We start from the raw sequence: 461,373 nt of genomic DNA, 5'->3' as shown, positions 1-461,373 counted from the left end.
AAGCAGCTCGCCGAGGGATCGCAGCCGCCGGCTTGACATCATCGATTCAGGCCCGCCGGGGCAATGGCCTGGAGGTGCTCCAGCCTGGAGAAGCCGACACGGTCACGGTTGCCGGCATGGGCGGAGGCTTGATCCGGACGATTCTCGACGAGGGGGCTGCTGCCGGCAAGCTGGAGGGCGTCCGCGAGCTCGTGCTGCAGCCGAATGTAGGCGAGGAGCTTGTTCGGCAATGGCTGCGGGAGCAGGGCTGGTATTTGCAGGACGAGATGGTTTTGGAGGAAGACGGCAAGTTCTATGAAGTTCTCCATGCGGTCCGGGACCCCGAGCATGCCAGGCTGAATGACCAGCTGTATCGTTCGGGTACGACGCTTGAAGGGCTATCGATCGAAGAGGAGTCGGATTTGCGGCTGAAAATGGGCCCTTGGCTTCTTCGCGGCAGAAACGAAACCGAAGCCTTCGCCCTCAAATGGCGCTCCGAGCTGAAGAAATTGGAACGGATCGTCGGAGAACTGCAAAAATCCGGAACGGATGAAGCGGCAGCCCGTGCCGAAAGCTTCAGGCGCGAGTGCCGGATGATCGAGGAGGTGCTGTCATGTTCGCGAACGGACATATCGTCACGGGATTGATGGAGCAGCTGGCTCCCAAGAAATATGCGGTGGAAAATGACCGGGTCGGACTGCAGCTAGGCACGCTGCAGAAGGAGATCCGGAAAGTGCTTGTCGCGCTTGACGTCACGGAAGCCGTGGTGGAGGAAGCGATCGCCACGGGTGCCGATCTGATCATCGCCCATCACGCGATCATTTTCAGGCCGCTGGCCAAGATCGACACTTCGTCTCCGGCAGGCTCGCTCTATGAGCGTCTGATCAAGCATGATATCGCCGTATACATTTCCCATACGAATCTCGACACGGCCGACGGCGGCATGAACGACTGGATGGCGGATGCGGTCGGCATCAAGCCGGAAGGAAGGGTCAGCCTCGAGAAGGTGCATGAGGACAAGCTGTTCAAGCTGTCGGTATACGTCCCGGGTTCCCATCACGAGGCTGTGCGCGGAGCGTTGTGGGAAGCAGGCGCGGGCTCGATCGGCGCGTACGACCAGTGCAGCTTCAGCGTGGAGGGAAGGGGAACCTTCCGTCCCGGGGCGGGCACGGATCCCTTCATCGGTTCCACAGGCCGCCTTGAAACGGTCGACGAGATCAGGCTGGAGACCATCGTGCCGGAAAGCCTGCTGAAGCGTTCTGTCAAAGCGATGCAGAGCGCTCATCCGTACGAAGAAGTCGCCTTTGACATCACGCTGCTCCAGCAGGAAGGCGTTGTCCGCGGGCTCGGCCGTTCCGGCAAGCTGGAAGAGCCCATCACACTCGCAGGCATGGCCGAAAGAGTCAAAGCGGCCTTCGACGTTCCGTTCGTGCGGGTCACCGGCGATTTCTCCGAGACGATCCGCAAGGCAGCCGTTCTGGGCGGCTCCGGAGCCAAATACTGGCGGGCCGCGCAGTTCGCCGGCGCGCAGGTGCTCATTACCGGAGATATCGACTACCACTCGGCCCATGATGCGCTGGCGGCGGGCATGACGCTGATCGATCCGGGCCATAATGCCGAAAAGATCATGAAGGCCAAAACTGCCGACTGGCTGCGAGAGCGGCTGGCCGCATCCAAGTACAGCACGGAAGTGGCGGCCTCAGCCATAAATACCGAGCCTTTCCGGCTTGCTTGATGAGGCTGCAGCAGGTATACTAGCTAAGGGTTTGGAAAGTCTGACAGACAATCGCTGGCGGCTTGTGCCGCGAGAGGAAAGTCCGGGCTCCGCAGGGCAGGATGCTGGATAACGTCCAGTCGGCGCGAGCCGAAGGATAGTGCCACAGAAATGGACCGCCGATGGCCCGCCGCTTGCGGCGCGGATCAGGCAAGGGTGGAACCGTGGTGTAAGAGACCACGAGCGGCGTTGGCGACAACGCGGCTGGTAAACCCCATCCGGAGCAAGACCTAAGAGAACGCGGCAGCCTCGTGCTGCAACCCTTGCCCGGGGAGCGTTCGGGTTGGTCGCTTGAGCCTGCCAGCAATGGCAGGCCTAGATAGATGATTGTCGCTTGCAGTGGGAGGGTCGTTCCCGTCTGGACCACGAAGAGCACAGAACCCGGCTTACGGCAGGCTTTCCGCAACGAATTCCCATTCCATTAAAAACTAATCCCAGCATAAACGGCCTTCGCCTGCGAACGGCCGGTACATGAAGGCAAGCACAAAGAAGGAGCTCCCTGCCGGGAGCTCCTTCTTGCGTTTCTATCTGGCGTCGTTTTTGAATATGTCCGTAATTCGCTGCAGCCGGCCTTTTACCTGTTCAGGGAATGACTGCAGCGGCTGAGCGGTCTGGCCCGCTTCCCGCAACGCCTTGTCGATGTCGATCTGGCCGTAGCCGAAAAAAGGATCCTTGCCCTGGGCGCCGAGATCAATCGCGGTACGGCGCATGATATCCATCACCTGGACGTTGGTCAGGTCGGGATTGCGCGAGCGGATCAGGGCTGCCAGAGCAGTCACATGCGGGCTCGCCATCGATGTCCCCGACAAGGCGGCATACTGGCTGCCGGGGTATGTGCTCGCGATGCTGTCTCCCGGAGCTGCCGCATCGATGTAGTCTCCATAATTGGAGAACGACGACTTCTGGCCCTTGGAGTCGGTCGAGGCGACTGCGAATACTTCCGGGTAGGCGGCCGGATAACCTGGCCGGTCCGTATTGTCGTTGCCGCTGGCTGCGATGAGAACGACGTCCCGGTCATAGGCATATTTGATCGCGTCATGCAGGAACTCGGCGGATGCATAGTTGCCCAGGCTCATATTGATGACCTTGGCGCCATGGTCCGTCGCCCAGATGAGGCCTTGGGCAACGGAATACGTGGAGCCCGCTCCGCTGCTGTCCAGCACCTTGACCGGCATGATCTTGTTGTACCACGTCAGACCGGCTACGCCTTCACCGTTGTTGACGGTGGCGGCGATGATGCCGGTGACATGGGTGCCATGGCCGACATCGTCGTCGGGCTTCGATCCGCTGGTCACGATGTTGGTACCCGGCTCCAGCTTGCCGGTCAAGTCGGGATGGTCGGCTTGTACACCGGTATCCAGCACGGCGACTTTCACTGCATCGCTGCCTTTGGACAGGTTCCAGCCGAGCTCGGCTTCAATGGACGGGAGATTCCATTGATAGTCGGAGTACAGCCTGTCGTTGGGAATGATCGGCTGGGCCGCCGTCTCGTCGACCAAAGCCCTCGCGCCGCTGCCGGCTTGATTTCCCAGGGGACGGTCGTTGGTTATATACAGGTAATGGGGCTCCACGTAGACGGGATTCCATTTCTTGCGGAAATAGCCCATCATCTTCATGGCGTCCATGCTGCGGGATCGGAAAATATACGTGCTGTTCATCTGGTTTTCGGACACAGCGCCGATATCGCGCCGGATGCGCGCCAGCTCTCGAGGTCCGGGATTGCCGCGGAACCGGACGACGACTTCCTGCACATGATAATGGCTGGACACGCCATTATCCTCGCCCGTGCGGACGGTCATTTCACGACCGGTTCCCGCATGGACCGATTCAACCCTGTAATGGCCTTCGGCAGGATACGGCACGAGCCGAAGATTGCGCATTTGATGCCTCTGCACTTGGCCGACGATATCCTGCCGGATGATTCCTAGCACTCCTTCTCCGCCGCCGTATGCCGGAATGCCAAGAACCATGTAGCGCTCCCCTTCCGCTTCGACGACAGGGGACTGGTACCGGCTTCCGGCTTCGACTCCTCTTTTTGCCGCCTGGATCGGAGTTTGCAGCTTGGCTTCGGCGACCTTGGGCATGCTGCCTGCGGAGATGGATGCTTTGCCTTTCTGCAGCCACTCCAACCGCAGCATCTGTGGATGCATGGCGATCAGCTTTTTCATGCCGCGCTCTTTATCGGCGGACGGACGGTCCGCAAGCGAGAACAGCTTGCCGATGTCCTTGGAGCATTGAGAGGCGCACAGCTGCGAGGTGGCGTCCATATCGTGCTTGACATCCGCCTCCTTGAGAAGATGTTCTTCCCGGGCCGAAAGGGCTCTTGTTTTGGCTTGCTGCTGCTCATGATGCTTGCCGCCGGGAGATACGAACAACGGGCTGATCGGAATCAAAATAGCCAGGAAAGCGAGCGCCGCGAAGGCGCCGATCCATTTTTTTCGCATAGCTTCAGAAAACCTCCCGCAAGCATAAGTAACTGGTCCAGCGTACTCCTTTAGAGTTGGGAAGGAAGCCCGGAATTATGCGCTTCGGCTACCGCTGCGGATGCAGGACGATGCAGGAACATGTCCCAAAAACCTACAAATCGCCGCTGTTCTGTGATAGGATAAACGTGACCATCAAAGTCTTGCTGGATCGATGAAAGGGGAACATCACAATGCCATCTGCCAACGTCAAAGCGTTAAGCGAATCCACGCGCGGCAAGCTCAAAGAAGCCGTATCCTTGCTGGAGCCATTCCTGAACCAGCATGCACTCCCGCAGCTGGAGGCGCCGGATGCAGGCGGCGAGGAGCAGACCTTCTACAAAGGGCTGCTGTCGGATCTGCGCCATCTTCTGGTCTATTCCGAAGTGGCTTACGAGAAGCTTGGCGTCACGCTGCGCCGCCCGACCTTTGACAATGACTATGCGGAGAGATTGCTGTATGAGGTTTACCATCATAGCGTGAACGCGTTCTTCTATCCGAAGAACGAAGGTTATTCCGAGGATGGAAGATATGCCTATACGGGGCAGGATGCGATCCGCTTCCGCCACAAGCCCGTGCGCGCGGCGCGCGACATCGTGCTCGGCGTATCCAAGATTTACGAAGAGCTGCGCGACGACCTTGCCTATTACGAAAATGACTACATGACCCAGCGCAGGATGCAAGGTCAGAAATAGGAAAGCATACGTCGAGCCCGCCGCGGGAATTCTTTGTAGCGGAGGTGATCGACTATGCCAAAAGGCGTAGCTTGCAGCGTATCGAACTGTGCGTTTTGGGGACAAGGCAACCAGTGTGGCGCCGATGCCATCAACATCGAGATCGACCAGCATGCCCATGCGGATTTGTCCGCCGAATTCGCCGATGAGGATCTTGGCGTCAACCACCAGGATTCAGCCAAGGAATCCTCCGTCACCTGCTGTCATACGTTCAAGCCGAAGGAAGGCTGACGGCTATGTCCGATCCATCGAGGCGCCGTCACGGAATACGGAAGAAGCGGCATGAGGATTGGATCGCCCGCTCGCGAGAGCAGTTCGGCGATGTGGAGACGGCTGCCGAGATCGCGCCGGCCCCGCATTCCGAATCCAGCAGCCAAAGGCGCATCGAATCGCTGAAGCATGAAGTTGTTTCGGCTGGCCGCTCGCTCGGCTGGACCGCCCTCGTATTCGCCGTGCTTTCCTGGCTGATCTGGCCGGCATTCATGGGAATCACGGCTGCCGTATTCGGTTATTTCGCCTTTTTCCAAGGCAGCCGCATGCTTGGCGGCATCGCTATGGCGATGGGCGGGTTGGCCGCCGCCGTTTATTTGATTTTACTGCCCTTATATTTGATGCTGAGTTGACCGCAGCCCGTCCTTTTCCAAGGACGGGTTTTTTCGACTCGACAGCGCCTGAGACGTGACCGTCGGCGCCGAGCAGCTTAATCTGTTTATCAGGCATTCATTTTGACTGGCGATAAACCGATATACATACCATGACATTGGCAAGAGAGGAATGACATTATGTCCATCGATCCCCGCATCCTCACGACTCTTCTCAAACTGCAGCTGTCGCCGAGCCTGAGCCAGCTCACCGGTTCTTCCGCTTCTACCGCCTCCGGAACTTCGGCAGCCGGACAAACCTCGTTCGACCAGCTGCTGTCCCAGCTTGCGGCATCGGGCCAGAGCGCATGGGCTGGCGAGGAAGAAGACGATTCCTACGGCTATGGCATTCCGGCTTCGCTGCAGCCGCTGCAGACGGGCTTGCCTGGAGGATTGGACTACATGAGCACTGCTGTTTCAGGAGCAACGGCGGACGGCTCCGCAGCACCTTATGACAGCATGATCCAATCTGCCGCCGCCCGCTACGGAGTATCCGAATCGTTGATCAAAGCGGTGATCGGAGCGGAATCCTCCTTCAACCCGAGCGCCGAATCGTCCGCCGGGGCCAAAGGGCTCATGCAGCTGATGGACGGGACGGCAAGCGGACTTGGCGTGACCGATTCGTTCGACCCTGCCCAAAATATCGACGGCGGCACGAAATACCTGTCGTATCTGCTGCGCAAATACGACGGCAGCGCGGCAACCGCGCTCGCAGCCTACAACGCAGGACCCGGAAAGCTTGACCGCCTCGGCATTTCGGATGAATCGTCCTTGAGCGCCCTGTTCTCCAACTTGCCGGCCGAAACCCAGCGTTATGTGGCCAAAGTACTGGATAAGGAAAGCTCCCTCCGCTTGTAACGCTACCTATTTTGCGATACGATAGTGGGTGCCTGTTCAACATCGGACATGTACCATGACCGCTGCTCCGAAGCTGTCCCGATCCGAATCGGGACAGCCGGCCAGGCGGTTTTTTTATTTTTTTTGCCAAAAGGAGTCTTGGACTAAATGAACCCGGAAAAGACTTGGCTTTACTTCGACCATTGCGCTTCGACACCCCCTCATCCGGATGTCGTCCGGACGCTGGCAGAGGTCATGCAGCGCCATTACGGCAATCCATCCTCGCTGCATCGCGCAGGCGTGGATGCGGACCGCCTGATCCGTCAGGCGAGAGAGCTGCTCGGCAAGCTGTTCGAGGTGGAAGCGGACGACTGGATCTTCACTTCCGGAGGCACGGAGAGCAACCAGCTGGCCATCAAGGGAGCGGCGAGAGCGAACCGGTCCAAAGGCAGCCATCTGATCACCTCCGTCACGGAGCATGCTTCGGTGCTGGAGGCGTTCCGCCAGCTGGAGCGCGAAGGCTTCGAGGTCACTTATCTGCCCGTGGATTCCATAGGCCGGATCGGCATCGAGCAGCTCCGCGATGCGATGAAGCCGGGCACGATTCTGGTCAGCCTGATGCAGGTCAACAACGAGACGGGAGCCGTGCAGCCGATCGCGGAAGCGGGGAGCTTGCTGCGGGGTTATCCCGATACCCTTTTCCATGTCGACGGCGTCCAGAGCATCGGCAAGCTGTCCGTACGATTGAGAGAATGGGGAATCGATCTGTTCAGCGGTTCGGCCCATAAGCTTCGCGGTCCGAAGGGCGCCGGATTCCTATACGTCCGCGGAGGCGTGAGGCTGGAGCCGCTGCTTGGAGGGGGGGAGCAGGAGAGCGGCTTCCGGCCGGGAACGCAGAACGTGCCGGGCATCGTTGCTTCCGCCAAGGCGGTCCGGCTGTCCATGGAATCCAGGGAAGAGCGCGCGCGCAAGCTGGGCGGGCTGAGAAGCCGTTTATTGGAACGTCTCGCTCTGCTGCCGGAGCTTGAGGTGAACGGGGATTCCGCACCGGATTCGCCCTATCAGGCGCCCCATGTGCTCAACTTCTCTTATGTCGGCATGAAGCCTGAAGTGCTCGTCCATGCGCTGGAGGAGGCGGGGATGCTCGTCTCGACCAAATCAGCCTGCTCCTCCAAGGACGACAAGCCGAGCGGCGTGCTGCTGGCGATGGGCTATCCGAGGCAAAGGGCGGCATCTGGAATCAGAGTGAGCTTCGGGGACGAGCATGGGCCGGAGGATATCGACCGGCTGGCAGATGCCCTGGCTGAAGCCGTCCGCCGCCTGAAGCCCCTTGAAAGGAATGGGAGATAAATGATCTATGACTTCATAACCGTCCGGTTCGGCGAAATTACGCTGAAGGGCCGCAATCGGGGAAGGTTCGAGCAGCAGCTGCTGCGGCATGTTCAAGGAGCGCTTCGGCACATGCCCGGACTTGAGTTCAACAAAACGTACGGACGAATCTATATCAAGCTGAACGGGGCTTCGTACGAAGAAGCCGCAGCCGGTCTGAGCAAGGTGTTCGGCATCCATTCCTTCAGTCCGGTGAAGAGGACGGAATCGGATGCCGACGCGATTCGGGAGACGGCGCTGGATGTATGGAAATCGCTGCCGAAGGAGCCTGCGACCTTCAAGGTGTCCACCAAAAGAGGGTGGAAAGGCTTTCCGCATCCATCCTATGACATGAACCATATCGTAGGCTCAGCCATTTTGCGCGCTTACCCCGGCCTTGCCGTGGACGTGCATCGTCCCGAGACGGAGCTGCGAGTCGACATCCAGCCGGAAGGAACTTACCTTTATTGCGCGAGCGAACCTGGCGCAGGAGGATTTCCGTACGGGTCGAACGGGAAAGCGATGCTGCTGCTGTCGGGGGGCATAGACAGCCCGGTCGCCGCTTGGTCCGCCATGCGCAAAGGGCTGGAGCTGGAGGCGGTGCACTTCCACAGCTATCCGTTCACGAGCGAGCAGTCGACCGACAAGGTCATCGAGCTGGCGCGCCGACTGTCGGTGTACGCCGGCAAGCCGCTGAAGCTCCATCTCGTTTCGTTCACGGATATCCAGACCCGGTTCACGCAGACGGGCCAGGAGCATTTGACCATTACGCTCATGAGGCGCTCGATGCTCGCCATCGCGGAGCTGCTGGCAGAGAAGCATGGAGCGGGAGCCGTCGTTACCGGCGACAGTCTCGGGCAGGTGGCGAGCCAGACGCTCGGAAGCATGAACGTCATCGGCCGCTCGCTATCGCTGCCGCTGCTGAGGCCGCTCGTCATGATGGACAAGCAGGAGATCATCGACAAGGCCGTACAGATCGGCACTTATGAGACCTCCATCCTGCCGTTCGAGGACTGCTGCACGCTGTTCGTACCAAAATCCCCGAGCACGAATCCCAATCTGCGCGTGGTGGAGCGCACCGAGCAGTCGATCGACGGTCTGAGGGACATGGTGCGGCTCGCTGCGGAGAACACGGAGACGATCGTCCTGAACCGCGGCGAAATCATCAAGCGTAAATCTGCGGTCGTGCAGGAATCCGAGGAACGGGATTGGTTCTAGGATCGGCCTCAATAAAAAAAAGCCCGCCGGGATATCCCCGGCAGGCTCCGGGAGACTCTAATGGGTCTCCCTTTCTTTTTGCTGCGAATTCACTTTGTTCTTCCGCATCCAGTTGGTCAGCATGCCTGCTCCAAGGATGAGCGCGATGACCAGGAGGATGAACACCCATTCCGGCATCGGACGGCCGTCGAACAGGTGGGCGACCTTCGGCTCTCCGGCAATCATATGCGCGGCCGTATAACCGAGAACGGCTGCGCCGACGTACAGAATCCAGGGGAGCTTCTCGATCAGCTTGATGAACACCGTGCTGCCCCATACGACAATCGGGATGCTGATAAGAAGGCCGATGATGACGAGCCAGATGTTGCCATGCGAAGCGCCTGCAACGGCGAGCACGTTGTCGATGCCCATGGCCGCGTCCGCGATGACGATCGTTCCGATCGCGGCGCCGAGCGTGCCGCCCGCCTTGATATTGTCATGGCTGCTGTCCTCTTGCACCAGCAGCTTATAAGCAATCCAGATCAGCAGGAGACCGCCCGCAAGATGGAGCCACGGAACATCAAGGAGATAAACGACGAGCACCGTCGCGACCATGCGGATGGCGATCGCGCCGAACGTTCCCCAGATGACCGCTTTTTTCTGCTGTTCCTTGGGCAGGTTGCGGGCTGCGAGGGCGATGACGATCGCGTTGTCTCCGGCAAGCATAAGATCGATGAAAATGATGGTCAGCAGAGGCCCTAACCATTCCATACAAGCTCCTCCTTCAAGTTCTCTTCGTTAAACCTCATAAAGTACCTACCCTTATACGGGGACGTTCGGACAATGGATTCATTTTTTTTTAGCAACCGGCTGGCACGCAAGCGGGATGAAGGACGGCTGCCTGCATATTTCCGCAAGCTTGGACATACCTCTGAAATAGAAAGGGGATGTACGGGTGGACAATCTATGGATCTTTCTGCAAATCATCATGATCAACATTCTGCTCAGCGGGGACAATGCCGTCGTCATTGCGATGGCCAGCCGCCAGCTGCCCTCGCAGCAGCGCAAGCGCGCCGTCAGGTGGGGATCCTTCGCCGCGGTCGGGCTGAGATGCCTGCTGACGCTCGCCGCCATCTCTCTGCTGCAGCTCCCTTACCTGCAGGCCGCAGGCTCCGTGCTGCTGGTATGGATCGCCGTCAAGCTGCTGCATGACGCCGAAGCGGGAAGGCGTCCCGGCACTTCCGGAGCGAGGCAGGCTGTCGCCGCGACCTTGGCCAGCGCCGTATGGACGATCGTCACGGCTGACTTCATCATGAGCCTCGACAATGTGCTTGCCGTTGCCGCCGTGGCGGACGGCGAACCCGTACTTATGATGCTCGGAATCGTCCTCAGCATACCGATGATCATCTGGGGCAGCCATGCGCTGGGCAAACTTCTGGCCCGCTACCCGTCGCTTGTCTACGCCGGCTCCGGCCTGCTCGGATACGCAGCAGGCGAAATGCTTGTTTCCGACCCTGGCCTGCACGCCGTGTTCGAACGGATTCCGCTCGCCCATGCGGCTATACCGGTGCTGTTCATTCCGCTCGTCATCGTGCTCGGCATCGCTACGATGAAAAAAACCCGGCCATGACTTTCCGCCGCCTGCGGCGAAGCCCGCTTCGGGTTTATTTCATTTCCCTGTTTGTTCCTGCTGGTATTTTGATTGCACTTCCTATAGAATAAGAAAGATATGAGCTGTCGTCTTCTGCCGTTGCTTCGGCAGGTGTTATGGGAAACGGGGGGATAGAAATTGATTCGCAATCAATATTCCGCCGGAATTGTTATCCTGCTGGCAGGGATTTTCATTCTTCTGGGCAGATTGGGAGTTTTCAGCTTTATCGGTTCGGTTTTTTGGCCGCTCTTCGTGCTGATTCCGGGCGTTCTGCTGCATGTGCTCTACTTTGGCCGACTGATTCCTGCGGCAGCGCTGGTTCCGGGCGGTATGTTGTCCGTATATGCACTGGTGTTCCTGTTTAGCAACTGGTTCGGATGGGGGTACATGAAATTTCTGTGGCCTTTCTTCATTCTTGGACTGGCCGTCGGACTGTATGAATACTACATGTTCGACTCCTCCCACCCAAAAAGCGCCTATTCGATCGCCTTGATCCTGGGCATCGTATGGGCGGCCTGCATGGCTTTCGTACTGCTTTGGAGCTGGGGTATTTACCTCATCGCCATCGTGCTTGTCGCTGTCGGCGGCTGGATGATGATGAGCAAGCGTGTCCGCTGGTAAGCTGGATGTCGTCTATTTTTGAACACAAAGAGATGGAGTGGATTAGAAGTTATGCAAGCAAGAGAGAACATTCGCAATATCGCCATTATCGCGCACGTCGACCACGGCAAAACGACGCTTGTCGACAAGCTGCTGCAACAGTCCGGAACGTTCCGCGACCACGAAGTCGTCCATGAAAGGGCGATGGACTCCAACGATCTGGAGCGTGAGCGCGGCATTACGATTCTGGCGAAAAACACCGCGATCAACTATAAGAACTACCTGATCAACATCGTCGACACTCCCGGGCACGCCGACTTCGGCGGCGAAGTGGAGCGCATCATGAAGATGGTCGACGGCGTTCTGCTCGTCGTGGACGCTTTCGAAGGCTGCATGCCGCAGACAAAGTTCGTTCTGCGCAAAGCCCTCGAGCATAACCTGACCCCGATCGTCGTCCTGAACAAGATCGACCGTCCGAACGCGACTCCCGAGGCTGTCGTGGACGAGGTTCTCGACCTCTTCATCGAGCTTGGCGCCAATGACCAGCAGCTTGAATTCCCGGTCGTGTACGCTTCCGCTCTCATGGGCACGTCCAGCATGAGCCTGGAGAAGCAGGACGAGAACATGGAAGCCATGTACGAAACGATCGTCCAGCATATCCCGCATCCGACCGAGAGCGTCACGGATCCGCTGCAATTCCTCGTTACGCTGCTTGACTATAACGAATACATGGGCCGCATCGCGATCGGCCGCGTCAACCGCGGCGTCATCCGCCAAGGCCAGACGGTAGCCGTCATGACTCGCGAGGGCGGAATCAAGCAAGCCCGGATCGAGAAGCTGTTCGGCTTCCAGGGACTGAAGCGCGTCGAGGTCGAAGAAGCGGCCGGCGGCGACATCGTCGCCATCGCAGGCATCAAGGACATCAACATCGGCGAGACGATCGCGGATCCAGCGAAGCCTGAAGCCCTGCCGGTGCTGGAGATCGACGAGCCGACGCTGCAGATGACGTTCCTCGTCAACAACAGCCCGTTCGCCGGACGCGAAGGCAAGTGGGTCACTTCCCGCAAGCTTCGCGAGCGCCTCTACAAAGAGCTCGAGACCGACGTCGCGCTGCGCGTCGAAGATACGGACAGCCCGGACGTATTCATCGTATCGGGTCGGGGCGAGCTTCACCTCGGCATCCTGATCGAGAACATGCGCCGCGAAGGATACGAGCTGCAGGTATCCAAGCCTGAGGTCATCGTCAAGGAAATCGACGGCGTGAAATCCGAGCCGTACGAGCGCCTGCTCATCGACGTTCCGGAAGAAAGCATGGGAGCCGTCATGGAGAGCCTTGGAACGCGCAAAGCGGAAATGGTCAACATGGTCAACAACGGCAACGGCCAGGTCCGCCTGGAATTCATCATTCCGGCACGCGGCCTGATCGGCTACCGGACCCACTTCCTGACGCTGACGCGCGGTTACGGCATCATGAACCATGCGTTCGACAGCTACGGTCCGATCGCCGGCTCCGGAGTCGGCGGACGCCACCAAGGCGTTCTGGTCGCAACCGAGAACGGCGTATCGACCTTCTACGGCATGATGGGCGTAGAAGACCGCGGCATCCTGTTCCTGGAGCCGGGCACCGAGATCTACGAAGGCATGATCGTCGGCGAGCATAACCGCGATCAGGACATCGTCGTCAACATCTGCAAGGAAAAACAGCTGACGAACATCCGCTCCGCGACGAAGGACGATACGGTCCGGCTCAAAACGCCGCGCACGTACAGCCTCGAAGCTGCGCTGGAGTATCTCAATGACGACGAATATTGCGAAATCACGCCTAAATCCATTCGGATGCGCAAGAAGCTCCTGAACAAGAGCGAGCGCGAGCGTGCCGAGAAGCAGCGCAAAACTTCAGCAAGCGTATAATCGATTCAAGCGGCTTGCCTGAATCATGAACGTAACAGCGGCGATTGGGGCCGGCCATCCGGCCGGCATCCAAATTCGCCGCTTGTTCGTCTATATGATATCGGGCCTGCCGGCACTGATATCCACTCAAGGAGGAGAACTGGGATGCAGCAATGGCTCAGCGAGCATGCGCTCGTATCGTATATCCTGATTCTGGCAGGGGTTATCTATATCTTCAACAAGGTATTCCGTCCGCAGCAGCGCTTGCCGATTCTCAAGGAAATTCTGGTCTACGTCATCATGGCCATCGGTTCAGCCATTCTGGTCGTCTTCCAGATCGACAAGCTTCCGATCATTCAATGCATGGCGGTTGCCGTCCTGTTGATGTTCATGCTGAGGATCCGGCAGTTCAACGACCGCCGGCAAGCCAAACGCCAGAATGCGCCTGGAGCTGGAGAAAGCTAGGCAGGGCCCGAAATACGATTGGTGCACTTGGCCTCCGCCCTTGCCGGCGGCGGACACAGCACTGTGAAGAAAGGAATCCGAGGCATGACGGCGGTTCTTTTCGGACAGATGAAGGAGAATTTATGACTACTGGCAACGGATCCCCCCCGCGCCGGCCGGGCAGCAGCCCGCCGGCTGGACGAGGCGCCCGCAATGGCGCCGTCAAGAAACACAAGCCCCGTTTTTGGATGCGAAGATTCATGCTGTTCGCCTCGCTGCTTATTTTCATTGCGGTCGGTTACGGCGTCTATCTGTTCATGGACGCGAACAAGGCCATCAAGGAGATGAGCTATGGAACGAGCTCCGAAGTCGGCTCTATCGGCAGCAGCCCGTTCGGCATGCTGATCATGGGAGTGGATACGCGAGGAGAAGGCGGCTTGCTGAATACCGATGTCCTTATGGCGGCCGCGTTCAATCCGAAGACCAAAAGTGCGGTTGTCGTCTCCATTCCGCGCGATTCCAGAATAGAGGTCAAAGGCTACAAGACCCGCAAGGTCAACAGCTATTATTCGGCGTTTCTGCGCAATGCCAAGAGTGAAGGAAAGGGCGTGTCCCAGGAGAACGCGGAGCATGCCGCAGCCAAGGGAATGAAGGATGCCATCGGTCGTTTTCTCGGCATTCCGATCGCCTATTCGGCGAACGTCAACTTCCAAGGCTTCGCCGACGTGGTGGATGCGCTCGGAGGCGTGAACGTCAATGTGGACATGGATATGGATTATGACGATCATGCCGGCCAGCCCGGCGGCACGAGCATCCATCTGCGCAAGGGCGAGCAGAAGCTCGGCGGCGAGGACGCGCTGGGATTTGTCCGCTACCGCAAATCCAACGACGGCAAGAACATGTCGAGCGACTTCGAGCGCAACGAGCGCCAGGAGCAGGTCGTCGGGGCGATTACGGACCGGATGATGTCGGTGCCGGGACTGCTGCGCCTGGGCAATGTATTTGGAGCTGTCGGAGGCAATGTGAAGACGGATATGCCGGCATCGGATATTCGGGAAATGTTGAGGGTATACTTCGGCATCTCCAAGGAGGATATCACCTTCATTCCTTTGACCGGGGATTGGAGAAGCCCCTATGTGTATCTGGACGAGGCTGTCGTTGCGAAGGCAAGCAAGGCCCTCCAGTCCAAACTGGATGAATGACCATCGTGGACAGTGCATACGTATGTTATACTACAACTACGAAGCCGACATCATGATCCGATTATAATTCCGGGAGGCAGGGCGAATGGCGGAGCTCCGTGCGCATGGCGGCATCACGATTTCCGAAGGCCTTGCATCGACATCCGGCACGCGCCTTCACGGCAGAGGCCCGTCCTCTGTGGCTTGGCCATTGGAAGCAGCTGCCCCTCCCAAACCAAAAAGCCTAGTGACCTGTCACTAGGCTTTTTGCGCTATGGCGCAGGTCAGCGATGTGCAGCCGGCTCGCCGGCTTTGTGCATGCCGTCCATCGGAGCAGGCGATGCGGCATTCCGGTTTTCCGGAGCCGTATTGCGAGGCAGCTGCGGCACGATGCGGCCGACGATGTCGGCCATTTCCTCCGCGAAGCCTCGGATCGGGCGTCCGCGGCGGATGTCGGCGCCCAGCTCCGACAGCCGCTGGTTGACGTCCATGTCTGCCGTCACGATGGCTCGGACGCCGAGCGGGTCATTGCGAAGCGCTTGAGCGACGGCATACTTGATCGTTCCGACACGGGAGCGGTCGAAGTTGCCGTCGACATCGATGCCGACTACGGCTGTATTCCCGGCCACGACGGCATGGGCTTTGCGCACGCCCTCCACCCGGGAGGCGAGTTCTTCCAGACGTTTGGCGGCCTGGGCCGACCCGACCGTTTTTTCCGGCTCGGGATCGGTTTGCTTCGTACGAATACGCTGGTCTTCAGCAGGGGAAGGAGAATCGCCCTTATGGACGACCGTGCCGCAGCCGGTCGCCGTCAGGCATAGAATCAAAGCTGCCGACAGCCATTTTTTCATGTTAGGGACACCTGACCTTTCCGTCGATGCTTGATCGTAGAACCGAACCTAGTTTGTCCCTGTTCCGGTCGGGCTATGTAACCATCGCATGTGGACCGGAATTATAAGGCCAGGAGGGGTTGCTTCGTGACCAAAATCTTCGTACTGGATACAAATGTGCTGCTTCATGATCCGCAGGCTCTCTACGCTTTCGACGACAACGAAGTCATCATCCCGGCCGTCGTGCTGGAGGAGATCGATTCCAAAAAACGGCTGGCCGACGAGCTGGGGCGCAATGCGCGCCATGTGTCGCGGCTGCTTGACGGAATGAGGGAAGAGGGCAGGCTGCATGAAGGCATCTCGCTCCCGAGGGGTGGGTTGCTCAAGGTAGAGCTGAACCACCGAAGCTATGTACGGGTTCAGGAAATGTTCGGGGAGATGTCCAATGACAACCGCATTCTCGCTGTCGCCCTGAATTACCATATGGAGGAAGAAAAGGATGGAACGGGCCGCGATGTCGTGCTCGTCAGCAAGGATGTGCTGGTGCGGATCAAGGCCGATGTGCTCGGCCTGCAAGCCGAGGATTATTTGTCCGATCGAGCCGTGGAGCCGTCGGATGTGTACACGGGGACGGCGACCTTGTTCGTCCATCCGTCCATCATCGACGAATTCTATTCCTACCGGTTCTTGAGCATCAAGAGCCTGCAGCTGTCCTCCAGGCTGCATCCCAACGAATTCATCGTTCTGAGGGATGAGCTCGGCACTTCCAAGAGCGCCCTGCTGAAGGTAAGCCAGGATGGGGCGAGGCTGGAGCCGCTGTACCTGAGCAATGATCCCGTCTGGGGCATCACCGTCCGCAACGCCCAGCAGCGGATGGCGCTGGAGCTGCTCCTGAACGACGATATTCCGCTCGTGACGCTGACCGGCAAGGCGGGCACAGGCAAGACGCTGCTTGCCCTCGCGGCCGGCCTGCTCAAGATCGAGGATGAGCATAAATACAAGAAGCTGCTGATCGCGCGTCCCGTCGTCCCGATGGGCAAGGACATCGGTTACCTCCCGGGAGAGAAGGACGAGAAGCTGCGCCCATGGATGCAGCCGATCTACGACAACCTGGAATTCCTCTTCGATACCAAGAAGTCCGGCGATATCGACAAGATTCTGATGGGACTCGGCAGCATTCAGGTCGAGGCGCTGACCTATATCCGCGGGCGTTCCATCCCAGGCCAGTTCATTATCATCGACGAGGCGCAGAATCTCAGCCGGCATGAGGTGAAGACGATTGTCTCCCGTGTCGGCGAAGGAAGCAAAATCGTGCTGATGGGCGATCCCGAGCAGATCGACCATCCGTATCTGGATTCCATGAGCAACGGGCTGACTCATATCGTCGAAAGCTTCAAGCAGGAAGCGCTGAGCGGGCATATCAACCTGGAAAAGGGAGAGCGCTCCAAGCTGGCTCAGCTTGCGGCTGACCTGCTTTAGAGGATGAGGGAAAAGGCCGCCTGCATGCAGGCGGCCTTTCTTGTTGCCCGACGTCTGGAATTCGGCCAAAACAGGAAAAAGGAGGAAGAAGCTGAGCCGCTCTGTCGTCGGCTTCCGCTTTGTTGCACGGGGCTTGGCCTTCTGCATGCTATTCCTGGCTGTCTGAAAACAGCATTATTTTGCAGTCCTAGTCTATCGGCCCCAACCTATGCGCAAGGGAATTGCTGCAAGGAGCATACGGCCTATTTTTTGCCCGGCCGGGCAGACAGATACCGGAAACTTTGATAGGATGAAGGGAAACATGTCCGAAAGGAGGGCGGCGTGGATGGCACGAAAAAAATACCTGCTGCTGCCGGGAGCCGCTCTCGCCGCCGCTCTTCTGCTCGTCCAGCAAGAGCATCCGGCCGAGGATCCTCCGGGCAGCGCTCAGCCTGCCGCAGTCTGGGACGAGCCGCTTGCCGGCGGCGGTGAAAAAGCCGAACAGCGCGAACGGTTGACTGTAAGCGTTTCCTTGGATGAACAGGAATACGCCGCGCTGTCGGAAATAAGCCGCCTCTGGTCGCAGAGGCATCCCGGATGGGATATCCAGCTGGTGAATTCTCTGCCGGCAGAGACTGGAACAGGACAGTGGAGGCGCCGGGCGCTGCTTGGAGAGGCAGGGGACATCGTGCTCCTGCCGAGCTCGGAGATCATTCCTCTCGCCGCGGCCGGAGTCCTCCTGCCGCTGGACAAGCTGATGGCGGGCAGCGCCGGCTTCGGAGGGAGCGGGGCTTTCTGGGAGCCGCTTTACTGGAATGGATACTTATGGGGAGCGCCCAGAGATGCGGACCCGGATGTGCTGGTGTGGAAGGACAGCAAGCTGATGGAGGCAGGGCTGCTGCGGCCGCCGACGGCATGGGAAGAGATGGAGCTGGTTAGTGCCGGCCATCCGGGCGTCCCCACCGTCCTGATCGGAAGAAGCGATGCCGGAGCAGCCGCAGCATGGGTCGCCGGATGGAAGCCGGAAGCCGGAGCCGAGCAGCTGCCGGAGCGCCTCAAGCAGGCGCTGTCGGGCAGAGGAGATGGCAGCAGGATGCAGGCATACTCCTCCTATGAGGAAGCGGAGGCGGCAATGGCAGCGGGCAAGGCATTTTCGGCCATCATTCCGTGGTCGGAATACAGGCGATGGAATCCCGGAGAAGGCTATACGCCCGATTACCGCCTGGCGCTCGATACCGCCTCCCTGCGAATGCGGAGTTATGGAATCATGGCCACGAGCGCAAGCCCCGACGCCGCAGCGGCCTGGATCGCGGGCGTGACGGAGACGGCTGCCCGGAAGGCAGCTGCAGATGCGGCGTTCAGGCTGCTGCCGAAGCCGAGCCTCTACATCGGAGACTCATCCGGAGATGGCGGCTTCCCGGCAGACTGGAAGCCGCAGCTGTTCCAGGGCAAGGAGGGTCGGCTTCGGCTCCATGGAGCCGACTTGCTGGCTCCGCTCTGGAAATCCTATTGGAAGGACGGGGGCGGAATGTCGCCGGAGCAGCTGGCGTCTGCCTGGCTTCAAGCCATCGAAAAGCGGCCCTCCGGAAAATGAGGGCCGCCATTCGGCGCTGCTTTGATTCACAGGGAGAAGCCGAACCGGATGACAAGCTCATGCTCCTCGACCTGGACGGAGGTCACTTTGAGAAAGGAAATGAACTTGCCGGGATAAAAGCCGACGTCGAAAGTCCGCAATAAATCATCCATCGTCTCCTTGGGCAGCTTGTAGCCGTTGAAGACGAGCTCATCCATCCGGAACTTGATTCCGTTTTTGGGCGTATCGACGACTTCATAGATGCCGGAAGCCTCCACGCTCATGGCCCCGTCGCTTCCGCCCGCCTGGACCTTGCCGTCCCCGAACCGGAACTGGAAGCCCTTGAGGCTGTCATCCTGCTCGGCGAGGAAGGAATTCAGCGCATCATCCGGCAGCCGGAGCGTGTAGCCGCCGCTTTCCAGCTTGACATAATCGGGATGGCTCTCGAGCCAAGCGGGCAGCTTGTTCATCGCCTTGGACATCAAGCGGAAGTAGGACTGGACTTCCGCCCTTCCGCTGTTCTGCCATATTTCGCCCAGCTGGGCGATCTGCCGTTTTACGGCTTCCGGATCGCTGCTGCCCCCGATGCCTTCCTGGAGCTGGCGATCCAGCTCCTCGGCGCGGGCCTTTTGCTGCAGCAGGCTCTGCTCGGCTGCGTCAAGCGCTGCTTGTTGCCGCTGAAGCTCCGCCTGGCTTGATTTCAGCTCCTCGGATTTGACGCGGTAGTCCGCGATCGCCTTCCTGTCCCCGTCCATCAGCAGATCCATCATGTCCACGATGCGGAACAAATCCCCGAGATTCCGGACCTGAAACAAAGCGTTCCATATCATGTCCTTGCGGCCGGTGTAATAGCGGCTGAGCGCTTCTCCCGCTCTTTGCTTGCGGCCGCGAAGCTGCTCCTCCTGCTGCTTCAGCTGAAGGGTAGAAGCGTCGAGCTGCTTTTGCAGCGCGTCCTTGCGGCCGGCGATCCGCTCCAGCTCCCGGTCCAGCTCAAGGACGGCGAGGCTTTTCTCCATCAGCTGGCGGTCATCGTCCGATGAAGGTACGGGTACGGCTTGCGCATAGATCTCGTCCGCGCCGATCGGTCCGGAGAAGGGGAATGTTTCAGCCAGCGGGCCGAGGAGGAGGACCGCCAGCAGGGAGAGAAGGATCCGGCCAGGGAGTCTTGTTTTCATGGCGTCTTCGGAAGATCCCCTCCTTCTTGTCCATCGGCTTCCTTCTTACCTTATGCCGTCTCGAGCCCTCAGATGCAAAGAACCGCCCGGACAGAAGTCCGGGCGGTTCTTGTGCGTGAAGGCCTTGGGGCTGAATCAGAACGGCAATCCCATCTTGAAGACGGTCCAATAGCTGAAGCCCAGGAAGGTGAGAATCATATAGGCCCAGAACATCAGTATGTAGGTGCGCTCCGTAAAGTTCAGGTAGCCCAAGAAGAAGAAGGCGATGGCTTGGAAGAAGAACAGAAGCGAAAACTCCGTCATATCTCCAGCGAAGGCCATGAGGGCGATCACAAGACACCAAAAGCCAAGTACGCGAAACATGCGCGCCATGAGGTAATCCCCCTCTCCATCTCGTGTTGCATGCTAAAGAACATTATAGCGTTTCAGGCAATCACTGTAAACCGCTTTCGCAGGTTCCTCGAAGCCTTTTTTGCTTGTCCGCCGCCTGCCGCTTCTAGGATTGCCTCCAGAAAGGACGAATATGTATGAGCCTCTGCAAAATTGGAAATACAATTTAGTAACGATAGATTCTATGAACTCTACCAAGGGCATAGGGATAAAGAAAGTGCGTTTACGTTAGGAGGTTGTAGCGAGCATGACAGCAGTCAGGCAAGACGCATGGAGCCCGGACGACGATTTGATTCTCGCCGAGGTGACACTAAGACATATCCGCGATGGCGGTACCCAGCTTGGAGCATTCGAAGAGGTGGGGGAGAAGATTGCCCGAACGCCCGCGGCCTGCGGGTTCAGATGGAACAGCTGCGTACGCAAGCGGTACGAGGAAGCGATTCAGCTCGCCAAGCAGCAGCGGCAGAAACGGAATTATTTGAAGAAACAGGCGCCGGCTGCCTCCCATGTTTCCGCCTTGGCGGAACCGGCCGCCGAGCCTGCAGCCTTGCTCGATTCGGCATACGGCGACGATGCGATCGCGATCGAAGCCGTCATCCGGTATTTGAAGCAATGGAAAACAACCTTCTCCGATCTGCAGCGGCATGTCAAGCGCCTGGAGAGAGAGCTGTCCAGCCGCAACGAGGAGCTGAGCAGCCTCAGGGAGATCAATGACCGCCTGTCCCGGGAAGCGAATCATGTCCAGCTGGACTATCAGTCCGTCAACGACGACTACAAGACTTTGCTTCAGATCATGGACCGCGCGAGGCGCCTCACGGTGCTGAACGAGGACGACGAGCTGAAGCCGCGATTCAAGATGGATGCCAACGGCAACCTGGAGCGCATCGAATGATGCCAAGCGAACGGTTTTTCCGGATCAACCGGAAGGGCCGTTTTTTTGTTTGCCGGGATGCTTTGGTCCATCCGGTTTTGGTACAATCGCCGAAGGAGGAATGAAGTCATGAACATAACGGTCATAGGAGCAGGCTCGATCGGACTTCTCTATGCGGCGCGCTTGTCGCTGGCGGGAGAGGATGTGCGCGCGCTCGTCCGCACGAGGCGGCATGCCGAGGCGCTGCGGGAGTCCGGGATCTTGCTCAAGACGAATGAAGGGGAGTTCGTCGTTCCCATCGAAGCGGCAGCGCTGGAGGATGCCGGCAACGGCCGCGGCAATGCCATGGAGCCCGGCTGGTTCATCCTCAGCGTCAAGCAGACGGCGCTCGACGCGCCGTTTCTTCGCCGGCTGGCCCTGCTGGCTGGCCCGCAGGACGGCATGCTGTGCCTTCAGAACGGAATCGGGCATATGGAGCGCCTGAGTCAGGCTCTTCCGGATGTCGCGCTCTATGCGGGCGTGACGAGCGAAGGGGCGATGAGGGAAGACGCCCGGACGGTAATCCATACCGGTCTCGGGGAGCTCCATTACGGCGCGGCGAACGAAGCGGCCGCTGACAGCCGCGCGGAGAAGCTGCGCGGGAAGTGGCAGCAAGCCGCGGACAAGGCAGGAATCGCCGCATTTTTGTCGAACGATATGGAAAACCGCATTTACCGCAAGCTGCTGCTCAATGCTGTGATCAATCCGCTTACCGCGCTGTACGGGGTCCGCAACGGAGAGCTTCCGTCCCATCCGCAGGCCGGCAAGCTGATGGCAGCGCTGCATGAGGAGACTGCGGCCATCCTTGCCCGCGCCGGATTGGAGCTCGACGGCAGCGAGCCGGCACGCCTGCTGGAAGTATGCCGGCTGACGGCCGGCAACATCTCCTCCATGCTGGCGGATGTGCGGGCAGGCCGCAGGAGCGAGGTCGACAGCATCAACGGTGCGGTCGCTTCTATGGCCGGAACGCTCGGTCTGGACGCTCCGCTCAACCAAGCCGCCGCAGCCATGGTAAAAGCGCTGGAACCGTAGGAAAGGGCGATGTCCGTGTTCGTTTGGGAAAGCTTGAAAACAGCTTACGCACTGCTCGCGATGATACCTTTTATACCCTTTGCGCTCATTTTTTTCACTGCCCGAGCTGTTACCGGAGACCGGAAGCGATCGCTGCGGCTGGCGATGGATATCACGACCGCTCTGTTGATCGGATGCGTCGCGGTGCTGTTCAACCGGATCTTCTCCAATTCGTTCGGCTTGTACGGCATTCTGCTCGTCATGCTCATCGGCGGCGGCCTGCTCGGCAACCTTCAGTTCCGCAAGCGCGGCCAGGTCGATATCCGCAAAATTTTCCGCGCGATTTGGCGGCTCGGTTTTTTCGCCATGGGAATCATGTACATCGTTCTCATGGCGGCCGGGATCGCCCAGCATATGTTCCGGGTGTAGCAGGATCTGTACTAATTTCGGTTACGGTTTTGACGGGTCTCCGCTCAAGGTGTACAATCGTAGCGAAAGCTTCGCATTTACAGCTGGGGGGTTGCAGGTTACCCGATGAATATGGAGACGATTTGCCTGCCTTTTGGCCAGCCGCTTGCCGATGATTACATCGGCCGCAAGCGCGAGGCGCTTGAGCCGCTGCTCGGCTATCATGCCGCTGATAAGGAACATTGGAAAGCTCGGCTGCGCCGGCTCAGAAATCATGAAGGCTTGCGTGCCGACAGCCGAAGCGTGGCTGCTGCAGTGAAGAACTATCAAGAGCCGTTCGGACTATCCGAACAGGTCCGCTCCAATCTGGAATTCCTGGAGAAAGGGTCGCCCGTCGTCGTCGGCGGCCAGCAGGCCGTATTATGGACCGGTCCCTTGATGATCATACATAAGGCGGTGACGATCCTGCAGACCGCCGAATGGGCATCGCGCCTGCTCGGCGAGGCCGTCGTGCCGGTGTTTTGGATCGCAGGCGAGGACCACGACTGGGACGAGGCCAGCCAGACTTTCGTGCCTGAGGCCGGAGGAACGGCGACCCGGAAGCTGTCCGCGCCAAGACCGGGTAGCGGCCGCTCTTCCGTCAGCCGGACGCAGCTGGATCCACGGACGCTGGAGGAGGCTCTGGCGCAGCTCGAAGCGGCTCTGCCCGACAGCCCGCATAAGCTTGCGCTATGCGCCGAGCTGCGGCATGGCTCGCAGAGCTGCAGGACGCTGACGGAAATGTTCGCCTTGATGCTGAACGCCTTGTTCGGAGAGAAGGGCCTGCTCCTCGTCGATGCCGACGATCCGGGACTGCGCAAGCTGGAGGGGCCGATGTTCTCCGAGCTCGTATCGCGCAACGCTCAGCTCGAGCAGGCATTCCTTGCGGGCACCGCCAGTGTGGAAGAGCTTGGATACAAGCCGCAGGCCGACCTTGCGGAAGGAGGCGCCAACCTTTTCCTCTTCCATGAATATGGAGAAACGGGGAGCGAAGAGCGGGTGCTCCTCCACCGTAGAGGCGACCGTTTCGAGGATCGCAAGGGACTCGTATCGCTCAGTTCCCGCGAACTGGCGTCTATCGCCGAGCAGCAGCCTGAGCGGCTGAGCAACAATGTGTTCACGAGACCTCTCATGCAGGAGTTTCTGTTCCCTGTCCTGTCGACGGTTCTGGGACCCGGAGAGATCGCCTATTGGGCTCAGACCGGGAGCGCATTCCGCGAACTTGGGATGGAAATGCCGATCCTGACGCCGCGTCTCTCCTTCACGCTGCTGGAACCGGCGGCGGCCAAAACGATGGAGACGTACGGAATCTCCTTTGAAGACGCTCTCGGCGGAATAGAAGCCAAGAAGCAGCAGTGGCTCGCCGGCAGCGGCCATTACGGCATCAGCGAGCGATTCCGGGAAGCGCTGCTCCGCATGCAGGACGCCTACAGCCCTGCGCTGGCGATGGCCGCATCCGTGGAGAAGGGTTTGGCCGATCTTGGCGAGAACAACTGGAGCCGGATCGCACGTGAAATCCAGTACATGGAAGACAAGACCAAAAAAGCGCTGGAGAGCAGGGAGCATACCGCTCTGGACCGGATGGATGCGCTCGGAACGGCAGTATGTCCGGAAGGGCGTCCGCAGGAGCGGGTTCTGGCATCCGTATATTATCTGAACGTATACGGCCGCAGATGGCTGGACGTTTTGCTCGCGGCTCCTTTCGAGCCTTGCGCGGGACATAGGCTGGTACGCTTGTAAGCAGCGGCGGCCTGGCGCCGCCCGACATCAGAATGGAATCATGGAAGGTGTGAATGCAGCTATGACAATCAACGCCAAAGAAGTCAGCATCGTGGCCGACAGATCGCTGGCGGCGGAAGGCCGGCTCAAAATCGACTGGGTTCAGGCCCATATGCCGGTATTGAACGAAATCCGCGCCCAGTTCGAGAAGGAACAGCCGTTCAAAGGGCTGAAGGTATCGATCTGCCTCCATCTGGAAGCCAAGACGGCTTATCTGGCGGAAGTGGTCCAGGCCGGCGGAGCCGAGGTGACCATAACGGGCAGCAATCCGCTGTCCACCCAGGATGATGTCTGCGCGGCGCTCGTGGAAGCGGGCATCACCGTGTTCGCCAAATACAATCCGGGTCCTCAGGAGTTCAAGGACTTGATGGTCCGGGCGCTCGAGAGCAAGCCTGACCTCATCATCGACGACGGCGGCGACTTCGCCACCATCCTGCATTCCGAGCGTCCCGATCTGATGGAGAACATCCGCGGCGGCGCGGAAGAGACGACGACGGGCATCATCAAGCTGAAGGCGCTGCAGAAGGAAGGCACGCTGAAGTTCCCGATGATAGCGGTCAACGACGCCTACTGCAAGCATCTGTTCGACAATCGCTACGGAACCGGCCAATCCGCCTGGGACGGCCTGATCCGCACGACCAATCTGGTCGTATCGGGCAAGACGGTCGTCGTCGTCGGCTATGGCTGGTGCGGCAAGGGCGTGGCGATGCGGGCCAAGGGACTGGGCGCCAACGTCATCGTAACCGAGGTCGACGCGATCAAGGCGGTCGAAGCCTACATGGACGGATTCCAGGTCATGCCGATGATCGAGGCCGCCAAGCTGGGAGAAATGTTCATTACCGTAACCGGCAACAAGGCCGTCATCAACGGCGAACACTACCCGGTCATGAAAAACGGCGCCATCCTTGCGAACGCGGGCCATTTCGACGTCGAGTTCAGCAAGCCCGATCTGGCTGCCCTCGCTTCCGAGATCCGCACTGTCCGCAAGAACATCGAGGAGTACAAGCTTGAAGACGGACGCAGCATCTACGTCCTCGCAGAAGGCCGCCTCGTCAACCTCGCCGCGGGCGACGGCCATCCGGCCGAGATCATGGACATGACCTTCGCGCTGCAGGCGGTCTCTCTCAAATACGTCAACGATTCCTACAAGGAGCTTGGGGCCAAGGTCATCAACGTTCCTTACGAGCTGGATGAAAGAGTTGCAAGAACGAAGCTGAGCGCGCTCGGCATCGGGATCGACTCGCTCTCCGAAGAGCAGATCAAATATTTGGACAGCTGGTCTTCCTGACCGCTGCCTGAGCCGTCCCTGCGGGGGGCGGCTTTTTTTAGTGTGGATTTTTTTCTTTCCTGTTCTTTCCCCTGTAAACAGGATGCTGATAATCGCGTAACGAGAACAAGATACACGAGATCATGAGGCGAAAAGTTTCAACAATGAGAAAATTTTTAGGTGAAAAAGTTTGGCCAAATCTTCGTTTTGAAAGAGGAAATAGAGTTCAGACGGCGAATACCAATTTGCTAGTGGGGAGAAGTGGGGCAAAGTGGTGGAATAGGGGGAGGGAGTGGGGCGCCGATGTTTCTGGGAGAACACCAGCACAGCTTGGACGACAAAGGCCGGCTCACGATTCCATCCAAATTCCGCGATGCTCTCGGCTCTACCTTTATCGCCACCCGAGGCCTGGACAACTGCTTATTCGTATATCCCCAAGCCGAATGGAGCGAGCTCGAGCAGAAGATCCGCCGCTTGCCGCTGATGAAGGCGGATGCGCGGGCGTTCAGCAGGTTCTTCTTTTCCGGGGCCGTCGAATTGGAGCTCGACAAACAGGGAAGGGTAAATTTGCCTAGCCATCTGACGGAGTATGCCAAGCTGCAGAAGGATTGCATGGTGCTCGGCGTATCCAGCCGGGTGGAAATTTGGAGCAAGCCGGTGTGGGAAGGCTACTATCAGCAGTCCGAGGATACGTTCAACGAAATCGCAGAAAAATTGACCGATTTCGACATTAATTTCTGATTCACGACATTATTTTCGGATTAAGTATCGTTGTGCATCCTAGTCAGTCATCAAGAATCATCAGGAGGACACCCCTTTGTTTCATCACATTACCGTACTCAAGGAAGAGGCCGTAGAGGGCCTGAATATCCGTCCTGACGGCATTTACGTCGACTGCACGCTCGGGGGCGCGGGGCATAGCGAACTGATCGCTTCCCGGCTCTCCGGCAAAGGCAGGCTGATCGCCTTCGACCAGGACGACTGGGCTCATGACAACGCGAAGATCAGGCTGGCTCCTTACATGGACCGAGTGACGCTTGTCCGGAGCAATTTCCGTTATTTGCAGGAACAGCTGACCATGCTTGCGGATATCCCGAAGAACGAGAAAGGCGTGCCGCAAGTAGACGGGATCCTGTTCGATCTTGGCGTATCCAGCCCGCAGCTCGACGAGGCCGAGCGCGGCTTCAGCTACAATCATGATGCTCCTCTGGACATGAGAATGGACCGCGAGGCAGAGCTCACGGCGCATGAAATCCTGAACCACTGGGAAGAAAGCGAGCTGGCGCGGATTTTCTACCGCTATGGGGAAGAGAAATTCTCCAGGCAGATCGCCCGCGCGATCATCAAGCAGCGGCAGTCCGAGGAGATCAAAACGACGGGGGAGCTGGTCGAGCTCATCAAGTCGGGCATACCTGCAGCGGCCCGGCGCACGGGAGGCCATCCGGCCAAGCGTACGTTCCAGGCGCTCCGGATCGCCGTCAACGACGAGCTCGGAGCGGAGGAGGAAGCGCTCGAACAGGCCGTTGCCTGCCTTGCTCCCAAGGGACGTGTATCCGTCATCACGTTCCACTCGCTCGAAGACCGGATCTGCAAGCAGCTTTTCGCCGGTTATCTGGAGAAATGCACTTGTCCGCCGGATTTTCCGAAATGCGTATGCGGAGGCACCGGCACGCTCAAGCTCATTACCCGCAAGCCGGTCCTGCCGGGCGAGGAAGAGCTTGAGGCGAACCCTAGATCCCGGTCGGCGAAGCTCAGAGTCGCAGAGAAGCTGTAAGCCGGAGATGCTGCTTCCGGCAAGCCGCTCCCGGATCTCTGGAATTTCGCACATAAAATTCCAGGTGGTTTCATTTTCACCATGACGCAATGAAATTGAATCAACTTGCAGGAGGGGAATCAGCTTTGGCTTACACGAGCGGCAACCTGGCGCTGCAGCCCAAACGAAAGCCGGAACAGCAGCCGGTAAAAGAGACAAAAACAGTCGTGAAGGTCAGGAGGATGATTCCTCCGGCTGAAATGCTTCGCTACCTGTTCTCGGTAGCTGTTATCGTCGGCCTTGTCGTCCTAATCATTTTCCGTTATTCGCAGGACTACCGCATGCAGCTTCAGATCAAGACGATGGACGCCACTTATGCGGAGTCGGTCGTGGATATGAAAGTGCTGCAAGCGGAGCTTGCCAAGCTGAACGATCCGGACCGGATCCGCGCCATGGCGATCGCGCAGGGCATGATCGAGCCGGAGCAAGCCGGCACTGAGGAAGCAGCCTCCGCTACGACGGGAAGGTAGCAGCCATGGATACCGTCAAGCGAATCAAACTGCGCACGCTGTTCGTCGGAGGGCTTATCACCCTCCTTTTTCTTGTTTTATTTACCCGCATCTTCTGGGTTCAGGTCGTCAAGGCCGACTTCTGGCTCGGCGAGGCGAAGAAGATCTGGGCGGCATCCGATACGATTCCGGCTGAACGCGGGACGATCATGGACCGCAACGGCAACCTTCTGGCGATGAACATTCCCGCCTATACCGTCGTCGTCAATCCCAAGGTCATTCAGGAGCTGGGCATCGAGGATCAGGTGGCGGACGGGCTCTCGAAAATACTGGGCAAGCCCAAGGCCGACATTGTCAAGCAGGTGAGCTTCCGCAATGCCAAAGGGGAATATTCCCAGTACCGCGAGCTGAGGCCGGAAGGGCTCAACATCGAGAAGAAGAAGTCCGACGAGGTGGCCAACCTCAGCGTGCAGATCAAGAAGGACCTGGAAGAAAAGCGGGGCAAGAAGATCAGCGGCAGCGACATGGGCATTACGCTGATCAAAGGCTCCAAGCGGCTCTACCCGAACAATACGCTTGCGGCGCATCTGCTCGGCTTCGTCAACAAGCAGGGCGATCCGGTCATCGGCCTCGAGGCGGATTTCAACGACGTCCTCAAGGGAACCGACGGCAAGATCGTGTACGAGAAGGACGGCAACCGGGTTCAGGTGGACAACGGGACGGCCAAGCTCGTACCTGCCGTGAACGGCAAGAACATCAAGCTGACGATCGACAACGAGATTCAGCATTATGTCCAGGACGCGATCCAGGAAGCCTATGACCTGTACAAGCCGCAGAGCATCACGGCGATAGTGGCCGATCCGAATTCGATGGAGGTTCTGGGGATGGCGAATCTGCCGACCTTCGATCCCAATTCGTATTCGTCGTCGAACCCGATCAATTTCAACAATCTCGCTGTCGGCGGAACCTACGAGCCGGGCTCGACGTTCAAGATCGTGACGCTGGCCGGAGCCGTACAGGAGAAGATGTTCAATCCGAACGAGGAGTATATGTCCGGCCGGATCTCGGTGCCGGGTCAGGATGTGTACGACATCAAGCGCTCGGGATGGGGGCCGATCACCTATCTGGAAGGGCTGAAGCGCTCGAGCAACGTCGCTTTCGTCCATCTCGGAATGGAACGGCTCGGCAAGGTGAAGCTGACGGATTATATCAGCAACTTCGGCTTCGGCACCAAAACCGGCATTGAGATCAAGCAGGAGGTGCGCGGCAGCCTCAACATCCAGGGCATGTCCGACGTCGCCCGCGCTTCCTTCGGGCAAGGTCCGGTATCGGTGACGCCGATCCAGCAGGTGGCGGCCGTCGCCGCCGTCGCCAACGGCGGCAAGCTGCTGAAGCCGCATATCGTCAAGGAAATCGACGATCCGGCCGCGGACAAGAAGACGGAAACGCAGAAGGAGCAGGTCCGCCAGGTCGTCACGGCGGAAACCTCGAAGCTTACGAGCGGCTTCCTGGAGCAGGTCGTGTCCGACAGCAAGATCGGCACCGGCCGCAATGCCGCCATTCCCGGCTACAGGGTAGCCGGCAAGACCGGCACCGCCCAGAAAATCGTCAACGGGACCTATTCCAAGGACAAATACGTCGTTTCGTTCATCGGATATGCTCCGGTGAGCAATCCGCGCTTCGTCGTGTACGTCATCGTGGATTCGCCCAGCGTCCCGGACCCCGGCGGCGGCAAGATCGCCGCTCCGGTATTCAAGAAGATCGTCACGCAGAGCCTTCGCTATTTGGGCGTCAAGCCTGACGCGAGCGTGCCGCCGTCTCAGGACAAGAAGCAGCCGCTGACGGTGCCGGATCTTACAGGGCTGACGCTTGCAAAAGCGCAGCAGGAGCTGAAGGCGAGAGGATTGGCTTCGAAGGCCGTCGGCAAAGGCGCCAGCGTGCTGAAGCAGATGCCCGCCGCCGGGACGATCGTCTCGGACAGCCAGAGCGTCTATCTGGTGACGGAGGAGGAGAACAAGCTGCAGCTGCCTTCCCTGGCAGGCTCGTCGCTGCGCGAGGCGCTGCAGCTGTGCAGCTCCGTCGGCCGCAAATGCGTGACGGAAGGCGAAGGCTTCGTCATCTCCCAGATGGAGGCCAAGCTGAACGGGGAGCCTGTCGTCAAGCTGATCCTGAAGCCTCCGGCGGGCGAAGAGGCAACAGATACCTCCGCTGCGGGTTCAGCCGCGGCTGGCGGAAGCTCCTCTGGCGATGCGAAGCAGGGCGGCGGAGCGGATGCAACCGGCGGCAAGCCGGATGACTCCAGCGGTAGCGAAGGAAGCTCTCCTCCAGCCGGCGGCGGTTGAGCGGACTGACGGGCCGGCATCGCTGACGCTGCTTGCGTGTCCGGCTGGCGGCTGGTTCCCGAGGCTGGCGGAAGCCGGCCGCAAAGGGCTTGGCATACGTCGCTGCTTTCCCGAATACGTTAACTTGTACGGACAGACTGTACCTGTCCCATGTTAACGGACGAGAGGGGAACGTGCGGATGAAAGTTTCCAATGTCACCTTGAGGCGCCGCCTCTTTCTAGCACTTGTCATCGTTCTGGTCGGTTTTGTCGCGCTTATCGTCCGGCTCGGCTATGTCCAGCTGGTCCGCGGCGGAGAGCTGTCGGCCAAGGCGGAGGACAACTGGAGGCGCGAAGTCGCATTCGCCCCCAACCGCGGGGATATTACGGACCGCAACGGCACGAAGCTGGCCTACAACGTCAGCTCGCCGACGATTGTCGCTATTCCGGTGCAGGTCAAGGACAAGGAAGGCACGGCAAAAACGCTCGCCCCCGTCCTCGGCATCTCGGAGACGAAGCTGCTCGGCTTGCTCAAGAAGAAGGCCATGAGCGTCATCATCAAGCCCGAGGGCCGCAAGATTTCCCTGGACAAGGCGCTGGAGATCAAGAAGCTCGGCTTGCCGGGCATCGTCGTCGCCGAGGACAACAAGCGCTATTATCCGTTCGGCGAGCTTGCGGCGAGCGTGCTCGGCATCACGGGGGTCGACGGCGGGCTTACCGGCATCGAGAAGAAATACGACGACAAGCTCAAGGGAGTCAAGGGCAGCATCTCCTATCTGTCAGACGCCAAAGGAGAGATGATGCCGGGCTCGTCGGACCGCTACCAGGCGCCGACGGACGGGCTGAATCTGGAGCTGACGATCGACAAGCAGATCCAGACGATCATGGAGCGGGAGCTCGACCAGGCCATGACCAAGTACAAGGCCAACGACGCCATCGCCATCGCGATGGATCCCAATACCGGAGAAGTGCTCGGAATGGCGAGCCGCCCGACCTTCGAGCCGGGCAATTACAATGCGTATCCGGCCGAAGTGTATAATCGGATCCTGCCGATATGGATGACCTACGAGCCTGGATCGACATTCAAGATCATCACCCTGTCCGCCGCTCTGGAGGAAGGCAAGGTCAATCTCAAGAACGAGCATTTCTTCGATCCGGGAGCGGTGGAGATCGGCGGCGCCAGGCTGCGCTGCTGGAAAAAAGGGGGACATGGAAGCCAGACTTTCCTTGAAGTGGTGCAGAATTCATGCAACCCGGGCTTCGTGGCGCTCGGCAATCGGCTTGGCAAAGAGACGCTGTTCAAGTATATTAAGGACTTCGGCTTCGGCGAGAAGACGGGCATCGATCTCGGAGGCGAGGAGAACGGCATCCTGTTCAAGCTGAGCCGGGTCGGGCCTGTAGAGCTCGCGACGACCGCATTCGGCCAAGGAGTATCGGTGACGCCGATCCAGCAGATCGCTGCGGTGTCCGCTGCCGTGAACGGCGGCACGCTGTATGAGCCTCATCTGGCCAAGGCATGGACCAATCCGGAGACCGGCAAGGTCGTGCAGGAAATCCAGCCTCAGCCGGTGCGCAAAGTCATCTCCGAGAAGACGAGCGCGCAGGTCCGCGAAGCGCTGGAGAGCGTCGTGGCGCTCGGCACGGGCGGCAACGCCTTCATCGACGGCTATCGCGTCGGCGGCAAGACGGGCACGGCCCAGAAGGTCATCAACGGCCGCTATTCTCCCAATGAGCATATCGTCTCGTTCATAGGCGTCGCTCCGGCCGACAATCCGAAGATCGTCGTGTACGTTGCGGTCGACAATCCGCAGGGCATCCAGTTCGGCGGCGTCGTAGCCGCGCCGATCGTGAGGAACATTCTGGAAGACTCCCTTCAATATATGGGTGTTCCCAAAAGCTCCGCCCAGATCGGCAAAAAGTACAAATACGGCGAGACTACGATCGTGACGGTCCCGAACATCGTCGGCAAAACCGTCTCCGACATCTACGAGGACATGAACATGAACTTCAACCTGAGCTCGGCCGGCAGCGGCAATACGGTCATCCGGCAGGCTCCGGCGGCCGGCGCCCGCGTCGACAAGGGCTCTACGATCCGGATCTATCTCGGCAGCGACGCCGACCTTCCCAGCGACGCGGATCCTCACGCCGATCATTGAGTCCCGTCAGACGATGCGAATGGTCGTGCAGAAGCGCGGGCGCTCGGCTTTGAAGCCCGGATTCCCCGTAACGAAACGAAGGCGCAAGGGAATCCGGGGTTCAGCAGCGGCCGTCACGATCAGCCCGCTCCGAAGGTTCAAGTGGACAACCGTTATGAAGCAAATAGAGAGGAGAAAGACTATGCGTTTGGAACAACTGGCATCGCAACTCATCACATCACGGCTCATCGGAGACGGCAGCGTCCCGATCTCGGGAATCGAGCATGATTCCAGGGAGGTCAAGCCCGGCAGCCTGTTCCTCTGTCTGCCCGGACATACCCAGGACGGACATGACTTCGCCGCTCAGGCGGTAGAGAAGGGAGCAGCCGCGCTTGTCGTGGAGAGGCGGCTCGATCTCGCCGTGCCTCAGCTGCTCGTGAACGACAGCCGGCTCGCCATGGCCGTTCTAGCGGATTATTTCTACGGACATGCCAGCCGCAAGCTGAAGGTCATCGGCGTCACGGGAACCAACGGCAAAACGACGACCACTTACCTGATCGAAAGCATCCTCGCCGACAGCGGCCAACGTCCCGGCGTCATCGGCACGATTGAAATGCGCTACGGAGGCCGTTCCTACCCGATGAGCCGGACGACGCCGGAGGCGCTCAACCTGCATCGCGACCTGGCCGCCATGCTGGAGGCCGGCTCGACGCATGCGGTGATGGAGGTTTCCTCCCATGCGCTCGAGCAAGGCAGGGTGAAGGGAGTCCGGTACCGCACCGCCATATTCACCAACCTGACGCAGGACCATCTGGACTATCACGGCACGATGGACGTGTACCGTGAAGCCAAGGGCCTGCTGTTCTCGCGTCTGGGCAATGAATACGGCTCCGGCGAGGAGAGCTACGCCGTGCTCAATGCCGACGATCCGGCTGCGGAGCGCTTCCGCGCGCTCACTTCCGCAGAAGTCGTCACCTACGGAGTCGAATCGAAAGCCGATGTGCGCGCTTCGGACATCTCCATTGAGGCGGGAGGCACATCCTTCCATGTCGATACTTTCGCGGGCAGCGCCGACATCACGCTGCAGATGGTCGGCAAGTTCAACGTCTACAACGCGCTGGCAGCCCTTGCGGCCGGCCTGATCGAAGGCATCCCCCTGGAGGAGATCAAGGCCAGCCTTGAGCGCGTATCCGGCGTTCCGGGCCGAGTGGAGTCGGTCAACGAAGGCCAGGACTTCGCCGTCGTCGTCGATTACGCCCATACGCCGGACGGGCTGGAGAACGTGCTGAAGGCCGTCAAGGAATTCGCCGGGCGCAAAATCATCTGCGTATTCGGCTGCGGGGGAGACCGCGACCGGACGAAACGTCCGATCATGGGAGAGATCGCTTCCCGCTATGCGGACTACACCATCGTCACTTCCGACAATCCGCGGACTGAAAACCCGGATACGATCCTGCTCGACATCGAGGTCGGGCTGCAGAAGGCGAGCGTCCCGCCAGACCGCTACGAGCTCCAGACGGACCGCCGGACCGCTATCGAAAAAGCGGTTGAAATGGCAAGCCCGGGAGATGTAGTATTGATTGCGGGCAAAGGCCATGAAACGTATCAGATCGTCGGGACCGTCTCGCATGACTTCGACGATCGCCTGGTCGCCCGAGATGCGATAAGGGGACTACGAAAATGATTACTCGGATGCTTAGCGAAATCGCAGCCATGAGCTCGGGCAGGCTCGGGCCTGGTTACATAGCTGCCGGCAATACGGCCGCCGCGCCGGGGGAATGGAGCGACCTGTCCATACGGGGCGTATACAGGGATTCCCGCGAGGCAGGCGAAGGCCGCTTGTTCGTCCCTTTGACCGGGGATAATTTCGACGGACATCACTATGCCGAAGCTGCGCTCGCCAACGGGGCTTTGGCTTCGTTCTGGCAAGAGGGCAGGGACATCCCGGCCGCGCTTGCCGGCAAGCCGCTCGTGCTGGTCGACGATCCGCTGGCCGCGCTGCAGCGCCTAGCCGCAGCTTACCGCAGCCAGCTCAAGACGGTCATTGTCGGCATTACCGGCAGCAACGGCAAAACGACGACCAAGGATATGGTAGCCGCTGCCTTGGGCTCTACGCTGCGGGTGCACAAAACGGCCGGCAATCTGAACAATCACATCGGATTGCCTCTTACCGTGCTGTCGCTCGCTGAAGACACGGAGGCGGCCGTGCTGGAAATGGGCATGAGCGGACTGCGCGAGATCGCCCTGCTGACGGGAATAGCACGTCCGGACATCGCGATCATTACGAATATCGGCGACGCCCACTTGCTGCAGCTCGGCTCGAGAGAGGCGATCGCCGAAGCCAAGCTTGAGATCGCCGAGGGCCTGAAGCCGGGCGGACTGCTGATCGTCAGCGCGGATGAGCCTCTGATCCGGGAACAGCTGAAGAAGACGGCTTTGCCGGAACATGCGGTCGTGCGGACGTTCGGCTCCTCTTCCAAGGCGGATTGGAGAGCGGCCGACATCAAGGTCGGCGCCGTATCGACTTCGTTCTCGGTGCAGAGCGGAGCCGCGGCGGCGTACTCGCCGGGCGGCAAGGCTGCCGCGCCGTCGTACCATGCGCTGCGCGTCGAGATTCCGGTTCCCGGCGTGCACAATGTCCATAACGCGCTGGCGGCCATCGCCGCAGCGGCGGCTTGCGGCATCCCGCCTGAAGCGGCTGCCGCAGGCCTTGCGTCGATGCAGCTGACGGGCATGCGCATCCAGCCGATGAAGGCGTCCAACGGGGCGCTCATCCTCAACGACGCCTACAACGCCAACCCGACCGCCGTCAGGGCGGCCGTCGATCTCGTAGCCGGGCTGTCCGGCTACCGCCGCAAATGGATCGTGCTGTCGGACATGCGAGAGCTCGGCGCGGCCGAAGAAGCCCTGCATCGCGAGACAGGCGCTTACATTACGCCGGACAAGGCGGACGCGGTTCTCACCTGCGGAGCCCTGTCCATCAATACTTCCGAAGGAGCGGCAGCTTCCTTCGGCTCGTCGGCCGCGGCTGCGGTGCGGCATTTCGACGACCAGGATTCCCTCATCGGCGCCCTTGCGGCCGAGCTTGATCCCCGCGATCTCGTGCTGGTGAAGGGATCCCGGACGATGCATATGGAAAGGGTCGTAGAAGCGCTTCAGCGCTGACCTTGAGGGGGTGAAAGCATGGACATGCTGGTCATACTGATGACACTTGGCGTATCGTTTCTTCTAGCAGTTATACTCGGACCTCTGTTCATCCCCCTGCTGAGGCGGCTTAAGTTCGGACAGCAGGTGCGCACGGAAGGGCCTCAGAGCCATCTCAAAAAATCGGGAACGCCGACGATGGGCGGCATCATCATCATGCTCGCCATTCTCGTCGCTTTCCTGAAGTTCTCGGAAAAAACGACGGAATTCTGGGTGCTGCTCGTCGGCGCTCTCGGCTTCGGCCTGGTCGGATTCATGGATGATTACATCAAGATCGTGCTCAAGCGCTCGCTTGGCTTGACCGCCAGGCAGAAGCTTGCCGGGCAGCTGCTCTTCAGCATCATCGTCTGCGTGCTGCTGCACCGGATGGGACAGAGCACCGAGATTGTCGTTCCCGGCACGGATTTCAGCTGGGATCTCGGATGGCTTTATTATCCGTTTGTCGTCATCATCTTTTTTGCCACGACCAATGCGGTCAACTTCACGGACGGAGTGGACGGCCTGCTGGCCGGGACGAGCGCGATCGCGGCAGGGGCGTTCACCATCATCGCGATGCAGGCGACGGAGCACGAGAGCGCCGTATTTTCGGCCGCGCTTGTCGGAGCCGCGCTTGGATTCCTTATTTTCAACGCGCATCCGGCGAAGGTGTTCATGGGCGATACCGGCTCGCTCGGGATCGGCGGAGGCCTCGCGGCAGTCGCGATCCTGACCAAGACGGAGATTCTGCTCATTCTGATCGGCGGCGTATTCGTCCTCGAGATGATCTCGGTCATTCTCCAGGTCGGCTCGTTCAAGCTCCGGGGCGGCAAGCGGATATTCCGCATGAGCCCGATCCACCATCATTTCGAGCTGTCGGGATGGTCGGAATGGAAGGTCGTTACGGTATTCTGGACGGCCGGACTCGTGCTGGCTGCTGCCGGTCTCGTTCTATACCGGGTCACCGGAGGCTGACGAACCGCTGCTGCCGCCCTTAACGGGAAGCGAATGCCGGACGCAGCATAGCTACAAGTGCCGCCGGGCGTTCGGAACCTTCTCTCTCCATGAGGATGAGGCCGTTCGCTTGGCGTTTTCTTTTCCTTCGGAAGAGACGGGGAGCCGGCGGCGCACGAACGCATCGGACCCATTGTGCCGCATGACTGCCGCCCTGAACATTGTTGAACTGCAGCCTATTGTTTTCATCCATTCGAAAAGACTCCGTCCGGCAACGGACGGCATAGCCGTTTGGCTCGATAAAAGGAGAGATTGGCATGAATCACCCGTCCACATACCGGGATCGCCGCGTCGTCGTGCTCGGCTTGGCGCGCAGCGGAGCCGCGGTCGCCAGGCTGTTCCACCGCCTCGGAGCGAATGTAACGGTCAATGACCGTAAGCCTGCGGAAGAGAGTCCCGAAGCCGCCGAGCTGGCCGCGCTCGGAATCGAAGTCATCTGCGGGCATCATCCCGACGATCTGCTCGACGCTCAGACGGCTCTGCTCGTGAAGAATCCGGGCATTCCGTACAACGCTCCGCCTGTCGCCGCGGCGCTTGCGCTGGGCGTCGAGGTCGTGACCGAGGTCGAGGTGGCGGGCCTGCTGTCGCCGGCGCCGATCATCGGCATTACCGGCAGCAACGGCAAAACGACGACGACGACCTGGATCGGCCGCATGCTGGAGGCGGCCGGCAGGCGCCCGATCGTCGCGGGCAACATCGGCCGGCCTCTGTGCGAGGCGGCGGAAGAAGCGGATGCAGGCAATGTACTCGTCGCCGAGCTCAGCAGCTTCCAGCTGAAGGGCACGAGCAGCTTCCGGCCGCAGGTCGGCCTGCTGCTGAATATCGCGGAGACGCATCTGGATTATCATGGCTCGATGGACGACTACGTCGCCTCCAAAGCGAAATTGTTCGCGAACCAGACGGAGCAGGATACAGCCGTGCTGAATGCCGACGACCCGGCTTGCGCGGCGATCGAAGCCGGCCTGAAGTCGCGCCTGATTCCGTTCTCGCTCTATCGCAGGCTCGAGAGCGGCGTCTGCATCGAGCCTCCTTACGAAGCCGCCGGCGCGCCGGACAACGCCGGCGAGCCGGAGCGGATGATCGTATACCGCAGCGGGGACGGGACGGAGCAGGCCATACTCGCCGTCCGGGAGCTCGGCGTTCCGGGAAGGCATAACGCTGGGAACGCGCTGGCCGCCGTTGCCGCGTGCATCGCGATCGGCGTCGAGCCGGCCTTGCTGGCGGCTCCTCTCCGCGACTTCGGGGGCGTGGAGCATCGTCTCGAGTTCGTGCTCGAAGCAGCGGGAGTCCGCTACTACAACGACTCCAAAGCGACGAATCCGGTCGCAACGCTCATGGCGACCGGATCGTTTCAGCAGCCCTTGATCCTGATCGCGGGCGGACTCGACCGCGGCTCCGACTACATGGAGCTGCTGCCGCTGTTCGGATCCGGCAAGATCAAGGGGCTCGTCCTGATCGGCGAGACCCGCGGCAAGCTCGCGCGGGTGGCGGAGCTGGCGGGTATGGCGAATGTGGCGGTGGTCGATGCTGAAGGTGACGCCGAATCCGCCATCCGCCAAGCGACGGAAGCCGCAGCCCGGCTCGCTTCGCCGGGAGACGCCGTCCTGCTCTCGCCGGCTTGCGCGAGCTGGGACATGTTCCCTTCCTATGAAGACCGCGGGCGCATGTTTAAGGAATCGGCGCATACCTTGTAAGTAGGGGGCTTGTCCCTACTTTCCCATGCCTGAGGTGGTGCGTCATGCCCAAAGTCCGGTCGGCTCCGGACGTATGGCTAGTCGGAGCGATAGCATTGATTCTTTCCCTTGGACTCGTCATGGTCTACAGCGCAAGCGCGGTCCGTGCGTTCCAGGAATTCGGCGATCCCTACTATTTCGTCAAGCGCCAGGCGATCTTTGCCGTTCTCGGCATCGGAGCCCTGATCTTCACGATGAACGCCGACTATCATGTCTGGAAAAAATACGCGAAGCCGGTCCTGCTGATCTGCTTCGGGCTGCTGGTCCTAGTGCTTATTCCCGGCGTCGGCGTCGTTCGCGGCGGCGCCCGCAGCTGGCTCGGCATCAGCTCCTTCGGCATTCAACCGTCGGAGTTCATGAAGCTCGGCATGATTCTGTTCCTCGCCAAGCTGATGTCCGACAACCAGCAGCGGATCACGCTGTTCGCCAAAGGACTGCTGCCGCCGCTCGCTCTCATGGGAACGGCCTTCGGCATGATCATGCTGCAGCCGGATCTCGGGACGGGCAGCGTCATGATGGGCGCTTCGCTGCTCGTGCTGTTCGTCGCGGGAGCCCGGCTGAAGCATCTCGGCGGACTGGCGATGATCGGGGCGGCGGGATTCGTCGGCCTCATCCTGGCGGCGCCTTACCGGCTCAAGCGGATCACGTCGTTCCTGGATCCTTGGCAGGATCCGCTCGGCGCCGGCTACCAGATCATCCAGTCCCTGTATGCGATCGCCCCGGGCGGGCTTGTCGGCCTCGGCCTCGGCATGAGCCGGCAGAAGTACAGCTACCTGCCTGAGCCGCAGACCGACTTCATTTTCTCGATCCTGGCGGAGGAGCTCGGCTTCATCGGGGGAGGCGCTATGATCTTCCTGTTCCTGATCCTGGTCTGGAGAGGGATGCGGGCAGCCATCTATGCCCCGGATACGTTCGGCAGCCTGCTGGCGGCAGGCATTACCGGCATCGTCGCCGTGCAGGTGCTGATCAACATCGGCGTCGTCATCGGCCTCATGCCGGTCACAGGCATCACGCTGCCGCTCGTCAGCTACGGCGGATCTTCTTTGACTCTGCTTTTGACCGCACTAGGAATTTTGCTCAATATATCCCGTTACTCGAGGTGAACATCATGCGAATCGTACTGACCGGCGGAGGAACCGGGGGGCATATCTATCCCGCCCTGGCCATCGGCAAGCAGATGCAGCAGGAAGAGCCTCGGACGGAGCTGCTCTATATCGGCACGAGCCGCGGGCTTGAGAGCCGGATCGTGCCGGAGGCGGGAGTGCGCTTCGAAGCGGTGGAAATCACCGGCTTCAGGCGCAAGCTGTCGGTCGAGAACGTCAGGACCGTCATCCGCTTCATGAAGGGGGTCAGCCAGTCCAAGGAGCTGCTGAAGGCTTTCAAGCCCGACGCGGTCGTAGGGACCGGCGGTTATGTATGCGGGCCCGTCATGTATGCAGCCGCGAGGCTCGGCATTCCGACGCTCGTCCATGAGCAGAATGCCATTCCAGGGCTGACCAACAAGTTTTTGTCCCGTTACGCCGATTGCGTGGCGGTAAGCTTCGAAGCTTCGACCGCTTCATTCGGCAAGGCGAAGCGCACCGTCTATGCCGGCAACCCATGCGCTTCCCATGTCGTCAGGGCGAGCCGCAGCAAAGGCTACGCTTCGCTCGGCATCGCCGAGGGGAGCCGCATCGTGCTCGTCGTAGGCGGCAGCAGGGGGGCGCAGGCCATCAATGACGCGATGGTCGCCATGGCGCCGGCCGCGGCCCGCTCCAGAGCCGTCCATTATGTTTTTGTCACCGGAGAAAGCTATTACGAACGCACCTCCGCGGCCATCAAGGAGGCGGCGCCAGGCATCACCAATCATCTTCATGTCCTGCCTTATCTCCATAACATGCCCGAGGTGCTGGCTGCTTCCACGCTGGTCGTCGGGCGAGCCGGCGCATCGTCGCTGGCCGAGCTGACGGCGCTTGGATTGCCGTCCATCTTAATTCCGTCGCCAAATGTGACGAATAACCATCAGGAAGCCAACGCCCGCAGTCTCGCAGACGCGGGGGCGGCCGAGCTGGTGCTTGAGCGTGAACTCAGCGGTGACGGCCTATGGAGCCGCATCGAAGCGATATTGCAGGACAGCGCCGGACTGCAGCGGATGAAGGAGGCGGCGCGGAAGCTCGGCATGCCGGGCTCCGCTTCGATCCTGACTGCGGAACTGCGAAGGCTGGCAAAGAAATAAGAGGCAAGAAGCGGGCGCGGGCGGGCTCCTGTCACCATAGAGCCCGGGAAGGCATAGAATATCAGCATAATCGTGTCCGTCACCTAAGGGCGGCCGGTTACCGCATTCCTATAGGGAATGCGGGCATTCACCGAAGCCCGCGAGGGCTTCGGGCTGCAGCCTGACAGCCTTGCCCCGCCTTGAACACCGCGAATGAAGGAGGAACACCATGAAAGCTTGGATGCAAGAGCTGGAAGAAGCCCATGTGGGCGAGATCAGCCAGCAGGTCCCGCTCTCGACGCTGACGACGTGGAGAATCGGCGGACCCGCCGATGCCTTGGTTGTCCCGAGCGGCAAGGAAGAGCTGGCAAGAACGATTCGCATTCTGCGCAGGCACGAAGTGCCCTGGATGACGCTTGGAAAGGGTTCCAACATGCTCGTCTCGGACAAAGGAATCCGCGGCGTCGTCATCAAGCCGGGGTCTGCGCTGGACTTCGCGGAATTCGATGGCCCGCTCGTGCGTGCCGGAGCCGCGTATCCGTTCGTCACGCTTGCAGTTAAAGCCGGCAGGAAAGGGCTGACGGGACTGGAATTCGCCGGGGGAATTCCAGGCACGGTAGGCGGTGCCGTCTATATGAATGCGGGAGCCCATGGATCCGATGTGTCGCGTATTTTCAAATCAGCCGACATCGTGCTGGAGACAGGGGAATTGGTGACGTGGGGACCGGAGGAGATGAAGTTCTCCTACCGCCATTCGAGACTGCAGGAGGAAGCAAGCCGCGGCATCGTCGTGGAAGCCGTCTTCGAGCTGGAGAGCGGAGAGGCCGGAGAGATCACGTCTGCGATGGCTGCTCACAAAGATCGGCGCAGAGCCACGCAGCCGCTGAATCAGCCGAGCTGCGGAAGCGTCTTCCGCAATCCTCCGGGCACTTATGCCGCGAAGCTGATCGAAGAAGCCGGGCTCAAAGGCTATTCGGTAGGCGGAGCCCAGGTGTCGACCTTGCACGCCAATTTCATTGTCAACACCGGCCAGGCTGCGGCTGAAGACGTCCTCACCCTGATCGCCCATATTCGCGGCACGGTCAAGGACCGTACCGGCATTGACTTGAAGCCGGAAGTATTGGTGGTGGGTGAGCGGTAACTTGGAGGTGTAGGTTTGGACAAATTGGTGATTGAAGGCGGGCAACCTCTCTCAGGAACCATTGCTATCCAAGGGGCGAAAAACGCAGCTCTGCCGATCCTGGCAGGCAGCATGCTCGCCAGCGGCACGGTCGTGATCGATTCGGTGCCGCAGCTGCTCGATATAGAAGTCATGCTGCACATCTTGCAGGAGCTCGGTTGCCGCGCGGAACATGTCGGCGACACCGTCACGATCAATACGGCGACGGCATACCAGGCCCATATCCCCGAAAAGCTGATGGGGCAGATGCGTTCCTCCATTTTCCTGATGGGGCCACTGCTCGCCCGATTCGGGGAAGTCCATCTCTACCAGCCTGGCGGCTGCGCGATCGGAGAGCGGAAGATCGATCTTCATCTCGAAGGGCTGCGATCGCTGGGCGCCGAGATCGAAGAATATGGGGATCGGATTTCCTGCCGGGCGGAGAAGCTGCACGGAGCGGATATCCATCTCAGCCTTCCCAGCGTAGGCGCAACGGAGAACATCATGATGGCCGCTGCGCTCGCAGAGGGCAGAACGACGATCACGGGAGCTGCCAGGGAGCCGGAAATCCAGGATCTTCAGCATTTCCTCAACGCTATGGGCGCGCGCATTATCGGAGCGGGGACGGATACGATTACGATTGAAGGGGTCGAGTCGCTAACTCCATGCCGCTATCGGGTCATTCCGGACCGGATCGTGGCCGGCACCGTCATGGTGGCTGCCGCTGCGACCAAAGGAAAGGTTACGCTGACGAACACGAGGCCGGCGCATCTGTCCTCCCTGATCCATGTGCTCCGCCGCACCGGAGTCGGCATCGGAATCGAGGGGGACGCCATCACCGTCGGAACGTCTGCAAGGCCGAAGGCGGTCGAGCGGATCGTCACTTCCCCCTATCCGGCCTTCCCTACGGATCTTCAATCGCAGGTGATGGTGCTGCTTGCTCTGGCCGACGGCACGAGCATTATGAAGGAAACGATTTTCGAGGGCCGCTTCAAGCATGTCGAAGAGCTCTGCCGCATGGGAGCGGATATCCGCGTCGATCTGAACGCGGCCGTCATCAGGGGCGTATCCAGGCTGTACGGGGCAACGGTGGAAGCGACGGACCTGCGGGCCGGCGCCGCTCTCGTCATCGCCGGCCTCGCAGCCAACGGGCGCACAGTCGTCGAGCAGGTGCATCATATCGACCGCGGCTACGACAGCATCGAATCGATGCTTGCGCGGCTTGGGGCACGGATTGTCCGCAGCGCGCCGGTGCCCGACAACGGAGCCGTCCCGGGCTGATCTTCAAGGGATTTCCCGTGCCGGCGCTTCTGCCCATGGAACATGGATCATTGGAACGAAATGTGCTGCCGCAAAACGGCTCTCCGCACGGGCGGAGAGCGTTTCGCGGCTGAAGGAGGGACAAGCTTGGCTGAATTGATCCCGATCTTGAAGGAGCCGCCGCCGAAGCGGAGGAGCAACCGGAAGCTGGTCTTCATCCTGGTGCTTCTATTCCTAATTTTATTATCGATCCTTTTCTTTAATTCCTCGATGAGCAAGGTCAGCGTCGTGACGGTCGAAGGCGAGCAGTTCACGACGGAAGCGCGGATCCACGAGGCGGCAAGCGTTCGTGCCGGAGACGCCTTCTTCGGCACTCTCTCCTCCAGCGTGGAGAACCGGATCCGGAAGCTCGGCTCGGTCAAGGAAGTCAAGGTGGCCAAAACCTTTCCCGGACAGATCAAGATCACGGTCGAGGAATATCCGCCGGTAGCATTCGAGCTCGCTGCGAACGGCCAGCTGAGCGCCATATTGGCGAGCGGCTCGATCGTCCAGGCCGACCAGGCGAAAGCCGTCGTGGACAAGCCGGTCCTGTCGGGGTGGAAGAAGGACGACACCGTGAAGGGCCAGCTGTGCAAGCAGCTTGCCTTGATCGACCCTGCCGCGCTCGGCAATCTATCGGAAATCATGCCTTCTCCGACCGAATCCTATCCGGACCGGATCCGCATCTACACTCGCAACGGATTCGAAGTCATTACGGCCGCGTCCTTGCTCAAGGATAAGATCGACACGCTGAATTCGGTCGTCGAAGAGCGGGATCCCGGCCGGGTCACGCTGCTGCTTGCGGATACCTATTCGCCGTTCCAGCAAGCCGCGGGCAGCTCGGAGGACGCTGGACCATGAAGCAAAGCCGCTTGGCTCCCGCTCTTTTATTTCGTCCTAAAGAATGGTAGAATTTAAGATATGGCATTTTTCCTGGATGATTATGCCTTGAGTCCCTCGGCCGGCCATCTCCGCTGCGGCTTCGGACTCGCTTCCGGCTAGCGGCGAGGGCGTCAAGACGGCCGCCCTTGATTCCTTTTTTTTCTTTGCTGGGTTGAATTGGCAGGCGAAAAAAATGTAGAAAAAAGAGGGAAAATATTAACTGTGTTGAATATGTAGGATCAGATTAAAAAGGAATACCGATAAATGCGACCCGAAACGGAGGTGCCGCGGAATTGGGCAATAACGACATCATTGTCAGTTTGGACATCGGTACATCCAAGGTTCGAGTTATTATTGGCGAAGTGACAGGCGGAGCCATTAATATAATTGGAGTTGGATCGTCCGACTCGGAAGGCATCCGAAAGGGAGCCATTGTAGACATCGACCAGACCGTCAAGTCGATCCGCAACGCGGTCGAGCATGCGGAGAGAATGGTCGACATTCAAATTTCGGAAGTGTACGTAGGCATTCAAGGAAACCATATCGCGCTGCAGAGCAATCACGGCGTCGTGGCTGTTTCCAACGAGGATCGCGAGATCGGAGAGGAAGACATCGAACGCGTGCTGCAGGCGGCCAAGGTCGTGGCGCTGCCCCCGGAACGCGAAATCATCAATCTCGTGCCCAAGCAGTATTTGGTCGACGGACTTGAAGGCATTTCGGATCCGCGCGGCATGATCGGCGTCCGTCTCGAAGTGGAATCCACCATCGTGACCGGAGCGAAGACGGCCATACATAATCTGATCCGCTGCGTGGAGAAGGCAGGGCTGCACATCTCCGGCATCATCCTGATGTCGCTGGCGTCCGGCATGATGTCCCTCAGCAAGGATGAGAAGTCGATGGGAACGGCCATCGTCGACATCGGCGCCGGCTCCACCACTCTGTCGATCTTCGATCAGGGCGGGCTTGCTGCCACGTCGACGCTGCCGGTCGGAGGGGAATTCGTCACCAACGACATTTCCTACGGCCTGCGCACGCAGACGGAGCAAGCGGAGAAGATCAAGCTCAAGTACGGCTGCGCATCCGTGTACGACGCTGCGGAGGACCAGCGCTTCAAGGTGACGCGGCTCGGCTCCAACGTCGAGAAGGAATTCTCCCAGGTCGATCTGGCGAACATCATCGAGCCGCGCATGGCCGAGATCTTCTACATGATCCGCCAGGAAGTCCGCCGTTTGGGCTATGCCCAAAAAATCCAGGGCTACGTGCTCACCGGAGGCACAGTGAACTTGCCGGGCACGCTGACCGTTGCGCAGCAGGAACTGGAATCTTCCGTCCGCATCGCTGTCCCGGACTTCATCGGCGTACGCGACCCTGCCTTCGGCAGCGGAGTCGGAATGATTCAATATGTGAGCAAGCATATGACGATTCGCAATTCGGGAGCGGTCAAGAAGCAGGCAAGCCGCAAGACGGGAACCGCAGCCCCCGCTAAACCCGGCATGATTGAACGAATCAAGAACATGTTCAGCGAATTCATCTGATCGGGGGAAATAGAATGTTGGAGTTCGATATTGACTTGGAACAACTGGCACAAATTAAAGTCATCGGTGTCGGGGGCGGCGGCAGCAATGCGGTGAACCGGATGATCGACAACGGAGTGAAGGGCGTGGAGTTCATTACGGTGAACACCGATGCCCAGGCGCTCCACCTTGCCAAGGCGGAGCATAAGCTTCAGATCGGCGACAAGCTTACGCGCGGCCTCGGAGCCGGCGCGAATCCGGAGGTCGGCAAGAAAGCGGCCGAGGAGTCCCGCGATCTCGTCGCCGCCACGCTCAAAGGCGCGGACATGGTGTTCGTGACCGCCGGCATGGGCGGCGGCACCGGTACCGGCGCCGCTCCCGTCATCGCCGAAATCGCCCGCGAATGCGGTGCTCTGACGGTCGGCGTCGTGACCCGTCCGTTCACCTTCGAGGGCCGCAAGCGCTCGAACCAGGCCGAGCACGGCATCGAGGCGCTGAAGGAAAAGGTCGACACGCTGATCATCATTCCGAACGACCGCCTGCTTGAGATCGTCGACAAGAAGACGCCGATGCTCGAGGCGTTCCGCGAAGCCGACAACGTGCTTCGCCAGGCCGTGCAGGGCATTTCCGACCTGATCAAGGTTCCGGGCCTCATCAATCTCGACTTCGCGGACGTGAAGACGATCATGACCGAGCGCGGCTCCGCCCTCATGGGCATCGGCATCGCGACCGGCGAGAACCGCGCGACCGAAGCGGCCCGCAAGGCGATCCAGAGCCCGCTGCTCGAAACGTCGATCGACGGAGCGCGCGGCGTCATCATGAACATCACCGGCGGCACGAACCTGTCGCTGTACGAGGTGAACGAAGCGGCCGAGATCGTCATCGAGGCTTCCGATCCGGAGGTCAACATGATCTTCGGCGCGATCATCGACGAGGATTTCAAGGACGAGATCAAGGTGACCGTCATCGCGACAGGCTTCGAGCACAAGGCGGCGCCTGTTCAGCCGGCCCGCCGCCCGCAGACCCAAAGCCATGGAGCCGCTCCCGAGCCTCAAGAGCAGCGCGCCCCTCAGCCTAGCGCCAAGCCGTTCACCAATACGCCGAGCGACCAGCTGGAGATTCCCGCTTTCCTGCGCAACAACCGCCCGCGCGGCGACCGCTGATCCGCACTCCTATCAAGACCGCATCTTCCTACGGAAGATGCGGTCTTTTTCTATGCCTGAAACCGACAAGCGTCCCGGCCATCTCTGTCAAAGCCTTGTTCATCTCCATTTTATCGAGGTCGAAAAGGGGAGAATCAGCTCCGCCGCGCCTCACAGCTTCCGACAAAATTAGTTGCGGCGGCGCGCCAGGTTTAGACAGACATTGTGCTTGGCGCTGCACTATACTTGTTTCTATCGTTCCCCGGCTTGCTCTGTTGGCAGAGCCGGACGGTGCCGAAGGGTTGATGATCGGCTGGGTCAGGATCGCCCCGAACGAGCCGGGTGGACAGGAGGTGGCTTCAGCTGGCCGTATACGTCGATGTGCTGTTTCTCAAGGAGCTGATGGTGGACGGCTCCATGCTGCTGCTCACTGCCTGGGTGCGCGGAATCAAGGCCAAGCCGTGGCGGGTATTGACCGCTGCAGCCATCGGCGGGATCTATGTGACCTTGATGCTTTTTCCGCCGCTGTCCATGCTGTTTACCGTCATCGTCAAGGCGGCTATATCGCTGATTATAATCGCGGTCGCCTTCGGTTATGCCGATACCCGCAGCTTTGCCCGTCATGTGGGAACGTTTTACGCAGTCAATTTCGTAGCGGCTGGCGCCGTTCTCGGCATCTACTATTTTCTTATGCAAGGATCCGGAAAAGTATGGAGGACGATGACGCTGCTGCGGCATGGAGTCGCATTCGAAGTGCAGATGGGCGGCGTATACGCGATCAGCTTCCTATGCATCGGCTTGTACGTCTTCCGCAGCGTCGTCAGCGGACGAAGGCAGAAGGAGCTGGTGCTGACTCATCTGGCTGAAGTATCCGTCATCATCGGCGGCAAGGAGCATCGCTGCACCGGCCTCGTGGATACGGGCAACCAGCTCTACGACCCGCTCTCCCGGACACCGGTCATGGTGATGGAAGCCTCGCTGTGGGAGGACGAGATCCCTCCCGGCTGGATGCAGGGAATCCGGGATTCCCAGGTGGACCGGCTGATCGCGGGGCTTGGACAAGAGGAGTTTCCTTGGCAGGACCGCTTGCGGCTCGTCCCCTACCGCGGAATCAACAAAGGGACGCAGTTCATGCTCGCCGTCAAGCCGGATACAGTCGTCATCGTAAGAGAAGGGCAGCGGAGCGAATCGAGCAAAGTGCTCATCGGACTGGATGGAGGCAAGCTGGCAGCTGACGGCTCTTACCGCGCTATCATCCACCCTTCGCTGGTGGAGCATCGGGCCGGCTGACCAACAAAAGAGGAGATGGGGACTACAATGGTTAAATTCCGGCTGAATATGCAGTTGTTCTATTACCGCCTGCTGTTTTTGCTCGGGCTGAAAAGCCAGGAAATTTATTATATCGGCGGCAGTGAAGCGCTTCCTCCCCCGCTTACGCGCGAAGAGGAGGAGTACCTGCTCGAGAGGCTTCCGTCCGGGGACAGCGCGATCCGAGCCATGCTCATCGAGCGCAACCTGCGGCTTGTCGTCTACATCGCCCGCAAGTTCGAGAATACCGGCATCCACATCGAGGATCTGGTGTCGATCGGAGCCATAGGCCTTATCAAGGCCGTCAATACGTTCGATCCCGAAAAGAAGATCAAGCTGGCTACGTACGCTTCGCGCTGCATCGAGAATGAGATTCTGATGTTCCTGCGCCGCAACAGCAAGACGAGGACGGAGGTATCGTTCGACGAGCCGCTGAACATCGACTGGGACGGCAACGAGCTGCTGCTCTCGGACGTGCTCGGCACCGAGAACGACACGATCTACCGGAACATCGAGGAGCAGGTCGACCGCAAGCTGCTGCACAAGGCGCTCGACAAGCTCACGGAGCGGGAGCGCATCATCATGGAGCTGCGCTTCGGGCTTGCCGACGGGGAAGAGAAGACGCAGAAGGATGTCGCCGATCAGCTCGGAATCTCGCAATCCTATATTTCCCGCCTCGAGAAGCGGATCATCAAGCGACTGCGCAAGGAATTCAACAAAATGGTCTGATGTGCAGGCAGCGGCCTGGAGCAAACCAAAAGCCGGCCTCTCCATGGGAGGGGCCGGCTTTTGACTGCTGAGCGGCCGGAAGGAAAGGCTGAAGCGGGAGCCTCAGGAAAGGCCGAGCGCGCAGCGGGCGGCATGGATGCCGCTGGCCGCCGCCTGGGAGAGGGAATGGGTCGAGCCGGAGCAGTCTCCGATCGCATACAGCCCTTCCACTTCCGTCTGGAAGCGGCAGTCGACCGCCAGCCTGGGAGCATAGAATTTGCCGTCAAGCGCATAGAGAAGCGTATCGCCGTCAAGACGTTCGCCGAGCAGCCGCTCCAGCGCGGCCAGGAATTCCATGGCGGCTCGCACGTACAGCTCCGGCAGCTCCTCGGCCAGGTTTCCCGGATCCGCCTCGATCGACGGCCTGATCCTGTTGGAGCGGATGCCTTCGTGGCTGGTGGAACGTCCGCGGCGGAGATCGTCCAGCCTTTGGACGGCCAGGCGATCCCCGCCCCGGTTGACCTTCCCCAGCACTTGGCGGGCGCATGCATCGGCATCCTGCAGCGTTGGGAAGAGGCGCGGAACGAACAGGGTGAAATTGAGGTTAGAGCTTTTGCTTCCTTGTTCCTTGAAGTTCTGGCCATCGGCCATGACGAGGCCCTCCTGATGCTTGCGGATGATGCGGCCGCTTGGATTCATGCAATAGGTTGTCGCCGAGAAACCGTCACCGTCATATCGCAGCTTGGTCTCGAACGTTTCCTGAAGAATGGAATCCAGCTGCCCTCCAACCATTTCCAGCCGGATGCCGAGATCCAGCCGGGTCTGCCTCGCCTCCAGGCCGAGCGTCGGAAGCATTTGCTCCAGCCAGCCGGCGCCGCTGCGTCCCGTGGCGAGAAACACCTTTTTCGATGACAAGGTCCTTCCATCCGAAAGGAGAAGGTTGAAGCCTCCTGTTTCCTTGTCCAGCGAGACGACCTCGGTCTGAAAGCTGAAGTCCGCCCATGCCGACAGAGCTTCATAGAACCCGTCCAGCACTTGCCGCGACAAGCGGGTGCCCAAATGGCGGACGGTGGAGCTGAGCAGCTTCAAGCCGCCGGCTTCCGCCCTGGCGGCAAGGCTGCTGCTGTGCGTCCGGTAAGGAACGGCTGCGGCGGCTCCGTACAGGCACAGGATGCGGTCGACCTCGTCCATCCGTTCCATCGCGAGCCGTACGCCGAGCAGCGCTTCCAGCTCGCCGCCGAAGTCGGTCGTGAAATTGTATTTTCCTTCGGACCGGCCCAGGCCGCCGAATCCGATGTAAGCTTCGCAGGCGTCGCACTGGCAGCTGCCTCCCCGCTCCAGCGGGCAGCTTCGTTCCCTCGGCGGCTTTCCTTTGTCCGCCACCAGCACCTTGAGTTCAGGCGCGGCCTCCATAAGGGCGTGGGCGGCGAAGATGCCGGCGACTCCGGCTCCAATGATCGTGACATCATACATAAATGAACGCTCTCCTTTATGCTTTCATTTTAGCATGGGAACAGGCCTTCGAACATGTTGCGGCGCCGGAGCGAGGGAGGGAAGGTTTGAATAAAGCCAAAAAAGGGTTTGACCCTGAGAATGACTATCAATTAGTATAGAGTTTATACAGAATTTTGTATCAAAACCAACCGGAAAAGAGTGAAGACATGCTCCGCCGATTTTTCTCTCACTACCGCCCGTTTCTGGGCCTCTTCATCCTTGACTTCACCTGCGCCGTCGTCGCCGGCCTGCTCGAGCTCGCATTTCCGGTCGCGGTCCAGCAGTTCATCAACAAGCTGCTCCCGAGCGGCGACTGGCAGCTGATCGTCTGGGCGTGCGTCGGCCTGCTGGCGATCTATGCGATGAACACGGTGCTGAATTATGTCGTCAACTACTGGGGGCATATGCTCGGCATCAACATCGAGACGGAGATGCGGCGCAAGCTGTTCGCGCATGTGCAGAAGCTGAGCTTCCGCTTCTTCGACAACAACAAGACCGGCCATCTCATCGGAAGAATGACCAACGACCTGACCGAGGTCGGCGAGGTCGCGCATCACGGGCCGGAGGATGTATTCATCGCCATCATGACGCTGCTGGGCTCGTTTGCCCTGATGGCCTACATCAATCTGGAGCTGGCGCTGCTCACGTTCGTCATCGTGCCGATCATGGCCTGGCTCGTCATCTTCTTCGGCCGCCGGATGGGCTCAACCTATGGCCGGCTGTTCGGCAATGTCGGCAGCTTCAACGCCCGCATCGAGGACAATGTCGGCGGCATCCGCGTCGTGCAGTCTTTTGCCAACGAGGAGCATGAGAACAAGCTGTTCGCCGTCGACAACCAGAACTTCCGCACGACGAAGCTGATGGCCTACAAGACGATGTCCAAGAGCATCAGCATCACGTACATGCTCATGCGCCTGATCACGATCTTCGTCATGATCGCGGGAGCGTGGTTCATGATCGAAGGCCGGATCAACCTCGGCGACTTCATGGCGTTCATCCTGCTGTCGAACGTCTTCTTCAAGCCGATCGAGAAGATCAACGCGGTCATCGAGAGCTATCCGAAGGGGATCGCCGGCTTCAAGCGGTATTGCGAGATCATGGACACGGATCCCGATATCCAGGACAAGCCGGGCGCCGCCGAGCTGAAAAACGTCAGCGGCGGCATCGAATTCAGCCATGTCTCCTTCGGCTATGAGCCGGATCGTCCGATTCTGAACGATATCAGCCTCCGCATCAAGCCGGGAGAGACGGTCGCCTTTGTCGGTCCGTCCGGAGCCGGCAAGACGACGATCTGCAGCCTGCTGCCGCGTTTCTACGAGGTGGAAGGAGGCTCGATCAAGGTGGACGGCAAGGACATCCGGGACGTGAAGCTGGAGTCGCTGCGCCGCCAGATTGGCATCGTGCAGCAGGACGTCTTCCTGTTCTCCGGCACGATCCGCGAGAATATCGCCTATGGCAACCTGCAGGCGAGCGAAGAGGAAATCTGGGAAGCGGCGCGCCGCGCGTCGCTGGACGAGCTGATCCGCAGCATGCCGGAAGGGATGGACACCGTCATCGGCGAGCGCGGCGTGAAGCTGTCCGGCGGACAGAAGCAGCGCATGTCCATCGCGCGCATGTTCCTCAAGAACCCGCCGATCCTCATCCTGGACGAAGCGACCTCGGCTCTCGACACCGAGACGGAGGCGGCCATCCAGGCCGCGCTGGCGGAGCTGTCCGTCGGACGCACGACGCTGGTCATCGCGCACCGGCTGAGCACGGTCCGCAATGCCGACCGCATCGTCGTCGTGAGCAAGGACGGCATCGCGGAGCAGGGCAAGCATCAGGAGCTGATCGCCGCGGGAGGCATCTACAGCCGCCTGCATGTGGCCCAAGCGAGCCAGGCCTAGAACAAGGGGGACCCGAGACCGAGCCAGCTGCCGCGAGGCGCTGAAAGGATGACAAGGAGGAGACGAGCCATGAAAGCGAACTGCACGATTCTCGACGACTATCAGGAAGCGGCTTTGAACTATGGGGATTGGAGCCGCCTGGACGACAGGATCGAGCTGTCGGTGCTGACGGAGCATTATGACAGCGAGGACGAGCTGGCGGAGATGCTGAAGGACGAGGAAATTGTCGTCATCATGCGGGAGCGGACGCCGTTCCGGGAATCGCTGCTGGCGCGGCTGCCGAAGCTGAGGCTGCTCGTGACGACGGGCATGCGCAACGCTTCCGTGGACCTTGAAGCGGCCGGACGGCTCGGCATCGCGGTCAGCGGCACTCGCGGCAGCTCGGAGGCGCCGATCGAGCTGACCTGGGCGCTGCTGCTCGGCCTGGCGCGGCATGTCCGCGTCGAGAGCGACGCCTTCCGCAGCGGCGGTCCTTGGCAGAGCACCGTCGGCAGCGACCTGAACGGCCGGACCCTCGGCCTGCTCGGGCTCGGCAAGATCGGAACCCGCGTAGCCGAGATCGGGCGGGCATTCGGGATGAATATGCTGGCGTGGAGCCAGAACCTCACCGAGGAGCGGGCGGCTCAGGCCGGCGTCCGTCTGGCGGATTCCAAGGAAGCGTTGCTGAAGGAGAGCGATTATGTGTCCGTGCATCTCGTCCTGAGCGACCGGACCCGCGGCTTGCTGGGCGCGGAGGAGCTGGCGCTCATGAAGCCGACCGCCTTCCTGGTCAATACGTCCCGGGCGGGCATCGTCGACCAGGAGGCGCTGCTGTCAGCCTTGAAGGAAGAGAGGATCGCAGGCGCGGGGCTGGATGTCTTCGACGTCGAGCCGCTGCCGGAGGACCATCCTTACCGGACGCTGCCGAACGTGCTGGCGACGCCGCATATCGGCTACGTGACGGAGAGCAACTATCGGCTGTACTTCGAGGATGCGGTGGAGGACATCGAGGCGTATTTGGCGGGCAGTCCGATTCGCCCGGTTCAGCCCTACAAGGGCTGATCGGACCGGGCCTGCCTGCATGAATCAACATGCGGCGATGGCCAAGGCTCGATGCCTTGATTCCGCCGGAACGAGAACTCGCTTTGCCTATCAAGCTGTCTATGATCCGCCCCGGGCGGATTAAGACAGCTTGTTTCTTTTTCAGGAAAGCATTGACAATTCAAGTGTATGATGCGCATAATACACTTATCGAGTGTATGAACCACATAGTACACACACGAACCGAGGTGCGAGATGGCAGGCGAAGAGGAGTGGCCGGAAGCGGCATTCAACAATAGGGATCCGGTTTATTTGCAGGTAGTCAAGCAGTTCAAGGAAATGATTGCGACCGGGAGGCTGCGCGGCGGCCAGACCGTTCCTTCGCGCAGGGAGCTCGCCTCCCGCATGAAGATCAACCCGAATACAGCCCAGAAAGCGTACAAGGAAATGGAGGATCAGAACTTGATCGTGACCGAAGGGAATTCGCCGAGCCATATTACGACGGACGCCGACGTGCTGAAGGAAATCCGCTCCGAGCTGCTCGGCGAGGCTGTGGAGGCGTTCGTGGAATCGGTCCGCAGGCTGGAAGCGCCTGTGGACGAATTGGTGGAGCTGGTCCGGGAGAAGTATGGGAGGCCTTCCGCTGCCGCCGACAACAATCATGATGGAACAGGAGGGATCCAGCGATGATCGAAGTAAGCGACATCCGCAAGCGGTATCGCCGCAAGAATGTTTTGAACGGGATTTCGTTCAAGGCGGAGAAAGGTCGGATCACCAGCCTCATCGGTCTGAACGGCGCCGGCAAATCAACGATTCTAAAGGCGATCATGGGACTTACGCCGGTTGATGGCGGAAGCATCCGTATCGGCGGCCAGCCTCTCTCCCCGGAGATATACCATACGATTGCTTTTATCCCGGATCGGCTCACGCTGCCGGGTTCCATGAAGCTGCGGGACGGCTTGCAGCTGATGTCGGATTTCTATCCCCGCTGGAATGCCGAAAAAGCCGAGGATTTGATGAGCTTCTTCCGCCTCGAGCGTGGAGAGCGGATCGGCCGGCTGTCCAAGGGGACAGCGGCCAAGTTCAACCTCGTGCTCGGCATGGCGCAGGATGTCGACTATGTGCTGATGGACGAGCCGTTCTCCGGCATCGACCTGTTCAGCCGCGAGATGATCGCCGAGGTATTTACGAGCCAGCTGGTTGAGGATCGCGGAGTGCTCATCACAACCCATGAAATCGGCGACATCGAGCATCTCGTCGATCGGGCGGTGATGCTGGATCAGGGTCATGTCATCCGCGACTTCGACTGCGAGGAGATGCGCGGCGATCACGGCAAGTCGATCATCGACGTCATGAGGGAGGTATATCGGACTTGAAAACGTATTTGAAGCTGGTGCATCTGGAGATTTACCGCTTTCGCTTCGTGCTTCTCGGACTGATGGCCATGACGTCCGCCATCCAACTGATCGGAATGCAGCTGGCGATGAGCGATCGGCTTCAAGCCGTTCGAGAGCAAATCACTCGCGAAGGATTGTCTCTGGCCCAATATTCGGAGAGATACAACGGTCTTCCGCTGGGCGAGATTTGGTCTCATAGAGAGAGCTGGATGACATTCCCGATCGTGATCTGCATCGCGGGAATCGGATTGTATATATTCCTCATCTGGTATAGGGACTGGTTTGGCAGGTCGGCTTTTGTCTATCGGCTGCTGATGCTGCCGCAATCAAGATTCCTCCTGTATGTGTCCAAATTCACAGCGCTGATGACGTTCGTGTTCAGCTTGTTCGCTCTGCAGATAGGCATCATAGCCGTTCAGATGACAATGTACCGGCTGCGCATGCCCGACGAGCTGCGCGTTCCACGAACCTTGGTCGATACGATTCGAGGCATGGATCTGGTCATCTTCATTCCGGTGCGCCTGCATGAATTTCTGCTGGTCTACGGATTCGGAGCGGTATTCGTGCTCTTGCTGTTCACGACCATTCTTCTGGAGAGAAGCTATCGGTTCAAAGGATTGCTTGCCGGGTCGGCTTACACGGCCGGAACCTTGGTGCTGGTCGCATGGATGTGGGGCCGGGCGGAAAGAGGGATGGCCTTCCTGTATCCTTCCGAGCTGCTGGCGGCTGCGATTGCTCTCATGCTGCTCAATGCGGGGCTGTCGCTGTGGCTCGGCAGATGGCTGCTTCGCACCAAAGTCACGGCATAAGGAGGAACTATGAGAAGAAGATACGGATACAGCCTCGGGCTTGCTGTCCTAAGCGCCGCGGTCCTGGCCGCTTACGCGGGAGCCGCCGGCGCCGACAGCACTCCCCCATACAAGCTCGTTACACTGGAAGGCAGCACGGAGGTTATGAAAGGCTTCGTCCTGGAAGGACTCGGTTCCCGCTTGTCGGCGGACGGGCGGAGGGAAAGGACGGGAAGCCGGTTTTTATCCGCTCCCTTCGAGGATTTGATCGAGCCGGACAGATACTCTTCCGAGCGGAACCAGCTGATTATCTCCCATCGCTCCTTCATGCGCGGGCATCGATATGATGATTCGTTCTACAGGGACGGGAATTCCGTCATCGGTGCCGATATGGACAACAACCTTTCGTCCGTGAAGATTCGAATTCTGGATCTTGCCGGTTCCGGCAGCAAGGAATTCACCGTGCCCGTTCAGACGAGCGCTGCGAAGGCGGACAATCTCCTTTACCAGGATAAGACCGTTCTGGATATCCAGCAGATAGGAAGCCGCATCCACCTGCTGGTGCGCGGACAGCATGACAGCCCGGACAATGGACCTGCGATCTGGACTTTTACGGATTATATCGTCGACAAGGAGAGCGGGGAGCTGCTGCAGGCGGAGGAGCTGTACCAAACGGTCCCGGATCCTGACCCTTATACGGAGACAACGGTCGAGCTGATCGGCGAGGTGCGCGAGCTGGAGCCCTCGCCTTCCGTGATGTTCAATGTGAAGACGATCAAGCGCAAGGGAGCGGATGCCGATGCGTCCGGACAGGATCCGGTTCTGACAGGATGGCGCATCATCGGTTACGATTACGCCAGCGGCGATACCTGGGATCTGCCCAAGGCGGGAATGGATCGAGTCAAACAGGGGCTTGCGCCGAGGCTGCACGAAGGAAAGCTTTATGCCTTCAACGAGCGGAATGCCGAGCCGCTCATTCATGTACTGGACGCCCGGACGGGAGAGCCGTTGGCGGAGCCTTTGAAGCTTCTTCGAAGCGGCAACGCGGGATTGCGCAGCATCCGGCTCGAGAAGGGATTGATTTACGACAACCTGATCCTGAATAAAATTCCCACCGTCGTGGTCTACGAGGAGAAGACGCGCAAGGTTATATACCGCGGCGCCGTAGAGCGGACGGACAGCGATGCGCAGAGCGTCGATTACCAGTATTTCCAGTTCAACTACTACGGGGAATGAAGCCGATTTTCCTGATTTGCCGAGGCCAAACGCCGAGGCTTTTTTTTCGTCAACGACAGCTCGGCAATTCCTCGCTGCCAGTCGCTTGGATGCGTTTCCAGGCTTCTGACGGCTCTGTCGGACGCTGTCGGAACAGGAATAAAAATGAAGCCCAAGGAGATAATGCTTATTAATGTTTCTCCTTGGGAGGTAGTCACAATTGACCCGAAATAAAGTCGAGATCTGCGGAGTGGATACTTCCAAACTCCCCGTGCTTACGAACGTCGAAATGAGGGAGCTGTTCACCGCTCTCCAGACCCAGAACGAGTGGTCCGCCAGAGAGAAGCTCGTGAACGGGAACCTGAGGCTCGTCCTCAGCGTCATCCAGCGGTTCAACAACCGGGGAGAATTCGTGGACGACCTGTTCCAGGTCGGCTGCATCGGACTCATGAAGGCCATCGATAATTTCGACCTCAGTCAAAACGTCAAATTTTCCACATATGCCGTCCCCATGATTATCGGCGAGATCCGCCGCTACCTGCGGGACAACAACCCGATCCGGGTGTCGCGATCGCTGCGGGACATCGCCTACAAGGCGCTGCAGGTCCGCGACAGCCTCACGAACCAGAATTCCCGCGAGCCGACCATCTTCGAGATTTCCGAGGCGCTCGGCGTGCCGAAGGAGGATGTCGTCTTCGCCCTTGACGCCATCCAGGATCCGGTTTCCCTGTTCGAGCCGATCTACCATGACGGCGGCGACCCGATCTACGTGATGGACCAGATCAGCGACGACCGCAACAAGGAAATCAGCTGGATCGAGGAGATCGCCCTGCGCGAAGCGATGCACAAGCTGAACCAGCGCGAGAAGATGATCCTGTCGATGCGCTTCTTCGACGGCAAGACGCAGATGGAGGTCGCCGACGAGATCGGCATCTCGCAGGCGCAGGTGTCCCGGCTCGAGAAGTCGGCCATCCAGCAGCTTCAAAAGCATGTCAAGAGCTGAGGCAGGCCATGCGGCCACGAAGCTCGGGCGCCTTCGGGCGCCTTTTTCATGCGGGCTTGGGCTGATCGGCCCGCTTCCGTCATATACTGGGAGCACTAGATCTCCATGACGGGAAGTGCGGCGCATGCTCATGAAAATATCCGAATTCCAAACCAAGGACGTCATCAATATCGTGGACGGCAAAAAGCTCGGCCAAATCAGCGACATGGAAATCGATCTGAGGCAGGGGCGCATCGATTCCATCGTCGTGCCTAATTTCACCCGCTTCTTCGGCATGTTCGGCAGCGGGGCGGATCTCATCATTCCGTGGCGCAACATCGTCAAGATCGGCGCCGACGTCGTGCTCGTCCGGATGGAGAACGTCGGCGGGGTCAAGGCGTACCTGGAGGATGACGACATCCAGGAGAAGCTGTAGCGAAAAGCCGCGGCGATTCCGCCCCGCCTTCCCCGCTCCGCGGCGGACATGGTACACTAGGCTGGAGGTGATGGCAATTGGAAGCATTCGTACAGCGCGATAGCGTGAACCCGGCGAAGGAAGCTTCGCTTTTTTTATTGGAATCATGGACCGGCGGGGGCAGCGTTACGGCCGGCTTCACCGGACGGCAGGGCGGCGTAAGCCGGGAGCCCTGGGCTTCCCTGAATATGGGGCTGCATGTCGGGGACGACGACGCGTCTGTCCGGACGAACCGCATGCGGCTGGCAGACGCGCTCGGCTGGCCCTATGAGTCGTTCACCTGCGGAGAGCAGGTGCATGGCTGCGCCGTTCAGGCTCTGACGAGGGGCGATGCCGGCCGCGGGCGCGACTCGCGGGCGACGGCCGTCCCGGATACGGACGCGCTGATGACGGATGAGCCGGGCGTTCTGCTCGTCTCCTTTTACGCCGACTGCGTGCCCTTGTACTTCTGGGACCCGTCCAGGGGAGCGGTGGCGCTTGCCCATGCGGGCTGGAAGGGAACCGTAGGGGAAATCGCCCGCGCGACCATCGAAGCGATGGGCAGCCGGTACGGCAGCAAGCCTGCCGACATCCGCGGGGCTGTCGGGCCGTCGATCGGATCATGCTGCTACGAGGTCGACGAGGCCGTCCTGGGGCGCGTTCGTCCGCTGCTCGGCGAGCTCGCCGCAGCAGGAATCGCTTCCGGCGTCCCGGTCATTCACGGGGAGACGCCGGGCCACGGCAGGCTGAACTTGAAAGAGCTCAACCGACAGATTATGATAAAAGCAGGAATTATGCCGTCGAATATAGAAGTTACGCAGTGGTGCACCGGCTGCCGCAAGGATTTGTTCTTCTCCCATCGGATGGAAGGCGGCAGCACGGGGCGGATGGCAAGCTGGATCGGCATGGAAAGCAGGTGACGCTTTTGTCGCTGACGGAGCGGAAGGCGGAAGTGGATAGAAGGATCGCGGAGGCTTGCGCCCGCAGCGGACGCAGCCCGGAGGAAGTGAACGTCATCGCGGTGACGAAGTATGTATCCATCGGCAGGACCAGGGAAGCGCTGGACAGCGGCTGCGTCCATCTGGGCGAGAACCGCTGGCAGGACGCCAAGGACAAGTGGGAGGCATTTCCGGAAGGCTCCTGCGGAGAGGGAGAAGCCCCCGTCTGGCATTTTATCGGTTCGCTGCAGACGAACAAGGTGAAGGACGTCATAGGCAAGTTTACATACATCCATTCGCTGGACAGGCTTTCCCTGGCGGATGCAATCGACAAGAAGGCCAGGAGCCTCGGCATCGTGGTCCCATGTTTCATTCAAGTCAACGTATCCGCGGAACATTCCAAGCACGGCATCGCCCCGGAGCAGCTCCGGGATCTCGCCTCGGGTCTCGCGGCCTACCCTGGCGTCAAGCCGGTCGGCCTTATGACGATGGCGCCCCATGACGAGGATTCCGAAGCTGCGCGTCCGGTCTTCCGGAGACTGCGGGAGCTGATGGAGCTGGCCAACCGCGAGAGCTGGTTTCAGGAACCGCTGACGGAGCTCTCGATGGGAATGTCGGGCGACTTCGAGGCAGCGGTGGAGGAAGGCGCGACATGGGTGCGGCTTGGAACCATTCTCGTAGGCAAAGAGGAGGAGCTGGTATGAAGGTGATTAACCGGTTCATGAACTATTTCGGCTTGCAGGATGAGGAAGAGATCATCGAGCGCGAGCCCGTCCATCAGCATGAGGATCATGAAGTTGAAACCTCGGCATCCGATATGCGTAAACCAACCAAAGGCAGCAATATCGTCAGCATCCATTCGCAGAAGAACATGCGCGTCGTGCTGAACGAACCCCGTTCCTATGACGAAGCGCAGGAGATCGCCGACCATCTGCGCAACCGGCGTTCCGTCATCGTGAACCTGCAGCGCGTCCGGACGGATCTGGCCGTGCGGATCGTCGACTTCCTCAGCGGCACCGTATACGCGTTGAACGGAAGCATTTCCAAGCTCGGCCCGAATATTTTTCTCTGCACGCCGGATTCTGTCGATGTTCAGGGCACCATAACCGAAATGCTTGCTGACGAAGACTACAGAAAAATGAGGTGACCTTGGCTTGGAGCAAGTCAAAGAGATCGTCCACACACTGGAATCGATTTACTACTTTATGATTTTCGGATACATTCTGCTTTCGTGGCTGCCCAACGCCCGCGAGAGCTTCATCGGCCAGTTCCTCGGCAAGATTGTCGAGCCTTATCTCAGCATCTTCCGCCGCTTCATCCCGCCGATCGGCGGCATGCTGGACATCAGTCCGATCGTCGCCCTGATCGCTCTGCGCTTCGTCGCGCAAGGCATCATCGGCGTGCTGGGCTTCTTCTTTTCCTAAGGCAGCCCAGTGGCAGACGGCCTTTATGAGCATTTTCATCCGGAGGAGCGGCCGTTCGTCGACCGCGCCCTGGAGTGGATCGGACGCTCGGCCCAGCTTCACGAGCTGAAGCGGACGGATTTCCTCGATCCCCGGCAGGCATCGATCCTGATGTCGCTCGCGAATCGGGAACCCGACGTCGGCGTTCGATTGGATGGAGGATACGAGGGAGCGGAGCGCAGGCGGGCGCTGATTGCTCCCTCTTATCGTTATTTGGAAGGCGAGGAGACCGGCATATCCGTGCTTGAAGTGCAAGCCGTCTCCGGCGGCCATCTGGAGCTGGATCACGGCGACTACTTGGGAGCCGTACTGGGGCTTGGAATCAAGCGCGACCGCATCGGAGACATCCATGTCGGTCCGGATGGAGCCCAATTGCTCGTCGCGGACGAGATCTCAGACTTCCTGAACGTGCATTTTCGCCAGGTCCACAAGCTCAGCGTTCTGACGTCGGTCAAGCCGCTGACGGAGCTGCGCCCGGTCGTCAGCCGCATGGAAGAGATGAGCTTCACCGTCGCGTCCATGCGGCTGGACGGAATCTGCAGCGACGTCTACCGGATCAGCCGGGCGAAGATCGTCGAGCCGATCCGGGCCGGCCGCTGCCGGGTCAACTGGAAGGGCGAGGAGGATCCTTCGAAGCAGCTCCGCGAAGGGGACGTCGTGTCCATCAAGGGACTTGGCAGGTTCAAGCTGCTGGAGGTCGACGGCATGACCAAGAAAGGCCGGATACGCGTCAAAGCAGGCAAATTCATCTGAATCCGGCTCCTCGGGAGCCTGGACGGTTCGGCTCCATGCGCTGCATGGAGCCATCCTTTTATTGACAGCAAAAAATGCCGCCGTTCCGACCGATATAGGGAGGACGGATATTTTTGGCGTGGATCAGAAATTTGCAGGAATTTGCCCGGAACTGTCGAATTGGGATATCACCAACGATCGGCTTACGACGAGAACAATCCAACAGGAGGTGCCCCAATGCCGCTGACGCCATTGGACATACATAACAAGGAATTCGGAAGAAGACTTCGCGGCTACGACGAGGATGAGGTCAATGAATTCCTGGACCAGGTCATCAAGGACTACGAGGCGCTCATCCGCGAGAACAAGGATCTTCAGAATCAGATTCTGAACCTGCAGGAGAAGCTCAACCACTTCTCCAATATCGAGGAGACGCTGAGCAAGACGATCATCGTCGCCCAGGAGGCGGCGGACGAGGTGAGGGGCAACGCCAAGAAGGAAGCGCAGCTGATCATCAAGGAAGCGGAGAAGAATGCCGACCGCATCGTCAACGACTCCATGATGAAATCCCGCAAGGTGTCGCTGGAAGTGGAGGAGCTCAAGAAGCAGGCTTCGATCTACCGGACCCGCTTCCGGACGCTGGTCGAGGCGCAGCTCGAGCTGCTCGCCCAGGACGGCTGGGACAAGCTGGAGAACGCCTCGAGCAGCCTGTCTCTGGAAGGCTCGAACTATTAGAGCGGCGGTTGACACGCAGGGACTGCTGTATGTAGTATAGAAATAGATATTGGCGACGATAATGGACCTGCAGGTCTTTATCGCGACATATGGATAACAGTCAATTTCATCGACGAGAACGAGTACGCTGAACGGTCGTTCCCCAGAGAGCCGGCATCCTGCTGCAAGCCGGCGTTCGAACTTCAGCCGAACATCCTCTCCGAGAAGCGGAGCCGAACAGCCCGGAGCGAAACTTTCGCTTCGTGCCGAGTAAGCCCCGCCGGCAGTCCCACGTTACAGGGAACGCGGATGGCAGGAATGCATCCGCTGCTGAGATGCCTATGTTGAGGCGGAGCACGGTCCGATCGGGGACCTGTTTCCAACTGCGACAGGGCAATTAGGGTGGTATCGCGAGTCATGCTCGCCCCTTTACACAGGGGCGGGCTTTTTTATTTTCCGAGAGAAGGGCGTGTCAGGCATGCAGAGAGTGGATGTGAAGGAAAAGGCGAGAAGCCGCGAGGAGCGGGTGCTGGCGAGATGGAGAGAAGAAGGGACGTTCAAAGCCTCGATCGAAAACCGGGAGGGCAAGCCGAATTTCGTCTTTTATGAAGGTCCGCCGACGGCCAACGGAGCTCCCCATATCGGCCATGTGCTGGGCCGCGTCATCAAGGACTTCATCGGCCGCTACAAGACGATGTCGGGCTACCGCGTCATCCGCAAGGCGGGCTGGGATACGCATGGCCTGCCGGTCGAGCTCGGCGTGGAGAAGCAGCTCGGCATTTCCGGCAAGCAGGAGATCGAGAACTACGGCGTCGAGGCCTTTGTCCAGAAATGCAAGGACAGCGTATTCGAATACGAGCGCCAATGGCGCGAGCTGACGGAAGCGATCGGTTATTGGACGGATATGGACGATCCGTACATCACGCTGAAGAACAGCTACATCGAGAGCGTGTGGCATATCCTTTCCACCATCCATGGCAAAGGGCTGCTGTACCGCGGCCACCGCGTCAGCCCGTACTGCCCTTGCTGCCAGACGACCCTCAGCTCGCATGAAGTGGCTCAAGGCTACGAGGATGTCAAGGATCTCAGCGCGACCGTCAAGTTCCCGCTGAAAAATGGCGAAGGCCATCTGCTCGCATGGACGACGACTCCATGGACGCTTCCTGCGAACACGGCCATCGCCGTCAATCCGGAGCTGACCTACTCCAAGGTGAAGCGGGACGGAGAAGTGTACTTCGTCGCCGAGAGCCTCGTGGAGAGCGTGTTCAAGGGAGACGACAAGCCGGAAATCGTCGGCAGCGTGAAAGGCTCCGAGCTGGTCGGACTTCCGTATGAAGCGCCGTTCGATTATGTTCCGATTGAGAACGGCCATGTCGTCATCGGCGCGGAATTCGTCAGCGACTCCAGCGGCACGGGCATGGTCCACATCGCGCCGGCCCATGGCGACGACGACTACAAGGCCGCCCGCAAAAACGGCATCGGCCTGCTGGCCGTCGTCAACTCGCAAGGCCGCTACGTCGACGAGGTGACGGACTGGGCCGGCCGCTTCGTCAAGGACGGAGAGGTCGACATCGAGATCGTGCGCAAGCTGAGCGAGAAGGGGCTGCTCTTCTCCAAAGAGAAGTACGAGCACAGCTATCCGTTCTGCTGGCGCTGCAAATCGCCGCTGCTCTACTACGCCACGGAAAGCTGGTTCATCGAGACGACGGCCGTCAAGGATCAGCTCATCGCCAACAACAACGGCGTGGACTGGTACCCGGGCCATATCCGCGAGGGCCGCTTCGGCAAATTCCTCGAGGATCTCGTCGACTGGAACATCAGCCGCAACCGCTACTGGGGAACGCCGCTCAACGTCTGGATCTGCGAGGAGACCGGCAAGGAATACGCGCCGTCGAGCCTCGCCGACCTGCGGGCGCGCGCGACGACGGAGCTGCCGGAGGACTTCGAGCCTCACAAGCCGTATGTCGACGAAGTGAAGTTGCACAGTCCGTTCGCGGAAGGAGCGGTCATGACCCGCACGCCTGAAGTGATCGACGTCTGGTTCGACAGCGGCTCCATGCCGTTCGCCCAGCAGCATTATCCGTTCGAGAACGAAGGCCGCTTCGCCGAGCAGTATCCGGCGGACATCATCTGTGAGGGCATCGACCAGACGCGCGGCTGGTTCTTCAGCCTGCTGGCCGTCTCGACGCTGTATAACGGACGCGCTCCTTACAAGGCCGTCATCTCCACGGGCCATGTGCTCGACGAGAGTGGCCAGAAGATGTCGAAGTCCAAAGGCAACGTCATCGATCCGTGGGAAATCATCAACGAATACGGCACGGATGCGTTCCGCTGGGCTTTGCTGGCCGACAGCGCTCCATGGAACAGCAAGAAATTCTCGCGCGGCATCGTCGGAGAAGCCAAGTCGAAGGTGATCGACACGATCGTCAACACGCATGCATTCTTCGCTCTGTATGCAGACATCGACGGATACGACCCCGCTGCCGATACGCATCAGGCTTCCGAGGCGAAGCTGGACCGCTGGATCGTCTCCCGTCTCAACTCGCTCGTGCGCGGCGTCGTCAAAGGGCTGGAGGGCTGGGATTTCATGGGCTCCGCCAAGGCGATCGAGGCATTCGTCGACGAGATGAGCAACTGGTACATCCGCCGCTCGCGCGACCGCTTCTGGGGCAGCGGCCTGACCGGCGACAAGCTGGACGCCTACCGCACGCTGCGCCATGTGCTGCTGACGCTGTCGAAGCTGATCGCTCCTTACGCGCCGCTGCTTGCCGAGGACGTATACGGAAATCTCGGCGGAAAGGGCAGCGTCCATCTCGCCGACTATCCGACCGTCGACGAGGCCGCCATCGACGAAGCGCTTGAGCGCGACATGGAGACGGCCCGCCAGATCGTGGAGCTGGCCCGCAACGTGCGCAACGAGACGGGCATCAAGACCCGCCAGCCGCTGTCCGAGCTGATCGTCTCTCTGAGCGGCGACTTCGAGCTTGCCGAATACGAAGACATCATCAAGGACGAAATCAATGTGAAGGGCATCGCGGTGGAGCATTCCGACAGCGGCTTCGTCGACTTCGCGCTGAAGCTCAACCTCAAGGTCGCGGGCAAGAAATTCGGCAAGAACGTCGGACCGATCCAGGCTCATCTGAAAGCTCTCGACGCCGATACGGCCCGCGCGATCGTTCAAGGAGGAAGCTTCGTCTTCACGACGCCTGACGGCGAGGACGTTCCGGTCGCTCTGGACGAACTGCTCGTGGAGAAGCAGGCGAAGCCGGGCTTCGCGTCCGCATCGGGAGGCGGCCTCACGGTCGCGCTCAATACGGACATCACGCCGGAGCTGGAGCAGGAGGGCTGGGTGCGCGAAGTCATCCGCGCCGTGCAGGACACGCGCAAGAAGCTCGATCTGCCGATCGAGAAGCGCGTAGACCTCGTGCTTGATGCCGATGCGGAGCTGACGGCTGCGCTACAGGCATTCGACAGCCTGCTGCAGGACAGCGTCCTGCTGAGCAGCGTCTCGTTCGAAAGCGCCGAAGGCATGGAAAGAGTCGCTTTCGGAGAGCGCGAGTTCGGCCTGCTCATCCGCTAAGCAATTGGGCCAAGGCCGGCTGTGGATTGAATTACGGCCTTGACCATGGCGCCAGCCAAAGCCGACCCCCTGAAGGAATCCCTTCAGGGGGTCTTTTGTCTGCCTCCCCGGCTGCGTCCGGCTTAGGAGGAGGAAGAATCCTCCAGCCACCAATCGGACATACTAGATGGAACGGCGAAAGTCCAAGCCCCTTTTTTGCGTCGTGAAAGCAAAGAAGACAAAAGAAGAGCGGAAGTTCAGGAAAAAAGAGCGGAGGTGCGGCATGGGCGAAGACAAGCGCGGGGAAGAACGGGCTGAGCTCGAAAAAAGCAGCCGGCTCGAGGACCGGCTGGAGAAGATCGCAATGGACCTGGAACGCTCTCAAATGGCCGGATATGTGGATCTGCTCAATCGGCCGCTGTCGCTCATATGGCGCAACGTCGTCGCCGGCATCTCCAGAGGGGTCGGGTACGCGATCGGACTGACCGTTTTTGCCGCAACGATATTGTACATCCTTCAAGCCCTCGGCCAGCTGAATCTTCCCATTATCGGCGACTACATCGCGGATATTGTCCGGATCGTCCAGATCCAGCTGGAGGGCAAGGACGGTTATCAATAAGATTCACGCCTTCATTCATCAGAGGAAGGATGCGGACCGGAATCCAATCCATTCAAGCAGGATGCCGGCGGTTTCGTCTTGTTGAATCGGATGGAGCTGGGGCAAGGCAACGGAGAAGGGCTGCAGGCTTCGCAGCCGTTCGGCTACTCTTCCTCTCCGAGCTCCTCGCCTTCTCCTTGATCCATGTACTGCTTGTACTCCCGGTTCCGCACAACAGAGACATGCGTGCCGGTAATATCGGTGGCGAGAAAGCTCTCCAGAGGCTCCACGTACCCTTCGTTCTCGCCGTCCTCATTGCCTACATTGTCGTAGCTGTCGCCTGGAATCTCAGCCATGGCCGGAGAGTTGGCATTGCCCCAGCGCTCGACGATCTGCCAGGCGTCCTCGCCGTCGAAGCCGTTGTACGCGTCGTCGTCCTTGTCGGACTGGCCGAAGGGCATCGGCAGCAGGGTCAAGGCGTCGGTACGGCTGTGCGACACATGGTCGCGGGGCGCATGATCGATGCAGTAGCGGGTATCGGGCAGCGCTTCAAGACGCTCCGAGGGAATATCGGCGCCGCACTGGATGCATGTTCCATAAGAGCCGTCTTCCATCGCGGCAAGCGCGGATTCGACCCGGACCAGCTGCATGTCCTGCTTGTCCTGAAGCATGAGATCCTTCTCGCGCTCGAACATTTCCGTGCCGAGATCTCCCGGATGGTTGTCGATCGTGGACAGCTCGCCGGTCTCGTCCCGAAGGGAATTGAGCAGGCCGTCATGCTGGGTTTCCTTGCGCAGCAGCTCCAGCTCCTGCTTTTCTTGGATCAGCCGCCCGCGCATGCGGGCAAGAAACGAATCGGAATGAGGCATCGTTTGGCACACACCTTTCACAGATAGATCGATACTAGTGTGGTCGATTATCGCCTCGATTAGAGATGGGCTTCTATGGAAACGGGAGAGGCGCATCCACGGTGGCTCCTGGCCGAAGCGATATGCTACAATGGGACGGATGAGGAGGGAATCGCTTGAGGCTCAAAGGGTATTCATATTGGTTGGCGCTCGTCGTCATCGTTTTGGACCAGCTCAGCAAATGGGTCATTTCCAGCCGGCTCGAGCTGTACGAGCAGCTTAAAGTAATCGGGAATTTTTTTGTCATCACATCCATCCGCAATACGGGGGCGGCCTTCAGCATCCTGGAGGGCAAGCGGGCCTTCTTCCTGCTGATCACGCTCGCAGTGGCGGCAGGCATCATGTGGTATATCCACCAAAGCCGGAAGTCGGGGCGGACGCTGCTGCTGACGGCGCTCGGACTCGTGCTCGGAGGAGCTCTGGGCAACTTCATCGACCGTCTCCTGTACGGACACGTCGTCGATTTCCTCTCCTTCAACTTCGGCTCCTATTCGTTCCCGGTGTTCAACCTGGCGGATACGGCCATCACGATCGGAGTCGGGCTCATCATTCTCGATACCTTCCTCGGCGAGCGGCGCAATGCCGCCTCTTCGGAAGCGGATCAGCCCGGCGCAAGCGACAGCACGAGCGGCGCGTAATCGGCGCCTACCAAGAATGAAGTAAGGACTGAATTGCATGAATGAAGAAACCAATATCAATCAAAGCGTCTCCGGCCTCGACGAGGAGCATGGAGCCGAGCCTGTCCTGGAATGGACGGTGTCAGCCGAGGAAGCCAAGACGCGTCTGGACAAGTTCATTACGGACAAGGTGAACGACCCTTCCGTTTCCCGCACGCAGGTGCAGGAATGGATCGGCTCGGGCGCGGCTCTCGTAGGCGGGCGCCCTGCGAAAGCGAACTACAAGCTCTCCGAAGGCGACCTGCTGCAGGTTACCGTGCCTGAGCCTCAGGCTGCTGAAATCGTGCCGGAGGATATTCCTCTGGACATCGTCTACGAGGACGGAGACGTCATCGTCATCAACAAGCCTCGCGGCATGGTCGTGCATCCGGCTCCCGGCCATTCCTCCGGCACGGTCGTCAATGCGCTGATGTTCCATTGCAAGGATCTGTCGGGCATCAACGGCATGCTTCGCCCCGGAATCGTCCACCGCATCGACAAGGATACGTCCGGCCTGCTCATGGCGGCTAAAAACGACCTTGCCCATCTGTCGCTGGCGGCGCAGCTCAAGGATCACAGCGTCACCCGCAAGTATATCGCCTTGGTGCATGAGAACATGCATCACGACATCGGCACCATCGACGCACCGATCGGACGCGACGACAAGGACCGCAAAATGTTCACCGTCACGACAAAAGGCAGCAAGCACGCCGTGACGCACTTCAACGTGATGGAGCGGCTCGGGGACTATACGCTGCTCGAGCTTCAGCTTGAGACCGGCCGCACGCATCAAATCCGCGTCCATCTCAAATACATCGGTCATCCGCTGGCGGGAGATCCGGTATACGGACGCGCCAAGACAGTCGCTCTGGCCGGCCAGGCGCTCCATGCCGCGGTGCTCGGATTCACGCATCCCCGCACGGGAGAGCGGCTGCAGTTCGAAGCGCCGATTCCGGACGATATGCAGCATGTGCTGCACAGCCTGAGGAATCGTTGATTTTACCGGGCCGCACATGAGTCCGGCCGCAGCATCGTTGCCGGGCGAGAGGCAATTAATGCAAACATTTCTCGAAATGCTCTATTAAAACCATTTCCATGCTGAGCTATGCTGGATTGTAGCCGGCAGCCGGACGAGCGACTTAGCGACATCGGCCGGGGCCTATCATAAAGGACGAAAGGTGATTCCATTCCATGACTCAAATCAACTCCAACTTCCTCAATCTGCAGGGCAGCTACCTGTTCTCCGAAATTGCCAAGCGCCGCACGAAGTTCATCCAGGACAATCCGCAGGCGGAGATCATCAGCCTCGGCATCGGCGACGTGACCCGCGGGCTCCCGGAAGCCGTCACCAAAGCGATGCATGCTGCTGTCGACGAGCTGGCTGTTCCAGGCTCCTTCCGCGGCTACGGCCCTGAGCAAGGCTATGATTTCCTCGTGAACGCCATCATCGAGAACGACTACAAAGCACGCGGCGTGGATATCAAGTCCAACGAAGTGTTCGTCAGCGACGGCTCGAAATGCGATGTCGGCAACATCCAGGAAATCTTCAGCACGGACAGCATCGTAGCCGTGCAAGACCCTGTGTACCCTGTGTACGTCGACACGAACGTCATGGCGGGCCGCTCCGGCCTGTTCGACAGCGGGATCGGCCGCTATGAGAACATCGTCTACCTGGACTGCACGGCGGAGAACGACTTCAAGCCTTCCTTGCCGGACCGCAAGGTGGATCTGATCTATCTGTGCTACCCGAACAACCCGACGGGCATGACGCTGACGAAGGACGAGCTCAAGGTATGGGTCGACTATGCGCGCGAGAACAACTGCCTCATCCTGTTCGATTCGGCTTACGAAGCGTTCATTACCGAAGAGAACGTTCCGCACAGCATCTATGAAGTCGAGGGAGCGCGCGAAGTCGCCATCGAGTTCCGCAGCTTCTCCAAGACGGCCGGCTTCACGGGCATCCGCTGCGCCTACACCGTTGTGCCCCGCGAGCTGAAGGGCTTCGACAAGGACGGCACCGAAGTCGTCGTCAACGACCTGTGGAACCGCCGCCACACGACCAAGTTCAACGGCGTCTCCTACGTGACCCAGCGCGGCGCGGAAGCCATCTACTCGGCTGAAGGCAAGGAGCAGATCTCAGGCCTCGTCGATTATTACATGACGAATGCCGGCATCATCCGCGACGGCCTGGCATCGCTCGGCCTTGAAGTGTTCGGCGGCGTCAACGCTCCATACATCTGGCTGAAGACGCCGAAGGGCATGGATTCCTGGGCGTTCTTCGACAAGCTGCTGTCGGAAGCGAACATCGTCGGCACGCCGGGCGTCGGCTTCGGCCAGAGCGGCCAAGGCTACTTCCGCCTGACGGCGTTCGGCAGCCGCGAGAACACGGAAAAAGCGGTCGAGCGCATCCGCAATCTCAGCCTTTAATGTCCTAAAGACTGGAAAACCCCGTTGTATTTATACACAACGGGGTATTTTTATGCAAAAATATCGATTTTAGCGGTTGACTTCCTCGCCGGCGCATGGGATAATCAGTACCGATAACGGCAGTACCTTTAACTCAGTCCAGAGAGGCTGGCAAGGTAGCGTGAACAGCAGCCGCGGTCAGGAAGAAGATTCAACCGGCATCCGGCGCAAGCGGCCGGGACATAGCCAGCAGCGCGGCCATTGAAGGTCATGCCTCTGGTTCGTCCCGCCGCGCGGCCCATCATGCCCTCTTCTCCTTGCGCGGCTTCTAAAGAACTCTCCTTGCTGATGTACCCGGCAAGGAGAGTTTTTTTTGTCCCGCTGACAGAGTATAAGCCTAACGAATCGGACCGGCTCCATGCCGGCCGGAAGGAGCAGCAGCCCCATGGTCCTGAACGAGAAACGAGCCATCATGGACGACACGGCCATCCGCCGTGGACTCACCCGGATTTCCTACGAGATCGTCGAAAAGAACAAGGGCATCGAGAACTGCGTGCTGATCGGCATCCGCACCCGCGGCGTCTATCTGGCGCGCCGGATCGCCGAGCAGATCCGCGAAATCGAAGGCACGCCGGTCGCTTGCGGCGAGCTCGACATTACGGGGTACCGGGATGACCGGCGCGTCGAGGGAGAGACGATCCGCTTCACGACGACGGACGGAGCCGGCAACGCGCTTCTGATCCATGACAAGCGCGTCATCCTGTTCGATGACGTCCTCTACACGGGCCGCACGATCCGCGCGGCGATGGACGCTCTGATGGATCAGGGCAGGCCGCAGTCGATCCAGCTCGCCGTGCTCGTGGACCGCGGACATCGGGAGCTGCCGATCCGACCCGATTATGTAGGCAAGAACGTGCCAACCTCCAAGGAAGAGAACATCCGCGTAGCGCTGACTGAAGTGGACGGGGAAGACATCGTGACAATCATTCATCAAGGAGGATGAGCGGATATGACGGCAACACAGCTGATGCAGAGGAGCCTGCTCGGGCTGAAGGGGATGGACCGGGAAGAGATCGGGTCCATCCTGTCGAGGGCGGCCTACTGGGAGCAGCAGAGCGTGAAGGTCGGCGAGACGCTGGCAGGGCGTTTCGTGGCGAATATGTTCTTCGAGAACAGCACCCGCACGCGATTCAGCTTTGAAGTGGCAGAGAAGCGCCTCGGCGCCGAGGTGCTGAACTTCTCCGCTGCGGTATCGAGCGTGCAGAAGGGCGAATCCATCTATGACACGGTAAGGACGCTGGAGTCGATGGGCATCGATGCGGGCGTCATCCGGCTGAAGCCGGCCGGCGTGCTGCAGGAGCTGGCAGAGCGGATCAAGGTTCCTCTCATCAATGCCGGGGACGGCAACAACGAGCATCCGACGCAGGCGCTGCTGGACATGTACACGATGCGCCAGCAGTTCGGCAGCCTCAGCGGACTCAGCGTCTCCATCATCGGCGACATCAAGCATAGCCGCGTCGCCAGATCGAACCTGATCGGCCTGCGCGAGATGGGCGCCGCGGTAAGCTTCTGCGCCCCGGACAACATGAAGGCCGGCGAGCTGGACGCTCCATACATCGGCATCGAGGAAGCGATCAAGGCGGATGTCGTCATGATGCTGCGAGTGCAGCTGGAGCGCCATGAGGACGGGATGATCAAGTCGGCGGAGGAGTACCGGCAGCAATACGGCCTGACGGCCGAACGGGCGGCGCGGATCGCTCCTCACGCCATCATCATGCATCCGGCTCCGGTCAACCGGGATGTGGAGATCGACGGCGATCTCGTCGAGCATCCTCAGTCGAGGATTTTCCCCCAGATGCAGAACGGGGTTCCGGTGCGGATGGCGGTCATCGAGCGGGCGCTCAGAGGCTAGCAGCTTTTACGAGAGGGGATTGAACACATACATGGCATACATCAAATGGGTAGTGAACGGCCTGGTCTGGAACGACGCGGCCGGCGAGCTGGAGAAGAAGCATATCCGCATCGAGAACGGCGTGATCGCGGAGATTCTCGGAGGAGAAGCTCCGGCAGCCGCCTCGGACGAGGTGCTCGACGCATCGGGCAAGCTGGTGTCGGCCGGCTTCATCGACATGCACGTCCATCTGCGCGACCCGGGGTTCACGCATAAGGAAGACATCGCTACGGGCACCCGCTCCGCAGCGGCGGGCGGCTTCACGACGATCGCCTGCATGCCGAACACGCGGCCTGCCATCGATACGCCGGAGACGGTCCGCTACGTGCTGGACAAGGCGCGTACGGAAGGCAACGGCGTCAAGGTGCTGCCTTACGCGGCGATCTCCAAAAACCAGCTGGGACGGGAGCTGACCGACTTCGCGGCGCTCAAGGAAGCCGGCGCGATCGGCTTCACCGACGACGGCGTCGGCGTGCAGCGGGCCCAAATGATGAAGGACGCGATGGCGCTGGCCGAGTCGATCGGCATGCCGATCATCGCGCACTGCGAGGATGACAGCCTCGTTGAAGGGCTGTACATATCCGAGGGCAAGTTCGCCCGCGATAACGGGATCAAGGGCATTCCGAACGAATCGGAAGCGATCCATGTCGGACGCGACGTGCTGCTCGCCGAAGCGACCGGCGTCCACTACCATGTGTGCCATGTCAGCACGGAGCAGTCGGTTCGGCTGATCCGCCTGGCCAAGTCGATCGGAGTCAAGGTGACGGCGGAAGTATGTCCGCATCACCTGGTGCTGAGCGACGAGGACATTCCGGGCATGGATTCCAACTGGAAAATGAACCCTCCGCTGCGCACGCCGCGCGACGTGGAAGCGGTGCTGCAAGGGCTCGAGGACGGCACGATCGACATGATCGTAACCGATCACGCCCCTCATGCCGAGGAGGAGAAAGCCCGCGGCATGCAGCTCGCGCCGTTCGGCATCGTCGGCTTCGAGACGGCCTTCCCGCTGCTGTACACGACCTTCGTCCGCACCGGCAAATGGTCGCTCGGCTTTCTGCTCCGCCGCATGACCGAGATTCCTGCTTCCGTGTTCGGCCTCGACAGCGGCCGCCTGGAAGCCGGAGCGCCGGCCGACCTCGCCGTTCTCGATCTGGAGAGCGAGCTTCCAGTCGAGCCCGAGAAATTCCTTTCCAAATCCCATAATACGCCGTTCGGCGGCTGGAAGCTTCACGGTTGGCCTGTCGCCACCGTCGTGGGCGGCAGCGTCGTCTGGTCCAACCATACAGCTTAAGGAGTGATACGGATGCAAGCTAGACTGATACTTGAGGACGGAACCGTATTTGCGGGCCAGTCGTTCGGCGCCGATACATCCAAACCCGGCGAGGTTGTTTTCAATACAGGCATCACAGGCTACCAGGAGGTTCTGTCCGATCCTTCCTACTGCGGCCAGATCGTCACGATGACGTACCCGCTCATCGGCAACTACGGCATCACCCGCGACGACTTCGAGACGGTCGCTCCGTTCATCCACGGCTTCGCGGTGCGGCGCCACGAGCCGGTGCCGAGCAACTGGCGCGCCCAGGTATCCCTGGACTGGCTGCTCAAGGAGCATGGCATCCCGGCGATCAGCGAGATCGACACCCGGATGCTCACCCGCAAGCTGCGCCACTTCGGCACGATGAAAGGCATGATCACGACGGGCAACGAGCGCGTCGAGGCGATCGTCGAGCAGCTGGCCGGCGCATCCCTGATGACCGACCAGGTCGCCCGCACGTCGACGAAGCAGGTGTTCACAAGCCCCGGCTTCGGCGAGCGCATCGTGCTCATCGACTTCGGCGCCAAGAGCGGCATTCTGCGCGAGCTGACCAAGCGCGGCTGCGACGTCGTCGTCGTGCCGCATGACACGTCCGCGGAGACGATCCGCCGCCTGAACCCGGACGGCATCCAGCTGTCCAACGGCCCCGGGGATCCGCAGGACGTTCCTTACGCGGTGGAGACCGTGAAGCAGCTGCTCGGCGAATTCCCGATCTTCGGCATCTGCCTCGGCCACCAGCTGTTCGCCCTCGCCTGCGGCGCGGATACCGAGAAGCTGAAGTTCGGCCATCGCGGCGGCAACCATCCCGTCAAGGAGCTTGCTTCCGGCCGCTGCTACATCACGAGCCAGAACCACGGATATACCGTGCCCGAGGCGTCGATCGCCGGCACGCAGCTGACCGTGACCCATATCAACAACAACGACAAAACGATTGAAGGCCTCAAGCATAACGAATATCCGGCTTTCTCGGTCCAATACCATCCGGAGGCGGCTCCCGGGCCGTTCGATTCCAGCTACCTGTTCGACGAGTTCCTGGAGATGATCCGCACCCACCGCCGCAACAACCCGTCCAGACCGCGCCAAGCCCAGCTGTCGGATGCGTCCAAAGGAGAGCTGCTGTATGCCCAGAAATAACCTGCTCAAGAAAATCCTCGTCATCGGCTCCGGTCCGATCGTCATCGGCCAGGCCGCCGAGTTCGACTACGCCGGAACCCAGGCCTGCCAGGCGCTGAAGGAAGAAGGCTACGAGGTCGTGCTGATCAACAGCAACCCGGCGACGATCATGACCGACACGAACATGGCCGACAAGGTCTACATCGAGCCGATCACGCTGGACTTCGTCTCCCAGATCATCCGCCAGGAGCGTCCCGACGGACTGCTGCCGACGCTCGGCGGCCAGACCGGCCTCAACATGGCGGTCGAGCTCGCCCGCGCCGGCGTGCTGGAGCGCGAGAATGTCAAGCTGCTCGGAACGCAGCTGTCCGCCATCGAGAAGGCCGAGGACCGCGACTTGTTCCGCGACCTGATGCGCGAGCTGGAGCAGCCGGTGCCGGAGAGCGTCATCGTCACTACGGTCGAGGAAGCGGTCGGCTTCGCGAACTCGATCGGCTATCCCATCATCGTGCGTCCGGCCTACACGCTCGGCGGCACGGGCGGCGGCATCTGCGCGACCGAGGAAGAGCTGCTCGAGACGGTATCGTCCGGCATCCGCTACAGCCCGATCGGCCAGTGCCTGGTCGAGAAATCGATCGCCGGCATGAAGGAAGTCGAGTACGAGGTCATGCGCGACGCCAACGACAACTGCATCGTCGTCTGCAACATGGAGAACTTCGATCCGGTCGGCGTGCATACGGGAGATTCCATCGTCGTAGCGCCGAGCCAGACGCTGTCGGACCGCGAGTACCAGATGCTGCGCTCCGCCTCGCTGAAGATCATCCGCGCCCTGAACATCGAGGGCGGCTGCAACGTGCAGTTCGCGCTGGATCCGTTCAGCTTCCAATACTACGTCATCGAGGTCAACCCGCGCGTCAGCCGCTCCTCGGCGCTCGCCTCCAAGGCGACCGGCTATCCGATCGCCAAGATGGCGGCGAAGATCGCCGTCGGTTATACGCTCGACGAGATCGTCAACCCGGTAACGGGACAGACCTATGCCTGCTTCGAGCCGACGCTCGACTACATCGTGTCCAAAATTCCGCGCTGGCCGTTCGACAAGTTCACGGGCGCCAACCGGAAGCTCGGCACGCAGATGAAGGCGACCGGCGAAGTGATGGCGATCGGCCGCACCTTCGAGGAGTCGATGCACAAGGCGATCCGCTCGCTTGAGATCGGCGCCCATCGCTTCCACTTGAAGGACGCGTCCGGCTTGTCCGACGAAGTGCTTCATTCCCGGCTTGCCAAGCCCGACGACGAGCGCATGTTCCTCATCGCCGAAGCGTTCCGCCGCGGCTGGACGCTCTCCGACATCCAGGACATCACGAAGGTCGACTGGTGGTTCCTCGACAAGATCGAAGGCATCGTCGCCTTCGAGGACGAGCTTCGCCGCGCGCCCGGCCTGACCAAGGAGCTGCTGTACCAGGCGAAGCGCAAGGGCTTCTCCGACCGCTCGATCGCCGAGATCCGCCGCGAGGGCAGCCAGTCGACGATGACGACGGAAGCGGAAATCCGCACTTTCCGCCACGAGCAGGAGCTGCGCCCGGTGTACAAGATGGTCGACACCTGCGCCGCCGAGTTCGAGGCGACGACTCCGTACTACTATTCCACGTACGAGGTCGAGAACGAAGTGCTGGAGTCGGACAAGGAGAAGGTGCTCGTGCTCGGTTCCGGCCCGATCCGCATCGGCCAGGGCATCGAGTTCGACTACTCCACCGTGCATGCGGTGTGGGCGATCCAGAACGCCGGCTATGAAGCCGTCATCATCAACAACAACCCGGAGACGGTATCGACCGACTTCAGCACGTCGGACCGCCTGTACTTCGAGCCGCTCTTCTTCGAGGACGTGATGAACGTCATCGAGCAGGAGAAGCCGATCGGCGTCATCGTGCAATTCGGCGGCCAGACGGCGATCAACCTGGCGGCTCCGCTGTCTGCCGCCGGCGTGCGCATTCTCGGCTCCAGCCTGGAGAGCATCGATACGGCGGAAGACCGCAAGAAATTCGAAGCTCTTCTCCGCAGCCTGGACATCGCCCAGCCGGAAGGCAGCACGGTGACCAACCTCGAGGAAGCGGTCGTTACGGCAGGACGCCTCGGCTATCCGGTGCTGGTCCGTCCTTCCTACGTGCTCGGCGGCCGCGCGATGGAAATCGTCTACTCCGACGAGGAGCTGGTCGGCTACATGGCTGAAGCGGTGAAGATCAATCCGGAGCATCCGGTGCTGATCGACCGCTACATGCTTGGCAAGGAAGCCGAGGTCGACGCGATCTGCGACGGCGAGACGGTTGTCATCCCGGGCATCATGGAGCATGTCGAGCGCGCAGGGGTCCACTCCGGAGACTCCATCGCGGTCTATCCGCCGCAGTCGCTCTCCGCCGAGATCAAGCAGCAGATCATCGACATCACGATCTCGATCGCCAAGGCGCTCAAGGTCGTCGGCCTGGTCAACATCCAGTTCGTCATCCATAACGACAAGGCCTATGTCATCGAAGTCAACCCGCGTTCCTCCCGCACGGTTCCGTTCCTCAGCAAGGTGACCAACCTGCCGATGGCGAACCTCGCGACACGCGCCATTCTCGGCACGAAGCTGGCCGAGCTCGGCCATGTCGACGGCCTCTGGCCGGAAGACAGCTTCGTCTCTGTCAAGGTGCCGGTATTCAGCTTCGCCAAGCTGCGCCGCGTCGACCCGACGCTGACGCCGGAGATGAAGTCGACCGGCGAGGTCATGGGCCGCGACGAGCAGTATGCGAAGGCTCTGTACAAAGGCCTTATCGGAGCCGGCATGAAGATTCCGCTGCAAGGATCGATCATCGCCACTGTCGCCGACAAGGACAAGGAAGAAGCGATCGAGCTGCTGAAAGGCTTCTACTCCATCGGCTACAAGATCATCGCGACCGGCGGCACGGCCGAGGCTCTGGAGAAAGCGGGCATCATCGTCCAACATGTGAACAAGCTGAGCGAGGGCTCTCCGAACATCCTCGACCTGATCCGCAGCGGACAGGCGCAGTTCGTCTTCAATACGCTCACCAAAGGCAAGACGCCTGAGCGCGACGGCTTCCGCATCCGCCGCGAGGCGGTCGAGAACGGCGTCGTCTGCATGACGTCGCTCGATACGGTCCGCGCGCTGCTGAGGATGCTGGAGACGATCAACTTCAGCTCCAATCCGATGCCGGTGCTGCAATAATTCCATCAGGTACGGCCAGCTCCTCGGCCCTGCGCCGGAACGCCTCCCATGGCGGGTCCGGCGCAGGCCTGCGGCGGATGGCCGTTCTCTATGTCCATACTATACGTTGAGGAGGAGCACACGTGAGCGTACAAACGTTGAGCCGCGAGCAGGCGGCGGGCAAAATAATGGTCGCGCTGGATTTCCCGGACGCGGCTTCGGCAGAGAAGCTGCTGGCCGCGCTTGAAGGCATTCCTTGTTATATGAAGGTAGGCATGCAGCTGTTCTATGCTGCGGGGCCGGATTTCGTCCGCAGCCTGAAGCAGCGCGGCTACAAAGTGTTCCTGGACGTGAAGATGCATGATATTCCGAACACGGTCAAAGGCGGAGCGAACAGCGTCACCCGCCTCGGCGTCGATATGTTCAACGTCCATGCGGCCGGCGGCCGCGACATGATGGAGGCGGCGATGGACGGAGTCGACGAGGCGCTGGATGCTGACTCCGCGCTGGCGCGTCCGACGGTCATCGCCGTGACGCAGCTGACCAGCACGAGCCAGGAGATGCTGAGCGACGAGATCGGCATCCTCGGCACGATGGAGGAGGCGGTCAAGCGCTATGCGCTGCTGGCCATCGCTTCGGGCCTCGACGGAGTCGTCGCCTCGCCGCATGAGGTGACGCTGGTCAAGGACTTCTGCGGGCCGACATTCCAGACGGTGACGCCGGGAATCCGTCCGGCCGGCGCCGACATCGGCGACCAGAGCCGCGTCATGACGCCGTCCGAAGCGCTTCGGGCGGGAACCGATTATATGGTCGTCGGCCGTCCCATCACGAAAGCCGCAGATCCGCGCGCCGCCATTGAATCCATTATCGAGGAGCTGATCAAGCCATGAGCACGATCCAACTGGAAAGCCTTCCGCGCGAAATCGCCGCCAAGCTGCTGGAGATCGGAGCGGTAGCGCTTCGTCCCGAGGAGCCGTTCACCTGGACCTCCGGGCTGAAATCGCCGATCTACTGCGACAACCGGCTGACGATGTCCTATCCGGAAATCCGCGAGCTGATCGCCGAGGGCTTCGCCGCTGTCATCCGTCAGAACTACCCCGATGCTGACGCGATCGCGGGCACCGCGACGGCCGGGATCCCGCATGCGGCCTGGGTAGCGCAGAAGCTGAACCTGCCGATGTCCTACATCCGCGACAAGGCCAAGGGGCATGGCAAGCAGAACCTGATTGAAGGCCGGATCGCCGAAGGACAGAAGGTCGTCGTCATCGAGGACCTGATCTCGACCGGCGGCAGCTCGCTCAAGGCCGCGCAAGCGGTCCGCGAAGCCGGAGCCGAAGTGCTGGCCGTCCTGGCCATCTTCACGTACCAGTTCAAACAGGCATCCGATGCCTTCGCCGAGGCTTCCGTGCCGCTGGAGACGCTGAGCAGCTATTCGGCGCTCATCGACGTTGCCGCCGAACGCGGCGTCGTCCAGAGCGGGCAGATCGACTCGCTGAAGGCTTGGCGCGAGGATCCGCAAGGATACGGGAAGTAAGGGCAAAGCTTGAGACTAAGCAATCTGGCCGGCTCCGCGAACAAGCGGCGCCGGCTTTTTTGTCGAGCAGGGCTTAACAAGGCTGCAGCAGAACTACTGGAACGGCATGAGAACATACAATAAGGAAGACATTCCCAATCCTCTCTGCTAAACTGCTGAAAGGGGTGGCAAAGCGAAGTGAAAGCCAAAATACTTGCCGGAATCATCGCGCTCCTGATCGCCGGCAGCTGGGTCGGCAATATCCTGTACGATCGGAGCGGCCAGCTGCAGGAGCCGCTGTTCATGAATCATGAAATCGTGACGGACAGCAAGGGTGGATGAATTTCTGCTGCTGCGGATTCCGTTCCGGCTGGCCAAGCTGCCGCCCGCGGAGGATGGAGAGAAAGGGAGGACCATCGATTGGAAAGTTTGAAATCTATCAGACGTTTGATGCCGGGAGAGCCGCTCCCTCTGGAGCTGCTGCTGCTTGCCGATCCCGACAGGGATCTGATCGAGGACTATGTCCCGCGCGGGGAGTGCTGGGTGCTGGAAGATGAAGAGGTCAATGCAGCCATCGGGGTATACGTCCTGATCCGTACCCGTCCGGCGACGGCGGAGCTCGTGAACGTGGCCGTCTCCGAGGCCTATCAGGGACGCGGCATCGGCAAGAAGCTCGTGCTTCATGCCGTCGAACGCGCTCGGGAAACCGGCATGGCGACGATCGAGGTGGGCACGGGCAGCACGGGCATCGGCCAGATCGCGCTGTACCAGAAATGCGGATTCCGGATAACCGGCGTGGACCGCGATTTCTTCATCCGGCATTATGAAGAGGAGATCATCGAGAACGGGATGGTTCTGCGCGATATGATCCGGTTCGCGATGGATTTGTAGATGTTGTTCATGTCAAATAATAACACTTTATTTCAATAGACTTTTCCCCTGCCAGCGCCGATAATAGATTGGGAGTTTCTAGAGATAGAGGTACAATCGACATAAGTTGGGGGATATGGACATGGCAAACAAATTCATCCGCACGGCTGGGATAATGCTGGCTTCCGCGGTATTGGCCACCGGAGCAGCAGGCTTGGCGCCGGCAGCATCGGCAGCGAAAGCTCCGATCAGCGTAACCTTGGACGGAAAGCTGCAAAAATACGATCAGTCTCCGATCCTGCTGGAAGGCTCCACGATGGTGCCGCTGCGAGGCATTTTCGAAGGGCTCGGAGCGAAGCTGACCGTGTCGGGCAAAAAAATCACGGCGGTCAAAGGGCGCAAAACCGTCGTTCTGACGATCGGCGAGAAGACGGCGGCTATCAACGGCCAAAAAGTAACGCTGGCCCAGCGCTCCGTCGTGCTGAAGGGGCGGACGCTCGTTCCTCTGCGCTTCGTCGGCGAAGCGCTTGGAGCGCATGTCAGCTGGAACGCCTCCAAGTCCCTCGTGACGATCACGAGCCAGACGCCGGCAGAGCTTCAGCTTGAGCTGGACGGATACGCCAACGGCTACGTCTTCAAGCAGGATATCGCCGGTCTCAAGGGACTGATGGCGGAGGGCTGGAAGATCGCGCAGAGCAAGGCGCCGGTACTGAACAGCGTCGGATTCCGCAACGAGGAGATGATCCGCTTTTTCCTCGATCAGGGAGCATCCGTCCAGACCGCCGATCTGGACGAGAACGGCCAGACGGTGACGGTGTTCGATGTCGTTTCCTATCCGTACAAATTCACCGCGACGGGTTATGCGGAGACGACGGAAGAGGCGGATCTGGCGACCGTGAAGCTTCTGCTCAGCTATAAGCCGGATATTCCGGCCATGGAAAAGGCTTACGGCTCCGTTCTGTGGCATGCCATCCTGTCCGGCAGAGCCTCTATCGTGACGGAGCTGCTGAAGGCAGGCGCCAGCGTCAAGGCAAACGATGCGGGCGATTATTTCCCGCCGCTCATCGCGGCGACGACGGCGGTGGACAAGGACGGCAAGCGCATGCCTTCCATGGTGGAGCTGCTTCTCAAGAGCGGCGCGGATGCCAACGATTGCAACTGCGATGCTTCCCAGGACTACACGCCGCTTGAAAATGCCAGCCGTACGATGTACGACGAGGATGAGTACGGAGAGTCCGTAGCCTATGACCCCGATCCGGCCGTCGTGAAGCTGCTGCTGCAGTACGGAGCGGATCCGAAGCGCGACAATTCCCTCTATGAGGCTGTCGGCGCGGGCAGCCTGGAGATCGCCAAGCTGCTGCTTGCAGCCGGCGCCGATCCGAACAAAGTCTATCCAAGCGCGGAGGAAACCCCGCTCGAATATGCCAAGGCCATCGAGGATGCGGACATGATCGCTCTGCTCGAGGGAGCCGCCAAGCAAGCGTAAGGCGGCAGTTTATAGAATTAGCTCTGATGAAAATGAAAATGGACTCATCCATGGATAGTCAGGAGGCGGCGGGCATGGAGCTCAACCTTGCGGATAGACTGCAGGAAGCCGTATCCCTGCGAGCAGGAGGCGACGCCGAGAAGGCGCGCCTCCTGCTCGCGAAGCTGGCGGCAGCGCATCCCGAGGACGCGCAGGTATGGTATCAGCTCGCCTGGACCCATGATTCGCTCGGGCTGGAGTCGGAGGCGGTGCCGCTCTACGAGAAGGCGCTGTCGCTCGGCCTGCCCGCAGAGGATGACGCAGGCGCGAGACTCGGCCTCGGCAGCACGCTGAGGACGCTTGGCCGGTACGAGGAATCGGAGAAGCTGCTCCGGGAGGCTGCGGCGAAGTACCCGCAGCGGCGGGAATTCAACGTGTTTTTAGCGATGACCCTGCATAATCTCGGCCTTCATGCGGAGGCGATGGAGCTGCTGCTCGTGCAGCTGGCCGAGACCAGCTCTGACGATGGAATCTCTTCGTACGGGCGGGCATTGAGCTTCTATTCCGACAAATTGGATCAGGTTTGGAATTGAAAAAAACTCTTTACGTTCCGTTTTTTGCCATGTAATATGTTACATCAAACGGAAGGGTTTCTAGGGATCCGGGAAGCGGGCCGTCATGCGGCGCCCTTTCTTCGTCCGAACCGAGCGAAACCGCCGCGGCGCGATAGGCCGTGTACACCGTAGGGATAAAAGACCTTCGGAAAGTTCCGCCTGCTGGTCAGGCCGGCTTTTCGGAGGTCTTTTTTTGCTATATCGATACCCGGACTGAAGGCCTGATTCCAGCAGAAATCATAGACAGATAGGGGCGTCGGACATGAAGGTGCTTGAGACAAAAGGGCTGAAGAAAACGTTCATGGTCAAGCGCAAGCAGCCTGGCCTCGGGGGAAGCTTCCGCTCGCTGTGGAAGCCGGAGTGGGGAGAGAAGGAAGCGGTGAAAGGAATCGATCTGGCGGTGGAGGAAGGGGAAACGATCGCGTTCCTCGGTCCGAACGGCGCAGGCAAATCCACGACGATCAAGATGCTCACCGGCATCCTGCATCCGACCTCCGGGGAGGCGAAGGTGCTTGGCTATACGCCCTGGCAGGAGCGCGGACGCCTGGCTTATCTCATCGGCACCGTATTCGGGCAGAAATCGCAGCTGTGGTACCACTTGCCGCCGAGCGATACGTTCGAGCTGATGAGCCGCATCTACGAGCTGGACCGGGACGTCTACCTGAAACGGAAAGCTTCGCTCATCGAACGCTTCTATCTCGGTCCGTACCTGAACGTGCCGGTCCGGAAGCTGTCGCTCGGAGAGAGGATGCGCTGCGAGATCGCGGCTTCCTTCCTGCACGGACCGCGGCTGCTGTTCCTCGACGAGCCGACGATCGGGCTCGACGTCATGATCAAGGAGCGGATCCGCGACCTCATCGCGGAGCTGAACCGGGAGGAAGGGACGACGGTCTTTCTGACCTCGCATGATGCGGGGGACATCGAGAAGCTGTGCCGCAGAGCCGTCGTCATCCATCACGGGGGCATCATGGTCGACGGGCCGGTGGAGAGGCTGAAGCGTGACATTCTGAGGTACAAGACCGTGACGGTCAGGCTGGCGGGAGAGGGTAGAGGCTCCGGAGCGGCGATTCAAGGCTTGGCCGGAACGGAGCTGCTGGAGGCGGAGGAAGGCGTCCTGAAGCTTTCCGTCGATCTGACGAGGACCGACATCGAAACGGTGCTGTCCCGGCTCATGGGCAGCATCCGCATCGCGGATGTGACGATCGAGGACCCGCCGATGGAAGAGGTCATCAAGACGCTCTTTGCCCGGAGCCGCGATCATGATCTCGCTGACGGGACGCCGATTGCCGGGGAAGGACGGGGGCTGCCATGAAGATTGAAGTCCGGAAGCCCGCTGCCGGCCAAGGATATGATTCGGGCGTCGGTCGCGGATGGGAGCGGCGGCCCTATTCCTCGCGCAAGGAAGCGATGGTGCTGAAAGGCCGCAAATACGCCGCCGTAGGCTCCATCACCTTCAAGCAGCAGACAGCCTACATGGCGGACTTTCTCATCCGCTCCGTCTTTCTCCTGCTGATCCTGTTCATCTTCATGCAGCTGTGGAGCGCCGCCTATAGCGGGCAAGGGGGAGCGGAGGCGAGCATCGGAGGCTTCGTCCTGAGGGACATCATCTGGTATCTCGTCCTGACGGAGGCGTTCACGATGGCCTGCCCCCAGCAGTGCACGAGAATCGAGGAGGAGGTCAAAAGCGGAGGCGTCGCCGTCCGGCTGCTGACGCCGATCTCCTATGTCGGCTATCAGTATTTCTCCTATATGGGCGAGGCGCTGCTCCGCTTCGCCGTCAATCTCGCCGCAGGCACGCTGATCGGCTGGCTGATGGTCGGGCCGCCGGACTTCGGCTTCGGCTGGGCGGGCATGGCGGCGCTCGGCCTCGGCTCCTTCACGATCGCTTACCTGCTCAACATGTCCATCGCGCTGTGCGCGTTCTGGGTCGAGGAGACACGCGGCCTGGAGTTCGTCCTGCAGAAGCTGCAGTTCACGGTCGGAGGCATGCTCATTCCTCTGGATCTCATGCCGCACTGGCTGCAGCAGATATGCGCCTGGCTGCCGTTCCAGGCGGTGCTGTACTTCCCGGCGAAGACGGCGGTGGGCGGAACGGATGTCCTGGGAGCATTTCTCGGCATCCAGATGATCTGGATCGTGCTGCTCGGCGCGCTGGTCGCCTGGATCTACTCGAGAGGAGTGAGAAGGCTGAATGTCAACGGAGGTTAGGAAAGGAAGCTTGAGGAAAGGAAGCTTGAGAAAAGGAACGCTGCCGTTCCTGCTCGCCTGCTGGAAGCTCAATCTGGCGGGAGCGATGGAGTTCCGGCTCAGCTTTTTCATGACGGCCGGCATGATGTTCCTGAACAACGTCATCTGGATCGTGTTCTGGGGCATCTTCTTTACCCGCTTTCCTTCGGTCAACGGCTGGGGAATCAACGATGTGATGCTCATGTGGGCGGTTGGAACGGGAGGTTTCGGCTGGGCAAGCACGCTGTTCGGCAATTTTACCCGGATCGCCTCCATCACGGCGCGAGGCGAGCTGGATGTATATTTGACCCAGCCCAAGCCGGTGCTGCTCAACGTGCTTGCAAGCCGGATGTCGCTGACGGCGATCGGAGACTTTCTGTTCGGCCTGGCGATCTTCGTCTATGCGGGCGATCTGTCGCCCGGCGGGGTTCTGAGATTTCTGCTGGGCCTGCTGCTGGCGGGGCTGATCTTCCTGTTCTTCAACGTCGCCGCGGGCTCTCTCGCGTTCTTCATCGGCAATGCGGAGGGCATCGCGTTCCAGCTGTTCAACGGCCATCTGGCCTTTACGACCTATCCGACGGATATATTCAAAGGAGCGGTGCGGCTCATCCTGTTCACGGTCATTCCTGCAGGGTTCATCAGCTACATGCCGATCGGGCTGCTGCGGGGCTGGCAGGGAGATTATCTGCTGCTTGCGACAGGCGCCGCCGCTTTGATCGCCGCCGGGTCGATCGGCTTCTTCTACTGGGGGCTGAGGAGGTACAGCTCGGGCAATATGATGACGATGAGAAGCTGACGGCCGGGAGGAGCCGTTGAGCCCGAGGAAGCGTTCATCCCTGGCAAAAAAAGCTTTCAGTTCGCGGCTCGGCTTCATCGGAAACCAAATGACGGCAGGAGAGCCAGGCTGAAAGGATTTAATTGTTTAGCAGACTGCGCATGTCTCGCCTGAAGCCGTATCGATGCGATGGCCGTTCATCCGAACGGCCTCTGCTCGCGGCTGGCTACAGCCAGCCGGCATAAAACCGCTCGTAGCCTTCTCTCATGATCCGGTCCGAGAAATGCTCGAAGGCATAACCGCGGTTGTCGGCGGAAACCTTGAGCGGGGAAGCGGCAGCCATGTTCAGCAGCTCGAACCAGTTGCGCTCGTTGCCTGCGAACGTGTGCGTGGAGGAAATATGGCCGTAGCAAGGATGATCCGGCTTCACGACCAGCTTGCCCATCGCCATCGCTTCCGCCAGCGGCATGGAGAACGTATCGAAGACGCTGGAGCTCCAATACACTTTGGACGAGTTCATCAGCCCGAAGATGTCTTCGCGCGACAGCGCGAAATGCAGCGTGACATTGGAAGGAATGTCGTAGCGCTTCATGCTCTCCCTATAGCGCTGGCCGCCCATGACCATGACGACATCCTTGTCCGGGTTGCGCCGGGCATATTCGATCGGCAGCTCCGGCCTGCGGTTGGGCTCATCCCGGCCGATCCAGAGGATGCGGTTGCCGATGACGGCATTCGGATCATAATGCTTGCGGGCGAGATCTCCCTCGAAGCCGATCGGAATGACGTCCACGTCGGTGACGCCGTAGTCGGTCTTGAACAGTCCCTTGAGATAATCCGTATGGACGACGGCCTTGTCGACGATGGAATAGAAGGGCTTCATCATCTCGTAGCCGGTCAAGTCCGGATGCGGGTAGGAGTGCGGGAAGAGAACGCATTTGTCTATGAACATCTTGAGGTATGTGAAGCCCGATACGGTATAGATGACCCGGTCGATCTTCTGCCGTTCCAGCTGCTCCAGCACGAGATCGTAATTGACGAGATCTCCCTTCTCGTATTCGTAGCCGGGGGCCTGATCGTAATCGCTGACATGGCGCTCCGGCATGACAAAGACGACTTCCACGCCGAGCTCGCGGCTAAGCTCCTTCAGCCTTTCGGCATAGATGCGGGGGCCTTGCGCTTCGGCGAACTGGATTTTTCTCATGACTAGCCCTACTTTGGTCAAATGGAAACCCTCCTGAGTGTGTGCGATCCTGCTGTCATTATAGAGCACTTCGGGAGACAGGTTAAGCGGTTGAAGCGGACTTGATCCTGATGGGCGGCAGATCAGCGCAAATTGTTCAAGACCAGGCGCATTTCTACCGAGGGGAGATCGAATTGTTATGAATATAGCCGTCAAATGGATGCAAAGGATCAATGGCCGCGATAACCGGAACAGACTGATAAGCTATCAGGACAAAGCGGAGCTCATCAGGAAACGCAATTTGGAAGCATGGGACGATCAGCAGCTTCAAGCGGAATCCCTCCGGCTGCAAAAAGAGGCCAAATCGGGCACACCTTTGGATGGGCTGCTTGTCGATGCTTATGCGCTGGTCTGCGAGGCGGCGAAGAGAAAGCTGGGATTGGAGCCTTACGATGTCCAGATCACGGCTGCCATCGCCCTGCACGAGAGGTTTTTGATCGAGCAGCATACCGGCGAAGGAAAAACGCTATCTGCTGTCATGCCTGCTTATCTGAATGCGCTGGCCGGCGGAGGCGTCCATGTGCTGACATTCAACGATTATTTGGCCAATCGGGATGCGGAGTGGATGGGCCCGATCTATCGTTTCCTCGGGCTGACGGCAAGCTCGGTTCAAGCGGGCATGAGCCTGTCCGAGAAACGGGAAGCGTATTCCGCGGATATAACCTATGTGACGGCCAAAGAGGCGGGATTCGATTATTTGCGCGACACGATCGCATGGAACGAAGCCGATATCGTGCATCGTCCTTTCCACTACGTCATCGTCGACGAAGCGGATTCGCTGCTGCTCGACGAGGCGCGGGTGCCGCTGGTCATCGCCGGCGAGGCTGGCTCTTCCAGCAATGACGGCATTCGTTTCGCAGAAGCGGCCCGACAGCTGCAGCAAGCCGAGCATTACGACTTCGACGAGTTCAAGCGGAACGTTTACTTGAATGAAGCAGGCTCTGCGAAAGCGGAGTCGCTGCTGGGCTGCGGCAATTTGTATGCAAGCGACAACAGTCATTTGTTGACGTCCTTAAACTGCGCGCTGCATGTGGAATTGTTATTGAAGAAGGACGTCGATTACATCGTCCGGGACGGGGAAATCGAGCTGATCGACGAATATACCGGCCGCGTGGCGGAGAACAGGCATTTGCCGGATGGGCTGCAAACCGCGCTTGCGGTCAAAGAAGGGCTGCAGACGAAAGCCGGCGGGGACATTCTGGGGACGATTACCCTTCAACACTTCCTCAGCCTATATCCGAAAATCAGCGGAATGACGGCTACCGCGCACGCTTCCGCAATGGAATTCGAAGAAATTTATGCGCTGCAGGTCGTGCAGATACCGCCGCATCGGCCAAACATACGGATCGACCATCCGCTCCGGATCTATACCCATAAAGAAGCCAAATTCAAGGCGCTTGTACATGAAATCTCGTCCGTCCATGCGACGGGTCGTCCCATTCTCATCGGTACGTCGAGCGTCGAGGAGTCTGACATGCTGGCGGAGGCTCTGGCGGCTGCCGGCGTGACCTGCCATGTTCTGAACGCGAAAAACGATGCGAAGGAAGCCGAGATCATCGCCAAAGCGGGAGAAATCGGAGCCGTGACGGTATCGACGAATATGGCGGGACGCGGCGTCGACATTCGGCTCGGCGGCGGCAATTCCGCGCAAGCAGAGGTTGTCGCCGAACTGGGCGGATTGTACGTGATCGGCACGCATGTGAACGAAAGCGTGCGGATCGACGACCAGCTGCGCGGGCGCTCTGGCCGCCAAGGCGACCCTGGAGCTTCCGTATTTTTCGTAAGCTTGGAGGAAGAGCTGCTGCTTCGGTTCGGCATCGATAAAGCGTTTCGCAATCATAGGCAGGATGAGGCTATCGACAAGCCGGTGCTCCGCAGCAAAATCGCGCATATTCAGCGCGTTGCTATGGGCCAGAACTTCCATATCCGCCAGGAACTGAACTGTTATTCGGATATGGTGGAGGAACAGAGGCTTATTCTATACGAGGAGCGGCTCGGCATTTTGAAAGGCGAGACGCCGATGAGCCCTTTGGAGCGGCGGGTACGGCTTTTTTATATCGACAAGTTCTGGGCTGACCATCTGGCTTACGTTTCTTACCTTCGCGAAGGCATCCATTTGGAGAGCCTTGCCGACCGCAATCCAATCGTCGAATTTCATGCTCAAATCATCCGAGCCTACGAGCAGATTCCGGCTGAAATAGAGAGAGAGTCGGCTGCTATGCTCGCAAGGCTGGGCGGAGCGAACGATCCGGCGAAGTGGGAAGAGCTGGGGCTGAAGAGTCCTGCTTCCACGCGGACTTATATCATCAACGATCAATACATGGACAACAAGCGCAGCTCATGGGGAGCGGAAACAATAATCGCTTTTTATATTCGCAAGCTAATGAAGCCGGTATTGGACCGGGCATTCGCTGCGCTGAACAAAGGCTGATCGCGTTGCAGTTGCAATCGGCTTCAACGGATGAAGATGATAGCGATGCAGCCGAAGCATCGGACTTGAAATTTCCGTTGTTTTTTCCGATTGGATGCGCTGTGCTAGAATAAGAGGATCAGAGAACCACAGCGATGTCAGGAGGAGCTAATTATGGTCAGAATCGGAATCATCGGATCCAATTTCATTACAGAGAGATTCATCGACGCGGCGAGGCGGGTGCCGGAGGCGGTCGTGGCGGCCCATTATTCCCGCTCCGCGGAGCGGGGCAAGGAATTCGCCGACAAGCATGATATCGCGCTGCGCTTCACCGATCTGCAAGAAATGGCGGACAGCGACGCCGTAGACGCGGTCTACATCGCCAGCCCGAACTCCCTGCATGCGCCGCAGGCGATCTCCTTCATGCAGCGGGGCAAGCATGTCCTCTGCGAGAAGCCGATCGCGTCCAACGCGCGGGAGCTGCGGGAGATGATCGCCGCGGCCAAAGAGAACGGCGTGCTCCTGATGGAAGCGATGAAGTCGACCTTCGTGCCGAACTTCGCCGCGATCCGGGACAACCTCCCGAAGCTCGGCAAAATCCGGAATTACTTCGCCTCCTTCTGCCAGTACTCGTCCCGGTACGACCGCTACAAGGCAGGCGAGGTGCTGAACGCCTTCAAGCCGGAGCTGTCGAACGGCTCGCTCATGGATATCGGCACCTACTGCATCTATCCTCTGGTCGCTCTGTTCGGCAAGCCCATGTCGGTGCAGGCAAGCGCCGTCATGCTGGATTCCGGGGTAGACGGCAAAGGCACTCTGACGCTATCCTATGACGGGATGGATGCCGTGCTCGTCCATTCGAAAATATCGGATTCCTCGCTGCCGGCGGAAATCCAGGGCGAAGACGGCGTCATGCTCGTCACCCGCATCAGCCAGCCGGACAGCGTCGTCATCCGCTATCGCGACGGCCGTCCCGAAGAGGATCTGACCCGGCCTCAATCCGACAACACGATGCAGTACGAGATCGAGGAATTCATTCGCTTGATTCTCGAAGGCAGGCTGGAATCGGGAATCAACACGTTCGACAACTCGCTCGCGGTGCTGGAGATCATGGATGAGGCCAGGCGGCAGATCGGCCTGGAGTTTCCTGCCGACAGGCGGAACTGAAGCATCGCTTGACCAATGGCGGCATGGAATCATTCATTGGAACCGAATGCGCTAAAAAAATGCAGGGGCTGTCCCGAGTCATGTCCATGGCTTGGGACCGCCTCTTTTTTCCGTGTTTTCGCAATGAGGCTGGATGGCTTCGACCACAAGCTTGAATGTCGAAATTTGACCGAAAAACAGGTCGGCAGCAGCAAGCGGCATCTCTTGACCCCGGTACCGTGGAACTCTTTTGCAAAAAAAACGATGAAAACCAAATTAAGGTGTAACCTTTAAGCATTTCCAATCGTCAGAACGAAAATGAGAAAGATGAGAAAAGGGAGAGGGTCTATGGTTTGGAAATGGAAACGCCCGGGGGAACAGCTGCCGGCAGAGACGGGCCAAGACGCCGCCGCCGAAGCTGCGGGCGAGGAGCTTCGCCAGCGGCAAGGCCAGGCAGAGCCTATCCTGCAGGTAATCGGCGTGCATCGCATGTTCCATTCCTCGGGCGCCGACGTGCATGTGCTGAAGGGGATCGACATGAAGGTCGATCCGCTGCAGCTTGTCATGCTCAAAGGCCGGTCCGGCTCCGGCAAGACGACGCTGCTCAATCTGATCGGAGGTCTGGACACTCCTTCCCAAGGGAAGATATGGTTCGACGGACTGCCTTTCCATGAGCTGGGAGACGATCGGCGGACCGTGGCGCGCAGGGAGCGCATGGGATTCATCTTCCAGGCGTTCGCCCTCATGCCGCTGCTGTCGGCCTGGGAAAATGTGGAGCTGTCGCTCCGGATGGCGGGAACCCCGCGCGGCGAGTGGAAAGAGCGGGTCGCGCACTGCCTGGAGCTGGTCGGGCTCGAGAAGCGGATGAAGCATCGTCCCTTCGAGATGTCCGGAGGCGAGCAGCAGCGGGTCGCCATCGCCAAGGCGATCGCACATCGGCCGAGGCTGCTGCTGGCCGACGAGCCGACGGCGGAGCTGGATTCCCAGATGTCCGCTCAGATCATGAATGTATTCCGCACGATCATCAAATCCGAGCAGGTCACGATATGCATGACCACTCACGATCCTACGATTCTGGAGGTTGCCGATCATGTTTACGAAATGGTGGACGGTACGTTCATCTAAAAGCGCCGCGGCCGTGCTGCTGGGCTGTTCGCTGATTATGTCCGGGGGCTGCGCGCTGCTGCCTGCCGAGCAGTCGGAGGAGGTGCTCCCGTCCATCGCTCCGCCGCAAATTTCCAAGAAGCCCGAGTACGAGGTGACGACCGAAACGCTGACGACGACGGTGGATACGACGGGGAAACTGATTTCATTGCGGGAGGAAACGCTCTATTACACGCTGGACGGCAAGCGGTTGAAGGACTTATACATAAAGGCAGGCCAGAAAGTCAAAGCCGGCGATCCCATCGCATCGCTGGACGTCGAGGACCTGCAGAAGCAGGTCCGCGACCAGAAGCTTCAGTTCCGCAAGGACGAGGTGGGCATGAAGGAGACGCTCCGCAAGAAGGATGAAATGCCTCCCGTCGATTTCGAAGCGGCCGTCATCGCCTTCGAGGAGAAGAAGCAGGCGATAGCCGATCTGGAGCAGCAGATCGCCAAGGCGACGCTGACCGCGCCGTTCTCCGGCACGATCGTGCAGCTGACGCTGCAGAAGGGCGATGCCGTCAAAGCCTACGATCCCGTCTGCGTCATAGCGGACACCTCGCAGCTGGTTCCCGGCATTCAGCTCGATTCCAGCGACCTCGAGAAGGTGTCGGTCGGCATGAAGGCCGTCGTGGATATCAACAACGCCGGCACGATCAACGGCAAGGTCAAGACGCTGCCCGTCAAATCCACCGATGACGAATCGGGCGGAAGCAACGGCAGCGGCAACGGCGGCGGCACCGGAACGAAGCCGGAGCGCCCCGAGGATTTCCTGACGGTCCAGCTGGACAAAATGCCTGCCGGAGTTACCCGGGGCACGAGGCTTTCGGTCAGCATCATCGTCAAAAGCAAGCCGAACGCCGTCGTCATTCCGCCTTCCGCGCTCCGGAGCATCGGCTCGCGGACCTATGTGCAGGTTGCCGAGGGCGAGACGAAGCGGGAGGTGGATGTCGAGGTAGGCGAGCGCACCGCAACGGCGATTGAAATCCTCAAGGGCCTCGAGCCCGGGATGAAAGTGGTGGGCAAGTAAGGTGATGCTCATTCGATTCCTGTTCCGCAAAATGTGGAACACGCGCTGGCTGACGCTCAGTTCCCTGGCGGGCCTCGTGCTTGCCGTCGCGTTCGCGGTCAGCATACCCATGTATGCGGACGGCGCGCTGAAGCGCGTCGTCACCCAGTCGCTTCAGGAGAAGAGCGAAGGCCTTCCGGCTGGTTCCCTGCTGATGCGCTATTCCGCCTCAGGCGGTCCTACGGATCTCGCCTCGCTGAAGAACGTGGATGCCTATATCCGCGAGGAAGTGCCGGACATGATCGGCTTCCCGGTCGAGACCGCGGTGAAGAACATCGCGATCCGCAGCGCCGCGATCACGCCCGAGGATCCTACCAAGGTCGACGCCAGCATCATGAGGCAGTTCTCCCTGCAATCGCTGTCCGGACTCGAAGCCCAAGCCGACCTTGCGCAGGGCCGCTGGTTCGCGGGAGGCAAAGGAGACGGCAGGACGGTGGAAGCCGTCGTTCTCGACGATGCCTTGTACCGGGCGGATATGCATGTGGGAGATGCGTTCGATTATCCCGTCTACGCGAACGGTTCCAATCAATCGATCCGCGTCGTCGTCGTCGGCACCTTCAAGCCGAAGAAAAGCACGGATCCGTACTGGTATCAAGGGCTGGAAGGGCTGATGAGCACCTTCCTGACCAGCGATTCCGCCATGGAGGATTCCCTCCTTACGGGGAACAAGATTCCGGTGCACAGCAGCAGCTGGTACTACTCGTTCGATCTCCGCAACATCCGCACGAGCGAGCTTTCTCCGCTCAGCCAGACGCTCGAGAGGCTGAACATCGACCTGTACCAGAAGCTCACCGACACGAAAGTCGAGATCAGCTTCGCTGCGACGTTGCAGGAATTCCGCAAGATGAGCGTGCAGCTGCAGACGCTGCTGTTCACCCTGGCGGCACCGATGATCGCGATGGTGTTCTACTTCATCGCCATGAACGCCCGCCAGGCGCTCGACAAGCAGCGCAGCGACATCGCGGTTCTCCGCAGCCGCGGAGCCGGAACGAGGCAGATCGTCTGGCTGTACTTGCTGGAGAGTCTGCTGCTCGGAGGCGCGGCGCTCGTGCTTGGACCGATGCTCGGCTGGTTCATGGCCAAGAGCATCGGCTCGGCGAACGGGTTCCTGCAGTTCGTCGACCGCAAGTCGATTCCGGTCGGCTTCACCACCGACGCGATCATCGCCGGATGCGCCGCCGTGCTGCTGGCCATGATGGCGACGGTCATCCCGGCGGTCATCTACGCCCGCGCTTCGATCGTCGGCTACAAGCAGCAGCTGGCCCGCTCGGACCGGGCGCCCGTATGGCAGCGATGGTTTCTCGACATCCTGCTGCTCGGAGCGACCGGCTACGGCTGGTATCTGTTCAACCAGCGGCAGATGCTGACGTTCCAGACCGGCATGACGACGGATCAGCTCAACGTGCAGCCGTTCCTGTTCTTCGTGCCGGCGCTGGCGATCTTTTCGCTCGGACTGTTCTTCCTGCGGCTGTTCCCGTGGCTGCTGCGCCTGTTCAACTGGCTCGGACGCAAGCTGCTTCCGGTTCCGCTGTACTTGACGCTGACGCAGCTGTCGCGCTCGTCCAAAGGTTATTACCCGCTTATGATCCTGCTTATCCTTACCTTGGGGCTAGGCGTGTACAACGCCTCCGCGGCCCGGACGATCGATCTCAATTCCACGGAACGGACGCTGTACCAATACGGCACCGACGTGGTCATGCAGACGGTATGGCCGGGATCGCCCGAGCTTCCTCCGACGCAAGGAGGCGGCAACGGTTCTGGCGGCAATGGCTCTGGAGGCAATGGCTCCGGAGGCAGCGGTTCCGGGGGCGGAGCAGGCGGAGGCGGCGGAGGAGCGGGCGGCGGCCAAGGCGGCGGCAACCCGGTGCCGGCCACGATCCGTTACAGCGAGCCGCCGTTCGAGCTGTTCCGCACTTTGGACGGAGTCGAGGCGGCGGCGCGGGTGCTCCAGACGAAAGGGAGCATCGTTGTATCGGGACGTTCCATCGGCCAAGGGACGCTGATGGGGATCGACAATGTCGACTTTGCCAAAGTAGGCTGGTTCCGCAACGACCTGTATCCGGTCCATCCGTTCAACTACCTCAACAATCTGGGAGTCTATGCGGAAGGCATGGGAGCGATCATTCCGACCTCGATGGCGGAGAAGTACCAGCTGAAGCTGGGAGACACCGTCTCGGTCGGACTGTCGGACGGCATGATCGATTTCTCCGTCGTCGGCATCCTTCCTTACTGGCCGTCCCAGTATCCGGACCAGTCGCCGTTCATCATCGCCAACCTGGATTACATCTACGACCAGGTGCCGATCATTCCTTACGATGTCTGGCTCAAGATGAAACCAGGAGCGAAGGTCGGCCCGCTCATGAGCAAGCTGGCGGAGCAAGGCGTCGAGCTCGCTTCCGTGAAGGACGTGCGCACCGAGCTCGTGACGCAGAGCAAGCTGCCGACGCGCGGCGGGGTGTTCGGCATCCTCAGCCTCGGGTTCCTCGTCTCCGTCATCGTGACGCTGACCGGCTATATTCTGTACTGGTTCTTCAACCTGTCGGGACGCGTCGTCCAGTTCGGCGTGCTGAGGGCGATGGGACTCTCGCGAGGACAGCTGACGGGCATGCTGCTTCTGGAGCAGCTGTTCACGGCCGGCCTCAGCATCGGCCTGGGCGTCCTCATCGGCAAGATCGCGAGCATCCTGTTCCTGCCCTTCCTGGAGACGACGGACGGCTCCAGCGGCAACGTGCCGCCGTTCCGCGTCGTGTTCAACAGCCAGGATACGGCGCAGCTGTACGGAGTCGTCGGCTTCATGATGCTGACCGGGGCTCTGCTGCTGCTGCTTCATATCCGCAGGCTGCGCGTCCATCAGGCGGTCAAGATGGGAGAGGAGCGGTGATGGCATCATGATCGAATGCGAAGGCCTGGTCAAAATCTACAAAACGGACGATCTCGAGGTTGTCGCCCTGCAAGGCTTGAACTTGAGCGTTCAGGACGGCGAGCTCATGGCGATCATCGGCAACAGCGGCAGCGGCAAGTCGACCCTGCTCAACATTCTGGGCGGGCTCGACCGCCCTTCGGCGGGCAGCGTCAAGGTCGGTCCCTGGGATCTGCTCCAGGTGACGGACGACCAGCTCGTCAAATACAAGCGGGATACGGTCGGCTTCATCTGGCAGAACAACGCCCGCAACCTGCTGCCTTATTTGTCCGCTCTGGAAAATGTCGAGATGCCGATGATGCTCTCCGGCAAGGTCGACCGGCCCTATGCCAGGCAGCTGCTGGAATGGGTCGGGCTGAAGGAGCGGATGCACAACAAGCTGCATCAGCTCTCGGGCGGCGAGCAGCAGCGGGTGGCGATCGCCATCTCGCTGTCCAACCGGCCGCAGATGCTGCTCGCCGACGAGCCGACCGGCTCCGTCGACAGCCGCACCTCCGACCTCATCATGGACATTTTCCGGCGGCTCAACCGCGAGCTGGGCCTGACCATCGTCATCGTCACCCATGACCTGTCGCTGGCCGGCAAGGTGGACCGGGTCGTCGCGATCCGGGACGGACTGACGAGCACGGAGTTCCTTCGCCGCAACCCGAATCTCGACGACGAGTCGGCATTCGGCGCGGGAGGGCTGCAGGAGGTGCACGAAGCTTACGCGGTCGTCGACCGCGCCGGCAGGCTGCAGGTGCCGAAGGAATATTTGGCCGCTCTGGGCATCAGCAACAAGGCTTCCATGGAGTTCGACGGGGAGCGCATCATCATTACGAAACCAAAGCCTTTAGAGGGGGAACAAGCATGAGTATGGAAGTGGGTCAATCAACAAAGAAAGAGGCCGGACGCAAGATCCGCCGCACGGCAGCCATCGGCTTGTCGCTCGTCATGGCATCGGCCGTGCTCAGCGCATGCAGCGGGGGAACGGCGGATAAGCCGGAGAACCGCGTGCTGCGGATCGGCATGATGTACGGCTCGCCGGATCAGGAGCAGTGGCTCCGCCAGCAGTACACGGATACGTACGAATTCACGCATCAGAATATCGAGCTGCAGTTCGAGTATGCGATCAACTACAATGACATGCGGGGCCAGAACGGCGAGGAGCAGCCCGATCCGTACGAGAAGTTCAAGGAGCTGCTGACGGGCAAGAACCCCGTCGACGTCGTCATCGCCGATTACAGCAATCTGCCGCGCATGACTCAGGACGGCCTGCTCAAGGAACTCGATCCGCTGATTACGAAGGACAAATTCGATATCAGCGACTACGTGCCGACCGTGATCGACGGCATCAAAGCGGTCGGAGACAACAAAATCTTCGTCCTGTCTCCGACATTCTCCAGCTCGGCGCTCTTCTATAACAAGAAGATCTTCCAGAAGGCCGGCGTGCAGCCGCCGACGGACAACATGACCTGGCAGCAGGTGTTCGACCTTGCCCGCAAAGTCAGCGGAGGCGAAGGAGCGGACCAGATCTACGGCATGACGATCAACCGCTGGGGCGGATCGGATCTGTACAGCGACGTCTCGACCTACGTGCAGCCGCTTCAGCTGAAGATTTTCGACGACAAAGCCGAAAAGATGCTCGTGGACAGCGGCTCGTCCTGGTCCAACGCGATCAAGACGATTCTCGATCTGTACAAGGTCAAGGCCATCCCGAACCAGGAAGGCTACCAGAAGCTCAGCGAAGCGTTGAACAAGAAATACGAGAAGGCCAGCAAGGAAGGCTCCAACAATTACAACCCGTTCCAAGGCGATCTGTTCGGCAGCGGCAACATAGCCATGACCATCGCGGACTACGGCTATATCTCCCAGATGAAGAGCAACAACAGCTACTCTTCGCAAAGCAAGGACTTCACGCCAGTGGACTGGGATGTCGTGACGCCGCCGGTATTCGAGGAGAAGCCCGGCATCGGAGGCAGCTCCTATCTCAGCCAGCCGCTCGGCATCAACAACAAGGCTCAGAATGCGGATGACGCCTGGGACTTCATCAAGTTCCTGAACAGCAAGGAGTGGGCGAAGCTGAAGTCCCGCAGCACTTATGAGATTCCGGCTCGGGCGGAATTCATCAAGCCGATCGACGGCATGCAGTACAACATCAAGGCGTTCTATACGCTGAAGCCGATTCCGCCGGACACGAGCAACGCTCAGGATATGTACACGAAGTATCCGGGACTGAACGAAATGTATTCGATCAGCCAGCAGCTGTTCCAGGAAGCGGCGACCGGCAAGAAGACGCCGGAGGAAGTCGTCAAGGAATGGGCCGTCAAGGGCAATGCCTTGCTCAAGAAGGTCAAAGCCAATCCGAAGGGAACGGACGAGGGCGGAGCGACGACGGAAGGCGGAGCTACGACAGAACAGGAAAAAGTAGACGCGGCGGCCGGCAACGGCTAAGCATCAAGCCATCAAGTGCGGTCCTTCGGGACCGCTTTTTTTTATTCGCTTCCAAGCTGCAAGCTCTCCCGCATTTTTGCCTCGACGCTGGAATGTTTTCCTAGTCCGCTGGGGTAAACTAGGAGCAGAGAGAAAGGAAGGGGCTTGCTGATGAACTGGATTTATTGGGGAAGGCTGTACGAGAGCAAATTCCAAGCCGGCTGCCTGGTCAAGCGGATGGAGAACGACTGGTGGATCTACGGATATGAGTGTCCGCGCGAGATCGAAGTGTTCCAGTCGAAGAAGGGGAAATACGGCGTCAGGTATTTGCCTTAGGAAGTTGACTTTCGGGAAGCTTTTATTGTATATTTATCCTTGTGTTCCAAACGGAACCTATCCTTTTTTGGACGACGCGGGGTGGAGCAGTCCGGTAGCTCGTCGGGCTCATAACCCGAAGGCCGCAGGTTCAAATCCTGCCCCCGCAACTTACTTAGTCCTGATCGGCATCTTACCTTTTTGACACAAAAAGGGCCCTTAGCTCAGTTGGTTAGAGCGGTCGGCTCATAACCGATTGGTCGCAGGTTCGAGTCCTGCAGGGCCCACCAATGTAATTTGAATCCTTGCGGAGCAAGGCTTTTTTTATTTATAGGCCATAAATAAGCTTGGGAGCGGATTTTTATGCCATGCTCCTTCCTAATATCCCGCAGCCGATCTGTCGGATATAGGCTTTTTGCTGCTATTGATGCTTGCTTTACATTGAATGAGCATCTAGAGGATTAATTTATTGACGTTCGCTGGCTAAATATGTTATGCTACGCTTCGTCAATGTTTGAAACAGGCATTGCTCCATCAAGCCGAGGTGGCGGAACTGGCAGACGCACAGGACTTAAAATGGTACGCAATTTGTCCGCAATAGGCTCCGCGTGCTTACGTCTGCTGATACGAATCCCCACCGCATAAACTCCGCTAGTTATCTGATACGTTAATTTACGCGTCCTGTACGCCTGCACTCGCTTTATTCGTCGCGCTGACGAATATTACGATGTGGAGGCGTTTTTGTTTATGGCGCGAACTAGACGCGTTAACCTCGCCGCAGCCGGAGCCACGCGGCCGACAACGATTGAGTACCCGCCGGAATCAACGGACTTTGAGGCGGCCCGTTCGTCATACCTCCGCTACTGCAGAATCCGAAACCTAACGGATGAAACGCTTAATTTCTATCGCGATACAACGAAGGAGTTGGCGCGCCTATTAACCGAGCAAGGCGTTAAACGCCCGCTTGATGTGGCGAAGAGTCACGTTCTTATTGCGATCGAGACGAAGCAAGCGCAGAAGATCGCTAGAGGGCGCGGCCCTACGCCATCGGATGCGACCATTAACAAGCTGATTCGGGGATGGCGCGCCTTCTTCAACTGGGTTCATACGGAGGGCTACGTAGATACAAACCCGTTTAATGGGATCGGCACGAATAAGGTGGAGAAGCGCATTATCGAAACGTTCTCTGACGCGCAGCTCAAAACGATACTTGGCGCGCCCAACAGGTCGACATTTACGGGCTATCGCGACTATACGATCATGATGACGCTGCTCGACACCGGCGTCCGCATATCGGAACTGGCCGGCATCCGCTTGTTCGACATCGACTGGAAAGTGCGCCAAATTCTCGTTTTCGGGAAGGGGCGAAAGGAGCGTTTGGTTCCGTTCTCGCGTACGCTGGAAAAGGCGCTGCGCACGTATATCGAAGTCCGGGGCGTCCTCGAAACGGACAACCTCTTCGTCAACATCGATAACAATCCGTTTAAGGTTCGCGGCATTCAAGAGACAATTGCGGCTACGGAAAAGAAGCGCGCATCAAAGGCGTACGTTGCTCGCCGCACACCTTTAGCCACACGTTCGCAAAGCTTTACATTATGAACGGAGGCGACGCGTTTAGTCTACAGAAGATACTCGGACACACATCGCTTGAAATCGTGCGGATGTACGTGAATCTATTTGGGACGGACGTTAACGCGCAACATGCGAAATTCAGCCCGCTGGACAGGCTATAAAGAAGAGGGGCACCACTACATAAAGAGTGGTGTCTTTCCTTTTCCGGCAGCCAAACGAAGCGTTGGTGTTTGAGGAATAAACCGAGCCGCAGGCCGCCGCTCAGGCACCGCAGATGCAGTTTTAGGCTCGCGCAGCACTCGGCGGATGAACTCGACGCCCTTCGCCGTCACGCGGATTGTGGCACGGTTTGAGCGATGCGTATCGTGGTCGATCGTCACCTCTCGCATAACAAAGTAGCCCGCGTCGATAAACCGCTGGTACGGCACGTTATGGCGCCGCCTTGACGACATGAGTACGCCGGCCTCACGCAGCTTCCGAGGCAGTATGTACGGACCCTCGCCGATCACCTTCGCGACATCATCGAGCGACTGCGTACCGTCTGCGCTTATAAAGGCGTCAAATGCTTCGGCCTTCGGAGTCATGACCGCAATCGCCTCGTTCTGCTTGCGTACGACCTCTAATGTCTGGCGGAACATAGCACGGGTACCCTCGTCTGCGGTCGGCAAATACGTAGCGAGAAATAGATCTTCGTTCGCGACGAAGCCACCAGTCTTACGAATAGTGGGGAGAACTTCGTGGTTGATCCACCGCTTAAACTCCCGCGCTTCGGGCTTGCGGCTTTTTCCAATCAGCGCGTACAGGCCGGATTCGTTAACGCACAGCATCTGTTGCGGTCCGGAGGGGGTGTATACATTGTATAGCCCCTTCTCGTCGTCGTCTAAGCCCATATCACCTCGGGACCTGTTTCCGTTAACCGCAACGCTTACATTACTGATTTCGAGAATGGAGCAGACATCGCGTGCCGCAAACCATATCTGCCCGTTGTTCTCCGCCGTCCGAACATCGCCCGACTTAAACGAAAAAATTGAAGTTAATGCCACGCCTAACCGCCTCCTTATAATTAATGAACATCGCAGAGTTCCTTGTGGTACAAATACTTTTGAAACCGTCTTTACCCCACTCCGTATACTCTTATCAGAAACACGAACAAACGTTCTTTTTCGAAGGGTCGCGCCCTCGCATGTCGGGTACGACGCCGTACGAAAGGCGGCCGCCAAACCGCCCCCACTCCGCATAACCGCGTTTGCCACCGCGGTCGTTACGCTAGACAACGACTGCCGACCGACCGCCCCGGCGAAAATGTACTCCAACAGTGTAACTTCTTCACATGCAATTGTGGATAGCCTCCCGACTGCGAAATCCTATCATAAAGGCAAGATATTCACCGTACTAAATTCATCGCGTAGCAAGTCCGAACCGTATATCTGCTATAGGGCCGCCGCTGACGATTACAGATGGCGGTCTTTATTTACGTACATTTCCGATCACCTTTACGCATCGGGTCCTGCGGGAACGGTACGCGGCGTTCGTATTCAGACCGACGGAATCGACCGCTGGGTAATCCGTGCGGAAGGCGATCCAGAACTCGGAAGTAATACGGGTTCTTCTTTCGTAATTTACCGCCGCGATGATGCGGGAAACTTGCTTGGTCAGACACTCATTGTCGATCGCGCAACCGGTAATATTTCGATGAGAGATGGGGCGCTATCGATACAGGGCTCGTGGCAAAAGCCGTTGAAAATGGGCCGATGGTATCGATGGATTAACGATGACGGTTCGAAGTTTCGTAAAGCTGACGTTCCGCCGACGAGCGCGACGGATGGAGTGGCAGATTAAATGGAGGTGTTCGAATGGCGTTGACATTACCCGTTGAACTAAATAGCGGTATTAAAGTCGAAAATGCATATGTGCGCGCGACGTCTCTCTCAGGCACAACGCAGGAAATCGAAGTAAAAGTAATGTATTACGCAAACAAAGAGACACGCGCCGAGGGTAAGCCGCCGTTCCAAGTACGGACTTTCCGCTTCGTACCGTCGCGCCAGGCTCCGAAAACTATCATAAGCAATTTTACGAATGGGCGAAGACAACGGACGAATTCGCCGGCGCCGTAGATGATTTGGAGGCGAGCGCGTAAAATGAACGGTCAAAACGTAATCAACACGGTCGCGGGAATTGCCGCCGGCCTTATTTCGTATGCCTTCGGAAGCTGGTCGCAGGAACTCGCCTTCCTGTCGCTTCTTATCGCGCTGGATATCGTGACGGGCCTCACCGCATCTGTGCGCAAGGGGTCCGGACTTTCTTCCGCTGTCGGCGCGCTCGGCCTCGCTAAAAAAGGACTGACGTTTCTCGTTATCCTACTCGCGCATCGCATGGACGTACTCGCTGGCACGGACGTTATCATGGTCGCGGCGGTATGGTTTTACGTTGCCAACGAGTTAGTCAGCGTGACGGAGAATTTCGGCCGTGCCGGCCTTCCGCTGCCCGACCGCCTGAAGGACGCAATTACCGTATTGAAGGCGAAAGGTGGCGTTAAGGATGACGTTGACTCTCGATAATGTACGCGCCAAATCCTCCGCGAAACTGACCGGCCTCCTGCCCGTTGTGGCTGCGGCGGCCTCCGCGCTTATCGAGCGCTGCTACAATCGCGGCGTGCCGATCGTCATTACGCAAGGACTCCGCACCATCGCGGAACAGGAAGCACTCTACGCGCAAGGCCGCACGACTCCCGGCGCTATCGTAACGAAAGCCCGCGGCGGCGAATCGAATCATAACTTCGGTGTGGAGATCGACTTCGCGCTACTGCTTCCGGATGGCCGTACGTGTTCCTGGGATACGAAGCGCGACGATGATCGCGACGGCATCGCGGACTGGAACGAAGTTGTAGCGGAAGCGAAGCGCTTGGGCTTCGAGTGGGGCGGCGACTGGCGGACGTTTACGGATCTGCCGCATTTCGAAATGACATTCGGAATTTCTACGGCAGCCTATCGCGGTGGTCAGCGTCCGACGGCGGCACAGATTGCGGCGGCACAAGCGAAGATTAACGAGGGGGAAGCGGAAATGAAGAAAGCAGACGCGGACGCGGACGCGATTATTAACGCGTATCTTAAGCCGGCATATGGAGCTGCAAAGACGGTCGCCGAGCGGAAGGAGATCGGCCGGCTTTCGGATGTTCTTCGTATTGCAAGCGGGCAAAAGCCGCAGAATGGATAATGGAGGCGATAACGTGGACATATCGAGATTCAGTACGAAGGAACTTTCGGAGGAACTGACGCGCCGTCAAGGGGTTAGCGTACTTATCGTCGAACCATACGAGTTAGTCTCGGTTACAGCCGGAACGCAAACGGTAAGGACGAGTGGTCCGGCTGTGATTTTGATTAACGCGGACTAACCGATACGGCGATAAGGATAGCGGTCTTTAATATTCGCTGAAAGGTAACTTCCGTGTGAACTCGCTGCCATGAGATTAGCGTGTTCATGCGGTGGAACGCCTGCGTACGCGTAAAGGGCGCCGGTCAGAAACCGTACATAGAGTGTCCGCGAGGCTGCATCATAACCAACCGACGACATGTTCGAGGAAGCTACGTGTACCATGTTCGTAATATCAATCACCTCCGCGGACACTCTTCGCCACTGATGGCGAGAATTCCTGCGGGGCGACATCTGGCCAGCAACCGCAGAATAAATAACGAACGCCCACTTTCGGATAACTCCGGAGGTGGGCGTTTTTTTTGTAGTAATTAAGACTAAAATATTTTATATTAAAATTGAGATTGGAAGATGATGGGGGAACTGCATTGGTAGATACTATAACAGAGTATGATTTCGAGAAGGTAGGTACCAAATTAGATGTAGGTCTTGAAATAACCCATATCTACCATTACACAAATAATCAAGCTCTAATAGGGATGCTCGGAGAAAATGAGCTATGGGTATCTCGTTGTGACTTCCTTAATGATGCACAAGAGGTAAAGTATTTTACAAACGTACTGGTACAAGTTATTAATATTATTGAAAGTGATATAGAAAAACTTAGGTTACAAGGTGATACGGACGGTGATATTCTTCGCTTTTTAATTAGTAAACTAAAACTTACTCAATTTAACTTCGAAGAAAAATTTCAGGAAATTATTGATCGGAGTTTTGTTTTTTCGATGTCGGCTAACGAGGACTCTCACTTACTTTTTTCAAACTATTCAAAAGGTAATGGATATAACATTGGTTTTCGTAAAGACGAGTTTATTAAATCACTTTACCAAGATAATATGGCAGTACACGCTGCATTAGTGAATTACGACCCCGAAGAACAGGTAGGAATGCTCTTAAACGAATTTTTCGGGCGGTATAATCAACTTATTTATACACTAGCTTCAACCCCTCAACGAGCAAAAATTACGGATTATTACGTGGACAAATTATACAATGCTTTAACCCTATCCTTCTTTACATATGCCTTGAACTTTAAGCACCCAAAATTTGCATCAGAAGAGGAATTTAGAATTATTATTTTTGAGATGGAGCCAGACATAAATACGAAATTTCGCACTATGGGAGAAAGTATAATTCCTTTTGTTAAAGTTAAACCCAATACATCTAAGTTTCCTGTTGATTATGTAACAATTGGACCAAAAAACAATTTAGACATAGCTGAAGCAGGAATGAGGGTATTTTTAAATTATAACTCTTATTCTGACGTTATTATTCAAAAATCGGTTATTCCTCTTCGATATTAGGCGACCTACTCACCAGCAGTTACGCGGGTGAGTTTTTTTAATTCCAAAAATCTGATGCTGATACGTCGAATCCCTTCTTTCTTAGCCAGCTCACGATTCTCTGTTTCGTTTCGGGGTGGGGGTCGATATTCTTTTCGCCATTACAAACATCTCCAATTGTATGCCGACTCACCCCGCTACCTTCGAGTTCGCGTTGAGAAATCCCTTCCCGATCAATGAACTTTCCTAGATTAGTTCTCTTTTTCCCAAGTCCCACGATTGTCCACACCTTTCTACTTCCAGTATGGACAACTCTATGAAAAAAGATACAAAAACCTGAAACAACTGACCAAGCCACGCCGCATAGGCTAAGGCATACGAAGTACGTCGCACCTACCTACTACCGCACCTCCTTCACCGCTAGTCTTCATACCACCTACGTACTGACCAACGCAGAGGAGACGATGCTTATGAGCGCAGTACCAACGCTTGGGCTCGACGTCGGCCGTAACGGCGTCAAGGCGTTCAATGGAAACCAGACGCTTTTTATCCCGTCGGTAGTCGGCGAATGGCGGGAGAGGCGCCTCGTCAGTAGCCGCGAAGACGATATCGAAGTCATGTTCCGCGGCGAACGCTATTTCATCGGCAGTCTCGCGCTAAATGAATCGGAGTTCCACCGCCACATGATGACCGATAACAAAGCGCATGCCGACACGCTCCTGCTCGCTTTAACCGCCATTCATCGCGCCGGCATGCCTAACGTCCACGTAACGACTGGCCTTCCCGTTGAGTTCCACGATCCGGCGGCCAAGGCTGCCATGAGCGATCTGCTGACCGGTAAATGGGATATTGAAGTTAACGGAGAGGCGCGGACCATCCGAATCCTCAACGTAAAGGTAGCGGTAGAGGGCGGAGGTGCTTTCTGGTCGGCACCAGTCGACGGGCTTGTCCGAATCATCGACGCCGGTAGTAAGACGGTGAATTTCGTGACGATGCGCGATCGGCGATATGTGGACCGCGACTCCGGAACGCTGCCTTTCGGGTTCAACACGACCAACGCGGATAATCCTCAGCAGATGGCGGCACGCATTGCGGGCGAACTCAGCAAGAAATGGGAGGCGGGCGACAACGTTTTTATCTGCGGAGGTCGCGCGGCCCCTTCTGTCGGAGCTGATCCGCCCATACTTCCATAACGCGAGGCCGATGAACAATCCGCTGTACGCGAATGCATCGGATTTTACCGAGTGGGGAGCGCGACATCATGAGCTACGTTAAGCGGCAGATTGTTTTTAATACGGAGAACAGGCACCAGCGCGAACTTGACGCGTGGCTAACGGAGCAAAGCGCGGGAAATATCAGCGGATTTGTAAAGGCGGTCCTCTTCGCGTTCAAGTCCGGAGGACATGGCATTCCTGTCGTCGGGACAACGCAAATATCCGCAATCACAGCGCCTGCCTTTCTCGATGGCGATGCAATGGCGGATATATTATGAGAACAATCGTGAACGGTAAGGACGTCTCTCATTTAGAAGCGCAGGAGCAACATTATGTAGAGGCGTTTTGCGCGTGGATTTCGTATGAGCAGACGTTGGTTAGGGCGCTGCGGGCGGTATACCCTCAGCATATGCGGCGGCGACTGAAAAAATGCCAGTACAACACGATCCAGCGGGAGGAAATATAAATGGCGACTTTAACGGCAATGCCTACCGGCTTTCGCGTTGATCTCCGTCCGGGGCCAGTAACGAGTATTACAGAGCCTGTGCGCGCTTCCTTCGCGGAACACATTCGGGCCGGCGCGACTATCATCGTCGAGCATATCGAGCGGCATAAGCTCATTTACCAGGTAGGCGCGCTGACACTTACGGTACTTCTCGGAGCCGGCGGCGTGGATGCCGTTTTTGCAGCGGCAGGAGATGTCGGGATAGATGCGGGGGCTGAGCGCCTATACTCGAAACTGATCGGGATCGGTAGGTGGGTCATCATCAAGGGCGCATTCGATACGATATAGGCGACGGTTCAGGGTGATTTCATCCAAGCGCGCAAGTCCGGCCTCGCGTATTTAATGGTTTAAGTAATCCTGCTCGGACTCCCGTGGGCGTTCGGCCAGGTCGAAACGTTATTCGAGGGGATGTGATCTCGATGCCTATGAAATTCCACGTTTCCTCGGAGTTCGGTGTTATGGAAGAGATACGCAGCGGCCGGGAGCATCGCGGCGTTGATTTGGCGATGCCCCGAGGCACCGAGCTCCACAGCATCACTTCCGGCACCGTGGAACGCATCGTTGATCATGGAGCCGACAACATTGGCCGCGGCGTCATCGTCCGTACGGATAGCGGCGACTTGCACGTCTACGGCCACATGGATAGCGTCTCGGTCCATGCCGGCGAGCGAGTGTACCCGGGAGAGCTGCTTGGCATGAGCGGCAACACAGGGCACAGCAGCGGGCCACACCTTCACTTTGGCCTCATAAAAGATGGCGGCTTTGCTGATCCGAGCGGCCTGATCCCTGACTTGCAGAGGTACAGCGGGGAGATCGCCGGCCCCGCCATTCTCGGCGTAAAGGGTCCGGCATGGTGGATCGCTGAAAAAGCGGCGGGCGCTGCGAAAGAGCATGTCACGCACAGTTTCCGCGACCATCTCTTCGATTGGCTGACGGAAATTGGCGGAATCATTCTCAACCTGAGTTACGGCGCCGGCCTCATCGGATGTACCGTGCTTATCATTTTAGGCGCAATAGGACTGCGTGATGGTTATCGCTGGTCGGGCTTATTGTTCGGCGTATACTCGTTGATTCGGCTAATCGGAGGAGGGATATCGCGATGAAATCCATGCTTTTTTCGAAAGCTCCTCCGTATCATTCGCCCCGAATACGTTTTCCTCCGCATTAAACCGAACAACTCCGTCCGCAACCAAGGTACGCATAAAGTAGCTCGCGCCATCGCCGCGCTATACAAGGGCGCGCTCGCCAACGTAAAAATGGAGGAGCATCGCGTTGTAAAAGCGCTCGGACGCGAGTTCGTTCTAGGGACGCGATACAGTTACGCATTGCCCGGTAAGGTAGCGTATTACATCTATATGGAACAGCGCAAAGTTGAGTTTTACTTCGTCGTACCTCGCCAGCACTACGCTTATCTCCGTGAGAAAATGTCCGACGTTTGGGGGCAAGTGACTATTGAAGAGGTTCCGGAACTTCCGATATTCGGACCTAATGCGACTCGCTACGAACTGGCGTATGAAAAGGAAGACGCGCTCAGCCTAGCGGCCGATCGACGGAGCAATGATTTATTAAATTCGAATCTGAACGCGGTTGAGCTGCTAGAGGAAGGTGACCGCCTCGGCATATTCTACAACTTCATCCCGACGTCTCAGATAAGTTGGCGGCATCTCTACAAAGCCACGATCGATAAAGTAAACCGCCGGCTGCCGGTCGAACGTAACAAGCTCGGAACGCGTTTAAGTTTCTGCTCGCGACCGGCAATGCGATTTTCAAGGAGATCGCAGAGACATTAGGCGGAAGCAAAGCGGTAGTTAATGGGTCCGATTATATGGAATCGCTAATCGAACGTCTGAACGGATCTCGTCAAATCAGCGAAAGCACCGCGAAAAAAGCGAGCGGTACCGTCATTGATACGCAGATTGTCGTTATGGCGGAAAGCTCTGACGCGCTAAGGCAGCGAAATGCCGCGCGGAGCCTTGCGCAGTCTTTTGACACCTTGACGGAGGACAATCGCCTCACCTACCGTCCTCACCGCCGGCAGTTTCGTTTTACTGACCGCGATGTCCGGTCATCGCGAAACAAAATCGGCGACCAGGAGGCGCAGAACTTTATCGCATTGGCGGGGCGTGACGGTTTAGAACGCTACAACTTTATCGATCGCGTCGAAACGCAGGAGACGGAGGTTCCGGACGACCTCAAGGAAGGTGTCATGTGCATCGGCAGCAACACTTACCGCGGCCACGAGCAACGCGCTTATCTGTCATCAGATCGCGAATACCGCAATCTAACGCTTGTGCTAATCGGACCAACACGCGCCGGCAAATCAACATTAATCGCGAACCTGAGCCGGGACGCAATAGCCGCGGGCGAGTGTGTCATCATCTTCGATTACATCGGACAATGTGAGCTGTCGCGCGAAGTTGCCGCCGTGATCCCGAAGGAGAAGACGCTTATTATTAAATGCGGCGATGTCAGGCGCATGCAAGGACTTGGTTATAACGAAGTCGGCACGAGCGCGGACCCGTTCGAGGCTTACGACGGCGCGAAAAAGCAGACGACGCAGCTTCTTACGCTCGTCAATTCGATCAAGGCGGAGGAAACCAAGCTGTCCGCCAAGATGCAGCGCTATCTCGTATCTGCCGCGCTGGTCGCGTTTATATCCGGCGGAAGCATCCGCAGCGTCTTCGATTGCCTCCAAGATCACGAAGTACGCGCGGCCCTTATCGCGAAAGTTCCGAACGCCCAGCGCGACAATCTGCGCAAATATATCCGATCGCTCAGCGAGCTGGACGACCGAGACAAGGGCGGTGCTATCGTCGGCACCAAAGAGACGTATGTCGTCGGGATCATCGATCGCTTGAACCAGTTTGAGCAAAACGCGTATATGGAGCGCATGTTGGATAAAGGGACGGCCGGCAACGTTGACCTGGTCGACGAAATGCAGCGGAACCAACTGATATGCATCCGGATGCCCTCCGACATGTTTTCGACGGACTCGGAGCGTGACGTCTACACAACGTATTGTTCGACGAAAATATGGCTCGCGCTACAGATGCGGAGCAAACGCCTGGGCGGTGACCGAGCGAAGATGACGAAGGTCAATCTCGTGGCCGACGAGTTGTATCAGGTCCAACATACGGAGCAATTCATGCGCTCCAAATTGAGCCAGTACGCGAAAATTCGGGCTCAAGCCGATTATCAGCGCGCATTATCTGAATCAAATTCGCCATATACGCGACGAACTGCGGTCCTCCAACGCGTCATATATGTTAATTTCCGGGTGCGACAAAAAGAATTACGACGAGTTGAAAAGCGAACTGTATCCGTACACCGAGGAGGACGTGCTGAAACTGCCGAGGTACCATTCGCTTAACCTAGTCAAAAACGCGGAAGGGTATGCGCGATTCATAACGAAGCTACCACAACCGGTGTATAGCGCTGAGGCGGTCAAGTAAACATTGACTTGAAATGACGAAATATGCTAAGATAACGTTCGTCAATGTTGGACGTACAGGTACGCGACAATTGCGCGATTGTGTATTACGAATGCTTTCGCCTGCTGACCGCATCCCATACGCCGAGACGGATAAAGCGCGGTGCGAGATCGTAAAGAATCGCATAACAGCGCGGTTAATGCGCCGAGGTGGCGGAACTGGCAGACGCACAGGACTTAAAATCCTGCGGTAGGTGACTACCATACGGGTTCGATCCCCGTCCTCGGCACTTCTTGATGATTCCTTGTTATATAAGGGTTTCTGAGGATTTAATGCTAGCTTTAATATTAACTTGAATACACTAATTCCTGTGTACCTAATTTGATGCACAGGATTTGTTGAATGACTCCTTTTAACTTAACTGTGAAAGGGGTCTTTTTTATGTCCAGAGTTAAGAATGTGGCTCGTCGGAAGAATTGGCAATGGGAGAAGTGTCTAGATGACTTTTTGACGTTTAAGAAAGCGCAAGGCATTAGTCTACAGACGCAGAATGATTACAGGGGTCATGTCAGTTTGTTCTTTACTCGCTTTGATGCCACGCTGAAAGATTCTGACATGCTTAAATCAAAGTTATTTAAACATCTCTCTGGGGATATTAAACCTGCGACGTTCAACAATCGACTTGTGTATCTCAGGACTTTCTTTAAGTGGTGTATTGAAGAAGGAATAATGGATACTAATCCTCTCATCAATTTTAAACAGAGGAATAATGGATACTAATCCTCTCATCAATTTTAAACAGAGGAATGATGAGTCGCGTATCGTCAACATTGAACCCCAGATATTAAAACGACTTATTGAACTTCCCGATAAACAGACTTATACCGGCTTGAGAGATTATGCTCTCATTTTACTTACGCTCGATACAGGAATTAGACCTAAGGAAGCATTTTCTCTACTTCGAATTGACTTCAATTCAACGGTCAAAGAGGTATGTATCAGTGCGGAGAATGCTAAGACGAGGACGACGAGGGTTCTGCATCTCTTACAATCAACTGTGAAGGCTATAAAGCACCTCCTAAGCGTACATTCAGAGGAGTGGGGAATTATGACTCCAATCTTTTGTACGTATGAAGGGAAGACCTTAAACAGGCATACATGGGGAGATCGTCTAGAGGTCTACAGTAAGCAACTAGGCATCCATATTAGGCCGTATGACCTTAGACATTGCTTCGCCTTGAACTTTCCTAGAAACGGAGCTAATGCACTCGTGCTTCAAAAGAGCTTAGGCCATACTGATCTAGCCATGACTAAGCGTTATGTAGCATTGACGCAAGATGATACCAAGAAAGAGCATGAGAAGATCTCCGCTTAATACTTTGCCGACAGTATCAAGACTTAGAAAATTGAAATAGATAATGTTCATAACAAAGTGGACTCTCATAACCTGAGGGTCTCTTTGTTATGTGCATTAGACGGCTCCAGGAGGCTCATACAGGCGTTTCATTCTCTCCTGAGGAAAAGTAGTCATTAATAAGTTAAAGCCTGATCCGGGTTTTGTTGAATAAGAGATCTGCTATGAAAGTATTAAAATATAAAAAAAGAGAAGCCCAATAATGGCTTCTCTTAAATGAGTGAATTTAATTTTTTTAATTAATCTGTAACAATACTTCTTGATGTAAATGTGATTGAGCCATTTCCAGCATATTTAACATCAATAATTGTTTTTATTTGGAAATTTGTTGAAGCACATACCCCCCATCCCACTGGGCATGTTACTGTATAAGCATAATCTCCAACAGATTGAACAGTTCTTGCGTTGTTCGTAGAGATGGAAGTGCCAGTAGAACTGAATCCGCCTGGAAACCATGAAGAAGTGCCGGAAGTAGAAGTATTTGTAATAGTTGCTGAAGTACTATAGATTTTTGCTTGTGTAACGAGATGGAGTTCAGCGGTTTTATAAGCTCCCCAAATATCATGTCTAGCGTCATTAGTAATTAATTGTCCACTAGTGGCAGTATAATATTGCTCTCCCGTATCTTGAACAACACCAAAAGTAGAGAAACCACCACCACTGTTGTCCAATGGTTTTGCATTTATTGAATTGGTTAATACCGAGAAACTACCATCTTCAAAAATCTCATATGTTTTATTTCCTTTTTCTACTATCTCAATTGCATCATCTGAAGCCTTATTTGCTTCAAGGCTAAGTAGATAATTCGCTTTTAATTCAGAATCTTCTCTGAAAATTTCTTGATACTTTTGATAAAGGGGAAGAGTTTCTACTTGGTTCTCTTGTCCATTAGATACCAGGGTAAAGATTTGCTCATGTAATTTCTTAATTTCCAAGTCATTAAAATCCTGAGAGTCTTTAGCTGAAACAACTGAAGGAGCAACAAGACAGGTAATTAATGCAATAGTTGTTAAATACTTACGAAACACTTAAAAACCTCCTTGATATTGTTTGTTAAATTAAATCCACTCAACCAAATCATACCATTTTTATATTAAATTACATATAGGTCGAAACAACCAAATTAATATAATAAAATAAGTATAAATTCCCTTGATTTGATGAAGTTTATTATGTATATTTATATAATTGAAGTATATTTTTTAAAGGAGGGTGAGTTATGACATTTGATGGAGCTTCATTAATGTCATCATTAGTTTTAATTTTACTTTTTATTTCTCTTATTTCTTTCTTTGTTTCGGTTAACCAAAAATTTAAAAGAATCGAAGGGAAAATCGACTCCTTGGATTCTAAATTAGATAAGAAATAAGAAAATAAAAGCAGCCATCAAATTAGATGAGCTGCTTCTTTATAATATTCGTCTGCAATCAGTATACTTCTTTACCTTTGGATACACGATTTATTCTAACAAGTCATCCGTGAAGAGGTAATTACCGTTTGCAGCATTATTTTCAATGACCTTTTCCCTAAAGTGAGAAACGTCTACATGCACACAACGATTGGTATGTACTTTAGTTCCAGTCGTATCAGTGATAATGAAGTATCCTTCAGTAGCCTTATATTGTTTAAAGCCATCCACATCTGTTATTGATATCAACATGATTGCACCACCTATAACCTCTTATTGAATTGAGGCTTAAGCCGATCCATTAACAATACTTCAAGTGATGCTAACCAATGCCAATCTTCTGTGTCATCAAATGTAAAAATACCAATAGTCACAGTAGGATCACCTATAACGTTGTCCCAACCATCGAGACCACCGAAGGCATTAGAGTGCTCATATACCCTCTGTGCAAGCCCTATACGTGGTGTAGCACGGCCTACATACTTGATAATGCTATCCTGGACGAAGAAGTAAATGCCTGGCTTGTTACCCCATATCTGGAGTCGCTTTTTGGTTGTCCTTATGTCCTCGATATTGATTTTAATGTGGGTATAGGCTTTATATCCTATACGATGGAAGAAGGAATCGACGAGGCTTTGGAGTTTGATTTCTGATTGGTTGATTATTGCTGTCATCTCTACATCTCCCGAAGGTCAGTAATATCTACAATACCTGATCGACCAGTATCCTTAAACTTTACTCTAACAGTCATTGGGTTCCTCAACTTATCTTCAACAAATTTGAGAACTAGACATTTCCTATCTCTATGTTTAAGTTTTCAATGGGTTCAATGGTTGCACTATATATTCATTTCCGATCTTTATATTAACTTCTACTTTCTCTCCACTGGTTAAAGTCGTATCCCAACTTATACATGAGTGATCTTGTTGAATGATTGAAGTTAATCCCACCATATAACCTCCTCAATATGCTTCCACCATTACCGCTATCCTCTAGGCAAATACTCCTATAATCTTAAATTAGAATGAAGGATATTACAATTTAGGGAACATCTATAATTTTTATTTAAATATATATATTTTGCTTTGAAGCTTCTAGAGGATTATGGAATGGAAAGTCCAAGTTGTGAACAAATTGAACAGATGTACAAAACACTGGATCAACCTGGACTTCTTTGACTCATACGATACTGATAAAGATGAGATCAGACTTAAAGGGGCAAAGTAAAGAAGGCAATAACTGATCATAATAAATCATAGGAGAATGCATCATGACCTATAATATCAAGCACTCACACATTGGCTACTTGCAAAAGATGCTTCTGGATCACTTATTCTCGGGAAGCCCATATGCCTCTCTATATGTAAGGCTAGGGAAATCTGCCTTGAGAATGGATGGAAATACGTTGCTATAGGTCCTAGTGTGGAAATAAAAAGAGCCGATCTTAAGTTACCGGTTCTTCATGTTTTACTTTCATTTGCTCTCCAACAACTCTCCAGCAAATTTATAATTCCATTTTTCATTTCGTTAGGCAATTCTTTGCTAAACTCAATTATCCGCTATGTTGAGTGGTCTAGATTTTCTTCTATGTATGACGGATCTAAATGACCAGCAAGAACCATCAGTTCTTCAAAGGAGTATTATAACCCTTAGAATACAGTTAAGAGGGATTTATAGGAAGAGCCTGTGCTGGTAAAGCATGGGCTCTTTTTGTCTTGAATATGAGTGGGATATAAATTAGCCTCACAGGATTACCTGATTGAAAATGAACTTTAGTTTGGGTTGGGCCTGTGTGGCTAATTAAGACAGCAAGTTAAAAGTCCAGTCATATCAACGAGTTCTTGTTATTAAAGTTAGCACAGGACTTAAAATCCTGCGGTAGGTAACTACCCCATACGGGTTCAATCCCCGTCCTCGGCATAATAGATTTGAACTTGAATCCCTTGATATATAAGGGGTTTTTGTTTTTTACGAGGAATTTGAAGTTCGTCAACAGTATACGAGGATTGGATTCCGTTTTTGTCTTTGGGGACTTGATTGGGGGCGAGTTTCTGGTTTGGAGGCGAATGCATCCCAATTTCAGGCCGTTCGTTGACACAACTGCTTGGTTATATGCGTATAATTTTGTGTCGTAATTTGTGGGGTCGAGTGGCGCAGTTGATGTTGGATCTCTTTAATTGATGCCCCCTGGGCCAACAAGTAAAGTCGCGTTCGTGTGTCTTAGGCCGTGTAACGAGACATCACGGAACCCGTTCTTCTTGCACCAAGCTTTCCATTGCTGAGAAGGGACGGTATGGTAAAATGGTTCTCTTAGCCCGGCATGGAATACGAAATTACGATTCCCGCCTCGCAACATGCCTGTCGCTTTTAGCCCATAATACGTGGTCCTCATCAAGCTTGCCTCGGCGAATTTTTGCTGCCATTCGCTACGAAAGGGTCTAAGGACGAGTTTTACGGCTGCAGCACTTTCCGAAATGCAGAAGCATCGCCTGAAGTGTCTCCAGAATAGAGAAAGTGGAATTATGTTCTCTAAAGTTGGTTATGAATAAATGCAACTATATTAATAATGGTTGCGTTTCTATTCGTATACTCAAGGAGGGGGGAAAATGAAAAAAGTATTTTTAATTCTATCTGTTTTTTTGTTGGCTATTCTTGGAGGTTGCTCAAAAGAAAAAGCTGAAGTAGAAAGAAAAAATCTTAATCAACCTAATAATGTATGGACAATTAATACGATTCAACAAGTGTTAAAATCTCAGGGAATTGAACTAGATCCAAAAGGGAAACAGGAATCGGACAAAGTCAATAACACAATTCCTTACTTGTATGATATTAAGTTTAATGGAAATAAAAATAGTATTTTGGTATATGTTTTTTCTTCTCATGAACAACTTGAAAAGGGTCTCAAGAACTTGGATTTTAAAACTAATACAGCGACGGATCTAAAAACCATAGCAAAGGATAACATACTATTCGTACATATATCCTCATATGGATCTGATGATGAAATCTATAAAAAGATCGAGTTTGAAATTAACGATTTGGGTACGAAACCTTAAATTACCTGTTTAATAAAAGTTAATGGTTCGATCCCCGTCCTCGGCACTTCTTGATGAAACCTTGCCAAGATCATTGTTTTATCCATGATTCGGCTGCCTATACGAACTGCCATAGTGCTTCGGATCCTGCACATCAGATCCGAAGAACGGAACTCGTTCATGACTCCTCTCCCTTTCGAGAGGAGTTTTTTGTTTTTGTCGCCTGACGAAAAAGGCTGTCGGCGAGTTCGCCTGGGAATGAGACAATGGCTGTAAGGGATCGCTTGCGACTGTTTCCGTAATCCCAAGGAATCGTTAACCTCCGCTAGGCTGCTGCATATACTGCCGTATCAACCTAATGGGAGTGAAGAGTGTGTATTATCAAATGCCTCAGCAGGTTTCCCCTCAAGCCACAAACCCTATGTACACAGTATTTCCGGTGAATCCATATGTCGTGGAAACGCTTATGTCCATCAAAGGGAAATGCGTCATTCTGGAGACGACTAGGGGAAGGATTGAAGGAACGGTCGCAGCCGTCAAGCCCGATCATGTCATCCTGCAGCTCCACGAAAAAATGGCCTTCGTCCGGATTGCCGAAATCGTCTGGATCATGCCGGAGTAACGTCCGCCGCGAAGACGGTCCGATACGTCGAGGTGTAGACTGGCGCCTCCCCGAGCTGGCGCCGATCCGCCAAGCATGCCTATACGAGCGCAAACAACTGAAGCAGGCCGGAGGATTCACGCCGGCCTGCTTTTACTACAGCTTCTGGACAATCGGTTCCTTGCTGTCCGCGGCTCGAGCAGCCCTGCTCCCGATCAGCAGCATGCCTCCGATGACGAGCGCTCCGCCCAGCCATTGGACGAGCGGCGGCTTCTCGCCCAATAGAAGCATGGACAGGAACAGGGAGGTCAGAGGCATCCAGCCGGCAAAAGCGGCAGTGGTGTACGCGTCGCAGCGCTTGATGCCCGCATAGAAGCAGCCGTAGGACAAGGCGGTTATGGCCAGTCCATACCATGCGAGCGCCAGCCATTCCCGAAGTCCGACGGTTCCAAGCGACCGCACCGGATGCTCCAGCATGGCGGGGACCGCGCACAAGGTCAGCGCGGCGGCGCCCACCAGCATCGTCTGAACCATGGGATGGACGTCTACCGTCGCTCCGGGCGAGCCATCATTCGAACGGGATTTGCGGGACAGCACATTGAAGATGGCCTCGCAGGCGACGGCGCAGAGGATGAGCAGGTTGCCGGCCAAATGCTCCAGCAGGAAGCCGTTGCGTCCCAAGCTCATGCCCTGCAGCAGCGCGATTCCTGCCGCGGTGCAGCCGACTCCAAGTCCGGTCTTGGCCGTCAGCGGTTCCCGGAGGACGAAATAAGCGAGGCATGCGGTCAGAGCCGGAGCGGCGCCGGTCAAAATCCCTGCTTCGCCGGCGCTCGTCATCGCCAGGCCGAGCAGCAGGAATGTACGAAACCCGAAAATGCCGAAAACCGCCTGGAGCCAGACCGCCTTCCAATCTTGCTTGTGCATGGATTGAATCACCTTGACAGCCGGCCGGGCATAAAAAGGAATCAATCCCGCGAGCAAAATGGCCAGGCTCACCGAGGAAATGGTGAACATGCCGAGCGAAGCCGACAGCAGCCGGGCGGTGACGACCGACGTGCCTGCCAAGGCAAAAGCGAAAAACAAGTACATTTTACCGGTATGAATGCTCACACTCCACGATCCTTTCCTGTCGATTGCCATGAAATCAAGTATAAGAGTAAACTGGACTTATGGAAGATCCGGTTCAGAGGCAATGATAGAGATCCAGTTGGAGGCGAATATCGATGTGGGGGATCGAGCTGCTGCCGGGTCAGGAGATGGCGATGTCCAGGCAGCTTTTTTCGGAGTTGAAGGATCGAATTCTGAAGGGAGAAATCGCGCAGGGGGAGGAGCTGCCCTCGACGAGGGAAATGGCGAGGCAGCTCGGGGTTTCCCGCAATACCGTAACGGAAGGGTATGATATGCTTCTGACCGAAGGCTTCGTCGTGAGCCGTCCCGGAGCTGCCACGCGAGTGGCGGCCGGGCTGCGGCTGAGCCCGGCCGCCGCCGATCCTTCATCCGGCGAGCGGCAGGCTGAGGGCGGCAGAATCAGGCCTATAGTCCCGCCTCTCCAGGCCGACTTCAAAACCGGCCAGCCGGATCTGTCCCGATTTCCTTGGACGGCGTGGAATCAGCTGCTCCGGCAGGCCGCCGAAGGCATGACACCGGAGCTGCTCGGCTACAGCGGGCCTAAGGGGCATGAGCCGCTCTGTGCGGAGATTGCCGCCTGGATGCTCCGCAGCAGGGGAGTGAAGGTGGATCCCCGTCATGTTTTCATCACGGCGGGAACGACTCAAGCGCTTCATATTCTGGCGGATCTGCTTCATAAGGACGGCTGCAGCTTCGTCGTGGAGAATCCGTCCCATCCATCGACCTCGACGATCATTGCGGATAAGGGATATCCTTGCCGCTGGCTGAAGGCGGACGGGGCGGGAGCGGATGTCGACTCTCTGAATGGACGGTTGGTATCGGCGGTCTGCGTGACCCCGTCGCATCAGTTTCCGCTGGGAGGCATCCTGCCGGCAAGCCGCAGAGCGGTTTTGATCCGGATGGCCGAGGAGCATGGCTTCTACATCATCGAAGACGACTACGACAGCGAGTTCCGTTATTCGGGAGCTCCTGTGAGCCCGATCTATTCCATGGATAGCTCCAGGACGATCTATGCGGGCACATTCAGCAAAACGCTGTTTCCTGCCCTGCGGATCGGCTTCGTCATCCTGCCGGAGCCTCTTCACGAGGAGTGGAGCAGGAGGCGCACCTTCGCCGGCGTCCAGAATCCGATGCTCGAACAAGCCGCGCTGGCCGAGTTCCTGCGCAGCAGAAGGATGGACAAGCATATGCGTCTGATGCGGCGGGAGTACGGGGAGAAGCGCAGTCTTCTCTTGAGCGCGATTGATAAGGTTTTCGGCAGCGGCGCAAGCTGTCAGGGCGACGCCTCGGGCCTGCATCTCGTTCTGGAGGTTGCGGGATTGGAATGCGGGAAGACGTTTGCGGCGGAGAGCCTGGAGGCAGGCGTGCGGGCGTATCCTTTGATCGATTATTGCCATGCCTGGGAGGATGGAGATAACGGCTTCCGGAACAAGCTGCTGCTCGGGTACGGACATTTGGATCCGGCTCGGATCGAGGAGCAAGTACGTTCCTTGCATGCTTTTCTGGCTCGGTGGATGAGCGGGTAGGCGAGGATTTCAATATGGCTTCCAGTTGAAAAAAGCCCATGGTCGTTTTCCGCGGAGGAAGACGATCACGGGCTCCACAATCATTTGCTGCCGTCCTTCACCGGAACGGCGCTGCTGGGCTCGGCTTGCTCCGCTTGGGCGCGTATGGCCTTGGCCTGCACTTTCTGAGCCGGATTGCCTCCGGAAGAGGCAGATAAGAGAGTGGCGGCGAGAACAGCTAGAAGCACGGCCGTCCAAAGGCCGCCCCAAGCTTTTGCCGCCCTGGGAAGCTTATTCCATAGTGCCGGCAACATGAGAAATGGAGCCACGATCCAGCCCGCAACCATCATCGCGCGCATTTTCCGCTCTCCTTTCGTTCCCTTTCTTCCTATATCGGCAAGTTTTTAATTGAATTAAACCATTTCCCGAAAATGGAAACGATGTTTTCAAAGAACCGCCATCGGGGTAAGGTGTCCATGCCGCTTTTTCGGAAAGGGATTGAGAAAAAAGAGAAAGAAAAAAGAGCCACCGAGGGGCTCTTTACTTGGATGCCGGCTGTGCGGCTTTGAGTTCTTCCAGGTCGACTTGGCTGGAGATTTCTTCGACGAAGCTGTCCATGCAGTTGCAGTAGTAATCCCTGCGGCATACCGGACAAGGCGTCGTTTGCAGACGGTTGATTTTGGTTCCAAGCGGACTGTAGAACAGACGGCATTCGCCCCCGTCTTTGAGCTTCACGACAACCTGGTAGAGACCGGTGGAGTCATTGCGCTCCGCAAGCTTGCTGCCGGTAACGATCGGACGGTAACTCAAGGTACAATCACCTGCTTCTTTCTTTCATATATACGCTTGATTTATCTTACTTTCTACAGCTATCATTGTCAAATTACAGCGGGTCGATCCCGTCATGGAGGAGGGGCTGGCATGGCCGCATATTTCAGCAACGATTGGGACGGACTGCTGCAGGATGAGATGTCTCTTCCCTATTATAAGGAGCTGCGCAGCAAGCTGGCAGAAGAATACCGTTCGGAGACCGTGTACCCGGACCAGCACGATATTTTCAATTCGCTTCATTATACCTCCTTGGAGGAGGTCAAGGTGGTGATTCTTGGCCAGGACCCCTATCATGGTCCAGGACAGGCTCACGGCCTGAGCTTCTCGGTCCAGCCGGGCGTCCGCATTCCGCCTTCCTTGAAAAACATCTACAAGGAGCTGCAGGAGGATGTCGGCTGTCCCGTGCCGGAATCCGGCGATCTTCGGGGCTGGGCGAGCCAGGGAGTGCTGCTGCTGAACAACGTATTGACCGTCCGGCGCGGACAAGCCGCCTCGCATCAGGGGCTCGGATGGGAAAGGTTCACCGACCGCATCGTCCGCCTGATCGGAGAGAGGGAGCGTCCGGCCGTCTTCATGCTGTGGGGCAAGCATGCCCAGGAGAAAGCTTCCTTCCTTGACAGAAGCCGGCATCTGCTGATCGCTTCTCCGCATCCGAGCCCGTTTTCGGCGCACAGGGGGTTCCTGGGCAGCCGGCCTTTCTCGAGGGCGAACGACTTCCTGCTTCAAAACGGCATGACGCCGATCGACTGGTGCCGGACATCTTCCCTGGATTCTGTCGATCTCGGCGACGGGATGCCTTCGGCAACGCTTGGCGCCTCCGGATCGGAGCGGAAGGCAGAGGCCTCAACGCGGGGGGGAGCGCAGGATGGCCGTTAGTCAGGGGCGCAAGCCCTCGCGCTGGCTTAATCCCGCAGGCGGTTACCTCGCCGGCTACAGCCATACCTTGAATCCGTACAGCGGCTGCAGCTTCGCATGCAGCTACTGTTACGTCCGCCGCATGCCGGTCGGGCTGTTCCGCGGCGAGCCGTGGGGCAGCTGGGTCGACGTCAAGCAGCTGGACGAAGCGGCATTCCGCCGGGAGTGGGCAAGAGAGTCCGCCAAGGGAGCGGTCAGCGTCTTTTTCGCCTCGGCGACAGATCCCTATCAGCCTGCAGAGGCCGAGTACAAGCTCACCAGGCGGCTGCTTGAGCTGATGCTTGAGCGGCCGCCCGGGTTCTTGCTGCTGCAGACCCGGAGCCCTCTTGTGACGAGGGATGCCGCTCTGTTCGCCGAATTCGGCGATGGGATCCGAGTCAGCCTGACGATCGAAACGGATGACGAGGCGATGCGGCGGCGCTTCTCTCCCTCGGCTCCGCCGCTTGCCGCGAGGTGGAAGGCGCTGCATGGCCTGCGGGAAGCCGGCGTGCCCGTACAGGCGGCCGTGTCTCCGCTGCTGCCGCACACGTCCGATTTCGGGCGCAGGCTGGCCGAATCCGGCGCGAGAATCGTCGTCGACGATTTCCACCGCGGGGACGGCAGCGGCGGCCGGCGCTCGGAGCAGCTCGGCATGCGGGAGCTGTACCGCAGCCTGGGGCTGGAATCCGATTATGCGCCGGCCGCCGCGGACCGGTTCTATGACGAGCTGCTAAGCCGATATCCCGGCGTCAACGCGCATTTTTCCCAGGAAGGATTCCTCCCTTGAACGGACGGGCCGCTATGCTGCCTTCATCTTGCGTCCGCCGAAGCTCCGCCGTATAGGTGGAGCCGATGTACGTAACCGCCGATACCTCGGTAATGACTTGCGGATTCATTTGCCCCGGCTTAGGCGGGACGACCTCCACGGCGATGATGGCTTTGGAACCGGAAAATTCAATGCCGGTAATGACGAGGCTGTAACCCGGATTGGGCGCCTGCGCCGTGACTTTCACCTCCTGCACCTTGTCGCTGAGCTTGCTGGCCGTCAAGGCCACCTCCTGCAGCGGCGATACCGAAGGAGCAGGGTTCTGCACGCTTCCATTGTCTCCATTCATTTTGTCCACGAAAGTCACCCCTCCATTGATCCATGCGGCCGCCTCGCTTCGAGTAACGGCCGTTTTCGGCTTGAATTCATCTCCTTCATCCAGCTTGGCGATGCCGAGCTTGAGAAGCATTTGCACGCTTGCCCGGTAAGGCTGAGCTACGGCGCCCTCGTCCTTGAACACAACCGCTTGCTGGGTGAAGGAGTAGTCGCCCGAATGATGGATGCCTTGGGCGACCAGATCGGCGAACTGCTCGCGCGTTGCGGTTGCTCCCGGACTCATGTCCTTGGGGAACTGGACGCCGTTCGCGGCTGCGGCCAGAAACGAAGAGGCGTACCAGGCCTTATCGTTCATGCCGGGGAAATACTGGCTGGCCAGCGGCTCGCGGATGAAACGCAGCCTGTCCAGATTGAATCCGAAAGCCTTGACGACGAGCGACACTCCTTCGGCGTAGCTGAGTTTCTCCTGCGGCTTGAACTGCCCGCTGCCCGATCCTCCGACAACGCCGGATTGCTCCAACTGCCGAATCGCCGCCGCATGGGGATCATGGTCGATATCTGTGAATGCCGACACAATAGGCACGCATCCAATCAGCAAAGCACAGGCAAGGCCGCCGATCAAAAGCGGCCTTTTTGACATCCGCAGGCTGTTTTCATGGGCATCGCCTCTATCTTTTACGGAATCTGCATTCGCCGGTTGAGCCGGCGAAGTCGGTTTGCGGTGCCTTCTCAATTCCATCGCCTCCATAAGGGAAGTATTCCCACACTCACCCATACAGACGCAGAAATCAGAATGGATGTTGCGATCTTCCGCTCAGGAACGAATCGTCACGCGAGTCCCTACAGGCGCCATCGCGGACAGGGCGAGCACATCCTCATTGTGCATCCGGATGCAGCCGTGCGACACGGCTTTTCCGATGGAGGAGGGATCGTTCGTGCCGTGGATGCCGTAATGCGGCCGGGACAGCCCCATCCAGAGCACCCCGAACGGACCGCCGGGATTTTCCTGCTTATTGATGATCTGGTATTCCCCCTCGGGAGTGGAGGTGAGCACCTTGCCGACGGCGATGGGGTATTGGCGGACGACGGTATCCCCGTCGAGCAGATACAAGGCGCGGTCGGACAGGTCCACGATGATGCGGTAGCTTGCCATGACATTCACTCCTTTAGAACCAGTATATTCGGCTCCGGCAAGTCTCTGTACGGAGTTTTCTTTACAATAGATCCACATTGCCAAAATATTCCCTAAACAATCCCTTGTTAGGATGAGGTTGTACAGGACATTAGTCATACATACGGCTTCAACAGCCAGAGGTGTGACAGGCCCGAACAACAAGCCGACTGGGCCGTCGGTCATACATTACAGGCGACAATCGTCGTGAAGAAGGGTGAGCATCGAACTATGTCCACGGGATCCAAGTTAGCCGCAGTCGTACTTACCGCTGTGCTCGGCACAGCATCCGCAGGAGCCGTTCAAGCTGCCGCATCGCAACCAAGCACGGGAAAGCTTCATTGGACCGTCAACGGCCAATCCTCCGAAATCCGCACGCTCGTCCTGAACGGCCAGCAGCTCGTATCGGTATCGGACGCAGCCAAGGCGCTCGGCGCCGAAGTGGAAATTATGCCAGAGGGTGCAGGAATCCGCATCACGCTGGGCGAGCATTCCGTTCTGGTCAAAGCCGGCTCCAAGCCTCTGAATGAAGACGGAACGGCTTTCGGGCAAGTGGTGCAGTCGTGGAAGCAAGCGAACTACGTCGACGGAGCATCGTATGTGCAAGCTCTCGGCGGAAGCTATTCGCTGCTCGACGGCAGCGGCATCAGCATCCAGACGCTGCAGCTGCTTGAAGGCGCGGAAACGGCTCAATGGGCCGGCGACGGCCGCCTGATCGTCTCCGTATCGGACGAAAGCGGACGCACGGACTACTTGGTCGATGCCGCCACGGGCGCATACAGCCAGCTGCTGAGCTCGAGCGGCGCTTCGGATCTCGTCGTATCCCCGGACGGAGGACATGTCGCCTTCTCCGAAACGGACGGCACGCTCCATACGGTCGACCTGAACACCCTCCGCATGGCCAAGATCGGAACGGACACTTCGATCAAAAGCAATCTCCAATGGTCTGCTGACGGCAAGACGATCTACTTCCTGCAAGGCGACAAGACGAATGTCATCGCGGCAGCCGACGTGGCGACGGGAGCCGTCAGCAAAGTGCTGGACGACAAAGTCGATTACAAAGGCGATCTGTCCGTAACGGCTGGCGGCCTGTCCTACTCCGTCGTCAAAGCCGGCACGGTGACGGCTGACGCGGCCAAAGCGGTCGAGCTTGATGACGTGGCTATCGACGATTCCCAGACGAACCCGCAGCTGTTCGATCTCGACCTCGGCAAAACCGATGCGAAGCCGGTGCAAGTGACCAAGTCCGACGACGGCAAGCTGTTCATCCAGCGTTCCGCCGCCGGCAAAGTCTTCTATGTGCAAGCTGGAGATGAAGGCTCGAATTCCAAGCTGGCTTCCGCCACGGCAGCAGGGCAAGCCGTCGCGTTCGACAAGGAAGACGTGCAGGAAGCCGTGCAGGCCGGTTCCTATGTCGGCATCCTGACAGACCGTTCTGTCTATGTGCTGAATGAGGAGTCGGGCAGCGTGAGCAAGCTCGCCGACGCTCCGGAAGGCGCGAGCAACCTGACTCTTTCCAAAGACGGCAGCAAGGCGGCTCTTATCGCGGACGGCAAGCTGCAAGTGCTGAGCGGCGGCAAATGGATTTCCCTGACGAAATAATTCTTTCGGTCTGAAACGGCCTTATTCGGAACATTCCCCAATTCGAGAGGAGATTTTACACAATGAAATGGTACGGTAAACTTACGACTCTTACACTCGCGGCAACACTTCTGCTGGGCGCGGTAGGCGGCGGCGCGGCTACGGCCGCAGCCTCCAAGCTGAGCGGAAAAATCGTCGTCAACGGCTCTTCCGCCCTGCTTCCGCTGACGCTTCAAGCGTCCAATGAATTCAAGAAGCTGAATCCGAAGGTGCGCATCTCCGCATCGGCTGCCGGCTCCGTAACGGGTCCTCAAGCCGTGCGCAAAGGCATCGCCGACATCGGAGCCTGCGACTGGGACGCTTCCACGAACGTGCCGGGCTTCAGCAAATTCGACGGCCAAGTAGCGAACAAGGTAGCGGTCATTCCTTTCGCAGCGATCGCCAACAAAAGCGCAGGCGTAAGCGGCCTGACGACCAAGCAGCTGCAGGACATCTTCTCCGGCAAAGTGAAGAACTGGAAAGACGTAGGCGGCAAGGATGCCGACATCGTCGTCGTCAACCGTGCCTTCGGTTCCGGCACGCGCGTCAACTTCCAGATGAAAGCTCTGCAAGGCACGGACTTCATCACCAAAGGCGACAACTACAAAGAAGTCAAATCGAGCGGCGATATGAAAACCGCCATCGAAACGACTCCTAACTCCATCGGATACATCGATCTTGTCTACGTGACGGACAAAATGACGGCTCTGAAAATCGACAACGTCGCTCCTACGACCGACAACGTCATCAACGGAAGCTACAAAGTATGGAGCTACGGCTACTTCATGACCAAAGGCCAGCCTACAGGCGCAACGAAAGCCTTCATCGAGTATATCCAAAGCGCGAAGTTCCAGAACGGCTCGCTGAAAAAGCTTAAATTCATTCCGCTTACGGCAATGAAATAAGATTCATCCTCTCTTCGATTCTTGAACAAAGTCCGGAGCCGAGCTGAAGCTCGGCTTTTGGGCATCCATTATACGGCCAGAAAGGACCGGCCCTTCCAATGAGCAAATCCATTTCCGCACCCGCCCGGCAGCAATCCGGCGGAGTGCCTGCAGGCATCGGCCGCCGGATGCGTCTGCGGCTTGCCCATCGCTCCTTCCGCATTCTGTGCGCGGCAGCTGCTGTTCTCGTAAGCGGCGTTCTGCTGACGATGCTCTTCTTCATGTTCCGCACTGGCGTGCTGACCTTCCAAAGCGTCTCCTTGCGGGAGTTTTTCCTTTCCGCTGAGTGGGAACCGGAGAACGACAAGTACGGAGCGCTCGTCTTCATCGCGGGCACCTTCATGGTTACCGCCCTAACGCTAGCGATTGCGGTGCCGATATCTATTCTGGCGGCATTGTTCCTTGCCGAGCTCGCTCCGTCCAGACTGGCCCGGGTAATCCGTCCGATCCTGGATCTGCTCGTCGGCATACCATCCGTCGTCTACGGATACATGGGACTTACGCTGCTCATTCCGGCGCTGCGCACCGTGACGGGCAGCAATCTCGGGGACGGGGTGCTGGCGGCCTCGCTGGTGCTGGCCATCATGATCCTGCCGACCATAACCCGCATCAGCGACGATGCGATCCGCACCGTTCCCCGTAAATATATTCAAGGCTCGTACGCTCTGGGAGCGACCCGCTTCCAGACCGTGACCGGCGTCATCCTGCCGGCTGCGAGCCGCGGCATCGTCCAGGCCTGCATCCTTGGCATGGCCCGCGCCATCGGGGAGACGATGGCCGTCGTCATGGTCATCGGCAACACGCCGCAGCTGGCCGACAGCCTGTTGAAGCCGACATCCGTGCTGACGAGCAACATCGTCATGCAGATGCCGAACGTGCCCTTCGATTCGACCTGGAACAACGCCCTCTACATGATGGGCTTCCTGCTGCTGGCGATCTCGCTGCTGATGATCGCGGTCGTGCGCCTGCTTCAGAAGAAAGGGGAGAATTAGGATGAGCATGGCCGCAACTGGAATGTCGGACCGCAGGCAGGTCAGGCGCAAGCGCAGATCGGACCGGATGTTCACCGCTCTCGTGTGGGCGGTCGGCATCGGCTGCACGCTGTTTACGCTTGCTCTGATCGGGATGATCCTGGAAAAGGGCATGCCCGGCCTCAGCTGGAGCTTCATCTTCGGGCTGCCGAGCGAAATCGATGCCGGAGGCGGGATCGGACCGGCGCTGTTCAACTCCTTCTATATTCTGATTTTGTCGCTCGCTATCTCCATCCCGCTCGGGCTGGCGGCAGGCATCTATCTGGCCGAGTTCGCTCCGGACAACAAACTGATCGGATTCGTGCGGATTTGCGTGGAGGGACTTGCCTCCGTGCCTTCGTTGATTTTCGGGCTTTTCGGCATCGCTCTGTTCGTCGAGGGAATGGAAATCGGTCTGACCATCCTTGGCGGAGCGATCAGCCTGGCGCTGCTCAATCTGCCGCTCCTGACGAGGGTGACGGAAGAAGCGATGCGCTCCGTTCCGCCGGAATACAAGCAGGGCTCGCTCGCACTCGGGGCGACGCATACCCAGACGATCTTCAAGGTATGCCTTCCGGTCGCTCTGAACGGCATCATGACCGGCATTTGCCTGACGGCCGGCAGGGCATTCGGCGAAAGCGCCGTAATTGTCCTCGTGGCGGGCGTATCGACCTCCGGCATCATGTGGGATTTCGATCCCTTGTCTCCGGGAGCGACTCTTGCCGTGCATCTGTGGTATGTGCAGTCGGAGGCTATCGTTCCGGATGCGGCCGAGATCGCAAGCAAGTCTGCCGCCGTCCTGCTCATCGTAGTGCTGCTCATCAACATGGCGCTGAGAATTCCGCTGTGGCTTGTCGACAGGAAGAAGCAGGCTTGAGTTCAAACGACAAATAACCGTCTCCGACCGGAGACGGTTATTTGTGTTGGCCGGGAGCTCAACCTGTTTCGGAGGCCTCCGAGGAAGCGGGCCGCACCTGCTGGCAGCTTTCGAACTGGCATTCGTCCCGGAAATAATAGTTCCCCCGGATCTTGACGGTATGCTCGTTGAACAGCTGCAGAGGAGCCCCGGGCTCCAGAAGTCGGCCGCTTCGGTATACGGCGACGGAAGCTTTGGCCGCTAGGGCCGCTTCAAAATGGGCAAGAGTGGTGAGCATACGAAACAGCAGCATGGGCAGCTCCTAAGAAAGGATCTATTAATGATACAAATCGTATCATAAATAGCGCCTAGATAGAAGAGTTCTTTGCCTGCTGCTGATAAAATTTCAACTATATGACGATAACGGGGATGTTTACCCGGCTCTGTAGTACGAAACGATCAATTCATCCAGTCGCTGACTAAGCTCCAGATTGTATCCTGATTTTCCCGTGGCGGATTTGTTTAAAATTTCTCTCAAAATTTCGATATTTCTCATAATTTCATGTTTATTCGACATTGTTCATTCTCCTATTCATTAAATGATCGATAAGTTGTCGAACTTACTCGAGAGATTTATAACTAAAATTTACATATCGGATATTCAATATTAACCGATCTAATTGCTTTGAAACAGAATATGGATTTAATAACACTATTGTTTTTTTGTAGGTGCAGAAATCGGATGCAGACGGAATAGAGAATGGAAGACGAGGGCGGCTGTCAGGGATCCAAAGGAATCAATGAGTACATCGTAAAGGCGTCCGTCGCGGTTCAGATAAAGCTGCAGGATTTCAGTCGCTAGGGCGAATAAGACGGACACCAGAAGCGAGACGGGCCGATTGCGCAGCCAGTTGAAAACCAGCAGATCAAGAATTCCGAAACCGATGAAATGGCCCAGCTTGACGATGACCCAGACATGATGAATGCGGGTAACGTCAGCCCAGTTGAAAAATTCGGCAAAATTAGGCTCGGGATTGAAAACAAAGACGAGCTGCTTGTGCAAGAGCAGGTTGTTGAGGTTTTCGGTGCAGGTAAAGACCAGCAGCACGAGAGCCCAGAGCAGGACAGCGGCCGCCTTTGTACGTTTCGAAATCATATCGAACAAGCCTCCTATGAAACCATTTCCATATTGTAAATGCTGACGACACGGAAGAGGCTTTGGTTTCGGTCGAAGGAAGATGTAAACGCTCCCCAATAGAAAAACAAAAAAATCTAGAAAAAGTGTTGACTCGGATCTGGGGTTTTGATATATTAATAACTGTCCTCGAGACGAGGTATGAAAACAAAAGAAAAATACTTCACATGATCTGTTAGCTCAGCTGGGAGAGCACCATCTTGACAGGGTGGGGGTCAGTGGTTCGAGCCCACTACAGATCATTGCCAAAACCCTTGATATATAAGGGTTTTTTCCTTTTTATCGGGTTTGTATTTCCGCGCTCATAGCTTGTCTGGTGCCCGTTTGGTGCCCCTCGCATTTTATTCCGCAATGGTGCCATTATTGGTGCCGGGCTGGTGCCCCCAATTCATTACTACAGATAAACAAGAGCCCGTAGAAATTACGTAAAAATACTGTAGAAAAAAAGAAGAAAAAACGGATAAATAATGATAAACGGATTTGCCTTTTGCCGTGGTACATTTATACCGTGAGATATCGAGAGAGACACCGACGGAGCGTGAACGCTCTACCGATCCAGCCGGCCCAAGTGGTCGGCTTTTTACATTCCCGGTGCAAAGGTGCTAGTCCTCCCAAAAAACTAGTGGGCAATAGGGAGCTGCAATCCATGGGAGTATGGCCCATGGCCGCGCAAAATGAGACTCGGACAGCGGCAGCGATGTGAAGGCAGGCGCTTGCCCTATGACCCCTGGCTGCCCGAATCTCGACATGCCGTATACTCTATGTAGACGGCTTACAAAGGCTTCGGCCGCTGAGCCCTCCAAATCAGCGGTCACTTATATGCGGGATATAGGATGCTGTTGGCTACGGCCGGCTGGCCCCGGATCATGCCCGGGCTCCCGCTCATTCGCTATCCCTATTCGCTATCACTCCGGACCTGCCTATGACCCCCACACAGCCGAGACTGCGTCGGCAAAGGCTCGGATCGCAGGCGCCAGCGACGAGCGTCAATAATTGTCGCACTCTTAACCAAGTTGCTGAGCAGATCGGCTGCTCGGCTGAGGGTAAAGAAAAAGCCCCGAAGGGCTTTAAAAGTAAAGAAACAGAGTCTTAAACATAGCTATGACTGTTCCCTTGCTGCCATCTGGATTCTCAAACGAGTAAAGCCCGGCTATATGAAGGTTTGAGTATATGGCGTGCTTTCCGTTCATGAAATGATGGGTGACAGAAGAATTTGGATTGTTTAGCATGTATTTGAGAATGCTCGACTCATCGGGTTTTGTAATTATCATGGTGATTATGAGAATTGCGAGCAAAACCCATTTGCTTATTGACGATCCTTTTCTTTCGTCGTCGAATTCTTCATCATCAAATTCATCATCGTCTTCTTCATATGCTTTGGACATTGGCCATTCTCCTTGATGTTGGTAAAGATTTTATCGGCACTGAAGAGAGCTTATGTGAGTTCCTAAAAAAACCATGGATTAAGAACGCACGTTCGTAATATACTTTCCCCATGAGGTGACTACATATGGGGACTGCAAAGCCGTGGCCGGAGGAAGGCCAACTGAAACCAAACGAAGAAGAGGAAATCAAACGTGTAGTTGCGTTGCAGCTGATGCGGCCGGTCATCGAGGACAACAGGCAAAAGCTCCTGGAGCACAAGGGAGTGCTGCAGCGGGCTTACCGCATGACGCTTGAGGTGTTTGCCCAGAGGGTATATGAAGAGCTCCAGCAGGAGCGTCGGAGGCTTTCAAACGAGCGGATTCATATTAGGCAAGTGGTGCCGCGGCGGGGAATGATCGTGGTGAGCTACACATGCCGATCGTATCCAGGTGAGATTACGATGATAGCGGATGAAGGGCAGTTTCGGATCGGGCAGCTGATTGATGATTACATCGAGTTTTGCTTTGGCGACCACAAAGAGGACCCTGGGAGAGGGCCCTCTATTCTTTAAAATTATGAAGAAGCTAATAACTAAAGAAAGTATGCACTCGAAATGATGACGAGCAAAATGAACAGGACCAGAACGGCGTTTGTGCTTAGGTCTCAAATGTTATTTTTTCCGTTGAAAAAGAGACGCGGAACTATCTTCCGCGTCTATTCCTTTCGGGTGAGGATTCTTTGTCTGAACTAGTAGAGGAATGCTTTCGAAATGATGACCAGCAGAATGAACAGGACCAGAATGGCGCCTGTGCTGGTGAACATATTGCGGTGTTCGAATTCGGACATTTTTTATTCCCCCTTTCGTTCGTTATACCCTACTTTATGTTTCTAATTATTAAGATGGTTGGACGGGCGGTATATTTGTGCTTATGCTCGTTATTACGCCGTCTTCATGATGGCAATCACCACAGGTATGCGGCAAGGTGAAATCTTGGGGCTCCAATGGCGTGACGTTGATCTTGATGCAAGGACGATCTCGGTCAAGCAAATACTTAACCACGATGGCAAAGAGCTAGAGCCAGGCACGAAGACAAAGAACAAGGGCTTGCGGATGATCGGGATCGACCCTGTGACGGTATCGGAACTGGAGAAGCTGAAGCGTCGGACAAATCGGGAGCGCATGGCAGCCGGTGGTATGTACGAGGATAACGGTTTGGTTATGTGTACGAGCTTGGGCTCTCCGGTGAGCCCGCGAAACATTAACCGTTCTTTCAGCCGCCTCGTAGAGAAGATCAACAAGCTATTATTTAATAGGGACATTCCCTCCGATACCGAAGGTCCGGTTCCATGATCTGAGGCATACGCATGTGGTGATGCTGATCAAGGCGAGGGAGAATAACAAACGGATTGCAGAACGTATGGGATGGACGAGCGTCAAGATGATTGACCGGTATGCTCACGTTATGCCGGAAATGCAGATTGAAACCGCAGACTTGTTTGCGGCGAGCTTCTTCAAGAACCAAGCTGCCACTGCTGAGAGCAGCAAGGTTAGAGTAACTGGTGCCTGATTTGGTGCCCTAAAAGGAATAAAAAGCGAAAAATAGGGATAAATACGTGGGATACGCAAATTCGAAAATGTCGCGCCAAGACTGGTTTTGAGCGCTATTGATAAATACAGACTAAAGGGTGTGGCATCTTGACAGGGTGGGGGTCAGTGGTTCGAGCCCACTACAGATCATACTGAAAAACCCTTGCGGAGCAAGGGTTTTTTGCTTTTTCTATGGGAAAATGCGGCCATGAATTCGAAGTGAATTGGCCTCTGATACGAAATTGATACGAGTGGGCCATGACCATGCGAATATCGGCCCTTCCACACATATGCGTTTGCTATGGAGACACTCGGTTTTTAATCAGCAAGGTGACGTGTGAATGACCCATGTCATGGAAACGAATCTTTGGCCGATCGAGGACGGGGAGATGTTCCTGGGCAATACTGGCTTGCTTAACTGCATGGCCACGACAAGATCCTTGTCCTTGTAGTTGTGCTCCATTCTCGTTCAGGTATGCGAGTCCGGTGTGTCTTGAGAGCTGCCATTGATGGCGGCTCTTTTTTTTTGACCGGCGGCTGCCGGAACCCGTCTTGGCGCCGGCCTGAATTTCCTTCCGTCATGAAAGAGAATTTGAGTAATCGATACGATTCGTCGATCGAAGTCGACATCCTTCCAGCGAAGCCCTTTCTTTAAGAATTTGTTGATCTCGCAGAGTTGACCGGTATCATGCAGTTTGTTGTAAAGATCCTGGAAGTCACTCGATCCGATCTTGCCGATCTTCAGATGTCCTAGTGCAGCGGCATAGGAAGTCGATCAGAGCTTATTGAGCAGCTGAAGCATCGGCTTCGGATGGCTGTTTTCCTGAGCTCAAGAATCGTTGCATTCTTATCGATGATGTTGAGCGCCCAGCCAAGAAGAGTGTCGCGCCAAGCAGGAGGGCTGAGAAGCCAAATCAGCTGAGCGCCGGTTGCAGTATCGATTAGTGTCAGGGTCCGGTGTGAGAGCTCATGCATATATGGTCTATCCGGAGGGAATCTTACTAAACGTCGAAATCAATTTTGCTGAAAAGGAGCATAAAATGTCTATTTTAGGCGGCAACCCAAAGGACGAGCCACTACATTACGGAGAGATATTCAGCATATGGACTTACTCTGTAGGGGCTAAGGGAATGGTCTCGGCATATCAAGCATTCCTTTCGCATGCTGGCGACAAAGACCTGAAAAAACTTCTAGAAAATCTAATTGACCAGGCAAAGAAAGAGATCAAAGAAGTCGATGCCCTGCTTACAGAAAACGGCATCGCACCTGCACCTGCACTTCCTGAGCGCCCTCCAGTAGCACTTGAGGATATCCCGATCGGGGCAAGATTTACGGATCCAGAGATTGCAGCTGCACTGTCATTGGATATCGCAGCAGGCTTAATAAGCTGCAGCCAGGCGATGGGGATGTCAATCCGTGAAGACGTAGGAGCATTGTTCTTGAAATATCACACTGCAAAGGCTGCCGACGGTGTGAAAATCTTGGAAATGAATAAGGAAAAGGGTTGGTTGATTCCGCCGCCTCTTCAAATTAAACGTCCAGAATAGTTGATGCTAATTAAACGGAGGGAATTAGAATGAAAAAACAAGTTTTGTCCTTTGTAGCGATCTCGAGCATGGCATTTATTCTGGCCGTTCCCGCATTCGCAAATGGGAGCATGTCGCCTGGAACAAATAGCGGAGTGTATTCAAACTATTCCAGCGGAGTCTCCAACTATAGGGATGGACAAATGAATTCCAGCTATGCAAACAACGGTCTAAGCTCTTACTCAACAGCTAATAGCACCAATTCTTCGATGAATGCGAATCGCTACACGGCTAAAGCAACAGATAATGGTCGAAGAAGCAATTGGGGCTGGCTTGGCCTTCTTGGCCTCCTTGGCTTAGCCGGCGCGAGGAACCGCAACCGCGATCCTGAGCGTCACTAATATAGGTTTATCGAGGCCGCAGCCAATACTGCGGCCTTTATTCTTTTTAATCACATATACTTCTAATGAAGTGAGGACTCATGGTTGTCCTTAGCCTGCACCCGATCTTCCGGCATGAATGGGAAGGATGTGGAATTAAGGTCAGAGACACGAACATAGGAAGGCGATGCCTATTCCTGGATGGAGCAGCTTGCAGGCGCTGAATAAGCAAGCCTCAATTATGGTATAAACAATTTAGAAAACCGGCATAATACCTCGAAAGAGGTGGTATGAAGTGCAGTATTTCGATGAAGATTATGTTCAAGGCTTGGAAAGCCAGCTGCAGGAGCGTTTTCAAAAAAGATCGGACTTTCTATGCAAGCACATTATCATTGCAGGAGAGAAATTCAAGGCATACTATCTCCGTACACTAGTAAACCTCCCGATGACGTTGTCGATCATAAATCAAATCGGAATCGATACGACTAATGACTTGAAATGGGAAGCGCTCCATTCGATGGAAGTCGATGCTGCCGTATCGTTGAATGCTTTGTACGATCATGTGCTGCAAGGAAAGCTTATCCTTCTTGGCAAGGAGGGATTTGTCGCCATCATTGAACCTGAACGAGCGGAGCTCTCCAGGTCGGTCATGATTCCCAACAGCGAAAATCCCCTGCAATCGGCATTTGATGCCTTTACAGAGGATTTGGATATAAACATCGGGCTGATCCGAAAAAAAATGATTTCGGACCAATTGATGATTGAAACTCGATTCGTTGGCGACCAATCCATAAAGAAGCTTGCCATTGTTTACATAAAAGGAACAGCGCGTCAAGAAGTGATTGAATCGATTGAAAAAAAACTAGATGAAAATGCCCATCAGAACCTTACCACGGTACGGGATTTGACCCGGATTCTGGGACATCCTAAAATCACTCTTAGTCCAACCTATATTTCCTCCGAATTACCCGAGGAGACGGTACAAAATCTACTCAATGGAAAAGTGGTTATTCTAATGGACCAATTTTCCTTTGCTTTCGCTTTTCCCGCGATCGTCTCCGATTTGTGGTCGACTACCCTGGATGTCCAATACCCGCTGTTGCTGCAACTGTTTCTCCGTGCCATTCGCGGAGCATCCTTGTTGTTATCTCTCACGCTTCCAGGTCTATATGTCGTTCTCAACTCCGTCAATCCCGAGCTCCTCCGCATCCAGCTGGCCATCACTGTTGCCAAGAGCAGGGAGGGCGTGCCGTATCCATCGCTCATTGAAGCGCTGATGGTTTTATTGCTTCTGGAGATAATCATAGAGGCCACGATAAGGCTGCCCAAAAGCATCGGTCCGACCATTACGATGATCGGCGGCATCCTGCTGGGACAGGCAATCGTACAGGCCAAGCTGGTCAGCAATCTGCTCATTATTATAATGGTTGCCTCTGCGATATCCAATTTTGCATTGACGAGCTATATGAATGCGGTCGGGATGAGACTGTATAGGTATGTCGTTCTCATTGCCAGCGCCTTTTTCGGCATTTGGGGTCTAGAGGCTGCATTGATTTGGCTTACGCTTTATTTTGCATCGTTGACGACCTGTTCTGTACCGTACTTGAGCTACACCTTGAAGGGAAAGATTGCTGATGAATAAATTCCAGTCGATCATCCTTTTTTTTCTATTGCATATGGCTTCTATATTCGCCATTTTCCCCGAACGAATGATGGCTGCCGCCACCAAAGCACAGTGGATGCCGGTGGCAATCATTTTTTTGGCTGAGCTGCTGGTCGTGTGGCTTTATTTAAAAGCCATGTCGAAGTTTCCCGGCAAATCGATTCTAGATCTTTGCTGTGATACGTTCGGGAAATGGGGAGCCGGATTCATGCTGCTTCCCTTGCTTGTTTTTTTGTTTCTTCAAGTCATCCTTTTAACGTGTTACCTTACCGTAGAGATAAGAACGGTGCTGCTCCCGAAGACGCCGATCTACGCTACGTCGGCTATTTTTGTCTCCATCTGCATGTACGGGGTTTGGAAGGGGCTTTCCGTATTGATTCGGGCAAGTATGGGTTGGTTTGTTTTGTTAATGCCATTTATCCTTTTTTCCATGCTGATCAGCATAGGAAATTTCAATTTCGACTATATCTTTCCTGTTTGGGATGCGAAATTCTCCTTTATCTGGAAGCAGGATTTTTATGTGGGGACAATCATTTTCTCAGGCTTTTTGTTCCTGGGGATGACTCCATCCCGTTTGAGAATCGGTTTTGGCACAGCGTCTGCGTTGATCGGGCTTATCTTTCTGTTCGCTCTAACCTCTGTCTATATCCCCTTGCTCATTTTCGGCCATGAAACAGCGGTCCATTTCCAATATCCCATGCTGATGGCTTCCGACACCGTCGATTTGGAATGGGTCGTCTTTGACTGGCTGCCGAGTTTTTATGTCGTGTCTTCCAGCGGGCTGGGCTTGATAAAGGTGTCTGTTTTGCTCTGGATGCTCCTGACCCTATTGAGACAGCTTTACTTGCCTAAAATAAAAAGCCTTTGGCTGTTGATCTTTATCGGTATCGTTCTGTATTTTGCCTGCCAGTGGATACCCAATGCAAAAACTCTCGATAAATATTTGTATATCAGCTCGTACTTATGCCTGTACTCCACCGTCGGTTTTCCCATCCTGATATACCTGTCGACATTGCGGCGCAAAAAGGAGGCTCATGCATGAACAGCCTGAGGGTGAAGCTGGTCGTTCTCGTTGTTGGGATGACGGTCCTGCTGGAAGGGTGCTGGGATACAAAAGACATCAATAAGCAATATCTTCCTGTCGTTATGGGGGTCGGAAAGGGAAGCAAAGAAAAATACAAGATTATTCTGGAAATCCCGAATGCGTCAGGAAAAGATCAGTTTTTGGAAAAGGAAGCCATTTCCATCAGCAAAGCGATCGACCTGATCCGGACCGATGCAGAAAAAAGCATCAATATGGTGCATTTAAGGCTGATGCTGTTCGACCGCTCCATTGCTCAAGAAGGGATTCGCGATATCATTGACTATGCCGTAAGAGCAAACGATATCTCCATTAAAGGCATGGTGGCCGTCGTGGATGGAGATTTCGACAAGACGCTTTATCATGTTATTTCCCCGACACCTGAAATTTCAACCTATGACTTCTTTAACAAAGAAGCAGGGTGGACGCCCAACGTATCGCTCGTCAGGATATGGAGGCTTATCGCAGTCAGAATTCCTACTCCGAAGATATGGCCATTCCTATGCTCCAGAATGGCGACCGCACCCTATATGCTTTTAAAGGAACGGCTGTCATGCGCGAGGACCGCATGGTCGGGAAGCTGAATCAGAAAGACACATTTTTGTACAATTTATTCAAAGGCAACTATACGGGCGGAACGATTGAGGTAGCGGAAAATACAAGCGTCCTCATCAAAAAATCGACCCTGAAACATCATCGCCGCTGGTCTGAAAAAGGGCCGTCTTTATCGACGGATATGAACCTTGACATCGTCATTGCTGAAAGCCCCAGCGGAAAAAGCAATACGGAAATCGAAAAAGAGGTTCGCGAGCAATTGAATCGGAATTTTGAAATGACCGTGAAAAAAATAAAAGGCTACCGGTCGGATGTTCTGGGCATCGGGGTTATTTTTCGTCCGCAGCTGTCTCAAGAGCAGATCAAGAAGTGGAAATCAGAATGGTTTCCTAAGCTGGAGCAGAAAATCGATGTACATGTGAACGTCATCAATGACATCTTAATCAAAGATGAAGCTCCCCCTGATCCATTGCTTCGAAGTTGATCGGAGTGCGAGGCTGCATAGAAAAGAGGCTTGCATGACGCAAGCCTCTTTTCCTTATCTTCCGTTTTCAAGGCTTCAAGTAACGCTTGTCCTTGAGGAACAGCAGCCAGAACCAAATGAATACCGGTACGAGAACCAGCGTGCTTACGCTATAGCCTGCCAGCAGCGACACGAACATGGCGTGGTTCGTGAAGCCTTGCTCCACCGTCATATGCGGGTAGATCAAGTAAGGAAGATGGGCGCTGCCGTAGCCGAAGCTGGCCATGGCGTATTGGATGATGACCAGCACGACGGCCGCGCGCGGAACCCCGGTCCAGCCGCCTCTTCCTCTCCACCATAATGCGCTGTACCCGGCGACGAAGAACAGCGCGGACAACGCGAACCAGATCCATTGCGCCTTCATTCTCTCCACGATCCACTGGGCCTCCGGATTCATGGCTACAGCGGCCAGCATGCCGGTCAGAAGGGTCAACGGCCCGATCGTCATCGCGATGCTGCGGTAGATGCCGTACGCTTGGCGGTCCTCCGATTCCCGGGCATAGTCGGCCAGAAACACGGCGGATAGGAACAGCTCGCTCGCGATCCCGAAGCCGAGATGGGCATACAAGGTCCGGCTGGTCAGCAGCTTGTCGGTCAGAACCTGCAGGTGGCCGGCCCGCAGCTCCACCAAACCGCCGAGTGTGACCGGCAGCACCGTGATGAGCAGGCCGGGAATGAGCAGGCCCGTCACCCCCGAGACGATCCGGAGCTGGGCCACATAGTTGGCCGACATTTGCGAGTAGACCATGAAGGTGCTCCGCAGCGCAAGCAGCAGCAGCACGAGGCAGACCGGCACGACGAGCAGGGAGCTGAGCATGGGCATCGCGAACGGGAAAAACCCGACGAATGCGACGACAAGCAGGACGAGGAAGACGTTGGTTACCTTCCAGGTCGGGGACAGATAGCGGTTGGCGATATCCGCCGCAGTGCTGCCTTGCCGGCCGGCAAACACCATCGACCAGAAGCCGGCGCCGAAATCGATCGAGCCGAGGATAGAATACGCGAATACGAATATCCAGATCAGCAGGATGCCCAGGCTGGAATCGCTCATCGGCCGCTACGCCCCCTCATGCTTGAGCGCCAGCTCGGCATGGACCGGATTGCGCTTGAAATAATGCCACAGCACCAGAATGGTGATGCACATCAGCATCACATACAGTCCGATGAAGAGGATGAACAGCGTGCCGAGATTCTGGGATGCGGTCGCGGCTTCGGCCGTACGCTGGATGTGATAGATCGTCCATGGCTGCCGGGCGCTGCAGCTGAAGATCCAGCCGGTTTCGATGCCGATCAGCGACATCGGCCCGGTCAGGACGAGCACCCTCAGCATCCAGCCGGGGAGGGGCCGTTTTTTTCTCCATCGGTAGAACAGCGCGCCGAAGGAAATCACGATCAGCAACGATCCGAGCATGACCATCAGATTGAACAGGGTGTGCACGAAAAGCGGAGGCCAATTTTCCACCGGAAACTCATTCAAGCCTTTGACCACCGTATCGAAGCGGTTGCCGGCCAAAAAGCTGAGCGCTCCGGGAATCTCGATGGCGCCTTTGATCTCTCGGCTCTCCTTGTCGACGATTCCCCCGATGGCTAGAGGCGCATATGCCTGCGTTTCGAACAGCCCCTCCGCCGCGGCCAGCTTCTCGGGCTCGTATTCATGAAGCATCTGAGCCGTACTATGGCCGTTCAATGCCGTGGCAAGCGACATTACGCACCCGATGACGAGGGCAAGCATGAGGCCTTTGCGGTGATAAGCCGTCTCGCGCGGCTCCCGGTTCCGGGAGAGCAGCTTCCAGGCTGCGATCGAAGCGATCGCGAATGCGCCTGTCATGTAGCCGGAAAGGGAAACATGGAGCGCCGTGTTGAAAAAGCTGGGGTTGAAAACCGCTGCCCAAGGATGCACATCCGTAATTTTGCCGTCTGCAATCGTGAATCCTCGCGGCGTATTCATCCAGGCATGCGCATCGGTGATGAGGACGGCGGAGCCCGTAGCTCCGACAGCCACGAAAATAACGCTGACGATTCTCATCCATGGACTCAGCCTGTCTGCGGCATAAACGTAAATGGACATGAACAAGGCTTCCAGGAAGAATGCCCAGATCTCGATCTGGAAAGGCAGCGAGATCACTTGCCCCACGATTTCCATGAAGCCGGGCCAGAGCAAGCCCAGCATGACGCCGACAATCGTTCCCGAAGGGATCGCGACGCCGAGCAGGATGGCAAAGCCTTTGGTCCATCTCCGGGCCATGGTGGCATAATCCGAATCCTTGCGGAGCTGAAACAGCACCTCTGCCGCGATGATCATCATCGGAAGGCCGACGCCAAGCGTCGCAAAGATGATGTGGAAGGCCATGGAAGAGCCGAATAGAGAACGGGCGAGCTGAACATGATCCATACCAAAAACTCCCTTTTGAATTGATGAGGGTATTATTGGCAGGGACATCCAGGATTATGTAAGCCTGTCTCTTCTATTAAAGGCTCATTCCCTCTCACAATCTATCAATCTGCGAATATAGGATCGTATTCTTCGTCGGAGAAAGGAGGTGCACGAACATGTCTACTTTCCTTGATGCACGAACATCCCAGAACGCCAGCACTTCCGGTCGCTCGCGCTGGTCGACATCACGATTACGGTCGTACGCGGAACCGAGACCACGGATCCGGTCATCTTCTCCGCCACTTCCATATTCGAACTGAGCATTCTCGCTCCGCAAATCATTACCTTCACGGCCGCGGATTATCTTCCTCCCATTACCCCTCAGCTTACTTACATCGCATTTGTCTCCACCAGCCTGCTCGGCACGGTGCGCGTCGGTCCCGAAAGCTTCCAGGGCATCCTCGTAAGCGACTAATCTCGTCCACAACGCTGATTACAGCAACACAGCACGCCGAGAAGGCGCCTGCGCCAGTCTTCCATCATGCGGAAGCCAGGAGGAGGCGCCTTTTTCCATGTCGGCCGTATATCCGGTCTAATTGAGTTGCCTTGAAAATTATTGACAACTTAAATATAAAGGAGATAAACTTCATTTAAACATTTGTTTTAAACGAGTGTTTAAATATAGATAGCCTGGGAGGGCAAATAGGTATGTGGAGAGGGATCACCCTGTTTTTAAAAAAGCCGATGACAATCGTCGGAATCGTGACGGCTGTTCTGTTTCAAGTCATATTCTCAAGCATCTGGATGACGGCCTACAAAGGCGTCAATGACCGGGCGGGCAATCTCAGCGTCGGCATCGTCAACGAGGACAGCGGCCTCGGCGCCAAAGTGGTCGAGTCGCTGGAAGCTCAGTCGACCTTCCATCTGATCCGGCTGGGATCGGCCGCAGAGGGCATGGAGCGGCTGAACACCCGCGAACTGCAGATGCTCGTCACCATTCCGGATGATTTTACAAAAAAAGCGACATCGCTTCAAGACAAGGCCGAGCTGAAATTCACGGTCAACGAATCGAACCCCGCCCTCATCAAAAGCATCATGACCTCGGCGGCAGGCGGAATTGCCGGAGCTGTCAATGGACAGGCCGTTCAGATGGGAACTGCCGCCCTGCTAGAGCAGTTGAATGCGCCTGGAGAACTGTCGGAAGCCGCAGCGGCCGGGCTGGGGCAGCGGGTTGTCGCCGATATCCAGTCGGTCAATCCCGTCAAAGGCATGAACAACCAGATGGTTCCGATGATGCTCGTACTGGCTTCCTACGTCGGAGCGATGATCATGGGCATGAACTTCGAGCAGGCATCGATGATGCTTCGCAGGGAGGGAATGGGCAAGTGGCAGCGTCTGCAATCCCGATTCGCCCTCAATTTCGCAGCCGCCGTTCTCGTATCCCTGATCGGAACAATCATGCTGTTCTCTCTCGGAGGCCAGCATGGTCACGGCTTCCTGGCACAATGGGGCTTTCAGGCTCTGTTCGTCGCGGTCTTCATGTTCGTATCCCAGATGTTCCTAGTCGTGCTCGGAATGCCCGGCATGCTGTTCAATATCCTGCTGTTGTCCGTGCAGCTCGTCACGTCCGGCGCCATGGTTCCGCGCGAGCTGTTGTCCGGATTCTACGGTCGCCTCGGTGATTTCCTGCCGGCAACCTATGCTGTACAGGGCTGCATGAACCTGCTGTTCGGCGGCACAGGAACCGGCAAGGCTTCGTGGCTGCTCGTCGCGATCGGCGCCGCCGCGATCGTCATCAGTGTAACGGGAGTCGCCTTGCGCAAGGAAACCGCGCGTCAAGCCGAAGCATCGCCGGCGACCGCTTCATGAGGCAGCGGAGCCGCTATCGGCTTCAGCTTCGATGAAGGATCAAGGATAAAGAGGAGATGAGAGCCGTGAGCGAGGAGACGTCCATCCGGGAAAGACTGCTTGCCTCCGCCCGCCGCCTGTTCGCCAGGCAAGGCTATGAAGGGACATCCGTCCGTCAGATCTGCGAAGGCGCAGGGGCGAACCCGGCTCTCGTATCTTATTATTTCGGGGGGAAGGAAGCGATGTTCGAGGAAGTGTTCCGGAGTCTGGAAATATCTCCGGCGCTCGCTTCCTTGCTCTCGCAGCCCGAACAAGCGCCGGATGAAGGCCTGAGGATATTCATCCGCGAGATGATCGCGCACAGGCTGGACAATCCGGATATTTCCCGCATGATCCAGATCGAGAAATGGACGGAAAGCGAGCGGAGCCATCTGATCAAGGAATGGAGCATGCCGATCTGGAGAAACCTTCGTTCTTTCATCGAAGAAGGCGGCAGGCATGGCATGTTCCGGTATCGTTCCCTGGATACGGCGCTCACCTGCGTGCAGGCGCTGCTTCTGAACTTCAGCTCATCCCCGTATTGCAAGGACCTGTTTTCTTACGAGACGGAAGAAAGGGAAGCTTTGGTGGAGGATATGACGGCGTTCATTTTCAGAGGACTCGACTACGATCCCAATCGTCCCCGCCCGTGACGGGCTCTGGCCCGGGGGCTTGAAGCATGCTTCTAGGTCCAGCCTCCTGTTTATTAATATTTGACAGGAGGTTGAGAGAGATGATGAGTACAGATGATCGCCATGCGCTGCAGCATCTGCAGCTGAAAGTCGTCGAACTTGAACATAGCAGGGACGTGCTGCGCCGCATCAGCCTGGAGCAGGCCGCCGTCATCCGCTCCCAAAACGAGAAGCTTGATGCGTTGACCGCCATGCTGGCGGCTCCGGACTGGTTCATGGCCGAATTCGGGCCTGCTGCCTTGCAGTCCGAGGATAACCCGGCCGATATCCAGCGCACGAGCGAGTTCTGGAGCGGAATCGCCGCAGCGCTTCGGGCGGCGGGCCGGCGTTAAGCGACGCGCCTAGAATATCGATTATGCCAGCCGCATGCCAAGCGGCTGGCTTTTTTTGTGCTTGTTCCGCTTCAATTTGAAGTCATGAACAGGCTCGACGCTTCATATAGTAGCTGTAGAAAAAATAGGGGGTGACCGCCATGTCTTTGGAATCGCTGTCGGAGGTTCTTGACCCGGGCTTGGCCATTGTCGTTGCCGCATGCTGGGTCATCGGCATGATTCTCAAGGGGACGCCGAAAATCCCCAACTGGACGATCGTTTACGTCGTGACGGCGCTTGCCGTCATTCTGGCCATGGCTTTGCAGGGCTGGACGCTGCATAACGCCCTGGAAGGGATTGTCGCTGGCGCTTTGGCGATATACGGCCATCAGCTGTTCAAGCAGGCGCGGGAAGCGGTTCAATCCGTTTCGGGAAAGGAGTGAGGGGAGATGGCCATCTGGACGGCTCACCTGGCGGTATGGCTGCTTGGGCTGGGGGCGTTGATCGCGGCTGCCGTCGTTCCGCTTGCCAGGCTCATCCGCCATGATTCTACCCGTTATGATGAAGTCTATGTCTGGCTGCGCAAGCTGGACGGACCTCCGCGGGAGGACAAGTAAAGCGGCGGACAGCGGTTGAAGGCTCCATTCCCGGTGCATACTTTCCTTATAGGAAGGAAACACCGAGGAGGCTGGACATGGCAACGAGGACATATCGCAGCGGACAAATAGGGAAGAAGCTGCTCATGCAGCTTGGAGCCGCGCTGCTTTTGGCTGCGTCGGCAGGCTGCAGCGGAATCCATTACGCAGGAGAGGATGCGGGAGGCAGCCGATCCGCCGCCGAAGAGCTTGATCCTCTCGCTGCTTCCGTGAGGGCCTCCCTGTATCCCGATTCCGTGCGCGCTTCGATCTATGGAGATGAGGACAGGCCTCGGCTTGCTGCGCCTCATGCCCATGACCGGGGACGCGATTGGAAGAAGTCATGAGGATAGGATAAGGGACGAGGATCTTTATTCCTCGTCCCATTTTTTTGAATAGGCCTTCTTGGTGACGGCCAGTAGGAGCCATACCATGAGGACGACCATCAATGCGGATAGAATATAGACAACGACCACGCGTTTCATCCTCCGTTCGTAGTTGGACAGCTTCCTGCTGCATGCTTCCATGATACCTTATGCCTTCTTCGGAATGCCACCCTTTTATAAAGCGGTCCCTCCCTGGGCAAGCTAGGATGGCATGCCGAAGATCACCTAACGGAAAGGAACGGTGTCCAGTATGGAAATCAACAGCAGCGGACAGCAGGCAAGGGAACGGATTGTGGCCGTCCAAAAGAACGGAGATGGCGATCTGACGTCGTTCAAAACCGAGAACGGTCGCATCCTCGCTTATGACGAGGCGATTGCCGAAGCGGAGCAGGGCAAGCTTGCCGGAGTGAATGTGTTCAAAGGGCGGGACGGAGGCCATTACCTGCGCGGCGATGCCGATGGGGATCCGACCAACAACCTGGACAATTTGCCCGTTTTCTGATCTTTTCGACCGATTGGAGCCGTCCTTATTGGACGGTTTTTTCTGCTGCGCAGAGTAAGGCTCCAGGAGAGCCAACCATCCGGCTCCTGCATACGATAGCAGGGAAGCGTCCGCCCAGGGCGCCCGGAAGGAGAATGACATCATGAGCAAAGGCAAAGGCGGCTCATCGAAGGCGGCAAAAAAGAAAGTGCCGGCAAGCGACCGCAGGCAGGTCAATATGAAGCTGGTGCTGTCCGATACATGCGCCGTATGCAAAACCCCTTGCGCTCGAGGCATGCGCTACCTGGAACGGATGCGCCAGCCGGGGGCGCTTGGCAAAGGCGTTCCATGCGTGCTCACGCGAACGTACGGCTGAGTGGAAATAGACCGATCATTTCCCGGGGAAGCGCATGGTTCTACATGTTGCGACAGTTTGCGGCAGGCGGGTTTTCGCTTGTCGCGACCGCTTCGTTCGCGATTCGGGACCATAGTCCCGAATCGGCATGGGAGTCTTGAACCCGCGCAACTTTGACCTGCGGGCTGAGTATAAAGCTGTAACGAACAATCGGGAAGAGGGATCGAATGAAAGGAAAAAAAGTCCTTGTGCTTACGCTTGCCATGGCTCTCTGGGGAGGCACGATGATTTTTGCGGATTCGGCCACCCAAGCCGTGAAAGTCATGTTCAACGGCAGCGAGCTTCAAGAGACGGGAATCATGTCGGACGGCAAGACTTACCTGCCGCTGCGTCAGGTGGCGCAAAAGATGCAGGCTCTCGTTGTATGGGATGACAGCAGCAAGAAGGCCAGCATCATCAGGCCCAACGTACATATGGTGCTGTTCGACAAAGACAACAGCCCGTTCGGCTATGTCAAAAACAAAGGCACCACCTCGTTCAGCCTGCTCGCCCAGGTGGACAGCCTTGCGGCGGAAGTGGATTCGTTCCGGATTACGATCACGGATCCTGCCGGCAAGGAGACGGCCCTCGCGACAAGCGCGACGAAGAAAGACAATTTCTTCTACCTCTCCAAGGAGATCAAATACGGCTTCGACAGCTCCGGAACCTATGCGATCCGCTTCTCGCTGCGCTTGAGTCCGAACGATGACTGGAGCGTCGTTTCGGAGAAGAACATTACCGTCGGATAGCTGTTTGACCCGGAGCGGGACAAGTGATACGATACGGAAGGTACTTTAAGGCAGACAGAATTGTGAGGGATATCGATGACTGAGCATCAGCATGACGACAACTGCGGCTGCGGCCAAGACCATGACCATGAAGAACATGTCTTTCTCGTGACGGATGAAGAGGGCAATGACCGCGAGATGGTGATGGTATATACGTTCGAATCCGAGAACCAGGCTTATGCCGTGCTTCTCGACCGCAACGATCCGGAGGAGGACGGCGTCATCTTCCGCATCGAAGAAGAGGACGAGGAAGCCTTCCTCGTCGGCATCGAGGACGATGCGGAGTGGGAGCGCGTGACGGCTATCTACGAGCAGATCGCCAAGGAACAGAACGAAGGCAAATAAGCAGCAAAAGCAAAAGCCCGGCGGCCAGCCGGGCTTTTGCTTTTGGGAGCAGGAATGATTTCCTTAGAAGATCGCGGATTCCTCCACGATGACTTTCACATATTGGATGCTGCGGTCCTCGGGACCTTTTACCGGAAGCCCGACTTCCACATGGTCGATGATATAGTCGATGTTGGACTGGGAAATGACTTCTCCCGGAAGCAGGATCGGAATGCCGGGAGGATAGACATAAATGAATTCGGCGATGATACGGCCTGCGGATTCCTTGAACGGAACGACTTCCGTCTCGCCGTAGAAAGCCTCGCGCGGCGTCAGGGACAGCTGCGGGATTTCCGGAATCTTCACGATCAGCTCCTGCACTTCGTCCACGCGCGGATAATGGACGACCATGGCGCGCAGCGCTTCGACCAGCTGGCGGGTGGTGTCTTCGCTGTCGCCCGGAGTAATGAGGCAGAGAATGTTGTACATATCCGACATTTCGACTTCAAGATTGAAGTTGTCCCGCAGCCAGTTCTCCGCGTCGTAACCTGTAATGCCGAGGTGGCGGACATGAATGGTCAATTTCGTCGGATCGTAGTCGAATGTCGCTTCGCCGCCAAGGATCTCCTTGCCGAAGCAATAGAGGCCGTCGATCCCGTTGATCTCCGCCCGCGCCTTCTGGGCCAGCTCGATGGCCTTGTCCGCCATCTCGAAGCCGTTCACCGCGAGGTTGCGGCGGGAAGTATCCAGCGAGGCGAGCAGGATATAGGAAGTCGACGTCGTCGTCAGCATGCTGATGATCGTCTGCACCCGATGCGGATTGATGCGGCCTGCTTTCATGTTCAGCACGGAGCTCTGGGTCATGGAGCCGCCGAGCTTATGCACGCTCGTCGCAGCCATGTCCGCTCCTGCCTGCATCGCGCTCATTGGAAGCTTGTCGTTGAAGTGGATCAGCACTCCATGCGCCTCGTCGACGAGAACCGGAATGTCGTAGCTGTGGACGAGATCGACGATTTCCTTCAGATTGGCGCAAATGCCGAAGTAGGTCGGGTTGATGACCAGCACGGCCTTCGCGTCCGGGTGGCGCTCAAGGGCGCGACGCACCGAGCGCGTCGTGATGCCGTGGTCGATGCCGAGCTCGGCATCGCGGGCAGGCGATATGAACACCGGGCGCGCGCCGGCGAAGATGATGGCCGACATGATCGACTTGTGGACATTTCGCGGCACGATGATTTTGTCCCCTGGCGCGCAGACGGACAGAATCATCGTCATGATGGCGCCGCTTGTGCCTTGTACGGAAAAAAAGGTATAATCGGCTCCGAATGCATCGGCGGCCAATTTTTGGGATTCCTCGATTACGCCTGTCGGCTGGTGAAGGTCATCCAAAGGAGCTATATTGATCAAATCGATCGACAAGGCGTTGTCGCCGATGAAGGCTCGGAATTCGGAATCGGTGCCTACTCCCTTCTTGTGCCCGGGAATATGGAACTGCAGGGGATTGTTCTCTGCGTGGCGGCGAAGCGCGCTGAAGAGAGGCGTGCGTGTATGGTCCATCGCTATGATCCACAGCCTTTCAGATTCAGGTATACAAACAAAAATGAGTATAGCATGTACGGGGGGGAATGCAAGCCTGCAAACCCTCGCCGACTCAGATCGGAAAGGGGTTTGTCGCTGCTTGGAACTGAAGATGCCCGCGAACGGGAAAAAGATCATTCGCTCGCCGTTCGTCATTAAACTTCTTCTTATTATGTTCGGAGTCGAATTTGTCAAAGGAGCTGTGCTCGTATCGGTGCTGCCGGTGTATATGCGCGATGCCCTCGGGCTGTCCGCCTACGCCGTGGGCTGGGCGCTCGCGGCCCAATATATCGGCGACAACGCCTTCCGCAGCCCGCTCGGCTGGATCATCGACCGGATCGGCTACCGCACGGTCATGCTGCTCGGCGTGCTGTTCACCTGCACGTCCGTCGGGATCATCGCCCTCACCTCGGGCACGGGCTGGATCATTGCCGCCTGCGTGCTGCTCGGCGTCGGGACCTCCCCCCTGTGGCCTTGCGTCATTACGGGGGCGACGGCCGTGGCCGGGGACGAAGCCGGCGGCAGCATGATGAGCGTCATCTATATGAGCTGGCTGATCGGAGTCGGCATGGGGCCGATCGTCATCAATTTCTTCATCATCAAGAGCTATGAGCCCGCCTTCTGGCTGATGGGCGCTATCCTGGTCCTCATCCTGATCGTCACCTTGACGCTGCCCGGCCGCAGGGGATCCAGGGAAATCGAGGGCAAGCTCGAGGAGCAGGCGCCTCACGCTTCGCGCGGACCGCTGGTTCCGCGGATGCGCCGCTACTTCAAGAAGGTCGGGGAATCCCTGCATGCGAGCAAGCTGCTCTATCCGGCGATGTTCATCCAGAACTTCGCGCTCGGCCTGCTTACGCCCGTCCTGACGCAATATGCGAGGACGGTGCTGCATTTGACCCCGCAGCAGTACAGCGCCTATCTGGTAGCCGGCGGAGCCGTTACGGTGCTGGGCCTGATTCCGGTCGGCAAATGGGTGGACCGCTACGGCACCCGCTGGTTCCTGCATGTAGGCTTCCTCGTCGCTGCCGTGGCGCTGCCTCTGCTCGGCTATACCCGGCAGCTGACGCTTGTCTTGTTCGTTGTCGCTCTCGTCGGACTGGGGTATGCGTGCATCATTCCGGCCTGGAACGCCTTGATCGCCAAAGCGATCCCCAAGGAGGAGCGCGGGGCGGTATGGGGCTTCTTCCTCACCATCGAAGGCCTCGGCATGGTGCTCGGCTCCATCATGTCCGGGCGGCTGTGGGACAGCTACGGTTCCCATGCGCCGTTCCTCATCAGCGGCGGCTCGCTCGTCGTCCTGTTCGTCCTTCATCTGCTGATCATCCGCCGCGGCCGGATTTCCTTGGCTTAGCTGCTGGAAGAGACAAGCAAGCCCCCCTGCAGGTCCTTGACAGACCTGCAGGGGGGCTTTGTCGTTCGGTTATTGTACGGCCAGCCTGTACAGGGGCATGAGGGTCTCGATGACTTGCTCCGCGCGGGCGACGAAAGCTTCGCCGTCCTCCAGGAGAGGGTCATGCCGGTCGATATGGATGCCGCAAAGGATTTCTGCAGCCTTGACGTTCTGCAGGCGCTCGAACAAGGAAGCGAGCTCTCCGGGAGCCATGGCGGACCCGGCGACGGCGCCGGGAACCGTATGATCTCCCGACCAGACGTAGGAATCCGGGATGCCGGACTGGATGTTGTCCAGCTGCCTCAGGGCGTCGGCGGCGAATGCAGCCTTGCCGGCAGCCTCATAGATGACGGCGAACTGGATGAAGACATGGCTTTCCCACAGGCCGATCTGGAAATGGGGATGAGCCTTGTAACCGCGCTTGTTGGCGGCAAAAGCGACCCAGGTGTCGCTGGGGGGATTCACGGTTCTTCTGGCATGCTTGGCCACATGCGGGTAGAATTCGGTCCCGGCGAGCACGCTCAGCAGCGGAGTGATGCGGCTGCCCAGCTCTTCCAGCTTCGGGCGAATGCTGCCGATGAGCGCTTCCATTCGCGGCTCGAGACCCTGGATAGCGAATACGTCGAAGTCGCTTTGGAAAAATCCGGGAAACGGAGCGTTGCGGCCGTCAGCCTGACGGGCAGGAGCGGTTAGCGGCGCTGTGGCGGAGGTTGTCATAGAGTGTCGTCCCTTCGGAGTAAATAATGAGCCCCGCATTCCGCTCCAGCGGTCATGCCGGGGCTATCTTGTCCATATAGTATACCACAGGGCAAGGCCGATATGGACAAGGCGGGGGCGCAGGTCAGGTAACCGCTTCCAATCGAGAGGGGGCGGCAGCCCTTTTCTTCAAAATTAGTCAATAAACCAAGTTGCCAGCACATAAGATGGAGTATAAACTACAGGTAAGAACAAATTGTCAGAACATTTGGTCATCATTATCCAGACAGGGAGGGCTTGCCGTGAACAAAAGCTACGAAGTGGAATATTGCAATTTGGAGCTGCGATTTGACCGCCGGCAAATCCAAAATCTCATTCGCGATTTGATTCATGAGGGGTATTCCCTGTATTGGAGCGAGACCGAGGCGCAGTTCCTGATCTCCATCCGCACGGGAAGAAAGCTCGTCAAGCTGCGCTTCCAGAAAATGAAGAGCCGCTACAAAATCGTGGGGGATTATATCATTAAGGATGAGAAGCTGTCTGAATTGATCGAGAAGCTGATTGGCGATACCCGGGGCCATGCTGTCGTGAAGCGGATGAAGGACCGTCAGATCGTCATTGAAAATATCATGTTCGGCGAAATCATCCGATTGGTGGAGGTGTCGGGAATGGAGCACCGCATCATTTATCAAAAGCGTCCAGTCGTCACGCTGGAGGAGATTCTCAAGTCGTTCCAGTCCACTCGGGCCGAGGAACGGGCTGCCGTTCTCCGCTACGAGCTGGATTACGAGCTGTGCGTGCTGCATGATGCTCTCAAAAGCGGCGACGAGGCAGCGGCCGATAAGAGCCGTGAGCGCCTGGTCGTCATGAGAAGCGAAATGCTTCAGCTAGAGCTGTAAGACCGAGACGGAATTCGTCGTCGAGGTCTTCGGCTAGAGTTGTAAGACCGAGACGGAATTCGTCGTCGAGACGCAAAAACCGATACCCGCCGGAGAGCCTTGTGCTCCCGGCTTTTTTGCCGCAGCCGGACTGCCGGCACAGGGGGCCGTTTCGCGCCGATCGTTCGAAATGGAACTTGCTGCGGCATTTCCGGTGCTTAGGGTTCATGCAATATTCATCTGCTCCGGATTCGTTTCGGGAACCGTTCATGGTACAATGACTTGCATAACGGAACAAAAAGGGTACACTAGTGGAAGTGCGTACCGCTTGTATAACTTAGCAAAGGAATGGTCAATATGTCGAAACAGCAGATCGGCGTCGTAGGCCTTGCCGTCATGGGCAAGAACCTCGCGCTTAACATTGAGAGCAAAGGCTTCACGGTATCGGTATACAACCGTTCCCGCGAAAAGACGGACGAGCTTGTCGCGGAATCCGCCGGCAAAAACCTGTTCCCTGCCTACACGATCGAAGAATTCGTCGCTTCCCTTGAAGTGCCGCGCAAAATCCTCATCATGGTCAAGGCCGGCCGTCCTACGGACGCCGTCATCGACGAGCTCGTTCCCCATCTGAGCGAAGGCGACATCATCATCGACGGCGGCAACGCCTACTTCCCTGACACGGAACGCCGCAGCAAGGATCTCGAGGCCAAAGGCTTCCGCTTCGTCGGCGCCGGCGTATCCGGCGGCGAAGAGGGCGCTTTGAAAGGCCCTGCGATCATGCCTGGCGGCCCTGAATCGGCCTACAAGCTCGTCGAGCCGATCCTGACCGGCATTTCCGCCAAAGTGAACGGCGACCCTTGCTGCACGTACATCGGACCTGGCGGCGCCGGCCATTACGTCAAGATGGTCCATAACGGCATCGAGTACGGCGACATGCAGCTGATCACCGAAGCCTACCACCTTCTGAGCTCCGTGCTGGGCCTGTCCACGGACGAGCTGCACGAGATTTTCACGGAGTGGAACAAGGGCGAGCTCGACAGCTACCTGATCGAGATCACGGCCGACATCTTCTCCAAGAAGGATCCGGAGACGGGCAAAGCGATGGTCGACGTCATTCTCGACTCCGCCGGCCAAAAGGGCACGGGCAAATGGACGAGCCAAAGCGCTCTGGATCTCGGCGTGCCGCTGTCCATCATCACGCAGTCCGTCTTCTCCCGCTTCCTCTCCGCGATGAAGGAAGAGCGCGTCCATGCCAGCAAAGTGCTGAGCGGACCGCAAGCCGCGCCGTACCAGGGCGACAAAGCCGCTTTCATCGAAGCGGTCCGCAAAGCCTTGTTTGCGAGCAAGATCTGCTCCTACGCCCAAGGCTTCGCCCAAATGCGCGCAGCTTCGGATGAGTTCGACTGGAACCTGCGCTACGGCGACATCGCCATGATCTTCCGCGGCGGCTGCATCATCCGCGCCCGCTTCCTGCAGAAGATCAAGGATGCGTACGATCGTGACGCGGGACTCAAAAACCTGCTGCTTGACGATTACTTCAAAGGTGTCGTAGAGGAGTATCAAGGCGCATGGCGCGAAGTCGTAACGGCTGCCGTAGCGAGCGGCATTCCGGTTCCAGGCTTCTCCAGCGCGCTGGCCTACTTCGACAGCTATCGCACGGAGCGCCTGCCGGCCAACCTGCTTCAGGCACAGCGCGACTACTTCGGCGCCCACACGTTCGAGCGTGTGGACAAGGAAGGCACGTTCCACTTCGAGTGGATGGAATCCAGCGAGGGCTGATTGCAATTGCGGGGGAAGAGCCGAGGAAGAGGCCGGCAAGGCCGGACGTCAGCCTTGCCTCTCCAAGCCGTGCAGAGCTTCGCGAAGCATGCCCCGGAGCCGATCCGCCTCAAGCGGGCCGGTGCGAGGCGAAGCCAGCAGGCTCATGGCCGCTTCGGCGAATCCCCGATAGTTTTTGAGCAAGCGTGGCTGCGATAATTCCGCTAGGGCGGAATCTTCGTCGGCCACCTTTTTTTTGATATAATCCAGCGCCCATACGACATCTTCCCGGCATAACGACGATCCCGGATCGAGGATGTGGCGAAGCTTGCGCTCCGATTGCGCCTGCGGTCCCTGTTCCATCGGCATGGCTGGCCGCCCTCCTTCAAGAGGTAGAATGATCTTCTCTATCCTTATGGTAAAATAAGAATTTTATACCCCGTCTCTAGCAATTGATGATATGATATTTGAAAGATTGACATCGCATGGGAAGGTGTGAGCATCGGTGGTCGGAGAAGATCAGCCTTCGCGCAGCAAAATCGTTCTCGTGGGCTTCATGGGAACCGGCAAATCCACCGTCGCGGGACAGCTTGCCGGACGGCTTGGATATGGCTGGACCGACACGGATTCCGAAGTGGTCGCCGAGGAAGGCTGCTCCATCGCGGAGCTGTTCGCCCGGCATGGCGAGCCTTATTTCCGCGAAGCGGAAACCCGGGCATTGACCCGGCTGCTGACAGCGGACACGCCCCTCGTCATCGCCACGGGCGGAGGAACGGTGCTGTCGGAAGCGAACCGCGAGCTGATGCTGCGGCATGGCTTCGTGGCCGCGCTGCGCGCAAGCGAAGCCGTCATCGTGGAGAGGGTCGCCGGCGACACGGCCAGACCTCTGCTTGCCGGAGACCCGGCAGCCAAAGTGCGCGAGCTTATGAAAGCCCGCAGCGGAGCCTACGACTTCGCCCAGCTGAGCGTGGATACGGACGGCCTGGATCCCGATGCCGTCGCCGAATCCGTGTTGTCGGGCTATCTCGGGACTTCAGGGCTTTACCGCGTTTCAGAATAATTCCATTCAATCCAGCATAAAGGGGAATACACTCCAATGGACGTGATCGTAACGCCTACGCCGGAGCTCAAGGGCAGCATCCAGGCGCTTTCATCCAAAAACTACACGACGCGGTATTTGCTTGTCGCCGCCCTGGCCGAAGGAACCAGCACGATCTACTATCCGGCGCATAGCGAGGACAGCGACGCCATGCGCCGCTGCATCCGCGACCTTGGGGCCGAGCTGCAGGAAGATGACGAGAAGATCGTCATCAAGGGCTTCGGCAGCCGTCCGCGCGACGTGAAGGAGCTGGATGTAGGCAACGCTGGAGCGGTGCTCCGCTTCCTGATGGGCATTGCCGCTCTCAGCCCGGAGGTGACGTTCGTGAACGCATATCCCGACTCGCTCGGCAAGCGCCCGCATCATGACCTGATCGACTCTCTGCGCCAGATGGGCGTCGAGGTGGACGATCATGAAGGCAAGCTGCCGATCACGATCCGCGGCGGCAGCGCCAAGGGCGGCCGCATCACCGTATCGGGCAGCGTCAGCTCGCAGTTCCTGAGCGCGCTGCTGTTCCTGACGCCGCTCCTGGAGGAGGACAGCGAGATCGAGGTGCTGCACGACCTCAAGTCCAAAGTCGTGATCGGGCAGACGCTCGAAGTGCTGGAGGAGGCGGGAATCGTCATCGAAGCGTCCGAAGATCTCATGAGCTACCGAATTCCTGGAGGACAGCGCTATGCCGCGCGGACATACCGGGTTCAGGGGGATTATCCCGGATCGGCTGCAGTGCTCGCGGCGGCCGCCGTCACCCGCTCGGATATCGTCATCCATGGATTGCCGGAGAAGAGCCGCCAGGGCGAGCGCGCGGTCGTCGACGTGCTCCGCATGATGGAGGTGCCTCTGGAGCATAAGGACGGCGACATCCGGGTCCGCGGCAACGGACGCCTCAAGGCGGTTGAATTCGACGGGGATGCGGCGACCGACGCGGTGCTGGCCATGGTCGCGGCAGCCGTCCACGCCGAAGGCACCTCCCGGTTCTACAATGTCGAGAATCTCCGCTACAAGGAATGCGACCGCATCACCGACTACTTGGCGGAGCTTCGCAAGGCCGGAGCCGACGTCGAGGAGAAGCGCGACGAGATCATCGTGCATGGCAAGCCGGAAGGGCTCGAGGGCGGCGTCGAGATCAACGCCCATTACGACCACCGGGTCATCATGGCGCTGACTGTCGTCGGCCTGCGCTGCCGCAAGCCGCTGCGGATCAAGGATGCGCATCATGTCGCGAAGTCCTATCCGATCTATTTCGATCATCTGCAGGCGCTCGGCGCGCAGGTGGAATGGACGGAATCCAAGTAAATATCCTCTTGCATGGTTAAGTTAACTTGAAAGGAGGGCTTGCAATGGCTTTTGAAAATCCCGCCAGGGACGAAATCAAGAAGCTTCTCGAACAGAATCCCGTCGTTGCCGTAGTCGGATTGTCCGACAACCCGCAGCGGACATCCCATTCCGTATCCGCCGCCATGAAGGAGCGGGGCTACCGGATCATTCCGGTCAACCCCGCCGCTCCCGCCATACTCGGCGAAACCAGCTACGCCTCGCTGCTGGACGTGCCGGAACCGATCGGCATCGTGAACGTCTTCAGGCGCAGCGAGTTCACGCCTGCGATCGCCCGCGAAGCGGTGCAAGCCGGCGCCAAGGTGCTCTGGCTGCAGCTCGGCGTCTACAGCGAGGAAGCGGCCGACATCGCCCAAGCGGGCGGCTTGACGGTCATCATGGACCGCTGCATCAAGGTCGAGGATTCCATTCTCCGGCCGGCGATCGGCGGCTAGCCTGACTGGAGGAGCGTCTGCCTCGCGACGCTGCCTTTCTCGAATGTGCCGGCATGGGGCAGGACCTTGAGGGCCTGCCTTTTTGCTTTTGACAAAGGGAAATGAAACGCTTACCATACTCATAGACCTCGGGCGGAGCCGTCATATGCGGACGCGCGAGCGATCGGAATAGGAGGTCCAGCATGAAATTCATGGGCAATCTGCAGCAGCTCGGCCGTGCGGTCATGCTGCCGATGATCATTCTGCCTGCCGCAGCCATCTGCCTGAGCTTAAGCACGCTTCCATGGGAAACGGTCGGACTGCCGTCGCTAGGGGAATATTTATCCGTTGCCGGCTATTCGCTGTTCGCCTTCCTGCCGTATTTGTTCGCTGCCGGCGTTGCCTGGGGAACCTCCAGCAATGGGGGAGCATCGGCCTTGTCGGCGCTGGCGGGCATGTTCATCTATACGGGCATCGTCAAGTACAGCCACTACGATATCGAGCCGACCGTCCTGATCGGAGCGCTCATCGGCATGCTTTCGGGATACAGCTATGAACGATTCAAATCTATCCGGCTGCCCGAATACATACAATTTTTCGGAGGGCCTCGTTTCGTCCCTCTCTTCGTCAGCTTCGTCTCCGTGCTGTTCTCGGTCGCGATGATCGGAATCGCTCCGCTGCTCGGCAAAGGGCTGCTGCTGCTCGGAGACGTCGTATCCTCGGCGGGAGGCTTCGGGGTATTCCTGTATGGCTTCCTGCACCGCATTCTTGTCGTGTTCGGGCTTCATCATCTGCTCAACCACGTTTTCTGGTTCCAGGTCGGCGGCTACCGGCTGCCGTCAGGCGAGATGGTGAACGGGGATCTGCCGCGCTTTTTTGCGGGAGACCCGACAGCCGGAGCGTTCATGGCGGGCTTGTACCCGACGATGATGTTCGCGCTCCCGGCCATCGCCATCGCCATCATCCAGGAAGCAAGGGAGGACCTCAAGCCGAAGATCCGCAAGACGTTCCTGACGGCTGCGCTCGCGTCGTTCCTGACCGGCGTCTCCGAGCCGGTCGAATTCGCCTTTCTATTCGTCGCGCCCTACCTGTTCGTCATCCATGCGCTGCTGTCCGGCGTCATCATGTGGCTCGTATACGAGCTGGGCATCCTGCACGGATTCTCTTTCTCGGCCGGAGCCATCGATTACATCCTGAACATGCACCTGGCAACGAAGGGATGGCTGCTGCTTCCGATCGGCGTAATCGTGTTCATTCTGTACTATGGATTGTTCCGCTGGGCGATCCGGCGCTTCCGGATCCCTACGCCGGGCCGCGAGGAAGGATCGGCTCTCGACGACTGGGCCGAGGATATCCCGTCCAGGGCGCCGCTCATCCTCCAGGCGATCGGAGGCAAAGCAAACCTCGATACGATGGAAGCCTGCATTACGCGCCTGAGGTTGAAGCTCAAGAACGATCGCCTGCTGGACAATACGGCGCTGCGGGATCTTGGAGCCGCCGGCGTCATCCGGCTCGGCGGAGGCAACGTGCAGATCGTATTCGGCACGTTCTCGGAGCTGATCCGGGAAGAAATCGTCAAGACGATGCAGCGGGATTCCGCCCAGGTTTTATTCAGCTCTCCGGTTCAAGGCAGGATGATTCCGCTGGAGGAGGTTCCGGATCCGATCTTCTCCGGCAAGCTTGTCGGAGACGGAGTCGCCTTCCTGCCGGATCGGGGCGAGCTGGTTGCGCCGGTGCGCGGCAAGGTCATCATTTTATATCCGACGATGCACGCCATCGGCCTCCGCACCGAGGAAGGTCTGGAGGTGCTGCTCCATATCGGAATCGATACTTCCTCGCTCAAGGACGGCAGCTATTTCCAGGCAGCCGTGAAGGAAGGCGACGACGTTGCGCCGGGCCAGCTGCTCATTTCCTTTGATTTGCAGAAGCTGCGTGCGCAATGCAAGTCGCTGGCCACTCCGATGGTCATCACGAATTCCCAGCTGGTCCGCTCCTGGGGCTTCGGAGCCTTCAAGTCGGTGAAGAAGGGGCAGTCGTCGGTCATGTCCGTGATGCTGAAAGAACGCAAGGATAGTCATGTTGGAGGGATTAGGCCATGATGCAAGGAATCGGAGCTTCTTCCGGGATCGCGATCGGGAAATGTTTTGTCCTGCCGAACTGGGAATGGGATTTGCCGGAGCAAAGAATCGACGTTGCGGATCTCGCCCGTGAATTCGAGCGGCTGTACGAAGGCATCCGCACCTCCAAGGTCGAGATCGAGCAGATGAAGGATGAGCTGCGGGAAGTTGTCGGTCCGGATGAGCGAAGCATTTTCGATGCGCATCTCGCGATACTCGACGATCCCGTCTTCATGAACGAGATCCAGGGGATGATCGAGCGGCAGTACAAAGCGGCCGAGGTGGCGGTCAAGGAAGCGATCGACCATTTCGTCACGATGTTCGACTTGCTGGATGACGAATACATGAAGGAGCGGGCGCTGGACATCAAGGATGTCGGCAACCGCCTCCTCAAGCATCTGCTCGGCGCGCCCGAGATCACGCTGCCTTCGGACACGCAGCCGTACATCCTCGTGGCCAAGGAGCTGTCTCCTTCGCAGCTTGCCCATATCAATCCGCAGAACGTGCTCGGCATCGCTACTTTCGGCGGCAGCACAACCTCGCATTCCGCGATCATGGCGCGGGCGCTCGGCATTCCGCTCATCGTGGGGCTCGACAGCAGGCTGGAGGAGAGCATCGCGACCGGTGATTTCCTGATCATCGACGGATCTACGGGGCATGTGGAGCTCAATCCGAGCGAGGAAGCTGTCCAGGCGTTCGCGGCTCTGCGCAGCCGTCAGACCGAAGAGCATGACCGGCTGCTCGGCATCGCCCATCTCGACACGTCGACTCCGGACGGCAAGCATCTGGAGCTGTCGGCCAATATCAGCTCGCTCAAGGAGCTTGAAGTCGCCCTCACGAGCGGAGCGCATGGCGTCGGCTTGTTCCGGACCGAGTTCCTGTATATGGACCGCACCCGCTTCCCCAAGGAAGAGGAGCAGTACGAGGTTTACCGGAGCGTAGCGGAGAAGCTGGACGGAAAGCCTTTGATTATCCGCACGCTCGATATCGGGGGCGACAAGCATCTCGACTACTTCGAGCTTCCGGAGGAAGAGAATCCGTTCCTCGGCTACCGGGCGATCCGGATCAGCCTCGACCGCAAGGATCTGTTCAAGACCCAGCTGCGGGCGATCCTGAGGGCATCCCATTACGGGAATGTGAAGGTGATGTACCCGTTGATCTCTTCCGTGGAGGAGGTCAGGGCTGCCAACGCTCTGCTCCGCGAGTCGATGCAGGAGCTCGAGGCGGAGGGAAAGCCCTATAACAAGGCGATACCTGCAGGAATCATGATCGAGCTTCCGGCTGCTGTCATGATCGCCGACCTGCTGGCCCGGGAAGTCGATTTCTTCAGCATCGGGACGAATGACCTCGTCCAGTTCACGCTGGCTGTCGACCGCATGAACGATAAAATCTCGCATCTGTACGAACCGCTCCATCCAGCCGTTCTGCGCATGCTGCGGACGACGGTGGAGGCTGCCCGGGCGGCGGGCATCCATGTCGGCGTATGCGGCGAGCTGGCCGGAGACGCCAGGGCGCTTCCCGTCTGGCTCGGCATGGATGTCGACGAGCTGAGCATGTCATCCCATTCCATTCTCCATGTCAAGGAGCGGCTGCTGCAGACCACACAGCGGGACAGCCGGAACGTATATGCGGAAGTGATGGCTTGCGGCACGACCTCCGAGGTCAAGCGGCTGCTGGAGCAAAGCAGGGATAACGCAGACGGCTCCAAAGTCAGGACTGCTGCGGGAAGCGAGTGACGGCAGCTGGAAGCAAATGACCGCAGCGGGAAGCGAATAACCGCAGCGGGAAGCAAAATGGCGGCAGATGACGAAGAACCCTTGCATCGGCAAGGGTTCTTTGGCATTCCATTCGCTAGGAACAGGATCTTGTCAGCTGCGCTGCTTCAGCGCCTCCACAAATGCCTTCGCATAAGGCGGCAGGTCAGGCGGACGGCGAGCGGAGATCAGGTTTCCGTCGACGACGACCGCTTCATCCACCCAGCGTGCTCCTGCATTCTCCATGTCGTCCCGGATGCCGGGAGTCGAGGTCACCGTGCGGCCTTGCAGGATTTTGGCGGAAACGAGCACCCAGCCCGCATGGCAGATCTGGCCGATCGGCTTGCCGCTGGCGTCCATGTCCTGCACGAGCTTCAGCACTTCGGGGTACCGCCGGATTTTGTCGGGCGCCCATCCTCCCGGGACGAGAAGACCGTCGATGCCGCCGGCGTCGATCTCGCCATAGGACAGATCGGCCGTTGCCGGCACGCCGTATTTGCCGATATGGACCTTTCCTTTTTCCGGACCGGCGAACAGAACCTCCGCTCCTTCTTCGCGTACGCGGTACACGGGATACCACAGCTCGAGATCCTCGAATTCATCGTCGATCAGGCAGATGACGCGCTTTCCTTGCAAGGTCAACTTGCATTCCTCCTCTGTAAGGGCCTGTTTCGGGATAGGCCAGGTTCTCGGTTCATTGTAAGGCAGCCTGCCCGGAGGCGCAAACGGCTTCCTGATCCTGCCGCTCCGCGGGCGATAGGGAAGTCATGGCAGCCGATTTTATTTTACAGAAATTGCATGTGCCCTTCAGGCAGGAAAACAGGCGAAAAAGGTCGAAGTAAGGAGGCGAGCGACACTGCGCCCGTGCTGATTTCCTCCCCGCCCCATCAGGGGCTTGAAGCGGATATGAGCAGGCGCGTTGACGAAGGAGCGGACTTTCCGATGCATAAAACCTGTTCTTGCGGCCATAAAATGAACATGAAATTAAGGACGGTTATCTACTCGAATAAAGTGGAAATCGACAATGTTCCCATTTATTCGTGCGCCGGCTGCGGCCGCAGCGAGGTGCTTCCCGAGGTGAAGCCGGATCTGACCGGCTTGATCGGCCAGCTTGGCGAAGAGCCGGGCAAGCAGACCTTCTTGTTTAACGAGCTTAACGAGTGGGCAGATTTACTGGTAGAAGCTTCTTCGAAGCGAAGGAGTCCGGATCCCGCGGCTGTGCAGCAGATCGTCGGCGAACGGATCGATTCCTTGCTGGAGCTGCTGCTTATCGCGGGTTCGGTCGGAGACGAGGCATGGAGGCAGGAAATCGAGAAGAGGCTCGGCCAGCTGAGCCGCTGCATGATGCATACATAGCCGATGGAAGCCCGAAAGACCCCAGCCAGATAGACGACAATAAGGAGTGTGGCGTATGAGCAGCAAGCAATTGCACACGATGGAAGATTGGAAACGGATTTTGGAGCTTTCCCACGAGAAGCCGGTGCTCGTATTCAAGCACAGCACAAGCTGTTCGGTGAGCGCAGGCGCCATCGAGGAATGGACCCGCTGGCATGAAGGAACCAAGGGAGAAGGAGTCGAGACGGCTCTCGTCCGCGTCATCGAGGAGCGTCCGGTATCCAATGCCATCGCCGAAGAGCTCGAGGTGAAGCATGCTTCTCCGCAAGCGATCCTGATCCGGGACGGCAAGGCGGAATGGAACGCTTCCCATTGGAATATCACGGAAACGGCGCTGTCCGAGAATGCTCGCTGACATTGCATAAGCACGGTATTTGTCGTATGATTACCGTAATGTAAAGGGGTAAAGCCTGCCAATAAATTCGTTTACAATGGAGAGAAGGAACCGTGACTGTAACCATTTACGATGTAGCAAGAGAAGCGGGAGTGTCGATGGCTACGGTATCCCGGGTCGTCAACAACAATCCCAATGTCAAGCCGCAGACCCGCAAGAAGGTCTATGAGGCGATCGAACGGCTCGGATACCGCCCGAATGCCGTAGCCAGGGGACTTGCGAGCAAAAAGACGACGACGGTCGGTGTCGTCATTCCTGACATCTCCAATTCCAACTTTGCCGAGGTGGCCCGCGGCATCGAAGACATCGCGAACATGTACCATTACAATATCATTCTCTGCAATGCGGACAAGCGCAAGGACAAGGAGATCCGCGTCATCAATACGCTTCTCGAGAAGCAGGTCGACGGCTTGCTGTTCATGGGAGGCGCCGTGACGGAGGAGCATCTTCAGGCGTTCAAGACGGCGAACGTGCCTGTCGTGCTTTGTGCGACGACGGACGAGCAGGGAACCATCGCGTCGGTGGACATCAACCATGAAGATGCCGCGCATGATGCGGTCAAGCATCTTCTTGACCAAGGGCATGCCGACATCGCTATGATCGGCGGCACGCTGCAGGATCCGTCGAACGGATATGCGAGGTTCCACGGCTACAAACGCGCTTTGGAAGAGAACGGCATCGCCTACAACGAGGACAAGGTCCGCATCGGGAACTACCGGTACGAGTCCGGAGTGGAAGCGATGAACCACTTCCTCGCCAAGGACAAGCTTCCGACAGCTGTATTCGCGGCAACGGACGAGATGGCTATCGGGGCTATCCATGCCATTCAGGACAGAGGGCTCAAAGTGCCGCAGGACATCTCCGTCATCAGCGTGGACAACAGCCGCATGGCTTCCATGGTGCGTCCGCAGCTGTCTGCGGTTGCCCAGCCGATGTATGATATCGGCGCCGTGTCGATGCGCCTGCTGACCAAGCTGATGAAAAAGGAGCCGGTCGAGCAGTCCAAGGTGATCCTCCCTCATGAGTTCGTCAAACGGCAGTCGGTAGGAGCTCCGAAGCAATGAGAACCTACCGCACGATCGGCATCATCGGAGCGATGGCGGAGGAGCTGGAGCTCCTTCATCGCCATGCGCAGATGGAATCGGAGACGGTCAAGGCCGGCCTCGTGTTTTATCGCGGGACGCTCCATGGCATGAACATCATCGCGGTCAAGTCCGGCGTCGGCAAGGTCAATGCCGCCGTATGCACGCAGGCGCTCATCGATCTCGGGGCGGAATGCATCCTGTTCACGGGTGTGGCAGGCGCGGTCGATTCCAGCCTGACTATCGGAGACATCGTCGTGTCCACGGCTTGCGTCCAGCATGATATGGACGTTACGGCACTCGGCTTCGCTCCGGGGGCGATCCCTTACCAGGAAATCTCCGTCTTTCCGGCGGATGAGGATCTGCGCAGGCTTGCTGTCCAAGCGAGCCGCGATGCGGTGAAGGGCCGCGTGCTCGAAGGAATCGTCCTGTCGGGCGACCAGTTCATCGCGAGCCGCGACAAGGTCCAAAGCCTTCGCGACGTCTTCCAAGGCGCCTGCGCCGAGATGGAAGGCGCTGCCGTTGCTCAAGTCGCGCATATGAACGGCATTCCCTATGTCGTGGTCCGTTCCATGTCGGATCAGGCTGACGGCAGCGCCCATATGAATTTCGCCGAATTCACCGTGCTGGCCGCTGGCCAGTCCTATGCCGTCGTCGAAGGCATGGTACGCAGTCTGCAGCAGGCTTGATCTTCGTTCGGCAGCCTCATTCTTCCCTTTGGAAGGATGGGGCTTTTTTCAATTGCGCAGACGATCCTTGGAGGGTGGCGGCAACCTGCTATCGGACGAGAGCTTCGTTCCTGCCAGGAGGACGCGGCCGCTAAAAGTCCTGCACGGCCAGTTCCCAGGCGGCGCGGTTCTGAAGGCGGATTTCTTCGCGCCTCGGCATAGGCTCCCAGATGTCGAGTGGATCGAGCCAATGTTCCGGCAACGGCTCCGGACAAAGCGGCTGCCAGCGGCGCAGCCATTGCTCCGGGAGCGGAGCGGGGGAGGAAGGAGCGGCAGCGAGCCGGTTCGACAACTCATGGCCGGACATCGCCATCCAGACGAGAGACCAGGCTCTCGGAACGACCTTCCACAGATCGTATCCGCCGCCGCCGAGAGCGACCCAGCGTCCGCCGCAATGCTCGTGGGCGAGCTCATGGATGATGCGGGGCATATCCAGGTAAATCCTCATGCTGCAATGAATATGAGAGAGCGGATCGAAGGCATGCGCGTCGCAGCCGTGCTGGCTGATGATGAGATCCGGCTTGAACGCCTTGGCGACGCGAGTGATCGACTCCGAGAACGCCTCCAGCCACGATTCATCCTCCGTGTAAGGCTGTAGAGGGACGTTGCAGCAGGCTCCATATCCTTTGTCGATGCCCTTCTCATGCGTGAAGCCGGTTCCGGGGAACAAGTACTTGCCGGTCTCATGAATGGAATACGTGAACACATCGGGATCTTCGTAGAAAGCGTATTGGACCCCGTCCCCATGATGGACGTCCGTATCGATATATAGAATCCGCGCCTTGTATTTATCCTTCACGGCCGCGATGGCCACGGCAGCATCGTTATAGACGCAGAAGCCGGAGCCATGACCCGGAAACGCATGATGCAGGCCGCCTCCCATATGGTAAGCATGCACGGCCCGTCCCGACATGACGGATTCGGCCGCAAGGATGGAGCCGCCGCATATGGCAGCGGCGGCCTCATGCATGCCTTCGAAATAAGGCGTATCCTCCGTAGTCAATCCGTACCGGGCAGCCAAGGCTAGGGAATCGGAATGCGGAGCCGGAATACTGAGCTTGCGGACCGCATCCATGTAATCGGCGCGGTGGATCCGCTCAAGCTCGAGGTTCTGCGCGGAAGGCGCTTCCATAATCATGTCGGGAGAGAGAGCGCCGGCCGTTTCCAGCAAGGAGCTGGCGAGCTCCAGACGAATCGGATTGAAGGGATGCTCATCATTGAATTTATACCGGCTCGCGCCGGATGAACGGATGAATAGGGCTGTATCCTTCATGATCTTCCTCCTGAGCGCGTCAGTACATGAACCGCTGCCTGAACCGGACCCGGTCGAACTGCTCCACGGAATCGAGCGGAACCTGCTTGCCGATGCGGACCATCAGGCAGTTGGCCGGATGCGAGCAGATTTCGGGATCGTCCGTCGCGTACCAGACCATGCCTACGGACTTCATCAGCTTCTCCATCATGGAGCGGTATTCCCAGATGCCGAGTCCCGTTCCCTCCAGATCCCAATGCCAATAATATTCGGTCGTATAAATAATGCTGTTCTCCAGCTGATCTTCCATGAAGGCGAGCTGGATCATTTTTTTGCCAAGCCCGACCGAGCGGTATTCGGCTGCGACTTCAACCGCCCCAAGCTCGATCAGATCGTCCATGCCGCCTTCCGACCAGCGCTCGAGCTCGTCCGGATAATGGAAGGTCACATATCCGACGACGACTTTGCCGTCTCGCGCTACAATGATGCGGCCTTCCGGCAGGCCTGCGATCTCCACCAGGGCGGTCTGCTGCTCGGTCGGCCGGCGGAATGCGTTCAGTCCCGGATGCATCGTCCAGTCCGCCAGGCGTCCGGGCTTGACGGGACCCTCTATATCCAAGCTTCTGCCTTGAAAAGGTATCGTTTGGGAATGGTAACGCTTGATATGTTCCAACGTTATCGCTCCTTCAAGCTTCTAGTGGCAAAGCGGCAAGCCGTCTTTGCCTCTTATCACTTATAGCAGAAAAAAGTAGGGATGAAAAGGACGGTCCTTTCGCAAGAGGGGGATTTTTCAAGCTAAAGGGGTAAATTTCGATAGAAGTAGGCGCATACATTTCCATTATGCTATACTAGTTGGCGACATGGACTGCGTTTTACCCTATGTTTGAAAGCGCATCCGATTTCCATCCGCCCTAAAAAGACGACGACTATGGAAGGTGATTAGCATGTCGATTGACCATCAGGAAAAGCTGGCTGTAACCGCGAAATCTCCCAATATGGCCGATTACGAGCAATCGTACCGGGACTTTGACTGGAGCGAGGTGGAGAAGCATTTCACCTGGCACGAGACCGGCAAGGTCAACATGGCGCATGAGGCTATCGACCGCCATATCGGAGAAGGCAGAGGGCAGAAGACCGCTCTGCATTACAGCGACCCGGAGCGGGATGAATCGTATACATTCGAGGAGCTCAGCCTGCTGTCGAACCGCTTTTCCAACGTTCTCCGCAAGCACGGCCTGGCCAAGGGAGACCGGCTTTTCATTTTCATGCCGCGCACTCCGGAACTGTACGTAGCCCTTCTCGGCTCGCTCAAGACCGGAGTCGTCGTAGGACCTCTTTTCGAGGCCTTCATGGAGACGGCGGTCAAGGACAGGCTCGCGGACAGCGGAGCGGCGGCGATCGTGACGACGCCCGCGCTTCTTCCGCGCATCAAGCGCGACGAGCTTCCCGAGCTCAAGCATATCTTCGTCGTCAGCCCGTCGGAGAACCCGGAGGGCACCATTTCCTACCATGAGGAAATGAAGGCCGCTTCCGACGAAGCCGAGATCGAATGGGTGGACCGCGAGGACGGACTTCTTCTCCACTATACTTCCGGTTCTACAGGCAAGCCGAAAGGCGTCTACCACGTCCACAACGCCATGATCCAGCATTACCACACCGGCCGGGTCGTCCTAGACCTCAAGGAAGACGACGTCTACTGGTGCACGGCCGACCCGGGCTGGGTGACGGGAACGTCCTACGGCATTTTCGCGCCGTGGCTCAACGGAGCGAGTAACGTCATCCGCGGCGGCCGGTTCAGTCCTCAGGACTGGTACACGACGATCCAGCGCTACGGCGTCACGGTATGGTACAGCGCCCCGACTGCATTCCGGATGCTGATGGGGGCAGGAGACGACGTGTCGACCCAGTTCGACTTGTCCTCCCTGCGCCATGTGCTCAGCGTCGGCGAGCCGCTGAACCCGGAAGTGGTCCGCTGGGGCCTCAAGGTGTACGGCCAGCGCATCCATGATACATGGTGGATGACCGAAACCGGCGGCCAGCTGATCTGCAACTATCCGGCGATGGAGATCAAGCCGGGCTCCATGGGCCGTCCTCTGCCGGGCGTCCAAGCGGCGATCATCGACGATTCCGGCAACGAGCTGCCGCCGTTCCAGATGGGCAATCTGGCGATCCGCACGCCATGGCCGTCCGTGATGCGCGCAATCTGGAACAATCCTTCCAAGTACGAGGAATACTTCCACATTCCGGGCTGGTACATTTCCGGAGATTCGGCTTATCGGGACGATGAAGGCTACTTCTGGTTTCAGGGCCGGATCGACGATGTCATCAACACCTCCGGAGAGCGCGTCGGCCCGTTCGAGGTGGAGAGCAAGCTCGTGGAGCATCCGGCGGTCGCCGAAGCCGGCGTCATCGGCAAGCCCGACCCGATGCGCGGCGAGATCATCAAGGCGTTCATCTCGCTGCGCGAAGGCTTCGAGCCTTCCGACGAGCTGAAGGCGGATATCGCCCGCTTTGTCAAAATCGGTCTGTCGGCGCATGCCTCCCCGCGCGAGATCGAATTCAAGGATAAGCTTCCCAAGACGCGCAGCGGCAAAATCATGAGGCGCGTGCTCAAGGCATGGGAATTGAACCTGCCGACAGGCGATCTTTCCACCATTGAAGACTAAGCAAGCTCAACAGCCTCTCGGCGGATTGCCGGGAGGCTGTTTATTTCGCAGACCTGGTAGGGCTGCAACAAAAAAACGCCCTTGAGGGGCGTTTTTTTGTCGGGTCAGACAGGTTTCGAAACATTCCTTGTCGATCAGTAGCCGTAAACGACGGCTGAAGAGTAAGGAGAAGCTCCGGCGGCGTTGACCGCATTGATCCGGTACGTGCCTGCCGTGCTGGCCATCATAGCCGAGAAGCTGTTGGTCGTAGCGGAGCCGATGCTTTGATAGTTCCCGTCATTGTTGGGGCTGTAGTACACCTCATAGCGGGTTACGCCCTCGGTATCGGCATTCAAGGTCCAGCTCAGCTTGACGGTCTGGCCGTCGACGGATACATTCAGACCGGCAGGAGCGGAGGGAGCGGAGGGAGGGGTCGCTTCTGGAACTGTCGCTCCCGGGTCCGGAGGCGTCACGCCTCCGGGGTTATCGGTACCGACACTACCGTTGTCGCCGCCTTGGCCGGTATCGCCGGGACCTCCGGGAAGGACCGCGCCAAACGGGCTTACAGTCGTGCTTGGCGCCGACTCATGGCCGCCTACGTCCACTGCGGTCACATAATAGGACGACAGCAGGGAGCCGGAGCGATCGGAGAAGGACAGCGTGCTGCCCGTCAGAATGGATTCCCCGTGCTTGCTGAAGCCGCGTCCTTGCGAGCGGTACAGCCGATAGCCGACGACATCCTTCTCAGGGCTTGCCGCGAATGAAATCCGGTAAGCGCCGTTCACCGCTTCCAGCGAAACGTTCGAAGGAGCGGAAGGAGCGGCGCCGTCATCTTGACGCGGATCTACCATGGACGGCGCGTCGTCGGTCGCATCCTTGGGGATGAAGGCCGACAGCGGCCTGCGATATTCGTCCGGCATAGCTTGCTGGGCTTTGTTGATTTCATCCATCAGTTCGCCAAGCGGCTTTTCCCTCTTGATGACGGTCTTCGTGAAGACGAAGTCGGATGGAGTCGTGTCCTGGGCGATATAATTGACGCCGTTGTAGGTAATGAAGGACATGCTGCCGAGAACGTTGTCCACTTTGGTCGGGACGTATTTCTTGTTGAACCAGTCGGTGACGAGCAGGCCGCGGGAGCGGATCAGATCGCTCGGCAGCATCCCGCTGACGGTAGAGACGGTCGCTTTGACGAGCCCGTCCGGTTTCGGGAATGCCTCCGTCTTGAACAGCTCGGGCCTGTCGGCGACCGTCTGGTTCATGATCTCGGTCCAGAGCGAGCGCGCCCTGGAATGGGAGTCCTTGAGGAGCACGTTCTTCTGCTCCTTGTAGCCGGCCCATACGCCCAGCGTGATGTCCGGCGTGAAGCCCATGAACCAGACGTCGCCATAGCTCTGGGTGGAGCCGGTCTTGCCCGCGATCGGAATCTTTCCGTAGGATTTGAAGCCGCTTGTCAGACTGTGAGCCGTGCCGCTTGCGTCCGAGATGACCGTGCGCAGCATGTCCGTCATCAGGAAAGCGGTCTGCTCGGAATAAACGCGCTTCGGCTTGATCTCGTGCTGATAGACGATATGGCCTTCCGAATCCACGATCTTGCTGATCATGAACGGCTCATTGTAGACGCCGCCGTTCGGGATTGTCGCATAGGCATCGGTCAGTTCTTCGACGGTCACGCCCTTGCTCAGGCCTCCGATGACACCCGTTTGAGCGTTGTCGTCGCTAGGCTGCAGGGTAGAAATGCCGAGAGAGCGGGCAAAGTCCCAAGCTTTCGGAATGGTCACCTTGTCCAGGAACAGCTTGAGGGCTGGCGTGTTCAACGAGCGGTTGAGAGCTTCCCGTGCCGTAACGAGACCGTTGAACTTCTTGTTCGCGTTCATCGGGATATGGAAGCCCTTCTGGCCGTCCTTGAGAATGATCGGCGAGTCGTCGATGACGCTGGCCGGCTGGACCAGCCCGGCTTCGAGCGCCGGCAGATAGGCGCCGATCGGCTTCATTGCGGAACCTGGCTGGCGCGTCATCTGCGTCGCATAGTTCATTTGCTCGATGTTGAAGTCGCGCCCTTCCATCATGCCGAGAACGGCGCCGCTGCGGTGGTCGATCATGATCGCGGCGGCTTGCTCGGGGCCTTTGGTCTTGCTGGCCGGTCCGAAGTTGTCCGGGTTGCTCGCGACTTCGCGCATGTTGTTGTAGATCACCTTGTCGATCGTCGTGAACACCCGGTAGCCGGAACGGAGCAGCTGCTCGCGCGCGCTGGCCAGAATTTCGGCATTTTCCGTCTTGGCCAGATCGCCCTTCTTGAGATTCGGGTTCTGCTTCATGGCGAGAATCGTTGCCGCTTCCCGCTCCGTCTCAAGCATCAGATAAGGGAAGGTGTTATAGGCCTTCTCCTTGTGCGGGGCGAGCGTGCTCTTGAGATCGAAGGCGATCGCCTCGTCGTATTGGGTCTGGGTAATGCGGCCGGTGACGAGCATGCGGGACAGGACGGTCTTCTGCCTTGCCGTGGCTCTCCGGAATCCGTCCGGGTTGAATACGCCCTTGCCGTTGAAGGCCGAATAGGACGACGGCAGCTGCGGAAGGCCTGCAAGATAGGCGGATTGAGCCAGATTGAGCTTGCTGAGATCGGAGATGTTGAAGATTCCGATCGCCGCGGATTTGATTCCGTACAGATTGTAGCCGGAAGAACCGTTGCCGAACGGCATTTTGTTCAAGTAAGCCGCGAGGATCTGGTCCTTCGTCAAATATCGCTCCATCCGGATGGAGAGCAGGATTTCCTTGACCTTGCGCGCATCGGTGCGGTCGAGGCTGAGAAATACCCTTCTTGCTACCTGCTGGGTGAGCGTGCTGCCGCCGGTCTGGCTGCTTTCATTGAGCAGCTTCTGCTTGACGGCGCGGCCGAAGCCCATGTAGTCGATTCCGATATGGGAATAAAAATTGCTGTCTTCCGTCGACAACAGAGCGTCGATGACGGATTGCGGGATGTTCTGCAGGTCGACGAGACGCCTGTCCTCGTCTGTCCTGAGCTGTCCTACGGGGGTTGTCCCGTCGTTGAAATAAACGAAGCCGGTCAGGGCATTCTCGTTGACCATGGCTTCCAGCTCGCTGCCGGGCCGGACGGGATCGTCCTTGACCAGGGCGGCCACATATCCGGTCGCGATGCCGCCGGCAAACAGTGCGCCGGTAATGCCGAAGATGATCAGCCATTTCGCCGTGATCCACACGACAAGACCGAACGTCCTCCAGCCGCTGCGCCTGGGAGCTTGTTCATGCTCTTGAGCCATATGTACCTTTCCTCCTCCAAGTAAGCACAGCTATTATAGCACATGTCGCCGGAACCCGGCATCAGATGTCGTTTCCATCGATGAAATCTCCCCCTTTCCGGCTGTTGCTGCCGAAGCTTGGAAGTTGACACTCTTCGCGGGGCATGATATAACTTGCAAAACGATTCCGCACGGCTCGGAGGAGCCGGCGGACCATACGGCCAACGGCGTGGATGGGCATCCAGTAGCCGGACGGCAGGCGTCCACAGAGACCCGGTGGCAGGTGCGAACCGGGACGCCCCGTCCGCGTGAATTACAGCCCTGAGCCGGCCGGGGGAACCTCGGGCTGTCAGCCCGGCGCGTAGCCCGGTCCCGGAAGCAGCCTTCCGTTATGTTCAACGAAGTGGGAATTCATTTGGCTTTGCCTGGCATAGCATGCGCAGGCGGCGCGAATTCCAACAAGGGTGGTACCGCGAGCTAATCCTTCTCGTCCCTTCGGACGAGAAGGATTTTTTGCGTTTTCCGCGCCATGGGCGCCAATCAGAGAAAGGGGAGCAAAGAAAATGAACCAGCAGGAGAGCAGGGATCAGAATGGACAGCGGCCCGGATCGAAGCTGACCTCGGAGCAGCAGCAGGAGGTTGCGCGGCAGCTGGCGATCCTTGCGAGGGGAACGGCTGAGATCATTCCGGAAAGCGGTCTCCGGGAGAAGCTGGAGGAGTCGGTGGCGTCGGGCATTCCTTTGAAGGTGAAGCTGGGACTGGATCCCTCGGCTCCGGATATTCATATCGGCCATACCGTCGTGCTCCAGAAGCTGCGGCAGTTCCAGGAATGCGGACATGAGGTCCAGCTGCTCATCGGGGACTTCACCGGCCGGGTCGGCGATCCGTCGGGCAAGTCGGAGACCCGCAAGGCGTTGTCCGAAGAGGATGTCCGGCATAACGCCCAGACGTACAAGGACCAGATCTTCAAGGTGCTCGATCCGGAGCGGACGACGGTCTGCTTCAACTCCGAATGGCTGTCGCCGCTCACCTTCAACGATGTCATCGGCCTCGCGGCCAAGTCGACGGTTGCGCGCATGCTGGAACGGGACGACTTCACGAAGCGGTACAAATCCAACCTGCCGATCAGCATCCACGAGTTCTTCTACCCTCTTATGCAGGGATACGATTCGGTCGCCCTCGAGACGGACATCGAGCTGGGCGGGACGGATCAGAAGTTCAATCTGCTCATGGGCCGGAGTCTGCAGAAGGAATACGGCAAGCGGCAGCAGACCGCCATCACGATGCCGATCCTCGAAGGGCTCGACGGCGTTCAGAAAATGAGCAAGAGCCTCGGCAATTACATCGGCATCCAGGAGGAGCCGGATCAGATCTTCGGCAAAGCGATGAGCATACCGGATGGCCTCATGCCCAAATATTTCGAGCTGGCCACGGATCTGGACTCGGATCGCTTGGCCGCCGTGGCATCCGGATTGGCGGACGGCACTTTGCATCCAAGGGATGCCAAGCTGATGCTGGCTCGCGCGCTCGTTCGCCTGTTCCATGGATTGGAAGCGGCTGACTCGGCCGAATCGCGTTTTCGCGCGATATTCTCGGAAGGCGCCTTGCCGGATGATATCGAGGAAGCCGTCCTGCATGCGGCAGAGCTGGATGCGGGCAAGATCCGGCTCGTAAAGCTTCTCACCGTGCTGGATCTGCTGCCGTCGGGCAGCGAAGCCCGCCGAAGCGTTCAGCAAGGAGCCGTCAAGCTCAACGGGGTGAAGCTGGAGGATGTCTCAGCGGTCGTGGAGCCGCGCGAAGGAGATGTCTTGCAAGCCGGCAAACGGCGCATGGCCCGGATACGGATCCAATTGTGAGGCGGTCCGAAATTTTCGACAAGAAAATGTCTAAGTTGTGAAACAAATGGCCGGTTGCAGCGTATAGAGTACCGGGAAGTTAACATTAGATACCAAATATGGGGAGGTACGGGATGGAAACGGTTTACCTGTCATGCCTAGCCTTCGGTGTCCTTTTTGCCGTCGTAAGCGTGGTGCTGGGGGATATACTCGGTTCTTTCCTGGACGGGGCGCTCGATTTCCTGTCCGTGGACGGACATCATATTTTCCAGCCGGCTGCCGCTGCCGGCGCCATTACGGCATTTGGCGGAGCGGGACTAATGCTGGAGAAGTATTCGAGCCTCCCGGCCTCCGGCATTGCGCTCCTGTCCATCCTCGCTGCGGCGGCATGCTCCTTGCTCGTGTTCTTCCTGTATGTGAGGCCCATGCACAACTCCGAATCAACTTCGGGGTACTCCATGCAGGAGCTGGGCGGATCGATCGGCGAGGTGCTGACGGCCATTCCGGCCCACGGCTGCGGCGAAGTGCTGGTGCGGATCGGAGCGGGAGTGACGAACCATACGGCCGAAAGCTTCGACGGGACCGATATTCCAACCGGAAGCAAGGTCGTCGTCGTCGAAGTGAAGCCGGATGCCTTGGCGGTATCCATTTTGAAATGAGAGAGGGGAAATGGGTTTGATTCCAGATTATTTGGTTATTCCTGCTATCGTTGTCGGTGTCATTGTTGTACTGGGTCTTGCCTTCTGGGCACGGTACAAGACGGTCAGCCCGGATGAGGCGATGATCGTCACGGGTACGTTCCTCGGATCGAGCAATGTCGCGTCCGACGAGTCAGGCCGCAAGATCAAGATCGTCCGCGGCGGAGGCGCCTTCATCCTGCCGGTATTCCAGCGGGCGGAGTTCTTGTCCCTCCTGTCCATGAAGCTGGACGTATCCACTCCCGAGGTCTATACGGAGCAGGGCGTTCCGGTCATGGCGGACGGAGTCGCCATCATCAAGATCGGCGGCTCGATCGAGGATGTGGCGACGGCAGCCGAACAGTTCATGGGCAAGCCGGTTGAAGCTCTGAAGTCGGAGGCCCAGGAAGTTCTCGAAGGCCATCTGCGGGCGATTCTCGGCTCCATGACGGTGGAGGAAGTGTACCGCAACCGGGACCGGTTCGCCCAGGAGGTTCAATCCGTAGCGGCCAAGGACCTGAAGAAGATGGGCCTGCAGATCGTCTCCTTCACGATCAAGGATCTTCGCGACAAGCATGGCTACCTTGATGCGCTCGGCAAGCCGCGGATCGCCGCGGTCAAGAGGGATGCGGAAATCGCCGAGGCGCAAGCGGTGCGCGACGCTCGAATCCAGAAAGCTCAAGCCGAAGAGGAAGGGCAGAAGGCGGAGCTGTTGCGCGATACGAATATCGCAGAGGCTTCCAAGGAGAATCAGCTCAAGGTCGCTTCCTTCAAGAAGGACCAGGATACGGCCAAGGCCGATGCCGACCAGGCGTATACGATCCAGGAAGCGCGGATCAAACAGCAGGTCGTGGAGGAGCAGATGAAGGTCGAGCTCGTCCGCAAGGAACGCGAGATCGATCTCGAGACGAAGGAAATCCTTCGCCGCGAGAAGCAGTACGATTCCGAAGTGAAGAAAAAAGCCGACGCCGATCGTTATGCGGTCGAGCAGGCTGCCGAAGCGGAAAAGGCCAAGCAGATCAACGCTGCGGATGCCACGAAGTATCGGATCGAGGCCGAGGCTCGCGCGAATGCGGAGCAGAAACGGCTGGCGGGCCAGGCCGAAGCCGACGCCCAGCGGGCCAAAGGTACGGCCGAAGCCGAAGTCATCCGGCTGCGCGGCCTGGCCGAAGCGGAAGCCAAGGAAAAGCTGGCGCAGGCGTTCGAGAAGTTCGGCGAAGCGGCCGTGCTCGACATTATCGTCAAGATGCTGCCGGAGCTGGCCGGCAAGGTAGCCGAGCCGATCAAGGCCATCGACAAGCTGACGGTCGTCGATACGGGCAATGGAGCCGGAGCGGCCCGTCTCAGCAACTACGTGACGGATCTGATGGCGACAGCGCCGGAAATGCTGAAGAGCGTCGCCGGAATCGACGTCAACGCGCTGATGAAAAGCCTCACTTCCCGCGTTCCTGTAGCAGGCGTGAAGTCGGCGGCTGCAGACATTCCGGCGCTGCCGTCCGATGCGGCAGCTGCAATGGCTGCGGCCGCATCGGATGCAGCCGGCAAGATATAAGAAGCGCTGGTTACAGAAGTCATGTGGATAGAAAAAAACCCCTTGCGGCAATCGCAAGGGGTTTTTTTGGGTCTCTTCCGAAGAAGAGAAGCCGGTATTAACGGCTGTAGAACTCGACGATTTGCTTCTCGTCGATGTCGGAGCTCAGCTCGCTGCGCTCTGGCAGACGAACGTATTTGCCTTCCAATGCCGTTTCGTTGAATTCGATGTAGCTAGGAAGGTGATGACGGCCTTCGATAGCTTCTTTAACCGATTTCAGGCTGCGGCTGCGCTCGCGCAGGCCGATAACATCGCCAGGCAGTACTTGGTAGGAAGCGATGTCGACTTTTTTGCCGTTGACCGTGATGTGGCCGTGGGCAACGAGCTGGCGAGCGCCCGGGCGGGAGTTCGCGAATGCAAGGCGGTATACCAGGTTGTCCAGACGGCTTTCGAGCAGGAACATGAAGTTCTCGCCGGAGATGCCTTTCAGCTTGTTAGCCTTGTCGAACAGGTTGCGGAATTGTTTTTCGTTAACGCCGTACATGTGGCGCAGTTTTTGCTTCTCAGCCAGTTGAAGGCCGTAGCCGCTCACTTTTTTGCGTTGGCTGCTCTGGCCATGCTGGCCTGGAGGGAAAGCGCGCTTAGCGAGTTCTTTGCCTGTGCCGCTCAGGGAAATTCCGAGACGACGGCTGAGTTTAAACTTGGGACCTGTATAACGTGACATATTGGGTGTAGCTCCTTCTTCAAATGGAATGTTTGAAAAGGGTCCAATGATTTCGCCGGATACTACATGGACATGGACAAGCCATGACCCCGAAGGACTAGTTCAGCCGCTGGTCCTCCAGCTGCAGCACCCTATGAGGGTGTCACAAAAACGTTGGCCTATATTCAACAACTAATTTTATAGGAACCAGGCATCCAGTGTCAAGCGGGAACCCGTTGCAGAGAGCTTGGATCCGCATAATAACTGTCTCGGATTGGAGATGCTACTGAAAAACGAGCGGGAGGCTGGAATGACATGGATTGGAAGCCGAAGGGTATGCTTGCCGCCGGAGCAGGTGTTATTCTGGCCATAGCGTTGAGTGGCTGCGCGGCGGTGCAGGCAGACCGTACGCCGGAGGAGCTGTTCAGCCTAGCCGTATCGGGGCTGGCGGCTCAGGACAGCTACAGGTTCAGCGGCTTCTCCACGTCGGCTGGCAGCTCCGCGCCTAAGACGCACTTCAAGGGAGAGGTGCAGCGGCATGAAGGGGTCCGGCTGCTGGAGAGCAGAGAGGGAGAAAAGGGCGTGCTGGAAACCGAAGGAGGAATTCCGGCCGGATACGATCCGGCATGGCTGCTGGGCCGGCTGCTGGACAGCAAGGCGGCTGTCGGGCTGGATGCTGCGAAATCGGAGGGAGGCCGCGCTGTGCTCATCATCCGTCCGAACCCGGCGGAAGCCGGAACGATATGGCGCAGCCGGCTTCAGGAGCAATGGAGCCGCATCGAGAACAGCTCCCCGGAAGACAGCGAGGTCTGGGGGCAGCTGGACGACTCCCGGCGGGCGGAGCTGAAGCGGGAATGGAACCAGGAGCTTCTGCGCAGCGCCGGACAGTGGCAGGAAATGATGCATTCCTTATCCGCGGATTCCACCTATACTCTCGTCGTCGACCGCAGCCTGCTCGTGCCTTTGAAATTGGCCGAAAATGCGGATCTTCATTATAAATCGGGCGGGAACAAAGCCGGCGAGCAGAGAAAGACGGAGTTCCTGTTCCATTTGGATCATTAGCACAATAACGCATAACCGTGCAACAGAAGCAGGGTTCATGATAGGATGGTTCGCGTAAAAAGTTTTTTAGACCGAAGGGAGATTAAACCGTTCATGCGTGATCCTAGACTTCAAAAACTCGCCGCGAACCTGGTTAGCCACTCTGTCCAAGTGCAGCCTGGCGAAAACATCCTTATCGACTTGATCGGAAGCGAGCTTGAGCTCGGCAAGTGCCTCATAGAGGAAGTGGTCAAGCGCGGCGGCCGTCCATTCGTGGAAACAAGCGACCGTTCCATCCTGCGCTCCCTGCTGCAAAATGCCTCCAAGGAGCAGATCGAGCTGTGGTCCAAGCTCGACCAGGAAAGGATGAGCCTGATGCAAGGCTACATAGGCGTCCGGTCCGGAGAGAATGTCAATGAGCTGGCCGATGTGCCGGAAGAAAGCATGAGGATGTACCAGCAGCTCTACTCTCATCCGGTCCACTCCGAAATTCGGGTGAAGCGCACGAAATGGGTCGTGCTCCGCTATCCGAGCGCATCGATGGCGCAGCTGGCCAAGATGAGCACCGAGGCGTTCGAGGATTTCTACTTCAATGTCTGCAATCTGGACTACAGCAAGATGGAAGAAGCGATGACGCCGCTCAAGCAGCTCATGGACCGCACCGACCGCGTGCGCATCACCGGCCCGGGTACGGATCTCAGCTTCTCCATCAAGGGAATCGGATCCGTGAAGTGCGCGGGCGAGCGCAACATTCCCGACGGAGAGCTGTACACAGCTCCGATCCGAGATTCCGTGCAAGGCACGATTACGTACAATACGCCTAGCGTGAATTCCGGCGTGACCTTCGACAACATCTCCTTCACGTTCGAGAACGGCCGCATCGTCAAGGCGACCTCCAACAATACCGACCGCATCAACGAAATTCTCGATACGGACGAAGGAGCGCGTTATATCGGCGAGTTCAGCCTCGGCTTCAATCCGTACATCCTGCATCCGATGAACGATACCCTGTTCGACGAGAAGATCGCGGGCTCGCTGCACTTCACGCCGGGACAAGCCTACGAGGAAGCCGACAACGGCAACCGTTCCGCCGTCCACTGGGATCTCGTCCTCATCCAGCGTCCGGAATACGGCGGCGGAGAAGTTTATTTCGATGATGTGCTGATCCGCAAGGACGGCATCTTCGTCCTGCCGGAACTGGAAGGCCTGAATCCGGACAGCTTGAAATAAACCGGCTGCGTTTGCGGGGCTGTAATTGAGGTTAAATTTTACATGTTCCATCTTGAATGGGCATCCTGATTCAGTTATGATGAAGGAAACGTTTTCTTTATCGACTTCTTACAAGGAGGAATCCCTATGTCCAACAATGCGGCTATCGTAGAAATTTCTCAAATTGCAAGCCGGTTCCGCTCATCGATCGTTCTTCAGGCCGACAACAAGTACATCGATGTGAAGAGCATCCTGGGCTTGTTCACGACGTTGGTCGGAGGCCATTCCTATGAGCTTCACGTTCACGGGCCTGATGCAGACGAAGCGAAAGCAGCCCTTTCCGAGGCTTTCTCGAAGCATAACCTCGACGTGAAAGTCATCGGCGAATAACTTCATTCAGCAGCAACCGATAGGCCCGGACGCGCATGCGGCCGGGCTTATTTTCATAAGGCGGGTTCCTGCGATGACCTTGTGTATTGGACAGAGATCGTCTAATATTAAAGGTACTATCGTAACATGAAGACGGCGAGACATCCGCACAGGGGGGGAAACTATGTCTTCACCGGAAGTCCTGGTCCATCTGCATCAGAAGGCGGTTCAACTGCTGCAGGATGACGCGAACAAAATCGAGAAGCTGATTGAGGTTCAGATGGAGAATCTTGCTACCCGCAAGTGCCCTCTGTACGAAGAGGTCCTTGATACCCAGATGTACGGCTTCTCGCGGGAAGTTGACTTTGCCGTAAGGGCTGGGCTTATCGAAGAGGCGGCTGGCAAAGCGATCATCAGCAGGCTCGAGCGCAACCTTGCCCAACTGTATGAAGCGCTGGACCAAAAGTCTCAGCTCCTATAGCAGCCAGCAACGGTGGCTTCCCGGCCATCCGCAGCAAAAAGGCGCATTCCCCGCGATCAGCGGGAGGTGCGCCTTTTTGCTGCGTGCTTCCTAGACGAGGAAGAAGGCGAAGCCTAGAATGATATAAACCATAATCAGCAGAAAGCCTTCATACCAGTTGGTCCTTCCGTCGCTGGAAACCGCTTTGGCGATAAATACCGCGACCGCAATGGAAGCCAGCTCGATCGGGGTGAAGACGATATCCATCGTCGGCCCGAACAGGCCGCTGATCAGAACGAGCACCGGGGCGACGAAGAGCGCGATCTGCAGGCTGCTGCCGACGGCGATTTCCACCGCTGCGCCCATCTTGTTTTTGAGCGCAAGCATGATGGCCGCGCTGTGCTCGGCGGCATTGCCGACAATCGCGACGACGAAGGCGCCGATGAACAGCTCGGAGAGGCCGAAGCGGGCCGACACCTCATGCAGCGTTCCGACAAGCCATTCGCTGACGAAGGCGACCATGACGGTGGCCACGATCAGATAGAGGATGGAGCGGCCTTTGCTCCAGGCGGGTTCTTCGTGGTGGCTGTCCGCCGATGCATCGGCTTTTTCTTCCATGTCGGAGAGCATATTTTTGTGCGTGACCATGGAGAAGACCAGCCAGAGCAAATAGCTGACGATCAGAATGATCGCGACCGTAATGCTGAGCACCTTGTCCGCCTGCACGGTAAAATGTTCCCCTGCGACGAAGATGGCCGGCACGATGAGGGCGATGACAGCCATCACCATGAGCGTCGAGTTGTGGGTGGCCAGCTGGACGTTGTAGCGCTGCTCCTTGTACTTGAGTCCGCCCAGGAAAATGCTGAGGCCGAGCACCAGCAGCAGGTTGCCGATGATCGAACCGGTCAAGCTCGCTTTGACGGTCTCGAAGGAGCCAGCCCGAACGAGGAAAATCGCGATGATCAGCTCGGCTGCGTTGCCGAAGGTGGCATTGAGAAAGCCTCCGAGACGCTGTCCCGCATAATGCGCCACGGATTCTGTGGCCTGCCCGAGAAACCCTGCCACGAAGATGACGGAGATGGCGGAGACGACGAATTGGAACATTTCGTTCCAGTGGGCGTAATGGGCGATTCCGCTCAATACGAAGCTGATGATCAGCCCGGCGAAAAACAGTTGACGACGACTCAAGAAGCGGCACCTCGATCATTTTGGAATATGTATTACGGCAAAATCTGTATCTTAATATACCCATCCTGCAGGGAAAAGTAAACGCTCGGAATGGGTCGTGCTTGTCTTGCATTTGGAAGAGAACATCCCTTACAATGGAACCAAAGAGTGGATTTATTGAAGGAGTTGAACGTGATGGCGGAAGACCTTCAAACAGGCATGATCCGGATTTCGGATGACGTTGTCGCTACCATCGCCGGTCTGGCAGCGCTTGAGACCCCCGGAATCGCTGCGATGTCGGGCGGCATATCCGAAGGTCTCGCCAAGAGGCTCAGCGGAAAGAACGCCCAGAAGGGCGTATCCGTCGAAGTCGGCCAGCTGGAAGCGGCCGTCGATCTCAGGGTAATCGTCCAATACGGCATTCCGATCCAGGAAGTATGCAGGCAGCTGCAGCTGAACGTCCGGGAAGCCGTAGAGAATATGACCGGGCTCAATGTGGTCGAGATCAACGTCAAGGTGGATGGCGTCCTGTTCCGGGATGAACCGGTGGAGGAAGCCGGAACCGGTACGGCAAGGCTGAAATGAAGAAAGGAGCCGCTCGTGAGAGCGGCTCCTTTTTTCATTTGCCGGCGCAGGAATGGCAGCTACGAATTCACCTGCCGGCCGACTGAGCGATCGGTCGCGCGCTTCGCCGATGCAGGCTGACGATTGGCTTCGCGGCTGATGCTGAGCAGCACGCCGACGGACATCAGGCTGGCCAGCAGGGAAGAGCCTCCATAGCTGATGAACGGAAGCGTGACGCCGGTCAGCGGAATCGCATTGGTGACGCCGCCGATGTTGATGAATGCCTGTACCGCGAACAGGGAGACGATGCCGGCCCCGACAACCGTGCCGTATATATCGGGACAGCGAAGGGCGACAATCAGTCCGCGCCAGAGGAAGAGCAGGAATACGACCAGGAACAAAGTGCTTCCGACGAAGCCGAGCTCTTCTCCGATGACGGCGAAAATGAAGTCGTTGTAGGCGAACGGCAAGTACTGGACCTTCTGGATGCCGTGTCCGAGGCCGGCTCCGCTGAATCCGCCATGGCCGAGCGCCATCAACGAACGGGCGACCTGATAGCCGTCTCCCAAGGAGTCGGCCAGCGGATCCTGATAGCTCGTGAACCGGCTGATCCGGTATTCCCACTTGGTTGGGGAGATGAGGAAGGCTACGGCTCCGACAGCGGTCAGGACGATGCCTCCGAAAAAGGCGGATGCCGCCAGCTGGCGCAGGTTGGCTCCTCCTGCGACGATCATCAGGAACGCGCAGGCCGATATGACGAGGCAGGAGCCGAGATCCGGCTGCAGCATGATCATTCCGCATACGATGCCGACGATGACGATGACCGGCACGAGCCCTTTTTTGAAGCTGCGGAACCGTTCCCCTTTCTTGGCGATCAGAGTGCCGAGATAGAGGATAAGCGCCAGCTTCGCGAATTCCGTCGGCTGTACCGCGAATCCCATCACATTGAACCAGCTTCTTGCCCCGTTGATCTCTCTTGCCACGAACGGAACGATCATGAGCATGAAGAAGACGGGAAGAAAGAACAGCATGAACCCGCGCTTGAACACCTGATAGCGGAAATTCATCACAACCAGCATGATGACGGTCCCGAGAGCGGCGAACAGGAATTGTTTCTTCAAGTAATAAAGAGGATCATTTCCTGCAGCCCGGCTGACGGCGGCCGTGCTGGAGCTGGAGCTGAACACCATGACGAGCCCGAAGCCGACAAGCGCCAGCGTCAGAATCAGGAGCAGGAAGTCCGGCCTGCCGCGGCGGCCCTCCGGATTGACCTTCATGGTTGGCTGTCACCTACTCGGAAAGCTTATTTTTGAGGTCGGCGAGCTTCTGCTTGGCAGCGCTCAGAATAGGCTGGGGCACGGCGGACTCGTAATCGAGGCCGTGCGGGAAAGTAGCTCGTCCCATATAGACGGATTCAACGGCGAGCACGGCTGCCGGGTTTTCCAGCTTGCCTTCGACGGCTCGCGTGCTGATCCGCAGGAAATATTCGTCGTTCGTGCCGCGGTCCACGAATTTCAGATCGTATGTAGCGCGGTAGTATTCCCATTGCCAGCGGACGAATCCGAGGCTCTCGGCGCTTTCGTCAAGGTGGGCAAGATCGCTTTTCAACCCGTTCAAGCCTGAATTTTCAATTAACATGGGGGAAATCCTCCTCAGCAGCATGGCAAAGACTGTATTCCCTTTCATATTAGTATGTTTCCATAGCCAGTGCAACCCTGCTGCCTCTCGTCCCGAGCGCCGCGGCAGGGACGTCTACCGCGGCTGTGCCTGCATCTGGTACACTACAATAATAGCAGGAAGATTATAATCGGCCGCTCCGGGAGCCGCATCGAGCGTCCCGGCATGCGGCAAGGAGGGCAACAGCTTGAATCGAGACCAGACAACCGCGGCGGACAAGCTTTTGGAAATGTATCCGCGCATGGTAAGCGACCGCCGCCATCTGCACCGGCATCCTGAAATAAGCTTCCAGGAAGAGCATACATCCGCCTGGATCGGGGATCGTCTGGCAGAGATCGGCTGCACCGCCGTCCGCAAGGGAGTCGGAGGCTACGGACTAATCGTCGATCTGAAAGGCAAGCATCCGGGTCCCTTAATCGCGCTGAGAGCGGACATGGACGCTTTGCCGCTCCAGGATCTAAAAGAAGTGGAATACCGCTCCCAGACACCGGGCGTCATGCATGCTTGCGGGCACGACGCCCATACGTCCTCGCTGCTGGCGATCGCAGAGTACTATCATTCGCTTGACGGAGACTTCAGCGGCACCCGCAGGCTGCTCTTCCAGCCCGCAGAGGAGCTTACTCCAGGCGGCGCGCTGCCGATGATCCGCGATGGAGCGCTTGAAGGCGTCGACGTCATCTACGGCGTGCATCTGTGGACGCCGGTTCAGGCCGGTACGGTCAGCATCCGCGCCGGCGCATTCATGGCCGGCGTGGACGAGTTCACGATCGAGATCACCGGCAAAGGCGGGCATGGAGGCATGCCGGAGCATACTCGCGACACGATCGTCGCCGGGTCTGCGCTCGTCCAGGCTCTGCAGTCGGTCGTTAGCCGCAATGTCAGCCCTCTCGACACGGCGGTTCTTTCCATCGGCTCTTTCCAGGCCGGAGAGGCGAGCAATGTCATTGCCGGCCATTGCCGGCTGAAAGGTACGGTGCGCACCTTCGACAAAGGCGTGCGGGACCAGATGCGTCAGCGCATCTCCGAGCTCGTCCGGCTCGTATGCGCCGGATTCGGCACCGAAGGGGAGCTGGATTACCGGGAGGGCTACCCGCCGGTCATCAATGACGAGCTGGAGGCGGCCCGCTGCCTGGCCGCGGCAGCCGAGCTGTTCGGAGACGGGAATGTCCGCGAGTCGGAGCTGATTACGGCAGGCGAGGACTTCGCGTATTATCTCGACCAGGTGCCGGGCTGCTTCATGTTCGTAGGCGCAGGCAACCCGGAGGCGGGCGCCGTGCATCCGCATCATCATCCGAGATTCGACCTCGACGAAAGCTCGATGCTTCAATCCGCCCGTCTGATGATCGGCTGCGCGGAAAAATATGCGGCCACATTCTCCCTTGAATGACTTTATGGCGGCAAGCGCACGATAAGGAAACAACCGGACTTCCGGTGCTGGAAAGCAGGACGGAACGAACCGGCCAATTCCTGGGAGGTCAAGCGCATGCCACTAGCTGTATCACAGATCATGAGCAAGCCTTGCATCACTGCTACGCTGAAGGACAATGTGTATGAACTAGCCGTGCTGATGAAGGACCATGGCATCGGCTTCGTACCGATCGTCGAGGGAGAGAGGCTGATCGGAGTCGTGACGGACCGGGATCTTGTCGTGCGGGGATACGCCGGCAAGCATTCCGGCTCCACCGCCGTAATCGAAGTCATGACGCCTAGCCCGGTCACGCTGAGCCCGGATGACACTGCCGAGGAAGCGGGCCGTCTGTTCGCGGAAAAGGAAATCCGCAGGCTGCCCGTCGTGGAAGACGGCCGCTTGGTCGGCGTCGTCGCGATCGGGGATCTTGCCGTCCGCGACAAGTACGCGGATGAAGCGGGACATGCGCTGAGCTCCATATCCGAGGCGGCTCCGTCCCCGTTCGTCCATTGACAGGCAGATGAAAAGGAAAGCCGGCGTCCCTTCGGGGACTGCCGGCCTTTTTTGGCTCATGGCCCTCCTGTCCGCGGCCCAGGCGGCATAAAAAGGCGGGGTTTTGCCCCATACTGTCAGCATTGGCAACGGATAGAAGGAGGCTGGCTAACATGCTGAAGCGGAAGAGCGGCCCGCTTGTCGTGCTGGAGGACGGCACGGTGCTGCTGGACGATGCCCATCCCGGAGCCGAAAAGGCCAGGGAAGCGCTCGCGGGCTTTGCCGAACTCGTCAAGCGTCCCGGCACGATGCATACCTACCGAATGACCCCGCTGAGCGTATGGAATGCTGCTTCCCAAGGCAAGCCGGCGGAAGAAATACTGGACTGCCTTGAAGCCAATGCGCGGTACGGGGTGCCGGGAGCGGCCGCAGGCAAAGTGAAGCAGTGGCTCAGCAGGTACGGGGAGCTGGAGCTGACCGCGATCGGGGGCGGCGCGCTGCTGCTGTCCGGACCCGCCGCAAGGCTGCGGGAAATTACGGACGAGAGCATCGCTTCATGGGGAGCGGCCCGCGCAGCTGATGGCATCGCCGTTCCGGGCGAACGCCGGGGAGATCTGAAGAGAGAGCTGCTGCGGATGGGCATGCCGGTCGTCGACCATGCCGGCTACCGGGAAGGCGAGGCGCTCAGTATCGGCCTGCGCGGCGAGCTGCCCTCGGGCAAGCCGTTCCGGCTGAGGGACTACCAGCGGCAAGCGGTGGAGCGGTTTTGCCGGGACGGCGTCCAGGGAGAGGGCGGCAGCGGCGTCATCGTGCTGCCTTGCGGAGCGGGCAAGACCGTCGTTGGCGCCGCGGCTCTGGCCAGGCTCGGCTGCGCGACGCTGATCCTGACATCGGGCTCGACCTCCGTGCGGCAGTGGCGGCGCGAGCTGCTGGAGAAGACGACGATCGCAGAAGATGACATCGGCGAATATACAGGGGAGAAGAAGGAAGTGCGGCCGGTCACCATCGCCTCGTATCAGATTATGGGGCGCCGGGGCAGCGGAGGCCATATGGATCTGTTCAGCCGCAGGGATTGGGGCCTCATCATTTATGACGAGGTGCATCTGCTTCCGGCTCCCGTATTCCGGCTGACCGCCGAGCTGCAGGCGACGCGGAGGCTGGGTCTGACAGCGACGCTCGTCCGCGAGGACGGGCGCGCGGAGGATGTATTTTCTCTGATCGGCCCCAAGCTGTTCGAGCTGCCGTGGAAAGCGCTTGAGCGCGAGGGCTGGATCGCCGCGGTCAGCTGCCGGGAAGTGAGGGTGCCGCTGGCGGAGGAAGACGGGGAAACATACGATGCGGCGGGAGCACGCGCTCAGCTGCGGCTCGCCGGAGAAAATCCCCGCAAGGCGGAGGCGGTGCGCCGGCTTCTGGAGAGGCATCCGGGGAAGCCGGCGCTCGTCATCGGCCAGTATTTGCGGCAGCTGTCCAGCCTCGGGAGGGAGCTCGAAGCTCCCGTGCTGTCGGGCAGCACGCCGCCCGAGGAGCGGGAGGAGCTGTACAGCCGCTTCAATTCCGGAAGCTTGCCTGTGCTGGTTGTATCCAAAGTCGCGAATTTCGCGATCGATATGCCCGATGCGGCCGTCGCCATCCAAGTATCGGGCAGCTACGGCTCCCGCCAGGAGGAAGCGCAGCGGATAGGCAGGCTGCTGCGCCCCAAGGATGATAACCGGGCCTATTTCTATACGGTCGTGACGGAAGGGACGAGGGAAACGGAATTCGCCTTGAAGCGGCAGCTGTTCATGATCGAGCAAGGCTATTCGTACGAGATCACGGAAAAGGGGTCATTATGATGGGTTCGGACAAGCCTTGGGAGAGGAGCAAAGCCGTCCGTCCCAGCCAGAGACGCAGCGATTCGGCGCTTATGCCGGAGCTGCCGGGCTCTGCCGGACCATGCTCCGGAGCGGATTCGGAAGCGGAGAGCTGGAGCCGCTTGAGCCCGGCCGCGAAGGATGTGCTCCGCTGTCTGCTGGCGAGATTCGGCGTCCATCCCGTCGAGGAAGAGCGGCTGCTGGAAGAAGCCGCCGCAGGCTGCTGGTCGGGACTGGAGCTGCGCGCCGGCCTGTCCGGCCTGCAAGCAGCCGGAGCCGTGCAGGCGAGGCTGCGCTTCTGGGGCGAGCGCGCCGTCGCCGTGACGGCTGGCTCGTACTTGAAATGGGCGGCTGTTGTCTGGCCATGGACTTCCGCGGAAGAAGAGCTGGCGCGCCGCAGCGCCGCCTCGGCAGTGAGCGGAGGCGGCGCTCTGTACAGCCGCGTTCTGCTGGGGGCTCTAGCGGAGCTTGCCCGCAGCGGACCGGTCCTGACCGTGAAAGGAAGGCTTCACATGAGCACCATTAGGGCTTTGGAGCAGGCAGCGGGCTTGAACCCCGAATCCTTTATCCAGCTGGATCCTTCCTTGAGGCTGGACTATCCCGGATCGGTCGCGCTCGTGCTCGACTGGTGTTTCAGCAGCGGCATTTTGCGTCCTGGAGTAGCCTGGAGCTGGGAGGTGCAGAGGCTGCGGACATGGCTTGACGAGCCTCTGATGCAGCGGGAAAGGGGGCTGTTCAGATGGATATTGGATCGGGCTGTCCGCCATTCGGCGGAAGCGGCCGCCGCTGCGTCCGTCATCTCCAGTCTGAGGGAGGATGTCTGGTACAGCGTACCCAGGCTGGAGCTTTTATGCCGGTCCCGCTCGGGCTGGCCTGCCGGCCGCCCGGTCCGGGACAGCCCGGCAGGCTCCGGGCTGCTGGAATGGCTGGCGGGATGCGGCTGGGCCGAATGGGGCGAAACGGAGCAGGGAGAGTCCTGCTTCCGGCTGCTGCTATCTGCTGAAGGCCGCGAAGAGGAGGATTCGGATGGGGAAGAGCCTCTTCTGCTGCAGCCTGACGGAGATATATGGGCGGGAGCCTGGACTTCGTATCGTCAGCTCTGGCCGCTCGAGCTGGCTGCCGAACGGGGAGAAGTGAGGGAGCTCACCGCATACCGGCTTACAGATAAATCTCTGAAAAGGTCGGCGGCGCTCGGCCTTGGGGCGGGCCAGCTGCGGGAATGGCTGTCCGGGGCGTCGGGAATGGCAGTGCCTCCGCCGGTGGAAACGCTTCTGGCGCAATGCTTGCCCGGGACGGAGAGCCGCAGCGCCCTTTTTGCCGTCGAGGAGAGCGGAGAGGCCGTTGCAGGAAGCAGCGGCAGGCCGTCCTGGCAGTCGTCGGATCCTGCCTCGACCTTTGCCTCGCTCGAACCGGCGCCGCCGGCCGAGGTTCAGCCTTGGCTTGTCCTGCAAGCGGAGAAGCTGCCCGCTGCCTGGACAGGCGCCCCGCGCAGCTATCGCCTGTCCACTTGCCGCCAGCTGCTGGAGAGCGCAGTCCGGCTGCGTATTCCCGTGGAGCTTCACGACGGGGAAAGCGCCGGCATATTCGTTCCGCTCCAAGTAGAGGGAGATGGGGATGGCTGGGCTGCGGAAGGCTTCTACCGGAAAGACAATGAAGCCAGAGTGCCGGCCATGCTGATTCCCGGCCAAGTCGGCCGCATCCGGCTGCACATTCCCGGAAATGCGGCCGCCCGCTGAAGGCGTCTACCGAAGCTCGATCGGGTATGCTATGATAGGAGCAAGCCGGAAGGAGACCCTCCCCGGCAGGAAGGAGTGGACTGATCTTGCAGCAGCTTGAGATTGCGGAGCAGACGCCGCTGGATATGGCGCCAGTCGTGCTCTGCGCCTATGAACTAGGCGATTACATCAACCAATCGGCCGAAGTGGCGGATTATTTATATTGGAAGAACGAAGTCGAACACAACCCGGAAGTCGCCTCGCTGAGGGCGAGATTCAACCGAGCGAAGGAATTCTTCTCTGAATGCGAGCGCTTCGGAAGGTTCCATCCCGACTATCATGCGGCCAAGGATAAGGTGAAGGCTGTCGAAGCCGAGATGGCGCAGGTGGAATGCATCCGCCGCTACAAGGAAGCCGAGGAGATCGTGGATACGCTGCTCTACGACGTATCCCTGATGATCGCCGAATCGGTATCCGGCTCCATCAAGGTGCCGGGCAACAATCCGCTGCCGTCCGGCGGCTGCGGCGGAGGCGGCTCCTGCAGCTGCGGAAGCGGGGGTTGCGGCTGATGGAACATTCCGAGTCGATGGCAGCCGTCGAAGCGGCTGCCTTCCCTGAACGGCGCACGGGCTACATCGTCTGGGTGAGCGACGCCAAGTCGGCCCGCAGCCTGGAGAAATACGGAAACGTGCATTATATTTCGCGGCGGCTGCACTATGCCGTTATTTATATCGATTCGGGGCGCGAGGAAGAGACGCTGCGCAACATTCACCGCCTGCCGTACGTCAAGAAGACGGAACGCTCCCTCCGGAACGAGATCAAGACGGAATACACCAAGGAAAATCCGGACAAAACGCGTTTCTACAGCATGTAGATGCATCGTCCGGCATCGGCGGCTCAAGACCTTCGACCTCTGGCGGGTGGGGGTCTTTTTTCTTATATAAAACCCAAAATGTGACAATAATGGAGAGTCCTATTTTTTAATTTGAAATTGGAAATAGACATGGTAGAATAAACCTAATCATAAACTAGATATAAAGGCCTGCTTCCCAGGGAGGAGTGGACAAGATGAAGGATAGAACGACGGAACGCTGGAACACGTATGAGACGTTCCATGTTGAACTGGGCGAAAAGCGAGTGGCGGATGTCATCATCACTCATCATGCGAAGCTCCGCTGGGCGGACCGGGTAGAGAGCGTCAAGACCGGTTTCGACGACATCGCGGATTATATCTGGCAATGCCTCAAGCAAGGACGGATCGAATCCTACTACCGGAACGAAGAGGACGTCTATCTCATTGACGACGATCTGGTTTTCGTGGCGGAATTCACCGATTCGGAGAATGAATTCGATCTTGCCGGAACGCCGCTTCAGAAAATGATTGTCGTCACATTTTTAGGAAGAATGTCGGAAACGATCGAGCTTAGGGACTTAAAGTCCTATTACTCCTGGCTGCGGCATTCCCGGCGCATGACATTGATCAAAAACAGCCGCAAAAGGAAATGACATATTATAACAAATAATATGGATGAGAATGACAATAGTGGAAACGGGTTTCCTGCTCCTTGGCGGCGAGGCCTGTTTTTTTCTATTTATTCCGATAGTTATGTTTTATGCGCCGGTACGTTATAATGGACAGAAAAATGAGCGGGCATGTCCGGCTGGCAACCGAAGCCGGATCAGGCGGATGCCGCCCGAAAGGATGACGACAAGGTGGCCATCAACTTCCATCAGCTGCATATTTTTTATACGGTCGCTGAAAAAGGCAGCTTTTCCGCGGCAGCGCAGGCGCTCCACATGACTCAGCCGGCCGTAACGATGCAGGTCCAGTCTCTCGAGGACCAGCTCGGCGCGAAGCTGCTGCTCCGGTCCACGAAGAGAATCGAGCTGACGGACGCGGGGAGCGTCCTGCTGCCCTATGCCAAGCGGAGCATGGACTTGATCCGGGATGCCGATGCGGCCATGGCGCGGTACGCAAAAGGGCTCAAGGGACGTCTTCAGCTCGGCTCGAGCCTGACGATCGGCGAGTACATCCTGCCGCGGCTGCTTGGACCGTTCAACAAAGAGCATCCCGATATTTCCATCCGCATGAAGATCATGAACACGACTCAGATTCTCGAGCATATCCTGAACCATCAGCTCGACTTCGGCTTGCTCGAAGCTCCGGTCAGCCACCCGGACGTGCATACCGAGCCGGTGCTGAGCGACGAGCTGCAGCTGATCATAGGTCCCGGCCATCCCCTGTCGGGACGAGGCGAAGTCACCCTTGCAGAAGCGATCACGTACCCGCTCGTCCTGCGCGAGCAAGGATCGGGCACGAGGCAGGTCATGGAGGACCAGCTGGCGATGAAATCCATCGATGCCGAGGACCTGAACATCGTCATGGAGCTCGGCAGCACCGGCGCGGTCAAGTCGGCCGTGGAGGCGGGAGTCGGAATGAGCTTCATCTCCGCTTCCTCGATCAAGCATGAGCTGGCTCTCGGCCTGCTGGAGACGGTGGCCATAACGGACGCCGATTTCACCAGGGAGTTTTATTCGATCTATTTGAAGTCGGCGCTGCTGCCGAAACCGGCCGTATCGTTCCTCAGCTTCCTGAGAGGCAGGGATCTTGCCCAATGGCTGTAATACGCGCGGATCTGCATACGCATACGACGGCGTCGGACGGGATGGATTCACCGGCCGAGCTCGTTGCCAGGGCGGCCGCGCGGGGTCTGGACGCGATAGCCGTGACGGATCATGATACGATGGATGGCATCGGAGACGCGAAGCTTCAAGGAGAGCGTTTCGGCGTCATCGTCATTCCGGGCGTGGAGCTGAGCACCGCTCGGGACGGCAAGGACATCCATGTGCTCGGATACGGCCCGGACCAGAGCAATCCGCTCTGGCTGGAGCGCCTCTCCTCGCAAGGGAAAGTCCGGGAACGGCGCAACGAGCTGCTGCTTCAGCGTCTTGGACAACTGGGCATCGCCTTGACGCTGCGCCAAGTGCTGGATGCCGCAGCGCATGGAGACGGCGGTGTTCCGGCGAGCCTGGGACGTCCGCATTTCGCCGCCGCTCTTGTGAAGGCAGGCGTCGTATCCACCGTACGCGAAGCATTCGAGCTTTATCTCGCGGAAGGAGCTCCGGCCTATGTGGCGATTCCGCGCATAACGCCCGAGGAGGGCATACGCTGGATCGCCGAGGCCGGCGGAGCGGCGGTGCTGGCCCATCCCGGCCTGTACCGCGACGACGCTGAAGTGGAAAGGCTTGCCTCAGCCGGAGGACTGGCCGGAATCGAAGCCTTCCACTCCGACCATACGCCGGAGGAGGAGCTCAAGTATTTGCGTCTTGCCGAGAGGCACGGCCTTCTTGCAACCGGCGGCTCCGACTACCACGGCAGCCGCGGCGGCGAGATGCGCCATGGCGACGTGGGGAGCCGGACCGTGGATGCACGGGCGCTCATGGAGCGGATGAAGGGCTGATGTCGAGGCTGTCGGCCGGGTTCTTGAGAGGTGCAGAGGACAGGCTCTCGCATGAAGGGATAAAGGAAGGACGGGTCATTTACCGAATAAAAAGAAGCCAGCGCTGCAAGTCAGCGCTGGCTTCTTTTATTCATTCGGCTAGCTCCGCCCGTCCTTGAGCCCTCGCGAGCCCATGCTTTCAGCCGCGGCCGACGGAACGGGACTTCTTCGATCTCCATCTCTCCTCGAGATAGCGTTCATACCATCCGATGCTGGCCGTCAGCCAGGATGCGCTGATCAGGTAGCCTCCCAGCACGTCGCTCGGGTAGTGGACGCCCAGATAGATCCGGCTGATTCCGATCATGATGATCATGACGATTCCCGCCGACACGGCAGCGGCCTTCATCCAAGAGCGCTCAAGATGCTTCCAAAGGAAATAAATCGTAATGCCGTAAAGCGTGAAGGCAGCCATGGAATGGCCGCTCGGAAAGCTGTAGCCGGCCGCATCGATGATCCGGTGGACATCCGGCCTGGCGCGGTGGAAGATAAGCTTGAGCAGAAGGTTCAGCAGGCTTGATCCGACGATCACGCCGACAAAGAAGATCAGTTCCCTGCGATAGCCGACGAGCAGCAAAGCGACGACGATCACAATCATGATCCCTGTGACCCAAGGGCCGGAGCCTGCTGTCGTAAATCCCTTCATGACAGCTGTCAAAGACTGGGAGGCGATTCCCTGGACGGCATCGGACACCCGCTCGTCAAAGACGACGGTATGCTGCCTTCCGATCAGCAAAGCCAATGCTGCAAACAAGCAGAGGAGGAGCAGCTAGCTCACCAGGGGACGAATCAATACAGCTGTCAAAAAGCGCATAGGCATTCTTTCCCCTTTGAAAGATGGCTGGAGCCGGCCCATTATCCAAAACCTCGCATGAGATTCGAAGGCAGGTTCGATTTTGCGGGCTGGACGATTTCAGATCGGCAATAGCGGCAAAAGCCGTGATAATCAAGCTTTGACAACGGATGGAAGCTCCTTCAAGCGGGCTTCATCCGGGGTGATGAAGAGCGTTTTCTGCCGGTCGTAGATGACGAATCCCGGCTTGGAGCCGCTCGGCTTGTGCACATGGCGGATCTGCGTGTAGTCGACCGGAACCATGCTGGAGCTGCGGGCCTGGCTGAAGTGGGCGGCCAGCATCGCGGCCTCCTCGAGCGTAGCGTTCCCGAACTCGGCAGAGCGTATGACGACATGCGAGCCGGGAATATCCTTCGTATGCAGCCAAGTATCGCCTTGAGAGGCGAGCCGGTTGGTCAAATATTCATTCTGCGTATTGTTTTTGCCTACATAGATGGCGATGCCCTCGGATGAAGTGTAGCAGAGCAGGGCGGGCCTTGCGGCCTTCTTGCGCTTCGCTCCCCGCTTCCCGCGCGCGCGCAGGTAGCCCTCGGCTACAAGCTCCTCGCGAATTTCCTCGATGTCCTCCAGAGAAGCGGTATCCAGCTGCTGCAGCAGGGAGTCGAGATAGGCGATTTCGGTGCCGGCGAGCGCCATTTGCTCTTTCACCGCCTCGGTGCTGTTGCGGAACTTCGTGTAGCGCCGGAAATACCGCTGGGCATTGTCCGAAGGGGACAGCTGCGGATCCAGCTCGATGGTGACGCTTGCCGCATTCTCGTCATAGTAGTTTTCCAGCTCCACGGAACGGTCGCCTTTGGAGAAGGCATGCATATAAGTCGTCAGCAGCTCTCCGAGAATGCGGTATTTGTCGGCGCCTTTCGCTTCTTCCAGCGTCTCGTTCAGCTTTTCCACTTTCTTGACGTTTTTGGCTTTCTCGTTCTGGAGGAAGCGGATCATGTCCGATACCCGCTGCTTGACGGTGTCGCGGCCCGCTTTTTCCCCATAGAAAGCTTCCAGGCACTGGCTTATGCTCTCGAAGCCGCGGCGCTCTCCTTCCAGATGCGTCAGCTCGATAATGGAGAAATAGCTTTTGCCGGCTGGCGTCTCCACGATGTTGGGAGCGTAGCTGCCGCCGCGCACCGACTCCATGAAGGAGGAAAAGACGGTCCACAGCCGATGCAGCTCCGAGCCATCGCCGGCGTCGACGGAGCTGGCGCGGTATGCCAGCTCTCGCGCCAGCAAGGGACTGAAGCCGCTCAGCGCCGCCACGAGCAGCTTGTCGAGCGGCTTGGCGGACTGCTCCTCAGCGGCTTCGCTGCCAGCCGCCTCGCTCAGAATGCGGGCGAAATCATTTTCCTGCGTCAAATGAAGCGGGTCCGTCTTGTGCTGGTCGGGCGGAGCCGTATAGGCTGTGCCCGGCATGACGATGCGGTAGCTGCTGATCGCCGGCGTCACGTGATGGATGCCGTCGTGGATCGTTCTCGTCGCGGTATCGACCAGAATGATGTTGCTGTGGCGACCCATGAGCTCGATGATGATCGTCTTCAGCGTCAGATCGCCAAGCTCGTCGCGCTGGCGGATGTCCAGCTCGATGACGCGCTCCATGCCGACCTGGCGGACAGCTTCGATCTGGCCGCCTTCGCAGTATTTGCGCAGCAGCATGCAGAACATCGGCGGCTCCATCGGATTCTGGTAGCTGCGTTCCGTGAAGTGGATCCTCGGATAAGTCGGGTTGGCCGAGATCAGCAGCTTGCGTCCCCCGCCTGCTCCGCGGGTCTGAACAACGAGATCGTGCGCGGTCGGTTGATGGATTTTATGAATGCGTCCGCCGACGAGCTGCTGGAGCTCGCTTACGGCGGCGCGGGTTACGATGCCGTCCAATGCCATGAGGGTCGTTCCTTTCGTGCGCGCCTTGTCGTCCATGCGGCGCAGGTTGTTTTGCCGTCTTATTCTACCATAACAACAAGGACAAGGGATATTTCGGGGATTGTCCTCATATAGTGTCCTAGAGCCTTGCGGGTGCTGCCCGCAGCATTATCGTTCCATCTGCGGGAGGGAGAAGAGTCGAATGGAGAATAGGAATTGGCACCAGCTGGCGGAGGAACAGCTGCTCAGCCAGCTTGGCAGCTCTCCGGACAACGGTCTATCGGCGGAGGAGGCTGCCAAGCGGCTGGCCGAGCATGGCCGCAACGAGCTGTCCGAAGGAAAGAAGCTGTCGCCGGTGAAGCTGTTTTTGAACCAGTTCAAGGATTTCATGGTGCTCGTCCTGATCGGGGCGACACTGATATCGGGTCTGCTGGGGGAATATCTCGACGCGATTACGATCATCGCCATCATTGTCATCAACTCGATTCTCGGATTCGTGCAGGAGTTCAGAGCGGAGCGGTCGCTGCGCGCCCTCAAGGAGCTGTCCGCTCCGACTGCCCATGTTCTGCGCGGCGGCAAATCGGAGGCGATTCCGGCCAGCGAGCTCGTGCCGGGCGATATCGTGCTGCTGCAGAGCGGCGACCGCGTTCCGGCCGACCTGCGTTTCTTGACAGCCAACAGCTGCCAGGCCGAGGAGTCGGCGCTGACCGGGGAATCCGTACCGGTGAGCAAGCATTGCCTCGCGATCGCCGAGGAAGAGCTGCCGCTCGGGGACATGCGGAATATGGGCTTCATGGGCACGATGCTGACCGGAGGCACCGGCACCGGCATCGTCGTGAGAACAGGCATGAATACGGAGATGGGCAAGATCGCCGATCTGATCCAGCAGACGGACGAGATGGAGACGCCATTGCAGCGCAGGCTGGAGCAGTTGGGCAAAATCCTCATCGTCGTCGCGCTTTTCCTGACGGTCATGGTCGTCGTGGCCGGCATCCTGCACGGACAGCCTGCCTACGGAATGTTCCTCGCGGGCGTCAGCCTGGCGGTGGCGGCCATTCCGGAGGGGCTGCCGGCAATCGTGACGGTGGCGCTCGCTCTGGGTGTCCAGCGCATGATCAAGCGCAAGGCGATCGTGCGCAAGCTGCCGTCGGTCGAAACGCTTGGCTGCGCCTCCGTCATCTGCTCGGATAAGACCGGCACGCTGACGCAGAACAAAATGACGGTCACCCGCATCTGGAGCGGAGGCCGCCAGCTCGAAGTCACCGGAGAAGGCTATGCCCCCGCCGGAGGCTGCTACGCGGACGGCCAGCAGGTAGAGGCCAAGGACGACGCTTCGCTGCGGCGCATGCTGCAGGTCGCGGCGCTGTGCAACAATGCGGAGCTGATCCATGCCGAAGAAGGGGAAGAGCGCAAAAGCAAAGGCGGCCAGACGGAGCCGAAGGAGGAATGGACGCTCAAGGGCGACCCGACGGAAGGCGCGCTCGTCGTGCTGGCGGCCAAGATGGGGCTCAGCAAAAGCTCGCTCGGCGGCCTGTACAAGCGCGAGCAGGAATTCCCGTTCGACTCGGAGCGCAAGCGCATGTCCGTGGTCGTGTCGCATCAAGGAGGCCGGATCGCCTGTGTCAAAGGCGCGCCGGATATGCTCCTGGAGCGCTGCTCCTATATTCTATGGGAAGGCAAGGTCGTGCCGTTCACCGGCACGCTCCGGCAGAAGGTGCAGCAGGCGCAGGAGGGCATGGCCCAGTCGGCGCTGCGGGTGCTCGGACTCGCTTACCGGGATCTTCGTCCGCATGACAAATGCGAGAGCGCCGAGGACACGGAGTGCCAGCTCATATTCGCCGGCCTCACCGGCATGATCGATCCTCCGCGCCGGGAAGTCCAGGGCGCCATCGCGACATGCCGCCGCGCCGGCATCAAGACGGTCATGATCACGGGAGACCACCAGCTGACCGCCGAAGCGATCGCCGCCCAGCTCGGCATCATGCCGCGCGGCGGGCTGTCGATCAGCGGGCGCGAGCTTGCCGGCTTGTCCGACGACGATCTGGACAAGGTGGTCGACAACATCTACGTCTATGCGCGGGTCTCGCCCGAGCATAAGCTGCGCATCGTCAAGTCGCTCCAGCGCAAAGGTCATGTCGTCGCCATGACGGGAGACGGCGTCAACGACGCTCCGGCCATCAAGGCGGCGGATATCGGCATCGCCATGGGCATCACCGGCACGGATGTGTCCAAGGAAGCTTCCTCGCTCGTGCTTGGAGACGACAACTTCTCGAGCATCGTGGCCGCGATCGAGGAAGGCAGGGGCATTTACGAGAATATCCGCAAGTTCATCCGCTACTTGCTGGCGTCCAATGTCGGAGAGATCCTGACGATGTTCCTGGCGATGATGGCCGGACTGCCGCTGCCGCTGCTTCCGATCCAGATTCTGTGGGTCAACCTTGTGACCGACGGGCTGCCGGCGATGGCGCTCGGCGTCGATCAGGCCGAGAGCGACCTGATGACGCAGAAGCCGAGGTCCGCCAAGGAGAATATTTTTGCCCGCCGGCTCGGATGGAAGATTGTCAGCCGCGGCGTGCTGATCGGCGTCTGCACGCTTGGCGCGTTCTGGATCACCTTGAAGACGGCTCCGCAAAACGCGGACGGACTGGTGCTCGCCCAGACCGTCGCCTTCGTGACGCTCGTCATGGCGCAGCTGATCCATGTGTTCGACTGCCGCAGCTCCCGGTCGATCTTCCACCGCAACATGCTGCAGAACAAGTATCTTGTCCTGTCGGTCCTTTCTTCGCTGGGCCTCATGCTGGCCGTCGTGTATGTTCCCGCCCTGCAGCCGATCTTCAAGACGGTTCCGATCGGCTTCCGCGAATGGTGCCTCGTCTTCGTGGCCGGCGGCATCCCGACGTTCCTGATGGGAGTCGGCAGCGTGCTGGGATCGTCCAAGCGGCGCAAGCCGAAAGCCCGCATCTCTTATTCGGGCGGTCAGACAAACGTCCGCTGAGCGGATTCCGGAGCGCGGCGACAGTCGCTGCATTCAAAGCAAGCCCCCCGGCTGGACGCCGGGGGGCTTGCCGCGTTTGTCCCGGGAAGTTCGAGGAGTCTATAGTAGAAGAAGCAGGGAAGCATCCAAGGAGGCCATGCAGGATGAGGATGAGAATAAGAACAGAATTGCCCGTCCGCCCGGCATAGAAGCCCCTTTTCCCTTGCCCGAAGAAGCCTTCATGACCGTCGAGCTGCTGGCGGGAACGCTGGGAGGGATTGCCGGAATCGTCCGGTATCCGGCTGCTTTCGGCTCGGTCATCGGATGGACGCGGGGAAAAAGTACAAATCTTAGACGCAATCGGGAATAGCCTTGCCCGGCTTGATGCGCTATCCTAATTACGACGGCCGCCCGCAGCGGCGGCGACCAGCAGGCCATCAATGCTTCGGCATATCAAAAGGAGAGCATCTATCGTGGAATTCACCAAAATGCACGGCCTAGGCAATGATTTTATCGTCGTATTCGGAGAGAAAGACCTTCCGGCCGGGGTGGACGAGCTTGCGGTCTCCCTGTGCAACCGCTTCTTCGGCATCGGAGCCGACGGGCTCGTCTATATCCTGCCTTCCGAAAGGGCGGACTTCCGCATGCGCATCATCAATTCCGACGGGTCCGAGGCGGAGCAATGCGGCAACGCGATCCGCTGCGTAGCCAAGTATGTCTTCGACAACGGCCATACGGACAAGGAACGGCTGACGATCGAGACGCTCGGAGCCGGCGTGCAGCAGGTCGAGATCACCGTACAAGACGGCAAGGCGGCGTACATCCGCGTCGACATGGGGGAGCCGATCCTGCAGGGGCTGCAGGTTCCGACGACGGTCGATGCCGACCGGGTCATCGGGCACCCGGTCGAAGTGGACGGACGGGAGTTCCGGTTCACGGCCGTATCGATGGGCAACCCCCATGCGGTCATCTATGTCGACGACGCGGCCGGATTCGACCTTGCCGCTTGGGGTCCCAAGCTGGAGACGCATCCGCTGTTCCCGCGCAAGACGAACGTCGAGTTCGTGACCGTCAATACCCGCAGCCAGGCCGACATGCGCGTATGGGAGCGCGGCGCGGGTCCGACGCTGGCATGCGGCACGGGAGCCTGCGCGACCGTCGTCTCTTCCGTGCTGAACGGGCTGACCGACCGCAAGGCGACGGTTTCCCTCAAGGGCGGGGATCTGCTGATCGAATGGAACGAAGAAGACAATCATGTGTACATGACCGGACCGGCGGCGGAATCATTCCGCGGAACCGTGTAGGGAGCTGTCCGAGCATATGGAGGAGATCCGCCCGCGAGGGCGGATCTTTGCTTTGTCCGGACAAAGGCAATCATGCGGCGGAGTTCATGCGCCAGCCATCCTGCAAAGAGCATGGGATGGCGTTCAAGGGGCAAATGATGCCTCGATTTCTATTTTTCTCGCGAAATCGCTTTGTACCTTGTTCGTTTGGCGAATATCGATTAGAATAGGTACACGACTGTCTGCCTGGGCTTATGCCCGGGGTGCGGAACGGGATGACGCTTGGGACGGCCGCCGGAGCGGCGGACGGAACGTTTGCGCCGTGTTTTTTGTGTCAACACTAGTTGCAATGGTTCTGCCCATTGCCAGATGGAGGGCCTTCTAGAAGACCGCTATCTGTTCCAATCTGTCCGGAGGGAGAACCTGACATGGCTATCAAGCTCATCAATATCGGCTTCGGCAACATCGTATCGGCTAACCGGATCATCTCGATCGTAAGTCCGGAATCGGCGCCGATCAAGAGAATCATTCAGGAAGCGCGGGATCGCCACATGCTTATCGACGCCACGTACGGCAGGCGCACGCGGGCGGTTATCATTACGGACAGCGACCATGTCATTTTGTCGGCCGTGCAGCCGGAGACGGTCGCGCACCGGTTGTCCGCGAAGGATGACGATCACGACGAATAATAGCGGGGAGTATTATGAATAAGGGATTATTAATCGTATTGTCCGGACCTTCCGGCGTCGGCAAGGGCACGGTATGCTCCGTGCTCCGCCACAAGATGCCGGAGCTGGTCTACTCGGTGTCGGCGACGACCCGCAGCCCGAGACAGGGAGAGACGGACGGCATCAATTACTTCTTCAAGTCGCGGGAGCAGTTCCAGGACATGATGGCTCGCGGAGCCATGCTGGAGTATGCGGAGTACGTAGGCAATTATTACGGCACTCCCCGCGATTTCGTGGAGAGCACCATCAACAGCGGCAAGGATATCATTCTCGAGATCGAAGTCCAGGGAGCGCTCAAGGTCAAGGAAACGTTTCCCGAGGGCGTCTTTATTTTTCTGATGCCTCCTTCGCTCGACGTCCTGAAGCAGCGCATCACCGGACGCGGCACGGAAACCCAGGAGATCATCGATTCCCGGATGTCCGTCGCCGCCGAGGAGATCAACCTCATCCGCTATTACGACTACGCCGTCGTCAACGACGAGATCGACGCGGCCTGCCACCGGATCCAGAGCATCGTCACCGCCGAGCATTGCCGCAAGGAACGTTATCTGGCGGGGCTCGCGCACGATATGCAGACCGCATCCGAAAAAGCCTGAACGGAGTGATTAGCCATGTTGTATCCATCCATTGACGAGATGATGAAGAAAGTCGACAGCAAGTACTCCCTGGTCGTCGCGGCATCGCGCCGCGCGCGTGCCCTGAGGGACGGAGAGAAGACCGAGCTGCGCGGACAGAAATCCCATAAGCAGGTAGGCGTCGCCCTCGAGGAGATCTACCACGATCTCGTGCAAGTGGAGCAGCGCAACGAAGACTAGGACATGCCGGCCGCAGCCTGCTGCGGAAGCGGATGATAGATAGCAGCATAGCGGTACGCTTAACAACCCTCTGCGGTTGTTATTTTTTTAGCGGAAGCAAACCCGGCGGAGTGGCTGGTGCCGGCGGGTATATGCCGATGAGGGAGGAGAACACCCCATGCTTCAGGGAAAAAGAATCGTTCTTGGCATAACGGGAGGCATCGCGGCCTACAAGGGCGCCGCTCTATGCAGCAAGCTGGTCCAGGCGGGCGCCGAGGTGCATGTCATCATGACGGAATCGGCGGCCAAGTTCATTACGCCGCTGACGCTGCAGACGCTGTCCCGCCACCCTGTATATCTGGACACCTTCGACGAGCGCGATCCCTCCGTCGTGTCCCATATCGAGCTGGCGGACAAGGCCGACCTGATCCTGCTCGCGCCGGCTACGGCCAACACGCTCGCGAAGCTGGCGGCGGGGCTGGCCGACGACATGCTTGGCGCGACGCTGCTTGCCGCGACGTCTCCGGTCATCGCGGCTCCGGCGATGAATGTCCACATGTACGAGCATCCGGCGACGGTCGCGAACATGGAGCTGCTTGGCAGCCGGGGAGTCCGCTTCATCGAACCCGGAACCGGCCAGCTCGCTTGCGGTTACGTGGCCAAGGGCCGCTTGGCCGAGCCGGAGGAGATCGTGCTGGCGGTCGAGCGGTTTTTCGCTTCGGGCAAGCTGCTGGAAGGAAAGAAGGTTGTCGTGACGGCGGGAGGCACGGTCGAGCGCTTCGATCCCGTCCGTTATCTGACGAATGATTCGTCGGGCAAAATGGGCTTTGCCATCGCGGAAGCCGCCCGCGATATGGGCGCGCACGTAACGCTGATCGCCGGCCGCGTGTCGCAGCCGCTTCCCGGAGGCATGAAGATCCTGCGCGTAGAGTCCGCGCAGGAGATGCTTGAGGCGGCGGGCAGCGTGTTCGACGACGCCGACATCGTGGTCAAGGCAGCGGCGGTCGCCGACTACCGGCCCGTCGTGCGGCATGCCTCCAAGCTGAAGAAGACGGGCGGCACGCTTGTCCTTGAGCTGGAGAAGACGGCCGACATCCTGACCGCTCTGGGCGAGCGCAAGAAAGGCCAGTTCCTGGTCGGCTTTGCCGCCGAGACGGAGCGTCTGGACGAGCATGCGATGGACAAGCTGCGCCGCAAAAACTGCGATCTCATCGTAGGCAACGACGTCTCGATGGAAGGGGCCGGCTTCAACGGCGACACCAATGCGGTCCGGATCTTCGACAAGGACGGCTTGGTTGAATCGCTGCCCGTGATGAGCAAGCGCGATGCCGGCGAGCGGCTGCTGCGCCTTGTCGCGGAGCGGATCGGCTCGAAGGAGCCGAAGGGAACGGAATCATGATCGCCGGCGTCATCGTCGATGTGCCGAGCCGTCAGACAGACCGGCCCTTCAGCTATGAGGTGCCGGCCGCCATGGAAGAGTGGATCGAGCCGGGCAGCCGTGTCGGCGTTCCTTTCGGCGGACGGACCGTGCAAGGCTTCGTCGTCAGCCTGTCCGCCGAGGCCCCGGCCGACAGCGCCGGGAAGCTCAAGCCGATCGCCGAGCTGCTGGATCCGCTGCCGCCGCTCCTGCCGGATCTGGTCGAGCTCGCCCAGTGGATGAGCGGGAAGTACTGCTGCACCTGGACGGCAGCGCTGCAGGCGATGATTCCTGCCGCGATCAAAGGCAAGGCCGAACGGTATATCCGCCTGGCGGAAGACGGAGCCGGGAAGTCCGAGCTCCTGGACGCCCAGTCGTCCGGGAAGGCGGGATCGGCTGCCGGATGGCAGGAGGATCATTCCTTAGCCGCGGGCGCGGCCGGCTGGGGCGATGGCAAGGGCATGAGCCCGGCAGCGGTCGCCCAGCAGCAGCTGCCTCTGGAGCAGCTGCCTCCAGGTCTGGTCCAAGAGCTGCAGCGCTCCGGCGACATGCGTCTGGATCTCGTCGCGCAGCGTTACCCGGAAGCCGGCGCGGCGATCAAGCGGGCGCTGGCTTCGGGATTGCTGGCCGAAGAGAAATCGATTCGGGACCGGCTCGCCGTCCGCAAGCAGCTGACGGTGTATCCGCACGAGGATCGCGCCGCCGCGGAGGCGGCGCTGTCCGCGATGCCCAAGCAGGCTGCCCGGCAGCGCGAGCTGCTGGAATATGTTCTTGGTCTCAGCGAGCCGGTCACGCTGCAGGCGATGCTGTCGGAGACGGGCGCCAGCGCCTCCTCCGCCAAGGCGCTCGAGGCCAAGGGCCTGATCGCGATCCGCGAGGCGGAGCAGCAGCGGGATCCTTATGCCGGCCGCGAGTTCCGGCGCAGCGAGCCGCTGCCGCTGACGGATGCGCAGCGGGCAGTGTACGTGCGGCTGAAGGCGGCGGTGGAATCTTCCGAACCGGCGACGTTCCTGCTGCATGGAGTGACGGGAAGCGGCAAGACCGAGATCTACATGCAGTCCATCCAGCGGGCACTCGAGCTCGGCATGGAGGCGATCGTCCTCGTGCCCGAGATTTCCTTGACGCCTCAGATGGTCGAGCGGTTCAAGGGACGCTTCGGAGACGAGGTCGCCGTCCTGCACAGCCGCCTCTCGAGCGGAGAGCGCTACGACGAGTGGCGGCGGATCCGCCGCGGCGGCGCCAAGGTGGCGATCGGCGCGCGCTCCGCCGTGTTCGCCCCGTTCGGCAATCTCGGCCTGATCATCATCGACGAGGAGCATGAATCCAGCTACAAGCAGGAAGAAACGCCGAAGTATCATGCCCGCGAAGTCGCCGTGCGCCGCGCGCGGCAGCAAGGCGCCGTCGTCGTGCTCGGCTCGGCGACGCCGTCGCTCGAGAGTTACGCGGCAGCCGTCCGCGGAGGCGCGGGCGGCAACGGGGCTTTGCTGGAGCTGAACGAACGGGTAGGGGCGCGGCCGCTTCCGCCCGTCAAGATTGTCGATATGCGGGATGAGCTGAAAAGCGGGAACCGCTCCATGTTCAGCCGCGATCTTCATGAAGGGCTGCAAGCCCGGCTCGAACGGGGAGAGCAATCCGTCCTTCTGCTCAACCGGCGGGGCTATTCAACCTTCGTCATCTGCCGCTCCTGCGGGTACACGGCCGTGTGCCCGCACTGCGACATCTCGCTCACCTACCACCAGAAGACGCGCGCGATGCGCTGCCATTACTGCGGCCACGCGGAGCTTGCGCCCCGCACATGCCCGTCCTGCTCCAGCGAGCAGATCCGCTATTTCGGAGCGGGCACGCAGAAGGTGGAGGAGGAGCTGGCGAAGCTGTTCCCCGGCATCCGGGTCATCCGGATGGACGTCGACACGACGACGGAGAAGAACGCCCATGAGAAATGGCTGACGCTCTTCGGCGAACGCAAGGCGGATGTGCTGCTCGGCACCCAGATGGTCGCCAAAGGGCTTGATTTCCCTTACGTGACCCTTGTCGGCGTCATCGCGGCGGATACGTCGCTCAACCTGCCCGATTTTCGGGCGGGCGAGCGGACGTTCCAGCTGCTGACGCAGGTCGCGGGCCGCGCCGGACGCCATCATCTGCCGGGGGAGGTCGTCATCCAGACGTACAACCCCGGCCATTACGCCGTCACGACCGCTCAGCACCATGATTACGGGGGCTTCGTGGAGGAGGAGATGAAGCATCGCCGCATGATGGGCTACCCGCCTTTCTGCAGGCTGATCCTCGTCACGATGTCCCATGAGCAGCTCGCCACCCTCTCTTCGGTAAGCGACCGCTTCGCAAGCAAGCTGCGGGCTCTTGCCGCCGAGAGAGGCGTGCTGGCGCCGCTGCAGAGCGGCGGGGAGCGGGCGTTCGACCTGCTCGGCCCTGTCGCGTCCCCGATATCGCGGATGAAGGACAAATACCGGTTCCAGTGCATGATCAAATACAGGGGAGCCGTCGACGCTTCCATGCTCGTCAAGGAAGCGATAACCCGCACCGAAGCGGAGGCGGCGCGTTCCGGCGTGCTGTTCAGCGTCGATGTGGATCCCCAAATGATTTTATAGAAATAGGCCTTATCGCCTGTTGTCCCGACATATCTTACTACATCCGGCCCAGGCGTCTACTACTACGAAGCAATCAAGGAAGGTGCATCCATCATGGCCATTCGGCTTATCGTTCAAAATCCCGACTCCGTCCTGCGCGAAGTCGCCAAGGAAGTCACGAAGTTCAACTCCAATCTCCATAAGCTGCTGAAGGATATGGCGGAAACGATGTACGACGCGGAAGGCGTCGGATTGGCCGCGCCGCAGGTCGGCATTTCCAAGCGTGTCATCGTCGTCGACGTCGGCGACGAGAACGGCCTGATCGAGATGGTCAATCCGGAAATTCTGGAGCGCTCGGGTGAGCAGTTCGGACCGGAAGGCTGCCTCAGCATCGCCAACCTCAACGGGGACGTGCGCCGCGCCGAAAAGGTGAAGGTGCGCGGCCAGAACCGCGACGGCGAATTCTTCGAGGTGGAGGCGGAAGGCTTCCTGGCGCGCGCATTCCAGCATGAGGTCGACCATCTGAACGGCATTCTGTTCATCGACCTGGCGGAAGAGCTGTACGACGGGTCCGCCCGCGACCGCCGCGAAGACGGGGAGTGAGGAAGCCGATGCGCATTGTTTTCATGGGTACGCCCGACTTCGCGGTTCCGTCGCTGCTCTGGCTGCTAGGGCCTGAAGCCCGCAGCCTCGGCTGCGAGGTGGTCGGCGTCGTGACTCAGCCGGACCGTCCGAAGGGCCGCAAGCGGGAGCTTACCCCTCCCCCGGTCAAAGTCGCCGCTTTGGAGCACGGCTTGCCCGTGCTTCAACCGGAGCGGATGCGCCGGCCGGAAGCGGTGGAGGAGCTGAAGCTGCTTGCTCCCGAGCTGATCGTGACAGCGGCCTTCGGGCAGATTCTGCCGGTTGCGGTGCTGGAAATGCCCCGGCTAGGCTGCATCAACGTCCATGGCTCGCTGCTGCCGAAGTATCGGGGCGGCGCTCCGATCCAGCGTTCCATCATGAACGGCGAGACGGAGACCGGAGTGACGATCATGCATATGGCGGAAGGCCTCGACACCGGCGACATGATCAGCCGCGTCGTCGTGCCGATCACGGACGGTGACGATTCCGGGACGATGTTCGCCAAGCTCAGCGATGCCGGAGCCCGGCTGCTGGCCGACACCTTGCCGCAGCTGCTGGCCGGCGAGGCTCCCCGCGTTCCGCAGGATGACAGCGAGGCGACGTACGCGCCCAATCTCAGCCGCGACGACGAGCGTCTGGACTGGAGCCGCGGGGCGCGCGAGCTGTTCAACCAGGTGCGCGGCCTCTCGCCGATGGCGGGCGGCTTCACGCTGCTGGGCGATGAGCCTTTCAAGGTTCGCGCCTGCCGCGTAGAGCGTGAGGACGGCAGCGGAGCGCCCGGCGAAGTGATCGATGCCGGCGAGGAAGGCATCGTCGTGCAATGCGGCAGCGGCCGGCTGCTGCTGACGGAGATTCAGCCCGCAGGCAAGCGCGCGATGGCCGCGGCCGAGTGGCTGAAAGGCGCGAGGCTGCAGCGCGGCGCCTTCTTCGGCATCGAAGCCGGCGGAGAAGCCCTGTGAGCGGCCGCACGCCCAGGCCGGGCGGACAAGCCGGCAGCTCCCGCTCCGGCGCCGCAGGCCGGAGCAGCGCCGCAGGCCGCAGCAGTGCCGCAGGCAGCGCTGGCACCGCAGGCCGCAGCGGCTCCAAAGCCGGCGGCATGGCCAAGGCCGGCGGCCAGGCTTCGCTGAAGCCGGCGAAGACGCAGGCCGCAGCAGGCCAGCGCAGCCGTCAAGGCTCGGCGCCGGTCCGGAACGCATCCGGACAAGCCGGCTCGGGTGCAAAGCCTGCCGCAGGCAAAGGCAAAGAGCGTCAGCCTGCAGGGCAAGGACAGCAAAGCCGCGGCAGCGCAGCCTCCAGGCAGCCGCGCAGCGCGCGCGAGCTCGCGCTCGACGCTCTCATCCGCGTCGAGCGGGATGGAGCCTACAGCAATCTGCAGCTCAACCGCGCGCTGCTGGATTCCGGCCTGTCCCGCGCCGATGCCGGCCTTGCGACCGAGCTTGTGTACGGCACGCTGCAGCGCAGGCTCACGCTCGACCACTGGCTGGCGGGCTTCATTCCCAAGGGGCTGCACAAGCTGGAGCCGTGGGTGCTGTCCCTGCTGCGGATGAGCCTGTACCAGCTCGTCTACCTGGACCGGGTTCCCGCTCATGCGGCTGTGAACGAGGCCGTCAACATCGGCCGCCGCCGGGGCCACTCCGGCATCGCCGGAATGGTGAACGGCGTGCTTCGCAGCGCCGTGCGGCAGCTGCCTCAGCTGAAGGCTGAAACCTTCGCTGCCGAAGCGGACGCGCCGCGCCGCTTGTCGCTGCGGCATTCGTATCCGCAGTGGCTGGCTGAGCGCTGGATCTCCGCTCTGGGCGAGGAGGCTGCGGAAGCGGTCATGGCCTCGGGCAACGAGGCGCCGCACGGCAGCCTGCGTCTCAATCCGCTGCGGACGACGCCGTCCGAGGCGCTGCGCCTGCTCGAGGAAGCGGGACTCGCCGCCCGGCCGGCATCGGCTCTGCCGGATTCCGGAATTGTCGTGGATCGCGGCGGCAATCTGGCCATGACCGACGGCTACGCCAAAGGATTATGGAGCATACAGGACGAGAGCTCGATGCTTGTCGCCGCTGCGGCGGATCCCCGACCCGGCAGCCGCGTCCTGGACTGCTGCGCCGCGCCAGGCGGCAAGTCGACGCATCTGGCGGAGCTGATGGGCGACCGCGGCGAGGTCGTCTCGAACGACCTGCATGCCCATAAGCTGGCTCTGATCGAAGACAACGCCAAGCGGCTCGGCCTCCGGGCCGTGCATCCCGTAACCGGGGATGCCGCGGAGCTCGGCCGGCTGTATCCGGCGGAGTCGTTCGATCTGGTTCTGCTGGACGCGCCTTGTTCCGGTCTCGGCGTCATCCGCCGCAAGCCGGAAATCAAGTGGACGAAGTCCGAGGGCGACATCAAGGATATCGCCGCGCTCCAGACCCGCCTGCTGGAAGCGGCGGCCGGCCTGGTCAAGCCAGGAGGAGTGCTGCTGTACAGCACCTGTACGATCGAGCATTCGGAGAACGCCGGACAGGTCGCCGCATTCCTGGGGCGCCATCCCGAATATGCGCTGGATCCCGGCGGCTGGCCGGAGAAGGTGCTGGAGCCGCTGCGTGCGGCCGGCGTTGCCGGGGCGGAGGAAGCTGTCTTCGACGGCTCCCTGCAGCTGCTGCCCCAGCACTTCGGCAGCGACGGCTTCTATATCGCCAGGCTGACTAAAAAGCCCGATTAACTCGAAGAACCCGAAGAACCCGCATCCCATCGCTGGGATGCGGGTTTTTTGCGTTGAAGATCGATAGTCCTGGATTGCCTAGCGCTAACAAGTGCATATGCACAGACAGACAGCTCTGTTTCTTTTGAAGTAGAGCCGGTTGGAGGAGCCTTGCGATGGCTGGCCCCTTGCCAAAGCTTGGCAGTCATTTGAAGCCTCGCTGCCGCAATAGAGCCGGGATTCCATCGTCCCGAATCTCGGACCCTCCGATAAGCCTTTCGGCATTCCTTTCCCGAAATCCATGGTGCTGAGGTTGGCATCTCTTTTCTAGTATATTAAAATAAAGTAAAGGAACATGGGAGAATACCGGACAGGGAGTAGATGGACTTGCGAAGTTGGATCAAGCCTACGCGAAAGATCGTTTTGACCATGACGGCGCTTTATCTCGTCGCCATGCTGCTGAACGCGGGAATGCAGGCGGCTTCGATGGGGATGGATTACAGTGCGGTGAGACAGTGGATTGCCGGCCAGTACCCGCTGTTTTTCATGGGGAGCTTCATTTTCTTTTTCCTCCTCCTGGCTGCGGCTTCCATCGTCCGCAATGTGTACGGAGGCACGGCGCTCGTGACTGCGGTCACCGCCCTTACGGGCACAGCCGTCTATCAAAAAATGAAAGCGACAGGAGAGCCGCTCTTCCCCTGGGATCTGCTGCAGCTGAAAAACGCCGGCGAAATGGCCGCCATGACCAGGGGAATGTTCTCGCCGCTTGTCATCGTGCTCACGCTCGCCGTCGTGGGCAGCTTCGGCTTGCTCGTGTTCAAGCTTCCGAAGCTGCGTTTTCCGCTCGTGCTGCGCGTCGTATTCGCCGTGTGCTCCATCACGGGGATTTTCTTCTTCGTCCATATCATGGAGAGCAAGGACAGCTCGCTTCTGAGCAAGATCAGCTACGAAGATATTTTCTGGGACCAGAAGCAGAACTACCAGTACAACGGATTTGTCATCGCTTTCGCTTCCAACCTGACGGGGAGCATGATGGCCGAGCCCGACGGCTACAGCAAGGAGGCTGTCGAGGCGATCGCCGCCAAATACGCGTCCATTCCCGATGCGGAGCCGGCTGCCACGCCGGCCGAGGCGCCCAACATCGTGTTCGTGATGAACGAGGCATTCTTCGATCTGACCCGGGTGACGGATTACAAGCTGAGCGAGGACCCGCTTCCATTCCTGCATGAAGCGAGCAAGGGGAAGCCGTCCGGCTACGTGCTTTCGCCCGAATTCGGAGGCAGTACGGCGAATGTCGAATTCGAGGCGCTGACCGGCCTCACCAACTATTTTCTGAACGACGGCACCGTGCCGTTCCAGCAAAATCTGACCAAGCAGACGGACCTGCCCTCGATTGTCAGCATTTTGAAGCAGCGCGGATATGCGGCGCTGGCGCTCCATCCTTTCGATAAAACCTTCTACAGCCGAAACACCGTCTACCCGATGCTCGGCTTCGAGAAATTCACCAGCTCCAAGGAAATGCCGAACCGGGAGTACCTGTCCTCCCGCAGCTATGTCTCCGACATGGCCGCGATGAAGGAAGCGGTGCGCGAGCTGAAGGAGCAAGAGAAGACCGGCAAGCCGGCGTTCCTTCATCTGGTCACGATGCAGAACCACTTCCCGTATACGAACAAGACCATCCACGGCATGAACACGGTCCGCGCGGCTGGCGTCACTCCTGAATATAGTGATCAGGTGGAGACGTACGCCGAAGGAATCAAGCATACCGACGGCGCCCTTTCGTACTTGTCCTCGGCCATCCAGCAGCTCGGCAGGCCTACGGTCGTCATCCTGTGGGGGGATCATCTGCCCGGCCTTCCGGCCAAAGTGTATGACGATGCAGGCTGGACGGACGAAAGGCTCCGCCACGAAACGCCGCTGCTCGTGCTTTCCAATTACGAGGTGGGCAGCAAGCCGCTCGGCACGTTGAGCCCGTCTTTCATCGGACCGGAGATCTTCTCCTACGCAGGCCAGAAGCTGCCAGCCTACTACAAGCTGCTTCATGAGGTCAAGACGGCCATGCCGGGATTGAACAAGAAAGTGCTGCTCGGTCCGGACGGGAAGGTCGAGAAGCCGACGGCGGAGCAGCAGGCTCTGCTTGACGACTACAAGATGATCCAGTACGACCTGCTGGAGGGCAAGGGGTATGCCAAGGAAATCATGTTCAGCTAATTTCGAGGCCGGCTTTTCGAAGCCGGAAGCCTCCAAGCCGGCGCTCCATGCGCCGGCTTCCTATTTGTCAGGGAGCTGAATCCATCCTTCCGCAACGTATTTTTTCCAACCGGGTGGAGCCGGCGCCGCTTCCGTCTTCGCAGCAGGAACAAGAGGAAACAATTGCCGTCCCATGCTCGTCTGTCCATGTGCGGGGAAAGGATGACGATGGGGGCGACTGAAGGATGAACAGGCGGAGAAAACGGCTGCGGCAGGCGGCGTTGATTGCGGCGGCCGTATTGGTCCTGGCGCTGCTGGCGGATAGGAACGGCTACTATGCGCATCGGGTTGCCGGAAGCGGCGCAGAAGCCTTCCGGACGCGGCTGCTGGAGACGGTCGGACAAGGAAAGCAGGTCAGGCTGTCGGAACTGACGGAGTTCGACTGGGATCGGATGGCCGTCATTCCTCCTTATATGAATTGGGAACAGATGGAGGCGATAGCCGGGGCTGAATGGACGGACGCCAGGACTTATCCGGGCTACGTGCTCCTGCGGATGCTTCCCGATACGTGCACGATGTGCGACGAAGGGATGCATAGGCTCGTATTCGCCAAAGGAAGCCGTGTGACGGCGGACGTAGCCTTATCCCGGATGGATCTTGACTTCACCGGCTTGAGCGGTTTCGCCCGCACGGAGGAGCCGATCGTCGGGACCGAGTATGCGGGAAGTCCGCTAGTCGTTGCAATCGATCCTTGACAGCCGCGCGCCGGCAGGCTGTGGTCTTGCGAGGGACGTTTGTGGTAAACTAGAGCGACTAGCGTCCTGCGGCAACGGATACCGGCAGCCGGATGACGGATTGAATGATAATGAAATGAGTGAAGCAACGAAATGAAAGCATTTGATCAGCCCTACATTGTGGAAACGCCTTTTATATATGATTATTCTCTTGATCAGCTCCAGGGATGGATGAAGGAGCAGGGCCAGCCTGCCTTCCGCGCGGGCCAGCTGTTCGACTGGCTGTACGTGAAGCGCGTCACCTCGTTCGAGGAGATGACCAACCTGCCCAAGGAGCTCCGGGACAAGCTGGCGGAATCGTTCCAGTTCGTCACGCTGACCGAGATCACCCGTTTTGAATCGAAGGACGGGACGGTCAAATTCCTGTTCGGCCTCCATGACAATCATGCCATCGAGACGGTCATCATGCGCCACAACTACGGCAACAGCGTCTGCGTGACGACCCAGGTCGGCTGCCGCATCGGCTGCACGTTCTGCGCCTCCACGCTGGGCGGCCTCAAGCGCAATCTGACCGCCGGCGAGATCATCGCGCAGGTCGTCAAGGCTCAGCAGATGCTTGACCCGAGCGGAGAGCGCGTCTCCAGCATCGTCATCATGGGCTCCGGCGAGCCGTTCGAGAACTATGAGGCGACGATGGGCTTCCTGCGCACGATGATCCACGAGAAGGGGCTCAACATCGGACAGCGCCACATTACGGTATCCACGAGCGGCATCGTGCCGAGCATGTACAAGTTCACGGACGAGAACACGCAGATCAATCTGGCGATCTCGATCCATGCGCCGAACGATGAGCTGCGCTCCAAGCTGATGCCGGTCAACCGCCGCTATCCGTTCCAGGAGGTCATCGACGCCTGCCGCAACTATATCGCCAAGACGGGCCGCAGGATCACATTCGAGTATGCCCTGATCGGGGGCACCAACGACCGGCCGGAGCATGCGCAGGAGCTTGCCGAGGTGCTCAAAGGCATGCTCTGCCACGTCAACCTGATTCCGGTCAACCATGTGCCGGAGCGCAAGTATGTGCGCACGCCGCGGGAGGATATTTTCGAATTCCAGAGAATTCTGGAGAAGAACGGCATCAACGCGACGATCCGCCGCGAGCAGGGCCACGACATCGCGGCAGCCTGCGGCCAGCTTCGCGCCAAGCATATGGAACTTACGCAGTGAGGTGACGGGATTGATAAGAGTGAACCGCAGTGATATCGGCCGGATCCGGATGGCCAACGAAGACCGCTCCTGGGCGGGCGTGACGGACGGAGGCCTGACCGTCGCCATCGTGGCCGACGGCATGGGCGGCCATCAGGCCGGAGACGTGGCGAGCCAGCTTGCCGTCGACGCCTTCCGCGAGGAAGTGGAATCCGCGGCCGCCGGCATGACGGAGGAAGAAGCCCATGAGCTTCTGCGCCGGGCGATCCGCAAAGCCAATGAGGTCGTATTCGACATGGCTTCGCGCAACGAACAGTACCACAACATGGGCACGACGGTCGTCGCGGCCCTGTTTGTCGAGGAGCAGCGGCTGATCGTCGGCCATATCGGAGACAGCAGGGCATACCGCATCTCGGAAGGCGGCATCACGCTGCTGACCGAGGATCACACGCTTGTCAACGAGCTTGTCCGCTCCGGGCAGATCAGCTGCGAGGAGGCGGCGCATCATCCCCGCCGCAACGTGCTGACGCGCGCGCTGGGCACGGATTCCGAGACGGAGCTGGAGCTTCAGGCGCTGCCTTGGGCGGCAGGCGATATTCTGCTGCTGTGCAGCGACGGCCTGAGCGGAATGGTCGGCGACGAGGACATCCGCATGACAGTATCCGCCGAAGGATCCTCCCTGGAGGAAAAGGCCGAGTCTCTGATCCAGCAGGCGCTGGCAGCAGGCGGGGACGACAATATTACGGTAGTGCTGCTGCAATCCGGCTCCGGCACGGACGGAGAGGAGTGAGCGTAAGCGCATGATCGGCAGAGAATTAGGTGGACGCTATGAAATCCTGTCCCGCATAGGCGGGGGAGGCATGGCGCTCGTATACAAAGCCCACGACGTGCTGCTCAGCCGCAACGTCGCGGTGAAAGTGCTTCGTTCCCAGTATGTCCATGACGAGGAGTTCATCCGGAGGTTCCGCCGCGAGGCGCAATCCGCCGCCGCCCTGTCCCATCCCAACGTCGTCAGCATCTATGATGTAGGGCAGGAAGAAGAAGTCCATTACATCGTCATGGAATATGTAGAAGGCCATAATCTCAATGAAATCATTCAGGAGCGGGCGCCGCTCCAGGCGGACGAGGCGGTGCGGATATCCTCGCAGATCGCAGACGCTCTGGACCACGCGCATCAGAACCATATCATCCACCGCGACATCAAGCCGCACAATATTCTGATCGGCCGCAACGGCCGGGTCAAGGTGACGGATTTCGGCATCGCCCGCGCGGTGACGTCCTCGACGATCACCCAGACGGGCTCGGTGATCGGCTCCGTGCATTATTTCTCGCCGGAGCATGCCAAAGGCGTCAGCACGGGAGAAAAGTCGGATATCTATTCGCTCGGCATCGTCCTCTATCAGATGGTGACGGGCAGGCTTCCTTTCCTCGGCGAAAGCCCGATCAGCGTCGCGCTCAAGCATCTGCAGGAGCCGCTTGAGGATCCGAAGTCGGTCAATCCGCTCATTCCGCAAAGCGTGGAGAACATCATCATCAAGGCGACGCGCAAAAATCCTTCCGAACGGTACCGGACGGCAGGCGAGATGCTGGAGGATCTGGAGACGTCCTTGAGGCCGGAAAGAATCCGGGAGCCCAAGATTACGTTTGCGGCCGGCGACATGGACGAAACCAGGGTCATGCCGGCGATACGTCCCGGCATGCTTGCGAATGAAGGCAAGCCTTCATTCGAATATCCGGCCAGCGGGCAGGGAGCCGCGGCGAAGGACACCGTGCGCATGGCGTCTGCCGAGGAGGAAGAAGAGGAGGAGGAGCTTCCCCGCCGCAGAGGCTGGGTCAAGCCTCTCGTCATCATCCTGATCACGCTCGCTGTCATCGGAGCCGTATATGGCGTTTTCCGCGTCGTATCGGGATCCCTTGACGTAGCGGAGGTCGAGGTGCCTTATGTGGTCGGACAGACCGAGCAGCAGGCCCGCACGATGCTGGAGGACGCGGGGCTTATGATCGCCGAGCCTTCCATCCGCGCCTTCAAGGCGGATATTCCGAAGGACCAGGTCTTTGCCCAGTCCAAGTCCAACATGCGGGTGAAAAAGGGCTCGCGTGTCCAGCTGTCGGTCAGCGACGGACCGGAGCTGAAGAAGCTGGGCAGCTATGTCGGCCAGAAAGTCCAGGACGTCGTCGCGGCCCTGCAGGATCTCGGCCTGGATTCCGGACAGATCAAGCAGACCGAAGTGTTCGACGCATCGGCGGAGCCGGGAACGGTCATCAGCCAGAATCCGCCGCCCGATACCGACCTGGACCCGACAACGGCGACGGTGACGCTCACCGTCAGCAAGGGCCAGGAAACGGTGCCGATGCCGGATCTGGTCGGCAAGTCGGTCGACGATGCCAAGAAGATGATTCGCGATGCCGGACTTGAAGTCCGCGACGAGAACATTCTGAAGCAAGACAGCTACGAGAAGGAAGGAATCGTCCTGTCGCAGGATCCTTACGGCCCCGGCTCGCAAGTCTCCAAGGGCACCCAGATTTCGCTGACGGTCAGCGGAGGCTTCCCTAAGGATGCTTTGGACTATACGTTCAACCTGCTCATCTCTCCTTCGCGGGCGGGCAAGTCAAGCGAGATCCGGATCGTCTACAGCGACGCGACGGGCAACGACATCGAAATGCGGAAGACCAGCATCAAGGAGACCAGAAGCTTCGACGTCAAAGTCGTGCTCGCTCCCAATACGGAAGCTCTCGTGAAGATCTACCGCGACGGCCAGCTGGCCGATACGTTCTCGCGCTCCTACGAGGACGAGAAGGCAGGCAGGGACTCGGGGCCGATGGCCGTGCCGGGAACGGATCCGACCCCGTCGCCGACGCCTGAAGCGACCCCGACGCCGGATCTTGGAGCTGTCGCGCCTCCGGATGGAGAGAACGCTTCGATGGATCAGGACGGCAAGCAAGACAAAGACAAAGATAAAGACAAAGACAAAAACAAGGACGGGCGACCATGACGGAAACGACTGATTACTCCGGCACAACGGGCCAAGGCCTGATCGTCAAGGCGCTTAGCGGATTCTATTACGTCATTCCGGACGGCGCCAGCGGCAAGCCGCTGCAATGCAGGGCGCGCGGAATCTTCAAGAAGCGGGGAGAGTCCCCGCTTGTCGGCGACCGCGTCGTCTACAGCGCGAGCGTGACGGGGGAAGGCACGGTGGAGGAGATTCTTCCGCGCAGCACGGAGCTCGTCCGGCCGCCTGTGGCCAATGCCGATCTGGCGGTGCTCGTGTTTTCCGTATCCGAGCCATCGCTCAGCTTGACCCTGTTGGACAAATTCCTTGTCCATATCGAGCATTCGGGCCTCGAAGCGGTGTTATGCCTGAGCAAGCAGGACTTGTCCGAGGATGGCCCGGACGCGGAGGAAGCAAGCGAAGCGATCGATACGGTGGAGCGGGTCTACCGGGCGATCGGCTATCGGGTCATCGGCACAAGCTCCAGGCAAGGCAGAGGGCTGGAGGAGATCCGCGCCGTGCTCAAGGGCCGGCTGGCCTTGTTCGCGGGGCAGTCGGGCGTCGGCAAGTCATCCCTGCTCAACGCGCTCGTTCCGGAGCTGAAGCTGGAGACGAACGAGATCAGCTCCAAGCTGGGCCGAGGCAAGCATACGACGCGCCACGTGGAGCTGGTCGAGGCAGGCGCGGAGCCGGGAGACGGCTATGTCGCCGATACGCCCGGATTCAGCCAGCTCGACTTCCAGGAGCTCGGCATCGAGGATCTGTCCTACGGCTTCAAGGAAATGAGGGAGCTGTCTCCGGACTGCAAATTCCGCGGCTGCACGCATACCCATGAGCCGGGCTGCGCCGTTACGGCCGCGCTCGCGGAAGGAACGGTCGCTCAGAGCCGGTACGACAGCTATGTGCAGTTCCTGGGAGAAATGAAAGAGAAGAAGCGGAGGTACTGAACATGACCATCATCGCGCCATCCATCTTATCCGCTGATTTTTCCAAGCTGGGGGAAGAGATCGCCGCCGTCGAGAAGGCGGGAGCGGATTGGATCCACGTGGACATCATGGACGGCCACTTCGTCCCCAATCTGACCTTCGGCCCTCCGATCATGGGGGCGGTCCGCCATGTGACGAAGCTTCCGTTCGACGTTCATCTCATGATCGAGCAGCCGCAGCAGTACATCGAAGACTACGCCAGAGCCGGAGCGGACCGCATTACCGTGCATCTGGAAGCCTGCACCCATCTGCACCGGGTCATCCACCAGATCAAGGAGCTGGGGCTGCCTGCGGGCGTGGCGATCAATCCCGGCACTCCGGTGCAGCTGCTGGAGCCGGTTCTGGACGATGTCGACCTCGTGCTCATCATGACAGTGAATCCGGGCTTCGGCGGCCAATCCTTCATCCCTTACTCGCTCGACAAGCTGCGGACGCTCCGCGGCATGCTCCACGACCGCGGCCGCAGCGGCGTCCATGTGCAGGTGGACGGAGGCATCAATGCCGCGACAGCGCCGCTCGTGCGTGAAGCGGGCGCGGATGTGTTCGTTGCCGGCAGCTACGTATACGGGGCGGAGGATCTGGCGGCGGCGATAGCCTCGCTGCGGTAGGCGCCATGGAGACGGAGAGCAGATGGAGAGGATTTGCCGCTGCGATGCTCTACGGCATCGCCTGCGGCCTGCTGATGACTTTGTTCGTCATGGTGCCCGGCGTCATCCGGTTCGTTTTTTCCCTTTTGGCTTTATGGCTGGGGCTGCGTTTTTTCCGGACCCACGAGACGGTATGGAGGCGAGTCGGCTTCGTCTTCTTATCCATTCTCTTCTTCATCCTGTCCGTCATCGCGTACACGATGTACGTCTTCGTCAAGCACGGCACCGCTCCGTAAGGTAGGCTGCCGCCCAAGCTGAGGCAGAGGCGGAATAGGACAAATTCTTCCCGCATAGGATGGTTACATGAACTTCAGGTTCTTGTAGCCTTTTTTTGTTGTGCATGAAGAGATAAGGGGCGAATGTTCCGCGGCTGGAGGCGGCCCGGCGGCCTCATTCGGGCGGAAGCGCGGCCCGGCAGTGAATACACGACCAGCGATTTCGAGGAGGGATGAAGCATGAAATTCTACACGATCAAGCTGCCTAAGTTTCTGGGCGGATTTGTCAAGGCCATCTTGAACACCTTCCAAAAAAGCTGACTTCCGTGAGCAGCTGCCGGCCCTTCCGAACTGAAAAGCCCGCAAAAAAGCACCTGGGCATAAGCCCAGGTGCTTTTTGTCGTCGGAAAAGAAGGTACAGGCATGTCCCTTCTTGGACGCAAAGGCGTGTTCACTACACGCGGGTTACCTTGCCGGATTTCAGCGCGCGGGTGCTGACCCATACGCGTTTAGGCTTGCCGTCGACGAGAATGCGCACTTTTTGGACGTTGACGCCCCAAGTACGGCGGTTGCGGTTATTCGCGTGGGAAACGTGGTTTCCGGTGCCCGGAGCTTTGCCGGTTACGAAACATTTGCGAGACATGCGATACACCTCCTTTACAGCTTGCAGGTCGCCCTATGCGAACAACAAAGTCCGCATGAAAACATACTTGGATATCTTAACATACAATAGGCTCTTGATCAACCATCGTTTGGCAGGCGGGACGCGGCCTCGCAAGAGGCAAGAGCAGGCGCATTTGCGAGAAAAACGAAGGGAAGAGCGTTTCAGGCTTCATAAACGGGCTGAAATATAGTACAATGGATGTCAGTCCTTGTTCCCAGGGAATAGTAGGGCGTGCAGCTTGCCAAGTTCTGCCCGATACGAAGGAGTGTGTAACCTGCCATGCCCATGCAGCTATCGACCGAATTAGGTAAAATTTTTGTGACTGACGATGTCATCGCCGTCATTGCGGGATCTGCGGCGCTCGAATGCTACGGGCTTGTCGGCATGGCCTCGCGCAAGCAGCTCAAGGACGGCATCGCCGAGCTGCTCAAGAGGGACAACCTTTCCCGCGGAGTGGAAGTGCGGCGCGAAAACGAAGAATTTCATATCGACCTGCATATCATCGTAAGTTACGGCACCCGGATTTCCGAGGTCGCCCATAATATCCAGACCAAAGTCAAATACGTGCTGAACGAAGTGATCGGCCTGAGGGTCGACCATGTCCATATTTTTGTCCAGGGCGTGCGGGTCATCAGTTAGTGGAAGGGGAAATTTCGTTTGGGAAAGCGCTTTATTAACGGTTCGGACTTCGCCGGTATGGTTTTGCTCGGTGCGGAGAATTTGCAGCGGGGCGCGGAACGCGTCAACGCTTTGAATGTATTCCCCGTTCCCGACGGCGATACGGGTACGAATATGAACTTGACGATGGCTTCCGGAGTCCGGGAGCTGCAGAATAAGAATTCGGACTCGGTGGGCCGTACGGCTGAGGCTTTGTCCAAAGGCCTGCTGATGGGCGCCCGAGGCAATTCCGGGGTCATTCTGTCCCAGCTTTTCCGCGGAACCGCAAAAGCGCTGGCCGGCCTGGACGAGGCAGGGCCGGTGCAATTCGCCGCCGCCCTGCAGCAAGGAGTCGACATGGCCTACAAGGCCGTCGTGAAGCCGGTCGAAGGCACGATTCTGACGGTCGCCAGGGAGACGGCCCGCCATGCCCAGACGGCAGCCCGCCGCACGGACGATATGGAATCCCTGATGAGGGAGGTGCTCTCTCAGGCGGAAGAAACGCTGCGGCGTACGCAGGAGATGCTTCCGGTGCTGAAGCAGGTCGGAGTCGTCGATTCCGGCGGCCAAGGGCTGGTGCTCATCTACGAAGGCTTTTTGGCCTACTTTGTCGAGAATCGGCTGCCGGTGCTTTCGGAAGCCGCCCCGGTCGAGGTCTTCCGCGAGCCTGGCCGCTCCTCCGACCCTTTGCCGGTCTATCCTGCAAGCCCGCAGCCGGCAAGCCGCGCTGGAGCCAAAGCCCAGGCACGGCTTTCGACGAGCGAGATCGAATTTTTCTACGACATGGAATTCTTCATCAAGCCCAAGCTTGCGCTGCCCGGAGCTCCTGCCTTCGACGAAGAAGGCTATCGGCAGCAGCTGGCGAATGACGGCGACTCGATTCTGGTCATCGCCGAAGACGACCTCATCAAGGTCCACGTCCACTCCCGCCGCCCCGGCGACGTGCTGAATCTGTCTCTTCCATACGGCGAGCTGACGGATTTCCATATCCTCAACATGAGGGAGCAGCACCGGGAGCTGCTCGGCGAGGATGCCTTCAACGAAGCGGTCCGCGGTCTGGACATGGCTTCGGACGAGGCGCTCGCCGTGGCGGAAGTGCTGGCGGGATCGGCTTCCGCCCTGCAGACGCCTCCGGAATCCGTTCATGAATGGGCTCCTTACGGCATTATCGCCGTCGCGATCGGAGAGGGCATCTCCGGCATCTTCCTCGACAACAACGTCGATGTCGTGCTGTCCGGGGGACAGACGATGAATCCGAGCACCGAGGATTTCGTCAACGCGATCGAAGCGCTGCCGGCCGAGCATATCTACCTGCTCCCGAACAACAGCAACATCATTCTCGCCGCGGAGCAGGCAGCCGAGCTGTCCGGCCGCAGCGTAAGCGTCATCCCGACCCGTACGGTGCCGCAAGGCCTCGCGGCGGTGCTCGCCTTCAAGGAGAACGAGACGCCGGAGCGCAACAACGCTCTGATGGCCGGCGCGGCCAAGGCTGTGCGGTCGGGAAGCGTCACGCAAGCCGTCCGCAATACCGAGATCGACGGCGTGGAAGTCCGCGAGGGCGATTACATCGGCATCTTCGAGAAGGCGATCGTCGTCTCGGAACCGTCTCTTCTGGAGTCCTGCAAGGGACTTGTCGGACGCCTCCTGGCGAATGGCGGCGACCTGCTGACCATCCTTACGGGAGAAGACTCCACGGAAGAAGGCACGGAGGAGCTGGCGGCCTGGATCGCCGATGCCCATCCGGATGTCGAGCTTGAAGTTCATGAAGGCGGACAACCGCTTTACCCTTATTTGTTTGCCCTGGAATAACGGGGATAATCGGCTGGAGGACGGTTGGAACAGAATCGTCCTCCAGACGAACAGCAGCAGTCCGTGGAGGTTGACGTAAATGACGACGAAGGTTCGGATAGTAACCGACAGTACAGCGGATATTCCGCGCGAAGTCCGGGAGCGGTTGAACATCGAGATGGTGCCGCTTCAGGTGCTTTTTGGAACCGAATCCTACCTGGATTCCGTAACGCTCCAGGCCGATGAATTCTACGAGAAGCTGGAGAAGTTCAGCGGGCTGCCGACGACATCGCAGCCTTCCCCGTCCGAATTCATGGCCGTATACGAGCGGATTCTGGATGAATCTCCCGATGCGCCGATCATCTCCATCCATCTGTCCTCCCAGTTCAGCGGCACCTTCCAATCCGCCCTGCTTGCCCAATCGCTGATCGAGAGAGAGGCCGACATTACGGCGGTGGACTCCAAGTCGGCTTCCTACGGCAACGGCATGCTGGTCGTGAAGGCTGCCGAGATGGCCGAGGCCGGAGCGTCCAAGGAGGATATCCTGGACGAAGTGTACCGGATGCGCAAGGAGACAGGGCTCTATTTCCTCGTGGATACGCTGGAATACCTTCAAAAAGGCGGACGGATCGGCAAAGCTTCGGCATTTTTCGGATCCATCCTCAATATCAAGCCGATCCTGTCCATCGATGACGAAGGCTCCATCACGCCCGTGGACAAAGTCCGCGGCACCAAAAAAGCGGTACAACGCATCGTTGATCTGCTGAAGGAAAAGTTCGGCGACGATCCTGTGGCGGTCCACTTCGCCTGGGGATACCAAAGAGGCTCCGCGCTCGATCTGTATGAAGCGATCAACGCTTCGTTCCAGATCCGCCATACGACCACCACGACGCTCGGTCCTGTCATCGGCGCCCATGTAGGCCCAGGTACCGCAGCGGTGTTCATGCAGAGAGCATGACCCATAAACCTCTTGCCCGGCTGGAAGAAATTCCGCTGAGGCAGATCAAAGGCGTGAGCGCTCCGAAGGAGCAGGAGCTTCACGCCTTTGGCATCTATAACGCAGCCGATCTGTTGAACTATTTTCCTTTCCGTTACGAGGATTATCGTCTCCGTTCCCTCGGAGAGGTGAAGGACGGCGAGAAGATCACCGTTCAGGGCATCATCCGGGGGCTGCCGATGGTCGCCCGCTTCGGCAAAGGAAAAGCCCGCATCACCTGCAAAGCCGAAGTGGACGGACAGCTGGTGACGGCCGTCTGGTTCAACCGGATGTTCCTCAAGGATCAGCTGACGCTGAGCCGGGAAATAACGCTCACGGGCAAATGGGATGCCCGGCGGATGCAGCTGACGGTGACCGACTCGGAGTTTCCCGACAAGGGAGTCGCCAAAACAGGCACGCTGCAGCCGGTCTATTCGGTCGGAGGCGGGATTACGCAGGCTTGGATGCGCAAGACGATCGGACAAGCGCTGGCTCAATACGGCAGCCTCCTGGAGGAGAACCTCCCGGAGAGGCTCGTGGCGAAGTACAAGCTGATGCCGAGGTCCGAAGCGGTGCTGCATATCCATCATCCCGAGCATCCACAGGACGGGCAAGGCGCGCGCAGAAGGCTCGTCTACGAGGAGCTGTTCTTTTTCCAGCTCAAGCTGCAGGCATACCGGATGCTGAACCGCCGCCGCGCGGACGGCATCGTCCACCGGGTCGATCCGGAGGTCATCCGCCAGTTCGCGGCTTCGCTGCCGTTCGAGCTGACGGATGCCCAGAAGAAGGTCGTCAATGAGATTCTTGCCGACATGCGCCAGCCCCATGCGATGAATCGCCTGCTGCAGGGCGATGTCGGCGCGGGCAAGACGGTCGTCGCCGCCATAGCTCTGCTCGCGGCCGTCAAGGCCGGGCATCAGGGAGCGCTCATGGTGCCGACGGAAATATTGGCGGAGCAGCATATGAGGTCTCTGACGAGGCTGTACGAGTCGGCCGGCGTCCAGACCGCGCTGCTAACCGGCAGCGTAGGGGAGCGCAAGCGCCGCGATCTGCTCGCCGGGCTGCAGATGGGGCTCATCGACGTGCTGATCGGGACGCATGCGCTGATCCAGGACGACGTCGTCTTCCGCTCGCTTGGTCTTGTCGTCACGGATGAGCAGCATCGGTTCGGAGTCAATCAGCGCAGCGTGCTCAGGCGCAAGGGACCGAGTCCGGACGTGCTGACGATGACGGCGACGCCGATTCCGCGCACGCTCGCCATTACCGCGTTCGGAGACATGGACGTGTCCACGATCAAGGAACGCCCGAAGGGCCGCATCCCGATCAAAACCTATTGGGTCAAGCATGTCATGATGGACCGGGTGTTCGGGTTCATCCGCCGGGAGACGGCGGAAGGACGGCAGGCATATGTCATCTGTCCGCTCATCGAGGAATCCGAGAAGCTGGACGTGCAGAATGCGATCGATCAGTTCGTGCAGCTGCAGCAGGCTTTCCCGGATCTGAAGGTCGGCTTGCTGCATGGCAGGATGACGACGGCCGAGAAGGACGAGGTCATGCGGGCGTTCGGCGAGAACGAGCTGCAGGTGCTCGTCGCGACGACGGTCGTGGAGGTCGGCGTCGACGTTCCCAACGCGACGCTGATGATCATCATGGACGCGGAGCGCTTCGGCCTCTCGCAGCTGCATCAGCTGCGCGGGCGGGTAGGGCGCGGCGCCCATGCCTCTTACTGCGTGCTCGTCGCGGATCCGAAGAACGAAACCGGACGCGAGCGGATGGCCGTCATGCAGGAGACCGACGACGGCTTCGAGGTGGCGCGGCGCGACCTGGAGCTGAGAGGTCCCGGCGATTTCTTCGGCACGAAGCAGAGCGGCCTGCCGGACTTCAAGCTGGCCGATATGGCCGCTGACTTCGCCGTGCTGGAGGCCGCCCGGGACGATGCGGCGGACATCGCCGCCGAGCCTGATTTCTGGACTGCGCCGGCCTATGCCGACATGCGGGCGATGCTTGCCAAGGATCCGATCTTCCAAGGAGCCCAGCTCGACTGAGCCTTGGCGTCTCCGTCCTTGGGGCGGTAGTTGCCAAGGTTCCGATTTTTCATGGCGATCAGCTATAAGCCGGAAAATAGACAACCGTGTCGGGCCTTCGCGTAATATCTGGCTCCTGCCCCGCAGCTGCTTGCCGGCTGCGGGGCGTTTTTGCGTCCCGTGCGCTTAATTCGCCTTTCTCAGGAAACTCTCGGATGGGCCCGGCATAGGATAACATCGGTGGTTTTGAGGTGTTGCCCGACCAAATCGATGGAGGTGCCTGGCTGCATGAGCTACGAAAAGTACGGAATACGGCCCGAATTCGTGGAACGCGTCAAGCTGAAGCTGAAAAATCCGGCGGTGAAGGATCGCATCAAGCTGCTTGTGAACGGAGTTACGAAGTACGATCTGGCCGACCGCGCCAAAGTGAAAAAGCTGGTCCGCAACGGAGCCGGCATCCTGCAGGAAAAGCTGACGGATACCCAGGAGGAGCAGCTGGTGCAGTTCGTACTGAGCCAAAAGATCGATCCGAACAATACATTCCACCTCATCAAGCTGTGGGGGATGTTTCGCTGAGCAGGACGGAGCGTCTGAATCCTTCTAGCGTGCATGGAGGAAAGCATTCCTATCCATGATTCCGAGCATACTCATCCGTGCTGCCGAGCAATCGAAAGGGATCGACTTTACAGGGATGAATCTTCAGCACTCGAAAGGGATCGACTTTACATGGATGAACCTTCAGCACTCGAAAGGGATCAATTTTGCATGGCTGGATCTTCAGCACTCGACTGGATTGCATGGCTGGATCTTTAACATGTGAATGTAATCAACTTGGCATGGCTGCACCTTGAGCATTTGAATGTAATCAGCTCAGCTATGCATGGATGCAGCTTGAGCGTTGGAAATAGATATATCCGAGCGGATTATCGCCGGCAGCCGGCAGCTGTAAAAGCGTTGAATTTTCGGGCGGAACACCCGGCATTCTGCGCTTTTTTGTGACCCGCGAACTCCCATAAGCATTCCTGATGACAGGCATAGAGGATCTGAATTTAACATCTCTCCCCAACTGTCCTATAGTGAAGTCAACAACAGGACGGAAGGTGAAGGGTTTGACACAGGTTCAGGTACAGGTACAGGCGGCATTCAAGCAGTTGCCGGGAAACAAGGGATTCGCTTTCGGGCTGTTCCTGACGGCGATGCTGGCGGCTGCGGCGAAAATGATCGCCGAGCTGCCGGGATTCCAGGTATTCGGTCCGCTGGTGCTGGCTATCGTGCTTGGCATGGCCTACCGGCATTTTGCGGGAGGAGTGCCGGCGGCGGCAGGGGCGGGCATCTCGTTCGCTTCGAAGACGCTGCTGCGGGCGGGCATCGTCCTGCTCGGCATGCGGCTGAATCTGGGCGACATCGTGTCGGCCGGCCCCCGTGTGCTCGCCATCGACGTCATCCACATCGCGGTGACGATTCCATTCGTCGCCTGGATCGCGTCGCGTCTGGGCACGAGCCGGAATCTGGGACTGCTCACCGCCTGCGGAACCGCGATCTGCGGCGCGGCGGCCGTTGCGGCCATATCGCCGCAGCTCAAGGCCAAGGAGGAGGAGACGGCTGCGGCTGCAGCCGTCGTCGCTATCCTCGGCACCATCTTCACGCTGATCTACACGCTGCTCTATCCGGTGCTTGGAATGAGCGCTTCGGGATACGGAATCTTCTCCGGCTCGACGCTCCATGAGGTTGCCCATGTGCTGGCCGCGGCAGCGCCGGGCGGACGCGAGGCGGTCGACATGGCCGTCGTCGTCAAGCTTGGCCGCGTGGCGATGCTGGTCCCGGTCGCGCTGCTGCTCGGCATGTGGACGGCCAGGAAAAGCCGCATCAAAAGCCGCATCAAAAGCGGAAACGGAGCCGAAACAAAGACTCCGGTGACGATACCTTGGTTTATTTTCGGATTTCTGGCCGTCAGCGCCATCCATACGACAGGATTGGTTCCGGAGGAAGCAGCTTCCGCGCTTGTCACGGCGGCTTACCTGCTGATCGCCATGGCGATGGCGGGACTCGGACTGGGCGTAGACGTCAAGATGTTCAGGCGGCTAGGACCAAAGGCTTTCGCGGCGGGGCTTGCCGGCTCGGTGCTGCTGACGGCGATCGGTTTCGGCCTTGTTCATCTGCTCGGGCTTGCGCAGGGCTGAGCCTGCGCCGCTCTACGGCTGGGGGCGGCATTCGCAGTTGGATGGAGAGAGGGGCGGCTTCGGTTCCGGGGCCGCCTTTTTGATCTGATTATCCGCATGATTTTCAACGTATGAATGCGTCTCCATTTAACGCGTCAAGGTGTATAATGAGCGATGGAGGTGTACATGCATGACTTATATTGAAGAAGGAGCCGTCGTATTGTTTCAGGGCGACAGCATTACCGACGCCGGGCGCGACCGCAGCCAGGGAGACAGCCTCGGTTCCGGCTACGCTCTGATGGCAGCCGCTCAGTTCGGAAGAAAGCACCCGCACAAGGACGTGAAGTTCCTCAACAGAGGCATCGGGGGAGATCGCGTCGTCGACCTGGCCAGCCGGTGGGAGGAGGACTGCCTGGAGCTGCGTCCGTCCTGGCTGTCGGTCTATATCGGCATCAACGATACCTGGAGACGCTTCGACAGCGGCATGCCGCTGAGCGCGGAAGCGTACCGGGACACGTATCGTTCCATCCTGGAACGAGCGCTGGAGAAGAGCGCACCGAAGCTCATTCTCGTGGAGCCGTTCGTGCTGCCGGTGAATGAGGGACAGAAGGCATGGCGCGAGGATTTGGATCCTAAAATCCAGGTCGTGCGCGAGCTTGCGGGAGAATACAAGGCTCTTTATGTTCCGCTCGACGGCCTGTTCGCCCAAGCGGCGGCCGCGACAGGACCGGCCTACTGGGCTCCGGACGGCGTCCATCCTTCTCCGGCGGGCAACGCGCTGATCGCCGAGGCTTGGATGGACGCGGTGAAGGCTTAACCGATCCTTCAAGTGCTGAGAAGCAAAAGATAGACATTATAGCGGCAACTGCCGCATGCACAGGCAAAGATAGGCGACAAGCGGCAGGCATTCCGGCTTGATAGCGGAGCTGGACTCAGCTGGCGGATCGCTCAACAACGAACAGAAGCCCGCCGGAGGAGGCGGGCTTTTGCCTTTGCTTCGGCCTTTTCTGCCTGCACAAAGGTTGGCGGTCAAGGCCGCTTCTGCGGCAAGCCTGTATCAGGCAAGCGGACGCAGCTTCTTCTTGAAGCCGGCTTCGCGGGTGAATCCGACCGATTCATAGAAGGCATGCGCTTCGCTGCGGTGGGCGCCGGACACGAGAATCATATACGTGCATTGATGCGCGTTCGCGAATCTTTCCAGATCCGCCATCAGCTTTTTTCCGACGCCGCCGCCCCGGCAATGAGCCGATACAACGACGTTCTCGATCAGCAAATAGGGGCGGAGGCCGCCGACGAGATCCGGGCAGAGTATGCCCATCGCCGTGCCGACGAGCCGCTCTCCGTCGGAGGCAACGGCAACACGGATGCCGTCGTTGCCGGCCATGTTGTCCAGCCGCTCGGCCAGAGCCGCCGGATCGGTATCCGTCCCGGTCAGCTCCAGCAGCAATTCTGCCAAGGACGAGGCATCCGCAGGCATGGCGCCGCGCAGTTCAATCGGATTCGACATCGTTGTCCAGACCACCTTTCTCCGTTGAATCTTTTCTACAGCATACCAAAAATGGCTTTATCCGTCTTGTCCTAAAGGAAGAAGCGGCTCCAAGCCGAATAGAAGAGAATGGGAACGAGAAGGGAACATGGAGTTTATGAGCGTTGTGGCATCTCCAGACGGAGGCTGGCCCCGAACCTTGAGCACCGATGTGAAGAGAAATTGACCCTGATCCAATAAGCTCTGATGCATAGAGAGGAGAAGATGCCGTGAGCGGATCTCTGCATGAATGGATGGATCCACTGGCGCTGCCGGAAACGGAAGAGCCCGCCCGGCTCCTGGCCCAATGCATGTATGCAGGAGGCGATGCGGAGAAGCCGCATCGTGTCCTGCAGCAGTACCGCGAGGACGGGGAGCTTCACCTGACCGGCCTCGGCGAGGGCGGCAGGCTGATCGGCATTGCCGGTTATCGGGCGCCATCCCATAGCGACGCCGTGCTGCTGCATCTTGCGGTGAGTCCGGAGCTGAGGGGCGGCGGGACGGGCAGGCGGCTCGTTTCCCGCTGTCTGCAGGCGGCGAGGAATGGCGTTTTGCGGGCTGAGACCGACGCCGATGCCGTCGGATTTTATCGGAAGCTCGGCTTCGATATCCGCAGCTTGGGAGAGAAGTATCCTGGAGTAGAGCGTTTCGATTGCACGCTCCGCCGTTATGTCCCGAGGAAGGCGGACAGCGGGGACTTCTCCATAATCTCCGCATGGCCGGCCAGCCGCAGCGAGGCGTTTTATATGTTCCCAAGGGGCGGATATCCATTGCGTGCCGACGAGCTGGAGGCTGCGGCGGCCGAACGCATCTGTCCGACGCTGCTGACCGAAGCCGTGGACGGGACGCCTGCCGCTTATGCGAATCTGTACGAGTCGGAAGGCAAGCTATGGCTAGGCAATGTCATCGTCAGTCCGGATTACCGCGGCCAGGGAGCCGCGGCAGCGCTCCTGGAAGCGATGGAAGCGGCAGCCGCGGAGCGGGTGCGGGAGCTGCATCTGACCTGCCATGGCCCGAATGGAAGGGCTCTGTTGTTTTATGCCGGCGCAGGCTGGGTGCCTTGGGACATCCGCAAGATGGAGGGGCCGGATGGAACGCCGATCGCGGCCGTTCGTATGAGGAAGCAACTGGCGCAGCATGGAGAGGATAACGATTGAAAGGATGATGGAAATGGGACGCTGGGAATATAGAACGCTCAAGCATCAATTCGGGGGCTGGACGGGCACGAAAATCAACATCGAAGATCTCGACGAACGGCTGAACCTGCTTGGAGCCGAAGGCTGGGAGCTGGCCTCATCCTTCGATACGAGCCGTTACGAGGGAGCCTCGACGGGAATCGTGATGATCTTCAAGCGATGGGTGGAGGCATGACCGGCAGGGAGGAAACCCGATTCGGCTGAGATCCATGATGAAAACGAGAGGCGGGGCTGGATGGACGTCACTTGCCATCGATTCGTGCTTGCGGCAGCCAAGCCGGCATGAGGCTGCGGCGGGCAGAAACAGAAGAAATGGCTGGCGGAGCTCGCGGCCCTGGAATATCCTTGGGAGCTGTCATGGACGCCTCTCGAAAAAGCCAAAAGCCTTTCGGATGTCCGAAAGGCTTTTCGAGGTCAATCCACCAGCGGCTCGATGCAGTCCCGCGTGTCATTCTTGACGCTGCCGACGCCGGCGCCGACCGGATAGGCGGCCATCTCTTCCTCCGGATAGGGGACGAGCAGCGGCGACAGGCGGGCCGCATCCTGGATGCCGCGGTCAAGCCACAGAGGCTCGTCCTCCGGTCGGAGGATGACCGGCATCCGGTCGTGAATGGAGGCCATCAGCCCGTTCGGGGATGTCGTCAGCACCGTACAGGTGGACAAGCGGTCGCCAGCCGGCGACACCCACGTCTCATAGAGACCGGCCATGGCAAAGGGCTCCCGGCTGCGGAGCGTAATGCGCATCGGCTGCTTGCCCGATTCCGTGCGCTGCCACTCGTAGAAGCCGTCGGCAGGAATGAGGCAGCGCTTGCGGCGAAGCGCATCCCGGAACGCCGGTTTGGCAGCGGCCGTTTCGGCTCTGGCGTTGAGCATGCGGCTGCCGATCTTCGGATCGTCTGCCCATGGCGGCACCAGTCCCCACTTCAGCTCGCCCAGCCGATTGTGCTTGCCGTCGCTGACGACGGCCATGACCATCTGGCCCGGAGCGACGTTGTAGCGGGGTTCCAGCTGCGGGATCGTCGTTTCCCCGATCAAAAAACGGAGCATGAGCTCTTCCAGCGTGACGGTCAGCGTATAACGTCCGCACATGGTTGTCCCTCCTCAAGAAAGGAATGGCTTTGAAAGCAGGATGTTCGCAGCCCTCCAGCTTCCATAAGCATAGTATGTCTGCTGACTTTCGGCAAATCTCCGATCAGCTGATCAGCCGGCAGCAGGCTGCCGGTCATGTGCGCCTCCAATATGGCGCAGGTCGCCGCGCTGGGCTGGGCATCAAGCTTCAGCCGCCCGTCTCCGCCCTGTCGCCGATGAACGGTTGTCCGGAGGATTAAGCGGGAAGCTTTCAGACTATACTGGGAACAGACTGATTCGGTGCGGGAGGAAGACGGGCATATGAAGGAAAGCAAGGCCGGAAACGAGAACGGACAACGGCATCGGCCCGGAAAGCGGGACGATGCGGCCGATATCCGGGAAGCGGCGGATGGAGGGGGCGCGGATGGCGGCATCGAAGCCGCGCCTGACGTCAAAAACGCTCCTGCTCCCCGGAAGCATCCGCTGTTGAGGCTGCTCCTGCTGCCGGCGGCGCTGCCTCTGGCGGCCGCAGCCTATGCGGCCGCCAAGCGGCGCAGCCGACGGGCTTCCCGCGAGCTGGCGGAGCGGGCCGCTCCGCTGACGCTGACCGCTCCGTCCGTCGCGGAGCTGCGCGCCGCCTGGCAGAAGCTGGAGCGGGCTGCCGCCAAGAAAGCCTCCTTCCCTGCCCCGGGCTGGCTGGCGCATCCTCAGGCTGCCTCCGGCAAGCAAGCCGGCCTGCCATCGCCCGATCCGGCATGGGCGATCGAAGCCGCGGCCGCGCCGGGAACGCCGCCTCAAGCTGGCGGTCCTGCCGGCGACGCCGTCCTCGTGCAGGGCATCCGCGCCGAGACCGCGCGGATGAACCGCAACAACTTGACCCGGACGGAAGCCTACCGCCAGTTCTATCTGCGGCGCCCGGAGGTTCACTGGGCGCTGCTGGCCCATATGGTGAGCCGCAACGGCGGCTGGAACATGACCGATCTGCAAGGCGAATGGCTGCCCCGACTGCTCGACACCGCCAAGCGGAGGGCATGCTTCGGGATGCTGGAGAGAGCCAACGCGCTTATTTTCCATGACGCTTATGCACAGCTGCTTCTATACGAGGAAAGCAGGCGAAGCGGGCGCAGCCTGCTGCATCTGCTGCCGGCGCTCGGAGTGTCAGCCTTCATGCGGCCTGTCTGGCAGCAGTTCCTCCGCACGGGCGATGCGGTGCCGCTGACGATCGGGCTGATCGTCAACGAGCAGAACTTCATCGAGAGCCGGGTCGTCCAGAACGGCTACTATCGGCGCAAGGTGCTCGGCACGTTCTACTTCGGCATGCAGTCGGTGCTGCAGCTGAACCAGGTCGTGTTTCCATACGGACGGGATGAAAACGGAGAACCGCTGCTCGCAGGGCTTATCCTCGAGGACTTCTCCGATCTCAAGGAGCGGATCGAGTTCGGCAAGCGGCTGTACGCGCTGCTGTTCGGAGTGCCGGGGGTGTCGAAGGGCGTCCTTGAGTTCGCCAAAAAAAACCGTCATACAGGATCGCGCAGCGACTATGCCCCTGCGATGTACGCAGCTGTACGCCGTTCCCCGCCGACCGCCGCCTACCGGGAACGCCTCTCCGGCGGACGGCTGCGTCACGGAGCGGAGCCCCTCTACAGCCCGCCGCTCCAAGCGGCGTGGTCGGACCGACCCGTCGATGGCCCGGAGCCGGGGGACTGGTTTGCGGGCACCGCTTCCGTCCTGCCTTATTTCCGCGGCTTGCCGCTGCCGCATCCATTCGAGATGACGGCCGACTACCGCATCGCGCTCGGCAAGGTGGAGCTTGCCGTGCTTGCCACGCAAGCAGCCGGCGCCGCGGCCAAGCCGGCTCCATGGCCGGCTCCGCCAGCAGAGGAAGAAAGCATGGACTAGCGAGTCCAGCCGGCTCCGGATCCCGTCCGGACCGGCTTTTTTTGTCATGCCGGCTTGCCGTGCATCCGACGAACGGCCGCCCGAGCAGCCGCAGCCGAAGCAATCACTTGTTCGCTTGGCGACCGGAGGGCGATGGCGTATGATAAGAGCACAGCCAAGATCAAGCTCGCTCTGCCATCCATTCCAGCTTCGGGCGGTGAGACGATGGGAAGCAGACGGTTTTTCAGCCTCAGATCCAAAGTTCTGCTGTTCACCGTGGCGGTGGCGGTTATTCCGCTTGTAATTGTAAGCGGTTTCTCGACATTTGAATCGACGAAGCTCATTCAGAGCCAAGTCGCCCAGCTGAAGCTGGAAAGCGCGCGTGCCGTATCCAGCCATCTCGACATGATGATGAACGACGTCAATACCATCTCCCTCAATCTCATTCAGAATCGGGATGTGTCCGCCTATCTGTCCTCCAATGATCCCGACGCCAAGCAAAAGCAGCTCTCGCGCATCCTGTCCATCTGCAACGAGCAAGCCTTCAACAAGCCTTATCTGTTCTCGATTTATTTGCAGGATCTCGGCGAGAAGGGCATCGACACGCGAGGTGCGCTCAATGCCATCCCTCCCGACCGCCTGCTGCGGGCCAAGGAGCTGAAAGGAGGCGACAGCTGGTACCCCGACAGCGTCTACGTCCAGAACAAGGAGATCAAGGTCATCACCATGATCCGGGACATCCGGGATATCAACAATGTCGGCCGCTCGCTGGGCGTCCTTAAAATCAATATTCCGCAAAGCAGCATCCTGGAGCTGTATCGAAGCAGCATGCCGGGAGAGAGTCCCTTCTACTTGCTGGACGGCAATCGGATCGTGCTTACCTCGGAGAAGACCGGTCCGGACGGAGGCGGCGAGCCTCCGCCGCTGCCTGCCGGCGGGCTCGGCTCCGCGGGCGAGGGCCAGTACGCCGCAGAGCTGGACGGAGCGAGCTACCTGGCGGTCTACTACCGGATGAGCCGCCCGGATTGGCATATCGTGGAGCTGACGCCGCTGCGGCAAATAGCCGAGCCTGCAGCGGTGATCCGGCGTTTCGCTTATGCCTCCATGCTGGCCAGCCTGGCCGTCTGCCTGGCCTTCATCCTCATCTTCGCCTCCAAGGTGCTGAAGCCGCTGAAGAAGATCCGGGAGCTCATGCGCCATGTGGAGCGAGAGAACTTCGGCGGGCAGATGGAGGTGAAGGGCAGCGACGAGATCGCGCTGCTATCGCATGGCTTCAACCGGATGTCGCGCAAGCTGGATGAATTGATCAACGAGGTCCACGTGTCGCGGATGAAGCAGAAGGATGCCGAGCTGAAGGCGCTCGAGGAGCAGATCAATCCCCATTTTCTCTACAATACGCTGGATATGATCTATTGGATGTGCCGGATGGAGCGCGCCTTCGAGACTTCGCTGATGATCAATTCCCTGTCCCAGCTGTTCCGGATCGGCCTGAACAGCGGAAGCCGCTTCACGACAGTCGAGAAGGAAGTCGAGCATATCCGCCATTACATGGCGATCCAGCAGAAGCGGCATGACGGGGGAATCCGATTTCTGGAAGAGATCGATCCATCCGTCCTTTCCTGCAAGGTGACGAAGATCGTGCTGCAGCCGATCGTGGAAAATGCGGTTCGCCACGGCATCGAGGCGGGCGGCGGGGAAGGCGGGATCCGGCTGCGGATCTACCGCCAGGGAGGCGATCTTCTCTACGAGGTCGCCGACGACGGCGCCGGAGCGGATGAGCGGGAGATCCGGACCCGGCTGGAAGCAGGCGAGGCCGGCCAGGGAAGCCGGAAGGAGGGGGGCCTTGGCTTGCCGAATATACGGGATCGGATCCGGCTGAACTACGGCCCTGGCTACGGTCTCGAATTCAGGAGCATTCCGGGCGAAGGCACGGTCGTTACCGTGCGCCAGCCATGCACAGAGGGGGAGGCTGTCCATGTTCAAGGTCATGCTGGTTGACGATGAGAAGATGGTGCGCAAAGGAATACGGATGTCCATCGATTGGCAGCGTTACGGCGTCGAGATCGCATCCGAAGCACGCAACGGGGCGGAAGCTTTGGAGAAGCTGCGGGAAGAGCCGGTCGATCTCATCCTTTCGGATATCCGGATGCCGGTCATGTCGGGCATCGAGCTGGCGCGCACGGTCAAGCAGCAGTATCCCGACGTGGAAATGGTGCTGCTGAGCGGCTATGAAGACTTCGGCTGCGCCAAGGAGGCGATGGCGCTCGGCATCCGGCATTACCTGCTCAAGCCGGTGCTGGCCGACAGTCTGGTGGAGACTGTGTCTGGACTTCGCGACGAGGAGAAGGAGCGCAGGCTCCGGAAGCAGGGGGAGCAGCTGAGAGGACAGCTGTTCCGGGCGAGCGCTCCTCTGCTCAAGTCGAGGCTGGTCGCGGGGATGCTGGAAGGCAGGATCGGCCGGAAGGAGCTTCTCGAGCAGGCGCGGCTGCTGGGCATGGAGCTGGGAGCTCCTCCCTATGCCGCATTCGCGGCCGAAGTGGACGGCTACCGGCAGCTGCAGGAGCGTCTCACGCCCTCGGAGCTGGATGCTTACGGATATGCCTTGCTGAACATCGCCGAGGAAACGCTCGCCGCCGCCCCCGGGAACCCGGTCTGCATAACGGCGATCCGCCCCGGCAGGCTGGCAGGGATCATCCCTGTGCCGAGCGGGAAGCTCCCTTTGGAAGCTTTGGAACGGGTCGCGGAAAATGTCCATGCTTGCCTGGGCGTTTCCATTGGTGTCGGCGTCTCTCTTCCGGTCCCCGGTCTCGAGGATGCGGGACGAGGCTTTGCTGAAGCGCTGGCTGCCCTTCGCCAGAAGGCTGTTCCGGCCAGGGAAGGTGCCGTCGTGTACATGAGCTCGAATCCCGATAGCCGGCTTCCGGAGGATGAGCCGGCTGCGCATGCTGAAGAGGCGGATGGACGGGCATGCGCGGAGGAGGCTGTCCGCAAGCCTAGCGCCGCTAGCCGCCTCGTCAAGGAAGTCATCCGTTTCGCCGCCGAGAACGGCGACAAGCCGATCGGACTAGCGGAAGCGGCCGACCATGCGGGAGTGACGGCGGCTCATCTGAGCAAGGTGTTCAAGGAAGAGACGGGAACGACCTTCATCAAGTGGCTGACGAGGCATCGGATGGAGGAAGCCCAGCGGCTGCTGCGGGGCAGCCGCCTGAGGACGGCGGATATCGCCTGCAAGGTCGGCTACCTGGACTATAAGTACTTCTCGCTGATGTTCAAGAAACATGCGGGAATGTCCCCACGGGACTACCGCAATCGATAGCCGGCGGGAGGCAGGGGGAGAATCGTTCATGATTAAGCGGATTGCGGCGGCGCTGCTGCTTGCGGTTCTGATCACGGCCGCTGCCGGCTGCAGGAGCGATCCGGAGCCAAAGCCGGCAGCAGCGCCTGCAGCGGGGACTGGAGAACCGATGCGGATCACGCTCACGGATTCCTGGCTGCCCACCTCTACCGCCGCCGTCGATGTCGTCCATCGCGAGCTGGTGGACCAGTTCCGGAGGGAGCATCCCGGCTTGGAGCTGGCGGAGGATGTGCTGGACAACAACGCCTTGAAGCTGAAGATCAAGACGCTCGCAGCAGGCAACGCGCTGCCCGACGTCTTCATGGTGCTCGGCTCGGATGCCCGGATGCTGCTCGGCAACGGCTTGATCCAACCGGTGGACGGCGTTCTGGCGGCCGATCCTTCCTGGGGAGGCGGATTCAGGCCCGAGGCATTCGACGATTTCACTTTCGGCGGCAGGCGGGCAGCCTTCCCGATGCAGATTACGGCGACCTCGCTCGTATTCTATAACAGCGCCATGTTCCGCGAAGCGGGCTACGAACGGTTTCCGGGCAGCTGGGAGGAGCTTCTCCAGGCGCTGGAGAAGATCAAGAAGCTTGGCTATACGCCGATCTCGTTCGGCAATAGGGATGCCTGGGTAGGCGGCTCGTGCCTGTTCAGCACGCTGGCGGAACGTTATGTCGGGGAAGCGTGGATGAACGATGCCGTCGCCGGAACGGCCAAGTATACGGACGCCCCGTTCGTGGAGGCGCTTCGCGCCGTGCGCAGCCTGGCCGACAAAGGGCTGCTGAACGCCGATCGGGGAACGCTCGACAACGTGCAGCAGCGGGAGCTGTACTATCAGGGCAAAGCGGCGGTCGTGCTGGAGGGAGGCTGGGCCGTATCGTCGTTCGCCGCGGATGCGCCTCCGCTTGTAGCCGCGCAGACCAAGCTGGCGCTGCTCCCTGCGCCAGCCGCCGTACAGGATGGGCAAGAAGGCGGCGGCCTGACGGTATCCGGCGGTTCCGGCTGGGGCATCGCCCTCAAGGCAGGCTTGAGCGGGGAACGACTTGAGAGCGCATTGGAGCTTGTGAAGCTGCTCACCGGCTCGGAGCAGGCCAATCGGGCCGCCGAAAGCGGCGACTTGTCCAGCTCGTATCCGACCGATTACAATGAGGGCGCGTCGACGCCTCTGTTCAGGGATTATCTGTCGTTGATGCGGCAGGTGCGCCTGACGCCGGTGTTCGATGTCCGGCTGCCCGCCGATGTCACCGAGGCGATGTATGCCGGGATTCAGGAGCTGCTGCGGCCGGATTCGGAGCTGACGCCGGAGGCGCTGGCGGCAAGGATTCAATCAGCCGCAGATGCAGAGTCAGGACGATGAATGCGGAAGGGAGAAGAAGCGGCGATGATGGGAAGGGCGGGCAGCATCGGCGATTATGAGCTGATGACGATTCAAGCGGATATTTTGTTCCAGAGCGGTCGCAGGGGCAGGATGACCGCGGTCAATGAGCCGTCCGGTTCGGCGGCGCCGCTCTTTTTTCTCGGGAGGACGAGCGAGGGAGATGTGATCCGCTTCGGCGAAGATTTTCCCGACGATCAGCTGGAGGCATTTGAGCATGCGGCGGGGAGAGGCCGGACCGGGTTGGAGCTGGCGGAACTGATTCGGAGATGGAACGGAATTCGTGAATTGAAGTCGATCTGGATGGGACCGGCCTACCTGTTCAAAAATCCGGTTCAGGCAGCCGGCGGAGCCATCCGCATTGCGCGCGACAACATGCGCCTGCTTGCTCCCGGATTTCCGGGCTTGGCCGAAGGGCTGGAAGACAGGCATCCGGTTTTTGCCGTCGTCGAAGACGGGCTGGCCGTGTCGGTATGCTTCAGCGCAAGAAAAAGCTCTCTCGGAGCGGAGGCCGGGCTGGAAACGCTGCCGGGCCATCGAGGCCGGGGGCTTGCGATCCGGTGCGCGGAAGCATGGGCCCAGGCGCTGCAGGCCGACGGCCTGCTGCCGCTCTACAGCACCTCATGGGACAACTTCGCTTCGCAGTCGGTCGCCCGCAAGCTGGGCCTTCATGCATACGGCATGGATCTCCACGTTCGTTAGGAGAACAGCCGAAGGTCCTAAAGCTCTCTTTTTTCAAATAATAATGAAAAAAATTCAAAAAAGAGGACCCGTCGGGGTCCTCTTTTGCCATTAGAAAATGACATTCAGCACTAGTAACAAAGGAAAGCGCGCGTAATGATGACGAGCAGAATGAAGAGGACCAGGATCGCTGCCGTGCTCATGCCGAATCCGCCATATCCGCAGCCTACGCCTTCTCCGGCTACTCCGCCGACTCCATAAGACATTTGTCATTTCTCCTTTCGGTAGACTGAGATATCCTATGCCGGCCGTTCCGGTTATGGCTGGACTCCGGGAGAAATGGGCCTGAAAAATTCTGCTGGAGGAGATTAGGCTGACCCTAGCATAAGCACAACTATACCTCCCGTCCAAACATCGCTGCCTGTAGATACATAAGGTAGGGTAGACTCAAGTGAAAGGGGAAATGGAAGATGTCTGAAGTCGGGCGCGTCAAATCGATCAGCACAGCCGTCGTTCTGGTCCTGTTCATTCTGCTGGTCATCATAAGCGCCTCTTTCCTGAACTAATGCAGTAAAATCAGCTTCGCACATGAAGACGCGGAACGAAAGCTTCCGCGTTTTTTCTTTTTTCCATTTTTTTTCGGCATGGCGGGGGCAGCGTCCCAATTCCCCGGCAGCTGTCTATGAAAATTCGGAGTACCTTAGCATAAGCACAACTATACCTCCCGTCCAAACATCGCGCATGGGAGATACATAAGGAAGAGTAGCAAGAATGAGAGAGGTAATGGAAATATCCGAATATGGTCATGGCAAACTCAGCACAGGCGCCATCCTGGTCCTGTTCATCCTGCTGGTCATCGTCGTTAGTTCTTTCATGTACGGATCCGTTTCAAAACATGTTTCAAAGGAAGAGGCGCGGAATGCTAGATTCTGCGTCTCTTTGATTTGGTTCCGATCTTGATCTCGTTTCTTGCCACAACTCGGCAGATGGAGTTATTCAGGTTCGCCGAGAACGAATGCAGGGGATCGAGTCCTCTTTACGAATGTCTTGCTGTCCATATCGCCCGGGATAAGGAACTGTTGAAGCTGGCTTCCTTTTGCGGCGAGGGTCAGCCGGTCCCGAATTTGTTGTTGGGGGCCGTCCATTATTTGCTGCTGTCGGGCTTCGAACATAATTTAAGGGAATTTTACGGTTCCATGACGGAAGCTCCGCGAAGCTTCGGCGAGGCATTCCCTCGGTTCAAATCGTTTTGCCGCCTTCATCGCCATGAGCTGATCCCCATCGGATCGGCATCGACCTGTATACGGTCGATCTGGGCAATAAGGATGAAGATCTCTGGCTCCAGGCTCTTATCTGGCCGGAGCATGCAGGGAGAAGGAAACATTTGGACGCTGCGGCACGTCTTATCAAGAAGCGGCCCCTGATTAGATTGGAGGGAAATGGCGCGCAGCTGCTTGCTCGGGCTGCAGCTTCCATTCCATCCGATACCGCGCTCTGCGTATTCCACACCCATGTCGCCAATCAGATGGGGGCAGAGGACAAGGAGGAGCTTTTGCAGTCCATCAGGAGGCTTGCGGTTTCGATGGCTGGCCGAAGGAGAATGACGCCGGCTGAAGCCTTGAGGACAGGCAAGGAAGGAAAGGGCGGCGGGGCTCAGCAAGAAATCATGGAGGTGACGTATAAGGTTGAACAGGACAAGATTCATGGGCCTTTTCGTCGTTGCCGCCGTTCTCATTGGAGGGCTCTTCATCCATCGGATCGGTCCACGCAACCTGATCCATATGTACTCGCTGCAGACGAGCGGTCAGGATGTCATCGGGATCGGGACGGGTACAAGCGGCGCTGGACGGTATCTCACCGATTCGAACAATCCGGCATCGCTTCTGAAAGCGAGAATGGAAAACGAAGGCTGGAGCTTCGTCGAGCAGGAAGGCAGCGGGTATTTCTTTACGAAGGATGGGCGTAAAGCTCTCGTGACGATGAAGCAATGGATGCATGCCTACCATATTTACAATGTCAGTACGGGTGCAGCGGATTTGTCCGGATAACGGATTTTTTCATAGCCTTGAAGCCCGAGGCTGCTGGCCGGCATAAGGGGGATGGAAATGAACAATCGTATACGGGTTCGCCCGGCTGCCGGGGCGATGGCGTTGATCGCGTTGACGGCTTGCTTCGGAATTCTAGCGTTCTGCGGCGCAAGGGGAGCGGCAACGAAGTGCATGTCGATTCCCGAATGGGTGGATATTCTCCGTGTCAACGGGCTCTATTATGTCCATGATTCCGAAGCGTCGGCAGCCTTGCCGGATGGACGGCTTGGTCCCCGTATCGGCAGCGTGAAGTTCAAGATGGCGGACAACGCCTGCACCGACTACAAAATGAAGGACGGGGACGCCGCTTTTCTGCCGATCGGCACCGAAATTCATGCTTTGAAGGGCTACAGGCCTGACTTCCGCCTGGCAGCGGGCGGCAAGATTTATGAAGTGCGGTCCAATCCCCGGGCGAGGACGATCGGGGAGCTGATGGATATTGAAGGCAAGGTCGTCACTGTCAGCTTGCATAGCGGCATGGACGGCAAACGCATTGGGGATTTCACGACGGAAGCTTCCGAGGCTTTTCTTAAGGCTTTGCTGCCGCTGCCGCTGTTGAACGATACGAGGGAGATGTTCAAGCATGCGGGCAGCGACCGCATTCAGCTCGCTTTGCTTCTGGAGGACGGAACGAGTTCATGGATCGCCTTCTACACGGGCAACAACAGCTTTTCGGCCGGTGCCTACGGCACCGAAGAGCTGAAGCGGCTTCTTGTCGGCGAACGGGAGCGGATCAAGAAAGCGGCCGGCATGTAAAGCTCCTCCAATGGAGCCATGAGGGACGGAGCTCCAGCTCCCGTCGCATTGAGCGGGGGTGTTTGACTTCCGAAAGGGATTGGCATGCCTTGCTGCTGGGCAGAACCGCAGCTCCCGCGGCATGGAACGGCTCCGTCCCGTTTTCGCGATGGCGGCTGGATGTCCATGCAGGCTTCCAGCCCGATGCATATTGGATATAGCATCTCCCTCAAAAGGCTGTGAACAGATGCCCTCCCGAAGCATCTCCGCTTCCTGGACCGTGCCGTTCGTGCTGCCCTCGGCGCGATCCTCGTATTCCTCCGCCTGGATCGGCATCGACGGCTACAACAACAGCAGCCTGATCCAGACCGGAACCGAGCATGAATACGTGAACGGCAAAGCGAACTATTACGCCTGGTTGGAAATTCTGCCCCAGGCCGAGACGAGGATCAAGCTGCCGGTATATCCCGGAGACCTCATCGAGGCTTCCATCGTCAAGCTGAGCCTGTCCAAATGGCTCAGCCGCAGAACGGAAGCCCTACCCCAAAAAAGTGGATATAATCCCAAAACTGCCACCATTTACGGTCCTTCGAGGCCGTTTTATACTTGTTTATGTAAACGCTTACTTCAAGGGAAATGCATCCAATTTAGTTGAGGAATGGGGAGAGGAAGCATGAAGCGTAAAGCGCTAGCCTTAACATTCGCCTCTGTCATGATGACGGGGTCTCTGCTGGCCGCATGCAGCAATTCCACGCCGCCGCCGACGAGCGCGACGAACACCGGAGGGACGGCGGCAACCAAGGAGCCGGCAGCCAGCGCCGATCCTTCGGCCAGCCCGCAGCCGACCGCGAGCACCGACAGCTCCGGCGGAGCCAAGGAAACGCCGCGCAACGAGACGCTCTATATCAACGGCCTGCAGTGGGGAGCGCCGACGAACTTCAACCTGCTGAGCGGCAACCCGGCTTTTCCGATCAACTACGGCAATTCCCGCGAGCTCGTGTATGAAACTCTGTTCATGATCAACATGATCGACGGAAAGCTCGAGCCTCTCCTCGGCAAGTCGTACAGCTGGACGGATGACAAGACGCTGCGCATCGAGCTGAATCCGGACGCCAAGTGGAGCGACGGACAGCCTTTTACTTCCGATGATGTCGTGTACACCTATGGCCTCGGCAAAAAATACGAGCTCAACTGGTCCAGCTACTGGGATTACATCCAGGACGTCAAGGCGGACGGAGCGAATGCGGTCGTCATCAGCCTGAATCCTGCCAACGCCAACAAACTGACCGTAACCGAGAGCATCGAGCTGATGCCGATGCTGCCGAAGCATATTTGGGAAGCGATCGAGACGAAGTCGAACAACGACCTGGCGACGATCCGCAAGGAAATGAACGCCGATCCGGTCGGCACCGGACCTTACAAGCTCATGTTCTACAACGACCAGAAAATCTCGCTCATCCGCGACGACAACTACTGGGGCCAGAAGCTGTTCGGCAAGCTGCCTGCTCCGAAATATATCACGCATGTCATCTACAAGGACAACGCGGCTGGAGACCTGGCGTTCAAGAGCGGCCAGGTGGACGTCTCGCAGCAGTTCACGCCGCAGGTGTGGAAGATGCAGGAGAATGCTCCGATCAAGACGTTCTTGAAGGATGCGCCTTACTATTTGCCGGGATCGATGCCATCCATCTTCTTCAATATGTCGAAAAAGGGCCTCGATTCGCCGGAAGTCCGCAAAGCGATCGCGATGTCCATCGACTACAAGAAAGTGTCGCAGCTAGCCATGAGCGGCTATTCGGGCGACATGAAGCCTTCGCTGACGCTCGATACGCCATCGGAGTCCAAGTTCGTCGACCAGGACGCCATCAAGTCGCTGCAGTGGACGACGGACACCAAAGCCGCGAACGCTCTGCTCGACAGCATCGGAGCGAAGAAGGGCAAGGACGGCATCCGCGTGCTGAACGGTCAGCGTCTCGGTCCGTACGAAGTCGAGTGCCCGTACGGCTGGTCCGACTGGAACGCCGCGCTGGAGATCGTCGCACAGAGCGCCAAGGCGATCGGCATCGAGATCCGCACGAAATTCCCTGAAGCACCGGTATGGACGAACGACCTGCAGACCGGCAAGTTCGACATCATCATGAACACGCCGGCCGGCAATGTGACGCCAAGCAACCCGTGGAGCCGCGCCCGCACGATCATGTATTCCAAAGGCGTAGCGCCGGCAGGCGAGATGGCGTTCTGGAACTGGGGCCGCTATAAAAACGACAAGGCTGATGAGCTGATCGACAAGATCCCGACCGCATCCGAAGCCGACGCCAAGTCGATGTACACGGAGCTGACGCAAATCTGGCTGAAGGACGTCCCGTCCATTCCGCTGATGTACCGTCCTTGGGTGTTCTACACTGTGAACGAGACGGTCTGGAAGGGCTTCCCGGTCGACGGGGACGGCAGCAACACTCCGCCGCAGATCGCGATAGACGGGGCGGGCATCAAGGCTCTGTATAAGATTACGAACTGACTTCGGGTCGGATTGACTGTCTGGAAACGAGGCCGCTGCGCTTCCGGGCAGTCGAACCAAACCGCCGCTGCGCGTGCCGATCTCTCTTCCGATCGCGGTTGAACTCGGATGCTCTGATTGCTGACCCCTGCCAGGGTAAGCATCCTCGTTCAAAGGCGAACGCGTTGCTTCTCCAGAGAGATTCGGCCCGCTCCGCTCCGGGCAGTGGAAACGAATAGAAGCTGCGCGGCCCGCTCCGCTTGCAGCCGAACTGAACCGTCGCTGCGCGTGCCGATCTCTCTTCCGATCGCGGTTGAACTTGGATGCTCCGTATGGCTGAGCCTCGACCGCAATCATTGCCTCGCAACCACAGGGCCGCCGCAAATGCGGCCGGCCCTTTCCCTTAAAGGAAGGTGAAGCTCTTGAATGCCTATACCCGCTATTTCCTGAAGAAGTCCGGATGGTATCTCGTCACGCTGCTGATCGCGCTGATTCTTAATTTCCTGCTGCCGAGGCTCATCGAGGGCAACCCGGTCAGCACGATCGCCTCCCAGGTGTCGCAGGGAATGACGGACAGCGATTCCATCAAGAAGGTGTACGACAACTTCATGAAGGAGTTCGGGGTGGACAAACCGCTCCTCGCGCAGTTCGGCATCTATCTCCAGAAGCTCGTCACCGGCGATCTCGGAACGTCCTTCGGCCTGTACCCGCGCAAGGTGTCCGACATCCTGATGGCCGCCGTCCCCTGGACGGTCGCGCTCCAGCTTCCCGCCATCCTCGTCGGCTGGATCATCGGCAACGTGCTCGGCGCGGTAGCCGCTTACCGCAAGGGCGTCTTCGACAAGGTGCTGTTCCCGGCGGCGCTGTTCGTCAACTCGATCCCGTTCTTCACCCTCGCCATCATCATGCTGTACCTGCTCGCGATCACGCTGAAATGGTTCCCGATGTCGGGAGGCTATGATTATCAGATGGTGCCGCATTTCAGCCTCGACTTCATCCTCTCGGTGCTCCGCCACCACACGCTGCCGTTCCTCTCGATCGTGCTCGTCACGATCGGCGGCCAGGCGATCGGCATGAGGGAGATGAGCATCTACGAGCTCAACTCCGACTATGTGCTGTACAGCAAGCTGCTCGGCATCCGCGATTCCCGAGTGGCGCGTTATGTGTTCAAGAACGCCATGCTGCCGCAAATTACGGGCCTTGCCCTGTCCATCGGCACGATGGTCGGCGGCTCGCTCATCTGCGAGATCGTCTTCAGCTACCCCGGCATCGGCACCTGGCTGTTCACGGCCATCCGGCAGCTGGATTATCCGCTCATCTCCGGCTGCACGCTGCTGATCGCGCTGACGGTGCTGCTGGCGAACTTCACGATCGAGATCGTCTATGGCATCGTCGATCCCCGCATCAAGGCGTCCCAAATGGAGGAGAACTGAGATGAAGCATTCCGTAGGCATTCTGATCCGTTCGCCCAAGTTCATGTTCGGCGCCATCATGCTGCTGCTGATGGTCGCTCTTGTCATCATCGTGCCGCTGATCAACCGGGCCGACCCGCTGTCGATGGAGGCGCTGGCGTTCCAGCCTCCGGGCGGGGGGCTGCTGCTCGGCTCCGACAACTTCGGCCGCGACCTGTTCCTGGAGCTCGTCTACGGCATCCGCACCTCCATCATGGTCGGCCTCGTCGCGGGCATCTTCGCCACGATCATCGGCCTGGCGATCGGGCTGCTGTGCGGATACGCCGGGGGTCTCCTGGACAATATCCTGACCGCGGTCACGAACATGTTCATCGTCATCCCGTCATTCATCATCCTGATCCTCATCTCCGTCAGCATCAACTCCCGCAGTTCGCTGCTCGTCGCCGTCATCATCGGCCTGACGAGCTGGCCGTGGACCGCGCGGGCGGTACGCGCGCAGACGAGCTCGCTGAGGAACCGGGACCATGTCAATCTGGCTAAAATATCGGGGCACAGCACGCCGAAGATCATCGTCTTCGAAATCCTGCCCTATATCGCTTCCTACGTCGTCATGGCCTTCATCCTGCAGGTCGCATCCGGCATCCTGTCGGAGGCTTCCATCTCGATGCTCGGCCTGGGGCCGTACAATACGATCTCGCTCGGCATCATCATGAACTGGGCGCTCGTCTTCGAGGCTCCGGTCGCCGGGGCGTGGTGGGCATTCATCCCGGCGGCCTTCTCGATCGCCGTCATCACCTTCTCGCTGTACATGATCAACACCGGCATGGACGAGATCTTCAATCCGAAAATCAGGAGTGAGCGCGCATGAGCCGGAAGCTGGCGGATCTGCAACCCGAACTTGTCCCCGAGCCCCTGCGGCGCGTATTGGAGGTCGAAGGGCTCAAGACGTATTACCGGACGCGCCTGAACGAAAAGGTGTTCGCCGTCGACGGCGTCGACTTCGCGCTCGAGGAGGGCAAGGCACTCGGCATCGCCGGCGAGTCCGGCTGCGGCAAGTCGACGCTGTCGATGAGCCTGATGGGCTTTTATTTTCCGCCTCTTTATTACGGGGAAGGCTCCATCTCCATAGACGGCATCGATATCATGAAGCTCGGCAAGGAGCGGCTGCGCAGGCAGATTCTCGGCCGGGAAATCGCCTACATTCCGCAGGCGGCGATGAACGCGCTCAATCCGACGCTGAAGATCATCCGCTTCATCGAGGATCTCATGAAGGAGCATCAGCCCAAGCTGACGAAGCCGCAGGTGAGGGCGATGGCGGAGGAGAGGTTCCGCACGCTGCATCTCGCTCCGGAGGTGCTGGACGCCTATCCGAGCGAGCTGTCGGGCGGCATGAAGCAGCGGACCGTCATCGCCATCTCGACCATTCTCAATCCGAAGGTGCTCGTCGCCGACGAGCCGACCTCAGCGCTCGACGTCACCTCGCAGAAGGCGGTCATCCGCCTGCTCAAGGAGCTGCTGGAGAAGAAATTCATCCGATCCCTCATCTTCATCACGCATGAGCTGCCGCTGCTCTACCATGTGACGGACGACATCATGGTCATGTATGCGGGCGAGATCGTCGAGCGGGGCACGGCGCAGCAGATGGTGTTCGATCCTGTCCATCCTTACACCAAGCGGCTGATGGGCTCCATCATCGTCCCCGAGGAAGGCATGAAGGACCACAAGCTGTCCGCCATCCCCGGAGCCCCTCCCAACCTCAAGAACGTGCCGGAAGGCTGCCGCTTCGCGGAGCGCTGCGATTTCGCCCGGGAAGAATGCCGCAGGGGCAGCATTCCGATGCGCGAGGAGGCCGGCAGGACGTACCGCTGCATATTCGGCGTGGATACCTTGAAGGAGTGGTATGCGGATGAAGAAGTTCAGCGATAAGGACATTCTGCTCGCCGGGGTCAGCGTCACCAAGGTATTCGGCTACGGCAAAAAGAAGAAGACGGCCGTGCGCGAGGTGGACTTCGCCTTCCACAAGGGCGAGATCATCTCCATCGTCGGGGAGAGCGGCAGCGGCAAGACGACGCTCGCCAAGATGCTGCTCGGCCTGCTCAAGGAAACGAGCGGCAGGATCGAATACGAAGGAGCGCCGAGACGGCTGAAGGGGCATAAGGAGCGCCGGAACTATTGGAAGGACATCCAGGCGATTTTCCAGGACCCGTTCTCCTCGTTCAATATGTTCCACCGGGTCGAGAAGCTGCTGCGCGACTGCATCGCCCTGCAGAATCTGCAGCTGACCAAGGAGGAAGAGCGAAGGCGGATGATCGACGCCTGCTCGTTCGTCAACCTGAAGTTCGACGAGCTGTACAACAAGTACCCGTTCGAGCTGTCCGGCGGGCAAATGCAGCGGCTCATGATCGCGCGCATCTTCATGATGCGGCCGCGCATCCTGATCGCCGACGAGCCAACCTCGATGATCGACGCCTGCTCCCGCTCCACCATTCTCGATATGCTCATGAAGCTGCGGGAGGAGAACGGGATGACGATCATCTTCATCACGCATGACGTCGGGCTGGCCTACTATGTGAGCGATACGCTCTATATTATGGAAAAGGGGCGCATCGTGGAAAAGGGGCCGGCGGAGAGGGTCATCCTGCAGCCGCAGCATGCCTACACGCAGCAGCTCATCGCGGATGTGCCGAAAATCCATGAGGAGTGGAATCTGGCTTGAAAAGAAGCCGGGAATAAGCGAACAAGCCATTTCGGCCCGAACAGGTCGGAATGGCTTGTTTGCTGCAGCATGAGCGCCCCTGGCGGCTTCCGTTTATTGCTGCCGGTGTCTTTTCCGCTGAAGGGACACATAGGCGGCCGCTGATGCGACGAGCAGCGCAAAAATGCCTGCGGTCAGAAGGGCATAGGGACGGGAGCTCGAGAGATGTCCCGCGCCTGATTTTGCAGAGGCGTCCTCTTCATTTTTGCTGCCGTCATATTTCGCTTGATAATCCGCCTTCAAATAAAGGCCGCCGCCGTTCCGGACGGCTAGGGCAAGCTTTGGATCGACGCCCTGGATTTCGAAGTAAGCGGTGCCGACGGGATAGCTGTTGGAAAAGTTGCCGGAGCGTCAGGCTGTCGTTGAGGTAAGATTCAACTCTTGCTAGCCGCATAGCGTAAGCTGTTCCAGCCGTGAAAGGCTGCTTCTGCTTCATCTCGGCTTCTGCTTCATCCGCTTGCATGGGGCGCGAAAAAAAGCCTTTGTCGGGGACAAAGGCTTTTTTCTGGTTGCCAAATGATCGTTCTAGATCCGAGACGGTTCTCATGGAGCTTGAAGCGCACAGTCCAAGCTTCTCCTATTGCTCCTATTCCGCCTATTGCTCCTACTGCTCCTGCTCCGACGTGCCGGACAACGGCCGCAGCCCGTTCGCCTCGCGGACAAGCGAGAAATACTGATCCGCCCGGACGGCTTCGAATTCAGGCCCGAGAGAGCCGTTCAAGGCGGCGACGTCCGTCGGGGTCATGTTCCAGGCGAGCAGGCCGAGCGAGATGAAGAGAGGCGACTTGCCGTCCCACTTCGCCTTGGCTTCCGCCAGGACGCGCTGGCCATCCTTGACCGTGCCGATGCCCTGGATCGTGGAGATCGGCAGCTTGTTCTTCGCCAGCTCGACACCATAGCGATCCTCCCAGCTGAGGAACAGGCCGGGGGCGTGATACTCGTCGGCATAGGCGTTGGCCTTCGCGTCGCTGAGTGGAACGTTTTCGCTGTCGATGCGGTTCAGCACATACGGGATCGTCATGCCGGTTTTTTTCAGGTATGGATAGGTTGCCTTCAAATAGGACGGGAAGGTGCTGTCCGGCCAGGCGTTCGCGTAGAAGTAGCCGGCTCCGGAAGGTCCGGAGATGAGCTGGTCGCTTGGCGTCGCCGTCTTCAGGTAGTAGTCCAGAATGGCCGGAGCGCCGTCGTACAGCAGCGGGCTGGACGTCCAGTTGAGCGGCACCTTGCCGCGTGAAGGATCATCCCACAGGACGCGCATCCGATGCTGGTTGTACTGGAAGTTGTCGCCTTCGCTGAACGTATAGGTGACGTAGATTTTGTTCTGCAGTTTCGGGGCTTTGGCCGCCTTGAGCGGCGCCGCCGCCGATCTGCCGCCCGAGAATACGGTCATGTTGCTGAACCAGTCGGCGGCAAGCACGTACACGCTATGCCGGGAGGTGATCTCCACGGAGCTGAATTCACCGACGGTATCGTTGCTGAACCAGCCGAGATAAGGGGTGCCGGGCTGCACATCCGACAGGATGCGCTCGAACAGCTCCCGCTGCGCCGGCACGTTGGAGTCGAGCCAGAATACCATCGCCTTGTTCGCGACGGCGTAGTCGCGCAGGTAGCCGTAAGGCTCCTTCTGCTCCGAGGATGCCGGCTGCTCGCTGCCGGCGCTGACCTTGAACTGGTTCCACATCTCGATGGATGTCGTCAATTGCTTGGCGCCTGCCGGAGGCGTGAAGCGGTAGACGAAATAACGTCCGTTGTCGGCGAAGCGGTGGCCGCCGCTGCCGGCCGATACCTGGGAGCTCTGGGCGTCGTACAGGAACGGCTCCTCCTCGGGAGTGCCGGGAACGAAGCTCGCGATCGTCTGCCCGTCGGCCTTGACGGTGACCTCGTGCACGGCCGGACCCCAGCCGTCCTCGGGGAAGGCGTCGTCGAAGCGGAGATAGACCGATTGCTGGCCGAGGAAAGGCGACAGGTCGAGGTCATATACCTTGCGGTTGCCCGCGTCCCGCTCCTGCGACGTCTCCTGCGCGACCGTCTTGTACGAGGCTGGGATGCCGGTGGACGGCAGGCGGATGGACGTATCGGGACTGAGGCCGACCAGCATCCGATGGGTCGTCTGGCTCCATAGCTGCTCGTACTGCCAGGTGTAAGCATCGAGCCGGTCCTTGAAGCGCCCCTGCAGATCGTCGAGCACCTTGAAGGAATAAGGAGAAGCCGTCAGCTTTTTAGCCAGCTCGGGGCTCGCGACGACCGCATCCTTGATTCCCGCCAGGGTGGTCGCCACGTTGATGGAATCGGGTACTTCAGGGTCATAAACGATAATGCCCTTGACCTCGCTTTTGAACTTGTCCAGCAGCGACCATTCGTTGTCGCGGACTTTGTAGGGGACGTCGAGATCGTTCAGCCAGGCGAACTTGCCTTCTTCCTTGCTCTCGAGCAAATAAATGCGCGGCTCGCTGCGGTTGACGAGGCCCTGGAGCGTGGCCAGAAGCAGCTTCACATCGCCGGGAGCGTCATAGATATCCGCCACTTCAAGCTGCCTGGCCTTGGCGAAGCTGGGGAGCTGCTGCTGCTGGGGCCAGGAAATGGAACCGGACGGGGAGCGATCCTCCTTCCGAGCATCCGGCTCGGCGGAAACGGCGAAGGAGAAAGACAATGTGCAGGCCAGCGCAAGACTGGCTGCCGCAAGCTTTCGAATCATCACGAAACACCTCTTTTGATCAGAATAGGTTGCTTTCCAAGCCTTGTTCGGGAGATCGGTCCCTGCGCTCCCGAGGCTCACCTCCTTGAGAGGGAGTGGCGAAACGCGTCAGCGATTTGAATGCGCTTGCATTTATATTAAATATATTATACATATATAATTCAAGATCTTCGACAAAGATTGTTCGGAAAATGCTCCGAAAGGCTGAGGTTTAGTTCCAGCGAAGCAAAGGGCTGGAGAGGAACTTGCGGCTCTGTACCCAGGAAGGAGGAAAGGAAAACGGTTGCGCAACGATAAGCAAGAATATATTATATATACAAATATCGAACCGAAACTGGTGATGGAAAATGAGCTCGACAGATCGAACTCCGCTGTATCAGAAAATTCAGGATTACATCCGTGATCTTATCGATTCGAACGAGCTGAAGGAAGGCGACCGGATCCCGACGGAAAAAGAGCTGATGGACCGGTTCAACGTGAGCAAGATCACGGTCGTCAATGCCTTGTCCGGCTTGGCCAACGAGAAGCTGATCACCCGGGTGCCCGGACGCGGCAGCTTCGTGAGCAGCCGGTCGCCGGAAGAGAGCGCCGCGGATGCCGCGCCGCTGCAGCCGGGCGCAGCCGCACCGGCTCCGGAGCGGGGTGCCGGCGGCCGCCGGACGGGCCTGATCGGCCTCGTCATGCCTTCCATCGACGACTATTTCGCCATCCGGCTTATCGACGGCGTGCGCATGGCGCTCGAGGACAAGGGCTACCGGAGCGTGATCCTGCTCTCCGGTGGCCAGGTGGACAAGGAGAAGGAAGCGATCAAGACGCTGAAGGAAATCGGGGCCGAGGGGCTGCTGATCTTTCCCGTGGACGAGGAACAGTACAATGAAGAGATTCTCGCGATGAAGTTCTCCGGATTTCCGTTCGTTCTGATCGACCGCTATCTGCCCGGGGTGGAGACGAATTACATCGCCGCCGACGGAAGGATGGGCACGAGTCTGGCGGTGGACCATCTATGGGAGCTCGGGCATCGCGAGATCGCCATCTGCTCCGACTCGCCGATGCAGACCGTTACGGTCCAGGAGCGTCTCGAAGGCTATATGAACGAGCTGAAAAACAAAGGGGCGCTTATCAATCCCGCCCATATGATTACCGGTTTCCGGGTAGAAAGCCTCAAAAAAGCGGAGACACATCCGTTGTTCCGGTATATCCGCAACCGGATGGCGACCGCTTATATCACGCTGAACGGGCGGCTCGCGGTGCAGATCTACCAGATGGCCCTGCAGGCGGGGCTGCGCGTGCCGGAGGATCTGTCGATCGTCAGCTTCGACGATCCGACCTCGATCGTGGAGGAATTCAGCATGTTCACGCATATCCGGCAGTTCGAATTCGATATGGGCAGCCGGGCGGCGGATAAGCTGCTGGAGGTCATCCGCAAGGGCGAGGCGGGAGGCGGCTACACGAAAACGCTGCTGGAGCCCGAGCTCGTCATCCGCCAGACATCGGGCCCGCCGCTTTAGGGATGCCGGACGTTTTACCATGGACCGTTCCGATGCATGTTCCGACGCATGCCGCGCGCTCCCTGCAGACGGCTCCTCGCCTTCAAGGCGGCGGAGCCGTTTTTTGATTGCGCTGCTTTGCAGATTCCGGTTCCTTCAAGGGACCGGTTTTTTTTATTCCTTTAATTTCTAAAAACATATTGAACATATACAATAGATATATTATAGTTGGTTTGAGCTTGGGGAAAGAACTAGAGGCTAAGTCTGCATAAAGGAGTCGGTTAAAGCATGCCATACGAAGTCATCCGGCCTGAACAATTGAGAGGCGTGCTGGGACGCCTGCAGGCGAGCATATACGAGCCGGTCGCCGAGCTTGCCGTATCGGCTTGGATAACGCCCGAGCCGGTGCCGTACGAGGAGCGCCGGTCGGGCCGGCTCGTCCAGCTTCAGCCGGGAGAGCGCTGGGGAGAGCTGTGGGACTGCGCCTGGTTCCATTTCTCCGGTTCCGTGCCGGAGTCGGCCAAGGGCGGGAAAGTCGTGCTGCTCATCGACGTGAACGGCGAGCTTTGCCTGGTGGACGAGGACGGGTCGCCGGTCCAGGGACTGACCAACATCAATTCTGAGTTCGACCTTTCGCTCGGCTTGCCCGGCAAGCGGGTCGTGCATGTGAGCGAGCGCTGCAGCGGAACGGAAGCCATCGACCTGTGGGGCGATGCGGGCTGCAACGACCTGTTCGGCCGCTACCGCAGCGGCACGCTCAAGGAAGCGGTCGTCGCCGTCTGCCGGGAGGAGCTGCGGCAGCTGTACTACGATTTCGAGGTGCTGCTGGAGACGGCGGAGCGCCTGCCTGCCGGCTCCGCTCGCAAGGAGCGGATATTCCGCACGCTGCATGACGCCTCGCATCGGCTCGCGGGCTTGACGGACGAGGAGATCGCGCAGGCGCGGAGCCTGCTCGGCGAGCAGCTCGCCAAGCGCGGCGGCGATCCCGTGCTGACGATCAGCGCCGTCGGCCATGCGCATATCGATCTGGCGTGGCTCTGGCCGATCCGGGAGACGATCCGCAAGGGAGCCCGGACGTTCTCGACGGCGCTGTCCATGATGGAGCGCTATCCGGATTATGTGTTCGGAGCGAGCCAGCCGCAGCTGTACGAGTGGATGAAGATCCATTATCCGAAGCTGTACGGACGGATCAAGGAACGCGTAGCTGAGGGCCGCTGGGAGCCGCAGGGCGCGATGTGGGTCGAGTCGGACACGAACGTTCCGGGCGGAGAATCGCTCGTGCGCCAGCTGCTCTACGGCAAGCGGTATTTCCAGCAGGAGTTCGGCCAGGAGATGAAGTCGCTCTGGATGCCGGATGTGTTCGGCTACACGGCCAGCCTGCCGCAGCTGCTGAAGAAAGCCGGCGTCGATTACATGATGACGCAGAAGCTGAGCTGGAGCGTGTACAACCGCCATCCGCACCACACGTTCCTGTGGGAGGGGATCGACGGCTCGCAGGTGCTGACGCATATGCCTCCCGAGGATACGTACAACAGCCCGGCGGCGCCGCGCTCGATCGTGAAGGCGGAGCAGGAGTATTTGGACAAAGGCATATCCGACCGCGCGCTCATGCTGTTCGGCATCGGCGACGGCGGCGGGGGGCCTGGAGAAGAGCATCTCGAGCGGCTCGCCCGGGAGCAGGATCTGCTCGGGCTGAGCCCGGTCGAGCAGGAGCCGTCCTCGCGCTTTTTCGAGCGGCTCGCCGAGGGCTCGGAGCGTTACGAGACGTGGCGCGGAGAGCTGTACCTGGAGAAGCATCAGGGGACGCTGACGAGCCAGGGCCGGAGCAAGCGCTACAACCGCAAGCTGGAGAAGGCGCTGCGCGAGCTGGAATTCGCCGCCGTGCTCGCCGAGATGGCGGACGGCAGTCCGTATCCGGCCCGGGAGCTGGAGGAGATCTGGAAGGAAGTGCTTCTCTATCAATTCCACGATATTCTGCCGGGCTCCTCGATCAAGCGGGTCTACGACGAATCGTTGGAACGGTACGCCGTGCTTCTGGACAAAACGGAACGAATGACAGAGGCGGCTTACGCCAGCGCATCCGGCGGCGCATCCGGCACGGCCGTCTTCAACTCGCTCCCTTGGGAGCGGGAGGAATGGCTCCGGCTGGACGGCCGCTGGCAGCTCGTGCGCGTGCCTGCGATGGGCTTCGTCTCGGTGGAGGGAGCCGCTTCCGGGGCGGAAGATGCCGCCGGCTTCCCTGACCTGCGGGCTTCGGCCGAGAGCCGGGTCATCGAGAACGGGCTGCTGGCGCTGGCCTTCGATGCGGAGGGCGGCATGGTCTCCATCGTCGACAAGGAAGCCGGCCGCGAGCTCGTGCAGCCGGGACGGGGCGCCAACGCGCTGCGCGTCTACTCCGATGACGGAGACGCCTGGGACTTCCGCCAGGATTACCGGGCTGCAGGAGGAATGGCGCTGCGGCTTGAGGAGATCGAAGCGTTCGCCGACGGGCCGAAGGCCGGCCTGATCATGCGGTATGCTTTCGGCAGCTCGACCCTTCTCCAGCGGGTGATGCTGACGGACGGCAGCCGCCGGATCGACTTCGAGACGAAGGTCGACTGGAAGGAATCGGGCAAGATGCTCCGCACGTCGTTCCCGCTCGGCATCCGCTGCGATTCCGTCAGCTGCGACATCCAGTTCGGCTATCTCAAGCGGCCGACGCATCGCAACACGATGTGGGATTACGCCAAGGACGAGATCTGCGCCCATCACTACGCGGATCTGTCCGAGCCCGATTACGGCGTGGCGCTGCTCAACGACTGCAAGTACGGCCACCGCGCCGAGGGCGGCGAGCTGGATCTCAACCTGCTGCGCAGTCCGTCCTATCCCGATCCGGAAGCCGACAGGGCCGAGCATGAGTTCACCTATTCCCTGTATCCGCATTCCGGCGACCATGTCCAGGCGGGCATCTACCGGCGCGGCTACGAGCTGAACGTGCCTCTGCGGACTGTGGCTGCGGCATCGCCGTCCGTCCGGTCCTCTCAGGACGGTGCCGAGCTGACAACGGTGCAAGCTGCGGCGGTGTCCGCAGGCGCCGCCGCAGCCGAGACAGCGGCAGCGGCGGATGGGCCTTCGGCGGGAGCGGCATCCGGCTGGCAGGAGGGACGCTCGTTCCTGCTGCCGGACCATCCGCACGTGATGGTGGAGGCGGTGAAGCGCGCCGAGGATGACGGAGATCTCGTCGTCCGGCTGTACGAGACGGCCGGCACTCGGCTGAGGACTACGCTGCAAGCGGGCTTCGCTCTCTCGGAAGCGTGGCTGGCCGATCTGATGGAGCAGAAGCAGCACCCGCTGGAAATAACCGGCGGAGCGGTCGAGCTTGCCTTCGATCCGTTCGAGGTCAAGACGCTCAAGCTGTCTCTCCAGCCGTAACCGTCCGGCCGACCGCGCCTTTCGGCTGGCCGCCGATTATTTGACCGCCGTTCTGCGAAGCCGCGGCTTTGCCTTTGCGGACCGATTCATCCGGAGACGCGGCGCCTGCCGAACGACAGCGGGCGCCGTCCGATCCGGCCGTTCCACAACCGACAAGGAGGTTGAATCCCATGATGGCTAACCCGCTGCTGAAGCGGATCTGGCGGCACAAGCTGTTCTATCTGTTCATGCTGCCCGGCATCGTCTGGTTTTTCCTGTTCTCCTACGTTCCCCTCTACGGCATTCAAGTCGCCTTCCGCGATTTCCGGTTTTCCGGCGGCTTTACCGGCAGCCCGTGGGCCGGCCTGAAATACTTCCATCAATTTTTCGATTATTACCAGTCCAGCCAGCTCATCCGCAACACGCTGCTCATCAGCGGCCTCAAGCTGCTGATCGGATTCGCGATGCCGATCCTGCTGGCCATTCTGCTCAACGAGGTTCGGATCCTTAAATTCAAGAAAACTTTGCAAACGCTTTCTTACTTGCCTTACTTCGTCTCCTGGGTCGTCGTCGTGACGCTCATGCAGCGCCTGCTCACTCCGTACGGCGGTCCGGTCAACGATCTGCTCCTCTCCTCCGGCGCCTTGAAGGACCCTGTCCAGTTCCTCAACAACACCACCTGGTTCTACCAGATCATCGTCGGCTCCGACGTCTGGAAGAACATCGGGTGGAACTCCATCATCTACATGGCCGCCATCGCCGGCATCGACCAGCAGCTGTACGAGGCGGCGAAGATCGACGGCGCGGGCCGGTTCCGCCAGATCTGGCATGTCACGCTGCCGGGCGTCCGCAACATCGCGGTCATCCTGTTCATCCTCGCCACCGGCAGCCTCATGAGCGCGGGCTACGAGCAGCTGCTGCTGCTGAACGGGCCGGCCACCGCCGCCATCGGCAGCGTGCTCGACGTGCATGTCATCAGCTCCGGCATCGGCGAAGGGCGGCTCAGCTATGCGGCCGCAGTCGGCCTGTTCCAGAGCTTCATCGCGCTCGTGCTGATCCTGACCGTCAACCGGATCGCCCGCAAGGTCAGCGACGTATCCCTTTTCTAATCCGAAAGGAGGCTCCATTCATGGGAAGGCGCAAATTCTCCCTCTTCAGCGTGTTCAATTACACCGTCCTGACGCTGTTCGGGCTGTCGATGATCTACCCGTTCATCTATATCCTCGTCTACTCGCTGAACGACGGCAAAGATTCCATGATGGGGGCGCTCTACTTCTACCCCCGCCAGTTCACGCTCGACAACTACGCGCAGATCTTCGACAACGCCAAGATCTGGCAGGCCTACAAGATCACGCTGCTGCGGACGCTGCTCGGCACGTTCCTGCATGTGACGCTGTGCACGCTGATGGCCTACGCGCTGTCCAAGAAGACGCTGCCCGGCCGGACGTTCTTCACCTTCTATATTTTCCTGCCGACCATCTTCAGCGCGGGCTTCATTCCCTACTTCATCACGCTCCAGAAGCTTCATCTCATCAACAGCTTCTGGGTTTATGTCATTCCGATGCTGTTCAGCTTCTTCCACATCGTCATCATCCGCACGTTCCTGCAAGGAATTCCGGAGGAGCTGGAGGAATCGGCCCGCATCGACGGCTACGGCGATTTCCAGATTTTCCTGAGGATCATTCTCCCTCTGTCGGGGCCGGTGCTGGCGACGATCTCGCTCTTCATCGGCGTCTCCCACTGGAACGACTGGTTCAGCGGGGCTTACTACGTCTCCGACAAGAGCCTCATTCCCGTCCAGACGCTGCTTCAGCAGATGCTCACCGAAGCGGAAGCGCTGTCATCCTCCATGCAGCGGGCGGCCCAGCAGGGCGGCCAGACGATGAACGTCAACGTGGCGGGAGCGACGCCGGAATCGCTGCGGATGGCGCTGCTGGTCATCACTGTGTTTCCGATCCTGTGCATCTATCCGTTCCTGCAGAAATACTTCGTCAAGGGCGTCATGATGGGCTCGGTCAAAGGCTAGGGTAAACGTCCTGCGGTCGTCGGCGGGCTTTCGGCCGGCGGCTGCGAAGGGACTTTATCATATACCACTTACGAATATCGGAGGGGTTACCATGAGGAACAAGCGGACCAAGGCTGCGGCGGCGCTGCTCGCCGCGGCGATGATGGGCGGCACGCTCATCGGCTGCAGCAACGGCGGAGGCAACGATGCGGGAGCGGGAAATGGCGGCGGGGACGGCGGCACGGGCAAGGAAGTGACGCTGAAGATTTTGCACAACTGGAACGGCTCCGGCGCCGGGGATGTAGACTTGACTCCTGTCGCCAAGGCGATCGAGGAGAAGACCGGCGTCAAGGTGCAGATGGATTACACCAAGGGCAGCGAGGTCGAGAAGGTGAACCAGATCTTCGCGACGCAGGATCTGCCGGACATCTACACGGGACCGGCCTGGGGCGGAGAGCTGGACGGAATCATCAAGGCGGCCAAGGAGGATCAGCTCGTCGACATCTCCGGCAAGCTGGACCAGTACCCGAACCTCGCCAAGGCGATCGCCAAGGAAAACGTGCCCCCGGCTCTCTACGACAAGGCGATCGGGGCGTTCGGCGACAAAAAGTTCATGATGTACCAGAACCAGCCGTCCACGGACAAGGACGCCATGGATTGGCTCTACGGCTTCTATGTGCGCAAGGACATCGCGGAGAAGATCGGAATCGATCCTCAGTCGGTCAAGACGAAAGACGACATGTACAATTTCCTCAAAAAGATCAAGGACGCGGGACTGAAGGAGAGCGGCATGCCGGTCTTCCCGCTTGGCGGCTTCTCCAACGGCTGGGCCGTCGGCATCGGCAATACGATGTTCTACGGTTCCGACTACGTCGACAAGGGCGACGGCACGCTTGAGCATGTCTTCTTCACCAAGCCCTACGAGGATTACACGCTTTACTACCGCAAGCTCATCTCGGAAGGGCTGCTCGATCCGGAGACGTTCACGCAGACCGACCCGATCGCGCAGGAGAAGATCAAGCAGGGCCGCATCGCCGTCCTGGCCGCGCATCTGCCGGCGATCATCGATGCTTCCAAGGATTATGTGAAATCGCATCCGGGAAGCGACTACGTGCCGGTAGGCCCGCTGGAGCGCGCCGGCGCCGAGCCGGACCGGCCGGTCGATCTCGGCATCCAGGGCAACAACGTGACCGTCATCACGAAGGCATGCAAAAACGTGGACGCCGCGCTGAAGCTGCTCGATTTCCTCGCGTCGGACGAAGGCTTCAAGCTGGTCCGCTACGGCGTTGAGGGCGTCCATTACGATATGGTGGACGGCAAGCCCGTCGCCAAAAAGGAGTTCTTCGACAAGTTCGCGAGCGATACGACGGGCAAGGCCAAGAAGAACGAAGGCTTCAGCATCGGCTATGAGGATATGACCGGCCAGGACCGCTTGAATTCTCTTGGAGGCGACATCTGGGCAGATCAGGACCGGATCGCCAAGATGGACAACGCGCGCAAGATTCTGCGCCCGAACGGCATCTCGGTCATCTCGGCCTACAACCCCGGCGATGTCATGGCCAAGTCGCCGCAGTGGGAGGCGCTCAAGCCGTCCATGGATAAGATCGGGGACGTATGGAAGGAAGCGATCTTCGCCAAGTCCGACGATGCGGCGCTCAAGGTCATCGGCGCGCTGCGCGACCAGATGAACAAGACCGGGTATCCGGATGCAATCAAGTACGTGAACGACAACCTGAAGGGCAAGGAAGTCGTCACGCTGGGAATGCCGAACTGACCCTGAGTCCGCAAGGATGCGGGGAAGCCGGAGCCGTACGGGAAAGGCTGCGGGCGAGCATGAAACCGCAGCTGGAAAGGGGACGGACGAATTTGAACCGGAACGGGCAGGAAAGGCAGGAATGGACGGGATTCCAGGAATCCCGTCCCTACGGGCCGAAGTACGATCTGCGTACCGATTTCGTCATGGTGTACGGCATCTCGGAGGATCTGCCGAGGCGAATCGAAGGGTGGAAGAAAGCCGGCTACAGCATCCATCTCATGACCGGCGTCTCTTGGGGAGAGTACCAGGATTATCTGTACGGCCGCTTCGACGGCCGGGAGCATTGGGATGAAGCGCAGACGGAGCGCTCCGGCGGCCATCTGCTGCATGGCAAGGATGTGCCGTACATGGTGCCGACGATCTCGTTCGCCGATTACCTGGCCGCGCATATCAAGAAGGCGATCGACTGCGGCGTCGAGGCGATCCATCTGGAGGAGCCGGAGTTCTGGGCGCAGGCGGGCTACGAGGAGGCGTTCAAGCGGGAGTGGCTGAACTATTACGGAACGCAGTGGCAGGAGCCGCATTCCTCGCCGGATGCCCAATACCGGGCCTCCAAGCTGAAGGCGGCGATGTATTACCGCGCTCTCGACCGGATCTGCAGCGAAATGAAGGAATACTCCCTCGTCGCCTATGGACGAAGGGTCCGGTTCTACGTGCCGACGCACAGCCTGATCAACTACACGCAGTGGCGGATCGTCAGCCCCGAGGCGCTGCTCGTTTCGATGCCGGCCTGCGACGGCTTCATCGCCCAGATCTGGACCGGAACGGCGCGCACGGCCAACGTCTACAAGGGAGTCCGCCGCGAGCGGACGTTCGAGACGGCGTACCTGGAGTACGGCATCATGCAGGAGCTTACGCGCGGGACGGGACGGGAGATGTGGTTCCTGCATGATCCGATCGAGGACAACCCGCGCTACAGCTGGAGCGACTACCGCCGCAATTACCGGGCGACGGTAGCCGCATCGCTGCTGCATCCCGGGGTCAGCCGGTACGAGGTCTGTCCTTGGCCTTGGCGGGTGTTCGAGCTTCCCTACCCGACCGAGGACGGGAAGGGCAAGGAGACGATTCCCGGCGGGTACGCCACCGTTCTGCTGACGGTCATGAATATGCTGCGCGACATGCATAACCATGAGGAAGTTTCCGGGGCTGCCGGCGGAGAGGCTGCGCGGCCGGGCGGCATCGGGCTTTGCCTCGCCAACTCGGCCATGTACCAGCGCGGAGACGTTCTGGCGGAGGGGGAAGAAGAAGAGGGGTTCAACTATGACGGCACCGCAGCGGCAGGCGGCCTGACGGAGCGGCAGCAGGAGCTGCTCGACTGGTCGGCGTTCTACGGGCTGGCGCTGCCGCCGGTGAAGAAGGGCATTCCTCTTCGCCCTGTCCAGCTGGACAACATGCTGACCTTCCCCGGTTATCTGGAGGGCTATCGCGTGCTGCTGCTCAGCTACGAGTTCATGAAGCCGGAGCATCCCGGCATCCATCAGGCGCTTGGCCAGTGGGTTCGCGAGGGCGGCGTGCTGATCTACGTCGGCGACGGCTCGGATCCCTATCACGGCGTCAGCGAATGGTGGAACCGCGGCGCAGGCAGCCGGGTATATCAGCGTCCGGAGGAGCATCTGTTCGAATCGATGGGGCTCGGACGAAACCCGGAGGAAGGCGAGCATGCCGTCGGGGATGGAGCGGTACTGCATCTGAACCGCCATCCCGCCGAGCTGTCCCGTTCCCCGGAAGGGGCAGAGAAGGTGCTCGCCTCTATCCGGCGCGCGCTGGAGCTGCGCGGAGAAGCGGATGAGTACAGGGAAAGCGGCGTTCTGCGCATCCAGCGCGGCCCGTATGTGATCGCGCATGCGCTGGACGAAGCGGAAGCGGATGGAGCGGCTGCCGCCTCGGCGACGGAGAAGAAGGGCGCGCAGACGGTGCTTCAAGGCTGCTTCATCGATCTGTTCGAAGCCGATCTGCCCGTTCTGCAGCGGGTCGAGCTGGCGCCGGGCGAGGACTGCCTGCTCTATGACCTGAGCTATGCCGGAGCAAGCTCCGGAGAGAAGATCTCCCCGGAAGCTGCTGCGGGCTCTGCGCCGGAGGGAGCAGGCCGTGATGCCGGCGAGGCCGGCGGCTCCGCGGCGGCACTGCTCGTCAGCTCGTCGCGCATCCGGGACGAACGCCGGGAGGGCTCCGGCTTCTCCTATGTGTCGGAGTCGCCTGCCGGCATCTTGGTGAGCACAAGGCTGCGGGTCCCTGCCAGGCCCGCCCGGGTATCGGCTGAGCCGGCTGCCGCCGGAGCATCCGGGGAAGCGTCCGGCTCGGCAGCCGGATTATCCGGCCTGGATGCGGCCGGAACCGCCGATGAGCTCTCCGTGGAGACCGTATTCGATTCGGCATCGTCCACGCTGCTTCTGCGGCATCCCGGCCGTCCGTCCGGCGTCCGGATCACGATGGCATGGAGTTGAATGGATGACGAGAAGCCGCCTTTCCTCGGGAAGGCGGCTTTCGTTTTTTTTTTAATTCTATAGGCAAAAAGACCTAAGAATTTGAGCCGGATCTTCCGTTAATAAAGAAGTCGGTAGATTAAATTCATTCAAGAGGTGGATGGATCATGAGTTCCGTCAAAATCATTCACAAGGCCAAGCGCATTCTGGAACTCGTCTGGGACGGCAGCGTCGCTCCCGGCGAAGTCGACGCCATCAATTCGGAGCTGCTGCAAATGGTGAAGGACGAGGGCATGGACGATTTCAGCCTTGTCGTCGACATGCGGGAGATGAAGGCGTTTACTCCGGCGGCGAGGGAGCGGCTGGTGGAGCATCAACGCGATATCAAGGCCGCGGGCCTGAGCGCGGCGGCTGTCGTCGTCGCCAGCAAGATCACCGAGCTTCAGCTGCGCCGCGCGGCTGCGGAATCGCAGCATTCGACCGAAACGCATTGGTCCTCCTATGAAGAAGCGCTGCAGTATTTGACTGAAAAAGCCTGATCGCCGGCAAAGGCCAAGCAGCCCTTGCGGGGGATCCAGGCTCGGATCGGCGGATGGCGAAAGTAATATTCGTAACAGGCCCGTTCGCTCTATGGAGCGCCTCGGGCCTGTTTTATGTTCCTGGCTGAGACGGAAGGCGATGATCGCATTGCCGGAAGGCTGAGTACAGTCCAGTGGCAGCGGCGCGGGAGCAGAAGGCATGCGCAGTCTACCCGCCTGGAAAAATTTATGGCATGATAGGGCGGGAGGGGATGCTGTGAAAGCAAGAGCGGCTTGGACCGGAATCGTATTCGTGCTTGCGCTGGCAGCCGTCGTGTTCGTTCATCTCTTCACATTGAGGCTGGAGCCGGGCAGAGGCCTGTCGGGCAACGGCAATCCGGGCTTGATTCCGCTCTTCTTCGTCCTCTTGTTCTATCCTTTGCTGCTGCTGCAGACCGCCCGGCTCCTGCGCGGCAGCGCCGCGGCGACCCGGGGCCGGTCCGCGCAAAATGCGCTGGCAGGATTGGCGCTGATCGTCCTGCTCCTGCTCGACGCGGCTTATATCCGCCGCAAGACCGCTCATCTGGATTTGATTCCGGAATTCGGAGCTTTGAATATTTACACCAATACGATCTATGCCAACGCCTATCATTTCTTCATCGGGCTCGTCATGCTGCATCTCGTCATTCTGAACACCCGCTGGGGCGGCCGCAAGGTCCCCTTCCGGAGCGCGGAGCAGCCTGATCCGTACAGCACCGTGATCGATTGCGGCGGAGAAGAGGGGCGCCGGTAGTTCCGGAAGAAGTGAAAGCAGGAATCAGACATGCGGCTCCAGCTTGGCCTGCAGCTCCGAAGAGGCCGGGGTCATGGGCAGGCGGAGCGTCTCGGAGGGCACGCTGGAGGCTTTCCTCGGCAGCCTGGCCGAAAAGTGGAAAAGATCGCCATTCCTTCTTCGGAAGGGATGGCGATCTTTTTTGATTTTATTTTCCGTCGGTGCGCTCCTCCCCGTCAATCGGGAGGATGGCTTTGTTCTTGTACTCCGGATGGCCGGCGCGCTCGATGGCGCCGAGCTCCTTGCCGGCGCCATTGGAATCGATGCCCGCGGCATCCGGCCGCGCCGGAGCCGGGGAGAAGCCCGCTCCTCAACCGGCCTCCGCTGCCTCGAGGACGACAAAGCCATAGGGCGGAAGCTCGACAGCAAGCAGGCCGTCGGCTTCCGTCCGGACGGAACCGCGTTCCTCGAAGCTGGAGAGGAGCGTCCTCCAAGCGGGACTCCGCCCGGCGGAATCGGTCCTCGACGGAGCTGCCGGGAGCGCCGGCGAGGCGGCTTCAGGCCGGACGGCTTGTCCGGGCGAAAGGCTCGTAGACGCGGATTCGCCCTCCTCGCCGAACCCGCGGAAGGAGAGGGGCTGAGCGGCATCGCTGCCGTGCGGAGGCGCCGCGCCGAACCGCAGGCTCGCCGTCTCGCCGCGGGCGTTCATCGCGATGAGCAGGCGCTGTCCGCCGCCCGTGCGCTCGTAGGCGAGCGCGCCTTCTCCCGGATCCGCCTGCAGGAAGCGGAGTCCGGCGCTCCGCAGCGCGGGAGAGGAGCGGCGCAGGGCGATGGCGGCCTTGTAAAAGGCGAGCAGGTCCGCGTTTTGCCGGCCGGCATCCCATTCCATGCATTTGCGGCAGCCGGGATCTCCATCGCCGTCGAGGCCGACCTCGTCGCCGTAGTAGATGCATGGAGCGCCGGGATAAGCGAGCAGGAAAAGGGCGGCCAGCTTCATCCTGGAGACGCTGCCGCCGCATATCGTCAGCAGGCGCGGCGTGTCGTGGCTGCCGAGCAGATTGAACGCCGCCTCGGTCGCCTGGCGCGGATAGGCGGCCAGCTGGCGGCCGATCGCATCGGCGAATTCGCCAGCCCCGATGTCCTCCTGGGCGAAGAATTCCAGCACGGCGCTGGAAAACGGGTAGTTCATGACGGCGTCGAACTGGTCGCCCTGCAGCCACATCATGGAATCATGCCAGATTTCGCCGAGAATGTACGCATCGGGTCTGGCCTCCTTAACGGTCAGGCGGAATTCGCGCCAGAACTGGTGATCGACCTCGTTGGCCACGTCCAGGCGCCAGCCGTCGATGCCGATCTCCTCGATCCAGTACCGCGCGACCTCCAGCAGGTACTTCTTGACCTCGGGATGGGCCGTGTTCAGCTTGGGCATGAGCGGCTCGAAAGCGTAGGTCTCGTAAGGAGAGAGCCCGCCGCTGCCGCTCGGCCATGGACGCCTGTGGAACCACCCGGCATAACGGGAGCGTTCTCCGTTCTCCAGCGCGTCCGCGAACGGCGCGAACGATTGCCCGCAGTGGTTGAAGACGGCGTCCAGCAGCACGCGTATCCCTCGCTCATGGCAGAGGTCCACGAGCTCCTTCAGCTTGGCGTTGGTGCCGAAGTGGCGGTCGACCCGCATGTAATCCTGCGTGTCGTATTTATGATTGGTCTCGGCTTCGAACACCGGCGTGAAATAAATCGCGTTCACGCCGAGCTCCGTCAGATGGTCCAGACGGTCCATCACTCCCTGAAGGTCTCCTCCGAAAAAGCTTTCCTCGGTAGGCTCCCCTCCCCAGGGCAGCGTTCCTTCCGGGTTGAGGGACGGGTCGCCGTTCGCGAACCGTTCGGGGAAGATCTGGTAGAACACCGCGTCCTTCACCCAGGCGGGGGGCTCGAACACATCCGCGGGGTTCAAATAGGGGAACTCGAACAGCGCCGGCGGATTGTCGGGAAGCTCCTCGACGAATCCTGCTTCGGTCATATAGAGCGTCTGACCGCCGGAATAGAGCCTGAACGCGTAGCGGAGGCGGCGGAACGCGGGGATGACCGCCGCTTCCCAGTAATCGAACATGGCGTCGCTGGCGAATATGCGCAGCTCGATATCCGTTACGGTCTGCTCCCATCCGTACTTGTCGCCGGCTACCGCCTGCACCCGGTCGATGTCGCCGCGCTTCGTGCGCAGGCGCAGATGCACTGTTTCCCTGTCATACGCATAGGCCCAATTCAGCTTGGGCCGGTGATAGACCGCTTCCCGCAGCATCGTCATCTCTCCTTGATCATTCTGGTTGCGCCGGAGACCGGCCTCGACAGGCAAGCGGACATCCGGCTTCTCACATAAAATACCATCCGGATCCGCCTTCCAAACAAGGGAGAGGCCGCGATTCCGGCAAGCGGAAGCGCGAGGCTGGAACGGCCGGGAGCCTCCGCCTCCCAAGGCCGCCGGACGTCGTCCTCCCAGCCGCCGCGCGGCTTCGGCAGCTGGATGATTTTTCTCCTTGCATAGGGAACATACATTCGGTATATAATACGTCTAGAGTGATATACGAACATACATTCGACAACAGGGAGAGGGAAAGTCTCCGCGAGCCCGCTCCCGCAGAACAGGAGGTGCCCGGTGGAGAGAGTGATCATGCTGGCAGATTGCCAGTCGTTCTATGCTTCAGTAGAGAAGGCGGCGCATCCCGAATATCACGACAAGCCGGTTGCCGTGGGCGACCCGTCCCGGATGAACGGCATCGTGCTGGCCGCCTGTCCGATGGCCAAGGCCCGCGGCGTGACGACGGCCTCGCGGGTCGGCGAGGCGCTGGCCCATTGCCCGGAGCTGGTCGTCATCCGGCCCCGGATGGCCATGTACATCGAAGTGTCCTTGTTCATCACGAAGATATTCGAGACGTACACCGATCTCGTGGAGCCTTACAGCATCGACGAGCAGTTCCTCGACGTCACCGGCTCGGCAGGCTACTACGGCTCGCCGGACGAGATGGCGCGCAATATCCAGAACCATATCCAGCTGTCCACGGGCATCTGGTCGAGGGTCGGCATCGGTCCCACCAAGATTCTCGCCAAGATGGCGACGGACAATTACGCCAAGAAAAGCCCGGAGGGCGTCTTCGAGCTGAACCCCGGCAAGCTGGAGTCGACGCTGTGGACGCTGCCCGTGCACCAGATGTTCATGGTGGCCTCGCGGATGACGCGGCACTTCACGCGGATGGGGCTGAATACGATCGGGGACATCGCGCGGCTGGACTTCTCGGAGTTCAAGCGGCGGATGCGGCTGGAGATGGGCAAGCAGAGCGACATCCAGGCAGGCTATTATTGGCAGACGGCGAGAGGGATCGATCCCAGCCCGGTCGTCACCGGCATCCGCCATCAGCTCAAGTCGGTCAGCCACGGCAAGGCGCTGCGCTGGCGGCTGTACCGCCATCTGCCGGACATCGAGGTCGTGCTGCTGGAGCTCGTCGTGGAGGTATGCCAGCGCACGAGGCGGCATGGCTGCATGGGCTCGGTCGTCTCGGTCGCCGCCATGGAGACGGACGGCGAGCGCTCGTCCTGGTTCAGCCGCCAGCTTACGCTGCCCCAGCCGACCTCGCTGACGCATGAGGTCGCCGCGGCGGTGCGGGAGCTGTTCGTCCGGCATTGGAGCGGCCTGCCGGTCGGCCGGATGAACATCTCCCTCTCCGGGCTGACGGATGACAGCGTCATGCAGCTGACGCTGTTCGAGGACCGTACCCGGGCGTACAGCAAGGAGAAGACGATCGACCGGATCAAGCAGCGGTTCGGGTCCGATGCCATCATGCGGGCTTCCTCGCTGCTGGAATCCGGCGTGGCCCGCGAGCGGGCCGAACAAATTGGGGGGCATTACAAATGAGCAAGCTGGACGGCAACGAGCGCTGGAAGTCCAAGATGCTGCTGACGGAGCATGTGGAGCAGTACGACGGGCAGCATACGGCCCGGGAGGCCAAGGTGACGACGGCGGAGGAGCGCGTCATGATCCGGGACTATATCTTGCTGCCCCATATGGAGAAGATGGTCCAGAAGAGCCTGTCCGAGCTCGAGAACTCATCCAATCTGATGCGGCGCCTGTACGGGATGGCGGGCCACCGGGTGCTGGACCGGATCATGCACGACCTGTACGCCCTGCGCCGGGAGCTCAAGGCGCGCAACATCCGCATCCTCGCGGAGGAGCAGTCGAACTCGGTCGTGTACCACCGCTATTATTGCCGGGGCTACGAGGAGCACTTCGGCATGACGCGGGAGGTCATGCGCTCGGAGATCAGCTGGCAGCTGTCCCGTTATACAACGGAGATCGGCGAGCTGCTGAAGGGCGGAGCGCCCAAGTGAAGCCGAATCAGGCGCGCAAATGAAAATACGAGCAAGGAGCCGTTTGCCTAAGGCAGACGGCTCCTTGCTGTTGGGCTGATTTGTATAAGAGTCAAGATGGCTCTCTTGCAAAATCCGCACTTGTTCTTCCCGCGGAAGAAAACGATTCGAATTGCTTGTTCGTTTCCGATGAACGACCGTTTTTGTTCGTTGAATGAATTCCGCCGACAGAATCAATCGCGGCATCGACACCCGGCCCCATCCGTTTGCTCTTTCATCAGGCCGATATCATAACCATTGGAATTTAGTGTATCATGAAGCCAGCCGCAATACATTTGCTTGGTGAAAAGCGGGAGGTGAAGCGTCGTGGCTCAAGACGAGGAAGTCTTAAAAGGCGGCAATATCAATCACATTGTCCGCATGGCGAACACAGTTCGTCGCCCTACAGGTTATTGGAGTCCTTCCGTTCATCGACTTCTAAGACATTTGGAGCAGCAAGGATTCGAGGGAGCGCCAAGATTTAGGGGAATCGATCCCTCCGGCCGTGAAATATTGACCTTTATTTCTGGAGAGGTTCCAGGAAACGACTATCCCGACCTTCAACCGTACATGTGGTCGGACGAAGCGCTTGCGGGTGTGGCACGCCTTCTGCGCAGCTGCCATGATGCTGCCCAAGGCTTCCCATTCCATCCGGAGGACCGATGGCAGCTCAGCTATGCAGAGGCTCGCGAGCACGAAGTGATCTGCCACAATGATGCTGCGTTGTACAATGTGGTCTTTCAACATGGGGCGCCAGCAGCGCTGATTGATTTTGATATGGCAGGTCCTGGTCCGCGCATGTGGGATATTGCGTATACCCTTTACACATCGGTTCCGCTTGCGAGTTTCGCGCCGGACCTTTCTTCGGCCGCTACGACGGCATACCGATCCGATCTGCATGCGGAAGAACGCCGCCGAAGAATTCGGTTGTTTTTCGAATCCTATGGAATGCCTGTACCCGATGATTTGCCGAGGTGGATCATTCAACGCCTGACAGCACTATGCGATACGCTGAAGACCGGTGCCGCCGAAGGGAATCCGGCCTTTCAAAAAATGGTCGATGAGGGACACTTGGCGCACTATGAGAGCGAAATTCGCTTTGTAGAAGATCATGTGGAACGCTGGATAAAGAATTAGCTGCCAAAGAGCGCCGCATATCGGGCATGCGCGCAAGGGCGGCTATGAATAAAGGTCGAGCGGGTTCCCTGCGCAGCCCGCTTGTTTTACTATGGAAAGACAAGGAGAGTGAGGACATATGGTCAAGGTGCTGGTATCCGGCTTCGAGCCGTTCGGAGGCGATGACGTCAATCCGACCGGCTGGCTGATGGAGAAGCTGAAGGAGGAGCGACTCGAGGGCGTGGAGCTCCGCGCCGTGCTGCTTCCGGTTCATTTCGACGAATGCGCCGACCGGCTCATCGAGGAGATGGACAAGTTCAAGCCTGACGCCGTCATCGCATGCGGACTGGCCAAGGGCCGGACGGCGATCACGCCGGAGCGGATCGCGGTGAACGTCAAGGATGTCCCGGTCCGTTCGCATGGCGACAACCGGGGCGCCCGGCCGTCCGACGAGCCGATTGCCGAGGAGGGACCGGACGGACTGTTCTCCACGCTGCCGGTCCGCGCCATGACGCAGCGTCTGGCGGAGCTCGGCATCCCCTGCGAAATTTCCAATACAGCCGGAACCTACATATGCAACAACACGATGTACCGGGTGCTCCATCACATCCGCAGCCTCGAGCTGCCGGTCTTGGCCGGCTTCGTGCATTTCCCCGCCTCGGCGGAGATGGCCGCGCTGCAGCCTTCGGTTCCCTTCATGCCGCAGGCGATGATGCTGGAAGGGCTGCGAGCGATTATTGGCGTATCCGTATCGGCCCTGCAGGCGAGGTAGGACTTGACGAGCTTCCGCCTTCTATCTCCACGGTACATGCCTTGTTTGAGCTATATTGGATAGGTTGAACCGATATCCCAGCTGCAGGAGGTTTTCAAATGCCGGTCATTCGCAAGGAGCAGGCGCAGGAGTTAACCTTATTTCCGGATTGGAGCGAGATCAACCATTACGGAATCAATCGACTGAAAGTCGGACAAGAGGTTCCGTTGCATTACCATGACTGCAATGAATATTGGATCATTGTCAGCGGCAGAGGGATCTGCACGACCGAGGGGGATGAATACGCAATCGGTCCCGGGGATCTCGTGCTGACCAGAAAGGGCGAAGAGCATTCGCTCCTTGTAACGGAGGAGATGACGGCTGTTTATATGTACGGCATTCTTGCTCCAGGCTGTCGGTTAGGCTACTTATACCGGGAAAGGCCGGATGAGGGTTGAGAAGGAATTTCGGAGGGGGAACAGGGAATGCGTTTGAAACTGATCCAAGTCGGTCTGGGCAATCATGGCCAGGGGGTGGGGAAGCATTTTGTCCTGCCGTCCAAAGATTTTGCTTGCGCAGGGCTGGTGGATATCAATCGCAGCGCCGTGATCGAATACGCGCGGAAAAATGATCTGCCGGAAAGCTTATGCTACACGGACACGAGCAGGCGTTTCGCGAAGCGGACGCGGATGCCGTGTTCATCTCCGCCTTCTCTCCGGTGCATTATGCCATAGCCAGGTCCGCATTGGAGCATAAGCTCCATGTGCTGATCGAAAAGCCGTTCGTGCTGTCCTGGAGGAAGCGGAAGAACTGAATGAGCTGGCAGCCCGCAACAAGCTGAATGTGATGATCAATCAGAACTACCGTTATTTTGCGACCGTGATCGCCTTGAAGAAAGCCTTGCAGAGCGCGAATCTGGGGAGATTGTCGTTTGTTCAATCGGAGTTCTTTTATGAGCATCAGGGCAAGCCTTATCAGAAGACGATGGACAATTACGTTCTGCTGGAGATGAGCGTCCATCATGTCGATATGATTCGGTTTCTATTGGATTCCGATATCGCGCAGTGACAGGAAAGACGTGGAATACCCCCGGCAGCGGCTATGCAGGAGATCCGCATGTGCATGCCGTTTACCAAACGGAATCAGGCGTAAACGTCTTCTACCTGGGGAGCCTGTTGGCGAAAGGCGCTGCGACGCCATGGGAAGGCGTATGGAGATTCCAGTTCGAGGGCGGATCGGTTCATCTGGATGATCTGGGCGATGGCTATGGCGTCTATATTGAGACGGCCGCACGAAGAACAAGATAGAATCTCAAGCGCAAGAGCTGGAAAGCATTCATGGCGTCCTGGTTGAATTCGCAGCTTCCATCCGAGAGCAGCGGGAGCCGAAAATCTCAGGCGCGGACAATATACGCACGCTTGCCGCCCTCTTGGCGACGGCGGAGTCATCCAGGCAAGGAAATGCGATTCAGCTCATCCCTGAAGGGCGACGCTGCCGGGACGATTAACATAAGCTGGATAAAAAACCTCTCCCATGCCCAGAATAAGGTCATTCTGGATAAGGGAGGGGTTTGTTTTGTCTGCAGCCCAAAGCGGAAACGGCTCGGCGGAAAACAGCGCAAGCGGCAGCCAAAGCCACGGGGGCGCCAGCGCCAGCGGCAGCAACGGCGGCAGCAACGGCGGCAAAGGAAGAGCCAACGGCGGCAGCAACGGCGGCAAAGGAAGAGCCAACGGCGGCAACGGCGGCAAAGGAAGAGCCAACGGCGGCAACGGCGGCGCAGCGAAGCCCCCTCCTCTCGGAAGGAGGAGGACGGCCACCGCGCTGAGCCCGTCGCTGGCCGCCAACGCCCATGCGATCCGCATGCAGTTCCATCACAGCGGAGACCTGCGGCTGCGGCTGCTGTCCAGCGGGGCTCTGCCCGGCGTCCAGCTGGCGGTGCTGTATTTGCAGGGGATCGTAGACGAGGAAGGGATCAGCAAGAACGTCCTTGAGCCGCTGCAGGCGGCGGAGGAAGCGGAGCCCGGCAGCGTCAAGGGGAGAGGCCGGCTCAAGGAGCGCATCGAGCAGCTGCGCTTGAACGCAATCTCCACCGGCCTGACAGAGCCGGTGCGGACGCTGGAAGGGGCGCTCGACGCGCTGCTGCTCGGCTGCTGCCTGCTGCTCGTCGATGGCAGCGGCGAAGCCGTGGCGGCGGAGGCGGCGGGCGGGGAAACCCGCCATGTCGGCGAACCGACGGCCCAGACGGTCATCCGGGGACCCCAGCATGCGTTCACGGAGTCGGCCCAGACGAATATCGGACTCATCCGCAGAATCATCCGCTCGGAGCGGCTGACGGTGGAGTCGCGGCGCATCGGGCGGGAGACATGCACGGAGGTGTCGCTGCTGTACATGAGCGGCATCATGGATTCCGGCATCGTGCAGGAAGCGCGCAGGCGCCTGGATGACATCGATATCGACAGCGTCCTGGACAGCGGCTACATCGAGGAATTCATCCAGGACTCCACGTTCACGCCGTTTCCGACCGTGCTCAATACGGAGCGTCCCGACCAGGCGGCGGCCGGGCTGCTGGAGGGGCATTTCGCTGTCGTGGTCGACGGCAGCCCTTATGTGCTGCTCGGTCCGGTGACGTTCTTCCGCTTCTTCCAGTCGCCGGAGGATCATTATCAGCGCTTCGACATCGCCAGCTTCCTGCGGCTGATCCGGATCGCGGCCTTTTTCATATCCATGCATCTGCCGGCTCTCTACATCGCCATCACGACCTTCCATCAGGAGATGCTTCCGAGCAATCTGCTCATCGGCTTGTCCGCGCAGCGCGAGGGCGTCCCGTTCCCGGCCTTGGTGGAAGCATTCCTGATGGAGCTGACCTTCGAGGTGCTGCGCGAGGCGGGGGCGCGCATGCCGCGCGCCATCGGACCGGCGATCTCCATCGTAGGAGCGCTCGTGCTCGGCACGGCCGCCGTGCAGGCGGGGCTCGTGTCCGCGGCGATGGTCATCATCGTCGCCTTCACGGCGATCTCCAACTTCGTCGTGCCGCAGATCAACATCGCCATCGCCGCGCGGCTGATCCGCTTCCTGCTCATGATCAGCGCGGGAATTCTCGGTTTTGTCGGCATCATCTCGGTCGATCTGTTCGTCATCATCCACCTCGCCGGCCTGTATTCCTTCGGCGTGCCTTACCTCAAGCCGGTCGCTCCGTATGTCAAGGGCGAATGGAAGGATACGTTCGTCCGGGCGCCGCGCTGGAGCCTCGTCAGACGGCCGGTCATCGCGCAGAAGGGAGGCAGGCGCAGGCAGCCCGGAGGCAAGCCCAAGCGCCAGCATTCATGAGCCGGGGCATCTTCGGCCGTTGGGCGCTGCTGCTGGCGGCGGCGCTGGTGTTCCTTCCGCTTGCGGGCTGCTGGGACCGGAAGGAGCTCAACGAGCTCGGCATCATCGCGGCGACCGGTATCGACGTCACCGAGGAGGGGAAATGGAAAATCAGCTATCAGCTGGTCATTCCAAGCGCCATTTCCTCCCAGAACGGCTTTGCCAGCACGACGGAATCTCCGGTCAACGTCTTCTCTACGGAAGGAGAGAGCGTACGGGGCGCCGTAGCCCGGGCGACGCAGGAAATGTCCCGAAGCCTCTACTTCGGGCACAACCAAGTCGTCGTCATCGGCGAGCGTGCCGCCCGCAAGGGCATCGGCGGCTTGCTGGACGTCTATCTCCGCAACGGCAATTCCCGGGAGACGGTCATGGTGTTCGTGACCGATGGCGAAGCCCGGCCCATCCTGGAGCAGCTGCTTCCGATGGAGAGAATATCGGGCAACGCCTTGACGAAGCTGATCGCGCTGGAAAAAGAGAGCGGGGGCAACTTCCGGCCCCAGACCGTCTATTCGATGCTGCTGCAGCTGCTGGGCCCCCTTCACGCTTCGGCCGCCCCCGGCATCGCGATCAGCGGATCGGGCGAAGGCGTGCGCAATGTGGACGCGAACAAGAACACGTCGACGCCTTCGAAGGTGAGGCTGCAGAAGCTGGCCTTGTTCCGGGACGACCATATGATCGGCTGGATCCGCACGAATGAGAGCCGGGGCCTGCTCTGGCTGCGCAGCGAAGTGTCCGGGACGACGATTTCCTTTCCGTGCCGCGAGGGAGGGCCCAAGGTCAACAGCGCCAGGATCACCGGGCTCAAGACGAAGATGAAGCCTGCGAGGAGCGGAGACGGCTGGCTGCTTCAGGCGAATGTGGAGGCGGACGCAACCTTGTTCGAGTATACATGCGGTGGAAATCTTCATGACCCGGCTGCGGTTGCCGGCATCGAGCGGATTCTTGGGCAGCAGGTCCGATCCGACATCGAGGACGGACTCAAAGCTTCCCAGAGACTGAAGGCGGATGTGGCCGGCATCGGAGAAGCGGTGCGGCGGAAGTACCCGCGTACATGGAAAGGAATCGCTTCGGAGTGGAACAGCAGGCTCTACCCCGAGATGAAAGCCGAAATCGGGGTCGATGTCGGACTGATCAAGACAGGCCGGAGCAACCGTTCCTACGAGCAGGCGAGCGAGGACAGCCGGGAGAGGAAGTGAGGGCATGAAAGCCAAGGAAGCAAGCGTAAGCGCGGGGCAGATCGCCGTCTTCCTCGTGCTGTTCACCATCGGCAGCACGCCGATGTACGAGCTCGGATCCGAGGCGGGACAGGATTCCTGGATTGCGATCAGCATCGCTGCCGCCGCGGGCTTCTGCCTGCTGCTCGTCTACCGCGCGCTCTACAACCGGGCCCCCGACACGAATCTGGTCGGGCTGTACAAGCTGCATTTCGGCAAGCTGCTCGGCGGCTTGCTCGGCGCGGCGCTGGCTGTCGTCTTCGCCCTGGAATCGATGCGCAACGTGCGCGACTTCGGGGAGCTGATCTCCGCCACCTTGCTGCCGCAGACGCCGATGTGGTGCACGATGCTGGTCTTGACGGGAATCGTCTATTACACCGCCAAGCAGGGGGTCGAGGCTTTCTTCCGGGTCAACCAAGTGCTGATTCCGGTGCTGGCCGTAAGCTACATTTCCCTTTTGGGGTTGTTTTTGGCGGCAGGCCTGCTCGACTTCAACCGTCTGCGGCCCGTGCTGGAGAACGGCTTCGGACCTGTCCTGCATGCGGCGTTTCCCGATATCCTGTCGTTTCCGTTCGGACAGGTCATCGTGCTGATGATGTTCTGGAACTACGCGAGGCGGTCTCCGTCCACGGGCGCCGCGTCCTATGGCGCCTATGCCGGCGTCTCGCTGTTCCTGATCGCGGTCAACATGGTGCTGATCATGGTGCTCGGTCCGGAGCTGTACCGGCTCGCCGAGCTTCCGACGCTGGAGGCGGTGGAGCAGATCCGGCTGTTCAACTTTCTCGAGAGGCTCGATATTCTCGTGACGCTGCTGCTGTACATCGGGCTGTACGTCAAGGCGACCGGACTGTTTTTCGGTTCGGTCATCGCTTTGCAGACAGCCTGGGGAGTTCCCTATCGGGCCGGCGCCCTCGTCATGGCTCCGCTCATATTCACGGCGAGCCTCCTGGAGCCTGCCTTGTCGCAGCATTTATGGGCCGGCATGACCGTCTATCTGAAATTCAGTCCCTATTACCAGATCGCGCTTCCGCTGCTCATGCTTGTCATGGGGATCGGCTGGGTCAAAAAGAAAGCGCAGCGGCAAGCGGGGCAAGGCGGCGAAAAGGCGGGAGCAGGCGGGCAGGCCAAGGGCCGCGGGGCCGGCGGTCAGAGCGGCGGCGGCAGCCAAAGCGGTGCCGGAAAGGCAGCCGGCGGCGCCGAGACGGGCCGAGGCGGACAGCCGGGGGACGGACAGGCAGGCGCCGATGGGAGCGCCGAAAAGGCTGGAAACCAGGACGGATAGGCAGGCGCCGATCAAGGCTCGCAAGCCGGCGGCAGCCAAAAAGGACAGCGGGAGGAGAGTCAAGGCTCTGGCAGCGGAGACGGCGAACAAAACAAAGCTGGCGAAGCCCGGCCGACTCTGGCGCCAAGCGGCGGCCGTCTTCAGGCTCGGAAAGTCCGGAAGCCGGCTCTACATGATGCCGCGCCCGCAAATTTCGACACGGAAGGTTGCAATAAAAGGCTCCTCTGCTATAATGGCTCTATTGACAACCGAATGAGCCTGGGGAGCTGGCGTACGCCGGCTGAGAGGGGAGAAGCATCCCGACCCGTTAAACCTGATCTGGATAATGCCAGCGTAGGAACCGCATGTCAGCCGAGCCTTTTGCCGCCCTCGGGCGCAACGGGATTCACGTGACGAAGACGTCTTCCTTGGGAGGCGTCTTTTTTTATTGTCCCTCTCATGCTGGCGCTGGCGCTCCGGACAAGGCCCGGCCGGGCTCACGGCTGCGAGAGAAAGAAGGGGAAGCAACATGGGCATTTCAAGCAAGATGGGCAAAAAAGCGGGGCTGGCCGCGCTTGTTCTGGCGACGCTGCTGACAGGCTGCGGCAACGGGAACGGAGCCGGCAGCGGGAATGACGGGAGCAGCGGCACGGCGACGCCGGCGCCTTCCGGCAGCGCGGGAGTCGGCGCCACGGCCGCACCGGTCAAGAAAGTGAAGGTCGTCCTCGACTGGACGCCGAACACGAATCATACCGGCCTGTATGTCGCTCGGGACAAAGGCTTTTTCCTGAACCACGGCCTCGACGTCGAGATCGTGCAGCCGCCGGAGGGGACGGCCGCCGATACGCTGGTCGCCAAGGGAGAGGCTGAGTTCGGCGTCGGCTACCAGGAGAACATCACGCTCGCCCGCAGCGAGGGCTTGCCGCTCGTGTCGCTGGCTGCCGTCATCCAGCACAACACTTCCGGCTTTGCTTCGCCTGAGGCCAAAGGCATCAAGGACCCGAAAGCATTCGAGGGCAAAACCTACGGCGGCTGGGGAGCCCCGGTCGAGCAGGAGATCATCTCCTCGCTCATGCAGGAGCAGGGCGCCGATGTCGGCAAGGTCAAGATCGTCAACATGGGCAACGCGGACTTCTTCACCGCCGTGAAGCGGAATATCGACTTCGCCTGGATCTATTACGCCTGGACAGGGGTAGAGGCGGAGCTGCGCGGGGAGAAGCTGAACATGGTGTACTTGACCGACTACAGCAAAAAGCTGGATTACTACACGCCGGTGCTGGAAACGAGCGAGAAGCTGATCCAGGACAGCCCCGATGTGGTGAAGGCGTTCATGGCCGGAGCTTCCGAGGGTTACGCCTACGCGATCTCCGAGCCCGACGCCGCCGCGGACATCCTGATCAAGGCCGTTCCGGACCTCAATCCGGAGCTGGTGCGCGCCAGCCAGAAATGGCTGAGCCCCAAATATCAGGATGACGCTCCGCGCTGGGGCGAGCAGAAGGCGGAAGTCTGGACGAACTATGCCGAATGGATGCATGAGCACAAGCTGCTCGATACCTTGCCGGATCTGTCCAAGGCGTTCACGAACGATTACTTGCCGGCATCCTGATGCCGGCTGACGGGGAGAGGGAACCGGATATGGCCAATGCACTTGTGAGCATTCAGATTTTGCCGACGACGCCCGGCGGGGAAAGCGTGCTTCCGTACGTGGACCGGGCGATCGAGATCATCAAGGAGGCCGGCGTGCCGTACCGTGTCGCGCCGCTCGAGACGACGATGGAGGGAGAACTGTCGCACTTGCTCGCCGTCGTCGCGGAGATGAGCGAGGAGATGGCGGCGATGGGCTGCCCGTCCGTCATCTCTCAGGTGAAGATTTACTACAACCCGGAGAACGGCGCTTCGATGGACCGGCTGCTGGAGAAATACCCGGATGGACAGTAGAACGATCCGATGGGAGGCTCTGCTGCCTCCGGTCGTCGTCATGGCCGCCTTCCTGCTGATGTGGGAGGCGGCCGTGCGTCTGTCCGGGACGGAGGCGTGGCTGCTGCCCGCCCCGAGCGATATCGCCCGCGATGCCTGGGCGGCGCGCCAGAGACTGGCACAGCACACAGGCGCGACCTTGAGCCTGACGCTGCTCGGCTTCGCCGGCGGCTCGGCCGCCGGCCTGCTGCTGGGAGCTGTCCTGCATTTGCTGCCGCTCGTGCGATCGGGCTTCTATCCGCTGCTCGTCCTGTCGCAGAACATTCCCGTCATCGCGATCGGGCCTCTGCTCGTCATCTGGTTCGGCTTCGGGCTGCTGCCCAAGCTGCTGCTCGTCATGCTCGTCTGCTTTTTCCCCGTCTGCGTCGCGATGCTCGGCGGCCTGCAGGGAGCGGATCCGGGCCTGGAGCGGTACATGCGGATGATCGGAGCGGGGCGCTGGCGCCGCTTCCTCAGCCTGGAGCTGCCGGGCTCTCTGCCGCAGCTGTTCTCCGGCCTCAAGATCGCAGCTTCGTACAGCGTCACGAGCGCGGTCGTGGCGGAATGGATCGGGTCCGACCGGGGGCTCGGCTACTTCATGCTGCTGTCCTCCAAGGGCTTCAAGACTTCGCTCGTATTCGCCGGAGTCGCGCTTGTCGTGCTGCTCAGCCTGCTGCTGTTCACAGCCGTCGCAGGGGCGGAGAAGCTGGCGCTGTCCTGGCGTCCGCGCAAGGAGGGGGGACGATGAACGTGCTTGAAATCCGGAATCTGCGCAAGTCGTTCGCCGGCCGCGGCGGCGGCGTCATTGAAGTGCTTGGCGGACTGTCCCTGACTGTGGGCGAAGGCGAGTTCGTCTCGCTCATCGGCCCTTCCGGCAGCGGCAAAACGACGCTGCTCAGCCTAATCGGGGGGCTCGAGCGGTCGGACTCGGGCGAGATCATGCTCGCCGGGAAGCCGGCTTCGGAGGGAGCCGGCCGCGCCGCGTACATGCCGCAGCAGGCTGCGCTTCTGCCCTGGAGGACGGTCCAGGGCAACATCGAGCTGGCGCTGCGCATCGCGGGCAGAGAACGGGCCGAGGCGAAGCGTCTTGCCGGAGAAGGACTGCGCAGGCTCGGTCTGGAACGCTATGCCCGCTCGTATCCGCATGTGCTGTCCGGCGGCATGCAGCAGCGCGTCTCGTTTTTGCGCGCCCTGCTGTCCCCGCAGCCGCTCATGCTGCTCGACGAGCCTTTCGGAGCGCTTGACGCGCTGACGCGGCAGCGGATGCAGCGCTGGCTGCTGTCGCTGTGGGAGGAGGAGCGCCGCTCGGTGCTGTTCGTCACGCATTCCATCGAGGAGGCGCTGCTGCTGTCCGACCGCGTGCTCGTCCTGTCGGCATCGCCGGCCGTCGTCGTTCAGGAGCTCCAGGTGCCGTTTGCGCGGCCGCGCAGCGGACAGCTGGGAAGCGATCCGCGGTTCGGCGAGCTGAAGGAGTCTCTCTATGAATCGCTCGGAAGCCTGGAAGAGGGGGATATGCCGTTATGAACCCGATGGGAATCGCCGCCGGAGCTGGAAAGCCGGCATCCCCGCCGGCTGGAGCTGCCTTGGAACGCCCCGGAGCTGGGGCTTCTCCGCAGACGCCGCAGAGCCGGAGCGATGCCTCGGACTGCTGGAATGAAGCTGCGTCGATGAGCGAGGCCCAGCTTCCGCTCATCGACGCCCACATTCATTTGGAGCAGTATGCTGCGGATGAGCTGCAGAGCATGCTGGAGCAGTCGTTCAGCGGCGGCTTGACGGCTGCGGTCGCCGTATCCATGGATCTGGATTCAGCCAAGCGGACGCGGGAGCTCGCCCGGGCGCATCCGGGCCGGATCATGCCGGCTTACGGCTGGCATCCGGAGCAGGAGCTTCCGGACGAGGCAGAGATGCAGGCGCTGCTGGCCTGGATCCGGGAGCGCCATGAAGCCGGGGAGGCGTTGGCGATCGGCGAGGTCGGCCTCCCTTACTACATGCGGACGGAGGCGGAAGCGGCGGGACGGAAATTCGACGAAGCGGGGTACTTGCGCATCCTGCGGGAATTCGTCTCCCTTGCCGCCGATACCAGACGAGCGATCATCCTGCATGCCGTCTACGAGGACGCCGCCAAGGCGCTGGAGCTGCTGAGGGAATACGGCGTTACCCGCGCGCATTTCCACTGGTACAAGGGAGACGAGGCCGTGACGCGAATGCTCGCGGATGCCGGATTCTACATTTCGCTCACTCCGGATGTGCTCTACGAGGAGGAAATCCGTCTGCTGGCCGTCTCGTACCCGCTGGAGCGCCTCATGACGGAGACGGACGGTCCGTGGCCGTTCGAAGGGCCGTTCGCCGGGCAGGCGACCCATCCGCTCATGATGAGGGAGTCGGTCAGGGAAATCGCCCGTCTCAGAGGGATGGACGAGAGAGAGGCTGCCTCTGCGCTGGCCGCGAACGCGCGCCGGCTTTATTATACCTGAACACGAAGCGGCGCCCGGATCATCTCCGGGCGCCGCTTCGATTATTTTGCCAATTGCCGGAGGCCTTCCATAAACGTATCCACCAGCATGCGAAACGTGACGTCGAGGTCAAGCGGCATGCCGAAGCCGCCGATCCTCTCCAGCGAGGCGAAGCCATGCAGCAGGCTGCGGATGCCGCGAACCGCATGGATGGCGGCATCGCCCTGCAGCCCGAAGCCGGACATCGCCTCGAGCGTAAGCCGCACGACGGTTCCGCCGGCCTGCTGAAGCTGCTCGTCTTCCGGCTCGGGAGCCCTCTGGACCGCTTCGTACAGTCCCGGATGATTCCGCGCGAACTCCAGATAAGCGGCGCAGAACGAACGCATGGCCTCGTCGCCTTGCTTGCCGTCGAGCGCCAGCACGAGGCGGCCGTTCAGCCGCTCCAGCGCGTTCAGGGCGAGCAGCCGCCGGAGCTCGGGCAGGCCGGCCACATGATTGTAGAGAGATGGAGAGCGGACGTTCAGCTTGTGGGCCAGCGACGCCAGCGTCACGGCCTCGAAGCCTTGGGCGTCGGCAAGCTCGGCTGCAGCTCCCAGCAGCGCTGCTTGGTCAAGACCGATTCGCGGCGACATGGCTTTTGACTCCTTGGCGGAATTCGGCTTGCCGGATGGCCTGTTGCAGAGCGGCTCCGGGCTGCCGCATCATGCGTCCGTGGCCGGCTGCGAGGAGCGTCGGCTTCAGCGCGGCAAGCTTGCGGGCAGACTCCAGCGCGACATCCGCGTTCCAGGTAGCCATGGCGGGAAACGGGAACAGAATCCGCATCTGGCCGCTGACGGCGAAGCCGCCGCGGACTTGGAACGCATCCCCGACAAGCAGCGCCCCGTTGCGGCCATCGAGGAACGCCATCGAGCCGGGAGTGTGTCCGGGAGCGGCGATGGCGGTCAGCGAGCCGATCACGTCGCCGTCCCGCAGCAGCGCGTCTGGGCGGGTTTTCAGGTTTTTCGGAATATCGCCGCGGATCGGAGTGGACGGTTCCCCTTCGTCGAGGGACAGATCTCCGTCCAGCAGCCTTGCGTCGCGGGCCGACAGATGGACGGTAGCATGAGGCAGCGCCGCCTTGAGGGCGTCCAGCGCTCCGACATGGTCGCCGTGTGCATGCGTCAGCACGATGCGGGCGATCGGCTTGCCGATCGATGCGGCCGCCTCCAGGATGCCCTTCGAGCTGTACGGAAGCGCGGCGTCGATCAGCGTCAGCCCGTCTTCTTCTTCGACGAAATAAGCATTGACCGGGAACAGGCGGGGGAGAAAGGCCAGCTGGTGAACCGTTTGATTCCGAACCGTTTTCATACAGAATCCGCTCCTTCACTAAAACTAATCTAATTAGCTTTAATATAAACTAATGCAATTAGTTTTTGCAAGCCCTTTTTTCGCAAGCTCTGTACTGGACTGCTTTCCTTCCTTGCCGAGGGCGGACGGAAGCGGCAAACGGTCCGTCCCTGTCGGCGGATGCCGCCGGCAAAAAAACAGCGGCAGAACCGCATGGGCGTCGAGCCCGGTTCTGCCGCTGTCTGTCCTGTCAGGATACCCGAAGCCGGCTCGGAAAAGAAGCCCGGCCATCACGCCGACGCCGGGACCGTGTCGGCCTTGCTGCCGGTCCGGGATTTCTTCCATCCCGATCCCAGCAGCGCCAGAAGGCATCCGCCGGCGATGCATGCCAGCACGGAGGCGCTGCCGCCGGCCGAGTCCAGGCCGCCGAAGTACATCACTTCCCGCAAGCCGTAAGCGGCGAACCGCAGCGGAGTCCAGGAGTAGATCCAGAAATGGGATGTCTCCGTCAGGAATTCCGGGGCCATGTTGAGCAGCGGCATGGAGAAGAACATGAGCAGGACGAGGATCGCCATCGCGGGGTATCCGATCCAGTTGAGCAGCGCGGACTGCAGCATATAGAAGGCGGCGGCGGCAAGCCAGAGGAACAGCCAGGTGTCCAGCGAGTGCGCGAGCTCCATGCCATACCAGGAGGAGGCGGTCCACACGAGGAATCCCGACGCGATGCCTGCAATCACGATGCCGATGACCGGCTGCCAAGCGATTGCCGCCGGCCTCGCCGCTCCGTCCTGGACGGCTTTGCCGCCGGCCAGGAAGAGCATCATGGCGCTGACCAGGCTGCCCATCCACATGATCTGGGTAAGCAGGCCGGGCGCGCTGCCGGAAGCGTTGTTGGCGCCGACCGGATGAACGGTTTCTTCCTGCACCTGAATCGGGGCCAGAAGCGCCTGAGCGGCGGCGACCGGAAGCTGCTGCGAGTTCTGGGCGATTCCGGCGAGCATCGATCTGGACAGCTCTGCTCCCGCCATGCTCATGACCTGCCCCAGTCCTTGCCGGACGACAGTGGAGGCTTGCGCATTCAAGCCTTCGCTGACGAGAATCCGCACGGTCGGCTGCTGCGGCGCGGCGCCGGATATCGAGGCGATGCCGGAGCTGAGATCGGCGGGGAGGATGAGCGCTCCATAGTATTCTCTGGCGTCCAAAGCCTGGCGGGCGGCTTGCTCCGAATCGAGGACGGTCCATTTGATCGGCAGCTTGTCATTGGAGAGCAGCTGCTCCTTCAGCTTCTCGCCGACCGCAAGCGAGCCTCCGCCGGGAAGATCCGCCGGCTGGTCGAGGATCACCAGAGCAGCAGGCACCTCCTTCGGCTTCGTGCCGAGCACGGACCCCATCATTGCGGCTCCGAACACGGCGAGAACGGCCAGAACGACGATCATTCCGATCCATACCATTTTTTGCTTGAAGATGGCCATAATTCCCTATCCACTCCTTCTCTATGTGTAAATGAACACTTTGTTGAATACAAAGCACGTTGTTAATTATAATGAGGGGAGCAAAAAGCACAATCATCACATTTCAACGGAATGTCGAGTATTCGTCATGATCGGCGGAAGTGTTCAGCAACAACTTGATCCGGGAGGAATAGACATGCATTCAAACACAGGAAAGCCGGATCGGAGACGAGCCCGCACGAAACAGCTGCTTTATGAAGCCCTTATGAGCCTCGTCCGGGAAAAGGGAGCGGAGAACGTGACCGTGACCGATATCGCCGGACGCGCCGACGTCAACCGGGGAACGTTCTATTTGCATTACCGGGACGTGCCGGACATGCTCCAGCAGCTGAAGGACGAGGTGTTCATCCGGATCCGGACCGAGGTGGAGAAGCTGGATAAGGCGGAAGCGTGGGCGTATGCCGATCGGGATGAGGCTTATCCCCAGAGCGTTGCCATCTTCGACACGCTGGCGGCGCATGCCGACTTTCTCCGCGCGATGTTCGGGACGCAAGGCGACATGTCCTATGCCCTGCGGTTCCGCCAGCTGTTCACGGAGCATATCTACGAAAAGGCCAAAGACATGCCGGAGCGCAAATCGACCATGCCGCCGGATTATTTCGTCGCGTATGTGACGTCGGCGAACTTCGGCCTCCTTATGCATTGGATCGGGTCGGGAATGAACCTGACCTCCGAAGAGATGGCGAGAATCATGATCCGCACCATGCATTATGGGCCGCTCGTCGCGCTCGGCTTGAAGGAGGCTCCCGGCGGCGGGACGCGGGTAGGCGGGGAAGGAATGAATGGGGATGGGCCGTCGAATCCGTCCTGAATATCCAGATCGTTGGACAGTCCGGGAGGTACTACTATGAATCGATTGCAGCTCATCCGCGATTACGAAAAGAGATACCATGACGACTGCTACGAAAATAGGATTCTGTTTCAAAGCGGCTCCTGGCTGGAAAAGCCGGTGCGGACCGTTATCGACCTGTTCGGGCAGCTGGAGCGCCGGAGCGGTCTGCGCCTGCTCGATCTGGGCTGCGGGGTCGGCCGCAACAGCATACCGCTGGCTTCGCGGCTGGCCGGCACCGGAGGCAAGGTCGTCTGCGTCGATCTGCTGGAATCCGCCATCCGCCAGCTGGAGAAGTACGGCCGCGAGCATGGGGTGGCGGAGATGCTGGAGCTTCATCGATCCGATATCGCAGCCTTTCACATCGAGCCCGACCTGTACGACTACATCTTTTCCGTCTCCAGCCTGGAGCATCTGGATTCCATGGACTCATTGGGAAGAGTGCTCGATGACATGGAGGCAGGGACGCGAACGGGAGGCATCCACGCTCTCATCGTCAATGCAGGCGTCAGGGAAGTCAGCCTGGCGACGGGGGAGGAGCTGGATCCGAAGTTCGAGCTGCTGCTGGATGCGGAGGAGCTGGGATCCTTGCTGGCGGAGAAGTACCGGGGCTGGGAGCTGCTGCGTCACGCCGTGAAGCCTTACGAGCTGGAAATCGAGCGCGACGGAGTGCCGGTCTCCCTGAGCAGCGACGTCGTGACCTGGGCGGCCAGAAAAAGATCGGAAACAGGATAGGCAGACAGGAACGGATGTCTGTTATGGGGATGGCAGGTGCAAGCGGCGAAAGGCCTCGGTTATCCGGCTGCCCTCGGTTTCATCCGCTCGGACGGCCTGAGCAGGACCCTCGGAGTGGAGCGCGGCCAATCCCGGCATATATATAGTAGGAGGTGGAACGGCAATCTGCGGTTCCGCGACTGCCTGCGCAGCGATCCGGATCTGCTGGCTCAGTATGCCGGGCTGAAGGCTGAGCTGGCCAGCCGGTACCGGGATGACCGGGCCGCTTATACGGTTCATAAGGGGCTGTTCATCACAGCCGTGATGGAGAGTGCCGGGAGGCAGAACCAGGGCAAGGAGGCTCAGGCTTGATGCGGAGATCCAGCGTGGAGCCGCCTCGCACATAGCTGAAGGAGCGGCAGCTTCATTCCAGGGCATCGCAAGGTTGGATCCAAACAAACAATCGGCTTGCCGGATTGCCATGTTCACCGTACTTTAACAGCAGCTGAAGTTGATCTGCTCGGCGCTGGCGTCCCTGCCGGGGAACTTGGCGGGAAGCACGCCGCGCCGCATGCATCGAAGGGAGCCTGAGTGATGGCCGTAAAAGAAATTTTGCCGTTCGGAGACCCCATTCTCCGCCGCAGGGCCCGCGAGGTCGACAGTGTCGATGAGCGCACGATCCGCTACCTCGACAGCCTCGCCGAGACGCTGTACGCCCGGGAGGGCAGGGCGGGACTTGCCGCTCCTCAGGTCGGCATCCTGCGGCGCCTCATCGTCATGGACTGCGGAGAGGGCTTGATCGAGCTCATCAATCCGGAGATCATCCACCGGGAAGGCGAGCAGACGGGAGCGGAGGGCTGTCTCTCCTTGCCAGGGTATTACGGCAATGTGACCCGCTCGCAGAAGGTCCGGGTCAAAACGCTGACCCGGTCGGGCGAGACTGCCGTGCTGCACGGAGAAGGCTATCTGGCCCGCTGCATGCAGCATGAGATCGATCATTTGGACGGAATCCTATATGTCGACCACGTCCGCGAGAACTGGCTGACCGAGGAGCGCACGGGACGAAGGGCCGATCTCCTTCCGATCCTGCAGCTGAGCCGGAAGACTTGAGATCTGGGCTGGCCTGAGCGGATCTGGATCCGTTCGGAATCCGGGATCCGTTCGGGAGCCTGGCGTTTTTATTCCATCGCGTCGTTCGTTTTTGACATGATCGAGAAATGCTTGGCCAGAAAGGCCGGCGAATAGGGCATGTCGTTCCTCACCCAAGCTACGATCGTTCCGATCAGGGCCGCGGATCCGTACCAGATCGCAATATCCTTTGGGGTGCCCGATTTCGAGAGGACAGAATCGCCGCCCGACCGTTCGATCCGCAGGGCGATCGATTCCGACAGCATCTTGAGCAAGCGTTCGGTAAACACCGGCGTCCGTTTCGAGCCGAGAACGATCTTATAGAATTTGGCATGCTCCGCGATATGCTGGAGAAGATTGACCAGCTTGAGCGATTCGGCTTCTTCCGGCGATCGGTCGTTTACCGCGGATTGGTTCAATACCCGCTGGATATCATCCACCATATCGTCCGCCATCTTCTCCAGCATGTCGGGTATATCGCGATAGTGCAAATAAAAGGTGACGCGGTTGATCGTTGCGCGCTCCGCGATCCGGTTGACGGATATTTTTTCGAGATCCATTTCTTGCAGGAGATCGATCAAAGCATCCTTCAACAGCTGCCGAGTACGGAGCACTCGGGGATCGACACGAGGCTTGGCGGGATCTGTCATGGTTTTTGGCTCCTTCATCAGATACTTTACAATAATTCGTTTTATGTCTGTAATGTGCGAATTGGACGACATATATCCACAATGTGATGACTAGTTTACATTTTGCCCCGATGCGTTACTTGTAAGATACTGCTTTCTGAATATAATCTAATTTATACAGTGTCGATTATCTTACACATTGTAAATTAAGTCTAGATTATAGGTTTGGAGAGGATGGAGCAAGTTGAGCACAAGCAAGGAATTGAACGCCAGTAACATAAAAAAGGGACCGATCTTGTTCATCATGATTTTGGGAGCCTTTTTAGCGACGCTGAATCAAACGATCATGAGCGTCGCCACTCCGGAACTGATGAACGATTTCAACATTACGGCTGCGACCGCGCAGTGGCTGACGACGGGTTATATGCTCGTCAACGGGGTGCTGATCCCGATCACGGCTTTCTTCATGCAGCGGTTCACGACGAGGCAGCTGTTCCAGGCCTCCATGATGATCTTCCTTGTCGGAACGATCGTATCGGCTCTCTCGCATAGCTTCCCTGTCCTGTTGACCGGACGGATGATCCAGGCGGCAGGCGCAGGCATCATCATGCCGCTGCTCATGAATGTCATCCTGACGCTGTTCCCTCCGGAGAAGCGGGGGGCCGCCATGGGGATGATGGGTCTGGCCATCATTTTCGCCCCGGCTATCGGCCCGACTCTCGCCGGCTACATTCTGGAAAACTACGCTTGGGAAACGCTGTTCTACGGAATGATTCCCTTTACTCTTATCGTCATCGTCTGCGGATTCATCTTCTTGCGGAATGTATCGGAGCGGGGCCAAGCGAAGATCGACATGCTCAGCGTTCTGCTGTCCACCGTCGGCTTCGGCGCTTTGCTCTACGGCTTCAGCCGGGCCGCCGGCAAAGGCTGGTCGAGCTCGGAAGTCATCGCGACCATCGTTGCCGGCGTGCTGGCTCTCGTCCTGTTCTCGGTGCGGCAGCTGACCTCCAAAAGCCCGCTGCTTGACCTGCGGGCGTTCAAGTACAATATGTTCTCCTTGACGACGGTCATCAATGTCGCGATTACGATGGTCATGTACGCGGATATGATGCTGCTTCCGCTCTATCTCCAAAATGCCCGCGGCTACACGGCTCTCGAATCCGGCCTGCTGCTGCTTCCCGGCGCGCTTGTCATGGGCTTCATGATGCCGGTCGCCGGCAAGCTGTTCGACCGCTTCGGCGCCAAGTGGCTGGCTGTCGCAGGCATGATCATCACCATCGTGACGACAATCGGCTTCACGGACCTGACGGACTCCACCAGCTATACGTATCTGGTCCTCATGTCTACAGGCCGCAGGATCGGGATGGCGCTGCTGCTGATGCCGGTGCAGACCGCAGGCTTGAACCAGCTGCCGAACCGGCTTAATGCGCATGGCACGGCCATCTCCAACACGGTGCGGCAGGTAGCCGGCGCCGTAGGCACTTCCCTGCTCATTACCGTCATGTCCAGCCGCGCCAAAACGCATGCTCAGGAGATGATGGCATCGGGCGCGGCCCAGACAAAAGAGCAGCTGGCGATGCAAGCTTCCATCCAAGGCATCAACGATGCCTACCTCGTCATCGTCTGCATCGGCGTTGTCGCGCTGGTCCTTTCCTTCTTCATCAAGAAAGTCAAGCAAGTGACAGAAGTAGAGTCCACAAGCACGGCGACGAAGTCGGCCGTACAAGAAGCTTAACGAGCCCGCGGCAGCTGCTGCCGGCCTCCGCAAGCAGCCTATCAAGACGGCTTTCCTTTTCGCGAAGGAAGGCGTCTTTTTTTCTGTCCGGGCCTCAAGGCCCAGCTGTTCTGTGAAAATAAAGTGTTAGACTGAAAAATAAAGGTTTAGACCGTGAAAATGAAGTTGTAGACTGGCAGTTGGCATTAAGGTGACGGGCAAGATTTCATGATAAAATTAGATTATCTGACTGAATTTAGGGGTGGTGGAGAGATGGCTGAAAGTCTTGACAAAGGTCCTTATTATCATGGGACACGAGCAGATTTGCAGATTGGAGACTTGCTCACAGCTGGCTTTCGCTCAAATTACAATCCCGATGTTGTGATGAATCACATTTATTTTACAGCTTTGCGTGATGGGGCTGGGTTAGCTGCTGAGTTGGCAAAAGGCAATGGTGTACCGCGCGTGTATCTCGTTGAGCCGACTGGCGACTGGGAAAATGATCCAAATGTGACGGACAAGAAATTTCCAGGCAATCCGACGCGATCATATCGCAGCACAGCCCCACTAAAAATTGTTGGCGAAGTGAAAGATTGGGTGCGACAAACGCCTGAACAACTCGCAGTTTGGAGAGAACGTTTGGCGAAAATAGATAAAGGCGAAATTCTAAATTAGCCTAATTGTTTAATGGTCAGTAGACATCTATTAAACGCTATATTTGATACTGATGTCCGCCATTGAGCTATCGTGAAACGATAACATCAACAAAAATGAAGGCTGCCGATCGCAATTGATCCGCAGCCTTCGCTCAACTCCCTCGGTAAAATGTAGTTTTCTCACGAATGCTCGCTTATTCGCAGGATCTCCCCAAAGGATAAATCGCTGTCCGGATAGAAGAGGGGATGTACCGTCCAATTCGGCAACCGAAGCGCATGCGGGAACAGAAGGGGCGAGTTTTCGCTCCTTTTTTACTGCTCTGTTGCACGCTGCTCCACGTACCTCCGGAGGCTCTCACTCCCATTTCTCGACGGGTCGATGCCCTTTCATTCCTTCGTTACGCCTATCCGGTGGGTGGAGGCCGGTTATCCTAACGGTACGGGTCTGTGCCCTTTTGTTGAACGCAATCCGGTACTCCGTGCAGTCTTGAGATCCCGCGAATAAGCCAGTATTCGTGCTAATTGAGAAGCGATTAAGCAGCTTGTTTCATAGGATGAGCACGATCCGGTTCGTAAGCTTCGCCGCTCTGTGCCATGGCAACTATAAGGCGAGCTAGCTTGCCGCAAAGCTTCATCACTGAGCGCATTGGCTTCATGCTTTTCGTCTTCACATTCACTTCATGCTGTCGTTTAAACGATACATCGTTCATGATGAGGGCCATGGTTGCCATGAACAGGGCATGCCGAAGCCTTGGTCGGCCACGTTTGCTGATGGACATCTGGCCCTTCCATTTGCCAGAGCTCGCTTCAGCTAGGTTGAGGCCGGCATGCCGCAGCAACGCATTGCCATGTGCATAGCCGCTGAGGTCGCCAGCTTCACCCAGAATGCCGGCGACAGACAAGATGCTCATGCCCTTAATGGCCAGCAGCGGCTTGGCCAGTGGGATCCGGGCCAGCGCAGCCGCCACTTCATCCTCGATTACCTGCAGCTGCTCCGTAGCCAGATCGTATTCGGCCAGCAGCTGTTGCAGATGAAGCTTGTAGGCTTTCTCGGCATGCTTGGCGCCGACTGAGCGCGCTGCCAGAGCCAGTAGTTCGCCAGCTCTTCGTTCACCACTGTGCCGCTTCATGACCGTTTTCCAGCCGTCGACTAACTGGCGAACGGTGAGCTTTTGAAGATCGGCAGGCGTAGGAAAGAGACGCAGGGTTGCAAGCGATCCGGAGCCAATGAGGTGTTTGTATACCTGCCGCAGCTCGGGGAACACAATGTCGACCCAGCGGTGGATCTGGTTCTTGACGCTGACGAGACGATGGACGATTGTCTCCCGGTTTGCCATGAGAACGCGCAGTTCCATGAATACTTCGCTGGATTCTTTGATAAATGTGTAGTAGCCGTTTTTCACCATGTCGGCGATAACGAAGGCATCCTTGATGTCGCTTTTAGATGGTGTATTGTCGCGGTTTTCCTTGTTCTTTTTGACGAGATGAGGATTCACCAACACGACCTCGAGGCTGCGGTCTTTGAGCCAGGCCGCGAGGCTGAGCCAGTAGTGGCCGGTTGGTTCCATGCCGATTATGGTGTCGTTTAGTTGGTGCGTTTCCTGCAAATCTTTCATCCACTGCAGCAGTAGGCTGAAGCCGGCGGCGTCGTTGGAGAAGTGAAGCGTAGTGCCGAGCAGAATTCCACGGAAGTTGACGGCGCGTGCAACGTGGGTTTGCTGGGCAATGTCGATACCGACGACAAGGTGCTGGGTTGAAATGCGTTCGAGCAGTTGATTTTGTTTGGTTTGCGCTTTAAACTTCAAGATAGAGCGACCTCCTTATGATGGCTAAAGGGCTATGACCCGTGACTACCCCATCGTACCGGAGTCGCTCGTTTTTGTGCAAAGTGCAAAATTAACGCTCTACAGGAATCCTAACGGGCAGGATAGCGTGGTGACATTTATGATAAGGTTCACCGTAATTTAGCCTACAACCTTACTGGTTTGTTGGCTAATTTTATATTTCAAAATACGTTGATTTAAATTTGAAACATTTCAAACCACAAATTTAAGATTTTGCAAGTTGATGTTCTTCCTTCAAACAACATTTCAATAAATATAGTTTTTGACATTGTGAGGATGGCGGAAGCGGGAGTAAACGGACTTCGGTTCTCTGACCTATAAACTGTCATGTGAAAGCTTACAAGCCGTCAGAATGGATTCTAGTTGTTCTGATGAGGTGTAAGGAGTGGGGGCATGGTTTACATCTTTTTCGTGTTTATTGTTTTCAGATATGCCGTATGCACTTCCAGCGACCGACTCTTAGTGAAATTTGAAGCGATACGATAATAATGAAATTTACAATATATGGTATAATGTGAGTGTTGGTTCTTTGGACTTGAAAGAATGATTTTATATACAAGTTCTATAAATTTGGAGGGAAATGATGATTGCTGATCTAGAAGAACTTAATTCCATTATTAAAAGTGAAGCGGATGGAATTTTATATGAGAATGGTCTAATGCACGTATTCAATAAATTTGGAAAAGCATTAGTAAGTGGAAGTTACTTCTTGGAATTAATGACATGGAGGGACTTAGATATATATCTAGCCGATGATGAAATGGATGTAAATAGCTTTTTTGAATTAGGAAAGGAACTTGCTCTGTGTATTAAACCATCCAAGATGAATTATCGTAATGAGTTAATTGGACATACAGAACACTTACCTCTAGGATATTACTGGGGTTGCTACACATTTATATATTCAAATGATTGGAAAGTTGATGTTTGGGTGATTTCTTCCGAAGATTTTGCTCGAAGAGAGTTGGAGATACATGAATTGAAATCCAAAATTGATGTGATGCAAAGGAAGGCAATTTTGAAGTTGAAGAACAGATTATATAGTCATCCTTTGTATCGAAAGAAATTTTATAGTGTAGATATATACAATGCGGTTATTGAAGACAGCGTTTATAACGAAGATGATTTTACGAATTGGTTGCTACATAACAGAGGAATCACTTTATAAAGGGAAGTTCTATCCAAAAAAGCCACTCCATTGTCAGGAGTGGCTTTTTCATTATAAGTAGATATATTTTGTGGTTGAACTTTACTTTGTGCTTAGATACGATACGGTGATCCGTATTATAAATGGTATGTTGGACATTGATCATTGAGCTAACGGGGAACGTTAGTTCAATGAACCAGCAGCAGTCTAGGACTTATTTTCAGGTCCTAATCTGCCGCTGGTTTTATATTTGAACAGTCTAGAACTAATTATTCCGAGTCTGACGATTTAGCAATTCAAAATCAGCGTAGGACCAACAAATCCAGTCTAAATCTTTATTTTCATCGGGCATCAGCATGCATGGGCTTCGGGACGGGCAGCGATCTCTGGGAGCCCCTCCTTACTGCGGCATGCGGAGCATGGTAAGATGAAGCCATTCGGAACATAGAATAGAGCAGGGCAAGCATCTTTTCGGCCGATGCCGGTACATAAGAGGAGGAAACCATTTTGTCCAAGGACTACTCCAAGTATTTTGATTTTTCGAACGCCAAGCTTATGCGCCAGGAGGACGGCAAGACGGCCTACCGGATCAACGGCCGCACGATCCAGATCGGCTCGGCTCCATCCTACAAGGAGGAGAAGAGGCGCGGCAAGGAAGAGGTGGAGATCCACCGGGGATTCCGCATTCCCGAGCGGATGAAGGATTTCGGCCAGGGCAAGCGCTATCTGATCCGCACCTACGGCTGCCAGATGAACGAGCATGACACCGAGGCGATGCGGGGAATACTCGAGCAGATGGGGTATGAGGCGACGGACGAGTACGCCCTGTCGGACGTCATCCTGCTCAATACTTGCGCGATCCGCGAGAATGCGGAAGACAAGGTGTTCGGCGAGCTGGGGCATCTTAAAAAGCTCAAGACCGAACGGCCCGGCCTGCTGCTCGGCATTTGCGGCTGCATGCCGCAGGAGGAGACGGTCGTCGGCCGCATTCTCCAGAAGCATGGCTTCGTCGACATGGTCTTCGGAACCCACAACATCCATCGGCTGCCCCATCTGCTCGAGGAAGCGGCGCTGAGCAAGGAAATGGTCGTCGAGGTATGGTCCAAGGAAGGCGACATCATCGAGAACATGCCCAAGAAGCGCGAGGGGCTTCGGGCATGGGTGAACATCATGTACGGCTGCGACAAGTTCTGCACGTACTGCATCGTTCCGTATACGCGCGGCAAGGAACGCAGCCGCCGTCCGGAGGATGTGCTGGCCGAGGTCCGGGAGCTGGCTGCGCAAGGCTTCAAGGAAGTGACGCTGCTCGGCCAGAACGTCAATGCTTACGGCAAGGATTTCGAGGATATAGACTACCGCTTCGGAGATCTGATGCGGGATATGTCCGGCATCGCCGTCCCGCGGGTCCGGTTCACGACCTCCCATCCGCGCGACTTCGATGATCAGCTGATTTCGGTTCTCGCGCAGCGCGGCAATCTCGTGGAGCATATCCACCTGCCCGTCCAGTCGGGCAGCACGGAGGTGCTGAAGAGGATGAGCCGCAAGTATACGAGGGAGGCGTATCTGGAGCTGGCCGGCAAAATCCGGGCGGCGATTCCGGACGCGGTTCTGACCAGCGACATCATCGTCGGGTTTCCCGGCGAGACGGAGGAGCAGTTCGAAGAGACGCTGTCGCTCGTTCGCGAGGTCAGGTTCGACTTCGCCTATACGTTCATCTACTCGCCGCGGGAGGGAACTCCGGCTGCAGGCATGGACAACGACGTGCCGGAAGAAGTCAAGAAAGCCCGGCTGACGAGGCTGAATGCCTTGCTCGCGGAGATCGGCCGGGAAGCCCATGAGGCGCTTCTCGGGCGGACGGTTGAAGTGCTGGTCGAGAGCGAAAGCAAGAACCGGCCGGATGTGCTGTCCGGGCGCACGCGCAGCAACAAGCTCGTTCATCTGGAAGGGCCGAAGTCGCTGATCGGACAGTTCGTCCAGGCGAGGATCGTCGATGCCCACACCTGGTACATCAAGGGCGAGATCGCGGCGGAGACGAGCGAGGCGGGTTGAAATCCATTGGGAGCAGGCTGCGCGGCAGCCTGCTTTTTTGGTATGAGACATAAGCCGGGTTTACGCTCGTACAGTCTGGACGCCATTTGGTATAAAACAAAAGGTTCACGCCCGTCCAGCCTGGACGCCGGCTGCCTGTCCTCAGGCAGGGCAATATGCGTCTTCTCTTCACGGCGATTTCCCTATCAACTTGAAGTAGAGCGGCCGTCAGCGAGATATTTTTGAAGGACGAGCGGCGTCAGCCCGAGAGAATCCGAAAATCCGATCATAGACTGATAGGGAGAGCTCGTATGAAAGGAGGAGAGGGAAATGAAAGGAATCGATTGCGCGGTTCCGTTGACCGTTTCAACGGCCAAGGCGGCGGCCGCGGCCGGTTATGTTTTCGCCTGCCGCTACCTCGTGCCTGCGGCGTATGCCTGGAAGAGGCTGACGCGCGCCGAGGCCGAGGCCATTACGGGAGCGGGCATGATGATCGTCTCCGTATACGAGACGGCGAACAACCGCGCGGCATCGGGAGCGGCGGCCGGCAAGGCCGACGGAGCGGCGGCGCTTCTGGAGGCGCAAGCCGTCGGGCAGCCGGCCGGCAGCGTCATCTATTTCGCCGTCGACTATGATGCCCAGGCATCGGATTTTGACGCTATCGAGGCTTATTTGAAAGCGGCCCGGGCGCAAATTCCGGCTTATCGGATCGGCGTGTACGGCTCCTATGCCGTCGTGGAGGAGATGGCCAGGCGAGGAGCGGCCCAGTCGTACTGGCAGACGTATTCCTGGAGCCGGGGCAAGCTCAGCAGCCGCGCCAATATCCACCAGTACAGCAACGATCAGAAGCTTGCGGGCATGACGGTGGATTTCAACGAATCATTCGGAGGAGAAGGATGGTGGAATACAATGGCATCGGCATTCAAGGATGTTCCGGACAGCTACTGGGCGAGCTCGGCGATCGAGAGAGCGGTAAAAGAAAATCTGATGGCAGGTTACCCGGACGGAACCTTCAAGCCGGATCAGCCGCTTACGCGTGCGGAAATGGCGGTCATTCTGTCCCGTCTGCTCGACAGGGGCTGATTCCGTCGGGAGGCGAAGAGAAGAGCAAGCGGCAGCCGGAAGTTGATATGCTCCCCATACGGTAGACAGGTGAAAGGATAAAAAGCCTGCTATTGCGAGGGGAGCTTTTTGTTATGCCCTGTTTTCAATCCTGATGAAAGCAGGAATGTTTTTGACAAGCAGCAGGAGGACGGAGACAAAAAACGTCAAGCCTCCCATGCCCGCAAGCAGGATGCCTTTCCAGCGGATCTGCAGGATGAAGTTCTGCAGCACGAGCACGATATGGAACTGGGCCGTATCCATGCTGCCGCCGTTGTTGGCCAGATAGAGCCCGGCCTGCTCGGAGCCCCACTGGACGGAATGATCCAGATGGATGCCGCCAACGATCAGCATGACCAAGGATAGAGCCGCCACAAAGAGAACGATGGCATTGAATCGGTTCATTGGACCCCCCATTTCATGAGCGTCAGAAAGATAGTTTCTGCTCCGATCCTTCCAAATCCTCCCTTTCTTCTGGAAAAAGACTAACAGCGGCAAGCCTTGAGGTCGACATAGATAAGGCGGTTGGACCGCGATTTCATTGCGGTTGGTCCGCGACTACAGCAAGGCTGGAACGAAAGGGAGTCATGCAATGAAGAAAGCATCTGCAAGCCGAAAATCGAGGGGGATGCTGCTGCTGGCGGCAGCATCGCTGCTTCCAGGCCTGGCGCTGGGAGCCGTGCCGGCTCATGCGGCGGAGAAAACATACGGATACACGGACGCCGACGCGTCGTTCGTGCCGCTCCGCGCGCTCAAGCAGCTGCCCGGAATCAGCGTGTCCTGGGACGCAGGCCAAGGGAAGGCCGAAATTGTGCGGGACGGCAGCAAGGCTGTTCTGACGATCGGCAAAAAAGAAGCCGTCGCAAACGGGGAGAAGGCCTCGTTGAATAGAGCTCCTTTTCTGGAAAACGGGGCTGCTTATGTGCCTCTTTCCTTTATGAGCAAGCAATTCGGCATCGGGACGGAACGGCTCCTGTCGGCTAATGCCGTGTCCCTGTCCCTGGACGGCGGGAAGCTCAGGCTGCCGCTCGTGCCGAGAGGCGCCTTCAGCGTGGCGAGAAAGCCGATCGTCATCGAAAGCAAGTCGGTCAAGGCGGCAGGCAGAAGCTTCTCCGTCCAGACGGCGACGGTGTCGCTGATGGACCCCCGCGTCGACCTGGAGGTGGCTGTCGCCGGAGGCAAGGCGGGCCGTACCGAAGAGCTGGCGGCGATGGCGAAGCGCGGAGGGGCGGTTCTCGCCGTCAACGGAGCTTTCTTCGATGCGTATACTGATTCCAGCGTCAAAAATCCATACGGATATCTGTTCAATGGAGGGCAGATTCTCTACAAGAGCTCCGGCGACAAAAAGACAGTCGTCACCTTCGATTCCAATATGCTGACCGAGCTGCTGTCCGGCGCCGAGTTCGAAGCCCGCTATCCGGACGGCGGCGTGGACGGAGCGGTGCAGGCAGGACCAAGGCTGCTAAAGGATGGAGCAGCGGCGATTGATCCCAAGACGGAAGGCTTCCGCGATCCGAAGATTTTGACGGGCGGCGGTTCCCGCAGCGCGCTGGGCTTGACCCGCGACCACAAGCTGATCATCGTCACGACCGGAGGCGCGACCATTCCGCAGCTGGCGGCCGTGATGAAAAGCCTTGGCGCCTGGCAGGCGATGAACCTCGACGGCGGCGCATCGAGCGGCCTTTATTACGACGGCAAGTACTTGACGAGGCCGGGCCGTCTTCTGAGCAACGCCTTAATGGTGCGTCTGGTGAAATGATCCTGGCGGATGCCTTCGATCCGCAGCTCCGCAAGGATAAAAGCCTTTATAACGGCTGGACCAGAATGAAGCGGGCCCCGGTATTCCGCCGGGGCTTTTTGGCATGCTAATCGTGAGACATTTCGCAAACGGCTGCGAAATTTGGTACAATGAAAAATCCCCGAGTGCGTAAATCGAGGGGTACTCGTTTATAAACATTTGTACTGTTTGAAAAAGAATGCGGAGGTCTGTATGAAATCATTGCGCACTTTATGGTTTACAATTGCAGTCATGCTGTTTGCCGCGACGGGACTGGCCGGGCATGCCCAGCCGGCGTCGGCGGCCGAGCAGGCCGTCAAAACGTATGACATCGCCACGGATGTCACGTTCGCTCCGTTCGAGTTCCAGGACGTGAGCGGACAGTATGTCGGCATCGACATGGATCTGATCCGGGCGATCGCCGAGGATCAGAACTTCAAGGTCAACATCAAGCCGCTCGGCTTCAACGCGGCTGTGCAGGCGCTGGAGGCGAAGCAGGTGGACGGCGTCATCGCCGGCATGAGCATCACCGACGAGCGCAAGGCGAAGTTCGACTTCTCTACTCCGTACTTCACGTCCGGGGTCATCATGGCTGTCAAGGCCGACAACGACTCCATCAAGAGTTATGAGGACCTCAAGGGCAAGCGGGTAGCCGTCAAAACCGGTACGGAAGGATATTCGTATGCGGAATCCATCAGCGCCCAATACGGCTTCACGCTCGTGCCCTTCGATGACTCCGCCCAGATGTACGACGAGGTCAAGGGCGGCAATTCGGCCGCCTGCTTCGACGATTATCCCGTGCTGGAGTATGGCGTCAAGCAGAACAACGGCCTGAAAACGGTCGGAGAGCGGACCGAAGGGGCTTCCTATGGGTTTGCGGTAGGGAAAGGCCAAAATGCCGAGCTGCTGGAAAAATTCAACCAAGGCTTTGCGAATCTGGAACAGAACGGCAAGCTGGACGAAATTAAAAACAAATACTTGGTAGCTTCCGAGAACAAAACCGGCTGGGCGCTCGTCGTCGAATCGCTGCCGGCGCTGCTAAAGGGACTCGGCAAAACGCTGCTGTACACGATCGTATCGCTCTTCTTCGCCTTCATTCTGGGCCTGATCTTCGGCTTCATGAAGGTCGGCCGCAATCGCTGGCTGCGCGGCATCGCCACGGTATTCGTGGATATTTTCCGCGGCATACCGCTGATCGTCCTGGCGTTCTTCATTTATTTCGGCATTCCGCAGGCGCTCGACTTCAAGATGCCGCTCTTCCTGGCGGCCGTCCTGACGCTCTCGCTCAACGCCGGCGCATATATGACGGAAATCATCCGCGGCGGCATCCAGTCCATCGACCGCGGCCAGATGGAAGCGGCGCGCTCGCTGGGCTTGTCCTACCGCAAGTCGATGATCAAAATTGTCATCCCGCAGGCAGTGAAGGTCATGATCCCATCCTTCATCAACCAGATGGTCATCACGCTCAAGGATACGTCGATTCTGTCCGTCATTGGACTCGTGGAGCTGACCCAGTCGGGCAAGATCGTCATCGCCCGCACGTTCGAGTCGTTCAACATCTGGGCCACGGTAGCGGTCATGTACCTCATCGTCATCACGGTGCTGACGAAGATTGCCGACGGGATGGAAAGGAAGATCAAGAATGGGTAAAATCAGCGTCACCGGACTTAAAAAGAGCTTCGGCACGAACCATGTCCTCAAAGGCATCGACCTGAAGGTCCAGGAAGGCGAAGTCGTCTGCGTCATCGGACCTTCCGGCTCCGGCAAGAGCACCTTGCTGCGCTGCCTGAACCGGCTGGAGGACATCACGGAAGGCACGGTCATCGTGGACGAGATGGACATCAACGACCGCCGCACGGACATCAACAAGGTTCGCGAGAATATCGGCATGGTATTCCAGCATTTCAACCTGTTTCCCAATATGACGGTGCTGAAAAACATCATGTTCGCTCCCGTGGAGCTGAACAAGCTGAAGACGGAGGAAGCCAGGGCCGCCGCTTTGAAGCTGCTCGACCGGGTCGGACTGGCGGACAAGGCGAATGCCTATCCGGCCTCGCTGTCCGGCGGGCAGAAGCAGCGTGTCGCGATCGCCCGCGCGCTGGCGATGAACCCCGACATCATGCTGTTCGACGAGCCGACCTCGGCTCTCGACCCGGAAATGGTCGGCGAGGTGCTCGGCGTCATGAAGGATCTCGCCCGCGAAGGCATGACGATGGTCATCGTCACCCACGAGATGGGCTTCGCCCGCGAGGTGGCCGACCGCGTCATCTTCATGGACGGCGGCTACATCGTTGAGGAAGGCTCGCCGGAGCAGGTGTTCGGCAGTCCGAAGCATGAGCGTACGATCAGCTTCCTGGACAAGGTATTGTAGAGTAAAAAAAGCGTTCCGCCCCTGTTCGATCGGGCGGAACGCTTTTTTTGTGCGAGAGGGCTTCTCAGCGAACGACGATCCGGACTCTCGTCCCGTCCGGATATTCGCTCAGCTGGTTGCCGATCCAGGAGCCGGCGCCCCGGTTGTCGGAGGATTTGACATAAGCGACATCGGCGCCGCTGCCTCCTTCGCGACACATCGCCATCGGCCATTCGTCCCGGTCGTATTTCTTTTTGGTCGGAATGCCTTTGAGCGACAGCTTGCGGTTCTCCTCCGCTCCTTCCCGTTCAATCGTGCAGATGGGGGAGGCGCCTTTGGAGACGGCGCTGCGGATATGCTCCGCCGTCTCCGGATAGCGGTCGGACGGAAAATAGATCGTGACGTCGTGGCCCGCAGGAGCGGAAGGCGACTGCTCCCATTCGATGCTGCAGCCGCCTGCGAAGGCGGCCAGCAGGAGCAGCAGGGCCAGGCTCCATAACGGCAAAAGTTTCTTCATGTTGTCGATCCTGTTCCTTTCCGTGGCTTCGCCGCATGTATGTACTAGAAAAGTATACCAGCGCGGAGGAGGAAGAAAAGACTTGAATTGTCCCGACAGGCCCGAAAGGGCTAGTCTAAGCGGCTCCAGGCTTCTATAAACTGTAGAAACGGCCTTTTTGGGCAGATGCGGATCCGCTTGGAGGAGGAGGCATGGGCAAGCTGAAGATCGGAGTGGCGGCGAGAGCGCTGACAGCGGTGCTGATTTTTTTGACGTTGAGCACGGGGACAGCTGCCGCTGCTGAAGGCGGGCTGATTGCGGAAGCGGGAGAGCGGGGGATGCCGGCAGCGATGTCGTTGACCTCGAATTTCGTGTCGATGTCTTCGGAGAGGGCGGACAGCGGTAATCGTCGACTATCCAGCGAAGTTGCGGATTCCGGCGATACAGGTCATGCCGCAGCGGATGCCGGCATGTCCGGCATGGACCATGGCCAACCTGCTGGCGGGGCTGAGACGTTCGGATATGCGGCTGCCAAAGTATTGTCCTTGCTGGCGGCCGGGATCGCCGTCTTCTACTATACGCTTCGAATTCGATGGATGAGGAGCGCGCCGCGCATGCATCTCATGATGGCCTGCATGACGCTCGCGATGGCGGCGGGGCTGACGGGCGGAACGCTGCTCGCTCTCGTCACGGCCAGCTTTTCGCTCTCTGCGATGGCCGCAGCTGCTGCCTGCGCAGCAGCCGGATATATGGCGGGCAGCCCGCACGGAGTCTTGCCTTCTCTTGAAGGAGCTCTTGCCGGGCTCATGGGCGGACTGATGGGAGGCATGATGGGCTACATGTCGCTCGGAGACCATCCATTTGCCGTGCTGGCATTCGTGGATGCGTCGCTTGCTGCGGCAGCGGTCCTGCTGTCGAGGCTGCTCCGGGAGTGCTCGGGCCTGCTTGCCGCCGCCGAACCGAAGGAACAATGGCATGGCGAGGAAGGCGATTCTTTCGAAGAGGGGCTGGTCCAGAAATTCGTGGGCGATTAGGTATAAATGTCCGGAAACCGGGCATCATGAGGATATCGGCGTCGAGAGATGCCGTAGACACCGCGGAGAAGGCTTACGTTTCCCCATAAGCTCTTCGTCCGGTTTCTCCTCTCCCATGATAGGGGCCCCTGCAAAGGGGCTCCGATTTTAATGTTATAAATCCAGTAATATCAAGGGATTTTAGAGTTTTTGGGATTTATATTTTGGGTGATATCTGTTAATTGGGCACCGATTGGGCACCAAATTCTACACACTGAGGCCGTTGGGCACCGTAAAGGGCACCCATCAGGCTTTTTTTCTTGTTGAAGAGGAATTCATCCTCCTTTTTCCGACTTCCCTGCGTAATATTCGGATTAAGTTTCGCGACTAGCTCCATGCCGTTCTCGTTGGTGTAAATAAGGTTTTCCTTCTCCGAATAAGCCGTATCGCCAATGACCGTCTTGACGTCCATCCCCGCTGCTTGGCTCTTCTTGATGAGCATCTGCAATTGCTTGCCGTCATTCTTTTCGCCTGTCGTGATGACAGCTGCCGTGATGCCGTGATGATGAGTTCCTCGGTCATGGCCAGATGCGTCTTATATCCAAAAAAGGCGGAGTCTGCGCTCTTGTGTCCCACTCGCGCATCGGGGTCCGCCGCCAGGGCAAGCTGTTCGATGTCATCCTGGACCGTTTCTTTAAGCAGGTTGAGCGGCTGCAGCACTTTCGGTACTTGGGCGATGCCGGACTCCGTCTCGATGAAGGCGATGAGCTTCTGGCAGTAGGCAATCTCGTCCCCAATGGTGTCAATGGCGTTCTTGGCGGGCATGCGGACTTTGACCGCTTCGTCCATGGCGTAAACAGCCTTCCGCAGCTTCCGCGCCTGATCTTGCAGGATCTCCCGCGGTGTCTTCTGATTGTAACGCGCTTTCGTATGCGTCGCATCCATGATGATGGAGGTGCTTTTCAGGATCTTTTTCTCTAGGGCCAGTTCGACAGTCTTGCGATCAGCAGGTCCAAGAGATTCGTGCCTTTCAACCGCAGCTTGCGGAATTTCGTCAACGAACTCGAGTCGATTGACGTCATCTTCGGGCGCCATGCCGAGGAAGTACTTGAACGACAGATCGTACCGCGAGCGTTCCACGATGTCGACATCCGACAGCTCGAAAATGGCTTTCAAGAGCAAGTATTTGAACATGCAGTTGCATCTATAGCGTTCCTGCCGTTGTCCAAGCTGTAGTTATGTTTGAGTTCATCGTAAATGAACTGAAAGTCCACCAAGTCGTTGATCTGACGAAGCATATTGTCCCTGGGTATAAGGATGTTGTACAGCTTCGCGTATGGACTTAACATGAGGGATTGTTGTTGCCGAATCATCCGTTCACCTGCTCTCCATGATGCTTTTAGTATAAACGAAAAGAGGTGCAGCCTCCTCAATTTCTTGGGGGACTGCACCTTTTCTAGTAAACGGACTTTTTCAGTGGCCTCGGAAGAGGGCCCTCTATTCTTCAAAACCATGAAGAAGAAGTTTAATAACTAAAGAAAGAATGCACGCGAAATGATGACCAGCAAAATGAACAGAACCAGGATTGCAGCCGTGCTCATGCCGCCACCATAGCCTCCAACTTCTCCGCCAACTCCGTAAGACATTGTCATTCCTCCCTTCGATTAGACTTCAGCATCCTATGCTGCTGAAGCAGAGCCGGATTGGACGTTTACCTCTTCGACCTTATTTGGGTTTTGGAGTCGTCTAACCTGGGATCGTAAAAGAAAAGACGAAGAACCTATCGTTCCGCGTCTCTTCTTTGCATGAGGGAACCTGGATTAGTAGTGACAGAATGCGCTAACGATGATGACCAGTAGAATGAACAGGACCAGAATGGCGCCTGTGTTGGAGAACAGATTGCGGTGTTCGAATTCGGACATTTTTCAAACCCCCTTTCTTTGAGTCTGCCCTACTTTATGCTTCGGAATATTGAGATGTTTGGACGGGCGGTATATTTGTGCTTATGCTAGGGTCTGCTCTAGCAGATCATCTCCGGAGTTCGTTAGCTTCTTGATATGAAAAAAAGAGCCGGGGATGCTCCACATTATAGCCGCCGCCATTTTTCTGCCCTTGGTGTTGAATGCGGCCGACATTCAGGAGATCATGGGTATAGGTTTAAAACAGACATACGAGCTCTTGAACTCTGGGAAATTTCATGTCGTTCGCACTGGACGAATGATCAAAGTACCTCGGGAAGTATTCTTAAGTTGGCTAAATGGGGATGAGGAATGATGGGGAAGAGTTGGGCACTAATTGGGCACTAATTGGGCACCCAATTCATATATCCGTACCCAAAAAGCACAATTCTACATTATGGGTAAATGAGAAAACCCGCAATATACAAGGATTTCTCCCATGATAAGGGCTCCCCCGCAAGGGGCGCCTGATTTTTGTTGGAATCACTGTAATATCAAGGGTTTCTGAGTGACCTGTCTAGCAATAATAGGACCAGTTTCAATAAACGGGCTCAAATTCTACGTACTGAAGCCATTGGGTACGCAAAAGGCGCCCCCTCAGGCCTTTTTCTTGTTGAATGTCACAACGATATCGTCGAATACACCAGTTACTGCTTGATCTGCTGACTCGAATATGATTGTACACATAGGGCAGGCAATTCGTTGAGTGGATTTATTTTCAAGGAATAGCGGTCAGAGCCTTTTTTGCCGGACCATGGATCGCCTGTGGTAATACCTGCTTGCAGTAGATCCGCTTGGCAGTCGTACTAATGCTGATCCCAGCGCCGGCCGACGAGGTGGATTGTGATTGTATCCGTCCTACGTTCATTCACAACCTATGCTGTCCTTCATTTCTTCCTCTAAGCAAGGACTACCCAGCAGTGAGTTACGACTGGTTGGCTCCTGATCTTGATTCAAGAGTTCCCGCTAATTTATACTTCCAATTTGTCCGATAAGTTCAGTTGGGGTGAAGCGATTTGGACAAGTTTTTAGAGATGATGTTAGGCGAGGCATATAAACTCGGGCTTAAGAAGCTGTTCGGCGTTCGTCGAGAAGAAAGGAATGACGGAGGCGGTTGCGGCTGTTTCTTATGGATCTTGCTGTGGGCAGTTGGCATTCCGATAGCCATACATCATGGCAGTGATTTGTGGGTGGGCATTCTTATCGCAGCTCCTTTTGTACTTGCCTTGTTTATGAGTGCGCCAGGATGTGTAACGATCCTTATTCTTCTTGTGTTGTTCATGTATTTCGCGGCTAAGATGACAGGTTTTTGGCCTAATTAATACATATTACTCTTCCCGAGCAGATAAGCTGCATTGTTGAGGATGATCAATATTCTTCCACGTATTAAGAAACTTGTTCTTAATACGTGGAAGAAGGGGAAGGCGGATCAGGCTATGGGTCAGTTTTTCTTATGGGACAAGAAGGCAAAAGTTAATTAGTATACAGTGGGACCGGATATCTTAAAACCGTAGGAGCAAATGGTGCAGGCATCAATCATGACACTGGTCAGGGGGCTTCTATGACGAGCCATTCTCATGACATACTCGCGATGGTACAATGAGGAACGTTGAACTCATTCGCGAAGGGGTTAGGGGAACGATGAACAAGCATTACGAGCAGGTGAAGCAATTCCACGCCGCCTTCGGCGCTCCGGTCGCGGAAGCTCCGACGATGGCTTTCAGAGGAGAAGGGGAGGCCGTCGCCGAAGCCGGGCGGGCGACCGAGGAGCTGGCAGGCCGGATGAAAGCCGCCTCCCTTCAAGGGCAAGGAGGAAGGGCGCTGGCGAGAGCATCCTGGATGACCGAGGAGATCGACGAGTTTCTGGCGGCGGAGACGGTCGAGGATCAGGCCGACGCGCTGATCGACCTGATGTACTTCGCGCTCGGGACCTTCGTCGAGATGGGCGTGGAGCCGGAGAGGCTGTTCGAGATCGTGCATTCCGCCAATATGGCCAAGCTCGGGCCGGACGGCAAGCCGATCTACAACGAGCAGGGCAAAGTCGCCAAGCCGGCCGGCTGGCAGGCGCCGGAGCCGCAGCTGATCGCGGAGATCGAGCGGCAGAAGCAGACGGCGAAAGTCTAGCCGCTGAAAAAAAGCTGCTTTCAGCTTGGCTGAAACGATAGCATCGAACCCTCTCCGAACTGGAGGGGGTTCGTGTTTTTTAATGGTCTGTTTGAATGGGCCATAACGGACAGATCGGGGGGCAAAATCCATGCAGCCTGCTGAATACTTTGAGACCGCAGCGGAAGCGTGCTTGATCCATTAAGGCACTCTTCCCTTCAAGCAGAAAAGGCAAAAAAAGACAAAGCCGACGGCTCTGACTTTTTTCCGTCCAAGCGCATTTCGTCCGGCACAATCGGGAATCCCAATATCATCATCGGCTGGAAGCGAATCGGAGGAATCGGGATGGATGGAGTCAAGGATGAACGGCGCGGGCATCTGCCGGAAATAGAGGGATCCGAGGGGCAGGCACGGCCTTCCAAGCTGCTCGCGGCAGCTCTCGGAGGCGTCAACGAAATCGGCAAGAACATGTATATGCTTCAGTGCGGAGACGATATCGTCCTGATCGACTGCGGCTCCAAGTTTCCGGACGAAAGCCAGCCCGGCGTCGATCTGATCGTGCCGGATCTGTCCTATCTGATCGAGCGCAAGGAGCAGGTGAGGGCGCTGCTTGTCACCCACGGGCATGAGGACCATATCGGAGGCATTCCGTATTTATTGAAGCAGCTGCCTGTGCCGGTGTACGCGACGAGGCTGACGATGGGGCTGATCGAGATCAAGCTGAAGGAGCATGGCCTGATGGGCGGAGCGCAGCTTCATGTCATTGACGCGGACTCGGCCGTCGAGCTCGGCAGCTGCTTCAGGGCGGCTTTTTTCACGATCAGCCACAGCATCCCGGACTGCCTCGGAATCGTCTTTGATACCCCTCAGGGAACGATCGTGCATACGGGGGATTTCAAGTTCGACATGTCTCCGGTCAGCGGTCCTTATCCCGATCTGCACCGGATGGCCGACATCGGCAGCAAGGGAGTCCAGCTGCTCCTCTCCGAGAGCACCAACGCCGAAAGGCCGGGCTTCACGCCATCGGAGAGGGTCGTCGGAGGCCATATTCTGGATGCCTTCTCCAAGGCGAAGCAGAGAGTGTTCCTGTCCACCTTCGCCTCCAATGTCAACCGGGTGCAGCAGGTCGTCGACGCCTCGGCCGCGACAGGACGCAAGCTGGTGCTGCTCGGGAGAAGCATGGTGAATGTGGTGGATGTCGCAGCCTCTCTCGGGTACTTGAACGTGCCGGAGGAGCTGATCATCGACGCCGGCGAAGCAGAGGATTATGCGCCTGAGCGGATTGCCGTGCTGTGCACCGGCAGCCAGGGAGAGCCGATGGCGGCGCTTGCCAGGCTGGCCGCAGGGAGCCACCGCCAGATGGCCGTAGCTCCCGGGGACACCGTAATCATCGCGGCAGGCGCGATTCCGGGCAACGAGCGGAGCGTCTCCCGGATCATCGACCATTTGTATCAGATCGGAGCGAACGTCATTTATGGAGCGGGAAGCGCGACCGGCATGCATGTATCTGGACATGGCAGCCAGGAGGAGCTGAAGCTCATGCTGACCTTGATGAAGCCGCGATATCTCATACCGGTCCACGGAGAGTTCCGGATGCTGCATCAGCACCGCTTGCTGGCGGAAGCGGTCGGCATTCCGCAGGAGCGCGTCTTCATCCTGAACAACGGCGATACGGTGGAGCTGGCTGACGGCGAGGCGAGCAAGGGAAAATCGATTCCGGCCGGAAGCAGCCTGGTCGACGGCCTCGGACGGGATGTAGGCCAGATCGTGCTGCGGGACCGCAGGCAGCTGTCCGGCGACGGCATGCTCGTCGTCGTGGTGACGCTGAGCGAGTACGACGGGCGCATGCTGGCCAAGCCGGAGATCATCTCCCGCGGCTTCGTGTTCGTCCGGGACAACGAGGAGCTGATGGCCGGCATCCAGGAGCTCGTGCTGAAGACGGTGAACGGCTTGGAAGAAGAGCGGCCGGGCAGGTGGAGTCTCGTCAAGCGTTCGCTCAAGGATGATCTGGCCCGCTATATTTACGCCCGGACGAGAAGAAGGCCGATGATCCTGCCGATCGTCATCGAGGTATAGAGCCGGTCAGCTAGAGGATCTTCTCCCCGAAAAGGGAAGCCAGCAGCTCGACCGCCAGGCGGGCCGTCCGGTTCCCCCTGTCGAGCCGAGGGTTGACCTCCACCAGCTCCGCCGAGGTGAGCAGGCCGGTTTCATGCAGCAGTTCCATGGCCAAATGGGCTTCACGGTATGACAGGCCGCCGCGCACCGGCGTGCCGGTGCCGGGAGCCTCTCCGGGATCGACGCTGTCGATGTCGAAGCTGAGATGGACGCCGTCCGATCCGTTCGAGACAATCGCGATCGCCTCCTTCATGACGTCGGCCATGCCCCTGCGGTCGATGTCATGCATGGTGAAGCAGGCGATGCCGAGACGGCCGATGATTTCCCGCTCCCCCTCGTCGAGGGAACGGGCGCCGACAAGCGCGATGCGCTCCGGTTGGAGCTTCGGGGAATAACCCCCGACGGCGGCCAGGTCCGGATCTCCGAGACCGAGGCAAGCCGCGAGCGACATGCCGTGAAGATTGCCGGACGGGGTGGTCGAAGGAGTATTGAGATCGGAATGGGCGTCGATCCACAGGACACCCAGCCTCTCACGGCGGGAGGCGAGGCCGGCTATCGTCCCGATGGCGATGCTGTGGTCGCCGCCGAGTATGAGGGGGAAGCCCCTGTCGGCTGCGGTAGCGGCTGCCGCAGCCGTTTCTTCGGCCATTGCCAGCACCCGGCCCCAATGCTTCATGCCGGGAGCGCTTCGGAAATCGGCCTGCAGGTTCGCCGCCGGGACGCGGGGGAGCAGAACGGCTTGCCGGCCCAGGCCGGCAAGCCGATCGGCAAGGCCTGCCTGGAGCAGCGCTTCGGGGCCGGATGCGGCGCCACCGCGCCCGGCGCCGTAATCGAACGCCACGGGCAGGATGCTGACGGGCACAGTTGGATTCATCGACATTCTCCTCTCGTCGAAGCAGGGCAGCGTGCCTTCAGCTCCGCTTGAACAGGTTCCTCAGGACAAAGCCGACATTTTCGGGGCGCTCCGCAAGCCTCCTTACGAAATACGGATACCACCGCTCTCCGTAGGGCACATAGCAGCGGACGGTATATCCTTCGGCGGCAAGCCGTTCCTGCATGGACATCCTCATTCCGTACAGCATCTGGAACTCGAAGGCTCCCCTCGAGACTCCGCGCCGGGCCGCGTAAGCCTTGGTCCAGCGGATGATCTCGTCGTCATGCGTGGCCACGGCGGTGTACACGCCGCTGTCCAGCCGCATCCGGATCAGCCGCTTGAAGCTGGCCGAGACGGTGTCCGGCTTGGCGAACGCGATGGCCCGGCTTTCCTTGTACGCCCCCTTTACGAGCCTCAGATTGATGCGGGCGTTGCTGAGCTTGCGCACATCCTCGGCGCTTCGGTACAAATAGGCCTGGATGACCGTTCCGGTATTGGTCAGCCCTTCCTTATACAGCTGGCGCACGAGCTCGATGGTGCGTCCCGTATAGGGACTGTCCTCCATGTCCAGCCGCACGAATGCCCCTCTAGCCTTGGCTTCCCTGGCGATCGCCGTGATCCGCTCCAGGCAGGAGGCTTCATCCAGGGCAAGCCCCATCTGAGTCGGCTTCAGCGACACGTTGCCGGACAGCCCTTCCAGATGCAGCCGCTGCAGCAGCAAAATATAGGCGTCCCGGTAGGCATCCGCTTCGTCCAGCGTCTTGATTCCTTCCCCGAGATGATCCATCGACACTTGGATGCCTTTATCCCGCAATCGGCACGCGGCTGCAACCGCTTCGTCCAGCGTCGTTCCAGCAACGAAGCGGGAAGCTCCGAGCTTCATGCCGACTTTATGGGCTGCAGCCTCTACAGCGCCGTTGCCGGCGAGTCCAAGCAGCACCGAACGGTAAATTTTGTTGCCCAATTCCATCGAGCCCTCACCCTCCCCTCCGCCGGCGCTTGTGGCGCGAGCGGCTCCAAGTCATGTTCAAGGCCGGTCATGATTATATATAGGCAGAGTGCCTGACACCCATGACTGCAAGCCAAAAGGACATACGGAGGCGAACGATATGTTGGAACCGTTCCGCAACGAGCCGCTCACCGATTTCCGCGACGACCGCAACCGCTCGCTGTTTCATGCGGCGCTCGATGAAGAGCGCGGACGCCAGGGCCAGACCTATCCGCTTCTGATCGGAGGCCGGGAGAAGTTTGAAGGAGCGGCGGCAGATTCCCTAAACCCGGCACGCTATGGAGATGTGATCGGACGGGTCGTCCAGGCGGACCTGCGGCAGGCGGCGGAAGCGGTGGAATCGGCCCATGCAGCCGCAGCCGGCTGGGCGCGGGAGCCGTTCGCCGTGAGGGCGCGGATTCTATACCGCGCGGCGGCGCTGCTCAGGAGGCGCAAGCACGAATTTTCCGCGCTCATGGTGCTGGAGGCGGGCAAGCCCTGGGGGGAAGCCGACGCCGATACGGCGGAGGCGATCGACTTCCTGGACTATTACGGCCGCGAGGCCGAGCGCATCGGCGCGCCGCAGCCGCTGATCCGCCTGCAGGGGGAAGACAACGAGCTTCTCTACATCCCGCTCGGCACCGGGGTCGTCATTCCGCCGTGGAATTTCCCGCTCGCGATCATGGCCGGCATGACGGCGGCCGCGCTCGTCTGCGGCAATCCGGTCGTGCTCAAGCCGGCCAGCCCGACAGCGGTAATCGCAGCGAGGTTCGTCGCGCTGCTGCTGGAAGCGGGACTGCCGGAGCAGGTCATCCAGTTCGTGCCGGGACCGGGATCGGTCATCGGCGACGCGCTGGTGGATCATCCCCTCGCCCGGTTCATCAGCTTTACGGGATCGCTGGAGACGGGACTGCGAATCCATGAGAGAGCATCGCGGCTGGCCAAAGGCCAGCGCTGGATGAAGCGAGTCATCGCGGAGCTTGGCGGCAAGGATGCGATCGTCGTCGACAAAAGCGCCGATCTCGAGGCGGCCGCGGAGGCGATCGCAGCATCGGCCTTCGGCTTTTCGGGGCAGAAATGCAGCGCCTGCTCCCGCGCGATCATCCATGCCGACGTCTATGACCGGGTGCTGGAGGATGTGGTGCGGCGCGCCTCGGGGCTGCGGGTCGGTGACCCGGCCGAATACGGCACCGACATGGGGCCGGTCATCGACAAGGCGGCGCTCCGCAAGATCGCGGACTATGTGGAGATCGGCAGCGGCGAAGGCAAGATCGTCTGGGGCGGCGGCACCGACGACAGCTTCGGCTATTTCGCCCAGCCGACGATCATCGAGGGGGTGGACCGCAAGGCGAGAGTAGCCCAGGAGGAAATTTTCGGGCCTGTTCTGGCGTTCATCCAGGCGGACGATTATGGAGATGCGCTGGACATCGCCAATGATACGGCTTACGGCCTTACCGGCTCGGTATTTTCAGGCAAGCGGGCGCATCTGGAAGAGGCACGGCGCTCCTTCCATGTCGGGAATCTGTACTTGAACCGCAAATGCACCGGCGCTCTCGTCGGCGTGCATCCGTTCGGAGGCTTCAATCTGTCCGGCACCGATTCCAAGGCTGGCGGCAGCGATTATCTGCTGCAGTTCACGCAGGCGAAGGCGATATCGGAGAAGCTGTAGGGAGCGGAAGGGTCGCTGCGGCACATCCAAAGCAGAAATAAAGAGCAGTCGAAGCAGCGGGCATGGCAAAAAAGTCCGGACCGTCAGCGGAAGAGCCGACGGCGTCCGGACTTATCCACGTTTCAGGCCTCCATGGATGTCTCTGGCTCTAGGCTTGGAGCAGCCAAAGAGCGGGGACATTCGGAGGCTCCCAGCCTTGAAGCGAAGTATGCGGCTGGCGGCATGAATACGTTTTGCCGCCGTAGGTGGCGAGATCGCCGGTTTTGTAGGCGACGCCCGCAGCCCAAGCCTGCGCGCCTGCGGCATCGGTGGACGCCGTCACGGCAGCGGCGGGAGAGACGTTGCCGGCGGCGTCCTTGGCCTTGACCGTGAACGTATAGGAGGTTCCGGCGGCCAAGCCCGATACGGTGACGCTCGTGCCGGATACGGCCAGCTGCTGGCTGCCGTAGGCGACGGTGTATCCGGTCACGCCGACATTGTCGGTCGATGCGGTCCAGGACAGCGATATGGAGGAGGAGGTCTTGCCTGCGACGGCCAATCCCCCAGGGGCGGTCGGAGGCGACGTGTCGCCCGAAGCCGCGCTCGTGCGCACATTCAGCGCCGCGCTGGCGGCGGATAGATTGCCGGCGGCATCCTTCGCCTTGACGGTAAACGAATAGCTTGTATCCGGAACGAGGCCGGTGATGACGGCGGAAGTCCCGGACGCATTGAGCTGGGTGGAGCCGTAGCTCACGACGTAGCCGGCCACGCCGACGTTGTCGGTCGAAGCGGTCCAGGACAGCGACACGCTGGTGGAGGACACGCCTGTCGACGCCAGATTGGCCGGGGCGGATGGCGGCTGCGTATCCGGCGCCTGGGGAGCGATCGCGTTCAGATAGGCCCGGTGCTTGGTGGAGAACTCGAAGCTGTTGAATTTATCCCAATTGATCGACCAGGTCATCAGTCCGCCGAAGTTCGGATAGCCGGTCGAGCTGCCTCTCGTTTTGTACGAGGACAGCTGCTTGCCCTTGATGAGGGCGTCGAGTGCCGTCTGCACATCCGCTACGGATGTGAATCCGCCGCCGGCATTGCCGTTGGCCGGCAATCCGAGAATGACCTGCTCCTGCTTGAGCGCAGGGAATACCTGGCTGGCGTTTTTGGCGACGGGGAAGCCGGTCAGCAGCATATCGGCCATCGCGACATGGAAGTCGGCGTTGCCCATCGTGTGGTATTGGTCGTCAAGGCCGGTGATCGGGCCGGAATTGTAATTCTGCACCTGCAGCCAGTCGAGGATGTCCCGGGTGGCGTGGATGACGGGCAAATAGGCGCCGGCGCGCGAGTCGCAGCTGATGCAGCTGCCGCCATAGAACGAATAGCCGAGCTGGACGAAAAACGTTTCCGGAGCCATCGTCAGAATGAAGCTGCCGGTCCCGTATTTTCCGTTGATCGACTTCAGGGCGCTGATCAGGTTGACGATGACCGGCGTCGTCGGATTGCGGAAGTCCGAATCGCCGGCGTTCAGATAGAGGGAATGTCCCTCGAAGTCGACGTCGAGGCCGTCGAAGCCGTATTTATCGATGATTCCGGTTACAGAGGATACAAAGGCGTCTCTTGCCGCGGCGGTCGCAAGCTGAACCTGCCCGTTGGCGCCTCCGATGGAGATAAGCACTTTTTTGCCTTTGCTTTTCAAGTAAGCGACATCCGCCTTGAAGTCCGTATCGGTATAGTTGAATGGAACGAAACCGATGCTGCCCGTCGTGCTGCCTCCGACCGGCTCCGCGAAGGAAACGTTGACGACGTCGAAGTCGGGCGAGACGTCGCGCAGGCGGATGAAGCCGGAGCCGTTGTCGAAGTTGTGCCAATAGCCGACGATTTTGTATCCGCCTGCAGGAGCGGCCGAGGCGCGGGACGGAAAAGCGGCCATGCTCAGGATCGACGCAGCCAGGACGGCCAGGCTGAGCCAGGCGGCCAGCAGGGATCTTCGCGCCATGGAAGATGGATAAGCGTACATAATGAAGCCTCCTCAAAAGGATTCGGAATTCGGGCTTTGCGCCGCTTCTGTCAAGCGGCTGAACCTGCTCGCGGGCTGCCTGTTCGGGCTGTCGGATCATGCCTCCTTTCGAAGGAATGGAACAAGGGGAGACGATGCGTCTTCAGCGCAGAGTCCTTGACGCTGATTCTATTATCAGGGGCGCTGGCTGCCGGCAGAAGGGAGAAGTTACGATCGTGCAGGGGATAATTTCCTCTTGAGCTGCATGGCGAGGCGCCGATGCGGCCTAGGGGACAGGCTGGATCGGGCTGTCGGGCACGCTTCCAAACGCATCGGCGGTTGTGGTACGATAGCAGGGCAAATGGGCGGCGGAAGCCGCTAGAAGCAGGAGGGGCAGGCACGAATGAGAGTAATCGCGGGCGAGGCCAAGGGCAGGCCGCTGAAGGCGGTACCGGGCATGAATACGCGTCCGACGACCGACAAGGTGAAGGAAGCCGTGTTCAGCATGATCGGCCCTTATTTTGAAGGTGGATGGGCGCTGGACCTGTTCGCCGGCACGGGAGGCCTCGGCATCGAGGCGCTGAGCCGCGGCATGGAGAAGGCGGTCTTCGTCGATCAGGATAGGACGAGCATTGCGGTCGTCAAGGCCAATGTAGAGGCGGCAGGCATGTCCGGGCGCGCCGAAATATATACGAACGACGCCGGAAGGGCGGTCAAGGCGCTCGCGAAGCGGGAAATATCGTTTGCGGCCGTATTCCTTGATCCGCCCTACCGGCTGACCCATATGGATGCGCAGATCATGGAGCTGCAGGAGCGGCTGCTGCTCGCTGACGATGCGGTGATTGTGGTGGAGCACGACGCAGGGCATGCATACCCCGAAGTCATCGGCGGCTGCGAGCAGACGAGAAGAGTGCAATATGGCGAGACGGCCGTGACCGTATATCGGTATCGGCTTCAACAGACGGAGGTAGCGTATACAGATGGGAACTAATTCGGGCGGAACACAGGACGGCTTGAAGGAAGAGGACGGATTGATCCTAAGCGGCAGGGTGGCTGTCTACCCGGGAAGCTTCGACCCCGTCACATGCGGGCATCTCGACATCATCCAGCGGGCGGCCAGGCAATTCGATACGGTTATCGTGGCCGTTCTGAACAACACGAGCAAAAACCCGCTGTTCTCCGTCGAGGAGCGTCTCGAGCTGCTGGCGGAGATTACCCGGGACATCCCCAACGTGGAGATCGACAGCTTCCGCGACCTGACCGTCCGCTTCATGCGCTCGCGCGGAGCGCGCACGATCGTACGGGGCATCCGGTCGGTGACGGACTTCGAATACGAGCTGCAGCTGGCGTCGATGAACCATCAGCTCGACGGCGACATCGAGACGATCTTCATGATGACGAATCCCAAATACTCTTACCTCAGCTCCAGCATCGTCAAGGAGATCGCCCGCTTCCATGGAAGCGTCAAGGATCTCGTTCCGCCTGAAGTGGAGAGGGAGCTCGAACGCAAATACGCAGACCGGCAGCCTTGAGCAGCCGGTCTGTTGTCGCTAGGCTCGTCGGCGCAGTCCGCGGACGGCGGCCGAGAGCAGGAGCAGCGCTGCCAGAATGACGGCCCAGGCTGCGGCGGAATAAGGAAGGGATGGCCAAAGAGAGGCCGGCAGAGCTTGCTCCCAGCCGGACTTGCCGGGAGAAAGAAAGGCTGGACGCGCGGCGGAAGCGGCTGTCTCAACGAAGGAGGCCAACGCGCTCAGCGGTCTCCATAGAACGAGCGTCAGGCCGGCGGCAATGACGGAGGCGAGCAGCCTGGCCCCGGCCAGCGGGAGCAGCCGCAGTCCGGTTCCCGACGACGCTCCGGCTGCCTGGAGCAAGGAGCAGAGCCCGCCCCATGAGAGCGCAGCGGCAATGGCTGCCGCCTGCAGCAGCGAGGACGGCTCTGGAGCGTGCCAGCTTGCGAGGGCGTTCATGCCGAGATGGACTTCCGCGAGCGAGATCATGAGCGGCCCTTGAACAGCCTCGGGAAGAAACGGCTGCAGCAGCCGGATGACAACGGCGGCCAGGATGATGAGTCCGCCGGCGTTCATGAGCTGCTGCACGGCGCCGGTGACGCCGTCGCCTAAAGCTTTGCCGAAGGAGCGGCCGTCCCGTTTCCTGCCTTCTTCCATGGCGAGCACAATGCGCCAAGCCGCTCCTTTTCCGGCCTCAGCCGCTGCTTGCTCCTCCAAGCGAGGGACCTCCGCAGGCTTCCGGCTCACGATGCTTACGATCATGCCGGAGATGAGACTGGACAGCCACAGCAAGGGCATGAGCATGAGCCCGAACTGAGGCTGATGGAGGAAGCCGGCGCCGACGACGACGATGACGAAGATCGGATTGGGGAGATGGGCCGCAGCGAGCAGCCGCTGTCCTTCCGAGCGAGTCAAGCGTCCGCTGGATACAAGCGAGGCGGCTGCCTGGGCTCCGGCAGGGAAGCCTCCTGTCCAGCCTTGGACGAGGCCCCAGCCTGCCGCTCCGGGAAGCCGCAGCAGCCTTGTCGTCAGCGGAGCCAGCATAGCTCCGATAGCGTCGACGAGGCCGAAGGCGAGCATCAGCTCGGCAAGCACGAGGAAGGGAAGCAGCGAGGGGAAGACGAAGTTCCACCAGAGGGACAGGCCGGATAGCGACGCTTGAAACGCTTCGGACGTTCCTCCGACGATGGCTGCGACGAGCAGGACGGCGGCGCAGGCGGTTAGCAGAGTACGCAGCATGAGGGAAGCCTCCTAGCGGGATGGAATGGTCGGCCGATGGTTGTCCGCGGACAAACGGTACCTAACTATACGCCTCGCGCGGACAGGTTAGAACGCCCGTGCTCCTGTCTTGGAAGAGTCGGTCCGCTCAGGGTCGGCCGCCTCGCTGCCCGCAGCTGCGATCAACAAGAAGGAGGCTTTGCTCCATGCGTTCCCAATCAACCGGTTTGCCGGCCGCCAGGTCCCGGCGACAATCGGGAGCTGCCCGCAGGCTGCTGCCGCTCGCCGCTTTAGGCGCGGTCCTGCTTCTTTGCGCCGTGCCGCGTCCCTATTACATCGTAAAGCCGGGCTTTGCGCTGGATGCGGCCGGGCTGCTCCCGCCGGGCCAGGCAGGAAGCGGCAAGGGAAGCTGGCTGTATACGGCCATCCGGGTTGACGATGCCAGCGCCGCCGAAGCGGTGGCCGCATGGCTATTCAAAGGCCGTCAGGTGATGGAGAAGAGGGTTTTGCTGAGGGGCGAGTCCGAGGCTGATTACATGGCCGGCATGAAGCTGGTCATGGAAGCTTCCCAAGCCGACGCAGCCGAGGCTGCCTACCGGCTGTCCGGGACTTCTTATCTCCGCATTCCGGAGAAGGTCGTCGTTCTGGAGGGGGGCCGCTTGGGAAAAGGAGCGGAGCTCGCGGCGGGCGATCTCGTCACGAGCTGCGCCGGAAGTCCCGTCGAATCCTTGTCCGGTCTGGCGGCTTGCCTGGACGCTGCCGCCGCTCGCGGAGGCGCCGGCTTGGAGCTTGCGCGTGGTTCGCGGACAATCACCGTTCATGTGGATATGAACCGGGACGAGCTGAGAGCGTATGCCGAAGGGCTGCGGGGAATGGCTGCCGGAAGGGAGGGGGAGGCCGGAACGGAAGCCGAAAAAGCGTCCGCTGCTCTTGCGGCGGGCGCTCCGACATGGGGAGAAGTGCGAGTCATCAAAGACGAGGAGACCGGACTCCCGCTGGAATGGAAGGAAGCCTCCGCAGGCGGACCGTCCGCAGGATTGATGATGGCGCTGGCCGTGTACGATCGCTTGACTGCGGGAGACGGCACCGGCGGCCTGAAGGTTGCCGGAACCGGAACGATGTCTCCGGACGGCTCGGTCGGAGCTGTCGGCGGCGTCGTCCAGAAGGTCGCAGCCGCAGCGGCTGCCGGAGCCGAGCTGTTCCTCGTCCCTCCGCAGGAAAGGCGAGAGGCGGAGGCATCGGCGATGCAGCTGCATACGCCGATGAAGATCGCCGCGGCCGCGACGCTGGAGGCTGCGGCGGAGGCTGTCGCCGCGCAGGCGAGGCTGCGGGAGTAGCCGTTTTTCCCAAAGCAGATCACTCCAGACGGACGGGAGGCTCGTAATAGTCGCGGAACAGCTCTTTCGGCCCTGGCGGGGCCATTCCGCCGCGGCCGGCGGAAGCGTACACGGCTGTCGCCCGCACGTCCAGCTCCAGCATGGGGAGCCCTTGCGGAGCTCTCGCGGCGCTGAGCAGAACGGGCGCCGAAGCGGAGCGCCTCATCCGCGCCAGCAGCTCCCGGCCTTTGGGGGTGAAGCCGAGCACGCGGATGTAGCCCGGCCCCCCGCTCAGCCGTTCGGGAGACAGCTCGTCCTTGCGCAGGTCCAGCAGCACGCCGAGCAGGGCGCGCTGGAGCCTGGTTCTCGTGTAGCGCTTCGTTTTCATCGCCTGCAGCAGCGCCTCCATGCCGGCGGCTGGCAGCTGCCGAAGGCTTGACAGCAGGCGATGCTCGAGTCCCTCGCCCATGCCGAGGATGCTTGCGAGCGAAGCCGGCGTTCCGGTCAGGATTCGATGCAGCAGCTGGGGGAAATAATCGTCCCAGGAGCGCGGAGCGTTTCCGTCCTGCCATTCGCGCTCCAGCACCTCGATCGTGCCGGGAGGCACGAACGGCGCAAGCGAGGAGAGGCTGCTTCCTGCGGAGAGCTTTTTCCTGAGGGCGGTCGCGCTTGCGATGGAGCCGGATTCCGCTACCGGATCGTGGTAGCCGGCTCCTTCGCGGCGGATCGTAAGCGGCTCCATCCGTCCCTTCAGCCGCCGCAAGGCGATCAGGTAGTGAAGGCCGAGCGTCTGATTCGGAAGCGCAAGCTCCTCCGGAGCCAGGCCCAGATCGGCGGCGTCTCCGGATAGGGCCATATAGTCCATCAGGGCGGAGGAATACGCGGATGGATAAGGCGCGCCTTCTCCGAGACGATGGCGCAGCAGGGAGCGGAATTCGGCCGGCTCGTCCGCCAGCAGACCGGCTGCGCGGCTCAGCGGCTCAAGCCTTCCGCTCTCGCTGCCGAAGCAGAACGCGTCGACGACGCCGGTCGACTCCAGCACCGCGACGGCGCCGTGCGCGAACCATTCGGCAGGCTGCACGGAATAGGCGAGCGGAAGCTCCAGCACGAGGTCGCAGCCTCCGAGCAGAGCGGTGCGCGCACGCGCCCACTTGTCCATGAGCGCGGGTTCGCCGCGCTGCAGGAAATGGCCGCTCATGACGGCGACGACGGCATCGGCGCCCGCGGCCTCTACGGATTTTTGCAAATGATAGGCATGGCCGTTGTGAAAAGGGTTATACTCGACGATAAGACCAGTTGTGCGCATAATACACCTCGACAAATCGGCAGATTTCCGCTTTACTATAGCATGAAATGTCCCGAGCGGTAATCGGTGGGCTTTTGGTTGACAAATGGTTCCCGCGCTCGATATAATAAATTTTGTTTGTTTGGAGTGATCTTATGGAATTTCGTGTTATGGAAGTTGTTTCCAAAGGGGTCGAGCACAGCTTCAACGAAGAGCTGGACATGCAGGAGCTTTTGGGCGACCGCAAGGACGTCCTGTCCGCTAGTCCGCTTCGCGCCAGCCTTGCCGTCCGTCCTTTCGACGGGACCGCGCAGGTAAGCGGAGAGCTGAGCGCCGATCTCACAATGGCTTGTTCCCGATGCCTGGAGCCGACCGAGGAGCATATCGTCATTCCGATCGAAGAACGGTTTGCCCATGTTTCCGCGGTGAAGGACATCAACGAGGACGAAGATCTGATCATCGTAAGTGAGGACAAGGTCGACCTGAAGCCTTATGTCGAGGGCACCATGCTTCTCTATCTTCCGATGTCTCCGCTGTGCAGCGACGACTGCAAGGGGCTTTGTCCGGATTGCGGGATCAATCTCAACGAGCAATCATGCGGCTGTTCCCAGGATAAGATCGATCCGAGGTTCGAGGCGCTTAAGAAGCTTCTGGAGTAGGACTTGGCATGATTGTCGGCGGAAGCCGCCCATTCTTTTAAGGAGGTGTTAGACAATGGCAGTACCACAACGTAGAACGTCCAAAACCCGCCGCGACAAACGCCGCACGCACTTCAAGCTTGCAGTGCCGGGCATGGTGAAATGCGAGCAGTGCGGAGAGCTCAAGCTGGCTCACCATGTTTGCAAAGTATGCGGATACTACAAAACCAAAGAGGTTATTTCCCAGTAGTCTCTTGCCGTTCCCGTCACGGGGACATTCTCGAAGCGCTCCGCCTCTGTGGCGGAGCGTTTTTTATTGCCCGGGGGCAGGCGCTGTGCGCCTTGCAATGCCGTCTGGCGGCAGGGTGCGGGGAGTCCATTGCGGCCATCGGCGATTTTCTATATACTGAATTGGTACCAGGTGTTAAAAATGAGACGGTCGAAGGTGGTGGCGGTATCGAGCGCCTGCCGAAGAAGCAGCGGCACCAGCAGCTGCTGGGCCTGTTGAACGACAACCCGTTCGCCACGGACCGGGAGCTGACCAGGCTGCTTAGAGTAAGCATACAGACGATCCGGCTGGACCGGATGGAGCTCGGCATTCCGGAGCTGCGCGAGCGGATGAAGCTGATGGCCGAGCGTTCCTACGATTCCGTGCGTTCGCTTCCGCTGGACGAGGTCATCGGCGAGATCGTGGACCTGCAGCTCGACAAAAGCGGAATTTCCCTGTTCGAAATCGGCGAGGAGCATTCGTTCTCTCGGACCGGCATTGCAAGGGGCCATCATATTTTCGCCCAGGCCAACTCGCTTGCCGTCGCCGTGATCAACGACGAGATCGCTTTGACGGCTACCGCCGATATCCGTTTTCTCCGGTCCGTCCGGCTGGGGGAGAAGTGCATCGCCAAAGCGTACGTCCGCTCCAATACAGGGCAGCGGAGCAAGGCGAAGGTGGAAGTATTCTCCTATGTCGGAGACGAGATGGTTTTCGAAGGCCATTTCGTCATCCATCGTTCGGGGGGAGAAGCGGCCGCGCCAGAAGGAGGAGAATAGCGTGAGAATTGCCATCGATGCGATGGGAGGCGACCATGCGCCCGGCCAGATCGTGCTTGGCGCGCTGGAAGCGGCCCGCCAGTGGCCGGATACGGAAATCCTGCTGGTGGGGGATGAGGCTGCGATCGAGGCTGCCCTTGGGGGGCAGTCGGCGGCCAATCTGACGGTTCAGCATGCATCCGAGAAGATAGGAAGCGACGAAGAGCCGGTAAGAGCGGTCCGCCGCAAGAAGGACGCCTCGATGGTGGTGGCCGGACGGATGCTGAAGGAAAATTCCGTCGATGCCATGCTGTCGGCCGGCAATACGGGCGCCTTGATGACAACCGGCCTGCTTGTCGTCGGCCGCATGCCCGGAATCGAGCGGCCTGCGCTGGCGACCGTGCTGCCGACGATGGACAATAAGGGCGTGCTCGCTCTGGATCTCGGCGCCAATATGGATGCCAAGCCGGAGCATCTGATGCAGTATGCGGTGATGGGGAGCATTTACCGCTCCAAGGTCGAAGGCATCGAGCGGCCGCGCGTCGGCTTGCTGAGCGTCGGCACCGAAGCTTCCAAGGGCAACGAGCTGACGAAGGCTGCCTACGGCTTGATCGAGGCGGCGCCCGTGCATTTCATCGGCAACGTGGAATCCAGGGACGTCATGCAGCGCAACTGCGACGTCCTGGTCTGCGACGGATTCGCCGGCAATATATTGCTCAAGACGATGGAGGGCACGGCAGGCGCCGTCATGAAGGAGATCAAGGGGGCCTTCACGAAGTCCCTGATGACGAAGCTTGCCGCAGCCATCATGATGCCGGGGCTCAAGGGCCTTCGCGACAAGATGGACTACTCCCATCACGGGGGGGCTCCGCTTCTCGGCTTGAACGGCCTTGTCGTCAAATGCCACGGCTCCTCCAATGCGGCCGCCGTCAAGAACGCGGTCCGGATAGCCCGGACCGCGCTGCAAGCCGGCCTTATCGAGACGGTAGCCGCGGAAATCAGCGGAAAAGAGGACTTATCATGAATCTAATCCCAGTCGGTATTATCGGTACGGGCAAATACGTTCCGGAACGAGTGTTGACCAATAAAGATCTCGAACAGATGGTGGAAACGAACGACGAGTGGATCGTCACCCGCACCGGCATGCGTGAACGCCGCATCGCGGCGCCGGACCAGGCGACCTCCGATCTCGCCTACGAGGCTTCCGTCAAGGCGCTTGACAGCGCGGGCATAACGGCCGAGGACCTGGACTTGATCGTGGTGGCGACGGTCACCCCGGACATGTTCTTCCCGTCCACGGCCAGCCTGCTCCAGGATCGGCTCGGCGCCAAGCGCGCAGCCGCTTTCGACCTGTCCGCCGCATGCTCGGGCTTCATCTACGGCCTGGCGACGGCAGCCAACATGGTGGCGACCGGAATGTACAGGAAAGTGCTGGTCGTCGGGGCCGAATGCCTCTCGCGGATTACGGATTACACGGACCGCAATACATGCATCCTGTTCGGCGACGGAGCGGGCGCTGTCGTGCTCGGCGAAGTGCCGGCCGGCCGCGGCTTCAAGTCCTTCGATCTCGGCTCGGACGGCTCCGGCGGGCATCTGCTCAAGATTCCCGGAGGCGGATCGCGCATTCCGTCCACGGCGGAGTCGGTCGAGGAGAAGCATCATTTCCTCAAGATGGCCGGAAACGACGTCTTCAAGTTCGCAGTCCGGGTCATGGGCGCCGCAGCCGACGACGCTCTGCGCAAAGCCGGCCTGACCAAGCAGGACATCGACCTGCTCATTCCGCATCAGGCCAACATCCGCATCATCCAGGCGGCGCTGAACCGGCTCGACCTGCCGGAGGAGAAGGCCGTCATCAACCTCGACCGCTACGGCAACGTGTCCGCCGCATCGATTCCGCTCGCCCTTTGCGACGCCGTCGAGCAAGGCAGAGTATCCGAGGGAGACACGCTGCTCATGGTGGGCTTCGGCGGCGGCCTTACTTGGGGAGCGGCGGTCCTGGTCTGGTAAGCAAGCCTTTCAGCGAATTTCCGTGAAGGAAACCATTTGATCGGAGGAGCATCTTTGAGCAAAATCGCGTTTGTATTTCCGGGGCAGGGAGCTCAGGCAGTCGGCATGGGACGGGATCTGTACGAGTCCAATGCCCGCGCCAAAGCCGTATTCGACGAAGCCGACGCGGCACTGGGCTTCCCGCTGTCCGATATCATATTCAACGGCCCTGACGAGGCTCTCAAGCAGACGGCCAACACGCAGCCCGCGCTGCTGACGACGAGCGTGGCGTTTCTGGAAGCATTTCGGGAGTCCGGCATTATGCCGGCTTATGCCGCGGGCCACAGCCTTGGCGAATACAGTGCGCTGGTGGCCGCAGGCTCGCTCGGCTTCGCCGATGCGGTCCGCACCGTTCGCGCCAGAGGCGAGTTCATGGAGCAGGCCGTTCCTGGAGGACAGGGAGCCATGGCGGCCGTCCTCGGCGCCGAGCGCGGACCGCTTGCGGAGCTGTGCGCTTCGATCACGGCCGAAGGCAAGCCGGTGGAGCTGGCCAACGTCAACTGTCCGGGACAGATCGTCGTGTCGGGCAGCGCAGAGGGCGTTGCGGCAGCTGTAGAGAGGGTCAAGGAGGCCGGAGCCAAGCGGGCGATTCCGCTCGAAGTGAGCGGCCCCTTCCATTCCTCCCTGATGAAGCCTGCAGCCGTGCGGCTGGCCGAGGTTTTGGAGCAGGTGGAGTTCAAGGACGCGCAGTATCCTGTCGTCGCCAATGTGAACGCGGCAGCCGTGCAGGCGGCCGTCGACATCCGCAGGCTGCTGGTGGAGCAGGTCTATTCTCCCGTGCTGTGGGAAGATACGGTCCGGATGCTGATCGCCGAGGGTGTGGACACATTCGTCGAGATCGGATCGGGCACCGTCCTGGCGGGGCTCATCAAGAAGACGGACCGCGGAGCTCGCGTCATCAACGTGAACGGCGCCGATTCGCTTGCGGCCGCGATTCAGGAGCTTGCCTAGAATACAGCTTGCAGCGGCGTCAGGCTCATGCCTGCGTCGGCAGCATCAGCAGTCATTTAGATAGGAGGAACACGCCATGTTTGCAGATTTGACGGGCCGCACGGCCCTCGTGACAGGCGCTTCCCGCGGCATCGGCCGCGCGATCGCGATCGCTCTGGCAGAGGCCGGCGCCGACGTCGCGGTCAATTATTCCGGCAGCGAGGCGGCGGCTGCGGAAACGGCAGCCGCTATCGAAGCCCTCGGCCGCAAAGCGGTGATCCTCAAAGCCAACGTAGGCAAGGCCGCCGAGTTCGACGAAATGGTCAAGTCCGTCCTGGACGCCTTCGGGAAGCTCGACATCCTCGTCAACAACGCCGGCATCACGCGCGACAACCTGATCATGCGGATGAAGGAAGAGGAGTTCGACCAGGTCATCGAAACGAATCTGAAGGGCGTCTTCAACGGCATCAAAGCCGTTACCCGTCCGATGATGAAGCAGCGTTCGGGCCGGATCATCAACATTTCTTCCGTTGTCGGAGCGATGGGAAATCCGGGTCAGGCCAACTACGTCGCCGCCAAGGCCGGCGTCATCGGCCTCACCAAGTCCGCCGCCCGCGAGCTGAGCTCGCGCGGAATTACGGTGAACTGCATCGCTCCGGGCTTCATCGAGACGGAAATGACGGACAAGCTTCCCGAGGACGTCAAAGGCTCCATGATGGGCGGCATTCCGCTCGCCCGTCTCGGCAAGCCGGAGGATATCGCGGCTGCCGTCCGTTTCCTGGCGTCGTCGGAGGCTTCTTATATGACCGGCCAGACGGTGCATGTCGACGGCGGCATGTACATGTAATGACAGCATTCGGGCAATGATAAGTCGCTGCCGGCGATCGGCGGGCATTCCACGCGCCTGGCGGGACGGGGCAAGCCGACAGACCGGGGCTGTCCTGGCCTTCCGGGCGGAAAGCGGCCGCCGGCGGCAAGGAAACGTTTGCGGTCTGGCATTTTAAATTGGATTCTCGTATAATACCATGGAGGAGGTGAACCGGATGTCCGAAGTAGTGGATCGCGTCAAACGCATCGTAGTGGATCGTCTTGGCGTAGACGAGGCGGAAGTTACCCTCGAAGCTTCTTTCAAGGATGACCTCGGCGCTGACTCGTTAGACGTCGTTGAACTCGTCATGGAGCTTGAAGATGAATTCGACCTGGAAATCTCTGATGAAGATGCGGAGAAGATCACGACGGTGGGAGAAGTAGTCAATTACATACAATCTCATACGTAATTGTCCACGAGAGTCCCGTTTCACGACGGGACTTCTCTCTTCATCACCGCATGATTATCCCGCGGCCCCTTCAAGCCGTTTGATCGGCGGCCATTCTCTCCCTGATTCTCCAAACGTTATCCGCACATGCGCTCGTCCCGGATCGGGACCGAGGCGCCATATCCGAACTCACTAACCTGCATGCTGCAGCTGCGATGGTCAAGCCCGCTACGAAGCGGCGCACGGCCCGTATGCTGATGGATAGATATAGTTGCAAGACGGCGCAAGACGAGCCGTCCACATTGCCGTTCTCCGAGGTGAATTGAATGAATAAACGAGTGGTAGTAACAGGCTTGGGCGTATTGACTGCCCTTGGCGACAACAAAGAGCAGTTCTGGAGCAGCCTGATGGAAGGCAAATCCGGCGTATCGGAAATCGAATCATTCGATATTTCCGAATACCCGACCAAGATCGCGGCCGAAATCAAAGGCTTCGACCCGGAGAGCTACGGTCTCGACCGGAAAGAAGCGCGCCGCATGGACCGCTTCGTCCAGCTGGCTGTCGTGGCGAGCCTCAAGGCTGTCGAAGACTCCGGCCTGCGCATCGGCGAGAACAGCGATGCCGAGCGCACAGGGGTCATGGTCGGCTCCGGCATCGGGGGCCTCGGCACTTGGGAAGACCAGCACAGCGTGCTGCTGGAGAAAGGGCCTAAGCGCGTCAGCCCGTTCTTCATTCCGATGATGATCGCGAACATGGCTTCCGGCCAAGTATCGATGGCAACCGGCGCCAAGGGTCCCAATACGACCGTGGTAACGGCATGCGCGACGGGTACCCATACGATCGGGGATTCGTTCAAGATGATCCAGCGCGGCGACGCCGATGTCATGATCTGCGGCGGCGCGGAATCCACGATCCGCCCGATGGCGATGGCCGGCTTCTGCTCCATGCGCGCCATGTCGGTACGCAATGACGAGCCGCAGAAGGCAAGCCGTCCATTCGATGTCGACCGCGACGGATTCGTCATGGGCGAAGGCGCAGGCGTCCTGATCCTGGAATCCATGGAGCATGCCGAGGCGCGAGGAGCCCATATCTATGCGGAAGTGATCGGCTACGGCATGAGCGGAGACGCCCATCATATGACGGAGCCGGATCCGGACGGAGCGGCCCGCTGCATGAAGATGGCGCTGCGCGACGCCAAGCTGGAGCCGGAGAGCATCGATTATATCAATGCGCACGGCACGTCGACGCCGGTCGGCGACAAATCCGAGACGACGGCGATCAAGAATACGTTCGGAGAGCATGCCTACAAAGTCGCCGTCAGCTCCACCAAGTCGATGACGGGACATCTGCTCGGCGCCGCAGGCGGCGTTGAGGCGGTCATCCTGGCGCTGACGCTGCAGAACGGAGTCATCGCTCCGACGATCAACCTCGACAATCAGGATCCGGAATGCGATCTGGACTACGTGCCCAACGTTCCGCGCCAGGCGGATGTCCGCACGGCGCTGTCCAACTCCTTCGGATTCGGAGGCCACAACGCGACGATCATCATGAAGAAATATGAAGCGTGAGCGATTCCAGGACCTGCAGCGCCAGCTAGGCCTCGCCTTCGCCAAACCCCAGCTGCTCAGACAGGCCTTCACGCATACTTCTTACGTGAACGAACATCGCGATACCGTAACCGAAGATAATGAAAGGCTCGAGTTTCTAGGCGACGCCGTGCTTCAGCTGCTCGTGTCCGAGCATCTGTTCCAGACTTATCCCGAGCGCCCGGAAGGGGATCTCACCCGGATGCGGGCGGCGATCGTCTGCGAGCCTTCGCTGGCCAGATTCGCCGAGCGGCTTGATTTCGGCTCGTTCGTCCGTCTGGGCAAAGGCGAAGAGCAGCTTGGCGGCAGGCAGCGCCCTGCGCTGCTGGCCGATCTGTTCGAAGCGTTTGTCGGCTCGCTTTATTTGGACGCCGGGGTCGACGCGGTCAGGGACTTTCTCCGCCGGGTGATGTTCGCCAGGCTGGAAGGCAATGAGGGCCTCTCCGGCAAGGATTACAAGTCCAAGCTGCAGGAGCGCGTGCAGAACCTTTCCCTTGGCGGCGTTGAGTATCGCGTTGCCGAGGAGCGCGGTCCGGCCCATGACCGGGAGTTCGTCGTTCATGTCCTTGTCGGCGAGGAGATTCGCGGGCGGGGCATCGGACGCACCAAGAAGGAAGCGGAGCAAAAGGCCGCTGAGGAGGCTTGGCAGGCTGTTTCGGAGCCGCAGGCCGATTAGCACCGCCAGCCATCCAGGGCCCGGCACCGTCATTTCAGGTGCCCGGGCTTTTTTTATTGTCTATGGAAGGCGCCCATGCATCAAGCACGCTGACCAGCCGCCCTGCCGTATGGTACAATAGCCACAAGAGGTGAACCGCTATCCATGTTGTTGAAACGGATTGAATTATCGGGCTTCAAATCCTTTGCGGACAAAACCGAAATGGAGTTTGTGCGCGGCATTACCGCCGTCGTCGGTCCTAACGGCAGCGGCAAGAGCAATATTTCCGACGGCATCCGGTGGGTGCTCGGCGAGCAGAGCGCCAAAAGCCTGCGCGGCGGCAAGATGGAGGACATCATCTTCGCCGGAAGCGATGCCCGCAAGGCGGTCAATTACGGCGAGGTCTCGCTTACGCTGGACAACTCGGACGGCACGCTGTCGCTCGAGCATCAGGAAGTGACGGTGACCAGGCGCGTGCACCGGAGCGGCGACAGCGAATACATGATCAACCGCCAGTCCTGCCGGCTCAAGGATATTACGGAACTGTTCATGGATACGGGCATCGGCAAGGAAGCCTATTCCATCATCGGCCAGGGCCGCATCGAGGAAATCCTCAGCACCCGTTCGGAGGACCGGCGCGGCATCTTCGAGGAAGCCTCCGGCATCGTGAAGTACAAATCCCGCAAGCGGGAAGCCCAGCGCAAGCTGGACGACACCGAGAGCAACCTGCTGCGCATCTACGACCTCGTCTCGGAGCTGGAGGATCAGGTCGAGCCGCTGCGGGAGCAGTCGGAGCGGGCGATCCAGTTCAAGGCTCTCAAGGAAGAGCTCAAGAGCAGCGAGATCGGCTTGTATGTCCATCAGATCGACCAGGTGCATCAAGGCTGGAACGAGAACAATGCGAAGCTCGAAGTTCTCCGCAAGGAGGAGCTGGAGCTGTCCTCTGTCGTCAGCAAGCATGATGCATTGCTCGAGAAGGACCGCATGCAGCTGCGGGAGCTGGAATCGCAGCTGGAGGAGCTGCATGCGGCGATGCTGCAGTACAGCGAGGATTACGAGAAATGCGAAGGGTATGGCGAGGTGCTCAAGGAGCGCCGCCGCAATCTGGACGGCAACAGGGTCCAGCTGGAGCAATCGCTGGAATCGCTGCGCGGCCGCCAAGAGCAGATGGCCGCGGAGGAAGAGGAGATCCGGGCCAAGGCAAGCGCCTTGGAGGCTGTCCTCATCGATCTCCGCAGCCGCATGCAGGGAGAAGAAGGCCGCCTGGCGGGAGTCGCCGGGGGCACGTCGACCGAAGCGGGCGAATCGCTCAAGGGCGAATTGCTGGAAGTGCTGAGCACGATGGCCCAGCTGCGCAACGAAATCCGCTATTCCGAGCAGCAGAAGGAATCGCTCCAGCGCCGAATGGATCGTCTTGGCGGCGAAGAGGGCAAATGGCAGGAGAGTTCGGAGCGGCTGGAGAGCCGCAGGGCCGAGCTGGAGCTCTCGCTCAAGGGGACGGTGCAGGAGCTGGAGTCCGTTCGGAACCAATACATACAGCAATCCCAGCGGGTCCAGGAAATCCAGCGTCTGCAGGAGGAAGCCGGTTCCGCCTTGCGCAAATGGGAGCAGCGGCTGGAGGCGCTCACCTCGCGCCGGGATACGATGAAGGAAATGCAGGATGCGCTCGACGGCTTCATGCACGGCGTCCGCGAGGTGCTCAAGGCTGCGCGGCGCTCTTCCGGAGGACTCGAAGGCGTGCACGGTGCCGTAGCCGAGCTCGTCCGGGTGCCGCAGCGGATCGAGACCGCCGTCGAGACGGCTCTGGGCGGAGCGCTGCAGCATGTCGTCATGCAGGACGAACGGACGGCGCGCGCGGCTATCACATTCCTGAAGCAGCGTCAGCTTGGAAGGGCGACGTTCCTTCCCCTCGATGTGATCAAGGGGAGATCGGTGCCCGAGCAGGACAAGCGCCAGGCCGCATCGATGGAAGGCTACATCGGCGTTGCCGCCGAGCTGGTCGGCTGCGAGCCGCGATACGAGAATATCGTGAACAATCTGCTCGGCAACGTGCTTCTGGCCGAGAATCTGGAATGTGCGAACCGGATCGCAGCCCGCTGCGGCTACCGCTTCCGCGTCGTGACGCTGGAAGGCGACGTCGTCAATGCCGGCGGTTCCATGACCGGGGGCAGTCTCCAGAAGAAAGGCGCAAGCCTGCTCGGCCGCCAGCGGCAGATCGAGCAGCTGGACATGGAAGCCTCCGACATGCAGAAGCAGATCGATCGGCTTCGGGGGGAACAGTCGGACTTGCGCAAGGAAGCGTCGATCGCCGCCCAAACTCGGGACGAGCATCGGGAGACGGCGGAGCGGCTGAACGTGCAGGAGCAGCAGCGGCGCACGGAGCTGCAGCATGTCACGAGCGAGGCTGCAGCGCTTGCCGAACAAGGCGCGGTCTTCAGTTCCGACCGCAGCGGCAATGAAGAGGAGCTGCGCCAGCTGGACCAGGCCGCAGCGGAAGCCGCGAGCCGGCTGGATGAGCTGGGCATACGCGAAGCGGGCCTGCAGGAAGCGATCGCGATGGCGGAGCAGCGGCGCAAGGCGAGCGAGTCGGCCAAGGAGGAGCTGCAGGGGCAGCTGACCGATCTCAAGATCCAGGTCGCGAAGGCGGACCAGGAGCGGCTTGCCGTGCAGGATGTGCTGAACCGGATCAAGGGCGACAGCGGAAGGGCGCGGTCGGAAGCGGCCTCCCTGGAGGCTGCCCTGCGCGACCGGCTTCAAGAGCAGGAGTCTCTCGAAGCCGAGTCGGTGAAGCAGATCGAGGAGCTCAACCGGTTGCGGCTGCGCAAGGAGGAATGCTCCGCGCAGACGGATCTCAAGCGATCGGCGCGCGCGGACAAGAGCAAGGAGCTTGAGCTGGGCGAAAGCGAAACCCGCGAGCAGCGCAGCGGACTGAAGCGCGTCGAGGAGCAGCTCCGGCAGACGGAAATCGCCGTCAACCGGCTCGATGTGGAGCTGGACAACCTTCTCCGCAAGCTGAGCGAGGAATACGGCCTCAGCTACGAGTTGGCCAAAACCCGCTATTCCATGGCGGGAGAAGCCGCCGAAGTGCAGACGGCGGTGCGCGACTTGAAGCGGCGCATCGCCTCGCTCGGCGAAGTCAACCTCGGCGCCATCGAAGAGTACCAGCGGGTTCGGGAACGCTATGAATTTCTGGATGCCCAGAGGCTGGATCTGGTCGAGGCGAAGGCGACTCTCTATGAAGTCATCCGAGAGATGGACGAGGAGATGTCGAAGCGCTTCCGAATCACCTTCGAGGAGATTCGCCGCCACTTCGTCGTCGTATTCTCCAAGCTGTTCGGAGGAGGACGCGCCGATCTGGTGCTCGTCGATCCTGAACGGGTGCTCGAGACCGGCATCGACATCGTAGCCCAGCCTCCGGGCAAGAAGCTGCAGAACCTGCAGCTGCTCTCCGGCGGCGAGAGGGCGCTTACCGCGATCGCGCTGCTGTTCGCCATCCTTCAGGTCAAGCCCGTTCCGTTCTGCGTGCTCGATGAGGTGGAGGCGGCGCTCGACGAGGCCAACGTCGCCCGCTTCGCCCAGTATTTGCGGGAGTTCTCGGAGCTGACCCAGTTCATCGTCGTCACCCACCGCAAAGGCACGATGGAGGAAGCGGACGTGCTTTACGGCGTCACGATGGAGGAGGGCGGCGTCTCCAAGCTCGTATCGGTGCGGCTTGAGGACGAGGATGCGGCCGTATCGGCCTGAATGGCCCAAGAAAGGTCGGCAGCCGCATGGCTGCCCGCCTCGACTATAGAATGATGAAGGACCGGAGGAGACGGCATGGGATTTTTCAAGAAGCTTAGAGAAAGCATCGCCTCCAAGACGGAGTCGGTCACGACGATATTCAAGGACGGGCTGTCCAAAACCCGCACAGCTCTTGTGGAACGGGTGGAGGAGCTCATCACCCGCAGGAAAAAGATCGACGAGGATTTCTACGAGGAGCTGGAGGAAATACTCATCAGCGCGGATGTCGGCGTCAATACCGTCATGGAATTGATCGACGACCTGCGCTCCGAGGTGAAGAAGCGCAAGATCGAGGATGCCGCACAGCTGCAGCCGGTGCTGTCGGAGAAGCTGATCGGACTGCTCGGCAGCGACAACGGCAGCGAGCTGCGCATGGCGGACGAAGGGATTACGGTCATTCTGTTCGTCGGGGTCAACGGCGTCGGCAAAACGACGACGATCGGCAAGCTCGCCCATAAGTTCAAGAGCGAAGGGAAATCGGTTCTGATGGCGGCCGGCGACACATTCCGGGCCGGCGCGATCGAGCAGCTGGAAGTGTGGGGCCAGCGCGTCGGCGTGGACGTCATCCGCCAGCAGGCGGGCTCCGATCCGGCTGCGGTCATGTATGACGCCGTCCAGGCGGCCAAGCAGCGCAAGGCGGACGTGCTTCTGTGCGACACGGCGGGCAGGCTGCAGAACAAGAGCAACCTGATGGAAGAGCTGAACAAGATCTTCCGCGTCATCCAGCGCGAGATTCCGGGAGCTCCGCATGAGGTGCTGCTCGTTCTTGACGCCAATACGGGGCAGAACGCGCTCAGCCAGGCCAAGATGTTCGGCGAGAAGAGCGGCGTGACCGGCCTCGTGCTGACGAAGCTCGACAGCACGGCCAAGGGCGGGATCGTCATCGCGATCCGCCATGAGCTGGACCTTCCCGTCAAATTCGTCGGCCTCGGCGAGAAGATGGAGGACCTCCAGCAATTCGACTCCGAGCAGTTCGTGCATGCGTTGTTCGCGGGGCTTATCCGGGATCAGGAGTCCGGTCCGGAGCAATAGCCTGATTGCTGACAAGGTCAAAAGCTTGACACCTGCTCCGGCGTAGGTTATGATAAGCTTCGCTAACGCAGGATGACCGGCGGCGGCCGGCCTGCAGGATCTGGAAGGAGCTGCTGCCGATGGCTGCCGATCAGCGCGACGCGCTGGAGAAGACGACGCGGATCAACATGCTGTTCGATCTGTACGGTCTGCTGCTTACGGAGAAGCAGGTCTCCATCCTGACTTATTATTTCCTCGACGATTTCTCGCTCGGAGAGATCGCTGCCGAGCTCGGCGTCAGCCGCCAAGCGGTGTATGAGCATGTCAAGCGCGGCGCGGCGCTGCTGGAGGATTACGAGGCGAAGCTCGGACTGCTGTCCCGCTCGCTCTCGGCGTCCAGGCTGCTGGACGAGCTGCAGGCAGGACTTGGAGAGATCGCTCTCACGCCCGCCGGCGCCAAGCTCGCCGAGCTCGCGGAGGCTCTCCGGGAGTCGTTGATGCCGGGAGAGCATGAGAACTGACGAAGGACCGCCTTGGAGCGGTTTGGAATAAATACATGATAAGCATGGAAGCGGACAGGAGGTGGCGGGAATGGCTTTTGAAGGGTTGTCTAGCCGGCTGCAGAACGTATTCGGCAAGCTGCGGGGCAAAGGCAAGGTAACGGAAGACGATGTGAACGAAGCCATGCGCGAGGTCAGGCTCGCACTGCTGGAAGCCGACGTCAACTTCAAGGTCGTCAAGGAATTCATCGCCAAGGTGAAGGAGCGCGCCCTCGGCCAGGAGCTGCAGAAGAGCTTCACGCCGGGCATGGTCATCATCGACATCGTCAACAAGGAATTGACGGAGCTGATGGGCGGCACGCAGAGCAAGCTGGCCAAGGCGAACCGTCCTCCGACGGTCATCATGATGGCGGGCCTGCAAGGCGCCGGCAAGACGACGACTTCCGGCAAGCTCGCCCTGATGCTGAAGAAGTCCAACCACAAGCCGCTGCTCGTGGCGGGCGACATCTATCGCCCGGCGGCGATCAAGCAGCTGCAGGTCGTGGGCGGAGGCATCGGCGTGCCGGTGTTCAGTCTCGGCGACCAGACCTCCCCGGTCGAGATCGCCCGCCAGGGCGTCGAGCATGCCAAGGAGAACGGTCTGGACTATGTCATCATCGATACCGCAGGCCGCCTTCATATCGACGAAGCGCTCATGGACGAGCTGAAGCAGATCCATGAAGTGACGAAGCCCGATGAAGTGCTTCTAGTCGTGGATGCGATGACCGGCCAGGAAGCGGTCAACGTCGCTCAGAGCTTCCATGATCAGCTCGCCCTCACCGGCGTCGTGCTGACGAAGCTCGACGGCGATACCCGCGGCGGCGCGGCCCTCTCGGTCAAAGCCGTCACGGGCTGTCCGATCAAGTTCGCCGCTACCGGCGAGAAGATCGAGCCGCTGGAGCCGTTCCATCCGGAACGGATGGCTTCCCGGATTCTCGGCATGGGCGACATGCTTTCCCTCATCGAGAAGGCGCAGTCGAGCATCGACGCCGACAAGGCTGCCGAGATGGAGCGCAAGATGCGCAACGCCGAGTTCACCTTCGAGGATTTTCTGGAGCAGATGGAGCAGGTCCGCAGCATGGGCCCGCTGGATCAGATCATGGATATGCTGCCCGGCATGAACAAGATGAAGGGCATGAAGGATCTCAAAGTGGACGACAAGCAGGTCGGCCGGGTCGAAGCGATCGTGAAGTCGATGACGACAGAAGAGAAGCGCAAGCCTGAGCTTCTCAACCACAGCCGCCGCAAGCGGATCGCCGCAGGCAGCGGCACATCGGTGGCGGAAGTCAACCGGCTGATCAAGCAGTTCGACGACATGCGCAAGATGATGAAGCAATTCTCCTCCATGATGGGTCCGAAAGGTCCAAAAGGCGGCATGAAAGGCCTCAAAGGCTTGCTCGGCAAAAACATGAAATTCCCGTTCGGCTGATCTGATCTTCAGCCTGCGATAACGTCCAGGGCGCGATTCCTTTCCAGGAAAAGCCGAAGACGTCTTATTCTTTCAAGGAGGTGAAGTATAATGGCAGTACGTATCCGTCTTAAACGCATTGGTGCCCACAAAGCCCCGTTCTACCGTCTGGTAGTTTCTGATTCCCGTTCGCCGCGTGACGGCCGTTTCATCGAAGAAATCGGCACTTATAACCCGGTTGCACAACCGGCTCAAGTGAACATCGACGAAGAAAAAGCCCTCAAATGGCTGCAAACCGGAGCTCAAGCATCCGACACCGTCCGCAACCTGCTTTCCAAAGCAGGCGTGCTCAAGAAATTCCACGAGCAGAAACTTCAAAAGTAAGGATTTCACCCGCAAGGGGATTTCCCGAATATAAGCTCGGAAAAGGGTTAGGATGAATATCCTAGCCCTTTTGCTTCCGAATTTATTTCTTGACGGCGCCAGGAGCGAACGTCGTGATCATTCGCATCGGCGTCATTATCCAAGGAGGAACTGAGCATGGCGGATCAGTGGTTTACAGTCGGCGAGATCGTGAATACGCAAGGCATCCGCGGCGAGCTTAAGGTCGTGCCGCATACGGACTTTGCCGATCAGCGCTTTGCCCCGGGAAGCAGGCTTTCCTTGCAGAAGGAAGGAACTCCCGGTAGCTTTCAGGTTGAGGTTCAAAGCTCCAGATCCCATAAGAACGTGTACATCGTCAAGCTGAAAGGCTACGAAAACATCAATGAGGTCGAGAAGTTCAAGGGATATCTGATGAAGGTGTCCGATTCCCAGCGCGAGCCGCTTGCAAAGGGCGAATTCTACTACACGGACATCATCGGCTCCGAAGTCGTCACGGAAGAGGGAGAAAGTCTCGGACTCGTGACCGAGATTCTCCGTCCCGGCGCCAATGATGTCTGGGCGGTTGAGCTGAAGGACGGCAAAGAGCTGCTGCTTCCTTACATCGACGACGTCGTGCTTGACGTGAATGTGCGCGCGAAGCGAGTAACGGTACGGCTCATGGAAGGATTGATGTAAGGAGATGCGCATCGACGTTTTGACGCTGTTTCCGGAAATGTTCGACGGCGTGTTCGGAGCGAGCATACTCGGCAAGGCCAGGGACAAAGGCATCGTTTCGCTGCAGGCAGTCAACTTTCGGAATTATGCCAACAACAAGCACAATACCGTCGATGACTATCCTTACGGCGGAGGCGGCGGCATGGTGCTGAAGGCCGAGCCGGTATTCTCGGCTGTCGAGGATCTGCTCGCGGGCTCCAGTGCCGACGCCGGCGAGTCTCAGGCGGCGGAGAGCAAGCCTCCGCGCGTCATTCTGATGTGTCCGCAAGGGGAGCCGTTCAGCCAGCGCAAGGCGGAAGAACTGTCGCGCGAGGATCGCTTGATTTTCATTTGCGGCCATTACGAAGGCTACGACGAGCGCATCCGGGAGCATCTCGTGACCGACGAGCTGTCGATCGGCGACTACGTGCTGACCGGAGGCGAGCTGCCGGCGATGGTCATGATCGACAGCGTCGTGCGGCTGCTGCCTGGCGTGCTCGGCAACGAATCGTCCGCCGTTACGGACTCCTACAGCACCGGACTGCTTGAATACCCCCACTATACACGTCCGGCCAGCTTCCGCGGCTGGGATGTGCCCGAGGTGCTGATCTCCGGACATCACCGCAACATCGACGTCTGGAGGCGCCAGCAATCGCTGCACAGGACACTCCAGCGCAGGCCTGATCTGCTGGAAACGGCGGAGCTGACCGACAAAGAGCGGAAATGGCTGCGGGAGCAACAGTCCAATGCAGCGGATCCGGAATCTTTTTCCTGACTGACGGCCCGATTCATGGAGATAAGGTTGTTTTCTGGGCTCGGGTATGGTATGATTTGAAATGTTGTTTTAATGACTCGGACGGTCCTCTATCGGCCATGATCCGGCTCACAAGGCGAGCCGGTTAGCTTATATGAACGTCTATGGTGGAAGGAGTGACTAAACTCATGAATCTTTTACAAACGATTGCTCAAGAGCAGCTTCGCACGGACATGCCTAGCTTCCGTCCAGGCGACACGCTGAAGGTGTACGTAAAGGTTATCGAGGGTTCCCGTGAGCGGGTTCAGCTGTTCGAGGGCGTTGTTATCAAACGTCGCGGCGGCGGAATCAGCGAGACTTTCACTGTCCGCAAAATTTCTTACGGCGTTGGCGTGGAGCGTACGTTCCCGATCAACTCGCCTAAGATTGACCGCATCGAAGTTACCCGTCGCGGCAAAGTACGTCGCGCGAAACTGTACTACCTGCGCGAACTGCGCGGAAAAGCGGCCCGTATCAAGGAAATTCGCCGCTAAGAATGGAACGTCAAGAGGGGCTTGCCGCAAACAAGCCCCTTTTCGTTATTTTAAGCTATTTTCTGAAGGCCTCTGCGCCTCGATGATTCTTTTCATAAACCATTACCCTATTCGTGTGACGAAAGAAGGCTGAACTGCAGATGGCTGAAGAGCAGTTTCCAGAAGAGCAGAATGCGGCAACGCGCGGCGGCAAAGCCCGCAAGGAAGTGTTTGAATGGGTCAAGGCGCTGGCGATCGCGGCCATTCTCGTATGGCTGATCCGCTGGTTCCTCTTCGCTCCGTTCGCTGTCGACGGACCTTCCATGCAGCCTAACTTCCACACGGGTGAACGGCTGATCGTCAACAAGATCATCTTCGACATCAGGCAGCCGCATCGCGGTGAAGTGGTCGTGTTCCATGTTCCCCAGGAGGGAAGGGATTTCATCAAGCGGGTCATCGCGCTCCCGGGCGACAAGGTCAAGGTCGAGGGCGACGACGTCTTCGTCAACGATGTCAAGCAGGACGAGCCTTACCTGAAGCAAGCCATTGAGGAAGCGAACAAAAAAGGCGAGCTGTGGAACCAGACGGGACTGAACTTCCCTAATGAGAATGTAACCGAAGGCACGGTTCCCGCCGACTCCTTCCTCGCGATGGGCGACAACCGCAGCAACAGCGAGGACAGCCGCAGAATCGGCTATATTCCCTACAAGCAGCTGATCGGACGCGCCGACGTCATTTTCTGGCCGCCTTCCGACATGAAAATCATCAAACACGGTTAGCCTAAAGGGAGCTAAGCTTCCAAGGTACCGACGATAGAGCAAATGAGGTGCTGGCATGACGATTCAGTGGTTCCCCGGACATATGACGCGGGCAAGAAGGCAGATAGAAGACAAGCTCAAGCTGATTGACATCGCGATCGAGCTGCTCGACGCCCGCGTTCCCATGTCCAGCCGCAACCCTATGGTCGACGACATCCTGAGGGGCAAACCACGTCTCATCCTGCTGAACAAGGCAGACCTGGCCGATTCCCGCGAAACGGAACGGTGGATGCAATACTTTGCTTCCAAAGGGTATGTGAGCCTGGCCGTCGATTCCTCGACCGGATCCAGGGTGAATGAGATTCCCGTCAAGGTCAGGGAAATCCTTCACGAAAAAATCCAGCGCATGCTGGACAGGGGCATGAACCCGCGTGCGATGCGCGCGCTTATTGTCGGCATTCCCAACGTCGGCAAGTCCACCCTGACCAACCGGCTGGCCGGCAGGCATATCGCCGCCACCGGAGACCGTCCCGGCGTGACCAAGGGGCAGCAATGGATCAAGGTCGGCTCGGAGATGGAGCTTCTCGACACACCGGGCATTCTGTGGCCGAAGTTCGAGGATCAGCTTGTAGGCTACAAGCTCGCCATGACCGGCGCGATCAAGGAGCAGGTGCTCAATATCGAAGACGTGGCGTACTTTGCCGTGCGCGTGCTCGTAGAGAGATACTGGCCCGAGATGCAGGAACGATTCGGTCTGGAAGAACAGCCTGAGGATTTCGATGACAACATGCAGATCGTCGCGGTCATGGAACAGATCGGCCGCAACCGCGGCTGCCTGCTCAGCGGCGGCCGCATCGATCTCGAGAAGGTATCCGGAATCATCCTGCGGGAGCTTCGTGCCGGCAAGCTCGGACGTCTCACGCTGGAAGCAGCGCCTCCGGCAAGGCCGTGACGCCGCGCCGCAAAGCGGATCAGCCGAATCCGGAAGCTTCCCCTTCATTATGGGAGGAAGGAACAGAATCCGGTGAATCCGCTGCTTCCGGCTCGGGCGAGCCGGGTGATCTGCTCTCCTACGAGCGGCCGCTCTGGGAGTCGGGGGTCGAGCATGTCTGCGGCGTGGACGAAGTCGGGCGGGGCTGCCTGTTCGGCGATGTCGTCGCTGCGGCGGTCATCCTGCCGCGAGGGCTCGTTCTCGACGGAGTCGACGATTCCAAGAAGCTCTCGGAGAAGAAGCGCGAAAAGCTCTACGATGTCATCCTCGACTCGGCTGTTGCCTGGGCGGTCGCAAGGATCGATTCCGAGACGATCGACCGCATCAACATCCGCCAAGCATCGCGTCTGGCGATGAAGCAGGCGGTGGAGTCGCTCGGCGTACGGCCTTGCCATCTGCTGGTCGATGCGGAGACCGTCGATCTGGACTTTCCGCAAACGGCCATTATTCATGGCGATGCGGTGAGCCAGAGCATCGGGGCGGCATCCATCCTGGCCAAAGTGACACGCGACCGTCTCTGCAAGGAGATATGGGACCTGCATTATCCGGCTTACGGGATTGCCGTACATAAAGGCTACGCGACCAGGCATCACCGCTCCATGCTGATCGAGCACGGACCAAGCCCGCTCCACCGGCGTTCTTTCCTCGGCAAGATTTTGCCGGAGGAGCAGCTGGCGCTGTTTTAGACCGATCCGACCCTTGCGGGAACGCAAGGGTTTTTTGATTTTTTGAGTCGGCATGATTTGCTTTCATATTTGCCGATAACGCCAGATAAGGTTCTATCCGGCGAAGGAGCAGGAATTCGGCCATTCAGTCCGCATTCGGCCGTCCGAACTAACACCGTCCGAGAGGAAATCTCCCGTATCAGCTTCTGTGCGATGCTTCGGATGACGTCGGGTTCCCGAAGCTCAGATGGTTCCTGCATCAGCAGCTCGCTAGGAGACGTCCATCTGCTTCGCCAGGATCATCAGCCGTCTGTAAGGATGGTCAGGGCGGCGACTGATACGGGTTCGGTTGTCTGAATAGATGACTGTGGATACCTTTAGAGAAATTGCAGCCGTAAAGGCGCAGATCGGGAGCTTGAGCCTCCCATGCGTCAGATACCGATGCAAAGTGGAAATATAGAGACGGGCCGATGAAATGGTTGGCTTGAAATAAGAATAGAACAAATGTTCCCCTCTTACAACCATTATGTTTTACCGCGTAAATGTCGATAAAGGACTACAGAGAAATTAGGACTTAAGCGAGCGGAGGCCGTAACGACGATGAATATCGGAAGTCTCATCAAACTGATCGGCGACGTGCAGCCAGCCGCCAGCCGCACGCTGGAGCTGCGTCCCGGCCAGACGGTCCGGGCTCAGGTCGTGGAGCTGATGGGGGACAATGAAGCGCTATTGCAGATCGGCGGCACGCAGCTCGTCGCCAAGTTGGAGACGCCTTTGAAGCAAGGACAGACGGCTGTCCTGCAGGTACAGTCGGAAACGGCGGACGGCAAGCTGGTTTTGAAACGTCAGGAGCCGGGCAAAACGGCCTCTGAACCGACCGATGAAGTCTGGAAGTCGCTCGGGCTCAAGTTCGGTGTTGGCGGCAAAGAACAGGCCGGGCAAGCTCTTGTGCGCGAATTGAAGGCGATGGGCCTAGCGATCGACGGCGCGACTGCCGGCTCGCTGGCTGAAGCGGCCGAATTCATGCCGGAAGGCGAGAATCCGCAGTTATGGCTGAAAGCTGCCGCGGTCGCCATTCAGCGGGGGTTGCCGATGACGGAAGCGACGGTATCGTCGCTGCGGCAGATCCAATCCGGTCCGTCTGTGCACGAGCTTTTGGAGCAATTGTCATCGGCATTAAAAGCAATGACCGAACATGCATCCGGAGAGGACGGGGCCGCTAAGCTCAACGCCACCCGCTTGCTGGAGCTGCTGGGCGGCAGCGGAAGCTGGCCGGATGCCAATGAACTTGCCAACCTGCCGACGGACAGCGGCAGCATGAAATCCAACCTGCCGGCGGACAGCGGCAGCATGAAATCCAACCTGCCCGCTGATTTGAAAGCCGCTTTGTCCCCGGACGTGAAAGCGGCTCAGGAAACAACGGCGGATACCGCAGATATAAGCCCGATAAAACCTGCAGCAGGAGATCAACAAGGTGTGCATGCACAGGCCGAAGAGCTCATTCAACCCGCCAAGACGGCGAATGTCGAAGGGAAGCTGCTCCAAGCTGAGGGAGCAAGACCGCATGCAGAACAAATCAACGGAACCGATGCCGATTCGGCTCTGATGGAGCAAGAAAACCAACCAGCCGAACCGGCCCGGAACTGGGCGCGTAAAATGCTGGATTGGCTGGGAGCAGGCCACGAGAATCAGCTGCGGAACCAGCTGTCGGCGGAGCGGTCTGCCGGAAGCACGGTCCGTACGCCGCTGGCCGGAAGCGTGGACGTCCAGACGGGACTCATGGAGCGCAGCTCTGCCCTTGCTCCGCATAGCTCAGCTTCCATGACATCAACAGCTTCAGGAGGAGCGCCGCAGATCCCATCAGATATGGTGGACAAGGGAGTGGGAGCAGCAGGCGGCGGCAAGGAAACTGCTGCTGCTCCTTCAGAGGGAAAGCAGGCGCCGTCTGCTGCTGCTCCTCCAGAGGGAAAGCAGGGGCCGTCTGCTGCTGCTCCTCCAGAGGGAAAGCAGGGGCCGTCTGCTGCTGCTCCACCAGAGGGAAAGCAGGGGCCGTCTGCATCCGGTATGCTGGATGCCGTGGATAGCCGGGAGAAAGCTGGCGGTCCGAAGGCTGCCATATCGATGAACGCCGCATCAGCCGTGGAACCAGCCGACGCCAAAGCGAATCAGTTGAAATCGGGCGCGCAAGGTGTGCATGGAAGCGAACGGGCTGCTGCCGAAACGGATGTTTCCCCGGCGAATGGAAAGCCTGCAGCGGAAGGGCCGGCGAGACTGCTTGCCGGTCCCGTTCACGGAGAACCAGGCCTTCCGGCCTTGGCGCCCGGCGCCAGGGAGGCGGCGGTTCCGGAAACGGCGACAATCAAGTCCGCGCTGCTCTCGCTGCTGCAGTCGGCGGACTTGCCGCCGGCGGTAAAGGACCCGGCCCAGCAGCTGCTGCAGCATATTACCGGGCAGCAGCTGATGCTGTCGCCGGAGCGCAGCGGAACGTTTTTCTCGCAGCTCACGTTACAGATTCCTCTGCAAACGGCTAACGGCGGTCAGACTGCTTCCGTGCATGTGCAGTCGAGACGAAATGCAAAGGGCGGTTTGGATGCATCCAACTGCCGGCTCCTTTTCGACCTGAGAATGGATGTGATCGGGGACACGGTCGTTGACGTGGCAGTCGCGGACAAAGTCGTCAGCCTGACGGTGTTCAACGGCCATCCTGCCGTTCCGCTGCTGGCCGATGCCGGAAAGACGGCGTTGGCCGAGCTGCTGCGTGCTTCGGGCTATCGTCTTCTCGGCATGAAAGTCGTCCATCCGGAAGAGCGCAAGGTAGCGGAGAAGAAGATGAATCTTTCCGATGCGGCTCTTGCATCTGCAGAGCCGTACAAGGGAGTTGATCTAAGGGTATGAGCGAGGATGAGCGCAAATATGGAAGTCCGGGAACGGAAGAGCCCGTGCAAGAGAAGAAAAAGGCTGTCGCGCTCAAGTACGATCCGCTGGAAGGCGGAGCCCCGGTCATCGTGGCGAAGGGAACCGGACATTTGGCCGACGAAATCCTGCAGCGGGCTCGGGAGAACGGAGTGCCGGTGCAGGAGGACCGCTCGCTCGTGGAGGTACTGTCCAAGCTGGATCTGGACCAGCAGATTCCCCCCGAGCTGTACGGCCTGGTCGCCGAAATTCTCAGCTTTCTCTATCGGGCTGACCGCGAGGCGGGGGACAGCGCATGAAGAACGGACCCGGAAACGCCGAGCCGGACAAGTCCCGAAAGGCGGGCACGCGCATCGGAGCTGCGAGGAGCCTCTCTGGAAGGATCGGAGAGGATGCAGCCGCTCAATGGATGGAAGCCGGCGGCTTCAGGCTGCTGGAGCGCAATTGGCGCTGCCGGGAGGGGGAGCTGGATATTATTGCCGTTGAAGGCGGATCCCTCGTCGTGACGGAAGTCCGTTCTCTGCGGCAGGGAAGCCGGTTCGGAACCGCGCTGGAATCGATCGACGCCCGCAAGCAGCTTAAGGTACGTAAGATCGCCCGCCAGTATTTGAGTCAAAAGGGGTGGCAGGAGAAGACGGTCCGCTTTGATGCGGCTGCCGTTACGCTTGATCCTGCCGGCATAAGGCCGATCGAGGTCACTTATGTACGAAATGCCTTTTGACTTGGCCTGGCTGCAATTCTAAACGAAAAAGGCCGATCCTGGCATCAGGATCGGCCTTGCTGTCTGCTTCAAGGTTCATCGGATTTGCCTCTCTGTTTCAAGCTTAATCGGACTCGCCTTGCTGTTTCAAGGCTCATCGGATTTGCCTTGCGGTTTCATGACCATCGGACCGGCTTTTCCAGGCCTTGATGGCTTTAGATCATTCCCGCCATCACGATATCATAATCATCGGCGAGGTCGCTGAGGTCATTTTCGCTGATGCGGCTTCGGCCCGCTTCGATGAAAAGGCTATGTACGGGATGGTCCTCTCCGACAACGACCTTGCCTTGCATGCCCGGCAGCTGGTCGGCCGTAATGTCGATGAAGAGGCCCTCATGCTCCAGCCAGGCATGGCTGGAGCCGCTGCTGTCGGATGCGGCCACATAGTCGCAATCGACCCCGTGTTCGTTCAGCAGGTAGATGCCGAGCAGCAGCGACGCGTCGCTCGATGCGCCTCTGGGATAGTCGTTGCTTCCCAGCTGCGCGCTTTTGAACTCATGCCTCCGAACAGAATCCAGGGCGGAGCGGAAGCGGCGGCTGCTGGAATGAATCGTTTCCGTGTTGATGATACCTATCCCCTCCAATATGAACTGATTATACCTGTTCCTTTTGAAGCATGCCAATGGGTTGGGAGTCCTCCTGGCTCCGAAGCCTGCCAATGGGGTGAGAGTCCTCATAGCTCCAGCCTGCGGTATTGAATCGCTTCAGCGACATGAGCCGTTAGGATTTGCGATGAGCCTTCCACGTCAGCGATCGTGCGCGCGAGCTTCAAGATCCGCTCATGGGCGCGCAGGCTGATTCCGAGCCGGTCGTAGGCTTGCTGAAGCAGGCGGGCTCCTTCGGCTTGAAGGGGGGCGGCATGCTTCAGCGCTTTGCCCGCCAGATCGCCGTTCCACGCTACGCCCGTCTCCTGCTCTCTATCCTTCTGGCGTCTAACAGCGCCAGCGATCAAGTTTTTCATGTCCGCGGTGCTCATGCCGGCCTGCATGGCATCGGCATGCTGCGGCCGAGGAACCTCGACGAGCAGGTCGATCCGGTCGAGCAGCGGGCCTGATATCCGCGAGCGGTAGCGGGCGATCTGCACCGGAGAACAGATGCAGCCGCGCTGCCCCGGAACGTCGGAGCCATGCTGTCCGCACGGGCAGGGATTCATCGAGGCGGCCAGCTGAAAATGAGCCGGGAAGCGGAACACCGCTCGTGCTCTGGCTATGGTCACTTCCCGATCCTCGAGCGGCTGGCGCAGCACCTCGAGCACGGAGCGGGGGAACTCCGGCAGCTCGTCGAGAAAGAGGACGCCTCGATGGGCGAGCGTCGCCTCGCCGGGACGGGGGATGGAGCCGCCGCCGATAAGGCCGCCGGTGGAAATCGTATGATGCGGAGTGCGGAATGGACGCTCCGCAATGAGGGAGCCTGAGGCGGCGAGCTTGCCGGAGACGCTGAAGATTTTGGTCACTTCAAGCGCCTCTTCCTCGCTCATGGGAGGGAGAATGCCGGGCAGACGGCGGATGAGCATCGTCTTGCCGGTTCCAGGCGGTCCGCTCAGCAGCAGATTGTGCCTGCCGGCGGCGGCGATCATCAGCGCGCGCTTGGCATGATGCTGACCGAATACGTCGGCGTAGTCAGGAGCTGCTGTCCCTTCGCCGCTGGAGGCAGTCTCTCCAGGCGATGGATTTCCGGCTGAAGGATGCCAGGCAAGCCGATTCCAGCCTTCTCCGCTTCCTCCGCAGCCAGCCAGGGAAGCAAGGTCGGCCGCCGCATAGATGTCCATGCCGCCTACGAGCGCGGCTTCGCAGGCGTTGTCGGGAGGCAGGAGCACGCGCCGCAGGCCGCGTGTCCGCGCTTCCTCGACCATGGGCAGCACGCCGGGCACGGGACGAAGCCCGCCGTTGAGGGCGAGCTCGCCGATGACGAGCATGCCGTCGAAGGCATCGGCCTCCATCTGTCCGCTGGCCGTAAGGATCGCAGCCGCGATAGCCAGATCGAAAGCCGTCCCTTCCTTGCGCAGATCGGCGGGCGCGAGGTTCACCGTCACTCTTTCCAGCGGGAATTTGAAGCCGGAATTCCGCATGGCGGCGCGGACTCGCTCCACCGATTCGCGGACGGATGGATCGGGAAGGCCGACCAGATTCACTTGAGGCAGTCCGCTGGACAGATCGACCTCCACGGTAATGCTTTTGCCGTCGACGCCGAGCACGCTCGCGCTTATGCATTTGCTGTAAGGCATGACAAAAAAACACCTCCCGAAATAAGACGGCGAAGGTGCTTCCTCACATTCCATCTGTAAACAAACTTGTTAGCTACAGGATAGGCATGCCGACGAAATTTGTCAACATTTGGATCGATCGTTGCCATGCGCGGCAAAATCAAAAAATAATTTACATGATAAAGATTATTTTGCAGGAAGGCTTGCTTCGATTGTGTTATAATGACAGATGTTTGTTTGATAGTTTCCCAGCTGTTCCACCTGAGTCAGAGGATTGGAGGATGTCGTGAATGAATATTCATGAGTATCAAGGCAAAGAAGTCTTGAAACAATACGGGGTAGCCGTACCTGAAGGCAAAGTCGCCTTCACGGTAGACGAGGCTGTCGAAGCCGCCAAGGAACTTGGCACTTCCGTCGTAGTTGTCAAGGCACAGATCCATGCGGGCGGCCGCGGCAAGGCAGGCGGCGTCAAGGTTGCGAAAAACCTGGACGAGGTCCGCGCATACGCGTCCGAGATTCTCGGCAAGACGCTCGTTACCCACCAGACGGGTCCGGAAGGCAAGGAAGTCAAGCGCCTCTTGATCGAGCAAGGCTGCGACATCAAGAAAGAATACTATGTCGGCGTCGTTGTCGACCGCGCTACGGGCCGCGTCGTCATGATGGCATCCGAAGAGGGCGGCACGGAGATTGAAGAAGTCGCCGAGCATTCCCCGGAGAAAATCATCAAGGAAGTCATCGATCCGGCTGTAGGCCTGCTGCCATTCCAGGCGCAACGCCTCGCTTATGCGATCAATATCCCGAAGGAATTGGTCCGGAAGGCGGTTCAGTTCATGACAGCGCTTTATACCGCTTTTGTGGACAAGGACTGCTCCATCGCCGAGATCAATCCGCTCGTCGTTACGGGTGACGGCAACGTCATGGCCCTCGACGCCAAGCTGAACTTCGATTCCAACGCCCTGTTCCGCCACAAGGACATCCTGGCGCTGCGCGACCTCGAAGAGGAAGACGCGAAAGAAATCGAAGCTTCCAAATACGACCTGAGCTACATCGCTCTGGACGGCAACATCGGCTGCATGGTCAACGGCGCAGGCCTTGCCATGGCGACGATGGACATCATCAAGCACTACGGCGGCGACCCTGCGAACTTCCTGGACGTAGGCGGCGGCGCGACGAAGGAGAAAGTAACGGAAGCCTTCAAAATCCTGCTTTCCGACGCCAACGTCAAAGGCATCTTCGTCAATATTTTCGGCGGCATCATGCGCTGCGACGTCATCGCCGAAGGCGTTGTCGCGGCTGCGCGCGAGCTTGGTCTGGAGCGTCCGCTTGTCGTCCGCCTGGAAGGCACGAACGTAGAGCTCGGCAAGAAGATTCTGAACGAATCGGGCCTGAATCTGGTCGCGGCGGACAGCATGTCCGACGGCGCCCAAAAAATCGTTGCGCTCGTAAAATAATGCCCTTGGGGCTGCAGATACGAATTCTGTTAGGGGATGTGAATTTGCGATGAGCATTTTGATCAACAAAGACACCAAAGTGATCACCCAGGGCATTACCGGCCAAACCGGTCTGTTCCACACGAAGGGCGCTCTTGAATACGGCACCCAGATGGTTGGCGGCGTAACTCCTGGCAAAGGCGGCACGTCCGTCGACATCACGCTTGAAAACGGCGAGACGAAATCGCTGCCGGTCTACAATTCCGTTCGCGAAGCGGTTGCCGACACGGGCGCGACGGTATCCGTCATCTACGTGCCGCCGGCATTCGCGGCCGACTCCATCCTGGAAGCGGTAGAGGCGGAGCTTGACCTCGTCATCTGCATTACGGAAGGCATTCCGGTTCTGGACATGGTGCGCGTGAAGCGTTACATGGAAGGCAAGAAAACCCGCCTGATCGGACCTAACTGCCCAGGCGTCATTACGCCGGACGAGATCAAGATCGGCATCATGCCGGGATACATCCACAGAAAAGGCCATGTAGGCGTCGTTTCCCGCTCGGGAACGCTGACTTACGAAGCGGTCCATCAGCTGACGACCCGCGGCATCGGCCAATCGACGGCTGTAGGCATCGGCGGCGACCCGGTCAAAGGATCCGAGTTCATCGACATCCTGAACCTGTTCAATGAAGATCCCGACACCTATGCGGTCATCATGATCGGGGAGATCGGCGGCACGGCTGAGGAAGAAGCGGCCGAGTGGGTCAAAGCCAACATGAAGAAGCCGGTAGTAGGCTTCATCGGCGGCGCGACGGCTCCTCCGGGAAAACGCATGGGCCATGCAGGCGCCATTATCTCCGGCGGCAAAGGAACGGCAGCGGAAAAAATCGCGACGCTGGAAGCTTGCGGCATCAAGGTTGCTCCGACTCCGTCCGACATGGGTTCGACTCTCGTCGGCGTTCTGGAAGAGCAAGGCCTTCTGGAGAAATGCAAAACCCACTGAATCAAATCAGTTAGCTGAAGGCAGGCAGCCTTCTTCGACCCGTTAGGGGTTGGGGAAGGCTGCCTTTTGTTTTGCCGGTCCGCCTGCGCTTGCAATCTCCATTCTTGTGCCCCACAATAGGAAGGAGCGCGGAGCCGGCCGATCCTTATTGCGAGAGGACGAATCCGCCAGATGGTGACTTGGCTCCCTAATCATGACAACGAACCGCTTATCCGAAAATTCATCGTGACGCTGAGCGAGACTCCAGGCATCGGCTGGGCATCGGTCAACAAGGTTCTGATGTCCCGCCTGAGCTTGAAGGAGACGATGGCTGCTGACAAGCTGATGCGCCTTGGCATCAGGGCGCAGCCTGCCGAGGAATTCTGCCGACGCTGGACCGGAGATATCGAGCCGGCATGGGAAGCCGCCCTAGCCGACCAAGGAGGCTGGAGGCTGACACCGCTCGATTCGGATTATCCGGAGCTGCTGAGGCAGATTCCTCAGCCGCCGTGGGTACTGTACGGAATCGGAGATCGGCGCCTGATGAGCACCCCTTGCCTATCCGTTGTAGGCACCCGCAACCCGAGCGTCTACGGCAGGCAGGCCGCTTCAGCGCTTGCCGGAGGAATCGCCCGGCAGGGCTTTACCGTCGTCAGCGGCATGGCCAAGGGCATTGACGGCATCGTTCATCAGGCTGCCCTTGATGCCGGCTGCGGTACGATCGCCGTCTTGGGGACGCCGGTCGATACGGCATACCCGCCGGAGAACCGGCCGCTGTACAGACGGATCGCCCGCGACGGCCTGCTGCTCTCGGAATATCCGATCGGGACCCCGGTTCATCCCGGCATGTTCCCGCAGCGCAACCGCATCATTGCCGGACTCAGTCTCGGAACCGTCGTTGTGGAGGCCGCTTCGAGGAGCGGCTCCCTCATTACGGCGGAGCAGGCTCTCGAGATGAACCGGGATGTATTCGCGGTGCCAGGCCCGCTCGGCTCGACCCGCAGCGAGGGCTGCAATGAGCTCATTCGCTGCGGTTATGCGCGTCTGCTCAGCGATGCGCGCCAGATCGGCGAGGAATATCCGGACAGCCGCCGACGCATGCCCGAACCAGAGCGGGAAGATAATGCGTTGACGGCTGAAGAGGAGGCGGTTCTCCGCCTTCTGCAGGATGGACCGCGATCTGCAGATGGATTGCTGGAGGCTTTGAACATGCCTTTTGGACTTTTGCAGGCAGTTCTGATAAATTTATCTTTAAAACATAAGATTGAACAGCAAAGCGGTTCCATATATATGGCATTGTAATTACAGCTGTGGAAGGAGGACGCCAGAATGGCCGATTCACTTGTCATTGTCGAATCACCGGCAAAAGCAAAGACGATTGGCAAATATTTAGGAAGCAAATTCATTGTGAAAGCCTCCATGGGCCACATCCGCGATTTGCCGAAAAGCCAGATCGGCGTCGAAGTCGAGAACGATTTCAACCCCAAATATATTACGATTCGCGGCAAAGGCTCCATCCTCAAGGAACTTAAGGACGCGAGCAAAAAAGTCAAAAAAGTTTATCTGGCGGCTGACCCCGATCGCGAAGGGGAAGCGATAGCCTGGCATTTGGCGCATTATCTGGACATCAGCGAGACGGACACCTGCCGCGTCGTCTTCAATGAGATTACGAAGCAGGCCGTCAAGGACGCCTTCAAGACTCCGCGCAAGATCGATATGGATCTGGTCAACGCGCAGCAGGCGCGCCGCATTCTCGACCGCCTCGTCGGCTACAAGATCAGCCCTCTATTATGGAAGAAAGTCAAAAAAGGCCTTTCGGCCGGCCGTGTCCAATCGGTAGCGGTGAAGCTGATCATCGACCGCGAGCATGAGATCGATGCCTTCATTCCCGAAGAGTACTGGTCGATTACAGCGGGCCTCGTCAAGGGCAAATCCGAATTCGAAGCGAAGTTCCACAGCCTTGCCGGCGAAAAGGGAGAGCTGCGGAGCGAAGCCGAGATGCAGCGCGTTCTGGATGCCATCGGCAGCCAGTCCTTTACGGTAGCCGAAGTGAAAGAGAAGGAGCGCCAGCGCAATCCGGCTCCGCCGTTCATTACAAGCTCGCTCCAGCAGGAAGCCGCGCGCAAGCTGAACTTCCGCGCCTCCAAGACGATGAGCGTCGCCCAGCAACTGTATGAGGGCGTCGATCTCGGCAAGGAAGGCACAGCGGGTCTTATTACGTACATGAGGACCGATTCAACTCGGATTTCCCCGATAGCTCAAGAGGAAACCAAGGAATATATCACGTCGAAGTACGGCGCGGATTATTATCCCGAGCAGCCAAGGGTTTATCTGAAGAAGAACAGCAATGCCCAGGATGCGCATGAAGCGATTCGCCCGACTTCAATGGACTGGGAGCCGGATGCGGTCAAAGAGTTTTTGAGCCGGGATCAGTATCGCTTGTACAAGCTTGTCTGGGAGCGCTTCGTTGCGAGCCAGATGAGCTCGGCCGTGCTTGATACGATGACGGTGGATCTCGCTGCAGGAGAAGTCGTCTTCCGGGCGGCGGGCTCCAAGGTGAAATTCCCGGGATTCATGAAGGTGTACGTCGAAGGCAATGACGACGGTACGACCGAAGAGGACAAATTCCTCCCTGCACTGTCGGTCGGAGACGCGGTGAAGACGGAATCCATGGTTCCCAAGCAGCATTTCACGCAGCCTCCTCCTCGCTACACGGAAGCGCGTCTTGTAAAAACGCTGGAAGAGCTCGGCATCGGCCGTCCGTCCACCTACGCTCCGACGCTGGAGACGATCCAGAAGCGCGGTTATGTCGCGATCGAAGAGAAGAAATTCATGCCCACCGAGCTTGGCGACCTCGTCATCCAGCTCATGGAAGAGTTCTTCCCCGAAATTCTGGATGCGGAGTTCACCGCCCATATGGAAGGCGACCTTGACCATGTCGAGGAGGGCAAGGAGGACTGGGTCAAGGTGCTCGCCCAGTTTTACGATTCCTTCGAGAAGCGTCTTGAAGTAGCCGAGGAAGAGATGAAGGAAGTCGAGCTTCAAGACGAGGTTTCGGATGAAACCTGCGAGAAATGCGGCATGCCGATGGTCTACAAGATGGGCCGCTTCGGCAAGTTCCTGGCCTGCTCGGGATTCCCGGACTGCCGGAATACGAAGCCGATCGTCAAAAGCATCGGAGTCGTGTGCCCGAAATGCGAGAAAGGCCACATCATTGAACGCCGCAGCAAAAAAGGAAGAATCTTTTTCGGCTGCGATCAATATCCTGAATGTGACTATGTCTCCTGGGACCGGCCATCCGGCAAGCCATGTCCTCAGTGCGACAGCATGCTCGTCGTAAAGCGGAACAAGACCGGAGCCCGCCTCCAATGCCCTTCCTGCGATTATACGGAAGAGCTTCCCGAAGACCAGGATCTCGATCAGCTGTAACCTATATCCACGTAGAAGCGGAAAGCCGTCTCGACATGCTTTCCGCTTCCCTGCGGTTATGAAGTCCTTTGAAGCAAAGAAAGCGAGGAATTGCAAGTGTCCACACCACAGCACGTTACCGTTATTGGAGCCGGCCTGGCCGGCAGCGAAGCCGCCTGGCAGATCGCATCACAGGGAGTGCCGGTCCATCTGTACGAAATGCGTCCGGTTACCCGCACTCCTGCCCATCATACCGACAAATTCGCCGAGCTTGTATGCAGCAACAGCTTGCGCGCCAACGGCCTCGCCAATGCGGTCGGCGTCTTGAAGGAAGAAATGAGAAGGCTCGGATCCCTCGTTCTCGGATCGGCCGACCGCAATGCGGTGCCCGCCGGCGGCGCGCTCGCCGTTGACCGTGACGGATTTTCGGGAGATATTACGCAAACGCTGCGCAATCATCCTTTGATCACGGTAAGCAATGAAGAGATCACATCGATTCCGGAGGACGGAATCACGGTCATCGCTACCGGGCCTCTGACAGCGCCTGCGCTCTCCGGAGCGATCAAGGACCTGATGGGCGAGGAGTATTTCTACTTCTACGACGCCGCCGCTCCTATCGTGGAGAAGGACTCCATCGACATGGATAAGGTCTATCTGGCTTCCCGCTATGACAAGGGCGAAGCGGCCTATCTGAATTGCCCGATGACGGAAGAGGAGTTCGAGATCTTCCATGAAGCGTTGATTACCGCCGAGACGGCCGCCTTGAAGGAATTCGAGAAGGAAGTCTATTTCGAAGGCTGCATGCCGATCGAGGTCATGGCCCAGCGCGGCAAGCAGACGGTGCTGTTCGGCCCGATGAAGCCGGTCGGGCTCATCGATCCTCGTACGGGCAAGCTGCCGCATGCAGTCATCCAGCTGCGCCAGGACAACGCCGCCGGCACGCTCTACAATCTGGTCGGCTTCCAGACCCACCTGAAATGGGGCGAGCAGAAGCGAGTGTTCTCTCTCATCCCGGGGCTTGAAAATGCGGAATTCGTCCGATACGGAGTCATGCACCGCAATACGTTCATCAACTCGCCGAAGCTGCTGGAGTCGACGTACCAATTCAAGGGCCGCGAGAATCTCTTCTTCGCGGGCCAGATGACCGGGGTCGAGGGTTACGTGGAATCGGCAGCCTCCGGCCTGCTGGCAGGCCTCAACGCCGGACGGCTGGCCAAAGGGCTGGAACCGCTCGTCTTGCCTGCAGAGACGGCTCTCGGCAGCATGGCGGGTTACATCACGACGGCTGACTTCCGCCACTTCCAGCCGATGAACGCCAACTTCGGCCTATTCCCTCCGCTGGAGAAGCGGATCCGCAACAAGAAGGAAAAGAACGAAATGATCGCCGCTAGGGCGATCGAAGCTGTTGAAACCTTCAAGCGCGATGTTCTAGGAGCGGTTCCGTCCGTTTAGGAGCCAGACACGAAGGGGGACATGTTCATGGAAATGCAGTTCCACGCGACGACGATATGCGCCGTCCGCCATAATGGAAAAGGCGCCATAGCGGGTGACGGTCAAGTGACCTTCGGCAACAGCATGATCATGAAAGGCTCCGCCAAAAAAGTCCGGCGCTTGTACCGCGGCCAAGTAGCCGCGGGCTTTGCCGGCTCGGTTGCGGATGCGATCACCTTGTTCGAAAAGTTCGAAAGCAAGCTCGAGGAGCATCACGGGAACTTGCAGCGTGCTGCCGTAGAGCTCGCCAAGGAATGGAGATCGGACCGGGTGCTGCGCCGGCTCGAGGCGATGCTGCTCGTCATGGATACCACCGGACTGCTCCTGATTTCGGGCAACGGGGAAGTCATTGAGCCGGATGACGGCATTTTGGCGATTGGCTCAGGGGGCAGCTTCGCCCTTGCGGCCGCGAGGGCATTGAAGCGGCATGCGCCTGATCTCAGCGCTAGGGACATGGCCCAAGCAGCGCTTGAGACGGCGGCGGAAATATGCGTATTCACCAATCACAGCATAATCGTGGAAGAAGTCTGAAGATTCCTGCCCTTAACGCAAAAGCGATTATTAGTATGCAGAGGGAGTGAGCCTGTGAAGGAAGATTTGACGCCAAGGCAAATCGTTGCTGAGCTGGACAAATATATCGTAGGCCAGAAGCAGGCCAAGCGCTCGGTAGCGGTCGCCTTGCGCAACCGTTACCGCCGCAGCAAGCTCGACGAAGCCTTGAGGGACGAGATCGTTCCAAAGAACATGCTGATGATTGGTCCGACCGGCGTCGGCAAAACGGAAATTGCAAGGCGTTTAGCCAAGCTTGTTGGAGCGCCGTTCGTCAAGATCGAGGCGACGAAATTCACGGAGGTCGGTTATGTCGGCCGCGACGTGGAATCGATGATCCGCGATCTAGTGGAAGTGTCGATCCGCATGGTCAAGGCGGAACGGACCGAACGGGTGAAGGATAGAGCGGAAGAGCAGGCCAACGAACGGCTCGTCGAGCTTCTTGTTCCGTCTCCCGTCAAGTCCAAGGGCGGCAAAAATCCTCTCGAAATGCTCTTCGGCAATCAAGGGTCCAAGGACGATGAGGAAGAGAAGGTGAACGATCCCGACATTCTGGGCAAAAGGCAGGCTGTCCGCGCAAAGCTCAAAGCCGGCGAGCTGGAGAACGATCTGCTGGAGCTTGATGTAGAGGATACTTCGCCAACGATGATGGATATGATGTCGGGGCAAGGCAATGAAATGATGGGCATGAACATGCAAGAGATGCTGGGACAGTTCATGCCGAAGCGGACCAAGCGCCGCAAGCTTACAGTCAAGGAAGCCCGCAAGGTATTGACTCAGGAAGAAGCGGCCAAGCTGATTGATATGGACGAGGTCATCGGCGAATCGGTGAGAAGGGCGGAGCAGTCCGGGATCGTCTTCCTGGACGAGATCGACAAGATCGCGAGTCCTTCCAAGGGGTCGGGTCCTGACGTGTCTCGTGAAGGCGTGCAGCGCGATATTCTGCCGATCGTCGAAGGATCTACCGTCATGACGAAATATGGAGCGGTCAAAACCGACTACATCCTGTTCATTGCCGCAGGAGCGTTCCACGTTTCCAAACCGTCCGATCTCATTCCTGAGCTCCAGGGAAGATTTCCGATTCGGGTGGAATTGACGTCGCTGACGCTGGAGGACTTCGTACAGATTCTCAAGGAGCCCAAAAACGCTCTGACCAAACAGTACACCGCGCTGTTGGCCACGGAAGGAATCGCAATCGAATTTTCGGATGATGCGATTGCGGAGCTTGCGTCCATCGCGGCCGACGTCAACCGCAATACAGAAAACATAGGCGCGCGCAGGCTTCATACGATACTGGAGAAGCTGCTCGAGGACTTGTCGTTCGAAGCGCCGGACCTGACGCTGGAAAGTCTGCTCATCACGCCGGAGTATGTGAAGGAAAAGCTTTCCTCCATCGCGCAAGACCGGGATTTGAGCCAATATATATTGTAGGGTAGTTCGGGGGGCAAGCAGGAAGATGACATTATTGACCAAAACAAGATCGCTTAACCGGCTGCTGCAAAAAGCAGCCGGCAAGGCACTAAGCTTCAGGGAGATGGCGGAAGTTCTCAGCTCCGTCATTCAAGCCAATATTTTCGTCGTCAGCCGCAGAGGCAAGATTTTGGGCTGCGCCGCAGTAGACCGTTTCGACCATGATCAGTTCCGGAGTCTGGCTGCGGAAGCCGAGCTGCGCTTTCCTCAGGAGACAAACAACCGGTTCCTGCAGATGAGAGAGCCAGAGACCAATGTCGTTCCCGATCCCGGCATCGCGGATGTATTCCGCTTCATGAACGCCCAGGAGATGATGTGCGTCGTTCCGATCACAGGCGGCGGAGACCGGCTCGGAACCGTTGTCCTGACGCGTCTGAACGGAGTGTTCGATGATGAGGATCTCATCCTCGCCGAGTACGGGTCGACGATCGTAGGCATGGAAATCCTGCGGGAGAGGGCGGAAGAAATCGCGCTTGAGGCGCGCAGCAGAGCTGTCGTCGCCGTCGCGATCGGATCGCTTTCCTTCAGCGAGATGGAAGCTGTCGAGCATATATTCGAGGAACTCGAAGGCAAGGAAGGTTTGCTGGTTGCTTCGAAGATCGCCGATCGGGTCGGTATAACTAGATCCGTTATCGTGAACGCGCTTCGCAAACTCGAGAGCGCTGGAGTTATCGAAACGCGATCTTTAGGAATGAAAGGCACCTACATCCGCATTCTGAATCATCAGCTTTTGGAAGAATTAGGTAAGATGAAGAAGTAAAAGAGGTTCTTTATGCCCATGAAAGCCCTATCTTTATATAAAGATAGGGCTTTTTTCTCATTGTAATAAATATGAAATTTTAGGAAGATTATCGTACTCGGCAAATCTCGACACAGATCTCTCATATTTTTAATTATTTTATGTCGAAGATGCAGGAATGCTTGAAGATTTGTTGAATAAGTGATAAACCATTAAGGAAGAAAGTGGTGAAATATCATTGAATGTCTTGAACGGCGCGGATTTCAGCAGACTTGTAGGGGCAATGAGAGCCGCTGAAGCAAGGCAGCAGGTAATCTCGGATAATATTTCCAATGCTGACACGCCGCACTTCAAACGTTCGGAACTGGTATTCGAGGAGCTGCTGAATGACCAGCTGGACGGCCAGAAAAACCACGATTTAGCAGGTATAAAGACCCAGAAAATGCATATGGACATAGGTCAGATTGGCCGAATTCCAACCATGCAGCTAGTCACGGATGAAAAATCTGTCATGAATAATAATGGAAACAACGTGGATCCTGATCGCGAGATGGCATTGCTTGCGAAAAACCAGCTCCGCTACAACTCCTACATTCAACAGATCAATCACGAGATCAAGATGATGCGGACTGCTATCGACGGGAGAGGGTAAGAAATGAAGCTGACCAACGGATTCGACATCAGTGCCTCCGCATTGACCGCCCAGCGGCTCCGAATGGATGTGATCTCCTCCAATATCGCGAATGCCGAGACGACTCGAGCCTCCTATGTGAATGGCGAGTTCCAGCCCTATAAGCGCAAAATGGTCGTATTGGAGCCCATGAAGGAAGGCAGCTTCGCATCGATGCTTCAGAATGAGATGGGAGAGGCGTCCAAAGGGGTTAAAGTTAGCCGGATCCAGGAGGATCGCACTCCGGACAAGCTGGTCTACAATCCGTCTCATCCCGATGCGGACAAGAACGGCTACGTGAAGATGCCGAACGTGGACGTAACGAAGGAAATGGTGGATATGATCTCGGCGTCCCGTTCCTACGAGGCGAACGTGACCGCATTGAATGCAACGAAGACGATGTTCGTCAAAGCGCTTGAAATCGGAAAATAAAAGCCGAAAGGATAGTCCATAATGATCCAGCCTATAACGCTTGCGCAGGTCTCTCCTCTGAATACACCAGCCATCACGGCCAAGACGCAAGCCGCGTCGCCGAGCGAAGTGACCGAAAGCTTCGGGACGATGCTCAAAAACGCCCTGGACAGTGTCAGCGCGCAAGAAAAAACCGTGCATCAAGTCAACAACCAATATCTGGTTGGCCAAGCGGATATTTCACAAGTCATGATTGTCTCGCAGCAGGCTGAGCTCAGCCTTCAGCTGGTGACGCAGGTCCGGAACAAGGCCGTAGAGGCCTATCAGGACATCATGCGCATGCAAATTTAAAGCTGACTGCATTGCAATAGCATTCTGCGGGGTGAAGATGTGAACGAAAAGATGGCCCGCCTGCGCGATTCCGCCAAAAATTACTGGGGAGCGATGGGCAAGAAGCAAAAGATTTGGCTGGGAGCGACGATCGGGATATTGTTGCTGACGATCATTCTGCTTACTTCGATCCTGACCAAAACACAATACGAAACGGTGTTCAAGGATCTGGACACAACCGATGCCCAGGCAATCATGAATTATCTGGACAGCAGCAGCATTTCTTATCGGCTTGGCGACGGCGGCAATTCAATCTCCGTTCCGAGCAGCGAAGCAGATCGTGTGCGGGTTGCTGCGGGATCGCAAGGCATGGTCCAGAATGGATCGATCGGATTCGCAGCGTTCAATACAGGTTCCTCTCAGTTCGGCATGACCGACAATGAATTCGATGTCAAATACCGCAGCGCCTTGAACGGTGAGATCCAGCAGCTGCTCAACGGCATGCAGGGAGTCGCATCCAGCAAGGTCGTCGTCAATCTTCCGAAGGAAAGCGTATTTGCCCAAACGGAAGAAGCCAGCGGCGCGTCGGCTTCCATCGTCATGAAATTCAAGCCGGGATTCCGGCCCAGCCAGGATGAGATCGACGGCTACTTCAATCTCGTCAAAACATCGGTGCCGAATCTTAAAATCGCGGATATCACGATTACGAGCCCGCAAGGCGAGCTGACAGCTTCCTCCAAAATCGGCGGGACGCTGAACAACTCGGGGAGCGCGAACTCTCAATTCCAGATCCAAAAGAAATATGAGAGCGACTTGAAGCGGAATATCGAACAGTTCCTCGGAACGATGGTAGGCAGCGATAATCTTGCCGTCAGCGTGCTGAGCAGCCTGAACTTCGATCAGGTCAGCCGCGAGGAAAGCCTGGTCAAGCCGCTGGACAACAACAACAACAACGGTCTCGTGATCAGCCAGCAGCAATCAAGCGAAAGCTCGGAAGGAACGGAAGGGAATGCCGGCGGGGTGGCCGGCACCGGAGAAACCGATGTTCCCGGATATTCCTCGACATCGGGCGGAGGCAGCAGCACGGCAGAGAAAACCTCCAGCACGACCAATTACGAGCCTAACCGCTACAAGAATACGATCATTGGCGGCCCTTACTCCGTCAAAGATCTCAGCATCAGCGTCGGGATTCCTACTTCTTTATTAACCCAAGAAACAAAAGATCAAATCACCCAATATCTAAATTCTTTTGTCCGTTCCCAGCTGGTGGATTCCGGACAGGATGTCAGCAATGACGCGATCATAGCCAAAAAGGTTTCTGTCATCGGTCAAAATTTTGCCGCAGCAGGAGCTTCCGCTTCCGGCAATGGCCTTACAGCCGGATGGATCGCCGCCATCGCTGTCGCCGCTGCCGCGCTAATCGGCGGAATCGTGCTCGCCGTTCGCCGCCGCCGCGCCAAGGAAGAAGAAATCATCGAAGAAATGGCGCCGAGAGTCGAATATCCTTCGATCAACCTGGAGAGCGTCACGAATGAGAATCAAGTGCGCAAGAATTTGGAAACACTCGCCAAGCGGAAGCCGGATGATTTCGTCAACCTTCTTCGCACCTGGCTAGTAGAGGAATAGAGGTGGCAACTCATGGTTAAAGCGCTGCAAAGCTTGAGCGGGCGCCAAAAGGCTGCCATTTTGCTGATCACGCTCGGCCCGGATGTATCGGCCCAGATCTTCAAGCATCTGAGGGAAGAGGAAATCGAGCAGCTGACTCTGGAAATCGCCAACGTGAGGAAGGTCGACAGCTCGGAGCGGGACACGATCATGAGCGAGTTCTATCAGATCTGCCTAGCTCAGGAGTATATCTCCCAAGGCGGCATCGCGTACGCGAAGGATATCCTCGAGAAGGCGCTCGGCTCGCAAAAGGCTTTGGAGGTCATCAGCAGGCTTACGGCGACGCTGCAAGTAAGGCCTTTCGACTTTGCCCGCAAGGCGGAGCCGGCCCAGATCCTGAACTTCATCCAGAACGAAAATACCCAGACGATTGCTCTCGTGCTGTCGTACCTTCAGCCGGAGCAGGCTTCTCATATTCTTTCTTCGCTTCCTCAAGAGAAGCAGGCGGAAGTCGCCCGCAGGGTCGCGCTGATGGACAGCACCTCTCCTGAGGTCATCTCTCAGGTGGAGAGGGTGCTGGAACAGAAGCTGAGCGCGACCGTGACCCAAGACTACACGAACGCGGGCGGCATCGACTCCATCGTTCAGATTCTGAACGGCGTCGATCGCGGCACCGAGCGGACGATTCTGGATTCCCTGGAAATTCAAGACCCGGAGCTGGCGGAAGAGATCAAGAAGCGGATGTTCGTCTTCGAAGACATCGTCAGCATCGACAACCGTTCCATCCAGCGCATCATCCGCGATATCGAGAGCGCCGACCTTCAGCTTGCGCTCAAGGTGGCAAGCGAGGAAGTGCGCGAAGCGATCTTCCGGAACATGTCCAAGCGGATGGCAGAGACGTTCAAGGAAGAAATGGAATTCATGGGTCCCGTGCGGCTGCGTGACGTCGAGGAAGCCCAGACGCGCATCGTAGGAACGATCCGCAGGCTGGAGGAATCCGGTGACATCATCATCGCCCGCGGCGGAGGAGATGACATCATTGTCTAATCTGTTCAAATCCTCGCAGGTTGTCCCCCAGGAACAGCTTCAGCGGCTGGAGAGATTTTACCGGAAACCTGCCGCCAGCGAATCGGACGGATTCAGCGAGCAGCACAATCGCGTCGAGATCCGCCCGGATGCAGCCACGGAGTCTCTGCGCAGCCAGATCCTCGGCGACGCCCAGAGCGTCGCCGAGGAGACGCTGGCGGATGCGGCCAGGCAAGCCCAGGAGCTGCTTGAACAGGCCCGTCAGGAAGCCGAGGATTGGTGGCATGCCAGACGGGCGGACGATGAACGGATCGCCGAAGAAGCCCGCCTGGCCGGATATGGCGATGGCTTCAGCCAAGGCAGCCAGGATGCCGAGGCAGCGCTGCGGAAGGAATGGGAGCAGAGAATCGAGGAATCCTCCTCCATTCTTGAATCCTCCTTCCGAATGAAGGAACAGATCATCCAGGAGGCGGAGCCGTTCCTCGTCGAGCTGAGTTGCGCCATTGCAGAGAAGCTGGTCGGCAAGCAGCTGGATCTTGAGCCCGAAATCGCCATCGAGCTCATCCGCAGCATGCTTTCCCGGCGAAGAGAGAATGGCAGCATCGTTCTGTGCGTCAGTCCCGCGCAGCTCTCATCGGTTCTGGCCGCCAGGGACGAGCTGGAGCTGTCGATCGATTCTCAGGCCGAGCTGCAGATCCTGCCCGACGCATCGGTCAAGGATCACGGCTGCGTGATCCGGACCGCATTCGGCAGCATCGATGCCCGCATCGACACGCAGCTGTCCGAAATCAAACGTGAGCTGATGGGAATCGCTTCCCAGCGTGAAGGTCAGGAGGCGCCTGCTTCATGAATTACCGGATTCCCAAGGCTTCGAGATATACGGAGCAGCTCGAGGGCATCGATCCTGTGCGCATCAACGGCAAAGTAACCCAGGTCATCGGGCTTACCGTCGAAAGCGAAGGACCCGATGCCGGCATCGGGGATGTCTGCCAGATCTATCCCGGAAGAGGGGCGCTCCCGCTCCTTGCCGAAGTCGTCGGTTTCCGGGACAATAGGCTGATTCTCATGCCGCTCGGAGATCTCAATGCGATCGCCCCTGGATGCGACGTCGTAGGCACAGGCAAGCCGCTTACGGTCCAGGTCGGGGCGGAGCTGCTCGGCAAAGTGCTTGACGGCCTCGGGCGGCCTCTTGACGGCAGCTTCATTCCCAGCCGCATGATCCGCTATCCGACGACCGCGCCTCCAAGCAATCCGCTCTTCAGACCGCGCGTCCAGCAGCCGCTGGGCATCGGGGTTCGCGCGATCGACGGCCTGCTTACCGTAGGCCAAGGCCAGCGCGTCGGGATTTTTGCAGGCTCGGGGGTTGGAAAGAGCACGCTGCTGGGGATGATCGCCCGCAATACTGCTGCCGACGTCAATGTGATTGCTCTCATCGGCGAACGCGGACGAGAGGTGCTCGAGTTCATCGAGAAGGATCTGGGACCGGAAGGGCTGGCCCGTTCCGTCGTGATCGTGGCCACATCCGATCAGCCGGCGTTGATCCGCATCAAGGGCGCGGTAATCGCGACGACGATTGCGGAGTACTTCCGGGACCGCGGCATGAACGTCATGCTGATGATGGATTCGGTCACCCGGTATGCGATGGCGCAGCGGGAAGTCGGGCTGGCGGTCGGAGAGCCTCCGGCGACGAGAGGGTACACGCCGTCGGTCTTCGCCGGCCTTCCCAAGCTGCTTGAAAGAGCGGGCACAGGGCCGACGGGGTCCATAACGGCTTTTTATACCGTTCTCGTGGATGGGGACGACATGAATGAGCCGGTAGCGGATGCCGTGAGAGGCATTCTCGACGGACACATCGTCTTAAGCCGCGACTTGGCTCAGAAAGGCCATTTTCCGGCGATCGACGTGCTCGCCTCGGTAAGCCGGGTCATGAAGGAGATCATAGATCCCGAGCATCAGGAGGCGGCTTCCGCTCTCAAAAAGATGCTCGCTGTCTATAAAGATTCGGAGGACTTGATCAATATCGGGGCGTACCAGCCCGGATCGAACAAGGAGATCGACCAGGCGATCAGCCAGATGGACGGAATCCTGGATTTCACGCAGCAACGAACGAATGAAAAAGCCCATTTTGACGAGACGCTGGACCATCTGATCCGGCAATTCAACGGGAGCTGAACAGAGACGTGACGGCATTCCGCTATGCATATCAAAGCATTGTCAACTTGAAGCAAAGCGAGACGACGCAAGCCAAATGGGGACTCACGGCCGCGCTCGATCTGCTGCATGCGGAGGAGATGTCCCTGTCCGAGCTGCATGCGGAGCGTATGCGCTGGGAAGGGAAGCTTGAAGAGCTCGGCATGCAAGGAAGCCCGCTCATGGAGCTGCAAGCGATCCAGCGGTTCCTCTCCCATCTGGATGCCTGCATTGGAAGCAAGCAGCAAGTCGTGCAGGCGGCAGAGAACGAAGTCGAATCCTCCAGGCATCGTCTGGCAGAGCGTAAGATCCAGGAGAAGATCTGGCTGAAATCCAAAGAAAAAGCCTTGAACCGATTCAAGGCTGCGCAGCTTGCCGGAGAGCAGGCGGAGCTCGATGAAATCGCGGTCCAACGCCATTCGCGCGCCGCGCTTTAGCAGAATGCAAGATGAGGCAGTCGGGGACGACTCATGCCCCCGGGAGGGATGAAATGTTGGCAGAAGAACATGAGAAACAAAGCTACAGCGGAATGGAACGCTTCCTGTTTTTTGTCACGCCGTTGCTGTTCACGCTGGTGCTGGTGCTGGTGCTTCTAGTGGTGTTCAACCCGTCGCTCCGCTCGAGGCTGATGGATACCGGACGCAGCATTCCGGTAGTCGGATCGCTCATTCCGGAAAGCCAGAGCGCATCCGGCGCCCCTGTTCAGGACAACGGCGATGCTCAGCGCAAGCAGATCGCCGGTCTGCAGGGAGATTTGCAAGCAGCGAAAGGGAAACTTCAGGCCGCTGAGGCGGAGAAGGCTTCCCTCGAGAAGGAAATCAACGATCTGCAGGACAAGCTCGACCAGCTGATCAAAAGCGACGAGCAGAAAAAGTTGAGCAGCAGCGAGTATCAAGCCAAAATAACGGAGCTCGCAGGAATGTTCTCCTCGATGACGCCGAGCAAAGCGGCTCCAATTATTCAGAATATGACCTTGGAAGAAGCTGTGCTCGTGCTGAACTCGATGGACAGCCGATCCCAAGGAGCGATTCTGGCCAAAATGGATCCAAAGCTGGCAGCCGAGACGGCAGCGAGGCTGAAGGATTCCGTTCCGGTCCAGGATCAACAGATTGCTGCCTTGCAATCGAGAATCCGGCAGGCTTCCAGCGCAGCTCCTGCATCCGGCTCAGCGCTGCTCAGCGAAGATCAGCTCAGCAAAACGTTCGAATCGATGGATCCGGCGAAGGCGGCGCAGCTGCTGATGGCGATGTCGGATGTGAGCGCGAGCAAAGTGCTTCGAATTCTTGGCTCGGTCAGCGATTCCAAACGCTCGTCAATCGTTCAGGAGATGTCGGGACTAGACAAAAAGCTGACTTCTCAGCTCGTGAGCAAGCTCATGGCGGGAAAATAGAATAGGAGGTGAACAATGGAGATCACGACGTCTCAACCGGCTGCAGCAACCGGCCCGGGAACATCAGCGCAAGCGGCCGGAGGCAAGGCGGCCGGAGCTGCCCCTTTCAGCCAAGCAATGGCAGGAGCATTGCAGACGGGCGTTCAGGGTCAAGCCACTCCGAATGCGGGAACGGCTCCGCAGGACGCCATTGCGGCTGCTGCGGCATTGGCAGCCTCGCTTGTACTGAACGCAGCTCCTGTGCTGAACTCAGCTCCCGTGCTGCCTGACGGCATGGAGCCGAGCACCCCGGCTCCAGCAGACGGAGCGCTGCCGGAAGCTCTGCAGCCCGGAGAAGCCAGTCCAGCAGCAGCTTCCTCCGAGGAGCAGGCAGCCGAGCCGCTGCTTGCCAAATTGGAGGAGCTGCTTGATCAGCTTTACGAAGGCAAGGAAGAGGATGGCTCCATTCCGCTCGAGGATTGGCAGCAAGCCGCTTCCGAGCTCGGAGCCCTGCTTGCGCTGCTCGGCATTCAGCCGCCTCCTGCAGTGAAGCTTGCAGGCGACGGCCAGCAGAGGCAGGATGAGCCCGCAGCTGCTTCCGCAACGGCAGCCGCCAAGGGGGAAGTCGGAGAGCTGCTGCTGGCTCTGAGGCAGCAATTGCCCGACGTTCTCGCCAAGCCATCCGGTAAGGTCGATTCCCAGGCGTTGACCCAGGCGCAGCTGACCAAGCTGCAGAGCCTGCTCGAAGCGCCGCCAACAGCCAAATCCGCTCCAGGCGGAACGATTCCGGAGGGTCAGCCTGAAGGGACTCCTGTTGCGGGTATTCCGGCTTCCGGCACAACGCTTCTGGCGAAGCTCGAAGCGCCGCAAACAGCCAAATCCGCTCCAGGCGGAACGATTCCGGACGGTCAGCCTGATGGGACTCCTTTTACGGGAATTCCGGCTTCCGGCACAACGCTTCTGGCGAAGCTCGAAGCATCTTCAGCCCATATCCGTGCGGCGGTCGACGCCGCGGCGGGAAGCGCTCAGGGAGATGATGCCGCGCAGCCAGCCATGCTCATATCGGAAACGAATGAACAGCCGTCGTCAACCGCGACCTATGCAACAGGAAATGTCCAGCCGGGAGCTGCGGTTCCGGACAGCCCGGAAGCGACTGTAAAAGTGCCTGTCCATCGGTTTGCCCAGGAGGTGGCCGGGCTCGTCTTGAAGAAGCTTGATGTCTCGTCTTCATCCGGCATGACAGAAGCAAGATTGACGCTGACCCCGGAGAACTTGGGGCAGGTGGACGTCAAGCTTCAAATCCACAACGGCCAATTGACGGCGCTGTTCGCAGCGGATTCGCCGGCGGCGAGGGAAGCGATCGAGAACCAGTTGGGCCAGCTCAGGATGTCCTTGCAAAACCAAGGCTTCCAGGTTGAACGGCTTGATGTTTCGGCCTCAAGCCAGCTTCAGACCTCGCTTTCATTCGGCCAGCAGAGCCGGGGCGGAGGCGAACAGGGCGGCCAGTTTGCACGAAATGGTTCCGACCGCCCTGAAGAACAGGGCATGCAGGAAGCTGAAGTCATCCAGACCGCCATTCGCGAGCTGGGATACGGCAGGGCAATTAACGAAACGGCATAAGCCGGTTTCGAGGGGGATCAACGATGGCAGCATCCGTGAACGCCAATTCCATTTATCCGTTCGTGAGCCAAAAGAATTCCAAGGCGTCATCCACAAGCATGGACAACTCCACGCTCGGCAAGGATGCCTTCCTGCAGCTTCTGGTCGCACAGCTGAAGTATCAGGACCCGATGAATCCGTCCGACAACACGACTTACATCGCTCAGCTCGCTCAGTTCTCTTCTGTCGAGCAGCTGTCGAACATTTCCGGACAGCTCAACGTGCAGGGACAGAATCTGGGACTTACATCCGATCTCATCGGGAAGCAAGCGGAATGGGACATCTTTGATGCTGCCGGCAAGCTGACGACCGCAAGCGGCCTCGTCGATTCGGTCGTGCTCAAGGACGGCATCCAGTATATCGTCTCCAGCGGGAATTATGTTCCGATCGACGCGCTGAAGTCCATCCGATCCGATGCGGCGGAAGAGGCTCCGGAACAGGCGCCGGAAGAGTCTTCCGGAGAACAGCCGGCAGGAGCCTGAAAGAGCAGTATCCATCCATTTAGGAGGTTTTAGATTATGTTGAGATCTATGTATTCGGGCGTATCCGGCATGCGGGGCTTCCAAACCAAGCTTGATGTCATCGGCAACAATATTGCGAACGTGAACACCGTCGGCTTCAAAGCGGGACGGGTCATGTTCCAGGATATTCTGAGCCAGACTGTCGCAGGAGCGACGCAGCCTGAAGATGGAGCGCGCGGCGGCAAAAACGCGCAGCAGATCGGCCTTGGCGTGACGGTGGCCTCGATCGACACCCTGCATACGGCGGGCAGCGCCATGACGACCAACGTGCCGACGGATCTGCGCATTGACGGAGACGGATTTTTCGCCGTCCGTCCTGCGGGAATGGAAGACGGCTTCTATCTGACGCGTGCCGGCAACTTCTCGGTCGATGCCGCGGGACAGCTGGTCAACGCCGACGGCGCTCTCGTGCTCAGCTCCGACGGCGAACCGATTTCGCTGGCCGGAGTCAGCGCCTTCACGATCGGCAAGGACGGCTCGGTGACAGGCGTCAATGCGGACGGAACGACAGGAGATGTCATCGCCACCATCGGCGTCGTAAAAGTGACCAATCCGAACGGCCTGGAAAAAGTCGGCGGCAACCTTTACCGCTCTACGGTGAATTCCAATGCCGAGGAGCTGGCTATCGGAGCTCCCGGAGATCCGGAGACCGGAACGGGCAACATCGTAGCCGGCCAGCTGGAGATGTCCAACGTCGACCTTACGAGCGAGTTCACGGAAATGATCGTTGCGCAGCGCGGTTTCCAAGCCAACTCCCGAATCATTACGACATCGGATGAAATTCTTCAGGAGCTCGTCAATCTGAAGAGATAATTGATCTAGCCCTGTCGGTTTGAATCCGCAGGCCGAGCTCTACTCGGCGTCATCGGTTCGGCCAAGGGCGCAGCCGCGGGAGGGTTCACATGATTGAAGTAACAAGGCTCAACGGCAGCAAGCTGATGATAAATGCCCTGTTGATCGAGCTCCTGGAAGAAACGCCGGATACGCTCGTGACGATGACCACCGGCAAAAAAATGGTCGTTGTGGAGTCGGCTGCCGTTCTGGCCGGGCGGATGACCGATTTCTACCGCTCCATCGGCCTCGCGGCATCATCTCATAAGAGTGGATATACGGAGGAATAAGCGCTATGAAAAAAATGCTTCCCTGGCTGATCACCACGCTGCTGGCAATTTCGCTCATCGCTGTGGTGGCGGTCATTCTGTACAACTCGCTCCTGAAGGAGCCTGTAACGGCTTCAGGAGGGGATACGGCCAAGACGACGGCGGCAGCCGCCAAGGTCAAGCCGCTTACGGCTGACGAACGTGTCGAGGTAACGTCCGAGCTCAAGGATATCAAGCGGAATCTGAAGGACGACAACAAATTCCTGCTCGTGAGCTTCGCTTTCCAGCTGGACAAAAAGGCGACGAAGGAAGACTTCGACAAGATCAAGGATATCGTCGTGAAGCCGATCATCAACCGTACGCTTGCAGATACGGAAGCCCAGTCGCTGCAAGGCTCCGCCGGGCAGGATGCGCTCGAGGCCAAGCTGCTCAACCAAATCAATGAAGTTCTTCCCAAAGGCAAGCTGATCAAGGTTTCCATCACGGACTATACCTTGACGGAAATCTAGGACGGCCAAGTGAGATAAGCGAAGGAGGTGAGAGTGATGGTGGATGTGCTTTCCCAGAATGAGATCGACGCTCTGCTTGCCGCCTTGTCGTCCGGGGAGATGGATGCGGAGGAACTGAAGAAGGAAGAAAGCCAGAAGAAGATCCGCGCGTACGATTTCAAGCGGGCGGTCCGGTTTTCCAAGGACCATATACGAAGCTTGACCCGGATTCATGAAAACTTCGCCCGATACTTGACGACTTATTTCTCGGCGCAGCTGCGAACGTTCGTGCAGATCAGCGTCGTGCAGGTAGAACAGCTTCCATACGACGAATTCATCCGCTCGATTCCCAAAATGACCATTCTGAACATCTTTGAGGCGGAGCCGCTGGAGGGAAGGATGGTGCTTGAAGTCCATCCCAACGTGGCATATGCCATGGTCGACAGGCTGCTTGGAGGCACAGGAACCGCTCCCGCCAAGATCGGGGCGCTCACGGAGATCGAAACCATGATCATGGAGAAAATCTTCAGCCGTGCCTTCGAAAGCCTGCAGGAAGCCTGGAAAACGGTGTACGATATATCGCCGAGGCTGGACTCGCTTGAAACGAACCCGCAGTTCATGCAGATCGTTTCTCCCAACGAAACGATCGCTTTGATTTCATTGAGCACGAAAATCGGGGATACGACCGGCATGATCAACTTGTGCATTCCGCATGTGGTCATCGAGCCGATCATGCCGAGACTGTCTGTGCATCACTGGTTCGTATCCCAGAAGAAGTCGCGTGCCCCTGAAGAAGTGGAGATCCTGGAGCAGCGCGTACATAAAGCGAAGCTGCCGATCATCGCCGAGCTCGGAGAATCCTCCATTACGGTGAGAGAGTTCATGAGCCTTGCCTCAGGAGATGTCATTTCCTTGAAGAAGCCGGTCGGTGAAGGCTTGCATATCAAGGTTGGAGAAAAGCTGAAGTTCATCGGCAGCCCGGGATCGGTCCGCGACCGCCTTGCTGTCCAGGTGGACGAGATCGTAAGCGAAGGAGCAGACGAAGATTATGACGAGTAAGGATTATTTGTCCCAGGAGGAGATCGATGCCCTGCTCCGGCAGAGCTCGGACGGTTATTCCGCCGCTCCTTCCGACACGGCAGGCGAGGCGCAGATATCCCAATACCTGAGCTCCATCGAGCAGGATGCTCTGGGCGAGATCGGCAACATCACGTTCGGAAGCGCGGCTACCGCGCTGTCTACCCTGCTGGGAAGAAAAGTGGACATCACGACTCCGCAGGTCGCCCTGATCAAGCGGGAAGATCTCGCCGACGAATTCCCCCGGCCTCATGTCGCGGTGTCGGTCAGCTATGTAGAAGGCTTTCAAGGCATCAATTCGCTGGTCATCAGGTCAAAGGATGCCGGCGTTATCGCCGATCTGATGCTTGGCGGCGAAGGCGACGTCGGCCAGACGGAGCTCAATGACATCCATATCAGCGCCGTGCAGGAAGCGATGAACCAAATGATGGGTTCTTCGGCGACTTCGATGTCGACGATCTTCAACCGGATGGTCAACATCTCGCCTCCCGGCATCGATATCCTCGATGTGGAGCAAGGCGGAGGACTCGCTCAGCTGCCGCCGGATGACGTCTTCATCAAAGTCAGCTTCCGGCTGATGATCGGAGACCTGATCGATTCGACGATCATGCAGCTGCTGCCGGTCAACTTCGCCAAGCAGATGGTCGACACGCTGATGGGCGGAAGCGGGGATGAGGCCGCCGCATCATCTGCGGCTCCATTGATCGAAACGGCTTCAACAGCTCCATACTCGGAACCATCGGTGCAGCAGCCCGTCCAACAGCAGCCTGTTCACGAACCACCTGTGCATCAACAGCCCGTCCAACAGCAGCCTGTTTATGAACAGCCGGCCTATCAGCAGCCAACGGCCTATATGCACGCCGCACCCGCTGTCAACAACCAAGGCCCGCAGACTTTCGGCGCTCCGGTAGGCCGCAACGTCAATGTTCAACCGGTTCAATTTTCCGGTTTCCAGCCGGGATATCCTCAAGGAGACGAGAGCAATCTCGGCCTGCTCCTCGATATCCCGCTGAAAGTAACCGTAGAGCTTGGACGCACGCAAAAACAGATCAAGGATATTCTTGAGCTGTCGCAAGGATCCATCATCGAGCTCGACAAGCTGGCAGGCGAGCCCGTAGACATTCTGGTGAACAACAAGCTGATTGCAAAAGGCGAAGTTGTCGTCATTGATGAGAATTTCGGGGTCCGGGTCACGGATATCGTGAGCCAGTGGGACCGCATGACCAAAATTCAATAAGTGCATCCTGGGAGGAAATGACAAATGGCAAACCGTATTCTGATCGTTGATGACGCTGCATTCATGCGAATGATGATTCGCGATATTCTGACTAAAAATGGCTACGAGGTCGTGGGCGAGGCTCAGGACGGATCGCAGGCAATCGAGAAATATAAGGAAGTCAAGCCGGATCTGATCACGATGGACATCACGATGCCGGAGATGGACGGCATCGCCGCATTGAAGGAAATCAGGAAAATCGACCCGAACGTGAAAGTCATCATGTGCTCGGCCATGGGCCAGCAAGCGATGGTCATCGACGCCATTCAAGCAGGCGCGAAAGATTTCATCGTGAAGCCGTTCCAGGCTGACCGGGTCATCGAGGCCATCAAGAAGACGCTTGGGTAACGGAAATGCCATGGATAGCCGGATTGGCGGCTCAGGCGGCCGCTCCTTCCGCTTCACCGAAGCCTGATGGAACGCTTGATTATTCCCTTCCTTCCGGCGGGAGCGAGGTGCCGCACTTTGCGAGCGGAGGCATGACGGGCAGCGTGGTCTGGGTGCTGGTCTCGCTTGCTCTTGTCATCGGATTGATCACCCTCCTTATTCGCTGGCTCTCCAAGCGAAGCCAGCTGATGGGAGGCGCAAGAGCTCTTGAACAGCTTGGAGGATTGACGCTGGGACCGAACAAGTCGATCCAGGTCATCGAAGCGGCTGGCAGAATCTATGTTGTCGGCGTCGGCGAGAATGTGACGCTTCTGGACCGGTTCCCGGCAGGGGAAGAAGCGGACAGCCTCCGCAGCCAGCTGCTGGAGAAGCGCAATGCCGCATCCGGCGTGCCGCTGGGGGAATGGGTGCGCAGAATCCAAGGCAAGACAGGAGAAGGGAACCGGTCTGTTCAAGCTCCAGCCGATGATGACAAGGAAGAGGCGAAGCGGTTCCAGAAGCTGCTGCATCAAAAGCTTGAGCAGCAATCCAGACAGCAGGAAGAGCTTGAACAGCTGTTCCAGGAATCTAGAGACAGGGATCGGTTGAGGGACGAATGACAAGAAAACGTATGCTTTCTCTGATGACTGTCCTGGCCATGTCGCTTGCCTGGCAGAGCGCCGCTTATGCCGAGCCTCTGCCGGGCATCGATATCAACATTGGCGGTGATAGCGCCGGAGGAACGAGCGCTGTATCCATCCTATTGATGGTGACCGTTCTGACGGTTGCTCCTTCCTTCCTTATTCTTATGACCAGCTTTACCCGGATTGTCATCGTGCTTGGTTTCGTGCGCACTTCGCTCGGAACCCAGCAGATGCCTCCGAATCAGGTTCTGATCGGTCTGGCATTGTTTTTGACGCTTTTCATCATGTCTCCTACGCTTTCGCAAGTGAATGATACGGCCCTGCAGCCTTATATGAAGGGTGAGCTGACTCAGACCGAGGCGCTTGAAAAAGCGGCCGTGCCGATGAAGAAGTTCATGTTCCAGCATACGAGGGAAAAAGACCTGCTGCTGTTTCTGAACTACACCAAAGCGGAAAAGCCCAAAACCTATCAGGATATTCCGATCACGGTGCTGGTGCCGGCATACGCGATCAGCGAACTGAAGACAGCGTTCCAGATGGGATTCATGATCTTCATTCCCTTTTTGATTATCGACATGGTTGTTTCGAGTACGCTGATGGCGATGGGGATGATGATGCTGCCGCCGGTCATGATCTCGCTTCCTTTCAAAATTCTGCTGTTTGTTCTCGTAGACGGGTGGTATTTGGTCATCAAGTCGCTGCTGCTCAGCTTTAATCCGTCATGACCGCAGAAGAAGGAGGGGAATGCGATGAGTTCCAATTTCATCATCGGCTTGGCGGGTCAGGCGATGTTCGTCATGCTGAAGGCGAGCGCGCCCATGCTTATTCTCGGGCTTGTCGTCGGACTAGCCGTCAGCATTTTTCAAGCCACGACTCAGATCCAGGAACAGACGCTTGCGTTCGTCCCGAAGATCGTCGCCGTATTGGCCGCGGTTCTGCTGTTCGGTCCATGGATATTGAACACGCTGGTGGATTTCACCTACAACCTGCTGAACAACCTGCACAACTATATCGGGTAGGCAGAGGCTGATGGAACAATTTCTTAACGGATTTCCTATTTTTTTGCTGATTTTTTGTCGAATGACCTCTTTTTTTGTAGTCGCGCCTGTCTTTTCCGCTCGAACCGTGCCGGCGAGGCTCAAGATCGGCATCGGTTTCGCCGTTTCGCTTCTTGTGTACTTCTCGTACGGAATCAAGCAGACGGCTGCTGCCGATGCGGGCTTCATCCTGCTGATCCTCCAGGAAATCCTGATCGGACTCCTGCTTGGATTCATCGTCTACCTGTTCTTCACGGTCGTCCAGACGGCCGGCGCTTTCATCGATCTGCAGATGGGCCTCGCCATGTCGAACATCATCGATCCGCTGAGCGGAACGTCGGCGCCGATTACCGGCAATCTCAAGTATATGGTGCTGACGCTGCTGTTTCTGACGATGAACGGCCATCTGTACATGCTGCAAGCGCTGATGAACAGCTACAACTGGATGCCTCTCAAGCTGGGGCTGATGGAGCATATCTCCAGCGGCTTGATCTCGGACTTCCTCGTCAGGGCGTTCTCCCAGTCTTTCCTGCTCGCCCTGCAGATCGCGGCGCCGATAGTCGTGGCCATGTTCCTGACGGATGTCGGTCTTGGCTTCCTGGCGCGGACAGCGCCTCAATACAACGTATTCGTCATCGGCGCTCCGCTCAAAATTATGCTCGGCATCCTGCTGTTGATGCTGCTGATGCCGTCTCTCGGCGTTTTGTTCGGGCATTTGTTCAGCCTGATGTTCGAGAAGCTCGGCGAGCTGTTCAACGCTGTCGGCAGCAAAGGCGGGACAGGCTATTGAGGAGGGACACGGCCATGAGGCTCCGGTTCAAAGTCGACCTGCAGCTGTTCAACGGCGAGAAGACCGAAAAAGCGACGCCGAAGAAGCGCAGCGAGGCACGCGACAAGGGCCAGATCGCCAAAACCCACGAGCTTCCCGGCGCTTTCATCATCTTGTTCGTCATTGGAAGCTTCCTCGTCCTCGGAGGGTATTACAAGGAACGGATCTACCGTATTTTCGGCAGCCTGTTCAATGACTGGCTCACTCTGGATCTGACCTCGGGCAACGTCATGTCGCTGTTCTATCACGTCATGATGGAGCTGCTCATGCTGCTGGCTCCGATTCTGCTGCTCGCATTCGTGGCGGCGGCGGCATTCAACTACGTGCAGGTAGGCTTCCTGCTCACGGGAACTCCGCTCAAGCCCGACTTCAAGAAACTGAATCCGATCAGCGGATTCAAGAATATCTTCTCGATGCGGTCGGTCGCGGAATTCTTCAAGAGCATCATCAAGCTGATCGTTGTCGGAGTGGTCGTGTTCTACACGATCTGGGGAGAATGGGGACGCATTCTCATGCTGGGACATTCTCCCGTCGAACACATCTTCACGTTCACAGCCGGCCTGACCTTGAAGCTCGGCCTCGAATTCGCCTCGCTGATGATCGTCATCGCGGCTGCGGACTATTTCTATCAGAAATACGAGTACGAGAAGAATCTGCGAATGTCGAAGCAGGACATCAAGGATGAGTACATCAAGAGCGAAGGCAATCCGCTCATCAAGGGGAAGATCAAGGAGCGGCAGCGGAAGATGGCGCTTCAGCGCATGATGCAGGAAGTGCCCAAGGCCGATGTCGTCATTACGAACCCGACCCACTTCGCCATCGCCATCCGTTACGACGGCACGCGCATGCAGGCTCCCGTCATTCTGGCGAAGGGAATGGATTACGTCGCCTTGAGGATCAAGGAAGTTGCGAAGGAGAACGGAGTCGTCACCATGGAGAACCGTCCGCTGGCAAGAGCCTTGTACGACAGGACGGAGATCGGGGACAGCATCCCGCCGGATCTGTTCCAAGCGGTCGCGGAAGTACTGGCCTATGTATACAAGCTGAAAGGCCGCAGCAAATCATCTTAATTCAGTAAGCGGAGGCATTCGTCATGAAACCGAGGGACCTGGCAATCTTGGTAGGGATTATCGGCATTGTCCTAATGATGGTCATCCCCATCCCTACTTTTCTGATGGACTTCCTGCTCGTAATCAACATATCGGTCGCTCTTATCATTCTCTTAATAGCGATGAATACAAAAGAAGCGCTGGATTTTTCCATCTTTCCGGCCCTCCTGTTGATTACGACTTTGTTCAGGCTCGCCCTCAACGTATCGACAACCCGCAACATTCTTGTCCATGCCCACGCAGGCGAGGTGGTCCAGACATTCGGAAACTGGGTTGCCGGAGGCCAGGTCGCCATCGGCTTTGTCGTGTTCCTGATCTTGGTTGTCGTGCAGTTCATCGTCATCACCAAAGGCTCCGAGAGGGTCGCAGAGGTTGCGGCAAGGTTCACGCTCGATGCCATGCCGGGCAAGCAGATGAGCATCGATGCGGATCTCAATGCAGGCATGATCAACGAGCAGCAGGCTCGGGCCCGCCGCTCAAAGATCGAGCGGGAAGCCGACTTCTACGGCTCGATGGACGGCGCGAGCAAATTCGTCAAGGGTGATGCGATCGCGTCGATCATCATCCTCATCATCAACCTTCTCGGAGGTTTCATCATCGGGATGGCGGTGCACGGGATGGGCTTCTCCGAGGCGCTCAACACGTATTCGATCCTGACGATCGGCGACGGACTCGTCAGTCAAGTACCGGCGCTGCTTATCTCTACGGCTGCCGGCCTGATCGTGACAAGATCGGCATCGGAAGGCAATCTGGCCCATGACCTGACCAGCCAGATTCTGCGGTATCCGCAGCTGCTGTTCGTCGTGGCCGGCACAATCGCTCTGCTGGGACTGTTCACTCCGATCGGAATCATCCGCACGTTCCCGATCGCGGGACTGCTTGTTTACCTGGGGTGGAAGATGAAGGGCGAGCAAAGCCGCGCGATCGCAGAGCAGGAGCAGATGGTGGAGGAGAAGGAGATCGAGGAAGTGCGGAGCCCGGAAAGCGTCGTGAACCTGCTGCATGTGGATCCGATCGAATTCGAATTCGGCTACGGCCTCATCCCGCTCGCGGATACGCAGCAGGGGGGCGATCTTCTGGACCGGATCATCATGATCCGCCGCCAGTGCGCGCTCGAGCTCGGGCTTGTCGTTCCCGTCATTCGCATCCGGGACAACATTCAGCTTCGTCCGAACGAATACATCATTAAAATCAAAGGCAATACGGTCGCCCGCGGCGACCTGCTCCTGAATCATTATCTGGCGATGAGCCCGGGCTTCGAGGACGAGTCCATCATCGGCATCGAAACGATGGAGCCGGCCTTCGGACTTCCGGCATTATGGATCGACGAGGCGACCAAGGAGAGAGCCGAGATGTCCGGCTACACCGTCGTCGATCCGCCGTCGGTTGTCGCCACCCATCTGACCGAGATCATCAAGCGCCACGCCCATGAGCTGCTCGGCAGACAGGAGACGAAGGCGCTCATCGACAACATGCGGGAAGCGTACCCGGCGCTCGTGGAAGAACTCATTCCTTCCGTCATGACGATCGGGGATGTGCAGAAAGTGCTGGCCAAGCTGCTCAAGGAGAAAATCTCGATCCGGGACCTTGTCAGCATCTTCGAGACTCTGGCCGATCACGGGCTGTACTCGAAGGATACCGACATTCTGACGGAATATGCCCGCCAGGCTCTCTCCCGTCAGATTACGCAGCAGTACAGCACTGGCGGCACCTCGATGCGGGTCATTACGGTCAGCCCGGCGCTGGAGAAGAAGATCGCCGAAGCCGTTCAGCAGTCGGAGCATGGCAGCTACCTGGCCATGGACCCGATCGCTACCCAGCAGATCTGCAATAAAGTCAGCGAGCAAGTCAATCGGCAGATCCAGTCCGGACACCAGCCGGTCGTGCTTGCTTCGCCGACGATCCGCATGTATCTGCGGCAGATGATCGAACGGGTGATGGGAGACATTCCGGTCCTGTCCTACAGCGAGCTGGAGCCTTCCATTGAAGTTCAGAGCATAGGGACGGTGAGCTTGTGAGAGTGAAGCGTTACGTCGTGTCGTCCATGCCGGAGGCTATGGCGCTTATCCGAGGAGATTTGGGCAAGGATGCCGTCATTTTGAGCACGAAGGAAATCAAGACCGGAGGGTTCCTCGGCATGTTCGGCAAAAAAGGCATAGAGGTCGTTGCGGCTGCGGAAACCGTCAGCCCTCCGCCGCCCTCCGCCGCATTGGCCGATACCCTTCAGTCGCTGGCAGCAGCGGCGTCAAGGCAGCCGGCTTCGACCGTTTCAGGGGCAACGCCCAGGCAGCCGGCTCCTTTGGCTTCCGCGGCAGCCCCGTCTGCTCCTGCCTCGCTGGCAGCGGCCAAGTACAAGGCGGTCGCGAAGCCTGCGGCCAGCCCGCTTGCATTTGCAAGCGAAACCGCTCCTGAACCTGCTGTATCCGCTGGGGAAGCGGCCGCTTCAAACGGTTCCGCTGCCGCCGCCCAGGCAAGCGGCTTCCGCGAGCCGGCCGTTCAAGGAATGGAACAGGATCTGCTCCGGGAAGTTCGCGACCTTAGAACCTGGATCCGTCAGCTATCCGGCGCCCAGGCCGCCGAAACGGTATCGGTCCATGTGTCCAGCCTGATGGATAGGCTGGAAGCCCAGGAGGTCAAGACTGCTTGGCGGGAAAGGCTTCTGGCCGACTTGCAGGCCAAGCCTGAATACAGCGTTCTGAGCGAAGATCCGCAAGCTCTATGGGCGGCAGCCGCAGAGCAATTGCAGATGTGGCTGGAGCCTTATATGGGAGAGAAACCGGCAGAACATAGCCGGGTCCTGCATTTCGTCGGTCCGACAGGCGTCGGCAAGACGACGACTATCGCGAAGCTGGCGGCGGATCTTACTTTGCGCCATCGCAAAGCAGTCGGCTTGATCACGGCGGATACCTATCGCATCGCCGCTGTCGATCAGCTTCGGACCTATGCGGATATTTTGGGAATCCCGCTGGAAGTCGTATTCTCCCCCGCGGAAGCGGCAAGGGCATTTCAGCAGCTGGACCAGAAGGATGCCGTGCTCATGGATACGGCCGGCAGGAATTACCGCAGCGAGCTGCAGATCCACGAGGTCAACAGCTTGCTGAGAAACAGCGAGGATGCGGATACGCTGCTGGTGCTCAGCCTGACCGCCCGCACGCCGGATATGGAGGCGGTAGCGCAGCCTTTCATCCGGCATGGGGTGGACAAGGTCATCTTCACCAAGCTGGATGAAACGACGGTGTACGGCGCGGCCTTCAATCTGATCATGGATCACGGACTGAAGCCGGCTTATCTGGCCTTCGGCCAGACCGTTCCGGATGATCTCGAGCCGTTCCGGTCAGCGCGTTATGTGAAGCTGCTTCTGGGAAACCATCCGCATGAGTGACCAAGCCCAGGCGCTTCGCAATCTGATCAAGGAGCGGGCGGGCGGGCGGATGGAAAAGAACGCGCGGCTGCTTACGGTGACGAGCGGGAAGGGCGGAGTCGGCAAGTCCAACTTCAGTCTGAATTTCGGACTCGCGCTGCAGTCTCTGGGCCGAAAAGTGCTCATCATCGACGCGGATATCGGCATGGCCAATCTGGACGTGCTGATGGGCATTCCGGCGCCATACTCTCTCTATCATCTGTTCACCGGTGACAAAAGCATCCGTGACATCATCCAATTGGGACCATCCGGGCTGCATTTCGTAGCTGGCGGGTCCGGATTCCGGGAGCTGCTTCATCTTACGGATCGGCAGCTTCAGGAAGCGGACGAGCAGCTCGGCATGCTCCAGGGGGAATATGATTTCATCCTGTTCGATACCGGCGCGGGACTGACGCGGGAGTCGGAACGATTCATCCAGGCGGCCCACGAAACCTTCGTCGTGACGACTCCCGAGCCGACATCCATCACGGATGCTTACGCGCTCGTCAAGATGGTTTCGGGAAGCATGCCGGATACGCGGTTCCGGGTAGTCGTCAATCGTGCCTTCGATGAACAGGAAGGACGCCATGCGGCGGCCAAGATGGACATGGCGGCAGACCGCTTTCTCGGTATCCGCCTTCCTTACGGCGGTTACGTTGCCGATGACAGCAAGGTGGGCAAAGCGGTCCGGACGCAGAAGCCTTTCCTCATCGCTTATCCGGAATCGGACGCGGCAAGGAACATCATGCAGATTGCCCGGCAATACCTCGATTTGCCGGCAGACAGTCTTCCTCATCGCAGCGTCAAAGGTATTCTACAGCAGTGGTTCAGTCGGAAACGTTAACCTTTGGCTTCAGATGGGAGAGATAGGGAGATGGAGAAGTTCCGTATTTTGATCGTGGACGATTCCGCCTTCATGCGTGCCATTATTCGTGATTTAATCCTGCAAGACCCGGCTTTTGAGGTTGCCGGGACGGCGGCGACAGGCAGGGAAGCGCTGGAGGCCGCAAGGCTTCTCGCACCCGATGCCATGACTATGGATCTCGAGATGCCCGAAATGAACGGGCTCGAAGCTCTCGTGGCAGTCATGGAGAGCCGCCCGCTTCCGGTGATCATGTTCTCCGGCATCAGCGAGGAACATACCTCGCTCACGATTGCCGCGCTGCAGCAGGGAGCATTCGACTTCATCCGCAAGCCTTCACCCGCTTCGCCCCCAGGGGAGATTGAAACGATCGGACGCTTGCTGAGGGAGAAGCTGCATACCGCTCTTCAATTCCGAGGCCGACTGATCCATCCTCGCCTTCCGGCGCGGGAGGCGGGAGGGAAGAAGGAGCTGCCTGCACGCAAACAGGCAGCAAAGGATGCCGGCAGCCATGCGAAGCCTTCATCCGCTCCAGGCCCGAGCGGCGCAGCCCGTGGGACGCCGGACGAGACACGCAAGACGCGGATTCCTCCTGTTGCGGATGCCAAGCGCAGGCAAGCAAGCGCAAGTGAAGCCCCCCTTTCCAAGGAGCGGGCAGCACGGCCGGCTTCAGGCGCCTCGCGGCCTGCGCGGACGGGGATGCCTTCCAATCCGCATGCTTCAGCTGAGGAATCGGTCCCCAAATCTCTGGCTTCCAGGGAAAAGTGGACGCAGGTTGTCGCCATCGGCACATCGACTGGCGGACCGCGAGCGCTCAGCGAAGTGATCGGCTCGCTGCCGGCAGACTTGCCGGCCCCGGTGCTGGTCGTCCAGCATATGCCCCCCCGATTCACGGCATCGCTGGCCAAGCGGCTTGAAGCAGGCAGCATGATCGAGGTGAAGGAGGCGGAGCAGGGCGAACGCGTGCTTGCCGGCCGTGTCTATATCGCTCCCGGCGGAAGCCACATGGAGCTCGAGAAGGACGGAGCCGGCTACCAGATCCGGCTGACCCAATCGCCGGCAGTCAGCGGGCATCGCCCTTCGGTTGATGTACTGTTCCGCTCCATCGTTCCCTATGCGGAGCTGGAGCGCCACTGCGTTCTGCTTACCGGCATGGGAAGCGACGGCGCGCGAGGCATGCTGGAGCTTCGGGAAAGCGGCGCGGCCAGCATGATCACAGAGTCGGAGGAAACCTGTGTGGTGTACGGAATGCCTCGCAGCGCGGTTGAGCTCGGAGGCTCGCAGACGGCTCTGCCGCTTTTCCAAATTGCAGGAGAGCTTGCCCGGCGCTGCACGTAGGGCAGGACAGCAAACTTAGTTCAGGAGGTGGACCTGTAATGGATATGAACGCTTATCTGTCTATGTTTATCGATGAATCCAATGATCATCTTCAAGCACTCAATGAAAATCTCCTGAAGCTCGAAAGCGACCCGGCCGACATCGGCATTGTCCAGATCATCTTCCGCTCGGCCCATACGCTGAAAGGAATGTCGGCTACGATGGGATTCGAGGATCTTGCTTCCCTTACCCATGAGATGGAGAATGTCCTTGATCTTGTCCGCAACGGCAAGCTGACGATGGACGCTTTCATCTTCGATGTGCTCTTCAAAGGGTTGGATGCTCTGGAGACGATGGTGGCCGACATTACGGCCGGCGGGGCCGGCAAAGCCGATGTCGCCGATCTGCTGTCCTCCCTGAAATCCATCGTGGACGGCAGTTATTTGGCCAAGGACGCGGCAGCGGGAACTCAAGCCGCTTCCAAGAAAGAGAACGGAGCCTCGGCCGATCTGGACGAGTTCCAGCTGTCGGTGCTCAAGCAGTCGGTCGAAAGCGGGCTTAAAGCCGTGCGGCTCGATGTCGAGCTGGAGGATTCCTGCGTGCTGAAAGCAGCACGTTCGTATATGGTATTCAATTTCCTGGAACAGCACGGAGAAGTCATCAAATCGATTCCGTCGGTGACGGATCTCGAGCAGGAGAAGTTCGACAAGTCCTTCACCGTCATTCTCGTAACAGGCTCCGACGAGCAGGCCATTGCGGAAGGAGCCGGCAGCATTTCCGAAATTGCCTCAGCGGCTGCCAGCCTTCTGGACGAAGCCGCTCTGGAAGCGCTGGCCCATCCGGAAATCCCTGAAGCCGTGAAAGGGGCGGATGCAAGGATAGCGGACGTTCAAGCCGCGTCTTCCGCAGCCGCGGAAGCCAAGCGGCAGACGGCGGCAGCGTCGGCTCCTGCAGCTCAGGCCGCATCGCGGACGATACGGGTGGACATCGACCGGCTGGATTCGCTGATGAATCTGTTCAGCGAGCTGCTGATCGACCGGGTCCGGCTGGAGCAGCTCTCTTCCGAGATCGGCCGCACGGAGCTGAGCGAAACGGTCGAGCACCTATCCCGCATCAGCGGCGATCTGCAGAACATCGTGCTCAAGCTCCGCATGGTTCCGATCGATTCCGTCTTCAACCGCTTCCCTCGCATGGTGCGGGATCTGGCCAAAAATCTGAATAAAAAGGTCGATCTCGTCATCGTAGGCGCCGACACCGAGCTGGACCGGACGGTCATCGACGAAATCGGCGATCCTCTCGTCCATCTGCTCCGCAATTCCCTCGACCATGGCCTGGAAACGACGGATGGCCGCCTGGAGGCAGGCAAGCCGGAAACCGGCACGATATTCCTGCGGGCTTATCATAGCGGCAACCATGTCTTTATCGAGGTGGAGGAAGACGGAAGGGGCATCAACTCCGAGAAGGTCAAGGCCAAGGCTGTCGAGAACGGGGTGCTCAGCGCGCAGGAAGCGGCGCGGATGACCCAGGACGAAATCAACAACCTGATCTTCGCGCCCGGCTTCAGCACGGCGGATACGATCTCGGACATTTCGGGCCGCGGGGTCGGACTCGACGTCGTCCGCTCGAAGATTCTTTCCTTGGGCGGCAATGTATCGGTCGAATCCAAGGCCGGCATCGGCTCCAAGTTCAGCATCCAGCTTCCGCTCACGCTGTCGATCATCACCGCGATGCTGATCAAGCTCGGCTCGGAGAAATACGCCATTCCGCTTTCTTCCATCGTGGAAACCGGCATTCTCAGCAGGGACAGCATCCTGAACGTGCATGGCAACCGGATGATTGCATACCGCAATGCGGTCATTCCGCTCGTATCACTGGGCAATGTACTCGAAACAGCCGACTTCAATGAAGAAGAAGAGTTGGAGAGCGAGTACCTTGTCATCCGCAAAGGCGATAAATGGGCGGCAGTCATCGTGGACGACTTCATCGGCCAGAGCGAGATCGTGCTGAAGTCGATGGGCGGTTATCTCGGCCAGATTCCGGCCGTATCCGGAGCGACCATTCTTGGCGATGGCCAGGTCGCCCTCATCATCGATCCGAACGCACTGTTCAAATAAATTATCGGAGGAGGCAAACGGATATGGGAGAAGAACTGAAAGTAATCGTGTTTGCGCTGGGAGAAGAAGAATACGGCATCGAAGTCGATAAAGTGAAGACGGTGGAAAGACTCATGCCGGTGACTCGCGTGCCCAAAACGCCTGCATTCGTGAAGGGAGTCGTCAACCTGCGCGGCATCGTCGTGCCGGTCATCGATCTCCGCGGCCGCTTCGGGCTGGAGGAGACGGAATCGACGGACCAGACCCGCATCATCATCGTGCGCTCCGGAGAGCTGGAGGTCGGATTCATCGTCGATCGCGCCAACGACGTGACGGACATCAATACCGACAACATCGACCTGCCGCCTGAAGTCGTCGGCGGCATCCAGGCCAAGTATTTGCGCGGTATCGCCAAGACGCCGCAGGGCAGGCTTCTCGTCATGCTCAACCTGTCGGAAGTGCTGAACAAGAACGAAATCGTGCAGCTGGAGCAAATGGAGGCTTGACCGAATTGAGCACACTCGACAAGCTGGCCGACTTCGAATTGGATGTCCTGAAGGAAGTCGGCAACATCGGCTCCGGCAACGCGGCAACGGCTCTGTCCACTTTGCTGAACAAGCCGGTCGACATGGCCGTGCCGAAGGTGAGCCTGGTGCCTTTCGAGGAAGTCGCGGAACGGGCCGGAGGCGCCGAGGAACTGGTCATGGCCGTGTTTCTCCGCGTGGAAGGCGAGGCTCCCGGCAATCTGTTCTATTTGATGAACCCGGTCGCGGCCAAGAAGATGCTCCGCAAGCTTGCGGCGATGGAAGTCGAAGAGGATCTCGAATACTCGGAGATGGAATTATCCGCCATTGGAGAAATCGGCAATATTCTCGCCGGCTCCTATTTATCTTCGCTGGCCGATCTCACCAAGCTGAGCCTCGCCCCCAGCGTTCCTGCCGTCGCGATGGACATGGCGGGAGCCGTGCTCGTATACGGGCTTATGCAATACGGAGAAATGGGAGACACAGCGCTGCTGATCGAGACCAAATTTCATGACGGAGGGGAAGTTCTGGAAGGCCAGTTCTTCCTGATTCCGGATCCGGAATCGTTCTCCACTATCTTCCGCTCGCTAGGAGTGCCGCTCGAATGATCCAGCAGCAAGTCGTGAAAGTCGGAATGGCCGACCTCAATATCGCTCTCGACGGCAGCGCCATCCGTACGACGGGACTCGGCTCCTGCGTCGGGCTGACCTTGTACGATTCAGAGAAGAGGATCGGCGGAATGGCCCATGTCATGCTCCCGAATTCATCCATAGCCAGAGAAGCGGATTTCAACCGGGCCAAATATGCCGACACCGCTCTTCCCTTATTGATCGAAGAATTGCAGAAGGCGGGAGCCCGACTTGGACGGCTGTCCGCCAAGATGGCCGGCGGCGCCCAAATGTTCGCGGCCTTGTCGGCCAATGATTCGCTGCGGATCGGTCCCCGCAATGTGGAAAGCTGCACGGCCGTCCTTGCCAGCTACGGCATTCCCATCCTCGCCGAGGATACAGGCGGCAGCTACGGCAGAACGATCGAGCTGGATACAGGCACGGGCATCCTGCATGTCCGCTCCGTCCAGCGGGGCACAAAGGAGTTGTAGGCGTGATAGGTACATGGCGCATCAATGCATGGTCGGCGGTTCTGGGAGCGGTCCTTACGGCGGCGATCAACCTGGGACGCAATCCGATCGACGCCGCGGCGACGCGGGCTCTGGCAGCTGCCGCAGCCTTCTGGGCGATCGGTTACGCTTTGCGGGTTCTGCTGAAGCAGACCGTCCCTCAGCCCGACCGGGAAGTCGGGGAGGAACCGGCAGCCGGGCAGCATCTGGACCTTTCCGCAAACGGAGAGGATTTGAACGAGCTGCTGCTTCAAGGCCTGCGGCCGCCTGCCGGCGGGTCGAGTCAGCCGGACGGATCCGGAGGCATGGACGCCTCCTTGGCTCCGGAGCAGCAGAACAGCGGCTTCCAGCCGCTGCAGCCTGCCCGGCTGAAATCGGTTCCTTCCGGCATGGAGCCGGACGAGCTTGCACAGGCAGTCCGTCATATAAGCAGAGAAGAAGAGTAGCATTAGGCTGCAGGCATGCATCCTAACGGCTGGAATAACCGCGAGGTGAATCCTGAAGGAGGCTTGGAAGCCATGACAGAGCCGAAAGCGCCTCATTTGTCCAACATGGCGATGTGGGAGAAATGGAAGGAAGAGCAGGATATAGACGCGAAGAAGGCTCTGATTGAGCAGTATTTGCCGCTGGTCGATTACGTGACGAACCGAATGGCGATCGGCCTGCCCAAAAATGTATCCAAAGACGATCTTGCGAGCAACGGCGCGATGGGGCTGATTGACGCGATCGATAAATTCGATTATAAACGAGGCCTTCAATTCGAAACCTACGCTTCCTGGCGCATCAGGGGGGCCATCATCGACGGCCTCCGGCAAGGCGACTGGGTCCCCCGTTCGGTCCGCGAAAAGGCCAAGCGAATAGAGGAAGCCTATCAGCATCTGGAGCAGCAGTATTTGCGGTCCGTGTCCGATGTTGAAATCAGCTCCTATCTTCAAGTAACGGAGAGGGAGTTCACGACGATGCTGCAGGAAATTGCCGTCACGACGGTCTGTTCCCTTGAAGATCCGATCCGCGAGGAGGAGAGCGAGACAAGAATGTCCTTGCTGGTGGATGAGAAAGCGAAAAATCCGGACCATAAAGTGCATGAATTTTTCCTCAAGGAATCCCTTGTGAAAGGAATCGAGCGATTGACGGAAAAAGAACGGATCGTCGTCTCTCTCTTCTATTATGAAGAGCTTTCCTTGAGCGAGATCGCAGAAGTCATGTCCCTGTCCCCGTCTCGCATCTCCCAGCTTCATTCCAAAGCGATCCTGCGCCTGAGAGGTGCGCTTTCCAAGCAGAAAGATCAACTGATGCAGAACTCCTGAAGGAGGAAAAGCGATGAACCAGCAGCTTGATTTGGAATCTTATCTCAAAGTTAGCCTGTCGCCTGACCGAATGACCGGGTACATTCATTTTCAACGCTGCGACGACGACTTTTCCGTTACGGCTCAAGAACTGGAGCGGTTTGTCCGGCAGGCAGGGATTTCATACGGCATCCTGCCGGAAGCCCTGCAAGCGATCGCCAGCGATCCTGCGGCATGCAGCATCAAGGAAACGGTCGTGGCCAAGGGATTGCCTGCCAGACAGGGCACAGATTCCCGCGTCATGTTCACAATCGACTTGAGCGACGGCTTCAAGCCGGAGGAGAATGACAGCGGCAAGGTGGATTTCAAGGAAATCAACCGCATCCGCAACGTGCAGCGCGGGCAGCTGGTCGCGCGCAAACTGGAGCCGGGCGACGGAGAAGCCGGCATTAATGTTGCCGGCGAGCCGGTTGCGGGCAAGCGGGGCCGCGATATGCGCCTTAAGGTCGGCAAGAATGTGGTGTGCAATCCGGAGCGCACGATGGTGTATGCCGCGCTCGACGGCGTATTCACGCTGACAGAGAGCGAAACGATCAATGTGTTCCCGGTATATGAGGTCAATGGAGACGTGGATTATCGAACGGGCAATATCGACTTCGTCGGCACCGTCGTTATTCGCGGCAACGTGCTGACCGGCTTCAAAGTAAGGGCAGCGGGCGATATCCGGGTCGTCGGGGGCGTGGAAGGCGCAGAGCTTGAATCGGACGGATCGATCGAGATTACGGGCGGCATCATGGCCGGCAACAAAGGAAGCATCAAGTCCGGCAAATCGCTTCGCTGCTCATTTGTTCAGGATGGGACCGTATCGGCGGGCGAGGATGTACAGGTCAGCCAGAGCATCATGCACTCCCAGGTCAAGGCGGGTGAGAATGTCCTTTGCCTTGGAGCGAAGGGGCTGATCGTCGGCGGATCCGTTCAAGCGGGCGAAGCAGTCAAGGCGCGGACGATCGGCAACGGGATGTCGACGGCGACTTCCATTGAAGTCGGCGTCAGGCCGGAACTGCGGCAGGAACTGCTGAATCTCCGCAAAATAATGAAAACGCATGGCGAAGCGCTCGACAAAACGGAGAAGGCTCTCGCTCTGCTCGACCAGCTGGCTGCTTCCGGCCAGATTTCTCCGGATAAGCTCGCGCTGCGAATCAAGCTCGGAGCGACCAAAAAGCAGACATCTGCCGAACTGGACGAAGTCCGCGACCGAATGCTGGAGATCGAGCGTTCGCTGGAGGATTCCAGCACGGCACGGGTCGAGGTGTCCGGAACCGTATATGGAGGGACGCGGATCGTGATCGGAAGGTATACCCGATTCATCAAGGATCCCGCCTCGCGTGTCAGCTTCCGCTACATCGACGGGGAAATCACGATGGGCTCCATCGTGTAGGAGGCGCTGATGACCTATCGACCGGTCGACCTGCAAGTTTCCGTTCCGAAAGTTCATGAGGCAGGAACCCAGCAAGGCTATTATCAGAGCCGTCTTGCCGCAGAGGCCCGCGCTCAGGAGCAGGACACGGCCAAGCGGAGCGAAAAGAACCGCAACAGTCCGACAGAAGTGGACTCTAAGGGGAATCTGCGAACGGGCAAGGACAGCTCCGGGAACGGAGCGGGCCGTGACAAGGCGGCAGGGAATCCGTCTGGCGGCAAAGAGGATGGAGCGCAGGCGGAAGGGGTCCATCCGTTCAAGGGAAAGCATGTGGACTTCAGCTTGTAGCTGAAGCCCGGCAGCAAGGAGGACAGATCGTACATGCAGCCATGGCAGTATATCGTTTTGCTGGGGGCGGTCGTCCTGGTATGGGCGTTTGCGGCGCCCCGCCGAGGAAAGAAGCCTTCAGAGGAGAGCGTATCCCGCGACAGAGGGCTTGAGCAGATGGAGAACGCACTGGAGCAGTTCATGGAAAATATGGAAGAAAGCAATCGGAGTCTCGGCGAGCTGGTCAAGTCCTCCAGAGAGCAGGAACAGGCCGAAGCAAGGCTGAGGGAGCAGCGCATCGAGGAGCTGGAGAAGCAGTGCAGGCTGCTTCAGGATGCTATTGCCGCCAACTCCGGCTCTGCTCTGGCTGCAGGACAGGCGGAAGCTGCCGGAGCTGCTCCAATGCAGCGAGAGGAAGCAGCCCAGCCGCTGCAAGCGCCGGAATCCATCCGCGCTCGCTTCCGGCAGCTGTTCGACTTGGAGCAGCAGGGGAGATCCGTGGACCAGATCGCCAAGGAGCTCGGCATCCATAAGGGAGAGGTGCTGCTCATCCAGCAGCTTGCAAGGCAGGAGGAATCGGCGAATGCGAGGTAAGAGGTCGTTTTGGATCGGACTGGGCGTCGGCATGATGGCCGGTGCTCTTTTGCTTCAATTAATGAATGCCGGCCAAGCGCAGTCAGCGTCTTGGGCAGGCGTCGAATCCGGCTCATCGGAGTCGGGCAGCGGCGAGGAGAGCGCTGTCTATACGCAAGAGGAAGCCGATCTGCTTGTACAAGCCGCAATCGAGAAAGCGCTGCGGGAACGGGAAGCAGAGAGCAGCCCCGACGGCGCTTCTCCGGAAAGCGGCAATCAGCCGGCCGCGTCCCCGCTCAAGACTGAATCGGGTGCTGCCGGCGCTTTTTCGAGTCCAAGCCCGTCTCCGAGTCCGGCGGCTAAGCCTTCTCCCGCAAAGCAGGACTCCTCGTCCAAGAAGGCGGAGAAAAGCAGCGCGAACGGGAAAACGATCATCGTGAGAATTCCGCCGAATTCGAATTTGACCTCGGTCGGAAAGCTGCTGGAAAGCAGCGGAGTCGTCGAACAGGGAGAAGACTTCGTGGCTTACATGCAGAAGGGCGGCTCTCCGGGCACGGTCCGGGCCGGCTATTTTTCCTTCAAAGGATCGCAGGATCTTGCCGCCGTGAAAAAAATCGTGACGGGCCAGCCTATGGACCCTGACGAGGCGAAAAAGAGAATCGGCTCAGGCGGCTAGGAGGCTTTGATGGCCCGCCTGTCAAAGCAAGCCTTGAAGGTTGCAAGCGGGCAGGCAGTATGCTATAGTAATTGACGGTGTTAAAAACACACGCCGGTTAATTTCGACAAGGGTGCTTCCTTATGGGGAGTCTTGCCGGAAGATGACATCGGCGGAGGACACAAATAAAAACCAATCAGGAGGTGTTGAGGATGGCAGTGATCTCCATGAAACAGCTGCTCGAGGCTGGTGTGCACTTCGGTCACCAAACTCGCCGCTGGAACCCTAAAATGGATCGCTATATCTTCACGGAACGTAACGGAATCTACATTATCGACCTGCAAAAAACAGTCAAGAAAGTGGAAGAGGCTTATAACTTCGTCCGCTCCGTGGCTGAAGACGGCGGTACGATTCTGTTCGTAGGTACCAAGAAACAAGCCCAGGACTCTGTTAAAGAAGAAGCAGAGCGTTGCGGCAACTACTACATCAACCAACGCTGGCTCGGCGGCACGCTGACCAACTTCTCCACGATCCAAAAACGGATCGACCGTCTCCGTCAACTGGAGAAATGGGAAGAGGACGGCACGTTCGAAGTCCTGCCTAAAAAAGAAGTCATCATTCTTCGCAAAGAAAAAGACCGTCTCCAGAAGTTCCTCGGCGGCATCAAAGGCATGCGCAAGCTGCCTAGCGCGCTGTTCATCATCGATCCGCGCAAAGAACGCATCGCCGTGGCTGAAGCCCGCAAGCTGGGCATTCCAATCGTCGGCATCGTAGACACCAACTGCGATCCGGACGAGATCGACTATGTCATTCCGGGCAACGACGACGCTATCCGCGCTGTCAAGCTGCTTACGGGCAAAATGGCCGATGCGATCGTAGAAGCCAACCAAGGCGAGCAAACAACCGCGTAAGGAACGGCTTTAGCTGTTCTGAACAGGTTAACACGATGAAGACAACAAAGGGTGGTTAGAAGGTGAAAGCCTCCTCGCCGCCCTTTTTTTGAGAGAATACACGAACATAACGCCTGGCAAAGGCAATCAGGAGGAATAAATCATGGCAGTCAACGCAAGCGCAGTCAAAGAACTCCGTGAAAAAACGGGTGCAGGAATGCTCGATTGCAAAAAAGCATTGGAAGAAGCAAACGGCGATCTGACGAAAGCAGCCGAGCTGCTTCGTGAAAAAGGCCTCGCAGCCGCTGCCAACAAAGCCGGCCGCGTAGCTACGGAAGGCGTCGTTGAATCCTACATCCACGCCGGCGGCCGCATCGGCGTTCTCGTTGAAATCAACTGCGAGACGGACTTTGTTGCCAAAACGGATCAATTCCGCGAATTCTGCAAAGACATCGCTATGCAAATCGCAGCTGTAGGCGCCAAATACGTTCGCCGTGAAGAAGTCGATCCGGCTGAACTTGAAAAAGAGCGCGAAATTCTTAAAGCCCAAGCCCTCAACGAAGGCAAGCCTGCCCATATCGTCGAGAAAATGGTTGAAGGCCGCCTGAGCAAGTACTATGAGGAGTTCTGCCTCATGGAGCAAGCTTTCATCAAAGATCCGGACAAGACGATCACCACGCTGCTGAACGAAAAGATCAGCACGATCGGCGAGAACATCTCCATCCGTCGCTTCGCTCGTTTCGAGCTCGGCGAAGGTCTGGAGAAAAAAGTCGACAACTTCGTTGAAGAAGTCATGGCGCAAGCCAAACTGTAAGTCGTCTCCAGGCGTTCCGTGTCCGCACGGAACGCTTTGATCAACCGAACGCAGCAGGCGGGGCGGGGCGTCCGCCCCGCCTCTTGCTTTGTCCACGGACAAGGCTGAAGTAAAGCAAATCTGGGTATTACATGGGGGTATTGACGTTGGAGAATCCCGTCTACAAACGGATCGTCCTGAAAGTCAGCGGTGAATCGCTGTCGGGGCAGGCTGGCTATGGCATCGAGGCAGAGATCATTTCGTCCATCGCGCAGCAAATCAAGGAAGTCGTGGAGCTTGGCGTCGAAGTGGCTATCGTAGTCGGAGGAGGGAATATCTGGCGCGGTATCGCGGGAACAGCCAAAGGAATCGACCGTGCGACAGCCGATTACATGGGCATGCTGGCTACGGTGATGAATTCGCTGGCTCTGCAAGATGCGCTTGAATCCATCGATGTGCCGACCCGTGTCCAGACCTCGATTGCCATGCAGCAAATCGCGGAGCCGTATATTCGCCGCCGCGCGATTCGCCATCTCGAGAAAGGGCGCGTCGTCATCTTCGCGGCCGGAACGGGCAATCCGTTCTTCTCTACGGATACGACGGCTGCGCTGCGCGCGGCTGAAATCGAAGCCGAGGTCATTCTGATGGCCAAGAACAAAGTGGACGGGGTTTATTCCGCCGATCCGTTCAAGGACGAAACCGCGGAGAAGTTCGACCAGCTGTCTTACCTCGATGTGCTCAACCGCAATCTTGGCGTCATGGATTCCACATCCACTTCGCTCTGCATGGACAACAATATTCCGCTCGTCGTATTCGCCATAACGATTCCAGGCAATATTAAGCGGGTCATCCTGGGAGAGAAAATCGGAACGATCGTGAAAGGAAGTGCACAATAAGATGCCGCAAGGAATCAAAGCAGACGCATCCGAAAGAATGGAAAAGGCCATCGGAGCCTTGAAACGCGATCTGGGCACGCTTCGTGCAGGCCGTGCGAATCCGGCTCTGCTGGACCGCATTCAAGTCGAGTATTACGGGGCCTTGACTCCCCTCAACCAATTGGCGAACATCAATACGCCCGATTCCCGCACGCTGTTCATCCAGCCTTGGGACAAATCTTCGCTCAGCGATATCGAGAGAGCGATCATGAAATCGGATATCGGCATGACTCCGTCCAATGACGGGACGTCGATCCGGATCGTCGTGCCGATGCTGACCGAAGAGCGCCGTACGGAGCTCGTCAAAATGACGAAAAAATTCGGCGAGGAAGCGAAAATCGCGATCCGCAACATCCGCCGCGATGCCAACGATGCAATCAAGAAGCTGGAGAAAACGGATATTTCCGAAGACGAGTCCAAGCGCCATCAGGACGACATTCAGAAAACGACGGACAAGTTTGTCGCTGAAGTCGATAAGGTGCTTGCTGTCAAAGAAAAAGACATCATGGAAGTTTAGGCCGGGAATGCCGGCACAGGTCAGATCCAAGCCCCTCCGACAGGTGGGGTTTGCCTGCATCATGGCTCCTATGAGGAGCCTGCCAGCCTAAAGTCATTGCCGGCGGGGAGGAATCAGGATGATTGAGCGGTTATGGTCGAAGCGCGGCAAGGCATCTCCGCAGGTGGCGGACCCCACAAGCCTGGACAATATTCCGGAACATGTGGCCATCATTATGGACGGCAACGGAAGATGGGCCCAAAACCGGGGATTGCCGCGGATAGCCGGCCATCACTCGGGCATGAAAGCGGTCAAGAAGGTGACGATGGCAGCCGACCGGGTCGGAGTCAAATTTTTGACTTTGTATGCTTTTTCGACCGAGAACTGGAAAAGGCCCAAGACAGAGGTCGATTTTTTGATGCGGCTTCCGCAGGAGTTTCTTGCGCTTGAGCTCGAAGAGCTCATCGAGAACAATGTCCAGGTCAGGATGATGGGCTACCGGGGCAATTTGCCGGACTTCACTTTGGCAGCGCTCGACGAAGCGATTGAAAAAACAAAAGCCAATACCGGGTTGGTTCTTAACTTTGCCTTGAATTACGGAAGCCGGTCCGAAATGCTGGATGCGGTCAAATCCTTGGCAATGGATGTGAGGAACGGCGGTCTGGAGCCAGGCGACATCACGGAAGAGATGATGGCGAAGCGCCTTCTCAGCAGCGGCTTGCCGGATCCTGATCTGCTCATCCGAACGAGCGGAGAGCTTCGTCTAAGCAACTTCATGCTCTGGCAGATGGCTTATAGCGAACTGTGGTTCACCGATGTTTACTGGCCGGCGTTCACGGAAGAATTGTTCCAGGAAGCCATCGCGGAATATCAGCGGCGAGCAAGGCGATTCGGCGGCATTTAACGATCCGCTTTTGAAAGAGGACCTTACCCATGAAACAACGCATCGTTACCGGAGCTTTGGCGGGAGCCTTGTTCCTGCTTCTGCTTGTCGTTGGGGGCCCAAGTTACAACGTGCTGCTGCTGCTTCTTGCCCTCATCGGCTTTTACGAATATGTTCGATTGAACGGATTTCGTCCCCTGCACCCGGCCGGGCTGATCGGCTATGCCGGGATGCTTTTTTTTCTGCTTCCTTGGGAGAAGATGGGACTCGAGATGCCGATGGACGGTTATGCCGTATGGATTCTGATGCTGCTGCTGCTCGCGGTGACCGTCGTGAGCAAGAACGAGACGACGCTAGACGGAGCCGCCTTGCTGCTGCTCGGAGCTCTCTATGTCGGATATGGTTTCGGTTCCATGCTTCAGGTCCGAGCCTTCCATGAACACGGGCTTTTCTTTTCTTTCCTCTGTTTCGGCTGCATCTGGGCTTCCGACATCGGAGCCTACTTCATCGGCAAAGCGATCGGTAGGACGAAGCTGTGGCCGGCAATCAGCCCCAACAAAACGATCGAAGGCTCGCTTGGCGGCGTGCTGGCCTCCATCGTCGTCGCAGCGGCGTTCCACTTCGCCGCTCCGGAATGGATCGGGCTCGGCCATGCGGTCATGATCGGTGTTGTGGCGGCAGTAGCCGGGCAGTTCGGAGATCTGATCCAGTCGGCATACAAGCGTCTTCGCGGCGTGAAGGACAGCGGGCGCTTGCTGCCGGGTCACGGCGGGGTGCTCGACCGCTGCGACAGCTGGATTATCGTGTTTCCGCTTCTTGTGCTGACGGGCCTCGTTCCCGTCTGACAGCGGCGCCAATACATAAGAAGAAAGAGATGGTTCGGTGAAAAAAGTTACGCTTCTCGGATCGACCGGCTCGATCGGCACCCAGACGCTCGATGTGATGGCAGCCCATCCGGATGAATACGAGCTGGAGGGATTGGCGGCCGGTTCCAATGCCCGGCTGCTTGTCCAGCAGGCATTGAAATTCAAGCCCAAGCGGGTCTGTCTCGCCACGGAGGAAGGAGCACGCTACGCCAGGGAGGCTTTGCCTCCAAGCGTAGAGGTGCTGCATGGCGAAGAGGGCTTGGTGGAAATGGCGGGCGGAGGCAGCTCCGATGTCGTCGTGACGGCCATTATGGGAAGCCGCGGCCTCCCGGCTACGCTTGCGGCCATCGAAGCGGGGCGCACGATCGCGCTGGCGAACAAGGAGACGCTCGTTACGGCGGGGCATTTGGTCATGGACGCCGCGAAGCGGCGCGGAGTGAGCATCCTTCCCGTGGACAGCGAGCATTCGGCATTGTTCCAATGCTTGAACGGGGAGCGGAGAGAGGATGTTCTCGGCATCACGCTGACCGCATCCGGCGGCTCTTTCCGGGACCGCACGCGGCAGCAGCTCGGCGGGGTCACGGTCGCGGAAGCTCTGAACCATCCCAACTGGTCGATGGGCGCCAAGATCACGATCGATTCCGCTACGATGGTCAACAAAGGCTTTGAAGTCATTGAAGCCCGCTGGCTGTTCGACCTGTCCTACGACGATATTTCCGTGGTGATCCATCCGGAGAGCATCATCCATTCGTATGTCGAGTTCAAGGATCATAGCATTATCGCGCAGCTTGGCATGCCGGACATGAGGGTGCCGATCCAGTATGCCCTCTCCTACCCGGCGCGGCTGTCTAGCCCGTCGAAGAGGCTGGATCTGGTGCAGGCCGGCAGCCTCACCTTCCGGGAGATGGACTACGACCGCTTCCGCTGCCTGCGCATGGCGTTTCAATGCGGACGTGCGGGCGGCACGGCGACGACGGTGTTCAATGCGGCGAACGAGGTGGCGGTCGACCGTTTCCTGAAGGGCGAGATCGAATTCCTCCACATCGAGAGCATTCTCGAGAGCGTCCTTGAAAGGCATGACGTCATTGCTGTCCCGGGGTTGGAAGAGATCGCCGAGGCGGATGCCTGGGCTCGGCGGGAAGCTTCCTCAGCGGTTTAGAATCCCTCTATTGCCCCCATAATCGTTAGCTTCAGCCACGCTTCCTTCCGCTGAAAGCTGTTTTTCCTCGTCAACTGCCGAGGTCCATATCGGGACGGCGGAGGTTTGCCGGCGAAGGGCGGTTCTCTTGTGTCTGCCGGGAGAATAATGATAATCTAGGTACAGGCCGTTAACCGACTGGAGGCACTGACAGCTATGGGTACAATTCAGGTCATCTTCATGACCGTTCTCGTGTTTTTCGTCATTGTCACCATCCATGAATGGGGACATTATTTTTTTGCCAAGCGCGCAGGCATTCTGGTCCGTGAATTCGCGATCGGATTCGGACCCAAGCTGTTTTCCATCAAGCGAGGGGAAACCCGCTACACGCTCCGTCTAATTCCCGCAGGCGGATTCGTCCGCATGGCAGGCGAAGATCCGGAAATCTCGGAAGTCCAGCCTGGGCAGACGGTCGCGGTCCGTGTGAAGGATGGACGCGTGACACGCATATATCTCGATCGGCTGGACGAGCGCAGCGGAGTCATCCGAGGCGAAGTGGAACAGATCGACCTTGAGCGCAGATTGTTCATTCAGCTGCATGTGGAAGGCGATACGGAACGTTACGACGTCCATCCGCAGGCGCTTATGATTGCGAAGAGCAGGGAAACCCAGATTGCGCCCATCGACCGGCAGTTCGGCAGCAAGACGGTCGGACAGAGGGCACTGGCCATTGCAGCCGGTCCTTTCATGAACTTCATCCTGGCGTTTGTCCTGTTCGCTGTCTACATCCAGATGGCAGGCGTCGTTCAAGACAATCCCAAACATCTGCTGATCAACAGCGTCGTCGCAGGCATGCCGGCCGAGAAGGCGGGCTTGCAGAAGGGCGATGTCATCGATACGGTGGGAGGCACCGACGTCGGGACCGATTATGCCAAGATGATCGAGATCATCGGCAAGTCGGCGAACAAGCCTCTTGAATTGAAAATCATCCGTAGCGGAGAGCCTCTCTCGCTCACGCTGACTCCGGTTCCCGATAAGGAGAGCAAGGCCGGCAAGGTCGGCATCACGGCCGGATATCCGATGCGGTCCGCGACGTTCGGAGAGACGGTCACGCAATCGGCCGTCACGATGAAGGAAGTGACCGTGCAGATTTTCAAAAGCTTCGGCCAGCTCATTACGGGCAACTTCAAGTTCGACGATCTTGGAGGTCCTGTACGGACCGCTGAGGTTACCGGACAGATCGCCCGGCAAGGCCTCCCGTCGCTGACGAATTGGGCGGCCGTGCTCAGTCTCTATCTCGGCATCTTCAATCTGCTTCCGATTCCGGCGCTGGACGGCAGCCGGCTCGTATTCATCGGGCTGGAGGGACTGCGGGGACGTCCGGTCGATCCCGCGAGGGAGAGCATGGTCCATGTCATCGGCTTCATGATGCTGATGCTGCTCATGCTTGCCGTGACTTACAATGATATTTTACGTTTAGTACGAGGGTAGAGGGGAGCCTTTATGTCGAAGGATAAGCAATTCGTATCGGAAATCACACCTCAGGGGGAAGACTTTTCCCGCTGGTATATAGACGTCATCAAAAAAGCGGAGCTGATGGATTACTCGCCTGTGCGCGGCTGCATCGTGTTCCGTCCGGACGGCTATGAGATCTGGGAGCATATCAAGGATGAGCTGGATCGCCGCTTCAAGGAGACCGGACATCGCAACGCCTACTTCCCTCTTTTCATTCCCGAGAGCTTCTTCCAGAAGGAAAAAGAGCATGTCGAGGGCTTCAATCCGGAGCTTCCATGGGTAACCGAAGCCGGAGGCGAGATTCTCGAGGAGAGGCTGGCGATCCGTCCGACTTCAGAGACGATGATCGGCCATATGTACAGCAAATGGATCCATTCCTACCGCGATCTGCCTGTGCTCATCAACCAGTGGGCGAACGTCGTCCGCTGGGAGAAGCGCACGCTGCCGTTCCTCCGCACGAGCGAATTCCTATGGCAGGAAGGGCATACGGCGCATGAGAACGAGGTGGAAGCGCGCGAGGAAACGATGTCCATGCTGGAAACGTACCGTTCGTTCGTCGAGGACTATCTCGCGATTCCGGTCATCAGCGGCGAGAAGACGCCTAGCGAGCGCTTCGCCGGCGCGGTCGACACGTATTCCATCGAAGCGATGATGAAGGACGGCCGTGCCGTGCAGGCAGGCACCTCCCATTACCTCGGCAACAAGTTCGCCGTGGCCTTCGACATCAAGTTCCTTGACCGCGACAACCAGCTGCAGTTCGCGCATACGACTTCGTGGGGCGTCAGCACCCGCCTGATCGGATCTCTGATCATGGTTCATGGCGACGACCGCGGGCTCGTGCTGCCGCCGAAGGTAGCCCCGACCCAGGTCATCATGATCCCGATCGGCCCTCCCAAAACGCGCGATGCCGTCATCGCGAGAGTGGACGAGCTGTACGGCGAGCTCAAGAAAGCCGGCGTCCGCGTAAGAGTGGACGACCGCTCCGACATGAGCCCGGGCTGGAAATTCAACGAGTACGAGATGCGCGGCGTGCCGATTCGCCTCGAGCTCGGACCTCGCGACATGGAGAACGGCGTCTGCGTGCTCGTATCCCGCGTCAGCGGCGAGAAGCGCGTCGTGAACCAGAGCGATCTGAAGGACGAAATCCAGCGCATGCTGGAAGAAATCCACCGCGACATGTTCGAGAAGGCGAAGAGCTTCCGCGAAGAGAATACGCATGCGGTCGATACGCTGGATGAAATGAAGGCGCTGCTCGATCAGAAGCGCGGCTTCGTGACGGCAGGCTGGTGCGGTTCGGCCGCCTGCGAGAAGCAGGTCAAGGAAGAGACCGGCGCGACGAGCCGCAACATTCCGTTCGAGCCGGCCGAGCGCAAGGAAGCTTGCCTCGTCTGCGGCGGGAAGGCAGAGCATACGGTCGTCTTCGCCAGAGCCTACTGATCTTTTCGCTGCGTGGTTTTCCGCAGCCATCAACAAAGCCCCGGCATGGGGCTTTGTTTTTTTCTCTCTTTTCTCTCTGCTCATGGAAAGTCGGGGGCAGAAGAAAGAGGCCGGAGCATGCGGAAAACCCCTGCAGAAACGTAGTGGTCGCCTTTGAAGACGGATTCCAACCTTGAATGTTCTAAATAAAAAAAGAATCCGTATTCAACAGCGATCGAAAGGGGTTTCCGCCGGCGAGCGGCGCTGCTTTCGTTTCTTTGGCGCGCATTGCTGCCAACTTTCTATGTTCTTCCCCTTTATTCGACGGTATAATAGATTCCATTGACGGTTCAAAGCTGCATTTCCAGGAGGGACTACATGAGCGCCGACAAAAGACAACGCTTCGAGCTGCTGACGAAGCAGGCTGAGCTTCCGCCGGAGCTGATCGGAACCCATTTCCAGGACGCGATCATCGAGAAGGTGCTGGTAAGCGAAAGCAACCGGGAGTGGACGTTCTGCATCTCCGTCCGCTCGCTCGTCCAGCGCGATTACTATAGTATTTTTTGCAAGACGGTCCGGGAGAAGTTCCGGCATATCGCCGAAGTATCGTTTTGCTTTACGTATGAGGACCATATTCCGAGCGAAAGCCTGTGCTTGGAGTATTGGCCGCTGTTCGTGGAGTGGGCGCAGCAGGAGATGGCTTCAGTGAACGGCTGGCTCGCCAAAGGACAAGCATCGGCCGAGAACGGCGTGCTGCTGCTTCAGCTCATGGACAAGGCAGGGCTGGAGCTGGCGAAGCGCAAGAAGCTGGACGAGGCGATCGTCCGCTTCTATGAGGAACGCTTCTCGCGCACGCTGCGCGTCAAGCTGGCGGCAGGCGAAGCGGCCCGCGAGCTCTATGAGGAGTTCGCCCAGCGCGTCGTTCAGGAGAACAACGAGACCGTCATGCAGATCATGACGAGCGCGGCGAGCGAAGTTCCGGAGCCGGAGGAAGGCGATGTCCGCCTGGCTGTCGGCTACGATATCCGCGAAGAAGCCGTGCCGATGATGAACATCGTGGAGGAAGAGAAGAAGATCGCCGTACAGGGTACGGTATTCGGGCTCGAGGTCAAAGAGCTTCGCAACGGCAGCACCCTGTTTACGTTCAACGTGACGGATTTTACCGATTCGATCGCCATGAAGATGTTCGCGAAGACCAAGGAAGACGTGAAGGTGCTCTCCAAGCTGTCGAACGGCAAATGGATCAAGGCCCGGGGGCGCGTCGAGTACGACCGCTTCATGCAGGAGCCTGAGCTCGTCATGATGCCCAACGATCTGCATGAAGTCGTTGCGCCCAAGGATCGGACCGATACCGCTGAAGTAAAGCGGGTCGAATTCCATCTCCATACGACGATGAGCACGATGGACGCTGTCACCTCGGTGGATACGTACATCAAGACGGCCGCCAAATGGGGGCATGAGGCGATTGCGGTCACCGATCACGGCAACGTGCAATGTTATCCCGAAGCGTTCAAGCACGGGAAGAAAAACGGAATCAAGGTGCTGTTCGGCGTAGAGGCCAACGTCGTGAACGACGCCGTTCCGATGGTATTGAATCCGCGTCAGGAGACGCTGAAGGATGCCGAATATGTCGTCTTCGACATCGAGACCACCGGCCTCTCCATTACGAATTGCAAAATCATCGAGCTTGCCGGGGTCAAATACAAGAATGGGCAGGAGATCGACCGGTTCGCCACCTTCATCAATCCTCATGAGCGCATTCCATACCATATCGAGCAGCTGACCAACATTACGGATGATATGGTCCGCGGTGCTCCCGAGCTGGAGCCCAAGCTTCGCGAGTTCGTGGATTTCGTAGGCGACTGCGTCCTCGTCGCCCACAACGCGCGTTTCGATATGGGCTTCATTCAAGCGTCATGCAAGATGATCGGCATTCCGGAGCTGAAAAATCCGGTTCTCGATACGCTGGAGCTGGCCCGCTTCCTGCATCCGGCCATGAAGAACCATCGGCTCAACACGCTGGCCGACAAATACAAGGTCGGACTCGAGAGCCATCACCGCGCTGTGGACGACTCCGTAGCGCTAGCCGGCGTGCTGTACGGCCTGATCGGCGATGCCGCCCAGCGCAGCGTGACCGGGCTTCATCAGCTCAACGATTATGTGGGCATGGACCTCTCCAACAGCCGTCCGTTCCACTGCATGATCTATGCCCTCAACGCAGCGGGCAAAAAAAACCTGTTCAAGCTCATTTCGCTCTCGCATACCGAGCATTTCAAGCGTGTCGCCTGCATTCCGAAGAGCAAGCTCAAGGACATGAGGGACGGCCTGCTCATCATTTCCGGGTGCGAGAAGGGCGAGTTTTTCGAATCCGTCCTGAACAAGACGGTGGAGGAAGCGGAGGATGTCGCCGAATTCTACGATGCGCTGGAGATTCAGCCCGTCGACTTCTACATGCATCTGGTGGACAAAGGGCTTGTAGGCAGCCGTGCCGAGATCGAGGACGCGATGCGCAAGGTTTGCCGGATCGGCGAGAAGCTAGGCAAGCCCGTCATTGCCACGGGCAACGTTCATTATTTGAACCCCCGCGACAAAATGTACCGCGACATCACGATCATGGGCATTACGGGCTTCAGCCCGCTGAAGAGCCAGCGTCTCCCCGATGCCCATCTGCGTACGACCGACGAGATGCTGCAGGAATTCCGCTTCCTCGGCGAAGAGCTTGCCTATCAGGTCGTCGTCGCCAACACGGTGGAGCTTGCGGGAAGGTTCGAGCCGTTCGAGATGTTTCCGGACAAGCTGTTCACGCCGATCATGGAAGGGGCGGATGAGGAGATCCGCGATACCTGCTATTCGACTGCCCGCAGCATGTACGGAGAAGAGCTGCCGCAGGTCGTCATCGACCGCCTGGAAAAAGAGCTCGTGCCGATCATCAAGTTCGGCTTCTCGGCCAACTATCTCATCTCCGAGCGTCTGGTGAAGAAATCCAATGCGGACGGCTATCTGGTCGGATCGCGGGGATCGGTAGGCTCTTCTGTCGTCGCGACCTTCCTGGGCATATCCGAGGTCAACCCGCTGCCTCCTCATTATCTGTGCCTGAATGCGGACTGCCGGCATAGCGAGTGGATTCTGGACGGAAGCGTATCCTCCGGCTTCAATCTGGCGGACAAGGATTGCCCGCATTGCGGCAAGAAAATGAAGGGCGAAGGCCAGGACATTCCGTTCGAGACGTTCCTCGGCTTCAAAGGCGACAAGGTTCCCGATATCGATCTCAACTTTTCCGGCGAGTACCAGCCGATCGCGCATAATTTCACGAAGGAGATCTTCGGCGAGAAATGCGTGTTCCGCGCCGGCACAATCGGAACGGTGGCTGAGAAGACGGCATACGGCTTCGCCAAGAAATACGAAGAGGAAAAAGGCCGGAAATGGCGCGGAGCGGAGCTCAGCCGGCTGGCGTCAGGCTGCACCGGAGTCAAGCGGAGCACCGGCCAGCATCCGGGCGGCATTGTCGTCGTGCCGGACTACATCGACGTCGAGGACATCACGCCGGTCCAGTATCCTGCCGATGATACGGGAGCAGAATGGAAAACGACCCATTTCGATTATCACGCCTTCGAAATGAACCTGCTCAAGCTTGATATCCTCGGCCATGACGATCCGACGATGATGCGGATGCTCCAGGATCTGACGGGCGTCGATCCGACGACGATTCCGATGAACGATCCCAAGGTGATGAGCATGTTCAACTCCACGACAGCGCTCGGAGTGGCTCCGGAGAAGATCCGCTCCAGCGTCGCCACCTATGGCGTTCCGGAGATGGGGACCAAGTTCGTCCGGCAAATGCTCGAAGAGACGCAGCCGACTTCATTTGCCGATCTGCTTCAGATATCCGGCTTGTCGCACGGCACGGGGGTATGGCTGGGCAATGCCCAGGAGCTGATCAAGAATGGAACCTGCTCGATCAAGACCGTTATCGGCTGCCGCGACGAGATCATGCTCTATCTGATCTACAAGGCGGGCATGGATGCCGGCCTTGCCTTCAAGATTACCGAGAGCGTCCGGAAAGGCAAAGGGCTGACGCCGGAATGGATCGAGGAGATGAAGCGCTGCAAGGTGCCTCAGTGGTATATCGATTCCTGCCTGCGCATCGAGTACATGTTCCCGAAAGCGCATGCCGCGGCTTATGTTATTTCCGCTGTGCGCACGGCCTTTTTCAAGCTCTATCACCCTATCGAATTCTATGCCACCTACTTCACGGTCCGTGCGGAAGACTTCGATCTGGAGCTGCTGTGCCAAGGCTACGAGCCGATTCTCAAGAAGCTGGTGGAGATCGAGCAAAAGGGCTTCGCGGCGACGCCGAAGGAGAAGGCCTCGGTATCGATGTTCGAGATGGCGCTGGAAATGACTGCGCGCGGCTTCTCGTTCAAGCCGATCGACCTGTACCGCTCCGACGCGACGAAATGGACGATCGACGGCGACAGCCTGATTCCTCCGTTCGCGGCGATAGCCGGCATCGGCGAAAACGCGGCTCGCAACATCGGAGCTTCGAGGGACGGCAGCGAGTTTCTCTCGATCGAGGATTTCCAGCAGCGGTCGAAGGCGACCAAGACGATTATCGAAGTGTTGACCGGAATGGGCTGCTTCCGCGGTCTGCCGGAGTCCAACCAGCTCTCGCTTTTCTAAGCCCCGCAAGGGTTTGCAGCCATCCATGGAAAGTCTTCTAAGGAAAACAAATCTTGTCAGTGTACACGGGTTATGATATAATTTTTTTGGTAATCATGGGGATAGAGGTACTTCTGAAGAGTGGGGAAACCCACTCTTCACGTTTTGTCCACTACTTTTTCGGACTGATCGGGAGGTCAATTGGATTTGAGCACATCCAGAATCAAAGCCGTCGTGGAAGAGATGGTCGGCCCATTTCTCAGCGACAACGGATTCGAGCTTGTGGACATCGAATACGTGAAGGAAGGCAGCAACTGGTTCCTTCGCGTATTTGTTGATAAAGAAGGCGGTATTGACATCGACGAGTGCGGACGCATCAGCGAGTATCTGAGCGAACAGCTGGATCAGAACGATCCGGTATCGGACGCTTACTTCCTGGAAGTTTCGTCGCCGGGCGCCGAGCGCCCGCTGAAGAAGCCGGAAGATGTAAGCAAGGCGGTCGGCAAGCAGGTATTCGTCACGACGTACGAGCCGATCGACGGACTCAAGGAGTTCGAAGGGCCGCTGGTCTCGTTCGACGGGGAGACCGTCGTCGTCAGCACCGGGCGCAAGAGTCATGCCATCCCATATGCGAAGGTGGCCAGCGCCAGGCTGGCTATCGTTTTCTAAACATTGAAAGGGGGATCCGTGGTTCCAATGAGCATGGATTTTATTGAAGCCTTAAACGAGATAGAGAGAGAGAAGGGGATCGCCAAGGATATCCTCCTTGAAGCGATCGAAGCCGCTCTCATCTCCAGCTACAAGCGCAACTTCAACACCGCTCAGAACGTGCGCGTGGACATCAACCGCCATACCGGCGTCATCAAGGTATACGCGCGCAAGAACGTGGTGGAGGAAGTGCTTGATCCGCGCCTTGAGATATCGGTAGAGGCATCACGGGAAATCAATCCTCACTATCAGCTCGACGATGTCGCCGATATCGAAGTCACGCCTCGCGACTTTGGACGGATCGCCGCCCAGACGGCCAAGCAGGTCGTTACGCAGCGGATCCGCGAAGCGGAGCGCGGCCTCATTTATAATGCGTACATCGACAAGGAAGAGGATATTGTCAACGGCATCGTCCAGCGCCAGGATACGCGCCACTTGTTCATCGATCTCGGCAAAGTCGAAGCGGTGCTGCCGCTGACCGAGCTGATGCCGACGGACAAGTTCAGGCATGGCGATCGCGTGAAGTCGTTCATCACCAAGGTGGAGAATACGACCAAAGGGCCGCAGATCATCCTCTCCCGCACCCATCCCGGGCTGCTGAAGCGGTTGTTCGAGCTGGAAGTTCCGGAAATCTACGACGGCGTGGTCGAGATCCGTTCGGTTGCGAGGGAAGCCGGCTTCCGCTCCAAGATCGCCGTCCATTCCCGCAATGCGGAAGTGGATCCCGTCGGCTCCTGCGTAGGCCAGAAGGGCATGCGCGTGCAGACGATCGTGACGGAGCTGAAGGGCGAGAAGATCGATATCGTCCGCTGGTCCGACAGCGTGGAGGAATACGTAGCGAATGCTCTCAGCCCTTCGAAGGTGCTGGAAGTCATCGTATTCGAGCAGGAGAAGATGGCTCGGGTCATCGTGCCGGATTACCAGCTGTCGCTGGCGATCGGCATCAAAGGCCAGAACGCCCGTCTTGCCGCCAAGCTTACCGGCTGGAAGATCGATATCAAGAGCGAGACGCAAGCGGAGCAGGAATACGGCCGTGAACGGACACAGGGCGTCGCGATGCACCAGGACTCCATAACGATCGACTGATTCCCAGCCGCTGGACGACTGGAGTCGCTTGAAGCACGGCTGTCTGCCGCAAGGGGGGACTACGCTTGAAACCTAGAAAGATACCGATGCGCAAATGCGTGGCAAGCCAGGAAATGCTGCCCAAGAAGGAGCTGATCCGGGTCGTCCGGACTCCGGAAGGGGATATCGTCATCGATCTGACGGGCAAAAAATCCGGAAGAGGCGCCTACTTGCGGGGGACAGCGGAATGCTTCCGCCTCGCCAAGAAGAGCCGCGCTCTCGATCGCGCGCTCAAGCAGGCGGTTCCGCCGGAGATTTACGATCAGCTCGAGCGGGAATTCATCTCCGTCGAAGAACAGTTCCTTGCCGCCAAAGAGCAGGAGGCGGATGAGGATGACGAATAAAGCTCTTTCCAACCTGGGCATGGCGATGCGTGCCGGCAAAGTCATAACCGGCGACGAGACGGTTCTCAAAGCCGTACGCCAAGGCAAAGCCCGGCTTGTGCTAGTCGCTGCCGACGCTTCCGATAATACGAAGAAGAAATATCGCGATAAATGCTCGTCCTACGGCGTGCCGTTGGCCGAAGCATTCACCCGGGACAGCCTCGGGCAGGCTCTTGGCAAGGAAGAGCGGGTCATCGTGGCCATAACCGATTCCGGGTTCGCGAACATGATTCGGGGGCAACTGAGCCAGAATACGGAGGTGGAGTATATTGACTAAACCACAGGATGGCAAAGACACCAAAGAGAAGCTGCGCGTATATGAATACGCGAAGTCCCTTAACATGAGCAGCAAGGAAATCATAACGATTCTTAAGCGTCTGGACACGCCGGTCAACAATCACATGAGCGTGATGGAAAACGACATGGTCAACAAAGTGGAAGGATTCTTCCGCGACATCAAAGCGAACGCCGCAGCCAAGCGCGCGCAGGGAAACCCGCAGGCAACCGCCTCGGCCCCTTCCAAGCGCCCCGCAGACAAGCGGCCGGAGCAACAAGGAGTGCATACTATTCCACGTCAAGAGCAGTCTACAAACCAAAATCAGCAGGAACGACAGGTGACTATGAATACGACTTCGAATACCCAAGGCAGCGGCTCGTCCGCTGGATCTCAGCAGCGTCCGGCTTCTCAAGGACAAGGCGGCGGCCAAGGGCGCGGACCGGGCCAAGGACGTCCGCAAGGACAGGGCGGCGGCCAGGGACGGCCTCCAGGTCAAGGCGGCGGCCAAGGACGTCCGCAAGGACAGGGCGGCGGCCAGGGACGGCCTCCAGGCCAAGGCGGCGGCCAAGGACGTCCGCAAGGACAGGGCGGCGGCCAGGGACGGCCTCCGGGCCAAGGCGGCGGCCAAGGACGTCCGCAAGGACAGGGCGGCGGCCAAGGACGGCCTCCGGGTCAAGGTGGCGGTTACGGCGGCAGCAGGCCGCAGGGCGCCGGGCAAGCAGCAGCAGCGACCGGCCCGCGCGGCGAAAGCCGCAGCACGGCTGCAGCTCCCCGTACATTCACGGACAATAAGCCCGCAGGCGGAACACGCGACTTCTCCCGCGGCGGCAGCGCAGGCGGAGCCGGACGCACAGGCGGTCCCGGCGGCAACAACAACAACCGCAGAGGCGGCGGCAAGCCAGGCCAAGGCACGGGCGGACGCTTCGACGATCGCGGCGGCAGCTACAAGAGCCGTGGAAGAGGCGGCAAGGGCGGCCGCGGCGGCCAGCAGCCTCAGCGCGAGAAAATCGACAATACGCCGAAGAAAATCATCGTCCGCGGCAGCATGACAGTCGGCGACCTCGCCAAGCTGCTCCACAAGGATGCTTCCGAAGTCATCAAGAAGCTCATTTTCCTCGGCGTCATGGCTACGATCAATCAGGAACTGGATATCGAGACGATCCAGCTCGTCGCATCCGAGTTCAAAGTCGAGGAAGTCGAAATCAAGATTCCGGTTGAGGAAGACGATTTCGAGACGGTCGAAGAGAAGGACGAGGAAGAGACTCTCATCGCCCGCGCGCCGGTCGTGACCATCATGGGCCACGTCGACCACGGCAAAACGACTCTTCTGGACGCGATCCGCTCCACGAACGTGACCGGCGGCGAAGCAGGCGGCATCACGCAGCATATCGGCGCTTACCAGGTCGAAATCAACAATAAGAAAATTACGTTCCTCGATACTCCGGGCCACGCCGCGTTCACGATGATGCGCGCCCGCGGAGCCGAAGTGACGGACATCACGATCATCGTCGTGGCAGCCGATGACGGCGTCATGCCGCAGACGGTCGAAGCGATCAACCACGCCAAAGCGGCGAAGGTGCCGATCATCGTGGCGGTCAACAAGATCGACAAGCCGGATGCCAATCCGGATACGATCAAGCAGGAACTGACCAAATACGAGCTCGTTCCGGAAGAGTGGGGCGGAGACACGATCTTCGTCAACATTTCAGCCAAGCAGCGCATCAATCTCGAAGAGCTGCTGGAAATGATCCTGCTCGTGGCCGAGGTCAACGACTACAAGGCCAACCCGAACAAACGCGCCCGCGGCACCGTGCTTGAGGCCGAGCTCGACAAAGGCAAAGGCCCTGTAGCCCGCGTGCTCGTGCAGCACGGCACGCTGAAGATCGGCGATGCATTCGTAGCCGGCAATACGTTCGGACGCGTGCGCGCCATGATCAACGACAAGGGACGCCGCCTCAAGGAAGCCGATCCTTCGACTCCGGTCGAGATCACGGGCCTGACGGAAGTTCCGCAAGCCGGCGATCCGTTCATGGTGTTCGAGGACGAGCGCAAAGCCCGCGACATCGCGGAACGCCGTTCGATCAAGCAGCGCCAGTCGGAGATGGGAGCGAATTCCCGCGTTACGCTGGAAGATCTTTACAAGCACATCTCGGAAGGCGAGATCAAGGACCTCAACGTCATCATCAAAGCCGACGTTCAAGGTTCCCTGGAAGCCCTCCGCGGCTCGCTCGAGAAGATCGAAGTGGAAGGCGTCCGCGTGAAGAGCATCCACAACGGCGTCGGAGCGATTACGGAATCCGACATCACGCTGGCATCGGCCTCCAACGCCATCGTCATCGGCTTCAACGTCCGTCCTGAGACTCAGGCCGCCGTGGCGGCCGAGCAGGAGAAGGTCGACGTCCGTCTGCACAACATCATCTACAACGTCATTGAAGAAATCGAGCAGGCCATGAAGGGCATGCTGGATCCGATCTTCAAGGAAGTCGTCATCGGCCACGCCGAAGTGCGCAACCTGTTCAAAGTGAGCAAGGTCGGCACGATCGCAGGCTGCATGGTCATCGACGGCAAGATTTCCCGTTCGGCGGAAGCCCGCATCGTCCGCAGCGGCATCGTCGTATACCAAGGCAAAATCGACACGCTCAAGCGCTTCAAGGATGATGTGAAGGATGTCGCTCAAGGCTACGAATGCGGCATTACAGTCGAGCGCTTCAATGATCTTCAAGAGGGCGACGTTATCGAAGCCTTCGTGCAGGAAAAGGTAGAACGTTAAAGAGGTGATTCACCATGGCTAAGATCCGCGTAGGCCGGGTGGGGGAACAGATCAAGAAGGAGCTCAGCCAGATCATCCAGGCTGAGCTCAAGGATCCCCGCATCGGTTTCATCACGGTGACCGGCGTTGAAGTCACGAACGACATGTCCCAGGCGAGAGTGTACCTGAGCGTGCTCGGAAGCGACGAGCAAAAGGAAGAAACATTGAAGGCGCTCGCGCGCGGCACCGGATTCATCCGTTCGGAGCTCGGCAAGCGAATCCGTCTGCGCCATACGCCGGAGCTGCTCTTCAAATTCGATAGCAGCATCGAGTACGGCAGCCGCATTGAATCCCTGCTCACGGACATCAACCGTGACAACGGAGGCCAATGACCGGGGCGGGGCAGGATAATCTATACGAAGCTGCTCTGCAGTTCATGAACGAGGGAGACGACTACTTGGTTGTCTCCCATGTTCAGCCTGACGGGGATGCGGTGAGTTCCACGCTTGCTGCGGCTTGGCTGCTGGGCAAGCTGGGCAAGAAGGCTGTCTTGGCCAATGAAGACCTTGTCCCTGACAGGTTGCGCTTCATGGCAGGCTCGGAAGGAATTCTCCGTTACGGAGAAAATCAAGGACGGAAGTTCAAGCGGATCATCGCTGTCGACTGCGCCGATTTCAAACGGATCGGACGGATCGCGGAATGGTTCGAAGACGGGTACGAGCTGCTCAACATCGATCATCATCCTACTAATAATGGATACGGAGCCGTCAATCTCGTCGTTTCCGACGCCGCGGCTACGGCGCAGATTCTGTACGGGCTCATCCGGACCGCTTGCATGCCTCTGGAGCAGCCGGCGGCGGAAATGCTCTACACCGGATTGCTCACGGATACGGGAGGCTTCCGTTATTCCAATACAGATACTCGGGTCATGCAGGCAGCATCGGAGCTGCTTGAAGCCGGAGCGGGCGGTCATGCCATCGCCGATCGGCTTCTTGAGCGCATGTCGCTGCCTCAGCTGAGGCTGCTTCGACTCGGGCTGAACCGGATGGAATTCCATTTTGGGGACCGCGTCTGCACGATGCATATCACGCCCGAAGACATGCAGGAGACAGGGGCAGCTCCAGAGGATCTGGAAGGTCTTGTCAATTATGCCCGCAATGTCGAAGGCGTGGAGGCAGGCATCCTGTTCAAAGGCTTGCGTGACGGCGGCGTCAAGGCAAGCCTGCGCTCCGGGGGCACGCTTGATGTGGCGGCGATCGCTTCCCGCTTCGGCGGAGGCGGCCATATCCGGGCGGCCGGCTGCCGCCTTGACGGCCCGATAGAGGAAGCGATGAGCTCCCTGATAGCCGTTATAAGGGAGGAACTGAAAGACTGATGGATGGAATTTTGGCAATCTGGAAGCCTGCAGGCTGGACGTCCCACGACGTGGTGGCCAAATGCCGCAGGCTGCTCCGGACCAAACGCATCGGCCACGCAGGCACGCTGGATCCTATGGTGACCGGCGTGCTTCCTTTATGCGTCGGCCAGGCGACACGCGTGGTTGAATACATGCAGGAGCTGCCCAAGGCATACGAGGCTGTCCTGCAGCTTGGTATTTCTACGGATACGCTTGACTTGACCGGCGAGATTCTGGAGCAAGTGGATTCAGTCGCATTGAGCGAGCAAGATATAAGGCAAGCCCTTATGTCCTTCCTGGGCGAAATCATGCAGCTGCCGCCGATGTATTCGGCCGTGAAGGTCGACGGCAAGCGGCTCTATGAATTGGCGCGGGAAGGCAAGACAGCGGAGCGCAAGCCCCGTCAAGCGACGATCCATTCTCTGGATGTGCTGTCGATGGATCTGGACAGGCCGCATCCGCTTGTGCGGTTCCGGGTCGTCTGTTCCAAGGGGACGTACATTCGGACGCTGTGCGAGGATATCGGAAGCAAGCTCGGGGTGCCCGCCGCCATGGCGGAGCTCAAGCGCACGCTGTCGGCGGGCTTTTCGGAAGAGGATTGCCTGACCCTTGAACAAGCCCAGCTGTTGATGGAGCAGGGGACGCTGGAGCAGCGCCTGCTTCCCGCGGAAGCGGCGCTTGCCCACATGCCGCGCTCCAGCGCCGCGCCGCCCGCTATGCGCCAAGCTTTGCAAGGACGCCGGATTCCGGTCGAGTGGCTGGACGAACGTCCTGCGGAAGGAAGCCAATTCCGGCTTTATGGCCAGGACGGCTCTTTTGCCGGCCTGTTTGAAATTACGGAAGACGGAAGCATGGTGAAGCCGGTGAAGGTGTTCGCCCGGCCCGATTCGGAATAGCGGATCGCCATGCGGGCCGCAGCGCCGGGATTAGTCTGGAACCGGGGCTGCAGGCATCCAGAATAAAAGGAATGCGGGTGAATGGAAGTGGAGATTTACGAACTGAGCTACCCGATCAACGGCAGCAATGAACCGGCGTTTTCCCCGGCGCCGTGCTGTCTGGCTATCGGGCATTTTGACGGCGTCCATCTCGGGCACCGCCATGTGATCGACCGTGCCGTCGCAGAGGCCCGCCAATCGGGAACCCGCGCCGCGGTGATGACGTTCCACCCGCATCCCCGCGAAGTGCTCGGCATCGGCAGCGGTTTCGCCGAATGCCTCACACCGCTCGACGCGAAGCTGGAGCTGTTCCGGGAAGCAGGGGCGGATGCCGTCTTCATCATGCAATTCGACCCTGCTTTTGCGGCCATCAGCCCGGAAATGTTCGCTAGGGAGGTGCTGGTCCCGCTCGGCGTCAGCCATGCCGTCGTCGGCTTCGACTTCACGTTCGGAAGCCGCGGAGCGGGAACCCCGCAGATGCTGGCTGAGCTTGGAAGCGGAAGCTTCACGGTCGACATCGTTCCAGCCGCCCAGAGGGACGGTCTCAAGGTCAGCAGCACCTATGTGCGGGAAGCGTTGGAGGAAGGCCGCGTCGAGCTCGCGGCCGAACTGCTGGGCAGGCCTTACCGGGTCAGCGGCATCGTCGTTCACGGCGACGCTCGGGGGAGGCTGCTCGGCTTCCCCACGGCCAACCTGAGTCCGGACCGTCCTTACGTCCTGCCCCGGCTTGGCGTCTATGCGGTCAAGGTCAGGATTCCTTCACCCGTGGGAGGAGAGCCTTCTGTCCATGATGCGGTGCTGAACCATGGGATGAAGCCGACGTTCAACAAGGACAAGATCGTTCCCGTTCTTGAAGCCCATCTGCTTGATTTCGAGGGGGATCTGTACGGATACAGGCTGGAGATCGATTTCGTTCATTTCCTGCGCACGGAACAGAAGTTCTCCGGAATCGACGAGCTCGTCTCCCAGCTTGGCCGCGACAAGGCTCGCGCCAGGGAATTGCTGCAGGACTGAGCGGCGCTGCGGAAGAAGCTTCATAGCGGCAGGCGTTTACTTTGTTTCCCGTAGATGCTATACTGTCTAATGTTGTCCGGAGTTGCTCCGGTCATCCCGGCCTTGGCTTGGCCTGTCCGCTCTCACCGGCGGCGGCGAGGCTGACGGCGGCTACTCAAGCAACCTATTACGTAATTGGAGGTGAACTAGGATGGCACTTACGCAAGAACGCAAGCAAGAGCTCATCGAAGAGCACAAGACGCATGCAAGCGACACTGGCTCTCCTGAAGTTCAGGTCGCAATCCTTACTCAGAACATCGTGAACCTTACGGATCACCTGCGGACGCACAAGAAAGATCATCACTCGCGCCGCGGCCTTCTGAAAATGGTCGGTCAGCGCCGCAAGCTGCTGGCATACCTGAAAAACAAGGATGTTAGACGTTACAGCGCTCTGATCGAGAAGCTCGGCCTTCGCCGCTAAGAAGCTGTTGAAGAAGCAACCTGGTTGTCCAGCTGTCCGGGATTCCCGGAAGGGCTGCAGCCCGGTTGCTTTTTATAATCAATTCGACAAGTCAATTTTTACATATCCGGACAAGGCTTCAGGAGAAGGTCGGGCGTCCGCGCCGGGCAGGATAACCCGAGGCTGCGCCGAATATTTTTCTAGATTAGGAGGGATATCATGCACCAGGTTCAAATGACACTGGGGGGTCGCCAGCTGACCCTCGAAAGCGGCCGCCTGGCCAAGCAGGCCAATGCTGCCGTTACGGTACGATATGGCGATACCGTCGTCCTCTGTACCGTTACCGCTTCTTCGGGTCCGAAGGATCTGGACTTCTTCCCGCTTACGGTCAACTATGAGGAGCGCCTCTATGCCGTGGGCAAGATTCCCGGAGGCTTCATCAAGCGCGAAGGACGCCCGAGCGAGAAGGCTATCCTTTCGAGCCGCCTGACCGACCGTCCGATCCGTCCGCTATTCCCGGAAGGGTTCCGCAACGATGTTCAGGTGCTGAACCTCGTCATGAGCGTGGACCAGGATTGCCCGCCTGAGATAGCCGCAATGATCGGCACAGGCGCTGCGCTGAGCATTTCCGACGTTCCGTTCAACGGACCGATCGGAGGCGTCATCGTAGGCCGGGTGGACGGCAAGTTCATCATCAACCCGACGGTGGAGCAGGAAGAAGCCAGCGATCTCAAACTCGTTGTTTCCGGCACGAAAGACGCCATCATGATGGTGGAAGCAGAAGCCAACGAGCTGTCCGAGGAAGTCATGCTCGAAGCGATCATGTTCGGCCATGACGAGATCAAGAACATCGTGGCTACGATTGAAGAGCTGACGGCTCAATGCGGCAAGGAAAAGATGGAGGTTGTTCTCCATGCCGTCGATTCCGAAGTCAATGACGCTGTCCGGGCATTCGCTTCGGCACGTCTGGTCGAAGCGATCCGCATCGAGGAAAAGCATGCCCGCCAGGAAGCGATCGATCTTGCGAACAGCGAAGCGGTCGCCCACTTCCAGGAAGTCTATGCGGAAACTCCGGAGCTCATGGGCGACGTGAAGGAAACGCTCTACGACATCGTCAAGGAAGAAGTGCGCCGCCTCATTACGCATGACAAGGTTCGTCCGGACGGACGCGGACTGGACGAGATCCGTCCGATCGACTGCGACGTATCGGTGCTGCCTCGCACGCACGGCACAGGCCTGTTCACGCGCGGCCAGACGCAGGCGCTCAGCGTTTGCACCCTGGGAGCGCTCGGCGATGTCCAGATTCTGGACGGCATCAGCCCGGAGACGACCAAGCGCTTCATGCATCATTACAATTTCCCTCCGTTCAGCGTCGGCGAAGCACGCCCTCTGCGCGCGCCTGGCCGCCGCGAGATCGGGCACGGAGCCCTCGGCGAGCGCGCCCTTTCCAAGGTTCTTCCTTCGGAAGCCGACTTCCCGTACACGATCCGTCTCGTATCCGAGGTGCTGGAATCCAACGGCTCCACTTCGCAAGCGAGCATCTGCGCCAGCTCCCTGGCGATGATGGACGCAGGCGTACCGATCAAGGCGCCGGTAGCCGGCGTGGCGATGGGGCTGATCAAGGACGGAGAGCATTTCTCCATCCTGACGGACATTCAAGGCATGGAAGATCATCTCGGGGACATGGACTTCAAGGTCGCCGGCACCGCTGAAGGCGTAACGGCCATCCAGATGGACATCAAGATCGACGGCATCGACCGCGCGATTCTGACCCAAGCGCTGGAGCAAGCCCGCGTAGGCCGCCTGCATATCCTGGACAAGATGAACGCCACCATGAGCAAGCCGCGTGCGAGCCTGTCGGCATATGCGCCTAAGATCATGACGCTGCGCATCAATCCGGACAAGATCCGCGATGTCATCGGCGCAGGCGGCAAGATCATCAACAAGATCATCGAGGAGACGGGAGTCAAAATCGATATCGAGCAGGACGGCATGGTCTACATCGCTTCTTCCAACGAAGAGATGAACAAGCGCGCCCGCGCCATCATCGAAGGCATCGTCAAGGAAGTCGTCGTCGGCGAGATCTACACCGGCACGGTCAAGCGCGTCGAGAAATTCGGGGCGTTCGTGGAAATCCTCCCGAACAAGGACGGATTGGTCCACATTTCCCAGCTGTCGACGGAGAGGGTAGCCAAGACGGAAGACGCCGTCAACATCGGCGACGTCATCACCGTCAAAGTCACGGAGATCGACCAGCAGGGACGCATCAATCTGTCCCGCAAAGCGGTGCTGACCGCCGAAGCTCCTTCCCAAGCCTGATTCCGGTCGCCATTCCAGCCCGTCAAAAATTCAGAGCCAGAGACATTCTCTGGTTCTTTTTTATTTGCCTGCGCGGCCATAGCCAGGCGCTCTTTCGCTATAAGGAACATCCCCGGTCCCGCAGAGTCCAAGCCGCATAAATTGTCCCTCTTATTCATAGGAATCATGGAGAAGAGTGGAGGGATGTAGCGATGAAACTGCGGCAATGGGGCTTGTCCGCCGCCTTCGGCGCAGCCGTCGTCCTGCTTGCAGTCAGTTATGGCGGCGCCGGAGGGTACGTTGAGGCTATCAAAAGCGGGGAAATCCGGTCCGCCATGCTGCTGACAGACAACGAAGAGGCGCTGCGGACGGAAATCAAGCAGGAGGCGGAAAAGCGTTACATTCCGCCGGTGGATGCGAAGGTCGACCGTTGGTTCCGGGCGATACCGGGCTATGACGGACGCGAAGTCGATATCGAGGCTACCTACCGGCAAGCGCAGCTTCGTCCCGATGATCCTGTTCAATATGTGTACAAGGCGGTCAAGCCGAAGGTGAGCGTGGAGGATTTTCCGCTGGAGCCGGTCTATCGGGGCAATCCCTCGAAGCCGACGGCCTCGTTCATGATCAATGTCGCGTGGGGCAATGAATATTTGGAGCCGATGCTGGCGACTCTCGACCGGTACGGAGTGAAGGCGACCTTCTTCCTGGATGGCTCCTGGCTGAAGAAATACCCGGAAGAAGCGCGTAAAATCCAGGCGGCCGGCCATGAGATTTCCAATCATGCCTACTCTCATCCCGATATGAGCAAGCTCGGAATGGAACAGCAGACGTCGCAGATCACGCGCACCGAGCAGCTGCTCAAGGAAACGCTGGGCGCAAGCAACCGGCTGTTCGCCCCGCCATCGGGAAGCTACAACGCCTCGACGGTCAAAGCCGCGCGCGCGCAAGGACTGAGGACCGTCATGTGGACGCTGGATACGGTGGACTGGCGCAAGCCTTCGCCGGACTCGGTCGTCGACAAGATCGCACGCGGCATCGGGCCGGGATCGCTCATTCTGATGCATCCGACCGCAAGCTCGAGAGATGCGCTCGAAGGCATGATCAAGGCGGCAAAACGCAAAGGACTGCTGCTTGTGCCCGTCAGCGAGACGATCTCGGAGGAGCGGATCGAGGCTCCGGTTGAGGCCAAACCTTAATTTTGTTATGATGATAATCAAACTCAAGGAGGAGATCCGGTGAATATATATAGACTCAGCAACGGTCTGCGCGTTGTCGCGGAACCGATTCCCACCTGCCGTTCCGTATCGTTCGGCATTTGGGTCAAGACGGGATCCCGCAGCGAAACGCCGTCCAACAACGGTATCTCCCATTTCATCGAGCATATGCTCTTCAAAGGCACGGATACACGCAGCGCCAAGGATATCGCCGACCTGTTCGACGGCATCGGGGGCAATGTGAATGCCTTCACGGCGAAGGAATATACTTGCTATTTCGCCAAGGTGCTCGACCAGCATCTGCCGCTTGCGGTCGATGCTCTCTCGGATATGTTCTTCAACTCCAGATTCGACGAGGAAGAATTGGCGAAGGAAAAGAACGTCATTTTTGAAGAGATCGCCATGTACGAGGACACGCCGGACGACAAGGTCCACGATGAGGCTTCCCGGGCTTCCTACGGCGACCATCCGCTCGCTTATTCGATCTTGGGTTCCGAGGAGCGGCTGACTTCCATGGGGCCGGCTGACCTGCGCGGTTATATGAAGGAGCAGTATACGCTGGAGAACACGGTCATCAGCGTCGCGGGCAACATCGAGGAGAAGGGGCTGCTGGAGCTTCTGGAAGCCAAATTCGGCGGCTTCTCCGACAGCGGGCTTGGACGGAGCCTGGATGCTCCCGAGTTCAAGGGAGAGTACTTGTTCCACCCGAAAAAAACGGAGCAGAACCATATCTGCCTCACGTTCCCGGGCTGCTCCATTTCCGACGACAACCTGTACGCGATGATCCTGCTCAACAACGCTCTCGGTGGCGGCATGAGCTCCCGGCTGTTCCAGGAAATCCGCGAGAAGCGGGGACTTGCCTATTCGGTCTATTCCTACCATACCTCCTATGCCGATTCGGGACTGTTCACCGTCTACGCCGGAACGGCTCCGCGCCAGACGGCGGATGTGCTTGACCTGACGATGGAGCTGCTCGGTGACGTCTCGGCCAAGGGACTCACCGACGCGGAGCTGACAAGGGGCAAGGAGCAGCTGAAGGGCAGTCTGATCCTCAGCCTTGAAAGCACGAGCAGCCGGATGAACCGCAATGGCAAAAACGAGCTGATGCTCGGCCGCCACTACACGCTCGACGAGATGATCGAGCGGATCGAAGCGGTCAAAATGGAAGACATCCGCGCCGTAACGGACTCGATGCTGCAGGTTCCGTTCGCCGTGGCGATGGTCGGCTCCGAAGAAGGGCCCGCCGCCAAGCTGAGGAGGGACCAATTTGTATCCGGTACAGTTTAAGCGTCTTCCCGGCAACGAGGATGTGCCTCTGCCGCTGCGGATGTCGGAAGCGGCGGCAGGCTTCGACCTGCATGCCTCGGTAGCGGATCCCTTCGTGCTTCAGCCTGGAGAGCGCGCGCTTATTCCGACCGGCTTCGCCATGGCGATGCCGGAATCGCTTGAAGCACAGATCCGTCCTCGCAGCGGGCTTGCGTACAAGCATGGCATTACTTGCCTGAATTCCCCGGGAACGATCGATGCCGACTACCGCGGAGAGGTGAAGGTGCTTCTGGTCAACCTGGGCCAGCAGCCATTCACGATCAACAGGGGAGAACGGATCGCCCAGATGGTATTCCAGAGCGTTCCGGCCATATCCGTCTCCGAGGTCGAAGAGCTGAGCGAGACGGTTCGCGGGGCCGGGGGATTTGGACATACGGGTGTATGAAGCCGTTGTCCTAGATTTCTCATGACTACAAGGCTGTCCGGCGCCACCCATGGAGGTGGAGCCGGACAGCCTTTTGTGTGAGTCGGACTTCATTTTCACGGGCAATCCGACTAGGCGTCCTTGCGCATACGTCCGCTCGGCATGGCGGCCGGGCACCGGGAAGGAAAGCCCGATTCCGCAGTAACCCTCGTATGGGCCGCGGCATACCATGATCTAGACGCACGAGAGCGACTGCGGCGGAGGCGGGGGAGCCTTTCCCAAGCTTGAGTGAGTGCAGCGGCATGGGCCGGTGCAGCCGGCCATGTGCCGCTTAAGGGCGATCAAGGTGAGAGGAAGTGACGCCAGCATGCTGACCGGCGTTCAGGTGCTGCTGATCGGCGGCGACGCAAGGCAACTAGAGGTCATCCGTAGGCTGTCGGAACTGGATGCAGCCGTTACGGTGTCCGGATTTGACGGACTCCGCACCCTTCCGGACGGAACCGTGGACAATGAGCTCCGCGACGAGCTGTTCGACAAGGCAGACGCCATTCTTCTGCCTGCGGTAGGGACGGACGACAACGGCATTATACCCGCAGCTTTCAGCAATTCCGAACTGCGCCTGACGGGTGCGCAGCTTGCGCGTGTCCCCAACCATTGCAAGGTCTATGCCGGCATGGCGAGGCCTTATTTGAAGTCGTTGTGCGCCAGCCGCGGAATCGAGCTTGTAGAGCTGTTCGAGCGGGACGACGTGGCGATATCGAATTCGATTCCGACGGCGGAAGGCGCCGTCAAAATGGCTATTGAGAATACGGACATCACCATCCATGGCTCCTCGTGCATGGTGCTCGGCCTCGGGCGGACGGGACTTACGCTTATCCGTACCCTTCAGGGCCTGGGTGCCCGGGTGCTTGCCGGAGTGCATCGTCCCGAGCATTTCGCAAGAGCGCAGGAAATGGGCGCAAAGCCTTTCTACACAAGGGATTTGCTCGATTACGCAGCCAATATCGACTTGCTTTTTAACACAATTCCAACTATGATAGTCACAGCGCAAACGATTGCTAGAATGCCCTCCCGCGCCGTCATTATCGACCTGGCTTCCAAGCCTGGCGGTACGGATTTCCGCTTTGCGGAGAAGCGCGGACTGAAGGCGATTCTGGCTCCCGGATTGCCGGGAATCGTTGCCCCTGTGACTGCCGGCCGAATCATAGCTGATTGTGTCACTCAGCTGATTATGGAAGACATCAGCGCGCGGGGGAATGAATGATGAACTGGAACGGACTTACGGTCGGTTACGCCCTGTCGGGCTCTCACTGCACGTTCGCGGAGGTCATGCCTCAGATTCAACGCTTCGTCGATGCCGGCGCCAACGTCGTGCCGATCGTCACGCAGAGCCTGATGACGACGGATACCCGCTTCGGTACAGCCCAGGATTGGAAGACCAAGCTGTATGAGATTACCGGCAAAGAGATCATCTCGACGATCGTCCAGGCCGAGCCGCTCGGGCCTTCCAAGCTGATCGACGTGCTGCTGATCGCGCCATGCACGGGCAATACGACGAGCAAGCTTGCGAACGCTCTGACCGACAGCGCCGTGCTGATGGCGGCCAAGGCGCAGATGCGCAACGGCAGGCCGGTCGTCATCGGGATCTCGACCAATGACGGACTTGGGCTGAACATGGCGAACATCGCGAAGCTGATGGCGTCGAAGAGCATCTACTTCGTGCCGTTCGGCCAGGATGATCCGGTGAACAAGCCGAATTCGCTCGTCGCCCAGATGGACCTTGCCATGGAGGCATGCGAGCATGCCTTGCAAGGCAAGCAGATGCAGCCCGTCCTGATCGAGAGAAGATAGGCATGGCGCCTCTGCCGGCCGATTGAGACATCGCGGCTGCGGCGAATGCATAAGGTTGTTAATAATCATCATCATGCCGGCTCCTCCACACAGGAGCCGGTTTCAACAAAGACAGCTACGGAGAACCGGCTTTCAATACAGCTGTCCGGGAATCCTCCAGCCGCTCTGCGGCGCGGAACAAGAGAACGCCAGCCGGCAGCATGCTGCCGCTGGCGGCTTTTCTATGATTCAGCCATAAAGGCTTTCAGCTGCATGCTATCAGGGAGAGGAGCGGCCTCAATGAAGAAGCCGCTTCAGCGAAGGGATGTCATCCATGGGGGTACGGGTTTTAAAATTCGGCGGTACTTCGGTGGCGACCAAGCAGACCAGGGAGCTGGTCGTCCGTCATATCCAGCGCGAGCTGGGCGAAGGCCATCGTCTTGTCGTAGTCGTATCGGCAATGGGGCGCAGCGGGGATCCGTATGCGACGGATACGCTGCTGTCTATTGCCAGTGAAGAGGGTGGAGAAATTCCGGCGCGCGAACGCGATCTGCTCATGGGCTGCGGAGAAATCATCTCGGCAGTCGTTCTGAGCACGGCTCTGGCATCCAGGGAAATTCCCTGCGTCGCCTTGACTGGGGGCCAAGCCGGAGTGGTGACAGGCAGCCAGTTCGGCGAAGCCCGCATCGAGGAGATCCGCACCGACCGCATTATCGGTCATCTGGACCGGGGAGAAGTGGTCATTGTGACAGGCTTCCAGGGACAGAACGGACAGGGTGACCTGACGACGCTTGGCCGCGGAGGCAGCGATACGTCCGCTACGGCGCTAGGGGCGGCGCTGAATGCCGAGATCGTCGATATCTATACCGACGTGAACGGGATTCTTACAGCGGATCCAAGAATTGTAAAAGACGCCAAGCCGCTTACCGTAGTCGGCTATGCAGAGATATGCAATATGGCGCGTCAAGGGGCCAAGGTCATTCATCCCCGGGCGGTCGAGATAGCCCAGCAGGCAAGAATACCGCTCCGTGTCCGCTCTACATTTTCGGATGACGAGGGGACGCTCGTGACGGATATGCCGACTGCTCTGAGCGTCGCATCGCCGCTGCGCGACCGCCATGTGACGGGAATCGCGCATGTCCAGGGCGTCACGCAGATATCCGTCCGGACGGTTGAAGGCATAGCGGATATGCAGCTCCAGGTGTTCCAATCGATGGCCCGCAGCGGGATCAGCGTCGACTTCATCAACGTGACGCCTGCGGGAGCTCTCTATACGGTATTCGACCGTGACGCGGATAAGGCGGTTCAAGTTCTGCAAGAGCTCGGATTCGAGCCGGAGACGGTGAACGGCTGCGCCAAAGTATCCGTCATCGGCGGCGGAATGAACGGCGTTCCCGGCGTCATGGCGCGCATCGTCGAGGCGCTGACGGAGCAAGGCATACCGATTCTCCAGTCGGCGGATTCCAATACGACGATCTGGGTGCTCGTCCGGGAGGAGCATATGGGCAACGCCTTGCGCGCCCTGCATGCGAAGTTCGAGCTTCATTTATAGGATGGAATTATGCGGGCAGGCGGCATCCGCCTGCCGGCCGCTTATGAGAGCGAGACAGATGCAGCGGGTCTGGCCGTCATGGTTGTCCGCTGGAACAGGGGAGGAACAGAGATGGATTATGGCAGATTGATTACGGCAATGGTAACTCCGTTCGACAATGACGGCAGCATCGACTGGAAGACGACGGGGCTGCTCATCGACCATCTTATCGAAGCGCAGGGAAGCGATTCCGTCGTCGTCAGCGGCACGACGGGCGAGTCTCCGACGCTTGCCGAAGCGGAAAAGCTGGAGCTGTTCCGCTTCGCCGTCAAGCATGCGGCCGGCCGCGCCCGCATCATAGCCGGCACCGGCAGCAATGATACGGCCCATTCCGTCCACATGACCAAGCTGGCCGAGCAAGCGGGAGTGGACGGCATTCTGCTGGTCGTTCCTTATTACAACCGGCCAAGCCAGGAGGGCATGTACCGCCACTTCATGACGATCGCCGAAGCGACCTCGCTTCCGGTCATGCTGTACAATGTGCCGGGTCGGACCGTGGCGAGCATGGATGCGCGGACGACGGTCAGGCTCGCTCGCGATGCGGCCAATATCGTCGCGACCAAGGAATGCCATTCGCTGGATCATGTATCGGAGATCATATCCGGAGCTCCTGCCGAATTCCGTGTCTATACGGGCGATGACAGCGCTACGCTGCCGGCGATGGCGGTCGGCGCCTACGGAGTCGTCAGCGTGGCCAGCCATATCGTCGGATCCGAGATGAAGGCGATGATCGAAGCTTATTTGGCCGGCCGGACGGCCGAAGCTGCCGCGTCGCACCGGAAGCTGCTTCCCGTTTTCAACGGATTGTTCAAGGCCCCGAATCCCGTTCTCGTGAAGAAGGCGCTGGAGCTGAAGGGACTGCCTGTCGGCGGCGTCCGGCTGCCGCTAGTTGAAGCGGACGAAGCCGAAACTTCCGCCTTGGTCCAGCTGCTCGGCCTTTAGAAGAACATTCTCTGCAACCGATGCGCGTAGATGCGCATCGGTTTTTTTTGTCCGATTGATCGGGCGCATCCATGTCTCCCTTCTCATGTGAGCTTGCGCTCTCAGCTCTGGACGAAGATTTTGCGGCATAGACAATTATTGCGGCTGGAATTTCCAATCGGCTTGTGTTCCATCTTTTGCATCATGTATAATATTCCTAAGTGAATGGTGCGGCAAAGTGAATATCGAGTCAAGCCCGGCCGCGTGGCGGCATTGCGGGTGGAGTCCGTGCATCTCATGGAAGAGTTTTTTCTTAACCATAGATCTCATTCTATCTTCACATCACATAGGAGGTAAGAAATCCCTTGTCAAAAAAGAATACCCAGGACAAGCTGCTCATCTTCGCCCTCGGCGGCGTCGGCGAGATCGGCAAGAATATGTATGTCATCCAATACGGCAATGACATCGTAGTCGTTGACTCAGGCCTCAAGTTCCCGGAAGAGGACATGCTCGGAATCGACATCGTCATCCCGGACATCACGTATCTGACCGATAACCGCGACAAAGTCCGCGGCATCGTCATCACCCACGGACACGAAGACCACATCGGCGGCCTTCCGTACGTGCTCCGCCATCTGAACGTTCCGGTATATGGAACGAAGCTGACGCTCGGCCTGATCGAGAGCAAGCTGAAGGAAGCGGGCCTGCTCGGAGAGACGAAGCGGATCCTCATCAATGCCGACTCGGAGCTAGAGCTCGGCGAGATCCGCACGACGTTCTTCAAGACGAACCACAGCATTCCGGATTCGGTCGGCGTATGCCTCGAGACGCCGGAAGGCACTGTCGTCCATACGGGCGACTTCAAGTTCGACTTCACGCCGGTCAACGACCAGTTCGCCGACCTGCAGCGCATTGCCGAGATCGGCAAGCGCGGCGTGCTTGCCCTGCTGTCGGACAGCACGAACGCTGAGCGTCCGGGCATGACGCCTTCGGAGAGCAACGTCGGCGTGGAGCTGACGGAAATTTTCCGCAAGTCCCAACAGCGCGTCGTCGTCGCTACCTTCGCATCCAACGTGCACCGGATCCAGCAGGTGTTCAACGCCGCGATGGCTACGAAGCGCAAGGTCGCCATCGTCGGCCGCAGCATGGTCAATGTCGTCACGATTGCCGTTGAGCTCGGGTACCTGATCGTGCCTGAAGGCATGATCATCGAGCCCGAAGAAGTGAACAAGATGGCTGCAGACCGCGTTGTCGTCCTCTGCACAGGCAGCCAAGGCGAGCCGATGTCGGCTCTGACCCGTATGGCGCGCTCGACGCATCGCAAGATCGACATCTTGCCGGGCGACACGGTCATCATCGCGGCTACTCCGATTCCGGGCAACGAGAAGGATGTAGGCCGCACGGTGGACGAGCTGTTCCGTCTGGGCGCCAACGTCATCTATGGACCGGGCTCGGTATCCGGCGTCCACGTATCCGGCCACGGCAGCCAGGAAGAGCTGAAGCTGATGCTCAACCTGATCAAGCCGAAGTACTTCATTCCGATCCACGGCGAGTACCGGATGCTGCGCCAGCACGCCAAGCTTGGCGAAGCTGTCGGCGTCGAACCGGACAACATCTTCCTGATCGATATCGGCGACACGATCGAGTTCCAGAACGGCGAAGGCCGCAAGGGCTCCAAAGTTCCGTCCGGCAACGTGCTCATCGACGGCCTGGGAGTGGGCGACGTAGGCAACATCGTTCTGCGCGACCGCAAGCTGCTGTCCCAAGACGGCATACTCGTTGTCGTCGTCACGCTGAGCAAGCAGGACGGCACGATCAAGGCTGGCCCGGACATCATTTCCCGCGGTTTCGTCTACGTCCGTGAATCCGAAGGATTGCTGGACGAGGCGAACCGGATCGTAACGACGACCCTCAACAAGCTGATGAACGACAAGGTCAACGAATGGGCCTCGCTCAAGACGAACGTCAAGGATGCTCTTGGTCGTTTCCTCTACGAGCAGACGCGCCGTCGTCCGATGATCCTTCCGATCATCATGGAAGTCTGATCCAACTCATGAACCTGCCTCCGATAACGGAGGCAGGTTTTTTCTTTTGTCCACAGTGCTGTCTGTTTTTCCGCAACTCTAACTGCAATCTCTCCGCACCCCCTTTCCGTAATCCTTCCCGAGTCCTCTTCTTAGTCCCGCTTGAAGTCGGCTGAATATCCGTATTTCCCTTAAGTTGAATGGGATAAAGGGCTGCACCCCATACTACGATGGCAGCTATTCCGGCAATCAGGAGGGGTTAAGTTGAACGAGTATCAGGAAGCGGTCGCCTCGGAGCAGGCGGAGCCGAGCGCGGCGGACAAAGCCAAGCTGGAGGCGATCCAGCAGCTGGGGCAGATGTCTGTTCCTGCCGCCGATCCATCCAACATATTCTGCATGACGATCATCGGCCAGGTCGAGGGGCATATGGTTCTGCCCCCCCAGAACAAAACGACGAAATACGAGCATCTGATTCCTCAGCTCGTGGCCGCTGAGCAAAGCAACAAAATCGAGGGAATCCTCATCGTCCTCAATACCGTCGGCGGCGACGTCGAAGCGGGACTGGCCATCGCGGAAATGATCAGTTCCCTCAGCAAGCCGTCGGTTACGCTCGTGCTTGGCGGCGGGCATTCCATCGGCGTTCCGATCGCGGTCGCCGGCAACCGCAGCTTCATCGCGGAGACGGCTACGATGACGATTCATCCCATCCGGATGAACGGGCTCGTCATCGGCGTTCCGCAAACGTTCGAGTATTTGGAAAAAATGCAGGAGCGGGTCGTCCGCTTCGTCACTTCCCATTCCAAGGTGAAGGAGGAGACGTTCAAGCAGCTGATGTTCAAGACAGGCGAATTGACTCGCGACATCGGCACGACCGTTATCGGAGAAGATGCCGTCAAGCATGGCCTGATCGACGAAGTCGGAGGTCTTGGGCAAGCTCTGCGAGAGCTGAACCGCTTGATTCAAGAAGCGAAACCGGCTGCGGCAATTCCGTTGCCGATCGCGGCGGCAGACAGCGCCATCATGGAAGCTTCCCGAGCAGCGGATATCGGAGCAGGGGGAGGATTGCCCCAATGACCTTGTATACGATCATGCCGCTGGAGCAAGTGCTGGAAGGTATGCAGGAGGAGCGGGCTCCATCGCTTGAAATCCAGCATGAAGGCATGCTGCTGCAAGTCGAGCCGATCGCTCCGGGCGCAGGAAAGCTGATCCGGATCGTTCAGGCGGATCTGGAACGTTATCTGGATCCGGGTTACAGTCCAGGCACTCTGATTCATTACGGCTCCGGGAGCAAATAAGAAAGGCTTCCATTTCTATAGAGAACAATTGCCTGTCGATATCATCCCAAGCGTCTCGCGCGATAGGAACATTTCACCTCCTATGGTATAATAGTGAACCAGAGGTGAGGGATGTTGGCCAAGAAACGTCGGCGCAAAAGACGCACTTTCGGCGAAAATTTAAAATATGAAGTTTATGGAATATTGCTCATCACGGTTTCGGTCATCGCCTTATCCGGCGAAGCTACGGTCGGCAGATCGCTGTCCAAGCTGTTCGAGCTGTTGTTGGGCAAGTTTTATTTTGTGCTTGCGCTTGTCGGGATAGCAGTCGGACTGTACGTGATGGTGACCCGTTCCTGGCCGACCGGCTGGACTTACCGCAGGACGGGGATACTTCTGCTCGTGTTCGCGTTTACGCTCATGAGCTCGATGTCGGAGATCGACCGCAAGCTCGGTCCAGGGGACCTCATCAGCGGATCGGCCATCATGCAGCAGCTCGGCCAGGATATTAGGGAGGGCGTGCTAAGTACGGGCGGATCAGCGGCGGCTCCCGCTGCGGGATCGATAAGCGGCGGCTACCTCGGAGCGATTCAATATTCCTTGCTTTATACGCTGTTCGGCTACTTTGGAGCCAAGCTGCTCCTCATCGTCATGTTCGCGATATCCTTGATGCTCATAACGGGACGCTCCTATGTGGATATCGGCCGCATTATCCGCATCAGGGCTGTTCATATGATCAAGCTGCTGCAGGCCAAAGCATCGGCGAGGCCGCGCAAGCCGAGGCCTCCTGCCGCGGCTGCGCAGCCTTCGGCCTCAACGAGCGGCAGGACTGCGGCTGCCGATCATCTCGCTTACGGGCTGAACGGCGGCGATGACGATGACTATGGAAGCACGACCGTGTCTCCGTCGCCTCGCAAAGGACGCTCTCTCTTCTTCAGCTGGGGCGGTCAAAACCAGGACAAGCAAGAGGCTGATGCGGAAGGGGAATGGATGATCGACGAAGAGCCGGCCGGCAAGCCTTCCGGCGCTCCGTCCGTCTCTCTCAAAGCCAGGGAAACGAATGAACGGATGCTGCCTGCAGCAGACCCGGCTCCATGGGACGATCAGGACGAAGAAGGAGAGGATTGGGAGGATGCATCCTTCCAGAGGAATGCCGTTCCTGCCGATCCGGTTCGAGGCGGTCAGACCGCCAGTCTTGATGCAGAAGCCGATGGAACGGACTCCGGCGAATGGCTGGCAGAAGACGACTTCCCCGCTCCGGCGCCTTCCCGCCATCCTGCAGAGATATCGGAGGCATTGGCAGGTCCGGAGGGGGATGGGGAGCCCTCGGCTGCTGCCTCTGCTGCTGTACGCGAAGCCAAGCCTTACCGTCTGCCGTCGCTTTCCTTGCTGGCTAAGCCCGCCAACTCGGGCAGAGGCGCCGATACCGGCGATCTGAACGACTCGCGCCGCAAGCTCGAGGCGACGCTGGAGAGCTTCGGGGTCCGGGCCAAGGTGCTTGATGTCGTGCCTGGACCGGCGGTCACGAGATACGAGGTCCAGCCGGCGACAGGGGTCAAGGTAAGCCGGATCGTCAGCCTTACCGATGACATCGCGCTCGCGCTGGCTGCCAAGGATATCCGCATGGAAGCGCCGATTCCGGGCAAATCCGCCATTGGAATCGAGGTTCCGAATGCCGAAGTCGCGATCGTGACCATGCGCGAAGTCATGGAGACGCCGACGTTCTCCAGCGCGGCGTCCAAGCTGTCGATCGCTTTCGGACGGGACATCGCCGGTCAGTCCATCGTCGGCAATCTGGCCAAGATGCCCCATCTGCTTGTCGCCGGAGCTACCGGATCAGGCAAATCGGTCTGCATCAACGGCATCATCACGAGCATCTTGTACAAAGCCGCTCCGGACGAAGTGAAATTCATGATGATCGATCCCAAAATGGTCGAGCTGAACATGTACAACGGCATTCCGCATCTGCTCGCTCCCGTCGTCACCGATCCGAGGCGCGCTTCGCTGGCGCTCAAGAAGATCGTCGTGGAGATGGAGAAGCGATACGAGCTGTTCTCGAAGTCGGGCACCCGCAACATAGAAGGCTACAACGGACTGATGAAGGACAACCCTGCTGCCGTGCTGCCTTACATCGTAGTCATCGTCGACGAGCTGGCGGATCTGATGATGGTCGCAGCCAAGGATGTCGAGGATTCGATCACTCGCCTGGCGCAGATGGCGAGGGCAGCCGGCATCCATCTCATCATCGCTACCCAGCGTCCGTCCGTGGACGTCATCACAGGCGTGATCAAGGCCAATATTCCTTCCCGGATCGCTTTCGGCGTCTCGTCGCAGGTCGATTCCCGGACGATTCTCGACATGGTCGGAGCGGAGAAGCTGCTGGGACGCGGGGACATGCTGTTCCTGCCTGTCGGCATGTCCAAGCCGATCCGGGTTCAAGGGGCGTTCCTGTCCGATTCCGAAGTTGAAGCCGTCGTCGATTACGCGAGATCCCAGGCCACGGCGGAATACAAGGAAGACCTTGTGCCGGAGCTGGACGACAGCGGCGCTGCGGGAGACGGAGAAATGCTGGACGAGCTGTTCGACCAGGCGATGCAGATCGTCGTCGATGCCCAGCAAGCTTCCGTATCGCTCCTGCAGAGGCGCATGCGGGTGGGCTATACACGGGCCGCCAGGCTTGTGGACCAGCTTGAAGCCAAGGGTGTCGTCGGCCCATACGAGGGCAGCAAGCCGCGCGAGGTGCTGATGACCGCGGACCAGTTCCAGGCGAGCCAGAAACATGCATAGAAGGAGACCTGCTTTCTCATACTAGGGAATGTCAAACGCTTTGGCGAAGCGGCCGCAAAGCCGTGCATCGCGTAAGGCGCATCCCGCTAGAGAAAGGCAGATCCCGACTATGAAGATACGTTTGATCGTCATGACGATCGCGGCCATGCTGCTGGTGCTCAGCCTTTATACGCTCAAGGACGAGCTGCCCGGCAGGTCAAGCGAAACGTTCAGCAGCGCCACCATCCGTCAGGGCTCATCGGGCAAGGATGTCGTGGAGCTTCAAGGACGTCTCCGATATCTAGGCTATTACGAGGGCAAGATCGACGGAAGCTTCGGACCGAAGACGAAAAACTCCGTCACCTGGTTCCAATGGAAGTTCGGCATGAAGTCCGACGGAGTCGTCGGAGCGAAGACAAAGCTCAAGCTTTGGGAAGCGACGAAAAACTGGAAGCCGACGGCCGCCGATTTTCCGGGCGGAGAATCCGGCGCTGCCGCTGGCGGCCGCGCTGGGAAAACCGAAAACGCAGGCATCGGCAAGTCGAACAAGCTCAACCTGTCGGCCAACGACATCAAAATCATGGCCAATGCCGTATACGGGGAATCCCGAGGCGAACCTTATGAAGGCCAGGTCGCTGTAGCCGCGGTTATCCTGAACCGTCTCAAGTCGCCCGAATTCCCGAACTCGATATCCGGCGTCATCTTCCAGAGCCTCGCTTTCACCGCTGTCGCGGACGGCCAGATCTGGCTGACGCCGAACGAACGGGCCAAGCAGGCCGTTGAGGACGCCATCAACGGATGGGATCCTTCGGACGGCTGCCTGTATTACTTCAATCCGGAAACCGCCACCTCCAAATGGATCTGGTCGCGTCAACAAGTGAAGACGATCGGCAAGCATATTTTCTGCATGTAAGCGAAAGCTCGGAAGCAGCCGGCCAGGGCAAGCCTGACCCCGGTTGCTTCTTCTGTTTAGGCTGAGATAGAATGGAATGGCATATATTATGGAATAGATTACCTATCGCCAACATGGCGCGGAAAGGGGTTCGGATATGGCGTTTCAGCAAGGAAGCCACGGCCGCATCCGGCTGCATGTGCTGCCGACCAAAAGGTTCAAAACCTTCGCCGTCTCTTTATTCGCGGGCATTCCGCTGCAAGAATCCACCGTCACGGCGACCGCGCTCGCTCCGTTCGTGCTGCGGCGCGGCACGGCCTCGCATCCGGAGACGATCCAGTTCCGGGAGCAGCTGGACAACTTGTACGGAGCCGGCTTCGGCTTCGATATTTACAAGCGGGGCAATTCCCAGATCGTGCAGTTCCGGATGGATGTCATCAACGACCGCTTCGTCGCCGCGGAGCAGTCGCTGCTCGCCGCTTCCATGAAGCTGCTAGGAGAAGCCGTCACTCAGCCGGCCCTGGACAATGGAGCCTTCCGGAGCAAGTATGTCGACAGCGAAAAGGTTACGCTCACCAAAAAGCTGGAGAGCATCATCAACGATAAAATCCGCTATGCGGCGGAACGCTGCATGGAAATCATGTGCGCCGACGAGCCCTACCGGCTGCATGCTCTCGGCCGCATCGCCGATGTGGGTGCCATCACTCCGCGATCGCTGTACGATTCTTACCGTCGCTGGCTGGAGACGGCCGTTTTCGACCTTTATGTCGTCGGCGACACGACGCTTGAGGAAGTGAAGGAACTCGCAGCGGCTTCGTTCAAGCTTCCGGATACGGCTCCCTCGAAGTATGGAAGCCCGGATATCCGTTTCCCGCAAGACGGAGTGAAGAATGTCGTCGAACGGCTTGAAGTGGCCCAAGGAAAGCTGAATCTCGGCCTCCGCACGGGAGTCGCCTACGGCGATGACGACTATGCCGCCGCATTGATGTACAACGGCATTCTAGGCGGCTATCCGCATTCCAAGCTGTTCATGAACGTAAGGGAAAAAGAAAGCCTGGCTTACTATGCGTCCTCGAGGCTGGACGGCCATAAAGGGCTGTGCACGATCCAGTCCGGCATTGAAATCGCCAATTACGACAAAGCGGTCGCCATCATCCAGGAGCAGCTGGAGAGCATGAAGCGCGGCGAGCTGTCGGAGCTGGAGATTAGCCAGACCAAAGCCATGCTGACGAATTCCTTGCGGGAGCTCCAGGACTCCGCCTACGAGATGATCGCTTACGATTTCAACAGCGTTCTGTCCGGCAAGGAGAGGACGGCGGGCGAGCTGCTGGAGGACGTGCGCGCCGTGACACCTGAAGACATCGTGCGGGTTGCGGAAGGCGTCAAGCTGGATACGATCTATTTCCTGCGCGACAAGAAGGAGGCCTGACAACATGCAGAAGCTCAGTTATCCGGGCGTCGAAGAAACGCTTTATTACGAACAGCTGCCGAACGGGCTGCAGGTCTATGTGCTGCCCAAGGAAGGATTCCAGAAAACGTATGCGACCTTTTCCACCCGCTACGGCTCGGTAGACAATCATTTCGGCATCGGCGACGGACCGCTCGCCCGCGTGCCGGACGGAATCGCCCATTTTCTCGAGCACAAAATGTTCGAGGAGCCGACCGGGGACATTTTCGCCACATTTGCCTCGCAAGGCGCTTCCGCCAATGCCTTTACGAGCTTCGACCGGACGGTCTACCTGTTCTCGGCGACGGAGCAGATCGAGGCTAATCTGACAACGCTCATCAACTTTGTCCAGAATCCGTACTTCACGGACCAGAACGTCGACAAGGAAAAAGGGATCATCGCGCAGGAAATCAATATGTACAGCGACAATCCGGACTGGCGCGTCTACTATGGCTTGATCGAGGCGCTGTATCAAGTGCATCCGGTCCATATCGACATTGCCGGAACGGTGGAATCGATCTACAAGATCGACAAGGAAATGCTGTACCGCTGCTACGAGACCTTCTACCACCCCTCCAACATGCTGCTCTTCATCGTCGGCGGCGTCGACGCGGAGAAGGTATTCGAGCTGGTGCGGTCCAACCAGGCCGCCAAAACGTATGAGCCTCTCGGCGAGATAAAGCGTTTCTTCGAGCCCGAGCCGCAAGGCGTGAATACGCCGCGCAAAGCGATCCAGCTGCAGGTCTCGCTGCCGAAGTGCCTGTTCGGCTTCAAGGAGAAAGCCAACGGCTTGGACAGCGCTGCGCTGCTGCGCCGGGACGTTACGACCAAGCTGATGCTGGAAACCCTCCTTGGATCCAGCTCCCCGACCTATCAGCAGCTGTACGACGATAATCTGATCTCCGATTCGTTCGGATATGAATACAACTGCAGCACCGATTACGGCTTCTCTATCATCGGGGGCGATACCAAGGACCCGGATGCTCTCGTCGCGCGAGTCAAGGAAGCGGTAACGTCCATGCAGCAGAGCGGGCTTGATGCCGAAGCTTTTGAGAGAACGAAGCGCAAGCGCATCGGGAGCTACCTGAGGATGCTCAATTCCCCCGAGTCGATCGCAGGCGAATTCACCCGCTACAAATTCCGCGGACAGGATCTGTTCGAGCTGCTGCCGGCTTATGAGAGCATCACGCTCGACGAAGCCAATGCCCGGCTGAGAGAGCATTTCGACTTCGGCCAGCTGGCCGTGTCCGTCGTGCTGCCTTCGGCGGAAGCTTGAAAAGCTTGCAGGAGATGACCGTCCTCATCACCGGGGGAAGCCGGGGCATAGGCGCCGCCATCGCGCGGCGCTTTTCTGCGGAAGGGATGAATGTGGTCATCCATTATTTGAATTCGCATGAACGCGCCAATGAAACGGCCCGGGAATGCATCGCTCTCGGCGGCGGCAGGGTCATGACGGTCTCCGCCGACGTTCGATCTCGGGAGAGCTTGGCCAGAATGAAGGAGAAGCTGGAAGCGGCAGGGCTGCTTCCGGATATTCTCGTCAACAACGCGGGCATTTCGCATTACGGGATGCTGGCGGACCTCACCGAGCAGGAATGGGACGACGTGACCGCGGTCAATCTCAAGGGATTGTTTCTCTGCACGCAGCTGTTCATGCCTCGGATGGTCAGCGCGCGCTGGGGAAGGATCATCAATGTATCCTCCGTGTGGGGCATCTCCGGCGCATCCTGCGAGGTGCTGTATTCCGCGACCAAAGGCGGAGTCAACGCCTTCACGAAATCGCTGGCCAAGGAGCTCGCGCCGTCTGGAGTAACGGTCAACGCAGTCGCTCCGGGAGCGGTCGACACGGAAATGAACAGTCATCTGGATCAAGGCGAGCTTCAGGCGCTGGAAGAGGAAATTCCGGCCGGAAGGCTGGCCCATCCGGATGAAATCGCTTCGCTGGTCTATTTCCTTTCCTTGCCGGAATCATCCTACATAACCGGACAAGTCATCAGTCCGAACGGCGGCTGGATCACATGAGTGGTCCGGCTGCAACTTTTTTTCATCCCTGGTCGTCGTATAGGGAAGATGGCCTCCGCACACAATAGGGTCGTTGATGATTTCTTTCTCAATTCGACCAAGGAGGCGACGAAGCATGTCTACTGTACTTTCGAGCTTTGAAGGATGGAAGGAATTCCTGTCCAACCGCGTTGAGCAGGGCAAAAAGATGGGGCTTACCGAGGAGACTCTCGGAAACCTCGCTTATGAGATCGGGTCTTTTCTCGATGAGAAGGTCGATCCGAAAAACGAAGAGCAGCGTGTGCTGAAGGAGATCTGGGACGTCGGAGACGAGGAAGAGCGCAAGACGATTGCCCGCCTCATGGTGAAGCTGGTCAATCACGGTTGAATCATCGACTTTCGGCGGAGAGCTCCCATTCGGGGGCTTTTCTACTTGGCTCTGGACATCAAGATTCCGATATCGAAAAACCGTCGGAATGATCATTGCGGATTCTTGCCGAATCATGTAGAATGTAGGCTTATAATGAAGGGCATAAAGACAGCTCATTCCCTCAGGACGGTGTGATTAATGGAATCCAAACAGTGGTATATGGAGTACAAAATACATAAGAACCGACCTGGCCTGCTTGGGGATATCGCATCCCTGCTCGGCATGCTCAACGTCAACATCATTACGATCAACGGGGTGGAGGACCGCACCCGCGGCATGCTGCTTCAGACCAATGACGACGAGAAAATCGAGATTCTCGGCAAGATGCTTGCCAAGGTCGAGAACATAACCGTCAATAAGCTGCGTCCCCCGAGCCTGGTGGATCGGCTCGCGGTGCGTCACGGACGTTATATCGAACGGGATTCGGATGATCGCAAAACCTTCCGCTTCACGCGGGACGAGCTCGGACTGCTAGTCGACTTCCTCGGCGAAATCTTCAAGCGGGACGGCAATCAGGTCATCGGACTGCGCGGCATGCCGAGGGTCGGCAAGACGGAATCCATCATCGCCGGAAGCGTCTGCTCCAACAAGCGCTGGACGTTCGTTTCCTCCACGCTGCTCCGCCAGACGGTCCGCAGCCAGCTGTCGAGCGAGGAAATGAATCCGGACAACATCTTCATCATCGACGGCATCGTCAGCACGATCCGCTCCAATGAGCGCCATCACGCCCTTCTCCAGGAAATCATGGAGATGCCTTCGACCAAGGTCATCGAGCATCCGGACATCTTTATCCGTGAATCCAATTATGATTACAGCACTTTTACGACTATTATCGAGCTTCGCAATACGCCTGACGAAGAAATCTCCTATGATTCCTTCACCGTCAATTATAACGATTTTTAATTTGAGAGGAGGCATGGCCAACCATGTCTGAATTGGGCCAAACCCTGCGCACGGCAAGGGAAGAAATGGGACTGTCCCTGGACCAGGTGCAGGAGATGACCAAGATCCGCAAGCATTACCTGACCGCGATCGAAGAAGGCAATTACGCCGCGCTTCCAGGCAGCTTTTATGCCCGTGCATTCGTCAAGAACTACGCAGATGCGGTCGGTCTCAATGCCGACGAGCTTCTGAACTACTACAAGAACGAGCTTCCAGCGGCTCCGGCGGCCTCGGCTGTAGAACCGGCGACTGCCCCGCAGCCGCCACGTAAGGCTTCGACTTCGAGGGCGACCTCCGAACGGGTCGGCAAGCTGGGATTTTCCGTGCTGATGTGGGCTTTTCTGGCGCTTATCGTCGTCTTGATCTGGATTTTCGTCATCAAGCCGGATCGGCAAACGCCGACGGCAGACGAAACGCCGATCACGACGAATACGCCCGGACCTGGACAATCGCCGTCTCCGGGAGATGCTGCTGGAGGAGCCAGCCCGTCGCCCAGCCTGACCCCGACGCCGACGCCGACCCCGACGCCGACCCCGGATGGGGCCGTGACGTTCGACCGCAAGTCGGGCAAGATTGATTATTATAAGACCAACGGCGCCGTCACCATTGAACTGAGCTTTACCGGCACCGCATGGATCGAGGTCCGCAAAGGCGGTCCCAAAGGCGAATTCCTGTACAACAAGGCTGCTGAAGCTGGCGACACCCTGTCCGTACCGGTGGATGACATCATTTACCTCAATACCGGACGCGCGGACAATACCGAGATTACGGTCGGGGGCCAGCTGATCGACGACGGAGACCGTCCAAGCTCGAAGAAGATCCAGTTCGAGCCGGCATCCGGCGGCGATGCCGATTCTGCCGGAACAACCGATGGCATGAGCGGCTCAGATGCCGAAAACAGCCAGTAACGACATGACAAGGCATCCCTGCGCGGGATGTCTTTTTGTATTTCGCGATTGAAAATGAGGCTGGAACGGAAAGATAAAGAGCTGTAAGGAAGCCGATGGAGCGCGGCATCCTGTACGTCTTCGGTCCAAAGGGGAAGGATGCGGCAGAACTGCAAGTCATATTCCTGGAAATGCAAAGGCGTCCCCGCCGGTTATACTTTCGCAGCCGGATGTTTTATAATAAGAGGAACGCCATGTAAGGAGGATTTGCCATGAGTTCCGAAAATTCGTTTGATATCGTATCGAAGGTCGATCTGCAGGAGCTGAACAACGCGATTGTCCAAGCGGAGAAGGAAATCGAGAACCGCTTTGATTTTAAAGGAAGCAAGAGCAGCATCAAGCTGGAGAAGGAAGAGCTGGTCGTCCTGTCGGACGACGAGTACAAGCTCAAGAGCGTCATCGACATTCTCCAGACCAAGATGATCAAGAGGAACGTCCCGATCAAGAACATGGACTTCGGCAAGATTGAAGCCGCCTCGCTCGGTACCGTGCGCCAGCGCATCAAGCTGAAGCAGGGGATCGGCCAGGACGACGCCAGGAAAATCAATATCCTTATCCGCGACTCCAAGCTGAAAGTGAAAAGCCAGATCCAGGGAGACCAGCTGCGCGTAACCGGCAAGAGCCGCGACGATCTGCAGGCTGTCATGGCTTTGCTCCGCGGCGCGAATCTGGAGCTGGACCTGCAATATACGAATTACCGGTAACAATTTTGACAGCGGGTTTTCGGTTCGTTTATACTTTTATCGTATAGGGACCGGCTATGTCTGTTCTTTTGAGAATGGCCTCCCGGGTTGCGTACATACTTTAGGTTAGAGTTTTGTCAGGGAGGGGAACCCGCGTGAATTTGGCCAACAAGATCACGCTTGCGCGTATTTTTCTCGTGCCTGTAATCATGTTCTTTTTGCTGATCCGTCTTGATCTGGGATCCATAAAGTTCGGGGACTATCAAATTACGTACACGCAGATGATCGCCACGCTGATATTCATTATCGCGGCCAGCACGGATGGCCTGGACGGATATTTGGCCCGCAAGAACAAGATGGTGACCAATCTCGGCAAGCTTCTCGATCCGCTCGCCGACAAGCTTCTCGTCGCGGCCGTGCTTATTTCTCTGGTCGAGATGGATAAGCTGAGCGCTTTGTTCGCTATCGTCATCATCAGCCGCGAATTCGCAGTGACCGGCCTCCGGCAGATCGCTCTGCTGGAAGGCTCCGTACTCGCTGCAAGCACTTGGGGCAAGTGGAAGACCGGCGTCCAGATCGCCATGATCATCGTGCTGCTGCTCAACAATTTCCCGGGAGCATTCCTGGACCTGCCTCTGGATCTGATCCTGAGCTGGGCTGCCGCATTGATTACGGTATGGTCGGGCATCGACTACTTCATCAAAAACCGCAATCTTATCCCGGTTGAATAACCGGCTGGAAAAGGCCATCGATCCCCGCCGGGATCGGGGGCCTTTCTTGTACGCTGGAGGATGGCGCCGCCGTCTGCATCCTTCATTTTGTTTGGGAACGCTTGGCTGGCATCGAGGAACCTGTGCACGGATGGCGTTCCGCCGATGGTCTAGTCATTAATCATCGCAACAAACCCAATCCTGGAGGAGAAATGCCATCATGAAAGCCGAAATCATTGCGGTCGGAACCGAGCTGCTGCTTGGCCAAATCGTCAACACCAACGCGCGTTACTTGTCACAAGAGCTGGCAGGCCTGGGCATCGACGTGTATTTTCAGACGGTCGTCGGAGACAATGCCTCCCGGCTGAAAGAAGCGATCTCAATCGCTTCTTCCCGGGCCGATCTGCTCGTCTTCACGGGAGGTCTGGGGCCGACGATGGACGATCTGACCAAGGACGTGCTTGCAGACATGCTCGGTCGCAAGCTGGTTGTCCACGAGCCTTCCCTGGCGAGAATGGAAGCCTTCTTCGCGAGCCGCGGCGCCCATATGGTGGAGAGCAACATCAGGCAGGCGAACTCGATCGAAGGAAGCGCCGCACTGGACAACGAAGCGGGACTCGCCGTCGGCAATGCCCTTGAACAAGACGGCATCCGATATATTCTGCTGCCCGGACCGCCGATGGAGATGAAGCCGATGTTCGAAGGTCCCGCGACAAGCTGGATCCTTCAGGAATACGGCCGTGGAGCGGCGCTTCACTCCCGCATTCTCAGATTTGCCGGCATCGGCGAATCCAAGCTGGAGCATGAGCTGATCGATCTTATCGAAGCCCAGACCGATCCGACGATCGCTCCTTACGCCAAGGAGGGAGAGGTGACGATCCGCCTGTCGTCCAAATCGCCGAATGAAGCGGAAGCTCTGAAGCGGATCGACGATATGGCCGCGACGATCCAGTCGAGGGTCGGCAGCTACCTGTATGCGCAGGAGGACATCCCGCTGGAGGAAGCGGTCCTGCGGCTTCTGCGCGACCGCCGGCACAGGCTCAGCAGCGCCGAGAGCTGCACCGGCGGGCTGCTCGCCGAGCTGATCACCTCGAGGCCTGGCAGCAGCGGAGAGTTCCTGGGAGGCGTCGTCACGTACACCAATGTGCTCAAGCATCGGCTGCTCGGCATTCCGATGGAGATGCTGGAGGGCGCGGGAGCGCCGGGGGCGGTAAGCGAGGCGACGGCAGCCTTGATGGCCCAGCGGGTGTCCGAGACGACCGGCAGCGACTGGGGCGTATCCATAACGGGCGTAGCGGGTCCGGGAGAGTCCGAGGGCAAGCCGGTCGGACTTGTCTACATCGGCATCTCGCGCAAGGGCATGGAGGCTTCCGTATACACGCTGCAAGCCGGCGGCAGCCGGGACATGGTGCGGATGCGCGCAGCCAAGCACGCCTTGTACCGGCTGTGGACGTTGCTGAAGGAATCCTGAGCCGCCGATTCCGGAGGAATGCGCCGGCGGCAGTCGGCCCGGCTCCGGCTATGTTCCGGGTTCTCTTGTATGGACATCGGGAATGGGCTACAATGGAGACAGTTAACGGAAGAACCGTAGCTTGCATGCGCAGCTGCGGTTCTTTTTTTGTCGAGATGCCGCAGCGGATACGGAGGTGGCGCCGCGGACAAGAAAAGCGAATGTATGTTCGAAAAAAAGCTTGGCAAAGTAATGCAAACAGGCTATGATAGAACTATAAAATGATGAATGAAGGATGTGGATCTCTTGTCAGATCGCCGCGCAGCTTTAGATATGGCTCTCCGCCAGATTGAGAAACAATTCGGAAAAGGCTCCATTATGAAACTAGGCGAGTCCACGCATATGACCGTTGAGACGGTTTCCAGCGGTTCCCTCGCATTAGATATCGCACTCGGCATCGGCGGATTCCCGCGAGGCCGCGTCATCGAAGTATACGGTCCGGAATCCTCCGGCAAGACGACGGTCGCTCTCCACGCGATCGCGGAAGTGCAGCGCACGGGCGGACAAGCCGCCTTCATCGATGCGGAGCATGCGCTTGATCCGCTTTATGCGAGCAAGCTCGGCGTCAACATCGACGAGCTGCTGCTGTCGCAGCCGGATACCGGCGAGCAGGCTCTCGAGATCGCCGAGGCGCTCGTGCGCAGCGGCGCGGTAGACGTCATCGTCATCGACTCTGTCGCCGCTCTCGTGCCGAAGGCCGAGATCGAAGGCGAGATGGGCGATTCCCACGTCGGCCTTCAGGCGCGCCTCATGTCGCAGGCGCTGCGCAAGCTGTCCGGCGCCATCAGCAAGTCGAAGACGATCGCGATCTTCATCAACCAGCTTCGGGAGAAGGTCGGCGTCATGTTCGGCAATCCGGAGACGACTCCCGGCGGCCGCGCCCTGAAGTTCTACTCCAGCGTTCGTCTCGACGTGCGCCGCATCGAGAGCATCAAGCAAGGCAACGACGTCGTGGGCAACCGCACACGGATCAAAGTCGTGAAGAACAAGGTGGCGCCTCCGTTCAAGCAGGCGGAGATCGACATCATGTACGGAGAAGGCATTTCCCGTCAAGGCAGCATCATCGACATCGGCGTCGAGATGGACATCGTCAACAAGAGCGGCGCTTGGTTCAGCTACAACGGCGACCGTCTTGGTCAAGGCCGCGAGAATGCCAAGCAGTTCCTCAAGGACAACCCTGCCGTAGCGGATACGATCGATACCAAAATTCGCGAGGCGCATAACCTCAACGCTGCCGCCGAGCGGGCAGCCGCGGGTATCAATCCTCCTGTAGAGGAAGACGAGCTGGACGAGCTGGAGCTGGACGTTTAAGCCGTCCTGCAAGCACTCCGGGAGTTCTTGCACGGAATAGACCGGCCTGACAGGGAAGCACCTCTGAATCGTTCAGAGGTGCTTTTTTGCTCAAGCTATCCGATCGTGGATCAGGAAGGAGGCACTATGCAGGACAGCAGCGAGAAAGTCGTGACCAAGGTAGAGCCTGACTCCCGCAAACGTTCCTATTACTGGATCTGCCTGGACGGGAATGAGGAGCCGGAGTTTTCCGTCCATGAGGATATACTCGTCAAGTATAGGCTGCTCAAAGGGAGCGTTCTCAGCAGCGAGGAGCTGGAGGGAATCCAATCGGAGGGAGACCGGTATAAGGCTTATGCCTCAGCTCTGTATTATGCCGGATTCAAAATGAGGACGGCCAAGGAAATGGCGGACTATCTGAAGCGCAAGGAATATACGGAGCCAGATATCCGCTATGCGGTCGAACGGCTGCAGCAGGAGAAGGTCATCGATGACCGCGATTACGCGAGAATGTACGCCGCCCAGAAGGTGAAGAGCAGCCAGAAGGGGCGCCGGCTGATCCGTCAGGAGCTGGAACAGCGCGGGGTGTCGAAGCTGACCGCCGGCGAGACGATCGAAGCGCTCGATGTCGGGGCCGAACGGGATGCGGCATTCAAGGCCGCGGCCAAGAAATGGCGGAGCCTCAAAGGCGAGGATCGCGATAAGCGGCTGAAGCTGACAGGATTTTTGCTGCGCCGCGGTTTCCAGGGCGATCTGGTCCGGGAGGCCGTGCGGCATGTGTCGGAAGGGGAGGAACTGGAGACCGAAGGGCTCTGGCTTGACAATTGAAATTGCGTAAAGCTACAATAATAGTGCATCCGCGAGTGAAAGGGATGTATTTCCTTTCGTAAATGGGTTCAAGATTATTAGTCTCCATTCTACAGTCTTAGACACGGTTTGGAACCGAATCGCAACAACTGAATATCATTCCCGGCTTTTTTTCAGCCTTGGTGAATGCAACGAGGAGGTGAACAAGATGAACGCCATTTGGGTGGTCTTGATCGTTCTCGTTGTTGGCGCGATTACCTTTGGGATTGGTTACTTCGTCCGAAAGTCGATCGCCGAGGCTAAGATTTCCAGTGCAGAGCAGGCTGCCGTCCAGATCGTCGAGCAGGCGAAGAAGGAAGCGGATGCCCTGAAGAAGGAAACCGTGCTGGAAGCGAAAGACGAAATCCATAAACTCCGTTCTGAAGCGGATAAAGACATTCGGGAGAGACGCAACGAGAATCAGCGTCTCGAAAGACGGCTGCTGCAAAAAGAGGAGTCACTGGATAAAAAACTAGAAGCACTCGAACGCAAAGAAGAATTGGTAGCCAACAAGGAGAAACGAATCGAAGAAACACAAGATCAGATCGACTCCATCTACAGGCAGCAACAGAGCGAGCTCGAACGGATCTCCGGCCTGACCACAGAGGATGCGAAGAGCATCATCTTCACCAATGTGGAACAGGAAGTCCGCCACGAAACTGCCCAGATGATCAAGGAAATCGAGCAGCAGGCAAAGGAAGAGGCGGACAAGAAGGCGCGCGACATCATATCGCTGGCTATCCAGCGTTGCGCCGCCGACCATGTGGCGGAGACGACAGTATCGGTCGTCACGCTGCCGAACGAAGAAATGAAGGGCAGAATCATCGGCCGCGAAGGCCGCAACATCCGCGCGCTGGAAACTTTGACGGGTATCGATCTTATCATCGACGATACGCCGGAAGCGGTCATCTTGTCCGGCTTCGATCCTATTCGGCGTGAAATCGCCCGCACCGCACTTGAGAAGCTCGTTGCGGACGGACGGATTCACCCGGCTCGAATTGAAGAGATGGTGGAGAAATCCCGCCGCGAGGTGGACGAGCGTATCCGCGAGTATGGGGAGCAGGCAACTTTCGAAGTCGGCGTGCACGCCATCCATCCGGATCTCATCAAGATTCTCGGCCGCCTGAAGTACCGGACGAGCTACGGCCAGAACGTGCTCAAGCACTCCATGGAAGTCGCTTATCTGACCGGGCTGATGGCCGCCGAGCTTGGCGAGGACATCACGCTGGCCAAGCGCGCCGGACTGCTGCATGACATCGGCAAGGCTCTTGACCATGAAGTGGAAGGATCACACGTCGAGATCGGCGTCGAGCTGGCCCGCAAGTACAAGGAGCATCCGGTCGTCATCAACAGCATCGCGTCCCATCATGGCGACTGCGAAGCCACTTCCGTCATCGCGATGCTGGTCGGAGCGGCAGACGCCTTGTCTGCAGCGCGCCCAGGCGCACGCCGCGAGACGCTGGAGACGTACATCAAGCGTCTGGAGAAGCTGGAGGCCATCTCCGAATCGTTCGACGGCGTCGAGAAATCGTACGCTATCCAGGCCGGACGCGAAGTTCGCGTCATGGTGCAGCCGGAGAAAGTCGACGATACCGAGGCTTTCCGCCTTGCCAGAGACATCACGAAAAAGATCGAAGGCGAGCTCGATTATCCGGGACATATCAAGGTCACGGTCATTCGGGAAACCCGCGCGGTCGAATACGCCAAGTAATACCGTGGATCATCCCGCTCTCCGGAGCGGGATTTTCTTTGCAATCCGAAGGAGGCAAGTCATGTTGAAAGTCATGTTCATCGGAGATATCGTCGGCAACGTCGGCCGCACGGCGCTGCGCAAGGCGCTGCCCGCTCTCCGGTCCAAATATAATCCCGACATCATCATCGTGAACGGCGAGAATGCAGCGGCGGGCAGGGGAATTACGGCCGCGATCGCCAAAGAGTTTTTTGACTGGGGAGTCAACGGCATTACAATGGGCAACCACACCTGGGACAACCGGGACATCTTCGAGTGGATCGACGATGAGGAGAGGATCGTCCGCCCGGCCAACTTCTCGTCTCAATCGCCAGGCCGCGGAGCGGCTGTCATCAAGGTGAACGGCAAGAAGCTCGGCATCCTGAACCTGCAGGGCAGGACATTCCTGCCGCCGAATGACGATCCGTTCCGCGTGGCGGATGAGCAGCTGGAGCTGCTGCAAGAAGAAACCCGCTGCATCATGGTCGACTTCCATGCGGAAGCGACATCCGAGAAGATCGCGATGGGCTGGTATCTTGACGGCAGGGCGAGTCTTGTCGTCGGCACGCATACCCATGTGCAGACGAACGACGACCGGATCCTTCCGGGCGGGACCGCCTATCTGACGGATGTAGGCATGACCGGGCCGATGGACGGCATCCTCGGAATGGAGCGGAACGCCGTGCTGCACAAGTTCCTGACCGGCCTTCCGTCGAGATTTGTCGTGGATGAAGGCGATTGGCATCTGCACGGACTCCTTGTCCATATGGACGAAACGACCGGACAGTCTGCGAAGCTGGACAAAATTCGATTGACCGAGACCTCTCTAGCGATGTACTGATAAGAACTTTGGCGAGCCCTGGAGACGGGTATCGGAATGGAAGAAGGAATTTTTTGTCCTCTCTCGAATAGGTATGAAAGTAGTGTAGAGCCGCAGCTACCCATCATTCCCGAGGAGGTACTTTCCATGGAAGTATTAAAAGTTTCCGCTAAGTCCAATCCAAATTCCGTCGCAGGGGCACTGGCTGGAGTTCTAAGGGAACGTGGAGCTGCTGAGCTGCAAGCCATCGGGGCTGGAGCCATCAATCAGGCGATCAAGGCGGTAGCCATCGCCCGAGGTTTCGTCGCTCCGAGCGGGGTAGACCTCATCTGCATCCCCGCCTTCACCGATATCGTCATCGACGGCGAAGACCGCACAGCCATCAAGCTGATCGTAGAGCCGCGCTGACGACCGGACAATTTATCCCATTCGACCTGTTTACGGTGTAAGCAGGTTTTTTTGCGTCCATTTGAGGCTATGGATTCATATCATGCAAAACGGAACAGGAGGCTGCAGGCCATGAAACACCCTGTACTCGGAGTCGCGGATCTGCATTGCGACGTGCTCAGCAAGCTGCTGAGAAATCCGGAGCTCGACGTCTGCCAAGCCGCTGGCGGCTCCGACAGCCGGCAGCTCGACGTGACGCTTGACCGTCAGCTGGCAGCAGGTTATATGCTTCAGGCCTACGCGATTTATTTGACGGAGAGCAGGCCGAAGACATTCGACGCCGTTCTCAGAAGCATCGACCTTTTCTACGAAAAGATCGTCTCCAATGATGCCTACCGGTTCGTGGGAAACAGGCGGGATCTTGAGCGCAGTCTTGCCGAACGCCGGATCGCCGCCCTCTTGACGCTGGAAGGAGCGGACGGGCTGGAAGGCGACTTCGCGATGCTGCGCATTGCGCGCAGGCTGGGAGTCCGGATGCTTGGCCTGACCTGGAACTATGGGAACTGGGTAGCCGACGGGGTCATGGAAGAACGTCAAGGCGGACTCACGGAGAAGGGTCGGCAGCTGGTCCGGCATTGCAACGAGCTCGGCATCATTTTGGATGTGTCGCATTTGACGGAAAAAGGGTTCTGGGAACTGGCGGATCGGACAGAGAGGCCGTTCATCGCATCGCATTCCAACGCGAAGTCAGTCTGTGCCCATCCGAGAAATCTGACCGACGATCAGATTCGGGCTCTCATTGCGCTGGGGGGAAGGATCGGCATGACTTACGTGCCTTATTTCGTCAGCAGCGCGGAGCAGGTGCATATCAGCGACATCCTTCGCCATATCGAGCATATATGCGCCTTGGGAGGGGAAAAGCACATCATGCTCGGGTCCGACTTCGACGGCATCGAGCAGTATGTGGAAGGCCTTCGGCATCCCGGCGACGTCCGCTCGCTGCGCTCCGCTCTCGTAAGCGAGTTCGGAGCGCGGCAAGCCGCAGCTTTTTTGAACGGAAACGCGGTTTCCTTCCTTCTGAGCGAGCTGCCGGCGGAATGAGACATCAGGCAACTATCAGTATCTGTTATAGGTTCCATCGGATTCCTGTATGAGAGCTTTTCTCGATAATGCCTTGCATTTTTAAAGGTTGGGGCATAAAATTTATGGAGATTGTGAAAAAGGTCTCATACGCAGATGAGGAGTTGGACGCAAGTGATCAGTCAGCTGTCTTGGAAAATAGGAGGCCAGCAGGGCGAAGGCGTGGAGAGCACCGACCGGATTTTCTCCACCGCTCTCAACCGCCTCGGCTATTATTTATACGGGTACCGTCATTTCTCCTCGAGGATCAAGGGCGGACATACCAATAACAAAATTCGCATCAGCACATCTCCCATCCGGGCCATCTCGGATGATCTCGATATTCTTGTCGCGTTCGACCAGGAAAGCATCGATCTCAACGCGCCCGAGCTTCGCCCCGGCGGCGTTGTCGTAGCGGACGCGAAATTCAATCCTGCCTTGCCGGAAGGAAGCGATGCGCGGCTGTTCGCTGTGCCGATCACGTCGATCGCCGAGGATCTCGGCACATCGCTCATGAAAAACATGGTCGCTTCCGGCGCATCCTGGGCGCTGCTCGGCCTTCCGCTCGAAGTGTTCAACAAAGCGGTCGAAGAGGAATTCGGCCGCAAAGGCCCGGCAATCGTCGAGAAGAACGTCGAAGCCGTGAAGCGCGGCGCCGAATTCGTGCTGGAGCAGGCGGGAGGTCCGCTCGAGGAGTTCGCCCTCGAACCGGCCGACGGCAAGCAGAAGCTGTTCATGATCGGCAATGAAGCGATCGGCCTCGGCTCGGTCGCGGCGGGCTGCAGGCTCATGAGCGCATATCCGATCACGCCTGCATCCGAGATCATGGAATACTTGATCAAGAAGCTGCCTAAGTTCGGCGGCACGGTTGTCCAGACGGAAGACGAGATCGCGGCTGTGACGATGGCGATCGGCGCGAATTATGCCGGCGTGCGCACGATGACGGCATCCGCCGGGCCTGGCTTGTCCCTCATGATGGAGGCGATCGGTCTCGCCGGAATGACCGAGCAGCCGCTCGTCATCGTGGATACGCAGCGCGGAGGCCCTTCGACCGGACTGCCGACGAAGCAGGAGCAATCCGACCTCAACGCGATGGTCTACGGCACGCATGGCGAGATTCCGAAGGTCGTCATCGCGCCGGCATCCATCGAGGACTGCTTCTACGACATGGTGGAGGCATTCAACATCTCGGAGGAATACCAGGTGCCGGTCATCGTCATGACGGATCTGCAGCTGTCCCTCGGCAAGCAAAGCTGCGAGCCGATCGATTACGACCGCATCGAGATCCGCCGCGGCAAGCTGCAGCGCGAGCTGCCGGAGCTGGAGCAGCATCAGCTGTTCAAGCGTTACGAGCTTACCGGGGACGGGGTTTCCCCGCGCTCGCTGCCTGGCGACAAGGGCGGCCTGCATCATGTGACCGGCGTCGAGCATGACGAGACGGGAAGGCCGTCGGAGAGCGCCGCGAACCGCAAGAGCATGATGGACAAACGTCTGGGCAAGCTGGCCTCCCTGCAGATTCCGGAGGCGATCCGCGTCGACGCTCCTCATGAGAAGCCGAGCCTGCTGATCATCGGCATGGGGTCCACGGGCGGAACGATCGATGAGGCCCGCTCGCGCCTGGAGAAGGACGGCATCACGTCCAACCATGTGCAGGTGCGGCAGATCCATCCGTTCCCGACGGAGCAGCTGGCTCCTTATCTGGACCAGGCTGCGCAGGTCATCGTCCTGGAGAACAACGCAACGGCCCAGCTGGCTTCGCAAATCAAGCTGCACTGCGGATACGCGGACAAAATCCGCAGCGTGCTCAAATACGACGGCAATCCGTTCCTTCCGTCCGAAGTGTACGAAGCATCCAAAAAGGAGTTGACCCCCGTTGGCAACATTTAAAGAGTTCCGCAACAACGTCAAGCCGAACTGGTGCCCGGGCTGCGGCGACTTCTCCATCCAGGCGGCGATCCAGCGCGCTGCCGCCAACGTCGGCCTGGAGCCGGAGCAGCTTGCCGTCATTTCCGGGATCGGCTGCTCCGGCCGGATCTCGGGCTACATCAACGCCTATGGCCTGCACGGCATCCATGGCCGGGCGCTCCCGATCGCGCAAGGCGTCAAGCTGGCCAACCGCGAGCTGACCGTCATCGCCTCGGGCGGCGACGGCGACGGCTTCGCGATCGGCATGGGCCATACGGTCCATGCGATCCGCCGCAATGTCAATATGACATATATCGTCATGGACAACCAGATCTACGGCTTGACGAAGGGGCAGACGTCGCCCCGCAGCGCCGAAGGCTTCAAGACGAAGTCGACGCCGGAAGGCTCCATCGAATCCGTGCTGTCGCCGCTCGAAATCGCTCTGTCGGCAGGCGCGACGTTCGTCGCCCAATCGTTCTCCAGCGATCTCAAGCAGCTGACCGCGCTGATCGAAGCCGGCATCAAGCATGAAGGCTTCTCGCTCATCAACGTATTCAGCCCGTGTGTAACCTTCAACAAGGTCAATACCTACGACTGGTTCAAGGAGAACATCGTCAACCTCGACGGCGAAGCCGGAGAAGGCTACGACCCGTCGAACCGCCTCGCCGCCATGACGAAGATCATGGAGACAAACGGATTGGTTACCGGCCTCGTCTACCAGGATACGAAGCGCCGCTCGTACGAGAATCTCGTCAATGGATTTGCGGAGCAGGGTCTTGCGAACCAGGATCTCAAGCTTTCCCGCGACGAGTTCGACAAGCTATTGAAGGATTTTGTCTAGAAGCTTCGCCGGCCCGGCCGCCTTCCTTATGGGAGCAGCCGGGCTTTTTTCAACTTTTCCGGTCCCTTGATTGTGATCCGGAGCGGAGCCTCTGTACAATCTCCATATTTGACGTCATACTCCTGTATTCGCATGGACGCATGACATCCTGGCCATTCAACCCAAATAGACCGAAAAACGTCAACAATGGCGATTCGACATGACTTCCGCCGGTTAGTATAATGGAATCAGCGACGCCAGGCATACGCTCCTCCATGAGCCGTATGCTTTTTCGCTTGAGCTTGCCCCATGAGAGGTAACGCCCTATATAGAGAACCGCCGGAAAGGATGAGACGATCATGAACAAAACCGTACCTGTAGGCGTCTCCGCGCGCCATATCCACTTATCCCAGGAGCATGTCGAGGCCTTGTTCGGCCAAGGCTACCAGCTCACCGAATTCAAGCCGCTGTCGCAGCCCGGCCAATTTGCCGCGAATGAAACGGTCGCGGTGAGCGGTCCCAAAGGCTCCTTTCCCAAAGTCCGCATTCTGGGACCTGCCCGCAAGTCGACCCAGCTGGAAATTTCCCGCACGGATGCTTTCGCGACGGGAATCAAGGCTCCCGTGCGCGAGTCCGGCAACATCAGCGGCTCCGCCGGCGTTACGATCACCGGTCCTGCCGGGGAAGTGACGATCGAGGAAGGCGTCATCGTGGCGGCGCGCCACATTCACTTCCATACCGACGACGCCGAGAAATGGGGCATTCAGGACCAGCAGCAGCTGAAGGTGCGGGTAGGAGGAGAGCGCGGGCTCGTGTTCGAAAACGTGATCGCCCGTGTATCTCCGAGTTTCGCGCTGGACATGCATATCGATACGGATGAAGCGAACGCAAGCGGCGCCCAGACCGGAGACACAGCCGAAATCATCGGCTAGAAGGAAGAAGCTGCGGCTGCCCATGAGGGCAGTCGTTTTTTGTTTCCGACTTTGGTATAATGAAACCTTGGAATAACCTGCACGGGGGACCATAATTCTCTGGCCGCAAGGCGGATGAGACAGGAGCGATTGGCAATGGCAGAGCAGAGCAGCACCTCGCCTTCGATGGCGGGACTCAAGCATTCCAGCATTCACGATCACGGGCCGAATTGTCCGGTTGAAGTGTACAATACCCGGGATTTGCTCGTACGGGACGATATCATGACCAAAGCCCGCGAGCTGGCGGGATTGATTTATTCCTCGGAGGAAGTCCAGGTGTTCCGCCGCGCGGAGAAGCAGATTCAGGGCAACGACCGCGTCCAGTCTCTGATGGCCGGCCTCAAGAAGAAGCAGAAGGAGCTCGTCGCCTTCGAGCAGACGTTCAAAAACTCGACGATGGTGCAGAAGATCGAAACCGAAATGGATCAGCTGCAGGATGAGCTGGACGGAATTCCGATTGTCGGCGAATTCCAGCAAAGCCAGGCCGATATCAACTACTTGCTTCAGATGGTCGTATCGATCATTCAGGATACGGTTGCCGACAAGATTGCCCTCGACGGCGCGAAGCCCGAGGATCCCGAAAGCTGCGACGAGTAGAAAAGGAGACGATTTAGATGAGGAATTTTGTCTATCATAACCCCACCAGACTGTACTTCGGGGAAGGGCAGCTCCAGCAGCTGTCCAAGGAAGCGGCTCAATTGGGCTCCAACGTGCTTCTCGTGTACGGCGGCGGTAGCATCAAGAAAAACGGCCTGTACGACGAGATCATGACCGTGCTCGGCGATGCCGGCTGCAAGGTCACCGAGCTTGCCGGCGTCGAGCCGAACCCGAGGCTGTCGACCGTCCACCGCGGTGCCGAGCTATGCCGGGCGAACGGCATCGACTGGGTGCTTGCGGCGGGCGGAGGCAGCACGCTGGATTGCGGCAAGGCCATCGCGGCCGCGGCCAAATACGACGGCAGCTTCTGGGATATCGTCAGCCGCAAGGCTCAAGTGCAGGACGCGCTGCCGCTCGGCACGGTTCTGACGCTTGCCGCTACCGGCTCGGAAATGAACAGCGGGTCCGTCATCACGAACGAGGAAACCGAGGAGAAGCATGGCTGGGGCAGCCCGCATGTGTTCCCTCGCTTCTCCGTGCTGGATCCGGCCTACACGGCGACGGCTCCCAAGGACCACACCGTATACGGCATCGTAGACATGATGTCCCATGTGTTCGAGCAGTATTTCCATCACGATCCGCTCACGCCAGTCCAGGACGGCTTCTGCGAATCGGTGCTGCGCGCCGTCGTGGGAACGGCTCCCAAGCTGGTCGGAGATCTCGGCAACCTGGAGCATCGGGCTACGATTCTATACAGCGGCACGATGGCCCTGAACGGCGTGCTCGGCATGGGAACGCTGGGAGACTGGGCGAACCATGACATGGAGCATGCGCTGTCCGCGGTATATGACATTCCTCATGGCGGAGGGCTTGCGATTTTGTTCCCGAACTGGATGACCTATGTGCTGGACGACAATGTCGGCAGATTCCGTCAGTTCGCCGTTCATGTATTCGGCGTCGAGCCGGATGGCAAGAGCGACAAAGAGATCGCGGAAGAAGGCATCCGCAGGCTGCGGGAGTTCTGGACTTCCCTCGGAGCCCCGTCCAGGCTGGCCGATTACGGCATCGGAGAAGAGCGTCTGGAGGAGATGGCGACCAAGGCGGCGCCAGGCCGCCAGATCGGCAACTTCCGCAAGCTGGACAGTCAGGATGTCCTGAATATTTACCGTATGTCCCTTTAAGCAGACAAAGCAAAGAGCCGCGCTGGATGCGCGGCTCTTTGCTGTTGTTCAGGTCCGGATCGTGCTGCGGGATGTGTCAGGCCAGGCGTCAGGCCGCTTTGCCGGCTGGAAAGGCGCGAGAGCGGGACTTCAGCCGCATGACGGGCAAATAGGAGCGCAGCGCGACGGTGATGGCGGCCGCGGCGACATTTTTAAGCAGATCGGGCAGCAGGAAAGGGTAGCAGCCGACCGCCATCGCCTTGTCGAACGACAAGCCCGTGACATGCATCATCCATGGGATGCCGCCTACATAGACGAACAGCGAGCCGAACGTTTCCATGACGACGAGAATGAGCGCGAACGCTGCGACAGGATGGCGCCCCGCCTTGCTGCGAAGAATGGCCGTCACGAGCAGGCCGATAATAAGCGCCGAGATCGGAAAGAACCAGATGAAGCCGCCGGTAGGTCCGGTCATATGCGCCAGTCCTCCTCCCCGGTACAGAGGCAAGCCGGCCAGGGCGAGCAGGTTGACGAGCAGGATGCTCAGAAATCCGTCCTTGCCTCCGAGGAACGCGCCGATGAGGGCGACGGCCATCGTCTGCAGGGTGAACGGAACGAGCGAGGACATCCCGGTGCTGATGGTGATGGAATTGAACACGACGAACAGGGCTCCGAACAAGGCAATGAACACGGCCCTGCGCAGCGATTGGGATGACGACATGATAAATTTCACTCCTCAAATCAGTGGAATCAAGTTATAATGTTAACCGATAATGAATGATGTTTGGTTAACAAAACGGATTTTAGCACAGCTTGCCTTCGTTGGGAAGGGAAATTTGGGAAGGCGGGAAGATATGAGCAAGGCATCGGAAGAAAAGGCCGAGACGGCAGAGGCTGGCAAATGGGATCCAAAGCGGGTTCATCGAGAGGAAACAGCCGGGTCGCCGGGACAAGGCGATGAACGGAGCGGAACGTTCCAGGGCGCAGAAGGGAGTACGCTCTTGTCTGTCGCCGGCCTCGTCGTCTACCCCGAGGCTCCTGAGCAGTTGGAACCGCTTCTTCAAGGCATTACGATGCAGATCAGGCAGGGGGAATGGGTTCATATCGTAGGGGCCAACGGAAGCGGAAAATCGACCCTGCTGCGCAGCCTGGCCGGCCTCGGCAGAAACCCGCAAGCGGAGATGAGCATTACCCGCATGCTGCCTTCGCCTTTTGATGCCAGGCCGCTGCCAGTCGTCCTCCAGCAGCCTGAGGCCGCCATAACGGGGTCAACGCCTTGGGAAGACCTCGTCATGGCTTTGGAATATGCAGGAATGAACGGAGCGGATATCATTCCGAAGGCGGAGGAGGCGCTGGCCGAGCTTGGCCTGTCCGCCTTGATGCACGTTCCCGTATCCACCCTCTCGGGAGGGCAGAAGCAGCTGCTCGCGGCAGCCGGAGCGCTTGCAGCCGGCTCTCCGGCCATGCTGTTCGACGAAGCGGCGTCGATGCTGGACAACGATTCGGCCCGCCTGCTGATGAGGCATGCCCGCGCCATGCAGAGACGAGGCATCGCGATCGTATGGGTGACGCAGAATATGGACGAGCTTGAAGCCGGAGACCGGGTTTTTGCACTCAAAGACGGAAGAATGGTATGGAAAGGGAGCTCGGAATGCTTTTTCAGCCCGCTGGCTTCCGGAAAATCGCCTTGTCGTCTTGCGGGTCTGGAAGCCCCTTTCGCCGCGCGGACGGCCATGGAATTGAACGCCCTCGGCTTCGGCATGGACGCCATGCCGTTGAACGCAGACGAGCTCGCGGAAGCATGGAGCGCGCATGGAACGGCTTCGGCTTCCCATGCCTTCCGGGCTGCTCCCTCTGCTGTCGTCCCGGGGAGTTTGCCCTCATTGGAAATGCTGAAGCTGCGGTCCGTTCCCCGGGACTTGATTCTCAGCGAAGCCGTTCCGAAAATTTCCGGAGCGGACGGAAGCCGCAGCTTCTCGGCATGCTTTCGCGGGGGCAAGCTGACGCTGCTCGTCGGAAGCAACGGATCGGGAAAATCGACGCTGCTGGAAACTGCCGGAGGTGTCCGGCCGCTGGCGTCAGGGTTGATTCGGCTCGGAGAAGAGCCGCTCTGGAGCGGCCGGCGTCCGAACCGCGACGTCCTGCTGTCGCTGGGTATTGCTCTGCAGCAAGCCGAGACGCAATGGTTCGCCAAAAGCGTGAAGGAGGAGCTTCATTATTCCGCGAAGCCTTACAGGCTCGCCGAAGAGGAGAGGAGCCGGAGGATCGGCGAAGCGATGGAAGCTGCCGGTCTGGACGCGGAGCTGCTGGAAAGGGATCCTTGGACTCTCAGCGGCGGGCAGCAGCGGAGGCTGGCGCTCGCCTGCATCGTTATGGGGAGGCCGGAGTGGCTGCTGCTGGACGAGCCTTCGGCCGGGCTGGATGCCGAAGGCACGGAGCGGCTATGCTCCATTCTGCAGGCGCACCGCGTTGCGGGGGGCGGCGCCGTCGTTGCCGCCCACAGCCTCGACGCGCTGCTGCCGATCGCGGACGAGGTCGCCATCATGGAAGGCGGCGTTGTCCGCGAGGTCATGGCGGCATCCCGCTATGCCCGTTCGATCGCCTGGGAAGCCGGAGCTCCGCAGGCTTTGCAGGCTGCCGCCTGTTTCGGGCTGCTGGAAGCCGACTCCATCCCGTGGCTCAGCCCGTCAGAGCTGGCTGGACGGCTTGCTTTCCAGAACCCGGCAGTTTCTCCGGAGAGAGCTTCCAAGGGCAAGAGAGAGAACATGCAAGGAACAGATCTTGCAGACACTCGGGAAGATCAAGCCGAAGATCAGGCAGCGAGACGTACCGACGATGTGGAACAGTCCGGGCAAGGGGCTCGAACTAACACTCTGGAACAGTCCGGGAAAAAGGCTCGAACAGAGATTCGAGAAGCGGATCGGAAAGAGAGGGAAAGTAAAGACAAAGGGAGTACGATCGATCCGCGCGCTCTTATCGCCGCGTATCTGATGGTCGCCGCAGGCGTCCTTTCCCAGAAAAGCTGGCTTGGAATCGGGGTGTCCTTGGCATTGGCGCTGGCCATCCTCGTTCCGCTGCGTTCCTCTCTCCAAATCTACGCAGGAGCCGTGAAGGGCTACGGCGTATTCGTGCTGACGCTGGCAGCCGTTGCGGGCATCAGCTTCGCGCCGCTTCAATTCCAATGGGAGCCTGCGGCGGACATGCTGCTGAGGATGCTGCGGCTCATGCTGGTCATGCTGATCGGCTTGCCGCTGCTCGCCCTGCTGCAGCCGTTCCGGCTGCAAAAGGCAGCGGACCAGCTGCTGGCTCCGCTGGCCAAAGCCGGGTTGCCTGTTGCCCGCATCACCCTTCCGATCAGCCTGCTGTTCCGTTTCATTCCCATGCTGGCCGAGGAATGGCAGCGTTATGCGATGATCGGGGCTGCCAGAGGGAAGTTCGCGAGCCGTCCCGGCCGCGTGCCTCCTTCCATGCTGTATCGGGCAGCTGTGCCGTACATGCTGTCGATCCTCAGGCTTGGGGACAGGGCTGCTGATGCGCTTGAAGCCAAAGGGTTCGGGGCGGGAGACGGCGTAAAAAAATCCGCATTCAAGCTGCGGCTGTCGATGCGGGACGGACTGGTGATGGCGGCTGGCGCCATCCTGTGGGGAGGACTCCATATACTCGCCCGGATATAGGAAAAACGCGTTTAAAAGGGGTATACACCCGACCTGAGATCGCGGATAATGGAGCATAATGGCAGAGGCCCATCAAGGCCTCCGTCCGGCATCCGAGAGAGAAGCGAAGGTGTTCATAGTGGAAGAAAGAGGGCGAAGTTCAAGAGCCCGCCTATTGAAGTTCGGCATGGTCATGAGTCCGCGCGTTTGGCTGAATGCCAGGATCGACCTTGCCGCAGCCTGCCTGTTCAGCCTGTTCAATGTCGTCATGAACCAGTTTTACCTGCTGTTCGCCCTCAAGCAGGGAGCATCCGATCTTCAAGCCGGCTTGCTGGCTGCCGCTCCGGCGATCGGCCTTGTATTATCCCCGTTATGGGCCTCCCTCGTCGAGAGGAGCGGCCGGCCGATGCCTTTCGTCGTGCTGCCCAACCTGATCGGCAGGCTGCTGCTGTTTCTTCCTGCCTTGTTCCCGGAGCCGGGCGTATACGTCGCGGCAGCTGTGATCTTCCAGCTGCTCATGGGCATCCAGGCGCCAGCCTACGCCTCCCTCATCTCGCAGGTCTATCCTTCCGAGCTGAGAGGCCGGCTGATGGGGTACGTCAGGATGGCTGCAGGGGCGGTCACCATCCCGCTGGCCTATCTCGTCGGCATCTGGGCGGATGCGTCGGGGCCATCCGGCCCGCTTATTGCCGCTTCCGTCATGGGCGTATCGTCCATTCTGCTCTTCAATACGATGAAGCTCCGCAAGCAGCCGCCGCGAGCGGTGCCGCCGGCGCGCTTCAGCTTCCGGTCCCAGTGGGAGCTCGTGCGCTCGAACCGTCCGCTGGCCGTGTTCCTCCTCGCGACGACTTTTGCCGGATTCGGCAACATGCTGGCCAATCCGCTGTACCAGATCGTGCAGGTGCAGGTGCTGAATCTGACGAGCACGGAAGCGGGCTATGCGCGGGTCGCCTATTTTGCAGCGCTGCTGCTCACGTATTTGATCGCCGGCAGGGTGCTGGACCGATTCGATATCCGCCATACGCTGTTATGCGGCATATGCGCTTACGCGGTCGTCCCGATGCTTTACGGCTTATGGGGTACATACGAGGCGGTCATCGTCGGCAACGCCGTGCAAGGAGTCGGGGAAGCGATATGGGATATCGGCATTCTCGCTTTCGTGTTCCGTCTGGCTCCCGGTCGCGAAGGAACCGTATTCGGCCTCCATCTCATGCTGTTCGGCATCCGGGGGTCGATCGGACCGCTGCTCGGCACGGCTTTCTCGGGCCAGCTCACGCTAATGCTGCTGATCGCATCCGCCTGCGGATGGATCGGCACGCTGCTCTTCTTTGCCGGCAGCCGCGACAAGGCCGGGCCGGATTTGCCGCAATCCGCAAGCCTCCGCGGATGAGTTGCGGACGGCTTCAAGGGCGCTTGACCGCTTCATCCGGATTGTTCCGCCGCGCGCAGACGCGGCTTTTTTTTATCCGGGTTAACGGCCGGCTTTCCTCAGACGGCCATCTTTTTCTCGATCAATGACCTTAATCATCCAGAGGCCGGGGAGGGCGGCCGTCCTGATCCAAGAAACTTTCGGAGCCGTCCTGTCGTCAATGAATCAGATCCTATCGCTTGCCGTCGACCTATGGGCATGACGGCAAGCCCGGAAGGAGAACCGATATGCCTGACGTTCCGTCCATCCCTCAGGGCGATCTGCAGCCGCCCGGCAAGCGCCGGCGCTTGGCAGAGATGTTCCTTACGCTCCTGGTCGCAGCTCTTGCCTCGCTGCTGCTTCAGCAGTTCGCTTTCGCGCAGACGGAAGTGCGCAACATCAGCATGCAGACGACTCTTACGGAAGGCGAGAGGCTGGTCGAGAACAAGCTGGCCTATCGCTTCGGGAATCCCCAGCGAGGGGATATCGTCATCATCCATGGACCGGAAAGCCCTCTCAGGCTGGTGAAGAGGGTGATCGGACTGCCCGGCGACCGTCTGGATTTCCGGGATGGATCCGTGTATCTCAACGAGGCCGTGCTGACGGAGCCTTACGCCAAGGGGGCGACTTTCCCGGAAGGATTGAGGCTTCCGTACACGGTGCCGGAAGGGACGGTATTCGTCATGGGAGACAATCGCGAGCATAGCGAGGACAGCAGGGATCTGGGGCCGATCCGCAGGAGCAGCCTGGAGGGCAAGATCGTATTCCGGCTGTGGCCGCTCGGCAAGGCTGGACCTTTGGACTGAAGCCTGAGCCGAGAAGGCTCTTGTCGAAAGGAAAGAGGAGCAATGGAAATCCTGTTCATTCGCTATCACCGAAGGGAGGCGCTCATGCCGTTCACTTTTTCCCATCCGCTCTACGCCGCGCCGCTGCGCCGGCTTGTACCCGCCTTGAGCTTGAGTGGGCTCGTTCTAGGCAGCATGATCCCGGACATGGAATATTTCATCGCCATGAACTCCTATCGTAGCATCGGACATTCGCTGACAGGATTTGTATGGATGGGCATACCATTGAGCCTAGCTTTCCTATCGGCTTGGCAGAACATTCTGAAGCCTGTCCTGCCGAAGCTTCTGCCATCCTTGGGCGGCGTCGACCGATATGCCGAAACGCTGCTTGGACGCCGTGATTGCACTCCGGGAAGCGCCGCAGGCTGGGCACTCTTTTTTTTGTCCTTGTTCATCGGCTTCTGGTCGCATCTCTTCGTCGACGGGATGACGCATACGAGCGGATGGCTGGTTACGAGGCATCACTCGCTGTACCGGCTCGAAGCGGGGCTCCCCTTGTATAAATGGCTGCAATACGGGCTGTCATTCCTCGGCTTGCTGCTGCCCGGCCTTTGGCTGCTCGTGGATTACATCCGCTGGTACATGAAGGAAGGCCGCCGCCGCAAGAGAAGCAAGCCGGCTCGGAAATGGGGGGCGACAGCGGCGGCCGCAGCCGCCGGATTCCTGCTGATGGCAGGCAAGATCCTCTTCGAGCCGAGGGCGGACAATATCGTCCTGTGGCTCGTAGCCGGCTGTTCCTCGGCCCTCTTCGGCTTGTTCGTCGCGGGAGTGCTGTCTGCCGGAGCGGAGAGCAAGCGGCTGCCTGCCGCCATGATGGGGCTGCTGCTGCTCGCTGCCGTGATTGCCGCCTTCAAGGGCTATCGGATGGCCGCGGATCTGAATCCGGGCAACCAAGGGCAAGGCACCGCCGCTTGGCTGCTGTACATATGGCTGTTCTCCCTGGGGGTATGGCTGCTGTCCCGAATCGGAGGGAGCGGCATGGTCCGCGCCGAACACAGAGGCGGCATCCGCATGTCCCGATAGTCCATGAATGTATTCGCCGGGAGCTGCTCCCGGCTTTTTGCCGCTTCCATTTTCTATTGTGCTCGTATTGAAAAGGCTCTCGCCATCCATCCATTCTTTCAAAGCCCGCAGGAAATTCAGCTCGGAAAACTCCATAACGGGATGTATTCAAGCGAGAATTAATAATTTTGTAAGAAATGGCACCCTAATGGTTTAGATCTATCCGTTAGAATGAACATTGATGCTGCCGCAGCCGGCGCCGGGAAGGAGGATCGCCATGTCGATCCGTTTCAAGCTGATGCTGTCCTACATTGCCATGGCTGCCGTTCCTCTCGTGCTGATGACTGCGGTCATGTCGTTCATGCTCTATATGATGGGTTATCAGGATTTGCGCGATTTCTTTGAAAAAAACAGGGACAAGGAGTACGGGCAAGCCGTCCAGTTCGGCGAGCTGTGGTACGTGCTTCAGCATGATTCCGGCAAGCTGCTGGACGATGGCTATCTCAAGCAGCTCGACGGCCGGATGAACGAGGTCCTGAGCGGCTTCGTTCTGCAGAAGGACGGAGCGATCGCCTATTCCTCGTCGCTGGCCTTGGAGAGCGGACAGCCGGAGAAGCTTCTCCGTCAGAACGGGGATAAGCACGATCCGTTGACGATCGGCTCGTACAGCTACGAGGTGTTCCATGCAGGATTCACTTATCCGGACGGAACTCCGGGCAAGGCGGCGATGTTCAGGCTGAGCGAGGCCATACCGGTATTTTGGCGGCCGCTGATCACGATGCTGCTGCTGCTGGCCGTCGGCCTGATGAGCGCTCTCATGGCGCTGATCGTCTCCCGTTCCATTACCCGGCCTCTTTCGCGCCTCAAAAATGCGGCTCTTTCCCTCAAGGAGGGCAATCTGGAGCCCGTTCCGCTTCCGGCAGGCAACAACGAGATCGGCCAGGTAGGAACGGCTTTCGAGGAGATGCGCAGCCGCCTGAAGCTGACGATTCAGCAGATGCAGCAGTACGAGGAGAACCGCAAGATGCTGCTGTCCCACATCTCCCATGATCTCAAGACTCCGATTACGGCAGTCCGAGGCTATGTGGAGGGCTTGCTGGACGGAGTCGCCGACACGCCGGAGAAGCAGGAGAGATATCTCCGGACCGTATTCCGCAAAGCGAAGGATATGGACAGGCTGATCGACGAGCTGTTCCTCTATTCCAAGCTGGATCTACACAAGGAGGAATTCCTGTTCCGGCGAATCGATCTCAAGGTTTTCCTGCGGCATTACCTGGAGGAAAAAAGCTTCGAGCTCGAGAAATCGGGCATCCTGCTCTCGGCGCATATCGGCGATGAGCACAGTCCGATGCATGTCATGGCCGATCCGGAAAAGCTCGGCAGAGCGCTGGACAACATGCTGGACAACAGCGCCAAGTACATGTCGCTCGCGAGCTCGGATGAACGGAAGGTCGTCTTGAGACTTGAAGCGGCAGCAGAGGCTGCCGATATCATCATCGAGGACACCGGGCCAGGCATCGACGAGGAGGCTCTGCCCTTCGTGTTCGACCGCTTCTACCGGGCGGAGATGTCCCGCAATCCGGAAACCGGCGGCAGCGGCCTCGGGCTCGCTATCGTCAGGCAGATCGCGGAAGGACACGGCGGCGCCGTCACGGCGCGCAACAGGGCGGAGGGGGGCGCGGCGTTCATGATGCGGCTGCCTCTGGAAACGGCCGGCTCCAAGGAGGCGAAACCATGAAACGCGTGTTGATCATCGAAGACGAAAGCTCCATAGCGGAATTGCAGCGCGATTACCTGGAGAGCCACGGATTCGAGGCGGATATTGAGCAGCGGGGAGACACCGGTCTCGCACGCGCGCTCCAGCATCCCTACGATCTCGTCATCTTGGATCTGATGCTGCCCTTCGCGGACGGATTCGAGATTTGCCGCAGGCTGCGCAAGGAAAAGGATGTCCCGATCCTCATGATTTCCGCCAAAAAAGAGGATATCGATAAAATCCGCGGCCTCGGGCTTGGAGCGGACGATTATATGACCAAGCCGTTCAGCCCCGGCGAAATGGTGGCGAGGGTGCAAGCCCATCTGTCCCGCTACGACCGGCTGACCGGCAAGGCGACGCCCGCCGAAGGAGAGAGGCTGCGCATCCACGGGCTGCTCATCGACAAGTCCGCCCGCCAGGTGTTCGTCAATGGGGACGAGGCCGCTCTGACGAACAAGGAATACGAGCTGCTCCTGCTGCTCGCCTCCCATCCGGGCCGCGTATTCGGCAAGGAGGAGCTGTTCGAGAGAGTATGGGGCCTTGACTCCATCGGGGACATCGCCACCTTGACGGTGCATGTCCGCAGGCTGCGGGAGAAGATCGAGGAAGTCCCCTCCGAGCCCAAATTCATCGAGACGGTGTGGGGCATCGGCTACAGGCTGAGGGCGTAACGCGGCTGGCCGCCGCTGCACCGCATAGAGAGAAATCATACGAATAGAGGAGTGAATCCAGGTTGAAGAGCATAATCCGATTTTCGATCAACAACAAATTCGCGTTGTGGCTGATGACGCTGATCGTGGTGTTCGGCGGGGTCTACGCCGGGACCAACATGAAGATGGAGACGCTGCCCGACATTACGGTGCCGATCGTAACCGTCACGACGGTCTATCCGGGCGCCTCGCCGGAGGAAGTGCTTGAATCCGTCACGAAACCGGTCGAGCAGGCGACCCGCAATCTGGATGGAGTGAAGGAGGTCAGCTCCACTTCTTACGAGAACGCTTCTTCCATCGTCATCGAGTACGGCTTCGGCAAAGACATGGAAAAGGCGCAGCAGGAAGTGAGCGAGGCTCTGAGCAGCCTGAAGCTCAAGGATGGCGTCCAGGATCCATCCGTATCGAGGCTGAGCCTCAATGCATTCCCGGTGACATCCCTCAGCATCTCGAGCAGCAAAGAGAATCTGGCCGCGCTGACCAAAACGGTCGAGAACGATATCGTTCCGGAGCTCAAAGGCTTGGAAGGCGTCGCATCGATCCAAATCTCCGGCCAGCATGTCGAAGACGCGGAGCTCAGCTATAAGGCGGATGAGCTGGCCAAGTACGGCCTGACGCCGGAATCGGTCCAGAATGCGGTCAAAGCGGCTGCCGTGAACGTTCCGCTCGGCATCTTCACCTTCGGCAGCTCGGAGAAATCGATCGTCGTCGACGGGCAGATCATGACGGCGGACGATCTCTTGAACATCGAAATTCCGTTGATTCCTTCGGCAGCAGGCGCCGGAGCGGGTGCAGGTGCGGGCGCCGGGGCGGGTGCAGGTGCTGGAGCAGGTGCCGAAGCCGGCGGCGCTGGCCAAGCTGCGCCGGGCCAAGGAGCTGCAGCTTCCCAAAGCGGCGCGGCTGCGCCGGGCGGCATCACGCTGCCGACCGTCAAGCTGAGCCAGGTGGCCGACGTCGCCGTTACGGGCAAGGCCGACTCCATTTCCCGGACGAACGGCAAGGACAGCATCGGCGTGTCCATCGTCAAAGCGGCCGACGCCAATACGGTCGACGTCACGGATGCCGTCAAATCCAAGATGGATGAGCTGACGGCCAAATACGACGGAATTACTTCCACGATAACGCTCGACCAGGGCAAGCCGATCAAGGACTCGGTGGAGACGATGCTCACGAAAGCCATTCTCGGCGCGGCATTCGCGATCCTCATCATCCTGCTCTTCCTGCGCGACATCCGTTCGACGATCATCTCGGTCGTCTCGATTCCGCTGTCGCTGCTGATCGCCGTGCTCGTGCTGCAGGAGTTCGACATCACGCTGAACATCATGACTCTCGGCGCCATGACGGTGGCGATCGGGCGGGTCGTGGACGATTCCATCGTCGTCATCGAAAATATATACCGGCGGATGGCGATGTCCAGCGAGAAGCTGACCGGCCGGGAGCTGATCATCTCAGCGACCAGGGAAATGTTCGTCCCGATCGCGGCGTCCACGATCGTTACGATCGCCGTATTCCTCCCGCTAGGATTCGTATCGGGCATGATCGGCGAGATTTTCCTGCCGTTCGCCCTTACGATGGTATTCTCTCTGCTCGCTTCCCTGGTCGTCGCGGTGACGGTCGTTCCGATGCTGGCCCATATGATGTTCCGCAATGGTCTCAAGGGTACGAAGCATGAGGACAAGCCGAGCCGTCTGGCCAACGGATACAAGCGTGTCCTGCGCTGGTGCCTCGACCATAAAGGACTGTCGTTCGGCGCTGCCGTATTGCTTCTCGTAGGCAGCTTGTTCCTGACGCCGCTTATCGGAGTCAGCTTCATCTCGAGCGGCGGAGACAACTCCATGATCATTACCTACAATCCGGCTCCGGGAGAGACGGCCGAGGATGTGGAAGGGTATGCGACGACTGCGGAGAAGGAGATCATGGGCCGCGAAGGCGTCGAGATCGTCCAATATTCCATCGGCGGCAGCAACCCGTTCAGTCCGGGCGCTTCCAAGCAAGCGCTGTTCAATATCCGCTACAACAGCGACTTCAAGCATTTTGAGGACGAGAAGAAAGCCGTCGTCGAGCTGCTGCAGAAAAACACGAGCGAAGGCGAGTGGAAGCAGCAGGACTTCGGAGGCGGCGGCCTCGGCGGCAGCAGCCTGACTGTCACGGCCTACGGACCGGACATGAAGGAGCTGGAGCCGGTCGTGTCCGAGATCAGCGACAAGCTGAAGTCGGTCGCCAACCTGTCGAACGTGGACACGAGCCTATCGAAAACGTATGAGCAGTACCGAATCGCCGCCGATACCAAAAAGCTGAGCCAGCACGGCCTGTCCGCCGGCCAGCTTGCGATGGCGCTTAGTCCGGTGCGCGAGCAGCCTGTCTTGACGACCATCGAAAAGGATGGCGAGAAGCTGAACGTGCATGTCAAAACAGAGGTCAAAACCTATGCGGACAAAGCAGCCCTTGAAAACGCCTTGATTCCGACTCCGCTCGGCGGCACCGTCAAGCTCGGCGACGTCGCGACGATCGAGGAAGGCACCACGCCGAATACGGTCACCCGCAAAGGCGACCGCATTTATGCCAGCGTGACGGCCGATGTCACCTCATCCGACATCAGCAAAGCTTCCAAGGACGTGCAGAAGGTCATTGACGAGCTCAAGCTTCCTTCCAATGTCGACGTCGAGATGGGCGGAGTGACCGAGGATATCGGAGAATCCTTCAAGCAGCTCGGACTCGCGATCGCCGTTGCGATCGCCGTCGTCTACCTCGTCCTCGTCATTACATTCGGCGGCGCGCTGACGCCGCTGACGATTCTGTTCTCGCTTCCGTTCACCGTCATCGGCGCCTTGGTGGGCCTGCTCATCGCCAAGGAAACGATCAGCGTCACCGCGCTTATCGGCATGCTCATGCTGATCGGCATCGTCGTCACCAACGCGATCGTGCTGATCGACCGCGTCATCCACATGGAACGCGAAGGAATGAGCGTCCGCGACGCGCTGCTTGAAGCAGGCGGAACAAGGCTGCGTCCGATTCTGATGACCGCTATCGCTACGGTCGGGGCTTTGCTCCCGCTGGCGTTCGGCTTCGAATCCGGCGCGCTGATCTCCAAAGGGCTTGGAGTCACCGTCATCGGCGGCTTGACAAGCTCCACGCTGCTGACGCTGATCATCGTTCCGGTCGTCTACGAGTTCCTGAACCGCAGGCGCGCCAAGCGCCAGCGCAGCGGCTCGCTGGAGACGGCGGCCGAATAAAGCTTCTCCCGAATCCTGCCCCTCGAGGGCAGGATTCTTTTTTTGGATATCGCGTGCAGGCGGCGGCGACACTACGGGGAGTGACTTTCCATCGGACGCACAAGGAGGAAATCCATGCAAGGGAAATCAATGAAGGCCATTACGAGCTGGAAGGGGAGCTGGAGGAGTACCGCTTCAAGCTCGTCCTGCAGCCTCGTCCCGGCTTGCCTGCAGCTGTCCGGTGTCGGTAACGGTTGCCGGCGATCGCCTCGCAGGGGTAAAATGGGAAGAGACCGGCTTATGAGCCAGCTTGCAGCAAATAATCCGAAAAGGGGATGCCGATATGCTGATCACGACGACACCGACGATTGAAGGAAGGCCGATTCAGGAGTATTCCGGAATCGTGAATGGAGAAGCGATCATGGGAGCGAACGTCGTCCGTGATTTTCTCGCATCCATCACGGATGTGGTAGGAGGGCGCTCCGGCGCTTACGAGGGCAAGCTGAAGCAGGCCCGCGACATCGCCATCGAGGAGATGCGGCAGCAGGCTGCCAGACTCGGAGCCAATGCCATCGTCGGAGTCGATCTCGACTATGAAGTCGTCCGCGACGGCATGCTGATGGTCACCTGCAGCGGAACTGCCGTAAGGATCCCATGAGCTTCCTGCACTGGCTGGCCGACGAGAAGATCAAGCTAGCCATCAAGGACGGCGAATTCGACGACCTCAAGGGGATTGGCAAGCCTCTCGATCTAGATGACCTCTCCCACATTCCGGAAGAGCTCAGAGCCGCATATCGGGTATTGAAAAATGCCGGAATCGTGCCTGAAGAGGTGCAGCTGAACAAGGATATCGCGACACTCGGCAGCCTGCTTGCGATGTGCGGCAGCGACGAGGAGCGGACGAGCCTGCAGAAGGAGCTGTCCGCCAAGAGGCTGCGGCTGCAGTCGCTGACGGGGTCGAGGGGATGGGACCATCTGCAGGCATATGCCGACTACAAGGACAAAATTCAAGCGAGACTGGAAGGGGAACAGCGGCATGAGCGCTGAGATCACGACGGAGGAACTGCAGCATTTATTGGAGACGGGAGAAACCCCGCGCCTGTTCGATGTGCGCGAGGATGACGAATGGGAAGCGGGACATATTCCGCAAGCGCGGCATGTCGCGCTCTCCCGTCTGCCGGACAGCCTCGGGGAGCTTGACGGCGAAGGCCCGCTGCTGCTGATTTGCCGCAGCGGCGGCCGCAGCAGCCGGGCATGCGAATACTTGCAGGCGCTCGGCTACGATGTCGTCAACGTTCAGGGCGGGATGCTGGCCTGGAACGGAAGCATCGTCGAAGGCGAATAGGAGTCAATCGGAAAAGGCCTTTCCTGGGCGATCGGGAAAGGCCTTATTTCATGATATTATTCCTCTTCCGCAGCGGTTGCGCGATTGCGGCCTTCGGCCTTGGACTTGTAGAGGGCGCTGTCCGCACGCGAGATCATTTCCTCGCGGCTCCAAGCTTCTCCGCGATTGCTCGTGCAGCATCCGATGCTTGCGGTGATGCGCGGGGCGACGAGAGAGGATTCATGAAGGATGTCTGCGTCCTGGATGGCATCCAGAATCACATGCGCCATGCCGAGAGCTTCCGCGCGGTCGGAGTATGGAAGCAGGACCGCGAATTCCTCGCCTCCGTACCTGGCGGCGACACCTTTGCCGTCCCGGAGACAGCCGTCGATGAGCTGAGCGACCTTCTTCAGGACCAGATCGCCCTTCTGATGGCCGTATCGGTCGTTGTACAGCTTGAAGAAATCGATATCCAGCAGCAGCAGCGAGCATGGATGCCCCTTGAGGCGGGATTCCTGAAGCATGCCGTCGAGCAGCTCGTCGAATCTGCGGCGGTTCGAGATGCCTGTCAGTCCGTCGAGGTTGGTGAGCAGCGTCAGCTGCTCGTTCATGGCGCGGAGCTCTTCCTGGGATTCGACCAGGTCCTTCTGCTGCTTGACGAGCCGGACATACAGGCGGTTGACCTCGTAGATGATGGCGCAAATGAGCACGAGGGCGGACACGAGCGAGTTGAATCTGGACATGTACCAGCCGAACGTGTACCTGGAGCCGGCAGGCAAGGAGACGACGATGTCCATCAGAAACGCCAGGAGGGCGACGCTCAGCCAGAGGCTGAGGACGGTTTTTCCTTTTTTCATCCCTACAAGCAGGATCAGGGCAAGGACATTCAGCATCAGCATGAGCGGCTTGACGACGACGTTCGTGAGATGATTGAACTTGTTGTGCTGCACGAGCACCGGCAGGCTGTCATGGGCTGATGTCGTCACGACAGCGGCGGCCGCGACGAGGATGAGGATGCCGGAAGTCAGCATGTAAGCCCACAGCCTGTTCCGGCTCTGTTCGACGGGCCGCTTCTCCCAGCGGTCGGCGAGCAGATAGGAGATGATGCCGGCAGGAAAGCCGGCATGCCAGCATACCCACAGCCAGGAGGAGGTCTGCGGGCCGGCGGACAGCATTCCATTTTCCGTGAAGACGCCGGGATACGTCAGGATATAGGGGATCATGATGAGGGCCGTGAACAGGTAGGTGCAGGCCAGAATAAGAATCGAGAGGTTGCCGATGGCTCTGTACTGGCTGTAGAGCAGATGGGCGGTGAGCAGGTCTCCGAACAGGAGCCAGGCGATGAAGGCGGGCAGGAAGGGCTTGACGACCGACAGAGAGAGATCGCCGAATGGCAGTGCCGCCGCCGAGATGAGAAGCAGCAGCAAAGTCGCCGAAATCGCGGCAGCATATTGCCTGCGGGTGGTGACGATCGTCAGCACTTGATTGGAATAGGGAAGCTGTTCGTTCATGGTCTTACTCCTCCGGGCTCGCTCATCCGGGTTGAATGGGGGCGCGTATATGGACTTCTGCATGGGATTCGCAAGCAGAGTTAGAACCTATATCGGCAGCAGTCCCGCAAATACTGAATCGGAAAGGAATGAAGGACCGGCGGCAGCCATATAGTTGATAGGGACGGTTCTATGAATCTAGCTATCGGCAAGGGAGGAGCGCCGGGATGAACGAAGGAACGACGGCCGCGCTGGATCTCGGCATCCAGGGCATGAGCTGCACCGCCTGCGCGGCAAGGATCGAGCGGGCGCTGGCCAAGATGGAAGGAGTGACGGAAGCTTCCGTCAGCTATGCATCCCGCATGGCCTGGATCCGGTATGAGGCCGGCAGGCAGCAGCCGGATGCCATCAAGGAAAGAGTCCGCCAGCTTGGCTTCGCGACATCCGAGCCGGGAGACCGGACAAGCCATATGAAGGAAATGGCGGAATTGCGGAACCGCTCGCTGCTGTCGCTGCTGCTGTCCGTTCCGCTCTTGTGGGCGATGGTCTCGCATTACAGCTGGCTGGGCGGCGTTCCGGTTCCGGCGCTGGTAGGCAATGCATGGGTCCAGCTTGCTTTGGCGACCATCATCCAGCTATGGATCGGGCTTCCTTTTTACCTCAACGCCTGGAGCGCGCTCCGCGAACGGACAGCCAACATGGACGTTCTGGTCGTGATCGGGACGTCATCGGCATATCTGTACAGCCATTATATCGTCTTCACCCAGGGAATCCGCGGCGCTGCCAGCGCAGGGGAAGGACATGGTGCTCTTCTTCCCGTCTACTTCGACACCGGGGCCATCGTCATTACGGCGGTGCTTCTAGGCAAATACATGGAATCCCGCTCCAGCGCCAGGGCGCTTCGCGAAAGCGACGGGTATGCCAAGCTGGCTTCGCGCGACGTCACGGTCCAAAGAGCCGATGAAATCAGCCGCATTCCGGCCGAAAGCGTCCGCGACGGGGACATCGTGCTCGTCGGTCCCGGCGAGTTGATTCCGGTGGACGGCATCGTCACCGGCGGCCAATCGGAAGCGGACGAGTCGCTGCTGACGGGAGAGAGCCGCCCGGTGCCCAAGCTTCCGGGCAGTCTCGTATGGGCAGGCACGTTCAATCGCGGCGATACGCTGCGAATCAGGACGGAGAAGACCGGAGAAGGCACGATGCTCAGCCGGATCGGCGCGCTGCTCCGCCAAGCCCAGGCAGCGAAGACGGGAATCCAGAAGAAGGTGGATGCCTGGTCGGCCCGGTTTGTTCCCGTCATGCTGCTGCTTGCCGCGCTGACGTTCGCAGGCTGGCTTCTCTCCGGCAGCAGCGACAGCCTGCGCAGCGCGATGCTGAGCGCGCTGTCGGTGCTGCTCGTCGCCTGTCCTTGCGCGCTTGGACTCGCGACGCCGATCTCTCTGGTCATCGCATCCGGCAAGCTGGCCCGCCAAGGGATTGTGCTGAAGGAGGCTGGCGCGCTGGAACGTCTGGCCCAGCTGGATACCGTCCTGCTGGACAAGACAGGCACGCTTACGGAAGGGCGTCCCGGCGTGACGGCCGTCCATGCTCCCGCTACCGGATTCGGCCCGGCTGCCGTGCTGCGCCTGGCGGCCGCGGCAGAAGGAGATTCGCGCCATCCTTATGCCCTGTCCATTCGAGGGGAAGCGCGCAAGCGGGGAATCGTCATTCCGGCCGTGGAGCAAGCTCTCGAATGGCCCGGATTCGGAGCGGCGGCGACCTGTACGGAAGGACGGGCCGCCATCGGGGGCAGGCAGCTCGCAGCGCAGGAGCGCTGGCAGGGCATGGGGGAAGCCGCTTCATTCGCGCAGGCGCGGGAGGAGTCCGGAGAGACGGTGCTGTTCGTCTCGCTGGAGGGTACATGCATCGGGGCGGTCGCGCTCGGCGATCGGCTCCGCCCATCATCGGCTCGTGCCGTCGAAGCGCTGCGGCATGATGGGCTGGAGCTTGTGCTCGCTACCGGAGACAGCTCCGGTCCGGCCGCCGCCGCGGCGCGCGAAGCCGGCATCCGCAAGGTGAAGTCCGGCATGCTTCCGGAAGGCAAGCTGGAGCTGATCCGCTCGCTCCAGAAGCAAGGACGCGTCGTGGCCATGGCGGGCGACGGCTGGAACGACGCTCCGGCTCTGGCAGCCTCCGACGCCGGATTCGCCATGGGCGACGGCACGGACGCCGCTCTTGACGCCGGGCATATTACGCTGCTGAGGCCGAGCCTGACCGGAATTCGGGACGCGATCGGAGTCAGCCGGCTGACGGTTCGCAATATCCGGCAGAATCTGGCGTTCGCGTTTCTTTACAATGCCGTCATGGTCCCGGTGGCTGCGCTCGGCCTGCTGGAGCCGTGGATGGCCGGCGCCGCGATGGCGCTCAGCTCGGTGACCGTCGTCGCCAATTCGCTGCGGCTGTCGGGAGGCATCAGCCGGCTGCTGTCGAACCGCTGAGGCGGAGGAGGCCGATTGGACCATGACTTTCAGGGGTAATATCATTCGGTTTGGAGCAGGCACGCCAGTCTATCGGCATTGAATCCCCTTTTGGGAAGGAGGAAGCGGCATGAAAACAGAGCACGCGGCGGGATATCTCATCTCCATCCAGACAGGCCGGCCGCAGCGTCTCGATTTAAAAGGGCGCTCGGTCTTATCCGCCATCAACAAGACGCCGCGCTCCGGCGCGGTGACGGTTCGCTTCCGCCAAGTCGACGGCGACTCCCAGGCAGAGCCTTCCGTCCACGGAGGTCCGGACAAGGCGGTGCTCATGTTCTCGGCCGACCGTTATCCTTATTGGGAGAACAAGCTCGGAATCGAAAGCAGGCCGGGTTTGTTCGGAGAGAACTTGACCGTGGCCGGCCTGCATGAAGAATTCGTGTGCATCGGGGACAAGCTGCGCATCGGAGCGGCCCTGCTGGAGGTGACGGAGCCCCGCCAGCCCTGCTACAAGCTGGGAGTGTGGCTGAATCAGCCAAAGCTTCCTCTATGGGTGAAGGAAACCGGGTATGGCGGGTATTATCTGCGGGTTCTGGAGGAAGGCGCGGTCGAGGCCGGCAACGCGGTCGAGCTGCAGCGGCATCCGCTGCAGGTGACGGTGAAGGAAGCCTTCGATGTCTTCTACGACCGATCTTCGAACTGGAGCGCCAAGGCGGAACGGGTGCTTGCCGTGGAAGCTCTCGGATCGGATTGGCGGCAGGCTCTGCGGAAGCGGTTTGAAAAAGGGGCTGTCGTCCTGCCCGTCGAGCTTCCGGAGCAGGCTTAGCGAACGTTTTCGCCGCATGGTTGATTCCTTCATTTTATGCGGCAGTCATTAGACCGCAGGTATGGTTACGGAATTGCGATCAGCCGCAGGTCCTCCTCGTGCACGACGACAGGCGTCGCGGGGACATTCTCCAGGCGGAAGGCCGGCGCCAGCTCGTGGGCGGCGAGGGCTTCCGGGCGGTCCTGCAGGCCGCTCCAGAAGGCGAGCAGGCCGACGACCGCTTCCGGCCTGGCGCCTGATTCCCGGATGGCGGACAGGGAGATGCCGCCATGGCGCTTGGCCAGCCGCTTGCCGTCCGGTCCCATCAGCAGCGGAACATGGGCGAACCGGGGAGGAGCGAAGCCGAGCGCTTCATAGAGCAGCAGCTGGCGGGGAGTGGAGTCCAGCAGATCGCTCCCGCGCAGCACATCGGTCACGCCCATCAGGGCATCGTCCACCGTTACGGCCAGCTGATAGCTGAAGATGCCGTCCGCCCGCCGGACGACGAAGTCGCCTCCTGCGCCCGGAGCCGTATGCTGATGTCCTGCGGCCAAGTCTTCGAACGACACGACGCGCCCGGCATCGACGGCCATCCTCAGCGAAGGCTCTTTGGCCTTGCCGCGCTCCTGCCTCTGCGCCTCTCCAAGATGCCTGCATGTTCCCGGATAGGCGGGGCCTTCCGACGAGAGGCCATGAGGAGCGCTGGCGACGGAGGCGAGCTCCGCGCGGCTGCAATAGCAAGGGTAGAGCATTCCCCGAGCCGCCAGCTTGTCCAGAGCTTCCCGGTAGAGAGGAAGCCGCTCGCTCTGCGTGTACGGTCCGCAGGCGCCGCCGATGTCCGGGCCTTCGTCCCAGTCGATGCCGAGCCAGCGCAGATCCGTCAGCGCCGCTTCCGCGTATTGTGATCTGGAGCGAGGGCCGTCGATATCCTCCATGCGCAGGATGAACGTTCCTCCGGCGGCTCGTATTTGCAGCCATGCCAGGAGGGCGGTCCTCGCATTGCCCAGATGCATAAGTCCTGACGGGGTCGGAGCGAATCTTCCGATTGTGACAGCCATTTCATCACTTCTCCTTGCCTTGCGTGCTTATGCCGTCAATTAAGGCGGCCAAGTCGGATTATGCTTGGTATAATAGCATTAGCCGCCGCGGTCGCACAATGGCAGGGAATGAATTCGGCCGAGCTGGATAAGGCTTTTTGAACCATAGCTTCGTATGCATGGCAATCAGGGCATGCCGGCAAGGCCCGGCGAGCAGTTGGAGTCAGACCTTGCCAAGGCCTGGCGTGCAGTTTAAATCGGCCATGCCAAGCAAGCTCTGGAGTTCATTGGAGCCAGGCATGCCAAGCAAGCTCTGGAGTTCATTGGAGCCAGGCATGCCAAGCAAGCTCTAGAGTTCATTGGAGCCAGGCGTGCCAAGCAAGCTCTGGAGTTCATTGGAGCTAGGCATGCAAACAAAATCATTTACATAGGAAACCGGGCCATTCCATACATAGAATTTTTCATCCTTGTTCATAGCCGGGATGCCAGCGGGCGAGGAAGGCCGGGAATGCCGGAGGAGGAAGCGGGAACAATGACCGATAAGAGCGCTGATTTCAACCGCCTGCCAGAAGCGGGAACGGACAGCGAGCTTCGAAGCCTGACGAAGCAGCTGGAGGAAGCGGAGCGCGCCGCAGCCGAGCTTGCCTTTCACGAGAAGCGCAGGGACAAGCTGCGCCAGGATATTTTCGCTATGGAGCGCAAAATTTTCGAGCTGGAGGATATCAGCCGCAAAGAGCATGAGGATGTGGAGCAGCTGTCCCGCCTTGGCTGGAGCGCGTTATGGCTCAAGCTGACGGGAGGTCTTGAAGAGCAGCGGGAGCTGGAGCGGCAGGAGGCGGCCGAGGCCCTGTTCCGCTTGAAGGAAGCCAAGGAGCAGCTGGACAGGTTGAAATCCGGACTTTCGGAAGTCGGCCTCAAGCTGGCGGAGTACATCGGCCCCGCCCGCATGCTTCCCGTCCTGAAGCAAAGGAAGGAGGAGCTGATCCGGCTGCGCGTTCCGGAAGCGAAGGAGGAGCTGGAGAGGCTGGATACGGAGCTGGCCGGGAAAACGAGCCTGCTGGCCGAGCTTCGTGAAGCATGTACGGCCTGCTCCGATCTGAACGGCAAGCTGCAGCAGGCGCTGTCCAGCCTCGAGTCGGCTTCCAACTGGGGCACCTACGATATGCTTGGAGGAGGCATGATATCCACGCATATCAAGCATCGGAGGATGGACGAAGCCCAGGAAGCTCTGGGGGCCGCACGCAGCGCAGCAAAAAGGCTGGAATCCGAGCTGAACGATCTTGGGCGCGAAGAAGCGTACCGCATTCCGGTCGGCAGCGGAGCCAGGCTGGGCGATTATTTGCTGGACGGATTTCTGATGGACTGGTTCGTGCAGAGCAAGATAACGGCTTCCAGGGAAAATACCCGCGAGCTGCTCGTCGAAACCCGCGCTCTGTACCGTTCGCTTGATGGGGACCGGACTCGTCAGGAGTCGGAGCTGTCCGCTCTCCAGCGGCAGCGGGAACGGCTGATCATGGAGGCCGGCCGGGGATAGAAGCTGCGGCTGAAAAGGCTGGAAGCGTGGATGCCAAATCAGGTAAAGCAGCAATGACTCACAAAAGCCGGAAGGCATATATCCCGAAAGCGGGATTCGCATAGAGAGGAATACACAGATGATTCGAGTCATGGCGATGGATGCGGCCAAAAAAGTGCATAAGAATATAAGCCTGGACGATCTCGATGCGATGGAGGCGGTGTGGTACTGGGTGGACATGGACCGGCCGAGCGCGGAGGAGATTTCCTTGCTGGACGAACGATTCCATTTCCATCCTCTGGCGATCGAGGACTGCCTTCACCTGCTGCAAAGGCCCAAAGTGGACCACTACGAGGATGTCCATTTCTTCGTCATGCATGCGCTTATTCCAGAGACGCTGCATGTCGACGAGGTGAATCTGTTTCTCGGATCGAACTACGCGGTGACGTTTCATTTTGCCCAGTCGCAAGAAGTCGACGAGGCCTGGGAGACGCTCGCCATTCATCCGAAGCATCCCGGCAAGGGCCATCTGCTCGCAGCCTACAGCGTGACGGACAAGCTGGTCGACCGGTATTTTCCCGCCGTATACGGCATCGAGGACCAGCTCCTCGACGCCGATCTCAACAGCTCCGGCTACTTGAAGCAATCCGGCATGGACGAGATCTTCACAATAAGGGCCAAGCTGCTGAAGCTGCGCAAGACGATAGTGCCGATGAGAGATCTGCTCTACCGCCTCACTTCCACGGAAGCTCTTCCGAGCTTCAAGGACTTCAAAGCGTTCTATCTGGACATCTACGACCATCTGCTGAAGCAGACCGAGACGCTGGAAGCCTGCCGCGAGATGACGGCCGACCTGCGCGACAGCTTCATGAGCTACAATTCCAATCGGATGAACGGCATCATGAAGACGCTCACGGTCATTACGACGATCTTCATGCCGCTGACCTTCATCGCAGGCGTGTACGGGATGAACTTCGTCAAGATGCCAGAGCTGGAGTTCCGCTACGGCTACTTCGTCGTGCTGGGAGCGATGGGGATGATAGCGCTGGCCATGTTCGCCTGGTTCAGGCGCAAGGGGTGGTTCGACTGAATGCAGACACCACAGAATTGCGGTTCATGCCTAAAAAATGTCCATGCTCGCCATCCATATCAAGCAAGGCGGCTTCATCCGCAAAGGAGCCTTTTTTCCATAACTTTGGAAGGTTAAGTCCTGAAAGGGGAACGGCTGGAATTCCTGGACTCTTGAATTTCTGGAGCGTTGAGCGGCTGAATTTTTTAGTTTTAAATTCTAAGCCTTGAAGGTTGAAGCCGTCCCGCCGGGGCGGCTTTTGTTGTCGGCGGCATGGAGGATGCATGACACGCCGCTGATAGGCATGCTGCGCCATGTGCGCCGCAAGCAGGGATTCGGCATTGCCGCCAGAATGCTCGGTTGACTCGAGATGGGAGAGAAGTCCGAGCCGACGGCTTGGCGCCGAAGGCTTCCGGTGTGGTAGAGTAGAGTCCGTACATCGCGATAGAAACCGGAGGGAATTCCATGGCAGAGGCAGATAGACTGCCCATAGACGAAGTGATGCCGGAGCTGCTGGAAGCGCTGGATTCCGGTACGCGCGCCGTGCTGGTCGCCCAGCCTGGAGCGGGCAAGACGACCCGCGTTCCGCTCGCCTTGCTGAAGAGCCGCTGGCTGGAAGGGCGCAAGCTGCTCATGCTGGAGCCGCGCAGGCTGGCTGCGCGCTCGGCTGCTGCGTACATGGCGCGCTTCCTCGGTGAGAGCGCGGGGGAGACGGTCGGCTACCGGGTCAGGCTGGAGACGAAGGTAGGCCCGGGTACTAGGATCGAGGTCGTGACGGAAGGCGTGCTGACTCGCATGCTGCAGGAGGATCCGGCTCTCGAGGCTTACGGGGCCGTCATCTTCGACGAGTTCCATGAGCGGCATCTCAGCAGCGATCTCGGTCTTGCCCTATGCCTGCAGTCGGCTTCCCTGCTGAGGGAAGACCTGAGGCTGCTCGTCATGTCGGCGACGCTTGCGGCAGGGAAGGTGTCGGAGCTTCTCGGAGGAGCGCCGGTCATTCTCAGCGAAGGGCGCCAATATCCGGTCGAGACGTTCTACCGGCCGCGAGGAAGCAGCTCCAGGCTGGAGCAGGATGCTGCCGCAGCCGTGATGGAAGCGCTGCGGCAGCAGGAGGGCGACGTGCTCGTCTTCCTGCCGGGCATGGCCGAGATCCGGAGGACGGGAGACGCGCTGCGCCGGATGGGCTTGCCGGAGGGAACGGCTCTGCGCCAGCTGCATGGAAGCATGCCGCTGCGCGAGCAGGACGACGCCGTCGCGCCATGCCCGCCGGGGAGCCGCAAGATCGTGCTGGCGACCGGCATCGCCGAGTCCAGCTTGACCGTTGCAGGCGTGCGCGCGGTCGTGGACGCGGGCCTTGCGCGCGTGCCGAAGTTCTCGCCGCGCACGGGCATGACGCGGCTGGAGACGGAGCCGGTATCGCGCGCCTCCGCCGATCAGCGGCGCGGCCGGGCTGGCCGCACGGCGCCTGGAGCTTGCTGGCGGCTGTGGGGCGAGGAAGCGCATCGCCATTTGCCGCCTTTCGCCACGCCGGAGCTGATGGAGGCGGATCTGGCTCCGCTTGCGCTGGAGCTGGCGGCCTGGGGTGTCCATGATCCCGCCGAGCTGGACTGGCTCGACGAGCCGCCGGCCGCTGCCTATGGGCAAGCCTGCGAGCTGCTGCAGCGGCTCGGCGCGCTCGCGGACGACGGGCGGATCACGCCGCATGGCCGGCGGATGGCCGCGCTCGGCGGCCATCCGCGCCTCGCGCATATGGCGCTTGCCGCCGCCGGGCTCGGCTGGGGCGACGCCGCCTGCGAGCTCGCCGCGCTGCTCGGCGAGCGGGATCTGCTGCGCGGCGAGCGCAGCGCCGACCTGCGGCTGCGCCTTGCCGCGCTGCGCGCGGGAGCCCGCGGCGAAGGCGACGCGGCGCTCGCAGCCGCTGCGGCGAAGGCCGCGGCGGAAGCGCGCCAGTGGC

General features: G+C 58.7%; 438 protein-coding genes, 5 tRNA genes, 1 other RNA gene, 3 pseudogenes and 1 riboswitch (1 of these 448 only partly in view). Of the genes and pseudogenes, 381 read left to right on the top strand and 66 right to left on the bottom strand.

All coding sequences use genetic code 11. The features are described 5' to 3' along the window. The 3 genes from ACLBWT_RS02235 to rnpB all read left to right on the top strand — a co-directional run. A protein-coding gene (locus ACLBWT_RS02235) for a tRNA (adenine(22)-N(1))-methyltransferase (RefSeq protein ID WP_447661456.1) crosses the window boundary here: on the top strand, positions 1-626 show its 3' portion. It extends 160 nt beyond the left edge of the window; the window shows 626 of its 786 coding nt (coding positions 161-786); the start codon falls outside the window, past its left edge; the stop codon is at positions 624-626. After that, on the top strand, positions 593-1,714 hold the full coding sequence (locus tag ACLBWT_RS02230; protein ID WP_447661455.1) for a Nif3-like dinuclear metal center hexameric protein: 1,122 nt from the start codon (positions 593-595) through the stop codon (positions 1,712-1,714). Before ACLBWT_RS02235 ends, ACLBWT_RS02230 begins: the two co-directional genes overlap by 34 nt. Positions 1,715-1,749: 35 nt before the next feature. Then, positions 1,750-2,157: RNase P RNA component class A (gene rnpB, locus ACLBWT_RS02225), an RNA gene on the top strand. Positions 2,158-2,277: 120 nt separating this feature from the next. On the opposite strand, the gene ACLBWT_RS02220 is transcribed toward rnpB, so the two are convergent. Continuing rightward, a complete protein-coding gene (locus ACLBWT_RS02220) occupies positions 2,278-4,197 on the bottom strand; it encodes a S8 family peptidase (RefSeq protein WP_447661454.1) in 1,920 nt (639 codons plus the stop codon). A 212-nt stretch (positions 4,198-4,409) separates the two neighbouring features. Between ACLBWT_RS02220 and ACLBWT_RS02215 the strand changes: the two genes are divergently transcribed. From ACLBWT_RS02215 to thiI, 6 genes are all read left to right on the top strand, one after another. Continuing rightward, complete coding sequence (locus tag ACLBWT_RS02215) at positions 4,410-4,910, top strand: YpuI family protein (protein WP_021877509.1); 501 nt, start codon at positions 4,410-4,412, stop codon at positions 4,908-4,910. Between the two features lie 54 nt (positions 4,911-4,964). After that, entirely contained in the window at positions 4,965-5,180 is a 216-nt protein-coding gene (locus ACLBWT_RS02210; RefSeq protein WP_447661453.1) for a DUF1540 domain-containing protein, read from the top strand. Positions 5,181-5,185: 5 nt separating this feature from the next. Continuing rightward, on the top strand, positions 5,186-5,572 hold the full coding sequence (locus ACLBWT_RS02205) for a hypothetical protein (protein ID WP_447661452.1): 387 nt from the start codon (positions 5,186-5,188) through the stop codon (positions 5,570-5,572). A 159-nt stretch (positions 5,573-5,731) separates the two neighbouring features. Continuing rightward, positions 5,732-6,448, top strand: coding sequence for a lytic transglycosylase domain-containing protein (locus ACLBWT_RS02200; protein WP_447661451.1), 717 nt, complete (start codon positions 5,732-5,734; stop codon positions 6,446-6,448). A 147-nt stretch (positions 6,449-6,595) separates the two neighbouring features. After that, positions 6,596-7,777: a cysteine desulfurase family protein gene (locus tag ACLBWT_RS02195; RefSeq protein ID WP_447661450.1), complete on the top strand. Its 1,182-nt coding sequence runs from the start codon at positions 6,596-6,598 to the stop codon at positions 7,775-7,777. Continuing rightward, a complete protein-coding gene (gene thiI, locus ACLBWT_RS02190; protein ID WP_447661449.1) occupies positions 7,778-9,013 on the top strand; it encodes a tRNA uracil 4-sulfurtransferase ThiI in 1,236 nt (411 codons plus the stop codon). It abuts the gene before it with no gap. A 57-nt stretch (positions 9,014-9,070) separates the two neighbouring features. On the opposite strand, the gene ACLBWT_RS02185 is transcribed toward thiI, so the two are convergent. Further along, positions 9,071-9,763, bottom strand: a complete 693-nt coding sequence (locus ACLBWT_RS02185; protein ID WP_447661448.1) for a TerC family protein — start codon at positions 9,761-9,763, stop codon at positions 9,071-9,073. 184 nt (positions 9,764-9,947) lie between these two features. On the opposite strand from ACLBWT_RS02185, the gene ACLBWT_RS02180 reads away from it, so the two are divergent. The 5 genes from ACLBWT_RS02180 (at position 9,948) to ACLBWT_RS02160 (ending at position 14,779) form a co-directional block, all read left to right on the top strand. Continuing rightward, positions 9,948-10,622, top strand: coding sequence for a TerC family protein (locus ACLBWT_RS02180; protein ID WP_447661447.1), 675 nt, complete (start codon positions 9,948-9,950; stop codon positions 10,620-10,622). A 159-nt stretch (positions 10,623-10,781) separates the two neighbouring features. Continuing rightward, positions 10,782-11,264 carry a hypothetical protein gene (locus ACLBWT_RS02175; protein WP_021877501.1) on the top strand — a complete coding sequence of 161 codons (483 nt, stop codon included), beginning with the start codon at positions 10,782-10,784 and terminating at the stop codon, positions 11,262-11,264. Between the two features lie 51 nt (positions 11,265-11,315). Beyond that, complete coding sequence (typA, locus tag ACLBWT_RS02170) at positions 11,316-13,154, top strand: translational GTPase TypA (protein WP_447661446.1); 1,839 nt, start codon at positions 11,316-11,318, stop codon at positions 13,152-13,154. Positions 13,155-13,298: 144 nt separating this feature from the next. Further along, positions 13,299-13,598, top strand: coding sequence for a YlaH-like family protein (locus ACLBWT_RS02165; RefSeq protein WP_447661445.1), 300 nt, complete (start codon positions 13,299-13,301; stop codon positions 13,596-13,598). A 122-nt stretch (positions 13,599-13,720) separates the two neighbouring features. Then, on the top strand, positions 13,721-14,779 hold the full coding sequence (locus ACLBWT_RS02160) for an LCP family protein (RefSeq protein ID WP_447661444.1): 1,059 nt from the start codon (positions 13,721-13,723) through the stop codon (positions 14,777-14,779). Between the two features lie 263 nt (positions 14,780-15,042). On the opposite strand, the gene ACLBWT_RS02155 is transcribed toward ACLBWT_RS02160, so the two are convergent. Beyond that, a complete protein-coding gene (locus ACLBWT_RS02155; RefSeq protein WP_447661443.1) occupies positions 15,043-15,609 on the bottom strand; it encodes a YhcN/YlaJ family sporulation lipoprotein in 567 nt (188 codons plus the stop codon). 126 nt (positions 15,610-15,735) lie between these two features. Between ACLBWT_RS02155 and ACLBWT_RS02150 the strand changes: the two genes are divergently transcribed. Continuing rightward, positions 15,736-17,067 carry a PhoH family protein gene (locus ACLBWT_RS02150; RefSeq protein ID WP_447661442.1) on the top strand — a complete coding sequence of 444 codons (1,332 nt, stop codon included), beginning with the start codon at positions 15,736-15,738 and terminating at the stop codon, positions 17,065-17,067. A 325-nt stretch (positions 17,068-17,392) separates the two neighbouring features. Further along, positions 17,393-18,640 carry an extracellular solute-binding protein gene (locus tag ACLBWT_RS02145; RefSeq protein ID WP_447661441.1) on the top strand — a complete coding sequence of 416 codons (1,248 nt, stop codon included), beginning with the start codon at positions 17,393-17,395 and terminating at the stop codon, positions 18,638-18,640. A 26-nt stretch (positions 18,641-18,666) separates the two neighbouring features. Here the strand turns inward: ACLBWT_RS02145 and ACLBWT_RS02140 are convergent, their stop codons facing one another. Together ACLBWT_RS02140 and ACLBWT_RS02135 are read right to left on the bottom strand one after the other, a co-directional pair. Further along, entirely contained in the window at positions 18,667-19,794 is a 1,128-nt protein-coding gene (locus ACLBWT_RS02140) for a coiled-coil domain-containing protein (protein WP_447661440.1), read from the bottom strand. 135 nt (positions 19,795-19,929) lie between these two features. Then, positions 19,930-20,166 (bottom strand): DUF2626 family protein, encoded by a 237-nt coding sequence (locus tag ACLBWT_RS02135; protein ID WP_048744429.1) that lies wholly within the window; start codon positions 20,164-20,166, stop codon positions 19,930-19,932. Positions 20,167-20,431: 265 nt separating this feature from the next. On the opposite strand from ACLBWT_RS02135, the gene ACLBWT_RS02130 reads away from it, so the two are divergent. The 23 genes from ACLBWT_RS02130 to sigE all read left to right on the top strand — a co-directional run bounded on the left by ACLBWT_RS02130 (position 20,432) and on the right by sigE (position 48,470). Continuing rightward, entirely contained in the window at positions 20,432-21,076 is a 645-nt protein-coding gene (locus tag ACLBWT_RS02130) for an RsfA family transcriptional regulator (RefSeq protein WP_447661439.1), read from the top strand. A gap of 108 nt (positions 21,077-21,184) precedes the next feature. Next, positions 21,185-22,126, top strand: coding sequence for a ketopantoate reductase family protein (locus ACLBWT_RS02125; RefSeq protein ID WP_447661438.1), 942 nt, complete (start codon positions 21,185-21,187; stop codon positions 22,124-22,126). Between the two features lie 9 nt (positions 22,127-22,135). Then, positions 22,136-22,534: a DUF3397 domain-containing protein gene (locus ACLBWT_RS02120; protein WP_447661437.1), complete on the top strand. Its 399-nt coding sequence runs from the start codon at positions 22,136-22,138 to the stop codon at positions 22,532-22,534. A gap of 105 nt (positions 22,535-22,639) precedes the next feature. Further along, on the top strand, positions 22,640-24,292 hold the full coding sequence (gene bshC, locus ACLBWT_RS02115) for a bacillithiol biosynthesis cysteine-adding enzyme BshC (RefSeq protein ID WP_447661436.1): 1,653 nt from the start codon (positions 22,640-22,642) through the stop codon (positions 24,290-24,292). A gap of 61 nt (positions 24,293-24,353) precedes the next feature. Continuing rightward, the gene (locus ACLBWT_RS02110) at positions 24,354-25,619 is read left to right on the top strand and encodes an adenosylhomocysteinase (protein WP_447661435.1); all 1,266 of its coding nucleotides are present in this window, start codon (positions 24,354-24,356) and stop codon (positions 25,617-25,619) included. Between the two features lie 282 nt (positions 25,620-25,901). Further along, positions 25,902-26,339: a division/cell wall cluster transcriptional repressor MraZ gene (mraZ, locus tag ACLBWT_RS02105; RefSeq protein ID WP_447661434.1), complete on the top strand. Its 438-nt coding sequence runs from the start codon at positions 25,902-25,904 to the stop codon at positions 26,337-26,339. Positions 26,340-26,415: 76 nt separating this feature from the next. Next, on the top strand, positions 26,416-27,372 hold the full coding sequence (rsmH, locus tag ACLBWT_RS02100; protein WP_447661433.1) for a 16S rRNA (cytosine(1402)-N(4))-methyltransferase RsmH: 957 nt from the start codon (positions 26,416-26,418) through the stop codon (positions 27,370-27,372). 125 nt (positions 27,373-27,497) lie between these two features. Beyond that, positions 27,498-27,881 carry a cell division protein FtsL gene (locus tag ACLBWT_RS02095; protein WP_447661432.1) on the top strand — a complete coding sequence of 128 codons (384 nt, stop codon included), beginning with the start codon at positions 27,498-27,500 and terminating at the stop codon, positions 27,879-27,881. Between the two features lie 5 nt (positions 27,882-27,886). Next, a complete protein-coding gene (locus ACLBWT_RS02090) occupies positions 27,887-30,202 on the top strand; it encodes a penicillin-binding transpeptidase domain-containing protein (RefSeq protein WP_447661431.1) in 2,316 nt (771 codons plus the stop codon). A gap of 179 nt (positions 30,203-30,381) precedes the next feature. Further along, positions 30,382-32,337, top strand: a complete 1,956-nt coding sequence (locus ACLBWT_RS02085) for a stage V sporulation protein D (RefSeq protein WP_447661430.1) — start codon at positions 30,382-30,384, stop codon at positions 32,335-32,337. A gap of 181 nt (positions 32,338-32,518) precedes the next feature. Beyond that, positions 32,519-34,000 (top strand): UDP-N-acetylmuramoyl-L-alanyl-D-glutamate--2,6-diaminopimelate ligase, encoded by a 1,482-nt coding sequence (locus ACLBWT_RS02080; RefSeq protein ID WP_447661429.1) that lies wholly within the window; start codon positions 32,519-32,521, stop codon positions 33,998-34,000. After that, on the top strand, positions 33,997-35,481 hold the full coding sequence (locus tag ACLBWT_RS02075) for a UDP-N-acetylmuramoyl-tripeptide--D-alanyl-D-alanine ligase (RefSeq protein WP_447661428.1): 1,485 nt from the start codon (positions 33,997-33,999) through the stop codon (positions 35,479-35,481). The genes ACLBWT_RS02080 and ACLBWT_RS02075 overlap by 4 nt, the downstream gene beginning before the upstream one ends. Before the next feature lie 18 nt (positions 35,482-35,499). Then, complete coding sequence (mraY, locus tag ACLBWT_RS02070) at positions 35,500-36,471, top strand: phospho-N-acetylmuramoyl-pentapeptide-transferase (protein ID WP_447661427.1); 972 nt, start codon at positions 35,500-35,502, stop codon at positions 36,469-36,471. A gap of 296 nt (positions 36,472-36,767) precedes the next feature. After that, positions 36,768-38,204: a UDP-N-acetylmuramoyl-L-alanine--D-glutamate ligase gene (murD, locus tag ACLBWT_RS02065; RefSeq protein ID WP_447661426.1), complete on the top strand. Its 1,437-nt coding sequence runs from the start codon at positions 36,768-36,770 to the stop codon at positions 38,202-38,204. A gap of 44 nt (positions 38,205-38,248) precedes the next feature. Next, positions 38,249-39,346, top strand: coding sequence for a stage V sporulation protein E (gene spoVE, locus ACLBWT_RS02060; protein ID WP_447661425.1), 1,098 nt, complete (start codon positions 38,249-38,251; stop codon positions 39,344-39,346). A 5-nt stretch (positions 39,347-39,351) separates the two neighbouring features. Then, positions 39,352-40,458 (top strand): undecaprenyldiphospho-muramoylpentapeptide beta-N-acetylglucosaminyltransferase, encoded by a 1,107-nt coding sequence (gene murG / locus ACLBWT_RS02055; RefSeq protein WP_447661424.1) that lies wholly within the window; start codon positions 39,352-39,354, stop codon positions 40,456-40,458. 208 nt (positions 40,459-40,666) lie between these two features. Next, entirely contained in the window at positions 40,667-41,578 is a 912-nt protein-coding gene (gene murB, locus ACLBWT_RS02050) for a UDP-N-acetylmuramate dehydrogenase (protein ID WP_447661423.1), read from the top strand. A 15-nt stretch (positions 41,579-41,593) separates the two neighbouring features. After that, positions 41,594-42,877 carry a UDP-N-acetylglucosamine 1-carboxyvinyltransferase gene (gene murA / locus ACLBWT_RS02045; RefSeq protein ID WP_447661422.1) on the top strand — a complete coding sequence of 428 codons (1,284 nt, stop codon included), beginning with the start codon at positions 41,594-41,596 and terminating at the stop codon, positions 42,875-42,877. Between the two features lie 126 nt (positions 42,878-43,003). Next, complete coding sequence (locus ACLBWT_RS02040; protein WP_447661421.1) at positions 43,004-43,756, top strand: cell division protein FtsQ/DivIB; 753 nt, start codon at positions 43,004-43,006, stop codon at positions 43,754-43,756. 314 nt (positions 43,757-44,070) lie between these two features. Next, positions 44,071-45,312: a cell division protein FtsA gene (gene ftsA, locus ACLBWT_RS02035; protein ID WP_048749943.1), complete on the top strand. Its 1,242-nt coding sequence runs from the start codon at positions 44,071-44,073 to the stop codon at positions 45,310-45,312. Positions 45,313-45,326: 14 nt separating this feature from the next. Further along, positions 45,327-46,454: a cell division protein FtsZ gene (gene ftsZ, locus ACLBWT_RS02030; protein ID WP_447661420.1), complete on the top strand. Its 1,128-nt coding sequence runs from the start codon at positions 45,327-45,329 to the stop codon at positions 46,452-46,454. A 321-nt stretch (positions 46,455-46,775) separates the two neighbouring features. Then, positions 46,776-47,723 carry a sigma-E processing peptidase SpoIIGA gene (gene spoIIGA / locus ACLBWT_RS02025; RefSeq protein ID WP_447661419.1) on the top strand — a complete coding sequence of 316 codons (948 nt, stop codon included), beginning with the start codon at positions 46,776-46,778 and terminating at the stop codon, positions 47,721-47,723. Positions 47,724-47,750: 27 nt separating this feature from the next. Then, entirely contained in the window at positions 47,751-48,470 is a 720-nt protein-coding gene (sigE, locus tag ACLBWT_RS02020; protein WP_076354877.1) for an RNA polymerase sporulation sigma factor SigE, read from the top strand. A gap of 102 nt (positions 48,471-48,572) precedes the next feature. On the opposite strand, the gene ACLBWT_RS02015 is transcribed toward sigE, so the two are convergent. Continuing rightward, positions 48,573-49,922 carry an NAD(P)/FAD-dependent oxidoreductase gene (locus ACLBWT_RS02015; RefSeq protein WP_447661418.1) on the bottom strand — a complete coding sequence of 450 codons (1,350 nt, stop codon included), beginning with the start codon at positions 49,920-49,922 and terminating at the stop codon, positions 48,573-48,575. A gap of 188 nt (positions 49,923-50,110) precedes the next feature. On the opposite strand from ACLBWT_RS02015, the gene ACLBWT_RS02010 reads away from it, so the two are divergent. From ACLBWT_RS02010 to ACLBWT_RS01935, 16 genes are all read left to right on the top strand, one after another. Then, complete coding sequence (locus ACLBWT_RS02010; RefSeq protein ID WP_447661417.1) at positions 50,111-51,829, top strand: ABC transporter ATP-binding protein; 1,719 nt, start codon at positions 50,111-50,113, stop codon at positions 51,827-51,829. A 69-nt stretch (positions 51,830-51,898) separates the two neighbouring features. Next, complete coding sequence (locus tag ACLBWT_RS02005; RefSeq protein WP_447661416.1) at positions 51,899-52,870, top strand: D-2-hydroxyacid dehydrogenase family protein; 972 nt, start codon at positions 51,899-51,901, stop codon at positions 52,868-52,870. 234 nt (positions 52,871-53,104) lie between these two features. Further along, a complete protein-coding gene (locus ACLBWT_RS02000) occupies positions 53,105-53,539 on the top strand; it encodes a GntR family transcriptional regulator (RefSeq protein ID WP_447661415.1) in 435 nt (144 codons plus the stop codon). After that, entirely contained in the window at positions 53,536-54,225 is a 690-nt protein-coding gene (locus tag ACLBWT_RS01995) for an ABC transporter ATP-binding protein (RefSeq protein WP_447661414.1), read from the top strand. The genes ACLBWT_RS02000 and ACLBWT_RS01995 overlap by 4 nt, the downstream gene beginning before the upstream one ends. Then, a complete protein-coding gene (locus ACLBWT_RS01990) occupies positions 54,222-55,055 on the top strand; it encodes a hypothetical protein (protein ID WP_447661413.1) in 834 nt (277 codons plus the stop codon). Before ACLBWT_RS01995 ends, ACLBWT_RS01990 begins: the two co-directional genes overlap by 4 nt. A 9-nt stretch (positions 55,056-55,064) precedes the next feature. After that, positions 55,065-56,270: a hypothetical protein gene (locus tag ACLBWT_RS01985; protein WP_447661412.1), complete on the top strand. Its 1,206-nt coding sequence runs from the start codon at positions 55,065-55,067 to the stop codon at positions 56,268-56,270. 199 nt (positions 56,271-56,469) lie between these two features. Beyond that, entirely contained in the window at positions 56,470-57,252 is a 783-nt protein-coding gene (gene sigG, locus ACLBWT_RS01980; RefSeq protein ID WP_447661411.1) for an RNA polymerase sporulation sigma factor SigG, read from the top strand. 130 nt (positions 57,253-57,382) lie between these two features. Continuing rightward, positions 57,383-57,667: a YlmC/YmxH family sporulation protein gene (locus ACLBWT_RS01975; RefSeq protein ID WP_447661677.1), complete on the top strand. Its 285-nt coding sequence runs from the start codon at positions 57,383-57,385 to the stop codon at positions 57,665-57,667. A 77-nt stretch (positions 57,668-57,744) separates the two neighbouring features. Further along, complete coding sequence (pgeF, locus tag ACLBWT_RS01970; RefSeq protein WP_447661410.1) at positions 57,745-58,605, top strand: peptidoglycan editing factor PgeF; 861 nt, start codon at positions 57,745-57,747, stop codon at positions 58,603-58,605. Between the two features lie 5 nt (positions 58,606-58,610). Continuing rightward, positions 58,611-59,327, top strand: a complete 717-nt coding sequence (locus tag ACLBWT_RS01965; RefSeq protein WP_447661409.1) for a YggS family pyridoxal phosphate-dependent enzyme — start codon at positions 58,611-58,613, stop codon at positions 59,325-59,327. After that, positions 59,324-59,770, top strand: a complete 447-nt coding sequence (locus ACLBWT_RS01960; protein WP_447661408.1) for a cell division protein SepF — start codon at positions 59,324-59,326, stop codon at positions 59,768-59,770. The genes ACLBWT_RS01965 and ACLBWT_RS01960 overlap by 4 nt, the downstream gene beginning before the upstream one ends. 7 nt (positions 59,771-59,777) lie before the next feature. Continuing rightward, positions 59,778-60,047: a YggT family protein gene (locus ACLBWT_RS01955; RefSeq protein WP_021879797.1), complete on the top strand. Its 270-nt coding sequence runs from the start codon at positions 59,778-59,780 to the stop codon at positions 60,045-60,047. Positions 60,048-60,056: 9 nt separating this feature from the next. Continuing rightward, positions 60,057-60,839, top strand: a complete 783-nt coding sequence (locus ACLBWT_RS01950) for a YlmH family RNA-binding protein (protein ID WP_447661407.1) — start codon at positions 60,057-60,059, stop codon at positions 60,837-60,839. 216 nt (positions 60,840-61,055) lie between these two features. Next, positions 61,056-61,553, top strand: a complete 498-nt coding sequence (locus ACLBWT_RS01945) for a DivIVA domain-containing protein (RefSeq protein WP_447661406.1) — start codon at positions 61,056-61,058, stop codon at positions 61,551-61,553. Positions 61,554-62,010: 457 nt separating this feature from the next. Continuing rightward, on the top strand, positions 62,011-65,112 hold the full coding sequence (gene ileS, locus ACLBWT_RS01940) for an isoleucine--tRNA ligase (RefSeq protein WP_447661405.1): 3,102 nt from the start codon (positions 62,011-62,013) through the stop codon (positions 65,110-65,112). A 262-nt stretch (positions 65,113-65,374) separates the two neighbouring features. Next, positions 65,375-65,710 carry a DUF5665 domain-containing protein gene (locus tag ACLBWT_RS01935; RefSeq protein ID WP_447661404.1) on the top strand — a complete coding sequence of 112 codons (336 nt, stop codon included), beginning with the start codon at positions 65,375-65,377 and terminating at the stop codon, positions 65,708-65,710. 143 nt (positions 65,711-65,853) lie between these two features. Here ACLBWT_RS01935 and ACLBWT_RS01930 read toward each other — a convergent pair whose 3' ends face one another. After that, positions 65,854-66,558: a TraR/DksA C4-type zinc finger protein gene (locus ACLBWT_RS01930; RefSeq protein ID WP_447661403.1), complete on the bottom strand. Its 705-nt coding sequence runs from the start codon at positions 66,556-66,558 to the stop codon at positions 65,854-65,856. Positions 66,559-66,713: 155 nt separating this feature from the next. Here ACLBWT_RS01930 and lspA point away from each other — a divergent pair, with 155 nt between their 5' ends. From lspA to ACLBWT_RS01845, 17 genes are all read left to right on the top strand, one after another. After that, positions 66,714-67,235: a signal peptidase II gene (lspA, locus tag ACLBWT_RS01925; RefSeq protein WP_076354909.1), complete on the top strand. Its 522-nt coding sequence runs from the start codon at positions 66,714-66,716 to the stop codon at positions 67,233-67,235. A gap of 37 nt (positions 67,236-67,272) precedes the next feature. Next, complete coding sequence (locus tag ACLBWT_RS01920) at positions 67,273-68,250, top strand: RluA family pseudouridine synthase (RefSeq protein WP_447661402.1); 978 nt, start codon at positions 67,273-67,275, stop codon at positions 68,248-68,250. Positions 68,251-68,444: 194 nt separating this feature from the next. Further along, a complete protein-coding gene (locus ACLBWT_RS01915; protein ID WP_447661401.1) occupies positions 68,445-69,680 on the top strand; it encodes an LL-diaminopimelate aminotransferase in 1,236 nt (411 codons plus the stop codon). A 424-nt stretch (positions 69,681-70,104) separates the two neighbouring features. Continuing rightward, entirely contained in the window at positions 70,105-70,662 is a 558-nt protein-coding gene (pyrR, locus tag ACLBWT_RS01910; protein ID WP_447661400.1) for a bifunctional pyr operon transcriptional regulator/uracil phosphoribosyltransferase PyrR, read from the top strand. 6 nt (positions 70,663-70,668) lie between these two features. Next, entirely contained in the window at positions 70,669-71,571 is a 903-nt protein-coding gene (locus tag ACLBWT_RS01905; protein ID WP_447661399.1) for an aspartate carbamoyltransferase catalytic subunit, read from the top strand. A 31-nt stretch (positions 71,572-71,602) separates the two neighbouring features. After that, on the top strand, positions 71,603-72,901 hold the full coding sequence (locus tag ACLBWT_RS01900) for a dihydroorotase (RefSeq protein ID WP_447661398.1): 1,299 nt from the start codon (positions 71,603-71,605) through the stop codon (positions 72,899-72,901). A 12-nt stretch (positions 72,902-72,913) separates the two neighbouring features. Further along, positions 72,914-74,059 (top strand): carbamoyl phosphate synthase small subunit, encoded by a 1,146-nt coding sequence (locus ACLBWT_RS01895; protein WP_447661397.1) that lies wholly within the window; start codon positions 72,914-72,916, stop codon positions 74,057-74,059. After that, the gene (carB, locus tag ACLBWT_RS01890; protein ID WP_447661396.1) at positions 74,046-77,258 is read left to right on the top strand and encodes a carbamoyl-phosphate synthase large subunit; all 3,213 of its coding nucleotides are present in this window, start codon (positions 74,046-74,048) and stop codon (positions 77,256-77,258) included. The genes ACLBWT_RS01895 and carB overlap by 14 nt, the downstream gene beginning before the upstream one ends. Positions 77,259-77,380: 122 nt before the next feature. Next, on the top strand, positions 77,381-78,127 hold the full coding sequence (gene pyrF / locus ACLBWT_RS01885) for an orotidine-5'-phosphate decarboxylase (RefSeq protein WP_447661395.1): 747 nt from the start codon (positions 77,381-77,383) through the stop codon (positions 78,125-78,127). Continuing rightward, the gene (gene pyrE / locus ACLBWT_RS01880) at positions 78,124-78,771 is read left to right on the top strand and encodes an orotate phosphoribosyltransferase (protein ID WP_447661394.1); all 648 of its coding nucleotides are present in this window, start codon (positions 78,124-78,126) and stop codon (positions 78,769-78,771) included. The genes pyrF and pyrE overlap by 4 nt, the downstream gene beginning before the upstream one ends. A 177-nt stretch (positions 78,772-78,948) precedes the next feature. Further along, positions 78,949-79,092, top strand: coding sequence for a hypothetical protein (locus ACLBWT_RS01875; RefSeq protein ID WP_447661393.1), 144 nt, complete (start codon positions 78,949-78,951; stop codon positions 79,090-79,092). A 108-nt stretch (positions 79,093-79,200) separates the two neighbouring features. Then, positions 79,201-79,641: a GNAT family N-acetyltransferase gene (locus ACLBWT_RS01870; RefSeq protein ID WP_447661676.1), complete on the top strand. Its 441-nt coding sequence runs from the start codon at positions 79,201-79,203 to the stop codon at positions 79,639-79,641. Positions 79,642-79,762: 121 nt separating this feature from the next. Continuing rightward, entirely contained in the window at positions 79,763-81,106 is a 1,344-nt protein-coding gene (locus ACLBWT_RS01865; RefSeq protein ID WP_447661392.1) for a stalk domain-containing protein, read from the top strand. Between the two features lie 74 nt (positions 81,107-81,180). Then, entirely contained in the window at positions 81,181-81,678 is a 498-nt protein-coding gene (locus ACLBWT_RS01860) for a tetratricopeptide repeat protein (protein ID WP_447661391.1), read from the top strand. A gap of 283 nt (positions 81,679-81,961) precedes the next feature. Next, entirely contained in the window at positions 81,962-83,011 is a 1,050-nt protein-coding gene (locus ACLBWT_RS01855; RefSeq protein WP_447661390.1) for an ABC transporter ATP-binding protein, read from the top strand. Then, positions 83,008-83,907, top strand: coding sequence for an ABC transporter permease (locus tag ACLBWT_RS01850; protein ID WP_447661389.1), 900 nt, complete (start codon positions 83,008-83,010; stop codon positions 83,905-83,907). The genes ACLBWT_RS01855 and ACLBWT_RS01850 overlap by 4 nt, the downstream gene beginning before the upstream one ends. A 25-nt stretch (positions 83,908-83,932) precedes the next feature. Then, a complete protein-coding gene (locus ACLBWT_RS01845) occupies positions 83,933-84,721 on the top strand; it encodes an ABC transporter permease (RefSeq protein WP_447661388.1) in 789 nt (262 codons plus the stop codon). A gap of 205 nt (positions 84,722-84,926) precedes the next feature. Here the strand turns inward: ACLBWT_RS01845 and ACLBWT_RS01840 are convergent, their stop codons facing one another. After that, entirely contained in the window at positions 84,927-85,922 is a 996-nt protein-coding gene (locus ACLBWT_RS01840; protein ID WP_447661387.1) for a glycosyltransferase, read from the bottom strand. Between the two features lie 157 nt (positions 85,923-86,079). On the opposite strand from ACLBWT_RS01840, the gene ACLBWT_RS01835 reads away from it, so the two are divergent. The 11 genes and pseudogenes from ACLBWT_RS01835 to ACLBWT_RS01785 all read left to right on the top strand — a co-directional run bounded on the left by ACLBWT_RS01835 (position 86,080) and on the right by ACLBWT_RS01785 (position 99,088). Further along, positions 86,080-88,371 carry a preprotein translocase subunit SecA gene (locus tag ACLBWT_RS01835; RefSeq protein ID WP_447661386.1) on the top strand — a complete coding sequence of 764 codons (2,292 nt, stop codon included), beginning with the start codon at positions 86,080-86,082 and terminating at the stop codon, positions 88,369-88,371. 153 nt (positions 88,372-88,524) lie between these two features. Next, the gene (locus ACLBWT_RS01830) at positions 88,525-89,517 is read left to right on the top strand and encodes a Gfo/Idh/MocA family protein (protein ID WP_447661385.1); all 993 of its coding nucleotides are present in this window, start codon (positions 88,525-88,527) and stop codon (positions 89,515-89,517) included. A 327-nt stretch (positions 89,518-89,844) separates the two neighbouring features. After that, positions 89,845-90,621 carry an ABC transporter ATP-binding protein gene (locus ACLBWT_RS01825; protein ID WP_447661384.1) on the top strand — a complete coding sequence of 259 codons (777 nt, stop codon included), beginning with the start codon at positions 89,845-89,847 and terminating at the stop codon, positions 90,619-90,621. Further along, positions 90,587-91,669, top strand: coding sequence for an efflux RND transporter periplasmic adaptor subunit (locus ACLBWT_RS01820; RefSeq protein WP_447661383.1), 1,083 nt, complete (start codon positions 90,587-90,589; stop codon positions 91,667-91,669). The genes ACLBWT_RS01825 and ACLBWT_RS01820 overlap by 35 nt, the downstream gene beginning before the upstream one ends. Before the next feature lie 4 nt (positions 91,670-91,673). Next, positions 91,674-94,589: an ABC transporter permease gene (locus ACLBWT_RS01815; protein ID WP_447661675.1), complete on the top strand. Its 2,916-nt coding sequence runs from the start codon at positions 91,674-91,676 to the stop codon at positions 94,587-94,589. Between the two features lie 7 nt (positions 94,590-94,596). Continuing rightward, positions 94,597-95,481 (top strand): ABC transporter ATP-binding protein, encoded by an 885-nt coding sequence (locus ACLBWT_RS01810; RefSeq protein WP_447661382.1) that lies wholly within the window; start codon positions 94,597-94,599, stop codon positions 95,479-95,481. Beyond that, complete coding sequence (locus ACLBWT_RS01805) at positions 95,478-97,061, top strand: extracellular solute-binding protein (protein WP_447661381.1); 1,584 nt, start codon at positions 95,478-95,480, stop codon at positions 97,059-97,061. Before ACLBWT_RS01810 ends, ACLBWT_RS01805 begins: the two co-directional genes overlap by 4 nt. 150 nt (positions 97,062-97,211) lie before the next feature. After that, positions 97,212-97,376, top strand: coding sequence for a hypothetical protein (locus ACLBWT_RS01800; RefSeq protein WP_165895337.1), 165 nt, complete (start codon positions 97,212-97,214; stop codon positions 97,374-97,376). A gap of 75 nt (positions 97,377-97,451) precedes the next feature. Then, positions 97,452-97,525 (top strand) — tRNA-Met (locus ACLBWT_RS01795). Positions 97,526-97,568: 43 nt separating this feature from the next. After that, positions 97,569-97,645: transfer RNA gene (locus ACLBWT_RS01790), tRNA-Ile, on the top strand. Positions 97,646-98,102: 457 nt separating this feature from the next. After that, a pseudogene (locus tag ACLBWT_RS01785) lies at positions 98,103-99,088 on the top strand (tyrosine-type recombinase/integrase). Positions 99,089-99,103: 15 nt separating this feature from the next. Here ACLBWT_RS01785 and ACLBWT_RS01780 read toward each other — a convergent pair. Next, positions 99,104-99,970: a phage antirepressor gene (locus ACLBWT_RS01780; protein ID WP_447661380.1), complete on the bottom strand. Its 867-nt coding sequence runs from the start codon at positions 99,968-99,970 to the stop codon at positions 99,104-99,106. A gap of 1,095 nt (positions 99,971-101,065) precedes the next feature. Here ACLBWT_RS01780 and ACLBWT_RS01775 point away from each other — a divergent pair. Genes ACLBWT_RS01775 through ACLBWT_RS01765 form a run of 3 tightly spaced genes read left to right on the top strand, consistent with a single transcriptional unit; the run spans position 101,066 to position 102,318 of the window. Continuing rightward, entirely contained in the window at positions 101,066-101,485 is a 420-nt protein-coding gene (locus ACLBWT_RS01775; protein WP_447661379.1) for a phage holin family protein, read from the top strand. Further along, on the top strand, positions 101,466-102,140 hold the full coding sequence (locus ACLBWT_RS01770; protein ID WP_447661378.1) for a M15 family metallopeptidase: 675 nt from the start codon (positions 101,466-101,468) through the stop codon (positions 102,138-102,140). The genes ACLBWT_RS01775 and ACLBWT_RS01770 overlap by 20 nt, the downstream gene beginning before the upstream one ends. Beyond that, the gene (locus ACLBWT_RS01765; RefSeq protein WP_447661377.1) at positions 102,046-102,318 is read left to right on the top strand and encodes a BC1881 family protein; all 273 of its coding nucleotides are present in this window, start codon (positions 102,046-102,048) and stop codon (positions 102,316-102,318) included. Before ACLBWT_RS01770 ends, ACLBWT_RS01765 begins: the two co-directional genes overlap by 95 nt. Here the strand turns inward: ACLBWT_RS01765 and ACLBWT_RS01760 are convergent. After that, complete coding sequence (locus tag ACLBWT_RS01760; protein ID WP_447661674.1) at positions 102,315-102,497, bottom strand: KTSC domain-containing protein; 183 nt, start codon at positions 102,495-102,497, stop codon at positions 102,315-102,317. The genes ACLBWT_RS01765 and ACLBWT_RS01760 overlap by 4 nt on opposite strands. A gap of 227 nt (positions 102,498-102,724) precedes the next feature. Here ACLBWT_RS01760 and ACLBWT_RS01755 point away from each other — a divergent pair, with 227 nt between their 5' ends. The 9 genes from ACLBWT_RS01755 to ACLBWT_RS01715 all read left to right on the top strand — a co-directional run bounded on the left by ACLBWT_RS01755 (position 102,725) and on the right by ACLBWT_RS01715 (position 110,164). Further along, positions 102,725-103,660, top strand: coding sequence for a DUF2971 domain-containing protein (locus ACLBWT_RS01755; RefSeq protein ID WP_447661376.1), 936 nt, complete (start codon positions 102,725-102,727; stop codon positions 103,658-103,660). Between the two features lie 449 nt (positions 103,661-104,109). Continuing rightward, positions 104,110-104,832, top strand: coding sequence for a ParM/StbA family protein (locus ACLBWT_RS01750; protein WP_447661375.1), 723 nt, complete (start codon positions 104,110-104,112; stop codon positions 104,830-104,832). Positions 104,833-104,900: 68 nt separating this feature from the next. Beyond that, the gene (locus ACLBWT_RS01745) at positions 104,901-105,131 is read left to right on the top strand and encodes a hypothetical protein (RefSeq protein WP_447661374.1); all 231 of its coding nucleotides are present in this window, start codon (positions 104,901-104,903) and stop codon (positions 105,129-105,131) included. A 188-nt stretch (positions 105,132-105,319) separates the two neighbouring features. Then, the gene (locus tag ACLBWT_RS01740; protein ID WP_447661373.1) at positions 105,320-105,646 is read left to right on the top strand and encodes a hypothetical protein; all 327 of its coding nucleotides are present in this window, start codon (positions 105,320-105,322) and stop codon (positions 105,644-105,646) included. A gap of 131 nt (positions 105,647-105,777) precedes the next feature. Further along, positions 105,778-106,461 carry a M23 family metallopeptidase gene (locus ACLBWT_RS01735; RefSeq protein ID WP_447661372.1) on the top strand — a complete coding sequence of 228 codons (684 nt, stop codon included), beginning with the start codon at positions 105,778-105,780 and terminating at the stop codon, positions 106,459-106,461. A 252-nt stretch (positions 106,462-106,713) separates the two neighbouring features. Further along, a complete protein-coding gene (locus tag ACLBWT_RS01730; protein ID WP_447661371.1) occupies positions 106,714-107,148 on the top strand; it encodes a hypothetical protein in 435 nt (144 codons plus the stop codon). Positions 107,149-107,183: 35 nt separating this feature from the next. Then, positions 107,184-108,728 (top strand): hypothetical protein, encoded by a 1,545-nt coding sequence (locus ACLBWT_RS01725; protein WP_447661370.1) that lies wholly within the window; start codon positions 107,184-107,186, stop codon positions 108,726-108,728. A 264-nt stretch (positions 108,729-108,992) separates the two neighbouring features. Further along, positions 108,993-109,078, top strand: a tRNA-Leu gene (locus tag ACLBWT_RS01720). Between the two features lie 480 nt (positions 109,079-109,558). Beyond that, the gene (locus ACLBWT_RS01715; RefSeq protein ID WP_447661369.1) at positions 109,559-110,164 is read left to right on the top strand and encodes a tyrosine-type recombinase/integrase; all 606 of its coding nucleotides are present in this window, start codon (positions 109,559-109,561) and stop codon (positions 110,162-110,164) included. A gap of 278 nt (positions 110,165-110,442) precedes the next feature. Here the strand turns inward: ACLBWT_RS01715 and ACLBWT_RS01710 are convergent, their stop codons facing one another. Then, complete coding sequence (locus tag ACLBWT_RS01710) at positions 110,443-111,231, bottom strand: hypothetical protein (protein WP_447661368.1); 789 nt, start codon at positions 111,229-111,231, stop codon at positions 110,443-110,445. A gap of 191 nt (positions 111,232-111,422) precedes the next feature. Between ACLBWT_RS01710 and ACLBWT_RS01705 the strand changes: the two genes are divergently transcribed. Further along, a complete protein-coding gene (locus ACLBWT_RS01705) occupies positions 111,423-111,572 on the top strand; it encodes a hypothetical protein (RefSeq protein WP_447661367.1) in 150 nt (49 codons plus the stop codon). Positions 111,573-111,662: 90 nt separating this feature from the next. On the opposite strand, the gene ACLBWT_RS01700 is transcribed toward ACLBWT_RS01705, so the two are convergent. Then, positions 111,663-111,863: a hypothetical protein gene (locus tag ACLBWT_RS01700; protein WP_447661366.1), complete on the bottom strand. Its 201-nt coding sequence runs from the start codon at positions 111,861-111,863 to the stop codon at positions 111,663-111,665. An 11-nt stretch (positions 111,864-111,874) separates the two neighbouring features. Then, a complete protein-coding gene (locus ACLBWT_RS01695) occupies positions 111,875-112,285 on the bottom strand; it encodes a hypothetical protein (protein ID WP_447661365.1) in 411 nt (136 codons plus the stop codon). A gap of 1,112 nt (positions 112,286-113,397) precedes the next feature. On the opposite strand from ACLBWT_RS01695, the gene ACLBWT_RS01690 reads away from it, so the two are divergent. From ACLBWT_RS01690 to ACLBWT_RS01680, 3 genes are all read left to right on the top strand, one after another. After that, positions 113,398-113,531: transfer RNA gene (locus ACLBWT_RS01690), tRNA-Leu, on the top strand. A 686-nt stretch (positions 113,532-114,217) separates the two neighbouring features. Continuing rightward, positions 114,218-114,667 carry a hypothetical protein gene (locus ACLBWT_RS01685; protein ID WP_447661364.1) on the top strand — a complete coding sequence of 150 codons (450 nt, stop codon included), beginning with the start codon at positions 114,218-114,220 and terminating at the stop codon, positions 114,665-114,667. 364 nt (positions 114,668-115,031) lie between these two features. Further along, positions 115,032-115,268, top strand: coding sequence for a DUF2642 domain-containing protein (locus ACLBWT_RS01680; RefSeq protein ID WP_447661673.1), 237 nt, complete (start codon positions 115,032-115,034; stop codon positions 115,266-115,268). A gap of 135 nt (positions 115,269-115,403) precedes the next feature. Here the strand turns inward: ACLBWT_RS01680 and ACLBWT_RS01675 are convergent, their stop codons facing one another. Next, positions 115,404-116,357, bottom strand: a complete 954-nt coding sequence (locus tag ACLBWT_RS01675; protein WP_447661363.1) for a DMT family transporter — start codon at positions 116,355-116,357, stop codon at positions 115,404-115,406. 113 nt (positions 116,358-116,470) lie between these two features. Here ACLBWT_RS01675 and pdxR point away from each other — a divergent pair, with 113 nt between their 5' ends. Further along, positions 116,471-117,901 (top strand): MocR-like pyridoxine biosynthesis transcription factor PdxR, encoded by a 1,431-nt coding sequence (gene pdxR / locus ACLBWT_RS01670; RefSeq protein ID WP_447661362.1) that lies wholly within the window; start codon positions 116,471-116,473, stop codon positions 117,899-117,901. An 80-nt stretch (positions 117,902-117,981) separates the two neighbouring features. Here pdxR and ACLBWT_RS01665 read toward each other — a convergent pair whose 3' ends face one another. Together ACLBWT_RS01665 and ACLBWT_RS01660 are read right to left on the bottom strand one after the other, a co-directional pair. Further along, positions 117,982-118,239, bottom strand: coding sequence for a hypothetical protein (locus ACLBWT_RS01665; protein WP_447661361.1), 258 nt, complete (start codon positions 118,237-118,239; stop codon positions 117,982-117,984). Between the two features lie 181 nt (positions 118,240-118,420). Continuing rightward, entirely contained in the window at positions 118,421-118,690 is a 270-nt protein-coding gene (locus tag ACLBWT_RS01660; RefSeq protein WP_447661360.1) for a hypothetical protein, read from the bottom strand. Between the two features lie 111 nt (positions 118,691-118,801). Here ACLBWT_RS01660 and ACLBWT_RS01655 point away from each other — a divergent pair, with 111 nt between their 5' ends. Then, a complete protein-coding gene (locus tag ACLBWT_RS01655; protein WP_447661359.1) occupies positions 118,802-119,587 on the top strand; it encodes a uracil-DNA glycosylase in 786 nt (261 codons plus the stop codon). Beyond that, positions 119,577-120,392 (top strand): radical SAM protein, encoded by an 816-nt coding sequence (locus ACLBWT_RS01650; RefSeq protein ID WP_447661358.1) that lies wholly within the window; start codon positions 119,577-119,579, stop codon positions 120,390-120,392. Before ACLBWT_RS01655 ends, ACLBWT_RS01650 begins: the two co-directional genes overlap by 11 nt. On the opposite strand, the gene ACLBWT_RS01645 is transcribed toward ACLBWT_RS01650, so the two are convergent. Together ACLBWT_RS01645 and ACLBWT_RS01640 are read right to left on the bottom strand one after the other, a co-directional pair. After that, positions 120,355-121,281, bottom strand: a complete 927-nt coding sequence (locus ACLBWT_RS01645; RefSeq protein ID WP_447661357.1) for an S-layer homology domain-containing protein — start codon at positions 121,279-121,281, stop codon at positions 120,355-120,357. The two genes, ACLBWT_RS01650 and ACLBWT_RS01645, sit on opposite strands and share 38 nt — an antisense overlap. A 240-nt stretch (positions 121,282-121,521) precedes the next feature. Next, positions 121,522-121,860: a L,D-transpeptidase gene (locus ACLBWT_RS01640; protein WP_447661356.1), complete on the bottom strand. Its 339-nt coding sequence runs from the start codon at positions 121,858-121,860 to the stop codon at positions 121,522-121,524. 249 nt (positions 121,861-122,109) lie between these two features. On the opposite strand from ACLBWT_RS01640, the gene ACLBWT_RS01635 reads away from it, so the two are divergent. The 4 genes from ACLBWT_RS01635 (at position 122,110) to pstA (ending at position 126,329) form a co-directional block, all read left to right on the top strand. Then, positions 122,110-123,480, top strand: a complete 1,371-nt coding sequence (locus ACLBWT_RS01635; RefSeq protein WP_447661355.1) for a hypothetical protein — start codon at positions 122,110-122,112, stop codon at positions 123,478-123,480. Between the two features lie 62 nt (positions 123,481-123,542). Continuing rightward, entirely contained in the window at positions 123,543-124,403 is an 861-nt protein-coding gene (locus ACLBWT_RS01630; RefSeq protein WP_447661354.1) for a phosphate ABC transporter substrate-binding protein, read from the top strand. A gap of 98 nt (positions 124,404-124,501) precedes the next feature. Further along, on the top strand, positions 124,502-125,434 hold the full coding sequence (pstC, locus tag ACLBWT_RS01625; RefSeq protein WP_049867633.1) for a phosphate ABC transporter permease subunit PstC: 933 nt from the start codon (positions 124,502-124,504) through the stop codon (positions 125,432-125,434). Position 125,435: 1 nt separating this feature from the next. Next, positions 125,436-126,329, top strand: a complete 894-nt coding sequence (gene pstA / locus ACLBWT_RS01620; RefSeq protein ID WP_447661353.1) for a phosphate ABC transporter permease PstA — start codon at positions 125,436-125,438, stop codon at positions 126,327-126,329. Between the two features lie 58 nt (positions 126,330-126,387). Here the strand turns inward: pstA and ACLBWT_RS01615 are convergent, their stop codons facing one another. The 3 genes from ACLBWT_RS01615 to ACLBWT_RS01605 all read right to left on the bottom strand — a co-directional run bounded on the left by ACLBWT_RS01615 (position 126,388) and on the right by ACLBWT_RS01605 (position 127,464). Continuing rightward, entirely contained in the window at positions 126,388-126,621 is a 234-nt protein-coding gene (locus ACLBWT_RS01615) for a hypothetical protein (RefSeq protein WP_076354981.1), read from the bottom strand. 120 nt (positions 126,622-126,741) lie between these two features. Beyond that, positions 126,742-126,864, bottom strand: coding sequence for an aspartyl-phosphate phosphatase Spo0E family protein (locus ACLBWT_RS01610; RefSeq protein ID WP_447661672.1), 123 nt, complete (start codon positions 126,862-126,864; stop codon positions 126,742-126,744). A 156-nt stretch (positions 126,865-127,020) separates the two neighbouring features. Further along, positions 127,021-127,464, bottom strand: coding sequence for a VanZ family protein (locus tag ACLBWT_RS01605; RefSeq protein WP_447661352.1), 444 nt, complete (start codon positions 127,462-127,464; stop codon positions 127,021-127,023). A 208-nt stretch (positions 127,465-127,672) separates the two neighbouring features. On the opposite strand from ACLBWT_RS01605, the gene ACLBWT_RS01600 reads away from it, so the two are divergent. Then, positions 127,673-127,745: transfer RNA gene (locus ACLBWT_RS01600), tRNA-Val, on the top strand. An 825-nt stretch (positions 127,746-128,570) separates the two neighbouring features. Here the strand turns inward: ACLBWT_RS01600 and ACLBWT_RS01595 are convergent. Further along, entirely contained in the window at positions 128,571-128,888 is a 318-nt protein-coding gene (locus ACLBWT_RS01595; protein WP_447661351.1) for a hypothetical protein, read from the bottom strand. A gap of 125 nt (positions 128,889-129,013) precedes the next feature. Between ACLBWT_RS01595 and ACLBWT_RS01590 the strand changes: the two genes are divergently transcribed. Then, positions 129,014-129,439, top strand: a complete 426-nt coding sequence (locus ACLBWT_RS01590; protein WP_447661350.1) for a hypothetical protein — start codon at positions 129,014-129,016, stop codon at positions 129,437-129,439. A gap of 176 nt (positions 129,440-129,615) precedes the next feature. On the opposite strand, the gene ACLBWT_RS01585 is transcribed toward ACLBWT_RS01590, so the two are convergent. Beyond that, positions 129,616-129,714, bottom strand: coding sequence for a YjcZ family sporulation protein (locus ACLBWT_RS01585; RefSeq protein ID WP_447661349.1), 99 nt, complete (start codon positions 129,712-129,714; stop codon positions 129,616-129,618). A gap of 58 nt (positions 129,715-129,772) precedes the next feature. Here ACLBWT_RS01585 and ACLBWT_RS01580 point away from each other — a divergent pair, with 58 nt between their 5' ends. The 8 genes from ACLBWT_RS01580 to ACLBWT_RS01545 all read left to right on the top strand — a co-directional run bounded on the left by ACLBWT_RS01580 (position 129,773) and on the right by ACLBWT_RS01545 (position 136,145). Then, positions 129,773-130,219 (top strand): tyrosine-type recombinase/integrase, encoded by a 447-nt coding sequence (locus ACLBWT_RS01580; RefSeq protein WP_447661348.1) that lies wholly within the window; start codon positions 129,773-129,775, stop codon positions 130,217-130,219. A gap of 22 nt (positions 130,220-130,241) precedes the next feature. Beyond that, complete coding sequence (locus tag ACLBWT_RS01575; protein WP_447661671.1) at positions 130,242-130,436, top strand: hypothetical protein; 195 nt, start codon at positions 130,242-130,244, stop codon at positions 130,434-130,436. Between the two features lie 1,060 nt (positions 130,437-131,496). Next, complete coding sequence (locus tag ACLBWT_RS01570; protein WP_447661670.1) at positions 131,497-132,003, top strand: DUF3231 family protein; 507 nt, start codon at positions 131,497-131,499, stop codon at positions 132,001-132,003. A gap of 29 nt (positions 132,004-132,032) precedes the next feature. After that, positions 132,033-132,383 (top strand): WGxxGxxG family protein, encoded by a 351-nt coding sequence (locus ACLBWT_RS01565; protein ID WP_447661347.1) that lies wholly within the window; start codon positions 132,033-132,035, stop codon positions 132,381-132,383. Positions 132,384-132,657: 274 nt separating this feature from the next. After that, entirely contained in the window at positions 132,658-134,004 is a 1,347-nt protein-coding gene (locus ACLBWT_RS01560) for a spore germination protein (RefSeq protein ID WP_447661346.1), read from the top strand. Continuing rightward, entirely contained in the window at positions 133,997-135,067 is a 1,071-nt protein-coding gene (locus ACLBWT_RS01555) for a GerAB/ArcD/ProY family transporter (RefSeq protein WP_447661345.1), read from the top strand. Before ACLBWT_RS01560 ends, ACLBWT_RS01555 begins: the two co-directional genes overlap by 8 nt. Further along, entirely contained in the window at positions 135,064-135,690 is a 627-nt protein-coding gene (locus ACLBWT_RS01550; RefSeq protein WP_447661344.1) for a Ger(x)C family spore germination protein, read from the top strand. Before ACLBWT_RS01555 ends, ACLBWT_RS01550 begins: the two co-directional genes overlap by 4 nt. Then, a complete protein-coding gene (locus ACLBWT_RS01545; protein ID WP_447661343.1) occupies positions 135,660-136,145 on the top strand; it encodes a Ger(x)C family spore germination C-terminal domain-containing protein in 486 nt (161 codons plus the stop codon). The genes ACLBWT_RS01550 and ACLBWT_RS01545 overlap by 31 nt, the downstream gene beginning before the upstream one ends. Before the next feature lie 67 nt (positions 136,146-136,212). Here ACLBWT_RS01545 and ACLBWT_RS01540 read toward each other — a convergent pair whose 3' ends face one another. Then, positions 136,213-137,235, bottom strand: a complete 1,023-nt coding sequence (locus ACLBWT_RS01540) for a cytochrome d ubiquinol oxidase subunit II (protein WP_447661342.1) — start codon at positions 137,233-137,235, stop codon at positions 136,213-136,215. A 6-nt stretch (positions 137,236-137,241) separates the two neighbouring features. Beyond that, on the bottom strand, positions 137,242-138,576 hold the full coding sequence (locus tag ACLBWT_RS01535) for a cytochrome ubiquinol oxidase subunit I (protein ID WP_447661341.1): 1,335 nt from the start codon (positions 138,574-138,576) through the stop codon (positions 137,242-137,244). 690 nt (positions 138,577-139,266) lie between these two features. Between ACLBWT_RS01535 and ACLBWT_RS01530 the strand changes: the two genes are divergently transcribed. From ACLBWT_RS01530 to ACLBWT_RS01505, 6 genes are all read left to right on the top strand, one after another. Beyond that, on the top strand, positions 139,267-140,427 hold the full coding sequence (locus ACLBWT_RS01530; protein ID WP_447661340.1) for a YhgE/Pip domain-containing protein: 1,161 nt from the start codon (positions 139,267-139,269) through the stop codon (positions 140,425-140,427). A 65-nt stretch (positions 140,428-140,492) separates the two neighbouring features. Continuing rightward, positions 140,493-141,098, top strand: a complete 606-nt coding sequence (locus tag ACLBWT_RS01525) for a TetR/AcrR family transcriptional regulator (protein ID WP_447661339.1) — start codon at positions 140,493-140,495, stop codon at positions 141,096-141,098. An 80-nt stretch (positions 141,099-141,178) separates the two neighbouring features. Further along, on the top strand, positions 141,179-141,469 hold the full coding sequence (locus ACLBWT_RS01520; protein WP_447661338.1) for a hypothetical protein: 291 nt from the start codon (positions 141,179-141,181) through the stop codon (positions 141,467-141,469). Between the two features lie 140 nt (positions 141,470-141,609). Further along, entirely contained in the window at positions 141,610-141,891 is a 282-nt protein-coding gene (locus tag ACLBWT_RS01515) for a phage holin family protein (protein WP_447661337.1), read from the top strand. Positions 141,892-141,897: 6 nt separating this feature from the next. Then, the gene (locus ACLBWT_RS01510) at positions 141,898-142,065 is read left to right on the top strand and encodes a hypothetical protein (protein ID WP_447661336.1); all 168 of its coding nucleotides are present in this window, start codon (positions 141,898-141,900) and stop codon (positions 142,063-142,065) included. Between the two features lie 77 nt (positions 142,066-142,142). Next, complete coding sequence (locus ACLBWT_RS01505; protein WP_447661335.1) at positions 142,143-142,430, top strand: hypothetical protein; 288 nt, start codon at positions 142,143-142,145, stop codon at positions 142,428-142,430. A gap of 24 nt (positions 142,431-142,454) precedes the next feature. Here the strand turns inward: ACLBWT_RS01505 and ACLBWT_RS01500 are convergent, their stop codons facing one another. Next, a complete protein-coding gene (locus ACLBWT_RS01500; RefSeq protein WP_447661334.1) occupies positions 142,455-142,610 on the bottom strand; it encodes a hypothetical protein in 156 nt (51 codons plus the stop codon). Between the two features lie 109 nt (positions 142,611-142,719). Here ACLBWT_RS01500 and ACLBWT_RS01495 point away from each other — a divergent pair, with 109 nt between their 5' ends. The 4 genes from ACLBWT_RS01495 (at position 142,720) to ACLBWT_RS01480 (ending at position 144,477) form a co-directional block, all read left to right on the top strand. Further along, entirely contained in the window at positions 142,720-142,971 is a 252-nt protein-coding gene (locus ACLBWT_RS01495) for a DUF3892 domain-containing protein (RefSeq protein WP_447661333.1), read from the top strand. Positions 142,972-143,113: 142 nt separating this feature from the next. Next, positions 143,114-143,326, top strand: coding sequence for a hypothetical protein (locus tag ACLBWT_RS01490; RefSeq protein WP_447661332.1), 213 nt, complete (start codon positions 143,114-143,116; stop codon positions 143,324-143,326). A gap of 206 nt (positions 143,327-143,532) precedes the next feature. Next, entirely contained in the window at positions 143,533-144,093 is a 561-nt protein-coding gene (locus ACLBWT_RS01485) for a stalk domain-containing protein (RefSeq protein ID WP_447661331.1), read from the top strand. 75 nt (positions 144,094-144,168) lie between these two features. Next, entirely contained in the window at positions 144,169-144,477 is a 309-nt protein-coding gene (locus ACLBWT_RS01480; RefSeq protein WP_076355017.1) for a DUF1292 domain-containing protein, read from the top strand. 63 nt (positions 144,478-144,540) lie between these two features. Here the strand turns inward: ACLBWT_RS01480 and ACLBWT_RS01475 are convergent, their stop codons facing one another. Then, positions 144,541-146,010, bottom strand: a complete 1,470-nt coding sequence (locus tag ACLBWT_RS01475) for an aminotransferase class I/II-fold pyridoxal phosphate-dependent enzyme (RefSeq protein ID WP_447661330.1) — start codon at positions 146,008-146,010, stop codon at positions 144,541-144,543. Positions 146,011-146,014: 4 nt separating this feature from the next. Between ACLBWT_RS01475 and ACLBWT_RS01470 the strand changes: the two genes are divergently transcribed. Beyond that, positions 146,015-147,382 (top strand): MFS transporter, encoded by a 1,368-nt coding sequence (locus tag ACLBWT_RS01470; protein ID WP_447661669.1) that lies wholly within the window; start codon positions 146,015-146,017, stop codon positions 147,380-147,382. 69 nt (positions 147,383-147,451) lie between these two features. On the opposite strand, the gene ACLBWT_RS01465 is transcribed toward ACLBWT_RS01470, so the two are convergent. Further along, entirely contained in the window at positions 147,452-148,138 is a 687-nt protein-coding gene (locus ACLBWT_RS01465; RefSeq protein ID WP_447661329.1) for a YktB family protein, read from the bottom strand. 281 nt (positions 148,139-148,419) lie between these two features. Here ACLBWT_RS01465 and ACLBWT_RS01460 point away from each other — a divergent pair, with 281 nt between their 5' ends. Together ACLBWT_RS01460 and gndA are read left to right on the top strand one after the other, a co-directional pair. Next, positions 148,420-149,016, top strand: a complete 597-nt coding sequence (locus ACLBWT_RS01460; RefSeq protein ID WP_447661328.1) for a hypothetical protein — start codon at positions 148,420-148,422, stop codon at positions 149,014-149,016. Between the two features lie 336 nt (positions 149,017-149,352). Next, positions 149,353-150,774 (top strand): NADP-dependent phosphogluconate dehydrogenase, encoded by a 1,422-nt coding sequence (gndA, locus tag ACLBWT_RS01455; RefSeq protein WP_076356906.1) that lies wholly within the window; start codon positions 149,353-149,355, stop codon positions 150,772-150,774. Between the two features lie 48 nt (positions 150,775-150,822). Here gndA and ACLBWT_RS01450 read toward each other — a convergent pair whose 3' ends face one another. Next, positions 150,823-151,122: a hypothetical protein gene (locus ACLBWT_RS01450; protein ID WP_447661327.1), complete on the bottom strand. Its 300-nt coding sequence runs from the start codon at positions 151,120-151,122 to the stop codon at positions 150,823-150,825. 136 nt (positions 151,123-151,258) lie between these two features. Here ACLBWT_RS01450 and ACLBWT_RS01445 point away from each other — a divergent pair, with 136 nt between their 5' ends. From ACLBWT_RS01445 to ptsP, 5 genes are all read left to right on the top strand, one after another. Further along, positions 151,259-151,813, top strand: a complete 555-nt coding sequence (locus ACLBWT_RS01445; protein ID WP_447661326.1) for a shikimate kinase — start codon at positions 151,259-151,261, stop codon at positions 151,811-151,813. A 36-nt stretch (positions 151,814-151,849) separates the two neighbouring features. Beyond that, positions 151,850-153,148: a 3-phosphoshikimate 1-carboxyvinyltransferase gene (gene aroA / locus ACLBWT_RS01440; protein WP_447661325.1), complete on the top strand. Its 1,299-nt coding sequence runs from the start codon at positions 151,850-151,852 to the stop codon at positions 153,146-153,148. Positions 153,149-153,192: 44 nt separating this feature from the next. Continuing rightward, complete coding sequence (locus ACLBWT_RS01435) at positions 153,193-153,621, top strand: CoA-binding protein (RefSeq protein WP_447661324.1); 429 nt, start codon at positions 153,193-153,195, stop codon at positions 153,619-153,621. A gap of 182 nt (positions 153,622-153,803) precedes the next feature. Next, positions 153,804-155,699 carry a glucose PTS transporter subunit IIA gene (locus ACLBWT_RS01430; protein ID WP_447661323.1) on the top strand — a complete coding sequence of 632 codons (1,896 nt, stop codon included), beginning with the start codon at positions 153,804-153,806 and terminating at the stop codon, positions 155,697-155,699. Next, entirely contained in the window at positions 155,696-157,453 is a 1,758-nt protein-coding gene (gene ptsP / locus ACLBWT_RS01425; RefSeq protein WP_447661322.1) for a phosphoenolpyruvate--protein phosphotransferase, read from the top strand. Before ACLBWT_RS01430 ends, ptsP begins: the two co-directional genes overlap by 4 nt. A gap of 132 nt (positions 157,454-157,585) precedes the next feature. Here the strand turns inward: ptsP and ACLBWT_RS01420 are convergent, their stop codons facing one another. After that, positions 157,586-158,113: a type 1 glutamine amidotransferase domain-containing protein gene (locus tag ACLBWT_RS01420; protein ID WP_447661321.1), complete on the bottom strand. Its 528-nt coding sequence runs from the start codon at positions 158,111-158,113 to the stop codon at positions 157,586-157,588. A 330-nt stretch (positions 158,114-158,443) separates the two neighbouring features. Between ACLBWT_RS01420 and ACLBWT_RS01415 the strand changes: the two genes are divergently transcribed. The 4 genes from ACLBWT_RS01415 to ACLBWT_RS01400 all read left to right on the top strand — a co-directional run bounded on the left by ACLBWT_RS01415 (position 158,444) and on the right by ACLBWT_RS01400 (position 161,031). Next, positions 158,444-158,827, top strand: a complete 384-nt coding sequence (locus tag ACLBWT_RS01415) for a hypothetical protein (RefSeq protein ID WP_447661320.1) — start codon at positions 158,444-158,446, stop codon at positions 158,825-158,827. Positions 158,828-158,882: 55 nt separating this feature from the next. Next, positions 158,883-159,221, top strand: a complete 339-nt coding sequence (gene ytxJ, locus ACLBWT_RS01410) for a bacillithiol system redox-active protein YtxJ (protein ID WP_447661319.1) — start codon at positions 158,883-158,885, stop codon at positions 159,219-159,221. Positions 159,222-159,313: 92 nt separating this feature from the next. Continuing rightward, positions 159,314-160,324, top strand: a complete 1,011-nt coding sequence (gene ccpA / locus ACLBWT_RS01405; RefSeq protein ID WP_447661318.1) for a catabolite control protein A — start codon at positions 159,314-159,316, stop codon at positions 160,322-160,324. Continuing rightward, positions 160,321-161,031 (top strand): 5'-methylthioadenosine/adenosylhomocysteine nucleosidase, encoded by a 711-nt coding sequence (locus tag ACLBWT_RS01400; RefSeq protein WP_447661317.1) that lies wholly within the window; start codon positions 160,321-160,323, stop codon positions 161,029-161,031. Before ccpA ends, ACLBWT_RS01400 begins: the two co-directional genes overlap by 4 nt. 130 nt (positions 161,032-161,161) lie before the next feature. On the opposite strand, the gene ACLBWT_RS01395 is transcribed toward ACLBWT_RS01400, so the two are convergent. Next, on the bottom strand, positions 161,162-162,343 hold the full coding sequence (locus ACLBWT_RS01395; protein WP_447661316.1) for an acetoin utilization protein AcuC: 1,182 nt from the start codon (positions 162,341-162,343) through the stop codon (positions 161,162-161,164). A gap of 19 nt (positions 162,344-162,362) precedes the next feature. After that, a complete protein-coding gene (locus ACLBWT_RS01390; RefSeq protein ID WP_447661315.1) occupies positions 162,363-162,995 on the bottom strand; it encodes a GNAT family N-acetyltransferase in 633 nt (210 codons plus the stop codon). A 271-nt stretch (positions 162,996-163,266) separates the two neighbouring features. Here ACLBWT_RS01390 and acsA point away from each other — a divergent pair, with 271 nt between their 5' ends. Beyond that, positions 163,267-164,988, top strand: coding sequence for an acetate--CoA ligase (acsA, locus tag ACLBWT_RS01385; RefSeq protein ID WP_447661314.1), 1,722 nt, complete (start codon positions 163,267-163,269; stop codon positions 164,986-164,988). A gap of 134 nt (positions 164,989-165,122) precedes the next feature. Here the strand turns inward: acsA and ACLBWT_RS01380 are convergent, their stop codons facing one another. Next, a complete protein-coding gene (locus ACLBWT_RS01380) occupies positions 165,123-168,242 on the bottom strand; it encodes a transglycosylase domain-containing protein (RefSeq protein WP_447661313.1) in 3,120 nt (1,039 codons plus the stop codon). Between the two features lie 542 nt (positions 168,243-168,784). Here ACLBWT_RS01380 and tyrS point away from each other — a divergent pair. The 3 genes from tyrS to ACLBWT_RS01365 all read left to right on the top strand — a co-directional run bounded on the left by tyrS (position 168,785) and on the right by ACLBWT_RS01365 (position 172,285). Continuing rightward, positions 168,785-170,077, top strand: a complete 1,293-nt coding sequence (gene tyrS, locus ACLBWT_RS01375; protein WP_447661312.1) for a tyrosine--tRNA ligase — start codon at positions 168,785-168,787, stop codon at positions 170,075-170,077. 113 nt (positions 170,078-170,190) lie between these two features. Further along, positions 170,191-170,715, top strand: a complete 525-nt coding sequence (locus ACLBWT_RS01370) for a protease (protein WP_447661311.1) — start codon at positions 170,191-170,193, stop codon at positions 170,713-170,715. A gap of 10 nt (positions 170,716-170,725) precedes the next feature. Next, on the top strand, positions 170,726-172,285 hold the full coding sequence (locus ACLBWT_RS01365) for an SPFH domain-containing protein (protein WP_447661310.1): 1,560 nt from the start codon (positions 170,726-170,728) through the stop codon (positions 172,283-172,285). 97 nt (positions 172,286-172,382) lie between these two features. Here ACLBWT_RS01365 and rpsD read toward each other — a convergent pair whose 3' ends face one another. After that, positions 172,383-172,988 (bottom strand): 30S ribosomal protein S4, encoded by a 606-nt coding sequence (gene rpsD, locus ACLBWT_RS01360; RefSeq protein ID WP_447661309.1) that lies wholly within the window; start codon positions 172,986-172,988, stop codon positions 172,383-172,385. A gap of 294 nt (positions 172,989-173,282) precedes the next feature. On the opposite strand from rpsD, the gene ACLBWT_RS01355 reads away from it, so the two are divergent. The 4 genes from ACLBWT_RS01355 to ACLBWT_RS01340 all read left to right on the top strand — a co-directional run bounded on the left by ACLBWT_RS01355 (position 173,283) and on the right by ACLBWT_RS01340 (position 176,067). Then, positions 173,283-174,029 carry a hypothetical protein gene (locus tag ACLBWT_RS01355; RefSeq protein ID WP_447661308.1) on the top strand — a complete coding sequence of 249 codons (747 nt, stop codon included), beginning with the start codon at positions 173,283-173,285 and terminating at the stop codon, positions 174,027-174,029. 93 nt (positions 174,030-174,122) lie between these two features. Continuing rightward, positions 174,123-175,238, top strand: coding sequence for an aminopeptidase (locus ACLBWT_RS01350; protein WP_447661307.1), 1,116 nt, complete (start codon positions 174,123-174,125; stop codon positions 175,236-175,238). A gap of 126 nt (positions 175,239-175,364) precedes the next feature. Next, on the top strand, positions 175,365-175,607 hold the full coding sequence (locus tag ACLBWT_RS01345; RefSeq protein WP_021878361.1) for an HPr family phosphocarrier protein: 243 nt from the start codon (positions 175,365-175,367) through the stop codon (positions 175,605-175,607). Between the two features lie 163 nt (positions 175,608-175,770). Beyond that, positions 175,771-176,067, top strand: a complete 297-nt coding sequence (locus tag ACLBWT_RS01340) for a YlaN family protein (protein ID WP_076355061.1) — start codon at positions 175,771-175,773, stop codon at positions 176,065-176,067. A 90-nt stretch (positions 176,068-176,157) separates the two neighbouring features. Here ACLBWT_RS01340 and cax read toward each other — a convergent pair whose 3' ends face one another. Next, complete coding sequence (cax, locus tag ACLBWT_RS01335) at positions 176,158-177,234, bottom strand: calcium/proton exchanger (protein WP_447661306.1); 1,077 nt, start codon at positions 177,232-177,234, stop codon at positions 176,158-176,160. Positions 177,235-177,408: 174 nt separating this feature from the next. Between cax and ACLBWT_RS01330 the strand changes: the two genes are divergently transcribed. Then, complete coding sequence (locus ACLBWT_RS01330; RefSeq protein ID WP_447661305.1) at positions 177,409-177,798, top strand: Asp23/Gls24 family envelope stress response protein; 390 nt, start codon at positions 177,409-177,411, stop codon at positions 177,796-177,798. A 59-nt stretch (positions 177,799-177,857) separates the two neighbouring features. Here the strand turns inward: ACLBWT_RS01330 and ftsW are convergent, their stop codons facing one another. Both ftsW and ACLBWT_RS01320 read right to left on the bottom strand, forming a co-directional pair. Then, positions 177,858-179,054: a putative lipid II flippase FtsW gene (ftsW, locus tag ACLBWT_RS01325; RefSeq protein ID WP_447661304.1), complete on the bottom strand. Its 1,197-nt coding sequence runs from the start codon at positions 179,052-179,054 to the stop codon at positions 177,858-177,860. A 13-nt stretch (positions 179,055-179,067) separates the two neighbouring features. Then, the gene (locus ACLBWT_RS01320; RefSeq protein WP_447661303.1) at positions 179,068-179,415 is read right to left on the bottom strand and encodes a YugN family protein; all 348 of its coding nucleotides are present in this window, start codon (positions 179,413-179,415) and stop codon (positions 179,068-179,070) included. Positions 179,416-179,683: 268 nt separating this feature from the next. Here ACLBWT_RS01320 and ACLBWT_RS01315 point away from each other — a divergent pair, with 268 nt between their 5' ends. The 9 genes from ACLBWT_RS01315 (at position 179,684) to ACLBWT_RS01275 (ending at position 188,380) form a co-directional block, all read left to right on the top strand. Further along, positions 179,684-180,841, top strand: a complete 1,158-nt coding sequence (locus tag ACLBWT_RS01315) for an amidohydrolase (RefSeq protein ID WP_447661668.1) — start codon at positions 179,684-179,686, stop codon at positions 180,839-180,841. Positions 180,842-180,937: 96 nt separating this feature from the next. Continuing rightward, complete coding sequence (locus ACLBWT_RS01310) at positions 180,938-181,375, top strand: CBS domain-containing protein (RefSeq protein WP_447661302.1); 438 nt, start codon at positions 180,938-180,940, stop codon at positions 181,373-181,375. A 152-nt stretch (positions 181,376-181,527) separates the two neighbouring features. Beyond that, entirely contained in the window at positions 181,528-183,186 is a 1,659-nt protein-coding gene (locus ACLBWT_RS01305) for a DNA repair helicase XPB (RefSeq protein ID WP_447661301.1), read from the top strand. Then, a complete protein-coding gene (locus tag ACLBWT_RS01300; RefSeq protein ID WP_447661300.1) occupies positions 183,183-184,940 on the top strand; it encodes a hypothetical protein in 1,758 nt (585 codons plus the stop codon). The genes ACLBWT_RS01305 and ACLBWT_RS01300 overlap by 4 nt, the downstream gene beginning before the upstream one ends. Positions 184,941-185,065: 125 nt before the next feature. Further along, on the top strand, positions 185,066-185,488 hold the full coding sequence (locus ACLBWT_RS01295) for a YlbF family regulator (RefSeq protein ID WP_447661667.1): 423 nt from the start codon (positions 185,066-185,068) through the stop codon (positions 185,486-185,488). Further along, a complete protein-coding gene (locus ACLBWT_RS01290) occupies positions 185,488-185,793 on the top strand; it encodes a YlbG family protein (RefSeq protein ID WP_447661299.1) in 306 nt (101 codons plus the stop codon). The genes ACLBWT_RS01295 and ACLBWT_RS01290 overlap by 1 nt, the downstream gene beginning before the upstream one ends. A 194-nt stretch (positions 185,794-185,987) precedes the next feature. Then, complete coding sequence (locus tag ACLBWT_RS01285; protein WP_447661298.1) at positions 185,988-186,425, top strand: hypothetical protein; 438 nt, start codon at positions 185,988-185,990, stop codon at positions 186,423-186,425. A 207-nt stretch (positions 186,426-186,632) separates the two neighbouring features. Beyond that, positions 186,633-187,544, top strand: coding sequence for a selenium metabolism-associated LysR family transcriptional regulator (locus tag ACLBWT_RS01280; protein WP_447661666.1), 912 nt, complete (start codon positions 186,633-186,635; stop codon positions 187,542-187,544). Further along, complete coding sequence (locus tag ACLBWT_RS01275) at positions 187,535-188,380, top strand: PHP domain-containing protein (protein WP_447661297.1); 846 nt, start codon at positions 187,535-187,537, stop codon at positions 188,378-188,380. The genes ACLBWT_RS01280 and ACLBWT_RS01275 overlap by 10 nt, the downstream gene beginning before the upstream one ends. Positions 188,381-188,558: 178 nt before the next feature. On the opposite strand, the gene ACLBWT_RS01270 is transcribed toward ACLBWT_RS01275, so the two are convergent. Together ACLBWT_RS01270 and ACLBWT_RS01265 are read right to left on the bottom strand one after the other, a co-directional pair. After that, the gene (locus ACLBWT_RS01270) at positions 188,559-189,170 is read right to left on the bottom strand and encodes a phosphatase PAP2 family protein (protein ID WP_447661296.1); all 612 of its coding nucleotides are present in this window, start codon (positions 189,168-189,170) and stop codon (positions 188,559-188,561) included. 192 nt (positions 189,171-189,362) lie between these two features. After that, on the bottom strand, positions 189,363-191,135 hold the full coding sequence (locus tag ACLBWT_RS01265; protein ID WP_447661295.1) for an Rqc2 family fibronectin-binding protein: 1,773 nt from the start codon (positions 191,133-191,135) through the stop codon (positions 189,363-189,365). Positions 191,136-191,316: 181 nt separating this feature from the next. Here ACLBWT_RS01265 and ACLBWT_RS01260 point away from each other — a divergent pair, with 181 nt between their 5' ends. From ACLBWT_RS01260 to spoVM, 19 genes are all read left to right on the top strand, one after another. After that, a complete protein-coding gene (locus ACLBWT_RS01260; RefSeq protein ID WP_447661294.1) occupies positions 191,317-194,109 on the top strand; it encodes a calcium-translocating P-type ATPase, SERCA-type in 2,793 nt (930 codons plus the stop codon). A 452-nt stretch (positions 194,110-194,561) separates the two neighbouring features. Continuing rightward, the gene (gene dapF / locus ACLBWT_RS01255; RefSeq protein ID WP_447661293.1) at positions 194,562-195,392 is read left to right on the top strand and encodes a diaminopimelate epimerase; all 831 of its coding nucleotides are present in this window, start codon (positions 194,562-194,564) and stop codon (positions 195,390-195,392) included. 407 nt (positions 195,393-195,799) lie between these two features. Next, a complete protein-coding gene (gene remA / locus ACLBWT_RS01250) occupies positions 195,800-196,060 on the top strand; it encodes an extracellular matrix/biofilm regulator RemA (protein WP_006036475.1) in 261 nt (86 codons plus the stop codon). 14 nt (positions 196,061-196,074) lie between these two features. Further along, positions 196,075-196,695: a guanylate kinase gene (gene gmk / locus ACLBWT_RS01245; RefSeq protein ID WP_447661292.1), complete on the top strand. Its 621-nt coding sequence runs from the start codon at positions 196,075-196,077 to the stop codon at positions 196,693-196,695. 15 nt (positions 196,696-196,710) lie between these two features. Beyond that, complete coding sequence (gene rpoZ, locus ACLBWT_RS01240) at positions 196,711-196,914, top strand: DNA-directed RNA polymerase subunit omega (RefSeq protein ID WP_048747187.1); 204 nt, start codon at positions 196,711-196,713, stop codon at positions 196,912-196,914. 157 nt (positions 196,915-197,071) lie between these two features. Further along, positions 197,072-198,292, top strand: a complete 1,221-nt coding sequence (gene coaBC, locus ACLBWT_RS01235; RefSeq protein WP_447661291.1) for a bifunctional phosphopantothenoylcysteine decarboxylase/phosphopantothenate--cysteine ligase CoaBC — start codon at positions 197,072-197,074, stop codon at positions 198,290-198,292. After that, a complete protein-coding gene (gene priA / locus ACLBWT_RS01230; protein WP_447661290.1) occupies positions 198,289-200,916 on the top strand; it encodes a primosomal protein N' in 2,628 nt (875 codons plus the stop codon). The genes coaBC and priA overlap by 4 nt, the downstream gene beginning before the upstream one ends. A gap of 93 nt (positions 200,917-201,009) precedes the next feature. Next, complete coding sequence (gene def / locus ACLBWT_RS01225) at positions 201,010-201,498, top strand: peptide deformylase (protein ID WP_076355101.1); 489 nt, start codon at positions 201,010-201,012, stop codon at positions 201,496-201,498. An 8-nt stretch (positions 201,499-201,506) separates the two neighbouring features. Then, complete coding sequence (gene fmt / locus ACLBWT_RS01220; RefSeq protein ID WP_447661289.1) at positions 201,507-202,475, top strand: methionyl-tRNA formyltransferase; 969 nt, start codon at positions 201,507-201,509, stop codon at positions 202,473-202,475. A 137-nt stretch (positions 202,476-202,612) separates the two neighbouring features. Next, positions 202,613-204,205: a 16S rRNA (cytosine(967)-C(5))-methyltransferase RsmB gene (gene rsmB, locus ACLBWT_RS01215; RefSeq protein WP_447661665.1), complete on the top strand. Its 1,593-nt coding sequence runs from the start codon at positions 202,613-202,615 to the stop codon at positions 204,203-204,205. A gap of 366 nt (positions 204,206-204,571) precedes the next feature. Continuing rightward, a complete protein-coding gene (locus ACLBWT_RS01210) occupies positions 204,572-206,395 on the top strand; it encodes an LTA synthase family protein (protein WP_447661288.1) in 1,824 nt (607 codons plus the stop codon). 224 nt (positions 206,396-206,619) lie between these two features. After that, the gene (locus ACLBWT_RS01205) at positions 206,620-207,129 is read left to right on the top strand and encodes a hypothetical protein (RefSeq protein WP_447661287.1); all 510 of its coding nucleotides are present in this window, start codon (positions 206,620-206,622) and stop codon (positions 207,127-207,129) included. A gap of 132 nt (positions 207,130-207,261) precedes the next feature. After that, positions 207,262-208,335, top strand: coding sequence for a 23S rRNA (adenine(2503)-C(2))-methyltransferase RlmN (rlmN, locus tag ACLBWT_RS01200; protein ID WP_447661286.1), 1,074 nt, complete (start codon positions 207,262-207,264; stop codon positions 208,333-208,335). A 19-nt stretch (positions 208,336-208,354) separates the two neighbouring features. Further along, positions 208,355-209,104, top strand: coding sequence for a Stp1/IreP family PP2C-type Ser/Thr phosphatase (locus ACLBWT_RS01195; protein ID WP_447661285.1), 750 nt, complete (start codon positions 208,355-208,357; stop codon positions 209,102-209,104). A 10-nt stretch (positions 209,105-209,114) separates the two neighbouring features. Then, the gene (pknB, locus tag ACLBWT_RS01190; RefSeq protein ID WP_447661284.1) at positions 209,115-211,307 is read left to right on the top strand and encodes a Stk1 family PASTA domain-containing Ser/Thr kinase; all 2,193 of its coding nucleotides are present in this window, start codon (positions 209,115-209,117) and stop codon (positions 211,305-211,307) included. Then, positions 211,304-212,251 (top strand): ribosome small subunit-dependent GTPase A, encoded by a 948-nt coding sequence (rsgA, locus tag ACLBWT_RS01185; RefSeq protein ID WP_447661283.1) that lies wholly within the window; start codon positions 211,304-211,306, stop codon positions 212,249-212,251. The genes pknB and rsgA overlap by 4 nt, the downstream gene beginning before the upstream one ends. Before the next feature lie 2 nt (positions 212,252-212,253). Next, entirely contained in the window at positions 212,254-212,898 is a 645-nt protein-coding gene (gene rpe / locus ACLBWT_RS01180; protein WP_447661282.1) for a ribulose-phosphate 3-epimerase, read from the top strand. Positions 212,899-212,903: 5 nt separating this feature from the next. Continuing rightward, positions 212,904-213,173 (top strand): hypothetical protein, encoded by a 270-nt coding sequence (locus ACLBWT_RS01175; protein WP_447661281.1) that lies wholly within the window; start codon positions 212,904-212,906, stop codon positions 213,171-213,173. 219 nt (positions 213,174-213,392) lie between these two features. Next, on the top strand, positions 213,393-213,473 hold the full coding sequence (gene spoVM, locus ACLBWT_RS01170) for a stage V sporulation protein SpoVM (RefSeq protein WP_040711006.1): 81 nt from the start codon (positions 213,393-213,395) through the stop codon (positions 213,471-213,473). Positions 213,474-213,606: 133 nt separating this feature from the next. On the opposite strand, the gene rpmB is transcribed toward spoVM, so the two are convergent. Beyond that, a complete protein-coding gene (gene rpmB, locus ACLBWT_RS01165; protein WP_048748286.1) occupies positions 213,607-213,795 on the bottom strand; it encodes a 50S ribosomal protein L28 in 189 nt (62 codons plus the stop codon). 300 nt (positions 213,796-214,095) lie between these two features. Here rpmB and ACLBWT_RS01160 point away from each other — a divergent pair, with 300 nt between their 5' ends. From ACLBWT_RS01160 to ACLBWT_RS01130, 7 genes are all read left to right on the top strand, one after another. After that, on the top strand, positions 214,096-214,455 hold the full coding sequence (locus tag ACLBWT_RS01160; protein WP_049867603.1) for an Asp23/Gls24 family envelope stress response protein: 360 nt from the start codon (positions 214,096-214,098) through the stop codon (positions 214,453-214,455). A gap of 18 nt (positions 214,456-214,473) precedes the next feature. Continuing rightward, the gene (locus ACLBWT_RS01155) at positions 214,474-216,282 is read left to right on the top strand and encodes a DAK2 domain-containing protein (RefSeq protein WP_447661280.1); all 1,809 of its coding nucleotides are present in this window, start codon (positions 214,474-214,476) and stop codon (positions 216,280-216,282) included. A 79-nt stretch (positions 216,283-216,361) separates the two neighbouring features. Continuing rightward, complete coding sequence (locus tag ACLBWT_RS01150) at positions 216,362-217,219, top strand: DegV family protein (RefSeq protein ID WP_447661279.1); 858 nt, start codon at positions 216,362-216,364, stop codon at positions 217,217-217,219. Beyond that, complete coding sequence (recG, locus tag ACLBWT_RS01145; RefSeq protein WP_447661278.1) at positions 217,216-219,282, top strand: ATP-dependent DNA helicase RecG; 2,067 nt, start codon at positions 217,216-217,218, stop codon at positions 219,280-219,282. Before ACLBWT_RS01150 ends, recG begins: the two co-directional genes overlap by 4 nt. Before the next feature lie 267 nt (positions 219,283-219,549). Next, positions 219,550-219,837 (top strand): stage VI sporulation protein F, encoded by a 288-nt coding sequence (locus ACLBWT_RS01140; RefSeq protein ID WP_447661277.1) that lies wholly within the window; start codon positions 219,550-219,552, stop codon positions 219,835-219,837. Positions 219,838-220,412: 575 nt separating this feature from the next. Beyond that, positions 220,413-221,441, top strand: coding sequence for a YeiH family protein (locus tag ACLBWT_RS01135; protein WP_447661664.1), 1,029 nt, complete (start codon positions 220,413-220,415; stop codon positions 221,439-221,441). Between the two features lie 169 nt (positions 221,442-221,610). Beyond that, positions 221,611-222,237 carry an SGNH/GDSL hydrolase family protein gene (locus ACLBWT_RS01130; RefSeq protein ID WP_447661276.1) on the top strand — a complete coding sequence of 209 codons (627 nt, stop codon included), beginning with the start codon at positions 221,611-221,613 and terminating at the stop codon, positions 222,235-222,237. A gap of 240 nt (positions 222,238-222,477) precedes the next feature. Here ACLBWT_RS01130 and ACLBWT_RS01125 read toward each other — a convergent pair whose 3' ends face one another. After that, the gene (locus tag ACLBWT_RS01125; RefSeq protein WP_447661275.1) at positions 222,478-222,927 is read right to left on the bottom strand and encodes a GNAT family N-acetyltransferase; all 450 of its coding nucleotides are present in this window, start codon (positions 222,925-222,927) and stop codon (positions 222,478-222,480) included. Between the two features lie 248 nt (positions 222,928-223,175). On the opposite strand from ACLBWT_RS01125, the gene ACLBWT_RS01120 reads away from it, so the two are divergent. Beyond that, positions 223,176-224,102 (top strand): GNAT family N-acetyltransferase, encoded by a 927-nt coding sequence (locus tag ACLBWT_RS01120; protein ID WP_447661274.1) that lies wholly within the window; start codon positions 223,176-223,178, stop codon positions 224,100-224,102. A 13-nt stretch (positions 224,103-224,115) separates the two neighbouring features. Beyond that, positions 224,116-224,316 (top strand): DUF4177 domain-containing protein, encoded by a 201-nt coding sequence (locus tag ACLBWT_RS01115; RefSeq protein ID WP_447661273.1) that lies wholly within the window; start codon positions 224,116-224,118, stop codon positions 224,314-224,316. A 239-nt stretch (positions 224,317-224,555) separates the two neighbouring features. Here the strand turns inward: ACLBWT_RS01115 and ACLBWT_RS01110 are convergent, their stop codons facing one another. After that, a complete protein-coding gene (locus tag ACLBWT_RS01110; protein ID WP_447661272.1) occupies positions 224,556-225,230 on the bottom strand; it encodes an SOS response-associated peptidase in 675 nt (224 codons plus the stop codon). A gap of 300 nt (positions 225,231-225,530) precedes the next feature. Between ACLBWT_RS01110 and ACLBWT_RS01105 the strand changes: the two genes are divergently transcribed. The 5 genes from ACLBWT_RS01105 to ACLBWT_RS01085 all read left to right on the top strand — a co-directional run bounded on the left by ACLBWT_RS01105 (position 225,531) and on the right by ACLBWT_RS01085 (position 232,504). After that, positions 225,531-227,108: a DUF2515 family protein gene (locus ACLBWT_RS01105; protein ID WP_447661271.1), complete on the top strand. Its 1,578-nt coding sequence runs from the start codon at positions 225,531-225,533 to the stop codon at positions 227,106-227,108. A gap of 132 nt (positions 227,109-227,240) precedes the next feature. Then, on the top strand, positions 227,241-229,085 hold the full coding sequence (locus ACLBWT_RS01100; protein WP_447661270.1) for a sensor histidine kinase: 1,845 nt from the start codon (positions 227,241-227,243) through the stop codon (positions 229,083-229,085). After that, positions 229,063-230,403, top strand: a complete 1,341-nt coding sequence (locus ACLBWT_RS01095) for a response regulator (protein WP_447661269.1) — start codon at positions 229,063-229,065, stop codon at positions 230,401-230,403. The genes ACLBWT_RS01100 and ACLBWT_RS01095 overlap by 23 nt, the downstream gene beginning before the upstream one ends. Before the next feature lie 28 nt (positions 230,404-230,431). Next, positions 230,432-231,784 (top strand): ABC transporter substrate-binding protein, encoded by a 1,353-nt coding sequence (locus ACLBWT_RS01090; RefSeq protein ID WP_447661268.1) that lies wholly within the window; start codon positions 230,432-230,434, stop codon positions 231,782-231,784. A 24-nt stretch (positions 231,785-231,808) separates the two neighbouring features. Then, positions 231,809-232,504 (top strand): GNAT family N-acetyltransferase, encoded by a 696-nt coding sequence (locus ACLBWT_RS01085; RefSeq protein WP_447661267.1) that lies wholly within the window; start codon positions 231,809-231,811, stop codon positions 232,502-232,504. A gap of 110 nt (positions 232,505-232,614) precedes the next feature. On the opposite strand, the gene ACLBWT_RS01080 is transcribed toward ACLBWT_RS01085, so the two are convergent. After that, on the bottom strand, positions 232,615-232,749 hold the full coding sequence (locus ACLBWT_RS01080) for a YjcZ family sporulation protein (RefSeq protein WP_447661266.1): 135 nt from the start codon (positions 232,747-232,749) through the stop codon (positions 232,615-232,617). A 720-nt stretch (positions 232,750-233,469) separates the two neighbouring features. On the opposite strand from ACLBWT_RS01080, the gene ACLBWT_RS01075 reads away from it, so the two are divergent. From ACLBWT_RS01075 to ACLBWT_RS01030, 10 genes and pseudogenes are all read left to right on the top strand, one after another. Beyond that, entirely contained in the window at positions 233,470-233,907 is a 438-nt protein-coding gene (locus ACLBWT_RS01075) for a DUF2332 family protein (RefSeq protein ID WP_447661663.1), read from the top strand. Then, positions 233,824-234,002, top strand: a pseudogene (locus ACLBWT_RS01070) (DUF2332 family protein); the annotation flags it as partial. The gene ACLBWT_RS01075 and the pseudogene ACLBWT_RS01070, both read left to right, overlap by 84 nt. A gap of 166 nt (positions 234,003-234,168) precedes the next feature. After that, the gene (locus ACLBWT_RS01065; protein WP_447661265.1) at positions 234,169-234,531 is read left to right on the top strand and encodes a hypothetical protein; all 363 of its coding nucleotides are present in this window, start codon (positions 234,169-234,171) and stop codon (positions 234,529-234,531) included. 57 nt (positions 234,532-234,588) lie between these two features. After that, positions 234,589-235,326 carry a hypothetical protein gene (locus ACLBWT_RS01060; protein WP_447661264.1) on the top strand — a complete coding sequence of 246 codons (738 nt, stop codon included), beginning with the start codon at positions 234,589-234,591 and terminating at the stop codon, positions 235,324-235,326. Positions 235,327-235,552: 226 nt separating this feature from the next. Beyond that, positions 235,553-235,960 carry a G1 family glutamic endopeptidase gene (locus ACLBWT_RS01055; RefSeq protein ID WP_447661263.1) on the top strand — a complete coding sequence of 136 codons (408 nt, stop codon included), beginning with the start codon at positions 235,553-235,555 and terminating at the stop codon, positions 235,958-235,960. A gap of 18 nt (positions 235,961-235,978) precedes the next feature. Further along, positions 235,979-237,823 (top strand): ABC transporter substrate-binding protein, encoded by a 1,845-nt coding sequence (locus tag ACLBWT_RS01050; RefSeq protein ID WP_447661262.1) that lies wholly within the window; start codon positions 235,979-235,981, stop codon positions 237,821-237,823. Positions 237,824-238,224: 401 nt separating this feature from the next. Beyond that, positions 238,225-239,235 carry an ABC transporter permease gene (locus tag ACLBWT_RS01045; protein WP_447661261.1) on the top strand — a complete coding sequence of 337 codons (1,011 nt, stop codon included), beginning with the start codon at positions 238,225-238,227 and terminating at the stop codon, positions 239,233-239,235. Between the two features lies 1 nt (position 239,236). Next, the gene (locus ACLBWT_RS01040; protein ID WP_447661260.1) at positions 239,237-240,082 is read left to right on the top strand and encodes an ABC transporter permease; all 846 of its coding nucleotides are present in this window, start codon (positions 239,237-239,239) and stop codon (positions 240,080-240,082) included. Further along, positions 240,079-241,140, top strand: a complete 1,062-nt coding sequence (locus ACLBWT_RS01035; protein ID WP_447661259.1) for an ABC transporter ATP-binding protein — start codon at positions 240,079-240,081, stop codon at positions 241,138-241,140. Before ACLBWT_RS01040 ends, ACLBWT_RS01035 begins: the two co-directional genes overlap by 4 nt. Continuing rightward, positions 241,121-241,930, top strand: a complete 810-nt coding sequence (locus ACLBWT_RS01030) for an ABC transporter ATP-binding protein (RefSeq protein ID WP_447661258.1) — start codon at positions 241,121-241,123, stop codon at positions 241,928-241,930. Before ACLBWT_RS01035 ends, ACLBWT_RS01030 begins: the two co-directional genes overlap by 20 nt. Positions 241,931-242,573: 643 nt before the next feature. Here the strand turns inward: ACLBWT_RS01030 and ACLBWT_RS01025 are convergent. Continuing rightward, positions 242,574-244,664, bottom strand: coding sequence for a GxGYxYP domain-containing protein (locus tag ACLBWT_RS01025; RefSeq protein ID WP_447661257.1), 2,091 nt, complete (start codon positions 244,662-244,664; stop codon positions 242,574-242,576). A gap of 347 nt (positions 244,665-245,011) precedes the next feature. Between ACLBWT_RS01025 and ACLBWT_RS01020 the strand changes: the two genes are divergently transcribed. Both ACLBWT_RS01020 and ACLBWT_RS01015 read left to right on the top strand, forming a co-directional pair. Continuing rightward, positions 245,012-246,172, top strand: a complete 1,161-nt coding sequence (locus ACLBWT_RS01020) for a GntR family transcriptional regulator (RefSeq protein ID WP_447661256.1) — start codon at positions 245,012-245,014, stop codon at positions 246,170-246,172. A 267-nt stretch (positions 246,173-246,439) separates the two neighbouring features. Beyond that, a complete protein-coding gene (locus ACLBWT_RS01015; RefSeq protein ID WP_447661255.1) occupies positions 246,440-249,562 on the top strand; it encodes an alpha-mannosidase in 3,123 nt (1,040 codons plus the stop codon). Here the strand turns inward: ACLBWT_RS01015 and ACLBWT_RS01010 are convergent. Next, on the bottom strand, positions 249,540-249,734 hold the full coding sequence (locus ACLBWT_RS01010; protein WP_447661254.1) for a hypothetical protein: 195 nt from the start codon (positions 249,732-249,734) through the stop codon (positions 249,540-249,542). The genes ACLBWT_RS01015 and ACLBWT_RS01010 overlap by 23 nt on opposite strands. Here ACLBWT_RS01010 and ACLBWT_RS01005 point away from each other — a divergent pair. From ACLBWT_RS01005 to ACLBWT_RS00980, 6 genes are all read left to right on the top strand, one after another. Next, positions 249,733-250,650, top strand: coding sequence for an ABC transporter permease (locus ACLBWT_RS01005; RefSeq protein ID WP_447661253.1), 918 nt, complete (start codon positions 249,733-249,735; stop codon positions 250,648-250,650). The genes ACLBWT_RS01010 and ACLBWT_RS01005 overlap by 2 nt on opposite strands. A 20-nt stretch (positions 250,651-250,670) precedes the next feature. Continuing rightward, a complete protein-coding gene (locus ACLBWT_RS01000; protein WP_076355171.1) occupies positions 250,671-251,567 on the top strand; it encodes a carbohydrate ABC transporter permease in 897 nt (298 codons plus the stop codon). 91 nt (positions 251,568-251,658) lie between these two features. Further along, positions 251,659-253,320: an extracellular solute-binding protein gene (locus ACLBWT_RS00995; RefSeq protein WP_447661252.1), complete on the top strand. Its 1,662-nt coding sequence runs from the start codon at positions 251,659-251,661 to the stop codon at positions 253,318-253,320. A gap of 59 nt (positions 253,321-253,379) precedes the next feature. Beyond that, a complete protein-coding gene (locus ACLBWT_RS00990; protein WP_447661251.1) occupies positions 253,380-255,806 on the top strand; it encodes a hypothetical protein in 2,427 nt (808 codons plus the stop codon). A gap of 146 nt (positions 255,807-255,952) precedes the next feature. Continuing rightward, entirely contained in the window at positions 255,953-256,324 is a 372-nt protein-coding gene (locus ACLBWT_RS00985) for a hypothetical protein (RefSeq protein WP_447661250.1), read from the top strand. 256 nt (positions 256,325-256,580) lie between these two features. Continuing rightward, positions 256,581-257,096: a hypothetical protein gene (locus tag ACLBWT_RS00980; RefSeq protein WP_447661249.1), complete on the top strand. Its 516-nt coding sequence runs from the start codon at positions 256,581-256,583 to the stop codon at positions 257,094-257,096. 349 nt (positions 257,097-257,445) lie between these two features. Here the strand turns inward: ACLBWT_RS00980 and ACLBWT_RS00975 are convergent, their stop codons facing one another. Beyond that, positions 257,446-259,371 carry a glycoside hydrolase family 13 protein gene (locus ACLBWT_RS00975; RefSeq protein ID WP_447661248.1) on the bottom strand — a complete coding sequence of 642 codons (1,926 nt, stop codon included), beginning with the start codon at positions 259,369-259,371 and terminating at the stop codon, positions 257,446-257,448. A gap of 354 nt (positions 259,372-259,725) precedes the next feature. Between ACLBWT_RS00975 and ACLBWT_RS00970 the strand changes: the two genes are divergently transcribed. The 16 genes from ACLBWT_RS00970 to ACLBWT_RS00895 all read left to right on the top strand — a co-directional run bounded on the left by ACLBWT_RS00970 (position 259,726) and on the right by ACLBWT_RS00895 (position 273,608). After that, positions 259,726-260,979 carry a DNA polymerase IV gene (locus tag ACLBWT_RS00970; RefSeq protein WP_447661247.1) on the top strand — a complete coding sequence of 418 codons (1,254 nt, stop codon included), beginning with the start codon at positions 259,726-259,728 and terminating at the stop codon, positions 260,977-260,979. After that, the gene (locus tag ACLBWT_RS00965) at positions 260,976-261,452 is read left to right on the top strand and encodes a hypothetical protein (RefSeq protein ID WP_447661246.1); all 477 of its coding nucleotides are present in this window, start codon (positions 260,976-260,978) and stop codon (positions 261,450-261,452) included. The genes ACLBWT_RS00970 and ACLBWT_RS00965 overlap by 4 nt, the downstream gene beginning before the upstream one ends. A gap of 345 nt (positions 261,453-261,797) precedes the next feature. Further along, positions 261,798-262,607 (top strand): phosphotransferase enzyme family protein, encoded by an 810-nt coding sequence (locus ACLBWT_RS00960; RefSeq protein WP_447661245.1) that lies wholly within the window; start codon positions 261,798-261,800, stop codon positions 262,605-262,607. Between the two features lie 118 nt (positions 262,608-262,725). After that, the gene (locus ACLBWT_RS00955; protein ID WP_447661244.1) at positions 262,726-263,358 is read left to right on the top strand and encodes a pyroglutamyl-peptidase I; all 633 of its coding nucleotides are present in this window, start codon (positions 262,726-262,728) and stop codon (positions 263,356-263,358) included. A 98-nt stretch (positions 263,359-263,456) separates the two neighbouring features. Then, entirely contained in the window at positions 263,457-263,795 is a 339-nt protein-coding gene (locus ACLBWT_RS00950; RefSeq protein WP_447661243.1) for a cupin domain-containing protein, read from the top strand. Positions 263,796-263,983: 188 nt separating this feature from the next. Continuing rightward, complete coding sequence (locus ACLBWT_RS00945; RefSeq protein WP_447661242.1) at positions 263,984-264,151, top strand: Gfo/Idh/MocA family oxidoreductase; 168 nt, start codon at positions 263,984-263,986, stop codon at positions 264,149-264,151. A 32-nt stretch (positions 264,152-264,183) separates the two neighbouring features. Further along, the gene (locus ACLBWT_RS00940) at positions 264,184-264,405 is read left to right on the top strand and encodes a Gfo/Idh/MocA family protein (RefSeq protein WP_447661241.1); all 222 of its coding nucleotides are present in this window, start codon (positions 264,184-264,186) and stop codon (positions 264,403-264,405) included. A 50-nt stretch (positions 264,406-264,455) separates the two neighbouring features. Beyond that, positions 264,456-264,644 carry a hypothetical protein gene (locus ACLBWT_RS00935; RefSeq protein WP_447661240.1) on the top strand — a complete coding sequence of 63 codons (189 nt, stop codon included), beginning with the start codon at positions 264,456-264,458 and terminating at the stop codon, positions 264,642-264,644. A gap of 268 nt (positions 264,645-264,912) precedes the next feature. After that, entirely contained in the window at positions 264,913-266,664 is a 1,752-nt protein-coding gene (locus tag ACLBWT_RS00930; protein WP_447661239.1) for a spore germination protein, read from the top strand. Continuing rightward, positions 266,661-267,899, top strand: coding sequence for a Ger(x)C family spore germination protein (locus tag ACLBWT_RS00925; RefSeq protein WP_447661238.1), 1,239 nt, complete (start codon positions 266,661-266,663; stop codon positions 267,897-267,899). The genes ACLBWT_RS00930 and ACLBWT_RS00925 overlap by 4 nt, the downstream gene beginning before the upstream one ends. Positions 267,900-267,903: 4 nt before the next feature. Continuing rightward, a complete protein-coding gene (locus ACLBWT_RS00920; RefSeq protein WP_447661237.1) occupies positions 267,904-269,199 on the top strand; it encodes a GerAB/ArcD/ProY family transporter in 1,296 nt (431 codons plus the stop codon). 249 nt (positions 269,200-269,448) lie between these two features. Then, positions 269,449-269,557: riboswitch (TPP riboswitch) on the top strand. 150 nt (positions 269,558-269,707) lie between these two features. After that, the gene (locus ACLBWT_RS00915) at positions 269,708-270,784 is read left to right on the top strand and encodes an ABC transporter substrate-binding protein (protein WP_447661236.1); all 1,077 of its coding nucleotides are present in this window, start codon (positions 269,708-269,710) and stop codon (positions 270,782-270,784) included. Positions 270,785-270,813: 29 nt separating this feature from the next. Beyond that, positions 270,814-271,116 carry a thiamine-binding protein gene (locus tag ACLBWT_RS00910; RefSeq protein ID WP_447661235.1) on the top strand — a complete coding sequence of 101 codons (303 nt, stop codon included), beginning with the start codon at positions 270,814-270,816 and terminating at the stop codon, positions 271,114-271,116. Further along, positions 271,106-271,882: an ABC transporter permease gene (locus tag ACLBWT_RS00905; RefSeq protein ID WP_447661234.1), complete on the top strand. Its 777-nt coding sequence runs from the start codon at positions 271,106-271,108 to the stop codon at positions 271,880-271,882. The genes ACLBWT_RS00910 and ACLBWT_RS00905 overlap by 11 nt, the downstream gene beginning before the upstream one ends. After that, the gene (locus ACLBWT_RS00900; protein WP_447661233.1) at positions 271,879-272,658 is read left to right on the top strand and encodes an ABC transporter ATP-binding protein; all 780 of its coding nucleotides are present in this window, start codon (positions 271,879-271,881) and stop codon (positions 272,656-272,658) included. The genes ACLBWT_RS00905 and ACLBWT_RS00900 overlap by 4 nt, the downstream gene beginning before the upstream one ends. Continuing rightward, positions 272,655-273,608 carry a TatD family hydrolase gene (locus ACLBWT_RS00895; RefSeq protein WP_447661232.1) on the top strand — a complete coding sequence of 318 codons (954 nt, stop codon included), beginning with the start codon at positions 272,655-272,657 and terminating at the stop codon, positions 273,606-273,608. Before ACLBWT_RS00900 ends, ACLBWT_RS00895 begins: the two co-directional genes overlap by 4 nt. A 41-nt stretch (positions 273,609-273,649) precedes the next feature. Here ACLBWT_RS00895 and ACLBWT_RS00890 read toward each other — a convergent pair whose 3' ends face one another. From ACLBWT_RS00890 to ACLBWT_RS00880, 3 genes are all read right to left on the bottom strand, one after another. Continuing rightward, a complete protein-coding gene (locus ACLBWT_RS00890; RefSeq protein WP_447661231.1) occupies positions 273,650-274,219 on the bottom strand; it encodes a TetR-like C-terminal domain-containing protein in 570 nt (189 codons plus the stop codon). Beyond that, the gene (locus tag ACLBWT_RS00885) at positions 274,197-274,934 is read right to left on the bottom strand and encodes an MBL fold metallo-hydrolase (RefSeq protein WP_447661230.1); all 738 of its coding nucleotides are present in this window, start codon (positions 274,932-274,934) and stop codon (positions 274,197-274,199) included. Before ACLBWT_RS00885 ends, ACLBWT_RS00890 begins: the two co-directional genes overlap by 23 nt. Positions 274,935-275,203: 269 nt before the next feature. After that, positions 275,204-276,385, bottom strand: a complete 1,182-nt coding sequence (locus tag ACLBWT_RS00880) for a YhgE/Pip domain-containing protein (RefSeq protein WP_447661229.1) — start codon at positions 276,383-276,385, stop codon at positions 275,204-275,206. A 175-nt stretch (positions 276,386-276,560) separates the two neighbouring features. On the opposite strand from ACLBWT_RS00880, the gene ACLBWT_RS00875 reads away from it, so the two are divergent. The 4 genes from ACLBWT_RS00875 (at position 276,561) to def (ACLBWT_RS00860) (ending at position 279,077) form a co-directional block, all read left to right on the top strand. Then, on the top strand, positions 276,561-277,235 hold the full coding sequence (locus ACLBWT_RS00875; RefSeq protein WP_447661228.1) for a TetR/AcrR family transcriptional regulator: 675 nt from the start codon (positions 276,561-276,563) through the stop codon (positions 277,233-277,235). 36 nt (positions 277,236-277,271) lie between these two features. After that, entirely contained in the window at positions 277,272-277,988 is a 717-nt protein-coding gene (locus tag ACLBWT_RS00870) for a class I SAM-dependent methyltransferase (RefSeq protein ID WP_447661227.1), read from the top strand. A 36-nt stretch (positions 277,989-278,024) separates the two neighbouring features. Next, positions 278,025-278,339, top strand: coding sequence for a GrpB family protein (locus ACLBWT_RS00865; protein ID WP_447661226.1), 315 nt, complete (start codon positions 278,025-278,027; stop codon positions 278,337-278,339). A gap of 222 nt (positions 278,340-278,561) precedes the next feature. Further along, a complete protein-coding gene (gene def, locus ACLBWT_RS00860) occupies positions 278,562-279,077 on the top strand; it encodes a peptide deformylase (RefSeq protein WP_447661225.1) in 516 nt (171 codons plus the stop codon). A gap of 68 nt (positions 279,078-279,145) precedes the next feature. On the opposite strand, the gene ACLBWT_RS00855 is transcribed toward def (ACLBWT_RS00860), so the two are convergent. Next, a complete protein-coding gene (locus ACLBWT_RS00855) occupies positions 279,146-279,745 on the bottom strand; it encodes a TetR/AcrR family transcriptional regulator (protein ID WP_447661224.1) in 600 nt (199 codons plus the stop codon). A 283-nt stretch (positions 279,746-280,028) separates the two neighbouring features. On the opposite strand from ACLBWT_RS00855, the gene ACLBWT_RS00850 reads away from it, so the two are divergent. Both ACLBWT_RS00850 and arr read left to right on the top strand, forming a co-directional pair. Next, on the top strand, positions 280,029-281,459 hold the full coding sequence (locus ACLBWT_RS00850; protein WP_447661662.1) for a DHA2 family efflux MFS transporter permease subunit: 1,431 nt from the start codon (positions 280,029-280,031) through the stop codon (positions 281,457-281,459). A 207-nt stretch (positions 281,460-281,666) separates the two neighbouring features. Next, on the top strand, positions 281,667-282,113 hold the full coding sequence (gene arr, locus ACLBWT_RS00845; RefSeq protein WP_447661223.1) for an NAD(+)--rifampin ADP-ribosyltransferase: 447 nt from the start codon (positions 281,667-281,669) through the stop codon (positions 282,111-282,113). A 514-nt stretch (positions 282,114-282,627) separates the two neighbouring features. Here the strand turns inward: arr and ACLBWT_RS00840 are convergent. Further along, positions 282,628-283,899 carry an IS110 family transposase gene (locus ACLBWT_RS00840; protein WP_447661222.1) on the bottom strand — a complete coding sequence of 424 codons (1,272 nt, stop codon included), beginning with the start codon at positions 283,897-283,899 and terminating at the stop codon, positions 282,628-282,630. A 622-nt stretch (positions 283,900-284,521) separates the two neighbouring features. Between ACLBWT_RS00840 and ACLBWT_RS00835 the strand changes: the two genes are divergently transcribed. The 3 genes from ACLBWT_RS00835 (at position 284,522) to ACLBWT_RS00825 (ending at position 288,196) form a co-directional block, all read left to right on the top strand. Further along, entirely contained in the window at positions 284,522-285,106 is a 585-nt protein-coding gene (locus tag ACLBWT_RS00835; RefSeq protein ID WP_447661221.1) for a hypothetical protein, read from the top strand. Between the two features lie 534 nt (positions 285,107-285,640). After that, positions 285,641-287,134 (top strand): tRNA (N6-isopentenyl adenosine(37)-C2)-methylthiotransferase MiaB, encoded by a 1,494-nt coding sequence (miaB, locus tag ACLBWT_RS00830; RefSeq protein WP_447661661.1) that lies wholly within the window; start codon positions 285,641-285,643, stop codon positions 287,132-287,134. Positions 287,135-287,443: 309 nt separating this feature from the next. Continuing rightward, positions 287,444-288,196, top strand: a complete 753-nt coding sequence (locus tag ACLBWT_RS00825) for a glycoside hydrolase domain-containing protein (protein ID WP_447661220.1) — start codon at positions 287,444-287,446, stop codon at positions 288,194-288,196. 111 nt (positions 288,197-288,307) lie between these two features. Here ACLBWT_RS00825 and ACLBWT_RS00820 read toward each other — a convergent pair whose 3' ends face one another. Next, positions 288,308-288,619 (bottom strand): hypothetical protein, encoded by a 312-nt coding sequence (locus ACLBWT_RS00820; protein ID WP_447661219.1) that lies wholly within the window; start codon positions 288,617-288,619, stop codon positions 288,308-288,310. A gap of 187 nt (positions 288,620-288,806) precedes the next feature. On the opposite strand from ACLBWT_RS00820, the gene ACLBWT_RS00815 reads away from it, so the two are divergent. From ACLBWT_RS00815 to ACLBWT_RS00805, 3 genes are all read left to right on the top strand, one after another. Continuing rightward, entirely contained in the window at positions 288,807-289,973 is a 1,167-nt protein-coding gene (locus ACLBWT_RS00815; protein ID WP_447661218.1) for a phosphodiester glycosidase family protein, read from the top strand. Positions 289,974-290,204: 231 nt separating this feature from the next. Beyond that, positions 290,205-291,641: an amino acid ABC transporter substrate-binding protein/permease gene (locus ACLBWT_RS00810; RefSeq protein ID WP_447661217.1), complete on the top strand. Its 1,437-nt coding sequence runs from the start codon at positions 290,205-290,207 to the stop codon at positions 291,639-291,641. Continuing rightward, positions 291,634-292,362, top strand: coding sequence for an amino acid ABC transporter ATP-binding protein (locus ACLBWT_RS00805; RefSeq protein WP_447661216.1), 729 nt, complete (start codon positions 291,634-291,636; stop codon positions 292,360-292,362). The genes ACLBWT_RS00810 and ACLBWT_RS00805 overlap by 8 nt, the downstream gene beginning before the upstream one ends. Positions 292,363-292,426: 64 nt before the next feature. On the opposite strand, the gene ACLBWT_RS00800 is transcribed toward ACLBWT_RS00805, so the two are convergent. After that, a complete protein-coding gene (locus ACLBWT_RS00800) occupies positions 292,427-292,858 on the bottom strand; it encodes a NucA/NucB deoxyribonuclease domain-containing protein (RefSeq protein ID WP_447661215.1) in 432 nt (143 codons plus the stop codon). Positions 292,859-293,049: 191 nt separating this feature from the next. Between ACLBWT_RS00800 and ACLBWT_RS00795 the strand changes: the two genes are divergently transcribed. After that, complete coding sequence (locus ACLBWT_RS00795; RefSeq protein WP_447661214.1) at positions 293,050-293,871, top strand: hypothetical protein; 822 nt, start codon at positions 293,050-293,052, stop codon at positions 293,869-293,871. A gap of 298 nt (positions 293,872-294,169) precedes the next feature. Here the strand turns inward: ACLBWT_RS00795 and ACLBWT_RS00790 are convergent. The 3 genes and pseudogenes from ACLBWT_RS00790 to ACLBWT_RS00780 all read right to left on the bottom strand — a co-directional run. Next, positions 294,170-295,223: pseudogene (locus tag ACLBWT_RS00790) on the bottom strand (transposase); the annotation flags it as partial. A 159-nt stretch (positions 295,224-295,382) separates the two neighbouring features. Beyond that, the gene (locus ACLBWT_RS00785) at positions 295,383-295,496 is read right to left on the bottom strand and encodes a YjcZ family sporulation protein (RefSeq protein ID WP_447661213.1); all 114 of its coding nucleotides are present in this window, start codon (positions 295,494-295,496) and stop codon (positions 295,383-295,385) included. Positions 295,497-295,670: 174 nt separating this feature from the next. After that, positions 295,671-295,772 (bottom strand): YjcZ family sporulation protein, encoded by a 102-nt coding sequence (locus ACLBWT_RS00780; RefSeq protein ID WP_447661212.1) that lies wholly within the window; start codon positions 295,770-295,772, stop codon positions 295,671-295,673. Between the two features lie 154 nt (positions 295,773-295,926). Here ACLBWT_RS00780 and ACLBWT_RS00775 point away from each other — a divergent pair, with 154 nt between their 5' ends. From ACLBWT_RS00775 to ACLBWT_RS00760, 4 genes are all read left to right on the top strand, one after another. After that, the gene (locus ACLBWT_RS00775; protein WP_447661211.1) at positions 295,927-296,124 is read left to right on the top strand and encodes a helix-turn-helix domain-containing protein; all 198 of its coding nucleotides are present in this window, start codon (positions 295,927-295,929) and stop codon (positions 296,122-296,124) included. Between the two features lie 700 nt (positions 296,125-296,824). Further along, the gene (locus ACLBWT_RS00770) at positions 296,825-297,130 is read left to right on the top strand and encodes a hypothetical protein (RefSeq protein ID WP_447661210.1); all 306 of its coding nucleotides are present in this window, start codon (positions 296,825-296,827) and stop codon (positions 297,128-297,130) included. Positions 297,131-297,449: 319 nt separating this feature from the next. Beyond that, on the top strand, positions 297,450-297,932 hold the full coding sequence (locus ACLBWT_RS00765; RefSeq protein ID WP_447661209.1) for a pyrophosphohydrolase domain-containing protein: 483 nt from the start codon (positions 297,450-297,452) through the stop codon (positions 297,930-297,932). A gap of 324 nt (positions 297,933-298,256) precedes the next feature. After that, positions 298,257-299,987: a ribonuclease J gene (locus tag ACLBWT_RS00760; protein WP_447661208.1), complete on the top strand. Its 1,731-nt coding sequence runs from the start codon at positions 298,257-298,259 to the stop codon at positions 299,985-299,987. Between the two features lie 10 nt (positions 299,988-299,997). On the opposite strand, the gene rocF is transcribed toward ACLBWT_RS00760, so the two are convergent. Together rocF and ACLBWT_RS00750 are read right to left on the bottom strand one after the other, a co-directional pair. Further along, the gene (rocF, locus tag ACLBWT_RS00755) at positions 299,998-300,900 is read right to left on the bottom strand and encodes an arginase (RefSeq protein ID WP_447661207.1); all 903 of its coding nucleotides are present in this window, start codon (positions 300,898-300,900) and stop codon (positions 299,998-300,000) included. 37 nt (positions 300,901-300,937) lie between these two features. After that, complete coding sequence (locus ACLBWT_RS00750; protein WP_447661206.1) at positions 300,938-301,870, bottom strand: proline dehydrogenase family protein; 933 nt, start codon at positions 301,868-301,870, stop codon at positions 300,938-300,940. Between the two features lie 139 nt (positions 301,871-302,009). On the opposite strand from ACLBWT_RS00750, the gene pruA reads away from it, so the two are divergent. Then, the gene (pruA, locus tag ACLBWT_RS00745) at positions 302,010-303,557 is read left to right on the top strand and encodes an L-glutamate gamma-semialdehyde dehydrogenase (protein WP_447661205.1); all 1,548 of its coding nucleotides are present in this window, start codon (positions 302,010-302,012) and stop codon (positions 303,555-303,557) included. Between the two features lie 148 nt (positions 303,558-303,705). Here the strand turns inward: pruA and ACLBWT_RS00740 are convergent, their stop codons facing one another. Beyond that, positions 303,706-305,460 carry a fibronectin type III domain-containing protein gene (locus ACLBWT_RS00740; protein WP_447661660.1) on the bottom strand — a complete coding sequence of 585 codons (1,755 nt, stop codon included), beginning with the start codon at positions 305,458-305,460 and terminating at the stop codon, positions 303,706-303,708. A gap of 469 nt (positions 305,461-305,929) precedes the next feature. Here ACLBWT_RS00740 and rsmD point away from each other — a divergent pair, with 469 nt between their 5' ends. Next, a complete protein-coding gene (gene rsmD, locus ACLBWT_RS00735) occupies positions 305,930-306,517 on the top strand; it encodes a 16S rRNA (guanine(966)-N(2))-methyltransferase RsmD (RefSeq protein ID WP_447661204.1) in 588 nt (195 codons plus the stop codon). Next, entirely contained in the window at positions 306,507-307,058 is a 552-nt protein-coding gene (coaD, locus tag ACLBWT_RS00730; protein ID WP_083436665.1) for a pantetheine-phosphate adenylyltransferase, read from the top strand. The genes rsmD and coaD overlap by 11 nt, the downstream gene beginning before the upstream one ends. Before the next feature lie 18 nt (positions 307,059-307,076). On the opposite strand, the gene ACLBWT_RS00725 is transcribed toward coaD, so the two are convergent. Further along, positions 307,077-308,273 carry a hypothetical protein gene (locus tag ACLBWT_RS00725; protein ID WP_447661203.1) on the bottom strand — a complete coding sequence of 399 codons (1,197 nt, stop codon included), beginning with the start codon at positions 308,271-308,273 and terminating at the stop codon, positions 307,077-307,079. Between the two features lie 185 nt (positions 308,274-308,458). On the opposite strand from ACLBWT_RS00725, the gene ACLBWT_RS00720 reads away from it, so the two are divergent. Further along, the gene (locus tag ACLBWT_RS00720; protein WP_447661202.1) at positions 308,459-309,589 is read left to right on the top strand and encodes a S16 family serine protease; all 1,131 of its coding nucleotides are present in this window, start codon (positions 308,459-308,461) and stop codon (positions 309,587-309,589) included. A 19-nt stretch (positions 309,590-309,608) separates the two neighbouring features. On the opposite strand, the gene ACLBWT_RS00715 is transcribed toward ACLBWT_RS00720, so the two are convergent. After that, entirely contained in the window at positions 309,609-310,874 is a 1,266-nt protein-coding gene (locus tag ACLBWT_RS00715) for a nucleotidyltransferase (RefSeq protein ID WP_447661201.1), read from the bottom strand. Positions 310,875-311,008: 134 nt separating this feature from the next. Between ACLBWT_RS00715 and ACLBWT_RS00710 the strand changes: the two genes are divergently transcribed. The 24 genes from ACLBWT_RS00710 (at position 311,009) to ACLBWT_RS00595 (ending at position 334,122) form a co-directional block, all read left to right on the top strand. Beyond that, complete coding sequence (locus ACLBWT_RS00710; RefSeq protein ID WP_447661200.1) at positions 311,009-311,512, top strand: YceD family protein; 504 nt, start codon at positions 311,009-311,011, stop codon at positions 311,510-311,512. Between the two features lie 55 nt (positions 311,513-311,567). Then, a complete protein-coding gene (gene rpmF / locus ACLBWT_RS00705) occupies positions 311,568-311,741 on the top strand; it encodes a 50S ribosomal protein L32 (protein ID WP_021880971.1) in 174 nt (57 codons plus the stop codon). Positions 311,742-311,956: 215 nt separating this feature from the next. Then, positions 311,957-312,538, top strand: a complete 582-nt coding sequence (fapR, locus tag ACLBWT_RS00700; RefSeq protein ID WP_447661659.1) for a transcription factor FapR — start codon at positions 311,957-311,959, stop codon at positions 312,536-312,538. Position 312,539: 1 nt separating this feature from the next. Beyond that, positions 312,540-313,541, top strand: a complete 1,002-nt coding sequence (gene plsX, locus ACLBWT_RS00695; protein WP_447661199.1) for a phosphate acyltransferase PlsX — start codon at positions 312,540-312,542, stop codon at positions 313,539-313,541. Then, a complete protein-coding gene (locus ACLBWT_RS00690) occupies positions 313,538-314,524 on the top strand; it encodes a beta-ketoacyl-ACP synthase III (protein WP_447661198.1) in 987 nt (328 codons plus the stop codon). The genes plsX and ACLBWT_RS00690 overlap by 4 nt, the downstream gene beginning before the upstream one ends. Positions 314,525-314,578: 54 nt before the next feature. After that, positions 314,579-315,514 carry an ACP S-malonyltransferase gene (gene fabD / locus ACLBWT_RS00685; protein WP_447661197.1) on the top strand — a complete coding sequence of 312 codons (936 nt, stop codon included), beginning with the start codon at positions 314,579-314,581 and terminating at the stop codon, positions 315,512-315,514. A 76-nt stretch (positions 315,515-315,590) separates the two neighbouring features. Then, on the top strand, positions 315,591-316,340 hold the full coding sequence (gene fabG, locus ACLBWT_RS00680) for a 3-oxoacyl-[acyl-carrier-protein] reductase (protein ID WP_447661196.1): 750 nt from the start codon (positions 315,591-315,593) through the stop codon (positions 316,338-316,340). Positions 316,341-316,536: 196 nt separating this feature from the next. Beyond that, complete coding sequence (gene acpP / locus ACLBWT_RS00675; RefSeq protein ID WP_021880976.1) at positions 316,537-316,770, top strand: acyl carrier protein; 234 nt, start codon at positions 316,537-316,539, stop codon at positions 316,768-316,770. A gap of 305 nt (positions 316,771-317,075) precedes the next feature. Next, entirely contained in the window at positions 317,076-318,317 is a 1,242-nt protein-coding gene (fabF, locus tag ACLBWT_RS00670; RefSeq protein ID WP_447661195.1) for a beta-ketoacyl-ACP synthase II, read from the top strand. After that, positions 318,307-319,011 carry a ribonuclease III gene (rnc, locus tag ACLBWT_RS00665; protein ID WP_447661194.1) on the top strand — a complete coding sequence of 235 codons (705 nt, stop codon included), beginning with the start codon at positions 318,307-318,309 and terminating at the stop codon, positions 319,009-319,011. The genes fabF and rnc overlap by 11 nt, the downstream gene beginning before the upstream one ends. 144 nt (positions 319,012-319,155) lie before the next feature. Then, positions 319,156-322,734 carry a chromosome segregation protein SMC gene (smc, locus tag ACLBWT_RS00660; protein ID WP_447661193.1) on the top strand — a complete coding sequence of 1,193 codons (3,579 nt, stop codon included), beginning with the start codon at positions 319,156-319,158 and terminating at the stop codon, positions 322,732-322,734. 75 nt (positions 322,735-322,809) lie between these two features. Continuing rightward, positions 322,810-323,805, top strand: coding sequence for a signal recognition particle-docking protein FtsY (gene ftsY / locus ACLBWT_RS00655; RefSeq protein WP_447661192.1), 996 nt, complete (start codon positions 322,810-322,812; stop codon positions 323,803-323,805). A gap of 119 nt (positions 323,806-323,924) precedes the next feature. Beyond that, positions 323,925-324,305, top strand: coding sequence for a YlxM family DNA-binding protein (gene ylxM / locus ACLBWT_RS00650; RefSeq protein ID WP_447661191.1), 381 nt, complete (start codon positions 323,925-323,927; stop codon positions 324,303-324,305). Between the two features lie 70 nt (positions 324,306-324,375). Then, entirely contained in the window at positions 324,376-325,752 is a 1,377-nt protein-coding gene (gene ffh, locus ACLBWT_RS00645) for a signal recognition particle protein (RefSeq protein ID WP_447661190.1), read from the top strand. Positions 325,753-325,842: 90 nt separating this feature from the next. Continuing rightward, complete coding sequence (gene rpsP / locus ACLBWT_RS00640) at positions 325,843-326,115, top strand: 30S ribosomal protein S16 (RefSeq protein WP_048748695.1); 273 nt, start codon at positions 325,843-325,845, stop codon at positions 326,113-326,115. Positions 326,116-326,271: 156 nt separating this feature from the next. Then, entirely contained in the window at positions 326,272-326,790 is a 519-nt protein-coding gene (gene rimM / locus ACLBWT_RS00635) for a ribosome maturation factor RimM (RefSeq protein ID WP_447661189.1), read from the top strand. Positions 326,791-326,794: 4 nt separating this feature from the next. After that, positions 326,795-327,583, top strand: a complete 789-nt coding sequence (trmD, locus tag ACLBWT_RS00630) for a tRNA (guanosine(37)-N1)-methyltransferase TrmD (RefSeq protein WP_447661188.1) — start codon at positions 326,795-326,797, stop codon at positions 327,581-327,583. A 167-nt stretch (positions 327,584-327,750) separates the two neighbouring features. After that, positions 327,751-328,095, top strand: a complete 345-nt coding sequence (rplS, locus tag ACLBWT_RS00625) for a 50S ribosomal protein L19 (protein WP_447661187.1) — start codon at positions 327,751-327,753, stop codon at positions 328,093-328,095. A 140-nt stretch (positions 328,096-328,235) separates the two neighbouring features. Continuing rightward, positions 328,236-328,853 carry a signal peptidase I gene (gene lepB, locus ACLBWT_RS00620; protein WP_447661186.1) on the top strand — a complete coding sequence of 206 codons (618 nt, stop codon included), beginning with the start codon at positions 328,236-328,238 and terminating at the stop codon, positions 328,851-328,853. A gap of 55 nt (positions 328,854-328,908) precedes the next feature. Continuing rightward, complete coding sequence (ylqF, locus tag ACLBWT_RS00615; RefSeq protein WP_447661185.1) at positions 328,909-329,784, top strand: ribosome biogenesis GTPase YlqF; 876 nt, start codon at positions 328,909-328,911, stop codon at positions 329,782-329,784. A 110-nt stretch (positions 329,785-329,894) separates the two neighbouring features. Beyond that, the gene (locus tag ACLBWT_RS00610) at positions 329,895-330,509 is read left to right on the top strand and encodes a ribonuclease HII (protein ID WP_447661658.1); all 615 of its coding nucleotides are present in this window, start codon (positions 329,895-329,897) and stop codon (positions 330,507-330,509) included. Positions 330,510-331,088: 579 nt separating this feature from the next. Continuing rightward, a complete protein-coding gene (locus ACLBWT_RS00605) occupies positions 331,089-333,383 on the top strand; it encodes a hypothetical protein (protein ID WP_447661184.1) in 2,295 nt (764 codons plus the stop codon). Next, entirely contained in the window at positions 333,380-333,700 is a 321-nt protein-coding gene (locus ACLBWT_RS00600) for an EscU/YscU/HrcU family type III secretion system export apparatus switch protein (protein ID WP_447661183.1), read from the top strand. Before ACLBWT_RS00605 ends, ACLBWT_RS00600 begins: the two co-directional genes overlap by 4 nt. Beyond that, positions 333,697-334,122 carry a YraN family protein gene (locus ACLBWT_RS00595; RefSeq protein WP_447661182.1) on the top strand — a complete coding sequence of 142 codons (426 nt, stop codon included), beginning with the start codon at positions 333,697-333,699 and terminating at the stop codon, positions 334,120-334,122. Before ACLBWT_RS00600 ends, ACLBWT_RS00595 begins: the two co-directional genes overlap by 4 nt. A 194-nt stretch (positions 334,123-334,316) precedes the next feature. Here ACLBWT_RS00595 and ACLBWT_RS00590 read toward each other — a convergent pair whose 3' ends face one another. Further along, entirely contained in the window at positions 334,317-334,784 is a 468-nt protein-coding gene (locus ACLBWT_RS00590; RefSeq protein WP_447661181.1) for a hypothetical protein, read from the bottom strand. A gap of 50 nt (positions 334,785-334,834) precedes the next feature. After that, on the bottom strand, positions 334,835-336,385 hold the full coding sequence (locus ACLBWT_RS00585; protein WP_447661180.1) for a YifB family Mg chelatase-like AAA ATPase: 1,551 nt from the start codon (positions 336,383-336,385) through the stop codon (positions 334,835-334,837). A 269-nt stretch (positions 336,386-336,654) separates the two neighbouring features. Between ACLBWT_RS00585 and sucC the strand changes: the two genes are divergently transcribed. The 97 genes from sucC to ACLBWT_RS00100 all read left to right on the top strand — a co-directional run bounded on the left by sucC (position 336,655) and on the right by ACLBWT_RS00100 (position 437,160). Next, positions 336,655-337,815: an ADP-forming succinate--CoA ligase subunit beta gene (gene sucC / locus ACLBWT_RS00580; protein WP_021879141.1), complete on the top strand. Its 1,161-nt coding sequence runs from the start codon at positions 336,655-336,657 to the stop codon at positions 337,813-337,815. 49 nt (positions 337,816-337,864) lie between these two features. Continuing rightward, positions 337,865-338,794, top strand: coding sequence for a succinate--CoA ligase subunit alpha (sucD, locus tag ACLBWT_RS00575; RefSeq protein ID WP_076355291.1), 930 nt, complete (start codon positions 337,865-337,867; stop codon positions 338,792-338,794). A 171-nt stretch (positions 338,795-338,965) separates the two neighbouring features. Beyond that, positions 338,966-340,075: a DNA-processing protein DprA gene (gene dprA, locus ACLBWT_RS00570; RefSeq protein ID WP_447661179.1), complete on the top strand. Its 1,110-nt coding sequence runs from the start codon at positions 338,966-338,968 to the stop codon at positions 340,073-340,075. Between the two features lie 27 nt (positions 340,076-340,102). Next, positions 340,103-342,202 (top strand): type I DNA topoisomerase, encoded by a 2,100-nt coding sequence (gene topA, locus ACLBWT_RS00565; RefSeq protein WP_447661178.1) that lies wholly within the window; start codon positions 340,103-340,105, stop codon positions 342,200-342,202. A 96-nt stretch (positions 342,203-342,298) separates the two neighbouring features. Next, a complete protein-coding gene (gene trmFO / locus ACLBWT_RS00560) occupies positions 342,299-343,633 on the top strand; it encodes an FADH(2)-oxidizing methylenetetrahydrofolate--tRNA-(uracil(54)-C(5))-methyltransferase TrmFO (RefSeq protein ID WP_447661177.1) in 1,335 nt (444 codons plus the stop codon). A gap of 27 nt (positions 343,634-343,660) precedes the next feature. Further along, positions 343,661-344,203, top strand: coding sequence for an ATP-dependent protease subunit HslV (gene hslV / locus ACLBWT_RS00555; RefSeq protein ID WP_447661176.1), 543 nt, complete (start codon positions 343,661-343,663; stop codon positions 344,201-344,203). Between the two features lie 54 nt (positions 344,204-344,257). Beyond that, the gene (gene hslU, locus ACLBWT_RS00550; protein WP_447661175.1) at positions 344,258-345,652 is read left to right on the top strand and encodes an ATP-dependent protease ATPase subunit HslU; all 1,395 of its coding nucleotides are present in this window, start codon (positions 344,258-344,260) and stop codon (positions 345,650-345,652) included. A gap of 25 nt (positions 345,653-345,677) precedes the next feature. Then, on the top strand, positions 345,678-346,451 hold the full coding sequence (gene codY, locus ACLBWT_RS00545) for a GTP-sensing pleiotropic transcriptional regulator CodY (RefSeq protein ID WP_447661174.1): 774 nt from the start codon (positions 345,678-345,680) through the stop codon (positions 346,449-346,451). Between the two features lie 262 nt (positions 346,452-346,713). After that, a complete protein-coding gene (flgB, locus tag ACLBWT_RS00540; protein ID WP_447661657.1) occupies positions 346,714-347,082 on the top strand; it encodes a flagellar basal body rod protein FlgB in 369 nt (122 codons plus the stop codon). A 3-nt stretch (positions 347,083-347,085) separates the two neighbouring features. Continuing rightward, positions 347,086-347,532 carry a flagellar basal body rod protein FlgC gene (flgC, locus tag ACLBWT_RS00535; RefSeq protein ID WP_021881388.1) on the top strand — a complete coding sequence of 149 codons (447 nt, stop codon included), beginning with the start codon at positions 347,086-347,088 and terminating at the stop codon, positions 347,530-347,532. A 21-nt stretch (positions 347,533-347,553) separates the two neighbouring features. Then, the gene (gene fliE, locus ACLBWT_RS00530) at positions 347,554-347,862 is read left to right on the top strand and encodes a flagellar hook-basal body complex protein FliE (RefSeq protein WP_021881387.1); all 309 of its coding nucleotides are present in this window, start codon (positions 347,554-347,556) and stop codon (positions 347,860-347,862) included. 39 nt (positions 347,863-347,901) lie between these two features. Then, positions 347,902-349,467 carry a flagellar basal-body MS-ring/collar protein FliF gene (gene fliF, locus ACLBWT_RS00525; RefSeq protein WP_447661173.1) on the top strand — a complete coding sequence of 522 codons (1,566 nt, stop codon included), beginning with the start codon at positions 347,902-347,904 and terminating at the stop codon, positions 349,465-349,467. A 12-nt stretch (positions 349,468-349,479) separates the two neighbouring features. After that, on the top strand, positions 349,480-350,493 hold the full coding sequence (gene fliG, locus ACLBWT_RS00520) for a flagellar motor switch protein FliG (RefSeq protein ID WP_447661172.1): 1,014 nt from the start codon (positions 349,480-349,482) through the stop codon (positions 350,491-350,493). Then, positions 350,486-351,322 (top strand): FliH/SctL family protein, encoded by an 837-nt coding sequence (locus ACLBWT_RS00515; RefSeq protein WP_447661171.1) that lies wholly within the window; start codon positions 350,486-350,488, stop codon positions 351,320-351,322. The genes fliG and ACLBWT_RS00515 overlap by 8 nt, the downstream gene beginning before the upstream one ends. Beyond that, positions 351,319-352,644 carry a flagellar protein export ATPase FliI gene (gene fliI, locus ACLBWT_RS00510; RefSeq protein WP_447661170.1) on the top strand — a complete coding sequence of 442 codons (1,326 nt, stop codon included), beginning with the start codon at positions 351,319-351,321 and terminating at the stop codon, positions 352,642-352,644. Before ACLBWT_RS00515 ends, fliI begins: the two co-directional genes overlap by 4 nt. A gap of 8 nt (positions 352,645-352,652) precedes the next feature. After that, positions 352,653-353,099, top strand: coding sequence for a flagellar export protein FliJ (fliJ, locus tag ACLBWT_RS00505; RefSeq protein ID WP_447661169.1), 447 nt, complete (start codon positions 352,653-352,655; stop codon positions 353,097-353,099). Positions 353,100-353,152: 53 nt separating this feature from the next. Further along, positions 353,153-354,052: a MotE family protein gene (locus tag ACLBWT_RS00500; RefSeq protein ID WP_447661168.1), complete on the top strand. Its 900-nt coding sequence runs from the start codon at positions 353,153-353,155 to the stop codon at positions 354,050-354,052. Positions 354,053-354,067: 15 nt separating this feature from the next. Further along, positions 354,068-355,651, top strand: coding sequence for a flagellar hook-length control protein FliK (locus ACLBWT_RS00495; protein WP_447661167.1), 1,584 nt, complete (start codon positions 354,068-354,070; stop codon positions 355,649-355,651). 23 nt (positions 355,652-355,674) lie between these two features. Further along, positions 355,675-356,172: a flagellar hook capping FlgD N-terminal domain-containing protein gene (locus tag ACLBWT_RS00490; RefSeq protein WP_447661166.1), complete on the top strand. Its 498-nt coding sequence runs from the start codon at positions 355,675-355,677 to the stop codon at positions 356,170-356,172. A 36-nt stretch (positions 356,173-356,208) separates the two neighbouring features. After that, positions 356,209-357,024 carry a flagellar basal body rod protein FlgG gene (gene flgG / locus ACLBWT_RS00485; protein ID WP_447661165.1) on the top strand — a complete coding sequence of 272 codons (816 nt, stop codon included), beginning with the start codon at positions 356,209-356,211 and terminating at the stop codon, positions 357,022-357,024. Positions 357,025-357,113: 89 nt separating this feature from the next. Continuing rightward, positions 357,114-357,332: a flagellar FlbD family protein gene (locus tag ACLBWT_RS00480; RefSeq protein WP_021879168.1), complete on the top strand. Its 219-nt coding sequence runs from the start codon at positions 357,114-357,116 to the stop codon at positions 357,330-357,332. Between the two features lie 5 nt (positions 357,333-357,337). Next, a complete protein-coding gene (locus ACLBWT_RS00475) occupies positions 357,338-357,820 on the top strand; it encodes a flagellar basal body-associated FliL family protein (protein WP_447661164.1) in 483 nt (160 codons plus the stop codon). Between the two features lie 36 nt (positions 357,821-357,856). Then, a complete protein-coding gene (fliM, locus tag ACLBWT_RS00470; protein WP_447661163.1) occupies positions 357,857-358,858 on the top strand; it encodes a flagellar motor switch protein FliM in 1,002 nt (333 codons plus the stop codon). After that, entirely contained in the window at positions 358,848-360,113 is a 1,266-nt protein-coding gene (fliY, locus tag ACLBWT_RS00465; RefSeq protein WP_447661162.1) for a flagellar motor switch phosphatase FliY, read from the top strand. Before fliM ends, fliY begins: the two co-directional genes overlap by 11 nt. Before the next feature lie 24 nt (positions 360,114-360,137). Further along, positions 360,138-360,500 (top strand): response regulator, encoded by a 363-nt coding sequence (locus tag ACLBWT_RS00460; protein ID WP_447661161.1) that lies wholly within the window; start codon positions 360,138-360,140, stop codon positions 360,498-360,500. 5 nt (positions 360,501-360,505) lie between these two features. Beyond that, positions 360,506-361,138, top strand: coding sequence for a FliO/MopB family protein (locus ACLBWT_RS00455; protein ID WP_447661160.1), 633 nt, complete (start codon positions 360,506-360,508; stop codon positions 361,136-361,138). 23 nt (positions 361,139-361,161) lie between these two features. Next, positions 361,162-361,887 carry a flagellar type III secretion system pore protein FliP gene (gene fliP, locus ACLBWT_RS00450; protein ID WP_447661656.1) on the top strand — a complete coding sequence of 242 codons (726 nt, stop codon included), beginning with the start codon at positions 361,162-361,164 and terminating at the stop codon, positions 361,885-361,887. A 24-nt stretch (positions 361,888-361,911) separates the two neighbouring features. Then, positions 361,912-362,181 carry a flagellar biosynthesis protein FliQ gene (fliQ, locus tag ACLBWT_RS00445; RefSeq protein ID WP_021879160.1) on the top strand — a complete coding sequence of 90 codons (270 nt, stop codon included), beginning with the start codon at positions 361,912-361,914 and terminating at the stop codon, positions 362,179-362,181. 10 nt (positions 362,182-362,191) lie between these two features. Next, entirely contained in the window at positions 362,192-362,989 is a 798-nt protein-coding gene (gene fliR / locus ACLBWT_RS00440; RefSeq protein WP_447661159.1) for a flagellar biosynthetic protein FliR, read from the top strand. A gap of 14 nt (positions 362,990-363,003) precedes the next feature. Beyond that, positions 363,004-364,098, top strand: a complete 1,095-nt coding sequence (flhB, locus tag ACLBWT_RS00435; RefSeq protein ID WP_447661158.1) for a flagellar biosynthesis protein FlhB — start codon at positions 363,004-363,006, stop codon at positions 364,096-364,098. Positions 364,099-364,121: 23 nt separating this feature from the next. Then, the gene (flhA, locus tag ACLBWT_RS00430; protein WP_447661157.1) at positions 364,122-366,155 is read left to right on the top strand and encodes a flagellar biosynthesis protein FlhA; all 2,034 of its coding nucleotides are present in this window, start codon (positions 364,122-364,124) and stop codon (positions 366,153-366,155) included. Continuing rightward, positions 366,152-367,519: a flagellar biosynthesis protein FlhF gene (flhF, locus tag ACLBWT_RS00425; RefSeq protein WP_447661156.1), complete on the top strand. Its 1,368-nt coding sequence runs from the start codon at positions 366,152-366,154 to the stop codon at positions 367,517-367,519. Before flhA ends, flhF begins: the two co-directional genes overlap by 4 nt. Further along, entirely contained in the window at positions 367,512-368,381 is an 870-nt protein-coding gene (locus tag ACLBWT_RS00420) for a MinD/ParA family protein (protein WP_447661155.1), read from the top strand. Before flhF ends, ACLBWT_RS00420 begins: the two co-directional genes overlap by 8 nt. A 30-nt stretch (positions 368,382-368,411) precedes the next feature. Beyond that, on the top strand, positions 368,412-369,737 hold the full coding sequence (locus ACLBWT_RS00415) for a protein-glutamate methylesterase/protein-glutamine glutaminase (RefSeq protein ID WP_447661154.1): 1,326 nt from the start codon (positions 368,412-368,414) through the stop codon (positions 369,735-369,737). A gap of 38 nt (positions 369,738-369,775) precedes the next feature. Further along, complete coding sequence (locus tag ACLBWT_RS00410; RefSeq protein ID WP_447661153.1) at positions 369,776-371,830, top strand: chemotaxis protein CheW; 2,055 nt, start codon at positions 369,776-369,778, stop codon at positions 371,828-371,830. Between the two features lie 23 nt (positions 371,831-371,853). Further along, the gene (locus ACLBWT_RS00405) at positions 371,854-372,315 is read left to right on the top strand and encodes a chemotaxis protein CheW (RefSeq protein WP_447661152.1); all 462 of its coding nucleotides are present in this window, start codon (positions 371,854-371,856) and stop codon (positions 372,313-372,315) included. A gap of 5 nt (positions 372,316-372,320) precedes the next feature. Further along, positions 372,321-372,941, top strand: a complete 621-nt coding sequence (locus ACLBWT_RS00400) for a chemotaxis protein CheC (RefSeq protein ID WP_447661151.1) — start codon at positions 372,321-372,323, stop codon at positions 372,939-372,941. Further along, the gene (locus ACLBWT_RS00395; protein ID WP_447661150.1) at positions 372,938-373,432 is read left to right on the top strand and encodes a chemotaxis protein CheD; all 495 of its coding nucleotides are present in this window, start codon (positions 372,938-372,940) and stop codon (positions 373,430-373,432) included. The genes ACLBWT_RS00400 and ACLBWT_RS00395 overlap by 4 nt, the downstream gene beginning before the upstream one ends. 2 nt (positions 373,433-373,434) lie before the next feature. Further along, positions 373,435-373,896 carry a hypothetical protein gene (locus ACLBWT_RS00390; protein WP_447661149.1) on the top strand — a complete coding sequence of 154 codons (462 nt, stop codon included), beginning with the start codon at positions 373,435-373,437 and terminating at the stop codon, positions 373,894-373,896. 72 nt (positions 373,897-373,968) lie between these two features. Next, on the top strand, positions 373,969-374,757 hold the full coding sequence (locus ACLBWT_RS00385; protein WP_447661148.1) for a FliA/WhiG family RNA polymerase sigma factor: 789 nt from the start codon (positions 373,969-373,971) through the stop codon (positions 374,755-374,757). Between the two features lie 13 nt (positions 374,758-374,770). Next, a complete protein-coding gene (locus ACLBWT_RS00380; protein ID WP_447661147.1) occupies positions 374,771-376,174 on the top strand; it encodes a DUF342 domain-containing protein in 1,404 nt (467 codons plus the stop codon). Between the two features lie 9 nt (positions 376,175-376,183). Then, positions 376,184-376,501, top strand: a complete 318-nt coding sequence (locus tag ACLBWT_RS00375; protein ID WP_447661146.1) for a hypothetical protein — start codon at positions 376,184-376,186, stop codon at positions 376,499-376,501. A gap of 33 nt (positions 376,502-376,534) precedes the next feature. Continuing rightward, positions 376,535-377,074, top strand: coding sequence for a hypothetical protein (locus ACLBWT_RS00370; protein ID WP_447661145.1), 540 nt, complete (start codon positions 376,535-376,537; stop codon positions 377,072-377,074). Next, on the top strand, positions 377,064-377,729 hold the full coding sequence (locus tag ACLBWT_RS00365; RefSeq protein WP_447661144.1) for a hypothetical protein: 666 nt from the start codon (positions 377,064-377,066) through the stop codon (positions 377,727-377,729). The genes ACLBWT_RS00370 and ACLBWT_RS00365 overlap by 11 nt, the downstream gene beginning before the upstream one ends. 191 nt (positions 377,730-377,920) lie before the next feature. Next, positions 377,921-378,619 carry a 30S ribosomal protein S2 gene (rpsB, locus tag ACLBWT_RS00360; protein ID WP_048747535.1) on the top strand — a complete coding sequence of 233 codons (699 nt, stop codon included), beginning with the start codon at positions 377,921-377,923 and terminating at the stop codon, positions 378,617-378,619. 142 nt (positions 378,620-378,761) lie between these two features. Then, positions 378,762-379,412 (top strand): translation elongation factor Ts, encoded by a 651-nt coding sequence (gene tsf / locus ACLBWT_RS00355; protein ID WP_076355354.1) that lies wholly within the window; start codon positions 378,762-378,764, stop codon positions 379,410-379,412. A 146-nt stretch (positions 379,413-379,558) separates the two neighbouring features. Beyond that, positions 379,559-380,287: a UMP kinase gene (pyrH, locus tag ACLBWT_RS00350; RefSeq protein ID WP_048747540.1), complete on the top strand. Its 729-nt coding sequence runs from the start codon at positions 379,559-379,561 to the stop codon at positions 380,285-380,287. Position 380,288: 1 nt separating this feature from the next. Further along, positions 380,289-380,843, top strand: a complete 555-nt coding sequence (gene frr, locus ACLBWT_RS00345; protein ID WP_447661143.1) for a ribosome recycling factor — start codon at positions 380,289-380,291, stop codon at positions 380,841-380,843. A gap of 118 nt (positions 380,844-380,961) precedes the next feature. Beyond that, positions 380,962-381,726, top strand: a complete 765-nt coding sequence (locus ACLBWT_RS00340; RefSeq protein ID WP_447661142.1) for an isoprenyl transferase — start codon at positions 380,962-380,964, stop codon at positions 381,724-381,726. Between the two features lie 29 nt (positions 381,727-381,755). Then, complete coding sequence (locus tag ACLBWT_RS00335; RefSeq protein WP_447661141.1) at positions 381,756-382,550, top strand: phosphatidate cytidylyltransferase; 795 nt, start codon at positions 381,756-381,758, stop codon at positions 382,548-382,550. 37 nt (positions 382,551-382,587) lie between these two features. Further along, the gene (locus ACLBWT_RS00330) at positions 382,588-383,730 is read left to right on the top strand and encodes a 1-deoxy-D-xylulose-5-phosphate reductoisomerase (RefSeq protein ID WP_447661140.1); all 1,143 of its coding nucleotides are present in this window, start codon (positions 382,588-382,590) and stop codon (positions 383,728-383,730) included. A 195-nt stretch (positions 383,731-383,925) separates the two neighbouring features. Next, positions 383,926-385,200, top strand: coding sequence for an RIP metalloprotease RseP (gene rseP / locus ACLBWT_RS00325; RefSeq protein ID WP_447661139.1), 1,275 nt, complete (start codon positions 383,926-383,928; stop codon positions 385,198-385,200). A gap of 12 nt (positions 385,201-385,212) precedes the next feature. Further along, positions 385,213-386,661 carry a proline--tRNA ligase gene (proS, locus tag ACLBWT_RS00320; RefSeq protein ID WP_447661138.1) on the top strand — a complete coding sequence of 483 codons (1,449 nt, stop codon included), beginning with the start codon at positions 385,213-385,215 and terminating at the stop codon, positions 386,659-386,661. A gap of 357 nt (positions 386,662-387,018) precedes the next feature. Next, positions 387,019-391,320, top strand: a complete 4,302-nt coding sequence (locus tag ACLBWT_RS00315; protein WP_447661137.1) for a PolC-type DNA polymerase III — start codon at positions 387,019-387,021, stop codon at positions 391,318-391,320. Positions 391,321-391,506: 186 nt separating this feature from the next. After that, a complete protein-coding gene (rimP, locus tag ACLBWT_RS00310; protein ID WP_447661136.1) occupies positions 391,507-391,968 on the top strand; it encodes a ribosome maturation factor RimP in 462 nt (153 codons plus the stop codon). A 27-nt stretch (positions 391,969-391,995) separates the two neighbouring features. After that, positions 391,996-393,093 (top strand): transcription termination factor NusA, encoded by a 1,098-nt coding sequence (gene nusA / locus ACLBWT_RS00305; protein WP_447661135.1) that lies wholly within the window; start codon positions 391,996-391,998, stop codon positions 393,091-393,093. A gap of 65 nt (positions 393,094-393,158) precedes the next feature. Beyond that, a complete protein-coding gene (gene rnpM, locus ACLBWT_RS00300) occupies positions 393,159-393,476 on the top strand; it encodes an RNase P modulator RnpM (protein ID WP_076355374.1) in 318 nt (105 codons plus the stop codon). After that, complete coding sequence (locus tag ACLBWT_RS00295; protein WP_021879640.1) at positions 393,466-393,792, top strand: YlxQ family RNA-binding protein; 327 nt, start codon at positions 393,466-393,468, stop codon at positions 393,790-393,792. The genes rnpM and ACLBWT_RS00295 overlap by 11 nt, the downstream gene beginning before the upstream one ends. After that, positions 393,785-396,562 (top strand): translation initiation factor IF-2, encoded by a 2,778-nt coding sequence (infB, locus tag ACLBWT_RS00290; RefSeq protein WP_447661134.1) that lies wholly within the window; start codon positions 393,785-393,787, stop codon positions 396,560-396,562. The genes ACLBWT_RS00295 and infB overlap by 8 nt, the downstream gene beginning before the upstream one ends. A gap of 14 nt (positions 396,563-396,576) precedes the next feature. Then, on the top strand, positions 396,577-396,933 hold the full coding sequence (rbfA, locus tag ACLBWT_RS00285; RefSeq protein ID WP_447661133.1) for a 30S ribosome-binding factor RbfA: 357 nt from the start codon (positions 396,577-396,579) through the stop codon (positions 396,931-396,933). Further along, positions 396,930-397,916 carry a DHH family phosphoesterase gene (locus tag ACLBWT_RS00280; protein WP_447661132.1) on the top strand — a complete coding sequence of 329 codons (987 nt, stop codon included), beginning with the start codon at positions 396,930-396,932 and terminating at the stop codon, positions 397,914-397,916. The genes rbfA and ACLBWT_RS00280 overlap by 4 nt, the downstream gene beginning before the upstream one ends. Next, the gene (gene truB, locus ACLBWT_RS00275; RefSeq protein WP_447661131.1) at positions 397,916-398,833 is read left to right on the top strand and encodes a tRNA pseudouridine(55) synthase TruB; all 918 of its coding nucleotides are present in this window, start codon (positions 397,916-397,918) and stop codon (positions 398,831-398,833) included. The genes ACLBWT_RS00280 and truB overlap by 1 nt, the downstream gene beginning before the upstream one ends. Before the next feature lie 81 nt (positions 398,834-398,914). Then, entirely contained in the window at positions 398,915-399,886 is a 972-nt protein-coding gene (locus ACLBWT_RS00270; protein WP_447661130.1) for a bifunctional riboflavin kinase/FAD synthetase, read from the top strand. A gap of 190 nt (positions 399,887-400,076) precedes the next feature. Continuing rightward, complete coding sequence (rpsO, locus tag ACLBWT_RS00265; RefSeq protein WP_021878678.1) at positions 400,077-400,346, top strand: 30S ribosomal protein S15; 270 nt, start codon at positions 400,077-400,079, stop codon at positions 400,344-400,346. A gap of 198 nt (positions 400,347-400,544) precedes the next feature. Further along, on the top strand, positions 400,545-402,644 hold the full coding sequence (gene pnp / locus ACLBWT_RS00260; RefSeq protein WP_447661129.1) for a polyribonucleotide nucleotidyltransferase: 2,100 nt from the start codon (positions 400,545-400,547) through the stop codon (positions 402,642-402,644). Between the two features lie 191 nt (positions 402,645-402,835). Next, the gene (locus tag ACLBWT_RS00255) at positions 402,836-403,819 is read left to right on the top strand and encodes a polysaccharide deacetylase family protein (protein WP_447661128.1); all 984 of its coding nucleotides are present in this window, start codon (positions 402,836-402,838) and stop codon (positions 403,817-403,819) included. A 39-nt stretch (positions 403,820-403,858) separates the two neighbouring features. Then, the gene (locus ACLBWT_RS00250; protein WP_447661127.1) at positions 403,859-405,124 is read left to right on the top strand and encodes a M16 family metallopeptidase; all 1,266 of its coding nucleotides are present in this window, start codon (positions 403,859-403,861) and stop codon (positions 405,122-405,124) included. Next, positions 405,105-405,548, top strand: a complete 444-nt coding sequence (gene dut, locus ACLBWT_RS00245) for a dUTP diphosphatase (protein WP_447661126.1) — start codon at positions 405,105-405,107, stop codon at positions 405,546-405,548. The genes ACLBWT_RS00250 and dut overlap by 20 nt, the downstream gene beginning before the upstream one ends. A gap of 346 nt (positions 405,549-405,894) precedes the next feature. Continuing rightward, a complete protein-coding gene (dpsA, locus tag ACLBWT_RS00240) occupies positions 405,895-406,791 on the top strand; it encodes a dipicolinate synthase subunit DpsA (protein WP_447661125.1) in 897 nt (298 codons plus the stop codon). After that, positions 406,791-407,378, top strand: a complete 588-nt coding sequence (locus tag ACLBWT_RS00235; RefSeq protein WP_447661655.1) for a dipicolinate synthase subunit B — start codon at positions 406,791-406,793, stop codon at positions 407,376-407,378. The genes dpsA and ACLBWT_RS00235 overlap by 1 nt, the downstream gene beginning before the upstream one ends. A gap of 313 nt (positions 407,379-407,691) precedes the next feature. After that, positions 407,692-408,909, top strand: a complete 1,218-nt coding sequence (dapG, locus tag ACLBWT_RS00230; protein WP_447661124.1) for an aspartate kinase — start codon at positions 407,692-407,694, stop codon at positions 408,907-408,909. A 111-nt stretch (positions 408,910-409,020) separates the two neighbouring features. Beyond that, on the top strand, positions 409,021-409,890 hold the full coding sequence (gene dapA / locus ACLBWT_RS00225; RefSeq protein ID WP_447661654.1) for a 4-hydroxy-tetrahydrodipicolinate synthase: 870 nt from the start codon (positions 409,021-409,023) through the stop codon (positions 409,888-409,890). Positions 409,891-410,234: 344 nt separating this feature from the next. Further along, complete coding sequence (locus tag ACLBWT_RS00220) at positions 410,235-411,914, top strand: ribonuclease J (protein ID WP_447661123.1); 1,680 nt, start codon at positions 410,235-410,237, stop codon at positions 411,912-411,914. A 243-nt stretch (positions 411,915-412,157) separates the two neighbouring features. After that, positions 412,158-412,967 carry a ClpP family protease gene (locus ACLBWT_RS00215; RefSeq protein WP_447661122.1) on the top strand — a complete coding sequence of 270 codons (810 nt, stop codon included), beginning with the start codon at positions 412,158-412,160 and terminating at the stop codon, positions 412,965-412,967. Beyond that, positions 412,964-413,188, top strand: coding sequence for a YlzJ-like family protein (locus tag ACLBWT_RS00210; protein ID WP_447661121.1), 225 nt, complete (start codon positions 412,964-412,966; stop codon positions 413,186-413,188). Before ACLBWT_RS00215 ends, ACLBWT_RS00210 begins: the two co-directional genes overlap by 4 nt. A 111-nt stretch (positions 413,189-413,299) precedes the next feature. Continuing rightward, a complete protein-coding gene (locus tag ACLBWT_RS00205; RefSeq protein ID WP_447661120.1) occupies positions 413,300-415,954 on the top strand; it encodes a DNA translocase FtsK 4TM domain-containing protein in 2,655 nt (884 codons plus the stop codon). Between the two features lie 109 nt (positions 415,955-416,063). Beyond that, a complete protein-coding gene (gene sleB / locus ACLBWT_RS00200) occupies positions 416,064-416,846 on the top strand; it encodes a spore cortex-lytic enzyme (RefSeq protein WP_447661119.1) in 783 nt (260 codons plus the stop codon). 136 nt (positions 416,847-416,982) lie between these two features. After that, the gene (yfmF, locus tag ACLBWT_RS00195) at positions 416,983-418,254 is read left to right on the top strand and encodes an EF-P 5-aminopentanol modification-associated protein YfmF (RefSeq protein WP_447661118.1); all 1,272 of its coding nucleotides are present in this window, start codon (positions 416,983-416,985) and stop codon (positions 418,252-418,254) included. A 4-nt stretch (positions 418,255-418,258) separates the two neighbouring features. Next, positions 418,259-419,548 carry an EF-P 5-aminopentanol modification-associated protein YfmH gene (gene yfmH, locus ACLBWT_RS00190; protein WP_447661117.1) on the top strand — a complete coding sequence of 430 codons (1,290 nt, stop codon included), beginning with the start codon at positions 418,259-418,261 and terminating at the stop codon, positions 419,546-419,548. 14 nt (positions 419,549-419,562) lie between these two features. Then, positions 419,563-420,294, top strand: a complete 732-nt coding sequence (gene ymfI / locus ACLBWT_RS00185; RefSeq protein WP_447661653.1) for an elongation factor P 5-aminopentanone reductase — start codon at positions 419,563-419,565, stop codon at positions 420,292-420,294. Positions 420,295-420,409: 115 nt separating this feature from the next. Then, on the top strand, positions 420,410-420,661 hold the full coding sequence (locus ACLBWT_RS00180) for a DUF3243 domain-containing protein (RefSeq protein ID WP_447661116.1): 252 nt from the start codon (positions 420,410-420,412) through the stop codon (positions 420,659-420,661). Positions 420,662-420,841: 180 nt separating this feature from the next. Then, on the top strand, positions 420,842-421,606 hold the full coding sequence (locus tag ACLBWT_RS00175; RefSeq protein ID WP_048750012.1) for a DUF3388 domain-containing protein: 765 nt from the start codon (positions 420,842-420,844) through the stop codon (positions 421,604-421,606). A gap of 23 nt (positions 421,607-421,629) precedes the next feature. Then, positions 421,630-422,553: a helix-turn-helix domain-containing protein gene (locus ACLBWT_RS00170; RefSeq protein WP_447661115.1), complete on the top strand. Its 924-nt coding sequence runs from the start codon at positions 421,630-421,632 to the stop codon at positions 422,551-422,553. Positions 422,554-422,804: 251 nt separating this feature from the next. After that, a complete protein-coding gene (locus ACLBWT_RS00165; RefSeq protein ID WP_447661114.1) occupies positions 422,805-423,296 on the top strand; it encodes a YajQ family cyclic di-GMP-binding protein in 492 nt (163 codons plus the stop codon). A gap of 134 nt (positions 423,297-423,430) precedes the next feature. Next, positions 423,431-424,006 (top strand): CDP-diacylglycerol--glycerol-3-phosphate 3-phosphatidyltransferase, encoded by a 576-nt coding sequence (gene pgsA / locus ACLBWT_RS00160; RefSeq protein ID WP_447661113.1) that lies wholly within the window; start codon positions 423,431-423,433, stop codon positions 424,004-424,006. 199 nt (positions 424,007-424,205) lie between these two features. Further along, positions 424,206-425,456, top strand: coding sequence for a competence/damage-inducible protein A (locus ACLBWT_RS00155; protein WP_447661112.1), 1,251 nt, complete (start codon positions 424,206-424,208; stop codon positions 425,454-425,456). A 267-nt stretch (positions 425,457-425,723) separates the two neighbouring features. Further along, a complete protein-coding gene (gene recA, locus ACLBWT_RS00150) occupies positions 425,724-426,806 on the top strand; it encodes a recombinase RecA (protein ID WP_234992902.1) in 1,083 nt (360 codons plus the stop codon). Between the two features lie 126 nt (positions 426,807-426,932). After that, positions 426,933-427,613: a RecX family transcriptional regulator gene (locus tag ACLBWT_RS00145; RefSeq protein WP_076355422.1), complete on the top strand. Its 681-nt coding sequence runs from the start codon at positions 426,933-426,935 to the stop codon at positions 427,611-427,613. Positions 427,614-427,800: 187 nt separating this feature from the next. Then, on the top strand, positions 427,801-429,342 hold the full coding sequence (gene rny, locus ACLBWT_RS00140; protein WP_447661111.1) for a ribonuclease Y: 1,542 nt from the start codon (positions 427,801-427,803) through the stop codon (positions 429,340-429,342). Positions 429,343-429,406: 64 nt separating this feature from the next. Beyond that, entirely contained in the window at positions 429,407-430,201 is a 795-nt protein-coding gene (locus tag ACLBWT_RS00135; protein WP_447661652.1) for a TIGR00282 family metallophosphoesterase, read from the top strand. 126 nt (positions 430,202-430,327) lie between these two features. Beyond that, positions 430,328-430,588, top strand: coding sequence for a stage V sporulation protein S (locus ACLBWT_RS00130; RefSeq protein ID WP_447661110.1), 261 nt, complete (start codon positions 430,328-430,330; stop codon positions 430,586-430,588). 111 nt (positions 430,589-430,699) lie between these two features. Beyond that, positions 430,700-431,668, top strand: coding sequence for a dipeptidase (locus ACLBWT_RS00125; RefSeq protein WP_447661109.1), 969 nt, complete (start codon positions 430,700-430,702; stop codon positions 431,666-431,668). Positions 431,669-431,821: 153 nt separating this feature from the next. Then, positions 431,822-433,573, top strand: a complete 1,752-nt coding sequence (locus ACLBWT_RS00120; RefSeq protein WP_447661108.1) for a 2-oxoacid:acceptor oxidoreductase subunit alpha — start codon at positions 431,822-431,824, stop codon at positions 433,571-433,573. Then, positions 433,560-434,432 carry a 2-oxoacid:ferredoxin oxidoreductase subunit beta gene (locus ACLBWT_RS00115; RefSeq protein WP_447661107.1) on the top strand — a complete coding sequence of 291 codons (873 nt, stop codon included), beginning with the start codon at positions 433,560-433,562 and terminating at the stop codon, positions 434,430-434,432. Before ACLBWT_RS00120 ends, ACLBWT_RS00115 begins: the two co-directional genes overlap by 14 nt. A gap of 338 nt (positions 434,433-434,770) precedes the next feature. Further along, entirely contained in the window at positions 434,771-435,343 is a 573-nt protein-coding gene (gene pduL / locus ACLBWT_RS00110; RefSeq protein WP_447661106.1) for a phosphate propanoyltransferase, read from the top strand. Between the two features lie 135 nt (positions 435,344-435,478). Further along, positions 435,479-435,979: a RicAFT regulatory complex protein RicA family protein gene (locus ACLBWT_RS00105; protein ID WP_447661105.1), complete on the top strand. Its 501-nt coding sequence runs from the start codon at positions 435,479-435,481 to the stop codon at positions 435,977-435,979. 17 nt (positions 435,980-435,996) lie between these two features. Continuing rightward, complete coding sequence (locus ACLBWT_RS00100; protein WP_447661104.1) at positions 435,997-437,160, top strand: iron-containing alcohol dehydrogenase; 1,164 nt, start codon at positions 435,997-435,999, stop codon at positions 437,158-437,160. Between the two features lie 88 nt (positions 437,161-437,248). On the opposite strand, the gene ACLBWT_RS00095 is transcribed toward ACLBWT_RS00100, so the two are convergent. Then, a complete protein-coding gene (locus ACLBWT_RS00095) occupies positions 437,249-437,860 on the bottom strand; it encodes a biotin transporter BioY (RefSeq protein WP_447661103.1) in 612 nt (203 codons plus the stop codon). A 133-nt stretch (positions 437,861-437,993) separates the two neighbouring features. On the opposite strand from ACLBWT_RS00095, the gene ACLBWT_RS00090 reads away from it, so the two are divergent. From ACLBWT_RS00090 to ACLBWT_RS00040, 11 genes are all read left to right on the top strand, one after another. Beyond that, positions 437,994-440,813 carry an ATP-binding cassette domain-containing protein gene (locus tag ACLBWT_RS00090; RefSeq protein WP_447661102.1) on the top strand — a complete coding sequence of 940 codons (2,820 nt, stop codon included), beginning with the start codon at positions 437,994-437,996 and terminating at the stop codon, positions 440,811-440,813. A gap of 154 nt (positions 440,814-440,967) precedes the next feature. Continuing rightward, entirely contained in the window at positions 440,968-442,182 is a 1,215-nt protein-coding gene (locus ACLBWT_RS00085; protein WP_447661101.1) for an MFS transporter, read from the top strand. A 266-nt stretch (positions 442,183-442,448) separates the two neighbouring features. Next, positions 442,449-443,006 (top strand): signal peptidase I, encoded by a 558-nt coding sequence (gene lepB / locus ACLBWT_RS00080; RefSeq protein ID WP_447661100.1) that lies wholly within the window; start codon positions 442,449-442,451, stop codon positions 443,004-443,006. Between the two features lie 42 nt (positions 443,007-443,048). After that, positions 443,049-444,068, top strand: coding sequence for a DUF4184 family protein (locus tag ACLBWT_RS00075; RefSeq protein ID WP_447661099.1), 1,020 nt, complete (start codon positions 443,049-443,051; stop codon positions 444,066-444,068). Between the two features lie 256 nt (positions 444,069-444,324). Continuing rightward, positions 444,325-445,785, top strand: a complete 1,461-nt coding sequence (locus tag ACLBWT_RS00070; RefSeq protein ID WP_447661098.1) for a sensor histidine kinase — start codon at positions 444,325-444,327, stop codon at positions 445,783-445,785. After that, positions 445,782-446,474: a response regulator transcription factor gene (locus ACLBWT_RS00065; RefSeq protein ID WP_447661097.1), complete on the top strand. Its 693-nt coding sequence runs from the start codon at positions 445,782-445,784 to the stop codon at positions 446,472-446,474. The genes ACLBWT_RS00070 and ACLBWT_RS00065 overlap by 4 nt, the downstream gene beginning before the upstream one ends. A 62-nt stretch (positions 446,475-446,536) precedes the next feature. Next, positions 446,537-449,746 carry an efflux RND transporter permease subunit gene (locus ACLBWT_RS00060; RefSeq protein WP_447661096.1) on the top strand — a complete coding sequence of 1,070 codons (3,210 nt, stop codon included), beginning with the start codon at positions 446,537-446,539 and terminating at the stop codon, positions 449,744-449,746. A gap of 80 nt (positions 449,747-449,826) precedes the next feature. Further along, a complete protein-coding gene (locus ACLBWT_RS00055; RefSeq protein WP_447661095.1) occupies positions 449,827-449,976 on the top strand; it encodes a hypothetical protein in 150 nt (49 codons plus the stop codon). A gap of 92 nt (positions 449,977-450,068) precedes the next feature. Continuing rightward, a complete protein-coding gene (locus tag ACLBWT_RS00050) occupies positions 450,069-450,383 on the top strand; it encodes a YbjQ family protein (protein ID WP_447661094.1) in 315 nt (104 codons plus the stop codon). Then, positions 450,380-450,772 carry a DnaJ family domain-containing protein gene (locus ACLBWT_RS00045; RefSeq protein ID WP_447661093.1) on the top strand — a complete coding sequence of 131 codons (393 nt, stop codon included), beginning with the start codon at positions 450,380-450,382 and terminating at the stop codon, positions 450,770-450,772. The genes ACLBWT_RS00050 and ACLBWT_RS00045 overlap by 4 nt, the downstream gene beginning before the upstream one ends. Beyond that, positions 450,762-451,070, top strand: coding sequence for a rhodanese-like domain-containing protein (locus ACLBWT_RS00040; RefSeq protein WP_447661092.1), 309 nt, complete (start codon positions 450,762-450,764; stop codon positions 451,068-451,070). Before ACLBWT_RS00045 ends, ACLBWT_RS00040 begins: the two co-directional genes overlap by 11 nt. Positions 451,071-451,126: 56 nt before the next feature. Here ACLBWT_RS00040 and ACLBWT_RS00035 read toward each other — a convergent pair whose 3' ends face one another. Next, positions 451,127-452,560, bottom strand: a complete 1,434-nt coding sequence (locus ACLBWT_RS00035; RefSeq protein ID WP_447661091.1) for an MASE4 domain-containing protein — start codon at positions 452,558-452,560, stop codon at positions 451,127-451,129. A gap of 206 nt (positions 452,561-452,766) precedes the next feature. Here ACLBWT_RS00035 and ACLBWT_RS00030 point away from each other — a divergent pair, with 206 nt between their 5' ends. After that, positions 452,767-455,016: a heavy metal translocating P-type ATPase gene (locus ACLBWT_RS00030; protein WP_447661090.1), complete on the top strand. Its 2,250-nt coding sequence runs from the start codon at positions 452,767-452,769 to the stop codon at positions 455,014-455,016. A gap of 109 nt (positions 455,017-455,125) precedes the next feature. Next, a complete protein-coding gene (locus ACLBWT_RS00025; protein ID WP_447661089.1) occupies positions 455,126-455,821 on the top strand; it encodes an MOSC domain-containing protein in 696 nt (231 codons plus the stop codon). 65 nt (positions 455,822-455,886) lie between these two features. Here ACLBWT_RS00025 and gluQRS read toward each other — a convergent pair whose 3' ends face one another. Continuing rightward, positions 455,887-456,858, bottom strand: a complete 972-nt coding sequence (gene gluQRS / locus ACLBWT_RS00020; protein WP_447661088.1) for a tRNA glutamyl-Q(34) synthetase GluQRS — start codon at positions 456,856-456,858, stop codon at positions 455,887-455,889. Between the two features lie 511 nt (positions 456,859-457,369). On the opposite strand from gluQRS, the gene ACLBWT_RS00015 reads away from it, so the two are divergent. The 3 genes from ACLBWT_RS00015 to hrpB all read left to right on the top strand — a co-directional run. Then, the gene (locus ACLBWT_RS00015) at positions 457,370-458,371 is read left to right on the top strand and encodes a hypothetical protein (RefSeq protein ID WP_447661087.1); all 1,002 of its coding nucleotides are present in this window, start codon (positions 457,370-457,372) and stop codon (positions 458,369-458,371) included. Between the two features lie 118 nt (positions 458,372-458,489). Beyond that, on the top strand, positions 458,490-459,440 hold the full coding sequence (corA, locus tag ACLBWT_RS00010; protein ID WP_447661086.1) for a magnesium/cobalt transporter CorA: 951 nt from the start codon (positions 458,490-458,492) through the stop codon (positions 459,438-459,440). Positions 459,441-459,884: 444 nt separating this feature from the next. Further along, positions 459,885-461,373 (top strand): ATP-dependent helicase HrpB (gene hrpB, locus ACLBWT_RS00005; RefSeq protein WP_447661085.1); only part of this gene is annotated, 1,489 nt, incomplete at its 3' end.

The organism is Paenibacillus sp. D51F (genome assembly GCF_053345695.1).
Note: the sequence above shows the minus strand (reverse complement) of the source record. Positions and strands in the feature narration are given on the sequence as shown.

Excerpts from the sequence above, each read along its gene's own strand:
- ACLBWT_RS02230 (WP_447661455.1), top strand. The coding sequence starts at position 593 with ATGTTCGCGAACGGACATATCGTCACGGGATTGATGGAGCAGCTGGCT.
- ACLBWT_RS02220 (WP_447661454.1), bottom strand. The coding sequence starts at position 4,197 with ATGCGAAAAAAATGGATCGGCGCCTTCGCGGCGCTCGCTTTCCTGGCT.
- ACLBWT_RS02215 (WP_021877509.1), top strand. The coding sequence starts at position 4,410 with ATGCCATCTGCCAACGTCAAAGCGTTAAGCGAATCCACGCGCGGCAAG.
- ACLBWT_RS02210 (WP_447661453.1), top strand. The coding sequence starts at position 4,965 with ATGCCAAAAGGCGTAGCTTGCAGCGTATCGAACTGTGCGTTTTGGGGA.
- ACLBWT_RS02205 (WP_447661452.1), top strand. The coding sequence starts at position 5,186 with ATGTCCGATCCATCGAGGCGCCGTCACGGAATACGGAAGAAGCGGCAT.
- ACLBWT_RS02200 (WP_447661451.1), top strand. The coding sequence starts at position 5,732 with ATGTCCATCGATCCCCGCATCCTCACGACTCTTCTCAAACTGCAGCTG.
- ACLBWT_RS02195 (WP_447661450.1), top strand. The coding sequence starts at position 6,596 with ATGAACCCGGAAAAGACTTGGCTTTACTTCGACCATTGCGCTTCGACA.
- thiI (WP_447661449.1), top strand. The coding sequence starts at position 7,778 with ATGATCTATGACTTCATAACCGTCCGGTTCGGCGAAATTACGCTGAAG.
- ACLBWT_RS02185 (WP_447661448.1), bottom strand. The coding sequence starts at position 9,763 with ATGGAATGGTTAGGGCCTCTGCTGACCATCATTTTCATCGATCTTATG.
- typA (WP_447661446.1), top strand. The coding sequence starts at position 11,316 with ATGCAAGCAAGAGAGAACATTCGCAATATCGCCATTATCGCGCACGTC.
- ACLBWT_RS02165 (WP_447661445.1), top strand. The coding sequence starts at position 13,299 with ATGCAGCAATGGCTCAGCGAGCATGCGCTCGTATCGTATATCCTGATT.
- ACLBWT_RS02160 (WP_447661444.1), top strand. The coding sequence starts at position 13,721 with ATGACTACTGGCAACGGATCCCCCCCGCGCCGGCCGGGCAGCAGCCCG.
- ACLBWT_RS02155 (WP_447661443.1), bottom strand. The coding sequence starts at position 15,609 with ATGAAAAAATGGCTGTCGGCAGCTTTGATTCTATGCCTGACGGCGACC.
- ACLBWT_RS02145 (WP_447661441.1), top strand. The coding sequence starts at position 17,393 with ATGGCACGAAAAAAATACCTGCTGCTGCCGGGAGCCGCTCTCGCCGCC.
- ACLBWT_RS02140 (WP_447661440.1), bottom strand. The coding sequence starts at position 19,794 with ATGAAAACAAGACTCCCTGGCCGGATCCTTCTCTCCCTGCTGGCGGTC.
- ACLBWT_RS02135 (WP_048744429.1), bottom strand. The coding sequence starts at position 20,166 with ATGGCGCGCATGTTTCGCGTACTTGGCTTTTGGTGTCTTGTGATCGCC.
- ACLBWT_RS02130 (WP_447661439.1), top strand. The coding sequence starts at position 20,432 with ATGACAGCAGTCAGGCAAGACGCATGGAGCCCGGACGACGATTTGATT.
- ACLBWT_RS02125 (WP_447661438.1), top strand. The coding sequence starts at position 21,185 with ATGAACATAACGGTCATAGGAGCAGGCTCGATCGGACTTCTCTATGCG.
- ACLBWT_RS02120 (WP_447661437.1), top strand. The coding sequence starts at position 22,136 with ATGTCCGTGTTCGTTTGGGAAAGCTTGAAAACAGCTTACGCACTGCTC.
- bshC (WP_447661436.1), top strand. The coding sequence starts at position 22,640 with ATGAATATGGAGACGATTTGCCTGCCTTTTGGCCAGCCGCTTGCCGAT.
- ACLBWT_RS02110 (WP_447661435.1), top strand. The coding sequence starts at position 24,354 with ATGACAATCAACGCCAAAGAAGTCAGCATCGTGGCCGACAGATCGCTG.
- mraZ (WP_447661434.1), top strand. The coding sequence starts at position 25,902 with ATGTTTCTGGGAGAACACCAGCACAGCTTGGACGACAAAGGCCGGCTC.
- ACLBWT_RS02090 (WP_447661431.1), top strand. The coding sequence starts at position 27,887 with ATGGATACCGTCAAGCGAATCAAACTGCGCACGCTGTTCGTCGGAGGG.
- ACLBWT_RS02085 (WP_447661430.1), top strand. The coding sequence starts at position 30,382 with ATGAAAGTTTCCAATGTCACCTTGAGGCGCCGCCTCTTTCTAGCACTT.
- ACLBWT_RS02080 (WP_447661429.1), top strand. The coding sequence starts at position 32,519 with ATGCGTTTGGAACAACTGGCATCGCAACTCATCACATCACGGCTCATC.
- ACLBWT_RS02075 (WP_447661428.1), top strand. The coding sequence starts at position 33,997 with ATGATTACTCGGATGCTTAGCGAAATCGCAGCCATGAGCTCGGGCAGG.
- mraY (WP_447661427.1), top strand. The coding sequence starts at position 35,500 with ATGGACATGCTGGTCATACTGATGACACTTGGCGTATCGTTTCTTCTA.
- murD (WP_447661426.1), top strand. The coding sequence starts at position 36,768 with ATGAATCACCCGTCCACATACCGGGATCGCCGCGTCGTCGTGCTCGGC.
- spoVE (WP_447661425.1), top strand. The coding sequence starts at position 38,249 with ATGCCCAAAGTCCGGTCGGCTCCGGACGTATGGCTAGTCGGAGCGATA.
- murG (WP_447661424.1), top strand. The coding sequence starts at position 39,352 with ATGCGAATCGTACTGACCGGCGGAGGAACCGGGGGGCATATCTATCCC.
- murB (WP_447661423.1), top strand. The coding sequence starts at position 40,667 with ATGAAAGCTTGGATGCAAGAGCTGGAAGAAGCCCATGTGGGCGAGATC.
- ftsZ (WP_447661420.1), top strand. The coding sequence starts at position 45,327 with ATGTTGGAGTTCGATATTGACTTGGAACAACTGGCACAAATTAAAGTC.
- sigE (WP_076354877.1), top strand. The coding sequence starts at position 47,751 with ATGGTTAAATTCCGGCTGAATATGCAGTTGTTCTATTACCGCCTGCTG.
- ACLBWT_RS02015 (WP_447661418.1), bottom strand. The coding sequence starts at position 49,922 with ATGTATGATGTCACGATCATTGGAGCCGGAGTCGCCGGCATCTTCGCC.
- ACLBWT_RS02010 (WP_447661417.1), top strand. The coding sequence starts at position 50,111 with ATGCTCCGCCGATTTTTCTCTCACTACCGCCCGTTTCTGGGCCTCTTC.
- ACLBWT_RS02005 (WP_447661416.1), top strand. The coding sequence starts at position 51,899 with ATGAAAGCGAACTGCACGATTCTCGACGACTATCAGGAAGCGGCTTTG.
- ACLBWT_RS02000 (WP_447661415.1), top strand. The coding sequence starts at position 53,105 with ATGGCAGGCGAAGAGGAGTGGCCGGAAGCGGCATTCAACAATAGGGAT.
- ACLBWT_RS01995 (WP_447661414.1), top strand. The coding sequence starts at position 53,536 with ATGATCGAAGTAAGCGACATCCGCAAGCGGTATCGCCGCAAGAATGTT.
- ACLBWT_RS01985 (WP_447661412.1), top strand. The coding sequence starts at position 55,065 with ATGAGAAGAAGATACGGATACAGCCTCGGGCTTGCTGTCCTAAGCGCC.
- ACLBWT_RS01975 (WP_447661677.1), top strand. The coding sequence starts at position 57,383 with ATGAAAATATCCGAATTCCAAACCAAGGACGTCATCAATATCGTGGAC.
- ACLBWT_RS01960 (WP_447661408.1), top strand. The coding sequence starts at position 59,324 with ATGAAGGTGATTAACCGGTTCATGAACTATTTCGGCTTGCAGGATGAG.
- ACLBWT_RS01945 (WP_447661406.1), top strand. The coding sequence starts at position 61,056 with ATGCCGCTGACGCCATTGGACATACATAACAAGGAATTCGGAAGAAGA.
- ileS (WP_447661405.1), top strand. The coding sequence starts at position 62,011 with ATGCAGAGAGTGGATGTGAAGGAAAAGGCGAGAAGCCGCGAGGAGCGG.
- ACLBWT_RS01935 (WP_447661404.1), top strand. The coding sequence starts at position 65,375 with ATGGGCGAAGACAAGCGCGGGGAAGAACGGGCTGAGCTCGAAAAAAGC.
- ACLBWT_RS01930 (WP_447661403.1), bottom strand. The coding sequence starts at position 66,558 with ATGCCTCATTCCGATTCGTTTCTTGCCCGCATGCGCGGGCGGCTGATC.
- ACLBWT_RS01920 (WP_447661402.1), top strand. The coding sequence starts at position 67,273 with ATGAATGAAGAAACCAATATCAATCAAAGCGTCTCCGGCCTCGACGAG.
- ACLBWT_RS01915 (WP_447661401.1), top strand. The coding sequence starts at position 68,445 with ATGACTCAAATCAACTCCAACTTCCTCAATCTGCAGGGCAGCTACCTG.
- pyrR (WP_447661400.1), top strand. The coding sequence starts at position 70,105 with ATGGTCCTGAACGAGAAACGAGCCATCATGGACGACACGGCCATCCGC.
- ACLBWT_RS01905 (WP_447661399.1), top strand. The coding sequence starts at position 70,669 with ATGACGGCAACACAGCTGATGCAGAGGAGCCTGCTCGGGCTGAAGGGG.
- ACLBWT_RS01900 (WP_447661398.1), top strand. The coding sequence starts at position 71,603 with ATGGCATACATCAAATGGGTAGTGAACGGCCTGGTCTGGAACGACGCG.
- ACLBWT_RS01895 (WP_447661397.1), top strand. The coding sequence starts at position 72,914 with ATGCAAGCTAGACTGATACTTGAGGACGGAACCGTATTTGCGGGCCAG.
- carB (WP_447661396.1), top strand. The coding sequence starts at position 74,046 with ATGCCCAGAAATAACCTGCTCAAGAAAATCCTCGTCATCGGCTCCGGT.
- pyrE (WP_447661394.1), top strand. The coding sequence starts at position 78,124 with ATGAGCACGATCCAACTGGAAAGCCTTCCGCGCGAAATCGCCGCCAAG.
- ACLBWT_RS01870 (WP_447661676.1), top strand. The coding sequence starts at position 79,201 with ATGCCGGGAGAGCCGCTCCCTCTGGAGCTGCTGCTGCTTGCCGATCCC.
- ACLBWT_RS01865 (WP_447661392.1), top strand. The coding sequence starts at position 79,763 with ATGGCAAACAAATTCATCCGCACGGCTGGGATAATGCTGGCTTCCGCG.
- ACLBWT_RS01860 (WP_447661391.1), top strand. The coding sequence starts at position 81,181 with ATGGAGCTCAACCTTGCGGATAGACTGCAGGAAGCCGTATCCCTGCGA.
- ACLBWT_RS01855 (WP_447661390.1), top strand. The coding sequence starts at position 81,962 with ATGAAGGTGCTTGAGACAAAAGGGCTGAAGAAAACGTTCATGGTCAAG.
- ACLBWT_RS01850 (WP_447661389.1), top strand. The coding sequence starts at position 83,008 with ATGAAGATTGAAGTCCGGAAGCCCGCTGCCGGCCAAGGATATGATTCG.
- ACLBWT_RS01835 (WP_447661386.1), top strand. The coding sequence starts at position 86,080 with ATGAATATAGCCGTCAAATGGATGCAAAGGATCAATGGCCGCGATAAC.
- ACLBWT_RS01830 (WP_447661385.1), top strand. The coding sequence starts at position 88,525 with ATGGTCAGAATCGGAATCATCGGATCCAATTTCATTACAGAGAGATTC.
- ACLBWT_RS01825 (WP_447661384.1), top strand. The coding sequence starts at position 89,845 with ATGGTTTGGAAATGGAAACGCCCGGGGGAACAGCTGCCGGCAGAGACG.
- ACLBWT_RS01820 (WP_447661383.1), top strand. The coding sequence starts at position 90,587 with ATGTTTACGAAATGGTGGACGGTACGTTCATCTAAAAGCGCCGCGGCC.
- ACLBWT_RS01815 (WP_447661675.1), top strand. The coding sequence starts at position 91,674 with ATGCTCATTCGATTCCTGTTCCGCAAAATGTGGAACACGCGCTGGCTG.
- ACLBWT_RS01810 (WP_447661382.1), top strand. The coding sequence starts at position 94,597 with ATGATCGAATGCGAAGGCCTGGTCAAAATCTACAAAACGGACGATCTC.
- ACLBWT_RS01805 (WP_447661381.1), top strand. The coding sequence starts at position 95,478 with ATGAGTATGGAAGTGGGTCAATCAACAAAGAAAGAGGCCGGACGCAAG.
- ACLBWT_RS01800 (WP_165895337.1), top strand. The coding sequence starts at position 97,212 with ATGAACTGGATTTATTGGGGAAGGCTGTACGAGAGCAAATTCCAAGCC.
- ACLBWT_RS01775 (WP_447661379.1), top strand. The coding sequence starts at position 101,066 with ATGAACGGTCAAAACGTAATCAACACGGTCGCGGGAATTGCCGCCGGC.
- ACLBWT_RS01770 (WP_447661378.1), top strand. The coding sequence starts at position 101,466 with ATGACGTTGACTCTCGATAATGTACGCGCCAAATCCTCCGCGAAACTG.
- ACLBWT_RS01765 (WP_447661377.1), top strand. The coding sequence starts at position 102,046 with ATGGAGCTGCAAAGACGGTCGCCGAGCGGAAGGAGATCGGCCGGCTTT.
- ACLBWT_RS01760 (WP_447661674.1), bottom strand. The coding sequence starts at position 102,497 with ATGTCGTCGGTTGGTTATGATGCAGCCTCGCGGACACTCTATGTACGG.
- ACLBWT_RS01750 (WP_447661375.1), top strand. The coding sequence starts at position 104,110 with ATGAGCGCAGTACCAACGCTTGGGCTCGACGTCGGCCGTAACGGCGTC.
- ACLBWT_RS01745 (WP_447661374.1), top strand. The coding sequence starts at position 104,901 with ATGAGCTACGTTAAGCGGCAGATTGTTTTTAATACGGAGAACAGGCAC.
- ACLBWT_RS01740 (WP_447661373.1), top strand. The coding sequence starts at position 105,320 with ATGGCGACTTTAACGGCAATGCCTACCGGCTTTCGCGTTGATCTCCGT.
- ACLBWT_RS01735 (WP_447661372.1), top strand. The coding sequence starts at position 105,778 with ATGCCTATGAAATTCCACGTTTCCTCGGAGTTCGGTGTTATGGAAGAG.
- ACLBWT_RS01730 (WP_447661371.1), top strand. The coding sequence starts at position 106,714 with ATGGAACAGCGCAAAGTTGAGTTTTACTTCGTCGTACCTCGCCAGCAC.
- ACLBWT_RS01725 (WP_447661370.1), top strand. The coding sequence starts at position 107,184 with ATGGAATCGCTAATCGAACGTCTGAACGGATCTCGTCAAATCAGCGAA.
- ACLBWT_RS01715 (WP_447661369.1), top strand. The coding sequence starts at position 109,559 with ATGGATACTAATCCTCTCATCAATTTTAAACAGAGGAATGATGAGTCG.
- ACLBWT_RS01705 (WP_447661367.1), top strand. The coding sequence starts at position 111,423 with ATGACATTTGATGGAGCTTCATTAATGTCATCATTAGTTTTAATTTTA.
- ACLBWT_RS01700 (WP_447661366.1), bottom strand. The coding sequence starts at position 111,863 with ATGTTGATATCAATAACAGATGTGGATGGCTTTAAACAATATAAGGCT.
- ACLBWT_RS01695 (WP_447661365.1), bottom strand. The coding sequence starts at position 112,285 with ATGACAGCAATAATCAACCAATCAGAAATCAAACTCCAAAGCCTCGTC.
- ACLBWT_RS01685 (WP_447661364.1), top strand. The coding sequence starts at position 114,218 with ATGAAAAAAGTATTTTTAATTCTATCTGTTTTTTTGTTGGCTATTCTT.
- ACLBWT_RS01680 (WP_447661673.1), top strand. The coding sequence starts at position 115,032 with ATGCCTCAGCAGGTTTCCCCTCAAGCCACAAACCCTATGTACACAGTA.
- pdxR (WP_447661362.1), top strand. The coding sequence starts at position 116,471 with ATGTGGGGGATCGAGCTGCTGCCGGGTCAGGAGATGGCGATGTCCAGG.
- ACLBWT_RS01665 (WP_447661361.1), bottom strand. The coding sequence starts at position 118,239 with ATGCGCGCGATGATGGTTGCGGGCTGGATCGTGGCTCCATTTCTCATG.
- ACLBWT_RS01655 (WP_447661359.1), top strand. The coding sequence starts at position 118,802 with ATGGCCGCATATTTCAGCAACGATTGGGACGGACTGCTGCAGGATGAG.
- ACLBWT_RS01650 (WP_447661358.1), top strand. The coding sequence starts at position 119,577 with ATGGCCGTTAGTCAGGGGCGCAAGCCCTCGCGCTGGCTTAATCCCGCA.
- ACLBWT_RS01640 (WP_447661356.1), bottom strand. The coding sequence starts at position 121,860 with ATGGCAAGCTACCGCATCATCGTGGACCTGTCCGACCGCGCCTTGTAT.
- ACLBWT_RS01635 (WP_447661355.1), top strand. The coding sequence starts at position 122,110 with ATGTCCACGGGATCCAAGTTAGCCGCAGTCGTACTTACCGCTGTGCTC.
- ACLBWT_RS01630 (WP_447661354.1), top strand. The coding sequence starts at position 123,543 with ATGAAATGGTACGGTAAACTTACGACTCTTACACTCGCGGCAACACTT.
- pstC (WP_049867633.1), top strand. The coding sequence starts at position 124,502 with ATGAGCAAATCCATTTCCGCACCCGCCCGGCAGCAATCCGGCGGAGTG.
- pstA (WP_447661353.1), top strand. The coding sequence starts at position 125,436 with ATGAGCATGGCCGCAACTGGAATGTCGGACCGCAGGCAGGTCAGGCGC.
- ACLBWT_RS01615 (WP_076354981.1), bottom strand. The coding sequence starts at position 126,621 with ATGCTGCTGTTTCGTATGCTCACCACTCTTGCCCATTTTGAAGCGGCC.
- ACLBWT_RS01610 (WP_447661672.1), bottom strand. The coding sequence starts at position 126,864 with ATGAGAAATATCGAAATTTTGAGAGAAATTTTAAACAAATCCGCCACG.
- ACLBWT_RS01605 (WP_447661352.1), bottom strand. The coding sequence starts at position 127,464 with ATGATTTCGAAACGTACAAAGGCGGCCGCTGTCCTGCTCTGGGCTCTC.
- ACLBWT_RS01595 (WP_447661351.1), bottom strand. The coding sequence starts at position 128,888 with ATGTCCAAAGCATATGAAGAAGACGATGATGAATTTGATGATGAAGAA.
- ACLBWT_RS01590 (WP_447661350.1), top strand. The coding sequence starts at position 129,014 with ATGGGGACTGCAAAGCCGTGGCCGGAGGAAGGCCAACTGAAACCAAAC.
- ACLBWT_RS01585 (WP_447661349.1), bottom strand. The coding sequence starts at position 129,714 with ATGTCCGAATTCGAACACCGCAATATGTTCACCAGCACAGGCGCCATT.
- ACLBWT_RS01575 (WP_447661671.1), top strand. The coding sequence starts at position 130,242 with ATGCTGATCAAGGCGAGGGAGAATAACAAACGGATTGCAGAACGTATG.
- ACLBWT_RS01570 (WP_447661670.1), top strand. The coding sequence starts at position 131,497 with ATGTCTATTTTAGGCGGCAACCCAAAGGACGAGCCACTACATTACGGA.
- ACLBWT_RS01565 (WP_447661347.1), top strand. The coding sequence starts at position 132,033 with ATGAAAAAACAAGTTTTGTCCTTTGTAGCGATCTCGAGCATGGCATTT.
- ACLBWT_RS01555 (WP_447661345.1), top strand. The coding sequence starts at position 133,997 with ATGAATAAATTCCAGTCGATCATCCTTTTTTTTCTATTGCATATGGCT.
- ACLBWT_RS01550 (WP_447661344.1), top strand. The coding sequence starts at position 135,064 with ATGAACAGCCTGAGGGTGAAGCTGGTCGTTCTCGTTGTTGGGATGACG.
- ACLBWT_RS01545 (WP_447661343.1), top strand. The coding sequence starts at position 135,660 with ATGCGCGAGGACCGCATGGTCGGGAAGCTGAATCAGAAAGACACATTT.
- ACLBWT_RS01540 (WP_447661342.1), bottom strand. The coding sequence starts at position 137,235 with ATGAGCGATTCCAGCCTGGGCATCCTGCTGATCTGGATATTCGTATTC.
- ACLBWT_RS01535 (WP_447661341.1), bottom strand. The coding sequence starts at position 138,576 with ATGGATCATGTTCAGCTCGCCCGTTCTCTATTCGGCTCTTCCATGGCC.
- ACLBWT_RS01530 (WP_447661340.1), top strand. The coding sequence starts at position 139,267 with ATGTGGAGAGGGATCACCCTGTTTTTAAAAAAGCCGATGACAATCGTC.
- ACLBWT_RS01520 (WP_447661338.1), top strand. The coding sequence starts at position 141,179 with ATGATGAGTACAGATGATCGCCATGCGCTGCAGCATCTGCAGCTGAAA.
- ACLBWT_RS01515 (WP_447661337.1), top strand. The coding sequence starts at position 141,610 with ATGTCTTTGGAATCGCTGTCGGAGGTTCTTGACCCGGGCTTGGCCATT.
- ACLBWT_RS01510 (WP_447661336.1), top strand. The coding sequence starts at position 141,898 with ATGGCCATCTGGACGGCTCACCTGGCGGTATGGCTGCTTGGGCTGGGG.
- ACLBWT_RS01505 (WP_447661335.1), top strand. The coding sequence starts at position 142,143 with ATGGCAACGAGGACATATCGCAGCGGACAAATAGGGAAGAAGCTGCTC.
- ACLBWT_RS01500 (WP_447661334.1), bottom strand. The coding sequence starts at position 142,610 with ATGGAAGCATGCAGCAGGAAGCTGTCCAACTACGAACGGAGGATGAAA.
- ACLBWT_RS01495 (WP_447661333.1), top strand. The coding sequence starts at position 142,720 with ATGGAAATCAACAGCAGCGGACAGCAGGCAAGGGAACGGATTGTGGCC.
- ACLBWT_RS01490 (WP_447661332.1), top strand. The coding sequence starts at position 143,114 with ATGAGCAAAGGCAAAGGCGGCTCATCGAAGGCGGCAAAAAAGAAAGTG.
- ACLBWT_RS01485 (WP_447661331.1), top strand. The coding sequence starts at position 143,533 with ATGAAAGGAAAAAAAGTCCTTGTGCTTACGCTTGCCATGGCTCTCTGG.
- ACLBWT_RS01480 (WP_076355017.1), top strand. The coding sequence starts at position 144,169 with ATGACTGAGCATCAGCATGACGACAACTGCGGCTGCGGCCAAGACCAT.
- ACLBWT_RS01475 (WP_447661330.1), bottom strand. The coding sequence starts at position 146,010 with ATGGACCATACACGCACGCCTCTCTTCAGCGCGCTTCGCCGCCACGCA.
- ACLBWT_RS01470 (WP_447661669.1), top strand. The coding sequence starts at position 146,015 with ATGATCCACAGCCTTTCAGATTCAGGTATACAAACAAAAATGAGTATA.
- ACLBWT_RS01465 (WP_447661329.1), bottom strand. The coding sequence starts at position 148,138 with ATGACAACCTCCGCCACAGCGCCGCTAACCGCTCCTGCCCGTCAGGCT.
- gndA (WP_076356906.1), top strand. The coding sequence starts at position 149,353 with ATGTCGAAACAGCAGATCGGCGTCGTAGGCCTTGCCGTCATGGGCAAG.
- ACLBWT_RS01450 (WP_447661327.1), bottom strand. The coding sequence starts at position 151,122 with ATGCCGATGGAACAGGGACCGCAGGCGCAATCGGAGCGCAAGCTTCGC.
- aroA (WP_447661325.1), top strand. The coding sequence starts at position 151,850 with ATGGACGTGATCGTAACGCCTACGCCGGAGCTCAAGGGCAGCATCCAG.
- ACLBWT_RS01435 (WP_447661324.1), top strand. The coding sequence starts at position 153,193 with ATGGCTTTTGAAAATCCCGCCAGGGACGAAATCAAGAAGCTTCTCGAA.
- ACLBWT_RS01430 (WP_447661323.1), top strand. The coding sequence starts at position 153,804 with ATGAAATTCATGGGCAATCTGCAGCAGCTCGGCCGTGCGGTCATGCTG.
- ptsP (WP_447661322.1), top strand. The coding sequence starts at position 155,696 with ATGATGCAAGGAATCGGAGCTTCTTCCGGGATCGCGATCGGGAAATGT.
- ACLBWT_RS01415 (WP_447661320.1), top strand. The coding sequence starts at position 158,444 with ATGAACATGAAATTAAGGACGGTTATCTACTCGAATAAAGTGGAAATC.
- ytxJ (WP_447661319.1), top strand. The coding sequence starts at position 158,883 with ATGAGCAGCAAGCAATTGCACACGATGGAAGATTGGAAACGGATTTTG.
- ACLBWT_RS01400 (WP_447661317.1), top strand. The coding sequence starts at position 160,321 with ATGAGAACCTACCGCACGATCGGCATCATCGGAGCGATGGCGGAGGAG.
- ACLBWT_RS01395 (WP_447661316.1), bottom strand. The coding sequence starts at position 162,343 with ATGAAGGATACAGCCCTATTCATCCGTTCATCCGGCGCGAGCCGGTAT.
- acsA (WP_447661314.1), top strand. The coding sequence starts at position 163,267 with ATGTCGATTGACCATCAGGAAAAGCTGGCTGTAACCGCGAAATCTCCC.
- ACLBWT_RS01380 (WP_447661313.1), bottom strand. The coding sequence starts at position 168,242 with ATGGCTCAAGAGCATGAACAAGCTCCCAGGCGCAGCGGCTGGAGGACG.
- tyrS (WP_447661312.1), top strand. The coding sequence starts at position 168,785 with ATGAACCAGCAGGAGAGCAGGGATCAGAATGGACAGCGGCCCGGATCG.
- ACLBWT_RS01370 (WP_447661311.1), top strand. The coding sequence starts at position 170,191 with ATGGAAACGGTTTACCTGTCATGCCTAGCCTTCGGTGTCCTTTTTGCC.
- ACLBWT_RS01365 (WP_447661310.1), top strand. The coding sequence starts at position 170,726 with ATGGGTTTGATTCCAGATTATTTGGTTATTCCTGCTATCGTTGTCGGT.
- rpsD (WP_447661309.1), bottom strand. The coding sequence starts at position 172,988 with ATGTCACGTTATACAGGTCCCAAGTTTAAACTCAGCCGTCGTCTCGGA.
- ACLBWT_RS01355 (WP_447661308.1), top strand. The coding sequence starts at position 173,283 with ATGGATTGGAAGCCGAAGGGTATGCTTGCCGCCGGAGCAGGTGTTATT.
- ACLBWT_RS01350 (WP_447661307.1), top strand. The coding sequence starts at position 174,123 with ATGCGTGATCCTAGACTTCAAAAACTCGCCGCGAACCTGGTTAGCCAC.
- ACLBWT_RS01345 (WP_021878361.1), top strand. The coding sequence starts at position 175,365 with ATGTCCAACAATGCGGCTATCGTAGAAATTTCTCAAATTGCAAGCCGG.
- ACLBWT_RS01340 (WP_076355061.1), top strand. The coding sequence starts at position 175,771 with ATGTCTTCACCGGAAGTCCTGGTCCATCTGCATCAGAAGGCGGTTCAA.
- ACLBWT_RS01330 (WP_447661305.1), top strand. The coding sequence starts at position 177,409 with ATGGCGGAAGACCTTCAAACAGGCATGATCCGGATTTCGGATGACGTT.
- ftsW (WP_447661304.1), bottom strand. The coding sequence starts at position 179,054 with ATGAAGGTCAATCCGGAGGGCCGCCGCGGCAGGCCGGACTTCCTGCTC.
- ACLBWT_RS01320 (WP_447661303.1), bottom strand. The coding sequence starts at position 179,415 with ATGTTAATTGAAAATTCAGGCTTGAACGGGTTGAAAAGCGATCTTGCC.
- ACLBWT_RS01315 (WP_447661668.1), top strand. The coding sequence starts at position 179,684 with ATGTATCCGCGCATGGTAAGCGACCGCCGCCATCTGCACCGGCATCCT.
- ACLBWT_RS01310 (WP_447661302.1), top strand. The coding sequence starts at position 180,938 with ATGCCACTAGCTGTATCACAGATCATGAGCAAGCCTTGCATCACTGCT.
- ACLBWT_RS01305 (WP_447661301.1), top strand. The coding sequence starts at position 181,528 with ATGCTGAAGCGGAAGAGCGGCCCGCTTGTCGTGCTGGAGGACGGCACG.
- ACLBWT_RS01300 (WP_447661300.1), top strand. The coding sequence starts at position 183,183 with ATGATGGGTTCGGACAAGCCTTGGGAGAGGAGCAAAGCCGTCCGTCCC.
- ACLBWT_RS01295 (WP_447661667.1), top strand. The coding sequence starts at position 185,066 with ATGGCGCCAGTCGTGCTCTGCGCCTATGAACTAGGCGATTACATCAAC.
- ACLBWT_RS01290 (WP_447661299.1), top strand. The coding sequence starts at position 185,488 with ATGGAACATTCCGAGTCGATGGCAGCCGTCGAAGCGGCTGCCTTCCCT.
- ACLBWT_RS01285 (WP_447661298.1), top strand. The coding sequence starts at position 185,988 with ATGAAGGATAGAACGACGGAACGCTGGAACACGTATGAGACGTTCCAT.
- ACLBWT_RS01275 (WP_447661297.1), top strand. The coding sequence starts at position 187,535 with ATGGCTGTAATACGCGCGGATCTGCATACGCATACGACGGCGTCGGAC.
- ACLBWT_RS01265 (WP_447661295.1), bottom strand. The coding sequence starts at position 191,135 with ATGGCATTGGACGGCATCGTAACCCGCGCCGCCGTAAGCGAGCTCCAG.
- ACLBWT_RS01260 (WP_447661294.1), top strand. The coding sequence starts at position 191,317 with ATGGAGAATAGGAATTGGCACCAGCTGGCGGAGGAACAGCTGCTCAGC.
- remA (WP_006036475.1), top strand. The coding sequence starts at position 195,800 with ATGGCTATCAAGCTCATCAATATCGGCTTCGGCAACATCGTATCGGCT.
- gmk (WP_447661292.1), top strand. The coding sequence starts at position 196,075 with ATGAATAAGGGATTATTAATCGTATTGTCCGGACCTTCCGGCGTCGGC.
- rpoZ (WP_048747187.1), top strand. The coding sequence starts at position 196,711 with ATGTTGTATCCATCCATTGACGAGATGATGAAGAAAGTCGACAGCAAG.
- coaBC (WP_447661291.1), top strand. The coding sequence starts at position 197,072 with ATGCTTCAGGGAAAAAGAATCGTTCTTGGCATAACGGGAGGCATCGCG.
- priA (WP_447661290.1), top strand. The coding sequence starts at position 198,289 with ATGATCGCCGGCGTCATCGTCGATGTGCCGAGCCGTCAGACAGACCGG.
- def (WP_076355101.1), top strand. The coding sequence starts at position 201,010 with ATGGCCATTCGGCTTATCGTTCAAAATCCCGACTCCGTCCTGCGCGAA.
- fmt (WP_447661289.1), top strand. The coding sequence starts at position 201,507 with ATGCGCATTGTTTTCATGGGTACGCCCGACTTCGCGGTTCCGTCGCTG.
- rsmB (WP_447661665.1), top strand. The coding sequence starts at position 202,613 with ATGGCCAAGGCCGGCGGCCAGGCTTCGCTGAAGCCGGCGAAGACGCAG.
- ACLBWT_RS01205 (WP_447661287.1), top strand. The coding sequence starts at position 206,620 with ATGAACAGGCGGAGAAAACGGCTGCGGCAGGCGGCGTTGATTGCGGCG.
- rlmN (WP_447661286.1), top strand. The coding sequence starts at position 207,262 with ATGAAAGCATTTGATCAGCCCTACATTGTGGAAACGCCTTTTATATAT.
- pknB (WP_447661284.1), top strand. The coding sequence starts at position 209,115 with ATGATCGGCAGAGAATTAGGTGGACGCTATGAAATCCTGTCCCGCATA.
- rsgA (WP_447661283.1), top strand. The coding sequence starts at position 211,304 with ATGACGGAAACGACTGATTACTCCGGCACAACGGGCCAAGGCCTGATC.
- rpe (WP_447661282.1), top strand. The coding sequence starts at position 212,254 with ATGACCATCATCGCGCCATCCATCTTATCCGCTGATTTTTCCAAGCTG.
- ACLBWT_RS01175 (WP_447661281.1), top strand. The coding sequence starts at position 212,904 with ATGGAGACGGAGAGCAGATGGAGAGGATTTGCCGCTGCGATGCTCTAC.
- spoVM (WP_040711006.1), top strand. The coding sequence starts at position 213,393 with ATGAAATTCTACACGATCAAGCTGCCTAAGTTTCTGGGCGGATTTGTC.
- rpmB (WP_048748286.1), bottom strand. The coding sequence starts at position 213,795 with ATGTCTCGCAAATGTTTCGTAACCGGCAAAGCTCCGGGCACCGGAAAC.
- ACLBWT_RS01160 (WP_049867603.1), top strand. The coding sequence starts at position 214,096 with ATGCCCATGCAGCTATCGACCGAATTAGGTAAAATTTTTGTGACTGAC.
- ACLBWT_RS01150 (WP_447661279.1), top strand. The coding sequence starts at position 216,362 with ATGACGACGAAGGTTCGGATAGTAACCGACAGTACAGCGGATATTCCG.
- recG (WP_447661278.1), top strand. The coding sequence starts at position 217,216 with ATGACCCATAAACCTCTTGCCCGGCTGGAAGAAATTCCGCTGAGGCAG.
- ACLBWT_RS01140 (WP_447661277.1), top strand. The coding sequence starts at position 219,550 with ATGAGCTACGAAAAGTACGGAATACGGCCCGAATTCGTGGAACGCGTC.
- ACLBWT_RS01130 (WP_447661276.1), top strand. The coding sequence starts at position 221,611 with ATGACTTATATTGAAGAAGGAGCCGTCGTATTGTTTCAGGGCGACAGC.
- ACLBWT_RS01125 (WP_447661275.1), bottom strand. The coding sequence starts at position 222,927 with ATGTCGAATCCGATTGAACTGCGCGGCGCCATGCCTGCGGATGCCTCG.
- ACLBWT_RS01115 (WP_447661273.1), top strand. The coding sequence starts at position 224,116 with ATGGGACGCTGGGAATATAGAACGCTCAAGCATCAATTCGGGGGCTGG.
- ACLBWT_RS01110 (WP_447661272.1), bottom strand. The coding sequence starts at position 225,230 with ATGTGCGGACGTTATACGCTGACCGTCACGCTGGAAGAGCTCATGCTC.
- ACLBWT_RS01105 (WP_447661271.1), top strand. The coding sequence starts at position 225,531 with ATGAAGGAAAGCAAGGCCGGAAACGAGAACGGACAACGGCATCGGCCC.
- ACLBWT_RS01100 (WP_447661270.1), top strand. The coding sequence starts at position 227,241 with ATGGCGTATGATAAGAGCACAGCCAAGATCAAGCTCGCTCTGCCATCC.
- ACLBWT_RS01095 (WP_447661269.1), top strand. The coding sequence starts at position 229,063 with ATGTTCAAGGTCATGCTGGTTGACGATGAGAAGATGGTGCGCAAAGGA.
- ACLBWT_RS01090 (WP_447661268.1), top strand. The coding sequence starts at position 230,432 with ATGATTAAGCGGATTGCGGCGGCGCTGCTGCTTGCGGTTCTGATCACG.
- ACLBWT_RS01085 (WP_447661267.1), top strand. The coding sequence starts at position 231,809 with ATGATGGGAAGGGCGGGCAGCATCGGCGATTATGAGCTGATGACGATT.
- ACLBWT_RS01080 (WP_447661266.1), bottom strand. The coding sequence starts at position 232,749 with ATGTCTTATGGAGTCGGCGGAGTAGCCGGAGAAGGCGTAGGCTGCGGA.
- ACLBWT_RS01075 (WP_447661663.1), top strand. The coding sequence starts at position 233,470 with ATGGAGTTATTCAGGTTCGCCGAGAACGAATGCAGGGGATCGAGTCCT.
- ACLBWT_RS01060 (WP_447661264.1), top strand. The coding sequence starts at position 234,589 with ATGAACAATCGTATACGGGTTCGCCCGGCTGCCGGGGCGATGGCGTTG.
- ACLBWT_RS01055 (WP_447661263.1), top strand. The coding sequence starts at position 235,553 with ATGCCCTCCCGAAGCATCTCCGCTTCCTGGACCGTGCCGTTCGTGCTG.
- ACLBWT_RS01050 (WP_447661262.1), top strand. The coding sequence starts at position 235,979 with ATGAAGCGTAAAGCGCTAGCCTTAACATTCGCCTCTGTCATGATGACG.
- ACLBWT_RS01040 (WP_447661260.1), top strand. The coding sequence starts at position 239,237 with ATGAAGCATTCCGTAGGCATTCTGATCCGTTCGCCCAAGTTCATGTTC.
- ACLBWT_RS01035 (WP_447661259.1), top strand. The coding sequence starts at position 240,079 with ATGAGCCGGAAGCTGGCGGATCTGCAACCCGAACTTGTCCCCGAGCCC.
- ACLBWT_RS01030 (WP_447661258.1), top strand. The coding sequence starts at position 241,121 with ATGAAGAAGTTCAGCGATAAGGACATTCTGCTCGCCGGGGTCAGCGTC.
- ACLBWT_RS01025 (WP_447661257.1), bottom strand. The coding sequence starts at position 244,664 with ATGATTCGAAAGCTTGCGGCAGCCAGTCTTGCGCTGGCCTGCACATTG.
- ACLBWT_RS01020 (WP_447661256.1), top strand. The coding sequence starts at position 245,012 with ATGAGCTCGACAGATCGAACTCCGCTGTATCAGAAAATTCAGGATTAC.
- ACLBWT_RS01015 (WP_447661255.1), top strand. The coding sequence starts at position 246,440 with ATGCCATACGAAGTCATCCGGCCTGAACAATTGAGAGGCGTGCTGGGA.
- ACLBWT_RS01005 (WP_447661253.1), top strand. The coding sequence starts at position 249,733 with ATGATGGCTAACCCGCTGCTGAAGCGGATCTGGCGGCACAAGCTGTTC.
- ACLBWT_RS01010 (WP_447661254.1), bottom strand. The coding sequence starts at position 249,734 with ATGGGATTCAACCTCCTTGTCGGTTGTGGAACGGCCGGATCGGACGGC.
- ACLBWT_RS01000 (WP_076355171.1), top strand. The coding sequence starts at position 250,671 with ATGGGAAGGCGCAAATTCTCCCTCTTCAGCGTGTTCAATTACACCGTC.
- ACLBWT_RS00995 (WP_447661252.1), top strand. The coding sequence starts at position 251,659 with ATGAGGAACAAGCGGACCAAGGCTGCGGCGGCGCTGCTCGCCGCGGCG.
- ACLBWT_RS00990 (WP_447661251.1), top strand. The coding sequence starts at position 253,380 with ATGAAACCGCAGCTGGAAAGGGGACGGACGAATTTGAACCGGAACGGG.
- ACLBWT_RS00985 (WP_447661250.1), top strand. The coding sequence starts at position 255,953 with ATGAGTTCCGTCAAAATCATTCACAAGGCCAAGCGCATTCTGGAACTC.
- ACLBWT_RS00975 (WP_447661248.1), bottom strand. The coding sequence starts at position 259,371 with ATGCTGCGGGAAGCGGTCTATCACCGGCCCAAGCTGAATTGGGCCTAT.
- ACLBWT_RS00965 (WP_447661246.1), top strand. The coding sequence starts at position 260,976 with ATGAGCAAGCTGGACGGCAACGAGCGCTGGAAGTCCAAGATGCTGCTG.
- ACLBWT_RS00955 (WP_447661244.1), top strand. The coding sequence starts at position 262,726 with ATGGTCAAGGTGCTGGTATCCGGCTTCGAGCCGTTCGGAGGCGATGAC.
- ACLBWT_RS00950 (WP_447661243.1), top strand. The coding sequence starts at position 263,457 with ATGCCGGTCATTCGCAAGGAGCAGGCGCAGGAGTTAACCTTATTTCCG.
- ACLBWT_RS00945 (WP_447661242.1), top strand. The coding sequence starts at position 263,984 with ATGCTACACGGACACGAGCAGGCGTTTCGCGAAGCGGACGCGGATGCC.
- ACLBWT_RS00940 (WP_447661241.1), top strand. The coding sequence starts at position 264,184 with ATGATCAATCAGAACTACCGTTATTTTGCGACCGTGATCGCCTTGAAG.
- ACLBWT_RS00925 (WP_447661238.1), top strand. The coding sequence starts at position 266,661 with ATGAGCCGGGGCATCTTCGGCCGTTGGGCGCTGCTGCTGGCGGCGGCG.
- ACLBWT_RS00920 (WP_447661237.1), top strand. The coding sequence starts at position 267,904 with ATGAAAGCCAAGGAAGCAAGCGTAAGCGCGGGGCAGATCGCCGTCTTC.
- ACLBWT_RS00915 (WP_447661236.1), top strand. The coding sequence starts at position 269,708 with ATGGGCATTTCAAGCAAGATGGGCAAAAAAGCGGGGCTGGCCGCGCTT.
- ACLBWT_RS00910 (WP_447661235.1), top strand. The coding sequence starts at position 270,814 with ATGGCCAATGCACTTGTGAGCATTCAGATTTTGCCGACGACGCCCGGC.
- ACLBWT_RS00905 (WP_447661234.1), top strand. The coding sequence starts at position 271,106 with ATGGACAGTAGAACGATCCGATGGGAGGCTCTGCTGCCTCCGGTCGTC.
- ACLBWT_RS00900 (WP_447661233.1), top strand. The coding sequence starts at position 271,879 with ATGAACGTGCTTGAAATCCGGAATCTGCGCAAGTCGTTCGCCGGCCGC.
- ACLBWT_RS00895 (WP_447661232.1), top strand. The coding sequence starts at position 272,655 with ATGAACCCGATGGGAATCGCCGCCGGAGCTGGAAAGCCGGCATCCCCG.
- ACLBWT_RS00890 (WP_447661231.1), bottom strand. The coding sequence starts at position 274,219 with ATGTCGCCGCGAATCGGTCTTGACCAAGCAGCGCTGCTGGGAGCTGCA.
- ACLBWT_RS00885 (WP_447661230.1), bottom strand. The coding sequence starts at position 274,934 with ATGAAAACGGTTCGGAATCAAACGGTTCACCAGCTGGCCTTTCTCCCC.
- ACLBWT_RS00880 (WP_447661229.1), bottom strand. The coding sequence starts at position 276,385 with ATGGCCATCTTCAAGCAAAAAATGGTATGGATCGGAATGATCGTCGTT.
- ACLBWT_RS00875 (WP_447661228.1), top strand. The coding sequence starts at position 276,561 with ATGCATTCAAACACAGGAAAGCCGGATCGGAGACGAGCCCGCACGAAA.
- ACLBWT_RS00870 (WP_447661227.1), top strand. The coding sequence starts at position 277,272 with ATGAATCGATTGCAGCTCATCCGCGATTACGAAAAGAGATACCATGAC.
- def (WP_447661225.1), top strand. The coding sequence starts at position 278,562 with ATGGCCGTAAAAGAAATTTTGCCGTTCGGAGACCCCATTCTCCGCCGC.
- ACLBWT_RS00855 (WP_447661224.1), bottom strand. The coding sequence starts at position 279,745 with ATGACAGATCCCGCCAAGCCTCGTGTCGATCCCCGAGTGCTCCGTACT.
- ACLBWT_RS00850 (WP_447661662.1), top strand. The coding sequence starts at position 280,029 with ATGATTTTGGGAGCCTTTTTAGCGACGCTGAATCAAACGATCATGAGC.
- arr (WP_447661223.1), top strand. The coding sequence starts at position 281,667 with ATGATAAAATTAGATTATCTGACTGAATTTAGGGGTGGTGGAGAGATG.
- ACLBWT_RS00835 (WP_447661221.1), top strand. The coding sequence starts at position 284,522 with ATGATTGCTGATCTAGAAGAACTTAATTCCATTATTAAAAGTGAAGCG.
- miaB (WP_447661661.1), top strand. The coding sequence starts at position 285,641 with ATGCGCCAGGAGGACGGCAAGACGGCCTACCGGATCAACGGCCGCACG.
- ACLBWT_RS00825 (WP_447661220.1), top strand. The coding sequence starts at position 287,444 with ATGAAAGGAATCGATTGCGCGGTTCCGTTGACCGTTTCAACGGCCAAG.
- ACLBWT_RS00820 (WP_447661219.1), bottom strand. The coding sequence starts at position 288,619 with ATGAACCGATTCAATGCCATCGTTCTCTTTGTGGCGGCTCTATCCTTG.
- ACLBWT_RS00815 (WP_447661218.1), top strand. The coding sequence starts at position 288,807 with ATGAAGAAAGCATCTGCAAGCCGAAAATCGAGGGGGATGCTGCTGCTG.
- ACLBWT_RS00810 (WP_447661217.1), top strand. The coding sequence starts at position 290,205 with ATGAAATCATTGCGCACTTTATGGTTTACAATTGCAGTCATGCTGTTT.
- ACLBWT_RS00805 (WP_447661216.1), top strand. The coding sequence starts at position 291,634 with ATGGGTAAAATCAGCGTCACCGGACTTAAAAAGAGCTTCGGCACGAAC.
- ACLBWT_RS00800 (WP_447661215.1), bottom strand. The coding sequence starts at position 292,858 with ATGAAGAAACTTTTGCCGTTATGGAGCCTGGCCCTGCTGCTCCTGCTG.
- ACLBWT_RS00795 (WP_447661214.1), top strand. The coding sequence starts at position 293,050 with ATGGGCAAGCTGAAGATCGGAGTGGCGGCGAGAGCGCTGACAGCGGTG.
- ACLBWT_RS00785 (WP_447661213.1), bottom strand. The coding sequence starts at position 295,496 with ATGTCTTACGGAGTTGGCGGAGAAGTTGGAGGCTATGGTGGCGGCATG.
- ACLBWT_RS00780 (WP_447661212.1), bottom strand. The coding sequence starts at position 295,772 with ATGTCCGAATTCGAACACCGCAATCTGTTCTCCAACACAGGCGCCATT.
- ACLBWT_RS00775 (WP_447661211.1), top strand. The coding sequence starts at position 295,927 with ATGCTCCACATTATAGCCGCCGCCATTTTTCTGCCCTTGGTGTTGAAT.
- ACLBWT_RS00765 (WP_447661209.1), top strand. The coding sequence starts at position 297,450 with ATGAACAAGCATTACGAGCAGGTGAAGCAATTCCACGCCGCCTTCGGC.
- ACLBWT_RS00760 (WP_447661208.1), top strand. The coding sequence starts at position 298,257 with ATGGATGGAGTCAAGGATGAACGGCGCGGGCATCTGCCGGAAATAGAG.
- rocF (WP_447661207.1), bottom strand. The coding sequence starts at position 300,900 with ATGAATCCAACTGTGCCCGTCAGCATCCTGCCCGTGGCGTTCGATTAC.
- ACLBWT_RS00750 (WP_447661206.1), bottom strand. The coding sequence starts at position 301,870 with ATGGAATTGGGCAACAAAATTTACCGTTCGGTGCTGCTTGGACTCGCC.
- pruA (WP_447661205.1), top strand. The coding sequence starts at position 302,010 with ATGTTGGAACCGTTCCGCAACGAGCCGCTCACCGATTTCCGCGACGAC.
- ACLBWT_RS00740 (WP_447661660.1), bottom strand. The coding sequence starts at position 305,460 with ATGGCCGCTTTTCCGTCCCGCGCCTCGGCCGCTCCTGCAGGCGGATAC.
- rsmD (WP_447661204.1), top strand. The coding sequence starts at position 305,930 with ATGAGAGTAATCGCGGGCGAGGCCAAGGGCAGGCCGCTGAAGGCGGTA.
- coaD (WP_083436665.1), top strand. The coding sequence starts at position 306,507 with ATGGGAACTAATTCGGGCGGAACACAGGACGGCTTGAAGGAAGAGGAC.
- ACLBWT_RS00725 (WP_447661203.1), bottom strand. The coding sequence starts at position 308,273 with ATGCTGCGTACTCTGCTAACCGCCTGCGCCGCCGTCCTGCTCGTCGCA.
- ACLBWT_RS00720 (WP_447661202.1), top strand. The coding sequence starts at position 308,459 with ATGCGTTCCCAATCAACCGGTTTGCCGGCCGCCAGGTCCCGGCGACAA.
- ACLBWT_RS00715 (WP_447661201.1), bottom strand. The coding sequence starts at position 310,874 with ATGCGCACAACTGGTCTTATCGTCGAGTATAACCCTTTTCACAACGGC.
- ACLBWT_RS00710 (WP_447661200.1), top strand. The coding sequence starts at position 311,009 with ATGGAATTTCGTGTTATGGAAGTTGTTTCCAAAGGGGTCGAGCACAGC.
- rpmF (WP_021880971.1), top strand. The coding sequence starts at position 311,568 with ATGGCAGTACCACAACGTAGAACGTCCAAAACCCGCCGCGACAAACGC.
- ACLBWT_RS00690 (WP_447661198.1), top strand. The coding sequence starts at position 313,538 with ATGAATCTAATCCCAGTCGGTATTATCGGTACGGGCAAATACGTTCCG.
- fabG (WP_447661196.1), top strand. The coding sequence starts at position 315,591 with ATGTTTGCAGATTTGACGGGCCGCACGGCCCTCGTGACAGGCGCTTCC.
- acpP (WP_021880976.1), top strand. The coding sequence starts at position 316,537 with ATGTCCGAAGTAGTGGATCGCGTCAAACGCATCGTAGTGGATCGTCTT.
- fabF (WP_447661195.1), top strand. The coding sequence starts at position 317,076 with ATGAATAAACGAGTGGTAGTAACAGGCTTGGGCGTATTGACTGCCCTT.
- rnc (WP_447661194.1), top strand. The coding sequence starts at position 318,307 with ATGAAGCGTGAGCGATTCCAGGACCTGCAGCGCCAGCTAGGCCTCGCC.
- smc (WP_447661193.1), top strand. The coding sequence starts at position 319,156 with ATGTTGTTGAAACGGATTGAATTATCGGGCTTCAAATCCTTTGCGGAC.
- ftsY (WP_447661192.1), top strand. The coding sequence starts at position 322,810 with ATGGGATTTTTCAAGAAGCTTAGAGAAAGCATCGCCTCCAAGACGGAG.
- ylxM (WP_447661191.1), top strand. The coding sequence starts at position 323,925 with ATGGCTGCCGATCAGCGCGACGCGCTGGAGAAGACGACGCGGATCAAC.
- ffh (WP_447661190.1), top strand. The coding sequence starts at position 324,376 with ATGGCTTTTGAAGGGTTGTCTAGCCGGCTGCAGAACGTATTCGGCAAG.
- rpsP (WP_048748695.1), top strand. The coding sequence starts at position 325,843 with ATGGCAGTACGTATCCGTCTTAAACGCATTGGTGCCCACAAAGCCCCG.
- rimM (WP_447661189.1), top strand. The coding sequence starts at position 326,272 with ATGGCGGATCAGTGGTTTACAGTCGGCGAGATCGTGAATACGCAAGGC.
- trmD (WP_447661188.1), top strand. The coding sequence starts at position 326,795 with ATGCGCATCGACGTTTTGACGCTGTTTCCGGAAATGTTCGACGGCGTG.
- rplS (WP_447661187.1), top strand. The coding sequence starts at position 327,751 with ATGAATCTTTTACAAACGATTGCTCAAGAGCAGCTTCGCACGGACATG.
- lepB (WP_447661186.1), top strand. The coding sequence starts at position 328,236 with ATGGCTGAAGAGCAGTTTCCAGAAGAGCAGAATGCGGCAACGCGCGGC.
- ylqF (WP_447661185.1), top strand. The coding sequence starts at position 328,909 with ATGACGATTCAGTGGTTCCCCGGACATATGACGCGGGCAAGAAGGCAG.
- ACLBWT_RS00605 (WP_447661184.1), top strand. The coding sequence starts at position 331,089 with ATGAATATCGGAAGTCTCATCAAACTGATCGGCGACGTGCAGCCAGCC.
- ACLBWT_RS00600 (WP_447661183.1), top strand. The coding sequence starts at position 333,380 with ATGAGCGAGGATGAGCGCAAATATGGAAGTCCGGGAACGGAAGAGCCC.
- ACLBWT_RS00595 (WP_447661182.1), top strand. The coding sequence starts at position 333,697 with ATGAAGAACGGACCCGGAAACGCCGAGCCGGACAAGTCCCGAAAGGCG.
- ACLBWT_RS00585 (WP_447661180.1), bottom strand. The coding sequence starts at position 336,385 with ATGCCTTACAGCAAATGCATAAGCGCGAGCGTGCTCGGCGTCGACGGC.
- sucC (WP_021879141.1), top strand. The coding sequence starts at position 336,655 with ATGAATATTCATGAGTATCAAGGCAAAGAAGTCTTGAAACAATACGGG.
- sucD (WP_076355291.1), top strand. The coding sequence starts at position 337,865 with ATGAGCATTTTGATCAACAAAGACACCAAAGTGATCACCCAGGGCATT.
- dprA (WP_447661179.1), top strand. The coding sequence starts at position 338,966 with ATGGTGACTTGGCTCCCTAATCATGACAACGAACCGCTTATCCGAAAA.
- topA (WP_447661178.1), top strand. The coding sequence starts at position 340,103 with ATGGCCGATTCACTTGTCATTGTCGAATCACCGGCAAAAGCAAAGACG.
- hslV (WP_447661176.1), top strand. The coding sequence starts at position 343,661 with ATGGAAATGCAGTTCCACGCGACGACGATATGCGCCGTCCGCCATAAT.
- codY (WP_447661174.1), top strand. The coding sequence starts at position 345,678 with ATGACATTATTGACCAAAACAAGATCGCTTAACCGGCTGCTGCAAAAA.
- flgB (WP_447661657.1), top strand. The coding sequence starts at position 346,714 with ATGAGAGCCGCTGAAGCAAGGCAGCAGGTAATCTCGGATAATATTTCC.
- flgC (WP_021881388.1), top strand. The coding sequence starts at position 347,086 with ATGAAGCTGACCAACGGATTCGACATCAGTGCCTCCGCATTGACCGCC.
- fliE (WP_021881387.1), top strand. The coding sequence starts at position 347,554 with ATGATCCAGCCTATAACGCTTGCGCAGGTCTCTCCTCTGAATACACCA.
- fliG (WP_447661172.1), top strand. The coding sequence starts at position 349,480 with ATGGTTAAAGCGCTGCAAAGCTTGAGCGGGCGCCAAAAGGCTGCCATT.
- fliI (WP_447661170.1), top strand. The coding sequence starts at position 351,319 with ATGAATTACCGGATTCCCAAGGCTTCGAGATATACGGAGCAGCTCGAG.
- ACLBWT_RS00500 (WP_447661168.1), top strand. The coding sequence starts at position 353,153 with ATGTTGGCAGAAGAACATGAGAAACAAAGCTACAGCGGAATGGAACGC.
- ACLBWT_RS00495 (WP_447661167.1), top strand. The coding sequence starts at position 354,068 with ATGGAGATCACGACGTCTCAACCGGCTGCAGCAACCGGCCCGGGAACA.
- ACLBWT_RS00490 (WP_447661166.1), top strand. The coding sequence starts at position 355,675 with ATGGCAGCATCCGTGAACGCCAATTCCATTTATCCGTTCGTGAGCCAA.
- flgG (WP_447661165.1), top strand. The coding sequence starts at position 356,209 with ATGTTGAGATCTATGTATTCGGGCGTATCCGGCATGCGGGGCTTCCAA.
- ACLBWT_RS00480 (WP_021879168.1), top strand. The coding sequence starts at position 357,114 with ATGATTGAAGTAACAAGGCTCAACGGCAGCAAGCTGATGATAAATGCC.
- ACLBWT_RS00475 (WP_447661164.1), top strand. The coding sequence starts at position 357,338 with ATGAAAAAAATGCTTCCCTGGCTGATCACCACGCTGCTGGCAATTTCG.
- fliM (WP_447661163.1), top strand. The coding sequence starts at position 357,857 with ATGGTGGATGTGCTTTCCCAGAATGAGATCGACGCTCTGCTTGCCGCC.
- fliY (WP_447661162.1), top strand. The coding sequence starts at position 358,848 with ATGACGAGTAAGGATTATTTGTCCCAGGAGGAGATCGATGCCCTGCTC.
- ACLBWT_RS00460 (WP_447661161.1), top strand. The coding sequence starts at position 360,138 with ATGGCAAACCGTATTCTGATCGTTGATGACGCTGCATTCATGCGAATG.
- ACLBWT_RS00455 (WP_447661160.1), top strand. The coding sequence starts at position 360,506 with ATGCCATGGATAGCCGGATTGGCGGCTCAGGCGGCCGCTCCTTCCGCT.
- fliP (WP_447661656.1), top strand. The coding sequence starts at position 361,162 with ATGACTGTCCTGGCCATGTCGCTTGCCTGGCAGAGCGCCGCTTATGCC.
- fliQ (WP_021879160.1), top strand. The coding sequence starts at position 361,912 with ATGAGTTCCAATTTCATCATCGGCTTGGCGGGTCAGGCGATGTTCGTC.
- fliR (WP_447661159.1), top strand. The coding sequence starts at position 362,192 with ATGGAACAATTTCTTAACGGATTTCCTATTTTTTTGCTGATTTTTTGT.
- flhB (WP_447661158.1), top strand. The coding sequence starts at position 363,004 with ATGAGGCTCCGGTTCAAAGTCGACCTGCAGCTGTTCAACGGCGAGAAG.
- flhA (WP_447661157.1), top strand. The coding sequence starts at position 364,122 with ATGAAACCGAGGGACCTGGCAATCTTGGTAGGGATTATCGGCATTGTC.
- ACLBWT_RS00420 (WP_447661155.1), top strand. The coding sequence starts at position 367,512 with ATGAGTGACCAAGCCCAGGCGCTTCGCAATCTGATCAAGGAGCGGGCG.
- ACLBWT_RS00415 (WP_447661154.1), top strand. The coding sequence starts at position 368,412 with ATGGAGAAGTTCCGTATTTTGATCGTGGACGATTCCGCCTTCATGCGT.
- ACLBWT_RS00410 (WP_447661153.1), top strand. The coding sequence starts at position 369,776 with ATGGATATGAACGCTTATCTGTCTATGTTTATCGATGAATCCAATGAT.
- ACLBWT_RS00405 (WP_447661152.1), top strand. The coding sequence starts at position 371,854 with ATGGGAGAAGAACTGAAAGTAATCGTGTTTGCGCTGGGAGAAGAAGAA.
- ACLBWT_RS00395 (WP_447661150.1), top strand. The coding sequence starts at position 372,938 with ATGATCCAGCAGCAAGTCGTGAAAGTCGGAATGGCCGACCTCAATATC.
- ACLBWT_RS00385 (WP_447661148.1), top strand. The coding sequence starts at position 373,969 with ATGACAGAGCCGAAAGCGCCTCATTTGTCCAACATGGCGATGTGGGAG.
- ACLBWT_RS00380 (WP_447661147.1), top strand. The coding sequence starts at position 374,771 with ATGAACCAGCAGCTTGATTTGGAATCTTATCTCAAAGTTAGCCTGTCG.
- ACLBWT_RS00375 (WP_447661146.1), top strand. The coding sequence starts at position 376,184 with ATGACCTATCGACCGGTCGACCTGCAAGTTTCCGTTCCGAAAGTTCAT.
- ACLBWT_RS00370 (WP_447661145.1), top strand. The coding sequence starts at position 376,535 with ATGCAGCCATGGCAGTATATCGTTTTGCTGGGGGCGGTCGTCCTGGTA.
- ACLBWT_RS00365 (WP_447661144.1), top strand. The coding sequence starts at position 377,064 with ATGCGAGGTAAGAGGTCGTTTTGGATCGGACTGGGCGTCGGCATGATG.
- rpsB (WP_048747535.1), top strand. The coding sequence starts at position 377,921 with ATGGCAGTGATCTCCATGAAACAGCTGCTCGAGGCTGGTGTGCACTTC.
- tsf (WP_076355354.1), top strand. The coding sequence starts at position 378,762 with ATGGCAGTCAACGCAAGCGCAGTCAAAGAACTCCGTGAAAAAACGGGT.
- frr (WP_447661143.1), top strand. The coding sequence starts at position 380,289 with ATGCCGCAAGGAATCAAAGCAGACGCATCCGAAAGAATGGAAAAGGCC.
- ACLBWT_RS00340 (WP_447661142.1), top strand. The coding sequence starts at position 380,962 with ATGATTGAGCGGTTATGGTCGAAGCGCGGCAAGGCATCTCCGCAGGTG.
- ACLBWT_RS00335 (WP_447661141.1), top strand. The coding sequence starts at position 381,756 with ATGAAACAACGCATCGTTACCGGAGCTTTGGCGGGAGCCTTGTTCCTG.
- rseP (WP_447661139.1), top strand. The coding sequence starts at position 383,926 with ATGGGTACAATTCAGGTCATCTTCATGACCGTTCTCGTGTTTTTCGTC.
- proS (WP_447661138.1), top strand. The coding sequence starts at position 385,213 with ATGTCGAAGGATAAGCAATTCGTATCGGAAATCACACCTCAGGGGGAA.
- ACLBWT_RS00315 (WP_447661137.1), top strand. The coding sequence starts at position 387,019 with ATGAGCGCCGACAAAAGACAACGCTTCGAGCTGCTGACGAAGCAGGCT.
- nusA (WP_447661135.1), top strand. The coding sequence starts at position 391,996 with ATGAGCATGGATTTTATTGAAGCCTTAAACGAGATAGAGAGAGAGAAG.
- ACLBWT_RS00295 (WP_021879640.1), top strand. The coding sequence starts at position 393,466 with ATGACGAATAAAGCTCTTTCCAACCTGGGCATGGCGATGCGTGCCGGC.
- rbfA (WP_447661133.1), top strand. The coding sequence starts at position 396,577 with ATGGCTAAGATCCGCGTAGGCCGGGTGGGGGAACAGATCAAGAAGGAG.
- ACLBWT_RS00280 (WP_447661132.1), top strand. The coding sequence starts at position 396,930 with ATGACCGGGGCGGGGCAGGATAATCTATACGAAGCTGCTCTGCAGTTC.
- truB (WP_447661131.1), top strand. The coding sequence starts at position 397,916 with ATGGATGGAATTTTGGCAATCTGGAAGCCTGCAGGCTGGACGTCCCAC.
- ACLBWT_RS00270 (WP_447661130.1), top strand. The coding sequence starts at position 398,915 with ATGGAAGTGGAGATTTACGAACTGAGCTACCCGATCAACGGCAGCAAT.
- rpsO (WP_021878678.1), top strand. The coding sequence starts at position 400,077 with ATGGCACTTACGCAAGAACGCAAGCAAGAGCTCATCGAAGAGCACAAG.
- pnp (WP_447661129.1), top strand. The coding sequence starts at position 400,545 with ATGCACCAGGTTCAAATGACACTGGGGGGTCGCCAGCTGACCCTCGAA.
- ACLBWT_RS00255 (WP_447661128.1), top strand. The coding sequence starts at position 402,836 with ATGAAACTGCGGCAATGGGGCTTGTCCGCCGCCTTCGGCGCAGCCGTC.
- dpsA (WP_447661125.1), top strand. The coding sequence starts at position 405,895 with ATGCTGACCGGCGTTCAGGTGCTGCTGATCGGCGGCGACGCAAGGCAA.
- ACLBWT_RS00235 (WP_447661655.1), top strand. The coding sequence starts at position 406,791 with ATGAACTGGAACGGACTTACGGTCGGTTACGCCCTGTCGGGCTCTCAC.
- dapG (WP_447661124.1), top strand. The coding sequence starts at position 407,692 with ATGGGGGTACGGGTTTTAAAATTCGGCGGTACTTCGGTGGCGACCAAG.
- dapA (WP_447661654.1), top strand. The coding sequence starts at position 409,021 with ATGGATTATGGCAGATTGATTACGGCAATGGTAACTCCGTTCGACAAT.
- ACLBWT_RS00210 (WP_447661121.1), top strand. The coding sequence starts at position 412,964 with ATGACCTTGTATACGATCATGCCGCTGGAGCAAGTGCTGGAAGGTATG.
- ACLBWT_RS00205 (WP_447661120.1), top strand. The coding sequence starts at position 413,300 with ATGTTGGCCAAGAAACGTCGGCGCAAAAGACGCACTTTCGGCGAAAAT.
- sleB (WP_447661119.1), top strand. The coding sequence starts at position 416,064 with ATGAAGATACGTTTGATCGTCATGACGATCGCGGCCATGCTGCTGGTG.
- yfmF (WP_447661118.1), top strand. The coding sequence starts at position 416,983 with ATGGCGTTTCAGCAAGGAAGCCACGGCCGCATCCGGCTGCATGTGCTG.
- yfmH (WP_447661117.1), top strand. The coding sequence starts at position 418,259 with ATGCAGAAGCTCAGTTATCCGGGCGTCGAAGAAACGCTTTATTACGAA.
- ymfI (WP_447661653.1), top strand. The coding sequence starts at position 419,563 with ATGACCGTCCTCATCACCGGGGGAAGCCGGGGCATAGGCGCCGCCATC.
- ACLBWT_RS00180 (WP_447661116.1), top strand. The coding sequence starts at position 420,410 with ATGTCTACTGTACTTTCGAGCTTTGAAGGATGGAAGGAATTCCTGTCC.
- ACLBWT_RS00175 (WP_048750012.1), top strand. The coding sequence starts at position 420,842 with ATGGAATCCAAACAGTGGTATATGGAGTACAAAATACATAAGAACCGA.
- ACLBWT_RS00170 (WP_447661115.1), top strand. The coding sequence starts at position 421,630 with ATGTCTGAATTGGGCCAAACCCTGCGCACGGCAAGGGAAGAAATGGGA.
- ACLBWT_RS00165 (WP_447661114.1), top strand. The coding sequence starts at position 422,805 with ATGAGTTCCGAAAATTCGTTTGATATCGTATCGAAGGTCGATCTGCAG.
- ACLBWT_RS00155 (WP_447661112.1), top strand. The coding sequence starts at position 424,206 with ATGAAAGCCGAAATCATTGCGGTCGGAACCGAGCTGCTGCTTGGCCAA.
- recA (WP_234992902.1), top strand. The coding sequence starts at position 425,724 with ATGAAGGATGTGGATCTCTTGTCAGATCGCCGCGCAGCTTTAGATATG.
- ACLBWT_RS00145 (WP_076355422.1), top strand. The coding sequence starts at position 426,933 with ATGCAGGACAGCAGCGAGAAAGTCGTGACCAAGGTAGAGCCTGACTCC.
- rny (WP_447661111.1), top strand. The coding sequence starts at position 427,801 with ATGAACGCCATTTGGGTGGTCTTGATCGTTCTCGTTGTTGGCGCGATT.
- ACLBWT_RS00130 (WP_447661110.1), top strand. The coding sequence starts at position 430,328 with ATGGAAGTATTAAAAGTTTCCGCTAAGTCCAATCCAAATTCCGTCGCA.
- ACLBWT_RS00125 (WP_447661109.1), top strand. The coding sequence starts at position 430,700 with ATGAAACACCCTGTACTCGGAGTCGCGGATCTGCATTGCGACGTGCTC.
- pduL (WP_447661106.1), top strand. The coding sequence starts at position 434,771 with ATGAACAAAACCGTACCTGTAGGCGTCTCCGCGCGCCATATCCACTTA.
- ACLBWT_RS00105 (WP_447661105.1), top strand. The coding sequence starts at position 435,479 with ATGGCAGAGCAGAGCAGCACCTCGCCTTCGATGGCGGGACTCAAGCAT.
- ACLBWT_RS00100 (WP_447661104.1), top strand. The coding sequence starts at position 435,997 with ATGAGGAATTTTGTCTATCATAACCCCACCAGACTGTACTTCGGGGAA.
- ACLBWT_RS00095 (WP_447661103.1), bottom strand. The coding sequence starts at position 437,860 with ATGTCGTCATCCCAATCGCTGCGCAGGGCCGTGTTCATTGCCTTGTTC.
- ACLBWT_RS00090 (WP_447661102.1), top strand. The coding sequence starts at position 437,994 with ATGAGCAAGGCATCGGAAGAAAAGGCCGAGACGGCAGAGGCTGGCAAA.
- lepB (WP_447661100.1), top strand. The coding sequence starts at position 442,449 with ATGCCTGACGTTCCGTCCATCCCTCAGGGCGATCTGCAGCCGCCCGGC.
- ACLBWT_RS00075 (WP_447661099.1), top strand. The coding sequence starts at position 443,049 with ATGGAAATCCTGTTCATTCGCTATCACCGAAGGGAGGCGCTCATGCCG.
- ACLBWT_RS00070 (WP_447661098.1), top strand. The coding sequence starts at position 444,325 with ATGTCGATCCGTTTCAAGCTGATGCTGTCCTACATTGCCATGGCTGCC.
- ACLBWT_RS00065 (WP_447661097.1), top strand. The coding sequence starts at position 445,782 with ATGAAACGCGTGTTGATCATCGAAGACGAAAGCTCCATAGCGGAATTG.
- ACLBWT_RS00050 (WP_447661094.1), top strand. The coding sequence starts at position 450,069 with ATGCTGATCACGACGACACCGACGATTGAAGGAAGGCCGATTCAGGAG.
- ACLBWT_RS00045 (WP_447661093.1), top strand. The coding sequence starts at position 450,380 with ATGAGCTTCCTGCACTGGCTGGCCGACGAGAAGATCAAGCTAGCCATC.
- ACLBWT_RS00040 (WP_447661092.1), top strand. The coding sequence starts at position 450,762 with ATGAGCGCTGAGATCACGACGGAGGAACTGCAGCATTTATTGGAGACG.
- ACLBWT_RS00035 (WP_447661091.1), bottom strand. The coding sequence starts at position 452,560 with ATGAACGAACAGCTTCCCTATTCCAATCAAGTGCTGACGATCGTCACC.
- ACLBWT_RS00030 (WP_447661090.1), top strand. The coding sequence starts at position 452,767 with ATGAACGAAGGAACGACGGCCGCGCTGGATCTCGGCATCCAGGGCATG.
- ACLBWT_RS00025 (WP_447661089.1), top strand. The coding sequence starts at position 455,126 with ATGAAAACAGAGCACGCGGCGGGATATCTCATCTCCATCCAGACAGGC.
- gluQRS (WP_447661088.1), bottom strand. The coding sequence starts at position 456,858 with ATGGCTGTCACAATCGGAAGATTCGCTCCGACCCCGTCAGGACTTATG.
- ACLBWT_RS00015 (WP_447661087.1), top strand. The coding sequence starts at position 457,370 with ATGACCGATAAGAGCGCTGATTTCAACCGCCTGCCAGAAGCGGGAACG.
- corA (WP_447661086.1), top strand. The coding sequence starts at position 458,490 with ATGATTCGAGTCATGGCGATGGATGCGGCCAAAAAAGTGCATAAGAAT.